We start from the raw sequence: 461,373 nt of genomic DNA on the forward strand, positions 1-461,373 counted from the left end.
AGCGCTATGCAAACGGCACAGCCATTCCTAATTGGGTGAAAGGCAGAACTTACAAGGTCATTCAAACTAGCGGCAATAAAGTGCTGCTGGGCTCAATCATGAGCTGGGTCAACCGGTCAGATGTTGAAATCCTTCAAACCGCCAGTCAGGCACGTTCTGTGCTGACGGTAGACGGATACTGGGGCCGTGAAGTGACGGCCGCATTGCAGCGTCACGAAGGCACGACCGTTGATGGCATCATCAGCGGACAGATCCGCACCAACAACGTGCGTGGCGTGCAGATTGGCCGTGGTGGTTCTCGTGTCATTGCCGCGATGCAGCATAACTTGGGAGTTCGTGTAGACGGATACCTTGGCCCGCAAACCATCAAGGCCATGAAACGGGCTCTCGACACTAAGCATGACGGCGTGATTAGCAATCGTTCCCGCATGGTAATTGTCTTGCAGGAGCGACTCAATGCAGGCACGCTTCCTTTTTGATATTTAAACGGGTCGATTTCGACCCATTTAAAATATGGAAAAATAAGTCGCCGAAACGCCAAACCTATTTTGCAAAATCGCCGTTTTTGGCAAATTAGCCTCACTCGCTTCGGCGGGTAGGGCATTTTTGTGCACAAAAACTTTTTGAAGAGAGACTGTATCAGTCATTACTCTAGACAGGCTATTGACTTGTGAAGATAAGGCATGCATACTCAAATACAATATTTATAAGAAACAGGCGGTAGCTATGGAAGTAGATCAAGAATTATCCCGAGCTGTTAAAAACATCGAAAGAAGCTTTTCTGCAATTGAAGACTACGGGCGCTCACTAGAAAATGAATTGATGGATTTACGTGAGCATAAAAGAGAGCATTATACTGACTCGCAGGCAATTAGAAGCGTTATGCTCATGGACGCTATTCGAAATACGAGTATATCGTTGTTTCGTAAATATGCAAAAAATGAATTCGGTATAACTTCTCGTAAATCTCATAGCGTAATTATGCAAAAGCTAGTAGATTACATATCGGAGCGAGCAGACCACGTGAATATCGTAATTGATAAGTCTGGACATCCTAAAATACAGGGCGAACCATATCTAAATAACCAATTTTATTTAGATAACAAAAAATATAACCGAACTCGACTACAGGTCAGCCTTCAGTTCGAATCAGCACTGTTAACTCCTACGAATGCTTTTGAGGCTTTTTTTCAAGTGATTTTAGAGTGTAGCTATGATACAGTTCTAAAAAATAAGATTGACAAGCAAACTGCTGAGTTTTCAGAAATACGAAACTTAAGTTCTATTGAAGAAGTCAAGTCGCTTTATATGGTTAAAGTGACCGAAGAAATTAAGAGAGGACCAGTTGTATCTTGGTTCAAGTGTTTTAAGGGAATGGGCTTTAACGAGGATAAATCCGATGAGGCTCAGATTCAAAAGTTAGCCGAAGTTTTTGATGTTAGAAATTTGATTGTTCATAACGGTGGGCTTGTTAATTCAAAGTACAGAAAGCAACACCCAGAATCTAAACATAAAATAAATAGTCCTATTTCGATTTCAAAAAAATATCTTGAGAATACCATTCGTACTATGCGTTACATTTATGTTGATCTCGTTTTTTGCACTTGGCCAAAAATTAGCAAGTGCACCTTGCCAAACCAAGAACTAGATACTATGTTTGATGTTGACTTGGACCTGTTATCACCGGAGAGTGCTGAAAGCTTTCGAATCTATAAAAAATTGAAAAATGTACTTTTGAAGGAAGACCACAAACAACAAGTAACTCTAATGAGTCCACGTAAATTCTCTGCGTACTTCAATTATTTGCTCAACGTGCAATGGCATGCATCGCCAGATTCCGATGACATAAAAGAATCTAAGAAATTAATTGCTTGGCTGTATTCGGTCACGTATGACCCGTTTTATTTGCTAGGACTAGAATTGCTTCAGCATAATTTCGAACAAGCTAATATTCAGCTTTCAAAAGTTTTGGAAAGAGAAGGAAAGCGATTTTTGATTTTGCTTGCACAATGGCCGATTGTTTTATACGATAGTGACGTATTAGCTTTTTTGAATAAAAAAGTCTCAATTAGGGATTATGTGGCGAAAGAGGTGGACTGATATGATTCTTATCAATGAATCAGTTTCTCAAGAGCGTGACAATGATGATGCTATTCAAGAGGCTTCCAATCAGATGTCCGACTTAGCGGGTATTATTGCTGAGGCTGAATGTTAGTCTCGTTTTACATGGCTTAATAAGTCTTCTGGTTTCTTTTTTCACTGGCCTCATCCTTTCGGGGGGAGGCTTATTTTTGTGCACAAACTTATCAGCCACAGTGAAGCCGTTGAAACACGATTTAATAATTTGCTTCTGGATGCTTTTAGGTTCATCCGCGCATTTTAGAATCAAGTTAGCCACTGTCTCAAAATTTTTTGGACAATAAAAAACATCAAGAACAGATATCCTGTATCATTGAAGTTCCTACACAAACAATGGAAGAGGATATTGTCTTGATGCAGAAACAGGATAGCACACACCGCCAAAAAGGTCAGCACTTAACATCACTCGAGCGCGGAAAAGTGGCCGGATTCCACCAAGCTGGGAAGTCCAATCGTTGGATTGCTGCTGAAATTGGCGTCTGCCCGCAGACCATTAATAATGAAATCAAGCGAGGTACAGTAGATCAGGTCAAGAAGAGTAATGGCAAGCGCGTCTACCATCGACAATACCTGCCAGAGGCTGCTCAGGCACGTTACGAGACTGCACGCTTGAGCTGCCATCGTCCTGACAAGTTCGCCAGCGTACAGGTCTTCTTAGCCTGGTACGTACAGCGAGCTAAGCAGGACAAATGGTCGCCGGATGCTTCAATCGGCTATGCCAAGCGACACAAGCTGTTTACTCCTGAAGAGCTTGTTTGTGCCTCGACTTTGTACCAGTACATTGACGACCAACGCCTAGAGATTCGAAATATCGACCTGTTGGAGAAGACTAAGCGGAAGACCTCTCACCAGCACCACACCAAGGCTAAGCGCCTGGCTGGCCGCAGTATCGAGGAACGGCCTAAGGTCGTTGAACGACGCAGGCAGTTCGGTCACTGGGAGATGGATACCATTGTCGGTAAACGCAATGGCAAGGAGAGCGTCATCTTGACTCTGATTGAGCGCAAGACCCGTTGCCAACTTCTCCGCTTGATCGAAGGACGAGATGCAGACTCTGTGAGCTATGCATTGCGTGGAATCAAGCGCGAATGGGGAGCTTGCATCAAGACCATCACAGCCGACAACGGACCCGAGTTCACCGCCTTAAATACTGCTTTTGCTGGGACGGAAACTGAGATCTTCTACGCCCATCCTTACACGTCCTGCGACCGTGGCACCAACGAGGCACATAACCGGATGATCCGCCAGGACTTCCCTAAGGGCATGTCCTTAGATGACATTAGCCCTAGTCAAGTGCAGGCCACGCAAGACCGCTTGAATCAGTTGCCTCGCAAACAACAGGGCTACTGCACACCCCAGCAAAACTTTGAGGCCGAAGCTCGGCGCGTTCGCCGCATGGCCCAGTAGTCTCTCTAGCGCCACAACTTCTATTTGATAACGGCCTGTTCTGGGATTGTCCTCAACGACTGGCTAACTTGTTCTTGCAATTTACGTTTTAGGTTCATCACTCAAAGGGGACAAAAAGGGGACAAAAAAGGTGCAAGCACTGATGCATAGGCAACTATAATGCCTGTTCGCTTCCTTTCTGATATTTAAATGGGTCGATTTCGACCCATTTAAAATATGGAAAAATAAGTCGCCGAAACGCCAAACCTATTTTGCAAAATCGCCGTTTTTGGCAAATTAGCCTCACTTGCTTCGGCGGGTGGGGCTATTTTTGTGCGGTCCAAATTGGCATATCGATATGATGTGCCAAAACGGCATTGCATGTCAATGTGCGTAATACTGGCAGAATTGTGCAATATGTGTGCAATGAAGCCTTGTGAGCCTACGCCAACCAAGCGGTTCGACTCCCGGGCTGCGCAGAATTCCAGTCATATGGAAAATACCGAAAATAGAAAAGTCCGCTATGGCGGGCTTTTTGTTTGCCATAATGTGTTTGTAGGACGCAAATGTCGCTGATCAGCATGGTCCTTTTTAAGCTAAGAAAACGCCAAATGAAATCGCTTCATCACCAAATGGCAATTTCGCTTGGAAAATGCTCAAAACAGAACAAGCAGTGATGAAAGAACCCATAACTGGCTGTGTGTAGGCTGTTGAAATAGACCGAAATACAGTGCATGAAAATTTCATTAGAAGCAAGCCGAAACCCCTGATATCAAAAAGCCGCAGCGAGGTTGCCAAAACTGGTAAATGCCGAACATTTGGACCATTCTTGAAGTAGATGTTCAAACTTAGCCGGTTTTGTGATTACTTTAAGACGATTTAGGCAACAGACTTGCGATAAAGCGGAACCCCTGCTACAATTGGTTTTGTTGGTAAGGGAAAACAGCAAACGTTGGGTTCCTACTTTTTTTCAGCTTGCTGGGTCGGCAAACGACTCGGAGGGACGTGAAATGACCCATTAAAGAAGGACGTGCCTTATGCATACTGAACTTGCGTGGCTCAAAGCGATCGCGCCTGATCTGATGGGCGTCGTCACTAAACGCTATCAGGTCCTTCAATTTATTAACTGGATGGCACCGGTTGGCCGGCGAACGTTAGCCGAACAAATGAAGATTTCAGAACGCGCATTACGTACAGAAACAGATTTTTTGCGCGGGCAGGGGCTTTTAGAGAGCTCGAAATCTGGCATGGTGTTGACAGCTAAAGGGTTAGAAACTTTTCACGGCCTCGATCATTTGATGAATCAGTTGCTGGGAATCAAAGATGATGAAAAGCGGCTGGCAACGCATCTTGGCATTGACCATTGTCTGGTCGTTTCCGGGGATGCGGATCAGAGTAGTCGGGTTCTTGATGAACTTGGCAAGACGTTGAATTCAACCTTACAGTTACTGTTGCCACCCGGGCATTTAACGATTGCCGTTATGGGTGGCACAACGATGGCACATTTAGCCACGCAGTTAACTTTTCAGCTATCTGCGGGCCGTGAACTGTCGTTTGTCCCTGCACGGGGTGGCCTCGGTGAAGCCGTGACCATTCAGGCCAACTCGATTGCGGCTGCAATGGCAGAAGCAACCGATAGCAAGTACCGGGCTTTATATGTTCCTGAGAATCTAAGCTCGGAGTCCTATGAATCCTTAATCAAAGAGCCATCGTTAAGAGATGTGTTAAACCTTATCGACAAAGCTCAGGTAGTGATTCATAGTGTGGGCGATGCGCTGGTCATGGCTAAGCGCCGTGGCATGTCGCCTGATACGATCAGCATGTTGAAAGCCAAGCATGCCGTTGCCGAGGCATTCGGTGTTTTCTACGATGCCAAGGGAAAGGTCGTTTACAAGATACCGCAAATTGGATTACAGCTTGCGGATCTTGATCATATACCGTATGTCTTCGCAGTTGCGGCGGGTAAAAGTAAAGCCAAAGCAATTGCGGCGTACATGCAACACGCACCGAGTCGAACGTGGCTATTAACTGACATCGGTGCAACAAACTCGATTTTAACTGGGGCAACCCGTTAGAATATAACCTTATTTCCTAAAGGAGGAAATTTTAGCATGACTGTTAAGATTGGTATTAATGGTTTTGGCCGTATCGGTCGTTTGGCATTCCGTCGTATTTACGAATTGGGTGCAAAGAGCAATGACATCCAGGTTGTTGCGATCAACGATCTGACCAGCCCAACCATGCTGGCTCACTTGCTTAAGTATGATTCAACTCACGGTACTTTCCCTGGTGAAGTTAGTGCAACCGATAACGGTATTGTCGTTGACGGTAAAGAATACCGCGTCTACGCAGAACCGCAAGCCCAGAACATTCCTTGGGTTAAGAACGATGGCGTTGACTATGTTCTTGAATGCACAGGCTTCTATACCTCTGCTGAAAAGTCACAAGCTCATTTGGATGCAGGTGCAAAGCGTGTTCTGATTTCTGCCCCAGCTGGCAAGATGAAGACCATCGTTTACAACGTTAATGATGACACTTTGAATGCAGACGACAAGATTGTTTCTGCTGGTTCTTGCACGACCAACTGCTTGGCACCAATGGCTTATTTCCTGAACAAGGAATTCGGCATTGAAGTTGGTACCATGACCACCGTTCACGCTTACACCTCAACTCAGATGTTGCTTGACGGCCCGGTTCGTGGTGGCAACCTGCGTGCTGCACGTTCTGCCGCTGCTAACACGATTCCTCACAGCACTGGTGCTGCTAAGGCTATCGGTTTGGTTATCCCAGAATTGAACGGCAAGTTGCAGGGTCACGCACAGCGTGTTTCTGTTGTTGACGGTTCCTTGACCGAATTGGTTTCCATCCTGAAGACCAAGAACGTTACAGCTGACCAAGTCAACGAAGCTATCAAGAAGCACACCGAAAACAACCCTAGCTTCGGCTGGAACGAAGACGAAATCGTATCTTCCGATGTAATCGGTACGACTTATGGTTCAATCTTCGATCCTACTCAGACTGAAGTTACAACTGCCGGTGACTATCAATTAGTTAAGACGGTTGCTTGGTACGATAACGAATATGGCTTTACTTGCCAGATGATCCGTACCTTGCTGAAATTTGCTACTCTCTAATCCGGAGTAACGCTTTTCTAACCGCAACATCCGAAGCGGAGGGAGCTTTACTCTCTCCGCTTTTTTTGGAAAGGTGACAAAAATCAACGCAAACACGATGATTTTTGCCCTTTGCGAGCACCATGGTGGAGGACCTATGTTCATCCATCATCTTTGGGAAAATGAAGGAGGTCAAATCTTTTGGCTAAATTAATCGTTTCAGATTTAGATGTTAAAGATAAAAAAGTTCTGATCCGCGTTGACTTCAACGTGCCGATCAAAGATGGCGTTATCGGTGATGACAACCGGATCGTGGCAGCATTGCCAACCATCCAATATGTCATTGATCACGGCGGCAAGGCAATCTTGCTGTCACACCTTGGTCGGGTTAAGACCGAAGAAGATAAGGCTAAGCTGACGTTGAAGCCAGTTGCCCAACGCTTGAGTGAATTGCTGAAGAAGCCAGTTACTTTTGTACCGGCTACCCGCGGTAAGGAACTGGAAGATGCCATTGCCAAGATGAACGATGGCGATGTGCTTTTGATGGAAAATACCCGGTTTGAAGATCTTGACGGTAAGAAAGAATCCGGCAATGATCCTAAATTAGGCAAGTACTGGGCAAGCCTTGGCGACCTGTTCGTCAATGATGCCTTTGGTACGGCACATCGTAAGCATGCGTCCAACGTCGGCATTGCTTCCAACATGAAGCAAACAGCTGCTGGATTCTTGATGGAAAAGGAAATCAAGTTCTTAGGCGACGCTGTTGATAATCCGAAGCACCCATTCATTGCTATCTTGGGTGGTGCCAAGGTTTCCGATAAAATCGGTGTCATCGAAAACTTAGTGCCTAAAGCTGATAAGATTCTTATTGGCGGTGGCATGACTTATACCTTCTATGCAGCCAAGGGTATGAGCATCGGTAACTCATTGGTTGAAAAAGACAAGATCGACTTAGCCAAGAAGATTATGGACCAAGCCGGCGATAAGTTGCTTTTGCCTGTTGATTCTGTTGTTGCCCCAGAATTTTCAAACGATGCTCCGCATAAGGTTGTTGAAGGCGATATTCCGGATGGCTACATGGCATTGGATATCGGCCCTAAGACGATTCAAGAATTCAAAGATGCCTTGCAAGGTGCCAAGACGGTTGTTTGGAACGGCCCGATGGGTGTGTTCGAAATGAGCAACTATGCTGAAGGTACTTTGGAAGTCGGCCGTGCACTCGGTGATTTGAAGGATGCTACGACAGTCATTGGTGGTGGAGATTCAACCGCTGCTGCCAAGCAATTGGGTATCGCGCCTAAGATTACCCACATTTCCACTGGTGGCGGTGCTAGCCTTGAATATCTTGAAGGCAAGACGTTACCAGGTATCGCAGCCATTTCTGACAAGTAGTTTGTCAGTGATGCTGATCTAACAGTCAATGCCGACACGTGCTGAACGTGTCGGTACATAATGAAAGGAAGCTAAGTCATGCGGACACCATTCATTGCTGGTAACTGGAAAATGAACAAAAACCCTAAAGAGACTCAAGCCTTTTTGGATGCTGTGAAAGGCAAGTTACCTGATGCAAGTAAAGTTGAAACGGTCATTGGCGCACCTGCCATTGATCTGACGACTTTGGTTGCCGGAGCAGAAGGCACACCTTTAAAGACAGCGGCAGAAAACTGCTACTTTGAAGATGAAGGTGCTTATACCGGCGAAACCAGCCCGAAAGCATTAAAGGAAATGGGCGTTGATTATGTCATCATCGGCCATAGCGAACGTCGTGGTTACTTCCACGAAACCGACGAAGATATCAATAAGAAAGCTAAGGCTATCTTTAGGAACAATCTTCTGCCGATTATCTGCTGTGGCGAAAGTTTGACCCAGCGTGAAGCTGGCCAAACCGAAGACTGGGTTGCCTCGCAAATCGAAGCAGCTTTGGCTGGCTTAACCGCTGACCAAGTCAAAGTTTCTGTTTTGGCCTACGAACCAATCTGGGCTATCGGAACCGGTAAAACTGCGACCGCCGATCAGGCACAAGAAGTTGTTGCCCACATTCGTGCGACCGTTGAGAAGTTGTATAATAAAGATACGGCAGACGCTGTTCGGATTCTTTACGGCGGCTCCGTTAAACCAGCGAACGTTAAAGAACTGATGGCTAAGCCTGATATCGACGGCGGCTTAGTCGGTGGCGCTTCGATGGATCCTGAAAGTTTCATCGCCTTGGCTAACTACCAAGATTAATCTGGTTTCTAATATTAAACAGCCTTCTGGCAAAAAGGAGAAGAATATATGTCTATCATTACTGATGTATTGGCACGCGAAGTTTTGGATTCACGTGGCAACCCTACTGTTGAAGTTGAATTGTATACCGAAGATGGCGGTTTTGGCCGCGCATTAGTTCCATCAGGTGCTTCAACCGGTGAACACGAAGCCGTTGAGCTGCGTGATGGTGACAAGGATCGTTTTGGCGGCAAGGGTGTTTTGAAGGCCGTTGGTCATGTCAACAATGAAATTGCCAAGGCTGTGATTGGCCTTGACGTTACCGAACAACGCCTGATCGACCAAACCATGATCGATCTTGATGGTACACCAAACAAAGGCAAGCTGGGTGCCAACGCCATCTTGGGTGTTTCCTTGGCTGCTGCCCGTGCTGCTGCTGATGAAGTCGGCCTGCCATTGTATCAATATCTTGGCGGCCCGAACGCTCATGTTCTGCCAACACCAATGATGAACGTTCTTAATGGTGGCGCACATTCAACTAACACTGTTGACTTCCAGGAATTCATGATTATGCCTGTTGGTGCCAAGAGTGTTCGTGAAGCCGTTCGCATGGGTTCAGAAACCTTCCATGCACTGCAGGCTTTGTTGAAGAGCAAAGGCGACATTACCGCTGTTGGTGATGAAGGTGGCTTCGCTCCTAACTTGAAGGACAACGAAGAAGCCTTCGAACTGCTTGTTGAAGCGATCAAGAAGGCTGGCTACAAGCCAGGCGACGACATTGCTTTGGCCTTTGATGTTGCGGCTTCAGAAATGTATGATGCCGACACCAAGACCTACACAACCAAGTGGTCAAACCCTGACAAGAAGTACACCACCGAAGAATGGACCAACATGATCGATGGTTACATCAACAAGTATCCGATCGTTTCTGTTGAAGATCCTATCGACGAAAACGACTGGGAAGGCTGGCAGACATTCACCCAGAAGATGGGCGATAAAGTCCAAATCGTTGGTGATGACCTGTTTGTTACCAACACCGATTACCTGAAGAAGGGTATCGATATGGGCGTTGCTAACTCAATTCTGATCAAGCTGAACCAAATCGGTACTTTGACTGAAACCCTCGAAGCAATTGAAATGGCTAAAGAAGCTGGCTACACCGCCGTTGTTTCACATCGTTCCGGTGAAACCGAAGACACCACGATTGCTGACTTGGTTGTTGCAACCAACGCCGGTGAAATCAAGACCGGTTCCATGAGCCGGACCGACCGGATTGCCAAGTACAACCAGTTGATGCGCATCGAAGATCAATTAGGTGCACAATCACAATACAAGGGCCGCAAGTCCTTCTACAACGTTAAAGCAATCGACTAATTAATCGCCGTTGCTGTCGTTACGAGCACGTCACTTATGACAAGTGGCGTGTTTTTTTCCTAATTTTTTGAAAGAATGGGATTTTTCTCGTTTCCTTTTAAGGTTTATACTGAATGAATGTTGGCATGGAGGGAAATGTTGTGGCACGAATCATTAAGGAAAAAGAAAAATTCGATATCACCCGATTACGATTTGTCTTGCTGGGATTATTGGTCGGCTTGATGACCGGTACGGTGGTCAGTGCTTTTCGCTACTGTATTGAAGTCGGGTTGCGCGCCAGTCATCAGGTATACGGATACTTACATATGGGGCCGTTTGTCTGGTGGCACTGGGCCTTATTGATTGCCTTTAATCTGGTGCTGGCGGCGTTTGTGGCCCTAATGTTAAAACAAGAACCCTATATTTCCGGGTCAGGCATCCCTCAAGTCGAAGGTCAGCTTGCCGGCGAACTGGAAATGCATTGGTGGACTATCCTTTGGCGTAAGTTCGTTGGTGGCGTTCTCTCGCTTGCTCCCGGTTTGTTTCTGGGTCGTGAAGGGCCTTCGATTCAGTTAGGCGCAGCCGTGGGTCAAGGCTTGGCTGGTGGATTCAAATTGCGCGGAACCGATCGGCGTCTCCTAATTGCATCCGGATCGGCAGCCGGACTCGCAGCTGCCTTCAATGCGCCGATTGCTGGGACCCTGTTCGTGTTGGAAGAGGTTTACCATAATTTCTCGCCGCTGGTTTGGCTGACTGCACTGGCTGGTGCCATTGGATCGGATTTCATCTCGCTGTATGTGTTTGGACTGGTTCCCGTGCTAAATTTGAGTTATTCGCGAAGTTTGCCGGTTACCAGTTACTGGCATTTGATCCTGCTAGGCATTCTTCTAGGGCTGCTAGGCTATTTATACCAGCGGGTGCTTTTATCCATGCCGCGGTGGTATCAACGCTTGACCCACTTACCACGGGTCGTGCAAGGCGTCGTGCCGTTCATCTTGTTGATTGCGGTCGGTTACTTTACCCCTAATCTGCTTGGCGGCGGCAATAGCTTGATTGTCGGCTTTGGCCAGTATGTACCGCCACTTTTGACGTTAGTGGGTATTTTCGCCATTCGCTTTGTTTTTTCCATGATTTCTTATGGCTCAGGGTTGCCAGGCGGTATTTTCTTGCCGATTTTATCGTTAGGGGCGATTATCGGGGCCATTTATGGGGTGGTCATGTATCAGCTGGGCTTGTTGCCGCATGTCTACATCATGAATCTGATTATTTTCTCGATGGCCGGATATTTTGCCGGAATTGGGAAAGCGCCGTTTACAGCGATTTTATTGGTGACCGAAATGGTGGGTAATCTGACCCATCTCATGCCACTGGCGGTGCTGTCGTTGACGGCTTATCTTGTGGTTGACCTGCTTGGCGGTGCGCCGATTTATGAAGCCTTGCTTGAACAAATGACATTCCCCAAGACCGTTGAGCAGCTGCACCAGCCTGATCGACTGGAAATCCCGGTTTTTGTGGGCAGTTCGCTCAATGGTAAGTTGGTGCGCGATATGCCATGGCCAAAAGAGTCGTTGCTGATTGGTATTCGCCGGGGTGAGCGGGAAGTGATTCCCCATGGTGATACATTGATTCGAGAAGGCGATACATTGGTATTGCTGACAGATGCGGCTGAGCGTGTGCGGGTGAAAAAGCGAATCGATGCCTTATCTGCTGCCCTAGCAACGGCGCACAAAACGCGAACGTGATGCCATGTCTGTGAGTCGCATCTTTTAGGTGGCGCCTAATCGGTATGCATGTATAATGAACTTGTCAAAGTGATGGCTATCGTCAACAGAAGGGACTTGATCACCATGAGAACATTTCGCATCGTGTACGCTGTTGCAAGCATCCTACCTGGGTTATTTTATTCGGTTGGTGGCGAACTGGGGTTACTCACATCTTCCGGTGGCGGTTTTGCCAGCTTTATTGTGCCGTTCTTACTGGGATTCGTAGCGAATTGGGGCATGGTTGCACTTGTCGTTGTTGGCGTTATTATCGATGAGCAGATGCGCTGGTGGTATTTAGGTTATCCGATCCTGATGGGTTTGAACATTGGTTTGAATCAAATGTTGCCATTTGGTGTGGCGGATCAGGTAAGCTATTTGATGCCTTTCCTGGTGGCCGTGATCGGTGGCTACATGCTGTACCAGACTTTCAGAAAACATCCCCATATTGCGTGATCGCTGAACGACCATGGATTGCGCGAGTCGCCTACTGGTCTTTGAAATTGGCTGGTTTTAGTGGAATGATGAAAAAGATGACTGAAATTAGCAAAGATTCGCCTTTGCCTTGCTTTTATGCTAAACTACTAGAGTGAGATTTTTCGCAAGGGAGGCAACAACTTGCAAAGTTTATTGACCACATTACTTGTGATCGATTCGATTTTTATCGTGATCGCAACTTTAATGCAACCAAGCAAACAACAGGATGCGTTAAGCGCATTGTCCGGTGGGGCAACCGATTTATTCGGGAAGACCAAATCCCGCGGTTTTGAAGCTTTCATGGAGAAAGTCACCGTTGTATTGGGTGTCATTTTCTTCGGCCTCGCCATCGCGTTGGTCTATCTGGAAGCCCATTAACCAAAGTCTCCTGGAACATTCAGGGGGCTTTTTTTGCAGAAGCATGATCCAACCTGCTTAAACCTGACGTTTACGTGTCTTTGGGAAAGCACTTGGTGGTGTATCGGTGATCTGCAATCATAGTCAGTGGATCAGTTTTGGCTGCATGCATCATTTCGTTTACAGACTAGCAGCTAAAACCAAACGCATTTTTTAAAAAGTCGGCATTCATTCGCCGCATATCATTCATAGGCATAAAGGACGACTTCACCATGATTTTTCGCAAACCGCAACCTTTTGAATACGAAGGCACCGACACAGGCGTTGTTTTACTCCATGCGTACACTGGCAGCCCCAATGACATGAATTTTATGGCCCGAGCTTTACAACGTGCCGGTTATGGGGTGTATGTGCCGCTTTTTGCTGGGCATGGAACGATCGAGCCCATGGACATTTTGACGAAGGGCAATCCAGACATCTGGTGGGCAGAAGCCAGCGCTGCCGTTGCCCATATGACCGCAAAGTACCCCCGCGTGTTTGTGTTCGGCCTGTCGTTAGGTGGCATTTTTGCGGTAAAAGCTTTAGAGAAGTTACCTGGCATCACGGCTGGCGGCGTTTTTTCATCGCCGATTCTGCCAGGCAAGCATCATTTGATTCCGGGATTTTTAAAATATGCCCAGTATATGAATCGCTTGGCCAATAAACCGGATGAAAGTACCCAGATTCTGGCTTACCTACCGGGGCAACTGACTGCAATTGATCAGTTTGCCACCGGGGGTTGCGGCCGATTTGGATCTAGTCAAGCAACCGACTTTCATTGGTCAGGCCGGTGAGGACGAATTAGTGGATGGTCGATTGGCGTACCAGTTACGCGATGCTTTGATCAACGCGGCCCGCGTGGATTTTCACTGGTACGACGGGGCCAAGCACGTGATTACCGTTAATTCGGCTCACCATGCACTAGAACAAGACGTTATTGAATTTATGCAACAAGAAAACGAGGGATAGCATGACCACAGTTGGCCATATTCGTAATGAATTATTAGCAACATTTCGCAGGAATCCGAAGATTGATTATTCGGTTCAGACACTTAGCTGCGCGTTGAAATTAAATGAAGGCGCGGATTTTAAAGTGCTGGTACAGGCATTAAATGGTATGGAAAATGACAATCTGATCCACGCCAATCATGAAGGCCGTTATGCATTGGGTGGCACGCCTAAAGTTTTGACCGGTGTCTTCCATGGTAATGAAAAAGGTTTTGGTTTCGTTGCCGTTGAAGGTTTGGATGATGATGTTTATGTGCCATCTACTAATACGGATTTTGCCTTGGATGGCGATACGGTTGAGGTTCGCATTGTTCGTGAAGCGCGGCCAAACGATTCGCGCGGAGCAGAAGGCGAAATTACTAAGGTTGTTCGGCGCAGCCTGACGACCTTAGTTGGCGAGTTCAAACCTTTTTCCGATAAAGATCGGGCCAAGTCCGGTTTTATTGGCATGGTTGTCAGCCATGAAAAGAAGCTGAAGAATTATCCGGTTTATGTCAAGGATACCGGGACGATCCCGCAACTCGGCGATATGACAGTGACGGAGATTACTGAATTTCCGACTGAATACCATCCAAAATTAATGTACGGCATGGTGGTGGAAACACTAGGGAATAAGAATGATCCCGGCGTGGACATCATGTCATTGGTCCTGCAAAATCACATTAAAACCGAATTCCCGGATGAAGTGATGGATCAGACCAATGCCATTCCGGATCACGTGACGCCGGAAGAACGCGTTGGCCGCAAAGATATCACCGATCAGGCAGTTGTCACGATTGATGGTGATGACAGTAAAGACTTTGATGATGCGGTGGTCGTTTGGAAACTGCCAAATGGCAACTTCCATCTTGGCGTCCACATTGCCGATGTTTCGCATTATGTCACGGAAGGGTCCGCCTTGGATCAGGAAGCATTTGACCGCGGCACCAGTACGTATTTGGTCGATCGCGTGATTCCAATGTTGCCATTTCGGTTGTCCAATGGTATTTGTTCGTTGAATCCGGGTGTTGACCGCTTGGCGATGTCTTGTGACATGGAAATCGACCACGAAGGCCATGTGGTGAGTCACGAGATCTATCAAAGTGTCATCAAGAGCCATGCCCGCATGACGTACAACAATGTGAACAAAATTGTGACTGACCACGACCCGGAAGTGATGGCCGAATATCAGGAACTCGTGCCGATGTTTGAAGACATGGTCGAATTGCATCAGATTCTGTATAAAATGCGGCATGCCCGCGGCGCGATTGACTTTGAAGAAAATGAAGCCAAGATCATTGTGGATGATATGGGCCACCCGACCGATATCGTGTTGCGGGAGCGTGGCGTTTCTGAGCGCATGATTGAATCCTTCATGCTTGCAGCCAACGAAACCGTGGCAGAACACTACAATAAAGAACATTTACCATTCCTCTACCGTGTCCACGAAACTCCGGATGCTGATCGGGTAAAGGAATTCATGGAGTTCATTGCCAGTTTTGGGATTACGGTACCCATGAAAAAAGGTAAAGAGATCACACCAAAACAGCTACAAGACGTTGTTACCGATGTTACCGGAACACCAGAAGAAGCGATGGTCAACGTTAAACTGTTGCGGAGTCTCAAACAGGCGCGGTATTCACCAGATCCACTTGGACATTTTGGCTTGGCAGCGAAGTATTACTGTCACTTCACCAGTCCAATTCGGCGGTATCCTGACCTCGTTGTGCATCGCTTGATTCGCGATTATGCAACGGAAGGCGCTGGCGATGACGTTCAAGCTTCGTGGAATAAGAAGCTGCCTGACATTGCGACGCAAGCGTCTATGGCCGAACGGCGGAGTATTGACGCTGAACGTGCTGTTGACGACCTGAAGAAAGCCGAATACATGGCGGACAAGGTTGGCGAAGAGTTCGACGCTGTTGTCAGTGGGGTGACAAGCTTCGGTATGTTTGTGGCCTTGCCTAACACAGTCGAAGGCTTGGTTCATATCACACGGATGAGCGACGATTATTATTCCTTTGTCGAAAGTCAGATGGCCTTGGTCGGTGAACGCACCAAGCGAACTTATCGTGTCGGCCAATCTTTGCGGGTCAAACTGGATAACGTCGATATTGATCAGCAGCAGGTGGACTTTTCACTTATCCCGGATGACAAGACGCCGACGAGTGATTTAGGCAAGCTGGTCAAAAAAGATGACCGGCGCGATCGCCGCTCGAACGGCAATCGGCCAAGTTTTGGCAATGGTAACCGGGGCGGCAATCGTAATCAGCGCAATAATCAACGCCCGCGTAAACCGGCTGGGGCACCGCATCAAGGGAAGCATTATAATGCTAAGCGTGGCGCTAAGTAGGGCTGGTATGCGATAACGCGCTCCCCGGCGCAGAGATCTGCGTGTAAGGACCTTGGTCGCAATGGCCTAAGTTCGGGCCATCACGCCCAGGGCCGCTTACACTCCGACCCCTAAGCGCGCCAGCTCGCGCTCACACAAAGGAAGGGTGGTTTAATGGCTAAGAAACATCGACAAGAACCTGATAACCTGCTCGCCCAGAATAAAAAAGCCGGACATGATTACAACATTCTTGATACCTATGAAGCTGGTATTGCACTGACGGGAACCGAAATTAAGTCTGTGCGGGATGGTAAGATCAATTTGCGGGATGGTTTTGCCCGTATTCGTAATAATGAAGCATGGCTTGAAAATGTGCATATTAGCCCTTACAAGGAAGGTAATTTGTTTAATGCTGATCCGATGCGCAATCGCAAGCTGCTGTTGCACAAGAAAGAGATTCGCAAGCTTGGCCAATTGACAGCGCGCCAAGGCGTGACGCTTGTGCCCTTGCGGATGTATCTGAAACATGGCTATGCAAAAGTACTGATAGGCGTCGCTGAAGGGAAACACAACTATGACAAACGTGAAACCCTGAAGCGTAAAGATCAAGAACGTGAAGTCCAACGTGCCTTGAAAGCTCGTTATTAATTGAATGCATGCACTAAAAAATAGGAGCTGGGTCATAATTCACAGCCACAATAAAGAAGTGAACATACTCGGCAATGAGTTGTGTTCACTCTTTTTATTTTCCTGAGTTATTCAAGATATGAGTGCCAAAGCGGAGCAATCGTAGGCCAGAGGGGCTCAGCTGTGAAATTGTACTAGCCGGGTGCTCTTCCCGGCGTAGTACAAGGCCGAGCTTTGAGACTCAGCGGGCTTTGCTGAGGCTCAAAGTCGTGCCCACAGCGTTCCAGCCCCCTCTGGCCGGAGATTGCGGAGATTGCGGAGTTTGGCACGACTCGGGACTCATTGCCTAAGCTTTTTGCGATGATCGGGGACAGCAAAAGGTAAAACAGCATGCGGATTGATTGAGTGTGCTGCGTGAAGGCTGTATGATCGCCGTATAGATATCAAATCGTATGGCTCAAACCAATGCGGTGAATTTTTAACACAGGAGTCAGTTCAAGGAGGGGTTGCGGCATGAATTTGGCGGCTTTAGCACATCGACCGGAAAGTGAAGATAGCTTTTTATATACGGATAAGACACTTCATCTGCGTTTTCATACTGCCCGCGAGGATGTCGCAAAGGTGACGGTTCTGTATGGCGATCCGTATTGGCGCATTCCCGATGCCCATGGCGATGATCAGCTCGTCTATCAGCGCGAAACAATGACGCTTTTAGGCACCGGGCAAGTGTTGGACCATTGGGGCGTGACGCTGGAGGCGCCTTATCGTCGACTGCAATACTTGTTTGAAGTGACTGGCCAAGATGACACGGTATGGCTGTACGGCGATCGTGGCCTGCGCAAAGATAGCGCGGACGCACGGCATGAGGCTGAAAACTATTTTCGGATGCCTTATTTTCAGGCGATTGACCGCGTCAAAACGCCTGACTGGGTGAAGACGACTGTGTGGTATCAGATTTTTCCTGAGCGGTTTGCCAATGGTGATCCTAATAACGATCCAGATGGTACCAAACCATGGCACCCGACGGATCATCCTGGACGAGAGGATTTTTATGGCGGTGATTTGCAAGGGGTGCTGGATCATCTTGATGATTTACAGGCTTTGGGTATCAACGGGTTATATTTTTGCCCGATTTTTACTGCTACTTCGAATCACAAATATGACACGATCGACTACCTGAATGTGGATCCTGCATTTGGCGATAAGGCGTTGTTGGCTAAATTGATTCACGCGGCGCATCAACGCGGCATGCGGGTGATGTTGGATGCGGTGTTTAATCACATGGGTTATGGCAGCCTGCAGTGGCAAGACGTATTGCGCAGTGGCGAAAAGTCCCGCTTTGCGTCATGGTTTCATTTGCATCAAACCCCGGTGACGCCTTTTCATAATCCGTTAAAGGGTGAAGGCCAACCACAATATGATACGTTTGCCTTTGAAGAAAAAATGCCCAAATTAAACACTGCCAACCCGGAAGTTCAGGACTATTTGTTGATGGTGACGACGTACTGGATCAAAACGTTTGATATTGATGCTTGGCGCTTGGATGTTGCCAATGAAGTGGATCATCACTTTTGGAAAAAGTTCTATCAAGCCGTCACAGCAATCAAACCGGATTTTTATGTGCTAGGTGAGGTGTGGCATCGCAGTCAGCCTTGGTTAAACGGTGACGAATTTTCGGGGACGATGAATTATCCCTTCACGCAACAGATTGAAGATCACTTTTTCAAGCGGCGGCGAACGGCTGCAGAAATGGTTGCCTTGTTGACGGATCAATTGATGCTGTATCGCGATCAAACCAATCAGGTGATGCTGAACATGTTGGATTCCCATGACACGCCGCGGATTTTGACGTTGGCACACGGGGATGAAGACTTGGCGTTGCAGGCACTGGCATTCACGTTGATGCAAACCGGCAGCCCTTGCCTTTATTATGGAACCGAAATGGGCATGTCCGGTGGGGCCGATCCGGATAACCGGAAGCCGATGGACTGGACTAAACTGGGTCAGCCGATTTGGAAAAGGGTAGCCGCACTGGTTCATTTTCGCCGTCAGCATGCAATAACGCTTGGGGCCGGTACGACAAGGCTAAGTGTGACTGATACCGGTTTGATTAAAGTGGTTCGGCAGGGGCGCGAGATGCTGACGGGCTATTTTAATACCACGGAGCAGCCAGTTGCCGTCAATAGGGAGGCTGTTTTCGCGCAAGGATTTGTGGATGGTCAGTTGGCGCCTAAAGGATTCATGGTTGTCGCGGGTTGATGACAAATTGACAGTTGCACGTTCAATTTGCATAGAGAGGGCAAAAATTTGAAACGATTATTTGAAATTGATCCTTGGCTGGTTGCCACGCATCATTTGGATAAGGTTGATCGGCGGTTGCAGGAAAGTATCACGGCGGTCGGCAATGGCTATATGGGCCTCCGTGGCAACTTTGAGGAAGGCTATAGTGGCGATTCACTTCAAGGCACTTACTTAGGCGGTGTCTGGTTTCCGGATAAAACCCGGGTTGGCTGGTGGAAAATCGGCTATCCTGAATATTTTGGCAAGGTGATTAATGCACCGAGTTTTCTGGGGATCGGAATTACGGTCAATGGCGAGCAGGTGGATTTGGCAACCAGTCAGTATCGAGATTTTTATCTTGCGCTGGATTTGCATCAGGGCTTGCTGACACGGCGTTTTGTTTACATTGGCGATGGTGTTGAGGTGCGGTTTGAATTTGCCCGGTTTTTAAGCCAAACGATTAAAGAAGCGGCGTTTGTGAGCGTCAAGGCTACAGTGTTGCGTGGGCATGCTGCGATAACGTTTAATGCATCTTTGGATGGTCAGGTCACCAACGAAGACAGCAATTATGATGAGCGTTTTTGGGTGCCACTGCATGAAGATGCGGGTGCCAAAAGCATTCAGCTGCAAACAAAACCTAATCCTTACGGGGTGCCGCAGTTTACTGTTTTGCTCAAACAACAGTTGCGCGTGAATGATCAGCCGGTAAGCGGTCAGGTCGCCACAACAAGCGGTCAATTACATGAGCAGGTGACGGTGCAGTTAGCGGAAGGCCAGAGCTATCAACTGGAAAAAGACACGATTGTGGTCACCAGCCGTGATGTTGCACCAGCGGCCCAAGCAACGGCGGCGGCTCAGCTGATGAAGCAAGTAAGCGCCCAAAGCTTTGCAGCGCATTTGGCTGCGCACACTGCCCGCTGGGACCAGCGCTGGGCTAAAAGTGATGTCGTGATCGAAGGCGATCCGGCCGCCCAACAAGGCATTCGGTTTAATATTGCCCAGCTGTTTATGACTTATTACGGCGAAGACAAGCGACTTAACATCGGGCCAAAAGGATTTACTGGCGAGAAATACGGTGGGGCGACGTACTGGGACACGGAGGCATTTATCGTGCCAATGTATTTGGCTGTGACCCCGCCGGAAGTGACGCGGGCATTACTGCAATATCGGCATGACCAGTTGCCAGGGGCGTTTCACAATGCTCGGCAACAAGGCTTAGCTGGCGCGCTCTATCCAATGGTGACGTTTAATGGCATTGAATGTCATAACGAATGGGAAATTACGTTTGAAGAGATTCACCGCAACGCTGCCATTGCATTTGCGATTTATCAATACACGGCTTATACCGGCGACGAAAGTTATGTGAAGCATGATGGTCTGGAAGTGTTGGTGGGGATCGCGCGCTTTTGGGCGGATCGGGTTCACTTTAGTCAGCGCACCCAACAATACATGATCCATGGCGTGACCGGCCCCAACGAGTATGAAAATAACGTGAATAACAACTGGTACACCAATACCATGGCCGTGTGGGAGTTGCAGTATACGTTAGAACGGCTGGCAAAAGGCGATGCCGATGTCGTGACTGCCCTTGCCGTGACCGAGCAGGAAAAGCAGCATTGGCAGGCGATTATCGACCATATGTATTATCCGACCGATGATCAATTAGGTATTTTTGTGCAACAGGACAACTTCCTGGATAAGGATTTGCGGCCTGCCAGCACGATTCCGGCAGATCAGCGGCCGATTAACCAGCATTGGTCATGGGATCTCATTTTGCGCTCACCGTTCATCAAACAGGCCGATGTGTTACAAGGCTTGTATTTCCTGAATGATCGCTTTACCAAGGCGGAAAAAGAACGCAACTTTGACTTTTACGAGCCGCTCACGGTTCACGAAAGTTCGCTGAGTCCTTCTATTCATGCAGTATTGGCAGCTGAACTCGGCAAAATCGATAAGGCAACTGAACTTTACGCCCGCACTGCCCGATTGGATCTGGATGATTACAATCACGATACGCAAGACGGCCTGCACATCACGTCCATGAGCGGTAGCTGGCTGGCAATCGTGCAAGGCTTCGCAGGCATGCGCTACGATCATGATCAGCTGCGGTTCCACCCCCAGTTGCCGAAAAATTGGCACCGATATCAGTTCAAACTCAATTATCGCGGGCGCTTATTAGCCGTTGATGTCGGGCAAAAGGTCAATGTCTCACTAATGGCCGGGCCGGCGTTGGATATTATCATTGATGGCAAAACGGTGCACTTGGAAGTGGAGGATGCCCATGCTTAAAGGTTTTATTTTTGATTTGGACGGTGTTTTAACCGACACGGCAAAGTACCACTTAGCGGCGTGGCATGAGTTGGCTGAGCGGCTGGGCATTCACTTGCCGCCTGAAGCAGATGCGGCGTTACGCGGCCGCGCGCGCATGGACTCGCTTGAACTGATTTTGCGGTACGGCCATCAGGAACGGAATTATGATGAGGCGCAAAAGGTGGCGCTGGCGGAAGAGAAAAACCGGCGCTACCGGGCATTAGTTGCGTCCATCACCTCCGCAGATATCTTACCGGGGGTCCCGTTGCTACTGGAAAAGGCCAAGCAACACCGTTTGAAAATGGCGATTGCTTCGGCATCTAAAAATGCCCCGATGATTTTGCAGCGACTGGGCTTAGCTTCACAGTTCGATGCCATTGTTGACCCGAGAAGTCTTCATCATGGCAAACCCGATCCGGAAATTTATATCAAAGCCCAGCAGTTGTTGCGGTTGCAAGCCGCTGAGGTCATCAGTTTTGAAGATGCACCGATCGGCATTGCGGCGATCAAAGCGGCTGGCCAATTTGCGGTGGGCATTGGGGATGCGGACAAGTTAGCCGCGGCCGACTATCGCGTGTCAACGACGGATCAGCTGGATTACGATCGTATTGTGGCGGCGTTTGAACGGCGGTAATGAGCGTAATAAGAGCTTTATTGAAAGGATCGGTCAGTGACTGGTTCTTTTTTAATTTGGCATTAGTGGGTTACTGGTTTAAATGCTGCGGGGATCATTAAATGGTTTATGTTTGAAGTCAAAAACTTTTGACATCTATTTTGAGTGGTATATAATCGTGATGTAAAAAGAATTTGACATTAAGGGGGTGGCTTCCTTGAGAAAAATGGATGAAATGGAGCGTAAGTTTGCTGACCGCTCAATTAGAATTGCTTACCTGATGATGTTTTTAATGCTGTGGTCTAGTGGAATCTATGAACTAATTCGAACCGGACAGACTAACTTTGATTTCTTTGTGGTCAATGTTGTTATGGTTGTTCAAATTGCCAGTTATGAATGGTTCAAGCATCATGCTGATCAAACAGATAAAGGACCAGGCCGGGTTTTATATCTAACAATTGCACTAGTGGTGATCATCCTCACGCTTGGATTGCTCTTTTTGGTGTTTCATGGAAAATAAAATCCGCACCCTCCGAACCCGGCAAAATCTGACTCAGCAGGAACTGGCCGATGCCGTTAACGTCACACGCCAAACCATTAACGCCATTGAAAACAATAAATATGACCCGACACTTTCCTTAGCCTTTGCTTTAGCCAAGCAGCTACAGACAACGGTAGATGATCTATTCCAGTATTAAAAAAAACAGGTTGCAAAGTGTTCTTGCAGCCTGTTTTTTGCTAACTATTCTTCTTCAGTTAAAGGATCGAAATCGTAATACAAATCCTTTTCCGGCAATAGAACATCGGCATTTGTCTGGGCATCAATCGCGTCAGCCTCGCGTTCGGGATGGAAGCTATGCCACGGCACGACGACACGCGGGTTGACTTCTTTGACTAGTTCAATCAAATCTTCCCGAGCGGCGTGGCCTGAGGCGTTCATGAACACTAATGGAATCTGGTGGTCAGCTAGCCAATCTTTTAGCTGGGTAAACCGCGGATCATAGTCGCCCAGCGGTTCACCGTTGCTGTGAACGTACGCGCTGATCGGTAAGTTGGCTAGTGAGGCCAGATTTGCAAAGCTGTTTTGAAGAACGTAGCGTTGCGGTTGCTGGGCAATGTCAGTCAGCTGGATCGTTTGGCCGAGAATGGCATCGGGTTGCGTGCCGGTCATGGTTGTTAAAATGGCAGCTTCATTTGGCTCCCAAACCATTTGCCGACCATTGACATGAGCCGAGGCTTGGAACGCCGCTAAGCGCTCGTAATTGCGATTGTAAGGGTTGATGACCACAAGTTGAGAGCTATCCGCCAATAATTGCTGAAACTTGGTCTGCAGGCTCATTTCCGTCAATGGCACACTGGGATGATTCTGATCCTCAACAGGAATGGGCGTGTCAAACGAAAAACTAGTGCCTTCCAGCATCAAAAGACTCACTTTTTCTTCCTTAAACCGTTTTGCCCATGCGTGAACCCGATCAGCATGCGGGCCGTTGAGCCGGACATCGCCTGAATGCGCAAAGCGGTGCGCACCGTCATCAATCAGCAACGCCATGACGCCCGGCTCGTCGTGATCGCTGTGAAACCCAGTGACCGTCAGATCGCCAACCGCAAGCGGAGTTTCAAAGGCGAGCGGATGCAGGTTTGCAACCGGCTTTTCGATACCCAACTGAATGAGCAGTCGATAGAGGCGGTAGGACGGTTCCGAAAGATAAATCGGGATGTTTTTTTGCAAGTACTGCAAAGCGCCCATGTGATCAATATGCAGATGGGAGATAAAAATTGCTTCGTCGGAAAAATGATCAGGTTGATTGAAAAAGAGTTTCGGCACATGCGGCAGTTTTCCCTGCTCGAGGGCCGAAGCTACAGTTTCCTGGCTTAAATCAGCCGCAACCCCAAAGTCCATGATGACCCGGCTGGTTTTAGTGGCAAACTCGACAATATTTCCGCCAATGGTATTTAACCCATTTAAAAAGCGAATTGTAGTCACGTGATTTCCTCCAATGTCTCGTCAATATTTTTGAGAACATTAAATCGTACTCCGCGGATGTTTGAAAAGCAAATAAAGAATTTCATTTGAGCAATCATAGCGGGCAGGTATCGCTTGAAACAAATCGACCCCAGAGACGCGGTGCATCTCTGGGGTCGATCATGTCTGGCGCTATTTAAAACAATGCTTAGCTTCAATCATCTACGCGAATGATTGAGCTGCTTTACTTATTTGTCTTGATAATGGTTTCAGCTTGGCCTTGCAAGGTCTTTAATGCCTGTTCCGGCTTTTCGTGTTTCGTTAGCATGGCATCAACCGCGTTCAGAAGATCGTTACGATATTCCGAGAAGCCGATGAATGCCGTGGACTGGAAACCGAAGCCGAGGGAATCAACAGCAGCCTTGCTGGTTTCGTTTTCATTCAAATACTTCTTGAAGTCAGCTGATTGAACCGCGGACTTACGCAGCGGAACATAACCGGTCAACTGGGCCCACTTGGAAGTTTCCTTTTCAGATAGCAGGAACTTCATGAATGCCCAAGCACCTTTTTGCTGGTCGGTTGAAGCGGACTTGAAGAGGACGATGTCATTACCGGCGAGTTCGGTCGCTTTCTTGCCTTTGTAGCTTGGCAGCGGCATGGTGCCCCACTTGAAGTCTTTAGGTGCATTTTGCTTCATGTTCGTGATTCCGGCACTTGAACCCGCATAGAAGAGAGTTTTACCGGAAGTGAAGTTCTTGTCGCCGTAAATATCTTCACCTGCAGTTTTGGCTTCACCATTGTTGACCATGTCCATGATGAAGTTGGCGGCGGTGATGGTCTTCTTGCTGTCCAAGTTGGCTTTCAATGGCTTGGCGGAAATGAGCGGATTGCCGGCTTGACGGGCTAAACCTTCGAATTCCATATCGAAACTCTTGTCAAAACCAATCGCGGCAACGCCATCAGCCTTCAGCTTGTCGGCATCTTTCTTGATGTCTTCCCAACTCTTAGGCTTGTCGATGTTGTACTTCTTCATCAGTGCTTCATTATAGAAAAGGATTCGGGTTGATTTGGAGAAAGGTACACTGTAGTACTTGCCTTGATACTTCGAGCTTGACAGGAAGGCTGGATAAATATCCTTCAAGTCGCTGGCACTCATCTTGTTGTCACCCTTCAGCATGTACTGATCGAGTGGGGTGATAAAACCGTTTTTAACGTAATCAGGAACGGTCGTGTAAGTGGTCTGGGCAATGGTTGGCAGGTTGCGTGACTTGGCCGCAGCCATGATCTTTTGCTGCAGAGCCGTGTAGTTACCTTGCGCGGTTCCGACCACCTTGTATTGCTTTTGACTCTTGTTGAAATCGGTAATGATCTGGTTGATGGCTTTTTGGTAAGGACCGTTCATGCCATGCCAGAAGGTGATGGTGACACGTTTGCCTGAATCGCTCTTAGTCGTGGAACTGGATTTGCTGCTGTTGCTACCACACGCGGTCAAGACAGCAACCAGTGTGATCGTCAGCATTGCAAGTAAGACTCGTTTTACCCAATTTTGCTTTTTCATTTTGATAGATTATCCTTTCAATCCAGCTTTAGAAATCCCAGCAATAATGTACTTCTGCAAGAAGATATACAAAATGACCATTGGAATGATGACGAAAGTAGAAGCCGCCATCAAAAGTTGATATTGTGTGCCGGCATCGGTCGTGAAGGCCTGCAAGCCGACTGGCAGGGTCCGCATCTTATCGGAGTTGGTGACGATCAACGGCCACATGAAGGCGTTCCATGAACCGATGACTTGAAGGACGGTCACCGCCGTGATGGTGGACTTGCTCATCGGGACAAGCACCTGCCATAGATATTTCCAATCCGAGGCGCCATCGATTTTGGCAGCGTAATAAATCTGATCCGGTGTGGATTGGAATGTTTGACGCAACGTGAAAACTGTAAAGAAACTAGCCAACCATGGCAGAATCAACGCGCCGTAGTGGTCGATTTGCCCTAAGTGTGACAGGGTCACAAAGTTAGGAATGATCAGCATTTCCCCAGGAATCATCATCGTTCCCAAAAAGATGATGAACAAAATATTTTTGCCGTAAAACTTCAGCCGTGCGAAGGCGAATGCGGCAAGAATACTGGTGAAAAGCTGGCCGACCGTGGTGACGACTGTGACGATAATACTGTTAATAAAGTACTGACCAAACGGTGCTTCATTCCATGCCTTGACGTAATTGCCCCACTGGAGGGACTTGGGAATCCAGATCGGCGGTACCGCAATGGTTTCCGGTGCTGTTTTCAATGACGTCGAGATCATCCATAAGAAGGGGATCAGCATGGTGATGGCCCCTAAAATAACGATCAGATAAAGTAAAACCTTACTGAGCTTTTTAGCCATTTTTTGCTTCCCCCCTTAATAGTGAACGTGCTTGCGCGAATACCACAACTGCACGAGTGTCACGAGCAAGATGAGGAAGAAAAGCACAACGCCTGATGCCGCGGCGATCGGATACTTATACTCGGTGTAAAACTTCTGGTACAAGTAATACACAATCGTCAAATCGGCCTTACCCGGTCCCGGTGTTCCTTGGAACAAGGCAAAGATTTCATCGAAGACTTTAAAGCTACCGATAATCCCATTGACCGAAACCAGGAAGGTAATCGGCGAAAGCATCGGAATGGTGATGTTCCAGAATCGTTGACGAGCATTCGCACCGTCGATTTCCGCCGCTTCATAGTAGCCATGATCAATGTTGTTCAAGCCAACCAGGAAGAGAATGATGTTAAAACCAAGACTTTTCCAAATACTCATAATGATCAGCGCCAGCAAGGCATAGTGCGGGTCGGTCAGCCAGTTAATCGGATGAACACTAAACCAACTCAAGAAGTAATTGACCAGGCCGTAATTGCCATGAAACATCCAGTTCCAGACCATGGCAATGGCGACGGTACTGGTAACGAACGGCAAGAAGTAGACAGTTCGGAAAAAGCCGGAAATGATCTTGACCTGATTCAGCAGCAACGCAATGATCAGCGACAGAATGACCGTTATCGGCACCACGCCAACTACAAAGACCAAGGTATTGCGGACGGCAAGGTGAAAATCCGGATCATTCCAAAGATAGACGAAATTGTCGAATCCCCAGCCGCTGACCTTATCCGTGTAAAAGTCATACTTGGTGTAAAGGCTCATTAAAAAAGAATTGATGATCGGCCAGATGTTAAAGGTAATGGTAATGACGAGCATCGGCAGCAAATACAACGCTGCCTTGGCTGTCGATTTTAAGCTGGCTTTTTCATTTAGCATGACTTTCACCACCAAAAATCAAGGCGCCAGACTGATCAAAGAGAAAAAATCCTGATTTGGTGAGATAAAAATCCAACTCCGGTTGACTACCGGAAACACCGGCCATTTCGGTCGACAAGAGATGTTCACCGTTGTAAGTAATATTGGCGGTGGCTTCCCGGCCATATTTAGAACTTTGGGTAATCTTGCCATGGAGTTTGGCCAACACATTCTCACCGGCATCGTAAGGGATGAGTGCCTCACTGCGAATGCCGGCGGTTTCGGCCTGCTTCAAGATATCTTCCGGAACGGCTCCTGCAAGATCGGCAGCTAAGGCCTGTGCCGGAATGGTGTTAATGACAGGTTCGCCGATAAACTTAGCTACAAACAGGTTATTAGGCTGATCGTAGAGTGTCTGCGGTGAACTGAACTGCTGAATCGACCCATTGGCCAGAACCATGATATTGTCGGAAATATGCAAGGCTTCATCCTGGTCATGGGTGACGAAGATGGTCGTAACGCCGGTTTCGCGCTGAATTCGGCGAATCTCTTCCCGCATCTCGATTCGCAGCCGCGCATCAAGATTGGAGAGCGGTTCATCCAGCAACAATAGGCTTGGTGATTTGGCCAGCGCCCGCGCAATAGCGACACGCTGCTGTTGGCCGCCAGACAAGGCACCCGGTTTCTTGTCAAGCTGGTCTTCGACATGGACCAACTTGGCAAGATCCTTAGCTTTAGCGTGGCGCTCGGCCTTGCTGACTTTAGCCATTTTCAGCGGAAAGGCGATATTGTCTAACACTGACAAGTGCGGATACAGACTGTAGTTCTGAAATACCATGCCGACTTTACGGGCTAAGGCATCTTTTTTGGTCACATCGGTGTCACCAAAAAAGATTTGCCCAGCAGTAGGGGACAACAACCCTGAAATCAAATTCAACGTTGTGGTTTTACCGCCGCCGGAAGGACCCAGCAGGGAAACCAGCGTGCCGTCGGGAATGGTAAAATTCAGATCCTTCAGGGTATCTGTCTTGCCATCGTAGGACATCGTGACGTCCTTGAAAGTAACTTTCAACCCAGTACGCTCCTTCAAATAGTTTTCTGCTCCTCACCTCCGTTCGTCGGTCCCGCATGGTTTGCCAAACAGGGTCGCGCCAAAAAGAAAATTGGAACAAGATATTGCGTTGTAGCTATACCACTTGACTATATCTAGTAGGCAGCAAGCCAACACAACTCTTCACATATTTTAACCCAGAACGGCGGAAAATTGGACTTATTCGCTTAAAAACATTTGATTAATGATTCGGAAGCGGTAACACGCGAACGTTCGCTTTTTTTGCTATAATAAACAACATGAAAAAGGAGCGATTTTTGTGATCATACGTCCAAGTAAACCTGCGGATGCTGCTCAAGTAGCACCACTAATTGATATTGTTTTTACCGAAATGGAAATTCCACAACTGATGCGCGTGCCGAAGAAGACGCTTTATGCAGTATTGCAACAGGCATTTCTTCTGCCGACTTATCGCTACGGCTATCCCCAGATGCTCGTGGCCGATCAAAATGGCAAAATTGAAGGCATCGCAGTCGGATATCTGCACGAACAGGAGGCACACATTGATGACGCCTTGCAACCGTTATTGCCAAAGCTGGGCTTAACGCCACAATCCTCGCTGTTTACGGATACGGAAACTTACCCGGGAGAATGGTATCTGGACACGCTGGCAGTGGCGCCGAGCGCTCAGGGTCATGGTATTGGCACAAAATTGTTGCAAGCCGTTGATCCGGTTGCGCGCGCCCGCAAAGCGGATGTTGTCAGTTTGAATGTTGACCAGCAAAATCCGCGCGCCAAGAAACTATATGAACGCAATGGCTTTGTCAAAAAAGGTGAACTCATGATCGGCAGTCATCGTTATGATCATATGGTTCGGCCGGTGGGTGAGTAGCGGCTGAGATTTGCGGCAGAGACACAATGCACTAAACAAATAGACATCAGAGATGCGTTTCCTTCTCTGATGTCTATTTGTTTGAGGAGCTTTTTTAAACCCAGACGCTAATCCGGAAAGTCCAGGCCGTACTCGTAACGTTTGAGCGGATCGGCCACGCCGACGTGGCGGAAGCGATCGAGGATGGCGGCTAGCAAAATGGCGGCTGGAATGTCACGATTGTTAGGAATGGTTAGCTTGACGATCGCCGGGGCAACTTCTTCAGCACTGAAAATCGTTTTAACGCCGTGGAAGACCTGGTAATGGTTATTTAAGAGATTCCCCATAGCCACCCAGTTGAGTTTTGAAATAAAAATAAATTGATGCCAGACGCCGAACATTTTTTTGACGCTGGCAACATTCCGGTTGGCGATGTACAGATCATATCGCGGGAAAACACTAACCGTTTTCTGCCGGATCGAACCTAACGGGTTGCCACTGAGCGTATTCAAATCGAAACCACCGTTAATGAGACCGTGACGGGCGGTCAGAATGTAGGCAGGCTTACCATTGTCGGTTTTGACCACACTAAGACTGCCGGTACTCAATGCATTGATGTCAAGATATAACGCCATTTGCTAACCTCCCTTGAAGGCTTGCATGATGTGGTTCAGCTGTCAATCCTAGAAACGCGCGTTAGTTGCTTCCGCTTTATTGATCCGAATGGCTTTGCGAATCGCCTCGGCAACGCCATTTTCGCCATTGGTGCCGGTTGTACCCCAGGCTAAGTCGGTGATTTCAGGGATCGCGTTGCCCATTGCGATGCCGTATTTGGCCATTTTGATCATGCTGGCATCATTCAGATTATCACCGATGGCCATGACCTCATCCATTGTGATGCCTTTTTGTTTGGCATAAGCTTCAACCGCATAACCTTTCTGCGCCTTAATATTGTTGACTTCAATATTGTTAACGGAACTGGATGTGACACTTAATTTGCCGGTCGCTTTAAATACTTTAGCCGGGGCCTTTAAAATGTCAGGTGTTTCGCCGGTGTAAGCGATGATTTTCATAATCTGAATCGTCGGATCGTCCAGTAATTTTTGATAGTCATCCACATAATTAATATTCATGATTTCAAACCGGGCAGCCGCCAAAGCAACGGCGAGCTTGTAAGTGGTATCAGGGTTGAGATCGACTAGCAAGTCTGCCACGTTCTGAATGCGCTTAACCCGACTGTCGGAAAAGACGCCTTTGTTAGTTGTGATTTCAAAGTAGATGTCGGCTGCTTGTAAAGTATCGATAACGTACTGGCTTAAATCATCGGCGATAGGGATGGTGACAACCGGTTTGCCGACCTCGTCAAAAACCATGGCGCCGTTTAACGTGATGAACGCGGGCTTTAGCTGCTGTGCCGCCAATAATGGCTTGGCTTCGGTAACACCGCGCCCGGTGGCAACCATGAACTCGATACCAGCGGCTTGTGCTTCACGAATGGCCTTGGCATTTTCGTCTGAGACTTCCATTTTGTCATTCAAAAGCGTGCCATCCATGTCTGATGCAATAAGTTTGATCATATTACTGTTCCCTCCGGTTTGTCATGGTGCGATTACGTCCTTAATTTTAGCATGAAAAGCGCTTGCCCGGTAGCAAACGCGCAGGGATTCTTGTACACTATTTGCGGAGGTGCAGCTTTTGAAAACATTAATACATAATGATTGGCAGACGGTGCTGGAACCGATTTTTGAAAGTCCCGAGTATGCCCGGCTGCATGAGTTCTTAAAGGAAGAATACACGACCAAAACGATTTATCCGGAAATGCATCACATTTTTCAGGCATTCGAATGGACGCCATTTCATGATGTCAAAGTGGTCATTTTGGGACAGGATCCGTACCATAATCCGCATCAGGCGGTGGGGGCGAGTTTTGCCGTGGCGCCTGGTGTGGCATTGCCGCCGTCGTTGCAAAATATTTATAAAGAATTACAAAGCGATTTAGGCTATCCGCCGGTACATCACGGGTATCTGAAGGCATGGGCCGATCAAGGGGTCTTGTTGCTGAATGCGGTCTTGACCGTGCAGGCAGGCCGGGCTTATTCCCACCAGAATCATGGTTGGGAGGAGCTGACCGATGCAGCAATTGCGGCTTTATCTGCGCGTGGCGGGGTTGTGTTTATTTTGTGGGGCAATGCTGCCAAGAAGAAAGCTGCGTTGATTGATACCAGCAAAAATGCGATCATTGCCTCTGCCCATCCCAGTCCGTTGTCGGCATCTCGCGGCTTTTTCGGCAGCCGACCATTTTCCCGTACCAATGAAGCATTGAAGAAAATGGGCGAAACGCCGATTAATTGGCAACTGCCAGAAACCGTGACTGCGGCGAGTTAATCAAGTCACGCAAAGTGTTTTTCCATTGTCTTCCGCTGGTCACGACCCGATAAAAACGGTATGATGTTAAGGAATAAAGCGCTTTTATGGAGGGATAAGATTTGGATTTATTTGAAAGCTTAAAAGACAAGATTAACGACAAGCATTTGCGCATTGTATTTCCGGAAGGCGAGGATCCGCGTGTTCTAGGAGCCGCGGTACGACTGACCGCCGATGGATTGGTGCAGGCGATTGTACTGGGTAACCCTGAGAAAATTCATAACCTGGCAACCGAAAAAAGCTGGGATTTAAGCAAGTTGACGGTTCGCGATCCTGAGCATGATGATCTTCACACCAAGATGGTGACCGCGTTCGTTGAGCGGCGGAAAGGCAAGGCAACCCCTGAGCAGGCGGAAAAGATTGTTCAGGATGCCAATTATTTTGGCACCATGCTCGTTTACATGAAAGAAGCAGACGGCATGGTTTCCGGTGCGGTGCATTCAACGGCTGATACCGTGCGGCCGGCCTTGCAAATCATCAAGACTCGTCCTGGCGTTCATCTTGTTAGCGGTGCGTTTATCATGCAGCGTGGCCGGGATGAACGATACTTATTTGCGGACAATGCGATTAATATCGATCCGGATGCCGATCAACTGGCAGAAATCGCGGTTGAATCAGCGAAAACGGCGGCTTTATTCGACATCGATCCACCGCGGGTTGCTTTGCTGTCATTTTCGACTAAAGGAAGCGCTAAGGGACAACAAGTGGACAAAGTGGTGGCCGCAACCCAGAAAGCTCACGAGCTGGCACCGGATTTGGCATTGGATGGTGAGTTGCAGTTTGACGCGGCGTTTGTCCCGACCGTTGCTAAGCAAAAGGCGCCGGAGTCCAAAGTTGCCGGTGAAGCCAATGTCTTTATTTTCCCGGAATTGCAATCCGGCAACATTGGCTACAAAATTGCCCAGCGGTTTGGCGGCTTTGAAGCCATCGGCCCGATTCTGCAAGGCTTGAATCAGCCGGTTTCCGACCTCAGTCGTGGCGCTAACGAAGAAGACGTCTACAAGTTGGCCATTATTACAGCGGCCCAGGCCTTGCTATGACAAGCTTGAAAAAAGATTTTACCAGCGAAGCCGAACTACAGGCATTCGCCGCTTCGCTAGGTCCGCATTTACAGACAGGGGATGTCCTTCTCTTGGATGGCGATCTTGGTGCCGGCAAAACCAGTTTTACCAAGGGTCTGGCTAAGGGTCTAGGCATTACGGATTATGTCAAAAGTCCGACGTTTACGATTATTCGCGAATATCGTCACGGTCGGCTGCCACTGTATCATATGGATCTTTATCGCTTGGAAGATGGTGGTGCCGAAGATCTTGGACTTGAAGAATACTTTGAAGGTGACGGCGTTTCAGTCGTTGAATGGCCGGATTTTCTGGGTGCAAGCGAACCCGAAGCCGATTTGCTGGTGCACTTTCAAAAAGATGAGCAGTCGGATACAACCCGTCATCTTGAATTTGTTCCCCAGGGTAAGCGCTATGAAACATTGCTTCAAAGCTTAAAATAACTTTGGCGGCACCGATTTTTATTTCAATTTCAACCAAAATAGCACTAAGACCAGTGGTGGCTCTAGTGCTATTTTTAGTGTAACAGGTTAATCATTGGCTATGATAGTTAAAGATTATATTTTGATAAGCAAAGTATACATGCTACACTGTTAGCAATGTGGAGCATGACATGAATTAAGAAAGTAGGTGTGCAATGTTAGCAGTTAAAGATCTCGTCAAGACTTTTGGCACCATGACGGCGGTTGATGATGTGAGTTTTACCGTCAAGCCTGGCGAAATTATGGGACTGATTGGCCAAAACGGGGCCGGTAAAACAACGACGTTCCGAATGATTTTGAATTTTTTGACCCCAGACTCCGGAACGATTACCTGGAATGACCATCCGTTCACGGCCAAGGATTATGACATCATCGGCTATTTGCCTGAAGAACGCGGTTTATACCCGAAGATGCGCGTGCAGGATCAGATTATTTATTTTGCCCGATTGCGCGGGATGAAGACGGCGGATGTGAAAGCCCGGATTCCCGAATGGTTGGAACGTTTTCAGGTTAAAGGCAAGGCAACCGATAAAATCAAGGACCTGAGCAAAGGTAACCAGCAAAAAGTGCAAGTGATTGCGACCATGATTCATATGCCTAAACTGGTGATTCTAGATGAGCCTTTCTCAGGGTTGGATCCGGTTAATGCAAGCTTGCTAATGGCTGGTATTGAGATGCTAAAAGACAATGGCGCGGCGATTATTTATTCCAGCCACGATATGGCCAATGTCGAAGCCATCTCGGATCATTTGGTGATGCTGAAGCAAGGAAAAATGGTCTTAAATGGCGCTGTCGGTGACATCCGCGAAAGCTTTGGCCGGACGAAACTCTTCATTGAGTCAGGCTTATCCCGGGATGATTTGCAAGCCTTTGACGGTGTGACGAATATTCGTCAACATGGTCAGGAATTTGAATTGACGCTGGCAGATCCCGCAGTGGGCCGCCAAATTTTTGAAAAAGCAGTTGCCAATGGGTACATACCGGAATTTCGGCAACAGCCGCCAACGCTTGATGAGATTTTCCGCTTGAAAGTTGGTGAAACACATGCATAAATTCTGGGTCGTCATGAGTCAGGTTTACAAAAAGAATGCCAAAAGCGGTTCGTGGATCTTTTTGGTCTTATCGCCATTGCTTTTTACATTGCCAAAACGCAGGCACCCGCCCAAGTGGCAGTCGTCAGCGATGTCAGCGCAGTCAGTCAGGCATTAAGTAAGCAAAACAACGATGATTTGCATTTCAAAGTGTACCCATCGAGTGAAAAGGCCGATGCGGCGCTGAACGATGAGAAAGTTGACGGCATTTTAACCGTCAGTGCCAAAGATCAATTCCGTTCGCGCTATGTTTCGCGGGATAACGGCCAAGAGGTGGATAAAACCACTTTGGTCACGGCACTCAGCGGTTTGAAACTTAGCAGCACCGCAGCAAGTATGCATCTCACGGCAGCGCAAGTCAGTGCACTGACGCAACCGCCAATGGTCAGCACTAAAACGGTGGCCATCGAAAACGGCAAACAGGTGACCAAGTCAAACTCAACGCAATTGATGAATCACGGGGTTGCGGTTGTGGTCATGATTTTGATCTTGATGGTGACCATGGTTTATGGCTCGATTCTTGCTCAGGAAATTGCTACGGAAAAAGGCTCGCGCATCATGGAGATTCTTTTGTCTTCGGTGAGCGCAACCGCCCAATTCTTCGGTAAACTGGCCGGAATCTTCGCGTTGTTACTGACACAGCTGGCAATTTATGTGGTTGCCGGGGTGATTAGTTGGCAATTCGTCAAAAATCAGTCGTTTGTGTCCGGTGTTTTGAAACAGTTTGACTTCTCGATTCTGGTGTCTGGCACCACAGCAATGATTGTCGTTTTCTTCATCATCGGCACCTTGACTTACTCAGTACTGGCTGCACTGACCGGTTCGCTGGTTTCCAATCAGGAACAGGTCCAACAGGCGGCCATGCCGATTAGTATGCTGGGGTTGATTGGGTATTTCATTACGATTGCGGCTCAATCAAGCGATTCGGCTTTGGCACAGATTACCAGCTATGTTCCATTCCTGAATGTCTTTGTGATGCCCACCCAGATGTCATTAGGTCGGGCCAGCATGGGCGAGGCGTGGATCAGCGTCGCCATCAGCCTCGTCTTCCTCGTGCTGTTTACCATGTTTACGGTAAAAGTCTACCGGAACAATGTGTTGGTTTACTCCGGTTCAGGCTTGTGGCAGTCGATGAAAACGTCCTTTAGCATCTGGAAGTCAGAGCGTAGCGTTGCTAAAAAGTGATATGACAGGACAGCACAGCACAGTTTCTAAATTAAATTGATACTGAGCCATAATTTTGTCTGAGCGTTCACAGTTTAGCGAATTCCAAAGGTCAAAGAAGTTTAGGCAATAAGCTCCGAGCCGTGCCAAACTCCGCAATCTCCGGCCAGCTGGGGATGGAACGCTGTGGGCACGACTTTGAACCCGCAAAAACCGCGGTTTCAAAGCTCGTCCTTGTTGTAGGCGGGGCAAAGACCGCCCCACCAACAACAATTCCACGGCTGATCCCCATCTGGCCTACGATTGCTACGCTTTGGCACTAATATCTTAAAAACTCCAACCAAATTAACCTTGTGGAATAAAAAACGAACGCATTCCGAAATTGGATACGTTCGTTTTTATGTTCGGCTAAAAATTATGATCTTCATTCAGATTTTGGCCTATTCATCAACCAGCCTTAGCCAGTTTCATCATGGCTTTCGCTCGGGCTTCACCAAAATGTTTGTTCTCGGCAATGAGAATCCGCGCGCAGGCATAACTATCTGCCAACGCGTTGTGGTGATGTTCCAGCGGAATTTTTAACGCAGCACTGACCGTATCCAACCGATGATTCGGCAGCTTCGGTAAAAATTGCCGTGAAGTCCGAACAGTGTCGATCACCTGATACCGCGGCGCAGCGATGCCATACCGGTCAAGTGTCAGGCGCAACACCGACACATCAAACGGGGCATTGTGAGCCGTGACAATTCGGCCGGGAGTATAAAACATCTGGATATGCGGCCAAACCTGATCAAAAGTCGGCTGGTTCTGAACCATATCCGGTGTGATCCCGTGAATGCGAATATTTTGCGGGTCAAAGCGCATCTGCGGGTCGATGAGCGTGTAGAAACTATCAACAACCCGATTTTGCTGCACAACCACTAAGGCAAGCGAACAGGCCGAGGCCCGTTTGCGATTCGCAGTTTCAAAATCCATGGCAATAAAGTCCATTATTGACGCTCCTATAGTAAATCTTGCGTAGTGAGTTCAACCGGGCAGTGGTCACTGCCCATGATATCGGTGAGAATTTTGGCATCTTTGACATATGGCTGAAAGTTTGAACTGGCGACAAAGTAGTCAATGCGCCACCCGGCATTATTGGCGCGCGCGTGAAACCGATAGCTCCACCAAGAATAAGTGACCGTATCGGGATACAGATAGCGGAAAGTGTCGATAAAGCCGCTCTTAAGCTGCTTGGTAAAATCGGCACGTTCCTCATCGGTGAACCCAGCGTTGTGGTGATTGGTCTTATCATTCTTAAGGTCGATCGGTTCATGGGCAACGTTTAAGTCACCGCAATAAACAAGGGGCTTTTTGGCCGCCAACTGGTTAGTGTAGTCGCGAAAATCCTTATCCCACTGTTGACGATAATCGAGTCGCTTGAGCTCGCCGCCAGAGTTGGGAGTGTAAACCGTCATCAAGTAAAATTTGGGATATTCAAGCGTAATGATGCGGCCTTCCTTATCGTGCTCGGGAATCCCCATGCCGTAAGTCACATTGAGCGGTTTGTGTTTCGTAAAAATCGCGGTGCCTGAATAACCTTTGCGTTCCGCGTAATTAAAATACTGATAGTAGCCAGGAAGATCAAGCGTCACTTGGCCTGCCTGCATTTTGGTTTCCTGAAGACAAAACCAATCAGCATCCAGTTCATTAAAAATGGTCATAAAGTCTTTTTTTAAGACGGCTCGCAAGCCATTCACGTTCCATGAAATTAATTTCAAAACGTTCACTCCTATCGCTACATTACTCTTTTATTCTACTAGACTTTTCTAACAAACGCACGGAGAGGTAAGTGTTCACAAGCGTCAAATTCTGCTAAAATATATAAGTAGTCTTTTTGAAAGGACCTGATGTTGTGGTAGATGCACCACGGATGCTTGAAGGGATCACCATCATGCATGATGAACCGTTAAGCCATTATACGTTTACAAAAACCGGTGGGCCAGCCGATATACTGGCGTTTCCTAAAAACGTTGCCGAGGTTAGGACTTTAGTTGAATCGGCCCGGCAGCAGCATTTGCCTTTGACGGTCATCGGAAACGCAAGTAATTTAATTGTGCGCGATGGCGGTATCCGTGGACTGGTCTTGATTTTGACGGCCATGAACGAGATTACGGTGAACGATAACACCGTAACGGCTCAGGCTGGCGCACGCCTCATTGACACGACTGAAGCTGCGTATCGCGCCGGATTGACCGGTCTTGAGTTCGCGGCCGGAATTCCAGGTAGTGTCGGCGGCGCACTTTTCATGAATGCTGGGGCATACGGCGGTGAAGTCTGCAATGTCATCAGCAGCGCCCATGTGTTGACGCGCGCAGGTGAATTCAAAACCTATAACCATCGCGAATTGAAGTTCTGGTATCGCCATAGTATTGTTCAGGATACCGGCGATGTTGTGTTAAGCGTTACTTTTTCCCTGAAACCCGGCGATAAACCGGCAATTCGCGCCAAAATGGACGAACTGAATGCAAGACGGGCGGCTAAACAGCCATTGGAATATCCGTCTTGCGGTTCAGTCTTTAAGCGGCCGCCGCATCATTTTGTCGGTCCGATGATTCAAAAAGCCGGACTGCAAGGCCACATTATTGGTGGTGCGCAGGTTTCAATGAAGCATGCAGGCTTTATCATCAATTTGGGTGACGCAACTGCCACTGATTATCTGGATATGATCCATCTGATCCAGAAAACGGTTAAGGCCAAATTTGGTGTCGATTTAGAAACTGAAGTCCGCATCATTGGCGAACCCTTGCAGTCATAGCCTACATTCAAAATAAAAGAAAGGGGCCCCACAATGCATTTAGTCGAAGCCGTCTTGTTTTTGATGGCGCTGGTCATCGTGTCAAACGTGCTCAGCCACTACATTGTCGCTGTCCCGGTATCTTTGATTCAAGTCGCGCTGGGACTCGGCGCGGCTTTGTTTTTTCATTTAACGATAAACTTAGCGACCGACTGGTTTATGCTCTTGTTCATTGCGCCGCTTTTGTATTACGATGGACGCCATTTTCCGCGGCGGGAGTTATGGGAACTGCGTGGACCGATCATCGGAAATGCGATTTTTCTGGTTTTTGCAACGATGCTGGTTGGTGGTTACCTGATTCACTTCCTAATCCCGCCATTGCCGCTGCCTGCAAGTTTTGCCTTGGCCGCGATTCTCAGCCCGACTGATCCGATTGCGGTTCAGAGCCTGGCCAAGCGGACCCATCTGCCGAGTGGGGTCTTGCACTTGGTCAGCGGTGAAAGTCTGATCAACGATGCCAGCGGCTTGATCGGCTTCAAATATGGCATTGCCGCAACGTTGACCGGGACATTTGCTTTTGGACACGCCGTTCAGGACTTCCTCTATGTGGCGTTAGTTGGCGCATTGGCCGGGCTTGTTTTAATCGGGATCATCAACCTAAATCGTAACTGGTTATTGCAACAAGGGATCAATGATGTGATTCTGCATACGATTTTGCAGGTGTTAACGCCATTTTTTATTTATTTGATTGTTGACGAATTCATGCACGCTTCCGGCGTTATTGCCGTTGTCGTGGCAGGACTATTGAGTAATACGCAGCATAATCGATATGTGGCCGCTTTGCCGGAACTAAGAATCGTGTCAGAGCGGACTTGGGATTTAATTGTTTACACGCTTAACGGAATTATTTTCCTGATTCTGGGCATTGAGCTTCCGGTGGCGATGCGCGATACGATTGCTGATCATGAAGTCAGCACGTTACAGGCACTCGGCTTTGTCGTGTTGGTCTATCTAGGCATTCTGATTCTACGAACCTTATGGATTTATGGCTATATGTTGCTGACGGTGCGATCAAAAGGTAACCAGCCTTCATGGCGCGCGGCATTGTTGAGCGGCATTTCAGGAGTGCGCGGTGCTATTACGCTGGTCGGGGTATTCGCGGTACCAGCCGCACTGGCCAATGGTGATCCGTTCCCGGAACGCAGCCTGATGTTATTTATCGCGGCTGGTGTTGTGGTGCTGAGTCTGATTGTTGCGATCATAGCTCTGCCGATCGTAACCCGATCTGTCGCACCTTTGCAAACGCGTGGTTCCACTATTGCAGCGACCGATGACGAGACTGAAGATGATGAGGATCACGCCAATGATGTCCGGATTATTTCGTTGAGTCAGGCACAGATGTTTGTGTACCAAATGGCCGTGCGTCGTGTTGAATCCGAGCGACGGGAAAATAATCAAAAAGCGGCACTGGATCTCATCGCAGAATATCAGAATCTGATTCGGCGACTGGAACTGGCTGAAGACACCGGGGCAGCGATTCCACCGCTGGTCCAAGATGAGCTCGACCTGCGCAAAGTCGGGGTTCAAGGCGAATTATATGCGTTGGATGATTTGTGGCGCGAAAATAAAATTATGTCAAAAAGCTACGCCAAAGCGCGCAAGCAATTAAAGCACCGAATGGATGATTTGGACTCGATGGCTAAACGCTCGGGCCGGCCGACACTGCGGATGCTTTTTGACCGTTCTGCGTTGCGACTATCACACTTCTGGTACACGGTAGCCAGTGAGCAGAACCGCTCGCATCGCTTCTTTAACGAGAAATTGTTCATTGAAAAAGAAACGGCAAAAGGCGGGTTGAAGTACTTGTCGAAATTTCTCCGGCAAAAAGAAAACAAGGCTCACCATTACAATCGCCAGGTGATTTATTCATTGATTGTCCAGTACCGCAATCGCCTCGCCTCGGTCAAGGCATTGAATACGCATAAATCCACCCAGTACGAACATGAGCTAAGTCGGTTGCGCGCCATCGCGTTTGCCACAGAACGAACAGCTATCCATGATTTGATGGAAAAAGGCTACATCACCATGACGATGGCCCAGCGGCTGAATCAAAATGTTAACTTTACCGAAAATGCGGCGACTCTGACGTCTTTGGAGGAAGTTTGATCTTAGAAGTCTGGCTATAGAGCGGCACTATTCTTAATAGATAAACGAACGGCGGCATCCTTTTCTTAAAAGAAAATGCGATGCCGCTGTTTCTGTGCTGCTAACGATTTAGGCGATATTCATTAAATTTTCAGCCAGGCAATCCCGCTTGAAAAATATTTTTGCCCATCTCAGTTATAAAAGCTTGCGTTGATGCATGACATTTGTATAATAGGCAGAGTCAGTAAACTTGAAGTTTAGTTTAAAGAAACCTAAAAAGGCGGTGTGCCATGGACATTGGTAGTAAAATTCGTGATCTGCGCATTCGAAAAAACCTGACACAGGAAGAACTCGGGGAGCGGACCGACTTATCGAAAGGGTATATTTCGCAGGTTGAACATGACCAGAGTTCACCGTCACTCGAGACCTTCTTTGATATTCTGAGCGTTCTAGGCGAATCTCCAGCAGACTTTTTCCGGGAAGAGCCGGTTGATTCGCTGGTTTACCACGAAGAAGACCAGGTCACTTATCTGGATGAGGATAAAGGCTACCAACTGAAGTGGCTGGTGCCGGAAAGTAATGAAAATGAGATGGAGCCGGTGATGATCGATTTTGCGCCGGATGGCATTTTTAAAACGTTTGAACCATCCCCGGCCGAGACCTTTGTTTACGTCGTCAGCGGCAAAGTGAAACTGCTGCTGGGCGATCAGGCTTATGTTGCCAAAAAAGGCGAAACCATTTATTTTCACGCAACGAAACAACATCAACTTGTCAACGCAGCAACGGGTCGCAGCAAGTGCCTGCTGGTTGCGACAGCATCTTATTTATAAGGAGTTGGGGTCATTGAGCAACATTATTGTGGAACTGAAGCATGTCGGCAAGCGTTATGGCGACACGCAAGTATTAAAAAATGTCAATATCGAAATCGAACAAGGAAAGTTTTATACGCTGCTTGGCCCGTCTGGCTCCGGTAAAACAACGATTTTGCGCGCCATTGCAGGATTTTTGGATGTCTCGGAAGGCGAAGTTCTTTTTGATGGCAAAAAAATAAATGATGTCCCGGCTAACCAACGTAAGGTCAACACAGTTTTCCAGGATTACGCGCTATTTCCGCACCTTAATGTCTTTGACAATGTTGCATTTGGGTTGCGGTTGCATTGTATGAGCAAGGACACGATTCAGGCTAAAGTGACGGATGCGCTTAAAATGGTTCGGCTGCAAGGGTATGCCGACCGGGAGATTTCTGAGCTATCGGGCGGCCAACAGCAACGCGTCGCCATTGCCCGGGCGATTGTCCTTGAGCCGCAAGTGTTGCTTTTGGACGAACCATTGTCAGCACTTGATGCCAAGCTGCGTAAGGATATGCAGTACGAACTGCGCGAATTGCAGGAACGGCTGGGGATCACCTTCTTATTTGTGACCCATGATCAAGAAGAAGCGCTGGCACTGTCGGATGAAATTTTTGTCATGAACGATGGCCAGGTCCAGCAAAGTGGCACGCCGGTCGATATTTACGATGAACCGGTCAATCACTTTGTTGCGGACTTTATTGGCGAAAGTAATATCATCCCCGGCCATATGATTAAGGACTTCCTGGTTGAATTCAATGGTAAACAGTTTGAATGCGCCGACGCCGGCATGCGGCCAAATGAACCGGTTGAAGTTGTCCTGCGTCCAGAAGATTTGGACATCACGGCAGCCGACGCCGGCAAAGTGAATGTCGAAGTTGACACCCAACTGTTCCGCGGCGATTATTACGAAATTGTCGCGTACGACCAACTGAAAAATGAATGGTTGATTCATTCGACAAATCCGGCAAAAGACGGGGAAACAGTCGGATTAACCTTTGATCCCGAAGATATTCACGTCATGCGGTTGAACGAATCCGAAGAGGAATTCGACGCACGGCTGGAAACCTACGAAGGCGACTGATTCGTGGTAGGGGGATGGGTGTCTGTTGGTGTTTATAGGCTGGAAAGGCCAACACTTGGCAGGCACCATTAGATTTTGAATCTGAGGAGGGTCATCGTGAAAAAATCCACCACGAATGTTGCATTTTACACGCCTTATGTGATGTGGCTCGCACTATTTGTCATTGCGCCAATGGTGTTGATCGTTTATCAAAGCTTTTTTGATATCAGCGGCCATTTTACCTTGGCGAATTACCAAACTTATTTTAAATCCGGCACTTATATTATGATGACGATAAATTCGGTTTGGTATGCTTTTTTGATCACCTTTGCCACGTTGCTGATCAGTTATCCGACTGCTTATCTGCTGCATTATGCCAAGCACAAGCAACTGTGGCTGTTACTGATCATTTTACCGACGTGGATCAACTTGTTGCTAAAAGCATATGCGTTCATCGGCATCTTCAGCCAGGACGGCGGGGTCAACAGTTTCTTAGGAATGTTTGGGATTGCGCCGCAACAATTTCTCTTTACTGATTTCAGCTTTATTTTTGTTGCTGCCTACATCGAAATTCCGTTCATGATTCTGCCGATTTTCAATGCGATTGAAGAGCTGCCGGAAAATCTGGTGAATGCCTCGCAAGATCTGGGGGCAAAAGGCTGGCAGACGTTTACCAAAGTGATTTGGCCGTTGACGATTTCAGGGGTCAAATCAGGGGTTCAGGCGGTTTTCATTCCCAGTTTAAGTCTGTTCATGTTAACCCGGTTAATTGGCGGGAATCGAGTCATCACCCTTGGCACCGCCATTGAAGAGCATTTTTTGACGACAATGAACTGGGGTATGGGCTCAACGATCGGCGTGGTCTTGATTGTTGCCATGTTTATCATCATGTTCCTGACCGGTGAACGAAAGAAGAAAGGGGTGCGCCGTCATGAAGCGTAAGTTTAAGTGGTCCAACCTTTATCTGATTTTCGTGTTCATCTGTCTGTATGTGCCGATTTTTTATCTCGTGATCTATTCGTTTTCGACTGGTGACCGGATGAGCAACTTCTCCGGCTTCACCTGGAAACATTACGCTGAGCTATTTGCGGATACGCGAATGATTCAGATTGTTCTGGATACGTTGCTGGTGGCGTTGCTGTCGAGCTTAATTGCGACAATTATCGGTGCATTAGGCGCGCTGGCCATTGATCGAACCAGCCGTCCCGTGATGAAAAATACGGTCCTGTCACTCAACAACATTTTGATGGTAAGCCCGGATGTTATTATCGGTGCCAGTTTTCTGATTTTTTACACGGCGTTAAAGGTTCCGCTGGGATTCTGGTCGGTGCTGATGAGCCACATTGCCTTTTCCATTCCGATTGTGGTGCTGATGATCCTGCCGCGTCTGCAGGAAATGAGTCACTCCTTGCTGGACGCCGCTCGTGACTTGGGTGCTTCCAACTATCAGGTGCTGACACGCGTGATCGTGCCGTACATCACGCCTGGTATTTTCTCGGGATTCTTTATGGCATTTACGTACTCGCTGGATGATTTTGCCGTGACCTTCTTCGTCACCGGCAATGGTTTTGAAACGTTGGCTGTCGAGATTTACGCTCGTGCCCGCCAAGGTATAAGCTTGGAAATCAATGCGTTATCCGGGGTCATGTTCGTCTTTGCCTTACTGCTGGTTGTCGGTTACTACTTCCTGCAACGGGCCGGTCAAAGTCGGCGGGCCAAGCACAAGCGAGAAAGCGAGGCGTTGATCAATGAAACGACTCATTAGTATTGCGGTCGCCATCCTGGCCGTCTGCCTGGGATTAGCCGTTTGGAGTCAGGACCTGCAAAAATCCCAAGGCAATACCGGCGACAACACGCTGAATCTTTTCAACTGGGGCGATTATATCGATCCTGCATTAATCAGTAAATTTGAAAAGCAAACCGGCTATCATGTGAATCAGGAAACATTCGATTCCAATGAGGCCATGTTTACCAAAATCCAGCAAGGCGGCACCAGCTACGATTTGACCGTCCCGTCGGATTATATGATTGAGAAAATGAAAAGGGCACATCTGCTTGCGGTCGGCCCTGTCAAGTTGACAGATGAAATAATATAAAATTTTGGTAGCCTTTAGATGGCCTTATTCCAGTATTCTTCTGGGGTAAGGCCGTCTCTTTGTCCTGAACGGTTGTCGTGATTGAAATAGTGGATCCCGTCTTCAACGAGCTTGACGAATTCCTTGTAAGTCTTTGCCATTGGATGACGATCCATCCACCGCAGTTTAAACTCGTTCCACCAGCGCTCTATCGGTGCGTTGTCATAGGGCGTTCCCGGCCGTGACATACTTCGTGTGACTTCAAATTGGTTGAGGTAGCGGTTGAATGCCTTGGATGTATAGGCGGAACCACGATCAGTATGAATGAGCGGATGGACGTTGCCAGCGCGAGTGAAAGCGCGCTGGAAGACCTGAATCTCGGCAGCGGTTGTTTCGGTTGCACTCAGGTTGTAAGCCAACAGATTGCGGCCATAGAGGTCAAGAACGCCACTGAGGCGCATCTTGTACTCGCCGTTGATACCGTATTTCAACTCGGTTGAGTCGGCTAGCCAGACTTGATTAGGGCGTTCCACGTAGAAACATTGATTGAGCACATTGTCTTGCAGGTACTGTTCAGATTGCTTGACGCGACTATGCCGTTTTTGGCGGATCTGACATCGAATGTCAAGCTCGCGCATGACGCGACGAACTTGTTTGATCGTGATCGGAAAGTCAATCAGCTCATCTTGTTGTAAGTTGATCAGAAGATTCCCAGCACCAATGCCTTGGCGATGAAAATCAAACCAATATTGAGTCCGCTCCTTAAGCCGCCGATCGTGGACCTCCCACACTGTTTCCTCCCGCCTTAAGCCTTTGTAATAAGCTTGACGGCTGATGCCAATAACGTCCAATAACTTTGTGACAGCGCCATGTTGGCCTTGACTAACTTCTTCGATGGCACGGTAAGCTTGTCGGTGTTGTTTGATCACTCCTTGTGCTGGATTTCCAGTAATTTTTTTACAAAGGCCTCCACTAGCTCTTTGTCCTTGAGCTCAGCTTCTAGTTGACGAATGCGCAGTTTGGCCTTGTCTAATTCGGTTAGATCACGCTTGTCTTTGTGGTGACCACGGTTATCTACCAGCGTCTCATAACCGCCTTCGCGAGCCTTGATCACCCAAGACCGTGCCTGTTGATAAGACACATCAAAATGGGCTGCCGCTTCAGTATAGGAGTGCTTACCCTTAGTGACATATTCAACGACTTTAATGCGTTCTTCGAAGGTGGTTGTACGACTCATGGTGGGGACCTGCTTTCTAGACGGTGAAGCCGTCAAAGATTGATGATCCCTATTATACATGGCTATCCATCTTTGCAATTGTGTTGATGAGCGCAGACCAAATTGCATCGTGACTTCGGCTAATGACCCTTCACCACTGAGATAAGCAAGTACTGCTTCAAGCTTTTGTTCCTTGGTATAATGTTGATTCTTTCGAGCTTCCTCTAATCCCTTAATCCCATCGCGTTCATAGCGCGCCTGCCAACGTTGTAATGTGCGATCACCAAGACCGTGTTGACGGGAGAAACTACTGATACTTATATTCGAATGTCTGAACTCCTCCAATATGAGTAACTTTTCTTGAGCTGTATGCTTAGATCTGGGCATAGAAAATCCCTCCATGATCATCAGATGAATTATGATATTTCATCTGACAACCATAAAGGGATTATCGCAGCTATTGCCGCTTGATAAAAGTAAATTGAACGGGATGCAGAATATGGATCCACGTTTAATTAACAAAGAATTCGATCCTGGCAATAAATACAGCATTCCTTATTTCTGGGGAACACTGGGGATCATTTATAATGACAAGTTTGTCAAAGCCAGCGAAGTTCAGCACTGGAATCAATTATGGAATCCTAAGTTCAAAGATTCGATCATGCTCATCGACTCAGCGCGCGATGTTTTTGCGCCAGCGTTGATTTCAATGGGAAAGTCTGTTAACGAAACCAATCCGCAGACGCTGGCAGTGGCCAAAGCCAAACTCGATCAATTGTCGCCCAACGTCAAGGCAGTTGTCGCCGATGAAATCAAAATGTATATGGCTGAAAACGAAGCTAAAATCGCTGTCGACTGGTCAGGTGAAGCCAGTGAAATGCTGGCCAACAATAAACACCTGCACTATGTCGTTCCGCGAGAAGGCAGCAATCTCTGGTTTGACAACCTAGTCATTCCAAAAACCGCCAAACATTTCAAAGCCATTTACGCCTTTCTCAACTTCATGATGGAACCCAAAAACGCCGCTCAAAATGCCGAATATGTCGGCTATGCGACGCCAAATGCCGCAGCCAAAAAATTGCTGCCAAAAAGCGTCCAGAATGATCGGCAGTTCTATCCAGATGACGAGACCATGAAGCATTTGGAGATCTATTCAGACCTTCCGCCGGCGAAAGTTGGGCTGTACAATGACTTATTCTTAGAATTTAAGATGTACCGCCGGTGAGAACTCGTATCTAAAACTATCCGCATCAGACGGGAAAAAGTCCCTGACCGGTGCGGATTTTTTGTTTTGAATTTATGATGGTTTTTATAGTATCAAACAAGCCGCAACCATTAAGCCTCCAAAATGGTGTCAAGTCATCTTAACCAGACAGATTGAAAGAAAGCATACAGTAGTCCCAGGCAGCTCAATCAGATATGATAGGTTGTATATGAGGTGACCCAAATGAGAAAACATAGTCGGCACAACGAAGGTTTGTGGCTCGATATCATTTGTTGTCTGAGTCTGTGGTTGGCAGTGGTTTGTCTGCTATTAGCAGCTTTGGCAATTAAAGTGAACCGACCTTATATCATCATCATGCTGGCCTTTGGGCTTTGCGCGCTAGGTGAGACGGTCACGGTTTTTAAAAAGTGGTGATACTGCAGCTGGTCTGTTCCGTTAATCCGGTTGGTGAGGCAATGAGAACACATAGAGTCATTAAAGGCTTACAAACAATGACCAACTAGAAAAGGTCCAAAAGGCATATGTAACACATGTCTTCTGGACCTTTTTTAATTGATTTACGGGTGTGTTGTTAACGAGTAGCGCTTGACGCACGCGCGGTAGCCGTGACTTTTTCACGCGATAAACGCCGGCGATTAAGCCATTTGCGGCCTTCTTCGATTAGGAAGAGGGGAATTGGAATGATTGCCAGGAAAAGCCAGTCGGTCAGTGCTAGCGGTCCGGTGTGGAAGAGATTCTGTAAGAATGGCGTGTAGCTAAGCAATGCTAACAAAAAGATTTCAAAGCCAATACCGAACCAGACCAAATGATTAGTGAACAAACCGACTTTGAAGACCGAAGCATTTTCGGTTCGGCAGTTCATGGCGGCGGCAATCTGGCAGAAGATGATTGCGGCAAGGGTCATGGTCGTGGCCATGACGTAGGTTGAGCCGCTGGTTGCCAGGCCGCGTAACGGCCAGCCGTTTAGATGGTTGACGAAGAAGTAAGCGCCGCTGGAAATGATGGATGCAATTAAGCCATACCAGGCAAACGCCTTCCATAAAACAGTGCGGTTCATAAGGTGAGCATCACGTGCGCGTGGCGGTTTATCCATAATGCCAGGCTCGGCTTTTTCGGATCCTAATCCCAGTGCCGGCATCATGTCTGTTCCAAGGTCGACTGTCAGGATTTGCATGACAGTCAACGGTAACGGGATGGCACCGCGCGAGAAGAGGAAGAGGGCAGATGGTACCGCTTCTGGCAGGTTGGAGTTCAAAATGTAAACCAAGAACTTTTGAATGTTGCTGTAAACGGTGCGGCCTTCTTCGATGGCGGCAACAATAGAGGCAAAGTTGTCGTCGGTAAGAATCATGTCGGCCGCGTCTTTGGCCACATCCGTTCCGGTGACGCCCATGGCAACGCCAATGTCTGCTTTTTTCAACGCAGGCGCATCGTTCACGCCGTCACCGGTGGATGCGACGATTTCACCCATGGCCTGTAAGGTAGAAACAATCTTATATTTTTGTTCAGGCGCCACCCGGGCAAAAATAATTTCGCCTGCCAGTGCCTGCTTGAGCTCGTCTTGGTTCATGGCATCGAGTTCACTGACGGTGACGACACGCGCTTTGTCGGACGTCAAACCAATTTTAACGGCAATAGACTTCGCAGTTAACGAGGAGTCACCGGTCACCATGATGATTTTGATGCTGGCCCGATGGCATTTCTCGATGGCATCGTAAATTTCCGGACGCGGTGGATCGGACATGATGGCCAAGCCGACAAAGGTAAGCTTGGTTTCGGCCGTCTCAATCGTGAGGTTGTCGAGCTGACTTTGTTTATCGGCTTCTTGAGGAATTTCACGATAAGCAGTCGCAATTGAGCGAAGGCCTAGAGAAGCATACTTGCGGTTGGCAGCATCGATCGCTTCCTTGTCTGCTGCGGTTAAAGGCCGGACTTTGCCGTTTTCCTGAATGGTATCGCAGTGCGGCAGTAAATCGCTGAGAGAGCCTTTGGTACAGATGGACAGCGTGTGATCATCGTGCTGGTGGATGGTGGTCATCCGTTTACGATCGGAGTCGAAGGGAAGCTCTTTAAGCCGCGGGTATTTTTTGGTATAAGCATTCACGTCAATTCCGGATTTTTGCGCCAGGATTACAAGTGAAGCTTCCGTTGGCGTCCCCAGAATCTTCGGTCGCGCTTGGCCTTTTGCCGGTTCGACTTCGGTGTCGTTGTTGAATGCAACCAGACGAATGAGCAGATCCAAGTCAGGATCGCTGCCGTATTGAACCGGTTTGCCGTCTAACTCAATATGGCCATTATTGACATAGCCTTGGCCACTCACGGTATAAGTATGTGACCGGGTCCAAATATGATCGACTGTCATCTGGTTTTGGGTCAGCGTACCGGTTTTATCCGAGCAGATCACCGTTGTTTCACCCAACGTTTCAACACTGTTCAAGTCTTTGAGTAAGGCATGTTTCTTGGCCATGCGCTGCACGCCTTGGGCTAGCGAAAGCGTCACCGTTGGCAGTAGGCCCTCGGGGATGAACGCGACAATCATGCCTAACGCGAAAATAAAGCTTTGGGCCACTGGGTAGTGGACAAAGAAGATGGCAGCTACAAAGAAAAGAACCCCTAAGCTGATGGCAATGAGCGAAATCTGTTTCGTTAGACGATTAAGCTCTAATTGCAACGGGCTTAGACTCCGCTTTTGTTGTTGAGTCAACGCGGCGATTCGCCCGAACTCGGTTTTCATGCCGGTTGCAAAAGCAATGGCCGTTGCCGTTCCGGCGCCAACCGTGGTGCCGGCATAGACAAGATTGGATTCAGCAAATTCGCCTTGGCCAGCGTTGTAGTCAACCTTTTTAGATTCGGGGACGGATTCACCGGTGAGGGCACTCTGGTCGACTTGGACGGAAGTGGCCTTGATCAGGCGGGCGTCAACCGGTACTGCATTGCCGGCTTGCAGGTTGAAGACGTCGCCTGGCACGATTTGGGTAGCGTTGACTTGTTGCAGTTTGCCATCCCGGTAGACTTGCGTATAAGTCGGCAACATTTTCATGAGTGAGTCCGTTGCCTTTTGGGCTTCATGTTCCTGCCAGTAACTGAAAATACCATTAATAACATTGACCAGCCAGATGGCAATACCTAGCTCAAGGGTGCCGGATAGGATTGCAACAAACCCGCTCACCCAGAGTAGAATCGCCATGACACTGGTAAAGTTCTTAAGAAAGACTAGTAACTGGGATTTTTGCTTTTCGCGGGTAATCGTGTTTTCACCATATTTGGCAAGACGCGCAGCCGCTTCTTTTTGACTTAATCCAGTTGACGTTGTGTGCAAGTCGTCCAGTAAGTCCGTAACCGATTCAGTTGCAAACTTGCGCCGCGTCTCCTTTTCACTTTTCATGACTCAGACATGGCTCCTTTTATTAAGACGTTTAACCTCATTCTAACGTTCTGCCGGATGTAAAAACACCCAAAACTGTCGAATTTAGGTGATTAAAATTAGCGATTTATAGCTGGTATATCTGGTCTTATCATGTTTGTAACCCCCGCTCAAGAAACGCCACTGCCTCGGAAACCGCAGTCTCAAGATCAAAACTAGATTGCATCCCCAAGACAACTGGCAACAGGTAACTTAAAATGGTACCAAAAATATAGCGAAGGATGCGCGTCAGTGGCCAGTCAACGAGCGCACCTTCCTGTTGATAGATGGCGAGTAAGTGGATGGCCTTGTCCATGAATTGCTTTTGAAACTTTTCCGCCAGTGCATGGCTTAGCGCCGCATCTTGCAAAAGGGTGGCGGCCAGTATTCTTAGCTGTGCCTGATTGGCAATGGCAAAGGCCATCCGATTATGCACGATGAAGGTTAGAAACGTATGCAGGTCAGGTAGGTGTTGCTCACCGACTTCATGAATGAACTCGGTGAATGCGCTCGGGATAACGTGTTGAATCATGGGCGCAAGTAACGCTTGGCGGATGCCTTCTTTGGTTTTGAATTGCTTATAAACGGTTCCTTCGCTAACGCCGGCAAGTTGCGCGATATCTTTTGTGCTCGTTCGGTCGAATCCTTGTTCCGAAAAGAGGTTCAGGCTTGCTTTCAAAACCGCTTGTTGCTTTGCCGAGAGCTGGCTTTCAGCAAGCGATGAGGAGAATAGATCCGTCAGATTATGCGGCTGCACGATCGTTCACTTCCTTCTTTAGTCAGATTTGTTTAAACCTGTCGATAATGCCGCATGGTGACAAGATTCAGGCTTAAAAATAGTAAGAAGAAGCCTAGAAGGGCAATGACGTCCGGATACAACACACTTAATGACTGGCCTTTTGCAATAATGCCGGTTAACGCATCGGCACCGTAATAAAGCGGCATTAAGCGGGCAATCGGTTGCAACCAGCCGAGCATTTGATTCACAGGAATCAGCCCGGTAAAGAAAATTTGCGGGACGACAACCAATGGGATGAACTGGAGCATTTGAAATTCCGTATTGGCAAACGTTGAAATCAGTAGGCCAAGCGAAAGCGCCGTGATTGCCAGTAATAAGTTGATTAGAAAAATTGCGGCAATACTTCCGAGAATTTGGATTTTAAAGACGAACAAGGCATAGCCGACAATCAAGATTGTTTGAATCACCGCAAAAATGCCATAGCCCAATAAATAGCCACTAATAATTTCTCCTCGCCGCACAGGAGTTGCCAGTAATCGGTCAAGCGTTCCGGTTGTGCGTTCACGTAATAGCGCGATGCCGGAAATCAAGAAAACAAAGAAGAAAACGATGAAGCCAATCAGAATCGGCAGTAAGGTGTCAAAATAAGTCGAATTAGCCGATCCGTAACGATAATGAGTTGCGATTCTGTAGTGAGTGGCAGTTGATGCCGGTTGGGACCCTGCTACCTGTGCAGTTCCACGCGTGGAATGTTGTAACGCTGATGCCAGTTTTTGTAAAGCGGTTGCTTGATTTTTAATCGTAGTAGCTGCTGCCTGCATTTTAAGCTTGATGGTTGCTGCCTGTAAGCCCTGTTTCAAGAGGGCACTTTTTCCTTGATCGGCATTGGCGAGTAATAGTGTCAGTTTGTTGCCTTTCTGAGTCAGGATGCCAGCATAATCGTGATCTTTGATAAGCATGGTCGGATCTTCATTGCCGACATGGTGGAGCCGGATTCGATCCGTATCCAGGGCCCGAACCACAGATGTATCCACACCGCGCACGCCTAAGTCAGCTTTTGTATTTGTGTTGGATTGGAAAAGAAAAAAGATTAACGTCATGATAAACAACGGCGCAATGAACATCAGTGCCAGTGTCCGTTTATCGCGAATCATTTCTTTGAAAATACGACTGATTAATGCATTAACGCGCATCTTGCTGCCTCCCTGCGGCCAAAAAGACCGCTTCGATCGAATCTGTATGATAGTTTGCTTTAAGCTGGTCAGGCGTGCCTTGGGCGATGGCCTTTCCGTTGCGGATCATCATGAGCACATCGGCTTCTTCGGCGTCAGCCATGACATGGGTTGTTAAAATAATCGCGACACCCTGATCACTAGCTAATCGGTGCAATTCCTGCCAGATTTTGCGGCGTAACTCAGGATCAATGCCGATAGTCGGTTCATCCAGAATCAGAAGCGGCGGTTTGCTGATCAACGCGATGGCAAGTGATAGTCGTCGTTTCATGCCGCCGGAGTAAGTTCTGACGCTTTGATCGAGGGCAGATTGCAAGTCAACAACATGCGCAGAGTAGCGCAATTGCTCGGTCATTTGTGTCTGCTTGACGCCTTGCATTTTGGCAAAGAAAGTTAAATTTTCAGCGCCGGTCAAGCTTTCGTAAAGGGCGTCAGTTTGGGCCATGAACCCGATCCGCGCTAAAAGCAATCGATCAGGGACAGGTTGATTAAAAACCAGTACCTGACCGGATTGGGGGCGTATCATGCCCATAATGCTACGGATCAAGGTTGTTTTGCCCGCACCGCTTGGACCAATTAAAGCCAGGATCTGCCCACGATTTAAGGAGAGATCAATGTCGCTAAGGACGATTTTTTGACCGTAACCTTGCTGCAGGGCGGTCACTTTGACAACTGGTTGTATTGACATATTTTAGCCGCTTTCTTTTAGAATATAGTGAGTACTCACTCACTTGCTATTATCACGACTTCTGTCGAAAAAGCAAGCTTATTTTTCTGCGGGAAGCCGCCTTGGCACCGTGACCTAAACGCGTTCTCTGGCCCAGAAGTCTGCGTGTAAGGACCTCAGTCGCAAAGGCCTAAGCCCGGGCCATCACGCCTGAGGCCGCTTACACTCTGACTTCTAACCGGGCCAGTTCACGCTCTGTCATCCGTTTCCGTGCCCGCCGTTTAGGCATCTCGTGGTATAATTATTCAGAAGTTTGATTTCAAACCACAATGGAGGAACGCGGATGCGCACCTATCTCGCAAATTTATTAACTTGGTCCACCCTTATTAATCTGGTTGACATCCTCGTCGTCTGGTACGTCATTTATCGTTTGATCATGCTGGTTCGCGGTACCAAAGCCGTGCAGCTGCTTAAAGGTGTTTTTGTCATTGCGGCCATCAAGACTATTTCCTGGTTTTTGCAACTCAAAACGGTTGGCTACCTGACAGATTTGGTCATTACCTGGAGTGTGCCGGCGCTGGTCATTATTTTTCAACCGGAAATTCGCCGCGGCCTAGAGCATCTTGGACGTGGATCGTTGATTTTCCGCTCAAACAATAACCAACATGAAGCCGAAACGCGTATGGTCAAAGAGCTGGATAAGGCGATTCAGTACATGAGCAAACGCCGCATCGGTGCTCTGATTACCATTCAAAAAAATACCGGCCTTGAGGATTACATCGAGACTGGTATTCCACTGGATGCGGATATTAGTGGCGAGTTGTTGATCAACATTTTTATTCCTAACACGCCGTTGCATGACGGGGCGGTCATCATTCGCAACAATCGAATTGCGGTGGCCGCGGCTTATTTGCCGTTGTCGGACAGTAACCTGATTCCCAAGGAACTGGGTACCCGTCATCGGGCAGCTGTCGGGATCAGTGAAGTGACCGATGCCTTGACGATTGTTGTGTCTGAGGAAACCGGTGAAGTCACGATTACGAACAATAATAATTTGATTCGCAACCTGACGCGTGAGGATTACATGAAGTTCTTGACGGCTCAGTTGGTACCAAAAGAAGAGGCGCCCAATCCAAATCCGGTTGTCAGTTTCTTTTCGTGGCTTTTTAGTCAACGCAAAAAGAAGGAGGGCAAGCAATGAATCGCTTATGGGATAAACCATGGGTTAATCGGTTGTTAGCCTTGCTTCTCGCGATCGGGTTGTTCGCTTATGTCAACGTTGAGAGTATCAATAACACGCGGCAGAATGCCAATGATGATACAACCTTGGTAGCGAACAAGACTCAGACCGTGAAAGTGCCGTTGCAGGTTAACGCCAATACCGACAAGTATTTCATCACCGGTTACCCGTCAAAAGTGTCGGTTGCACTGACAGGAACGGCCTCGTTAGTTACCATGACTGCCAATACCCAGAATTTTAGGGTGGTTGCTGATTTAACCAATTTAGGGGTTGGCAAGCATCGCGTTCATTTGAAGGCGGAAGGTTTGAACAAAGATTTGAGCTACTCGATTTCGCCTAAATCAGTGACTGTCGACATCCAGGTGCGGGACAATAAGACCATGCCGATTCAGGTTCGCTATAATAAGGCCAGCATCGCTTCCGGTTATGCAGCAGGTGATCCTAAGCTTTCGGCGCGAACCGTTGAAGTGACGGGTGCACGCTCCGTGATTGACTCGATTGCCCAGGTCGTTGCCAATGTTTCGTTGGCGCACAATACCCGCAAGACCGTTGACCAGGAAGTGCTATTGCAAGCGTTGGATGATAATGGCAATACTATGAATGTGGTGCTGTCACCGCAAACCGTGCACGTGACATTGCCGATTTCTCAACCCAGTAAAAAAGTAAATATTGAGTTGAAGCAAACCGGCAATGCGGCAAGCGGGCATACGTACGCCTTGTCGTCAGACACAAAACAGGTTACCGTATATGGAGACCAGCAAAGTCTGGATAAGTTGAGTAAATTGACCGTTCCTGTTGATATCAGTGGCATCACTTCGACAACAACGCGGACGTTCAACGTAACAGATCTCAACGACAGTATTTCTGCGGCCGACCCGAAAACCATTAAGGTGACGGTGAGTGTTGGCAACACAGGGACTGGTAATGGTGGTGGTAATGACGATGATGATGTGGGCACTAACGCTAACGCTGGCACGTCAACCGCTTCATCGAATTCATCCAGTGCCAGTAGTTCTCAATCAAGTTCGTCAAGCGAAAGCACATCAGCAAGTGAAAAATAACCACTGGAAGAAATGAGGAAAAAATAAGATGACAAAGTATTTTGGTACCGATGGTGTTCGTGGCATTGCTAATAAGGAACTGAGTCCGGAAATGGCGTTTCGACTCGGGCGTACGGGTGGCTATGTGCTGACTCAGCACAAAGAGGATGCCAGTCATCGGCCATTGGTTCTGGTAGCGCGCGATACCCGGATTTCCGGTCAGATGTTAGCAGATGCTTTGATTGCCGGATTACTGTCGGTTGGCATTGAAGTGCTGGATCTTGGCGTTATCACAACGCCGGCAGTTGCTTACCTAATTAAAATTCAAGGGGCCGATGCCGGGATTCAGATTTCGGCTTCACATAATCCGGTTGCCGACAATGGTATCAAGTTCTTTGGCGCAGACGGTTACAAGCTTTCTGACGAAACGGAAGAAGAAATTGAAGCTTTGTTAGATGCACCGGAAGATAACCTGCCGCGTCCGGCTGCAGAGGGACTGGGAACCGTTGACGATTATCCTGAAGGTGCGCTCAAGTATACGCAATTTTTGGAGCAGACACTCTCGGATGACTTAAGTGGCATTCATGTTTGTTTAGACGGTGCTAATGGTGCTACCAGTGGTTTGGTTAGCCGGATTTTTGCCGATCTTGACACGGACTTCGATACGATGGCAACCAGCCCGGACGGCTTAAATATCAACGCTGACGTAGGTTCAACGCATCCGCAAGCGTTGGCCAAGTTTGTCGTTGAAAAAGGTGCCGATGTCGGCCTGGCCTTTGACGGCGACGGTGATCGCTGCATTGCCGTTGATGAAGAAGGTAACATTGTCGATGGCGATAAGATCATGTTCATTCTAGGCAGCTATATGAAGTCACAAGGCCGCCTGAAACAAGATACGGTTGTGACCACAGTGATGAGCAACCTCGGCTTGTATAAGGCGCTTGAAGCCAATGGTATGAAGTCTGTTCAGACCGCGGTTGGTGACCGCCATGTCGTGGAAGCCATGCGTAAAGACGGTTACAACATCGGTGGCGAACAATCCGGCCACATCATTTTGTTTGATTATCACAACACCGGCGATGGCATGTTGACCGGCATCCACTTGCTAAACGTCATGAAGAAGACAGGCAAGAAACTATCCGAGCTGGCAGCCCCGGTTCAGGATTACCCACAGAAACTGGTTAACGTCAAAGTTGCCGACAAGGATAATTGGCAAGCCTATCCGGAAATTCAAGAAGCTATCGATACCGTTGAAAAAGAAATGGCTGGCGATGGCCGCGTGCTCGTGCGTCCTTCCGGTACGGAACCACTGCTGCGGGTGATGGCAGAAGCCAAAACCAAAGACTTGGTATCGCGTTATGTCGATCAGATTGTCGCAGTCGTTAAGCGCGAGATGGGCAGTCCAAAAGATTAAGATTCATATAAACTACATGAGGGTTTAACCAAAAAAGCTACTGAGGAAAAATCTCGGTGGCTTTTTTGTTGCGGTGTTTATGGTAAATCTAAAGCGATCAAACCTTGAATTTTCAAGGTTGATCACGTTTTCGGAGGAATGGATATAGACCAATAATCTTGCGAAAAGTATACCATTGAAAATTTAGTATTGACATACTGCCGCTTAAAACATATAGTTAGCTTTGTTTTTAGCGATACCAATAAAAAAATCTGTCTAAACCAATTTGTAGACATTAGGAAAAGGATGTTGACTATGTGTGGAATCGTTGGTGTTATCGGTAAGAAAAATGCAACCCAAATCTTACTTAAAGGGCTCGAGAAGCTGGAATATCGGGGGTATGATTCAGCTGGCATTTATGTAAACGATCAAGCCGGTCATGACCATCTGATCAAGCGGGTTGGCCATATTTCTAATTTGGAAAAAGCAGTGACACCGGATGTTCAGGGCGTCATGGGGATTGGTCATACACGCTGGGCAACAAACGGTGGGCCGACCGAAGCCAATGCACATCCGCAGGTTTCTAATGACGAACGCTTCTATCTGGTGCATAACGGGGTTGTGACCAACGCCAATGACCTGAAGCAGCAATACCTTCAAGACATCGAACTGCATAGTGATACAGATACTGAAGTTGTGGTACAGCTGATTGCCTTGTTTGCCCGTCAAGGCCTGTCTGCCAAAGAGGCGTTGCGCAAGACGCTGAAGTTGATTCAAGGCTCATACGCTTTTTCAATGGTTGATCGACTGGATCCAACCGTATTGTATGTGGCTAAGAACAAGAGCCCGCTTTTGATCGGTCGGGGCAAGGGCTTCAACGTTGTGGCTTCCGATGCGTTGGCTATGCTGAGCGAAACCGACCAATTTGTTGAACTCAAGGATCAGGAAATTGTGACGCTGACGGCCGATGCCATTCACATCGAAACACTTGATGGCAAAGTCGAAGAACGTAAGCCGTTTACGGTTAAAGTCGATGACGGTGAAGTTTCTAAAGGCACGTACCCATTCTTCATGCTCAAGGAAATTGACGAGCAGCCAATTGTGATGCGCCGTTTGGTTGAAAAATATACCGATGATCAACATCATGTGGTGATTCCGGAAGACCTGATGAAGGCCTTACAGCAAGCCGATCGTTTGTATATTGTTGCAGCCGGCACAAGTTATCATGCCGGGTTGGTTGGTGCTCCGTTGTTCGAACAACTGGCAGGCATTCCATCTGAGGTTCATGTCGCTTCAGAGTTTGCATATCATCAGCCGCTATTGTCCAAGCATCCGCTGTTTATTTTCCTAACGCAAAGCGGCGAGACAGCTGATATTCGTCAGGTGTTGGTTGAAGTTAAAAAGCAAGGTTATCAGACGCTCACCATTACCAATGTCGGCAGTTCAACGCTTGCTCGTGAAGCAACATTTACCTTGTTGCTGCATGGTGGTCCGGAAATTGCGGTTGCCTCGACCAAGGCTTACACCGCCCAAATTGCCGTTGAAGCATTGGTTGCCAAGGCCGTTGGGGAAGCTAAGGGTCTGCAAGCAGCTAAGGACTTTGACGTCATTCACCAATTGGGTTTGGCAGCAACCGGCCAGCAAGCCTTGATTGATCAAAAAGATCGCATCCACGAACTGGCGACAGATATGTTCAAAACCACACGCAACGCCTTTTATATCGGGCGAGGCGGCGACTATTACGCCAGCCTGGAAGCAGCGTTGAAGCTCAAGGAAATCAGCTACGTGCAGGCAGAAGGTTTTGCTGCTGGTGAGTTGAAACATGGCACCATTGCGTTGATCGAAAAGGATACGCCGGTTGTCGCCATCATTTCCGATCCGGTGACAGCTGCCCGCACACGCAGTAATGCCGATGAAGTTCAGGCCCGAGGTGCTAAAGTCTTGCACATTGCGATGGCCAGTCAGGCACAAAAGGGTGACCAGATTATTGTGGACGACATCGATCCACTGCTGGCACCACTTGTTACCATCATTCCGGCGCAATTGCTGGCATACTTCACAAGTGCCGATCGCGGCTATGACGTTGATCGTCCGCGTAACTTGGCAAAGTCTGTTACGGTCGAATAAGACGCGTATTGATGGAAAAGTAAATGTTAATCTTAAAACGGTGATATTGCCCACTAAAAAGCCTGTTTGCTAGCATTTTAGCAAACAGGCTTTTTGTCTCATCAGAATCTTTACGTTAAGAAGAAATGGGCAGCAATTATTTTAAGTAATCCTCGCTCAACTGCATAAACTGTTGCGCATCCTTGGCGGCTAGGTCGATGCCTTGCTGCCAAAATGCCGGTTGCGTCAGATCAACACCGAGATGCTTTTTGGCCAGTTCCTCTGTCGGCATGTTGGCCGTGTCCCGCAGCAGTGCGATGTAATCATCTTCAAAGTTTGCGGTTTGTTGCGCCTTGGCGTAAATGCCGCTAGAGAACAGGTAGCCAAACGTATACGGGAAGTTGTAGAACGGCGGATTGTCAAAATAGAAGTGTAGTTTGTCCGCCCAGTACATTGGGTCAAATGAACTCAAACCGCCAGCATAGGCTTTTTGCTGGGCCTCGGTCATCAGTTCCTTTAGGCGCGGCACGCTGACAATGCCGTGTTCCCGTTCTTGATAGAAGCTGTCTTCAAACAGGAAGCGGGCGTGGATGTTCAACAGCATGGCTATTGGATTGGTCATTTTGGCATCAAGTAGGTTAAGCTTTTCTGCGGGATCGCTGGCGGCTTTGACAGTCGCATCGGCCACGATTAATTCAGCAAACGTCGAAGCAGTTTCGGCAACGTTCATGGCATAATCTTGACGCAGAACCGGCATGTCTTTCAAAATATCACTGTGGAAGGCGTGGCCTAGTTCGTGGGCGATGGTTGAAACGCCAGATGCCGAGCCGTCAAAAGTCATGAAAATTCGGCTTTCTTTAACATCCGGCACACTGGTCATATAGCCACCGGCGCGTTTGCCTGGCCGATCTTCGGCTTCAATCCAGCCGTTTTCGAAGGCGTGTTTGGCGAAAGCGGACATTTTTGGTGAGAACTTGGCAAAATTGCTGACAATGAATTCGGCTGCTTCGTCAAAGGTGTATGTTTTTGGCTTAAAATCGCCAACGATAACCGGCGCCCACTGATCATACCAAGTCATGGTTGGCTGGCCGGCTAGTTGGGCCTTGCGGGTGAGGTAGGCGGCAAATGGTGCCTTATTCGCGCTGATGGTGTGCCACATTTGATCCAATGTGGCCCGTTGCATGCGGTTGTATTGAAGCGGTTTGTAAAGATAATCCGGATAATGATGCAAGCGGTAATCAGTTAACCGAAATCCGGCAATATGATTGAGCGTTTCAGCAAATAAACTAGCATGATCATCCCAGACGTGTTCCCAAACGTTGAAAACATCCCGACGCACTTTAGAATCAGGCGCGCCTTCAAACTTGTTCTGCGTCTGGCCGGCACTCAGTTCGGTTGTTTTCCCGTTTTCAACAACCGGAAACTTAAGACTGCCGCTTAAAGTGGTGTAATGGTCACTCCAGCCGGTGTACCCATCAACTGCTAGGTCATTGATCATGGTTTCAGTTTGGTCATCAAGCAGGTCCTTGGCTTGGTCACGCATTTCAGCGAGCCCGAAGCGACTTTCCGCTAAAGTACCGGTTGCCGTCAGTTGATCGAACGCGGCTTGTGGCATGGCAGCTAGTTTTTTAGCCAGCGGATTATTAATGTTTTGAAAACGCGTCTCAAGCGTGGTGAGCCGACCTTGCAATGGGCCGGTTTTTAAATTGGCCGTATCGGCGCTGGCAATCATTTCAACAAAGCTACCAGTGGTGCCTAGGCCTTTGCTAATATCTTCAAACAGTTGCCAAAAAGTTTTGAAATCGGTAAACTCAGGAGCGTCATCGCTAGGCGACCAAGCAGCCACCTGGGTTTCCAGTTGCGGCAGTTCGTCGGCTACCTGTTGGATTCGGGCGGCAAGTTGTAGTGAGTCGATGCCACCGGGGAAGATTGAATCGAGATTCCAGTTAATCGGGTAAGACATATCAGCACTTCCTTTCGAAATACGTTCATTATACAGTAGATGAGAAAATTATGAGTGAAAGTGGGTCAAATTTGTGCATTCTTTTAAACGTCATTGGGGACTTTGGTTGACGGCTATTCTTTTATTTATTTTATTTGTGAGTTCTAGCATGACGTACAAAGAACAGACAACCGTGCCGCTCATGGAACGGCTGTTGCAAAGTGAACCGTTTAAACCATTTTTGAGCACGATTCATTTTGATTATGCCGGTGAAACGCAATCGGTAGCAAAGGTAGGCTACTTTAAATTTGTCGAGTTCTTTATTCGCAAAGGCGCGCACGTCACGATCTTTTTCCTTTTGGGGCTAGGCTTAACCCAAGGAACATTTATGTATCAAAAGAATCGGTGGCTTCACTGGCCACTGGTAACGTTGAGCTGTACCGGGATTGCCGCGTTTGATGAATTCCACCAGATGTTGACAGGCGGCCGGACGCCGTTATTTCAGGATGTGATGCTGGATACGGCTGCAGCAGCCATTGCCGTGACGGTGATGTGGGGATGGCTGTGGTGGCGGAAGCGACGTTGAATAACGGTTCATTCTTTGCTATAATTTTAACGATCCGTATGCATCTATACTTATGAAAAGAGGGTTTATCATGTCAGGACATTCCAAATGGCATAACATCCAAGGCCGTAAGAACGCTCAGGATGCTAAGCGTGGTAAGATTTTCCAGAAATTATCACGTGAATTATACATGGCAGCAAAGCAAGGTGGTCCTGACCCCAGTGGTAACCCATCCCTCCGTTTGGTCATGGACAAAGCCAAAGCTGCCAACATGCCTAAAGACAACATCAAACGGGCGTTAGATAAAGCGAGCGATCGCGATGCAGCTAATTATGATGAAGTGACTTATGAAGGCTATGGTCCGGGTGGCGTTGCGATTTTAGTTGAAGCGTTGACCGATAACCGCAACCGGACGTCCAGTTCTGTGCGGGTTGCAATTACCCGTCATGGTGGCAATATGGCGGCAGCTGGTGCGGTTTCTTATATGTTCGATCGCAAAGGCTATCTGGTTATTTCCCGCGAAGATTTTGACGTTGACGAAGACCAGATGCTGGAAGATGCGCTTGAAGCCGGTGCTGAAGACATGCAGACGTCGGATGAAGCCTATGAAATTTATACCGACCCTAAAGAATTCGCCCAGGTTCGCGATGCGTTAGAAGAAAAAGGTTATAAATTCGTTCAAAATGAATTAACCATGGTGCCGCAAAATCTGACACCGATTCCCAAGGACAAAGTTGAACAGTTCCAGGCGATGATTGACCAACTGGAAGACGATGACGATGTTCAGGAAGTTTACACAGCCGGCGACTGGCCAGACGACTAAATAATTTATTAGAACATGTTTGAAAAGGCAATGCAGATGCGTTGTCTTTTTTATTTTGCCCAAAAATCGGCAGCAAAAGGAGTTTCCCTGTGAATTGCGAACTCTTTTAGTGTAGGGGGGAAAGGCATGCAATCAGTGAATGAATTGTTGACGGGTGCATTGGCAAAAGGCGCCAGTGATATCTATTATTTGCCGAGTGCAGAGGGGTATCTTGTTCGACTTCGACTACCTACAGGACTGATGACCCTGGCAAGGCGGGAGACGCGCATAGGGCAACAGGAGATTAATTATCTGAAGTTCATGGCGGGGATGAACGTGGCAGAACATCGGCGCGTTCAATTGGGTGCGTTCTATCAAGAAGCGCCGTCTGTCTTTCTGCGACTGAGTTCGGTAGCGGACTATCGCGGCCGTGAATCGTTGGTCGTGCGGTTAATCAACGGCATTCCAGATGCGGACGGCGCCCGACAACTTTTGGATCGGTTGATGAGCATTTTGTTGCAACGACGCGGGATGTTGACGCTGGCCGGGCCAACCGGATCAGGTAAAACAACGCTACTTTATCAATTAGCTACGCGGTTGGCGGAGTCGCGAATGGTGTTGTCGATAGAAGATCCCGTTGAAATCAATCAACCTCAATTTCTTCAGCTTCAGGTGAATCCGGAAGCAGAAATGAGTTACCCACAGTTGCTGAAGGCAGCTTTGCGTCACCGTCCCGATGTCTTATTGATCGGAGAAATTCGTGATCGGCAAACCGCGCAAAGTGCCTGTGAAGCAGCCATTAGCGGTCATATTGTGTTGGCAACGGTTCATGCACGCTCGGCTGGGGACACGCCATTGCGCTTGACGAGTTTCGGCCTATCTGAAGAATTGGTTGCTGCCGCGTTGACTGCCAGTGCGGCAATTACGTTGCGCTATCGTCCGGTTATTCATCCGGTGGCAGAACTGGTTGTTTTTGAACGCTCGTCGCAAAGCCAAGCACAAGAGGTGGTTTCATGAAGGTGCCGTTAATTGCCCAAGAGTATTTTTGTCGCCAGAGTGCTGCGTTAATCACAGCTGGGTTTAGTTTGCCAGATGTTTTTGCTTACCTGCGCGTCAGTTCGCCAAAATACTGGATTGTTTGGGAACGGATTGAAGCGGAACTGGCTAACGGAATTGCCTTTTCAGAAGCGGTCGCGCACCAAGAGCTGGCACTTATCCTTTTTCAACAGTTACAGTTGGCACAGATTCACGGTGATTTGGCTAAGGCGCTAACAGTAGCAGGCGACTATCTTAGCTTACGCGTGCGCAATCGGCAGAAAATGACGCAATTACTTGTTTATCCATGTCTGTTATTGGCCATGTTGATGGTTTTACAGGTTGTCGTTGTGTTTGGCGTACTGCCGGCCTTGTCTTTGCCGAGATCAGAATTAGTCGCGGTTCAGTTAGGCGGTCTTGCTGTGCTGATCGGACTTGGTGTGGTGATTTATTTGGTCTGGCGCCGCTTAACGCCACTTAAGCGACTCTTGGTTCTACAAAAAGTGCCGGGGATGCGGCAGGTTCTGCGAATGTATTATCAGTTTCAATTTACTGCCGGAGCGGCTCAATTTTTGTTGGCGGGGGCTGATATTTCCGATTTTTGTCGGCATTTAGCAACTTTGGAAGGACCACTTGGAAAATTAGGTAGTCGGATTCAGGCGAAAGTTCAACGAGGGCAAGAATTAACCGAGGCACTTCAGGAACCTTTTGTCCCAGATGAAGTGGCGCGTTTATTAACGATGGGACAGTCACGGCATCTGGTGGCGGAAGGCCTCAAGCTATTCGGAGAGCAACTATTTTTTAATTTGCAGCGCCAATTGGAGAAATTAGTTAATTTGATCCAACCGCTTTTGTTTTTGTTAATCGGCGGCGAGATTTTACTGGTTTATTTGCAGATCTTATTGCCACTCTACCAATCATTAGGAGGTGTTTGAACATGCGACGGAAAAAGTTACGGGCGTTCACGCTCATCGAAGTCGTAGCAGCTTTAGGTGTGATTATTTTGTTAACGTTGGCCTTGGTTCTGACGATTCAAGGACAGATGAAACGCGTCGATACGCAAAATTTGAAGGCCACGGTTGCGACCGTCAATACTCAGTTGGAAATGACTTACAACGAGCCTGATCAAGGTGGCGTTGATTTTAGCTCCCCTGATCAATTGGTCAAAAAAGACGTGATTTCGCAGAGCCAGGCCGATGCACTTAAAAAAGGCGGTTATAAACTAACATCCGGTTCACCGCCAAAATTCGCTAAATGAAACGTTTAAGTGGATTTACCATGATCGAGATCGTTGCGGTGATGTTTATTTTGACGGCATTAGCTTTGGTAGCGGTGCCGGTTGGACGAGGGGCCCTGACGCATCGGCAGGAGCGGGAGTTCATGGAAAGGGTCGTTGAGGAGTGGGAAATGCTGAAGATGAAGGCAAGGAGTAATCACGTGGACGGTAATCTTCACGTTGAAGGCTCTGAAAGGCGAGTCAAGTTTACAACAATAAACGGTACAATTAAGATTCTTCAGTTTCCGCCTTCTTTGGAATTTGATGGCGCTGCGACGTTGGTTTGTAATCACAGAGGGAAAATTAAGCAAGGAGGTTCGTTAAATTTTAAGCACAAGGGCAAACTTAGCTGGTTAGTAAGTTTTCAACTGGGATGGGGGCGAGCCGTATTCACCAAAAAATGAGCGGAGTTTTACTAGTCGAACATCTAGCTGCATTGGGAGTGGTTTTAATCGCGGTTAGCTGGCTAACGCTACTACTGCGGACGTATCAAAAGCTTGTCATTCCAACTCGTCAGGAAACAACGGCCTATTATGCGGCTCGGATTGCGTTGGTTCGACTGCCATCACCAGGCGGGAAAACGGAAGTTAAGGTGGGTCCCGATGTTTGGCAAGTTGAGGTGCACGCCAAGTAGGTCATTGTTCATGCTGACAATAAAAACAAGACTTTCTCATTTACGCCTTGAAGCTTTTAGTTTGATTGAGGTCGTTGTCGGATTGGGGTTGATGATGGTGATCCTGTTGCTTTGGCAACCACTCTTAACTGGCATTCAACGGTTTATTCATCAAGATCAATACTTGATTCACGCTTTACGAGCAGAACAGGATCTACAAGCGGACATACGCTCTCATAAAATGAAAGACGTAAAAGTGAAAGAAAGCAGCGTGTTACTCCAAGGACAAAGTGGTGCCGAAACCAAGACATATACCTTCGAATTTTATGCTAAACGTGGAAACGAAGGCATGATTCGTACTAGATCCAATTTTGATGGTCACGTGCCCTTATTTATGCAGATTAAATCCGCAAAGTTTCAAGCGCGCGTTTTAAAATCAAGTTAGCCACTTTTATTACAAATTTGGGACAATAAAAAACATCAAGAACAGATATCCTGTATCATTGAAGTTCCAACACAAACAATGAAAGAGGTATTGTCCTGATGCATGAACAGGATATCACACGTCGTCAACCAGGTCATCATTTGTCTCAAATGGAACGCGGTAGAATTGCAGAACTTTACGCCACCGGCACCTCCAAACGCGAAATTGCTGCCAAAATTGGCGTCTGCCATCAAACCATCAATAATGAGATTGACCGAGGGACTGTCAAGCAGGCTAAGCGCATTAATGGCAAACTAATCTATCATACGGAATATAGTCCTGAAGCTGCTCAGACGCGCTATGAGACCGCACGTCTGAATTGTCATAGGCCGGATAAATTCGCCGCTACAAGCCACTTCCTGGCCTGGTACGTTAATCAGGCCAAGACTGAACACTGGTCGCCTGATGCAGCCGTTGGCGCCGCACGGCGAGCCAAGCTATTCACCCCTGAGGAGATGGTGTGCACAACCACTTTATATCGCTACATCGATGATCAACGCTTAGAAATTCGGAACATCGATCTCGTGGAGAAGGCAAATCGGCGGACCAAGCAACACAAGAGCACTAAGCATAAGCGCCTAGCCGGCCGCAGTATTGAGGAGCGTCCTAAGGCTGTCGAACGCCGCAAGCAGTTCGGACATTGGGAGATGGATACCGTTGTCGGGAAACGCAATGGCCGTGAGAGCGTCATCCTTAGCCTGATTGAGCGGAAGACTCGTTGCCAACTTCTCCGACTGATCGACGGCCGAGACTCGGACTCTGTGGAGTTTGCGTTACGAGAAATCAAGCTTGAGTGGGGTGACTGTCTGCGCACGATTACCGCAGACAATGGCCCGGAGTTCTCGACTCTGGATAAGGCCTTTGAGGACACAGATACAGACATCTTCTACGCGCATTCATACACCTCATGCGATCGCGGCTCCAACGAGGCCCACAATCGCATGATTAGACGTGACTACCCAAAAGGCGAGTCGCTGGATGATGTTAGTCCCAGCCAGGTGCTGGCTACCCAAGACCGTCTTAACGGGCTTCCCCGGAGAAAGCTAGACTACCGTGGCCCCCAGGAGTGTTTTGAGACCGAAGTGCGCCGGACTCGGCGTTCAGCACAACACGTAAGCTAAACAATGAACAACTCATAAGATAACAGGCTGTTCTTGGGAGTGTCTCAAAACCCCGGCTAACTTGTTCTTGCAATTTGGGGCAAAGTTTCAAGCTGCTCCACAGGGCTTTATATATAGCTTACGATTAAAGTCAGCTCAACCATTTGAAGGTGGGGTGTTTTTGGAGCCATGAAGCTACGTGGAAGCGTGTTTGTCAATATGTTGATCTTATTTACTGTTTTTCTAACTCTGACTGTTGGCCTGTTCGAACAATTCAAACTATGGCAACAGCGGTATCAAGTAATCGCAAAAGTCGAAAAAGCTCAATTTGAAGCGGCGTATTCTCGTTGGAGGCAACAAGGCAAAATCACGAGTCAGGCGACGGAAGAAGCACCAGCCACTCAAACTATGCCATCGAGTGACACCACCGAATCAAATTCATCAACAAACGAAACAGCACAACCTTCAGAAATCAAGGCTTCCAAAGCAGAGATGCTTGAATAAGTTTTTGCCAATCAGTACACTAAAAGACAAGGCGTCAACTAAGGGTCACGGGAAATTTCCTGTAGGGACACGCGTTGACTGACAGAGTAACGAGGAGGCACTGGTTTGGCAAACGAACATCTTGAAAAGCTTTACCATGTTTTAGATGACAGCACGACGATCTTGAATCAACAGTTGAAGACATCTTTTATTGCGGCGATTACTGAAGCCGGAGAGGATCTTGACTCAGGTGAGGTGATGCAGGAAGATGGTTTGCCCAACGATGAGGCAAAGAAAAAACTAACCGCGCTGTTTGATCAAATCAAGCTGGCTACCTATGAGCCGGAAGAAATTCGTCAGGCGTTACAGTTGGTTTTGGTGAAGGCCATCAAAGTCGATGGGATTGAGCCGAACAAGCAAATAACGCCGGACGCGATGGCTAGTCTGGCAACGTTTATGGTCACCATCTTTGTTCAACAACATCCCGATCAACTGAGGGTTGCTGATTTGGCAGTAGGAACCGGAAATTTGTTGTTTGCGGTCATGAATCAGCTTCACAAGGCCTGGAATGTCGAAGTCAAAGGCTTTGGCGTTGATAATGATGAGGCGTTGCTGGCAGTAGCAGGAATGAGTAGCAGTCTTCAACACTTAGACGTTGATTTATTTCATCAAGATGCTTTGGACAATCTTTTGTTTAAAGATGCTGACGTGGTGGTTTCAGATTTGCCAGTGGGCTATTACCCGGTTGATGAACGCGCTAAAAAGTTTGCGACTGCCACAAAGAAAGGCCATTCTTATGCGCATCACCTGTTAATTGAGCAAAGCATGAATGTCCTGAAGCCGGGCGGATTAGGCTTGTTTTATGTGCCTAGTCAGGTGTTTCGCTCTAAAGAGGCAGAGGGCTTAACCAAATGGCTGGCAAAGGCCATGTATTTTCAGGGCTTGTTAAACTTGCCGGACGACTTTTTTGCCGATAAGAATGCGGAAAAGAGCCTATTGATTTTGCAAAAGCCAAGTCCAGACGTCAAACGCGCTAAGCAGGTCTTACTTGGGCAGTTTCCGGACCTCAATGATCGTGACGCATTTGCGGCCTTTATTGGTAAGGTCAAGGATTGGGCGGCAGCCAATATTGTGTTGTAAATAACGTTGCATCAGAAGTGTTAGCGTAAGCGGCTTTTGCTTCAGTGGAGCACATCCACACAGAAACACCGTCATATTTCATTAAACCAAACAGGCACTGGAGACGTTTTGCTAAGTCTCCAGTGCCTGTTTGGTTTTCTTTGCTGCCCGCATAAACGCACTCCCTGCTTTTTAGCGCGCAATCGGTTAGAATAAGTTATCACCAACAGGAGGATGTTTATGTCGTTATTAAGTATTGCGTATGTTTTAATTGCTATTGTTTCGGTCGGCGTCACCATTTTTGATATTGTACATGTGCGGATCCGCGCAACGCCAAAAGTCTGGCGCATCGTTTTTTATCTGGCGATTGCCGCTTTTAGCCTAGTCCTAACGCTGCAGCAAAGTCGCCATTTTGACGATTTGGTCAGTGGCGGCTTCATTGTGGTCATGTTTCTTTGCTTTGCAAGCTGGCAAAAAGGTTTGGCGGATCCTGCTATTATTGGCGGTTTGGGCAGTATTCGGATGTATCAAAATCTGAGTGGACTCGTTTTGCAGGCACAAGGCACCGGGACACTTTTATTAGCGCAGATGGGGCAGGTGACTGTCTTAAGATTGCACTTCCGCCAAGCGCCGCAAACCCTTCAAAGCTTCCTGGTAGATAAAATGGCGCCCGAGCAAATTAAGATTGTCGATCAGTGATTGGTTTGGGGTTTTCTGAAAATGGTGTATAATTTTTCTAATACGGACATTCGTTAAACGATGTGTACCATTCCTAATAATGACATGATATTGCTGTGATGAACTGGTTGAAAGTACCTGTCAGTATTTGTTGTCGTGCATGATGGCATAACAGTGGTTGTATTGTCATATTCGAATTTAACATCCAAACTTTTAAATTTGTCGAATCGAAAACATTTGCCTAAGAAGTCGGTTTTTTTACTATCTTCTTAGCTGACCTGGGTCATTTATATTTAAGGAGGAAGCGCATGCAAGCCGAAAAAGATGATCAACCTGAACTGGCGCGGAATTTGAAAAGTCGCCATGTTCAACTGATTGCGATTGGAGGCACCATTGGAACTGGTTTGTTTCTGGGTTCCGGTCAGTCTATTCACTCGGCTGGTCCTTCGATTTTGTTTGCTTATTTAATAACTGGTGGCATCTGTTTCTTGTTGATGCGGGCATTGGGCGAGTTATTGATGTCTGATGTGGATTCGCACACATTTATTGACTTTATTACCAAGTATTTGGGTAAAGATGCCGGCTGGGTCACAGGCTGGACTTACTGGATTTGCTGGGTTGCGCTGGCAATGGCCGAAGTGACTGCCATCGGCTTATACATTAAGTTTTGGTTGCCTGACGTTCCGCAGTGGTTGCCGGGCTTAATTGCATTAGCTGTTTTGCTGTTACTTAATTTAGTTAGCGTCGGGCTTTTTGGCGAAGCGGAGTTCTGGTTTGCGCTGATCAAAATTGTCGCAATTATTGGTCTTATTGTCCTGGGCATTTTCATGATGATTGTTCGTTTCAAAACGCCGCTCGGCCATGCGAGTCTGGCTAATCTTGTCAATGATGGGGGCCTTTTTCCCAAAGGATTTGGCGGCTTTTTAATGTCACTGCAAATGGTTGTGTTTAGTTTTGTCGGAATCGAAATGGTCGGGTTAACGGCAAGTGAGACAAAGGATCCGCATAAAGTGATTCCCGAGGCCATTAACGAAATTCCGATGCGGATTCTGTTATTTTACGTAGGCGCGTTATTTGTCATCATGTGTATTTATCCGTGGCGGCATGTTTCGCCGGTTAACAGTCCCTTTGTTGAGGTTTTCAATAATGTGGGTATTCCATTTGCCGCGGACATCATCAATTTTGTCGTGTTAACTGCCGCAGCTTCGGCATGTAATTCGTCTATTTTCAGTACTGGTCGGCTACTTTTCTCATTGACGGTCACTGGTAAAAGTCAATCAGCGCAGTGGGCGGCCAAATTGTCACGGCGACAGGTGCCGGCTCGCGCGATTTTGATCTCGACGGCCGTGATTGCCGTGGCGGTTGTTTTGAATCTTTTCCTTCCAGGCGCGGTTTTCACGTTGGTTTCAAGTATGGCCACGATCAGCTTTCTGTTTGTCTGGGCCATGATCATGTTGGCGCACTTGCGATATAAAAAGTTATATCCACATAAAGAAGGCTTTCGGATGCCGTTCTATCCAGTTTCGGATTACCTTGTTTTAGGGTTTCTCCTCCTGACCGCTATTATCATGCTGTTCGATCGGGCAATGCTTTCGGCACTGATTTTTGCGGTTGTTTGGATTGCAACACTCTTTATATTACGGCGGTTACGACGAGCTGCAAAAGCGTAAAAAATCGGGTTGTTGAACATTGACAGTAATTTGAGTGATCACTTAGTTTCTATTTGAAGATTGCCAACTAAAGCCTTTTTACTGATGTGTATAGGTTGAGTGATCACTTGCCATTTTTAGATTTAGGGTTGACTAACTTTGCTGACGCGTTATGCTGTTAGTGGGTCGCAAATTGTTTTGATGGCGTTATTTTTGTTATTAATGGTGATGGTACCGTTCTTGGCTTGAGAGCGGAGTGGTTTACGTTCGGGCGCCATAACACGTTCACTCACGGGGAGAGAGGAGATCTTGATGGCTAAAGTTTTGACTTATCGGCGGTTGACCGATGACGTTGTTGCAGCGCCTAATCAAAATTCCGCCATTCCTGCTGATTATCGGTGGCAGCCTACGCGTGGGTTTCGACTGAAAGCGGATCTTGTTTATGGCGGATCATGGCTGTTTGCCCAAGGTTACTGTCGCATAAAGCTGCATGTCCGCAATCGGCAGGTTTTTCGTCAGGCAGCCTATTGCGGTTATTTTGTTTATGGTAATCATACCCAGCCGTTTGGGGATGTTTTCACGCCGATGCGGGTGAATCAATCACGCCGAGTATTTACATTGGCATCTGCTGCGAACTTGAGCGTCCCGGTTCTTGGCCGTCTGGTACCTTATGGCGGAGGTGTCCTGGTTCCACGGCGCTTACATCAGTTGCGTGATTTCAATACTGAAATTCGCCAGCTTATTCAGGCTAAGCATGTTGTCATGATTTATCCTGAAGCCCATGTCTGGCCGTATTATACCGGTATCCGCCCATTTGAGGCCGGTGCGTTTCATTATCCTGTTGAACTCGATGCGCCGGTTTTTGTGACCACTATGACGTATCAAAAACGCCATTGGCGGCGTAAACCGCGGCGGATTTTGTATGTCGACGGTCCATTTTGGCCTGATCGTCAACTCCCAATCAAGTTGCGGCAACAAAAGCTAGCCGAGCAGGTAAAAAAAGTCATGACGAACCGTGCCACTTTAAGCAATACCGAGTATATTCGATACCAACAGGAAGGGAGGGCGCGGCCGTGACCAGCAATATTTTGTTTTGCGGTGACGCGAGCATGACAGACGGCGTTTTGATTGCCACATTGTCGCTAATGAGGCAGACGCGCCACCCGTTACATATTTTTATTTTGACGGCGACGTTAACTGTCAAGGGCCATCATTACCAACCGTTCGCTGCTGAGACAGCTGAGCGGATGGCTAAGCTGATGCAGGCACAGAATCCGGAACATCAACTGACGCGGATTGACATCACGGAGCAGTTCTTGGCTAATCCACCGCTTGCTAACATGGGCACGATGTTCACGCCTTACTGTATGCTTCGGCTGTATGCCGATTTAGTGCCGGAGTTGCCCGATCGCGTGTTGTACCTGGATACGGATGTGATTTGCCGTCGCCCGTTTGATGCGTTTTACAATCAATCAATGACGGATGTTGATATTGCCGGTGTCTTAGATCATTATGGCAAATGGTGGTTTCATCATCGGCTTGCCTGGTTCGATTATCTTAATTCCGGCGTGCTGTTGATGAATCTTGCCCATATTCGGGAAGATGGTTTGTTGGTTCGGTGTCGGCGGCTGGTTCGGCATCGCTGGCTGTTCATGCCGGATCAAAGTGCTTTGAACATAAAGGCTAAATTCAAACGAATCTTGCCGCAAAAATATAACGAACAACATCAGCTTAAACCGCATACCGTCTTTCAACATTTCACGACTTTTTTTCGTTTCTGGCCATATTTTCGGATTGTCACCGTCAAGCCTTGGCAGATTCAGGCGGTGCATCAGCAGTTGGGATTGCATGAATATGATGATTTGTTGAAAGATTACCGCCATCTAGCCCCTAAATTGAAAGAAGTGTCTTAAATGACCAATACGACCACGGTTCCAATTTTCTTTTCGGTAGATGATGGGTACGTCCCATGTCTCGCCGTTGCGCTGACCTCGATTCGGGCGAATAAAAATCCCCAAGTTGATTTTGAAATCAATATTCTTAACAGCGGCTTATTGGCGGATAACCAAAAGCGACTAGCACCATTGGCAGCACCACACTTTAAGATCCGATTCATTGCGATGGATGCGGTGACCAAACAAATTAGTGGCGACACAAATAAGTTACGCGGTGATTATGTCACATTGACAATTTATTTTCGGTTGTTCATTGCCGATATGTTTCCCCAATATGATAAAGCTATTTATATCGATGCAGATACGGTGGCGGATGGGGATCTAACCACTTTATTTGCAACGGATATGGGCGATCATTTATTTGCCGGGGTGGCTGATCCGGTGATGATGACTTATCCGGAGACGATCGAATACATCCAGCGTGATTTTGGCGTTCAACCAGGCGAATATATTAATTCTGGTGTGTTATTGATGAATCTGGCTCAGTTGCGGAAGGAACACTTTTCAAGTCGGTTCCTGCATTTGTTGAAAACGTACCATTTCACAATGATTGCGGCTGATCAGGATTACATTAATGTCATTGCACAGCATCGAATCAAGTACTTACCGAAAATCTGGAACATGCAAACCGGCGTGCCGACCGCTGCAGAACCCGGTGGCAAGCTGATTCACTATAATCTTTTTGGTAAGCCGTGGCACTATCAAAATGCCAAGCTAGGCGACCGATTCTGGCATTACGCGCCGGCTTCGGGGTTTGAAAACGATTTGAAGCAACAGTTAGCAGCGTTTACGCCAGCTGACCAACAAGCTGATCGCGACAGTATGGCCGGCATGTTGAAGACCGCAGTCCAAGCATGTCATACAAGTAACACCATCTTGAATGCCGTCAAACATGGTGAACAGGTTGCGCTATGAAGTCGGGGAAGTTTGTCGGACCGGATCGGGCGGCGGTGATTGACAATATTCGGCGAGCGGTCGCTGCTAAAACGTTCAACGTCAAAGTCGAGGAGCATGATCCGACTTTTTCTGAAGCAGAGGAAACGGCGATTATCAACCGCTATCTACATCAGCGGCAGGCGTGGTCGTTTCGGCTCAAAACATTGATTTGCCGCCTCATGGTGAATGCTTATTCGCTGCGGGTGACAAAAGATGTTGACGTTGTTGGTATTGACAAGATTCGCGCGATTAAAAGCGGCGGAGTGATTACCAGTAACCATTTTAGTCCATTCGAAAATATGGCCGTGCGCAAAGCGGTCCGATTGGCTGGCCGTCATCGGATGTATATCGTGAGTCAGGATACGAACTTGGCCATGAAAGGGCTGTTGGGGTTTGTCATGAACTATGATGATACGATTCCGTTATCCGGGCGACCCAGTTTTCTGAACGGGCCGTTTATGCAAATGCTGACGGCGGCGTTTAACGGGCATCATTGGGTTCTGATTTATCCAGAACAGGAGATGTGGTTTAATTACCGCAAACCGCGGCCACCAAAGCGCGGCGCTTATTTTTACGCGGCGTCTGGCAATGTGCCGATCATTTCCTGTTTCACGGAAATTCGCGATCTGCCGGCCAGAGAGAATCAACAACTGCGGGAAGTTCGCTACATTCTCCACGTCCTTGATCCCATTTATCCCGATCCCAAATTATCGGTTCGCGATAACAGTTTTCAAATGATGCAACGCGATTACCAGCAAAAGTGTCGTGCCTATGAAGCTGCTTATCATCGGAAATTGACGTATACCTTTTCATCACAAGACATTGCAGGCTGGGATCCGCAAAAATAAAAAGAAGCCGGGAGCCGTTTTCAAAATTATGAAAACAGTTTCCGGCTTTTGTGTATGGATGCGAACTGACTTCATTTCTGCGATTGGGAAACATTTTGCCATTTAAGCGAAAAGTATTCGCAGGCAAGTGCCTGGTGCTCATTGAGAAAATTCATAATTGCTTTTTCAGAAAACAACATCTGCGCAAATTCTATGCTATAACGAAGGTAATGAACAAAATCAACGGGGGATCTCAATTGATCGACGTTCGCGCATTTTAGAATCAAGTTAGCCACTGTCTCAAAATTTTTTGGACAATAAAAAACATCAAGAACAGATATCCTGTATCATTGAAGTTCCTACACAAACAATGGAAGAGGATATTGTCTTGATGCAGAAACAGGATAGCACACACCGCCAAAAAGGTCAGCACTTAACATCACTCGAGCGCGGAAAAGTGGCCGGATTCCGCCAAGCTGGGAAGTCCAATCGTTGGATTGCTGCTGAAATTGGCGTCTGCCCGCAGACCATTAATAATGAAATCAAGCGAGGTACAGTAGATCAGGTCAAGAAGAGTAATGGCAAGCGCGTCTACCATCGACAATACCTGCCAGAGGCTGCTCAGGCACGTTACGAGACTGCACGCTTGAGCTGCCATCGTCCTGACAAGTTCGCCAGCGTACAGGTCTTCTTAGCCTGGTACGTACAGCGAGCTAAGCAGGACAAATGGTCGCCGGATGCTTCAATCGGCTATGCCAAGCGACACAAGCTGTTTACTCCTGAAGAGCTTGTTTGTGCCTCGACTTTGTACCAGTACATTGACGACCAACGCCTAGAGATTCGAAATATCGACCTGTTGGAGAAGACTAAGCGGAAGACCTCTCACCAGCACCACACCAAGGCTAAGCGCCTGGCTGGCCGCAGTATCGAGGAACGGCCTAAGGTCGTTGAACGACGCAGGCAGTTCGGTCACTGGGAGATGGATACCATTGTCGGTAAACGCAATGGCAAGGAGAGCGTCATCTTGACTCTGATTGAGCGCAAGACCCGTTGCCAACTTCTCCGCTTGATCGAAGGACGAGATGCAGACTCTGTGAGCTATGCATTGCGTGGAATCAAGCGCGAATGGGGAGCTTGCATCAAGACCATCACAGCCGACAACGGACCCGAGTTCACCGCCTTAAATACTGCTTTTGCTGGGACGGAAACTGAGATCTTCTACGCCCATCCTTACACGTCCTGCGACCGTGGCACCAACGAGGCACATAACCGGATGATCCGCCAGGACTTCCCTAAGGGCATGTCCCTAGATGACATTAGCCCTAGTCAAGTGCAGGCCACGCAAGACCGCTTGAATCAGTTGCCTCGCAAACAACAGGGCTACTGCACACCCCAGCAAAACTTTGAGGCCGAAGCTCGGCGCGTTCGCCGCATGGCCCAGTAGTCTCTCTAGCGCCACAACTTCTATTTGATAACGGCCTGTTCTGGGATTGTCCTCAACGACTGGCTAACTTGTTCTTGCAATTTACGATTGATCGACGTTATTCACGATCATGCCTTTCATTTGTATAATCAGAAAATCAGTTATCTATGTTCGCTGTTGCCAAATGGGCAGCTTGGGCACCTTTATTTTGGACCGCGACTTTCACTAACCAACGCAGACTTGGATTATTTGTCACAAGGTTCCAGTCCGTATGCCTGGATGGCTAATTTTTCTAGTGACCAGCCTTTTGCTTTAGGCGATGCCCAGCAGGAATATCCGGTTTATGGTACCGGTGATTTTAGGCAAGGTAGTTTAAGTGTGACGCAGGACGATGCACCGGTGTATCCGAATTTTGTGTTCAAAGACTATCATGTCAGTCACACGAAAATGCGTGATCTTCATCATCCGACCAGTTTTGGTAATCCGGCTTTGACGGATGTTTTGACGATTCATCTGGAAGACGAAACGGCACAATTGTTACTGACGTTGCAATATACCATTTTTTCCGACAGTGCGACGGTGGTTCGAGCTGCGACTTTGACCAACCAAGGCTCTGAACCGGTGATGATTCAGCGGATGTTGAGTGGGGTCTTGAATCTGCCGCAGGGTCGATTTGATGTGGTGCACTTATCTGGTAATTGGGCAAAAGAGCGGCATATTCAAACTCAGCCACTAACGCAAGGTACGTTTTCGGTCGAGTCGTTGCGGGGAGCCTCCAGTCATGAACAGAATCCTTTTGTGGCCTTACATGCTGTCAATCGGTCGTTTACCAGTGGTGACACTTATGGCGCCAACTTGATTTATTCCAGCAATTTCTTGGATAGTATCGAGGTCAACGAGTGGGATCAGACGCGGCTACTAATCGGTATTCATCCAGCATCCTTTAGTTGGCGTTTGGATCCGAAGACTAGTTTTACCACGCCTGAAGCAGTTTTTAGTTTCAGTTCCGGCGGGCTTGCCGGACTGGCACAGGTCAATCAGCGGTTTGTAGCGCGGCATATTATTGATCCGCAATGGCGCTAAAAAACGCGTCCGGTGGTATTAAACAGCTGGGAAGCAACTTATTTTGACTTAAATGAACAAAAGCTGTTGCGCTTAGCCAAACTCGGGCGCCAAGTCGGGGTGGACTGTTTTGTCCTTGATGACGGCTGGTTTGGGACGCGTGATAACGATCTGAGCTCGCTTGGGGATTGGTTTACCAACAAGCACAAGTTTCCGGACGGACTTGGTCACTTTGCCCAGGAGATTCACGACCTCGGATTGCAGTTCGGTCTGTGGTTTGAACCGGAAATGGTGTCACCGCGGTCGCAGTTCTTCCAGAAGCATCCGAATTGGGTAGTCCGGCTAAAACGCGGGCGCTTCTCGATCACTCACAATCAGTATGTGCTCGACTTCAGCAATCCGGCGGTCGTGAACAATATTTTTGATCAGATGCAAAAAGTCATCACCGAAACGCATCTGGATTACGTTAAGTGGGATCTGAACCGGAGTATCACCGAAGCATACTCACCTTATTTGGCTAAAATCGGTCATCCGCAGGACGAGTTTTTCCACCGCTATGTTCAAGGTTTCTATACACTGTATCAGAAACTGTTGACGGCATTTCCGCAGTTATTGATTGAAGGTTGTGCTGGTGGCGGCGGACGGTTTGACTTGGGCATTCTCTTTTATAGCCCGCAAATCTGGACAAGTGATGACACCGATGCCATTGAACGGCTGGCCATTCAGTCAGGAACGGCGCTTGCCTATCCATTAAGTTGCATGAGCAATCACGTTACGGCTGTGCCGAATGAACAGGTCGGACGGACAACGCCATTGGCAACCCGTTTTCGCGTTGCAGCGTTTGGTATTTTAGGCTATGAACTTGATTTAACCAAGCTGTCACCAAAAGAATTGGCAACGATCAAGGACCAGATTTCTTACTATCATGATCTGCAGCCGCTTGTTCTAAATGGCGACTTCAGCTTATTGTTGCCGCGGCAATCCAATGGCCAGAATCAAGTGGCATGGTTGCTGAGTGATCATGCCCGTAAGCGACTGGTTTTAGGGTTCTTCCGCGTCCTTGCCGATGCCGACAGCCGGACAGTGCAATATATGAAAATACCGTTAGCCCAGCCGAATCGCCGTTATTGGGTGAATGGTCACACCGGCCCGATTTCCGGTGATGTCCTTCAGCGGGTCGGAGTCCGCTTACCGATTCAGTTTAACAGTGCCAACCGCGAGCAAGCCCAACTCATTGGTGACTACCAATCTGCCTTGTTGACGTTTGACGGGGTCACCGATATAAAGGCCATTAATCGGCGGCGTGAAGAAGAAGGCAAGGAGAAAGTCAGTCACGCCTGAATAATTTTGGCGCATGAAGACAGTTGAACATTAAAAAACGCCTGCTGTCGTGACGTGTTCTCTAAGAATTTAGGGGACAAGCCGCAACGGCAGGTGTTTTGTTTTTCTTTTTCGTTTGATTTACGATTGGCGACGCTTGGTCAACAGCAGGATGCCGGAGACAAGGCTCATGCCACTGGCAACAACGCCGAGACTGCCGGCGATGATCGTGACAATCGCAATCGGTCGATGCTCGATCTTCTTCATGGATCCTTCCTTTCTAGTGCTGGGTAGGGTCGTAGCTAATGACAATGCACGAATCCTGATTAGGGTTTTCAATCCGTTCGTCATTTGATTCATTGTTAAGCAAATTCGGTTCGTCGCTGTGACGGAATCGGGCTTGAAAAATAGTTTCGTCGTTAATTCGTTTGATGTAACGTGCAGCGGCACCTGGACTCACGAGCTGAATGGACGTTGCCTGACCGTTGTTAACGGCATCATTCAGTTCAGCAATTGTACCGGCAAGCTCGTCATGCGAAAAACCGACCGATTCTAGAATGTTGATTAAGGTGGTAACTTCGTGATTCATGGTTGTACCCTCCTGAGCGTTCGCCAGCCCGGTTTTTGCGACTGCGAACGCGTTAATGTGAATGAGTTATAACTCTTTTGAATTGGCTCTACTATTTTACCAAAACACGGCTAATCTGAGGTGATTTTTAGCTCGGAGATGCTGCTGATTTTAGTGTGAGTTTGATAAAGCATGGGTACACAAGAAGAACTTTAAAGACAATCGTGAAGAACTCACTAAGTATACCAAGCTAAATTAAGGATGGTCTGACGAAATCAATATCGGTTTTCAAGGAGATCAAGTATAATAAATCTGAAAGGTAGCAGCACCTTCAGCGTAATTATTATGCGCTTGAAAAGCTCGAGTCTGGTAAGAGGAAGCGAACCCACATCGTTCCTTGGGGAGGTTACAAAAGATGAAACTCACAAAGAATCTTAGAGGTAAGCGAGTAAGAATCGGTTTTAAAGACCCTGAGGCTATTGTTACACCTGCAAAGTGGAACCACGCTTTGGTGACTTACTACACGAGTGAGTTGGATGACGATAAAGGTGAGAATATTGAAATCAGTCTTGATAACGATCCAACTAGTTATGTCGTGTATGGGGACGAGATTAAATCTATTGAGGTTGTTAAATAAGTAGCACGTCCACCGCGGGGGTGACGTTAAACTTAGCCGGCAATCAAACTATACTAAAAAAGTTCAGCAAAAAAATGAAGAGTTATTTAGAGTGTTTATGAAAATAAATTTTGGCCTTTGTTGACGATGCGAGCTTCAAGAAAAGGTCACGGACGCAATTGATGCAGATGAAACTGACGATTATTTTTTCTGTCGGTCGTCTGAAGGTGCAATTTATTGGCGTTGATACCCAGAAACGAACTAAATATGGTGAGATGCTTGGAATTAAAGAAAATGGCAACGAGGATTATGACTTCGTAATTTATTACGGCAAAACTGGTGCGCATTCAGTTCCATGGAGGAAACAACATGAATCTTGATAAATATCTATTTAAAAATGTTCTGCTGACCTTTTCTGATGGACAAGTTTTGGCTGGCTATATTGACGATGTTACCGAAGCTGAGGATAACGGAAATAATGAGCAGTCTATGACGATTATCCCAGCGGAAGGCTCACTAAAGGGACGACCTGTTGAGGTTTTCAAGTCTGAGACTAAGACGGTTTCTCAGTCACGTCCATCGTAGGAATGACGTTAAATTCGGCTAGCAATTACACATAGGGATGAGGATGATGAAACTTGAAAATTACGATAATAAGACGGTCAAAATCATCCTCACTGATGGTGCAATTATTACGGGATACATTGATGAGTGGGTGCCTGTAGAGGATTCTGAATCTGGTAGGCAAGAGATCACGATTTCACCTCGCGAAACGCTATGGCTTGCCATCGGTCCGTACATTTCGCTTTCAGAAGACGAAATAAAATCTATTGAAGTCATTAAGTAATAACACGTCCACGGGGGAATGACGTTAAACTTAGCCTGCAATCACACCATACTGAAAAGATTGGCACAAAATGAAGAGTTATTTAGAGTATTTAGGAAAACAAGTTTTGGTGTCTTTTGTTGACGGCGACGAGCTTCAGGGAAAGGTCACGGACGCAATTGATGCAGATGAAACTGACGATGGGGTGCCTTATATGACGATTATTCCTTCTGTGGGTCGTCTGACGGGGCAATTTATTGGCGTTGATGCAAATGAAATCAAGTCCATTAAAGTTATTGAATAACTAAAGCGTCCATCGCGGCGGTGACGTTAAACTCGGTCTGCTATCACGAGCATCATTTATGGTTGTCAAAAAGTGTTAATGAACTTCAAATAGGAGAATGGGGTAGAGTAATGCTGATAATGTTTTTATTGACTGCTACGCTGTTTTGTTTTAGATACGCATCTAGGCGACTCATCCGATCGCTCCCACTAAAAAGTTGATTGCCCAAAACTACTGCCGCGATTGTCAGCGGGATCAGCCACAATACGGGTCGCCGTCCATTTTCTTGTTTCAGATGACATGCTGTTATTTCCATGTTAGAATGAGTCTACAAGAAGTAAGGGCCTCGTCCTTTGCTCTGTTACTTTTACCACTTTAGAAGCCATTTGATGAATGCCGCGATGCCGGTCGCGATCAGAATGATATTAGCAGCCGTTCCTGACTGATAGTATCTTTCTTCATCACTTGGCTTTTTTCTTTACCAATTTTGTTGTTAGTAGTTTTTGTTATCCTTCAAAACACGTGCTATTAAAGGTGTTTCAAGACTGCAAAGCAGACATCAGACGGACACATTTTTTTAAAACACCCCCAAACACCCGCAAACAAAAAGCCCCGAAATGCTGATTTAACAGCATTTCGGGACTAACTGGAAACTAGAAAAAGCTTAATAATGGAGGTGAGGAGAATCGAACTCCTGTCCATCACCCCTGCTACATGCAGCTCTACACCCATAGCTGATTAATTTAAAATTCGCCGCAATGTCGCGCCAGTCAGCAAGGCTAACACAAGGCGGCTAACCTACTAGTCTCTTGTTGATGCCTCAGGTGGCAGCATCAACCGTAGCTCAATGATTTGAGACCCAGACCCGACCCTTGAGCGAAGTCGGAAGGATCACGCTAGCTGGTTATTAAGCAGCTAAAGCGTAAGAATTTTCGTTCTTTGCAGTTATATTAACTGTTCCGTTGATGACGGAGCCGAGCCTCCGAGGTGCACCGCATGCGCGAAAAGCAATGTCGAGACCATTACACCCCCGACAAGGTGCAAATGATATTTTACCACGGTATAATTAAACCTGTCAAAATGTTTGCACTTGGTACTATACTGACGCAAACTTAGGTTTTAAGCTAATTTTATGGAGGCATGTCTATGATCTTACTTGTTGCTGGATGCATGCAATTACTAATGGGCATCCTTCTGGTACTTTTTCGACCGCGACATCAAACCAATTTCTGGGGCTACACATCCTATCTCGCCAGTGTCAATGCCGATAGTTTTCGTCTAGCGCAACGGTGGTTTTGCCAGGCATTGATTGTTACCGGTGCGCTCGAAGGCGCTGCCGGTTGGATCATTCACCGGCTTTCGTGGGATAATTTTTTCATCATTTGGCTTTTTGTGGCTGTACTGTTATTCTTACCGGGATTCGTTTATACCGAAAGCCGGCTAAGACAGTATCTTGAAGCCCATCACCAGCTTCCTTACGATTATGTCGCACCGGATGACGTTCCGAAACCTAAACGCCGTAAAGGTTTTAAAGATTTGTGAAATGAGGGGTTTATCAGTGAAACTATTAATGATTGAAGACAATACAAGCGTGGCAGAAATGATGGCCATGTTTTTTCAAAAAGAAAAGTGGGAAGTCGTGAACGCTTATGATGGCGAAGAAGGGCTTGCTAAGTTTAAAGAAGCACCTGACAGCTTTGACATCATCACCCTGGATCTGAATCTTCCTAAAATGGACGGGATGCAGGTGGCCAAGGAAATCCGCCAGATCAGTGAAACCGTCCCGTTGATTATGTTGACGGCCCGCGATACTGAAAGTGACCAGGTGCTGGGACTTGAACTCGGCGCGGATGACTATGTAACCAAACCGTTTTCGCCGATTACGCTAATTGCGCGTATCAAGGCGTTGCATCGCCGCGCTGAAGTTGGTGCCGAAGTCGGTGCGGAGCAGGCGGCGCCGGAGGAAAAGAAGGATGGCTTTGACGTTGAAACCGACCATTTCAAGCTCAGTACCAAGACGCGTGAAGCTTATTTGAATGGCAAACAAATCGAAGGTCTGACACCCAAAGAGTTCGACTTGTTGCACACGTTATCTAAGAGCCCCAAGCAGGTCTTTTCCCGCGAACAATTACTTCAGCTGGTGTGGGATTATGAATACTATGGTGACGAACGCGCAGTCGATGCGCATATTAAAAAGCTGCGTCAAAAGATCGAAAAGGTCGGTCCGCAAATCATTCAAACCGTTTGGGGCGTCGGGTACAAGTTTGATGATTCGGGGCTTGATCAATGAAAATGCTCTATCAACAGTTAATCGGCTTTTTTTCAGTTATCATGGTGACCTTGGTAATTGTGTCGATTCTGTTCATTCGTTCGACAACCAATACAGTTTGGGAAAATGGGTTTAAGCAGCTTGAACAGTACACTGACGTTTTAAAAAACAACGCTGTCGATGAAAATACTTACGTGATCAATGCACGCTTTATCCAAAATGCCGAGGAGATTCTTAGCGATCAACACGTGCATTTTGTTATTTATGATGCGAACAACGTGGCTAAGTATCCGGTTTCACAAAAAAGCCCGATGGCAGCGATTAAATCAAGTTACTGGAAAAAGTTAAAACAAGGTTCAGCCGTTGCCGTACCGGAGCTGATGACGAATCCTGTGAGCGGCCTGTCCCAAAATATGACGATCTATTACCAGCCGGTTTTTTTGAGTGAGAAACTACTATTTGTCATTGCGGCATTTGCACCGGTCGAGCAAATTCAAAGCTCGATTAACAAGACCGAGCACAACTTACTCATCGCTTTCGTTTTATCGACTTTGGCGGCCTTTATTATCAGTTACTTCATTGCGTCGTATCAGGTTCGCCGCATTAATCAACTGCGCCAGGCGACGCATCAGGTGGCGGAAGGCAACTACGATGTGACCGTTAAAATGAAAAGCCGCAGCCATGATGAAGTGGCAGAACTAGCGGATGATTTTCGTGACACGGTGACGTCTTTGAAAGCCAGCCAGCAGGAAATTCAGCGGCAAGAAGATCGGCGCCGGCAGTTTATGGCGGATGCAGCTCACGAAATGCGGACACCGCTGACGACGATTAACGGCTTGCTGGAAGGCTTGGCTTATGATGCAATTCCCGAAGAAAGCAAGGGGAAGAGCATTGAACTCATGCGTAACGAGACCGATCGTTTAATTCGCTTGGTCAACGAGAACCTTGATTATGAAAAGATTCGCACGAATCAGATTCTTTTGAGCAAACATACCTTCAACGCCCGCAAGGATCTTGATAATATTGCCGAACAACTGGCACAAAAAGCCGAAGAAGCTGGCGACAAGATTACGATTGAAGCACCGGAAAAGCTGCCAACTTATGCCGACCACGACCGGTTTGTTCAGATCATGTTCAACATTGTCCAAAATGCGGTTCAGTTTACGCAAAATGGACAAATTACGATTAATGGGAAATTAGGCTACCACCAAACCGAGTTTAGGGTGAGTGATACCGGCATCGGTATGTCCAAAGATCAGATAAAGAACATCTGGGAGCGATATTATAAAGCTGATCCTTCGCGGAAAAATACGAAATACGGCGAATCCGGTCTAGGTATGGCCATTGTCCATCAACTGATGGGCCTGCATGGCGGCACCATTGATGTTGACTCTGAATTAGGATCAGGTACCACGTTTACTTTAATCTTCCCTGATGAAGAGACGGCACCTAAGCAAAAGAAGCAAACCGGTTCAAAGCCATCAGGCGATTCAGCTGCGACCAAGCCAGACTCGACAGCCAACACCACCAGTGGCTCAGATCAGCAGACTAAGCCAAATAAATAACGCATCCTCAAAAATGGCAGTGATATCGAAACAGCACGTCACCGAAACGTTAAAACGTGTATAATAAAATTATTATAACAAAAGGGAGACAATTATGACCATTCGACGAATACAGCAAAACGACTTTGCCGAGGTAGACGCCTTATTGCAAACCGCATTTAGCGGCAGCAAGCGCGGCTATCACGGAGAAGCAGCGTTATTCGCTGAGTTACGACGCACCGTTGATTATGATGCAGCGCTGGAAGTGGTGGCGACCATCGACGGTCATTTAGTCGGTTACGGATTGATGACTGCAGTCACCATTACGCCTGATGCCCATATGCAAGGTGTGGCCTTGGCCCCTTTGGCCGTAGCACCTGATTATCAAGGCAGTGGATTAGGGATGGCGATTGTTTCGGAGCTCGATATGCGGGCCACAGATCTACGTCGCGATTTTGTCAGCGTCATCGGCGATCGGCAGTTCTTCGGCCGCATCGGCTTTCGCAAGGCCGCAAACTATCGACTCGAGCCACCGTTTCCGATCGTGGCCGAAGACCATCTCATTAAGGAGCTGGTCCCCGGCGTTTTGGCTAGCGTGCGCGGAAAAGTCAATTACGCGCATCCTTTTTTAGCTGAAACATTGGAGTAACATCAGGCGTTAACAGTGATGAGCTGCGGTTAAAACCGCAGCTCATTTTGTCTGGCAAGAGGTGTTACTTTTTCTTGTGACTTTTGGACGTGTCGGTGACGTGGTGCGCCATATGTAATGCACCGATACAAAGTCCACCACTGATGAGCCCGCTGCCCATTAACGCGTCATCACTCAGGTGCGGCCAGTATTCGACAAACGCTATAAACGCGATGATGATTGCCACTGTCAGTAATTGCCAAGATAAATGATACGGTTGCCGCATCTTCATTCAAAAGCCCCCTCATGCTTTTCCCTTCAAAGACACCATCAGCCTACTGCAAAATAGCAGACGTTTAAAGGTTCATTGATGAAATAGGTGCAGCTATCGAGCTATAACGGAGATTACCTAAAGTGGAATTGACAGCGCTTGGCGAAGTGTTATAAGTAAAGAGAGCTTATTTTCCTGAAAACATGTCAAATCTTTTACAATTTGACGATTGCTTTTCAGAAGTGGCAATGACTGTTACAATATGAACATATTCGAACGGATGTCTGTCGGTGAGAAGCGCATACTGGCAGTCGGTTCATTTTGGGGGGATTCGCGTGAAGCAGTTTTATATTGTTGACAGTTCGATTCTTCCGGACGTGGTCGGCAAAGTGATTGCCGCGCGGGCATTGCTCCAAAATGGCGAAGTTAAACAGGTGAGCGAAGCGGTTAAGCGAGTTGGCATTTCCCGCGGCACTTATTACAAATACAAGGACTATGTGTTTTTACCAGATCATGAAATGGCATCACGTAAGGCGGTCATTTCATTGATGCTTCATCACGATCGCGGCATTTTGTCGGAAGTTTTGACTGTGATGTCACAAGCTCAAGCCAGCATTGTGACCATTAACCAGAATATTCCGATCCACAACTGGGCAAGTGTCGTTATATCATTTGATATTTCGGCGCTTCAAGGAACCCTCGATGATCTCGCTACTAAACTTGGCGGCATTCGCGGTGTCAGTGATGTGCACCTGATTTCCATTGAATAAACAGCATGTTTTTGGAGGCTTTATGAAAATAGCAATTAAATTGTTGCTCTGGGTTTTAGTCGCTGGCGTTGCTTTATTTCCAGCGTTGTTACTGATTTTGTTTGTGATTGGCCTAAGCGTCGTGATTTCCGGCGCCATGGCAGTTAGTGCTGTTGGCTTTGTTTTGAGCATCATTTTTGTCGCACTAGTGGGCTTAAGCATTATGATTCCAAGTGTTTTGCTCATTATTCGCTTCATGACTTTTCGGACGGTTAATGCGCGTTTCCGGCATGGCAATCAACGTATTGTCTTGCCAGTAAGCGTCCGGTTAACGGGTCGTTCCATTTACCACGCAATTTATGAGAACTTTAAGGCCGGACGGCGCCAAGGTAAACATTTGGTGCAGGCGTGGAGTTTTGGGTTTGAAACCTACTTCCATGAAGATCTTCAGGCTTATCTAGCGGATCAGATTCTTGCCCAGCATGGCCCCGAGATGGCTGAGGCCTTTGTGCTTGATGAACGCCACTCTTATACGATTGCCTATTAATTTGATCAATCGTCTGATGGTGGCATCGATCAATTAGTGCTAATCATGATGAAAAGTCGGTCTTGTTGTCTGAGACCGGCTTTTTTCTTGGACCCAATATTCAGTTTTTAGCTGTAGTAGGCACGCAGTCAGACTGCCAAGTAGGGCATCATTCATCAAGACGGGCACGTCGTTGAATAACTCGGTTGGTTTGCGGCCAGCGCATGTCTTCAAAGCCGACAAATTCAATGGTTAATTGCGTTTGTTTGCGTAACAAACCAAGGAAAGCCTCTAACTGGGCAAGATCATAGCCGTGCAGACTATGCAAAGGGATCGAGCGCTGCCGCTGGTCCTTGGGTTGGATGTTAAAAAAGAAGTTAAACGCTGGCGTGTAGGTCTGATTCACCAGTGAGATCCAATACCGTGTGTTTCGTTTGCGCTTAAATAGTGGCGCTAACCGTTCCACAATGATTTTAAGGTCTTTAGTCATAGCTATTGCCGCCATTGTGTCCTCCTACCAGTGATGCACGCTGAATGGCTGTGCCGCCACGCATCGCGCTTTTGGCGTACACCAACGCCTTGAAACCAAAGCGACTGCGAATCGTATCGAGTGTTCGTTCCAGATCAGTGGCCTTGATTTGGCGATCGACCGGTTCAAAAAAGTTGAGTTGTTCGCCGGTGTCAGGTGCCAGACGGGATGTGAAGACGGCAACGTTACGGATGACTTCACCATGCCAGTTCTTTCGAAAAATCTCGCGCAACGCTGCAACAATGTCGGTGTTGCGATTGGTCGGCAGAATCCGCTTTGCTTGCGTAAAGCCGGACCGACCGTCTTGCTGGCTTTCTGCATATGAAAATCCGATACCCAGTGAAAGCTCACCGGCACGTTTATGATGATGGCGTAAGCGGGCTGCGACCTGTTCACCGATTTCTTTGATGACAATTTCGATTTCGAATTGATTGCTATAGTCGCGCGGAAGCACTTGGGAATTACCGATACTTGGCTGGCGGGTCACGATGCGCTTGCTGATTTTGGTGCGATCAACGCCCCAAGCGGTTGCAAACAGCTGAGTGCCGATAATACCCATTTCCTGTTTTAAGGCATAGGGATTCGCATGGGCGAGTTCGTACATGTTCGTAATGCCCATGCGCGCTAAATGCGCTGCTGTGCGGTGACCGATACTCCAGACATCGGTCATCTCGTTAATTTTCCAGATGGTGTTCGGGACCGTCGCATACTTGATGATGCCAAGCAAATCAGGACTGTGTTTGGCATAAACATCAAGGGCAATTTTGGCTTGCACCGGGTTTTCACCGATCCCGACCGTGGTCCGCAGACCTAGCTGCTGTTGAACAGTCGATTGAATGAGCTTGGCAACTGCCTCTGGTGTTTTTCCAAACAGTCGCCAAGTATGGGTCATATCAAGGATGGATTCATCGATTGAGTAGGGCCATAAATCTTCATCGGCGACAAATTGACGAAAAATATCGTTAATGGCCAGATTTTTCTGAATGTAGAGGTTCATGCGTGGCGGAACGACAATCAGATGCGGTTCGTTGGGCAGATCGCGCTGGCGACTGACATTATTTTTGAGACCGTACATTTTTTTGGCCATAGGCGAAGTCGCTAAAATGAGTCCGCCGTTGGTGTTCTCCTGTTCAGACATCACAACTAGGATGGTTTTGAGCGGATCAAGTCCACGCTCAATGCTTTCGACTGAGGCGTAAAAGGACTTATTGTCAATCAAAAAAATGACCCGATGCGGTTCGTGTGGATAATCATAGGCCATGAAGATCACCTCTGTTTATCATTATACGAACATATGTTTGCTTAGGCAAGTTATTTATTTTTTGGGGGATGTTATAACGCGCTCTCCGGCGCAGAAGTCTGCGACCAAGGCCACTTGCACTCCGACTTCTAAGCGCGCCGACTCACGCTCAGCGCCACATAAAAACCCCTGCTGTGCATATGCACAAACAGGGGCATCAATGAAGCTATCAAAATGCAAACATCTAGCGCATGCAACCGCCCATGTGCCAGGACGAAATGCCGCGCATCATGCTGCCGTGGGCTGTTCCCATGCCACCGCCATTGTTAAAGACTTCCAAAATAAACAGGGCGGCAAAGATGGCGGCAATGACGATTAACGTGACCACTAATGGCCGCCACTTATCTGATGTCATACGATCCGCCTCCTAACGAATTAAATTCGGATACTGCCATTAGTATAACACCATGGCATCAATGACAAAGGGGATGCGGACAAATCAGTCATCGCGTTCCCATTTAATTTTGAGATTGGTTTCGATCAGATCTTCATCATCAAGTGCAAAGGGTTCAACGACACTGCCGCCATCAGACTTGGTGAATTTAATGTTGAAGACATTGCCGTCACGATAAACGACTTCCCACTTACCATTGCTTGGTGTGCCGTTATTGGCCGCTGTATAAGTGCCATCGCTATTAAAAGTGAACGTTGCCCGGTCGCCTGATTCCCAGCGCCCAACAATGCCACTGGTGGAATGATTGTCGTTGCGTTTTGACGTGTCGGAAGGATACTGGCGGGTTGTTTTCGTGACGCCATTGTCATCATAATCGTCATCGTTGTCATCGTCGTGGGTATTGCTGTCTGGATGTGAATTTTGCGATGCGGTGGTACTGGAAGATGTGGTACTGGAGGAAGCCGTTGCCGCATCTAAAGTTAAATCCGATGCTTGACCTTTTAGCGGGATCACAACTTCCCGCGTGAAATCTTTGGTTGAGCCGTCATGCGTGCCGCTGAGTTTAAGCGTGTAGACGCCTGGTAGTTGGCCGGTGATGATATATTGGCCGTCATGCGCTTTGGCTTGCGCTGGCGTGCCGTTCAAAGTGAGTGTGGCATTTTTAAGGTTGGTTTTGACGACAGCATCGGCGGTCCCTAATTTGACTTTATATTTTGGAAAAATAAGCAGCTCATGGCCTGCCTTGACAATCTGAACTGTGCCGCTGGTCGACTTAGCCATAATCATACTATGCAGAAGACTGCGATCACTGCGGTTTTTGATAAGTTGCGCAAGGGGCTTCAAATCGTCCTCGTGCAACGCCGTGCCATCGCTGGCTACCGCGACTTCCGCCATATCATCGGCATCCCCACTGGTCATTTCTTCGGCCAGCTCGGTGACTTGCCGATCCTGACTGTAATAAGTCGCACCAGCAAAATAAGCGATTCCCAGTATTAAGATCACGGCAATCCCGGTTACGAGCAGCCAGCGCCGTGGTGATCGTGGTGGGCGGCGACGTTCGGCAGTAGCCGTTGTGGAAGAAGCGATGGGTGAAGGAGTGGCAGGTGACGATTGTGAATTGGCTGCTTCTTTTTGACTTGTGCTTTGCGCCTGTTGTCGCGCAGCACGCAAATCAAAGCCGCAGTTTGGACAAAAGTCATCATCAGGGCCAATCGGTTGACCGCAGTTAGGACAAAATTTTAAAGATGCTTGCATGGATCATTCCTCCAAAGTTTTGATGAGTAGGGCAGCGATTTGATCATGCCCCTTTTGATTAGGATGAAACGTGTCGCGCGGACCATTAGCCGCAAAGTCGGGAATGGCGGTGCCAGCCGGGCCGGTTACATCATCATGGCCTTGCCAGATCGTCGCCAAGTCAGCCACCGGCACATGGTGAGAACGGCCGATCTCTTTGACAACAGCGTCAAATTGCAAATCCGCGGCGGCATACGGCCCGTTGTTCGGCGACCAAGTTGTCATGAGGATCAATTGGGCGGTGGTCTTTTCTTGCAGCGTTGTCACAATGGTTGTGAGGGCTTGGCGGTAAGCACTGAGCGCTGAGGTGGACGCGCCTCCCACAGCATCATTGGTGCCAAACTCGATCGTCACTACGTCCGGCTGCTGCGCCACTAAGCTTGACAACGCCGGGACGCCGAGATTCGTGGCAGTTTTACCGACTTCGGCAATGCCTGCCTCAGTAACGGTTTTGCCGGTTAATTGCCCCAACTGCTGAGCAAAAAGCGAAGTGAAGCGACTGGCTTTTTTATCTGCAAAAAGCCCGACAGAAAGGCTGTCGCCAAAAGGTGCATAAACCAATGTATCTTTTGAGCGAGCCTTCAATTTAGCTAACGGCGTCTTTGGTACCGATGATGCCTTCTGTGAAGCACTTACTTGGCGCGAACTTGCGGATGTCGATGCGCGACTGGATTTAGTTGCATGCCGTTGAACACCGCAACCGGCGGCCAACAGTAATAATAAAAGTCCCAACCCCACCCAAACTTTTTTCATAGAACCACCTTTTTTGAATCACTGTTTCTCTGACTGCTTTCTTTAAGTGTATCAGAGTGACCTGTCAACGCAATGAATATGCAATAACAACGAATGACGGAAATTTCAGGACAAGCGAGAATCTAAAGTAAGCATTAAATACCGCCTGTTTTGGCTGATATCGTATCTTGCCGGCACTCACGCTTAGGCCCAAAGTTTGGTACAATAGGTCAAGGAATTTTTCACTTGGTTTTTCTGAAAGGACGATTCGTTAAATGGTAATGGATGCCGCATTAAAGGGTATGAACGATAAGCAGGCTGAGGCAGTACTGGCCACCGAAGGACCGGTTTTAATTATGGCAGGTGCCGGCTCCGGCAAGACCCGGGTGTTAACGCACCGGATTGCTTATTTGGTAGAAGAAAAAAACGTTAATCCATGGAACATCCTTGCCATCACCTTCACGAATAAAGCGGCTCGTGAGATGCGTGAACGGGTAGGGAAACTCGTTGATCCCGAAATTGCCCGGGATATCTGGGTCTCGACCTTCCATGCACTTTGCGTCCGAATTTTACGGCGAGATATCGACAAACTTGGCTATAATCGCGCCTTTACAATTGCCGATCCAGCTGAACAGCTGACGTTGGTTAAACACATTCTGGCGGATTTCAATTTGGATCCCAAACGCTACGACCCCAAGTCAATCCTGGGGGCCATTTCGAATGCCAAAAATGATTTGATCGATCCGCAGACGTATGCAGACGAACAGGCTAATAGTCCCTTTACCAAAATTGTCGCGGAAGTTTATGCGGAGTATCAAAAACGGCTCCGTAGCGATCAGGCGTTGGATTTTGACGATCTGATCATGCAAACCATCGTGTTATTTGAAAAGGACAAAGAGACACTGGCGTTTTATCAACGTAAGTTCCGTTATATTCACGTTGATGAGTATCAGGATACGAACGAGGCCCAGTATCGACTCGTGCACATGCTGGCAGAAGGTTACCACAATCTTTGCGTTGTCGGGGATGCGGATCAGAGCATTTACGGCTGGCGTGGTGCCAACATGCAGAACATTTTGGATTTTAAAAAGGATTTCCCTAAGGCCCGTGTGATTTTACTTGAGCAGAATTATCGCTCCACGAAGACCATTTTAAGTGCGGCCAATGACGTGATTAAGAATAATCTGAATCGGCAGGTGAAGACGTTGTGGACCGAGAATGGCAAAGGTGACAAAATCACGTATTATCGCGCCCAAAGTGAAACTGACGAGGCGATTTTCGTCATTCGACGTATCGAAGAAGAAATGGCCGAGCATCATCGCCACTATGGTGATTTTGCGATTTTGTATCGAACAAATGCCCAGTCGCGTGCGATTGAAGAAGCATTCGTCAAGTCCAATATTCCTTACAAAATGGTAGGCGGCCACAAATTCTACGATCGTAAGGAAATTCGGGATGCGCTTGCGTATTTTCGTTTAGTTGTCAATCCTGCAGATGATATGAGCTTCACGCGGATTGTTAACGAACCTAAGCGTGGCATTGGCAATACCAGTGTCGAAAAGCTGGAAGCATTTGCCAGCCAGCACGGGTGGTCGTTGTTGGAAGCAGCAGCCAATGCCGAACTCAGTCCCATTTCTGGCAAAGCGCGCGGTAATCTGGCGAAGTTTGGCAAAATGATTCAGGAACTCGGCACCCGCCGCAAAGATTTGAATGTTACGGACATGATGCAGGCTATTCTGGATGAAAGTGGCTATCTGGATGCGTTGCGGGCAGCACACACGATGGAAGCCGATACTCGGATTGAAAACCTTGAAGAACTGCTATCGGTGACGCAAGGATTTGACGAACGCTATCAGCCGGAAAATGAGGACAGCGATATTTTCGTCGACTTTCTGGCTGAGTTGGCGCTGCTGTCGGATCAGGACGAAGTAGAAGAAGATGCCCAGGAAGTTACCTTAATGACGTTGCATGCGGCTAAAGGACTGGAATTTCCGGTTGTCTTTTTGGTTGGCATGGAAGAAGGACTCTTCCCGCTGAGTCGGGCGGCTATGGACGAAGGCGAGCTTGAGGAAGAGCGGCGTCTCGCATACGTCGGCATCACGCGCGCCAAGCAGAAGCTGTATCTGTCCAATGCCTATGCCCGAATGCTATACGGCCAGCGACAAAATAATCCGGCTAGTCGTTTTATTGAAGAAATCGATCCGGACTTGCTTGAAGTCGTTGGCGGCAATCAGCCGAAAAGCGATATTCCGTTTATTAACCGGACCGATCGGGCATTTAGTTCGCCGTATAGCCGCCATGCCGAGACCGCCGCAACGCCGGTGACGGTTAAACCGGTACCGACAACCGGCGCAGGGAAAACCAGTTGGGAAGCTGGCGACAAGGTGACGCATCGTAAGTGGGGAACGGGTACCGTCGTCAAGGTCACCGGAACGGGCGATGATCAAGAATTGGACATTGCCTTTAAAGCGATGGGCATCAAGCGGTTGCTAGCCGCGTTTGCCCCGATCAAGAAAATTGAATCTTAATGATAGGCTCGTGAGGATGAAGTATGGTGTTCAAGGAGGCTCGCCGTGTTAACAAAACCAGCTGCTCAATTTACGCTTGAAGAAGCCGAGGCGGAAGTCGCCAAGCTGCGCAAGCAATTAAATCAATGGCGTCTGGAGTATTACACCAAAGACGCACCGACCGTAACGGATAATGTTTATGACGATCATTATCGTGACTTGCAGGCGTTAGAAGCGGCATTTCCTAAACTGGTCACCCCCGATTCGCCGACGCAACAGGTTGGCGATGTGATCAACTCGGATTTTGCCAAAGTTCAGCATCCGATCCCTATGTTGTCGATGGGCGATGTCTTTTCATTTGAAGAACTTAGCGAATGGGATGCGCGCATGCAGGCTAATGTTGGGCATCCGGTTGATTACAATGTGGAGTTAAAAATCGACGGACTTGCCTTATCGCTTATTTATGAAGATGGCAAATTGGTCCAAGGTTCGACGCGCGGCGATGGTAACATTGGCGAAGATGTGACCAAGAATGTGTTGACCATCGACTCGGTGCCGAAAACCCTGAAGGAGCCGTTGTCACTCGAAGTACGCGGTGAATGCTATATGCCTAAAGCGGCGTTTGCCAAATTGAATGCCCGGCAGGAAACTGAAGGCAATCCGCCATTCGCCAATCCGCGTAATGCGGCCGCGGGCTCCTTGCGTCAGCTGAATCCGCGCGTCACGGCCGGTCGGGAACTGGACACGTTCATTTACACGTTGATTGATCCTGAACGGTTTAACGTGAAAACGCAACATGAAGCGATTGCGTTTATGCATGACTTGGGCTTTACCACCAATCCCAGTTCAGAAGTTGCCAGTGATATGCAGGCGATTGATGCGTACATTACTAAGTACACAAGCGATCGCGATGCGTTGCCGTACGGAATTGACGGGATTGTTTTAAAGGTCAATGATTTGGCGCTGCAAGCCCAGTTAGGTAATACCGTTAAAGTGCCGCGGTGGGAAATTGCGTATAAGTTTCCGCCTGAAGAAGCCGAGACAGTGATCCATGAAATCGTCTGGACAGTCGGTCGAACCGGTGTTGTCACGCCAACCGCGGTGATGGATCCGGTTCAACTTGCGGGGACGACGGTTTCGCGGGCAACCCTGCACAATGCGGACATGATTCATGATAAAGATATCCGGATTGGCGATACGGTCATGCTGCATAAAGCTGGCGACATTATTCCGGAAGTTTCGCGGGTGCTGGTTGCCAAACGCCCGGCGAATACGCCACCGACACCAATTCCGGAAAAATGTCCGTCGTGCGGTCAGAAACTAGTGCACCTCGATGATGAAGTGGCGTTGCGGTGCATTAATCCGATGTGTCCGGCACAAATGCAGGAGCAGCTGACGCATTTTGCTTCGCGTAACGCCATGAACATTGACGGGTTGGGTCCTAAAATCATTGCGCAGCTGCAGGCCAAACACCTGGTGCGGGATGTCGCCGATCTCTACCGCCTGACTGCAACCGATCTGGCTCAGCTGGACAAATTCAAAGAAAAATCAATTAATAATTTATTAAGTGCGATTCATAACAGTCGGCAAAATTCCGTGGAACGCCTAATCTTTGGATTGGGGATTCGTCACGTTGGCGGGAAAGCCGCGCGAATTCTTGCGGAACATTTTGGCGACTTGGATCACCTGATGGCTGCCAGTCAGGAAGACATTGCGGAGATTCCTAATATTGGGCCGACTATTGCCGAAGCCGTTGTGACCTATTTCAAGACTGATACGGTACGAAAGCTGATCGATCAATTGCGTTCTGCAGGAGTCAACCTACGTTATACCGGTCCGACGCAGTCCGCGGTAAAAGATAGCTTTGTTTCCGGGAAAACCGTGGTCATCACAGGTAAATTTGCAGAGTTTTCCCGCCCGGATCTGACGAAACAGCTTGAAAAATTAGGCGCCAAAGTTACCGGATCGGTTTCAAAGAAAACGGATTTGGTGATTGTCGGTGAAGCAGCTGGCAGTAAGCTGACGAAAGCCCAGAAATTAAATGTTCCGACGATGGATGAAACAGAATTGTTGGCGAACTTGAAGAATTGAGGAACTTCATCAATGAAGAAATTTTTGACGTTAACCTTACTGACCGGTGCGATTATGCTGCTAGCAGCGTGTGGCAAGTTGAATCTAGACAGTAATAGCAGCAGTACAGGCGGCACTAAAACAGGAAGCTACCAGACAACGGGGACAGTTGATAACAGTATGTATCAAGGGGTTATCAAGAACGGCCGTTATCAGACGAGCAGTGCACGTGGTTTGACGCTGCAGCAAAATGACCAAGGCGACAACACCTTCAATATCAAGAGTATGGAAAGTGGCTTGCAGACGTTAGCCAAGAACCAGTTCCCGACTGATAAGTATTCTTTTGAAGAAGGGCAGCTCTTAAGCACCGCCACCGCCAGAAGTTGGCTGAAACGTGAATCAAAATCCAATGCTGAAGGCCTAAATCCGCCTGATAATGGGAAAAAGGATCCTGATACCCGTAATCCCATTTACTTGCAGCAAATTTTGGAGCAGGATTTCATGCTGCAGGATGGCAATAGCATGAAGTTAGGCGGGATTGCGATTGCGTTAGGCATGAACAAGGTCGACTATTATACCAAGACGGAATATGGCGCCCAATATCAGACAGAAATCTCCGATGAAACCATCAAAAAGCAAGGCGAAGCGATTGCGGCAAAAGTCGTCGCCCGTTTACGCAAAATGGAAAAAGTGCCGGATGATATTCCAATTGTGGTCGGCATTTATAAAAATGCGGAACAGGATAGTCTGGTCGGCGGTGTTTATGTCGAACATGCCACCAGTAAAAACGGCACCGATATCGGTTCATGGAAGAAACTTAATCAGCAAAATGAGGTTTTGCCGGTAGTCGGCGATCACAAGGCGATTAACAGTACCGTTTCAAATGATTTTTCCAGTTTTACGAATCAGGTAAAAGGGTTCTTCCCGACATTGGCGGGGATTACCGCTCAGGCACATTATGAAGATGGCAACCTAGCTGGCCTGAATATCACCGTTAATACCCAGTTCTATGGGTTGACCGAAATTCAGAGCTTTACCCAGTATATTTCAACTGCTGCCAGCAAATACCTTCCTTCAGGCGTGCCGATTGAAATTACCATTCAAAGTACCCAAGGCATCCAGGCGTTTGTTTCGCGCAGTTCCGGTGACAAAGGCTTTTATACTCATGTATTTGGGAGTTATTGAGGCAATCTTATGGTAAACTACGAATGAAAAAGAAAATGAAAGCGGGGATTGCATGATTTCAAAAGACAGTGTTGCGCATGTGGCCGGTCTGGCTAAGCTGCAATTTTCTGAAGCTGATTTGGAGAAGTACACCGATCAGCTTGCGGAGATTCTGGATATGGTCGAACAGTTGGAGCAGGTTTCGACCAAAGATGTACCGGTCACCACGCAAAGTATTCATCTGGCGAACGTAATGCGTCCGGATGTTGCCAAGCCAGCGGAACCGGTTGCCGAATTGCTCAAGAATGTTCCGACCAAGAAGGGTACCTTGATCCAAGTGCCGGCGATTATTGATAAGGAGGACGATTAACGCGTGGATTACTTTAAGACCAGTCTCGATCAGCTTCATGAACAGTTGCGTACTGGTAAGTTAACCAGTCAGCAATTAGTTGACGAGACATTAGCCGGCATTGACAAAATCGACCCGGATGTTGCGGCTTTTCTTGCCATCAATGCAGATGGAGCCAAAAAGCAGGCAGCTGCTGTGGATGCTGCCGGAATTGATGCAGACCAACCGTTATCCGGGGTCCCGATTGCCATCAAAGACAACATCGTGACCAAGGGTGTGGCGACAACTGCAGCCTCCAAGATTCTGGCTAACTTTAATCCGATCTATAATGCAACCGTTGTCGAAAAACTCGCAGCAGCAGGTGCGATCAATGTTGGAAAAACCAATCTGGACGAGTTTGCGATGGGCTCTTCAACCGAAAACTCGGCTTTTAAGACAACCAAAAATGCGTGGGATTATACGCGCGTTCCGGGTGGTTCTTCAGGCGGTTCCGCGGCTGCTGTTGCTGCTGGAGAAGTGGTTGCTGCTTTGGGTAGTGATACCGGTGGCTCGATTCGTCAACCGGCCGCTTTTAACGGGATTGTCGGGTTCAAGCCGACATACGGCCGGGTTTCCCGGTGGGGGCTTATTGCCTTCAGCTCAAGCCTTGATCAAATTGGGACGCTGACTCGTAACGTTAAAGACGCGGCGCAGGTTCTGAATGTGATTGCCGGCCACGACGAACGGGATAGTACGACCGCTGACACGCCGGTTCCTGACTATACCGAAAAGATTGGCCAGGCGATCAAAGGTATGAAGATTGCACTGCCTAAGGAATACTTAGGTAAAGGGGTCGATCCGGCAGTTGCTGACAAGATTAAAGCGGCGGCCAAACAGCTTGAAGACTTGGGCGCCACGGTGACGGAAGTTTCACTGCCGCACACCCAATACGCTGTCCCAGCTTATTACATCATCGCCAGTTCTGAAGCTAGTTCGAACTTGCAGCGATTTGACGGGATTCGTTATGGGTTCCGCGCCAAGGACGTCCACAATATCGAAGACGTTTATGTTCGTTCCCGTTCCGAAGGCTTTGGACCAGAAGTTAAACGGCGGATTATGCTGGGCACCTTTAGTCTGTCTGCAGGCTTTTACGATGCCTACTTCAAAAAAGCCGGTCAGGTACGAACCTTGATCACACGCGACTTTGAAAAAGTCTTCAACGATTATGATTTAATCATTGGGCCAACGACGCCAACGGTTGCCTTTAAGATTGGCGAAAAAGTTACCGATCCGGTCACGATGTACATGAATGATATTTTGACAATCCCGATTAATTTAGCCGGGTTACCGGCGGCCTCCGTACCGGCAGGCTTTGTTGATGGGATGCCGGTTGGGTTGCAACTCATTGGCAAGCCTTTTGCCGAAAGCACGATCTTCCAAGTTGCCGCAGCTTTTGAAGCGCAAAACGACTACTTAGCACAGATCCCGGGAGGCAAATAAGATGAATTTTGAAACGACAATCGGGCTTGAAGTCCACGTTGAATTAAAAACTAAGTCAAAAATGTTCTCGCCAGCACCGGTGACTTATGGTCAGGAACCTAATACCGAAACCAATGTCATTGATTGGGGCTTCCCAGGCGTCTTGCCGAGTATTAACCGCGGCGCTTACCAACTTGGCATTATGGTCGCCTTAGCATTGCACGCGGATGTGACCCGCGAGACTCATTTTGATCGAAAGAACTATTTTTATCCGGATAACCCAAAAGCATATCAGATTACCCAAAGTGAGAAACCGCTTGGGACAAACGGTTGGGTTGAGATTGAGGTCAACGGCAAGAAGAAAAAAGTCGGCATTGCGGAACTGCACGTTGAAGAAGATGCCGGTAAAAACCAGCACGAAGATGACGGCTATTCCTATGTTGACTTGAACCGGCAAGGCACACCACTGGTCGAAATCGTCTCTAAGCCGGATATCACCAGTCCGGAAGAAGCGTATGCCTATCTTGAAACGCTTCGCCAGATTGTGCAGTTTACCGGTGCATCCGATGTTAAAATGGAAGAAGGCTCCATGCGTGTCGACACCAACCTTTCCATTCGGCCAATCGGGCAAAAATATCTTGGCACTAAAACCGAAATCAAGAACCTGAACTCCTTTGTTCATGTTCGCGATGGGCTGGCATTTGAAGAAAAGCGCCAGCAGTCGGTGTTGCTTAGTGGTGGTGAAGTGCGTCAGGAAACCCGGCGTTGGGATCCGGATGCAAAAGAGACCATTTTGATGCGGGTCAAAGAAGGCGCCGATGATTATCGGTACTTCCCGGAACCGGATTTACCACCTGTCACGGTATCACAACAGTGGATTGACGAGGTTCAGGCATCGTTGCCGCGACCACCGGCAGAACGACGTGAGCATTACATCCAAGACTGGGGCATTCCAGCATATGATGCCGGCGTTTTGACTCAGACCAAGGAAATGTCAGACTTCTTTGAAGCCACCGTGGCGCAAGGCGCTGATGCCAAGCAGGTGTCCAACTGGCTGATGGGCGAAGTTTCTGGCTACTTGAACGCCAAGCACATGGAATTAGGCCAAGTTGCGCTGACTCCGGAGCATTTGGCAGGGATGATCAAGTTAATCGGTGACGGTACGATTTCCAGCAAGATGGCTAAGAAAGTCTTCAAAGAAATTATCCAACATGATAACGATCCTGATCATTGGGTTCGCGAAAAAGGCTTGATTCAACTGTCTGATCCGGCTAAACTAACCCCGATTATCACAGCAGTGTTGGATGATAACCAGCAAAGTATTGATGACTTTAAAGCTGGTAAGGACCGGGCAATTGGCTTTCTTGTGGGTCAGATCATGAAGCAAACGCATGGTCAGGCCAATCCTAAAGTCGTCAACCAAATTCTGATGGCAGAGATCAAGAAGCGCTAATTCGTTTCAGTACTTGTGAACCATTAGCAAGTAAGCATACAATTGGTAAAGATTGACGGCGGTCCGGAGTGAGTCACGGGGCCGCCGTTTTTCCGGTTTAGGCTAAGCTAAAAAAATTTTTGCCAGATTTGGACATGTACCAACCGAATAAAGAGAACCCACAAGTTCGCAGCATTGCGCGTTAACTTGTGCACTGAAGGAGAGTCAATAAGCCATGAGAAAACGAGCGCGTTTGATTTACAACCCTACCTCCGGCAACGAAGGGCTAAAGCGTTTCGTTCCTGACATTTTAGATATCATGGAGCAAGCAGGTTATGAAAGCTCGACGTTTCAGACAACGCCGAAGCCTTTTTCTGCTCGCGAAGAAGCAAAACGCGCCACGGAAGCCGGTTTTGAACTGATTGTCGCGGCCGGTGGTGATGGGACGATTAATGAAGTTGTCAATGGCATCGCTCCAGCCAAGAAACGACCAAAGATGGCGATCATTCCTGCTGGTACCACCAATGACTATGCGCGGGCACTGCGGATTTCCCGGGATGACCCGGTTGAAGCAGCGCGGGTGATTTTAAAGGGGCAGACCCTGGCGATGGACATTGGTCAGGCAAACCATCATTACTTCATGAATATCGCGGCAGGCGGCTTATTAAGTGAGCTCACCTACTCAGTGCCGTCTGAAGTTAAATCGATTTTTGGCTATTTTGCTTATGTGATCAAAGGAGCGGAAATGCTGCCGGCTGTTCGGACGATGCCGATGAAGCTGGAGTATGATGGCGGCGTTTATGACGGTCCGGCCAGCATGTTCTTTCTTGGTTTGACAAATTCGGTTGGCGGCTTTGAACAGATTGTGCCTGACGCTGCTTTGGGTGACGGTAAATTTTCCCTGATTATCATCAAAACGGCGAATACGGCGAATTTACTGAAGCTGATGGCGTTGGTGTTTAACGGCGGGCGGCATGTCGACGACCCGAACATTGTTTATACCAAGACCAGAAAACTGAAAGTCAAAACCGGTGGTAATGAGACGCTTAAAATCAACTTAGATGGTGAATATGGCGGCGATGCACCGATGACATTTGTTAATTTGAAGCAACATATTGCGATGTATGCTAATCTGGATGAAATCCCGACCAAGAATCTTGGGACGGATGCGCAGAAGCAAAAGGATTACATGGCAGAAGTCGAATCGATCTCGCATCGTGATATTGATGGTGATGGTCAAATCGGCTCACAAGATGAAAAGGATGACTAATTTGGCCCAACCAGCTGTTACCAAGAATCAGGATCTGGAAGTTACCATTCAGGATCTCACTTATGAAGGCATGGGCGTCGCAAAAGTCGCTGGATTTCCACTGTTTATCGAGGATGCTTTACCTGGCGAAAAAATGCAGGTGCACGTGCTGAAAGTTCAAAAACAATATGGCTTTGCCAAGGTGACCAAACGCCTAACGGACTCACCGGATCGGGTCGCGGGCGCAGACGGTGCTTATATTCGCACAGGGATTGCGCCACTGTCGATTTTGGCTTATCCGGCGCAACTGAAGTTCAAACAGCGCCAAATCGAAGAGCTTTATAAAAAAGCCCACTTAGCGATTGATGTTTTGCCCACCATTGGCATGAAGCATCCGCTTGGTTACCGGAACAAGGCACAGGTACCAGTGCGTATGGTCAATGGTGAATTGCAAACCGGCTTCTATAAAAAACACAGCCATGATCTGGTACCAATTGAAGATTTTCTGATTCAGGATCCTAAAATTGATCACGCCATTGTGGTTGTTCGGGATCTTTTACGAAAGTATCAGGTTCCCGCGTATGACGAACGGACCAACCGCGGCGTTATTCGGAACATTATGGTTCGCCGTGGTCATGCGACGCACCAGATGATGATCGTTTTGGTATCGCGCACTTGGCAGGTGCCACACCTGAAAGATATTGTCGAAGAAATTACGTTGGCGTTGCCGGAAGTCACAAGCGTTGTGGTGAATTTAAACGATAAACGGACTAATGTCATCCTTGGCCGCAAGTCAAAAACGATTTATGGTCAGGATTATCTTTTGGATAAACTATTAGGCAGCGAATTTCAGATTTCGCCGGTTAGTTTTTACCAAGTGAATCCGGTTCAAACCGAAGTCCTTTATACCCAAGCAATTGAAGCGGCGGGATTGACTGGCAAAGAAACGGTCATTGATGCTTATTCCGGTATCGGCACCATTTCGCTCACCATGGCGCGTCATGCCAAACACGTTTATGGCGTTGAAGTGGTTGAATCAGCGGTGCGCGATGCTCAGGCAAATGCCGCGCGAAACCATATTAAAAATGTGACGTTTGAAGTTGGCAAGGCCGAAGATGTGATTCAGAAATGGAAAGACGCTGACTTGCCGGTAGACGCCCTGATGGTTGACCCGCCGCGTAAAGGTTTGGACAAGAGCTTCATTGATGCGGTGGGTTACATGAAGCCGCCGAAGATCGTTTACGTTTCTTGCAATCCCGCAACATTGGCGCGGGATTTGCAATTGTTGGCAGGATTCGGTTACACCGCCAAGCAAACGCAGCCGGTGGACATGTTTCCTCAGACGCAGCATATTGAGAGCATTACGGCTTTGACGCTCGATTAATTTCGGGTGTAAGGTTTTTTATAAAGTATTTAACGCATAAGTATTTGCGAAAGCCAATCTTAGTGACGAAAATCGTCAATCTGAGATTGGCTTTTTTAATAGTGATTGCCTTATCTTATCATTAAAAATTAAATAGTTCTAAATCAATTATTGCTTGACACCATCAGCAATGGCGCATACGCTTATACTGTCGTTAATGGCTGGTATTTGCAAACTAAATGGGAGGGGATAACAAAATATTAATAACGCTTCAACTTTCGGTATAGTAATAGAAATGACTAGGAATTGCTAGTTTCCGAAAAGAATGAGCCTGTGCTTAATGATTCTCTAGATAACCGGATTTAGTGCACTGTCAAGTCTACCAGTTATTAGCGCTTGGCAGTCATCTCACCTGATAAAGAATATGATGTTAAGTAGTTGTTGGGAGATTTGTGGAAGGAGAAGGACTTTCATGAAGAAGTTTGGCAAACGGGTGGCGTCCATACTTGGATGTGGCGTCTTACTTTTAGGATCAATTGGTCTATCTTCAAGTGCTTCAGTCGCTCATGCTGCTGGTGACCAACCGATTAGCGACGCGGAACTGAACCAGTACATTTCCAAGATGTCGCTTGATGAGAAAATCGGGCAGATGTTTGTTTCCCGGACACCGCAAGACACAGCGCAGGCACGTGCCGATGTGGCGAAGTATCATCTCGGCAGCTTAATCGTTTACGGTGCTGATTTCACAAGTGTCGAAGGATCAACACCGGAAGCGGCACAAACAGCTTTTAAGAATAAACTGCAGAGTTTTCAAGACAGTGCCAAGTTACCGTTACTGATCGGCGTTGACCAAGAAGGCGGCAGTGTTTCCCGATTGAGTCAGAACCCGTTGATTGCAAATGGGCGCGCTTTTCCGTCACCGCAAGCTTTATTCGCTGAAGGCGGCATGGCAAAAGTGACCCAGGAAGCGCAGCAGGTTGGTACGATACTTAAGAATTTAGGCATTAACTGGAATTATGCACCGGTCGCTGACAGCACGGCTGATACCGATAGTTTCATTTATCCACGCACGATCGGTCAGGATTATACGGCAACAGCAGATTATATTTCACAGGTTGTTCCTGCTTGGCAAAATACCGGCATTGCAGCGACCGTTAAGCATTTTCCGGGTTATGGTTCGGCAGTTGACACCCATACTGATTTTGCTGTTGTGACAAAATCGGAAGAAGCATTTGAAAAAGAGGATCTTCTGCCCTTTAAAGCAGGCATTGATGCTGGCGTTGATTCAATTATGATTGCCCATATTGTGATGCAATCCGTTGATCCGGTTTATCCGGCATCACTTTCCAAGAGCGTTGTTACTGACCTTCTGCGTGACAAACTTGGTTACAAAGGGTTGATTATTACTGATGCGCTGGGGATGGGCGCCATTACTAAATTTGCGGCCAGTCATAACAACGTTCCGGTCGACGTTCTGGCGGTCGCAGCTGGGAATGACTGCATCATGAATGATGATTATGCGACGGCCATTCCGCAGATTCACCAAGCCGTCACCAGTGGTCAGCTCTCGGAACAGGCGATCGATCAGCATGTTTTCCGGATTTTGTCATTGAAACGTAAGTTGGGACTTTTAACTGCCGCACAGCTTGAAACGAAACAGGTGCGGGTCGATAACGTGGCTTATGACCAAGCGAAAAAGACCGCAACTGTGTCGGGCACGGTTGTGGATAGTAACTGGCAAACCGGCGAGCCGCTGACGGTTAAAGACGATCAAGGACATGTTGTCGCTACGGCTGATGTCGGGGCCGGCGGTAAATTCAACTTCACGATTCCGTTAACAGCAAAGGCGCAGCAACTGACCCTGACGACCGGATTGCCGGGGATTGAAGATGCTCAGGTGACAATTGAACCGCTACAAGCCGCGAAAGTCGATAAAACCGCGCTTCAGTCACTTGTGAACCTGGGCGCCGCCTATGCCGCCAATGATTACACCAGCGATTCGTGGGGCAAATACCAAGTTGCGTTGACTGCGGCCAATCAGGTTTTGACGAACCAGGAGGCTACGCAAGCCGCGGTAGACCAAGCAGCGCAAACACTGCAGACAGCCATTACCGGGCTTGTTAAAGCTAATGTCAAAATCAATAAAGATGCTTTACAGCAACTGATTGACCAAGTCCTGGCATACGATGCTAAGCGATACACCACCAGTTCCTGGACAAAACTGGAAGCGGCATTAGCTGCGGCCAAACAGGTTTTTGCTGATAAAAATGCAACGCAACCCGTCATTGATCATGCGGTTCAAGTGCTAAAAGCGGCCGTAACCGGATTGGAAACTCAAGATAGCGGAGCCGGGCAGCAGAAGAAAGTGACCTTTACTGACAAAAAGTCGCCCAACAAAGTTCGCGGAGACAACAACGTGATGCCACGTGCAGGCGAAAAAGTGGTTAACGGACTTGTGATACTCGGTTTCGTGCTCATTTTGACAACTGCGGGCATGATTTGGTGGCGTAAAGCACGCGACTAAAACGATCAGGTAGCGCGCTTGCTTCTGACAAGTTGTTTGGAAGATATATTAACAAAAGAGACTGGTTCATAAAGCATAGTCACAATGAAAAAGTGAACATACTGCATGTTCACTTTTTGTTTCCACGGGATAATTCAGTGAGGTTATCTATATATGAGTGCCAAAGCGGAGCAATCGTAGGCCAGATGGGGCTCAAAGTCGTGCCCACCACTCTAGCTTCGCGGTCGCCAGCCCCGATCTGGCTGGAGATTGCGGAGTTTGGCACGGGAAGGAACTTAGTGCCTGAGATTTTTGGGCAAACCATGATAACCCCCTAAATATTTGCTCATTCGTGTTGCCATTTTCCGCTCGTTTCCATTATCATCAGTAGCAGTGACATGAAATGGGGGAGTATTGTGCAACATAAGACCTTGGCCATGAAGTGGTTGTTTTTGGGATCACTGACTACCAATACGGGTATTAGCCTGATTTGGCCGTTAACAACGATTTACATGCATGAATATTTGGGTGAGTCGCTGACTGTGGCTGGCATCGTTTTGTTTTTGAATTCGACGTTTATGGTTGTGGGCAATAGTCTCGGCGGCTGGCTGTTTGATCATTGGCAACCTTATGGCACCATTTTGGCCGGGATCGGCTTGAATCTTGGCGCAACCGCTTTGCTGATATTCTTTCATGGTTGGCCGGCCTATCCGTTGCTGTTAGTCATCTCCGGTTTAGGCAGCGGGGTGACAGCCACAGCCATTAATTCTTATGCGACGCGCATTCGGGACAAGCGCCCGAGTGTTGTGTTTAATGTGCTCTATTTTACGTCAAACCTTGGCCTTGTTATCGGTACTCTGATTGTCGGCTTTGTTTTACCTTATGGCATTGCCATGGTCTTTGCGTTGGCGGCCGGCTTATTTGCCATCTTTTTGGGGGTCGCACTCTGGCACTATCGCATTGAAAAGGTGACAATCACCACAGCCACCAAGCAAGTAGCTCAAGAAGGCCGGAATCCGGCGCGGCCACGTCTGGTGATGTTGATGGTGACGTTATTCGTAACATGGTTGATGTACGAACAGTGGCAAAGTAACATTTCTGCCTTTATGCTAAGTGAAGGGCTCACGATTAAGGATTACAGTTTCTTATGGACCATCAACGCGTTATTGATTGTGTTGTTCCAACCGATTTTGACAGCATTTGATCGCTGGTTGTTGAAACATATTCGGTTACGCTTGGTCGTTGGCTTTATCTTGTTTGCCGGATCGTTTTTGATTTTATTGAACGGATCCGGTGCCTATCTGACGTTCATTATTGCGATGATCGTTTTGACGGTAGGAGAAGTTCTGGCGTTGCCGGCGGTTTCGACTTATGTGACGTTGTTTACGCCGCTTGTGCAACAAGGCCGTTATCAAGGGCTGATTCAGGGATTTGCCTCCGCAGGCCGGGCTTTGGGACCGTTGTTGGGTGCGATGATTATTGAGGGCACTAGCAGTTATCGCCTGCTCTTCATCAGTGCGACGGGGTTGATTCTTTTGGCGGCATTAGGCTTTGCCTTCACGGTTCGGGAGAGCATTCCTGCGCTGAATGATCCGTTACATCCAGCGGCGCATAGCAGATAGTGCTTGACAAGGTCAGTTGCCGCTTGAAATGATGAGGGTGCGATGTTTCCGGTTACCTTTTTGAAAATGTCCGATTCATCCTGATCGGGAAGGGAGATTTTTTCTTGCGCTATCGTTTGATTTTGAGTGATATTGATGGGACGTTGCTGAATTCGCAACATCAGCTGACGGCGGGGGTTAAGCAGGCAATTCAGGCTTATGTTGATGCGGGTGGGATTTTCGTCTTGGCGTCGGCACGCCCTCCGTTGGCGATGACTGCGCTGGCCCGCCAAATGGGATTGGCAGTGCCGCTGGTCAGTCTGAACGATGCTTTGATTGGCCAGCCAGAAGGTGAGCAATTTCGGATATTAGCGGCAACCTCATGGCCGGAAGGAGTTGGCCCCCGCGTCTATCACGCCTTATCGACGCTTCCTTTAAGCTTGAATGTATTCAGTGGCACGCACTGGTATGTTGCTGCTTTTGACAAATGGACCGATCAGGAAGCCGCAATCACTGATATAATGCCGACAACCGCACCGATACGGGACATGTTGCGTGATAACTTGTCGGTGCAGAAAATGCTATGCATGGGCGATCCGTCTATGGTGGATCGTGCCGAGAAAATCATTTTGGCGCATCCGGAATGGCAGCTGGTTGCCAGCCGCTCAAAGGCGACTTATCTGGAAATAGTGCGGCAAGGGGTTTCGAAAAGATCGGCTTTGCAAACCCTGAGCTCTCTGTACAACGTTCCGATACCGGAAACGATGGCGCTTGGCGATGGTGAAAACGATCTACCCATGCTGCAGGCCGCTGGGCTAGGAGTAACCTTAGCCAATGCCTTGCCACAAGTGTCAGCTGTCATTAAAACAGTTGTACCTGATAATGATCACGATGGCGCGGCGGTTGCGATTCAGCGATACGCCATGGGAGAAACGCAATAAAAATACCTTCAACTTCGGAAGTCATGAAGTTGAAGGTATTTTTGTTTAAAACAGTTTCAAATAAAATAAATCTAATCTTTCAAATCTGTCACGGCCTGAACCAGCCCTTGTTTTTGCGCTTCCGAGATGACCGGATACTTTAGCGGCAGGGCGGTCACTTCGCGATTGATAATCTGCGAAACGGCTAGGCGCGAGTACCATTTGTCATCAGACGGAATAATGTACCACGGATTTTTCTTGGTGGCAGTGTGCTGAATGGCTTCTTGGTAAGCCTTTTGATAGTCGTCCCAGTAGCGGCGCTCGCGAATATCGGCCAGTGAGAACTTCCAGTTTTTCTCCGGAATTTCGATGCGTTTAAGGAAGCGGCCTTTTTGCTCGGCTTTGGAAATGTGTAGGAAAAACTTTAAAAGTAGGATGCCGTTGCGGCGAGCGTATGCTTCAAGGGCCTTAATGTCATTGAATCGTTCTGTCCACAAGTCATCGTGCACATCAGAAACTGAATCGATGCCGGGGAGATTTTCTTTCAGCAGTAATTCCGGATGCACCCGATCGACGAGCACCTCTTCATATTGCGATCGATTGAAGACGGTTAATTCGCCGCCAGCCGGGAAGGCGTTGTGAATCCGCCACAAAAAATCATGGCTTAATTCCAATTCAGTAGGCACCTTAAACGATACCACCGTCGTGCCTTGGGGATTGATCCCAGACATCACGTGCTCAATCATGCTGTCTTTCCCGGCTGCATCCATCCCTTGAAAAATAATGAGAACGCTGTATTGCTTCTGCGCGGCTAGATGTTCTTGCACCTTCGACAATGTCTTGATGTTATGCTCGATATCTTCTTTGATTTTGTCCTTTTTGTTCTTAAATTCATCTGGTGGTGCCGTGGCGAATGCCTTAATGTCAAACGTGCCAGTTCCGTCGAAACGGTATTTTTCTAATGTCATTTAATCACCCTCACTATCTGCTTATTTTCAACATAGTGGTTCCAAGCGTGATGTGCAAGTGATTGACGCTCCTTGTGTTTAAACCTATGCTAAACTTACGATCAAGAAACGAGGGGATTTCAATGGCGTTACCACGGATTCAGGATGATTTGTACATGGCGGTTAACGGCGCGTGGCAAGAGAAAACGCAGATTCCACCAGATAAGAGCGTTGTTAGTGCGGATAGTGATTTATCGGACGAAATTCGCACGAAGCTGGTGGCCGATTTAAGAAAGATGGCGTTGACAGGAAGTGACACCGTGTTACCGTTACGGAATGCCGCCCGGTTATTCGCAAAGGCTGATGACAAAGCCAAGCGGCAGCAGTTGGGGATTGATCCTGTGCGCACGCGCGTCCAGACACTGGTAAAGCTTAAAACCTTAGATCAGTTTCGGGCAGCGATGCCGACGCTGATAGCTGCGCAATACGTGTTGCCGGTGACGTCGTATGTCGATGCCGATATGCATGATGCTGAGCACAATATTTTAAATCTGAGTGGTCCGGATACAATTTTGCCTGATGCTGCGATGTATCGTAATGGTGATGCGGAAAACGCCGCTGATCTAGCAGCCTGGTCGAAAATGGCGACGGCCATGTTGGCAGCTGCAGGTTTCAGTGAAAGTGACCAAAAAGATTATGTTGAAGCGGCTAAGCGGTTTGACCGACGCTTGGCAGCGGATGTGCCGGATAATGTTGATTTGGCCGTGGATAGTACCTTTGACAATCCGATGACGTGTCAAGCATTTGAGGAAGCTGCCGGATTCTTGGGTATCCCTCAAGCTTTTGCGGATTTAATGCCGCAAACGCCGACCAAGGTTAATGCGGTGGTTCCGAATTACGTTCCGAACTTACCAACGCTTATCACGGCTGACAATTACCCAGAGTGGCACGCGTGGATGGTGATCAACGAATTGCTGTCTTGCGCGACATACCTAAGTGATGATCTACGGCAGCTCGCCGGACAATACGACCGTTTCTTGGCGGGGCAGCCGGAGCCGTCATCATGGACCAAGCATGCTTTTGGCATTGCCAACGAATATTTTGACGATGTGATTGGCCAATATTACGGTCAAACTTATTTTGGGGCGGATGCAAAGGCGGATATCACCGCGATAGTCGAGCAGATTCTTGCGCAGTACCGCGTTCAGCTCGAGAACAATACCTGGTTGAGTTCGATGACCAAGCAAAAAGCGATCCGCAAGTTGGCCACCATGAAGGTGAAGATGGGATACCCTGATCAGCTCTTTTCGCTGTATGACCACTTGACGGTAGATGCCGATGACGATTTACTGACAGCCATTCTTAAATTGAGCAGCCAAACGCAGCAATTTTGGTTTAAGCAGGTAGGCCAACCGGTAGATCGCAATGAGTGGAACATGCCAGGCCATCTGGTGAATGCCAGTTATGACCCATTGAAAAATGACATCACATTTCCTGCTGGGATTCTGCAGCCACCTTATTACGCGCTTAATTGGACAAAGGCACAGAATCTTGGCGGTACTGGCGTGACCATTGGCCATGAGATTTCACATTCATTTGATAATAATGGGGCGCTGTATGATGAACACGGGAATCTGCACAACTGGTGGACCACGGCCGATAAAAAGGCCTTCGATCAGCTGGTTGAAGCGATGGTGGCACAATTTGATGGCCGGGCGTATGAAGGTGTTAAGGTTAATGGCAAGCTGACAGTGAGTGAAAACATGGCGGATAACGCAGGGATGGATGTCGCGTTGGCTTTGCTTGACGAACATCCTGACGCCAAGGATCTGCAGGCATTTTTCACGACCTATGCCCGTTCATGGGCTACCAAAATGCGGCCAGAGCGAGTTAAAACGCTGTTACGTCAGGATGTCCACGCACCGGCCGCGTTACGCGTGAATGTGCCAGTCCAGAACTTTCCGGCATGGTACCAGGCTTTTCAGGTACAACCGCAAGATGGGATGTATCGGCAGCCACGGAAGCGATTGACCATTTGGCATCGGTAGTGTGCAAGTGAAAGTGTTTTAAATGAAATAGATTAAATTCAAAAAAACTGGCTCCCATCACTGATGACAAGAGCCAGTTTTTTTCATGCGTCATGAATTACATGATGATAATGCAGCCACCCGGTTTCCCGTTCGCCAATCTGGTCGTACAAATGCTGGGCGCGTAGATTACTGGTGCGGGTCTGCCAGTTGGCACTTGCAAAGCCCTCATCGGCTGCCAGCTCAAATGCTGCGGCCATGAGTTGCCGCGCCAGTCCGCGGCGCCGAAACTTGGGTGCAACATAGACGTCGTTGATGATGAGCACCGGTTTTAACGTTCGCGTATCAAAGCTGCGATATAAAATGGCAAAACCAGCCAACTGCTCATTGTGTTCTGCGACTAACAAATAACCAAGCCCAGGGTCGTTACGCAAATGTTCGAGATGTGCGGCATTGCCGGTGAATCGATCGTTAGCGGTACTGGGCTGTCGTGATAATAGCCTTTGATAAGCGGTAATAGATGCGGGATATCTTTTGGCATTGCGCGTCGTGTCGCCATAACAGGGCATCCTCCTTTGTTTAAAAGCATGGCATTTTCAGATTTCCGGTCAATGAAACTGCTAGAAAGGCATTGTGGCGTTTCAGTTTAAATACAAGTAGATGTGACGGTTACGTTTACCAAGGATTATTGCCGATCTTCCGTCGCCATCGAGAAAACCGCGACACAGCCGAAGCCGGTGTGGCTGGCAATCGTCGGACCGATGTTGCCGATTTGCAGGGGTGTTTCTGGCGACGCTTCGTGAAGTCGATCTTTGATAAAGTTGGCTGCCTCTTGATCACCGGACGTGGAAATGATGACGCGGTGCTGCGGATTTTCCTGAATAGCTTTTAAGGTTTCGTTAGCCAAGTCGATGAGTGAACGTTTGCGGGCGCGAACTTTTCGAACGACGCGTAGCTTTCCTTCAGTGTCAACATCCATCACCGGCTTGATATTCAACATAGTGCCCAGCGCCGCTGACGTTCGGGAAACCCGGCCGCCATGATAAAGAAAATCAAGCTTGTCAACTGTGAACCACATTCGATAGTCAAGTCGGTGGTCCGTCAGCCATTTTGCTAATTCATCGATCGGCATGCCAGCATCGCGCTTGTCAATGGCATCAAGAACAAGCTGGCCTTCACCGGCACACGCGGCCAAAGTATCAACCAAATAAATCTGCGCGTCCGGATACTTTTCTAGCAACATGGTTCGTGCTTGGGTGGCCGAGTTGAAAGTTCCGCTCAGGCCGCTGGAAAACCCGATGTAAAGAATGGGTCTTTTTGCCTTGACGTAAGGCGTGAAAAAGTCAACAAACTGGCCGACGTTAACCTGCGTGGTGGTCGGCATGACATTCTGCTTGAGCTGCTGATAAAAGGCGTTGATATCATAATGATCCTCACCAAGATCGTCTTCGTATTCCACACCATCAATCGTAAAGTGCATCGAAACGAAATCGACGTGATGATCATGCAATGTCTGATAAGGAAGATCACAACAAGAATCGGTTAAGAGTTGATACATGGACTCACCTCAAAATACCCGACGAATAACGGGTTTATTTAAATCAATACTACGCTGTTTGACCTGGTTCCGAAAGTGAAGGGGCTGTTACCAACATAACGTAGGCCAAAGTGGTTAAAAATTCGGGGTGCTCTGATGGGCGTTAAATTTACCCAGAACTAAAAAGTCGAAGGGCAACTTGTGCGGTTCGACTTAAAAGGCTTAATTTTCTTTCGTATCAGACTTTTGGTTAAACAACTTGCCTAACGCCGGCAAAGTGCCTAATGAATCAATAGCCGTGCTTGGCAAAACAACCGTGTTGGCCGTGCCTTTAGCCAAGGCTTCGATGGCTTCAACATTCTTATACTTCAAATATAAATCGCCATTGTCGATCAACCCGGCATTGATTGAGTTGATTTGATCCTTAACGGCAGCAGCGATTAACCGTTGACTTTCCGCGTGGCCCTGAGCTTGGAGAATCTGCGTTTGCTTATTAGCTTCGGCTTCCAAAATGGCTGCCTGCTTTTCACCTTCAGCTTTGGCAATCGCTGCTTGTTTGTGGCCTTCCGCTTCCATGATGTTGGCTTCCTTTTCCCGTGAAGCCCGGAGTAGTTTGTTCATGGAATCCTGAATCGTGGCATCTACCTGAATGGAATCAATGTTGACCCGGTCGACATTCAAGCCATAACCGGCAGTTGTTTCGGCAATTTGCTGGAACAAGGTTTGGTTGATGGTTTCGGTGCCGTTTAAAACATCGTTCAGATCCATATTACCGATAATCCCACGCAAATTGGCCCGGGTATCCTGAACCATTGAAAGGACGGAATCTTTGTTTTGGTAAACATAGGCGTTGACATCGGTAATGTGATACTTAAGTGTTTCGGAAATCCGCACGACAACGTTATCTTTTGTGATGACTTCCTGCTCGTCAACTTTTAACGGAATCTGCTTCATGTTGACAATTTCGGTGATGCGATAGATAAACGGCGGTACCACATGAAAACCAGGCTGCAGCGTTGCCACATACTTACCAAGTCGCTCGACGATGCCAACTTCACCAGTATGGATAATGGCAACGCTGGTGAAAAGCACAGCGATGACAATGACTAAAACAATCACTGCGATTGAAATAAGAACAACATTCATATCCAAGACCCCCCATGAGTCAAAACTGCTCTAAGGCTTAATATTTTAAGCGATGTTCCGGTTTAACGACGCCGAGGAACAAAGGTGAAACCGCATTCACGACAACCAAATCGCCAGCCGCAGCATCATCATTGACGCGATAATGATAATGAATGCCATACAGCGTTATCTCGCCTTGCCGTGCCGAGGTTGGCAAAATAAAGGTGGTTCCTAAAAGCCGATCATCAAGCATTGGCGTCGCTCCTTTCCAAATGTATCCAGATTAATAATGGTGGCTGACCCTAACCATTATCATCACAAGCTAATTCTAAAGCACGGTTAGTGGAAAGACAATCAGGACGGCTCAGCGACAGTAAGCTTTATGGTGAGGATTGTTGCAATATTGATAAAGCGCTGAATCGGGGTTTTAGCATGCGCCGTAAAATACCGGATTACCGTAGTAAAAATTGCATTTTGTATGTTCATGGGCAAGAATTTTCTAACCCTATTATCCGAAAAACGTTTGACTTTGTTACAATAGGACCAATCAACGCGACCGTTTGCCTTTAAAAAGGGATGCGGCGATAAGGGATGGTTTTTTTGCGAAGTCGGCGGGTCATTTATGCAGATACTTATCGCCATCGGTGGCATCGGTGGTTATTCGCCGCCAGTGGCATACTGGCAGTTTTGTTGCTGTTAGCATGGTGGCTGCAGCGCAATCCACGGCCGGATCCGGCGGTGTATCCCATTTTGGGGGTGCGGTTGGACCAGACAGACGGGGTTCAGGATTTTGATCGTTTACGCGCCAGTAAAGTCAGCTTTGTTTATCTCAAAGCGACGGAAGGCAGCAGCTATTTTGACGACAATTTCAATACGAATTTCAACCAGGCGGCCGGCAGTCGGTTAAGCATTGGGGTCTATCATGTTTTCAGTTTTGAAACCACACCACAAGCCCAAGCAGTTCAGTTCGAGCGAAAAGTCGGGTCGAATATTGGTGATCTTCCCATCGGCATTTATTTAACTTATTACAGTGAGCGAAAGCCAAGTGCTGCATGGCTGACTCAGCATTTGAACGCGTTTATAACGACCATTCAGCAGCAATATCATCGGCCGGTACTATTGATGGGGAGCCCTGATATTTTGGCAAAAGTTAAAACGGTTGTGCCTCAAGCACCACGGTGGTTCGTGAGCGACAAACAGCCGGCGCAAAAGGGCAACTTTTGGCAATATACTGCAGGTGCCCGTATCCCCAACGGACCGCAAGCAACTTATCGCGCTGCCGTATTTATGGGAAAGCGAAGCAGCTTTTTGCGACTGGCGCAATAGGCGCTCAATTGCGCAATCATCCTGACCATTCGCAAAACACGCTGATCTAACAAAACTGTTCGTTAAATGTTCGCCGAAACTATCCTCGATTGTGGCATATTGGGCCATACTAATAGCGAGGTGAACAGGATGAAAAAAGTACTGATCGGCCTGGTCGTGCTGGTTGTACTCGTTTTTGGCGGTTTAAAGATTTTTGAAATCATCAATTATGGCGGCACCACGTACTACACAAAAATTACCAACACTGGTCAGTGGGTCACCAATCGTGATAATGAAGGTAACAAGCACACGATTTATGCTTACGATCTGCCTGGCTTTGATGAGCGAGGCGGCTTACAACAGTTGAAGTTTAATGCGAATCGAGATCGTCCGTTAAGAAAAAATGCGTTTCTGAAAGTCACCTATAATGATAAAAAAGGCGTCACCAGTTGGGAAAGCATCTCACGTTCACAGGTTCCCAAAGCAGCGTTGGCCAAGCTTGAGTAGGCCATCACAAAAAGACAGCAAAAAGTGCCGGTCCGCAATGGATCGGCACTTTTTTGGGTATTAGCGTAAATCGGCTTCTGCACCAGCGAATAGTTGTTGCTTGTCACGCACTTGGAATAATAATGGCATAGGTGGCGTCTTCAGCTTCGTCATAAATGGTCTGTGGGCCATTGTCGTCTGCTGTGATGACCAGTTTGTACCCATAATGATCAAGAAATGTCAGCTCGTTAATGGTAATCCCGACCACTTGCCCTGGCAGGATTTTATTGTCGATTGCGATCTGCAGCTGCGGCGAGATCGCTAGCGAGTGGGTCTTGTTGGTCTGTTCATCAAGAAAAGCAAAGCTTCCCATGAAGTTCTTTGCCAATGCCATTGCCGGATTCGGTGCTTTGCACTTATCCTTGTGATGATGACCGCGGTGCGCGAGTGCATATTTTAACCCGCGTAAAAAACTCGCCATGTTTTCGACCTCCCATTTTTATCTATGCTTAGTCTACCATGAGATTTTTATTTAGTGGTTACAGTGGTGCTGTTTTTCTGTTACTGGGCTGTTACAATAATCATGAACGGTTCTAATGGCCTTTAATTTAGGCCATGGTTGAATCAAAAAAGAACGTGCACAGTTGCGTCTGAATGCAGCTGTGATCATGTTTGAAGGAGGATTTGCCATGTTGAAACTCGGCGTGATCGGAACAGGATGGATCACCAAGCAATTCGTGGCTGCAGCAAAGGCCACCAATGCCTTTGAGCTGACGGCAGTTTATTCGCGACACGAAGAAAGTGCTCAGTCATTCATCGACCAGACGGCACCTGCAACGGCGTATACGAAGATGGACGATTTTCTGGGCAGCGATGTGGACGTGGTGTATATTGCCAGTCCTAATAGTCTGCACGCCTCGCAAGCGTTGGCGGCACTGGATGCCGATAAGCATGTGATTGTTGAAAAGCCATTGGTCGCAACAGCCATGGAATTTGAGAAACTAGATGAAGCGTTGCGCAAAAAGCCACAATTGTATCTTTTTGAAGCTGCGCGCCACGTCTATGAGCATAACTTCCAGGTTGTCAACGACTTCACCCACCGCCAGCAAATCGATGGCGCGACCCTCACGTATATGAAGTATTCGTCCAAATATGATGCTTTTTTGGCTGGCAAATTACCGAATGTTTTCAATCCCGAGTTTGCAGGCGGTGCCTTAATGGATCTGGGCATTTATCTGGTTTACGATGCCGTTGCGTGGTTCGGGGTTCCTGACAATGCCGTTTACCTGCCGCATTTTCTTAAAAGCGGCGTTGATGGCGATGGTGTAGCGCGGTTGGATTATGGTGACTTTTCTGTTACATTAATCATCGGCAAAACGACCAATAGTTCGCTGCCATCGGAGATTTATTCCGGCAGGCAGACCCTGACGATGGATAATGCAGCGGAACTTGAGACGATTAAACTTGACGATCAGGTTTTAAGCACCGAAAAGCTGGACAATCCAATGGAAGCGGAGGCTGCTTACTTTGCCAAGGCAATTACCGGTCAGGATCGGAATGCCTTTGATAAAGCTTGGCAACACGCCAAGGAAGTACACCAAGTTATGTCGATTCTGCGGACTTCCGCTAATCTGGACTTTTAGTGAGGACGATCATTTTGACAATTGCAACCCCGTTTCAAAAACGGTGGCAGGCTGATGGCTTTACTGAACAAACGCCGATTCAGGCCGCTGTTTACCAGCCGCTAAAAACCGATGAAGATGTGATTGGCCTGGCACCGACCGGATCGGGCAAAACGCTGGCATTTGGCTTACCGTTATTAGAAAAAATCGTGCCGGGTGATGGCCTTCAGCTGCTTATTTTGGCACCTTCACAAGAGTTGGCCATCCAGACGCGTGACGTGTTAACGCCTTACGCGCAAGATATCCATGTCAACGTTCAAGGCATTATCGGTTCGGCGAACGTGAAGCGGCAGTTGACGCGGCTTAAAGAAAAACCGGAAGTGATTGTGGCAACCGCTGGGCGTTTGTTGGAATTAATTCAATCACGTAAGTTAAAACTGGCCGGTTTGCAAACATTGGTCGTTGACGAAGCCGATGAGATGTTGCGGGATCCCGGCTTTGCGCAGGTTCGGGAAATCGCTGCGGCAGCTCCGGCCGAAACGCAGTTGGCATTTTTCTCCGCCACGCCAAGCCCTTATTTCAAGGAAATGTCTAAGTGGTTTGGTAAAACGCCTAAATTGATTGATGTCCGTGCCATCGACAAGACGCAAGGAACGGTTCGGCACCTTTTCTTGCAAACCGATCGCGCGCATCAAATCGATTGGTTGCGCACGCTGGCCCACACCGATGGCTTCAAGGCACTGGTTTTCTTCAATCAAAATGCTTCGTTAGAACGGGCTGCCGGCATTTTGCGCCATCAAGCCGTACGCTTTGCCGTATTATCGCGGGAAGGCCGCCAAACCAGCCGACAAAAGGCCTTAACCGATTTTCGGCATGGTCGCGTGACTTTGTTGTTAGTGACCGATATGGCAGGCCGTGGGTTGGATATTCCCAAACTGCCGGCAGTGGTGAACTTTGATCCGCCAAAGCGAGCCGAAGTGTATATTCATCGCGCCGGGCGCACCGGCCGCATGGGTGAGTCAGGGATGGTCGTGACCTTGGGGGATGATCATGATCGCCGTGACTTGGCCAAGCTGGTACCGCAATATGGGGTTCACCGGGCGTATATGGTCGATGGAAAGTTAGTCGACACGCCACCAACACCATCGGCAGACACGCCAAAAGACAGCGCGACCGTTGATTCAGCAGCTCAAGTACCTAAGCAAAAGTCAGCACGAAAAATGCTTAAGAAAGAGCAGCCAGCTGAAGCAGCTGAATCCGGCGCGAAGCAACATCGTAAGCACAAAAAAAATCGCGTACGGGATCGGCGTAATAAAGGTAAGCATAAGAAGCTGCCATGAGACGAAATCAGCGGTATGATAGGGACGGAGGGCAGTCATGGAAAGTATGAAGGCGAAACAAATGGCTGCTATGATGACGCTGATGAGTGCAGCCGGTGATGCGCAGAAAGCGACGATGGCAGCGATTGATGCAGCCAAAGCCGATCAAATCGAACGCAGCCGCAAACTGTTGAAACACGCGGATGCGAAGCTGAAGCAAGCTCATCAAGCTCAGACCCAAATGCTGACGTACGAGGCACGAGATCAAAAAGTTGACGTCACCTTATTAATGGTGCACAGTCAGGATCATCTTATGAGTGCCATGACAATTCGTCGCCTTGCTGATGAGATTATTGATCTTTACCAGCAAGTCCATGCCCAAAAGTAAAACGGGCGGCTATGGCAGGTATCAGCATCACCGTCGTCACCATAACGCGTTCCCCGGCGCAGGGGTCTGCGTGTAAGGACCTTGGTCGCAATGGCCTAAGCCCGGGCCATCACGCCCAAGGCCACTTACACTCCGACCCCTAAGCGCGCCGGCTCACGCTCACAAGTAAGAGAGGTAATCCCCATGAAAATTGAAAAGACATTACAGACACCGGCAGCATTTTTATATAGTAAAATCGTAGCGCCGGTCCAAGCCGATATTATCGCAGCTGGCCATCAGCCAGTTGATATGGCTGAGCTTGGTGGTTTTACCTACCGCAAGCAGTTTCCTGATGGTGAATGGGCACAGGTGAAAGTCACACAAAATGTGATCAATCGCGAATTTGCGATGCTGACGATGACGCGCTTCTCACGGTTCAAAGTCCGTTATTTGATCACACCGTTGAGTACCGCGGCCAGTCGCGTTCAGGTGAGTGAAACTGTTCAGCCGATCAACTGGGTTGCCCAGCTGAAGCAAATGATCACTGAGCTGCTCGTAGGCCACAAGCGCCGGCGCAACGTTGGGCGAATGCTCGACTCGATTGAACGGTCGTATCGAACTGCTTAACAAGCTACGCGGTGAAGCATTGTTCCTAGCAATGAAAGTTAATGACAACAAAAGTCTTCTACTTGCTGGTGCAAGTGGAAGACTTTTTCTATTCTCTAATTTTCGGATATATTACATGTTGACTGATATTTCTGGGGTCCCATTTTTAAAAATGCTTGATTTTTTAAAATTAAAGGCGATAATTAAGGAACGATCGGCAATATTTATGGAATTTAAGGAATGAAGGTGGCGACGCATGAGCTATTTACCATTAAGCAAATTTAAGTACAACAATAATGGCACGGGCAGAAAGAGCCCTCAGGAAATTGATGCTGAATATCGACTCAGACTTTCAGGGCCGTCCACGGTTAAAACTACGCTCTTCCCTGTACTTGAAAACCCGGCTCTGTTGGATCTCGCGGCCGCAGAAAATAAAGCGATTTCTGTCTCGAAATACCCTATATTCTTTGTCGAGACACATGACATCAATCTCCTTGTGAGTCGTATTCAGAGTCATTCGGCGACGATTGTCAGTTTAGCCAATCATCAGCAATTGCCTCCTGTTGCGATTAGAAGTTATTTAAAGAAGCTCTTAAGTAACGAGATTATTTTTACGAACGAAATCGAAGGCGTTCAGACAAATCCTAAGGAAATTGGAACCATCATTGGTAATTTACAGCAGAAGCCTGGTAGAGTCGAGAAACGGTTGGAGTCTACCATTCGGAAGTATCATGATTCGGCCACTGGTAGAATGAAGCAGATTAACGGGTTGAAGGATTACCGTGACATTTATGATGAGTTGCTAAAAGGAGAAATCCCGGAAGCAAAGTTGCCCGATGGTAAATTGTTTAGGAATAAATTTGCATTTATTGGTACAGATGCTCACGCTGTTCATATACCACCTGTTACCGAAAACGAAATTGAAGTGGCCTTGGAACAATTAATCATATTTATGAACAGTGATGATTTGCTTACCCTTGAGAAAGCGGTTATCACGCACTTCATGTTCGAGAATACGCATCCATTTTTGGATGGAAATGGCCGTACCGGACGATATTTGCTGTCATCGTATCTTTCAAGTAAGCTCGATCCATTTACGGGTTTATCTGTTTCAACCGCTATCCACAACAATCTTTCGACCTATTATCGGCTCTTTCAAGAAGCTGATAATATTGAAAACAGGGCAGAGCTAACATTCTTTTTAAAAGGGATGTTAAAGATTATCGAAAGTGGTCAAACAGACGTTATAAATGAGCTGGAGTCGTCTAAGGAACAGCTGCAATCAACTAGCAAAAAGTTGTATGCGAAGTTCACTGATCTGGATGACGTGATGAAGGAGGTCCTGTACGTTCTTCTTCAATCGTATTTATTTACCGAAAGTATCACTTATGGTATACAAGATCGTGATATTGTTGAAGTTCTTAAGCGAACCCCTAACTCGATTCCGAGGACACGGACTAAACGTGCTATTGATATGCTGGAAAGTAAGAAAATGATTACAAGCGTTTCAAAAAATCCACTTCAGCACGTCATAAGCAAAGAAGTGTTAGACAAAATACTGCCATCAAAATGATTACAGACTAACAAAGGCACTGAACCGTTTGAGATTTATTAGTTTTTTTACCGTGTAAGCAAAAGGCCTTCCCGAAAAACACAGACGGAAGGCTTTTTGTGGATTTTATGTTAGTCGATTTTGGTATGCTATAATGATGCGGCAGGAGAGAATCGAACTCTCAACCTACGGCTTAGGAGGCCGGCGCTCTATCCGATTGAGCTACTACCGCGGAACATTCACAAGTTTAAACTAAACCTGCGTTTAGGGCAAATTAATCGGAGAGCGTGAACTGGCGCGGTTAGAAGTCGGAGTGTAAGCGGCCTCAGGCGTGATGGCCCGGTCTTGGCCATTGCGCCTGAGGTCCTTACACGTAGACTTCTGCGCCAGTGAGCGCGTTTTCGCGGCAGTATCGGTACGGGTCGGGTTTTGACCATTGCGCCCAAGGCCCTTACACGCAGATTTCGGGGCTGACAAACGGTTTATGGAAGCGAAATGAATGGCAAAAAAAGCGCCAAGCAGCCTGTCATTCTTATGCCGTCAATGATCGGTGAATAACCTCGTCTCCTTCAGCAACACGTTAACTGATCCAAAATCCACCCATACCAAAGGAGGATGCCCACATGCAAGCTTTCATGAATGTTTATGTCCCCGGATGGTTGATCTTCATTGGTGGCATCCTGCTCATTAGCGCGGTTAATGGTGCGACGGTTCAAGCCATGGTAAATCATGCTGGCCGGTCGAACACGCAAATATGGTACATGAAGCCAGGCATTTTTGTTCATGAGCTGTTGCATGCGGCTGTTGCGCGATTATTTGGGTTACAGGTGACGAATTTTTCGTTGCGGGCTGATCCGTTGCAAGGCAGCGCCGCACATGTCAGTTTGCGTTATGATCGGCATAATCCGCTTGCCCAGCTGGGGTTGTTTTTATCCAGCAGCGCACCGGTTTGGGGCATCAGCATTGTCTTGTTGGTCCTTGGTCGGTGGGCGCTTTTCCCGGCAGGCAATCAAGTGTGGCAAGTGCTTGCGGCTTCATCGAGCCTCAGTGAAAAATGGGTCATGATGCGCGGCATGGTGGCGATTAACTGGCAGTGGTTGGCTATTTTTCTAGTCGTGACCCTGATTTTGACGCCGGGTGTCGCTTTATCGCATCGCGACCTGCAGAATATGTGGCAAAGTGCGCCGGTGGCGTTTTTAGGCACCATGGTCATTTTCTATCTCTTCCTCACGTTCTGGCCAGCCGGCTTTGCGTGGTGGACTTCGTTGAATTTGAATTTATTGCTACTAGATTTAATGGTGTTAGGTTTTAGTCTGGTTATTTGGTTTGTGGTTAATTTGCTTTGAACGTGATCATTAGTGGCAGTTGGATGGCGTAACATATCTAAGGTGATACTTTTGAAAAGGGCATCTGCCATAGTTATCAAAATCTATAATTGAGGCAAACAAAAACCGGTTAGGGGGAGAAGTATGGTTGTCACGCAACCAACAACGATTTTAAAAGAAAAATTCGGTTACCATCATTTTCGAACCGGCCAAAAACAGGCAATTGATCGCGTGACGGCGGGAGAAAGTACCTTAGTCGTGATGCCGACCGGTGGTGGTAAGTCGTTGTGCTACCAGGTGCCAGCTATGTTACTGCCGGGATTGACATTGGTGGTGTCGCCTTTGATTGCCTTGATGAAGGATCAGGTTGACGCGTTAAATGACAACGATATTCCAGCAACGTTTATCAACAGCACGCTTGATTTTCAGACAATTAACGAGCGACTGAATCAGGCAAAATCGGGGCAGATTAAGTTGTTGTATGTGGCTCCGGAACGATTTGACAACGACTGGTTTGTGCAGCAACTTGCTGCGACACATGTGGCACTTTTTGCGATTGATGAAGCCCATTGTATTTCGCAGTGGGGCCATGATTTCCGGCCGAGTTATCTGAATCTTGCCCAGGTCGCTGCCCAATTGCCGGCACATCCGCCTGTAATTGCTTTGACTGCAACCGCTACGCCGCGGGTCAGTCAGGATATTTGTCAGCGGCTGATGATTCCGGATGATGGGGTCATCAATACCGGATTTGAACGCGATAACCTCAGCTTTAAGGTGGTTCGTGATCAGGATGAAGATCGTTATCTGTTGGACTATCTTAAACTCAACGTCGATCAATCCGGTATTATTTACCCGAGCACTCGCAAAGAGGTAGATCGCCTCTATACGTTCTTAGAACATAAAAAGTTACCAGTGGCAAAGTATCACGCCGGTATGACTGAAAAGCAGCGGGCAGCCAATCAAGAAGATTTTCTGTTTGATCGCAAGCCGATTATGATTGCAACGAATGCATTTGGCATGGGCATCGATAAAAGCAACGTTCGTTTTGTCATTCATGCCCAAATTCCCAAGGATCTGGAGTCTTATTATCAAGAAGCCGGGCGGGCCGGACGGGATGGCTTACCAAGTGAAGCCATTTTGTTATTCAAGCCGCAAGATTTACAGGTTCAACGGTTCTTCATTGACCAATCCGAAGGTGACGAGGCGCACAAACAGCGGCAATATGACAAGCTAAAAACAATGGAACGTTATGCCAATACCGACCAGTGTCTGCAACAGTTCATTCTGGATTATTTTGGGCAAACAGGAACTAAGCCATGCGGCCGCTGCTCTAATTGTCTTGATGATCGCGAATCGGTTGACGTGACCATCGATGCCCAGAAGGTGTTGTCATGTGTCGTACGGCTCCATGAACGGTTTGGCAAAGGCGTTGTTGCCCAAGTACTGGCAGGGGCGCACAATCAGCGTGTCTTGTCGTTTCACTTAGATCAGCTGTCCACATACGGCTTGATGCAAAATCGCCGTCAGCGTGACATCACGACGTTTATCGACTTTTTGACAGCTGGCGGGTATCTCGAGACCCGCGGCGGCCAGTATCCGACACTTGGGCTTACCGCCAAGGGAGCCGAGGTTTTACGCGGCCAGGCAACTGTTTTCCAGAAAACCGCGCAGAAAGCGAAGCAAACACTGGAAGTCGATGACACAGTCTTCCAGGAATTGCGCAGTACTCGGGGTCAGTTGGCAAAACAACAGCATTTGCCGCCTTACATGATTTTTTCGGACAAAACGCTAAAGGCGATCGGCAGCGCGATGCCGCAAACGATGGACGAGTTTTTGGCTGTTAAAGGGGTCGGCCAAGCCAAACTCGACAAATACGGTCAAATCTTTTTGGATGTCTTAAAGGCGATCCAACCGGAAAAAGCGCAAAGGTAAGTCGACTGGCATATCAATCAAACAAGCTGGATCATAACTTATAGCTACAATAAAAAGGTGAACAACTCTATGCGATAATCCCTTTATGGTTGTCAGATGAAATATCATAATTCATCTGATGATCATGGAGGGATTTTCTATGCCCAGATCTAAGCATACAGCTCAAGAAAAGTTACTCATATTGGAGGAGTTCAGACATTCGAATATAAGTATCAGTAGTTTCTCCCGTCAACACGGTCTTGGTGATCGCACATTACAACGTTGGCAGGCGCGCTATGAACGCGATGGGATTAAGGGATTAGAGGAAGCTCGAAAGAATCAACATTATACCAAGGAACAAAAGCTTGAAGCAGTACTTGCTTATCTCAGTGGTGAAGGGTCATTAGCCGAAGTCACGATGCAATTTGGTCTGCGCTCATCAACACAATTGCAAAGATGGATAGCCATGTATAATAGGGATCATCAATCTTTGACGGCTTCACCGTCTAGAAAGCAGGTCCCCACCATGAGTCGTACAACCACCTTCGAAGAACGCATTAAAGTCGTTGAATATGTCACTAAGGGTAAGCACTCCTATACTGAAGCGGCAGCCCATTTTGATGTGTCTTATCAACAGGCACGGTCTTGGGTGATCAAGGCTCGCGAAGGCGGTTATGAGACGCTGGTAGATAACCGTGGTCACCACAAAGACAAGCGTGATCTAACCGAATTAGACAAGGCCAAACTGCGCATTCGTCAACTAGAAGCTGAGCTCAAGGACAAAGAGCTAGTGGAGGCCTTTGTAAAAAAATTACTGGAAATCCAGCACAAGGAGTGATCAAACAACACCGACAAGCTTACCGTGCCATCGAAGAAGTTAGTCAAGGCCAACATGGCGCTGTCACAAAGTTATTGGACGTTATTGGCATCAGCCGTCAAGCTTATTACAAAGGCTTAAGGCGGGAGGAAACAGTGTGGGAGGTCCACGATCGGCGGCTTAAGGAGCGGACTCAATATTGGTTTGATTTTCATCGCCAAGGCATTGGTGCTGGGAATCTTCTGATCAACTTACAACAAGATGAGCTGATTGACTTTCCGATCACGATCAAACAAGTTCGTCGCGTCATGCGCGAGCTTGACATTCGATGTCAGATCCGCCAAAAACGGCATAGTCGCGTCAAGCAATCTGAACAGTACCTGCAAGACAATGTGCTCAATCAATGTTTCTACGTGGAACGCCCTAATCAAGTCTGGCTAGCCGACTCAACCGAGTTGAAATACGGTATCAACGGCGAGTACAAGATGCGCCTCAGTGGCGTTCTTGACCTCTATGGCCGCAATCTGTTGGCTTACAACCTGAGTGCAACCGAAACAACCGCTGCCGAGATTCAGGTCTTCCAGCGCGCTTTCACTCGCGCTGGCAACGTCCATCCGCTCATTCATACTGATCGTGGTTCCGCCTATACATCCAAGGCATTCAACCGCTACCTCAACCAATTTGAAGTCACACGAAGTATGTCACGGCCGGGAACGCCCTATGACAACGCACCGATAGAGCGCTGGTGGAACGAGTTTAAACTGCGGTGGATGGATCGTCATCCAATGGCAAAGACTTACAAGGAATTCGTCAAGCTCGTTGAAGACGGGATCCACTATTTCAATCACGACAACCGTTCAGGACAAAGAGACGGCCTTACCCCAGAAGAATACTGGAATAAGGCCATCTAAAGGCTACCAAAATTTTATATTATTTCATCTGTCAACTTGACAGGGCCGACCGCACTATACGAGTGTGTTCACCTTTTGGTTTCTTAAGGTAATTTCGTGGGCGATATAAGAATGAGTGCCAAAGCGGAGCAATCGTAGGCCAGATGGGGCTCAGCAGTGGAAACAACACAGCGACCGTTTTTTGTCGCTGATGTTGTTAGGCGACTTTGAGACAGCGGTTTTCTGGCTCAAAGCGCCGTCACAGCGTTCCAGCACCATCTGGCCGGAGATTGCGGAGTTTGGCACGGCTCAGAACTTATTGCCTAAGCTTTTTGATCGTTCGGAATCCGTTGAACTATGAACATTCTTATAAAATTATAGTTCAGTTTCTTTATAAGGCTGTAATGGTGCTGAAACATTACGCCCAGTCGCCGTTGCGGAAGATGGGTACCACAGTGCCGTCAGGTTTAATGCCATCAATGTTCGTGCTGGCGGAGCCCATCATGAAGTCAACATGGGTAGGACTTTGATTTAAGCCGGCTGCCCTTCGTTGTTCGGCGTTCATTGCCACGCCGTCTTTGACTGAAAATGGGTAGGCTTGGCCGAGTGCCATGTGGTCTGACGCATTTTCGTCATAAAGGGTATTGAAGAAAATGAGTCCGGATTGCGAGATGGGGGATGGATCCGGCACCAGCGACACTTCGCCTAGTGAACGGGCGCCAGGCGTTTTGAGTAGGTTTTGCAAAACATCATTCCCCCGATCGGCATGGGCGTTCACAACTTGCCCGTTTTTAAACGTAAATTGCATGCCTTCCAGGATCTGGCCGCTGTAGCTAAGGGGCTTGGTCGAAACAACCGTGCCGTCGATTCGCCGGAAATCCGGAGCCGTGAAGACCTCTTCAGTCGGCATGTTGGCCATGAATTCTTCGCCACGCGGATTGAAAGCACCGGCTCCCTTCCAAATGTGATTCTTCGGCAAGCCGACGACCAAATCCGTGCCTGGCGCCATGTAATGCAGCTGATCAAATTGTTCATTCGTCAGCCATTTCGCCTTTGCGCTCAATTTCTGATCGTGCGCTTTCCAAGCGGCTTCGGGATCAGGATGGTCGATGCGGGTAGTTTTGAAAATCGCTTCCCACAACCGGTCAGTTGCTTCTTGCGGCGTTTTGGCGTCAGGGAAGACTTTCTGCGCCCATGCTGGACTGGCGGCACCGATAATTGTCCAGCTAATGCTCATTGAGCTGATGGCGTTCATCAGGCGTTGGTAGGCTTTCGTGAAAGCTTCCTGATAGTTGGCAATTCTTGTCGGATCAATGGCAGCTAAATTGTCCGGGTCACTCGAGATGACGGTGATCCGTTTGGCTTGGTGATCGACCCAGTAATCAAATTGGCCTTTAACAAAAGGCGGAATATTGAAGAGGCGGTCCTCGGCCATATGCGCCATGTCCAGACGTTTGAGTGTATCGTCAGACCACTGAACCTGAACTTCCGCGGCACCGCGTTGATAGGCGGCGGCAACAATCAGGCGGGCAAGTGGGGCCTGGTCCACGGCAATCTGCAGATAGACGGTATCGCCGGGTTTGACGGCAACACCAATGTCCACCGCCAGATCGGCGTATTGTTTAAGCTTTTCGTTAAAGTTGGCTAATGGCATAATGGAATCCCTCCAAGTAGTTTGGCAACAGTTTACCATAGTCAGATCGCTGACTGACGTAAGATGCCTCGGGCTGGCATCAAAAAATGTCAAAATAAATTAAGAAAAACTGAAATTTCTTTATGAATTCTGTTCCTTTATGCTTTCATCTCTGGTAAAATAACAGCAAGGTACGGGGTATATCTTTTGGAGTGGAGATGTTGCCCCAAGTGTCTAAAATTTAGTTGTGTGCAAGTTAGTTTTAAATAACTTTTAAAGAAAGTAAGGGGAACAATATGGCACGAAAGAAAACTATCACGCATGATCAGATTCTCAATGCAGCATATGATCTGGTCGTGGAACAAGGCTTTAAGAGTTTTACCGCACGAAATATTGCGAAGAAGATGAACTGCTCAACCCAGCCGATTTATTTAGAATTCAAGAATATGGCTGAATTAAAGCAAGCCGTCATGGATCGAATTAAAGAACTGTTGGCATTGAAGATGGCGAAGCATTATACGAATGATCCGGTTGTTGACTTGGGGTTGGCTTACATTTACTTTGCACTAGAGAATCGTCCGCTTTACCGCGCGGTTTTTGTTGAAGATCATTTTGGGGTTGACGAGATGCGCGAATATGCAATGAGTACGGCTATGCGCGTCTTTGATGCTTATGAACCTGCCAAAAACTTAAGCGAAGCGCAATTGCGCAACACGATTTGTGGGGTATGGATTGTCGCAACCGGGATTGCTAATTTGATGGCACCGGGCTTCATCGATATCACCCGCGATCAAATGGTCGACATTTTAACCGCTGTGACGCAAGACTTTATTGTCAATGGTCGGTTTTCAGACGACCCGCGAATCTCATGGTTTGAAAAAGCCCAAATCGCACAAGGATATTAAACGATAAACTGGGGAACATCGTTTTTCCGTGCGTCATGTTGTCTATAAACTAATGTGAATAAAAACCTGCTTGCCAATTGACCGGTGTAAGGTCGCCTGCAAGCAGGTTTTTTGTTGCTCCAGCGCTCACAGTACTGGAAAACCGCCCAACAATGTGCTACTTTTGACTTACCAAGTGTTATCCTATCAAAATGAAACGGACGGCACCTAAACCAAAAAGGAGTCAGTTATGGGAAGTTCATCAGACCTTAAAGATTTATTGCGCGAGCGAGTCGCAGCTAAGTATACGATTGATGATTTGAAGGAGACGGGGAAAAAGATTCGAGAGACCGCCCCGATTGAGAGCCTCGCTGCCGTTAGTAAAATTGATCGTGATCCGGTTCAGTTTATTAATAGTGTGGAACAGAATTTGACGGAATCGCTATTGCCAATGCGTCACCAGCGAATGGGAGCATCGCAGGCAGCCTTTTTCCGCGGCACTGCCGAACTGATGGCTTATGATCTGCGCCAAGGTGAGAAATCGGGGATCAATCTGTTAATCGATGGCGATGCGCACTTACAAAACTTCGGCTTTTACGCCTCACCGGAACGGAATTTGCTGTTCGACCTCAACGACTTTGACGAAGCTCAGATTAATAGCTTTGAGTTTGATATCAAACGTTTACTAACCAGTGTTTATCTGCTGGGCGATCAGCAGGGGTTTGCGGCCGATAAGCTAGATGAGCTCGTGCAAACCGATGCCAGCATTTATCGCAAAACCTTACGGGACCTGTTCAAGCTCGGTGCCTTGGACCGCTTCTATCAATCCACTGAAGTCAAGCACCTGATGCAGGAAATTCCCGGCGCAGAAGACTCGCAATTGTTGGCGAAATTCGTTAAAAAAGCGACAAAACGCAATAATGATTCTGTCGTTAAAAAATATACCCTGACAACTGATGATGGCCATATGCGGTTCAAAGACGATCCGCCGAGTTCCGTGCGGCTTGACCAAGCAACTTACCAGGCGATTTACGATGGGTTTACCCAGTATCGCAAGACCACCCGCGCGGATATTCTGGTTTTGTTAAGCCAGTATCGGATTACAGATATCATTCATCATAGTGTCGGCATCGGCAGCTTCGGGACAAACTGCTACTTGGTTTTGCTCAGCGGCTTAAGCGGCGGCCATATAGTGCTGCAAGTCAAGGAAGCATTGCCGCCACGGCAGGAACTGTTGCCGCATACCGAACGCATGACTTTGCAACAGGAAGTCAGTCAAGGACAGCGAATCATTGCCGCCCAGATGATTCTTCAAAAAGCCTCTGACCCTTTTTTAGGCTGGTTTAATGTCGGCGATAAAAGTTATTATGTTCGCCAGTTTCGGGATATGAAAGGATCGGTGGATCTGGAGGAACTCAACTTCACTGAATTTCAGTATTATACCCAGATGACGGCCTACCTTTTGGCGAGGGCGCACGCCCAAACACCGCAGGCAGCAGTCGTCACCGGTTATCTGGATAAGCATTTCGACAGCGCGGTTCAGCGGTGGAGCAAGTGGTATTTAAATCAGGTTAAAGCCGATTATTCAGCTTTTCTCCGTGCAGTTGACACCCATCTTCTGGCGTGATCGGCGAGGCGCCATTTCGAAGATCGTCATTATTCAAATGATTTATGAATCAAAATATGTTTTGCTTGTTTTTACTAGATTAACTCTGGCAAAATTAAAGAGAGCCTTAATCATTGGCTGGGAAGGAGGGTAAAGCATGGCGCGGAAAAATCATCGTAAAAAACGACCGTTACTTTCAACGGAGCAACAGGCCATGATCCGTTCGGGCCAGATGGCATTAGCAGAGATGAAGTTGCCGCGCCGGACCAAGTTTTGGGTCTTTGTCCGCTTGGCAATGAATCGTGTGGCTGAATCCAATATCGGCCAAATTGCAGCGGCTATCGCTTACTATGCGTTATTATCGCTCTTTCCCTTAATCTTATTTGTTGCCAACGCCTTGCCATACCTGGGGCTGACTTACCGTAGTTTAGCAACTTATTTGACACAGGCGGTGCCTTCGAATGTGATGAAGTGGCTCGATCCGGTGATTGCCAATTTATTGAGCACAAGTAGTGGCGGGTTATTGGGAATCGGTGCGGTCGCCACATTATGGGCCGCTAGCCTAGGCGTGAATGGCCTGAAGATGGGCTTTAATCAGGTTTATGGTGTGGACGCCACGCAAAACTTCATTATTCAACGGCTGTTGTCGATGCTCATGACTTTCATGCTGATTATTGTGATGGGCACGATTTTGATTGCCTTTGCATTTGGCCGCCAATTTCTCGAATGGCTGATTCCTTTGTTGCGGCTGAACGATGATTGGCTAAAAACATTTAATACCTTACGTTGGCCGGTGACCGTTACGGCATTATTCATTATCATTATGTTTCTTGATTACTTCTTACCGAATGTCAAAATCAAAATATGGACGGTGCTGCCAGGCACGGCATTCACGGTGATTGGCTGGCTTCTGATTGCCCAGGCCTTTTCGCTGTATATGCATTATTTTGGCACCCGTTACCTGTCGTATGGCACTATCGGTACGTTCATTGCCATTATGTTGTGGCTGAATTTTTCGGCACTGGTCTTGCTGTGGGGCGCGGTCATCAATGCGCTGACGGCGGAGTACTTCATCGGTCGGCTTCATCGCAGTAAGGGAAAAGTCCACGACTTTGTGAAGCGGCGGGTGAAAACGCCGCGGCCAAAAGAGGAATCCTAATGAATTCAATTTGCCTTCAGCGGCGCAATAAAAGGCTCGCGCGACAACCTGCGCGAGCCTTTTGGGTTCAGTTTATTTTATTGCATAGATTTGAATTTTTCGACTAACTGTTTGGTGAAGGCTTCCAGATGCTTGATGTCGTCTTCTTCAGGAGAAAGATCGATTTTAACATTCTCGGCTCCCTTGGTTGCGCCGGTTTTGGCGAACGCCTTGTCGAAATCATCGACAGACGTGGCGAAGTCGTCATAGAACCGATCGCCGCTGCCGCAACAGCCGTACACTTTACCAGTCAGGTCGAGATCCTGAAGCTCTTCATAAAAATCAACGGCTTCATCCGGTAACTCGCCGTCACCAACATCCGAATAGGTGTAAGTTGCCGTCACACAAATATCCACATCTTCAAAATCGCTGGCCAAGGCTTGCGAAACTTCTGTGGTGGTGACATCCACGTTCAAATCTTCAAAAGCCTCTTCGATGATACTGGCGATGTCTTCATTGTTACCGGTTAGGCTGGCATATACAATTCTCGCGCTTGCCATTTTCTTTATTCATCCTCCTAAAAAACAGCCCTCAAATTCCGATGACGGCGAGGCTGTTGTTCTTGCTCATTCGCCTGATTATAGCATAGGGTGACAACTTCTGGGCGATTCATTCGTCATACCGGCTACACTCGCGCTCTTTTCCAATTAATGCTACACTAATTGCGAGTTAAAATCGTATTGGAAAGCAGGCAAGAAGTTTGATTACCATCAAATCAGCACGTGAAATTAAAGGCATGGCCAAGTCAGGTGCCATTTTAGCAGCAATGCATGTTGGCTTGCGCGATATTATCAAGCCGGGAATCTCCAGCTGGGAAATTGAAAAGTTTGCCAAAGAGTTTTTTGAATCCCATGGTGCCAAGGCAGAGCAAGTTGGTTTTGAAGGTTACAAGTATGTGACCTGTGTTAGCATTAATGATGAAGTTGCTCATGCCGTTCCGCGTAAGGGACTGAAATTAAAAGACGGCGATGTTGTGAGCGTCGACACAGTGATCAGTTGGCATGGCTATTTTAGCGATTCCTGCTGGACATATGGTGTCGGCAAAGTCTCAGAAGCTGACCAAAAGCTGATGGATGTAACCAAGAAGTCGTTATATCTTGGGATTGATGAAGCGGTTGTCGGTAATCGGATCGGTGATATTGGCGCTGCGATTCAGACCTATACGGAAGATGACAACGGCTATGGGGATGTTCGTGAGCTTGTGGGTCACGGCATTCAGCCAACGATGCATGAAAGCCCAAATGTGCCGCATTATGGCGTTCCTGGCCACGGCTTGCGGCTCAAGGCAGGCATGACCATTACAATCGAACCGATGATCACGGAAGGCACCTGGAAGATTAAGGGCAAGCAGGTGCCAGGTGATACATGGGAATACTATGTCACGGCTGATGGCAGCAAATGTGCCCAGTACGAGCATACCCTTGTGATTACGGATAACGGTCCGAAGATTCTGACCTCACAAGGTGATCCGATTGATGCCAAGTATCAATTGACCGAAGACGATCTCAAGACGCTTCCGGAATAATGGGATTCGCCGTTAGCCAGACCAAAGCATGACGAACGGTTGATCAGAACCAGCCATCACGGAACCAGTAAGCAGGAAGCAGCCATTTGTTTCCTGCTTTTGTTGTTTTATTTGGCTAAATATATCGCTTTTGGCCGCCGTGCTGTCGGATAATAGAACATTGTAGGAACAAGGGAAAAGAGGGACGATATGGCAGCTCAGGAAGCATTGATCTCAGTCATCATGCCGGTCTATAATGCCGAAAAGTATTTGGCTCAGGCACTGGATAGTTTGCTGGCGCAGGATTATTCGAATTTTGAGATCATTTGCGTGGACGACGGGTCAGTGGATACCAGTAAGATTATTTTAGCAGCCTATGCCCGCCAGAATGCGCGAATGCATGTTGTTCGGGTTAAAAATGGTGGCCAGGCCCGCGCGCGGCAGGTTGGCATTGAACACGCGAAGGGCTCGTTCCTCGCTTTCATGGACAGCGATGATCTGGTTCACCCCCAGTGGTTATTAACTATGGCAGAAGGGATGCAAACACCGCGGGTCGATATGACGGTGGTCAACTACTATAACTATATTGGCGGCACTAAAATTAAAGCCCGATCGTTTCACGCGCCGGTATTTACAATCGAAGGTGATGACAAGTATCGGTATTGGCTTGAGGATCATGATCTGCGAGGCTATTTGTGGAATAAAATGTTTCGCGCCGATTTGTTCAAGGAGCCAGTGCCGGTTGCTAACTTTAATTTGCTTGAAGATGCTTACTTCATCGGCCAACTCTTGCCGCGCATTGATCAAATTCATTTTGTCGATCAACCGCGATATTACTACCGATTTAACGCGACTAGCAGTGTTCACGCCAAATTTCAAAAACGTGATTTGGAAGCCATTCATCAATTGGGGGCGGTGTTTCTGACCCTCGCTCGGGAGAAACCGGAATTGACCTCGCTGGCGGTGCGCCGATATGCAGCGTTGAGTTTGTTTGTGCTATCAAAAATGTCGCCGCGGCAATTAGTGGCTAACTGGGGGTACGCCCAGCAACTGGGAATGGTGTTGGCTCAGTATGCCCGCGAATTTCAAGGAATTATTTCGGCAGGGGATGTCACTGTGCTGGCGGCAGACAAGCCGGGAAAAGCGAGTCTTTTAGGTAAGTTGCGTGCCTGGTCGCATTTGTTGGGTTTGCCAACGTTTGATGACTTGAATAAGCTGGCTGGCCGTGAAAATGATGAGCCTAAGAAGGAGTCGTGATGGATCGTTCATGTTGAGGGAGGAATTTGTTCTATCGCAGGCATGTGCTTATTGGAGACTCTCTCTCCATAACGCGCTCACCGGCGCAGGAGTCTGCTTGTAAGGGTCTTGGGCGCGATGGCCTAAGCCTGGGCCATCACGCCCAAGGCCACTTACACTCCGACTCCTAACCGCGCCGGTTCGCGCTCACAAAAAGCAGCCGTCACCTTCCTTCGAGGGCAATGGCTGCTTCATATCGATCATCATGGAAAATGGGGTGCCGTGTTGGGGGAGGTCAGTTTTGACCCTTTACTTTACGCGGGCTTTTTTTCGGTAGTGAAGAGGTCGGTGCTGTTGGTTTCGGTTACTTTAGCACTGACCGGTGTGGCATAGAGGTTCATGCCTTCCTTTTTGAAAGCCTGTGCCTGAGCAACGGCGTCGGCGAATTGCTGCGCCTGTTCAACCGTGATCTCGGCATCGTATTTGTTGATCCGAATGCTTGTGGCTTTAACAGCTTCGGACTTGAAACTAAAAATCAGTGTTTTCATCAATAATCCCTCCGGTTAACTTAGGCGACGACAGCAGCTTATTGTTGCAAGACGGTGCTGGTCAGTGTTGCGTTTGGATAAAGCTTCGCAAACGCTTGACCGATTGCCAGCAATTCTTCGTCTTTGGCATTAGGGTCAACGTTGTTCATCCGACGTACCTGCTTGAATGCTTCGTTCTCCGGGTCGGTCAGGGTATAAACAATCGTTTGGCGCGTGATATTGCGGCTCATGGTGATTCCTCCTTATAATGAATGACTGGTTTGTTAACGACTCGGCCGATATCGATTAACAGTAGTTTGATTGGTAAGGCGTTTGTTTTGCCTTACACTGATATAAATTGCTAAGGGAGATGATTTGACAACGCGGTGAGGAAAAATTTTAACGTACAGCAGCACTGAAGGTACGCAATCTGTGACATGACAATTATCAAAGGAGATAGAATGACAAATCGAGCAGTCGTCTTTTGTGTAAAAGGTTTACATATTATGCTGACAGCTACGGCGATAACATCTTTAATCAAGCACTATAAATCAGCCAATCCGATGAAAGTACTGGTGATAATGGAGGGGGGTTATCAAGAAGACATTGACTTCATTCGCCAGATGCCGCAGTTGTATGGCAAAGAACAAGTATCGATTGACTTTTGGACGCCGCCTTACGATATGATGGAAAAAGTCTCGGATCATTTTGAAACAGGCACAAAATTGCCGAAAATGGTCCTTTGGCGGCTGTTGCTGCCTTATTATTTTCAGGCGTATGATCAGTTGGCCTATTTGGACAATGATGTGCTGGTGACAACCGATGTGAATGAACTGTTTGATCAGCTAACGCCAGGAGACATCCTTGGCGGGGTTTTGGATTACGAAGACGCCACGCATCCGAATCATAATCGGGCAAAGGAATTTTTCCTGCCGAGTACAGACCAGTACATCAATGCAGGGGTATTTGTGGCTAATGCCCGCGCCTATCGAGCTTTTGCGCCGTTTGACAAGATGATGGCCGCTATCAATCGGCGTAATTACCCGTATGGTGACCAAAATATTATCAACGTTGTCTTTTATCAGCACATTCATCTGTTGCCGTGGCGGTTCAATCTGCAATACGATGATCGGTTACTGGATAAGTATGAACATTTGGCACCGCAACGGGTCAATGAGATAAGGAGCCAGTTGGATCGGCCCGGGATCATTCACTTTGCCTCGAATGGCTATTTTCCCATGCCGTGGGATAAGTTTACGCCAACCACGCATTGGGAAAGATTGTGGTGGCAGACGTTTGCTGAGATTAAGAAGAAACAATTAGCCTTTTTGAATCCTGGACAGCAAAAATGATAAGCGGCTTATTTTTCCATTTCTAAGTGCTCCTGCTCACGCTCTTGCAGAAAGTTTAATGTCTGCTAAAATAATTAAGGTATTTCTTTAAAAAGGGTAAGGTTTTTGCTGACTAACATTTTTGTCACTTCAGGTCAGCTATACTTACAGTCGGATTCCTTCTGGAGTCCTTGATTAATGAAAATTGAAGGGTTCTGATTGTGTGATAACAGCGCAGGCGCCAGGCAAACTTTATGTTGCCGGTGAATACGCGGTGGTCGAAACCGGCTTCCCGGCAATCATTGTGGCATTGGATCAATTTGTCACCGTGACGGTCGAAGCCGCGAAGCATTTCGGCAGTATCGTGTCTGAACAGTATCAAGAAAATTCGTTATACTGGCAACGCCAAGGCGACGAAATGGTTTTTGATAACCGGGATAATCCATTTCATTACATTCTCTCGGCGATTAAATTAACAGAGCAGTATGCGCGTGAATTAAATAAACCGCTTGCTTTATACAAGCTTTATATTGATTCGCAACTGGATGCCAAAGACGGAAAGAAGTATGGTTTGGGGAGTTCCGCAGCGGTGACAGTCGCGACGATCAAAGCGCTTGCCAAGTTTTATGATTTGAAGATGTCCAAAGACCAGATTTATAAGCTTGCGGCCATTGCCCACCTCGATGTTCAGGGTAATGGCTCTTTAGGTGACATTGCTGCATCGGTTTATGGTGGATGGATCGCTTACCGCTCGTTTGACAAAGCATGGTTGGCGGCTGCCAGAAATCAGATGTCACTGGCAGATTTGATCAACGCTGACTGGCCGGACTTGTCGATTGAGTTGTTAACGGCGCCAGCAGATATGCAACTGCTGGTTGGCTGGACCGGTTCGCCAGCATCGACATCACAATTAGTCGATAAGATCACCTTGGCTAAAGCCAAAAGGCCACAACTTTATCAACAATTTCTGACGGCAAGTCGCGAGACACTTGAAAAACTAATTGCCGGCTTTAGGGAACATTCTCTCAGTCACATTCAGGCCGGTATTCGCCGTAACCGTGAGTTGTTGGACGAGTTGGCACACTTTTCCGGGGTTGCGATTCAAACGCCGGCTTTGCGGCAATTAGTGACGCTGGCTGAAGAAGCAGGTGGCGCTGCCAAATCGTCAGGAGCAGGCGGCGGCGACTGTGGGATTGTCTTGATTGATTCCCATCAGGCCATTCAGCCGTTGTTGGCGGCTTGGCGAAAGCACCATATTGAACCGCTGAAGTTCAAAGTCCATGAAATTAATGATTAACAAAAATCCCGGTCATTTTGACAATAACCGAGATTTTTTTATTTTTTTGCGATGAAGTCATGAATTCTTTCTTAGAATTAGCGGAATCGTGTACTCTTCGCAAGCGGTTTCTAGTATAGTAGAGTAGGTAGTTAAATTAGTAGAGAAGGGACTTGTATGCGTGTGAAAGTTCGTAAAGCAGTCATTCCGGCAGCCGGTCTTGGGACCCGTTTTTTGCCGGCAACAAAAGCTTTAGCTAAGGAAATGTTGCCAATTGTTGACAAACCGACCATTCAATTCATCGTTGAAGAAGCTAAAGCCAGTGGGATTGAAGATATTCTGATTGTTGAGGGTAAACAAAAGCGTTCGATTGAGGACCATTTCGATTCGGCTCCTGAATTGGAACAAAATCTAAAAGAAAAACATAAAGATGCCTTGCTACAGCTTGTTCATTCAACCACCGATATCGGGGTTAACCTGTTCTTCGTGCGTCAGCCATATCCGCGTGGCCTTGGGGATGCCGTTCGGTTGGCTAAGTCGTTTGTAGGCGACGAACCATTCGTTGTGATGCTTGGTGACGATCTGATGAATGACAAGGTTCCGTTAACCAAACAACTGATCAATGAATACGATAAGACCCATGCCTCGATTCTTGCCGTTAAGAAGGTGCCACATGACGAGGTATCGGCTTACGGCGTCATCGATCCTGAAAAAGAAGTCTCCAAAGGTCTCTTCAACGTGAAGAAGTTCGTTGAGAAGCCTGCAGTTGCAGATGCACCAAGCGACTTGGCGATCATTGGCCGTTACTTATTGACACCGGAGATTTTCGACATTCTTGAAAGCCAAAAGCCGGGTAAAGGAAACGAAATCCAGCTGACCGATGCCATTGACACACTGAATCAAACGCAACGGGTCTTCGCCCATGAGTTTACCGGCGATCGGTATGATGTCGGTAACAAATTCGGTTATGTCAAAACCAATATCGAATATGGCTTAACCCATCCAGAAGTTAAGGATGAGCTGCGGGCTTATATTCTTGATTTGGCCGCGAAATTGCAGTCAGGCAAATCTGTTGGCAAACCGGCAAATAAAAAGTAACTTGATGTAAATGGATGTCGATGACACATGAGGAGCAAAAGGGTAAGGCTAATTGCCTTACGATGAAGTGCCCTTGCCCGGGTGGATCAGTGGCAGCTTAAATTTAGTTTTTATAGTAGCTTCATTTCAGTCAGTAACAAGTGGCTGAGATGAAGCTTTTTTGTGGGCGATTCCAGTTGCCATTGGTGTTAAGTCCGCGGGTGTACTCAAACGATTGATAAGTGGATTCAGTATATTAAATAACTTAATAATTATGAACATGTTCTTTACAAAATCGTTCTCGAAAGCCTTTTCAGCCCGCCTTTTTAATTTAACCATAAGTTATTATAAGTGTTGAGATGACGGAACTTATAAGCAATTAAACCAAAAATATGTTTAAAAAATAAGCCGAGGTAATAACTGTCAAAAATTAATTCTATCAGATATAATATAACGTAAGTTTGGTTAACCCAAACAACGAGGAGGGAGATGGTGCCGAAAGTCACTGAAATTTGTGTTCGTTAATGGCCGTCTAATCCAGGGGAAGCGTTGCAGGAGGGTTTTACAAGTATGAATTTCTTCATAAACGCATCAATGCCCAAACAGAAATCGGGAATTGAACATGCGGAACTGGCTCGCTTTAGACTCTTTAATGCCCATCACGTTGAGTCGCGTATCGTGATTCGTGACTGGGATCCACAACTCCACGTTCATGCCAAAGAGGCTGGGATTGCGGATCGACAGCTGATTGGCATGTTTGACTATTTTCAAGAAGCGTTAGATGCCCCTCCCAAAAAGATTGTTACGTCAGAGCTTGACTTTGGGGTCATGAATACACACGTGCAACATGAGGAGACGCGGGATCTGGTATTCACAGCTCGTGGGCAGCTGGTTGCGCGGGTTAATTTGAATGACGATAGGACAGTTCAGTCGGTTGAACTTTTTGACGGTTTTAACAATCTTTTTCGGGTCGATCACTATGACAGTCGCGGTTTTGTATCACTAAGTCAATGGTATACACCAGACAACAAAATCGGCACGGAGACTTGGCAAACGCCTGCCGGAAAAACGGTCTTGGAAACTTTTAATAAGGATGACGCGGTTGGCAAGCGCCAAAAGTCAGGCTGGCGATTGATTGATCGGGATGGAACTGTCCGTCAATTTGATACGATTGAGCGTCTGACCAAACATTTTTTTGATTTACTTAACGAGGCTTTTTGGTCAGAAACGACACCGAATATTTTTGTGCTTGATCGCTCACATTTAGGGGATTAGGGCTTGCTCCATCTGAAAAGGCCAGCTTATACAGTTTTTTATTTGCACAACTCACATGCTAGCGACTCACAAGATCCGATGAATGCTATTTTGAACAACTTTTATGAGTTTGGCATGCACGCCATGAACGGTTACGATGCCGTGGTTTCAGCGACTCATCGGCAAACTCGGGACGTCGGGGCGCGGTTTTCGCCGCAGACAAAACTGTTTACCATTCCTGTGGGCATTATTCCCGATCGCCAGTTAGCCGAACCACGAATTCCCGTAGCAAAGCGGCAGTTTGGCAAAATGGTCGTTTTTGCCCGTATCGCTTGGGAAAAACGCCTTGATGATCTGGTGCGGGCTATTGGTATTGTGCATCGCACGATACCTGCTGTCAGCTTAGATTTATACGGGTACGCGGATCCTTCAGAAAGCTTCAAGGCGCGACGAGCGATTGAAGCGGTGATCAAGGAGGACCACCTGGAAGAGGTTGTGAAGTTTAAGGGTTACACCACTGATGTTGCAGAAGTTGAAAATCATGCCATGATGTATGGCCTCACGTCGCGGATGGAAGGATTTAACCTGGGCATCATGGAGGCCATTTCACACGGGCTGATCGGGTTCACGTACGATGTCAACTATGGACCCAATGAAATTATTGAAGACGGAATTAACGGTCGAATTGTGGCTAATGGCGATTACAAGGCGTTGGCAGCCGCCATACTTGATGTACTGCGCGATCCGGAACTGGCACAACAATATTCGACCGGTGCTTATGATTCGGCAAAGCGGTATTCAGAAACCAATGTATGGCAAGCTTGGCAAGCGCTGCTAAAGGATGCTCAGTCAAAATGGCCTAGCAAGTTGCAGGCCATGCCAGCATTAGTACACAACCAATGAGGAAAAAGGCATGAATTATTTTCGTAAATTGCAAGAACAAGTTAGCCAGTCGTTGAGGACAATCCCAGAACAGGCCGTTATCAAATAGAAGTTGTGGCGCTAGAGAGACTACTGGGCCATGCGGCGAACGCGCCGAGCTTCGGCCTCAAAGTTTTGCTGGGGTGTGCAGTAGCCCTGTTGTTTGCGAGGCAACTGATTCAAGCGGTCTTGCGTGGCCTGCACTTGACTAGGGCTAATGTCATCTAGGGACATGCCCTTAGGGAAGTCCTGGCGGATCATCCGGTTATGTGCCTCGTTGGTGCCACGGTCGCAGGACGTGTAAGGATGGGCGTAGAAGATCTCAGTTTCCGTCCCAGCAAAAGCAGTATTTAAGGCGGTGAACTCGGGTCCGTTGTCGGCTGTGATGGTCTTGATGCAAGCTCCCCATTCGCGCTTGATTCCACGCAATGCATAGCTCACAGAGTCTGCATCTCGTCCTTCGATCAAGCGGAGAAGTTGGCAACGGGTCTTGCGCTCAATCAGAGTCAAGATGACGCTCTCCTTGCCATTGCGTTTACCGACAATGGTATCCATCTCCCAGTGACCGAACTGCCTGCGTCGTTCAACGACCTTAGGCCGTTCCTCGATACTGCGGCCAGCCAGGCGCTTAGCCTTGGTGTGGTGCTGGTGAGAGGTCTTCCGCTTAGTCTTCTCCAACAGGTCGATATTTCGAATCTCTAGGCGTTGGTCGTCAATGTACTGGTACAAAGTCGAGGCACAAACAAGCTCTTCAGGAGTAAACAGCTTGTGTCGCTTGGCATAGCCGATTGAAGCATCCGGCGACCATTTGTCCTGCTTAGCTCGCTGTACGTACCAGGCTAAGAAGACCTGTACGCTGGCGAACTTGTCAGGACGATGGCAGCTCAAGCGTGCAGTCTCGTAACGTGCCTGAGCAGCCTCTGGCAGGTATTGTCGATGGTAGACGCGCTTGCCATTACTCTTCTTGACCTGATCTACTGTACCTCGCTTGATTTCATTATTAATGGTCTGCGGGCAGACGCCAATTTCAGCAGCAATCCAACGATTGGACTTCCCAGCTTGGCGGAATCCGGCCACTTTTCCGCGCTCGAGTGATGTTAAGTGCTGACCTTTTTGGCGGTGTGTGCTATCCTGTTTCTGCATCAAGACAATATCCTCTTCCATTGTTTGTGTAGGAACTTCAATGATACAGGATATCTGTTCTTGATGTTTTTTATTGTCCAAAAAATTTTGAGACAGTGGCTAACTTGATTCTAAAATGCGCGGCTTTATCTGGAATTCATTCTGGAATAACTATAACGTTCCTAAGGTGCTGCAAGTATATACTGATTCAAGTGTTGCGGCATCAAATGTCAATACAACTGTTGGATACCTCAATAACTTAGTTGGTCTGGTTGCGCCTTATATCATCAACGGGATCGCTCACCAGGCTTTGTCTGATATTCGGTCAATCGGCAATGCCAAAATGGGTGCGGATGGCAAGGTTGACTATGCTCCTGACAACTTTACCGATGCCGTTAGTTTGAACGGCAACATTCAGACTTTTCTTAAAATGGTCGGCCTGGACGGGGTTATTCAAAGTAGCCTCATGCAGCGTATTTATGATTCAATTAAAACCGTTGCTCAGCAAGCCATCATGAACAACTGGGCAACTGGTGAGTATAAAGCCCTGCAGAACCTGATGAACAATGGTATCTATGATGATGGCTCAAATACGTATAAGGCCACTGGCTATGACGTTAATAATCCAGCAGCTGTCACTAATAGTAATCAGGCCAATTTAAGTGACACGACCCAAGCTGCTGCTTATGCATGGGCGATGAAAGTCTTCACGCCTTTGCTTCAAAAAGCAGCTTCCGATGCTTGGAGCGGTAGTCCGGCTGACAACATTGACGAACTGATTGACTCATTGGATGTCTCCGACGCTGACAAAGCTCTACTGAAGACCGATAATGCACAAAACACGGCGTCCGGCCTTAAGAATTATGCTCGCAGCGCTGAAGGCGCCCGCGACATGATCCAACAGATCTACTCCAAAGAATATCAAGCGGTTGCTAAAGCACTGTATGACTTTAGAACCGATCCAACATATACGGACGCTCAGCTAGCACAGCGGCAAAAAGATGCGGATCTTAATTTTGAACCAGTAGGTGATCCGGCACTCAATGGTGGCGGCGGCACAGCTACAACGCTCGAAGCGAATGATTACACCAAGACTTATCAGTTCTTACGTGACGCCATGTATCAAGGTCAAGCCAATGCTGATATCCAGTCTCATTCACAAAAAGATGGTAATGTTGATCCTACCAAACCGACACCGACTGAGTTTACAGCACAGAAGAGCATTTTAAGCTCGACCTTGACACCGTTGGTCGATGATTTGACCAACTTTGCCCGGCCATACTATTCCTACGCTTATCAAGTAGAAGCGATCCGGGCCAATAACGCGTTTGCTGCTGGGTTGGCAAAAGCACATGAGGAAATTGCTGCGAACCCAGCGATGCCTGTGCCAGATGCAGGCGATGCCGGAAAGATCACGGTTGATGGCCAGGATTACAGTGCTAAAGACGATACTACTGCATCGATCTATACCACGGTAGCAAGTGCTGTTAATAAAAACGCACCGGCTGCAGGCCAAGCCTTCACTGATGGTTATCAGTCAATTTTGACCGAAGTTACCGTCACACTGCAGGCAAAATCAGGTGAAACTGGTTTTCCTGATGCCAAGACTTATACGGTTTGGGCACCGACTAACCAATTAACCAATATTGGAGCGCCAACTGTCAAAGGCTGGATTCCTGACCCTGTCAATGCCGCTAGCACCTATACGGAGAAGACTGGTCAAGTTGCGTTTACCTATCATAAGGGTGCCAGCATTGATAACATCAGCATTACCAACCCAACTGATTCGCGTCAGTACAACGGTGAACTTTTAAATTATCCTGATATTGATCCAACCATCACGATTACTTGGAATGATGGGACGAACACGACGACCCAGTCACTCAAGTTCTCGTCAATTTCCGGATTTGCCGGCGATATGCACGCATACTTCAACTTTGCCTATACCGGTGATGAAGGCAAGTGGACTGTTCAACTCAATCAAAATGGTGCAGATGCAGTCTTAAGCTGGATTAAAAATCAGCTTAAATATGACGGCACTTCATTTGAGGTGCCTGATTCCGCCCTTGATTTATTACCACAGCAATTCACTTATAGCATCACCAAGCAAGTTGCTGTTACCAGCAAGAAGAATGTCAACTATATTATTGGTAATGACCTCCCGACAGCTAAAGACCTTTATGATTATGTCGTTGTCAACGGTGTTAAGTACGACGCCAGCCAGGTTAAGTGGAATGCTGACGGTAGCAAGGGCACGATTGACGGCGTCGGCACCATCACCCTGAACTGGAATAAGACCAAAGATGATTTGCAAACCGCTGGAACTTATACCGATGCCGCTGATCTTCAGCTGACATTGCAGGATGGCACAGTTGCTAAAGATGCAGTGAACGTCATCAGCTCCTCGGCGAAGCACGATGTAACTGTCAACAATAACCGTACGATTGTTTATGTTATTGGTGGCGACAAGCCTACTGCTAAAGAGGCTATGAATGGATCCGGCGCCTACATTGAAGTTGACGGCACGAAGTATACGACCGATGACATCAAGTGGAGTAGCGATGGTAACACCGGTACTATTACCACTAAGGATGGCAAGACCATCACCGTTACCTTGGCATGGGCTAAGGGTGCCGAAGATGCTATTGAAACCGCTGGATTGCATTCAAATGCGGCTAATGTTGAGGTAACGTTATCCGATAAATACACGGCAGCAGGTGCGTTAAATGTCCATTCGACCACTAATGCGTCCACAGATGCGCAAGTCGATAGTAAAAAGAATATCGGCTACACCATTGGTCATGACCTTCCGACTGCAAAGGACGCCTTTGATGCCGTTGTTGTTAATGGCGTTGTTTACACGGCTGATCAGGTTACCTGGAATAATGACGGCACCGGGACGATTGACGGCGTTGGTACCTTCACGATTGATTGGTCCGATGACGCTCAGAAGACCCTTCAAACAGAAGGCATGCATAAAAATGCCGGCACGTTAGTCTTCACCCGTCAGTCAGACAAGAAACAATTTACTGACAGCTTCAACGTTTATTCAGCACCGGACTATTCTAAACAGTCAACGAGTGCTTCTGAATCTACATCAATGTCTGACTCTGAACGGACTTCGACTTCTGCTTCTGCAAGCACCTCGACAAGTACGTCTGCTTCATTGTCTGCCAGCGAGTCAGCAACCGAATCGAATTCAATTTCACAAAGTACATCTAAGATCCAATCAGAATCCGTTTCTGCATCAGATTCAAAGAAACAGTCGGAGTCTGCCCAATCGAGCCAATCAACCAGTGAGTCGACTTCAGTCTCAATGAGTGAATCTAGTCGGGCAGATACCTCAAACTCGGCAAGCACTTCGACGAGTATGTCGGCTTCGACATCTGCGAAGGAATGCACGACAAAGAGTACGTCCAAAGATGTTTCTGAGTCGGATTCAGCAAGTCACTCGACGAGTATGTCAACTTCCACATCATCAAGTGAGTCGAACCGGGCATCTCAGTCCGAATCGGCTAGTTTGTCAGGCAGTGTTTCTGCTTCTGAATCGGCAAGTACCTCTGACAAAGATTCAATCAGTGCTTCAACAAGTGAATCACAATATGAAAACACGTCGTCAATTGCAAGTGGCTCTGATCGTAAGTCGGCTTCAACATCAGCCAGCGTTTCGATCTCGACTTCAGCTTCTGGTTCCACGAGTGAATCGGATGTTAAGTCTGATTCCAACTCTGTAAGTGAGAGTCTCTCTGCTTCAGAAAGCGACTCGCGCAACGGCAACAACAGCGGTGCAAGCATTTCGCAGTCGGCAAGCACGTCTGCAAGTACTTCGGTTTCAGTTTCGACGAGTGAATCAACACGGAGCTCTGAATCTGTTTCTACAAGCGATTCTCAGCGTGATGCCACATCTAATTCGGCAGATAAGTCAAAAACAGCTTCCGAAAGCGGATCAGTTAGCGCTTCAACTTCGGCATCTAAGAGTTTGTCAGAGCGTCGTGACGAGTCTAAGTCTGCATCAACATCGACATCACTTTCCGCATCGACTTCAACTCGTGAATCAAATTCTGCTTCGGCAAGTATTTCTGATTCGACAAGTAAATCACAGTCAGAATCGGTATCAACCTCAGATAGCAGTGTGAAATCTGAGTCGATGTCAACGAGCTATTCTGAATCAACGTCTAAATCTAAGTCGGAAATTAAATCGAACTCTAACTCGGCAAGCAATTCGGCCAGTCAATCTGCTTCGACATCTACGAAGGCTTCGACCAGTGAGTCGCAGTCTAGTTCAACGAGCGATTCTGAACAAAATTCGACATCCGCTTCGGCATCGGCATCTGAAGAGCAATCGACTTCTGACAATAAGAATGCATCGGTCAGCGAGTCCAACTCAACTTCCACCAGTGAGTCAGAACAGGCGTCCACTTCGGCCTCAGCTTCAACCTCGACAAGTAAGTCAAAGGCAGATTCGACGAGTGAATCAACCAGTCGGTCAAAAGAAGACTCTGGCAGCACCAACAAAGATACTTCCGCATCCACTTCGGCGAGTCTATCGACCAGCACCTCTGATTCAGCTTCCACCAGTGCTTCAGACCATGCTTCGACATCCACGTCATTGAGTGTTTCCGAAAGTACTTCGGCATCACAGTCGGCGAGTGCTTCCAAGCGTGATTCACAGAGTACTTCGACCAGTGCTTCGACACAGACGTCACAGTCAGCTTCAACCAGTGACTCTGACCGTGATTCAACTTCCACATCGGCTAATGATTCCACGAGTGCATCGAAGTCAGAGTCTACAAGCCAGTCTGATCGGGCATCTAAGTCCGATTCAGCCAGCGATTCAACCTCGACTTCCGAGAGCAAGGGTGCCGGCAGTGAAAGCACCGCTAGTCAGTCAACTTCGGTAAGCACTTCAACCAGTGATTCTGCTTCTACATCCGACAGTGAATCTAAAAAGGCGTCCAACTCAGCTTCGATGAGTGAATCGAAACAAGCTTCGACGTCTAGTTCAACGAGCACATCGCAATCGGATTCCACATCAACTTCTAAGCGCGAATCGACCAGTGCTTCCACATCCACAGCAGATAGCACGTCAGCGCGGCAATCTGAATCGAATTCAGTAAGCACATCGCAATCGGATTCTGCCTCGAAGTCGACCAGCGAGTCCAAGCAGACATCTACAAGTCAATCTGACTCAACCTCAACCAGTTACTCTGAATCGACATCGAAGTCCAAGTCAGAAATCCATTCAAGTTCCGATTCGGCAAGCAATTCGGCAAGTCAATCAGCTTCAACGTCAACGAAGGCTTCGACCAGTGAGTCGCAGTCTAGTTCAACGAGCGATTCTGAACAAAATTCGACATCCGCTTCGGCTTCGACATCTGAAAAACAGTCGACTTCTGACAATAAGAATGCTTCGGTCAGTGAGTCGAATTCAACGTCGACTAGTGAGTCCGAACAGGCTTCAACTTCAGCCTCGGCTTCAACATCGACAAGTAAGTCGCAGTCAGATTCGACCAGTGAATCAACCAGTCGATCAAAAGAAGGCTCTGGCAGCACCAGCAAGGATACTTCCGAATCCACTTCGGCGAGTCTATCGACGAGCACCTCTGATTCAGCTTCCACGAGCGCTTCAGACCATGCTTCGGCATCCACATCAATGAGCGTTTCGGAGAGCAGTTCAGCTTCGAACTCAGCGAGTGCTTCCAAGCATGACTCTCAGAGTGCTTCTACCAGTGAATCAACACGTACGTCGCAGTCAGCTTCGACAAGTGACTCTGACCGCGATTCTGCTTCCACATCGACTAACGATTCCACGAGTGCATCGAAGTCAGCATCAACGAGCCAGTCTGATCAGGCATCCAAGTCTGATTCAGCAAGCGACTCAACCTCAACTTCTGAGAGCAAGGGCGCTGGCAGTGAAAGCACGGCTAGTCAATCCACGTCGGTAAGTACCTCGACCAGTCAATCTGCTTCAACTTCAGACAGTGAAGAGAACAAGAACTCTAAGTCGACATCCACTAGCGAATCGAAGCAGGCGTCAACGTCAGCTTCCACAAGCACCTCGAAGTCGGATTCCACATCAACTTCTAAGCGCGAGTCGACCAGCACTTCAGCATCTGAAGCAGATAGCACATCAACGCGTCACTCTGAATCGAATTCGGTTAGCACATCGCACTCTGATTCAACTTCGAAGTCGTACAGTGAATCCAAGCAGACCTCCACAAGCCAGTCAGATTCAACTTCCAGGAGTCAATCCGAATCAACCTCACAAAGCCAAGCTTCTGAGAGTAAGTCTGAATCCGTCTCCGGCAGTCAGTCTGAATCAACTTCGAAGTCCAAGTCAGCGACCCAGTCAAGTTCTGAATCGGCAAGTAATTCGGCCAACCAATCTACTTCAACTTCTACCAGTCAGTCGATGAGTGAATCACAATCGACTTCGAACAGTTATTCCAAGCAAAACTCGGTATCGACGTCAACTTCAACTTCTGAAAAGCAGTCAACTTCTAACAACGCGAGTGCTTCTGTCAGTGAATCGAATTCAACGTCAACTAGCGAGTCTGAACAGGCTTCAACTTCAGCCTCAGCTTCGGCGTCCACGAGTAAGTCGCAATCGCAGTCGACAGGCGAGTCAACGAGTCGGTCGAAGGAAGGTTCCGGTAGCACCAGCAAAGATAGTTCCGAGTCCACTTCAGCAAGTCTATCGACCAGCACCTCTGATTCAGCTTCCACCAGTGCTTCAGATCATGCTTCGGCATCCACATCAATGAGTCATTCGGAGAGCACTTCTGCTTCGAATTCAGCGAGTGTTTCCAAGCATGACTCTCAGAGTGCTTCCGCCAGTGAATCAGCGCGGACGTCACAATCGGCTTCGACGAGTGACTCTGAACGCAATTCAGCTTCTGCCTCAGCTAAAGACTCGACCAGCACTTCCAAGTCGGATTCAACTAGCCGTTCCGATCAGGCTTCCAGGTCTGATTCGGCCAGCACCTCGGCTTCGAAGTCAACCAGTCGGTCAATGGAGAGCGGCAGTGATTCAAGTCAATCTGAATCGACGAGCACATCGGCTAGTCAATCAACGTCGACTTCAACGAGTGAATCAAAGCAGGCTTCGACATCTGCTTCTAAGAGCGAATCGAAGCGGAATTCTGAGTCAGCTTCAACAAGCACTTCGAAGTCGGATTCCACATCAACTTCTGAGCGCGAATCGACCAGTGCTTCAGCTTCTGCGAGTGCCTCGAATTCAGGTACTTCAACTTCCAACAGTTCGAGTGCAAGCGGAAGTGAGAGTATGAGTTCAAGCGCCAACACATCAACCTCTGGCAGCTTAAGCACAAGTGGTAGTATGAGCACCAGCGTTTCCGGCGCTTATAACCCAAGCATGCATAAGCAATTACCGCAAACCAGCGATGATGCAGGTTCAAGTTCAGTCGCCTCTATCGGCATGCTGCTCTTGACCCTCACGGCATTGATGGCGTTGAAGAAGAAGAAACGGCATGATGGAGCAAGATAGCTATCTGAAAGACACGCGGACGAAGACGTTTGAATGAATCTGAAGATGGCTAGGGTTTCGAACTCTCGTTGCTGTTAAGAAATACGGGTAGGTCATTTGATGATCTATCCGTATTTTTTTGATGCTGTGACCATTGCATGGCGGCTGCATATCGGCGCCAAAATGGTCATTTGTCGGCTATTTAGACCTCTCACAAGCAAAACTCGCTTTTGCTTACGTGGTTAGCGGCTGAATAAGTACTGAATATTATGATATATAAAAACCACCTGCAGCTTCAAAAGCGTCTACAGGTGGTTTTTGGTCACTTTAAAATTCACACAAGCCCATTATGCTGAATCACTTGCTGATACCAATAAAACGACTTCTTACGATACCTGGCTAAAGTCCCGGTACCGTCATCATGTTTGTCGACATAGATATAGCCGTACCGCTTGGCCATTTCACCGGTGCTGGCTGAGATGACGTCAATCGGTGCCCATGACGTATAGCCAACGAGATCAACGCCATCCCTGATCGCAGCACCCATCGCTTGAATGTGTGCTTTGAGATAGGCGATTCTTGCATCATCATTGACGGTTTTGGTGCATTTTGCTCAACGAGTTGGTCGCGGGTGCCGAAACCGTTTTCGACGACCATTAACGGCACTTGGTAGCGGTCATAGATTTGATTGAGCGCGGTTCTGAGGCCGCGGGGATCAATTTCCCAACCCCATTCGCTGCGTTCCAGATAAGGGTTCTTGACGCCGCTGAAGAAGTTGCCGCCAGTTTTCTCGCCTTCGCCTGTGCAAGTCATGGTGCTGGATTGGTAATAGGAGAAGGTATAAAAATCAACCGTCCCTGCAGCAAGCGTGGCTGCATCTTCCGATGCCATGTCGATATGAAGATGATGATCGCGCCAGTAGCGGCGGGCGAAATAAGGATAGTGGCCTTTGACTTGGACATCGCCGCAATAAAAATTGTTGAATTCGGTGGCGCGTTGAACCATGGCGATGTCATCCGGATGGCTGGTGTACGGATAAAGCATTCGGTATGCAAGCATACAGCCGACTTGAAGCTGCGGGTCCAGCTCATGGGCAAACTTGGTTACCAAGGCGCTAGCGACAAACTGGTGGTGAAGCGCCTGCAAGCGCAACTGCTCGGAGTCGGTATCGGGACTGATGAATCGGTCCGAGTCGTCAACATACATGCCGCCTGCCAGGTAAGCACCCATTGGTTGGGTTAGCATGTTGATCTCATTAAAAGTCAGCCAGTAGCGAACATCGTGATGGTAGCGGGTGATGATGGTTTCAGCAAAACGGGTATACGCGGCAATCATGTCACGCGAAGCCCATGCATTGAAGGCTTTGGTCAGACCAATCGGTGACTCAAAATGCGAAATCGTAACTAATGGTACGATATCATGTCGCTTCAGCTCGGCGATCAAATGATCATAAAAGGCTAAGCCAGCTTCGTTAGGTTCGGTTTCTAACCCAGTGGGGAAAATGCGCGTCCAGGCAATCGAGAATCGATAGACCTTGAAACCCATTTCCGCAAACAACGCGATATCTTCTTTAAACCGATGAAAGTGATCGATCGCGTCATGACTTGGATAAAATGCTTGCGGATCGACGGTGCGGCTGATTTTGCGCGGCACGTTGACACTGCCGCCTAAAAGTAAGTCGCTGGTCGAAAGGCCTTTACCATCCAAATCATAGGCGCCTTCAAGTTGGTTGGCAGCTGTCGCACCGCCCCATAGGAAACCTTCTGGAAAATTAGTTTCTGTCATATCTTTGCTCCTTTTTAAGCCTCAGGCATTGGTTGACGAAGGGTGAGTAAAGCATCTTCGTTAGTGACGGTTGGTTGGTCGTGTACGTCAATCTGATGAGCAGCTGTGTTGATCAGTAAGACAATCACGGTTGGATCAAACCCTTCTTGACGAATCAAAGGCAAATCCAGCTGCACCAGCGGTTGACCGGCTTTAACTTCCTGATTGTGTTCCACTAAAGTCTTGAAGCCGCGGCCTTTGAGGTTGACAGTGTTGATGCCAATGTGGATTAAAATTTCCTGGCCATTGGCAGTTGTGAGCCCCATGGCATGACCGGTTGGGTAAACCATGGTCACTTTAGCGTCGCACGGTGCCGTAATGGTGTCAGCCTCGGGGTCGATGGCCACCCCATGACCTAGTGATCCGGAAGCGAAAACCTCGTCATCAAGCTGGCTAAGCGGAACAATCCGGCCGGCAACCACGCTTTTAAATTGTTGGGTAGTTGGCTTAGCGCCTGAGGTAGCCGGTGAATCAGCAACCACAGCGAAAAAGTACGTCGTGATAAATGTCAGACCAAAAGCGATCGCCACGGTAATTAAGGCGTTGCGGAAGTTATCCGGGTTGGCACCAATGAAAACCGGTAACGTGAAAATGCCTGGCGAACCAAACGAATAACGGACAAGGCCGCTGATGCCGGCGAACAGCCCTGCCAAACCGCCAGACACGATAACATAGGCTAAAGCGCGTTTGTACTTGAGCGTTACGCCATAAAGTGCGGGTTCGGTAATGCCGGATAAGGCGGTAACCGTAGCAGACAACGCAATCTGGCGCCCACGGGCTTTGCGTTCACGGACGGCAATCGCCGCGGAAGCACCAGCCTGGGCAATGTTGCTGGCCAACATGCCAGGACCCATGATGGTTTCGGAACCGAATCGACCGATTGACAGGGTAGCCAGTGGTAGCAGCGATACATGCATGCCAACCATGACCAATAAAGGTGTGAAGGCACCGACGAGGGTTGGCACTAGCCAAGGAACATGTCGGTTCAACACGGAGATGGCGGCGTATAGGCCATCGCCCATCATGCTGCCGATCGGGCCAATGACGATTAAGGCAACCGGTGCCGTAATCAAGGCGACCAACAGTGGCTTAAGCATCGTTTTAATCATGTCCGGGGCGACTTTTTCCGCAAACCTTTCGACATAACTCATGAACCACACAATTAAAATGATCGGAATGACACTGCCGCCGTATGACGCAAGGCGAATTGGGGCGCCGAACAAAGCAATGGGCTTGCCAGCTGCCACCATTGCCGTGAAGTTAGGGTGCAGCAGGACGCCAGCCATCATCATAGCCAAATAAGTGTTGGTATTGAATTTTTTAGCTGCACTGACAGCTAACATGAAGGGGAGAAAATAAAACGCGGCGTCCGCCATGAAGCTCAAGGTCAAATAAGGCACGCTCTTGGGATCAAGTCCGCAAAGCGCCATGATCGCAATGACGACTTTGAATAAACCGCCGGCAATTAAAACGGTAATGATGGGTGCCATGATATTGACAATGGCATTTAGGACTCGTTTTAGGACATTCTTTTCGGAACTCGCGGTTGCGTCGGAAGTGGTGTTGTTTTCGCGAATGGCGTAGTTTTTCATGATTTCGGCATAGTATTGGGTTACTTTGGCGCCGACAACGACTTGGGATTCGTCGCCTGAGCTGACGGCGCTTAACACTTCGGGAATCTGTTCAAGTTGTTGGGTGTTGAACTTGGTTTTATCGATTAAGACAAAGCGCAAACGTGTCGCGCAGTGGCTAAGACTTTTAATGTTGTCAATGCCACCGACTGCCTGCATGATGCGATCGGTGATTTTTGGATGGTCAGTCATAGGGGTTCCTCCTTGGTGGGCTGTTTGAGTGCGTGACGATGGGTTAACCGATTAACACACGGTGGATGTGAATAATGAGATAAGCCAGTTCCTCTTTTGTCGGCGGTTTATTGTAAATAGCCATGATTGTTTTGTCGACTTTGAGGGCAATTTTGGCTGCCTCAGGGTACAGACTGTACACATTGACCAGTAACTGGCCGTCATCTTCCAGCATGGTGTTGCTGAGATAGCGTTCAGCGAAGAATTTCATGTGGGTAACGAACCGCTCATAGTGCAGGCTGGTGGTGGCAATGGTGCCGCCGGTGAGCGCGCGGACGGCTTGCAGCACGTTGTCAACAAGTTGGGTGACTTCCAAAACATTGGCTTTGGCGGTCGCAGCCGGTGTGGCATTAATAATATGAAAAGCGATATTGGCAGCTTCTTCCTTAGGTAACGTGACGTCTAGAGTATCGCGCACAACGGTTAAGCCGTATTCGCCAATGGTAAAAATATCAGGATAGTAAGTCTTCATCTCCCAGTAAATCCGATTACCCAGTGCCTGTTGGGCGTGGTAGCGCTGAACCGAGAAATGAAGATGATCCGTTAAGGCATAATAAATGCTGGGGAGCAGGGAAGCCTGCAGTTTTTCTTCGGCATAAGTGACAATCTGTGAGGTCATGCTGATGTAAACTGCGGGAATGCGATTAAGCGACTGGATCATTTCGCTTTTGCGGCTGTCATCTAGTGGCATGAACTTCTTGAACACCGCGGTATCGGGGATGGTGACACCGACCTTTTGATGGTAGCCGATGCCTTTACCAAAGGCGATATATTCATCCCCGTTTTGTTCTGCAAGCACCACGTTGACGTTAAGAACCTTTTTGATGCGAAACACACAACTCCTCCTTTCTTGAAATTTGCCATTAAGCTTAGCAACTGAAGGGCCTTGCATGTAGTTAATGGGGTGACCAAATTTTAAAGCGAGAAAAAACAGGCAAAATTAAGAAGATCGTTTGATGTCAAAATGATGATCAAAGTCTTGCCTGCATTACCAGTAACATACGCTTGTTTATTCAGTTGATAGTTGCATTTTAGCAATCAAACAATGAAAACGCAACCATGTAAGCTAAAAGTTCTGTATATTTTTTGCTTGTTTACTACTTATTAATTTAAAAATAAATAGCAACCCATGGATTGATGAACAAAATCATAGGTTGCTATTATTTTTATTTAAATTAGGTATAGCTAGATTTATCAGCTTGAAGTCGTTTCTAGCAAGGCAAAGGCAAAGCCTCTACGTTGGTCGATAAGCGAACTCATGACGATCAAATTCGTTTTGTCTGCTTCAAGTGTCGTCGTTTGCTCGGCCAATATTCATAGACGGTGACACCAATAGCCACCAGAACGCCGATAATGGTCAGCCACCAGCCTTGGGTGATGCCGGGTGTGTGGTAGGTTAAGGTGAACGTCGAACGGCTAGTGGGGACTTTGAGGCCGATGAATCCGCGATAATTTTGCAAAGTGACATTCTTGGAATTGACTTGCCAGCCTTTTTCATAAGGAATGGTCAGCATGACGTACCCACTGTTGTTTGCCTTGGTTGTCAGGGTAACTCGACCATTTTGAATGCGTTGTTGCGGAGCTTTTTGCTTGGCTGTGGCAATCGTTTGTTTAAACGCGGTTCGATTGAGCGTGTATAACGCAAAGTGATCGAGATCAATTTGATTGAGGCCACGGTTAAACGTCAACGTGATCGTGGTTGGTTTGGTGTTGTTGATCGGCATTGAAACTGTTTTGCTGCCAGTGTCGGGGTCATTTTTAACCGGAATGTTGTTGATACTGATTGCCATGTTCTTGCGCATGTTTTCACCCATAACCAGATATTGCTGTTCGCTGGTCGGGTTGACCGTTAACGTAATCGAAGCTGCATTTTTCTTGTTGACTTTGGTCGCAACAGCGTTCGTCAGGGTCGTGAGCGGCTTGACATTGTCGACACTGATGCCGGAAAAGTCGCTGGTTGTCAGCATTGTCTGGTTGGCTTGAGGCGACAGCGTTTCAAAATACGCATTTTGCTGCAGCACTGGGTTGGCCTGAACCTGAGTTGGGATTTTCCGGTAAATCTGGGTGGCTACCGGCAGGGCATCGGGATTTTGGTAAATATTGAAGTAGTCATTGTGGCCCACGAGCTTATAAGCTGATAAGTCGTAGCGCGGGTTGGAAATGATTCGGGAGGCAACTTGCTGATAAGCTTTTGTCCCGGTTTTCTTACTCTGGGTGTTAACAATCAAAAGCTGCTTAACACCTAGCAAACTCTCCAAAGGCCAAGTAAGGTCATTATTTTTGACCCGCCCGGCTGATCCGATCGCGCCCACATTGGTTAGGGTGTTGATGGTGCTGGTGTTGAGTACCGAAGAAAAGGTACTGATGCCGTTAAAATTATATTGATACGGGTCATCCATGGAGCGTTGGCTATCGGCATTCATTCGGTAAAAGCTGCCTGATCCGAGTTTTTTAGCATCGTCATAACCGGCTTGGAGAACCTTGCTGGTGACGGTAAAGTCTGCTGCAGGCACGAAGCTAATCGCTTTTAGACTCGTGAATGCATTGGTGCCCATGTCTAAAACAAGCAAGATCACGATGCCGCTGACCAGCCATTTTTGCGGTAGCAGCCGACTGCGGATACTATAAAGCAGGAGTGCGGCAACTAGCAAAAAGACGCCGCCGAGGGTGAGGTTGAGCACGGTGACGTATTTATGGGTGGTCATTCTTAGAATCGTCGGGATCAGTAAGCAGCCTGCCGTCGTAATGCTGGCCATACCGAGGCGGAAGCGGGAGACGGATGGTAGATGGGCGAATCCACGCAGACTCAGCACAAGCAGCCAGAAGATCACGATGAACGAATGGCGGTACAGATACCAGACCGGGGCCCGGAAGCCTTGCCAGATAAGCACGAGCGGATTCAGCCAAATCGACAGAATCAGAAGCAAGGTCAAGCCGCCAGAGATGAGTCGTTCGCGAACCGGGATAGATGCCGCTAAAAAGTAGAACACCGCTCCCAGCAGCGCGATCATGCCCATGTAAAGATTGGGTAAGCCGTTGGAAAGTTGGTCGAAATTAAAACTCCCGGGGATGAACTTGGAAGGCAGATCGAGCAGCGAATAAAGTGCCTTCACACTAAAATCCGCGCCAGCACTTGATAGCCGGGAAGCAGCTAAGGCAAAGTAAGTCGGAATTAACACCACAGCCGCAAGCATACCGCTTAGTAACGAACCGCCAGCAAATAATCCGATTTTGCGGAGCAGGTGAGTTTGATGGTGGATCGCCCAGCGCCAACCGAAATATAAAACCGCAAAAATTGCGATCATGAAACCAATGTAATAATTCGTTATGAAACTAAGACTGAGTGGCAAGACGTACGGCATGATCCGATGCGTTTCAAACAGCCGATCAATGCCTAAGACCACTAATGGCAGTAGAATTACGCCGTCCATCCACATGATGTTAAGAAAGTTGGCCACTAAAAAGCCAGACAAGCCGTAACTGATACTGAAGACCAACGTGTACCAACGGGCGCGGGCATGATGACTGGCATAGCACTGAGCCGTTACCGCTGCAGCACTGTATTTAAGTGCCGTCACAAACAGCATGGCAACCGGCAACTCATGCCGTGACACAAGAACAAAGATCAGGTTAAACGGACTCAGTAAGTAGTAAGTCCAATTAGCATACATACCGCCGCCAAGACTATTCGAAAAGGAATACGCCTTGCCTGCGGTTCCTGCCAATGCGTGTTTGAGATAAGTAAAAAAGTCGATGTATTGCACTGCCGAGTCATTGGCGAGGATCGATGACGACCCGAACGGGGCCATTTTTAAAGCGGCAAAAACACAGAGGCTGATAATAAAGGTCAGCGCAAAACTCACAAGCAGTAGCGGCCAGGTTTTGGTTTTTTTAAAATGCAACATATCCGGGCAAGACTCCTTTGAAAAGCAATCGGTTAGTCGTTAATAATTAATATGATAGCAAAAACCGCGCTGAATAAAAAATAAGCTAAGTTTAAATATTAACTTAATCATAACGCGGGACTGCCCAGGTGCAGCACCCGGGGCAACATGAAAACGTTTTAAATTGCAAGTCTTGATGATTCTTTAAAAATCACTTCGCCCGTCACTGTCGTTATTGTTACAATATTAGAAGAACGTTCGCGATGATCATCGTTTGGAGGGCTTTTATGGCGACACAAACAAGAAGTTCAGACATCAGGGATTTTTTAAAAACAAATGCGATCTGGCTGCTGCCTATGTTGGCGATTGCTTTAGTGTTATTGGTACAGTGGCCGCAACTGCATCTGTCCTATATTTTCCACCAAGACGACACGATGCCGCAATTGCGCCGCATGGAAAGTTACGTTACCAGTGTCCAGCATGGCGCGTATTTTCCGAAGGTTTTTCCTGAAGAAGTTCGCCATTTTGGCTATGCTTTTGATGCCTTTTATCCGTCCTTGATGTTGCTCCCGTATGTTTGGCTGCGGTTAGCCGGACTCGGGGTTGTCAGCGCCTACTATGGTTATCAAACGCTGATTTTGGTGGTGACGGTGCTGGCGGCCTACGCCAGTTTTCTGAAAATTCGCCGCCGTCCGCTTGAGGCATTCGTTTTCAGCGTCGTGTATACAACAGCGGTCTATCGGATGCTGGATGCCTTTGTTCGCGGGGCGCTTGGTGAAAATCTTGCCTTTATTTTTTTGCCGATCATTACAGCCGGAATGTACCTGATCTATATAAAGCAGTCGGACAACTGGTTCTTATTGGCCTTTGGCGTTACGGGCTTGATGTACGCGCACATGTTGTCGCTCGTAATGGTGCTCGAGTTTCTGGTTGGCGGGTTTCTTGTGTTGGTGGCATTAAGACGCGTTTCGTGGCGGATGGTGCGGTATACGGCATATGCGGCGATCAGCTCCCTATGGATGGGGGTGGGCAGCTACCTGCCTATGTTGGAGATTTCGCAACATTTGCCGCTTAAACTTGCCGAATCCGCAACCATTTGGCTCAATTACCTGCAATACAGCCTAGGCGACTTGTTTCAAAACTCATTGAGTATGTATGCCTCCACCAGCAACATGCAAAACGTGAATCAGACGTTCCGTCCGGGGATGGGCGTTTTGATGCTAGGTATTGCGATCGGTTTAGCGCTCTGGTGGCCTAAGTTAAGCCGTTCTGTCAAAGTAGCGGCAGGACTGGGTTTTGTCACCATCTTCTTAAGCACTAATCTTTTTCCATGGTCACTGTTTCGGAAGACCGTTTTAGGCACGATTCAGTTTCCGTGGCGATACTTGGAGTTAACGACTTTATTCCTGAGTCTGGCTGTGGCTTTGTTGGTGGCAGAAAAAGTGCGTCCGCAACGTTTCGCATGGGGGATGGTCTTGGCGGCCTGCGTGGTTGGGTTTAGCTATGCCGCGACAATCAATACAACCATGACGAATGCCAATACTTATCGGGTGACAGACAAAAATGCTGCCGGCTACTATGGCGATGCGACTGGCGGCGGATCGGAGTATGCACCGAAGGAATTTGATCCCACCACCTTTTTCAAGAAAGATCAAGCCGTGGTTTTGCCGTCACATAAACTTCAACGCTTGACCCCGTTGACCCAGCATTATAACGATTTACGCTTTGGCTACACCAGCCCGCGATCGGTTGTCTTGCAATTACCTAAGTTTGCCTATGTCGGCTATAACGTCACCGTCGATGGGAAAGTCGTTCCGTATCGTGCCCAAGGTAAAAATGCCCGCCTGACCATCACGGCGCCGGCTGGCAGTCACCGGGTGCGGGTCGTCTATACCGGCACGCGGTTGCAACATGTCACTGGATGGCTTTCCTTGGCGGCTGCCATTATATTTTTCCTGAGCTGGATCTTTATCGCGATTCGCAATTTTGATCCAGAAAAAAGCACCACTTCCGAAGATCCGAAGTAGTGCGTTATGGTCAATGTACCGGTGTGTCAGACTTTTGCGCTTAACGAGCTGAAAAGTCTGCATGCCGGTTTTATTTGATTTTACGGGCAATAAAAATCGGGCGTTGCTTGGTTTCGATATAGATCCGGCCGATGTAACGACCCACAATACCCAGCGCGAATAGTTGAATGCCGCCGATCATGAGGAAAATCGAGACCATGGACGGCCAGCCTGCTGTCGGATCGCCATAAAGGGCCGCCCGAATGACGATAAATATCAGTGCCGCAAACGCGCCTAAGAAGCTGATAATGCCGATCATGGAAACAAAGGTCAACGGCGCATCGGAAAAATCAATAATCCCATCGATGGCGTAACGCAAAAGGCCAATAAACGACCAACTGGTTTCACCATGTTGGCGCTCAATATTCTGGTAGGGAAGGTACTTGGTTTTAAAGCCAACCCAACTGAAAAGCCCCTTTGAAAACCGATTACGCTCGGTCATATGTACGATCGCGTCAACCACTTGGCGGGTCATGAGCCGAAAGTCGCGGGCGCCGGGAACAATCTGTGTCTGGGAGACACGATTGATGAACTTATAGAAGAGATTGGAAAAGAATGACCGTACTGGTGCTTCACCGGAACGATCTGTCCGCTGGGCACCGGCCATGTCATAACCTTCCTGAAGGGCAGCGTACATATCCGGCAACATGGCTGGCGGATCTTGCAGGTCGGCGTCCATCACTGCATAATAGTCAGCTTTTGCTGTGACCAAACCGGCGTACATGGCAGCTTCCTTACCAAATGACCGCGATAAATCAATGTAGTGCACTTGCGCATCGCTTTCTTGCAGGTGCTGGACTTGAGCGAGCGTGTCGTCAGTCGAGCCATCGTTGACATACCAGATTTGCGGCTGCAGCTGGGGTAAGTCAGTTTGAAAAGTTTTCTTTAAAGCTTGGTAGATCAAAGGAACATTTTCGGATTCATTATGACAAGGGATAATAATTGCCACGCTTTGCGGCATGAAGAAGCCTCCTCGGAAAGTGAATGCGTTATGGTGATGTGTCAACATCAGTCGTGCATCGTTTTGACCGCCTTAGTTAACTTGGCATTCTGACTCGTCACTGTTGTCAGGTTAGCGGTCATGACATCAATTTGTTGATTCAGTGAACTGTAATATTGATTAAGTTGTGAGATTTGGGTTTCCAAATCCGCCTGCGAGACGTCACTACCAGCCGTGGCCGCGAAAAAATCGTCCTCGGCACTCAACATTTCCCGATAATAACTAACCAGGGTTTTGTGATCGAGTTTGGCCAGCTTGAGACTGGTGAGCACCTTGCTCAGCGGCGCTTGTGGCATGTCTTCAGACGGTTGGTTATTGAGTTTGGTCAAGGTATTATTGGCATCAGTCAGCGCTGTGTTCGCCGCTTCCAATGATTTAAACGCTGCGGCGCGCTTATCCAACAATTTCTTGACGGCACCATCGTCATTTTTTAGATCTGCCGACGGGTCATCTTGGTAAGCCTTCTCAAAGGTGGATGGAAAATCATTCACCGTCGAGCCGATGACCTGCAACGCTTGCTGTTCCTGCTGCACTTGGGTTTGCACAGTCTGCGTCGTTGTCAGCAATTGCTTTTTTTGATTTAAAGTGGCCGAACACCCAACAAAAAGAAAGGCTAGCACGGCTAATAATGGCAGTAATTTTTTCATGTCTTAGTCCTCTTTTTCTATGGTAGCGTAACAACAAAAGAATTACTAGAGGCTACATGGTGAGCGGGCTTAGAAGCAATCACACTAATAACAAAACAACGTATGATAAACTAAAGGCAAATGGAGGAATTGCTTATGCATATCGGTATGCGAACGGTTAAAACAGCGGTGGGAACAGCGGTTGCGATGCTCATTGCTTATGCCTTACATCTTGAATATTGGACAGCTGCCGGTATCATTACGATTCTGTCGGTTCAGAATACCACCAAAGCATCGTTCAGGCTGGTTGCCTACCGACTGCTGGCAACTGTGTTGGGCTTTGTCATTGCGATCGGGGCATTCTTGGTTCTGGGGTACAATGCGCTGGCGTTTGGCGTTTTCCTTTTAATCTTCATCCCACTAACCAACGTGTTTGAAGTGCAAAGCGGCATTGTGATGACGGCCGTGTTGGTCACGCATTTTATGATGGCCAAAAGTTGCAGCTGGTTCTGGATTCGCAATGAACTTTTGTTGCTGGCGGTCGGTGCCGGCGTTGCGCTTGTGGCAAATCTGTTTATGCCGAGCCTGGAAGCCAAAATCACGGAATTCCAGGCACAGGTCGAAGCGGAAATGCGGGAAATCATCGATCATATGAGTCAACAGCTAGGGCCGGAGCACCTTAAAAGTGCCGATAACTGGGCGAATTTATCAGATTTGAAAATGACGCTGGATGCTGCAGTGGCTTGGGCCAATCGCCACAGTGACAATCAGTTGTGGTCGGAAAATGACTATTACCAAGCTTACTTCGAGATGCGGGCCAATCAATATGAACTGTTACGCCAAATGCAGGATAGCCTGGATCGAATCGAAACGCCGGTTTTGCAGGCGGCTGTGATCAGCGATGCTTTGTCGATGACAGCTAGTGTGTTGAATGAAGATAATCCGGCGACGCAACTAGTTACGATGGTCAAAAAGATTCAGCGCAACTTCGCGGCTTCACCGCTGCCGACTGATCGCGCGTCGTTTGAGAGCCGTGCTCGTTTATTTTATTTTCTGGAAGACTTCTCCCGCTTATTACAGTTAAAGCGCAATTTCAATCACATTATTTCCTCGCAAAATTGATTTCTGAAAGTGCTGACACTTGCGACGATTTTACCGTGATGGTAGACTAAACATGTACTTTTTGAATGGTCGTGGTTGCATGGTTTCAGAACTTTCTTCCACTTGTACCAAACAGAAATACACGATATTATCATGCGTCAAATGACGCAAGGAGGAATGTTCTCATGGAACACGGCACAGTTAAATGGTTCAACGCTGAAAAGGGTTACGGCTTTATCACACGGGAAGATGGCAGCGATGTTTTCGTTCACTTCTCAGCTATCCAAGGCGACGGTTACAAGACCCTCGAAGAAGGCCAAGCGGTAACGTTTGAAGTCGAAGACAGCGATCGCGGCCCACAAGCGGTTAACGTTAACAAAGACTAATTAAAGAAACCATTGACCGACTGCATCCAGTGCAGCCGGTTTTTATTTGTTGAGCGCGAACAGGAGCGCTTAGAAATCGGAGTGTAAGTGGCCTTGGGCGCAGGTTTCTGGGCTGGCGAACGCGTTATGGCCTGAGATGATTCTCTAGCTTTTCGTAAAAAAACAATGTTTCGTAGCATCAGAGCCATTGGTCCATGGTAAACTAATCTATAACAAAATCATCATCTTTGGATAGGGCTAATGGAGGCTGGGGCGCGATGTTAAAATTTGAAGAAGTGGCACCTGAGGCAAGGATTCAATATTTAGATCTCCTATTGGTGGGGGATGAAGATCCCGCCATGCTTAGCCGCTATTTGAGTACAGGGACACTTTTTGCTGCGCTTGATGATCAGGTGCCGGTCGGCGTCGCGATGGTTGTTCCAGTCGATGAGCAGACGGTTGAATTGAAAAATCTCGCGGTCGCATCTGCGCGCCGCCGTCAAGGCATTGCGTCCGGATTATTGCGGCACGTGGGCTTAGTGTATGCCACAAAGCAATATCAGGAGATTTTGGTGGGCACCGGTGATGTCGATTTTGATAATCTCCGCTTCTATATGCGACGCGGGTTTCGGTTGGATTCGATTCGGAAACATTTCTTTGATCAATACAGCCAGCCTGTTTATGCTGATGGACTGAAGTTACAGGATATGCTGGTTTTGCGCCGAAAGTTGTTACTGACACGCGAAGATGAGACGAAGGAGTAAAGGCCATTGGCGAAAAAGCGCCGACGTTTTACATTGAAAAAGATTCCGCTGGCCGCCTGGCTCGTTCTGGCGTTTTTTGCAGTCGGGGCAACGTTGGTGGTCGGTTCATATTGGTCACAGCGTCAAGCGGAAGTTTCACAACAGCAGGCCAGTATCGATAAAAAAGCCGCTGAAAAGGCGAAGAAAGAGGCCTTTATCAAGCGACTGGCACCGACTGCACAGGCTATGCAGAAACAGTATGGCGTTTTGACCAGTATTACGTTGGCACAGGCTATTCTCGAATCCGACTGGGGAACAAGCACATTGGCCAAAGATTATCATAACCTGTTCGGCATTAAAGGAACGGATCCTGCGAACACCAAGGTGCTACGAACCAAAGAATATGTCAATGATAAGTGGATTACGGTTGATGGACGGTTTCGGGTATACAGCGATGATACGGCATCAATCCGTGATCACGCGCTATTATTTGTTAACGGGACTGACTGGAATCCTCAACAATATGCGACCGTGCGCGCGGCCAAGGATTACAAATCGGCAGCATCGGCTTTGCAGACAGATGGGTATGCGACCGATCCTGATTATCCGCAAAAGTTGATTCATCTGATTGAAACTTGGAACCTGACACAATATGACAGCTGAATGTTCGTATTTTAATGTTTGTACAATCCCTGTTGTTTGGCTTTAATAGCCCCAAATCACAGGGGTTTTGTTCTCTTACTGTCGTGAAAGCGGCTACTTGTCTCGTTCGGGAATGGCCGAAGCTATATTGTTCCACAACGTTTTTTATGGTAAGCTTGTTGAAAATTTACAAATAGAAGGAGTGCTTGTGGTGAAATTACTGGAAGACCGGATCAAAAAGGATGGCCAAGTTATCGGAACAGATGTGTTGAAGGTGGATAACTTTCTGAATCATCAAGTCGATCCTGATTTAATGGCCGATCTGGGTAAGGAATTTTACCGGCGTTTCAGCAATGAGCCGATCACCAAAATCCTTACTGTTGAAAGTTCCGGCATTGCCCCTGCGATTGCAACGGCGATGGAGTTTCACAAGCCGCTTGTGTTTGCCCGCAAGCACAAGAGTCTGACCTTAAAGGATCATCTGTACACTGCCACGGTTTATTCATTTACCAAAAAGACTTCCAATGAAATTTCGATTTCCCGCAAGTTCCTTTCCGCGGACGACAATGTGCTGATTATTGATGATTTTTTGGCGAATGGCCAAGCGGTTGAAGGGTTGATGGAGATCATTGCCCAAGCCGGCGCAACATTAAGCGGCGTTGGGATTGTCATCGAAAAGACCTTCCAGAAAGGCCGCAAGTTGTTGGATGACAAACATGTCCGGGTTGAATCTTTGGCAAGAATCAGTGCGTTTGAAGATGGCCACGTCATTTTTGCACCGGAGGACTAAGCGCAAACATGAAAAGTAAAAGCATTTCCAATCCAAAAGCGGCTGCACTGGGGCTGCAACATCTGTTAGCCATGTATTCGGGGTCGGTGCTGGTGCCGATTCTGATCGGTGCCTCTTTGCACTTTACTTCAGAGCAGATGACCTACCTGGTTTCGATTGATATTTTTATGTGTGGCATTGCCACTGCTTTACAGGTATTTGGCAATAAATATTTTGGTATTAAATTACCGGTTGTTTTAGGCTGTGCGGTGCAAGCCGTGGCACCGTTGATCATGATCGGACAGAAATTCAACTTTCAGACGATGTACGGTGCCATTATTGTTGCTGGTTTATTTGTCTTTCTGATCGGCGGAGCGTTTTCAAAACTGCGCTTTTTGTTTCCGCCGCTTGTGACCGGTTCACTGATTACGGTCATCGGATTATCGTTAATTCCGGTCGCCTTCCAGAATCTTGGTGGGGGTTCCACAACAGCTAAAGATTTCGGCAATATGACGAATCTGCTGGTCGGCACGTTCACGGTGTTGCTGATTCTGGCCATTAACGTTTGGGGGAGAGGTTTTCTGCACTCCATCGCCATTTTGGTCGGTTTGATCGCCGGGACCGTCTTAGCTGGCTTTTTCGGGTTAGTTAGTTTCCAGCCAGTCGTCGAGGCTAGCTGGTTTCATGTGCCGACGCCATTTTATTTTGGGGTACCGCATTTTGAATGGAGTTCGATCGTCACGATGATTCTGATTTCGATGACGTCGATGGTTGAAAGTACTGGCGTTTTCTTTGCCTTAGGTGATATCGTTGGGCGGAAAATCGAAGCGGACGATCTGAAACGTGGCTATCGTGCGGAGGGCTTGGCAGTCATGCTGGGCGGTTTGTTTAACACCTTCCCGTACACCACCTTCTCGCAAAACGTCGGCTTAGTGCAGCTTTCAGGGATTAAAACGCGAAAACCGGTCATCTATTCGGCCATTTTCCTGGTTATTCTGGGCTTGCTGCCAAAAATCGGCGCCTTGGCCACGATCATTCCGGCGCCGGTTCTTGGGGGCGCGATGCTAGTGATGTTTGGCATGGTGGCGGTTCAAGGCATCCGGATGTTGCAACAGGTCGATTTTGAAAATGATAAGAATCTGTTGGTTGCCGCGATCTCGATCGGTCTAGGCTTAGGGGTGACCGTTCAGCCGCATATCGTCCAGTTTTTGCCGAAGACCATTCAACTGCTTTTCGGGTCGGGGATTTTGATGACCAGCTTGAGTGCCGTGTTGTTGAACTGGATTTTCAATTCACCTAGTCGGACACCGGAGATGCCGATTGATCGCGGTTTAAACGAAAATGATTCAGATAAATAAAGTCAAAGCGAGGAACAAATGTGACGCAATTTATTAGTCCAGGAGCCACTATTGGCATCATCGGCGGCGGAGTTTCAGCTTTTCGCATGGCTGATACCGCCAGTCTGATGGGCATGCGTACTGTGGTTTTGGCACCAACGCAAACCGATATTGCGCTTGAAAAAGCCGATATTCCATTGGTAGGTAAGTCAGATGACCGCACTGCGTTAAAGGAATTGACGCAAATGAGTACGGTCATGACGTTTACCGATGAGAATGTGGACGGCGCAATCTTAGCGGAGTTAGCAACCGCGAGTCAATTGCCTTCAGGAAGTGACATTTTGACGGTAACGCAGGATCGTTATCTGGAAAAAGTCTTTCTTGACGATCTCAACATGAATATTTTGCCTTATACCCAGGTGATCACGCCTGGCGATATCAATGAAGCGATTGATACGATTGGCTATCCCGCCTTATTGAAGCCAATTCAAAAAGGGATGGGGGTTGATCAGCAGTTATTGTTGTCGACACCGGATGATGTGGATCGCGCTAAGCAACTGTTACAACAACGTCCGTATATTTTGGAAGCCTATTTGCAGAACATCAAAGAGGTGGCCGTGATGGTGGCAAAAGCCGGCACGACCATTCGCATCGGTCCGGTCATCCAAAATTATTTTGACCATCATCAGCTCAAAGCCTCATCGGTTCGCGCTGACGTTGATCCGGCCGTTATTGTGGAAATTCGGCGTATTGCCGAAAAAATTACCAAGAAACTTGATTACACTGGCATCTTCAGCCTTGAGTTCTTCTTGGCGGCTAATGGCACCTTGTACGTCAAACGGGTTTACCCGGGGCCAAAGTTGTATGGTCATCTCATGCAGAGTACCAGCGACATTTCCGAATACGAGTTACATCTGCGGGCCATTCTTGGTTGGCCGTTACCGGAATTGGAACTGGCTGAGGATGGGGTTGGCATTCCGCTCCGGCAAAAAGATATGGACGCGGTGTTGACGCAAATTCAAATCAAGCCTGACTGGCGCTTCGCTTTCTATCCGAACGGCGGCGAGTTAGTCGGTGAAATTGAAATCGTTGGCGATTTAAAGGCAATCAAAGACAGTATTAACGCAACTGGACATTTTGTTATTCAGTAACGTTTTTATCAAGCTATAAGTTTGCGGATTGGTCAGTTAGTGGTTATTAATTGGATAGATCTGAACCTCATGGATCTTAAAAGTCGTGCTCACCTTAGAGGAGGAAAAAACCTGTGATTCCGCGTTATAGTCGCCCTGAGATGGCGGCAATTTGGTCAGAAAAGAACCGGTATGCTGCTTGGCTGGAAGTTGAAATTTTGGCGGCCGAAGCTTGGTCTAAGTTGGGAGAAATCCCAGCCAGCGATGTCAAAGCCTTGCGTGCCAATGCAAAATTCGATGTTGATCGGATTCATGAAATCGAAGCCGTGACCCATCATGATGTGGTTGCCTTTACCCGCGATGTTTCCGAAAGCCTTGGACCGGAGAAAAAATGGGTTCATTTTGGCTTAACCAGTACCGATGTGGTCGACACAGCGCAAGGATACTTATTAAAACAGGCCAATCAAATTTTGCGGATGGATCTGGATGCCTTAAAAGCGAGCTTGGCCAAATTGGCGAAGGCCCATAAAGATACCGTGATGATGGGGCGGACGCATGGTGTCCACGCTGAGACGACGACATTTGGTCTTGTGGTTGCGACGTGGTATTCCGAAATTAATCGGGATATTCGGCGATTTGAAGATGCCGCAAGTGATGTTGAAGCAGGTAAAATTAGCGGCGCAGTGGGGACGTTTGCCAATACGCCGCCAGCGGTTGAAGCTTATGTGACCAAGCAACTGGGCATTCGCGCGCAGGAAATCTCGACGCAGGTGCTGCCACGTGATCTGCACGCGCATTACATTCAGACGTTAGGATTGATTGCGACATCGGTTGAACGTTTTGCCTTGCAAATCCGCCATATGCAGCGTACGGAGGTTCATGAGGTCGAAGAGCACTTTAACAAAGGCCAAAAAGGTTCCAGTGCGATGCCGCATAAGCGTAATCCGATCGGGTCAGAGAATGTCTCAGGGTTAGCTCGCGTCATCCGCGGTTACGAAACGCCAGCATTAGAAGACGTTTTACTGTGGCATGAGCGTGATATTTCGCATTCCAGTGCAGAACGGATCATGTTGCCGGATGCCACCGGTCTGCTGGATTATATCCTGCACCGCTTTACCAGCATCCTTGATCATCTGGACGTCTTCCCAGAACGGATGAAAGCAAACATGAATTTGACACACGGCTTGATCTATAGTCAGCGGGTCATGCTCAAACTCATTGAAAGTGGCCTGAGCCGTGAGCAAGCCTACGATCTGGTTCAGCCAAAAACAGCAGTTGCCTGGGATGAGCACCGTGATTTCCGGCCGTTGCTCGAGGCAGATCCTGAAATCATGGGCCGCCTGTCCAAGGCCGATTTGGATGACGCCTTTGACTATCGTTATCACCTCAAGCATGTTGACGAAATATTCAAGCGCGTTGGGTTAGCATAACTTACCCGCTGCACGTTTTGGTGATTGAAGACCAAAAAAAACCTGTTCTAGACAGCAATTTGTCTAGAGCCGGTTTTTGCTTAAAGTGACAGGTTTAAATGAGCCGGATTATTTTGCAATGGCGTTTAAAGATAGTACCGGTGGCTGTTCCCACGCATTTTGGGGATTGGCGCTTAATAGTGATTGATCTGTCGTCAAGACAAGTAGGCAGCTGTCGGTTTGCTGCAAGGCGCGACTGGCTTCGGTTAAAAAGGAACGGGTGACTTGTGGGTCAAACACTTCAGCACGGCCGCTTAGCAGCAAATAACGTTTTTTACCCACTAAGCCACGATAAAATTGCAGGTATAGCCGTTGCATGGTGTCCAATGTAGCAGCTGGCTGATCGAGGATTGGCGAGTTGTTATTCAGCCATTCCGGCAAAAAGTCCGTGTTCTTGCTGTGCCCATTGATGTACAGATTATTGCGGACACTGAGATAATCCAGAATGCCAGTGTCTCGGCTGCTGATAAAAGCAAGCTGTTTCATCAAACCGCCGCTCGCAAAATTCTTGATATACTGATCACGGAGGTCGTTCAGTGCTTCCTCGTCTGGCACATACAGATACTGAATCGTTTTGGGTGCAAAGAGCTTCGCAAGATTCTCACGATACACATCAAGTTGTTTTGACTGAAATAACATAGCAATCTCCTAACGCGGCATGACTCGCCGCTTGCGAATCATTGAAAGCGGGGTCACTAATCCCAGAGTGGTGATGAAAATCACGGCCATCCCATTACCTAAAGTTGTTAAAAAGCCGGTTGGTTGAGTGATTTCATCCGTTCTACCGCCGTAATAAAATAAAGTTTCTCGAGTAAATCCGGTTAGGTGACGGGCAAATAATTGCCGAAAAGCCCGGTTCATATCCACACTTTGATAGCCTTCCTGCAGCAGATGACCAAAAACGGAGCGGTTCGCATTGGTTAGAAACTGGATCAATTGGTCGTTAAACAGAATGATCAAAAAGACACTGATCATAAAACTGATCCAGAAACTAAAGAAAGCTTCAAAAGCATACTGCAAGCCAATGGACATACTGCTTTTGCCTACTAAATAAAGCGCGTCGGTTTCAGAGCGGCGATGATGCCATAGCCAAGCCGTGCCGATCAGCCAGCAGATACCATTGAGGATCATGACCCGATTCAACAATGATTGCGCAGACTGAACCATTTTGATATGTGCCTGACCAACCTGCGTACTCAGCAGAATGGCTTCTTTATTTTGATCGCCAAAAGAATTAAGACGCTGCAGAAATGCCCCTTGTGCGGATTGATCGATCATTTCACTTGTCATCAGCATGATGCTGATCAAGCAGAACGCAACCGACAGCAGCATCATCACAATGTAATAACGGCGATGATAACGGAAACCCGAAAACGTTCGCTCAAAGAAATGCATCTACCCGTTCACCTCATAAGCAGTATAAGCAAAGAATTTGAACAAAGTGTGAACTTAAAGCGAGCAATCACTATGTTATTTGATTTGTTTGGTTCGAATGTCGACTGTTTCTGAGCTGCTCGATTCCGACTCACTTGCAGAGGATTCAGTCTGGGCTTGGACTTTTTCAGGAAAATCGGTGATGGGTTGCGTGTCATCGGCTAATTCAGGCGCATCGGTTTGGTACAGACCAGTTGTCGATTGGTCATTATTTTTGCTATAGAGGCTGGTGCTCTTGCTGCCGAGACTGTGTTCGAGCGACAAGACCTTGCTAAGACTCTGGTTGTAGTCATACTGGCCCGGATTAACCGGTTTGAACCCCAACGGCACATAGAAACGCAACAAATTACGATTGGCCACATCATCAGAGAGGCTTAACCGTGTATCAACCGATTTCTGGTCTTTGGTGATGGCCGCCTGCAAAGTAGGGGTCATGGTCACGAGTTTGCCAGTTGTGTTGTCATAAACCTTGCTGCCTAAAACAGTGTATTTCGGCGTCACAAAATTGTGGTTACGAAATGCCACAACATCATCATGTTGGCTTGAAAGCAAATCGGTACCAAACTGAACGTAACGTTTGCTACTGATGCCCAGCAAGTGCAGTAATGTCGGCAAAACATCAATTTCACCGCCATACGTATTATTGACGCCGCCTTTGAGACCCGGCATATGGAAGATTAACGGAACACGCTGCAACTGCGCATTATCAAACGCTGTCCACTTGCTGGGATCTTTGCCTAATAACGGTGCCAAGGTCGTGTTACGGTCGTTGCTGATCCCAAAATGATCCCCGTAAAGCATGACCAGTGAATTCTTTTCCAAACCGCTGGCTTTCAGGTAATTGAAGAACTCGCGTAACGCCTCGTCAAGATAATGGGCCGTTTTAAAATAGCCATTAATCGTTGCGTCATCGGTCCCAGCATCTGGAAAGTCGGAATCTGCCTGCGTAATATAAAACGGATTATGATTGCTGGTCGTAATGATCTTCGTGTAAAACGGCTGTTGTAGATGCTCCAGATATTTAGGCGTTTCGGCCAGCATCAATTTATCTTTAATGCCGTATTCCGTTGCGGCCTTTTCGTCATGATTATAAAAGTTACCGGAAAAGTAATCATCGTAGCCAAGGCTTTTATAAACATTGTCTCGGTTCCAGAAAGAAGCAGAACCACCATGAAAGACTGCGCTTGTATAACCCGCGCGTTGTTTAAGAATGGCCGGCGCACCTTCAAAGGTGTTTTCCGTGCCAAGACTGCTGAACAGCGAGCCATTGGCAATCCCGAACGTACTGGTTTCCAACATGTTTTCCGCATCACTGGTTTTACCGAGACCGACTTGGTGGAAGAAGTTGTTGAAACTGAGCGTGTCCTTTTCCTTGATCAATGAATTGAGAAACGGGGTGACTTCCTGGCCGTCAATTTTCTGACCGATCAGAAATTGCTGGAAGCTCTCAAGGTGGATGATAATGACATTCTTGCCCTTGGCTGCTCCGTAATAACTGGCATTGGGCGCGGCGTAATGAGAGCGAGTGTATTGCAAAACCGGATCGAGATTGGCACTGTCTGCCTGGGCGCGAACCTGATTGTTCTGGGCTGTTTTGGCGGCATCATAGATGGTAAATGGAGCCAAACCTAAGTATTTGACAATGTAATTGCGGTCAAAGGTCCGGGTCAACAGCTGCGGACGATTCATTTCACTGGTAGCAGTGAGCAAGGCAAAAAAGGCCACACCAAACACCGTTACTGCTTGCGGTAAGTGGTAAGGCATGCGGCTGGTATCAAGCGACAAGCCAAAATGCGGCCATTTCAGTGGTTGATTGTGGATATAGCGCCAGATGTTCCAAATGCCATAACCCAGATAAGTTAGCGCAACTAGGACAATATCCAGCACATAAATGATGTCATGTGGCTTCACCATGCTTAGTGAACTGGCACCAAGTCCCTGGCTGACTTTTGAAACGCCGAGGATGGTGGTTACCGTCAGAAAATCGGTGAACTCACGATAGTAAAGGACGTTAGCGAGCAATAATAAGGTACTCAATATGTAGACAATGGTGCCGAGCAGGTAACCGCGGCGGGCATGTTTTGGATAAAGCCCCAACGAGAGCAAAATGATGCCAGTGCCTAAGGGGTTGAGGATAAGCAAGGTATATTGCAGCGGGTCATTTAGGCCAAGCGAGAAATCAAAAAAATAGCCGAAAAGGGTTTTGGCCCACAATAAAACAAGCAGGAGCGCCAAAAAGCCGATCCGGGTGTTGCGAAGCCACAATAGAAGGCGATTGAGTCGTAACCGTTTCAAAGCGGTAACTCCTTTCCACTTTGTTCTTTGTCATTGTACCCGCAAATAGGCGTTTGCACAAAGAGAGCGTGAGCGGGGCCGGTTAGAAACCGGAGCATAAGTGGCCTTGGGCGTGATGGCCCGGGTTTAGGCCATTACGCCCAAGGTCCTTACACGCAGGTTTCTGGGCTGGTGAATGCGTTTTGATTTTTTCAGCCAACACTTCCGCACCGAAACAGCATACCGCAACTGAGTCAAATTCAGTCAAGACTGGCCGATTCTTATGGAGTCTTTAAAAGTTAGTGAAATCCAGATGTACGGTGGGTATCCGGTAAGTGGTTTGCTACAATGACTACTGGAGGTAACGTGATGCTTTTTCTGGGGCCATTTTACAATTGGATTAACAGCACATCATTAAGCCGCGTCAACCATTTTCCTTTGGTGCGGCTGGTGGTTTATAGTTTGGACAAAACGATCCTTTACCTATTAATATTTGCGGCATTACGGTGCTTCTGGCTGCTAACGACTCACCGGCGCACATCATTTGGCCATGAGCTTAAACTGGGCCTGTTTGTGGGCTATCTAATCTTACTGTTTGCGTTGACAGTTTTCCGTGATGTTTATTACCCATGGCAGTTGACGTTTAATTGGGATCGACCGCTTTCAGTGATTAACTTACAGCCACTTGTTGAAACATTGAAGTTGCGGCAAGCGGCGAGTCATTTTGATCTATGGTACCAATCACTGGGGAACATTGCCTGGTTTATGCCATTAGGGTTTGGCGTGCCTTGGATCAGTACACATCGGCGACGACTGGGTTCTGCCATCGGAATCGGATTGGTGACATCCCTGAGCATTGAAACGCTGCAATTCTTGCTGATCAGCGGGGTGGCCGATATTGACGACGTGATTTTTAATTTGATTGGCGCCATCCTGGGTTACGTTTTTTACCACATGTGGCATCTACATCGCTAACCGGTGTCGAAAAGATTTTTGCGTGCCGAGTATCGATTAAACCAAAAGTTCTCTTAGTTTTCTAACTGATTTTTTGGTTGTTTTGCTACTGGAAAACCGATAGAATACTAGCCTGTATTCTATTTTTAGCTTAACCATACGATATATAGAAAGAGGCGCGTTATGGTAATTTTACTTGCGCTGATCCCGATGTTTGCCTGGGGCTCCATTGGTTTGGTCAGTGGAAAACTTGGAGGCAATGCGTATCAGCAAACTTTGGGAATGACGTTTGGCGCGCTGGTTTTCGGCGTTGGAACCTTGCTCGTCATGCACCCGGCGCTAGATAGCAAAACCTGGCTGCTTGGTATTATTTCCGGGCTTTTTTGGGCGTTGGGCCAAGGCCAGCAGTTTCAATCAATGAAGTATATGGGTGTCTCGATGACCATGCCCATCTCCACCGGCATGCAACTCATTGCGACTACACTGGCCGGTGCCCTTTTGTTTCACGAATGGCATAATGGCAGGGATGTAACGCTTGGCATTTTGGCGTTGGCATTGCTGATTATTGGTGCCACGTTAACGTCACGACGCGAACAAAACGATGATGTCACTTCTGCGTCTGGCGTGTCCAAAGGCATCCGGACCTTGCTGATTTCCACAGCTGGGTATGCCGGATACACCATCATCGTCAATGCGGGGCAATTAGGGGCACTGGCGGTGGTCATGCCGCAGTCTCTGGGGATGATCATTGGTGCTTTATTGATGAGCATTGGCCATCAGCCTTTTGCTAAGGCAACTGTCAAAAATATTTTGACCGGGTTGCTTTGGGGCACCGGGAATGTGTTCATGCTCTTATCCATGGCGAAAGTCGGGTTGGCAGTTTCTTACTCGCTTTCACAAATGGGGATCGTGATTTCGACATTTGGCTCCATTTACTTACTCGGCGAACGTAAGACGCACAAGGAAATGGTCTGGGTCAGCTGGGGTTCGGCACTCGTCATTCTCGGCGGCGTTGTGCTGGGCATCATGAAAGCAAAGTAATCTGATGAGAAGTTGCCGGATTGCTTGCTTTTTTACAAATTCAATTTTAAAGTTAACTTGTTAGAGTGTGAATTTGAACAGCGCCCTTTGTTGGTGAAAATTTTGTTTGGAAGCGGTACCGCAATCTTTTTATGATGGCGGTCAAAGCAAAAGTTTTGGCGGCAATTGACGTATTTAGAGGAGGAACGCACACGATGTCATACATCAAATTTGATTCATCTAAGCTGGACAAGTTCGTTCATGCCAATGAGCTTGAACAGATGCAGCCGTTGGTAACTGCAGCTGACAAGGAATTGCGTGAAGGAACCGGTGCTGGTAAGGATTTCCGCGGTTTTCTTGATTTGCCGGTTAATTATGATAAAGATGAGTTTGCCCGGATCAAGGCAGCAGCCAAGAAGATTCAGGGCAACTCACAGGTCTTCGTTGCGATCGGGATTGGCGGTTCTTATTTAGGCGCACGGATGGCCGTTGATTTTCTTTCCCAGACCTTCCGCAACCTTGATCCTGATTTGAAGTTTCCAGAGGTTTATTTTGCCGGTAACTCAATTTCCGGTACTTATCTGGCTGACTTGCTCGACATCATTGGTGATCGCGACTTCTCGATCAATGTCATCAGCAAGTCCGGTACGACAACCGAACCTTCAATTGCTTTCCGCATTTTGAAGGCCAAGTTAATTGAAAAGTATGGCAAAGAAGGCGCCAAGGAACGGATCTACGCCACAACCGATCGGGCCAAGGGTGCTTTGAAGCAAGAAGCTGACGCTGAAGGCTACGAAGAATTCGTTGTGCCGGATGATGTTGGCGGCCGCTTCTCCGTCATGTCTGCGGTGGGTCTGTTACCAATTGCCGTAGCTGGCGGCGATATCGATGAAATGATGCGCGGACTCGGCGATGGTCGCAAAGCCTATGCATCAGCTGATCTGAAAGAAAACGAAGCTTATCAATACGCCGCTTTGCGGAACATCCTGTATCGCAAAGGCTACACCACCGAATTGCTGGAAAACTACGAACCAACGCTTCAGTACCTTGGCGAATGGTGGAAACAATTGATGGGTGAATCTGAAGGTAAAGACCAAAAGGGGATATATCCTTCAAGCGCCAACTTCAGTACCGACCTTCACAGTCTCGGCCAGTACATCCAAGAAGGCTTGCGCAACTTAATGGAAACCGTTGTTTGGGTTGAAGAACCTAACCGCGATCTGACCATTCCAGACGACGCCCAGAACCTTGACGGCCTTGGCTATCTCGCTGGCAAGAAGATGTCCTTTGTCAACCGCAAAGCCTATGAAGGTGTTGTTTTGGCACACACCGATGGCGGCGTACCGGTTATGACCGTCTCCATTCCTAAACAAGATGCCTACACCTTGGGCTATCTGATCTACTTCTTTGAAGCAGCCGTTTCAATCTCCGGCTACCTGAATGGTATCAACCCATTCAACCAGCCAGGCGCTTAGCCTTGGTGTGGTGCTGGTGAGAGGTCTTCCGCTTAGTCTTCTCCAACAGGTCGATATTTCGAATCTCTAGGCGTTGGTCGTCAATGTACTGGTACAAAGTCGAGGCACAAACAAGCTCTTCAGGAGTAAACAGCTTGTGTCGCTTGGCATAGCCGATTGAAGCATCCGGCGACCATTTGTCCTGCTTAGCTCGCTGTACGTACCAGGCTAAGAAGACCTGTACGCTGGCGAACTTGTCAGGACGATGGCAGCTCAAGCGTGCAGTCTCGTAACGTGCCTGAGCAGCCTCTGGCAGGTATTGTCGATGGTAGACGCGCTTGCCATTACTCTTCTTGACCTGATCTACTGTACCTCGCTTGATTTCATTATTAATGGTCTGCGGGCAGACGCCAATTTCAGCAGCAATCCAACGATTGGACTTCCCAGCTTGGTGGAATCCGGCCACTTTTCCGCGCTCGAGTGATGTTAAGTGCTGACCTTTTTGGCGGTGTGTGCTATCCTGTTTCTGCATCAAGACAATATCCTCTTCCATTGTTTGTGTAGGAACTTCAATGATACAGGATATCTGTTCTTGATGTTTTTTATTGTCCAAAAAATTTTGAGACAGTGGCTAACTTGATTCTAAAATGCGCGAGAAACATGTAACGTTAAAGTTCGCTTGCAAAACGATAAACTACTCGTATCTTTCGCCCAAATATCAATTACTCCGCATAATCCATCCGCACAATCTCAAGCGGTTCCGCCAAAAAGTCGTCAATCCCCGCCAGAAACTTTTGAAAATGCGCCGTTTGGTTATGTAGTTCGACAGCTGCGGCGTCTTGCCAATGCTCGATGATTTCATATTTGTTGGGGTCGGTGAGGCTTTGGAAGTGATCGTAGCTAAGATTGCCAGCCTCGGCACGTGATCCTTCGACCAGCAGACTGATGAAGTGACGATACTTGTCCGTCAGTTCCGGTTTTACCTTTAGCGTGACATTAATGACTTTCATTTGAATCCTCCTAAGGGGTTTGGGTTTGTTGTGGCGTAATGTATTGACAAAGGCGTTTAAAAAGACGCCTTAACATAATTTCATTATACCCGATTACTAGCAATTTACCGCGTCATAATTGTTGCAAGCGGGTGAGATCATAGCTGAATGATGGGGCTGTGCCAAAAGTGATTTGGAACATCACGAACGAACCCACTTCAACAATTGTAAATGGCCGAAGAAAAAAGCCGTGCCGACAAATGTCGTCTAACGGCTTTCAGTAAAGAATTCTTGTGTTTTAATTTTTGGTACTGGTACCATCTGCGTAATTGATGGTGTAACCCGGCTCAACATTGAAGATATAAACGTTGAATCGAACTGTGTCATCGCCAACGCTTTGCGCCCGCATTTGGACGCCACGGGCAACGAGCTCATTGCCGCGGAAGATTGGCTTGACTTCATAACGTACGTAATGCTGGCTGTTTTGTTTAAGGTAGTAGGCGATATCCATCTCATGGGCTAACATGAGTGGACTGTTAAGTGTTTGGGTTCCCGTCATCAGGTTCTTAGGATTGTTATTTTCGCCAGTCAGCTGGTAACCGATCAGATGGCTACGATTATAGAGCCATCCGTGTGCTGTCTTTTTGTTGTGCCAGCCGGTTGGATTCCAGGTGAGGGGTTCCCGTTTGGCTGAGGGCATCAGCGATTTATTCAAAAGTGCATTCGCATCGGTGACGCGATTTTGGCTGTCTAAATCGCTGTAAGTTGCCCAGGCATCCTTTGCTGTGGAAAGGTCACTTTTGTTAAAAGCGGGGTCATTGTTGTTGACGGTTATTTCTTGTTGGCCGGTGTAGTCAAGGTTAGCTAAGTTTCTGGTATCCGGAGAACTACTCGGGGCCTCCGATGCTTTTGCTTCTGGTTCCTGCTTATTTAGGGCTGTTTTGAGCTTGCTGACCTGTTCATGTTTGTCAGTGATCGCATCGTCAAGGCTGCTGATAGCTGACGCGGTTTTCTTGTTAAGCTTGGTCTGGCTGGCCACCGGATCGACCACTGTTTTGGCTGATTTTGAGCTGCTTTCAGAACTGCAGCCGACTAACAGGACACCCAGAACAACTAAGGAGGTGAGGTATTTCATTATCTTTCTTTTCATCATCGCAGCGCCTTTCGATAACCTGCCGCTTGTGCTTCGGCTTCAGTGTTGAAATAAACGGCATTAGCAGAATTCATACGATATCCCGCCTGGCCGGGAACATGATAGATCTTGCTACGGCTATTGCCGACAATCGTTCCCTGATCGCCTGTATTCATATCGCCTTGATTGGTAGGCGCCTGTTGCTGAGTTGTGGCAGCCTGTTGTTGCTGCTGTTGCTGCTGTTGTGCTGCAGATTTCTTTGCTTCTTCTGCCTGCTGTTTAGCTGCCGCAGCGGCTGCGGCAGCTTGAGATGAAGAAGCTGCCTGTGCAGATGACGCGGCGACTTTACTGGCTGATGCTTCCCGGGACGCTGATTCTGAAGCTGCCGAAGATGCTGATTCTTCAACGGCTCGTGATGATGAGGCACGGGCGTCAAGCTGGTCTTCCAGCTTGGTTTGTTCCTTCTTCAGTGCCTTTAATTCTGAAGACTTCTTAGCCTTGGCTGCTAACAAAACCTTGCCACGTGCTTTTTCCGATTTTAAAAGACTTTTCTGCTTTGCAGTCAGTTTCTTGGTGGTTGTTTGCGCTGATGAAGCTGTTGATGGTTTTGTGTCGACCATCGGACTGCCCACAAACATGAGCACAATGCCGCCGATCAATATAATAAGGTTGAAACGTTTCGTTAATGGATGCTTGCGTTGCCGCACCAAACGAATCGTGCCCCAGACTGTACCAATCAGTCCGAGCATGACAAATAAATTGCCCAGTGTTGACATTTTTCTCCTCCAAATTCCCTAGTGACAATTGTACGAATATTGCGATTAAAAAATATTCGTATGAACTTATTTCTAAAGTTTATTTTCCCAGAAAAAAAGCCCAACGGCAAGCGTCGGACTTAATTTTTGACTTATGACTGCGTCGGATTCAATTTATGACTTTACAACGTCAACATTGGCATAAAGATTGGCGATAATCGCTAACATATCTTTTTCGGTGCGTTCCCAGCTGATGGTTTTCAGATAGGCTTGGGCTTTTTCAATGTGCTGCGTGATCATATCAGGATGTGCACATGCTGCCTGAAGCGTTTTGGCAAGATCACGCTCGTCAAGATGACAAGAGAAGTAGGTATTGTCTTTCAAGAAGTAACTGCCAGTACCTTCTTTGAAATCAATCAAGGGAAGACCGGCGCTCATCATTTCGTAAGGAACCAAGGAGAAATTAGTCATCGAAGTTGCAATGCCAAAATCGGCTTCGTGATAAAGCTGATTGAGCTCTGGTGGCGTGAGTTTTCCGAGATTCTCACCATTAATAAAGCGTTTGCTACGGCCAGTTCCGAAATAATTGATTTTGAGGTCAATACCCTTAGCTCGCAAAAGGTGGCGGCAATTTTCGAGGACAATTTGAATTGTGACAGGTGCTCGACGTGGACTGCTCCATTTGGTGTAAATAGCCAACTTAATTTGCTGTTTTTTTGGATATGGAGCGGTGTCGCGTTCTTTAAATGGGTATCGAGCAACATCGACTGGGAAATTGATGACGTCAATTGGACTGTTGACTTGGCAATGCGTTGTGATCATATGGGCGCACCAAGGCCCAAGCGTCACCATGTGCAAGCCAAGACTGTAAGTACGTCGGGCCATCTGGTAGCGGTCGCCGTAAGGGTAAAAATACGGTTCGTAGTCCTGGACAAAGTACATCTTGTAGCCGGGTTTGTTTTTAATGATGTAAACCGATTCCCATAAAGTAGCGATCCAGATGTCAGATTGGTGCGATTCGAGTTCGCCCATAGGCAAGCATGTGCCTTTATAGCCAGGGTAATTAAATTCGGCGTTTTGAATCATTTCGTCTTGGCTTTGCGGGACATAGCTGAGGTAATAAACGTCATAACCCGCGTCGGCCAGAAGCGTGCCTAAGTGCAACATGGTTGTTTGGCCGCCATCATAACCGATGATTCCGGTTGAGACAAACGTTATTCGATTACCACGCGGCTTAGTCTGATCGGCCGGTCATTGAAATATTTAAGTATCTGATTATACTGATGAATGCTGCCATCAGGGGCATCATTAAATTTAGTTTTTGCAGGTTTCACAGCCGTTCCTCCTATCAATTGGCATACTGAGCATGTAGGCCACAAGCAGAAAAATGGGTAGAAAAAAGAGGCCTGATGCCACTGTTGTTTTTACAGCAGCAGTACCCGTTTAATGAAAAGATTCTGCGAAGACCTAATGTTTAATTTAGTTTACATAATAACCGTAAGCCAAATATCAAAAATTTTCAAGTTTGCCCGGAACAGAGTGCGTGACTGAGCGCGGTTATAAGTCGGTCTGGAGGAGAGCTCGACCATTGCGACAGAGGCTTCTGCATGCTGACTTTCGCGCGGACAATCGTATTTCAGAGCTGTATGATTAAAAAGTCTAAAGACATTATGAGGGTTATACAGAAAACTTAGAAGATAGCCAATATAAAAATCCTAATAAATGCTTATCTTTACCCTTGAAGAGGCCTGTGCTAGTGTGAGAGTATCCATATCAATGAAAGAACAGGTGAAGTTATGTTAACGATTGGTGTCATGGGCTTGGGCTCAATTGCCCAAAAAGCATATTTACCGGTTTATGCACAAATGCAAGATCAAGTGCAGTGGCTGTTGAGCACCCGCGATGAAGATAAATTACAACAACTGTCAAAGCAATATGGGCTGGCTGCGGCGGGGAATTCGCTGGAAGCGTTAGACGCAAAGCAGCTTGATGCGGTCATGATTCACACGCCAACAGAAACTCACTATCAATATGTCAAGCACTTTTTGGAAAAGGGCGTGCATGTCTTTGTCGATAAGCCACTAGCAACCGATATGGGACAAGTTAATGAACTTTATGACTTGGCCGAATCCCAGCACGTGATGTTGACGGTCGGGTTTAATCGTCGGTTTGCCCCAATGATTCAGGATCTGGCCCAGGTGGCAGATAAGACCGGTGTGCGCGTCGACAAGAACAGGATTGACGCACTTGATGACACAAAACATGCCTTGTGGGATCTCTTCATTCATCCAGTGGACACAGCGCTAATGTTGGCGGGTTATCCTGAAAAACCCAACACGCGATATGCGTTGCATACAACTTCAGATGGTCAACTTCAACAGGCAAGCGTGACCTTCACCGCGCCTGGCATTCGTGGTGAGGCCGGTATTGATTTGCAGGCCGGCACCAACCTTGAAGAAGCGCAAGTTGCGTCTCCGAGTGGCGTCCAAAGAGTGCAGAATTTAGATCAGCTGGTTGTTTATGGACGTGGCGGTGCGTCACAAACATTTGCGCCGAATTGGCAGCCAATGCTGGAGACACGTGGCTTCGCTTCAATTGTTCAAGCCTTCGTACAGGCTGTCGCCGATCCAGACAGCAAGAATCCGGTATCACCTGCGACCAGTCAGCTGGCACATGCTGTTGTCGCGGATCTGGTTAATCAGATTCAAGAATGATCGCTATTTTCATGGATTGCTAGTTGAGAGACTATTTAAAATAGCGCCAACTAGCAGGTGACCACTCTGCTTAGTTTGTCATGGAGGACCAAGATATATGTATCAAAAATCGTTTATGGAAATTGCCGATGAAGAAGCGCGTGTCAATGTTAATGGATCAGATGGCGGTCCTTTTGGTTGCGTCATCGTCAAGGACGGGAAGATCGTGAGTCGCGCTCATAATCAGGTTTTGGTCGATCACGATCCGACTGCACACGGTGAAATTACTGCCATCAGAAAAGCCGGGCAAGCGCCGGGAACTCATGATCTGTCCGGTTGCGAGCTTTATACTTCGGCGATGCCGTGTCCAATGTGCCTTAGTGCGATCATCTGGGCCAATATCAAACAGGTTTATTATGGCAACGCGGCGGATGACGCTGCTGCGATCGGTTTCAGGGATGCAGCCATCTATGACTTCATTAACGATGGGCTGAAAGGGAAGATGCTTTCGTTGAGTCAGCATGATCGGGATATGACGATTGGTGCTTTTAAAGCGTATCAAGTGGCCCAAAAGAAACTGTATTAGTTGTGCAAGTGCTGCCATTGGTTTGCAAGGTGCGGCGCGGACAGTATGCCAGGCTATGAGGGGATCGCTTGCGGTCGACAGATGGTTTTGTATTGGCCAAATACAGTGTCAAGCGATTTTCGACTTTGACAGTAAATTCCATAAAACATGCGTCCGAAAACTGGACGCGAGATGATCCTGATTAGACTTGAATCGCTTGTGAATTCTTGTATGGATATCGTTCGGCGACCAACTGTTTAACCCTTGTCCTGTTAATGCCAAGAGAATCAAGGTAATCGCGATAGTTGGTGCGGCGCCACGGATGCGTAATTGCCGGGATTTTCTTGGTTCGTTTAGGAGTTGGTGCCGCAGCTGGCGTAAGATCGAATTTGGCTGACATGAACTGTTCTTTTGGCACACAGAAAAGATCGTACACCTGGTCATCATCAGTGGTCATATAAAGTCTGCCCGTGAAGCTTCTGATGACTAAGACCTTTGTATGCGGTGGTAAGTAAACCAATTCGCCATTCCGGTGTGGCAGATAGCGTTTGTTATCAAAGCGAACACAATGTCCGTGGCCGATGCTGCGTTCATTGGCAATGATCAAAATATTGTCAATTTCCTTGGGTGTTAGTTGCTTCTCAAACACCGACATGCTACTTTTGATGGTAGATGCGAAGCGGTCATTGTAACGCTTGATAAAGCCGACCAAAAACCGATTGGCATCTGCGATTGTGGTGATGTTATGCAACCGCAGTTCACTTGTGAGCCGATCTTGAAAAGTCTCCAGAAGACGTTCTATACGGCCTTTGGCTTGCGGAATACTGGTGGCCGAAAGTTCTGTTCCAAGTGTCTGGCAGGCATAACCGAAACGTGTAAGAGGGTTCTCGGTCGAAGGTGAGCCCTCTTTTTTGTTGCTGTTAAACACGGTGCGCCGATCCGTTAGGAATTCTGCTGGAGCGCCATAATCGCGAAGGACTTGGGCAAACACATGATAATAGCCGCTGAGTGTTTCTTGTTTGGCAAAGTAGCCGCCGACAACGTTCCCGGACTGATCATCAATGGCTGCGTGTAAGGTGGTTTTTTGAGTACCAAACCAATACTCCCAGGAAGCATCCATTTGTACCTGTTCACCAGAATAATGTTTCCGAGGACGTTCTGGATGGGCTTTGATGTTTTCAACGACCTCGATGGCTGACAAGGTGGCTTCATCACGTTTGGATAGGAGCTTGGCCTTCTTTTCTTTCTCTTTTAACTCACGCTTGACCCGACGTTTCGTGGCCTTGTGGGCTTTGGGTGAAAGGATGTGGTGGTGTCTGAATAAGAGCCGGAGTGAGGATTCGGAGATGGCGATTTGTTCGGCAGTGGTTAAGAACTCGTGGAAATGAGCGATGTTGAAACCGGCATACTTGTTGGTGTACAGATGAATGATCTGGCGTTCGAGTTGCGCGTTGCGTTTGTTGGCAGGCTCACGGCCGGCATTACCATGGATAAAGCCGTCTTTGCCTTGTTGCTTGTAAAGCTTGATCAGTCGGTAGATGGTTCGTTCGGAGCGCTTGAGCTTAACGGCTGCGCGTTGCACGGAGGTCTTACCATTGACCACTGCTTTGATGACTCGGTAACGTTCTTCTTCTTTCATTGTTAAGACAACCTTCTTCATGTGATTCCTCCTAGATGTATCTTCTAAGAGGTTACAGTTTTTGTGACACTTTGGCTAACTGCTTACTTAAGACAATATCGCTTGCGGTCGACAAAATGGCTTTGTATTGGCCAAAATACAGTTGACTTTTTCAAGGTTTCCTGTAGAATAGTTTGGGTACGATAAAGCGCCACTCATTGCCCGTTGGTCAAGGGGTTAAGACGCCGCGTTCTCAGCGCGGAAACACGGGTTCGAATCCCGTACGGGTGAGAAATAGAATCAACCAGATAAAACGGAACCCTCAAAATGCCTTTATAACGGTGTTTTGAGGGTTTTTGCTTTGGGGGCAAAGGTCGGATCTGAACTATTATATTACTCGTCCCACCCTCGAACGTCCATTACATTGTCTAAGATGCGGTGAGCTTTAGAGATCATGACAAAGGCAGAAACGGCATCATCGATATTCTTTTCATCATAGAGTTTCGGATGGTGCGCTTGAGGATTTCTATACATGTACACGATTGTTTTCAATAAGGCTGAAATTGCAAAGTACATGTCCCGTTCATCAGCGGTTTGAAGCCGATTGTTACGAAGAAAAAGAATTGGGGCTCGGAGAGAAAACGATTTTTCGATGAGGGGGGTGCCATCTAGCTGAAGACCAGAAAGAGATTGAATTCGGGACATTAATCCTTTGCTTGCTTCAAAGATTGCGTGGAAATAATCCTCTCTTAAAAGTTCTTCACGGCAGAACATCATCACTCTTCTGTCAAGCTTTAATGGGGTCAATCTATTTGATAATGATTGAGTCCGTTCTAGCGCTTCGGTCATAGTGTTTGCTGCACTGACTTGGTTTATAAGACCATCATCACCTAACTCATAACTATTAAAGATTAGTATTTCGTTAATTGACTGGCGGAGATTTCGCCACTGACCTGGTTGCTTTATGTATCGAGCGGGGTTGGCGACGTATTGGATAACATTCCAAAGCGGAGCGTGATTGCCATATACATCATGGATTTTTGCGATAATTGATTCATTGATGCGACGCCATTTTGTGGTATTCGTTAAATTTGGGTTTGATACTCGGCGATCATTGTCAAAATCGTAGAGAGAAAGATTTTCGAGCATTGATGTTATTTCAGAACCTGTTAATTCCCTTCCAAGTACTTTAGCTATTTGTTCGATTGTTGCTTCTGTAATTTTTTTCAATATTTACTCTCCCAATTTATGATTAGTGTATCCAGAAAAATTTTACACCCAAATTGCAAGAACAAGTTAGCCGGGGTGTTGAGACACTCCCAAGAACAGCCTGTTATCTTATGAGTGGTTCATTGTTTAGCTTACGTGTTGTGCTGAACGCCGAGTCCGGCGCACTTCGGTCTCAAAACACTCCTGGGGGCCACGGTAGTCTAGCTTTCTCCGGGGAAGCCCGTTAAGACGGTCTTGGGTAGCCAGCACCTGGCTGGGACTAACATCATCCAGCGACTCGCCTTTTGGGTAGTCACGTCTAATCATGCGATTGTGGGCCTCGTTGGAGCCGCGATCGCATGAGGTGTATGAATGCGCGTAGAAGATGTCTGTATCTGTGTCCTCAAAGGCCTTATCCAGAGTCGAGAACTCCGGGCCATTGTCTGCGGTAATCGTGCGCAGACAGTCACCCCACTCAAGCTTGATTTCTCGTAACGCAAACTCCACAGAGTCCGAGTCTCGGCCGTCGATCAGTCGGAGAAGTTGGCAACGAGTCTTCCGCTCAATCAGGCTAAGGATGACGCTCTCACGGCCATTGCGTTTCCCGACAACGGTATCCATCTCCCAATGTCCGAACTGCTTGCGGCGTTCGACAGCCTTAGGACGCTCCTCAATACTGCGGCCGGCTAGGCGCTTATGCTTAGTGCTCTTGTGTTGCTTGGTCCGCCGATTTGCCTTCTCCACGAGATCGATGTTCCGAATTTCTAAGCGTTGATCATCGATGTAGCGATATAAAGTGGTTGTGCACACCATCTCCTCAGGGGTGAATAGCTTGGCTCGCCGTGCGGCGCCAACGGCTGCATCAGGCGACCAGTGTTCAGTCTTGGCCTGATTAACGTACCAGGCCAGGAAGTGGCTTGTAGCGGCGAATTTATCCGGCCTATGACAATTCAGACGTGCGGTCTCATAGCGCGTCTGAGCAGCTTCAGGACTATATTCCGTATGATAGATCAGTTTGCCATTAATGCGCTTAGCCTGCTTGACAGTCCCTCGGTCAATCTCATTATTGATGGTTTGATGGCAGACGCCAATTTTGGCAGCAATTTCGCGTTTGGAGGTGCCGGTGGCGTAAAGTTCTGCAATTCTACCGCGTTCCATTTGAGACAAATGATGACCTGGTTGACGACGTGTGATATCCTGTTCATGCATCAGGACAATACCTCTTTCATTGTTTGTGTTGGAACTTCAATGATACAGGATATCTGTTCTTGATGTTTTTTATTGTCCCAAATTTGTAATAAAAGTGGCTAACTTGATTTTGAAACGCGCGAAAAATTTTACATTGCTTTGGCAAAAAATAAAAGCACTTTGGTTCTCGAAAATTTGCGGAAAATAGCTGACGCGTGATATCAAGCAGCAGTTCGTGAGCTAATGGACAGAAAAAAGCTTGACGATCAGTGAAAATGGCAGATTAAACAAAATCGATGAAAAATGCTCTATTTGTGCAAATTGATATCTTGAATTTTTAAAGAGATGCCTGCGGACGCGGGTAGGAAAATCACCAGTGTATGTTGACGATCGTAAAACTTGGTAGTAATTATCTGGAATTGACCTCGAGACTATTGCCGACGTTAATCTGCTTTGACTAACCAGCATGGTGAAAGACAGTGATTGATGGTACGAATTTTTGACTTTTTTCGACAACTCTCTACCCCTTGACAACTGTTCTATCATAGACAATGTAGGGTTCTCGCATAATATGCAGAACCAAACGATTGAAAATGGAGGCGACGGCATCATGCAATATCGAATTCAACTCGATACTAAAAACCAGTTGTTTGTGGCGATTGATGCGCATGACCAGAATCATTTTGGAACTGGTCGAACGATTGAACAAGCCATTCATAATTTAAAAGCGACAAACAAAGCCGCATAATAAAACCCCATCCGTCGTTGGCATGAACTTAACTGCCAATGGTGCGGATGGGGGCTTTTTTTGTGGTCGGTACTGAAAATTAGAACCTTACTGATAGCGAGCCAAGTCGTGGCGAGTTTTTAGCCAGATGAAGAGGAGAATAGCGACTAGAGTGAAGACGCCGATGGCTGCGATGATGAAGAGACTGCGGTAGCTGAGCCAGTCGATGACAAGGCCACCAAAAAGCGGTCCGAGTGCACGGCCAACGGATCCCCAGGAGTTTACGAAGCCTTGATAACGGCCTTTGATAGCGCGCGGCGTCAGATCATTGACCAAGGCGGGAATCGCAGGGGAGGCGGTGGCTTCACCGGTGGTTAGCGCGATCATGGCGATGACGAAGAAGCTATATGTTCGCGCAGTGATGAGGATGAGGAAGGATATGGCGACCATCACCAGGCCAAACAGGATTTGGTAGATAATGCGAATCCCATTCACGTGTTCATTGAACCAATTCAAAAAGAGTTGAATGAACACAATTAGCGCAGCGTTGAGCGTCCATAAGAAGCTGTAGTTGCGCAGTGGAATGCCGAGGCTTGTCATGTAAACCGATAAGTTTGAAGACCATTGCTGGTACATCAACCAAAAAACCAATAGCGCAAAGAAGAAAGTCGTCAGCATCAATTTGTTTGCGGCTGGTAAAGATGGCTTCTCTGCTGTTGCGGTAACTTCTTTTGGCTGGGCCTGGGGTATTTTTGCAGCTGGCCGAAACTTTGTGAGCACGACTGTGAAGAATAATGAATATAAAATGACAGCGATTAAAAACAGTAAGGTTACGCTGATATCATAGACAAATCCGACCAAAGCCGTTCCGATCACAACGCCGACATTTTGGGCGAAATATAACATGGTAAAAACGTAGCGGCCGTCTTTTGAACGTAAACTGGTTCCCAGTGAGTTGACCATGGTAATGTTCCAACCGGATCCGATACCGAGTAAGGTTAGCCAAATGCAATAGGCAGGCCACCCGTGCCAAAAAGTCAGGCCAATGAGTACAAGTCCGGTGAGACCGACGCCGAACAGGGTTAACCGGTATGGATCCCCTTGATCGTATAGACGTCCGCCAACAATGCTGCCGATGACGCTACCCAGTGAGTTCAGTAACAAGACAATCCCGATGATCGTTAACGAGATCCCCAGACGATTATGTAGATAAATACTGGTTGGTGGCCAGATGAAACTCATCCCGATGCTACTTAACAGTGCTCCTGTAAGCAGCCAGCGTAACCTGATTTTGTGCGCCATCAACATTGCCTCCTTACCTGATTAATTATGGCCACTGCCGAATTTGGCAATAACGCAATAATGTCATGGTACGTCAAGCCTTGGCATGGGGTCAATTGCGTTTTTACGAAAAGTAGCGTTTTTGCACTAACAGAGAAAATAGCCAATATGAAACGATAAAAAAACATCCTCGCTCACAAAACAGCAAGGATGTTTTCTAATTGACGGATTCAAAAATCATTGAATGCGTGGTACCTTTTTTGGCTTAAAAAACGTGATTAAAGGTTCTTATCCATGTTAAAGGTGAGCTTCGATAACTTCAGACTTTCCATGACATAATCGTTAATTAAAGCCTTAGTCGCTGCCTTGGTGTGGGCAACGATTTTATAGTTGGCCTCGGTTAGATACTGCGTTAATTCCTTGGCACCAAGCTCTTTGGCGCCTTCGTCAAAGGATTGAAGCATTTCGCGATAATCGCGATTGAGAGCTGTCAGATAATCGCGATCAGCCTGAATGAATTGGGTATAATGCGCCTCTACCAGGACATCGAGCAGGCGATGCAGCCAGTACGCGGAGTCAGCGTCGAGATCGAAGGTTTTCGGCGTTTTCGAATAGCTAGGATCCGTGTCATTGGCGTTGCAGTAGAACGGTACATATGGACTGAAGGTCGGCATGCCGATTGCCAGCCACATGATAGCAGCCAAGCCTTCCTGAACGTCACTACGCAGTTGCAGGATGTGGGAATTTTGGGTGCGGTTTAAGCCGATCGGACGATAGCGGAAGCGGTCGGCATCCGCACCGTGGCCATAAGGATCAAAAGGCGTCTCGTTGTAATGACTGCCAAGAATCTGGGCAATATCTTCGCGAGTGATCAGATGGTCGGTCCGCATGATAAACGGTAAGTCAGCTGATTCAGGATCTGCCGCGATTTCCGGATTGAGCAGCTTGTGACCGTACCAAACCCGCGGCGTGTTATAGTGGCGATCTTTTTCATTCATCGTGCCGAAAATGTGGCGGAAGTTCCAACCTTCTTTGTCGGTATTGAGATGATGGTCTTCAACAAATTCCTGAATGCCTTCGCTCCAGGCAAAATTGTCGGTGTCTTCGAAGTCAACCTGCTGAATGGCAACTTGATTGGCCGCAATGGCATAAGCGTCGTCAGGGATACGCTGAGCGACCCAGTGATGGCCGGTGACGATTTCCATGTACCAGACACTGTCTTTGTCAGAGAACAGGACAGAATTACCTGCGGGCGAACCGTATTGTTTGATCAGCTGGCCGAGGTATTCAACGCCATGGCGCGCGGATTCGATGAATGGCAGCACCATGTTAACGATCAGATCTTCATCAAGACCGTCTTTGACAAGCGGATCGAAGCCCAACGCCCGTTCATTACCGTAAGTACTTTCGGTTGCGGACATCGCGACATTGCGCTCGTTGATACCACTTTCTTCGTAGTCGCCGAGCTTATCATTTTCAACATTAGGAACGGCATTATAGCGATAACCATTTTCCGGCAAGTCCGCCTCAAACCCATTAAGCGGTGACTTGACGTGTAATGATTTTTCGCCTTTCCATCCAGCGTGCATATAGAAACGTTGCGGTGTCAAGGGACTAAACGTATCATCGTTACGAGCGATCATCGTTGAACCGTCGATACTGGCCTTCTTACCAACCAGAATCGAAGAGCATGCAGATTCAATTTTCATTCTTGCGCCTCACTTCTTAAGTATTGGTAACAGTTTACGACAGAATCAATTTTTTTGCACCTCCGTAAAAAAAGTCGTTGACAACCGCGCAAATCTTTTTTAAGATATTATTCGTTGTTAAGTTACTGGGTAGTAGCGAAGTGGTAACGCAGTGGACTCTGAATCCATAATCATAGGTTCGATCCCTATCTACCCAATCCTGGATACGACAATAGCTTATCGATAAGAGCAGAAGCCTTGATAAAAAGGTTTCTGTTTTTTTCGTTTACCGTAAACAAGGATTTATTTCAGGAAATTGAGACATGATTGAGACAAGCTTCATGCTCCTGAAAATGCTGTTAGGAGCCGGTGAGCACGTCATGGTGATGTTGCAAGCCGCGGATATACTCACTTTTATCAAAGCCGCTGCGTCCACGCCAAAAAGCCGGCATAAGCAAAGCAAATGCAGGCATAGATTAAAAAAGCCGCAATCATAAACGCTAACCATGGCCAGGTTAGAAACGCTCTGGCGATGAATAAGAAGAAAGCCATCAACACCGCGCGTAATCCGCGGGTAAAGACGGCTTTGACGGCGCTATTCAAATGATACCTCGATCAGCAGGCGCTTAGCCTTTGTCAGATGGCTGGTGGTCATCCACATCTGGTTAGTAGACGGGGTTTCAACGTCTTCGCCTAATTCAGGTAGTAGACTCAATAGCCAAGCACTAAGCTCGGGGTTATTGAAGGAAAAGTGTTCCGGCAACCGGATGACCCGTAACCGATTCGGCGGAAAGAAGAGTTGTTGACTAGGAAAGATCACGCGGTCGTCGAGTAAAATGCTGGCGACGTTTTGATACGGGACTTGGCGGACGTGATAGCTTTGCGGATGGTCGTGGGCATATGCCAGGATCATGATGGCTGCGTCAATCAAAAAAAGGCCTCCATTCAAAGATGCTTACGGATTTCATGATACCATGGATGAAGATAGCACGTGAGCCGGTCTATTTTCAAACTGGCGAAATATCTGGCGGCGAATTGTCTTGAGAGAACATTGGCGCGATTTATAGGAGTATCGAAAAATGACCAAAAGGCTATATTTAGTCAGACATGGTGAAACGTCGATGAACGCGGCGCGGCTACTACAAGGGATTACGAATGCCAATTTGACTGCAAAAGGGCAAGATGCAGCCGATCGATTGGGTGAGTTATTGCAGCCGGTGCCGTTTGCCAAAGCCTTTTCGAGTGATCGAACGCGGACACTGGAAACGGCCAAACGGATTCTTGCCGGGCATGAACCTAAGCTGCCGTTAGTGGCGTTGTCCGCCTTGCGCGAATATTATTTTGGTGGTTTAGAAGGTGATCCAGGCAATGCCATTATGGCCCGGACGATTCGCCGTTATGGGCTGACAACGGCGTGGCGGGCTTGGGTCGGATCAAAACGTTTTCCGGGATTAGTCCGGTCAATTCGCAACGCCGATCCGACGCATCAAGCGGAAGATTTCCCCGATTTGTTAGCGCGCGCCCGCCAAGCCTTTGAGCAGGTGGATGCGCAGAGCCCGGATGACAGCGATATTTTGGTCGTCTCGCACGGCTTGCTTTTAAGTGCTTTGATTTATCAGCTGGCACCTGATAAGCTGCCATTCAGCTTGTTGAAAAATACCAGCGTGACGCGAATTGATATTGTGAATCAGAAAATGCGCGTCCGTGGCGTGAATCTGACGCGAGAACAGGACATTTTGGCCTTGCGCCATGATGAGCCGGAAACTGATGATGCCGCTAAAAATGAAGCGAAATGACGTCAAGTTTGCTGGACGATTTTGATTCCGGTCTGATTTAAAATGTAAGGCGAAACGGTAATTTCGGACCTTTGACTGAAATTATCGTTTTTTGATTGCTTTTTTGCGCGGCTCCGTCTATAATGACACCTTGTCATATGACGGATTGTCATAACCGAGCAGCAGCCAGCCGGGCTAAGGGACTCGGAGCAGAAAGGGGGTCGCCATGCCGAAAGCAACATTCTTCCGCTTGCCGGAAGCAAAACAACAGCGGTTAATGGACGCGGCGTATCAAGAATTTGCCCGCGCCCCATTTAATGAAACCAGTATTAGTAATATTATTAAGCATGCCGGCATTCCGCGCGGTAGTTACTATCAATATTTCGATGACAAGGCGGATCTGTATTTTTATTTATTGGAAACCGTGCGGCAACGGACCGTTTTGACTTTGCAACAGGTCATGACGAAGCATCACGGCGATCTGTTTCCTGCCATGTCGGAATTTTTCGGCAAAACCATCACGGCACTGGCACATGGGCCGCATGCGGCTTTGTATCGGAACGTTTTTTTACACATGGATTTTCATAGCGCCGCCAAAATGGCCGGATCTAAGGCGCCGTTTCTAAAGCCGCATCATGGTCATCAAGAAATCCATGATTTCTTATTGACTAGCATTGATCGCAGTCGGCTTCGTATTCAGACAGATGATGAGGTCAGTTTACTGATTCGTCAGATTGTCGGTATGTTCATGCAGACGATCGCCTATTATTATTCAAACCAGGCTGAAGGTAAGCCGATTACGGTCGCTGAACTCAAACGACGCAGCGATCAGCTTCTTGACTGGTTGCAATTTGGCGTTGCCCGTGATAAGAAACATCATTAGGCCGCGCACAACACCGGACTGCCTGTATGGGTCCGAAAAGCATCTGTTAGGAGGAAATTATGCTTAAACTTGCAAAAAAGCGCATGTCTGGCATAGCCGTTATTGGCGCTATTTTGTTCATGATTGTTCAGGTGATGAGCAATTTATATTTGCCGAATCTGACGGCCGATATCGTTAACAACGGGGTTGCCAAAGGTGATATTGATTACATCTGGGCAACCGGTATGAAAATGATTTTGTTTGCTTTACTCAGCATTCTCGCTAGTGTGGGGAACGTTTTTTTGGCGTCGCGCACATCGCAAAAGCTGGGCCAAAAGTTACGGTCGGACATTTATCGCAAAGTCATTAACTATTCCCATGATGAAATGGATAAGGTTGGGACGAGCTCACTGATTACGCGAACGACCAATGACGTGACACAGATTCAAAACGTTTGGATGATAATCTTGCGGATGATGATTATGGCGCCGATTATGTTAATTGGTGCTAGTTTCCTTGCCTACCAAAAGAGTCACACCCTGACCATGGTTTTCCTGATTAGCTTACCGCTGTTGGCGTTTTTCTTGCTGATCATCATGTATTTTGCGGTGCCATTGTTTAAGGCCATGCAGAAGAAAACCGATAATATCAACCTGGTGTTCCGGGAAGGACTCACCGGTGTGCGGGTTATTCGGGCTTTTCGGCAGGATGATTTTGAACAAAATCGGTTTGAAGGCGTCAACCAGGACTATACGCATAATGCGGTCAAAGTCTTCTCGATTATTGCAGCAGTTTTCCCTGTGATGACGCTGATCATGAGCGGTACGAATATCGGGATTACTTGGTGGGGCGGTAATTTAATTGCCCAGCAGGCACTGGAAACCGGGAACCTGATCGCGTTTATGACTTATGCGATGCAGATTCTGATGAGCTTCATGATGCTGTCCATGATCTTTGTTTTCATTCCCCGGGCGCAGGCTTCAGCGGCTCGTCTGAATGACGTTTTGGCCCAGGAAAGTCGGATCACCACACCGGCATCACCGAAAACCTTGGATACCGCTAACCCTGACTTGGCATTTGATCATGTTCAGTTTCGTTATCATCACGCTGAAGAACCAGCGTTGCGCGATATCGACGTTCATGTTAAAGGTGGCCAGACGATGGCGATTATCGGCGGTACCGGGAGCGGTAAAACCACGATGGTCAATCTCATCCCGCGCTTTTACGATGCTGAAAAAGGGGCGGTCCGAGTCGATGGCGAAGATGTTAAAAACGTCGACTTGAAGAAGCTGCATGAAGCAGTCGCGTTTGTACCGCAAAAAGCCAATCTGTTTACCGGAACCGTTCGTGACAACATGAAATACGGGAATGAAAACGCGACAGATGATGATATTTGGCACGCATTAGATATTGCCCAAGCACGTGATTTCATCGAAAGCAATCCTGAAGGTCTGGATTACCAGGTGGAACAAGGCGGCGGTAACTTCTCCGGTGGCCAGCGTCAACGTTTGGCCATCGCGCGTGCTTTGGTGAAGGATGCTTCGATCTACGTCTTTGATGATTCGTTTTCAGCCTTGGACTTCAAAACCGATGCCAATTTACGAGCAGCTTTGAAAGCCGATAAAAAAATTCAAACCAAAGTCGTTGTGATTGTTGGCCAGCGAGTTTCTACGGTTGCCGATGCTGACACGATTGTTGTCTTGGATGAAGGCAAAATGGTCGGCAAAGGCACTCACGCTGAGTTGAAAGCCTCCAACCCAACTTATCAGGAAATTATCAAGTCACAGATTCGGGAAGGAGACGAGAAATAATGGCAGACAATCAAAAATCCGCAACCAAGCGGCCATCATCCGGTCCACGAATGAGGCCAGGTGGTCGAGCCGGTCTCGTTGAAAAGCCGAAAAACTTCTGGAAAACGACCGGGCGGCTATTTGGGTATATGCGTAACCGCCTGATCGGTATTATCGCCGTGCTGGTTCTAGCCATTGCCTCAACGGTTTTTCAGATTCGTACGCCGAAGATTTTAGGTGAAGCAACGACCGAAATCTTTAAAGGTGTCATGAAGGGCCAGGCGGAGCAAAAAGCCGGGATAGCGGTCGGCAGTTACCCGATCGATTTTGACAAGATCAAGCACATTATTCTGATCGTGTTGATCCTTTATCTGGGCAGCGCCTTATTCAGCTTCTTGCAGCAGTTCATCATGACGCGAATTTCGCAGAACACGGTTTACCAGCTGCGAAAAGATCTGAAATACAAGATGAAAACTGTTCCGATCAAGTATTATGATACCCACAGCAATGGGGACATTATGTCACGGGCGATCAACGATATGGATAATATCGCATCGACTTTGCAACAGAGCCTCACGCAAATGGTCACGAGTGCCGTTATGTTTGTCGGAACCATCTGGATGATGCTCACCATTTCCTGGAAACTGACCTTGATCGCACTGGTGACGATCCCGCTTGGGTTAATTGTTGTCGGCATCGTTGCTCCGAAGTCACAGCGCTTCTTTGCTGCTCAGCAAAAGGCACTGGGGTTATTGAACAACCAAGTTGAAGAGACTTACGGCGGCCAGGTCATTATTAAGAGTTTCAACCGTGAAGATGATGAGGTTCGCGACTTTGAAGGCCAAAACCAGGCGTTTTACGACGCAGCATGGAAGGCTCAGTTTGTTTCCGGGATCATCATGCCTTTGATGATTTTCCTTAATAACATTGGTTACGTTTTTGTGGCGATCATGGGCGGGATCGAAGTTTCCAACGGGACCATCACCTTGGGGAATGTTCAAGCCTTCTTGCAATATATGCAACAGTTCTCCCAGCCAATCTCACAACTGGCTAATTTGGCGAATACGATTCAGTCGACCATTGCCAGTGCAGAACGGATTTTCGCCGTGTTGGACGAAGACGATATGCAAGACAATCCGTCCGGTGTGCCGGCAGTGCCGAATGATCCGAACAAATTGGTCATGGATCATGTCCAGTTTGGCTATACGCCGGATACGCTGTTACTGAAAGATTATAATCTGCAAGTGAAGCCTGGGCAGATGGTGGCGATTGTCGGGCCAACCGGTGCTGGGAAAACGACCATTATCAACTTGCTGGAACGCTTCTACGATATCAGCGGCGGTTCAATCCGGCTGAATGGGACGGATACCCGTGACATGAAACGGGAAGATGTTCGGTCGCATTTTGCCATGGTGCTTCAGGATACCTGGCTGTTTACCGGCACGATTTGGGATAATCTGAAATACGGTCGCGAAGATGCCACGGATGATGAAGTGCTTGCCGCAGCCAAAGCAGCGCATGTTGATAATTTTGTGCGCCAGTTGCCGGATGGGTACAATACGATTCTGAATGAAGAAGCCTCCAACATTTCCCAAGGGCAGCGGCAGTTGCTGACGATTGCCCGGGCATTTGTCGCAGATCCGGAAATTCTGATTTTGGACGAGGCGACGAGTTCTGTCGATACGCGAACCGAAATTCATATTCAACACGCGATGAATCGCTTGCTGACCGACCGAACCAGTTTCGTTGTTGCCCACCGGCTATCGACCATTCGTGACGCCGACAATATCATCGTGATGAATCACGGCTCGATTGTTGAAACCGGCAACCACGACGAATTGATGGCGAAGAATGGCTTCTATGCGGACTTGTACAACAGCCAGTTCAGTGGCAACGTTGCAATTTAGTTTTCTTATGAATCGTGATTGTGTTGCAGGTTAAAGTTTAACTGGATGCGATTAAAAAAATAGCCTCAGAGAGACGAACATGATCTCCCTGAGGTTATTTTTGTACATAATCGTGGCTGTGCTGATTAACGCCGCTTGTGACGCATGAAGGTCGCATAATGCAGCAAACAAGCGAGTAGGACGAAGAAGATCACGACAAAACTGACATAGCGCCACCAGAAATTAGTCGCCACTCCCGGTAAAACTTGCTGAATGCCCATGGTGGCCAAGGCCATGATCGCAATCATGCCAAATAATAATATGTAACGTTTCAAAGTCTCATCATCCTTCTTTTTAAAAGTCGCGAGTTTCGTGCCCAGTGCGTGCGCCTGATTGATTTTGGCTTCCGGTAAGGTCGTCATGCCCCAAGTATGCGGGAGCACCAATTCGGCAATCTTATGGACACCAGCCGCCGTCATTGCCTTGTCAATCGCCACCAAAGTCGCGTCGGTTTGATGCGTAAACGTGTTGTCCAAAGCAGTGGCAAAACAGCTGGTCACACTGACATAATGCTTGTCCTTGAAAATGCCGGGAAGCGTATCGCCTTCTTTGGTCATGCGTGTCATCCGGTGACGCATGCAGTCAAGCAATTGCTTGAACTGACCGGCGACCGTACCGAAGTAGGTTGGGGTGCCTAAAACCCACACATCGGCGCTTTTTAGCTTGGCTTCAAGTTCGTCCAGTATCGGATTGGCCTGATCAGAAACGTCCGGCCGAATCTGGTATTGATTTAAATCAACAAATTCAGTGGTGGCAGGCGCAGCCACACCGGATAAAACGACCTTAACCAAACTCGCCGTCAGCCCGTTGGCATCTTGTCCACCGTATATACCTAATATTTTCATGTAAAACAAACCTCCTGAGCGTGAACCGGCGCGGGTAGAAGCCGGAGTGTAAGTGGCCTTGGGCGTTATGGTCGGTCTTTGACCATTGCGACCAAGGTCCTTACACGCAGGATTCTGCGCCGGTGAACGCGTTAAAGTGGAGCGTGAGCCAGCCCGATTAGAAACCGGAGCATAAGTGGCCTTGGGCGTGATGGCCCGGCCTTGGCCATTGCGACCAAGGTTCTTATGTGCAGGTTTCTGGGCTGGCTAGCGCGTTAAAGTGGGGCGTGAGCCCGTTTCTTCACCGCTTTTTCGCGCATCCCCACTATCTATAACTGTAAGAAAAATAACAAGACTTGGCAAGCACATTTACGAGTCGTAACCAGCAAAGAAACCGCCACTGTTTCAAATCACAAGCTTTTTGTTGGCAAAAAATGAGCTGACTCATTATGCTGATGGCAACAGACCGAATTGGGAAGCTGGAACTCAATCGGTGCTTAAACAGACAAGGAGCGGATGAACATGGCAGGGATTGCATTGCCAGAAGAAACGCGTGTGGATTTTATTGCACTTAAAGTTGCTAATTTGGCCAAGGAGAGCCAATGGTATCAGCAGATTGCCCGATTGGATTTGTTGCGCCAAAATGGCGATACGATTTATTTGGGAACCCGGATTAATCAACAGGTTTTGGTTGTCTTGCATCAAATTAAGGGACTCTCACCGCAGAAACCGGTGACGGGATTGGATCATTTTGCGATTTTGCTGCCAAATCCGGGGGCGCTGGGTGCAGCGTATCGGATCGTGAAGCAGGATCAGCCAGTAACGAAGGCTTTTCAAACCGGTTATCAGCAAGGCTTTTTGGCTAAGGATCCGGAAGGCAATGGCGTTGCGTTTACGATTGATCGCGCGATTGAGCAGTATCAAGAGGAACGACAGTACAACTGGGAAGATGAAACCGAAGAAGCCATTGATCCGGCTGAAATCGGTAAACATGCGGCGCGGGATTATGGTCGGTTGCCTTCCGGGACGACCATTGGTTACGTTCAGTTTCGGGTGGCGGACTTGGCCAGCACCAGTCACTATCTGGAAGACGGACTCGGTTTTCGGGAAAAGCCTAGCCCCAATACCGGCGAAGTCTTTTTGGCTGCAGGTGATTATCGTCACCACATTGGTATTAATTTGCGGCTAGAAGCGACGTTATTATTGCCGACGCCTGATATGTATGGGTTGGATTATGTGAGTTTTATTTTGCCAGACAAAATGGCGATGGAGAATATCTTGATGAACCTTGATGCAGCCGGGCTAACGGACTACGATTATCATCATGAGAATCAATTTTTGATGATTGCCGGTCCCAATCGGCTCACGCTGTGGTTCCGCGTGGCGTAGTATGGTTGTGACTCGGCGTCGGGAAGAAGGCCAGAATGGATTTTCAAGCGATCACGGCGGAGCTGCAGGCGTGGGTGGCCGGACGCATCATACCCGGATTTAGTGTGGCGCTTATGACGGGAAAAGATGTGCAAAGCCGAGTGGACGGCGATGCGCAGTGGCAACCCACGCCAGCACCGTTGCGGCCGGGGATGCTTTATGATGTCGCGTCCCTGACGAAGGTTATCGGCACCACCACCGTCTTTTTACAGGCCTGGGATCAGAAACTGGTTGCGCCGGAGATGCCTTTGAAGCGGTTTTTGCCGGCGTTTCCGCATGCCACCACATTTCGGCAGGCATTGACGCACACGTCTGGGCTGGAAGGCTATATTCCGCACCGTGATGACTTGCCGGCGCCAGCGTTGAAACACGCCCTCATGACGCAATTGGCCGTCACAGATGAAGTCGATGCTAAAGTGGTTTATCGGGATGTGAATTTGTTGCTGGTCGGATGGGCCTTGGAACAGATCTATCACCAACCGATTCAAACGCTTATCACGCAACAGGTTCTGCGTCCACTTGGCTTGCCCAAAGCAACGTTTCAACCGGATCCGGAACAGTGTGTGCCAACGACTTACGATCCGAGTGCCGGCTTGCGGCGCGGGGTCGTGCATGATCCTAAAAGTGCCATCTTGGGGCGGCATAGCGGGGCGGCCGGCTTGTTTGCGAGTCTAGCCGACTTGGAGATGTTCACGCAATACTTCTTTGGGCAAAAGCAGGCATCGGCATGGCCTGATCACGCCCAGCAGCTAACCCGTGACTGGACGGCCCATCAGCTCGGTCGCAGCCTTGGCTGGGATCTGCGGCGTGATGCTCAGGGGCGGCTGTGGTTGTACCATACGGGCTATACCGGTACTTTCTGGCTCATTCAGCCGCAAAGTCAACTGGCACTGATCGTGTTGACAAACCGCGTCCATCCACAGCCTAATCGCGAGTTTCTGAGCAAACGCGACCAACTCGTGCAACGCTTTTTGGCGGATCAGCCAGATACAGGGACAGCCGAGTCCTGAACGAAGGAAGAATAACTGGCCAATCGTGGCAAAGCAGCAAAAAAACAGGACCTTTGACAGTCAGGTCCTGTTTTTTGATACAACGATGGCGTTTATAGGCTCAACTTAAAATCCTGCCTTAATATAACCGCCTTCACTCAACTTCTTGCGCAGCTGTAACATTGCCGTGTAGGTTGATAAAACGTAAAGTTGCTGCTGTGGCATTTTTTGCAGCTCCGTGATGACGTTGCTAAGGTCTGGTTGACTCATGAGCTTGTCTTCCGGAACACCAGCGACTGTGAGCCGCAATGCAATATCTTTGTAGCGCTCGCCGCCGACCAGATATGTCGCGGCTTTTTTGCTGGCAACAAAATCTTCGAAGTTCCCATCCCAAATCCAACTGGTATCGATACCATCTGCATAATTGGCATTCAGCAGCATAGCAAACCCAAAAGGCTGCTTCGCCGTTTCGATCATACTGAGCACCTGATTCAAGCCGACCGGATTTTTGACCAGAATCAAGGTTAATTTTTTATCGCCGAGTTGAATGACTTCCTGCCGGCCGAAAACTTTCTCGTCATAGGCGAACGCCTGGCTGATTTGTTCAGGGCTGACGCCAAAAGTCCGACCAACGGCAAAAGCGGCCAAGGCGTTGTAAATGTTGTACGTGCCGCCGATATCAATGTGGCAAGGCTGACCGTCAATGACGAAATCGCTGCTTTGCGGCGTCATTTTGGTCACGGTGTTCACCTGATACTTCAGTTGTGGCCGTTTGAAGCCGCAGTTAGGGCAGAAATAATTGCCGAGGTTAGCGTAAGTGATGGCGTGATAATGTAAGATATGTTGACAGACCGGGCACAAGACGCCATCCGTATTCGGTGGGGCTTTATGATCGCCTTCAGCAGTCAACGTAAAGCCGTAATAGTGGACCGGATTCGGCAGCTTACGGGAACTGAAGATTGGCGCATCCCCGTTAGCCAGCACAACAGCTTTAGGATCAAGGGTGACGCCGTCCAGAATTTTTTGATAGGTCGTGTAGAATTCACCATAACGATCCATCTGGTCACGGAAGATATTGGTCAGTACAAAAGCTTTCGGCTTTAACTGGGCAGCTACCGGGGCAACGTTAGCCTCGTCGACTTCCAGGACCGCAATGCCTCGGCCATGTCCGTGTTTGGGTTGCGCCAAGAAAGCGGTGGTGATGCCTTGCAGCATGTTCGAGCCGGTGGGATTGGTCAAAACTTCCTGATATTTTTGCTTGAGCACTTTGACGATTAAGCTCGTCGTCAGGGTTTTCCCATTGGTACCGGTCACCACGATGACATCATAGTCACGACCCAGCGCCTGCAAAACGCGCGGATCGATTTTATTGGCGAGTTTGCCGGGGAGGCTTGACCCGCCTTTTAAAAATGTGTGTAAGAACCAGTAGCTGCTGCGACCAATGGCAGTTGCCAGGCTGGCTTTTGCTGAAAATGCCACGGCGTTCTTCCTCTCAACTTAATGGGACTATTTTAGCATAAACGACAAGCAAACCGGCAGTCACGGTGTTCTTTGCGAAAAAAATCCGTTATACTGTGAGCTGTGAGATTTTGGATGGAGGCGGCACATGGCCCAGCTTTTCTTTCGATACGGTGCGATGAACTCAGGTAAAAGTATTGAAATCCTGAAAGTAGCGCATAATTATGAAGAACAAAATAAACGGGTAATTCTGATGACCAGCGCCTTGGATGATCGAGCCGGCGTCGGCATGATTGCCAGTCGCATCGGGTTTGAACGGACAGCGATTCCGGTTAAGCATGAAACCGATTTGTATGAAACGATCAAGGAAACCGATCCGCACGCCGCCTGTGTGCTGATTGACGAAGCCCAGTTTTTACAAAAGCATCACATTTTTGAAGCTGCGCGAGTTGTCGATGAATTGCATATTCCGGCGATGGCGTTTGGCTTAAAGAATGACTTTCGTAATGAGTTATTTGAAGGTTCTAAATACCTGCTGCTGTATGCAGATAAAATTGAAGAAATGAAAACGATTTGCTGGTTTTGCGCCAAAAAGGCCATTATGAATTTGCGGATTCATGATGGAAAGCCGGTTTATGAAGGTGAGCAGGTGTTGATTGGCGGCAACGAGTCGTATTACCCGGTTTGCCGGCATCATTATTTCCACCCGCCATTAGATAAGATCGAGCATCAAGATTAGTGGGTAGTTGCTGGCGTTGCACCAGTTCACGCTCGGCTATAACGCGTTCACCGGCGCAGAAGTCTGCGTGTAAGGACCTTGGTCGCAATGGCCAAGACCGCCATCACGCCCAAGGCCACTTACACTCCGACTTCTAACCGCGCCAGTTCACGCTCAGGAGGATTTTTATGGATAAAATTTTTGAACAACTGGACGGTCTTTTGGATCGTTATGATGAATTAGAAGAGTTAATGTCGGACCCTGAGGTTATTAGCGACACGAAGCGGTATCTGGCTTTGTCGAAAGAAGAAGGCGGGATGCGGGATGTCGTGGCTGCCTACAAAAAGTACAAGCAGGTTTTGTCCGATATCAAGGAAAGCGAAGAAGTGCTTCGTGAGAGTAAAGACGAGGACATGGAAGCGCTAGCTAAAGAAGACCTTGACGATCTGCAAAAGCAAAAAGCCGATCTTGAAGATAAGATCAAGGTCCTGATGCTGCCTAAGGATCCCAATGATGACAAAAACATTATCATGGAAATCCGCGGGGCTTCCGGTGGCGATGAGGCCAGTCTTTTTGCCGGTGACTTATTGAATATGTATATGCACTACGCTGAACGCCAAGGTTGGAAAGCAGAAATCATTGATTCGACGCCGACTGAAGTAGGTGGCTACAAAGAAGTCGTCGTCATGATTACCGGGGATAATGTTTATTCCAAGCTGAAGTATGAAAACGGCGCGCATCGGGTGCAACGGGTGCCTGTGACCGAGAGTGCCGGCCGGGTTCATACCAGCACGGCAACCGTTGGCGTCATGCCTGAATATGATGAAGTGGATCTAAAAATCGACCCTAAAGATATTCGGACAGACGTTTACCGCTCGTCAGGTGCCGGTGGTCAGCACGTCAATAAAACCAGTTCGGCGGTGCGGATGACCCACATTCCAACCGGGATTGTTGTGTCAATGCAGGATGAACGCAGCCAGCAGGAAAACCGGGCGCGCGCGTTACAGATTCTGCGCTCGCGGGTTTACGACTATTACGAAACTGAAAATCAGGAAAAGTACGATCAGACGCGTAAAAATGCCATTGGAACCGGTGATCGTTCCGAGCGAATCCGCACTTACAATTATCCGCAAAACCGGGTTACGGATCATCGGATCGGCTTGACCCTGAATAAATTGGATCGCATCATGAACGGTGATCTTGACGAAATTATCGATGCCTTGATCGTTCACGATCAGGCCCAGAAGATGGAATCGCTTAATGTCTAAAACATACGCTGAGGCGCTCAAATGGGCGTCTTTGTTATTGACGGAACACCATGTTGATCCTGATGGGGCGCGGTATGTCATGATGAACCGGGCAAACTGGACCCCAAGTCAATTAATTTTACATCGGCAAGACGTGATGCCCGATGCATCATGGCAGCAATTTCAAGCAGATGTCGCCCGGCTAGCAAAATTTGAACCGGCGCAATATATCACCGGTGTGGCGCCGTTTTTTGGTGTGATGTTCAAAGTGACGTCAGCAGTGTTGATTCCGCGGTTTGAAACAGAAGAGTTGGTTGACTGGGTCGCAAAAGAGCAGACCGCAGCGCGAACCGGTTTGGATTTGGGAACCGGCAGCGGGGCGATCGGCATTACCTTAGCTCGCCAGCTGCCACAAGTTGCGATGACGCTAAGTGACGTGTCCGAAGCAGCGCTGGCAGTTGCCGAGCAGAATGCCCAGTCGCAACACGTGCAGGCGCAATTTGTGACGAGTGATTTATTTAGTCACTTGCCGGGACGGTTTGATTTTGTGGTGACCAACTTGCCATATATCGCGTCTGAAGAAACACCCGTGATGGATCAAAGTACCTTGCGCTATGAACCTAAGATGGCCTTATTTGCCAGTCATCATGGTCTGGCACTTTTTGAACGGTTTATCGAAGCATTGCCAGCGCATCTGAATGACCACGGGACCGCTTATTTAGAATTCGGTTACCGGCAACAACCGGCATTGCAGAAGTTATTTGCCGAAAAAGTACCACAAGCGCAAGTGACTTTCCGGCAGGATATGGCCGGTCACCCGCGCATGGCCAAGCTGCAATTTTAGGCGTTTTCCGATAAAGAATCGGAGCGAAACCGGTTCTTTGGGCGTTACGCAGCAACAGACAAAATATGGAGGCAGGAAAATTTGTCAAAACGTTATCATGAATCTGATATTCCGGAAGCGGCCGCTGCTTTAAAGCGCGGCGAGTTAGTCGCGTTTCCCACTGAAACGGTGTATGGCCTGGGTGCTGACGCGACCAATGTGGATGCAGTGGGCAAAGTCTATGCAGCAAAGGGCCGGCCTTCAGATAATCCACTAATTGTGACGGTGGCGGATGCGGCGATGGTCGGGCAGTATGCAACGATTACCCCCGCGGCAGCCAAACTAATGGCGACGTTTTGTCCGGGGCCGTTGACGATGATTCTGAATATTTTGCCTGGGCGCTTGTCCATGAAGGTGACAGGAGGCTTGCAGACGGCAGCTTTTCGCAATCCGGATAATGCCTTGACGCGTAAGCTAATCGCCACAGCCGGGATTCCGATTGTCGGCCCGTCAGCCAATACTTCCGGCAAACCCAGCCCGACCACAGCGGATCACGTGCTGCATGATTTGGCAGGCAAAATCGCCGGCGTGCTCGATGACGGGCCAACCCGGGTCGGCGTGGAATCCACGATTGTTGATTTAACCGTCACCCCGCCAGCAATTCTGCGGCCGGGTGCAATTGGCCCTGACGAGTTGGAGCCGATTTTAGGACCAGTCGATTCAGCGATTCATCACGTCGGTAAAAATGAAGCGCCCAAAGCACCGGGGATGAAGTACAAGCACTATGCGCCGTCTGCTCAAGTGGTGGTTGTCGATGATCCGGGCCAGTTTCCCGAAGCAGTCGAATGGGCTAAAAAGACCGGACAGACTTTTGGCATTTTGGCGACTGATCCGATTCTTGCCAAATTCTCGGCGGTACTGGGTTATTCGTTGGGGCAGGACATTAAAAGTGCGACCCACGCCTTGTTTGCCGGGTTGCGTTGGTTCGATCTTCATCCGGATGTCACACTTGTGTTGGCGCAGGCATTTTCCCATAGTGAATTAAGCATGGCTTACATGAATCGTCTGCTTAAATCTGCCGGTAATGTCCACTATCAACCAAATATGCCTACAGATTCGTTTTGATTTGCTATAATAAGGCCAACTGACCAGTGAGTGTCAGTTGGCCTTATTTGGATTCGTGACGTTAAGCCTTGTACATTAGGCTTTCACGGCGTACACGATTGCAATGGGCCGGGTTTTTTGTTGGGTAATAGGAATGAATGCATTCAAGAGGAGAGTGGAGACATGGATTTCATGGCACAAGACCCAGAAGTCTTCGGCGCAATTCATCATGAAGAAGAGCGTCAGGAGCATAATATCGAACTCATTGCCTCGGAGAACATTATTTCACCGGCAGTTCGCGCTGCTCAGGGGTCGGTTTTGACCAACAAGTATTCCGAAGGCTATCCCGGCCATCGGTATTATGGTGGTAATCAATACATAGACGTGACCGAACAGCTGGCCATCGATCGGGCGAAAAAACTTTTTGGGGCAGAGTTTGCGAATGTACAGCCGCATTCCGGATCACAGGCCAATATGGCAGCCTACCGCGCTTTTTTAGAAGATGGCGATAAAGTCTTGGCGATGGATCTGACCGACGGCGGGCATCTCACCCATGGGAGTCCGGTCAGCTTTAGCGGTCAGGAGTACCATTTTTACCATTATGGGTTGGATGCCAAAACCGAACGCTTGGATTACGCCAAGATCCGGGAACTGGCGGAACAGATTAAGCCGCGGCTGATTGTGGCCGGTGCCTCGGCTTATAGCCGCGAGATTGATTTCAAAAAGTTCCGCGAAATTGCCGATCATGTCGGTGCCTTTTTAATGGTTGATATGGCGCATATTGCCGGATTGGTTGCCGGTGGGGTGCATATGAATCCGGTGCCGTATTCAGACGTTGTGACGACCACGACGCATAAGACGTTACGGGGACCGCGCGGTGGGATGATTCTGGCAAAGGCTGAATATGGTAAAGCCATTAATTCGGCTTTGTTCCCAGGCATTCAAGGCGGACCGCTGGATCATGTGATTGCTGCCAAAGCCGTTGCGCTGGGCGAAGCATTGAAGCCTGAATTCAAGGCATATACGCAACAGATTCTCGATAATATGCAGGCAATGGTCGCTGGCTTTGAGGAAGACCCGCATTTACGGCTGATTTCCGGAGGATCGGATAATCATATGGTACTTATTGATGTCGCAGGGTACGGCGTCAACGGCCGACAAGTTCAAGATTTATTAGACGAAGTGGACATTACCACCAACAAAAACCAGATTCCCGGGGAGCAAAACGGCCCGTTCAAAACCAGCGGTATCCGCGTCGGCACAGCTGCCATCACCACCCGCGGCTTTACGCCAGAAGAGAGTAAGCGAGTTGCCGAACTCATCAGTGCGGCAATTGCACATCGCGATGATCAACCGGCTTTGGATCAAATTCGTCAAGAAGTCCTTGCGCTGACAGCCCGTCATCCCTTATCATAGATAGGGTTTGCAAACAAATGGCTCACACAGGAGGCCTCGCATGGGTAAATTTACAGTTTTAAATCACCCGTTGATTCAGCATAAGCTTACTTTGATTCGAAATAAGCATGCCGGCACTAAGGAATTTCGCGAAATCGCTAACGAAATCGCGGAATTAATGGTGTATGAAATCACACGGGATCTGCCACTGGAAAGTGTCGAGATCGAAACGCCGATGGGTAAAACGGTTCAAAAGCAGCTTTCCGGTAAGAAACTTGCGGTTATTCCGATTCTTCGTGCCGGTTTGGGCATGGTGGATGGCGTTTTGCGCCTTATTCCAGCGGCCAAAGTCGGTCACATTGGCATGTACCGTGACGAAAAGACACTGAAGCCGCATGAATACTTTGTTAAGATGCCGCTGGATATCGACCAGCGGGATTTAATCATTGTTGATCCGATGCTGGCAACCGGTGGCTCGGCCAACATGGCGATTGAAGCACTCAAAAAGCGCGGGGCGACATCGATGCGCCTCGTGGTACTGGTTGCTGCTCCTGAAGGGGTTAAAGCCGTTCAGACCGCTAATCCGGACGTGGACATTTACGCAGCCGCGCTGGATGATCATTTGAATGAAAACGGTTATATTGTGCCTGGTCTCGGCGATGCCGGCGACAGACTTTTTGGGACAAAATGACATGAATTGGCATGTGGTCACGCACATGCCTTTTTCATTTTTAGTTAAAAGATTTTTTGTGGGTGCATTAAGACCCGTGAAAACCGTGGCCGCCGTGAAAAAATCAGTGAAAAAGCCTTTATGACGGCCAAAGTTTCTCTTTTTAGTGCTTTGTTTTTTCACTGAAATGGTGTTAGAGTAATGATTGTGTTTCAAGGGTCTACCCTAGTAACCAACGATTATCGAAGTCTCTGCAATCTTGCCCCATCTTTTCGATGGTACACATGATATGAAGCCACTTCAGTAAGGAGGTGAATTCTGTGAACGAACAATATCCCTCGATCAAGCTTTTCGGCTTAACTTTCAACCTGACCAACGACATTGGTGTTTTGGTTTCGGCAGTTCTGGTATTCTTACTGGTGCTATGGCTGTCACGAAACCTGAAAATGCGGCCAGGTGGCAAGCAGAACGTACTGGAATGGGCCATGGACTTTACAAACGGTATCGGCAAAAGTGCGATGCCCGGTTCGGAGCGCTACACGTTTAATTTATTTGCGTTTACGCTCTTCCTGTTCATTTTTATTAGTAACCAAATCGGGTTATTCATCGAGTTAGATATTGGTAAAGATACTTGGTTCCGCTCACCAACAGCATCCCCGGTGATTACCATGACAATGGCGATGACAGTTCTGGTGCTTTCGCATTATTTTGGCGTTGTCTTCAGAGGTTTCAAAGGTTACATCAAAGGATATGCGTCACCGGTTCCGATTCTCTTGCCAATTAACCTATTGGAAGAGTTTACGAACTTTATCACGCTTTCTTTGCGGCTTTATGGGAATATTTTCGCTGGCGAAGTTTTGGTTCTATTAATTCGGCAGTGGGCCTTTTCCGGCGGTGCACTCAACTTTGTTAGTGCAACGGTAGCCGAGATAGCTTGGCAAGGGTTCTCAGTCTTCATTGGTAGTATTCAGGCGTACGTTTTCGTCACGCTTGGTATGGTTTATACATCACACAAAGTTCTACCCGAGTAACTAATTTAGGAGGAAATTTCTTATGCAATTTTTAGCTGCCTCACTAGCCGCCGGCATTGCTGCCTTCGGTGCTTCAATCGGTAATGGGATGGTCATCAGCAAAACACTTGAAGGTATGGCGCGTCAGCCGGAAATGGCCGGAACCTTGCGTGGTACCATGTTCATTGGTGTCGGCCTGATCGAAGCTGTTCCGATCCTGTCTGTTGTTGTTGCCTTCATGTTGATGCTCCGTTAATTCAGTTCATCAATAAAGAAGGGAGTGGCAAAAGATGAGTTTAGGTGACACACTCTTCACACTTGTTACATTTCTGATCTTGGTGATTGCAGTCGGGAAAGTGGCATGGAAGCCAGTTACCAAAATGATGGCAGATCGCCAACAAAAGATTTCCGGCGACTTGGACTATGCTGAAAAGTCCCGCAAAGATGCGGAAACTTTAGCAGCCAAGCGACGGGAAGAACTGCAACACGCCCAGGCTGATGCTGTCAAGATTGTCAATCAAGCCAAGGAAAACGGCGAGAAGCAACGACAATCATTGGTTGACGCGGCCAATACGGAAGTCGCCACGTTGAAGAAAAATGCGCAAGCAGACATTGACCAAGCCCGTAAAGATGCTTTGGCCAGTGCCAAGAACTATGTGGCTGATTTAAGTCTGACGATCGCACAGAAGTTGATCGGTAAGGAACTTAATGCAGCTGATCAAAAAGATTTGATCGACGACTACATCAAACGGTTAGGTGATGCAAATGGCAGTCACTAATCAAATGGTTGCACCGCGTTATGCAAAAGCATTACTGGAAGCAGCCCATGACCAGGATCAGGTAGCGACAGTTCATGAAGAGTTACAGGCGCTAGCGTCTGTATTCAAAGAAAATCCGACGATCCTGACAATTTTTGATAATGCCCGAATTACGGCAGATGACAAAGCCAACCTGATGACGACTTTGACCAAGAATGCCAGTTCGCTTGTGGCCAACTTATTGAAGTTAACCCAGCAATATGGTCGATTCGGTGCATTGCCGGATATCATCACGGCGTTCAATCGCGCTTATGATGATGAAGCCGGTATTATTACAGCGACTGTTACGACTGCAGTTGCTTTGTCAGCAGACCAAGCCGATGCCTTGCGCAGTGCCATTGCTGCGCGTTTTGGCATGAAATCGACGCAACTGGAACAAATCGTTGATCCGAGCGTCATCGGCGGCGTGCGCATCCAAGCACACGGGTCGGTTATCGATGGAACGGTTAAACACCGCTTCGAGAAGATGAAGGCAGCACTGCTGGCAGATTAGAGATAAGTAAAGAGGTGAACCGGATGAGCATCAAGACTGAGGAAATCAGTTCTCTGATCAAAAAACAACTTGAAGGATATCAAGATGATTTGGCGGCCGAAGAAGTTGGCACCGTTACTTATATTGGTGACGGAATTGCCCGTGCCACTGGGCTGGAAAATGCCATGGCCAACGAATTGCTCCAATTTAGCAATGGCTCATACGGGATGGCGTTAAACCTTGAAACGAATGATGTCGGGATCATTATCTTAGGTGACTTCGATGAGATTCGCGAAGGTGACCAGGTTAAGCGAACCGGTCGGATTATGGAAGTTCCTGTCGGGGACGCCATGATTGGCCGGGTTGTAAATTCCCTGGGACAGCCAGTCGATGGCTTAGGCGCGATCAAGACGGATAAGACCCGTCCGATCGAGTTTAAGGCACCTGGCGTTATGCAACGCAAATCTGTATCCGAACCCTTACAAACCGGATTAAAAGCGATTGACGCCTTGGTACCGATTGGCCGTGGTCAGCGTGAGTTGATCATTGGTGACCGGAAAACCGGGAAAACTTCGATCGCGATTGATACGATTTTGAATCAAAAAGATCAGAATATGATCTGTGTTTACGTTGCGATCGGGCAAAAGGACAGTACGGTTCGTGCCCAAGTCGAAACGTTGAAGAAATACGGTGCGATGGATTATACAATCGTTTTGACGGCTGGTCCTTCTGAACCGGCGCCGATGTTGTATATTGCGCCTTATGCCGGTGCAGCCATGGGTGAAGAATTCATGTACAATGGCAAACATGTTTTGATCGTGTACGATGATCTAAGCAAGCAGGCAACCTCTTATCGTGAGCTGTCCTTGCTGCTCTGTCGTCCGCCTGGTCGTGAAGCCTACCCTGGGGATATTTTCTATACCCACAGTCGCTTGTTGGAACGTGCCGCTAAATTGAGCGATAAGCTCGGCGGCGGTTCGATGACAGCGTTGCCGGTTATTGAAACCCAGGCTGGCGATATTTCGGCTTATATTCCTACTAACGTTATTTCAATCACGGATGGGCAAATTTTCTTACAGAGTGACCTGTTCTATGCAGGTACACGGCCGGCGATTGATGCCGGGGCTTCCGTTTCCCGAGTTGGTGGGGATGCCCAGGTTAAAGCCATGAAGAAAGTTGCCGGGACACTGCGGCTGGATCTTGCATCCTTCCGTGAACTGGAAGCTTTCACCCAGTTTGGTTCTGACCTGGATGCTGCTACCCAAGCCAAGCTGAATCGTGGTCGGCGCACGGTTGAAGTTTTGAAACAACCAGTACACAAGCCATTGCCGGTCGAAAAACAGGTTATCATTCTCTATGCTTTGACCCATGGTTTTCTTGATCCGATTCCAATCGAAGATATCGGTCGGTTCCAAGACGAACTGTTTGATTTCTTCGATAGCAATGCGGCTGATTTGTTAAAGCAGATCAAGGATACCGGTAATTTACCGGACACCGATAAGCTGGATGCACAGATCAAAGCCTTTGCCGGTGGCTTCCAGACTAGCAAACAACTTGCTGCTGCTAAAGGTTAAGGAGGTGCCGCATGGCTGAATCATTAATGGATATCAAGCGCAAGATCGCCTCGACCAAGAAAACCGGTCAGATCACGCAAGCCATGCAGATGGTTTCCGGTGCCAAATTGAGTCAGATCGAAAAGCGGGCCCGAAAATATCAACTTTATGCTGATAAGGTCCGTCAGATTGTGACTCATTTAGCTGCAGGACAACTTCTTGAGTTAGCTAATGCTGCGAATAATGATGCTGAGGCGAATAAGAATCAGCTTGTTTCCGTTGCCAGTTTGCTCGAGAAACGTCCGGTTAAAAAGACAGGTTACCTCGTGATCACCAGTGATCGCGGATTGGTTGGCAGTTATAACAGTACGGTTTTAAAAGCGATGATGGAAATGATCAAGGACGACCACGAAGGCCCGGATGATTATGTCATGATGGCCATCGGTGGTGTCGGCGCGGACTTTTTCAAGGCCCGTGGTTTGAATCTAGCTTATGAATACCGTGGCGTTTCCGATATCCCGACCTTTAACGAAGTTCGTGAAATCGTGAAAACAGCTGTGACAATGTATGATAATGGTGTGTTTGACGAACTTTACGTTTGCTATAACCACCATGTCAATACATTAATCTCTGCTTTTCGGGCGGAGAAAATGCTGCCGATCAGTGACTTAGACGTCAGCGAAGTTGAAGACACCAACGTTGAATACTTGGTTGAACCTGATCTTGACGCTGTCTTGGATGCAGTCTTGCCGCAGTATGCGGAAAGCCTGATCTTTGGTGCGATTATGGATGCGAAAACGGCTGAGCACGCCGCATCGACAACCGCCATGCGCAGCGCAACTGACAATGCCAATGATCTGATCTCACATCTGTCGACCCAGTTCAACCGGGCACGGCAGGCTGCGATTACGACCGAAATTACTGAAATTGTCGGTGGTGCGGCAGCACTAGAATAAACAGGTGTGAGCCGGCTTGTGAAAAGTCGGTTTGTGCTTACCATAACGCATGAGCTAGCAGAAACCGCGCCAGCTCACGCTCACCATAACGCGTTCGCCAGCCCAGAAACCTGCATGTAAGGACCTTGGTCGCAATGGCCAAGTTCGGGCCATCACGCCCAAGGCCACTTACACTCCGGTTTCTAACCGGGCTGACTCACGCTCAAGGAGGACGAATATGCCAAATGCAACTGGTAAAATCGTGCAAGTGATCGGTCCTGTTGTCGACGTAGCGTTCCCAATCAATGACAATTTGCCAGAAATCAACAACGCCTTGACAATTACCCGTAAGGATGGCTCCCAGCTGGTGCTGGAAGTTGCCTTGGAACTGGGTGATGGCGTCATGCGGACCATCGCGATGGATTCAACCGATGGCCTACAGCGCGGCATGGCAGTTCAAGATACTGGCGGTCCGATTTCAGTGCCTGTCGGTAAAGACACACTGGGTCGCGTGTTCAATGTATTGGGTGACCCCATCGATGGCGGCGAAGCTTTTGGACCGGATCATCGGCGTGACAGCATCCACCGTGATGCACCAAAATTCGAAGATTTGAATACCAGTTCTGAAATTCTGGAAACGGGCATCAAAGTCATCGATCTGCTCGAACCCTACCTGCGAGGCGGGAAGGTTGGACTCTTCGGTGGTGCCGGTGTCGGTAAAACCGTTTTGATTCAGGAACTGATTCATAATATCGCCGAAGAACACGGCGGCATCTCCGTCTTCACCGGGGTCGGCGAACGAACCCGTGAAGGGAACGACCTTTACTTTGAAATGAAGGAAAGCGGCGTTCTGGAGAATACAGCCATGGTCTTTGGTCAGATGAACGAGCCGCCTGGTGCCCGGATGCGGGTTGCCTTGACTGGTTTGACAATCGCGGAATACTTCCGTGATGTCGAAGGTCAGGACGTCCTGCTGTTTATCGATAACATTTTCCGGTTTACTCAGGCTGGTTCCGAAGTTTCTGCCTTGCTGGGCCGAATTCCGTCAGCCGTTGGTTATCAGCCGACACTGGCAACTGAAATGGGTCAGTTACAGGAACGGATTACATCCACGAAAAAAGGATCGGTTACTTCCATTCAGGCTATTTATGTGCCTGCCGATGACTATACCGATCCGGCGCCGGCGACAACTTTCGCCCATTTGGATGCCACGACCAACTTGGAACGGCGTTTAACTGAGCAAGGTATTTACCCGGCCGTTGATCCGCTGGAATCTTCTTCCAGTGCGTTGACACCGGAAATTGTCGGCGAGGAACACTACAAAGTGGCCACTGAAGTGCAGCGGGTCTTGCAACGTTATCGTGAGTTACAGGATATTATCTCTATTTTAGGGATGGACGAACTGTCCGACGAGGAAAAGGTGATTGTTGCCCGTGCCCGTCGTGTTCAATTCTTCCTGTCACAAAACTTCAACGTTGCGGAACGTTTCACCGGCCAACCGGGTTCATATGTACCGGTTGAAGAAACCGTCAAAGGCTTTAAGGCAATTCTGGACGGCAAGTACGATGACTATCCGGAAGATGCCTTCCGTTCAGTCGGCCGCATTGAAGAAGTTGTCGAAAAGGCTAAGAAGATGGGCTTTGCTCCTGATGAACAGGACACGGATGCTGACGAAAAGCCAGCTGCACAAGCTGCAGCTAACTAAGGAGGCGACGCGTTTTGGCAGAAACGAGCAATGTTCTTCGCGTCAATATCGTGACGCCTGATGGTTTGGTTTACGACCATCATGCCAAGATGTTGGTGGTTCATTCTGTTGCTGGCGAATTGGGGATCATGGCCAACCATGAGCCAATCGTCACCCCGTTAGCGATCGGGGAGGTTGACGTACAACGTGTTGACTCAAGCGATCATAACGATTCAATTGCGGTCAACGGCGGTTTCATGGAGGTTTCGGATAACGTCGCCTCAATCGTCGCTGACTCAGCCGAACGCGAACGCGATATTGACCTGAGCCGTGCTCAAGCAGCACGTGATCGGGCTAAGAAGCGGATCGAGCAGGCCAAGAATGAAAACAACCAAGATGATCTGCGGCGGGCGCAAGTCGCATTGCGGCGCGCCATCAACCGGATCAATGTTAAAACCAGTCATTAGACTCATGAAGAACAAAAAGGTACTGGAGGCGATTTTGCCTTTAGTGCCTTTTTGTTTGTGAGCGCGAGCCGACTTCTAACCGGCCCTGCTCACGCTCTTGCATGAATGCCGAAAGTGCGGGAAGATAGCGTATGAGGTGATCGCATGTTTCAGGAAATCGGCCTAAATGCCGCCATAACGCTCGTGTCCCATTTTGTTTTCATCATGTTGGCATTCCGGGCATTGAATGCGCTGCGTTTTGAGCAGTTCATTAAGGCCAACCATGTCCGTGAAGCGCAAGTTTTGTTGCTTTTCATGGCCGTTGGGTTAGGTTATTTAGTTAGCTCCTTCTTTTTATCGCTCGTTCAAGCAGCTTTAAACTTACCTAAACTTTTCCTATAAAAACCTCGTCTTAACTATGTTATAATGCGATAGTTAGTCAATTTACGAGGAGAGATATATACCCATGGCAAAAGATATTGGGATCGACTTAGGGACAGCCAATGTACTGATCAATGTTAAAGGCAAAGGCATCGTCTTAAATGAGCCGTCCGTTGTCGCCATTGATACCCATACCGGCAAAGTATTAGCGGTGGGGACAGAAGCCTATAAAATGGTTGGGCGCACACCGGGTAACATTCGGTCAATTCGACCACTAAAAGATGGCGTTATCGCTGATTTCGACATTACCGAAGCAATGCTTGAATATTTCATTAACAAATTAAATGTAAAAGGCGTGTTTTCCAAACCCAATATTTTGATTTGTGCACCAACAAACATTACGGACATTGAGCAAAAGGCCATCATCCAGGCGGCCGAAAAATCCGGTGGCCGTCATGTCTACCTTGAGTTCGAGCCTAAGGTAGCAGCAGTTGGTGCCGGTTTGGATATTTTCCAGCCGCAAGGGAACATGGTGATCGATATCGGTGGTGGTACCAGTGACATCGCGGTACTTTCTTTGGGGGAGATTGTTACCAGTCGTTCACTGCGTTTAGCAGGCGATAAAATGGATTCGTCGATTGCAGCTTATGTGAAGAACAAACACAAGCTGATTATCGGCGAGCATACCGCTGAACAGATTAAAATCAAAATCGGCGCGGTTTACGACGCCGATCCTAAAGAAACCATTGAAGTTCGTGGTCGGGATATCGCAACCGGCTTGCCGCGTGAGGTTTCGGTGACTTCGGAGGAAGTTTCTGACGCTTTGCACGAAACCATGATGGCGATCATCGACGGCGCTAAAGGTGTCTTGGAAAAGACCCCGCCAGAGCTTTCTGCCGATATTATCGATCGCGGCATTATGTTGACTGGCGGCGGTGCGTTATTGAAAGGCATCTCCCAGTTATTCGCCGCGGAATTGAAGGTGCCAGTGCTCTTGGCTGATGATCCGTTAGACGCGGTTGCTTTAGGCACAGGTGTCTTACTGGACAACATCGAACATCATCGGCAGTACTAGGAGTTTAGCTTATGGACCCGGAGTATCCGAAACGTATTTTCCATCACATTAAAATTTGGCTGATCATTGCCGCGATCGCGTTGATTTTAGGACTGTTGATCGGTTTTGGCATGGGCGGCAGTAATCCGTTTAAGGTTTTTTTGCCGTCGACGTGGATCCATTTCTTTAATTTCCTGCGTTAGGAGTGGACATGAAGCAAATCCTGACCTGGCTGGTGCGGGGCTACCAGCGGTTTATTTCCCCGTTATTGCCGCCGAGCTGCCGGTATTATCCGACCTGTTCGACGTACATGATTCAGGCGTTGCAGCGACATGGCGCCATTAAAGGGACGCTCATGGGGATTGCCCGGATCTTGCGGTGCAACCCCTTTGTTAAAGGTGGACTTGATCCGGTCCCGGCTTATTTCACGTTGCGGCGGAATCCGCATCCTGAAAATGACTTGGATCTCAGCGACATTCAAAATCTTAATCATAAGCTAGGAGGCCATCATGGCTAAAGAAAGAAACATCAAGGTCACCCAAACGGATGAAACCCGCAATGGCCACACGGTTTCGGTGTTAAAAATCGGTGATCAGGAAATTGGGTTTATTGAACCGGATGGCACCCGGTTTGCTGCTTACGTTGCCGGTTCAGACAAGCCAAATCGCTTTAAAAGTATGGATGACGCTGTCAACGCGTTGATTGCGGAATATCATTTGCATCAGGGTTGACGCGATTTGGCAGAACGCAAACTGGGCGAGCTCCTGGCCCAGCGAGTGTTTTTTAAAATAGTGTATAAACCAGGAGCTTCACAGGAGGTTTGCCGTGGAATCGCATGAAATTAAATCAAATTCTGAAGGCGATCGCATCGACTACGGCATCATTTTGTCAGTCATGCTGCTGGCGCTGATTGGTTTAGTGTCAATTTATCTGGCGGCGTCTCATGATGGTTCGACTTCGCAGAATCCGGTCAGGGCCACGATTATGCAGGGAGCCTGGTACGCGATTGGTGGCATCGGGATCTTCTTCGTCATGCGGTTTGATGCAGAACAGCTGTGGCGAATTGCGCCTTATTTGTATGGTATCGGGATCTTTCTGATGATCGCCGTTTTGATTTTTTATGATCGGGCGACTGAGCTTAATACCGGTGCCAAAAGCTGGTTTGCACTTGGACCAATCAGTTTCCAACCTTCGGAAATCATGAAACCGGCATATATCTTGATGCTAAGCCGAGTCGTCACCCAGCACAATGCAGCTTATTCACACACGATCCAAAACGATTGGAAATTAATTGGCCGTATGGTGTTGTGGACCCTTCCGATTGCCGTCTTGATGAAGTTGCAAAATGACTTCGGGACAACGTTGGTCTTTCTGGCCATTTTTGCCGGGGTCACCTTGGTGGCGGGCATTAATTGGCGGATTCTATTACCGATTGCCTTAGGCGCAGCTGCACTTGGAACACTGGCCATTTTGCTGGTTACGCAGTCGTGGGGCCGGTCGTTTCTCGGCTCAATCGGCTTCAAAACGTATCAATTTGCCCGAATCGATTCATGGTTAAATCCATCTGGCAGCACCAGTGGCGATAGTTACCAATTATGGCAATCGATGAAGGCGATCGGTTCAGGACAGTTAACCGGAAAAGGCCCGTTCCACATGGCCGTCGCGGTGCCAGTGCGGGAATCGGATATGATTTTTTCCGTGATTGGCGAAGCATTCGGGTTTGTCGGCGCAGCGGTGCTGATTCTGTTATACTTTATGTTGATCTATCAGATGATTCGGGTCACGTTCGATACCAAGAACGAGTTTTATGCTTACATCTCGACTGGTGTCATCATGATGATCTTATTCCACGTGTTTGAAAATATTGGCATGAACATCGGCTTGTTGCCACTGACAGGGATTCCGCTACCGTTCATTTCACAAGGGGGTTCATTCCTGCTTGCAAATATGCTATCGGTCGGCATGGTCCTCTCGATGCGCTATCACCATACAAGCTACATGTTCAGCCGCGACACAGAAGATTTTGAATAGGAGCGAGAAAATGGCAACGACTTATTTTTGGCAAGACGAACTGGCGGCGGGTCAGGTTCGTTTGGGGTTAACCCAGGATGCACAGGAAACGTTAGGTAAAATTAAATTTGTTGATTTACCGCAAGTTGGTACGAGTTTAACGGTTGGTAAACCGTTTTTGAGTGTTGAAGCGGAAAAGGCTGTCCTCGATCTTGAGGCACCGCTGGCCGGGACTGTGGTAGATGCTCACCAAGAACTTAGTGACAAACCTGCCTTGTTAGACGAAACCGATCATAATCACAATTGGGTTGTGACTGTTTCAACCAAATAACCCTGACTACCTTTCAGCAGCTTGACAGGTGCGTGGTGTGTACAATTTAAAAAGCAGCTGACATCGACATGATGCCTAGCTGCTTTTTAAATTTCTGATGGTGCAAGTATTAGTTGAAGAACCGCTTTGCCATCTCCTGATAGGTCTTGATGGCGGTCTTGTAGCTGTCTAAGTCGACGTGTTCATCGACTTGGTGGCTGAAATGATTGTCACCCGGGCCATAAACGATGACGTCAAAGTGGTTGTCAGACCGAATGAATTCAGACGCATCGGTGCCGCCGTAAGCTACCGCAAGTTTGGCTGGCGTACCGGTGACAGCTGCAATTGCCTGATTAGCAGTGGTGACAAGGTGACCATTTTTGTCGGAGTGCACTGGCAGGAACCGATGCAAGACCTTGAGCGTTAATTTGGCAGACGTAGCTTGATTGGCCCGCTCGACTAATTGTTTCAACAGGTCGACGACTAAGTCAATATTGGCAGCCGGAGTTGGCCGTAAGTTGCCGCGTAGATAGGCATGGGCAGGAATCGTGTTGACTTGGTCGCCACCGTTGATCACCGTGATTGAATGGCGAAAGACACCTAGGTCCGGATCATCTGGCGCTTGATCAAAGGCAGTTGGCTCCCGTTCGGCAAAGGCCACTAACCCATCGATGGCGTTGACGCCTTTTTCCGGTCGCGAACTATGAACCGAGACGCCTTCACTGTCGATTTCGTAGTTGACGGTCCCGCCATGCGCATACTGCAGCAATTTGTCAGTTGGTTCGCCAACAATCAAGCCTGCCAAATCATCGGCATAGCCTTGTTCAGTGAGTTGTCGAGCTCCCATCGCGCCAAATTCTTCACCAACCGTTGCCATGAACCGAATGTGATGTTTAAAACCGGCTTGCTTCAAGGCAATCAGCGCGAGTGTCATCGCCGCCAGACCGCTTTTCATGTCATCAGTCCCGCGACCATACATGACATTGTTGACAATTTTTCCGGAAAAAGGCGGGTACGTCCACGCAGACTCGTCGCCGGGACTGACAACATCTTGGTGACCAGTGAAGCCAAGCACGCGACCACCTTGATTAAGTTCTGCCACTAAATTAACCCGATCATCTTTGTACGGAATCAGTTTGGTAGGAATACCGGCGGCCTCAAACTCAGCCTGCAAGACCTTTGCCACGGCCAGCTCGTGACCGTTTGCTGAGTCAATGCGAATTAATTTTTGCAACAGTGCAACAGGATCTGTCATATTTGCTCATCCTTTCAGTGCTATGTTTCATGACCGCTTAATTGAACTTTTCACCGACGGCCAATGTTGAAGCAAGCTTACACTCTTTTTGAATTAAAATTCAATGTTTGACTACTAAAAAATTTGTGCTAAACTCGTGAATACAAACTTGAAATTGATGATAAACGGACTAAGTGAGTAGCGGTCGCGAGACAGTACAGAAAACCCGAATTGATGAGAGCGGGGTTGTAAGCGCGCGCGAATATGGCTTAGTGCACACGACACACCGAACATTTTGCGTAAGGCTGTGATGGCCAGCGCCCATTAACGCGCTCCCGGATGAATCCGTCCGGTGAGTGGGTCGCGCACAGCACGGCCAATTAGAATGGTACCGTGGGTGAAGCTCACTTCTAACTGTCTTGGTTAGAGGTGGGCTTTTTTTATGTGTGAGTGCGAGCCGCTACACCCCAAGTCCCTTTATCATTCAATCAAGCCAATACAACAAGCAGCTACACGGTTGCAAAATTTTGTTACGTGCAGCTGAGCACCGAATACACGAGGAGGATTCAAGATGAAGCGTTTTTGGAAGATTTTTGCCACCATTGCAGTATTAGGACTAATTTTGGTTGGTTGTGGTAACAGTAACAGCAGTAGCAGCAGTCAGAAGCAGACAACGGTCAAGATTGGGGTCGTTGGTGCGGATAATCGGGTTTTGCAATCCGTTGCCAAGAAGGTCAAGAAACAAGGTATCAATATTAAAATTGTCCAGTTCTCTGATTACAACCAACCTAATACAGCGTTGAAGGATCATGATATTGATTTGAACTTGTTCCAGCATCAGTATTTTCTGAACAACTGGAACAAGACGCATCATGGTGATCTTGTCAGCATCGGCCAGACCATTATTGCGCCGTTAGCGATTTATTCTAAGAAGATCACGAAAATCAGTCAGATCAAGCAAGGCGACACAATTGCGTTGCCAAATGACTCGACTAACGAAGGCCGGGCGCTGCAATTGTTGCAGGCGGCAGGTTTGATCAAGCTCAATACGAAGGTGGCTTTGCCAACAACCCGTGATGTGACCGACAACAAGCTGAATTTGAAGCTTAAAGCGGTCGATGCCGCGCAAACGGCCAGTTCCTTGCCGGATGTTGCAGCGTCCGTGATTAATTCAGGCGTGGCCCAGGATGCCAAGTTGAATCCTAAGAAGGCTATTTACACGGAGAAGGTCAACAAACAGAGTCAACCTTGGATTAACGTGTTTGTGGCGAATAAGAAGGACAAAAATAATAAAACTTACCAGAAAATTGTGAAGGCATTCCGGACGAAGGATACGGCTAATCTGATTGAGAAGCTGTACCATGGGAGTGAAGTACCGGCCTGGACGCAGAAGTTTTAAGATTGCGGGTAATGCGCGTAGGAAAACTGTTGGGTTGGCTTTCCGGTTGCCTGTTTGAGGATTTTCGGCAGCTAGTGACTTGTTTGGAGAATGCATGATAAGTTGGTGAGGACAAGGCAGCGCCAAAACGCGTTCACTAGCGCAGAAGTCTGCGTGTAAGAATCTCAGGCACAATGGCCAAGATCGGGCCATCACGCCCAAGGCCACTTATGCTCCGGTTTCTAACCGGCCACGCTCACGCTCTCTCTACCTTTCTCTTGACAACTTACCCTTCTTTCGTCTAAACTCATCTTAATTCATTTCGGGAAACGAATGATATGAGTGAGTAGATTTGATGAGACTGTACAGAAAACCTGATTAGCTGAGAGCAGGGTAGTTGATTGAATCGAAGATGGCTCATTGATCGGCATCGCTGAGCAGTGGTTAGGCGATGATGGCTGGCGGTCATTACTCCGCACACAGGTGATTGCCTGTTACTGAGGGCGCTTTGGCGTCGAATTAGAATGGTACCGCGAGCAAGCTCGCTTCTAAAACATTGTGTTTAGAAGCGAGTTTTTTTATTTTTCAAAAAGCTTGCGCATATTGTTCGTGAACCCGAACGAGGAGGAAAAAGTTTATGAAGTCTTGGAAAAGAGCCATTATCACACTTGCTTTGGTTTTGCCATTATTTGTTTTAGCAGCCTGTGGTAAGTCGTCATCAAGCACCAGCAAAAATACCACGGTTAAAGTCGGCATCATGAGTACGGACAAGGAAATTTGGACAGACATCCAGTCACGGTTGAAGAAGCAGGGTGTCACGATCAAACTGGTGCAGTTTACGGATTATAACCAACCGAATCAGGCACTGGAAGACGGCGACATTCAGTTGAACGCTTTTCAGCACCATAATTTCTTAGACAACTGGAATAAGAAACACAACACCAAGATTGTTGACATCGGTGCAACTTATATTGGGCCGATGCGTGCTTATTCCAACAAAATCAAGTCGCTCAAAGACGTTAAAGCCGGCGACAAGATTTCCTTGCCTAACGATCCTTCAAACGAAGGCCGGGCGCTGCAGTTACTCGCGCAAAACGGCTTGCTGACGCTGAAAAAAGGTGTGGCATCGCCAACCATTCGCGATATTACGGAAAATAAGCTTAACTTGAAGTTTACCGAACTGGATGCAGCCCAGACCGCACGCTCATTGGATGACGTTGCAGTGGCCGTTGTCAATAATGATATTGCGGCAGCAGCCAATCTGAAGCCGGCCAATGCGATTGCGGTTGAAAAGATTACCAAGCAGTCTAAGCCATGGGTTAACTTCATCGCTGCCAAGTCGGCGAAAGACAAGAACAACGCCACTTACAAGAAGATTGTCAAAGCTTACCAGACGAAGCGGACGGCTGAGCTGCTGAAGAAGGTTTACAAAGGCTCAACATTGCCAGCCTGGAACTACAAGTTTTAATTAGAAACGGGGACAATTATGTCAGATCAAGCAGTTGTGACGTTAAAAGACGTGGACGTTGAATTCCACGGGAAGACCCGCTCGGTACATGCCGTTGATCACGTCAATTTAACGGTCAATCGCGGGGATGTTTATGGGATTGTCGGCTATTCAGGAGCCGGCAAGTCGACATTGGTCCGGACCATCAATCTGTTGCAGCGGCCAACCAGCGGCAGCGTCAATGTTTTAGGCCAGGATATGCTAGCTTTGTCAGCGGCACAGCTACGTAAGGAACGTAAGCGGATCGGCATGATTTTTCAGCATTTTAATCTGATGAACAGCCGCACGATTGCCGATAATGTCGCGTTTCCGTTAAAAGGCATTAAATCAAAGCAGGAGATAAAGAAGAAAGTTGCTGAGCTGCTGGATTTGGTTGGGCTGACAGATCGGGCAAATTCCTATCCGGCGCAACTATCCGGCGGGCAAAAGCAACGGGTCGGGATTGCACGGGCCTTGGCGTCTGATCCGGAAATCTTGATCTCCGATGAAGCGACCAGCGCGTTGGATCCGAAAACCACGAGTTCAATTTTGGATCTTTTGAAATCGCTGAATGAACGGTTGGGATTAACGATTGTTCTGATTACCCACCAAATGGAGGCGGTTAAACAGATTTGTAATCGCGTTGCCGTTATGGATGCGGGCGCCATCATTGAACGCGGCGATTTGCTGCAGGTCTTTTCCGACCCAAAGCAGCAGTTGACCAAGGATTTCATCGATACGACGTTGCAGCTTGATCAGGCGATTGAATCAGTTTTGCAGCAGCCTGCCGTTAAGAACCTTGGGCCGAATGATCGCTTGTTGCGGTTAACTTACGTCGGGGCTTCGGCCGATCAACCATTGGTGGCCAAGTTGTTTGAAAGTTACCACGTGACTGCGAACATTTTGTTTGGCGATATTCAGATTTTACAGGATACACCATTTGGCAATCTGATTGTGGTTTTGTCCGGGGATCAAGCGCAAGTGGACGCCGGCATTCAGTATCTCAAACAGCAGGATGTCAAAATCGAAGACATCTTAAAGAAGGAGGCCTAGGCAGATGGTACAATTTTTTACAAAATATTTTCCTAACGTTGTGCCTATCTGGTCCGGCGATGGCGGCGTGACGCAGGCAATCAACGAGACGCTGTACATGACGGCCTTGACAGCAATTGCTGCCGGAGTGCTGGGCATTATTATTGGGATCTTGCTGGTCTTGACCGATGACGGCGGACTACTGGCCAATCATCCGTTTTACTTCGTTTTGGATAAATTGGTGAACATTTTCCGAGCGGTGCCGTTTATCATTTTGCTGGCGATCATGACGCCAGTGACGCGCGCTATTGTCGGAACCGGCATCGGCCCGACCGCGGCGTTGGTACCATTGATCGCCGGGACGACCCCGTTTTACGCACGGCAGGTGCAAAACGCCTTGTTGACAGTTGATCCCGGAGTTATTGAGGCGGCCGAAGCGATGGGCGTTTCACCGTTAGGGATTGTCTGGCGCGTTTACTTGCGTGAAGGGTTGTCTGAATTGATTCGGGTTTCCGTCTTGACGATCATCTCCGTCATCGGCTTAACGGCCATGGCTGGGGCTGTCGGTGGTGGCGGTCTCGGGAATCTGGCCATTGCGGTCGGCTACCAACGTTACCAGTACGACGTGATCATTGTTTCCCTGATCTTCATTTTGGCACTGGTCTTCTTGGTTCAGTTTATCGGCGATTTCTTTGCACGGAAGAGCCACCATTAATTGCGATTGAAAAAGAACGTCATTTAAATTTAAATGCCTCACAATGATCAGATAAGCAAAGTCTGATGGTTGTGGGGCTTTTTTTAAAAGCGGGGCGTTTGCCGCCGTATCTGTTATGACGTAGAATAACGGTATAACGAAAAGTCAAATCCAGTCGGGGGTAACATTGTGCATACACTTGAGATTAAAGATTTACATGTCAAAATTAAGTCAGAACCGGAGCATCCGGAGATCTTAACCGGGGTCAATTTGAAGTTGGCAACCGGCGAGATTCACGCCATTATGGGTCCAAATGGTACAGGTAAGTCGACGTTGGCCGAGACAATCATGGGTAATCCGGCTTATGAGGTGACTCAAGGCGACATTCTGATTGACGGGAAGTCGATTCTGGACCTTGCTGTCGATGAACGGGCGCGTGCCGGGTTGTTTCTCGGCATGCAGTACCCGCAGGAAATTGCCGGGGTGACGAATGCGGAATTCATTCGTGCTGCGATCAATGCGCGGCGTCCGGAAGATGATCAGATTCGTATTACCGATTTTTTGAAACAATTAGATAAGACGATGGCAACCCTTGAGATGCCGGAATCAATGGCAGATCGGTATCTGAATCAAGGCTTTTCCGGGGGTGAAAAGAAACGTAATGAAATTCTACAGTTGATGATGATTCATCCGCATTTTGGCTTACTGGATGAAATCGACTCCGGCTTGGATATTGATGCACTGCGGATCGTCGCCAAGGGGGTTAACCTGATGCGCGGACCGGAATTCGGCAGCATGATTATTACCCATTATCAGCGTCTGTTGGATTACATTATTCCTGATGTTGTGCACGTCATGAAAGGCGGCCGGATCATCGAAAGCGGTGGCCCTGACTTAGCCAAAGAATTGGAAAAGACCGGCTATGAACACCTTAAAGTGGGTGAACAAAATGGTTGAAACAACAACGCTGCCGGCGCCTAATCTGCTTAAGTTTCCGTTGGCGCGCTATTTAAAGAACCAACCTGATGCCGTTGAGGATCGGGTTATCTTGCATGCACCTCAGGCAATCGCTTATGCGGCCGGGTCGAGTGAAGTTCAGCGTTTTACGCCGACAAATTCGCTTGATGCATGGCTGCTGCGTTCGCCTCAAGGGGCAACGACGGTCGATATTCCCGCCCATTTTGTTAGCGGCGATGACCCCATCGTCCTGACAGGGCCTAAAAACGCCGGTGGTTTACTGTACGTTCATGTTGGCAGAGGCGCCAAGGTTACCCTGCAGGAAAAGTGGGCTAGTGGCGGCCACGTGTTAGGTATTTGGCTCATGTTGGTGGTTGATGCCGACGCGGACGTTAATTGGCTGAGCTATGATAGCTTTACTGCCGACACTGTGCTGGTGAATCGCACGGCGACATTAGCCGCCAATGCGAAGCTTAATTGGACATTGGCCGGATTTTCGCATAACTCCGGTTTGAATCGAGTCGATGTGCGCTTGCTGGGACAAAACGCCGAGGCAACAGTTAACGTGGGCGTTTTGGCTTCCGGCAATCAACATGTCAGCTATACGACATCCGTGACCAATGAAGGCCAGCATACGGTGGGGCACATTAACCAGCGCGGTGTGATTACCGGCAATGCCCACCTGATGTTTAATGGGATTGGCCACATCATCAAGGGTGCCCGCGGAAGTGATGCTCAACAGGAAAATCGCGTGTTGATGTTATCACAGCGAGCGGAAGGCGATGCCAACCCAATCCTATTAATTGATGAAAATGACGTCACGGCCGGACATGCTGCTTCCGTGACGCGGGTGAATGCCGATCAGCTTTACTATTTAATGAGTCGCGGACTTTCTGCGACCTTAGCAAAACGATTGGTGATTCGCGGCTTTTTGGAAGGCGGTTTGGCTGAAATCGATGATGTTCGGCTGAAAAAAGAACTGTTTGCAACGATTGATCGAACGCTGGTGGCTGAAGATGCGTGAACAATTTCCGTTTTTTAAGGCTCATCCTAATCTGGTTTATTTAGATACCGCAGCGACTTCCCAAAAGCCGCAAGCCTTGTTGGATAGCCTTCAGAATTACTATATTAATGATAATGCCAACGTGCACCGCGGTCTCTACAAGTTGGCCTATGATACGACTGAGGCATATGAAGGAGTTCGCCAGCAAGTTGCTGATTTCCTTCATGCCCAAAGTGCCGATGAGATTATCTTTACTCGTGGCACGACAGATAGTCTGAATTTGGTGGCGAGTGCATTTGGCCCGCATGCAGTGCCTGCTGGTGGCCGGATTGTGGTCAGCGGCGCCGAACACCACAGCAATTTTATTCCGTGGCAGCAACTTGCTAAGCGTCAGCAAGCAACCTTCACCGTAACGCCGGTTCATCCGGATGGGACAGTCGACGTGCCCGCCTTATTGGCCGCTATCACGCCAGGTACCAACTTAGTAGCGATTGCCCAAGTGACCAATGTTGCCGGCGATACGCTCCCAGTTGCAGAGATTGCGAAAAAAGCGCATGACGTGGGGGCCGTTGTTGTCGTTGACGGCGCTCAGGCAGTCGCTCATATGGCAGTTGATGTCCAAGCGTTAGGCGCGGACTTCTACGCCTTTTCCGGACATAAAATCTATGGGCCAACAGGTATCGGTGCGCTTTATGGGCGTGCTGACCTGTTGGCGAAAATGCCGCCGATTCAGTTTGGCGGTGAAATGATTTCCGAAGTCCGCGACCAAGAAAGTACGTGGGCAGACGGGCCGATCAAGTATGAAGCCGGTACGCCCCATATTGCTGGTGTGATCGGCATGGGCGCGGCGTTGAACTGGTTTCATGAAAACGTTGATGCCGCGGCATTACAAACCGAACATGAATTGACGAATCAATTGCGAACCGCGTTGACAGCGATTCCGGATCTCACGGTTTATGGCAACGACGACAGTCTGGCAACGGTTTCGTTTAATTTAACGGGTATTCATCCCCACGATGTTGCCACCTTCCTGGATGAGCAGCAGATCGCCGTGCGCGCCGGCCATCACTGCGCCCAGCCACTCATGGCCAGGCTAGGAGTGCCAGCAACGGTGCGCGCCAGTTTTGGGGGCTACAACAATCAGGATGACGTAACGAAATTGGTTGAAGCTGTTCAGGCCGCAAGGAGGTATTTCCATGGCATTGACTAAGCTAGATCAAATGTATCGCGCGGTGATTCTCGACGAGGCGCAACACCCGCGGCATCACGGCGTTTTAGCTGATTTTGATCACGAAATCACGGTGCGCAACCCCAGCTGCGGCGATGTTTTGCACTTGCAGATTAGTGAAAAGGATGGCCGGGTGAACGATGTTGCTTTTTCCGGCAGTGGCTGTACTATTTCTCAAGCCAGTGCGAGCCTGATGACCGATCAGATTTTAGGTAAAACGCCAGCCGAAATTGAGCAGATGGTCGAAACTTTTTCCGACTTGATTATCAAAGGCGATGTTCCTGATGCTGATCGTTTGGGGGATGCGGCTGTGTTAAAAGGCGTTCATCAGTTTCCGGCACGCATCAAATGTGCCACGTTAGCATGGAAAGCAGCTGCGCAAGTTTTGACGCAGAAAGGTAAAACCGATGACTGAGACAAAAAATACTAAAAATAATGAAACTGTTGCGGCGGATATCGACTTTTTACCTGACGAAAATCCCGCTGATTTCAAAGACGATATCAAGCCGGTCTATTCAACCGGGCGTGGGCTTACCGAAGAAACGGTACGGGCCATCTCGTCGGAAAAACATGAGCCGGAGTGGATGCTGGATTATCGGCTGAAGGCGTATGCGACTTACCGTAAGCTGGCAATGCCGAATTTTGGCCCGGATTTGTCGGATTTGGATTTGGATAATATGCTTTATTTCCAAAAAGCAACCGATCGCACGTATCGCGATTGGGATGACGTGCCGGACACGATCAAGAAAACATTCGATCGTCTCGGCGTGCCGCAAGCCGAGCGGAAATACCTGGCCGGTGCCAGTGCCCAGTACGAGTCTGAAGTGGTTTACCACAATATGCGCAATGAATTTGAAAAGCTAGGGATTATTTTCATGGACATGGATTCGGCGTTGAAGGAATATCCCGAACTTGTGCATGAATACTTTGGAAAATTGGTTAAGCCTAGCGACAACAAATTTGCGGCGCTTAATGGTGCGGTTTGGTCCGGTGGCAGTTTTATTTATGTTCCTAAAGGTGTCCAAACCGATGTGCCTATTCAAAGTTACTTCCGAATCAATGCGGAGAACACAGGACAATTTGAACGGACCCTCATCATTGTGGAGCCGGGCGCGCACGTTAACTATGTTGAAGGGTGTACGGCACCGAATTATTCCAGTGACAGCCTGCATGCAGCGGTCGTCGAGGTCTTCGTTAAAAATGATGCCTATTGCCGCTACACGACGATTCAAAACTGGAGCAAGAATGTGTTCTCACTTGAAACCAAGCGGGCTCAGGCGCTTGATAATGCCACGATGGAGTGGGTTGACGGCAATCTTGGCAGTAAGACGACCATGAAGTACCCTAGCGTCTATCTGGACGGCAAAGGGGCACACGGTACGATGCTCAGTATTGCGGTGGCCGGCGAAGGTGTCGATCAGGATAACGGGGCGCGCATGATTCATAATGCGCCGAACACAAGTAGTTCGATCGTTTCCAAATCCATTGCCAAAGATGGCGGCGCGGTTGACTACCGCGGAACGGTTCGATTCACCAAAAAAGCCGACAATGCCTTTTGTCACGTGGAATGCGACACTATTTTAATGGACGAAAAGAGCTCCAGTGATACCATTCCTTACAATGAGATTCACAACTCGACGGTTTCAATGGAACACGAAGCAAAGGTTTCGAAAGTTTCGGAAGAGCAGCTGTATTATTTAATGAGCCGTGGGATTTCCGAAGCCAAGGCGACCGAGATGATCATCATGGGCTTCGTGGAGCCGTTCACCAAAGAGTTGCCGATGGAATATGCGGTTGAGTTGAATCGCCTCATCGGTATGGAAATGGACGGTTCGGTTGGATGATGCTGAGGTGACGCGGTTTGTGGGGCGTTTTGGCGCTTCTAGGGAAGTACTCTCCACAAAATAATCGACAAGTTAATATTGGATAATTTCGGTATGCCTAAAATCAGTCAGTCATCAATGCTCGCGTGAATACGCAGCTAGTTGGTGATTGGCTGTTTTTTTAAACAAAGTATTAGGCAAGCCTAACTTTTTGTTTTATGATAGATGCGGTACCAAAATGGCAACATTGAGGGGGCTGCTAATGGACAACTATGATAAAGCAAGGAAAGTCTTGCAATCAATGGCGCTGTCTAAAATTGCACAGGAAACTGGCATCAGCATTGGCCAGATCTGGCATTATCGGGATCGCCATGAAGGCATTGAAAAGGCACCGCCGGCTTATGTGGAGCGAATTGCGCGTCTGTATCGCAAAAAGCGTGTTTAAAGTGGATAAAGTTGGGGGATGTGGTAGTAGGTGAGAGGAAGTGGCCGAACGTTTTTAAGATAAGGCTCAGGAAATTAAACATCGCGACGTTGTCTTGAGCTAGGTAACTTGATTAGCTGAGACGGTGCCTGTTCGGGTTGTTGATCCGAACGTCGACAAGACCGCATGGCAAGTGTGATAGCTGCCATGCGGTCTTGTCGTTTTTTGACCTTCGGAGTAAGTGGACGCTATTTAGACACGGGTGCTACAATGAGTGAATGTATGGATTGGCGTTGGCTAATCGAATCGCGACTTCTGGGTAGCACATTATGATCAAGCGGCAGGAGGAAGATCATGGCTGAAGACTTGGAACATTTCATTAAAACAATGGCGCTGGGTATTCCAACCATCAAGCCGGATGAAAAGCGGGCTTTTCTAGGTAATTTTCGCGAACGGGTGGCAATGGCCGTGACCATTCGGCAACTGCGGGATGCCCGAATTACGGCGATGCTTGACTCGGTGCTGACGCGCTATCCCGGTTATCGGATCTTTTTGAACGGTCGGATGGGGGAGAGTTTAGTTAATCAATATATGTTGCAAGCACTGGCGCATCAATATCCCTTTACGATTATGAATCAGCCGGGGATGCGCGTCACCAAGCGTGTGTTGCCAACCGACTTTGGCTGGGTTCTTGCACATCCAACGCAAAAAATCAGTCGTCCGATTTTGTTATAGAACCAGCAGGCATGGCCACGGGATTGCTTGGCGACGGCAAACCGCACCACAATGCCATTTAACTTTAAAAGGAGGCCCATTTTGACGCAACTTGATACTATTCAAACCACAGTCCAGCAACTGCGGACATTACTGAATCAAGGTAAAATTTTTGCAACATTGCCGGATATGCTGGGAAAAGTCATTGATAGCATCGCAACGGAATCGAAAACGCGTGTCACGATTCCGCACGATGATAAAACCGCTATTGCAAGAATTCGAACCATTCAAAAGCGGATCAAGCAAACGAGTGATCCGAGCGTCACTGATGATGAGATTGCCTTTTTGGTGGCGCATTTAGCCAGTACCAAACCCGCTGTCCGGGACAAAGGCGTTTTTTTCTTATTTAATGATTTGTTTCAGGCAGAGGCGTTTACGAACGAGCAAGTCAAGGCGCTTTTTAAACGGTTGCAAGCGCCGGATATTTTGTTCAGTCATATCTTCGAACCCCAAAATGATGCCGTGTTTCTGCGAAGCTTTGCGGTGATGATCTTGAGCGGTATGATTTATGCCGATCAGAATCGCTATCATATTCTCAGTAAAGCTAATTATCTGACAACCGTGCAGAATATCGGAACGTATATTCTGCTTGAAAGAGATGGTCGGGGATATGTCGAAACCAAAGGCTGGGCCCATGCATTTACGCATATTGGCAATATGTTGGAAGAACTGAGTCAAGTCGATGTTTTGCCGCGATCCGAGAAAGTTTTCTTGATGGCGGCAGTCGTGGAAGCTTGGCGGCGCATTGAAACGCCGTTAATATTCGGCGAGGATCATCGAATGGCCTTGTATCTCAGCGGTATCACCAATGTTAACCAGTTTTATAGCGAGACGCTTTTAATGTGCCTCAAGAACTGGCAACATACGCTGGTCAATATTCGCCCGCAGGAATCTTACGCTTTTTGGGTGCGGTGGTACAATCGCAATCGCTTATTGCAGGCACTGACATTACGCGCTGATTTGCCGCAACCGATTACGGATTACATTCAACAGATTGTCGATCTATTCTGAATGAGAGCGTGAACTGGCGCGGTTAGAAGTCGGAGTGTAAGTGGCCTCAGGCGTGATGGCCCGATCTTGGCCATTGCGCCTGAGGTCCTTACACGCAGACTTCTGCGCCAGCGAACGCGTTTTAGCAGACGCCATCCTTAAGTAAGAGATTGGTATACTTTTTAATCTTACTAAAAGCAGGATGAAGTTGATTTGTATGGCCTATGAGTTGTAACAATTTTTGAAGACCAGAGCAATAGAAATATTTATGGTTAAATATAAATAAACAGATATTATAGTATGCTGGTTTTGACATTGTGACCTTTTTCATTATCAAAGCTCAAAATTTAAAAAATTTTTTTACAAAAAAAGAATAAATAACGGTTGTTATTGTTAGCTTTTAAAACCAGTTATCCGTATAATTGACACTAGGTTAGGGGGAGACCCCGTGACTTCTATGTTGATTTGTTAAAAGGAACACTGGGGAGTGATAAGTGTGCGAAAGGAGCAGCAAACGCTACGGATTTTGGGGGATAAAGTCCGCTACTATCGTAAGTTAAAAGGCCTATCTCAGGCGGAACTGGCAGCAAATATCTGTACGCAAGCAACGATTAGCCTTATTGAAAAAAGAAATAAGGTTCCAAGCATGAATATTCTGATGCGACTTATTAGTCGATTAGGGATACAACTTGATGATATTGTTGTCGAACATCATGATCGGATTCAACAACTGCTTAACGCGATTGATTACCAGATTTAGCATCATCAATACGCGGTTGCGGCAGATAATCTGAGCAAGATCCGGCTGGATAAGATTAAAAGCGAAGATGATCAAAAGCGTTATTACTATTATCAAGGGATCATCGAGCTATTCAAGAACAACGCACCTGATGAGGCCATTTATTTCTTTGGTCGGGTATTAAGTCCGCTTGTCAATTCAGAGCGTGATTTATATGCCATTTTGGCAACTCTCGGCTTGGGACTGGCATATGCGGACAAGCATACCTTTGATCGTTCACGGGTCTACATTGATCAGGCATTGCGCATGTTAAAACATGTGCCGCTGTCTGACAGTAAGTATCTCGATGTTGAACTGACGATTTATTGGCATATTGCGCGCGTATACTACGAACTAAGTGATTTTAAAGCCGTTTTGAAGTATACCGACCATGGTATTCGTGAAGCCGTTAAGCACGATAAGCTTTTTTTGCTTGACGAACTTTACACCTTGCAGGCCCGGGCCTTGAAATTACTCGGTAATCCGGAGGCGCCTAAAAGTTATCAAATCGCCATTGCGTTTGCACAAGTTACCGGTTCCACTGCACTGGCGGCAAGTCTTGCTGCCGAAATGGTAACACAAAAGCCAAACAGCGAAACCGCATAAGTAATGGTTTCCGGCAACAGTTTGGTGATATTCAAAAAATACCTGAGGCTTTCGTTCTGCATCTGCTGATGTAGTTGGCGAAAGTCTCAGGTATTTTAATGTCGTTTATGTGTGGGCGTCATTGAATGGCGAGTCGGCAACTTTGCGCTAACCATTCCAATTCAGCCTAGCGTTTAATCATCTTGATGTTGTTCGGTTGGCTTTTTCGTACTTGCCAGTGCCGGCTTGTTGGTCAAGTCAGTCCGAACCACGAGGACATCGCATAAGGCGTTCCGTGTGACGTATTCGGTGACCGATCCGATCAGCAGACGTTCAACGGCGTTTAAACCAGTTGCCCCAATCATGATCAGATCGATATTTTTAGCTTTGGGGATGTCTCTGGCGATGATTGTTTTTGGTGCGCCGTATTCAATGCTGAAACTGACCTTGTCCAATCCGGCTTTTTTGGCCTGATCGACATAGCCTTCCATGGTGCTCTTAGCATTTTCCGTGACTTGTTCGACCATCGCTGAATCAAAGCTGGAAACGTTCTGGAACGCTCGGGTATCAACGATATGAATAAGAATTAACTCCGCCTGGTTTCGTTTGGCAACCGCAACCGCTTTTTTGAATGCTAACTCGGCTTCATATGAGCCATCGATCGCAACCAAAATATGTTGATATTGTTGTAACATTCCTCATCACCTCTATCTTCATTGTACTTGATTCCATCGGGAAATTAAATGAAAAGCGTTTCACAACTTCATTTGGGTCAGGCTGATAAAAACAAAAACCGTTGCTAAAAAAGCGCCGCTAACCAAAATGAACAAATTCGCCCACATTGGGAACAAAATCCCACCGATGATGGCGAGGATGCCGACAAGGGTGAAAAGATAGGCAAAGTTCTTGAGAAAACGCGTCATGCCCGGAGACGGTTTTTTGATAATCAGAAAGTTCTGATAGCGATGAAGCCATGTGTAGGCTGCCAACCCGAACAAGGCGACCGCGTAAATGCACATTAAAATGATTGTCAAAGGATCAGTCCTTCCTAGCTGTTTGCTTATATTATGCCACAGCAGCAAAGAAAAGCGGTTAGCTTTTTAAATATCGCCAACGTACATGAGTGATCTGATTAACAACTTACAGTTACTTGGAGGGCATTCGCTTCAGTCATGCCGCAATTTTGGCATGAAAAAAGCCGGCACGGAGCCGGCCAAAAACATGATTGGTTTTTTGTGAAAGACTAATTGGTGCCGTTTTCTTCCCGGATCATTGAAACCCGCTGCTAGCTATGTGGGTCCAGACGTCGTAGACATTAGCCGCTAAGTGAAATAGCAGCACCGTCTATGGCTCTTCCGGTCCCAAGGTCTCGATACTGTTCGGTCAACTGATAGTTAAGGAAGCGCGAACACCTTAGAACTTTCACCGTTATAGTAGCACGAGAAGCCGCATAGGTGCAAGCGGAAACGCTTTCGTTACTTTTTCTTCAACTTTTCGGCGTCGCGCTGCCAGTCTTCAAGTTGCTGTTGGCGCTGGGCTAGCGCGGCTTCATAACGTCCGGTGGTTTTAGGATGGTAGTACTGTTGATGCTTGAGATTATCTGGCAAGTATTGCTGCGCTACCCAGCCGTTAGGATAATTGTGCGGCAACTTGTAGCCTTGGCCATGTCCCAGTTGCTTGGCGCCGCGGTAATGGGCATCGCGCAGATCATCGGGAATCTGGCCGGCGTGGCCGCTTTCGACGTCAGCCAGGGCGGCGTCAATCGCTTTGATGCCGGAGTTACTTTTTGGTGCAAGGCAAAGATCGATCACAGCATCGGCGAGGGGAATGCGGCCTTCAGGAAGCCCCAAGCGTTCGGCACTTTGAATCGCCGTTAGCGTGCGGCTGGCGGTTGCCGGATTGGCTAAGCCGATGTCTTCATAAGCGATCACCAACAACCTCCGCGTAATACTGTTCAAGTCGCCGATTGCGATTAATTGGGCGAGGTAGTGCAAAGCGGCGTTCACGTCAGAGCCGCGAATGGACTTTTGAAACGCTGAAATAATGTCGTAATGGGCATCGCCATTGACATCTCCGGCTAACGATGGCTTTTGCAGGCTTTGTTGAATGGTCGTCAAGTCAATGGTGACGGTGCCATCGTGATCTGCCGGGGTTGATAAAACGGCGAGCTCAAGACCATTGAGTGCAGCCCGTAAATCGCCGTTTGTGGCGTGGGTGAGGTAGTCACGGGCCTTTGGCTGTAAATCGACCTGATACTTGCCTAAGCCGCGCTTTTCGTCTGTCAGTGCCCGATCAATGGCGGTGCTGATATCATCAGCCGTCAACGGTTTGACCTGGAAAATCTGGGTGCGACTGCGAATGGCGGGCTGGATATTCATATAAGGATTTTCAGTGGTGGCCCCGATCAAGATAATCCGGCCACTTTCCAGTAGCGGCAGCAAAAAGTCCTGTTTGGTTTTATCCAATCGATGGATTTCGTCTAGCAGCAAAATCACCGTACCACTCATTTTGGCTTCTTCCGCGACAATTTGCAGATCTTTTTTAGTGTCAGTGGCAGCATTTAAAATGCGAAAAGCATATTTCGTACTGCCAGCAATGGCGCTGGCGATGCTGGTTTTCCCAGTACCGGGTGGGCCATAGAGAATCATGGAACTTAAGCGGTGGGCACTGACCATGCGGCGGATAATTCTTCCTGGACCGACGAGATCCTGTTGGCCGACGACTTCATCTAAATTTTGGGGGCGCATGCGATAAGCAAGCGGTTGTTGCAAAGGAATTCCTCCTTGTAAAAGTTGCGTGTAACAGTTGAGTTTGTCTTGATTAAGGTGTAAAGAATTGCAAGGGAGCTTAGGGACGGGAAGAAGTTTTTCTCAACGTGGTGGCTCGCGCTCTTGCATAAACACGCTTACACTCCGATTTCTAACCGCTCCTGTTCGCGCTCTTGCCTCCAGCGTGTTAATCTAATTCTAAATCATCAACTAAAGGAATGACACATTGTGAATCATTATTGGCAGCTGATTCAAAAACAGCATTTATCTGATTTGGCCATGCAGACCCGGATTGGCGTCGTGCGGACGGTGAAGCCGGTGTTACCGGAAGGCGCGCAGTTGGCTGCCTGGCCCCAATTAAGTCGGCATGCATTGGTTCAGCCATTGTCGGCCTCGACTTTACAGGTGGTAACACCATTGCTGGACGATTTTGCCGGTGTAATTGCTGAATTACGTGCCGGGATTAGTCGCATTTGGGCAAATTTGCCTGAAGACGGGCATCTGCCGGTTTTTTCGGAAGAGCGCGTGAATCAGCAAGTCGTTCGCATTGTTTTGCCGGAAACGTTGTTTGAACGCCTGTATACTGCGGAAAATTTTCAGGGGCAGGGTCCGGAATATGTGGCTTACCGCAATGAGGTTTACGACTTGGTTGCGAATGGCTTGATGCGCCAGTTGCCTTTACTGACGGATTTATTCGCTGCAACGCCGCTGTCCGGTCACCAAGCATTTTGGCCATCATCGGATCAGGAGCGGCAGCTGGTTCAAAAAGTGACCGATCCGGACCATCTGGATCGAACGCTGGCCTTGGATGTTATGGTCGAACTTGACCCTTATACTGCCAGTGGCATAACGTCCCAAATGCTGACCTTTTTGCGAGATAGTTGCTGGTTTGCGTTGAGTCAGCCGGCGATTCCGGTCGCGGTGGCCAGCGAAGTGCGTCGTCACGCTCTGGAAGAAGCACGGAAAATTGCTGCAATGGCGCCCGCAACGCCGGTTAAGGAGCTGACAGCGACCATGGATGCCATGGCCACGTGGTTGAATCATATGAGAATGACAGCGCAACAAAAGCAGGCATTTGAGCTGATGCAGACCCGTTTGATGAAACCGGAGACGACGGTTGCCGGTCAGGTTGCGGCCGCTTTTGGCGATAAAAATGCCGCGGCCAAATCGTTAAGTGAGGAAGCCCGCGCGGATTTGGTGGGGACGGATGGGTTACCGGGCATGGTCGACTTGTCGGGTAATACGCAGGCGTTGGTGCAGGCCGCCATTGACGGTGGTTATCAATTTACGCTATTGGATCGGCAGCAGGGGCTGGTGCAAATTGCGACGGATACGCAAACACAGGTGATTGTCGATGGCACCATTACCAAATACACACCGGGTAATGCCTTGTTAATTGCAACGCACCGGCATGCCGCGAAAAAACTGCTTGCTGCGGCTGGCATACCGGTTGCCCGCGGTGCGAAGTTCACTCGGTGGTCAGATGCCAAGTCAGCGTTTGAGCGAAGTTTTGCACATAAAAGCATTGTGGTTAAACCGGAAGCACGCAGCCAAGGCGTTGCGGTTGAACAGTTTGCAGTTCCGCCGACCGAAAAAGAGTTTGCGCGCGCTTTTCATGAGGCCAATCGTCGTCACGATGTGTTAATCGAGATGATGGCGCGTGGAACGACCTATCATTTTACCATTGTCAGTCAGCAGGTCCTCAGTGTTTTGGAAACCGCGGCGGCGAATGTGGTGGGAGATGGCCGCAAAGCCATTAAAGAATTGGTGGCACTTAAAAATGGGACCCGACCGGCTGCCCGCCAGTTGCAACTCGATGCCGCTGCTCAGCGCCAATTGAAGTTGCAATCGGTCACCCCGGAGACCGTTCTGCGTCGTGGCCAGCAAATTTTTCTGGCGACTGCAGCCCATCCGCAAACCGGAGGCGATCTTTATGATGTCACGGATGAGATTGATCCAAGTTATAAAAAGCTGGCCGTTGAAGCAGCGGCAACTCTTGATTTGCCTGTAGCCGCAGTCGACATCGTGATTGATAATCTGTATGCTGCCTATGATCCGGATGTGGCAGGACAAGCCGTGGTGATCAGTGTCAATCCGGCACCAGACCTAACTTCACCGCAACAGCCGGATATGGGCACACCGCGCTTCATTGCGCCGAAACTGTTGAACTGGTTATTTGCTGAAAAGTAACTGATGTCATTAAACGTTCTGCCGCTCCAGCTAAACAAAAGTACTCCCGGAAACGCACGCGTTTCTGGGAGTACTTGCTTTTATATTTTTTATTGATGCGAACCATGCCAGTGATAGCTTGCTTACAGATGCTTGAACAAATCGAAGCCGCGTTTCTTGGGTTGGGTTTTGTCTTGATCTTGATCCAGTGGTGGCAGGTCGATCGTGCTTTGGTTGATGGCTTTGTCTGAAACAATCAGCAGGCCAGCAGCCTTGTCATCGGTTTGGGCGGTTTCATTTGCTACCAGCGTAAACGGAATGTTGGCGTCGGTGAGCATTTTCATGTATGGACCCGTGACGGCGTTGTCAAGTTTACCGTTTAATAAAGCCTTGTAGCCGTCGTCATGGAAATCTTTTAGCAGCGGGGCTACTTGTTGCTGGCGTTTAGGGTCAGCCAATTCCTGGTTGGAAACGCGCAAGGCAACTCTTTCGCGTAATGAACCCATAAACCGCCGCCGCTCATCGGGGTTGGTCTGCGGGGGACCGTAAAGTGCACTATTCAGATGTTCCTGCATGTTATCGTCTGACATGATTGATGCGTCCTCCTTCAATTGAGTTATCTGTGAAGCAGTGATGATCTAGTCACTAATCACCGCCACTTCATGTGTCTCATTGTAACATGATCTTTTGTAAAGAAAGGGATGAGAGGCCGGTGTTTACCCAAGCAGATTTCGAGGCTTTTGCAGCGCCAACACTAGAGGCGCGGATGGCCTTAATTCGCGCGCGGCTAGATCCAAAGTTTGCCGAGGCCGCCAAGACAATTGTGCCTTTGTTGCAGGCGGCCAATCACCCGATTTTTACCCATATCGCGAAACATCAGCGCCGCCATAAGAATCCGCCGCCTAACACATGGGTTGCCTTTTCCCCGAGTCGGCGCGGCTATAAAATGTTGCCGCACCTTGAATTGGGCTTTTGGGATGATCGCCTGTTTTTATGGCTCGCCTGTTTGCGTGAAAGTAAAACGGTACCGCAGCTGTTGGCTGGCGTGGAGCCGATGATCGAAAAGCTCTCCGGGCAGTGGTTGATGGCCGATGACCATACTAACAAGGCTACGGTTACGTTAAACCTACCCGCCTTGAAGCAGAAAATCACGCGGTTTGATACGATCAAAAATGCCGAGTTTCTCATCGGACAGGTGTATTTAGCCGGTGATCCTATTTGGACAACCCCGGATGTCTTGTGGGCAGAGATTCAGGGGTGTGTCGCCGACCTGGCACCGATATTAGATCAGCTTGTGCGAAACGTGGCGGCTTATCAGACGGAAAAGTGATGAACTAGCTGTCAATTAGCCGCAGAGAAGAAATAGAACGAAAGCTCTTAAAACCAAGCATACCGAAGTTCAGGGTGGTAAAATCACATTGAATAGAAACTCACGTTGTTTTTAAACGTCAGTCTGCGTTGAGCGACTGGTGACACCCGCAAATAAGGAGAAAGCCATGCCAGATATTCGGTTTCACAGTGTCTTTGATATTATCGGTCCCGTCATGGTCGGGCCGAGCAGTTCCCATACTGCCGGGGCGGCACGTATCGGCAAAGTCGTGCGTGATATTTTTGGCGAAAAACCGGAAGTCATTACGATTTATCTGTATGAATCATTTGCCAAAACCTATCGTGGTCACGGAACAGATGTGGCACTGGTCGCTGGACTACTGGGGATGGCGCCTGATGATCCGCGACTGCCCGAATCCTTGAAATTGGCATACGATCAAGGCATCAAAGTCAGTTTTGTGCCGAAAAGCGATAAGGTTGATCATCCTAACACGGCCCATATCGTCTTGCAAGTTGGCGATCATCGACTGGCGGTGACCGGCGTTTCGATTGGCGGCGGTAACATTCAGATCACGGAAATCAATGGCTTCAAGATTTCGTTGAGTATGGGCCAGCCGACTTATATCACCATTCACGATGATGTTCCGGGGATGATTGCGAAAGTGACTGGCATTTTTTCGAATGCAGGGATTAATATCGGCACCATGACGGTCACGCGAACGGCTAAAGGTAAGCAGGCAATTATGATTATTGAGGCTGATGATTATCAAGCTGATATTCTGGCAAAGTTGAAGTTGCTGCCGCACATGCGCAATGTGACTTATTTCGAGTGAATCGCATTTAAAATGTCGTCACGAATTGCCTGGTAAAGGAGCGGAAAATGTTTTATACCGTCAAAGAGCTTGTTGAGCAAAGTCATGCTTTTCCTTCTGTTGTGGCGCTGATGGTGCACACGGAAGTTGAAAATTCGACGCGAACCGAAGAGCAGATCCGCCATTTGATGAGTCGAAACCTTGAAGTCATGGAGCGATCGGTGAAGGAAGGCATCGCTGGCGTTAAAAGTGTCACTGGTCTGACCGGTGGCGAGGCGAAGAAACTGAACACCTATATTACTGACCAGCAATTTATGAGCGGCCAGCCGATTATGGAAGCAGTGCGCAATGCGATTGCGGTGAATGAAGTCAATGCCAAAATGGGACTTATTTGCGCGACACCGACTGCTGGCTCGGCGGGTGTTTTGGCCGGGGTCTTACTAGCGATGCGCGATCGGCTGCATTTGAGCCATGACCAGCAGCTGGATTTTCTTTTCACAGCCGGTGCGTTTGGCTTGGTGATTGCCAATAACGCTGGAATTGCCGGTGCGGAAGGCGGCTGTCAGGAAGAAGTCGGTTCGGCTAGTGCGATGGCCGCGGCGGCGTTGGTGACGGCTAACGGCGGCACGGCAGAACAGGCGGCTACGGCCGTTGCGATCACCTTGCAAAATATGATGGGGTTGGTGTGCGATCCGGTTGCCGGCTTGGTGGAAGTGCCATGTGTGAAACGTAATGCGCTGGGTGCCAGTCAGGCCATGATTTCAGCTGATATGGCGCTTGCCGGGTGTATCAGTGTGATTCCGGCCGATGAAGTGATCGAAGCCGTGAATCGCGTGGGGATGCAGTTGCCCGCTACGTTGCGGGAAACCGGTGAAGGTGGCTTGGCGACAACACCAACGGGCTTGCGGCTGAAGAAGAAAATCTTTGGCAAAGCATGATTGTTGAGGATAACCGAATGAAACATTCGGGCAAGGACAGTTATGATTCATTGTTGATGTTGGTGAATGGCACGTTTTGAAAGGGAGCAGACTGTGATTAATTTATACTTAGTCCGACATGGTGAAACTGCAGGCAATGTGCGCCAGTTGATTCAAGGTGTGACTAATTCGCGCTTGGATGCCCATGGTCGTAAACAGGCATTTGCTCTGGGTTTGGGCTTAAAGGCAAGTGGCTTGAAGTTTGATCGGGTTGTCTCCAGTGATCTCATTCGCGCTCAAGAAACGGCGCAACAGATTCTTTTGGGGATGGACGAAAAACAGCCAATTGAAACCAATAGCGGTTTACGTGAGGAAAATGACGGTATTTTTGAAGGTCGCGAACTCAAAGATGTTTCAGAAGAAGTTTTTGGCGTCCCGGATTACCATCAACTCGTGACAAGTGGCAAGGTGCCACTTGAGACAATTCCTGACAGGTTTCATGCCGCGGATGTGACCAATCAGGCAGAAAACACCCAACAAATTGTTTCCCGCTATGATTTGGCATTGCGCCGGATTGTCGCCGCAGCAGAAGCCGCTCATGAGACGAGCATTTTGGTCGTCAGTCACGGGACTGCCAGTTTGTTGTGGCTGCTGGCACATGGCGCGGACTTACCCAATCGCACCGAACTCACAAATGCCAGCGTCAGCAAGGTGACGTACCAAAACGGTCGCTTCAAAGTGGACTGGGTGGATAACACGACGTTTCGGGATCAGGGGTTACAAGAAGCGTGGTCACAATGACGGAATTTCAGAACCGCAGTCTGCCTGTGCATGTAAGCAGGCTTTTTTTATTTCCGATCGAATCCCGATGATCCGGATTTAAAAAAGATTGTGCACTATCTAAAAATAAGCAGTACGCGTATACTGATGGTGAATCAATCACTGGAGGCGATGTGCGATGAAGATGGCGCCGGAAGTCTATCTTGCAAAGTTAACGAATTTATTGCTGGCACCGGGGACTAGAACCTTTGAACGAGAGCAGTTGTTGCGAGCAAAGCAGCAAGTTGAAGCAGGGCAAACAGTCGGAGCAAGTTGGGATCAGCTAAAAGCCAGTTTGCGGCCGCTTGCGATCCGCGATAATCTAACCCCGGATTTAGCCGATTTTTATCGAACCCAAACTGGGGATGCTGAAGCGGCAAGCGAAACTGATGTGAGTGCGCATTTTCAGCGCGATCTTGCTTATCAGGATCGGGCAATCTTTGCGGGCGGCTGTTTTTGGTGCATGGTGCAACCGTTTGTCGATACGCCAGGCGTTGAATCGGTTGTTTCTGGCTATACCGGCGGCCATGTTGATCGCCCGACTTATGAGCAAGTGATTAGCGACACCACCGGCCATGTGGAAGCCGTTGAAATTATTTTCGATACACGGAAAATGTCGTATCAACAACTTGTCGATCTTTACTTCCAACTAACGGATCCAACTGATGCCTTGGGCCAGTTTCAGGATCGTGGTGGTCATTATCGCCCAGTAATCTTCGTGCGCAATGATGACCAGCGCCGGATTGCCGAAGAAGCGAAGGCTAAGCTAGCAGCCTCGGGTCGTTACTTGCGCCCGATCGTGACAGCTATTGAGCCAGCTGCGACATTTTGGTTAGCGGAAAATTACCATCAGGACTTTTACAAAAAAAACCCGAAACGGTATCGAATGGTTGAAAAGACCCGCCGGCAGTTTCTTAAGTTTCAGAATGCGCAAGGCGATTTAAGGATGCTGTTGAAGCGGCGAAAACGGGCTTAAAAGGTCGTCACTAACGGAGGTGACACAGATGCAGGCGCCTAAACGACATTGGACGGAACGCGACATGCCAGATCTTACTGGCCGATATGCGGTCGTCACTGGCGGCACCAGCGGCGTTGGCTTTGCCATGAGCGCGTCCTTGCTGCGACATGGCGCAACTGTGATCATTATTGGGAAAAATCGGCTTAAAGGGCAGGCAGCGGTTGAAACGTTGAAACAGCAAACGCAACGGCAACTGATTTGTTTCATCGCAGCTGACCTGAGTGATCAAACCGCAGTGAATCAGTTGGCAGATGAGCTCCTGGCAACTTTGCCGCGGCTGGATATTTTAATCAATAATGCCGGTGTCATGATGCCGGCTGAGCGCACGGTCACACGTGATGGTGTTGAATTGATGTGGGCGGTTAATTACTTCGCCGGGTTTATGCTCACTTTGCGTCTAAGCTCGTTGTTAGAAAAAACGCCAAATGCCCGGGTGGTGAACGTTGCTTCGATTGCCATGGGTCGGCCGCATTTAACCTTTGATCAATTTGATGGGCGCCATTACCGTCCATGGACGTTTTATGCCAACTCCAAACTAGCTCAGGCGATGATGGCGGTGAAACTCAATCAGCTGTTCCACGAGGCGGGACAATCGGTCATGGTCAATGGTTCGAGCCCGGGATTGGCGGCGACCAGTCTTAAAACCATTCAGTCACGGACAACAGCTTGGCCAATGCGGTTGGCAGCACTGAGTTTTCGCATCATGCCGTGGCTGCGGCAGTCGCCTCAACGAGCAGCATTGCCAGTGCTTTACGCCGCAACGGATGCCCATGCACAAGGCGGTGTCGTGTATGCCCCGGCGTCATGGCACGGGCTGCGCGGTTATCCGGGGCTATGGAGCTGGAACAGTCGCCCCGAATTGCATGATCAGGACTTATTAAATCGGCTTTATCGTGCATCGCGGCAGGTTACCGGAGTTTGAAACAGGATATTTTCCAGGCGCGATAAAATCACAAAAATAGTCCAATTTTCTGAAAAGCCGGTTTAATGGACATGAAAACGGTTTTATCTGTGTAGCATATGTTGTGGTGGGTGCGACTATTACCACCAACATCTTGTATATGCAAGACTTACATTTCAATAAATCTTGCGGCATAATAAAGACGTTCGTTATCATACGACGAAATTCAAGCTTAAAGGGGTCTTGTTTCGTGCAAACGTCTGGGAATTATTTTAGTTGGTTGCTGCATCAGTTAAAGGGATGGCCGCAACAAAATTATTATTTGTTTTGGTTTGCTTTTGGCTGTCAGCTCATGACGCTGGTGGATGCCAAAATAACGGCAGTAACAGTGATTACCTTCATCGGCACCACACTTGGCGTTCTGTGTGTCTTGGCCATCAACGCGACCAAAGCCGTTAATGGCTGGCTAGGTCTGTTGAGTGCCGCGTGCTTTATTTTTGTTGGGTTCACCGCCCGCAATTATCTTTCGATGTTTGAACAGGTTGCCTATGTCATCACCCTTGATCTGCCAGTGTTGATCAGTGTGCGGACCTGGAATGACGATACCAAGAATCATTTGAAGACCTTCAACTTGCAAAAGTGGGTGCTCTCGATTGGCTTTACGCTGGTTGTTTGGGCTGTCAGTGCTTACTTAATCGGCCAGTACACCAATGATCCACGCCCGATTTACGATGGCATGGCCTTCGCGATTTCGTTGACAGGCGGCATTGTTTGCTTCTTGCGTTACAACAATCAATACTTCTGGTGGTTATTCAGCGGCATTGCACAGCTGATTTTGTGGGCGGTCACGTTCGCGCAAGGCGATGCCAGCCTGGCGATGGCCATTAATTCCAGTATTTACGTCATCAATGATATTCTTGCTTTCACGGTCAGCCCATGGTTCAATCGCGGGCGCAAGCAACTTGGTCTAAAGGCACTTTAAGTGGTGTTTTGAGGGCCGTTGTGGTAATGTTTTGATTTGTTGTGATCATTTTAATTCGGATAATTGAGGAGCGAGATTCGTGATCTACATTCTGGGTAGTATTGGTGCAGGAAAGACTTCATTGACAAAAGTTTTGTCGAAAGATATGGAAGCCCCTGCGTATTATGAAGATGTTGAAGGCAACGGCATGATTGCCAATATGTTGCAGAAATTTTATGGTGCCGGAGCGGACAGTCGCAAGCGCACAGGCGCCATGTTGCAGATTGCTTTTCTAACCTTCCGTTATCAGCAATTAAAAAAAGCCGTTACCCAAGAAAATGCCATTATGGATTCATCGCTTGAGTCCGACTTTGTGATGGCATCACAGTTACATAAGCATGGTGAAATCGATGATGTCGATTACAATGTTTATGTCACGTTGTCACAGGAGATGCAGAGCAATGTCAACGGTAGTCCGTGGAACGGTTTGCCGGATTTGGCAGTTTATCTGAAAATCGATCCAGACCACGAGCTTGATGAGATTCAAAATCGCGGTCGGGATATGGAAGATATTCGCCAAAAGCCGGAGTTAGTGGATTATTATCGGCGGGTGAATACCGCTTATCAAGAGTGGGCCAAGGGTTACACCCGCTCGTCTATGATAACGGTGGATCGCGATCGTTACGATTTCATTCATTCCGCAGCTGATCGCGCAACTGTGCTTGATCAAATTGAAACTAAGTTGGTTGATTTGGGTAAATTGTCGCCTAAAGAATTCGATGCTCTACAAGCCAAACATGCAGCCGACCCGATCTCGAAATTTGCTTGATCGATCGTTGGTTTTGACAATCACGATATTAAAAATGGTCTTCAGCAATTCGCCTAATTGGGGGTCGGTTACTGGAGACCTTTTTCCATCTCAAAGTTAGCGACTTTTTGGCAGATTTGAGCGAAAAAATTTTGCTTCTGTCGGGCGTACCGGTCGGTTGTCGGCAGGTACCGTTTTCACAAAACTTTTATGCTATGCTTAATGAAGCGATGACATTAAATCAAACGGAGCGTCATTGTCTGCACAGTGTGACTTTTTTGAGGAGGAAACTAATCGTGGCGATTTACGATCAACACATGCACACTTTATACTCATTTGACTCTGAAGCCCAATTGCGCGATTATCTGGCGCAAACCAAGGCGCCGGTTGTGACCACCGAACATCTGGAATTCGATAATCCTGACGATGGCGGGCGCGATGATCTACCGGATTATGCCGGGATGGTACGGACTCAAGCAGCCCTTGCCACGAATTATCATAATGAGTTGCTGCTGGGTATTGAGGCCGGCTATTTTGCCCCAGCCGAACCGCGACTGCGCGACTACTTGGCGCATCATGACTTTGACCTCACGTTGTTGAGCTTCCATCATGATGGCAAACATGATTATTTGGACACGCAAATCGCAACACTACCACCCAAGCAAGTGTTGACGGACTATTTTTCACGGATGCTAACGGGTATTCAACGTTTTCATGATGCAGACGTGCTGGCTCACTTTGACTATGGCGTGCGCCAGTTTGAATTAACCCCGGAGCAGTTAGAAGCGTGGGGAAAAGCGGCCCTCGATCAGATTTTTGCGATTGCCGTGGATCATGACTTGGCGTTAGAACTAAACACAAAATCCATGTACAAGTGGCATAATGCGCCTTTGTATGATCTGGCCATCACTTGGTATCAAGCGGCAGGTGGGCATTTGTTTACAATCGGCAGCGATGCCCACGAAGGTCCGCACTATGAGGCTAACTTTGCGCAGGCGTTGGCCATGCTCAAACGTCATGGCGTCAAAGAAATCGCCACCTACCGTCATCACAAGCGAACCATGGTGCCTATCGAACCGCCAGTGACTGATGCGAATAATGTGTATTGATCAAATGAAAACACTAAAAAGCCGGCTCGCGCATCGGAGTCGGCTTTTGGTTTACTTCAAATAGGCATAGACAAAGTTAAAACTGTTCCCGGGACTGGTTTTGAGATCGTGCATTTTCGGATTTACCATCCGGGCCGCGACGAGCTGATAAAGCGGAATGGCGCCGGCCTGATTGACTAACAGTTGTTCGGCTTGCATCATGTCTTTGAATCGCGCTGTCGGATCATTCGCATCAGTTGTGTTGGCCTTGGTCATGAGCTTATCATAGTCGCTGTTTTGCCATTGACCGTGGTTGTACTCACTCGTGCTAGTGAAAAGATCCAGATACGTGTTGGGATCGGGATAATCGGCACCCCACGTACTCAGAACCATATCAAAATTGCGGTCTGACGCGCGTTGTTGGCGATTTTTGGCCGGCACACTGGCGATACTGATTTTAAGCCCCGGCAGATTTTCCTGTAACGTTCCCTGAAGATACTCTTGTGTAGCTTTAACCGCATCAACATCATCACCGAGCAATTCAACACTGACACTCTTGAGGCCGGTTTCCTTCAACCCTTGTTCCCAAAGTGTCTGGGCCTTTTTCTTGTCGTAAGACGTGACAGCTTTAGTGCCTTTAGCGACGGCGGTTGCGAAATCTGTCGAGCTATTTGGCAACTGGCTGAGGTCGGCAGGCGTAATACCGCGGGCAACGATCGAGCCGTCAGCGAGCACATTTTTGACAAAAGAATCACGGTTGATCGCCATTGAAATTGCTTGGCGAATTTTAGTGTTCTTAAAAGCCGGCACCTTATTTTCATTCAACTCCAAAAAGTAAGTGCGCGCCCGCTTGTTGGCAACATACCCAGTTTTACCTTTTTGCTGAGCAGCGAGCTGACCGGTTAACGTGGCGTCATCCAGTTTGCCGGTATGATAAAGGTCAAGCGCGGTATTGCTGTCTTTGACAACCTGAACATCGATTTGCGTCAGGTGAACGTTCTTTTTATTCCAATACTGGTTATTCTTGACTTCCACCCATTTATCGCCGGTCCCGCTCCAGTCTTTTGACTTAAAGGCGCCATTAGAGAGTGTGTAGGCAGATTTACTGCCGTACTTGTCGCCCCATTTTTGAACCTGTTTTGCTGGTTGTGGGAAAAAGGCGACGTTGTTCAATAGACTATTGAAATATGGGATGGGATGTTCCAAGGTAACTTCCAGTGTTTTGTCGTTAAGCGCCTTGACGCCCAACGTTGACGCAGGTTTCTTTCCAGCGCGAATGTCATCGGCGTTTTGAATGCCGGAATACATGTTGGCCTGCGATGATTTCGTGACTGGGTTAACCGTGCGCTGCCATGCGAAAACAAAATCCTGAGCGGTCACCGGCGAGCCATCGCTCCACTTTGCATTTCGCAGTTTAAACGTATAGGTTAGGCCATTATTGGTTGGCTTGACAATTTTCGTTGCCATCGCCGGTTGTAAATCATGTCCTTCATACTTATAAAGGCCATTCATAGTGTCAATGATCGCTTGCCCAGAGACGCCTTCGGATGCTTTGCTAGGGTCGAGCGTTTGTAAAACATCCGATTCCATTCGGTGCCAGACCTGCTGCTTGCTCGCACTAGAACTGGTTTTAGCTGATGACTGGCCGCATGCAGCCAGAACCAGAGTCAGTTCAGCGGTCATCATCACGAGCCATTTTTGTTGCGTTTTCAAAGCGAGCCCCCTCCATTTCGTAAACTGCTTTTAGGATAACAAGATACTTACAAAAAGCAAACGTTTTATTTTTGGGAGGGAAGAATGAATTGACTCAGAAAATTGCCTGAACTTTTAAAATAATCACTAGTTGGTGCGGTCATTTTGTGCTTTCACGAAATGTCAGTTTGACAGTGAAAGTGTGATCGTACGCATCAATGGCCATTTTGCCACTAAGCGTTGTCGTCAATGATTGAACAATGCTCAGCCCTAATCCAACACTTTGAGTGGTTCGTGCGGTGTCAGTGGTATAAAATCGGTCGGCCAACCGCTCAACATGGCGAACCGGCTCTGCCGTATCGTTTGTAAAAATCATGACGATATGGTTGGCATCTTGGCGGGTGAGGGAAAGGCTTGCTTGGTTTTTAGCGTATTTAAGCCAGTTACCGATTAAGTTCTGGATAATTCGGCGTAATAGGGTCTCATCGGTGACAAGGGTTATTCCATCGGTAACGTCAGGCTTGACCTGCAAACCATTGGCAGTGAGCTGATCGTAATAATCGAAAAGTTCTGTTTTGAGCAACGTTGAAACGTCAATTGGCTTGCGATTTAAAGTGCGCGTTTTTTCCTGGATAAGATTGAAGTCCATCAGATAGTGCAGGTAATAGTTAACCGAGCGTAAATTATTGGCGATGCGAGTTAGAAAGGGCTTGGCGTCGGCTGTGGGCTCGCGATCAAGCAGCTGAACGTAGCCAGTAGCGACCGTGAGCGGTGTTTTGATATCGTGGGTCAAATCCATCAGCATCTGATGGATTTTTTGTTCTTGCTCGATTTGTTCGATCTGCAGTTTGCGCATCTTATTGAGATTCCAATTAATCCCAGCAGTCAGTCCGCGGATCAAAGGAAGGTTGGTGTTACTGGTCACGCCGGCGTTTGTCTCGTGATGATTGATATAGTCTAAATCATGGTTGATCCGTCTCAGGTCGATGATGACAAGCAAAAACAGACTGGTCACCAGCAAACAAATAAGACTAAGTACGATAATGATTGCAAGCATCATAAAAAATCTCCTTGTCAAACGAGTCGAACACCGATGCCCCAGATCGAAATGATGTATTTCGGATTCTGAGCCAGATCGTTGATTTTGGTTCGTAAATTGCTGATGTGGACGTTAAGCGTGTTATCGGCATTTAAAAAAGGTTCGCCCCAGACCTGTTCGTAAAGTTGACGTTTATCAAACACTTGATGAGGATCGCGCATCATGAGTGCCAATATGGCGTATTCTTTTTTAGGTAATGTCAATGGCTGATGATTGACGGTGACTGCATGGCGTTTTGGATCGAGTACAATTTCGCCAACTTGTAATGCATCATCTTCCTGTGCGGTGGTGGGTTTATTTTGACGTAGCTGAACCTGAACACGCGCAAGCAACTCGTCGATGTCAAACGGTTTGGTTAGATAATCATTAGCTCCTTGTTTGAGCAATGCCACGGTTTTCTGCTTATCCTGAATAGCGGTCAAAACAAGGACCGGGACTTGCGAAGTTTTGCGGATTGTGGTCAGAACACTCTCGCCGGTGACATTCGGTAACATGAGATCGAGAATTACAAGATCAGGGTGTGTTTGGTGAAATTGGGTTAAAGCCTGAATCCCATCGAGGGCTTGGACAACCTCGTAAGTCGGTGCCAGCACATCTTGTAACAGCGCTTGTATATCTTTGTGGTCTTCAACAATTAAAATTTTAGCCATGATGTCGCGACCTCCTACTAATGACAGTGTAAACTAACAAGCCTGGATGCCACAATTTAGGTTTAATTAAGGATTGATTATGCTAGTAATTAAGAAAGACTCGGTAGTCTGGAATTGTAGAATAAAAGCAAATTAAAATTTTGGAGGCTAAGAATCATGAGCGAACCAATATTAACGATTCAACAGGTTAGCAAACATTTCGGCCATTTTCAGGCATTAGATCACATCAACTTTACCGTTGAACGCGGCGATATTTTCGGTTTGATCGGCGAAAACGGGGCAGGGAAAACAACCCTCATGCGACTTATTACGGGACTTTCGCCGATGCAAACAGGGACAATTACGTTATTAGGGGAAAATGCAGGGCACTACCAGCGCGCATTGAGTCGCATTGGTGCTGTGATCGAAAGCCCAGCCGCGTTTGAAAAATTGACCGTCTTACAAAACTTACGTCTCTGCGCCATTCAACACGGCATTGATGATCAAAAAGTGATTGCTGAAACCGTTGATTTTGTGGGTCTTCAGGAAAAACAGCGAACACAAGCACGCCACCTTTCATTAGGCCAGCGGCAACGGTTAGGACTAGCATTGGCTATTTTGCCGCGCCCAGATTTTTTGATCTTGGATGAACCGATTAACGGACTGGATCCATCCGGCATTATGGAATTTCGCCTTCTGCTCAAGCGGTTAAACGAAGAACGGCAAACAACGATGCTGATTTCGAGTCACATTTTGAGTGAGCTTTATCAGGTTTCGACAAAGTTTGGCATTATTCACCATGGCAGAATGATCAAGCAACTGAGCAAGACCGAATTGGATCAAGCGAATCAATCAGGCCTGACCATAACAGTTGATCAAGCGCCTCTAGCCGCGCAGGTACTTGACCACAACGGTTATAAACCTTTCGACGTGCTTGACGATCATCACCTGTTGTTGTGCAAGGGGGATGTTGATGCTGCCCGCGTGAATCAACTATTGGTGACAAATGGCGTCTTGGTTCAAGACATCAGTCATCAGACTGGCTCGCTGGAACAATTCTATATGCAACTGTTGGGTCAGACAGAAAAGCAGGAGGCCAACTATGATTAATCAAATTCGCGCAGACTTCTATCGGCAACTACATACGGTCGGCATGTATATCATGCTGGCTGTGACAATCGTTTATGCTTTATTGGCAGTGCTAGCCAAAAGTGTTGGTGGCGTCACGGTGTCTGTTGGCAGCAGCGTTTTTACCCAAATTGCTGATCGGCCATGGACGGTGTTGTTTGGTTTGAAAGCCGCCAATATGACCGCGACGCTATTGTTGTACTTCTTTATTGGCGTCTTCGTGATTGTCTTTGGGTACGAATTTACACAAAAAGTTTACAAAAACACGTTGATTTCCGGAATCTCGCGACTGCAATTCATATTGGCAAAATATTTGGTGATGTTGTTGGACCTGTTGATTTTGGTTACGGTTAACTTTGGCATGGTGCTTATCGGTGGGTTAATCAAAGGCAGAGCATTAGGCGGAGATTGGTCAACAATCTTGCAGACAATGGGACTAGGCATTGTTGCAGCGACCTTTTTTCTGAGTGTTGTTTTCAGTCTCGGCGTTTTCTTGTTGATCGCAACCGGCTCGATGACAATTGTTACGATTGTCGTGGTGCTTTTCCCGATACTCATCGAAGTCCTCAATCTTATCGCACATTGGGGCTGGCTCAAGTATTTTAATTTCTTTGGTGTTTCGCAGAGTCTCGGCGTTGGCAGTATGAAAATGAGCGCGTTGCCGCTATATATTGCGGTGAGTTTTGGCTTTTTGATTGTGATGATTGGGTTGTCGGTTTTGATTTTGCGGCGGAAGGAATTGTAGGGTGGTTTAAGAGGCGTTCTAAACGAATAAACCAGCATGTGCCGGACTTTCGGTCAGGCTACATGCTGGTTTTTGTCTCACATATTGGGCAGATTAAAAAATGGAAAAGTATTGTTACGATGTCTGGTTATTTACTTGCTGGAAAAACGTCAAAAACTTCTCTGCTGCTTTTGATAGTGGCGTATTTTTTGTCCAAATGAGCGCCATTTGTGTCGCAAGCTTAGGCGAAAAGGGCACAAACTTTAATGACATTTCTTCTTGGTTCAGGAGCCGACTGATACCCACTACGTAACCCAATCCCGCCTCTGCAAGTAATCCAGCATTATAGATTAAATTGTAACGAGCGACAATTTGGCTTTCGGAAAAATGATGACCGGCCCATTTTTGCAACATTTCTACGACCGATTGTCTTTCTGAAACAATGAGTGGGTTCCCGCTTATCTGAGGGGCGGAGATACCAGGCAAACTAGCCAAGGGATCATTAGTTGGTATAAGTAACCCCCAAAGATTTTCGCCGTTAATTTTGCTAAAAGCATATTTGTAAGTGTCAGTTGGATCAATCACAACGCCAAAGTCCAACAAACCTTGATCAAGTCGTTCCATAATTTCGTCGGCATTACCGCTATAAAGTTGTAGCTGGACGCTTGAGTATGCGACTAACAGTTGTTTAACGGCGCGCAGGACGGTGCGGTTGAGATGGGATTCGCCCAGACCGATTGCCAAATTGCCACCGATGATATTTTCATTCGTGATATCGGTAATTGCAGTTTCTGTAAGATTAAGAATCTGGCGCGCACGATTGACCAAATAGGTACCATTTGCCGTTAGACTGATCGCCCGGCGCTTGCGCTGAAAGAGTTTGGTGCCAAGCTCGGCTTCAAGTTCTTGCATTTGTCTGGACAAGGCGGGTTGAGAAATGTGAATCTTATTGGCTGCGGCTGTGATGGTGCCCGCATCCGCAATGGCCACGAGGTAACGCAAAGTTCTTAATTCCACTGAGAAGCCCCCTAATGAAACGATCTGCCTGGATGGAAACAAAACCTCAGACGAGATGAATCGGGACAGATTGTTTCGTTTGAGATTTAGTCTTTTCGGTTGATGAACGCATGTTGATTTTAAATATAGAGAAAACACATAACGTAACATGTTATATAAGCATTATACATTTTTAAACGTCTGACCGATAATGGAAGAAAACATAAGAAGGCACAAGCAATGAACGATAAAGATCAACAAGCAGGCATTTTTGGATTAGGTGCGGTTAATAGCGCGTATCAACAATATTTTACTGGAAAAAGTTATCTGAAAAGTTTAGCAAATGCGTTCGATGGCGTTGACGTGCACGTGTCCAATGTGACTTTTGAACTCGGATGCCGGAATAACTGGCATATTCATCACAATGGCTTTCAAATCTTATTAGTTACGAGTGGTGAAGGTTGGTACCAAGCGGCCGGTGAACCTGCACGCTTATTACGTCCAGGCGATGTCTTCACGATACACGAAGGCGTCAAACACTGGCATGGGGCGACTAAAGATAGTTGGTTTAGTCATGTGGCAATTACCAAGGGGACCAGCGAATGGTTAGAACCAGTCTCTGATCAAGCTTATGCACAGCTACGGGAGGTAAAATAGCATGGCAAAACAAACAGCAGGACGAAAACAATTGGGTGAATTTGCACCACAGTTTGCGGCCCTTAATGATGACGTGTTGTTCGGCGAAGTCTGGTCAAAAGAAGATGAACTATCTGTGCGCGATCGTAGTCTCATTACGATTGCGTGCCTCATGACTAGCGGCGATTCTCCGCAACTAAAGGCACATCTGCGGATGGGCAAGGAGCATGGCATCACCAAGAAAGAAGTGGTTGCTGAAATTACTCATTTAGCTTTTTATGCAGGGTGGCCAAAAGCTTGGTCTGCGTTTGCTCTGGCAAAGGAAGTCTATGGGGAATGATGAAATTGGCGTGCGATTGACTAAAGCTATGGATTTTATCAGCTAAAAATTGGCAAAGACTTGGTGGCCGTGAGTGACTGAGGCTTTGCCTTTTTTCTGTGAATGGGGTTGTCATCAGTAGTCAGAAGAAATAAGCTAGTTCCATGGACATCGAACAAAGAGATCAAACAATGGCAAATATTTTTAAAGTCCTTGGCGAACCACATCGTATTGAGATTTTGCGGATACTTTACCACGCGGGACGAGAGCTGACGTGCTCGGAGGTTAGTGCACAGCTTAATTTAAGTAAATCAACGGTCTCGTATCATTTTCGTGCAATGCGATTGGCTGGATTGACCCATACGCGGCAAGTAGCCCAGACCAAGTATTTATCGATCAATGAGACAGTTTTTGAACGGTTCTTACCAGGCTTTTTGACGACGCTTTAATTTTTTGTCTATTAGTTCGACATTCATCGAATAAAGGGAGATGCACAATATGCTTAGGTTATTTTACGCATCAGGCACCAGTGCGATGGCGCCGCATATTTTGTTGACAGATGCCGGTATGGATTTTGAGGCGGAAAAGGTCAACCTGGATCGCAAAACTTGGCGAGGCGGTGATTATAATCAGATCAATCCCAAGTCATATGTACCAACGTTGCAGATTTCGGCGACAACATATCTAACTGAATGCGCTGTGATATTGGAGTATATAGCCTCAAAAGCTAAGGGTGATTATCGAAGTTCAGAGGACAGTATGGCTTACTGGCGGGAACGCATGTGGTTAAATTATATTGCAACGGAGCTGCACAAAAATTTTATATCGCTATTTCGCCGTGGTAATTGGCTGCCGAATACCGCGGATTCAAAAAAGTTGGTGTGGCAACGGGTGGCACCGCGATTGCAGTACGTTGAAACACGACTTCAAGGACCTTGGTTGATGGGTAATAGGTTTACGATGGCGGACCCGTATCTTTTTGTCATGACTAACTGGATGCGACGGCTTGGTTTTTCGTTTGATGGGTTGCAGAAGTTACAGGCATTTGACGAATCAATGCGTGAGCGGCCTAGTGTGCAAGAGGTGTTTCGAGTTGAAGGGCGGCCGCATAGAGTTACGGATGGATAAGATCGAACAAATGGGTTTCTTGAAAGTTGCTGGTTGCCTATGACATTTGTAGTATAAGTTTATTTTTATTCATTTTTTCTAACTGTTGAGAAGGCGAATGATCAAATAATAGCGGTTGTTGACGATCAATTTGGGGCTTACAATTTAATCGAGAAGCCGTTAATGTAAGACGAACTAGCTGTTACCTTTTTGGCTGAAGAAGATGGGCAGTGCATTGGTGGTGTTTTTGGATATAGTACGATGTATAAAATTGGTTTTATTGAAACCTTGTTGGTGGCTGAAGCGCATAGACACAAGGCATTGGAACCCAACTTGTTAATACGCTACTAAAGGCTCTGCAAACTTTTGGATGTCCCACGGTGCACTTGGATACGATGTCCTATCAAGCACCTGAATTTTGTCAGTCACTGGGGTTTAAACAATTTGGCAAGCTGATTTATTCAGAGATTGGTGCTTCGGAAGTGTTTTTTGTCAAACACTTGAATGTTAGCTGAGAGAAGGAAAATAGTTGTCCGCAAAGGAGAAAATTGTAATTGCTCATGTAGACGTTTCGGAGAGAAAACGGGACATTGTGCGTGACGTTTTAGCCGATTTGCCTGAGTGGTTTGGGTTACCCGAATCAACCAAGTTGTATGTAACAGAGGCCGCAAAGTTACCTTTGTGGGCTGCCTACTATCATGGGCATGCGATTGGCTTCATCGACTATCTTCAAACTAGCGTCGCAAGTGGAGAAATCAACTGTATGGGCATCAAAAAGCAATTTCATCATCAAGGGATAGGAACTCGGCTTGAACGGGAATTAGAAAGTTATGCGAAAAATCATGCTCACTATCTTCAGGTAAAGACAGTCGATGAAGGGCATTACCCAGAGTATGATCAAACCATTCGTTTTTATGAGTCAGTTGGCTTTGAGCGGTTGGAGGTATTTCCGAAATTATGGGATTCCTGGAATCCTTGTTTGGTAATGGTCAAAAAGCTTTGAGAAAGTTACCGACATAATCTCAGTGTTAAACTTCAGCGTTTTCGGGTTTCAAAATGTTCAGAATTAAATGTAGTTTGTATCGTTAAGCTCAGGGACTTCTTGCTAGATGTATAAGTGCATAATTTAAATTAAATAGACTCACCCCAGTCTGAGCTCAAGGAGACGCCGACTATGGTGAGTCTATTTAATTGCACGGTTTAGTCTTTGCAGTCACGTGGACTGCGATGAGATTCAAAGTATTCCCACCAAAACAGTTGAGATATTTCAATTCGCACAGTCACGAGGACTGCGACCGCAACATAAATTTACCAGAAGGAGTATGAATGTACTTCCAAGCTCATGTGTACCTTACATTCACACTTGGACTTTTGCAGCTGCAACTCTCTCCTTCTTGTCTAATAATATACCATAATACCTGTCCGCATCTTCAACATTTGTTGCGATGACAGCAACCCTAAGCCAACCACTTATTCCGCTTCGCCATCTCCACCGCCTCAATCCGATTATGCACCCCAAGCTTGCTAAAAATGGCCGATAGATAATTACGCACCGTCCCTTCAGATAAAAACAAGGACGCAGCGATTTGTTTAGATGACAACCCACTAGCAACCTCCGCCAAAACTGCCAGTTCGCGGTCAGTGAGAGGATTGCTTTCAGCCGTGACCATATTTGTCACCAACTCTGGCGCGTAAATTGTTTGCCCAGTCATCACTTTACGAATTACGGCGATTAAGTCGTCGCTCGGGTTATCCTTTAAAAGATAACCATTCACTTTAGCCGCAACGGCGCGCTCGAAATAGGCCTTTTGCGCAAAGGTGGTCAAAATAATGACTTTCATTGGCAAGTCACTTTCATGAATTTTATCGGCGACATCAAGGCCGGTTAGTTTTGGCATCTCAATGTCCAAAATGGCAACATCAGGCTTGAGTTGCTGGATGTCTTCCCATGCCTTTGCACCATCTCCAGCACTTCCCAGCACATGCAAATCCTCTTCTAAGTCCAATAGCTGGGTGAGTGCCGAGTTTAACATGCTTTGATCTTCAGCGAGATATAACGTAATCAAGATAGTTGCTGCCACTCCTTTGGTAATGTAAGTGTGACCAGAGTACCTTGCCGATTGTGGATGATCGCAAAGGTGCCGTTAACTTCCGCCATCCGTTGCTGCATGCCGCTAATGCCGTTTGAACCCGCGCGGACGTAATTTTTGGATCGGCCGTCATCTTGAATGTTGACGATATAGGCGCTTGGCGTATCACATTCGTAATGGCTTCGGAAATGACCGGACTTAGGTGAATCTGCACCTTGGTTGGCCATTCAGTGGCGTCATTTTCGCCGTCTGTCAGCAAAACAACATTGGCTTCCGCAAGGTTTTTTTCCTTGCGTTAACATCATCTCACTTAGCGACTGTTGGTGCAGGTCATTGACGATTGAGCGGACCAGTTGCAAATCGTGACGACTGGTTTGGGCAATGTCGTCCAGTTCCGGTCCGACGCGCTCAGGTGCCTTGTCCAGTAGTTTTTTGGCGAGCTCAGCCTTAAGGGTCATCATCGAAAAGCTTTGGCCGAGGGTGTCGTGCAAGTCGCGCGCAATCCGTTCGCGTTCACCACGACGAACGATGGCCTGCAGACGCCGATTTGTTTGCCGAAGTTGGCGTTGGCGGATAATGGAGCGTGAGGCAGTATAGGCAAAGATTGGGGAGACAAGCGGGAAAACAAGATTGAGCAAGTTACCATTTGAGATGTTTAAAGTACCCGGATGGATCAGATTGGCGCGCCATAGACCCACGAGAATAATGAGGTAAAAAGCTGTGGCGAACCAGTGAAAATATTTTCGTGGGTACCTAGCTAAAATAAAGGACACTTGCCAACCGGGATAAATAATCATGTAATCATTGAAAGCGAAGATGGCAAATAAACCGGTGATCGCCAGCTCCAGCGGAATCGTGACGGGTAGCCACCGGTCGATTTCGTTGACCAGAATGTAGACGACCAGAAACACCACGCCCAAGCCGAGCCAAATCCAGTCAGTGACCGATTTTGTCGGAACATATTGAGCCATGATATACGGCAAATAGACCAGCCAAATATAGCTGGTCCATTCGAGATTCATCAACCATGACCGAAGATTATGCTTCACCCAAAGCCACGCCCTTCTGTTGCTCATGTTTTGTCTTGACAACCACTAGCAAACTCCCGAGCACAAACCAGACGGCAATCCCAACTAGATTTGTTAAGTCTACTGTAGCACGTGAGGTCACCTGATTTAAGAGATTATTCACGAAGTAAGTCGGCGTCTCCTTGCCGATGGTTTGTAACCACTTCGGTAGCAGGCTGATGGGCCACCATAAGCCGCTGATAATGGCCATGGGAAAAGTGAGTAAATTACTGGCCAAGCTGAGCATTTCTTCGCGCCGGATATGGGACAACGCAATGCCAATCATCAGGATAGGTAATTGACCGATTAAAATAATGCCAAGGAAGCCTAACCACTGACCAGCATCAAGGCTGACATTGTTAACGCCAATCGCAATGCCGCCTAAGACAATCACCGAAAGAAGGCTCATCATCAGCATCCAGAAAGTGATTGAGACGTAATAGGGAACCATGCCTTTTGGCGATAATCTTAAAAATGTCGTGAATCCTTTGTCGCGATCGCGTTTCAAGATGGACGCAATGCTGAAGAGTGCTTCGAGGAGAATACTAAAAACAATCATTTGATCCATATAACTAATGTTAAATTGTTTGATTGCCACAGCAGAGCCACTGATCATGGCTTTGGTATAAAGTAGATAGAATCCTGCTGGCATCAAGAGCGCAAGGAAAATAAACGAAAAGTTGCGGAGCACCAGGCGCTTGCCGTCAAAGGCCACTTGAGCTAAGAATGTTTTCATGATTGTGTGACCTCCTGTTTGGTTAATTGTAGGAAAATGTCTTCAAGTGATTCGCGATTCAAGCTGATTTGATGCAGTCGATTGAGCATCGGCACGAGTGCTTTCAGCGTCTGATCACCGTTGCGGCTGTGAATGACCAGTTTGTCACCCATGCTGTGGACGTGGTCGACATCAGCCAGTCCGCTAAAAATGGCCGGTTGCAGATCAGTTTCACAAGTAATTGTGGCGCCCAGATGTTGTTTTTGAAGCTGTTGTAAGGTGCCATCGAACGTAAAGCGGCCATTTTGCAAGATCAATAAGCGATCGGCAATTTGCTGAATTTCTTCGAGGTAGTGACTAGTGATAACGATGGTTTTGCCTTGTTGTCGCAGTTGTTCAACTTGATCCCAAAAAGCTTTTCGGGCATTCGCGTCCATGCCGACAGTCGGTTCGTCTAGGAACAGCAGATCAGGTTGGCCGATTAACGCAACGGCAAAGGTGACACGGCGCAGTTGGCCGCCGGAGAGATTACCGAGACGCTGGGTCTTGAGTTGCGTCAGGTTCAGATCGGCAAGCAAGCTGTCTGGGTCAAGCGCATGTTCAGTCTGTTCAGCGGCAAGTTTTAACATATCGCCGACAGTAATGCCGGGGATGATCATGTCGCCTTGAAGCATCGAGCCAATTCGGGCCTTGCTATTGGGATCACCGGGTTTTTTGTCAAAAACGCTGACGGCGCCTTTTCCCGATAAAACCCTAGCAAAATGTTTAGCAGTGTTGTTTTACCAGCGCCGTTGACACCGATCAAACCGATGATTTCACCGGCATGGACGGTTAAGTTAATGTCTTTTAAAACCTGTTTCTTGTCATAGTTGAATTTTAGATGTTCTGTTTGAATGATTGTGGTCATGTTGTCCACCTCCACTACTAATACTACGTGGTCGGGGGATTGGGTAGTAGTCGCGAATGTCATGAATGTGGTGTGACAAATGTCATGTTTTGCGAAAAGGCTGACAGCATGCTGAATGTGGGCGCTATTGTGCGAGGCATTCTTCTTGTATAATGGAAGGCATCAGACAGTGGTATGGACATAGAAAGGGACCATCTTATGGCAGCAGCCTTATCAGCACCTTTGCGGCAGTTATTATTGGCAACTCAATTAGGTTTGAGCGTGCATCATCCGCTTGCCGGGTGGTTCGTGTTGACGATTCTTTACCGTGATGCCGGCAGTAGTAGTGAACCCGTTACGTTAAGTTACCTGGCACGAAAATATAACAATGATTATCTGGACACAAGCGGCGGCGAAACGCCGATTGCTGATGATGTTTTGAAGAAAGTGCTTGATGTGCTGGTCATGCAAGCCGGTTTGGTCGAGATGAATCCGCGAAAAGTGCGTGCCCGCATGCACAATGGCAGCTACCATATTGTTCATTCCTATGTTTATCGGATTACCAGCAGCGGCATTGAATATTTGAAAATGATGCAAAAAGTCATTGACGCTGAAATAACGATTACTGCTAACACAAATCGGATTCAGGAATATGTCGATTTGGTGGCAAAACTGAGTGTACCGGTACGTTCAGGCGCTGACACGCAGCTTTACAACGATTTTCAAAACATGCTGAATGCATACGATGATGTCATGAAAGGTATCCATAAACTTGAGGATGACCTTGATGAATTAGCCAATGATATTGCCTTCAATCACGGCAGTCAGGCGGCGAGCCACTTGCAGCAGATGTTGCGTCACAAGGCAATTCCCGCTTATCAGCAGATGCTGAATCAGGCGTCACGTATTCAAGGTTTAGCAAATGATGCGGCTTTTGCCGATCAGATTGCCCATTCCCAACAAGGCAGTGATGATCTTGATGCTGCTCGGGCGGTTGGCCGTCAAGAAGCGTTAGTGATGCGGCTGCAGCGGACCAAACAATGGGCGCAGGCGCAGATGACCAGATTAGCACTCAGTATGAGTCCGACTTCCACGGCGATTGACAGTAGTCTGGATTCGATTTATTTAGTGTTTAACACCTTATTGGGCATTGTTCACTTGTTAAGTCAGGAGTTTGAACATGCCAAGCGCCAAACAATTGACATCAAGGCGCTTTCCAAAAAGTTAGATGGCTTGCTGGCACACTATCAACAACTTCACATTCCGGCGCAGGTGCCACGGCACTTGCCGGCGGATCGCGAGGTGGAAGATCCCAGCGATTTGCTTGATGCCTCAACAATGGGACCGGTCAGCTACTTAGCGAATCCGACCCGCAAGCAGCCAGCCAGCGAGACTGATAATCCGGATGTCACCGATGATGCACCCACCGAACAGGCGCAGATGGCTGGGTTACGCGAATTTCGCCAAACGTTGATGGTGGATGATCGTCACGGTCGGGTGGATCACGATTTGACGTTGCAGACTGTCACGGCACGGGATGAGATTATCAAGTTGTTTGCAGCGACTTATCACGAAGATCTGAATGGCTTTGCCCCGTTCGGTCGTCCAGCCAAAGCGGTGAATGCTTTGCCAGACACGCCGCCATTACAATTGCAGGTGGCCGGAGAAGATTATGCGGTCGTGTTGCCGTGCGGTTTTAAATTTACGTTTGCTTGAGGAGGACACTTATGGCCAGAATTACCAAGTTAGACCAGCTTGTCATCAATGAACTGCTGGATCATGGCGTGTTTACCACAACGCCATTACCCGCTGCGACCCAAATCAGTCGCGCTGCCATTAGTGAACTCAAAAAGCCGTCCGTACAGCAACGGCTTAGTTACTATTTTAAAAATATGTTCGGTGCAACGCCGGAGAATTTTCAAGAAAATCTTTTCTTCATGATCGATAAGGAAGAACTTTCTTCAGAAGTCGTGCATGTGCTTTTGGCAACGGTTAAAACGATTATCAACGAGCCGGAATTACAGAGCAATTTGGAGGACCGCGCCATTCCCACGCAAAAAATCGTCCGTCAGGTGCACAGCGAAGTGACCGAGCTTGATGAACGCGAATTACTGCGCTGCATTGATGCACTGTTTGTGAAGCGGTTTGGGTTGTTCACACCGGATCGACTTGAGGAAGGGGCAGAAAATGTTCCTGCCGAAATCGATGATTGCTGGGAGATTCATCCCAACTTTAACGAATTTTCCCAAAATCTGGTCGACTATTTGACCAGTGAGCAAGCCGAGCCGGTTTTGAGCGATGTTCAAAAAGTCAATCGGGTGTTGTTGACGGAACAATTCATGAGTCCCAAAACTACGCCGCAACTTTGGCCTGTCCTTGTTGCCCATAAAGAAGCTATTGCGGAACAATGGACTCAAGGCGGGCGGTTCGTTTTGGAAGTCGGGGATCAGTATGCGCTATTGTTGGATCAACAGCGGCAGCCCAGCGTTGCCAAGCCTTACCTCGCTGCGTTAGTTGTCGCCCATCAACTGGGGTTGGGCGTGGCCGCCGATGACTTGACTGGCTTAATCAAAACCGTGACTGCCGAACTTTTTCCAGGCTTCACGATTCAACCAAGTCAGGTAAAGGCCGCCTTACTTGAAAATGACTTAATGCGTGCTAAGGACGATTATTGGGTGCCAACGCCGATTGTGGCGCGGTTTGCGGTGACGCAGGATGAAGAAAGCAAAGAAGGAGCTAAATCTTGACGCAACAATTAGTGCCAGTCAGTTATCATTTGCGTAATTTTAATAAGTACGCCAAGTTGGACATGCAAGCAGCTGAAAATGGCAATCTGACCTTGATCGGCGAAAATGCGGTCGGCAAAACAACGCTTGCCAACTGTTTCTTTCCAATGCTGATTGATGGTGCCATTACGACGCCATCGTTTAACCCGGCTAAGAACACGGAGAAGGTTTCGCAGAGTGCGAGTGTCCGCAATAGCAGTCGGGATACGCGGACTTTTGAATCAATGTTGCTCGGCTGGGGTCCGGGCGCCATGAAAGTGCGGACAGGTTATAGTTACGTTTTGATGCGCTCGGATCAGCGTCAAGTTATCTTAGGTCTTGGTGCGACGCGGGTGCAAGATGATCCGCGTAAGCCAACTTGGTGGTTTATTGTCATCGCGCCGAATCCCACTGGTGCGCTGGAGCTTCACACAACGGATGATGAAGGGAAAAGTCTCGATAAAAATCAATTCAAAGCTGCGAACGCCGCGTTGAGTGATCAACTGCATGTGTTTGATCGGCCGGAAGATTATCGAGAATTTGCGGCAACGCGGATTTATGGCTTCAGCGACGGCAAAGTACTAGGCCGTCTAGCAAATGCTTATCGTCTATTAGCCTCACCGACGTTGACTTCTGGCAATGAAAAGTTTGCACCGATTCTTGCGGCGTTAAAAGATGCCCAGGAAGGTATTGATGATATGGTGATTCGCCGGGTTGCTGATAGTCAGCGGCAGGTGAATACGTATCGTGGACTGTTAAAACGAATCAGCGAAGGCCAGCGGCGATTGAAGCAAATGAAGTCGCGGATCTTTTGGCATAACCTGAATCATCTTCAAGAGATTTTATTGGCACCGTATAGCCAGCGGTTTGCCCGAAATGCCGCCAACCAGGAAAAATTGACCCATACTCAGCAGGAAGTACAGGCTTATTCCGCACAACTGGCTGATTTAAATCAAGCGGTAACGGAGATAACGGAGCAGGTTGAGCAATTGCGTAACGAAAAAGCCGAGCAGGATCAGCTGATTAAGCGCCGGGCGCAATACGAACAACAGATTAAAACCAGCCAGGCCGAATTGGATCGTTATCGGGAGACACAGGAAAAAGTCGCAGCATTGCAGCAACAGCTGACAACTTTGACCATTAAACATGACCGAATTAAACAACAGCTGGCTGATCATATTCAAACCCATCTTTCCCCAATCAGAGTCAAATTGCTTGCCTTGACCAGCACTTTGAACAACTTTTCCCAGGTGATGCAGGCTGATGATTGGCAGGATATTGAAGCGGAGTTGGGCCATTACATTCATCAAGTTTCATCGGCAAAGGTTCAGTACGATGGACTTGAGGAGACGATCAACCGCCTTAGCGCCGATGTCGGTATTACCAAGCAGATGCAAGCGAAAATGGGAAGCGCCATTGATACACGAGTGCAGGGTTTTGGTAGCGGCCGGGTTCATGATGGCCTGCAGGAAGATAACCGTAGCATTCATGAAGCCGGCGCGGCACAAATGAACACGCAATATCAGCCTTTGCGTGACCAACAGTCAGCGATTCTGAAAAAACAGCCGGATTTGACTGTGATTTTGAAAGATCCAACTATTTTGTCCCAGTTGAAGGATCTGCGTAAACAGCTCAAACCACTGGTGCAGACTTTGCTTCGCATACAATCGCTGTTAACTACTAATGAAAGCGAGCAAAAAGCCCAGCAAAGCAACCTTGATACTTGGTTAGACTTCTTTGATCCCGACTTTGACGAGGACGAGTTGGCGCAAATCATCGCGCGGCTGAAGGCCGAAAAAACGGCATTGAAAATTGATCCGGAATTACCGAAACGTTTGGCCGCGGCAGCTACCAAGCAAAGAAAGTTAACCCAACAGTTGCAAAGCGTGGAAACCGAAATCGCCACCAGACAAGGTGTCATCAATACTTTGACTGGTACGATTAAAGCAGACACGACGCATTTAGCCAAAGAGTCGGCAGATGCTGCAGGGAAACTTAAAACGTTGATGCCCTATTTTCCAGAGGACGTTCACCTGACTGACATTGACGGGTTGTTGGCGTTTGCCACAAGTAATCGCGCTAAAATTCGCAGCAGCAGTTATGCCGATATCAGTGATCAGATTGGTCGCCTGATTCACCGCCATGACGGTCACGGAGAGGATCAAAATGCGCTTGATGCACTTTTTGCCGATCGCGGATTTCCTGCTGAAGCCAGTGCGATGCGCCAACAGCGTTCAGTCGCAGACAATGACTTGACCGTGGTGGCGTTTGACGTTAACAAAGCATTGAAACTTTTAGATGATGATCATGCTGCGGTGGAGAAAGCCTTGGCTGAGGAACAAAGCGGCAATGACATGGCTTATACGACATTTGTCCAGGCGGCAACGGCTGCCATCAGTGCACAGTACAATGTCATCACGACTTACAACCAGATTCTTGCGGCTGGGGCCGGTCATCAACACATCAAATTGAAAGTCCGCTTGACGCCGATCAAGGGGATCGCACCAGAAGCCATCGAAGAAGCCTGTGATCCGCAGCGGCAACAACGACCGCACCTTAAAGCGTTGGTGACACAGCGCCTTGACCAACTTGCCAATGACACCGAGGTTTCGAATGACGATGAGGCGTTCTTTGCTGCTGCGCGAGACTTACTTGACACGCGCGAATGGTCTGATTTTGAGGTATTGATTCGGCGGCGTCAAAGCGGTGAAAACGATTTTGAAGTAGTGGACGATAAATTTGTCCAGTCCGGCGGTTCAGGCGCGGAAAAGGCGCAGGCGATGGTGTTACCACTCTTGCTGGTGCCGAAAATGGTTTTGCAACGGTCGAATCGTGCCGATGCACCGCATTTGGTCATGTTTGACGAGTTTGCCGATAAACTCGATCCGGAAACAGCTAAGTCTTTTGCCAAAACGATTGTTAATTTTGGCTTCAGCTTTATTGCCACCATGCCAAGCGGAGCGCAAAACAAGCTTTTGGCAGACGGCGTCGACAACATTGTGTGGGACGTCATGGCCTCACCGCAGCAAGGCGACGGCCGCTTCCATTTAAATCGCGTTCAGCAGAACTTTATTTGGAAAAAGGATGCCGATAATGATTGAGTCATGGATTAGTTAGGTGAGAGGGGATAGCAAGGATGAGTCGTTACAGCGATGCTTTTGAGAGTCAGACAGGCCAAGTGGCACCGGAAAAAGCTGCACAACTAGATCGAGTGTTTGATCAAATTGCGCGCGGGAAAGCCTTGCCGCCTCGCGGACAACAGGCAGTCACGCTGGGATTAACCGCTCATACGTTGAACGATCCGCACGAAGATCCGCCGCTTTTTGCCTATTATCGCTGGGTCATGACTCATTGTTTTCAGTACGGCCAAGTCAATGAACTGACGGCGCGCCTCATCGGAATGGCGTTTACCTCGGCTAATATTTTTGCGACCGACCTGCCTCAGCCGCTGACATTGAATCCCTGGCAGCTCAAACCAATGCTCGACTTTCCGTTGAAAAACACGCAGGCGGTGGTGATCGAAAACAATGGCGTCTTCGCGTTGCTGCATCAGGAACATCCGGACTGGCCATTAATTTTGCAATCCGGCAATGACTTCAATGATGTTTACGTTCAGCTTATTCAACGCCTCGAAGACCGCGGCATGTGTTATGCCTATCTAGGCGATCTCGACAGTAAAGGCGTTCAAATGGCCGATCAATTTGCGCGATTGCTAAAACAGACCGCTGCAAAAGACGTGGCGGCTTTACAGACACCTAAAGATGTTCGCATCTGGCTGGCCGATATGGGGAAAAAAGATCCACATCGTACTAGGAAATTAAAGGTCGTGACGCCTGTCTATCAGGCCGAGATGACAACGATCACGCTATTTGGGAAGTTTATTGAGCAAGAGCAGCTGATGGGGATTTATGAGGAGCGGATTGGGCAGTGGCTGAAGACTAAGAATTAGAATTTTCTCTCAAAAATAATAATCTTTGCAGATAATCGGTTCAGGTAATATAGAAGGTGACACTGTGTCACTCCCTATATTGTCTGAACCAATTTTTTTGCCTTCAGGGTTAGCAGAAATGGCGCTTTTGGCAAAATCTATTATTAACAGAAAAGCTGACAAATGATGGTCGGTTAAAATTGGGGGAGGAGCATATGACTAGAAAAAAACTTAAAAAATTAGGCTCTGATGAACGCTCGTAAATTGCAAGAACAAGTTAGCCAGTCGTTGAGGACAATCCCAGAACAGGCCGTTATCAAATAGAAGTTGTGGCGCTAGAGAGACTACTGGGCCATGCGGCGAACGCGCCGAGCTTCGGCCTCAAAGTTTTGCTGGGGTGTGCAGTAGCCCTGTTGTTTGCGAGGCAACTGATTCAAGCGGTCTTGCGTGGCCTGCACTTGACTAGGGCTAATGTCATCTAGGGACATGCCCTTAGGGAAGTCCTGGCGGATCATCCGGTTATGTGCCTCGTTGGTGCCACGGTCGCAGGACGTGTAAGGATGGGCGTAGAAGATCTCAGTTTCCGTCCCAGCAAAAGCAGTATTTAAGGCGGTGAACTCGGGTCCGTTGTCGGCTGTGATGGTCTTGATGCAAGCTCCCCATTCGCGCTTGATTCCACGCAATGCATAGCTCACAGAGTCTGCATCTCGTCCTTCGATCAAGCGGAGAAGTTGGCAACGGGTCTTGCGCTCAATCAGAGTCAAGATGACGCTCTTCTTGCCATTGCGTTTACCGACAATGGTATCCATCTCCCAGTGACCGAACTGCCTGCGTCGTTCAACGACCTTAGGCCGTTCCTCGATACTGCGGCCAGCCAGGCGCTTAGCCTTGGTGTGGTGCTGGTGAGAGGTCTTCCGCTTAGTCTTCTCCAACAGGTCGATATTTCGAATCTCTAGGCGTTGGTCGTCAATGTACTGGTACAAAGTCGAGGCACAAACAAGCTCTTCAGGAGTAAACAGCTTGTGTCGCTTGGCATAGCCGATTGAAGCATCCGGCGACCATTTGTCCTGCTTAGCTCGCTGTACGTACCAGGCTAAGAAGACCTGTACGCTGGCGAACTTGTCAGGACGATGGCAGCTCAAGCGTGCAGTCTCGTAACGAGCCTGAGCAGCCTCTGGCAGGTATTGTCGATGGTAGACGCGCTTGCCATTACTCTTCTTGACCTGATCTACTGTACCTCGCTTGATTTCATTATTAATGGTCTGCGGGCAGACGCCAATTTCAGCAGCAATCCAACGATTGGACTTCCCAGCTTGGCGGAATCCGGCCACTTTTCCGCGCTCGAGTGATGTTAAGTGCTGACCTTTTTGGCGGTGTGTGCTATCCTGTTTCTGCATCAAGACAATATCCTCTTCCATTGTTTGTGTAGGAACTTCAATGATACAGGATATCTGTTCTTGATGTTTTTTATTGTCCAAAAAATTTTGAGACAGTGGCTAACTTGATTCTAAAATGCGCGTCTGATGAACGCTTCACGTTTCAGGCAACTTATGCCGGCATTGGGATGAAGCGGACGATGCGCGGGAAAATCAACACGCGCTTTTTGCCAACAATCTTGTTTGAACACGTTATGCTTGACGATCAAGAGGTCACGGATCATCTTTGGCTCAATTATACGAAACAGTTTGCCGAATTGGGACTTTTAACCAAAGGCGAGATTATTCAATTCAATGCGCGCGTGCATCGGTATAAAAAGGGCTATGCAGCGGTTAAGGTTATTGACTACGGCTTGCAACGACCGACCAAAGTATCGATTATCGAGAGCTTGACCGACAATCGCGCTAAATTACCGCCGTTACCAGATGAGAAGAATGCCTTAATCGGGCTTATTATGAAAACCAATAAGGACACTTACCTCAAAAGCGGGCGTGGATTTGATCAGTGGTATGTCGATGAATATGACGCGTGGCTGCGGACCGAAAGCAACTCGACCAAGTACTGATCTTTTGCCGAAAATCAGTCAAAGTACGAATCCTTAAAAGAAAAACATCCGCAATTTTGGTAATATGGTACTTATTAAGTCAACAAGAAGCCAAGTAGAAATTGTGAGGAACGTTAAATTGATTGAAGAACAAACTGTCCAGTTAATGCAACAGAGTTTAACCGACATCACCCATCACCAGATCAGCGCCGTTTTGAACCTGATGCAAGAAGGCAATACGGTGCCGTTTATTGCCCGTTATCGAAAGGAAATGACCGGCAGCCTCGACGAAGTGCAAATTCAGGCGATTGAGGAAGCGTACAAGCATGTGACGGCCTTGCAGGATCGCAAAGAGGCGGTGATCAAAAGCATTGCCGAGCAGGGAAAACTGACGCCTGAACTGGAGCGGCAGATTCACGCCAGCACGAAGCTTCAAGACGTCGAGGATATCTACTTACCATACAAGCAGAAGCGGCAGACCAAGGCAACCATTGCTAAGGAGCGCGGGCTTGAACCGTTTGCGCGCTGGCTGCTGTCGTTTCCCACTGGCAGTTTGAATGACGAAGCGCAGAAATATGTTAATCCTGATAAAGAGATTACGTCAGTGCAGGATGTTTTGGACGGAGCACACGAAATTCTGGCAGAAACGTTCAGCGAGATTGCGGCCATTCGTAACTGGGTGCGCAATTTTACGATGCGAACCGGAATTATTCGCACCACGGTTAAAACCAAAGGCAAGGAACTAGACGAAAAAGGCGTTTATCAGCAGTTTTATGATTTTGAAGAAACCATCAAAAAAATGACTCCGACCCGAACCCTGGCCATTAACCGCGGCGAAAAAGAAAAAATTCTGACAGTCAAGGTGCAAGTCGATCCGGCTTCGGTTATGCAATATTTTCACTTTAAAATCATCGACAATCGTCCTGACAGCGAAGCAACGGCATTCATTGAAGACGCCTATCAGGATGCTTATAAGCGGTTTGTCGGCCCGGCTATTGAGCGGGAAGTGCGCGGCACGTTAACGGTTGATGCTGAAGAAAAGTCGATTAAAGTATTCGGCCAGAACCTGTACAACTTGCTGATGCAGGCGCCGATTAAGGGCAAGGTTGTTCTTGGCTTTGACCCTGCCTATCGTACCGGTTGTAAGTTGGCGGTGGTTGATGAGAATGGCAAGTTTCTCGATAAAGCGGTCATCTATCCGCACAAACCGGCGCCGGAAAAGAAGCGCGAGGCAGCCGCGCCTGAGTTGATTGCGTTACTTGAAAAGTACCAGGTAACCATGATCGCCATTGGTAATGGAACGGCGAGCCGTGAATCCGAACAGTTTGTTTCAAAAACGCTCAAGCAGATTAAGCGCGATATTTACTATGTGATCGTGAATGAAGCCGGGGCATCGGTTTATTCTGCCAGTCAGGAGGCGCGTGATGAATTTCCTGATTTGCAGGTTGAACAGCGTAGCGCGATCAGCATTGCCCGCCGGCTTCAGGATCCGCTTGCCGAACTGGTGAAAATTGATCCCGAGTCAATCGGTGTTGGCCAGTATCAACATGATTTACCGAGTAAAGAGCTGGCTAATGAAGTAGATGCAGTCGTTGAACGCGCAGTTAACCGAGTTGGTGTGAACCTGAATACCGCTAGTTACCAGCTGTTGACGCGTATTTCCGGTTTATCAAAAACAATCGCGCTCAATATTGTGCACTACCGGGATGAAAACGGTCGCTATAACAGTCGCACTGAGCTGAAGAAAGTACCGCGCTTGGGGCCGAAATCGTTTGAACAATCTGTCGGGTTTTTGCGGATCATTGGCGGTAAGCAGCCACTGGACAACACCGACATTCACCCAGAAAGTTATCCTGTTGCCAAAAAGATCTTAGCCGCAGCGGGTTTATCCGAATCAGACCTTGGCGATCAACAAGCGGTTGCCAAAGTCAGCAACGTTGACTTAGCACCATTCGTTAATGAAGGCGTCGGTGCCGAAACACTTAAAGATATTGTCGCCAGCTTGCAGAATCCGGGCCGAGATTTGCGGGACAACATGGCGGCACCGATTTTACGCAAAGATGTCTTAACCATGGCGGATCTGAAGCCGGGGATGAAGCTGGAGGGAACCGTGCGCAATGTTGTTGATTTTGGCGCTTTTGTCGACATTGGGGTGAAACACGACGGCTTGGTCCATGTCTCCAAAATGGCCCGTAGATTCGTTCGCGATCCGAAAACCGTTGTGGCTATTGGCGATATTGTGGAAGTTTGGATCGAATCGGTGGACTTGGCTCGGGAACGCATTCAGTTATCAATGGTCGGCCCTGAGAAATAATCAATCATGATGGACAGCTTTTAGTATTTGTAAATTAGACAAGTTAGATGAACGGATTGTCATCCCTGAGAATGGAGATGACAATCCGTTTTTTCGTAGCTAACCAAAAAAATTGGCTAAACATAACCCGACTTTGAAATGAATGCACATTTGGCCGATTTTGTAGAACTAGAAGGATACCGGCACAGAAAAGGTCTGTTATTTTATACAGTACAAGTCAAAAAGAATTTTCTGCCTTATATTAAATTCTTGGTTGAAAATAATTATATAAAGATTAAAATACAAGAATATCTAAAATACAAGGAGCTGATAGAATGCGACCGATTATCGCACTTACAGGTGATTCAATGGTCGCGCCTTCGCCTGTCATTAATCTAAATTACGCAGACATGGCGCCCAATATGATTAAAAACGCCATTGTGAAAGTTGGCGGTGCGCCCTTGATTTTGCCTTATCCGGAAGATGATGCTGCTTCCGAAGCATTAGCACAACAGTATGTGGCTGTTTTCGACGGATTGGTTTTGCCAGGCGGACCGGATGTTGACCCGACGTTTTATCATGAAGAACCTATTCAAGCCATGGGACGCGCGATTTATCAAAAGGATCGGTTTGAAATTGCCTTGATCAAGGCGACTTTAAAAGCACAGAAACCGATTTTTGCCATTTGTCGTGGTATTCAAATTTTAAATGTGGCATTAGACGGAACGCTGTATCAAGACTTGCCGAGTCAAAATCCTGAAGCCACGATTCGCCATTCACAAGCCGCGCCGGGACAGTGGCCAACGCATCATGTTGCGATTACGCCCGGTTCGCATTTAGCGTCATTGATGGGCACGAGCAGCTATGTGAATTCCCGTCACCATCAAGCGGTCAAAGAGGTCGCGCCGGATTTGAAGGTAACCGCGCAGGCTCCTGATGGCGTGGTTGAAGCAGTGGAAAGCAAAGATTCTGATTTGATTCTCGGGGTTCAGTGGCACCCGGAGAACATGTGGCCGAGTTTTCCTGACCAATTACCATTATTTAGCGACATTGTGAAACGTGCAGGAGGTGAGGCTCATGAATAATAGCATCGTGAAAAAAGAGCAAATGGGCTACTGGAGTATGATTTTACTTGGCATCAATGGCATCATTGGTTCCGGCATTTTTCTTTTACCAAATCAGGCAGCCAAATTAATGGGTTCTGCCAGCATTTTCGTGTTGTTGTTTGATGCATTGCTCGTGATTACGATTGCGCTTTGTTTTGCGCAGGCAGCTACTTATTTTGATCGGGATGGCGGCCCATACTTATATGCTAAAGATGCGTTTGGCGATTTTGTCGGCTTTGAAGTTGGCTTTGTGACTTGGGCGATTCGCATTATTGCCGAAGCCACGATGGCAGTTGCCTTTACCACCGCCTTGGTCGGCACGTTTCCGTCACTGAACCAACCCGTGATTAAAGACGCGGTTATTTCGGTCATGGTCATCGGGCTAGCCCTGATGAACATTGCTGGGGTTCGGGTTTCGACCGTCGTCAACAATATTATTAGTGTTTCCAAATTGGTCCCGCTGGTGTTATTCGTTGCGATTGGCATTTTCTTTATTAAAGGCAGCAACTTCACGCCATTATTCCCCGGCGGCAGTTACAAATCCGGCAGCTTCGGCCAAGCCGCAGTTGTTATGTTTTACGCGTTCACCGGATTTGAAGGCCTCGTGGTTGCGGCAGGTGACATGAAAAATGCCAAGCGTAACCTGCCTAAAGCAGTGGCCACGGTCATGACAGTGGTGGCACTCTTTTATATTCTGATTCAGGTTGTCAGCACGGGCATTTTAGGCAGTGCCTTGGCGAACACCGACACACCGATTCAAACGGCCTTTGCCAAAGTGGCAGGTGGCTTCGGTAATGCTCTAGTTGCGGCTGGGACATTGCTATCAACTGGCGGGCTGTTGGTCGCCAGCTCCTTCATCACCCCACGGTCCGGTGTGGCACTTGCGGAAAACCACATGATGCCGCAACTGCTGGCCAAACGTAATCGCGTGAACTCGCCATACGTTGCCATCATTGTCTCCGCTACTATCACCCTGATCATTGCCTACTCCGGCACATTTGGCTACTTAGCTCAAATCAGCGCGGTCTCGCGATTTGCCCAATACATCCCAACTTGTTTGGCCGTCATCGTGTTTGCCCATACCAAAACCAAAGACAAAAGCAGCACCTTCCATTTGCCTTTAGGTCCGGTTATTCCGGCAGTGGCGATCTTGGTTAGCCTGTGGTTGCTAGTTCAGGTACAGGTCAGCCAGCTTGTCATTGGCCTAGGCGCGCTCGTGATCGCGGTGCCATTTTATTTCTTGACGTATACGTACCGGGAGCATGGTAAGGCGTGAGTTTAAAAGAATTGTCTAACAAAGCCAGCTTGACTTGGGAGAGTCGGGCTGGCTTTGTTAGTGCTATCTTCACGGTTAAAAGTTGACGTTGCGGGCAGGGGATAATGACAACCGCTTCTGTTGGTTAATTTTAATGGCGAGTTTTTGTAAAAAATACGATCGCGCATTTTAGAATCAAGTTAGCCACTGTCTCAAAATTTTTTGGACAATAAAAAACATCAAGAACAGATATCCTGTATCATTGAAGTTCCTACCCAAACAATGGAAGAGGATATTGTCTTGATGCAGAAACAGGATAGCACACACCGCCAAAAAGGTCAGCACTTAACATCACTCGAGCGCGGAAAAGTGGCCGGATTCCGCCAAGCTGGGAAGTCCAATCGTTGGATTGCTGCTGAAATTGGCGTCTGCCCGCAGACCATTAATAATGAAATCAAGCGAGGTACAGTAGATCAGGTCAAGAAGAGTAATGGCAAGCGCGTCTACCATCGACAATACCTGCCAGAGGCTGCTCAGGCACGTTACGAGACTGCACGCTTGAGCTGCCATCGTCCTGACAAGTTCGCCAGCGTACAGGTCTTCTTAGCCTGGTACGTACAGCGAGCTAAGCAGGACAAATGGTCGCCGGATGCTTCAATCGGCTATGCCAAGCGACACAAGCTGTTTACTCCTGAAGAGCTTGTTTGTGCCTCGACTTTGTACCAGTACATTGACGACCAACGCCTAGAGATTCGAAATATCGACCTGTTGGAGAAGACTAAGCGGAAGACCTCTCACCAGCACCACACCAAGGCTAAGCGCCTGGCTGGCCGCAGTATCGAGGAACGGCCTAAGGTCGTTGAACGACGCAGGCAGTTCGGTCACTGGGAGATGGATACCATTGTCGGTAAACGCAATGGCAAGGAGAGCGTCATCTTGACTCTGATTGAGCGCAAGACCCGTTGCCAACTTCTCCGCTTGATCGAAGGACGAGATGCAGACTCTGTGAGCTATGCATTGCGTGGAATCAAGCGCGAATGGGGAGCTTGCATCAAGACCATCACAGCCGACAACGGACCCGAGTTCACCGCCTTAAATACTGCTTTTGCTGGGACGGAAACTGAGATCTTCTACGCCCATCCTTACACGTCCTGCGACCGTGGCACCAACGAGGCACATAACCGGATGATCCGCCAGGACTTCCCTAAGGGCATGTCCCTAGATGACATTAGCCCTAGTCAAGTGCAGGCCACGCAAGACCGCTTGAATCAGTTGCCTCGCAAACAACAGGGCTACTGCACACCCCAGCAAAACTTTGAGGCCGAAGCTCGGCGCGTTCGCCGCATGGCCCAGTAGTCTCTCTAGCGCCACAACTTCTATTTGATAACGGCCTGTTCTGGGATTGTCCTCAACGACTGGCTAACTTGTTCTTGCAATTTACGTAAAAAATACGATATGCATACCCGGTAAAATCTGCACGTAACGATCAGCATCTTGAATGTACCCCATTTTTTGATATAAATGGGTAAGTTTCGGTTCTTCAGCGATTGTGTCTAAATGCCACCTGTGGACGGTTGGATACAACTGTTCAATTTGTTCTAGCATCAGTTGAGCATAACCATGACCCTGGTATTTAGGCAGTATTAACAGAGGTGAAATTCGTGCGTCATTACCGGTGCTGGATGTGATAACACGAATCATCTCCAGTCGCTGTTTTTCCTTCTCAAAGAAGTAAAATTTGCTGAACGGTTGCAGCCATTTTTTGTTTAATGATTCTAGCCTTTCTAAATAAGGATCTGTCTCATCATCGTGATATTTTTTGTACATTGGTAGAAAAGCGTCGCGATACATAGCTTGAAGTTCAAGAAGATCTTTCTTTGTTACTAGAGTGAAATGGAAATTAGCTGTATTCATGCTTGCGCCTCTTTTTTTGGCATGACAGATCGCCGAAAGCTTGTTTAATCAAAAAAGATGTCGAATTAGTTTATCACTTGTCAACGTGATTGCAAGGGAGGAAGGCGACGGATGGGCAAAGACTTGCACGAATTTACGATGGAACATACAGTTGATCTCGATGATTATTTTACCAAAATAGTGAAGGATTCTTCTTTCAGGCAAACTTACGCCCCGGAAAAGAATAAGATGGCAAGCGCACTGGCTTTGTTGGAAGCCCGTGAAGAAGCAGGTCTGACTCAAGCCAAACTAGCGGAGAAATCTGGCGTTCCCAAGACAACGATTGTCCGGATCGAGAACGGAAGCAATACCACGATTGAAACGTTGACAAAACTTGCCAATGCTTTGGGTCGACCACTGACATTGAGGATTGACCCAATGTCTGCACTTTAATCCTAAAATACCCGAGACCATGCCCGGTTTTCGGGTACTTTTTAAAGTAAGGCTCTTGTGAACACAATATTGCCAGAAAGCCAGCTTGACTTGGAAGAGTCGGGCTGGCTTTTTGCGGACATTGTGTTTTTAGGCATTATGTATTGCATGTTAGGCCGACCTAGCGTATATTATGTGCAGGAACTAGATGGCATTACCTACTAGCAGAGAAAGGAAAAAAGATGGCCCAGGATTTGCACACACAAATGCTCAAAGGCATCTTACAAGGTTGCGTCTTGATCATACTAAGCCGTGGAGAATACTATGGCTATACTTTAAGCCAAGAACTGGAAAAGTATGGCTTTGCCGAAATTTCCAAAGGCACCATTTACCCACTGCTCATGGCTTTGGAGAAAAAGGGGCTGATCACCAGCCGGTTACGTTCATCACCGGACGGTCCCCCGCGTAAGTATTATCAAGTTACTTCGGACGGTATGGTTGCGCGTCACGATTTTATCCAGCAATGGCACCAATTATCACAGCATGTTACCCAATTATTAGCCGCAGAGGAGGGCATGAGCCATGACGACCAAGGAAAACCAGCTCATTGAGGAAAATAATAAGCTACGGTCGCAACTGACACCGACAAATAAGAAGTATTACGAAGATTTATTGCTATATATGCGGACAAAATCGGTATTAAAAGACAGCAAGACCATTGAGCAGGAATTGCTGACTATTTTGACAGATATCTTGGCGGCACAGAAAGATGGCATAGAAGCTGTTGATTATTTTGGCAAACAACCACAAGAAACTGCCGATGACATTTTAGCTGAAGTTCCGATTGGCTGGTTCAATTCGTTTAAAATGATCGCTTATGTCCTGATTGGCTATTTTTTGATCACAACCATTCCCAATTTAATGGTTGCAAATCAGCCTTGGGATATTGGAGATGACCTCATAGTTGGCGTCTATTTTACCTTTGTGGCCATTGCGATTGTTAAGTATGTCGGACACACAACCTATAAGAATAGTCAGCAATGGGGCAAGTTAAGGATTTTTTCCCTTTGGCTGGCATGCAGTGTGCTTGTTGCGCCAGGCTTTATCTTACCAATTTTCGTTAAAACACCGTGGCAACTTGATTTGTCGGGAATCAGCGGCATGGTGTTGATTGGCATTTTGGTGATCGTACTGGGGTTGGTTTATTGGCGGCAAGACGATAAAACAATGTGGCTGCCATTTGTGCCATTTATTGCGATCATGGCGGCGATTGGCATAGCCACACGCATCCCAGCATGGCAACCTTTTCTGCTCAAAAGCACACCAGGACGGATCGGGTTGGCGGCATTCATGATACTAGGGTTGATCATCTTTGGTGTATTAACTTGGTTCGCCGCCCGTAAAACAAAGACGGATGACTGAAATCGATCAACGTTATGACCATAAAACGGAAAAGACCAAATCAGGATTTTGAGAATTCCTGATTTGGTCTTTTTAATTTTTGAAGTGTTCGATGCGATTAAAAAACAACCAACTCACAGAATAAGTTGGTTGCAACATTTGAAGTATTAAAGTTTCTGGTTATAGTATTCAACAACCAGTGATTCGTCAACTTCTGGTTCGAGTTCGCCACGTTCTGGTAAGCGAACGAGGGAGCCTTCCTTCTTGTTGTCGTCAAAGGTGACGTAAGCCGGACGGGAAACGGTGTTCTCGATGGCGTCATTGACGATGGCGAGGTTTTGTGAGCGTTCGCGAAGACCGATCACTTGACCAGGCTGTACTTCGTAGGAAGGAATATCAACGCGCTTGCCATCAACGGTGATGTGACCGTGGTTAACAAGTTGGCGTGCTTGCGGACGGCTGGAAGCCAGACCTAAGCGGAAAACCACGTTGTCCAAGCGGGTTTCGAGCAGGATTATGAAGTTATCACCATGGGTACCTTCTTTGATCTTGCCGGCGCGCAGGAACAGGTTCTGGAATTGACGTTCGTTTAAGCCGTACATCCAACGTAGCTTTTGCTTTTCACGCAATTGCTGACCGTATTCGGAGATCTTCCGACGGTTGTTGGCACCATGATCACCAGGTGCATAAGGACGACGAGCTAATTCTTTACCAGTGCCGGAAAGGGACAAGCCGAGACGACGGCTTTGCTTCCAGCGAGGACCAGTATAACGAGACATATAGATATTCCTCCAAGTTTTTATTTGGAGTAAAATAACGAATTGCGGCTTTAGCACACGGGCAGTCCTGCAAGGGTTCACCTTTGCAGCCGCGGTTACTACTGTCACCGGCTTAACGCCGAGGCAGGACTGGAGCCGACCATGCCGGCCGCTGCTGCATTATTTTACACGCGAGCTAGTATACCGTGTTTAACGCGGCAGTGTCAAGGTGTGCGGCCAGTGTCTGCCCGAATTGCGTCAGGATCTTTTCGTCTTCTTCGCTAAACCGATCGAATTTTGGCGAATCGATGTCCATGATGGCAACTGTTTTACCGTCAACATTGATAGGAACCACGATTTCGGCATTGCTGGCGGAATCGCAAGCAATGTGGCCGGCAAATTCGTGAACGTTCGCAACGCGGATGACAGATTGTTGCTGGAAGCTGGTGCCGACAACGCCTTTGCCTGGCTGAATGTGCATGCAGGCAACTTTGCCTTGGAAGGGTCCAAGGTCGAGTTGACCGGTTTTGGTATTAAAAAGGTAGAAACCTGCCCAGTTGAGGTCGGTCATGCTATCGTTTAGCAACGCGCTGGCATTAGCGAGTGCGGTAATAGGGTTGGTTTCGCCTGTGAGTAAGCCATCGAGTTGGTCGATAATGATGGGATCGAGAGTCGTCATTTGATCAGTCCTTTTAGGAATTTATGAAAAGCGGCATATAGGCCTTTTAACTGAAGGCTTTTTTTGCGATACTTGTAGCTAGGATATTCTCGTATTTTGACACTTAACGGCATTTTAGCTGTGAAGCGGGCGAAATGCAATCAGAAAAGATAATCGGTAAAGCAGAGGGTGTAGGGATGATCTGGTTCTTTATTATCGTCGTGATTATAATTGTGGCCGCTGGCGGTGTCTGGTGGCTGCAGCATTATTTTCAGACTCGCATCAAGAACTTAGACGAAAAGGTCGAGGCGATTGATATTGGTGCGCTTTCGAGTCAAATCCGCAGCATTGAGCAACTGAAGCTGACCGGCGACAGCCTTGCGACGTTTGGCAAATGGGAGCGGGCTTTTGATCAATTAAACGATCATGACTTGGCAGATCTCCAGAAAATTTTGCTTGATTTGGAAGATCAGGTCAGACGATTCCGGTTTGATCACGCCTCTAAGATTGCAAAAGTGTTGGAAGGCAAAATCGAAACGGCCCGCCACCAATATGAACTGATTAGTGATGCCTTGCAGGATATTCGGCATGATGAAGCAGATAATCGGAGCAAAATGTTGCGGCTGCGGGATGATTATCAGGTTTCCCGCAAGACCATCCTTGCCAAAAGTTTTGTTTTCGGCGATGCCCAGCCGGCGTTGGAACAACGGCTGCAACAACTCGCCCAGTTATTCCAAAAAATCGACCAGATCAACAACGATGGCGATCACCAAACAGCCAAGGCAGAGATTAAGCAGTTGGCTGAACAAATGGTCGAGTTAAAAAAGCAGGTCAAAGAATTGCCACCGCTGGTCAATGAACAGGTCAATGAGTTCCCTGGTCAGATTAACGAGATTCAACATGGCTATCGGCAATTAACCACCGCTCATTATGTCTTCACGGATGATATCCCAGGCATGGTGGCGGACGTCGAAGCGAAAATGAAAGACGCGAATGCCACATTGAAGTCGATTGACGTGGCTGCGACTGCCGCGGCCAATGCCGAAATCGAAGCCGAGATCGACAAGATGTATGCGATTATGGAAAAGGAAATGCAAGCCAAGAAGCGGGTTGACGCGGCTACCCCTGACTTGCGGCGTTTCATTGACCATGCGTTGCGTCAGAATCGCGAGCTACAAACCGAGCTGGAGCATCTGGATCAAAGTTATACCCTGAATCATCATGAAATCAAAACGGCCAAAAATCTAAAAATGCAACTCGACACGATTGATGCCAATTATACGAAAGACACTGATGCCATCGAGGCCGGCAAAGCGGTTTATTCTGATGTGATTGGCAGGTTTGATGCGGCTAAAGAACAATTAACCGAAATTGAAAAGCACCAGGTTCAAATTAATCAAGATGTGGCCGGTTTGAAGAAAGGCGAGATTGTTGCCAATAAGCAGGCAGAAAACTTTGAGCTTGATATGCGCAATATCAAACATGAAATTGTTCGCCACCACTTGCCGGGACTGCCGCAGGATTATGTAGATCAGGTGAAGCATGTCACCTCGGAAATCGAACAGCTGAATCACGATTTGAATCAAGTTAAAATCGATATGGATGCGATTGCGAAGTTCTTGATTAAAATTGCCAACGATATTGAGGATTTGAAGAAGGCAACCAGTGCGTTGATAGATGCTGCCGGTCTGACTGAAGAATTGATGCAGTATGCTAACCGCTACAAGACAACGGTTAAGCCGGTGGCCGATGCCGTGAAGCATGCCACGGAACTTTATTTGCATTTTGATTATCAGCAGGCTGCGGATACACTTGCCACGGCGCTGGAACAGACCGAGCAGGGGAGTTATCAGAAGGTTGAAGATGCTTATCTTGCACGGAAGAAAGCTTCATTATATTAGAGTTATTGGGAAGCCAGTCTGATTGGGCTGGCTTTTGTTTTGGCGTGAGTGTTTTGGTGCGTTGGCGTGGGAAAAACGTGCTCACCAGCCCAGAAACCACCTTGGACTGCTATAGTTCTCCGATACAAACGCGCTCACAGTCGCAGAAATCTCCACATAAGGGCCTCAAGCCTAAATGGCTGGGCTTTGGCCATTTAGGCCTGAGGTCCTTATGTGGAGATTTCTAATCGCTCCTGTTCGCGCTCTCTTGAAACTTACTAACTTTTTGTCTATAATTCAACCCAGTCTAAATAACGGAAGGAGCCGGCTGATGATTTATTTTGATAATAGTGCGACGACTAAGATTTCGCCTGATGCATTGGCGACTTACAATAAGGTCAGCACGGATTTTTTTGGTAATCCGAGTAGTTTGCATGCGCTGGGGACGAAGGCTGATGAGGTTTTGCAGAGTTCACGGGCGCAGATTGCCAAGTTGATTGGGGCTAAGCCGGATGAAATTTATTTTACCAGCGGCGGCACGGAAGGCGATAACTGGGTGATTAAGGGAACGGCCATGGCGAAGCGTGAGTTTGGCCGGCATTTAATCACGACCAGTATCGAGCACCCAGCTGTGATGAATAGCATGAAACAACTTGAAAAGTTGGGTTTTGAAGTCACGTACCTGCCGGTTGATCACCGCGGCTTTATTCATATCGATGATTTGAAGGCTGCGATTCGAAAGGATACGATTCTGGTTTCAATCATGGCCGTGAACAATGAGATTGGCAGTATGCAGCCGATTGTTCAGGCCGCACGGGTTTTGGACGCTTATCCCAATATTCATTTTCACGTCGATGCGGTTCAGGCGGTTGGTAAGGGCTTGGATGCGGCTTTGCAGGATCCTCGGATTGATTTTCTCAGTTTTTCCGGGCACAAATTCCATGCGCCGCGCGGTACCGGGTTTATCTATGCTAAGGAAGGCCGCATGATCGATCCATTGCTGACTGGTGGTGGCCAGGAGCGTGATTGGCGTTCAGGAACCGAAAATGTCCCGGCAATTGCGGCGATGGCAAAGTCGTTGCGGTTGTTGTTAGCAAACGAAGACGACAATGTTGCCCAGCAACAGGCGGTTCGCAAACGTATTTATGATCATGTTAGCCAAAAGCCTAAAGTGACAATGTTTAGTCAGTTGACGCCGGATTTTGCACCGCATGTTCTGTGTTTTGCTATTGCCGGGGTGCGCGGCGAAACGATTGTCCATGCATTTGAAGATCATGCGATTTATATTTCGACAACTAGCGCCTGCTCAAGCAAAAAAGGCACAGAAAGCAGTACGCTGGCGGCGATGCATACTGATCCGAAAATTGCGACGTCGGCGATTCGGGTTAGCCTTGATGAAGCCAATACGCTAGCCGAGGCTGATGCGTTTAATGACGCATTTGACCAGATTTATGCGAAGTTTGCCAAACTTGATAAGGCGACTGTCTAACTGAAAGGATTTTAAGATGCAATATTCAGAAATAATGGTTCGTTACGGCGAACTTTCGACCAAAGGCAAGAATCGCCAAGCTTTCATCGGACGCCTGAATGGTAATGTGACGCGTGCGTTGCATGAGTTCCCTAAGCTGACGATTCGGCCAAAACGGGACCGGATGCATATCGAGTTGAATGGCGAACCCAGTGATCAGGTGATGGCACGGCTATCGCAGGTTTTTGGCATTCAGAATTTTTCCCCGGGTATCGCCGTTGAAAAAGATATGACCAAAGTGCATGAAGTTGCCTTGCAGCTGATGAACGAAACGGCACTTAAAGGCATTAGCTATAAGGTAAATACGCGGCGCAGTGACCATGATTTTGCGTTGGACACGAATGCGATGAATCTGGACCTCGGTGACTTTTTGACGGATAAGCGGCCGGATCTAGTGGTTAAAATGCATCATCCTGATATGATCCTGCGTGTAGAAGTTCGGCGCGAGGCCATTTATCTGTCAACCAAGACCATTCAGGGTGCAGGTGGCTTGCCAGTCGGGACGGCTGGGCGTGCAGCGTTGATGCTTAGCGGCGGCATTGATTCGCCGGTGGCAGGTTATTACGCGTTGAAGCGAGGCGTCGACATTGAAATGGTGCACTTTTTCAGCCCGCCTTATACCAGTCAGCAGGCGTTAAATAAGGCTAAGCAACTGACTGCTAAATTGACCCCGTATGTCGGGCGGATTTACTTTATTGAAGTACCGTTCACCGAAATCCAGGAAGACGTCAAGGCAAAAGTTCCGGAAGGCTATCTGATGACCATTCAACGGCGGATGATGTTGCGCCTCACCGAAGCAATTGCCAAACAGCGTGGCGATCTGGCCATTTTCAACGGTGGATCGGTCGGGCAGGTGGCGTCACAAACGTTGGAGTCCATGGCGGCAATTAACGATGTGACGACCATGCCGATTATTCGACCGGTCGCGACAATGGATAAGAATGAAATCATTGCCGAAGCGGAAAAAATCGACACGTATGACTTGTCAATCATGCCGTTTGAGGATTGTTGCACGATTTTTGCGCCGCCATCCCCGAAGACCAAACCCAAGACCGATCGCGCGCGCTATTATGAAAGCAAACTGGATGTTGACGGGCTGATGACGCGTGCATTAGCCGGAATCAAGATTCAGGAGATTAAGTCCTCCGACCAGTTTATGAATCAGGATCAGGACGTTATTGCTGAGTTGCTTTAAAGCTTAATGGCACCGGACGCAGATGGTAACGAATTTGTTACCTCTGCCGCCCGGTGTTATTTTGTTGTCTAAAAGAAAAAGTTCACAAAAAATCTCATCATTTTAGCCGCGACTTTGCGAAACCGCTTTCTTATGCTTATAGATGATAATCTCCTGCATCGTTGGCAACTGAGTCAACATTAAGCACAATCTGCTATTCGCCAATTTTTTGGCATGAAAAAGGTGGATAAAATCGCTTACATCTGTTAAACTGAATATGTGAAAAATTTAACAAATAGGTGCGGAGGTGTTCATCTTGGTCGTCAATAAACAAGCATTGTCGCAAGCAACGATTAAACGCATTCCGGTTTACTATCGAACGGTCAAAGCTTTACAACAATCGGGTGTCAAACGGGTGCGCTCGGATCGGTTAAGCAAGTTGGTTCATATTGCCCCAGCCACCATTCGCCGCGATTTTTCCAATTTTGGCGACCTGGGCCGCAGTGGTTACGGCTATTCGGTTGATTTGCTTGCGGAAGTTTTTGGCGAGCTGTTAGAGGTTCACTCCGAAGAGCAGATGCTGCTGGTCGGCTGTGGGAATCTGGGGCGCGCGCTGCTGACCAATAATTTTCGGCGTAATCCCGACTTATCCATTGTGATGGGCTTTGACACGGATCCCAGATTGATCGGGACAACGATTGCCGGCATTCCGATTTATAACTTGGCGACCTTATCCGAAAAAATCCGTCCAGGTATGCACACCGCGATTGTCTGTGTGCCGAGTTCTGCGCAGGCAGCGGTGATTAGCCAACTTGAAGCTAACGGCATAACGGCGATTTTAACCTTTGCACCTAAGCCGGTTCCCGCCCAACCCGAAACAACAATTCGTTATATTGATTTGACCAGTGAATTACAAGCGTTACTGTTTGTTGACCATCAAAACAAGCTTGCACAAGAACAAAAAGCACCTTTGAAGCAATCATGACAAGCACCTTTGAAGCAATCATGACGGCGTTGACCCTGCCATGTCCGCGGGTTATAATGCAGCTAATGCAATGATCAAGAGGGTCATGACCTTTTTTCCCAGCGACGAGATGGTTGGTGTGAATCTCGAAAAGGGGTCGTGATTGTAGCTTGTGAGCTGCCGTCCTGAAGTGAGTAAGGAACGGCCGGTGACAGCCGTTATCCTGAATTAAGTGGGGAAGTCATTCCCAATTTAGGTGGTACCGCGAATGAAATCGTCCTAATTTTTATATAAATTAGGGCTTTTTTTGTGGGAGCGTGAGCCGGCGCGCTTACACGCAAGCTTCTGCGCCGGCGAACGCGTTATAGGAAGCACGAACCAACGCGGTCGACAAATCTGCATACCGCGGTCCCGAAAACCTGGATGGACAGAAAAAATTTGTGAGGTGGAGCCAGTGAGTGATGAAACATTAGCACCAAAATATGATCATAAAGCGGTCGAAGCAGGCCGCTATCAGGAATGGCTGGACGAAGATGTTTTTAAACCAAGCGGTGATCCAAAAGCCAAGCCGTATTCGATTGTCATTCCGCCACCCAATGTAACCGGGAAGCTGCATATGGGCCATGCCTGGGATACAACCTTGCAGGACATTGTGATTCGCCAAAAGCGGATGCAAGGCTTTGATACGCTGTGGCTGCCAGGGATGGACCATGCCGGAATTGCCACGCAGGCGAAAGTTGAAGCCAAATTGCGCAAGGAAGGCATTAGTCGCTATGACTTAGGCCGCGAAAAGTTTGTCCAGAAGGTCTGGGAATGGAAAGATGAATTTGCCAAAACCATTCACGGCCAGTGGGCGAAGATGGGCTTGTCATTGGATTACAGCCGTGAACGATTCACCTTGGATAAGGGCCTGAACGAAGCCGTTCGCAAGGTGTTTGTCGAACTCTACAAACAAGGCCTGATTTACCGCGGCGAATATATCGTTAACTGGGATCCTCAAGCCCGCACGGCATTGTCCGATATCGAAGTCATTCATAAAGACGATAAAGGCGCGTTTTACCACGTTAAGTATCCGTTTGCCGATGGTAGCGGGTATATCGAAATCGCCACGACCCGTCCGGAAACCATGATGGGCGATACTGCGGTGGCCGTTCATCCCGGCGATAAGCGTTACAAAGATATGGTTGGCAAGGAATTGATTTTGCCGCTTGCTAACCGCAAAATTCCAATCATTGAGGATGCCTACGTTGATCCCGACTTCGGAACCGGGGCCGTTAAAATCACCCCAGCGCACGATCCTAACGACTTTCAGGTTGGCAATCGCCATGATCTGAAGCGCATCAATACCATGAACGATGACGGCACGATGAATGAAAATGCCGGCAAATACAATGGGATGGATCGTTTTGAAGCCCGTAAAGCCATGGTGGCGGATTTGGACAAGGAAGGCCTGTTACTTAAAGTCGAACCGATTGTGCATAGCGTTGGCCATAGTGAACGGACCGGGGTGCAAGTCGAAGCGCGGTTGTCGACGCAGTGGTTTGTCAAAATGAAGCCCCTCGCTGAAGCAGCCATCAAGGCGCAACAGGAAAGCGACAAGAAAGTAACCTTTGTTCCGGAGCGCTTTGAGCACACTTATTTGCAATGGATGGAAAATATTCACGATTGGGTCATTTCCCGGCAATTATGGTGGGGCCATCAGATTCCGGCTTGGTACAACAAGCACACCGGTGAAACTTACGTCGGTATGGAAGCGCCGAAAGATATTGAAAATTGGCAACAGGATCCTGATGTGCTGGACACGTGGTTTTCCAGTGCTTTGTGGCCATTTTCCACGATGGGGTGGCCGAATACCGATGCGCCGGATTATAAGCGGTATTATCCGACCAACACCTTGGTCACAGGCTACGACATTATTCCATTTTGGGTTGCCCGCATGATCTTCCAAGGATTACACTTCACCGGCGAGCGACCATTCCAATACACGCTGATTCACGGCCTGATGCGGGACGAACAAGGCCGCAAGATGAGCAAGTCGCTAGGAAACGGGATTGACCCAATGGACGTCATTGAAAAATATGGCGCCGATGCCTTGCGGTGGTTCCTGATCACAGGTAATAAGCCGGGACAGGATACGCGGTTTAGTTACAAACAGGTTGAAGCTGCCTGGAATTTCATCAACAAGATTTGGAATATTTCACGCTTCGTGATGATGAATCTAGGCGATCTGGACAAGCCGCAGCAGCCTGATCCAAGCACATTTGACTTATCCGATAAGTGGCTTTTTTCGCAATTAAACGAAACCATTAAGCAGGTTACCGATCTGTCTGAACGGTTTGAATTTGGCGAAATGGGTCGGACCCTCTACAACTTTACCTGGAATGTCTTTGCGGACTGGTATGTTGAAATGAGCAAGGAAGTTCTGTACGGCGATGATGAAAAGGCGAAAGCAGCTAAACGGGTTAATCTGGCCTATGCACTTGATCAGATTCTGCGGCTTTTGCACCCAGTGATGCCGTTTGTGACCGAGAAGTTGTGGTTGGCTTTACCGCACACTGGCAAATCCATCGTGACCGCCAGCTACCCAGTGGAAAACACTGCGTTTGAAAATGCCGACGCAACCAGTGCGATGGATGCCATCATTGCGCTCATCCGCGGCGTTCGCAGTATTCGTAAAGAAGCAGGCGCACCGCTTAAGACCAAGGTTGATATTATCGTGAAGTTGACGGACCCTGCTCTGAAGCCGATTTTTGACCAGAACTTCGATTTCATCGATCGGTTTGTTAACAGCAAGGAATTCACCGTCGGAACCGATGTAGCAGAGCCGAAAATGGCTGGCAGTGCCGTCATTACCGGGGCAACGATTTTTGTTCCGCTCAATGAATTGGTCGATTTGGATGAAGAAAAGGCCAAGTTAACCAAAGATGCCAAGAAGCTTGAACAGGAAATTGCCCGAATTGACAAGAAACTCAACAATCAAGGCTTCCTGTCCAAAGCACCTGAAGCGGTTGTTGCCGAACAACGCAATAAACGCAGCGACTTCGCTGATCAGCTTAGCAGCACCCAGCAGCGGCTTGAGCAGCTGCAGCAGGGGTAAGAGATTGAGCCATGGTTCTGGCCCTGGCCCTGGCCACTTGTTCTCAATTGGTTGGATTTCGAACGAAGCAGAAAGCCTTAGGCAATGAGTTCCGATCCGTGCCAAACTCCGCAATCTCCGGCTATCTGGGGTGGCGACGCGAAGCTAGAGCGGAGGGCACGACTGATCCCCATCTAGCCTACGATTGCTCCGCTTTGGCACTAATATCTTAAATACCCTCACCGAATTACCTCAGGGAAACAAAAAGGCGAATATATTTTGCGCGCAATGCAGAGTATGTTCACCTTTTTATTGTGGCGATGAATTATGATCCAACCTCTTTTTTGTACACGTAAATCCTTGTGTTCACCTGAATCTGACAAAAATTTCCGTTGTCAGTGAACGAGCCGACCAGCATTTTCTGGTATGATTAAGCCATATTGAGGCGCTGCAAAGGCGGTGTCTGTATGGATGTCACGATTGAAGGAAGTTAACGATGAACTACTCTGAAAGTGTTGCTTATATTCATTCTTTTCCGCGTTTAGCCAAAACCGGCGATCATCGTCGTATTCTGACGTTGTTACACGCGCTCGGTGACCCGCAGAAAGAAGGTCACTATATTCATATCACTGGCACGAACGGGAAAGGATCGACGGCTAATGCCATTGCCCATGTGCTGGAAGCTGGCGGGCTGAAAGTGGGGTTGTTTACCTCGCCGTTTATTATGCGTTTCAATGAACGCATGATGATTGACCATAAGCCGATTCCCGATGATGAACTGGTACAGGCGGTTGCGGTCGCCCGGGCAGCACTTGATGACTTGCGCACCGCTCAGCCTGACTTTAATGTAACCGAGTTTGAATTTGTCACGGCCTTAGCGTTTTGGTATTTTCGTCAGCGCCGCGTTGATGTAGCGGTCATTGAAGTCGGCATTGGCGGAGATACCGATTCAACCAATGTCATCACGCCGGTTGTGAGTGTGTTGACAGAGGTGGCACTGGATCATCAGAAATTGTTAGGCAATACCATCGCGGCGATTGCGACGCATAAGGCTGGTATTATCAAGCCCGGAGTTCCGGTCGTTACCGGTGACTTGGTACCCGAAGCAGCGGCAGTGGTGGCGGCCAAAACGCAATCCACCGGCAGTCAGTGGTTTCGCTTCGGTCGGGATTTCACTGTTCCCAAAGCCAAACTGCACGGTTGGGGGCAGCGGTTGGCGTACCAGGATGAAGACGGATCGTTAGCGGATCTGACCGTTCCATTAGTCGGTGATTATCAACAGCGCAATATGGCGATTGCAATTAAAACCGCTAAAATTTATGCACAGGTAACCGACTGGCCGTTGACGGCGCGCGATATTCGCCAAGGACTTGCGGCCAGTCGCTGGCCGGCGCGGCTTGAGAAGATTAGCGATTCGCCGTTTATTGTGCTGGATGGTGCGCATAATCCGGACGGTATCAAGGGGTTGGTCGTCGCGTTGCATGAACTGTTTTCCGGACCGGTTACGGTGATTGCCGGTATTTTGGCCGATAAGGATTATGCATCGATGGCAGATATGCTGACACGGGCATTTGCGACTGTTTACCTCGTGCCAGTGCCGGGGACACCACGTGCATTACCTGAAGCCGGGTACCAAAGGCTTCATGAAGGACAGTTAAAAAACTCATGGCAGGCGGCATTGGCGGCCAGTCTGGATGCCGATCCTGACCAGCCGATTGTGATCACAGGATCCTTGTATCTCGCTGCTGCCGCACGCCAAACTTTATTGGAGGGAAAGTCATGACAACAACCGTGATTTTTGATCTGGACGGGACCTTGGTTGATACCGAAGCAATTTATCTTCAAAGCAACGTGCGCGCCGCAGCTGAGTTGGGATTGAAGCGAACCGAAGATGATTTTCGCCCGTTAGTCGGTTCGGCGGGGCCAAACGAAGCCAAAATTATTGCAGATCTTGTGGGGTCGGAAAATGCTGCGTGGTTTCAAGAATTTTCGACCAAGGATGTGTTGGATCGGATTCGCAATGGTGCCGATTTTGTGTTGCCAGGAGCTGATGAAGCCTTGAGAACGCTGCAGGCTGCTCGTTATCGGCTGGCATTGGCAACCAGTAGTGCTCAACATTATGTCGATGTGGTTTTGGCCGCAGCCGGTTGGCAAGACTGGTTTGACCCGATTTTGACTGGTAGTGATGTCAAGGCGCATAAGCCGGATCCCGAAGTGTATCAGGTCATAAAAAGGCATTTAGGTGCTGACCCGGCGATCGTCATCGAAGACACGCACGTCGGGGTGGCGGCCGCAGAGGGTGCCGGCCTGCCTGTGATCATGATTCCCGGCATCGCCCAGCAACCGGAAGAGAAAGCGACGGCCATTTTATCATACATCACCGAACTGCCTGATTGGCTGCAAAAGCATGCTACATTTGCGTAATCTTCCTAGTGAGTCATGAATTGGCTCAAAATCGCAGCGCGCAACCAGGACATTCAATCAGCATCAGCTCGAAACGCAATGTGGGACTTGAACTGATGCGACCTGTACGTGTGCTACCAGGGGGAAAACGATGGCAGATGCAACTGAACAACCGCGTGAACGGTTATTGGCACACGGACCGGCAGCACTGACAGATGCGGAATTGCTGCAACTGATTGTGCGGGCGGGAAACCAGCATTATCCGGTCAAAGAAATCGTGAGTGAGGTGTTGGCAACCTATCCGGCATTACAAGGTTTGGCGGAAGGCGATGGTGACTCATTGGATCACATTTGCGGCTTAGGTGCGGCCAAACGCGCCAGTATTTTGGCAGGTGTAGAACTGGGCCGCCGGGTGATGCGCCGACAATCCGTGCGTTATGGGCAGATTAAAAATAGCGAACAGTTAGGCAAGACCATGGTTTCGCGTTTTGCCGGTGCTAATCAGGAGTCCATGCTGATTTTGTTTTTAGATGGCAAAAATCAGATTATTACCGAGCAAACTGTGGCGATTGGTACGGTCGATTCCGCATTGGCCGATCCGCGGGTGGTATTTCGTGAAGCATTAAAGTTGAGTGCCACAAATCTCATTATGGTTCACAATCATCCCAGTGGCGATCCGGCGCCGAGTCAGGCAGATCGCGATACGACAACCCGTTTTCAGTTAGCGGCGGCGTTGCTAGGGATGAATTTGCTGGATCATTTGATTATCGGCGGGAAGGCGTTTTATTCTTTTGCCCGAGACGATCCTGACTTTAATTAATTCAAGAAAATTGTAAGGTTTTTTGAAATTGGCGGTAAGGTGCCAAAATCAGGCGGTTTCACATTTTGTCACAGAAATAAATATGCTATAATGCATGGAGTTAATACGAAATGAGTCAGCATAAGGAGAGAACGTCTTGTTTGGATTTGGATCAAAGAATATCGGGATCGATCTTGGCACCGCAAATACCTTAGTTTACGTCGACGGCAAGGGCATTGTCTTAAATGAGCCTTCCGTGGTCGCGAAGAATACCCAGACGGAAGAAGTCATTGCCGTTGGTGAAGAAGCCCGCGACATGATCGGTCGTACCCCGACCAATATCGTGGCGATCCGACCAATGAAAGATGGGGTCATCGCTGACTACGACACAACTGCGGCCATGTTGAAATACTTCATGCAAAAAGCATTGGGTAATGGCAGCCATCCGCAGGTGATGATTTGCGTGCCAAGTGGGGTTACCGAAGTTGAAAAGCGTGCCGTCATTGATGCAGCTAAAGTAGCTGGTGCACGGGATGCGTTTGTGATTGAAGAACCATACGCCGCGGCGATCGGTGCCGGCTTGCCGGTTATGGACCCGACAGGCAGTATGGTCGTTGATATCGGTGGCGGCACAACCGATGTTGCCACGATTTCATTAGGCGGCATCGTTTCGAGTCGCTCCATTCGGGTAGCTGGCGATAAGTTTGACGAAGCCATTATCAATCATTTGCGACAGAATTTTAATTTATTAATCGGCGAACGAACCGCTGAAGCGATGAAAATTCAAATCGGGTCGGCATCGGTTGAAAAAGCCGCTGACATTGACGGGATGACCGTTCGCGGCCGCGACTTGTTAAGTGGTCTGCCTAAGACGATTGAAATTTCGGCGACGGACATTGCCTCGGCGATTCATGAGAACGTGCTTGACATCATCACGGCTATTAAAGAGACGCTGGAAGAAACGTCTCCGGAAATTGCGGCTGATGTGATTGATCACGGTATTGTGCTAACTGGTGGCGGAGCGCTTTTGAAGCATCTGCCGGATGTCATTTCCGATGAAACCAAAGTACCGGTTTTCATCGCGCAAGACCCGCTGGATTGCGTTGCGATCGGAACTGGCGAATCGTTGAAGAATATTGACGTTTTAAAGAAACGTTAACAGCCCATAAATAAAGATGGTTTGTGTGTGGCAAGAGGCTGGGATGAAGGATCCTGGCCTCTTTTCGCGAGTGTGACGGAGGAACCAATGCAGAAATTCTTTTCCAATAAAAAATTGATCGCCCTCATGATCGCTTTGCTGGTCAGTATTGGTCTGGTCGCTGGGTCGATTTATGCGAGCAATAATCGCAACACCCCGCCATTTATTCAGCGGATTGCCAATGATGTTGTTGGCATCGGTGGCCGGTTGGTTGCCTTACCAGGGGATTTTGCCCGTAACGGGTTGGATGACGTGCATAGCCTGATGGATACGTTCCAGGAGAATCAGCACCTGAAACAACAGCTAGATAGTCTGGCCCAGACCAAAGTACAGGTTCAAACCCTGAAACGCGAAAACAAACAGCTGAAACAACAGTTGAAATTGAACGGTACTTTGACTGATTACTCGCAGATCAGTGCCGCCGTTATTTTGCGAACACCGAGTGATTGGCGGAACATGGTGGTGATTAACCAAGGCAGCGCGGCAGGGGTTAAAAAAGGCATGCCGGTGATGGCCGGATCCGGATTGGTCGGGCGGATCGTTGAAGTCAATCGAACCAGTTCAAAAGTCGAAATGCTATCGACTGCCAATAAGTCCAGTGATCGCGTCGCTGCCGCCGTTGAAACGAGTGAGGATAAAGAAGTTAACGGGATCATCACTGGCTATGACGAAAAGTCGGGTGACTTGGTTCTTGGCGAACTGAACAGCGAGCATGCGATTAAAAAAGGCGATAAAGTCGTGACCAGCGGCTTGGGCGGCATGACCCCTAAAGGTTTGCTTATCGGAGAAGTCACTAGTGTTAAAAAAGATGACTATGGGCTTGCCAATACCGTTTATCTGTCACCGGCTGCGAATCTCAATGATGTAACGGTTGTGACGGTCATTTCGCGGACAATCAAGGGTGACTGATATATGTTGAACGAAAAACACTTTACAGGGCATTGGTGGATTATTTCAATCCTGCTTTTGCTGTTATTAATTGATGGCAGTCTGGCATCCGTATTAGCCCAGTGGATTATGCGGCCGAGTTTTATGGGTACGCCGCAGCTGACTTTGTTAGGCTTGGTTATGGTGACCCTGCTAGTTCCGGAAGAGAAGTACACGACCTGGATTGCCGCCTTGATCGGGTTGATTTTTGACAGCTTTTACACCGGCATATTAGGCGTTAATGCTTTATTGTTCGCGTTAGTGATTTATATCGTGCGTCAGATTCGGCCGTGCATTCCGCACACCGCGGTTTTTGTCGGGATGGTGTATATCATTGCGCTATTGCTGTATGGTGTCGCCAATTATTTTGTGAATCATTTTATTGGTTATGGCAGTTCCAGTGTAGTGATGCTGATTGCCAATCATTTGGGGCCGGGGTTGACGGTCAATCTGATTCTTTTCGTCATTGTGTATGGTCCATTGCATCGGGTATTGATTAACTTAGCGGAAGAATAGTTTGGGGTGATGATGTGGACAGTGTGGTCTTAAAAGGTCGAAACGACAGTCTGGCACTGCAGCTTCAAGATACGGCGGATTTTATGCAGATCATCGGGACGCTGAAAACGTTACTGGGGAAGCTGTATGAAGAAACGCCGACTGGTGAAGTCAGTTATCGCCTGGAAACCGGTAATCGTTTGTTGACTGAAGAGCAGCTTGCCCAAATTCAATCGGTTTTCGCTGATTATCCGCGTTTTTCAATCAACGGCATTACCAGTGCGGTCGTTGACAAAGATGTGGTGGCAGATATGGTCACGGCCAAAATGACGCATCGTATTGGTGGGGTGATTCGGTCTGGCCAAACGATTGACATCATGGGTGATGTGCTGTTCTTGGGCGATCTGCATGCCGGTGCGACTTTATGTGCTTCCGGAAATGTTTTTGTGATGGGTAAGGTCAGCGGCGTGGTGCAGGCTGGCAGCCAAGGGGATACGCGCACCGTTGTGGTTGGTGATCTTGAAGGGGCCAGCCAGGTGCGAATTGCCGATGTGATCGAGATTGTCGCTGATCACTATGATCCGCTCAAGCCAGTCGCTTATTTAAGTGAGTTACATACAATGACACACGCCAAAATGGCTGAACTGGCGAATCTTCGGCCGCGATTATTCAAGCAAATGGAGGCAATGTAGATGGGTACAGCGTTAGTGGTTACTTCCGGTAAAGGTGGTGTTGGTAAAACGACCACCTCGGCCAACATCGGCACCGCATTGGCTTTGCAGGGCAAGCGGGTGGTTTTATTGGACCTTGATATTGGCTTGCGTAATTTGGACGTGGTCATGGGGCTATCTAATCGGATTATTTATGACATTGTCGATGTCGCAACCGGCCGGGCTAAATTGCATCAAGCCTTGATCAAAGACAAACGCTTTGATGACCTTTTATACTTATTGCCAGCGGCGCAAAATGCTGAAAAGGATGCCATAGAGCCCGAGCAGGTTGTCGAAATTGTTGAACAGTTGCGGCCGGATTTTGACTATATCATTCTTGATTCGCCTGCCGGTATTGAGCAAGGCTTTCGCAATGCGACGGGCGCTGCCGATGGGGCGATTGTGGTGACCACACCGGAAATTTCGGCAGTCAGTGATGCCGATCGGGTGGTTGGTTTGCTTGAACTGCGGGATATGCCGCTTAAACCGCGATTGATCATCAACCGTATTCGGCAAAATATGCTGGCAGATGGCCGCTCGATGGACATTGACGAAATCACCAGTCATCTGGGACTCGATTTGCTGGGCATTATCGTTGATGATGACGGTGTGATTGAGAGCTCAAACAAAGGTGAAGCGATTGTGATGGATCCGGATGATTTGGCCAGCAAAGGTTACCGCAATATTGCCCGGCGACTGTTGGGCGACAGCGTGCCGTTAATGGACATTCGCCTTAAAAAGCAAGGCTTCTGGTCAAAACTTTTTCATCGGCATAACTAACGAAACCAGGCGGTGTGATGTGCTGACGCCAAGAGTCGGCCATCACGTTCCCGGTGAAAAGCTAAACAATTCTTCAGGAATAGTTGACTTTCGATGATTTTCGGTGTAATTTAGTGACAATTCATTAAAGCGTTGAGTGGAATCGATGAGCGGTCATGATTTTAAGCGAGTCCGGGTTGATGGGAACCGGGCAGTCATCCGTTGATCACACATCCATGAGTGGGCGATTGAACCTTAGTAGGTCGTCTCGGTTGGGCTCGTTATCGCCGTGGTTGAAATAACTACATGAGACTGATTGTGTGAGCAATTGGTAAATCTGAGGTGGAACCGCGGTTTAAGCCGTCCTCTTACAGCAAGCTGCTGTAAGAGGATTTTTTTATGACTGCGATTTCGAATGATGATTATGAAGTTGATTTCAACCACATGAGGTCGACTGTGTGAACAGTCGGCAAATTGAGGTGGTACCGCGCAAAAAAAAGCGTCCTCTTGCTTGATGCAAGAGGACGCTTTTTTTGCATTATCAGTCGGTCACCGGTTACGGCCCGCCAACCACAAAACGCGTTTAATAAAATGAACAGAAACCATGGCAGTAAAGTTGTCACGGATTTGAAGGAGGAAGCACCATGACTTATATTTTTCAGATTTTACCGGCCTTATTATCTGGTGTGAAAATGACTTTGGGGATTTTTGCCATCACGTTGGTTGGCGCCATTCCACTTGGCTTGATTTTATCAGTGGGACTGATTCCCAAACCTAAATCGATTCTGGGCAAGGCAGGAAAGGGTCTTTTGGAAGGTTACGTTTGGGTCTTTCGGGGCACGCCATTATTGTTGCAATTGATGTTTATCTTTTATGGCTTACCGATTGTCGGGATTGTTTTTGATCGATTCTCGGCGGCTTTAGTTGCCTTTATTCTAAATTACGCTGCCTACTTCGCGGAAATCTTCCGTGGCGGCTTTGGGGCCGTTGATGAAGGCCAATTTGAAGCTAGCACTGTTTTAAACATGACGCGCTGGCAGGCACTGCGGTATGTTGTTATTCCGCAAGTCGTTAAAATCGTGTTGCCGTCCATCGGTAACGAAGTCATCAACCTCGTGAAGGACTCCAGCTTGGTTTATGTCATCGGCTTAGGCGATCTGCTGCGGGCCGGGAATATTGCCAGTGCCCGTGATGTCACCTTGTTGCCGCTTGTCTTGGTTGGGGTGATCTACCTGTTGCTGACGCTGATCCTGACCTTCTTGCAAAAACGGATCGAAGCAGCATTTTCTTACTATCGCTAGGAGGCATCGAACATGTTAGAACTGAAAAATATCAACAAATCTTTTAACGGCCGACCGGTTTTGAAAAATGTCACAGTGACCATTGAAGATGGTAAAACCCTAGCGATCGTTGGTCCCAGCGGTGCCGGGAAAACGACACTGCTGCGGATTATCAGCGGACTGGAGCAGGCTGATTCAGGTACCATGATCTGGAACGGCGAGCCGACAACTGCGCAGGCCATGCGTAAACAAGGGATCATCGGTGTTGTCTTTCAAAACTTTGAGCTTTTTCCGAATCTGTCCGTGATGCGGAATATCACGCTGGCACCAACATTACAAGGAATCGATCAACAGCAAACAGATGCGACTGCCAAGAAATTGCTGGATCAATTGGCGTTAAGCGATCAGGCTCAGGCATATCCGTATTCACTTTCCGGTGGACAAAAGCAACGGGTCGCGATCGCGCGGGCGTTGGCGTTGAATCCACAAATTCTTTTGTATGATGAACCGACCAGCGCGCTGGATCCGTTGTTGCGGGAGAACGTGGCCGAAATGGTCAATCAGTTTAAGGCTTCCGGGATGACACAGGTCGTGGTGACTCATGATATGGACTTTGCCAAGAGTGTTGCGGACACGACTTATCACGTTGGCAAAGGCGGTGATGGCCAATGAAACGGCGAATTTTATTAGCCGTCATGGTCGTTTTGGCCATGGCAGGCTTTATTATCAGCGGCTGTGCGCGCGAAACCGTCAGCAATTCCTGGCCGCGGATTGAGCGCACTAAAAAAGTCGTGATTGGTTTAGACGATACATTCGTGCCGATGGGCTTTCGCCAAAAGAATGGTCAGCTTGCCGGATATGACATTGATTTGGCAAAGGCCGTCTTTAAGCGCTATGGCATCAAAGCTGATTTTCAGACAATTGACTGGTCCATGAAAGAAACCGAACTGAAAAATCAAACCATTGACTTGATTTGGAACGGCTATTCGGTCACGCCGGAACGCAAAGAAAAAGTTGCCTTTTCCGACAACTACCTGATTAATCACCAGATTCTGGTTACCAAAACCAAGAGTCAGATCAATTCATTGAAAGATATGAAAGGGAAAACCCTAGGCGTGCAGACGGGGTCAAGCGGCGCGTTTGACCTGGACGCGCAACCGAAAATCTTAAAGAACATGATTGCCAACAAAACCCCGATTCTCTACGACACGTTCAATGACGCCTTTATTGATTTGGACGCGGGGCGGATTCAAGGCATTTTGATGGATGAGGTTTATGCGCGTTATTACATTGCCCATAAAGCGGACCCGTCAAGCTATCACATTGTTAACGATCCGTTTCCGCCAGAAGATTTTGCTGTGGGGATGCGGAAATCCGACCATGTCTTGCGCGGCAAAATCAACGCTGGCTTGAAGGCATTGAAGGCCGATGGCACCATCGCAAAACTGCAAAAGAAGTGGTTCGGTAAAGTTGAAGAGTGATTGGCGATTGCGACCGGCACTGATTCGTCTGACCGTAGCATTTTCCCCAGCGTTTTTATTGTCAGAGGATGTGGGTAGGGCCCCAATCTTTAGAAGGAAAACGGAGCGAGAATGAGCCGTCGTTACGTCAGCACCACTGGACTTTTACGCTGCCTTGTCGGTAAAGTAGAGTATAATCATTGCCATGCGATTGGCTGGCAAGCAGTCTGATATGGCATCATTTAGCGTGAATCTGGCGAGGAGGCAAGTTTATGTGGCTTGGGCTGATTTTTGGCGGGCTTTATCTTGTGAATGCGTTGATTGCGATTGTGACGGTTTTTCGCTCGCATCGTGACATCTCCGCAGTATGGGCGTGGCTGCTGGTATTGATGCTGCTGCCGTTTGTGGGTTTTATCATTTATTTTGTGTTTGGCCGTAAGTTGCGGGCTAATCGCATGCAAGACTTGATGACGCAACGGCTTTTAGGCATCAATGACCTGGTCGTTCAGCAGCAGGAAGCCCTTGCAGCCGGCCAGCCGTTAATTGGCACCCCTGGTAGCGGCGGCGTTTCCGAGCTGGTTCGCACGCTATTGCGGGCCGATGATGCTTTGGTGACCACCCATAACGAGGTTCAGGTTTTGGCGTTGCGCGAAGCTTTTTTCAAGCAGCTGTTTGAAGACATCGGGTTAGCAACCGAGCATATTCATATCGAAGCCTACACGATTCAGCCGGATGCAGTAGGCCGCCAGTTACGGGACTTATTAATTGAAAAGGCACATGCTGGGATTACCGTGCGCGTTTTGTACGATACTTTTGGCTCTCACGGCTTGCCGATCAGTTTCTGGAAAGGGTTAACCGATGCCGGTGGCCAGGTTGAGCGGTTTGTGGCGACGAAGCTTGGGCGATGGAACCCGCGAATTAACTTTCGAAATCACCGTAAACTGATTGTCATTGATGGAAATCTGGCGTACTTGGGAGGCTTTAATTTAGGGAAAGAGCATCACGGCTTGCCCACATTGCGTGATACCCAGCTCCGGATTCAGGGTAAGGCAGTTGCCGTGATTCAAGCGCGTTTTCTGATGGACTGGAACGGTACCAGTCGAAAGCAACAGGTTAAAAATGTTGACGTTCTTTTCCGTGAACCGCTTGTCACTGGTAATACAACGATGCAAGTGGTTGCCGGAGGACCGGAGCAGCAGGTTGAGGCAATTAAACTGGGTTATCTGGGTCTCATCAATCAGGCTAAGCGCAGTATCTGGATCGAGTCGCCGTATTTCGTGCCGGATGACAGCTTGCTGGATGCGTTGACGATCGCGGCCAACGCCGGTATCGATGTCCGTATTATGATTCCGAAGAAAACCAATCAGGAACTGATGGCCAAAGCCTCGCAGTTTTACCTGAATCAAGTCGTGGCTAATGGTGGTCAGGCGTTCTTGTATGAGGAAGGTTTCCTGCATGCCAAAACCATTGTGGTCGATGGTAAATATGTTTCTACCGGAACCGCCAACTTTGACATTCGTTCCTTTAAACTGAACTTTGAAATTGCCGCGTTCATTTATGATCATCGGATCGGCAAAATATTCCAGAAACTTTTTCTTGCCGACATGGAGCGGGCAATGCCGTATACGCAAAAGGTTATCGATGCCAAAAAACGGCCTGCCCGACTGGGAGAGGAACTCTCGCGGTTGTTGGCCCCGATTCTGTGACACAACCGGTGCGAGCACAAGAAAAAAGGCCTAGCGACAGACGAATCGTGTCGTTAGGTCTTTTTAGCAAGTTATTCTACGATGGTCCTTGGGTGATCGGTTTAGATAAGTTGCAAACTAGCGAGGGCACCGAGAACGACGCCGAGCACAGTAATGATAATCATCACCCAAGCGCTGATGATCGTCATTTTTTGAAATTTAGACTTTTTCTTTTTCTGCACCGAAAACACCACCTTTGTTATTCTGCTGGCTCTCATTGTACTGGCTTTTGCGAGGATCGGCAACTGAGATGCTGGGGGGATTTTGAAAAAGTTGCCATTTTTTAACGGTTCGCAAAGTTCTACTTTGTGATGAATGACAGTAGTGTTGAAATTGTTCGGCATGAGTTGGCACTGCAGTGGTCCATCTTTCAACTAAATCAAGCTTGACGCTTATCCTCGCTTTGGGTAGGGTTAATTAGAATAGTATCAATAGACAGCGCTTCAGGCGGCTGCTTCCAGGAGGACTTATCATGGTGTTGCTCGCGTTGGGATTGCCGATTTTAGTGTGGTGCATGGTTGTCGCGGCCGTCGTGTACTTTGACTTTCATGGCGGTTCTTGGTTCTTCTTATTGACAGTGGTTAATTTTTGGGCGATTTTTCAGCTGACTTTTACGAAAACCCCGAATTTTATTTGGGTGATTTTGTTTACAGCCATGGTGATTGCTTTGATCCTGGTTATCTGGCAGGTCGTTCGTGAATATGATCTCATTATCCACCGTTATTGGCGTATGTTGACCCGAATCCTCTCATTGGCCACCACTTGTTGGTGGTTTGGCGGCATATTGATCTACTTTTTGGGATAAGTCCCCACTTTCTACCCACGTTTTAAAAAAGTCCGTGATCCTTGTGATCACGGACTTTTTTGCGTCTTAAAGGTTCTTTAAAACATAAAATAACTAAATTTTGTTTCAATTGTGGTTAGATGTGGAGAAGAGTGGGGCGTTGTGGTAGACTAAAAATCGTAGGGAGGTGCCAGCTATGCTCATGGGTGAATTTGAACGCAGTATTGACGCTAAAGGGCGCCTGATTATTCCAGCCAAATTCCGTGAGCAACTGGGGGCATCGTTTGTGTTAACCCGCGGCATGGATGGCTGTCTTTTTGGTTATCCAATTGCCGAATGGGACAAGCTGCAGGCCAAACTGGCAACGTTACCGTTAGCCAAAAAAGATGCCCGTACCTTCACCCGCTTTCTTTTTTCGGCCGCAACTGAGTGTGAAATTGACAAGCAGGGGCGGATTAACATTCCTAAGTCGCTGTTTAAGCATGCAGCATTGAAAAAGGAATGCGTGCTTGTCGGCGTCAATAGTCGCATTGAAGTATGGGATGCCGAGCGCTGGCAGGAATTTGCTGACACGGCTGAAGAAAACTTTGATGATATTTCGGAAAACTTAACGGACTTTGGGTTGTAGTGATGACAGAATTCAAACATGAAACGGTTCTATTAAAAGAAGCAACGGCAGCTTTAGCCGTGAAACCTGATGGTACCTATGTTGATGCCACGCTGGGTCGCGGTGGCCATACCCGGCAGATTTTAAAGCAACTGACAACAGGGCGCTTGATCGCGTTTGATCAGGACGAAGCCGCTATTGCTGCCGTGACCGCTAGCTTTGGCGATTTACCGCCGCAACTGAAGCTGGTTCACCGTAACTTTCGGGAACTAACGGCAGCACTGGCTGATTTGGACATTTCCGATGTCGACGGTATTTTGTATGATCTGGGCGTTTCATCACCGCAATTTGATGATTCCAAGCGCGGCTTTTCCTATCGCTTCGATGCACCGCTGGACATGCGCATGGATCAGCGTCAAACACTCGATGCCAAGACTATTGTGAATGAATGGCCTTACGCGGAGTTGGTTCGTATCTTTTCGCGTTATGGGGAGGAGCACTTTTCCAAACAGATTGCGCGGCGGATTGAGCAAGCCCGAGCTGAAAGTCCGATTACCACGACCTTTCAGCTTGTGGATTTGATTAAAGCAGGGATTCCTGCCAAGGCCCGGCGCACCGGTGGCCATCCTGCCAAGAAGGTGTTTCAGGCGATTCGAATTGCGGTCAATGACGAATTGTCAGCACTGGAATCATCGTTGGAGCAGGCATTGAAGTTACTCAATGTCAATGGACGCATCAGCGTGATCACTTTTCAATCGTTAGAAGATCGGCTGGTTAAGACCATGTTTAAAGAAGTTTCGTCAGTTCAAGACGTTCCACGCGGTTTGCCGGTTGTTCCGGCATCTGCCCAGCCGCACTATCGTTTGGTCACGCGCAAGCCGATTTTACCAAGCACTGATGAGTTAGCTGAAAACCACCGTGCACATAGCGCTAAACTCAGAGTTATCGAAAAAATTCGCAACTAGGGGGTACAATAAATGCTTGAGAGTACAGCAAGACCTTTGGTGCAGCAACCGGCGCCTAAACCGGTACATAAACCAGCTAACGAACCCGCACCACATACACATATCGCTTTTAGCGGGTTTGAAAAAACATTGATGTTCGCTTGTGGTATTTTGGCGACGGTTGTTTGTGTGGTCTGTCTGTTCATGCAAAACCGCCTGAGCAATACCCAGCGCCAATACGAGGATTTACAAGCGCGCATTATGAAGCAATCGCAGGCAACCGCGAATCTCAAGCAGGAAATTGGTGAGCTCTCTAATTCGGAACGACTCGATGCTTTTGCAAAAGCGCATGGGTTCAAAGTCATTAACGGCAATATAAAGCGTGTTGATAATCAATGAAACTTTTCAAATCAAAACGATCAACGAATGCACATCCGGCCCGGAATCGTAAACTGTTTGGTATCGGACTGATCGGGTTTACCCTCCTGATTCTCGGTGGCTTCGTTCTTCGTTTTTCTTTTGTTGCCACAGTTGGCGAAGTGGATTCTAACAACCTGGCCAAGCAGCGGCAAAAACAATATCGTACGGATACGGTTCTACAAGCCCAGCGCGGGGCTATTTTGGATCGCACTGGCAATGTGATCGCCGAGGATTCAAATACTTATACAATTTATGCGATCCTCGACAAACAGAACAAGAATGGCGACAAGCCAGATTACGTCACGGATAAGGCAAAAACGGCTAAAGTATTGAGCCGTTATTTGGCGATCAGTGAAGACAAAATTTTGGCGCGTTTGAACCCGACTAAAAAGCATGTCTTCCAAGTCGAGTTTGGGACTCCCGGCACCAAATTGAGTCTGGCAATTAAAAAGCAAATTGACGCGGAAAAACTGCCGGGGATCCATTTTCGGGAAACCCCGTCGCGTCTGTATCCTAACGGCGTCTTTGCAAGCCATGTGATTGGCATTGCCCAAGCTCAGGATAAAGGCAGCGGGCTGACCGGCGTCATGGGACTGGAAAAGCAATTCAACACGGTTCTTGCAGGGGACAACGGTTATCGCCGCAGCGAAACCGATGCTTATGGGTACAAGCTGCCCAATGCCAAAACCAAGTTAAAAACGCCGGTTAATGGTGGAACGGTTTACACCACGCTGGACAGTGGCCTTCAATCCTATTTGGAAACGCTGATGACGGATGTCCAAACCAAATATGAACCAAAAGGGTTGACGGCGGTTTTGATGAGTGCCAAAACCGGCAAAATTCTGGCGGCCAGTCAGCGACCGACATTCGATGCCTCAACCGGTGAAGGCTTAGGCGATATGTGGCGGGATTCCTTGGTTGAAGACAATTACGAACCAGGATCCGTTATGAAAATTGTCACACTGGCATCGGCCATCCAGAGCGGCAAGTATCACCCAAATGAATATTACCAATCCGGTTCCGTGAAGCTTGACGGCGGAACGGTCAATGACTGGCGCACTGGCGGCTGGGGTTCAATTCCGCTGAGCAAAGCTTTTCCATTGTCGAGTAATGTCGGCATGGTGAAAATCGAACAGGAAATGGGTGCCGGCGTCTGGAAGAGTTATTTAGATAAATTTAAATTTGGCCAAAAAACCGGCATCACTTTGCCAGGCGAAACCAATGGGCGGATCAGTTTTGCCCAGCCGCTAGACCAGGCGATCACCTCGTTTGGACAAGGCATTGAAGTGAATGTCATGCAAATGATGCAGGCGATTAGTGCCGTTTCAAATGACGGTAAAATGCTGAAACCACAAATTGTGTCTAAAGTCGTGCACAAGAATGGCAAGGAAACAGTCTATAAACCTGAAGTTGTCGGCCAGCCCATTTCTAAAGAAACCGCCGCTCAAGTCATTGACGCCATGCGACACGTGGTTAACGATGAAGATGGCACCGGGGTTGCGTATAAAATGCCAGGCGTTGATTTAGCGGTTAAAACCGGTACCGGACAGATTGCCAGTGCCCAAGGCGGTTATCTCACCGGTGATTCTAACTATATCTTTAGTGTGGCCGGTATTGCGCCTGCTTCGGATCCAAAATATGTGCTTTATGTAACTATGAAACAACCACAGAAAATGACAGAACCGGCTGAAACGATTTTGGCCAGCATTTTTAAACCGATGATGCAGCGGGCACTGGATACCACTGCCAATGGCACCGTGTCAAAAGATACCAATACGGCAGACGTTCCTGCGGTCACCAACGCTGTGTTAACAACGGCCCAGGATACCGTGAAAAAAGCCGGCTTTGATGTTGCTACGATAGGTACCGGCAATAAAGTTGTTCAGCAACTGCCAGCAAGTGGAACCAAGGCACTGCGCGATTCGCGTGTGCTGCTTTTGACCAATGGTGCTATGACCATGCCTGATCTTACTGGTTGGTCGAAATCCGATGTGTTAAAATTTGTACAATTGACCGGTAAGAAATTCAAACTTGTCGGTGACGGCTTTGTTGTTCGGCAAAGTATTGCCAAAGGGACCCTTTTAGGTGATACCAGCGGAACAATCGAGTTCAAACAACAATAGAATTGGGGATAGTCATGCAACTTGCTCAGATGCTCATTCCGATGGTTTCGGCATTTGCCATTACAATTATGTTTATGCCGCTATTTATCGGGTACATGCGTTACAAAAAAGAAGGCCAGGTGATTCGCGAAGAAGGGCCGAGTTGGCACGAGAAGAAATCAGGGACACCAACAATGGGCGGCCTGATTTTCATTGCCGCGATGATTATTTCGGCTATTTGGGTTAGCATTTGGCAACACCAACTGACGCTGAGTGTCTGGATTTCTTTGTTTATTTTGGTTCTATACGGCCTACTGGGCTTTTATGATGATTTTGAAAAACTGGTTCATCATCGTAACGAAGGGCTGAAGGCTTGGCAAAAGCTGGCAGGTCAGATTCTGGGCGCCGTGATTTTTCTGATCGCGTATTTTCATGAAGGGTTCGATCATACTTTATGGGTACCGGTGATCGGCAATATCAGTGCTACATGGTTCTACGTTATTTTTGTCATTTTTTGGCTAGTTGGTTTTAGCAATGCAGTTAATTTAACCGATGGCTTAGACGGGTTGGTTGCTGGGCAGACGACGATTTCGTTTGGTACCTATGCCATCATCGCTGCCCGCGAAGGCCGGACGGATGTGCTGATTATCTGCCTTGTCACGGTCGGCGCCATGCTTGGTTTTTTGATGTTCAACCATAAACCAGCACAGATTTTTATGGGCGACCTAGGTTCCTTGGCGCTGGGCGGTATGCTGGCAGTCGTGGCCATTTTACTTCATCGCGAATGGTCGTTATTACTGATTGGGATCATTTATGTCATTGAAACTGCCAGTGTCATCCTGCAAGTGGCGTCGTTTAAATTAACCGGTAAACGGATCTTCCTGATGTCGCCGATCCATCATCATTTTGAGATGAAGGGTTGGTCCGAGTGGCGGATTGATTTGACGTTCTGGCTGGTCGGGCTGATCGCTAGCGGCATTTATCTGGTATTTTTTCTTTAAAGTCATGCTATAAAAAGAAGGATCAATTGTGAAAAACATTTCGGATTATCGTAATAAAAAGGTGCTTGTATTGGGTCTGGCAAAGAGCGGTGTCAACGCTGCTCGCTTACTACATAAATTAGGTGCCTTGGTCACTGTCAATGACAAGCAGAAGTTTGATAACAATAAGGACGCGCAGGAATTATTGGCAGATGGTATGCGCGTGATTACCGGTCGACATCCGGTCGAATTGCTGGATGAGCATTTTGAATTGATGGTCAAAAATCCGGGCATTCCTTATAGCAATCCCATGGTAAAGCGAGCGCAGGAGCTAGGGTTACCGATTATTACCGAGCCAGAGTTGGCTTATCAAGTATCCGAAGCTGAATGGATCGGGATCACGGGTACGAATGGCAAAACCACCACAACCACATTAATCGGCTTGATGTTGAATCAGCAACGGCCGCACCATGCGTTTGATGCCGGCAATATCGGCATTCCCGTCAGTCAGGTCGCCCAAAAGGCAGGCAAAGACGATACGATTGTGGCGGAGTTGTCGAGTTTTCAGCTGTGCGGTATCAAAACCCTGCATCCCCACATCGCGGTTCTGACCAATATTTATGAAGCGCATTTGGATTGGCATGGCAGCCGCGCCAATTATGTCGCAGCCAAAATGCGGATCACTATGAACCAAACACCGGATGACTATTTCATTATGAATTGGGATCTTCCGGAAATGCATAAGCTCGCCAAGCAAAGTAACGCCCAGATTGTGCCGTTTTCCCGTAAGCAGGCGCCTGGTGCTCGTGCTTCGCTGATTGATGGCTGGCTGACGTTTGATGGCGATAAAATCATGCAAGCCAGCGAGATGCAGATCCCGGGTCTGCACAACATCGAAAACGCGCTGGCAGCGATTGCCGCCGCTAAACTAAAAGGGGTCGAAGATGACGCGATTCGCGAGGTGTTGCGGACCTTTTCCGGGGTCAAACATCGAATTCAGTATTTGGAAACGCTGGAAGGACGCCGGATTTATAATGACTCCAAGGCGACCAACGTCGAAGCTGCGACCGTTGCTCTGAATGCTTTTCATCAGCCGATCGTTTGGTTGGCAGGCGGACTGGATCGCGGCTTGCCGATGGATGCGTTAACGCCGCTGGTCAAGGAACACGTGAAGAGCATGGTTGTTTTTGGGCAGATAGCACCACTGATGGCCAAAATCGCTAAGGATGCCGGGGTCCCGGTCCAAAAAACCGATAATGTGATGACCGCCGTACCGCTAGCTTATGAAGCCAGTCGTCCGGGGGATGTCATTTTGCTATCACCGGCAGCGGCCAGTTGGGATCAGTATCCAAATTTTGAAGTCCGTGGCGATGATTTCATCAAAGCAGTTCATCAGTTGCAACAAACGGTCGAAAGCGAGGGCAATTAAATGCGGCTGGTTATTTCCGGTGGCGGTACTGGCGGCCATATTTATCCGGCCTTGGCGTTAATCGAGGCGTTGAAGGCGGAAGGTAAACTCGATGATGTCCTTTATGTCGGCACCGAGCATGGCTTGGAAAGTCGGATTGTGCCGGCAACCGGCCTGAAATTTGCAACGCTCGACCTGCAAGGCTTCAAGCGCAGTCTTTCCTTGAGCAATCTGACAACGGTCAAAAAGTTTATTGGCAGTTTGGGTCAGGCAAAAAAGTTGTTGCGTGATTTCAAACCAGATATCGTAGTTGGCACAGGTGGTTATGTTTCCGGCGCAATTTTATTTGCTGCCGCGCGGATGCACATTCCTACCGTGATTCATGAATCAAACTCGGTTGCCGGCGTGACAAACAAATTTCTCAGCCATTTTGTCGATCGCGTTGCTATTGTTTTCCCGGAAGTGGCGTCGGCGTTTCCGGCTAAAAAAGTAGTAGTAACCGGCAATCCCCGGGCGCAGCAGGTTGCTGGGTTAAAACCGAATGACCGTCTGAAAGATTTCGGACTCGATCCGCACAGGCGCACGTTATTGGTTTTCGGTGGATCACGCGGGGCACCCAAGATCAACGAGGCGGTTTTAGCTGCCTTGCCGGTTTGGGGCAAAGCTGATTTCCAGGTGCTTTTTGCGACTGGACGGAGCCATTATGATAACATCAAAAAATCTTTGCCGCCGTTACCTGCTTCGATTAAGGTTGTGCCATACATTGATGATATGCCGTCAATTTTACCTGATGTTGGGCTGCTGATCAGCCGGGCAGGGGCGACGACGCTTGCGGAGATCACTGCGCTAGGCATTCCGGCTATTTTGATTCCGAGTCCTAACGTGACCCACCACCATCAATATTTAAATGCCCAGAGTTTAACCAAACAAGGTGCGGCGCTGACCATTACCGAACCTGAATTAGGCCAGGATTTTCCCCAGCGGGTGGTGACGCTCATGGAGGATGATGCCAAACGTGCCGCCATGGCGCAAGCATCAAAAAAACTAGGCGTACCGGATGCCAGTGATCAACTGATCGCTGTGATGACAACACTCCTTTCGAAACGTAGGTGATGACTTTGGCTTGGCTCCGAAAAAAAGAACAGCAGTCTGATCCGCTGACACCGTGGCAGCAATATCAAGCGCGTCAGCAACAGAAGCCGCGACATGATCGGCGCCGAAAGCCGAAGCTGGATGTTGAGCTGCCGAAGATTCAAAATTTGCGGCGACGTAAACTGATCAAGAACCTTGCGTTGATCCTGCTCCCCCTGCTATTTTTGCTGGGGGTTTTTGGCTATTTTGCTAGTCCGCTTTCTAAAGTCGGATTGGTAAGCGTTCAAGGTGTCACAACGGTACCTGATCAGCAAGTCATCAATGCGACTAAACTGTCGGATAACGATTTAATGCTCAGTGTGCTGGTGCATAAAAGTGACATTGTGCAACGGGTGCAGAAATCTTTACCGGAAATTAAAGAAGCCAGCCTAACTATAAAAGGGTTCAACCGGATTATCATTCGTACAAGTGAATATCAGACGATCGGCTATGTGTATCGGAATCACGCTTACCATAAGATTCTGGTCACTGGCAAGGTGTTGAAGGCCGGCACGCAAACACCGGTTGACACTTACCCCGTCTTTTCTGGATTCACTGCCAAAGAATTACCTAAAATGATTGAGTTACTGAATCAGTTTCCTGATGCGATTCGTCATGACATTTCGGAAATCGATGCAAGCCGCGGTGACGCCAATCCCAACCAGATTGCTTTAAACATGAGCGATGGTTATCGGATCATAGCCGATTCGCGTACCATTGCCAAAAAAATCAAGTACTATCCGGCAATTGTTTCACAGGTCAAGAAAAAAGGCGTCGTTGATTTAGAAGTCGGTGCTTTCTGGCGGCCATATTCAAGTGGTGAAAAGTCGTCAAATGACTGATTTTGTAAGGTTTGTTTTCTCATCAGAAAATGAGTGTGTTACACTGATGATGGCACCGTTTTAATATGAAAATTAAGTTGATTAAAAAGTTACACAAGGAGGTTCCCGATACATGGATAATCAAGGTATTTACGTTGGACTTGATATCGGAACCACCTCAATAAAAGTCATTGTTGCCGAAGCAGTACAGGGACAAATGAATGTTATTGGTGTGGGAAGTCAGCGGTCTGAAGGCGTTAGTCGTGGGGTGATCGTTGACATCGATAAGGCAGTCGCAGTCATCCAGGCGGCCGTTGCCCAAGCTGAAGACAAGGCAAATATCAAGATCGATCGGGTTGTGGCTGGCATCCCTGCCAATATGCTGCAGATTGAACAGGTTTCGGGGATGATTGCCGTTGGTGAGGAGAACAAAGAGATCTCTGACAACGATGTCCGCAGTGTTGCTGCGGCTGCATTGGTTCGCAACCTGCCGCCTGAGCGTGAAACATTGTCACTGGTTCCGACCGAATTTATCGTTGACGGGTTTGACGATATCAAGGATCCTCGTGGGATGTTGGGCGTTCGGCTTGAGATGCGCGGCATTATGCTAACGGTTCCCAAAACCGTGATTCATAACACGAAAAAAGCCATTGAAAAAGCTGGGTTACGGGTTGGCGGACTGGTCATTTCACCACTGGCGATTGGCCGGTTGGCGTTGACGGATGGTGAACAAGACTTCGGGACGGTCTTGATCGATATGGGTGGCGGCCAAAGCACAGCGGCTGTTATCCACGATCGCAAGCTCAAGTTTACGTCGGTCGATCAAGAAGGCGGCGAATATATCACCAAAGATATTTCCGTCGTATTAAACACGAGCTTTACGGATGCAGAGAAGTTAAAACGCGAATACGGTAATGCGGATTCGCTAGCTACCAGCGAAGAAGAAACCTTCCCCGTGACCGTTGTCGGTAAACATGAACCGGCGATGATTTCGGAAAAATACTTATCGGAAATTATCGAAGCGCGGGTCGCGCAAATCTTCAAGCGCCTGAAAAAGGCACTCGATGCCGTAAACGCACTTGAGCTGCCGGGTGGCGTTGTGATCACCGGTGGCACGACGGCATTGCCAGAGGTTACCGAATTAGCACAGGATATTTTTGATCGCCCGGTCAAGCGCTTTATTCCCGATGACATGGGCCTTCGCCATCCTTCCTTTACAGAAGGACTGGCACTGATCAAATATGCTGCTCAAATGACCGATATCGAAATGCTGGTTTCCAGCGTTCTGCCGACGCCGTTTATGGTTGACGGCGCCCAGATGCCATCATCTTCGCCATCACCGGCTCCACAAAAACAGCCGGAACAAACCGCTGCTTCGGAAGGCCAGCGTCTCGTCAAGCGCAAGCCCGACAAGCAGACAGACAAAACCAAGTCTAAGGAGCCATCTGCCTTGCGCCGGTTCTTTGGTAATTTCTTTGAATAAATCTCGATTCTAGGAGGAACACGAATGGATTTTCAAATGGACGCACAGAGTGAAAAAGGCGCCAACATCAAAGTTATCGGTGTTGGCGGTGCGGGTGGCAATGCCATTAATCGCATGATTGCCGAAGACGTTAAAGGCGTTGAATTTATCGCTGCCAATACCGATTTACAGGCGCTGAATGCCAGCAACGCCGAAACCAAGATCCAGCTTGGACCGAAATTGACGCGCGGCTTGGGCGCCGGTTCCAATCCGGAAATCGGGCAGAAGGCTGCGGAAGAAAGTGAAGAGGCGATTGGTGCCGCATTACAAGGTGCCGATATGATCTTTGTCACGGCGGGCATGGGTGGCGGCTCAGGAACCGGTGCAGCGCCGATTGTGGCTAAGATTGCCAAAGACCAAGGTGCCTTGACGGTAGGGGTTGTTACCCGCCCATTCACGTTTGAAGGGCCTAAGCGGGCTAAAAACGCCACTGAAGGCATTGCGCAGTTAAAGGAACACGTCGATACGTTGGTCATTATCGCCAATAACCGACTGCTTGAGATTGTGGACAAAAAGACCCCGATGCTTGAAGCATTCCATGCAGCGGACAATGTTTTGCGCCAAGGGGTTCAGGGCATCTCCGATCTGATCACCAGTCCTGGATACGTCAACCTCGATTTTGCCGATGTTAAAACCGTGATGGCCAACCAAGGTTCCGCCTTGATGGGAATCGGCAGTGCCACCGGCGAAAACCGGACGGTCGAAGCGACGAAAAAGGCGATTTCCAGTCCATTATTGGAAGTCAATATCAGCGGGGCCAAACAGGTGTTGCTGAATATTACCGGCGGACCGGACCTCAGTTTGTTTGAGGCACAGGATGCTTCACAAATTGTTGCCGATGCTGCCAAAGACGATGTTAACATCATTTTCGGAACGTCCATCAATGAAGAGCTTGGTGATGAAGTCGTTGTAACCGTCATTGCCACTGGGATTGAAGAAGAAGACCAGCGCCGGGAAAGCTCCCGCCGCCCAGCTGCTCAAACACGCGGTGCCGATCACGACAAAGGTAATGACACTTATCGTCCGGCATTTGCGGGTAACGATCAGCATGACGATCAGTCAGCACAAAGTGACGATCCATTTGGTAACTGGGATTTACGGCGCGAGCCAAGTAAACGACAAACACCAAGTTCCGATGACATGAACAATGTGAAGAAAAAAGATTTTGATATTTTTGAAAATCAAACCAATGCAGACGATGCCGGAAGCGACGACCAGCCGCCGTTCTTTAAGCGTCGGCGTCAATAGTCAGGAGGTCATGGAACATGGCGTTTGGTAAGTTAGGCGAAAAATTCAACAACTTCTTTGCCATGGATGATGATGAAGATGATTATCAGGACCAAGAAGACGAACAGACGCAGGCAGCGCAGCCGGAGGATCGGGATGTGAATCATTACCGCGGTAACAAGGTCGTCGCGATGGCTGCACCGACCGGGAAGGCTGCTAAGATTGTGGTGTTTGAACCCAGAATTTATTCAGATGCCAAGGAGATTGGCTCGCATCTACTGAATAATCGGGCGGTCGTTATTAATTTTGATCGGATTGGCGCAGATGATGCCAGACGGATTGTTGATTTTCTGACGGGCACGGTCTACGCGATTAATGGTGAGATTAAACGAATCGGTGAGTCGATTTTCTTGGTTACGCCAGCCAATTTTGAAATTGACGGCTCCTTAGCCAGCACCATTGATTCTGACGGTTTGAATCTTTCATCACAACACTAAACGAGGTGTCAAGTGTTCAATTTTCTGTATGCATTATACCGAGTCGGTGACTGGGCGATTTACTTATACATGATCATGGTGTTTGTTTACATTCTGATTTCATGGTTTCCTAACGCTCAAGGGACGGCGATTGATCGCTTCCTGGAACGGTGGGTTGATCCGTTTTTAAGTATTTTCCGGCGGTTCATTCCCGCAATCGCCGGGTTGGATCTTTCTCCGATCCTGGCGTTCTTCGTGCTTTCGCTGATTAAGTTCGGCTGGTCGCGTTTATTCCTGATACTCGTTCAATTAATTGGGTGACAAATCATGGACGCCATCTATCAACATTTTCGAAAAGACGAAGCAGCACTGATCGACCATTTCGCTGAATTAGTCGAAACGGCTCGGACCGAGTATCGCGCCGTTTTGACTGATTTTACCGATCCTCGGCAGCGGTTAATCGCTGACAGTCTGATCAGTGCCCACGATGACATGAAGCTCACGCATTTCGGCGGGTATCCGCATGCTGAGCGCCAACGGTTGATTTTTGCGCCGGATTATTATGAAGCACAACCGGATGATTTTGATATTCGCCTGCTGCAGATTGTATATCCGGAAAAATTTGCCGAGATGCATCATAGTACGATTCAAGGAACATTATTAAACGCCGGACTGAATCGCGATGTTTTTGGCGATATCATTACGGACGGGCAAACGTGGCAATTCTTTGTGGCCGCCCACATGGAAGACTGGGTCATGAGCAACATCACGAAAATCGGCCGTGTCGGCGTTCACTTTACCGACTATCCGTTAGATCAGGCGGTCACTCCCGAGAACGACTGGGAACCGATCGACTTTTCAATCAGTGCGTTGCGACTCGATACGGTTGTGGCGCATGGTTTCAATATGTCGCGGCAACGCGCCAAGGTTTTGATTCAAGGCGGAAAAGTACGGTTGAATTTCGGTGAAACCGAGGCGCCGGATGCTGAAGTTGCGACGTCGGATATCATCTCGGTTCGCGGTTTCGGCCGCTTGCGATTGGATGCGATTCTTGGTGAAACCAAAAAAGGTAAGTTGCGTGTGTCGGCGGCGGTTATTCATAAATGAGGATAAGCGCGAGCTGGCGCAATAACCAAGCTCACGCTCATCCTAGTAGAGGAGGACTAATTTCATGGCTTTAAGTCCACTGGACATTCATAATAAAGAATTTAGCAGCAAAATGCGCGGTTATGACAAGGATGAAGTGAATGATTTTCTTGCCCAGATCGTTAAAGATTACAGCAGTCTGATTAAAGACAATGAAGGACTTAAAAAGGAACTGGCAGATGCCAAGGAAAAGGTTCGGTATTTCACGGACATGAAGGAAGCCTTGAATCAGTCAATCATTGTGGCGCAAGAGAGTGCTGAAAAAGTCAAAAATAGTGCGCATCAGGAAGCTGATTTGATCAAGCAGCAAGCACAACAGGATGCCCAGGCGATTTTGAATCGGGCCAAATCCGATGCGGATCAAAAGATGCACCAGGCACAGGCGCAAACGGAGCAGACGTTGCATGATGCGGAACTGAAACGGCAAAATATTTCCGTTCAAACTGAGGATCTTAAACGCCAAAGCCGGGTTTTCCGTCAGCGATTACAGGTGATGCTAGAATCGCAGCTTGAAGTTGTGAAGAGTCCGGAGTGGAAAGAATTGCTTTCCAGTTCACCTGAAGCCCCGGATACCACGGACCCGAGTCAGGAATCACTTGACAATTCGCCAGCTGGTTTCGTAAACTCTAAGGGAGCAGCTTCCGGTGCCGATGCCTACACGGAGATCATTTTCCCAGATGATCAAAGTGCAACCTCAAGCTCAGCCAACGCTGAAGCGACACCGGCTGATTTAGCGACTGCCGAATCGGAATCAGAATCAAGTGAATCAACCAGTGACGATTCTGATGCTACAACCGATCAAAATGTTTAAAAACGTATGAACACGCGTCGTTTAGCGGTCCCCTTTGCAGCGAACCAGGAATTAGGTGTGAGCCTGGCAAGTACCGCTTGATGATATCAGTTCGCAGTTGTCTCGCCGAGTCAATAAGCGAGACCGGTTGATCACCGTTAAGCAATCACTGAGGGGGACTTGTTCCCTGAAGTTAGGTGGTACCACGTTTGCTCGTCCTAATATGGGGCGGGCTTTTTTCATTCAATCAACAAAAGGAGGATGTTAACGGCACTCAAATATGTCGAATAGTATGGAATCAAGCGGTACAACATGGACAGAATAATTAAGTGGAAGCTGTTCGTGTGTTCAAACCAAGCTAATCTGCGAAATGTATTGACAAGAGCCTGAATCGGTAATGTATGATGGTTCTTACCAAAGTTCCGCAGCTAGCATTGGCTTGAACGCTTACTCTGAGCTTTCTCTCAAGTGGCGTTTAACCAACTAATTGAGAGGAGGTGACAACTTTTGATTAAAACGCATAAGATTAAACTCTATCCCAACGCAACCATGCGGCGTGAACTGGAACGATTGTTTAACTATCGCCGGTTTTGCTGGAATCAGGCCCTCGAAACTTGGAATGCCATGTACGACGCATCTCTGGTGATGGTGGACAAAACACTGCGACCTAGTGAACGTAAAGTACGGGACGAACTGGTTTGGAACAAAACCGACTGGCAGTACGAACAGTCAGCCCGAGTTTTACAGCTCGCCGTTAAAGATCTAGATAAGGCTTGGAAGAACTACTTCAATCCGAAGATGCCAGATCACGATAAGCCCAACTGGAAATCTAAGAAACGATCTCGCAAAACTTTCAAGACGGATCGCGCGCAACTTGTGAATGGCAAATTACGTTTAGATAAACCTCATGGTGCTGGTGCCTGGTATGACATCAAACTAGCCGAACAACTGCGCTGGCAAGGCGAATTGAAACAAGTTTGCGTCGTTCAAGACGCTGACGGTTACTATGCCTCCTTTTCAATTGAGGTTCAGACTTCTGTTGAAAAGCGGCCGGTTTTAACGGTCACTGGGGTTGATGCCAACATCGGCAAGTTTGACTATCAAACATCAACTGGCTATGCCACTCAACCCGCCTTGCCTGAACGTCTGCCACCACTTTATGCCCGCATTGCTCATTATCAGCGCCAATTAGCCCGCAAACGGAAAGTAAATCCCAAGCATTTTAACTCCGCGGCTTATCGCACAACGAGAACCAAGTTGAAGCGCCAATACCAACGAGTTGAACGGATTCAAACGGATTTACTGCAAAAGTTTACGACGATGCTCGTCACTGATTATGACCTAATTGGGATTGAGGATTTAGACAATCACCATATGCGCATGAATAAACGTCTCGCCAAGAATCTGCATCGATCACTGTTTGGCAAGTTCAAGGTGATCATGCAGTACAAGGCTGACTGGTATGGGAATACGTTGGTGCTAGCGGATCGTTTTTACCCCAGCACCCAGCGTTGTTCACGATGTGGTTATGTGAAAACCGCTGATGAACGCATCACGCTGAGTGGCAATTTGACACACCGGACTGGTCACGATGACTATCATTGTTACCAATGTGGGGTGAAGTTGCGGCGAGACGAAAACGCGGTTGAAAATCTAATTGCTTATGCAAAATCAAAGGTTACGGGGTAGGCTATACCCTTAAAGTTCAAGAGGCGGTCACTGTCATGATGAATTATTTCAGAGTGGGAATACCGTTGTTGACGGGACTAAATGAAATGTAGGATTGTCAATCAAGAAAGGAAATATATAAAACCTTTATTGGTGTCAAAGAGGCATTCTTCCACGTTTTATATAGCAGCTGGACACGTGAAAATTAAAGATACGTTGAATATGGGGAAGACAACTTTCCCGATGCGCGCCGGATTACCAAAGAACGAACCGGTTTGGCAAAAAAAGTGGGACGAAGATCATGTCTATGAGCAGCGGCAGAAGTTAAACGAAGGCAAACCGACCTTCATGTTGCATGATGGTCCACCATTTGCTAACGGCAATATTCATATGGGGCATGCCTTGAATAAGATCAGTAAGGATATTATCGTTCGGTATAAGTCCATGAACGGCTTTCGGGCTCCGTATGTTCCCGGCTGGGATACGCATGGACTGCCGATCGAACAGCAATTGGCCAAACAAGGGGTCAAACGCAAAGAGATGTCCATGACGGATTATCGGGAGTTGTGTCGACAATTTGCCATGAAGGAAATTGACAAGCAGCGGACCGATTTTAAACGGTTAGGTGTCATGGGTGACTGGGAACACCCATACATCACGCTGCATCATGCCTATGAAGCCAGCGAGATCCGGGTCTTCGGGGCAATGGCGAAAAAAGGCTACATTTACCATGGTTTGAAGCCGGTTTATTGGTCATGGTCATCTGAATCGACGTTGGCCGAAGCCGAAATCGAATATCACGATGATAAATCACCGTCGATTTATGTAGCGTTTCCGGTAGTTGATGGCAAAGGCTTGTTGGATCAGGATACGTCACTGGTTATCTGGACCACCACGCCTTGGACCATTCCGGCTAACTACGGCATTGCGGTTAATCCGAAGTTTGATTACGTTCAGGTTCAAGTTGGCGACCACAAGTATGTTGTGGCAGCCGAACTGCTTGATCGGGTGGCTGAAGAAATCGGCTGGAATCAGCCTAAGATTCTCAAAACTTTCAAAGGCACGGCCATGGACAAAATGACGGCCAAGCATCCTCTGTATGATCGCACAAGCTTGGTTATGGAAGCTGACCATGTCACGCTTGATGCCGGGACTGGTCTGGTTCATACTGCTCCTGGACATGGGGAAGATGACTACAAGGTTGGCATGAAGTATGGATTGCCCGTGATTTCGGTCGTTGACGCCAAGGGCTACATGAACGAAAATGCGCCGGGATTTGAAGGGGTCTTTTATGATGATGCCAATAAGCTCATCACCAAAGCCTTAACTGAAAAGGGCGCACTGTTGAAACTGGATTTCTTCACCCATAGTTACCCGCATGATTGGCGTACCAAAAAGCCGGTCATTTTCCGAGCCACAACGCAATGGTTTGCCTCAATTGAAGCTTTCCGTGATCAGATTTTGAAGGCGATTGATACAGTCGACTTTAAGCCTAGTTGGGGTAAGACCCGTCTGTACAATATGATTCGTGATCGGGGTGACTGGGTCATTTCCCGCCAACGTGCATGGGGGGTTCCACTCCCGATTTTCTACGCTGAAGACGGCGAGCCGATTATCGAAGAAGAAACCATTAACCATGTCGCCGACTTATTTGGCAAATATGGCTCCAATGTCTGGTTTGAACGCGAGGCTAAGCATCTTTTGCCGGAAGGGTACACGAACCCGCATAGCCCGCATGGTCAATTCACCAAAGAAAAAGATATCATGGATGTCTGGTTTGACTCAGGTTCATCACACCAGGCAGTCTTGGCTCAGCGTCCGGAATTGAGTTTCCCGGCTGATCTGTACCTGGAAGGATCCGACCAGTATCGTGGTTGGTTTAACTCCAGCTTGATTACCAGTGTTGCCGCAACCGGTGTCGCCCCATATCGTGGCATCCTGTCTCAAGGCTTCACGCTTGATGGCAAGGGTCGGAAAATGAGTAAAAGTCTAGGCAATACCATTGTGCCTGCCACAATTGAAAAGCAATTTGGCGCCGAGATCATTCGGCTGTGGGTCGCAACCGTGGACTCCTCGTCTGATGTCCGGGTTTCGGTTGACAATTTTGCCCAGACGTCTGAGGCTTATCGTAAAATTCGCAATACGTTGCGGTTTATGGTGGCTAATACCGGTGACTTTGATCCGCAAAAGGATGCCATTGCTTATGACGACCTCGGCTCCCTTGATCGCTATCTCATGGTTCGTCTGAATCAGGTCATTGCTAAGGTCAAGGCGGCCTATGATGTCTACGATTTTGCAACGGTTGAAAAAACCATTAGCAGTTTCCTGGTTAACGATCTGAGTGCCTTTTATCTCGATGTTGCCAAGGATGTGGTTTATATCGAGGCCCAAAACGATCCTAAGCGGCGGAGCATGCAGACAGTGATGTATACCGCTTTGCTAGATCTGACGAAGTTGCTGACGCCGATTTTGCCGCATACAGCGGAAGAAGTTTGGCCATATCTGAAACAGGATAGTGCTTACGCTGCCTTGTCTGACATGCCGGACGTCACGCATTTTGACGACGAGGATCAGTTACTCGACATTTGGTCAGCATTCATGGATTTCCGTTCCGAAGTGCAAAAGGCGCTTGAAGTTGCACGAGACAACAAGGTGATCGGCAAGTCCATGGAAGCAGCCGTTACGGTGTATCCATCCGGACCGGTTCGTGACATGCTGGATGATGTTGAAGCGAACGTGATGCAACTGTTGATTACCAGTCACTTTGAAGTTGCGCCAAGCGATGCCAAAGCGCCAGCAGATGCCGAACAGTTCGAAGATATGGCAGTGGTTGTGACCCACGCTAAGGGGGAAGTATGCCCACGTTGCCGGATGGTTCGGACTGATATCGGCACCGACCCTAAATTGCCGGAATTATGCAGTCGCTGTGCCGCCATTGTTGAAGCCAACTACCCTGAAGCAGTTGCAAACGGGTTTGACAAATAAGCAGGTGACAGCATGCAAGGACGAGTTAAAAATTTCAATGTCGACAAAGGCTACGGTTTTATCGAGGCCGATGGTCAGCCGGATATCTTCGTTCATTTTTCGGCGATTAATGAACCCGGTTTTAAAAGTCTGACACCGGGCGAACTGGTTGACTTTGTTATCGTGGAAGGTCCCCGTGGTCCTCAGGCTGCCAATGTGACGGTTCATCATGAGGCCGATCATTCAGACGATTAATCAACTGGCAGATATAAAGATGCGACAATCATTCAATTAAAAGAATCGGCATGATCAAAAAACCGCGATCACAGTTGATCGCGGTTTTTTGTATACAGCCTGTTTGTATGGTAGAAATATGGAGCAGGTTACTTGTTGACTTCTTCGATTTTGCCGTCGTACGTGCGGGCAACGGTCATTTTGGTGATGGGGATGTAACCCAGCCTCGGAACCAGCGTCTTTTGAACATTCTTTGATTGAATGTAGTTGATGAACGCTGCGGTTGAAGCATTAGGCTTACCCTTGGTGTACATGTGCTCGTAAGCCCAGATTTTCCAGGTGTTGGTTGTAACGTTCTTGTCAGTTGGTTGCACCTTGTCCAGTGCGAGCTTTTGGACGCCATCTTTAATTGCCGAGAAGGCTAGATAGCTAATCGCACCAGGCGTTGAGGAAACCATCTGATAAACGGTACCGCTTGAATCCTGTTCCTGACTGGTCTTGACTTTGTCCGTCTTGATACCGAACTGTTCAAAGGTGGCACGGGTACCGGAGCCTTGTGCACGGTTAATCAAGACAATTTGTTGATCTTTACCGCCAACATCTTTCCAGTTAGTGATTTTGCCTTGGAAGATATCGACCAGCTGCTGGGTTGTAATGTTTTTAACGCCGGCATCTTTGTTAACAACCGGGGCAATGGCAACCACCGCGACCTGATGATCAACCAGATCGCTGGCCTTCAAGTCTTTCTTTTTCTGAGCGAAAATGTCTGAGTTGCCGATGGTGACCGATCCAGCCGCCACCTGACTTAATCCGGCACCGGAACCGCCGCCTTGAACGGTGATTTCGGCCTTAGGATTGTCGGTTTGATATTGCTTAGCAGCCTGCTCAACCAGCGGCTGTAGGGCTGTGGACCCAACGGCAAGGATTTTGCTTTGCTTCGCTGGTGCCGCGCTTGACGAGCTTGAACTGCTGGCGGATTTCGACCCGCAACCCGTTAATACCAAAGTGGCAGTTAAGGCCACGGTCAAACCGACTAACAACTTCGAATGCTTCATTACTTTTCCCTCCAATACTTGAATAACTTAAGGATAAAGAATGAGTGTAAAGACTTCGCCACTTTGATGTAAAGAATGCGTTTTGCTTTTGTAAATAAGGTGTAGGTTCCTTTGAAAAAGTAACAAGATTCGGCGTATAATGGTGCAGCTAGGCGTTTTAGAAGGAGCGGAAAATGTGAAAAATTACATTGATAACCAAAAAGTCCAGAAAAACCGGTGGTGGATCATCACGGCCATCGGGATGTTTACCATCATGTCGACACTGGATGGTTCTATTGTCAACATTGCGTTGCCGGTGATGAGTCGAGATTTGAAAATCCCAATGAATCAGGCTGAATGGGTTGTGTCCATTTATCTGATGATGATCTGCGGATTGCTTTTATTTTTCGGGAAATTAGGCGATTCGATTGGTAAAATCAAAGTGTTCCGTGTCGGGATGGTACTGTTTCTCATCGGTTCTCTTTTTGCCGGGTTTAACAATAGTTTGGCGCTGTTGTTGGCGGCGCGGATTGTGCAGGCAACTGGCGCATCCATGACGATGGCGAATAACAACGGGATCGTGACAGAAATTTTTCCGATGAACGAACGTGGGCGTGCCTTGGGTCTCATCGGGTCGTTTGTTTCCATTGGTGCGATTGCCGGACCTGGGATTGGCGGGTTGATTTTGGGGCAACTGCCGTGGGGCTATATTTTTTGGATCAATATTCCAATCGGCATTGTTGCGTTGATTCTCGGATCCGTTGTTTTACCGAAGGATTTACCCAGCAAGCGGGTTCCGATTGACTGGGCAGGCTTCATCAGCTTCTTAGGGTTTATTCTGGCGTTGTTCATGGGTATTTTTCTGGGTCAGGAGCGTGGTTTTACGGATCCGGTGATTCTTGCCTTGTTCGTCATCGCAATGATCGCCTTGGCTGCTTTTATTCGGATTGAAAATCATAAGACCGATCCGCTAGTTAGCTTTAAGTTATTTCGGAATAGCGCGTTTACGTTAAGTTTGTTATCGGCTTTCTTTATTTTTGTAACGAACTTCTTCTTTAATGTGATTTCGCCATTTTATTTGCAGAATGCGCGCGGATTATCGCCAGAAAAAGCCGGTTACTTGCTCATGATTTTCCCGATTGTCCAAGTGATTGTGGCACCGGTGGCTGGTTCAATTGCCGACCGCATCGGTCCTTATCGAATTACTATGGTGGATTGTTGTTCATTGTGGGCAGCCAAGTCGGCTATGCGTTATTCAATTTACAGACGTCATTTGTTTTCGTGGCATTGATGATTGGCTTAGTCGGGTTTGGTAATGGCCTGTTCCAGGCGCCGAATAATACGGTCGTAATGTCGAGTGTGGCACCGCAAGATCTTGGAATTGCAGGCGGATTGAATGCATTGGCACGTAATTTAGGTATGGTTGTAGGTATTTCGACGGCAACGACGGTTTTGTTCTCCTCAATGAGTCACACGGCTGGGCGGAAGGTAACAACTTATCTAACCGGTCGGCCTGATGTCTTTATCGCAGGGATGCACGTGTCGTTTTGGGTCGCAACCGGTTTATGCCTCTTAGCCTTGGCGTTGACAGGGTATCGGATGTGGCAAATTCGTGGCGTTGGCGATGCTTAGTCAGGGAAGCCCATTCAACTGAAAATTGGCGGGGAAACGAGCCAAAACAAAAAGTCCGTGATGACGAAATCACGGACTTTACGCTATTCAAGGTTAATTAAGAATTTAGACCCATTAAACGTGCGGCGTGACGTCTTTAGGATTTTGATTATCCATATCGCCGTGGGTATAATTTAGCAGTTGCTGCTTAAGTTCGCCTTCCATTTGGACAAGTTGTTTTTCAGCATTCTGACGCTTGACGCGACCATCTTGCTGAATCTGCAAAGTCTGTTTCAAGGTATCGATCAGATCGTTTTGTGTCTGCGTCAGCGTCTCGATATCGACAACGCCGCGTTCATTTTCTTTGGCGGTTTCAATCGAACTGATCTTCAACATCTCACTGTTCTTCTTAAGCAAATCGTTGGTCGTTTCTGAAACCTGGCGCTGTGCGGTGACCGCATTTTTTTGACGCAAAAGGGTGAGGGCGATAGCCACCTGGTTTTTCCATAGAGGAATGGCAGTGTTGACACTGGCTTGGATCTTTTCTGCCAGCGCCTGATTGGTGTTTTGGATCAAGCGAATCTGCGGCGCTTGCTGAATGGTAATTTGCCGCGCTAATTGCAGATCATACGCCCGTTTTTCCAAACGGCTGGCGAACTGCCGCAGATCGTTGACTTGCTGGATCGCCATTTGGTCATTAGCTGCTTCGGCGGCCTTGGCTGCTTCAGGAATCGTTTTATCATTTAATTCGGCCAGCTTCAGGTTCGCCGCTTCAATGTAAATATTCAAGGCATCAAAATACGCCTTGTTTTGGTCATAAAGCTCGTCTAAAAGCCTGTTGTCGTTTAACAAACCCTGTTGTGATGTTTCGAGCCGGTTAGCGATTGTATCGATCTGAGCACCGATTTTTTGGTACTTTGCGGTGATTTCATAAATAGATCGCTTGACACGGCCAAAAATTTTGCGGAAAATATTGTTATTTTCTGCTTTTAGTTCGTCAGGATTGGCTTCATTTAGACGCGTCATCAGGCTGGTTAAAGCGTCACCAACGGCACCGGTGTCTTGGCTTTGCACCTTCGTCAGCATGTTTTGAGAGAAAACCCCAAGCTGCTTTTGGGCATCGGCGCCGTAGTTTAAGACAGTTTCGCCTTTAGTGACATCAATTTTGCTGGCCAAATCCTGCGCTTTGGCTTCCTGTTCCGGGCTCAGTTTTGGCTTAGCTGTTGCTGCCTCGGGGATTTTTGGGGCCGCATCGCTTGCGCCGGATGAGGTGCTGAAGGGATCCGCTAATAGGTCATCGGTCAAATTTGTTTGTTTGTCGTCGCTCACGTTGGTCACTCCGTTTCATGCATCTTATTAGGATCAAGGTGTTTCTTGGCAAGGCGGACATCGCTATCCAGGTCATCCAAGTCATCTTTAATGAAGGCTTGATAATCGGTACGGATCTTGCCCGCCATCCCGGTCATCGTTTCAAAAGCTTTATCTAACGTTTCGTAGGTATCAGCCGTTTTGACTTCATGGTGTGTGATTTGGGCATATTTCTGCATTAAATCCAACAGATTCGGGACCTGTTGATAGACAAAGGTGCCGGCGTCTGTCAGCCGCTGCGGAGCTTGCACCAGTGCCTCGAAATAAGCGTGCAGCAAATCGATCAAATCGGTATTAAGTGTGAGCGCACGAAGCTTTGGTACTTGCTTGGTCAATGCTTCAATGGTCCGAATTTGATCGGCAAGTTCAGCCATGGTCTTTCTAAAAAGTTTGATTTCTTCATCACTTAATCCGGAAGCCGCATAGTGTTCAGCCATTTTTGGATCCAAACTTGGCAGACTGGTGGATTTTGGCTTCGGTCGGCTTAGTTCACCGATAAAGCGAGCGAAGGCAAACACAACGCCGACAAAAACAGCGATTGCCCAACGTCCGGATAAGGCACCTAATACCGCACCCATGGCGGCCCAGAGTATGATTCGCCAAATGCGAATACGTTTGCTTGTGGCCACGAGATCACTTCCTCTTTCGTTTGAGTTTAGTTTAGCACAGTCCTATAGGTTGACTATCAGCCGGAAGTTGGATATTCGCAAATTTTTTGTTAAGATCAAGCATTGCATCGTTTGCTGGTGTAAGCTGATGACATGATCTTTCATAAAAGTGGTGTTTGTCAACGTTTTGAGTCGGTTAACGATTCGTTGATTGACGGCTTGGCACTTGTGAATAAATAGGACGAGGAGGCGGCTGTGATGGAGGAAAAACCGATTGCACAACAACGGGTGTTTACGGGTGAATTAGTAGCAGTTGATGAACTGACGGTTAAACTAAGCGATGATCAGACAGCGAAGCGGGAAATCGTGCGTGCACAGCCGTCTGCGGGCATTTTGGCGTTAAGAGGACATCAAGCCTTGTTTGTCAGTCAGTTTCGATCAACTGTTGGCCAGGCAACGCTGGAAATTCCGGCTGGCAAGATCCACCAAGGCGAGATGCCACTGGCTGCTGCCCAACGCGAATTAAATGAAGAAACCGGTTTGGAGGCACTGAACTGGCAGCCGCTTGTCAGTTATTTTCAATCACTTGGCTTTTCGGATGCGACCATGGCACTTTTTTTGGCTCGCGAATTGACCCCCGCCGATCAGCGTCTGCCGCAAGATGCCGATGAATTTGTGAACAGTCATTGGCTAACGTTTGATGAAGCTCAACAAGCAGTTGATGATGGCAGAATTTGTGACAGTAAGACGCTGTTAGCCTTGTTTTATTGGCAGCAGCAGGAGGAACAGCATGGCAGAAGTTAACACGCGTAAAGCCTACCGTGAAGCCCAGAAGAAAAAGAAGCAGGAAGCTCGTGATCGCGAAGCCAAACGGGTTGAAGTGGAAAAAGAATACGCCCGGCAGACGCGCGACAAGCCAGAGGTTAAGGCGGCACGTTTTGATGAAATCACGTTTCGTAAAGTGAATAGCCTCAAGAAGCGGCTGAATTGGGCGATCGGCATTGTCTTTGGGTTGATTGTGATTGTCTTTTTGGTTCTTTATTTTGGCTAAGGGATGTATCGAACCTACGAGGCGTGAAAATAGCGTCATATTTGATAGAGAGGACGAGGGGATTTTTTGATTAAAGTCGGTGTGATTTGTGCGATGGAAGAGGAAATTCGCACGTTGTTGGCGCGGCAAACCCAGCAGCATGAGACAATTATTGCCAGTCAGCATTATTTTGAAGGCAAAATTGGCGATGTCGATGTGATTTTAGTGCAATCCGGCATTGGCAAGGTGCAAGCCGCGATGACAGCTGCATTGTTGTTGGCGACGTACAAGCCTGATGTCGTCATTAACACCGGTAGTGCCGGTGGGATTGGCCACGGCCTGGCGATCGGTGATGTGGTTATTTCTAGTGGCGTGTCTTATCACGATGTGGACGCTACGGCCTTTGGCTACTTGCCGGGACAACTTCCGCAACAGCCGCAGATTTTTGAAGCAGGCATGTCATATGTGACGCAAATTCAAACAGCGGCTGCGGCAACTGGTTTGACGCCCAAAGTAGGCTTGATTGTGTCAGGGGACCAATTTATTAACGGGAAAGAAGCCATTGCCCGGATTTTGAAAACCTATCCGCAGGCACTTGCCAGTGAAATGGAAGGTGCGGCAGTCGGCCAAGTTGCCAAAGAGTTCCACACGCCATTTGTCGTGATTCGCGCCATGAGTGACGTGGCCGATGAACAGTCCGGCGTCGATTTTGACAAGTTTGTGATTAAAGCAGGTGAGCAAAGTGCCGCGATGTTGTTGCAGTTCTTTGCCCATTTACAGGCATCTCAGCATGATTAGGAGCTGATTTTTATGCAACATATTTATCTTGATAATGCCGCCACAACGCCAATGGCACCTGAAGTCATTCAGACGATGACGGATCAAATGCAACATGACTTTGGTAACGCGAGTTCGACGCACTGGTTTGGTCGAGAGGCCCATACGGTGATGGACAAAAGTCGAAAAATTCTGGCCGATTCAATTCATGCCCAGCCCGGCGAGATGGTCATCACAAGTGGCGCCACCGAAAGCAACAATACGGCCATTACCCAGACGGCGCATGCCCGCGCTGCTTTGGGAAAGCACATCATTACAACTGCAATTGAACATCCTTCGGTCTTGCAGCCACTGAAGGCCTTGGAAAAAGGGGGCTTTCGGGTCACCTATCTGCCGGTTGACGAAAATGGGCGCATTCGGTTAGCAGATATTGACGCAGCCTTGGATGATGACACGATTCTGGTCACGATCATGATGGGCAACAACGAGGTCGGTAGCCGCATGCCAATCACTGAAATCGGCGAACGGCTGGTGGATCATCAAGCCTGGTTCCACACCGATGCCACTCAAGCGTATGGATTACTGGATATTGATGTCAAAGCCCAGCACATTGATATGTTGAGTGTGTCCGCGCACAAAATCAACGGACCAAAGGGGATCGGCTTCTTATATCGCGATCCCAAAGTGCAGTTTCCATCGTTGCTAAAAGGCGGCGAGCAGGAACTCAAACGCCGTGCAGGAACCGAAAATATTGCTGGTATTGCCGGTTTTGCAACGGCCGTTGAGCTGATCACTTCTGAAGAAAAGGCAAAGCGCCAGACCAAATATCTTGGCTTCAAAAAACAAATCATGAACGCCTTAGATGACGCCGATATTCCTTACGCAATTAATGGCGACATCAGACCCGACAATGTCAATCACGTCTTCAATTTGTGGCTGAAGGGTATTTCCACCTATGCCTTACAAACCAACCTCGATTTGGCCGGTGTGGCTGTTTCAGGCGGTTCTGCCTGCACGGCGGGGTCGCTGGAGCCTTCGCACGTGCTGACCGCAATGTTTGGTGCGGACAGCCCGCGGTTGAGTGAATCAATCCGTATTTCATTTGGGGCACAGACCACTCAGGAAGATATTCAAGCCTTCATTAATACGCTACTGCCGATTGTGCAACGGCTGGCTGCTAAACAAGCCGCACAGTAGCCGCATGATATGCTAAACTTAATGTTAGTAAAGCGTGTTCACGCTCATATTAACGCGTTCGCCGGCGCAGAAACCTGCGTGTTAGGACCTCTGTCGCAATGGCCTAAGTTCGGGCCATCATGCCCGAGGCCACTTACACTCCGGTTTTTAAACGCGCCGGTTCACGCTCACACATTAACGCGTTCGCCGGCGCAGGAGTCTGCGTGTAAGGATCTTGGTCGCAATGGCAAAGACCGCCATCACGCTCAAGGCCACTTACACTCCGACTCCTGAGCGCGCCGGTTCACGCTCAGGAGGATGTTTCATAATGGCATTAGCACCCACAGGATCTGCGCAAGGCGATCCGATGACTTATCGAATTGGTTCAGAGTTGAAACGGTTCACGTTAATCGATCTTGGCTTTGTTCAAACCAAGAACGGCAATTTTCAGTTGCAGCGGTCACTGGATCCTAACTCACCGTACACGACGGCGAATAAGCTCAAAATGACGGTGGCGAAGGACCTGGACAAGTTTCAACTTGATGTAACTACTGGGAACGGCCTAAAGGCGATTAACATTTTTAAAAACGACCGCACCAAAGAAAATGTTGAACAGTATCAATACTGGGTTAACAATTTAATTGAACGCGGCGTTATCGAACCTAAGTAATCGGGTTTGAAACTAGCAGTAATCTTCTTGTGTGTGAGGAGATTGCTGCTTTTTTCGTTGAGCATGAACGATTGATTTGCCGTGATGGGGTCATTCCTGAAAAGCAAAAGTGCTAAGCTGGTATTATTAAGAATTTTTTAGCGTAAGCGGGCGCGTTGTGGTGAGCACGCGTCAGTAAGCACACGAATGGTTAGAGGAGGACGCTGGATGTTCGAGCACGGTTTTATCGAAGTGCATAACGCCAATCAGAATAATCTGCAACACGTGAATATTAAAGTTCCAAAGTACGCCATTTCGGTTTTCGTCGGGCGTTCTGGGTCAGGCAAGTCGTCGTTGGTCTTTGACACCATCGCGGCCGAATCACGCCGGGAACTAAACGAAACCTTTCCCAGCTTTACCCAGCAATATCTGCCCAAGTATGGCCAACCCGACGTGGGTTCAATTGACCATTTACCGGTCGCCATCGTAGTTGAGCAAAAACGAATCGGGAAAAATGCCCGGTCGACGCTAGCTACCTATACCGGGATTTATTCACTTTTACGGCTACTTTTTTCCCGGATCGGCAAACCCTTTATCGGTTATTCGGATACCTTTTCATTCAACCTGCCACAGGGAATGTGCCAAACGTGTCAGGGACTCGGCTATGTCGATGATATTGATGTTAAAAAGTTGATCGATCCGAACAAATCATTAAATGAAGGGGCTATCACGTTCGTCAGCTTTGGACCGGATACTTGGCGGTGGCGGCGCTATGTCTATAGTGGGTTGTTTGACAACGATAAACCGTTACGGGATTATACGCCGGAAGAAATGAAGCTGTTGTTATATGCGCCGCAACAGACACTCAAGCATGCACCTGCCAAATGGCCGCGAACGGCTTTGTATGAAGGGGTTGTGCCGCGCATCAAGCGATCGATTATTGGCAAAAAAGAAGCGGAGCACCACAAAGCGGCACTTGCCGAAATTGTGACGCGCAAGCCCTGTCCTGCATGCCATGGCACGCGCTTGCGTCCGGAAGTGTTGACCTGCCTCATCAATCAGACCAATATTGCGCAGGTATTAAAAATGGATCTGGTCAATGTGCGGGAGTTTTTGAAGAAAATTCAGGTTCCACTAGCGCAAGATGTGATCCGCGAACTGTTGCGGAAAATCGATGCTTTAATTGATATCGGGTTAGGTTACCTTTCGTTGGATCGGCCGACAGAAACACTTTCAGGTGGCGAGACCCAGCGCATCAAAATCGCTAAGTTTCTGACCAGCGCTTTGGTCGACATAGTTTATATTCTTGATGAACCCAGCGTCGGCCTCCACCCGCATGACATCGAATTGATTAAGCGGGCACTGGTGCGGTTAAAGCAAAAAGGCAATACGATTTTGATTGTCGAACACAATCCGGCGTTAATTGCATTAGGTGATTACATTGTCGAAGTCGGTCCCGGTGCCGGCACAACCGGTGGCCACATCACGTTCACCGGCACTTATCCGCAGTTGCTGGCTAGCCAAGCACTCACTGGCCGACTGCTTAAACAGCGACTGACGTTTCGTCAACCGCGGCCAGCTAAGACGACGCTTGATTTACCCCACATTAAGCGGCACAACCTGAAAGATGTCCATGCCGTCATTCCCTTGGGCATCGAAACCGTGATTTCCGGAGTTGCCGGATCAGGTAAAAGCACGCTGGTCAGCGCATTACGCGATCATTTGACAGTGCCATACATTGATCTGGCACAGGCCGACATCGGTGCCAACATTCGCTCAACGCCGGCAACTTACCTGAAAATTCTGGACCCGATTCGCAAAGTTTTTGGCCACGCGAACCATGTCGGCAGCAGTTGGTTTAGCTACAATGGCCGCGGCGCTTGCCCACGCTGCAAAGGTAAAGGGGTAACGATTACGAACATGGCCTTCATGGATCCGGTTGTCTCCGTCTGCGAACAGTGCCACGGGCGCCGTTATAACGATCAGGCACTGAGTTACACTTATCACGGCCAAAATATCGCTGACGTGTTACAAATGCCGATTGCTAAGGCGCAAACCTTCTTCGCTGAAACAAGCGAGATTGCCAAGCCGCTACGGAATATGGCGCGGGTGGGGCTTGATTACCTAACACTCGGCCAGCCGCTGACCACGTTGTCAGGTGGGGAAAAGCAGCGTCTCAAGCTGGCGGTTGAATTAAATCGCACGGGCGAAGTTTACCTACTAGATGAACCGACAGCCGGCCTCCACTTACAGGACATCACCAAATTGTTGCGCTTGTTTGACGATTTGGTGGACGCCGGAAATTCACTGATCATTGTCGAACACAATCTGCAAGTCATCAGTCAGGCCGATTGGTTAATTGATATGGGTCCTGATGCCGGCATTTATGGTGGGCGGATTTTATACGCCGGAACCCCGGAAGCTAGCATGCAGGTCAAGCAATCCCGAACCGGCCAGGCATTGCGACAATATAACGAAGCTCCGGAACGGCGGGCATAATGCCAGAAGCAGGGTAATCGACGCCGCTTAACCGTCACAGCACGTCTGGTCGATTTAAAAAACTTGGTCCACTTTAACCCAAAAGTCGGAAAAGGCTTGTGCAGAGCTGTGCTTGCTATCTTTTTGTGGCCTGCTATAATAACACTTACTGGAATTCGACCTTCAAATCGGATATCTCCAGAATCTGATGAAATGATGGTGATTGTTTTGGACAATTCCAACACCCGAGTTGTTGTCGGCATGTCTGGCGGCGTTGACTCCAGTGTCACGGCGCTTTTGCTGAAGCAACAGGGATATGATGTTGTCGGTGTCTTTATGAAAAATTGGGACGACACCGATGAAAATGGCGTTTGTACGGCGACCACGGATTATGAAGACGTGGCCAAGGTCGCTAGTGAAATCGGGATCCCTTATTACTCGATTAATTTTGAAAAAGAGTACTGGGATCGGGTTTTTCAATATTTCCTAGACGAATATAAAGCCGGCCGGACACCAAATCCTGATGTTATGTGCAACAAGGAAATTAAGTTCAAGGCATTTTTGGACTATGCTGAGCAGTTAAATGCGGACTACATTGCGATGGGCCATTATGCGCAAGTGAAGACCGATGAGGATGGCGTGACTCACATGTTGCGTGGGGCTGATGGTAATAAAGACCAGACATATTTCTTGAGTCAGCTTTCCCAGGATCAGCTTAAGAAGTCGATGTTTCCGATTGGCCACCTGCAGAAGCCGGAAGTACGTAAGATTGCGGCTGCTGCGGGACTTGCTACAGCGAAAAAGAAGGATTCGACCGGTATTTGCTTTATCGGTGAGCGGAACTTCAAGCAGTTTCTAAGTACCTATCTGCCAGCGCAGCCCGGTAAAATGATGACCGTTGATGGTGTCGAGATGGGCACCCATGACGGGCTAATGCATTATACGATCGGTCAGCGTCAAGGCCTTGGCATCGGCGGCAATTCGCAAAATTCTGAGCCTTGGTTTGTTGTTGGCAAAGATTTAGACAAGAATATCCTTTACGTGGGCCAAGGTTTTGATAATCCTGCCTTGATGGCCACGAGTCTCAGTGCGTCAAACCTTAACTGGACAACCGGAGAGGCGCCTGCAGAAGGCACCCACATGACAGCAAAGTTCCGTTATCGCCAGCGTGACACGGGCGTTACGATTCACTATCATGCGGACGGTACAGCCACGGTTGATTTTGACGGGCCGGTTCGTGCTATTACCCCCGGTCAGGCCGTTGTCTTTTATAACGGCGACGAGTGCTTAGGCGGCGGTACTATTGATGCGGCTTACGCCCACACGAATGAGTTGCAGTACGTTTAGTAACGTATGAGGCCCAAATAGAAAAAGTTTCAAAGTGGGGAACACAATTCACAATGTAGTACGAAAACGAACTTACTTCCAAATTTTGCAAAATGGAAGTAAGTTCGTTTTTGAGTTTTCATTGGTGATTTGTTTTAGTTGCGACGCACCAGTTTTGATCCATCCCTGAGCGTGCTTGATATTTATGGCGAAAATACTGATAATGAAAAGGTTAAGACGTAAAAGGAGAGCGGCTTGTGACCAAATTATATTTTGTACGCCATGGCAAAACCGAATGGAATAATCAAGGACGTTATCAAGGCGCAAATGGGGACTCCCCGTTGCTTCCGGAAAGTTTTGAGCAAATCAAGGCATTGGCCGACTATTTGCGTGGTATTCCTTTTGCCCATGCCTATGTGAGTCCGCTTAAACGTGCGCGGGTGACGGCAAAGACTTTAATTAAAGATTTAAATGAAACAATTCCGCTAACGGTTATGCCAGCGTTGCGCGAATTCAACTTGGGCAAAATGGAAGGCATGACGTTCAGTGACGTTGCCAAGCACTTTCCGCAAGAGCTACATGCTTTTCGGCATGAACCGGCTGCTTATGATCCGCGAAAAATTCATGGCGAGTCGTTTCCCCAGCTGATCAATCGCGCCATTCCGGCCATCGTTGCGACAGTTGCGATGGATCGGAGCGGTGAGGCTAATTTGTTGTACATCAGTCATGATGCCGCACTGGCTGCGGTTATCCAAAGTTTGCTGGGGACGCCATTAGCCGAGATTCGCAAAGATGGTGGCCTTACAAACAGCAGCGTGACGATTTTACAGGCAGATGGACCAAGTCTGCCGTTTAAATTAATTGACTGGAACGAGACCGGCTTTTTACCGGAACCGCCAAAACCAACCGACACCATTTGATTTTTGACACAGCATGACCACGATATGAGTAAAGAGGTTGTTATGGATTCGGATATTTTAACCGCATTCAACCAAGGAAAACACGAAGAAGCCGTTCATGCAGCAGTCAAAGCCATTGATGCTGCGCCGAAAGATCCTAAGCGCTATGCCATGTTGGCAACAATGCTCATCAGCTTGAAGGCCTTGGATCAGGCTGGCGAACTGCTCGCCAAAGCCCGCAACCTTTTCCCGACTGATATTGAACTTCAATACACGGCTGGCTTATTTGCCTATGCACAGGCGGATTATCCAGCCGCAGCAGCCTGGTTTGCCAAGTGTCGCAAGGACGAGCACCTCAAGAACGATGCCACTTACATGTTGGCGTTGAGTTACCAACAGGCAGGACAAACGAAAAAAGCCCTCGCATTTGCCCTCACCGCCCACGAATTGGCCCCCAAACAAACCGACGCGGCTTTACTTGCAGCCGATTTATTATTGGCAGCACAAGCGTTTGACGCGGCAGCAGACATTTTGAAGCCGTTGCTTGACGACAAACAACCGCAAATTCTGTTTACTTATGGCATGGCGTTAAGTGCCGCTGGCAAAGATGGCAGCCATTATCTGGATGAAGCCAAGCGACTCGATCCGAAGGGTTATGATCAAAAGGCCAGCGCCGTCGCCGACATCAACCGGTTTTTAAAGCTACAGGAGGGTCATGATGGACAGGCATGAGGATAGTGTCACCGGCCGGGTCAAAAGCATTTTCTTTCAGAATCCGAAGAATTTTTTTAAAATTCTCCTGATTGACATCACGGCCACGACGATCACCTGGACCGAACCGGATATTGTGGTGACTGGCACGTTTGGTGACATCAAAGAAGACGAAACATACACATTTACCGGTCATGTGATTGACCATCCCAAGTATGGCCAACAGTTTCAAGCAGATAATTATCACGTCGATCAGCCAACCAACAAAACCGGTTTGATCAATTATCTCAGTTCGGATAAGTTTCCGGGTATCGGGCCAAAAACTGCTGAGAAGATCATTGATAAGCTTGGAGTAGATGCGATTAATCAAATTCTCGATGATCCTGCATCGCTTGAAGGCCTTGGCATCACTGCCGCAAAGCGAAAAATGCTGGTTGACAATCTCAAGACGAATCAAGGCATGGAACGCGTCATCATCGGACTGAATGATTACGGCTTCACCAGTAACATGGCCGGGCGGATTTATCAGCAGTACCGAAATGATGCGCTAGAGGTGATTAAGCAAAACCCGTATCAACTCATTAATGATATTGCCGGCATCGGGTTTACCCGCGCCGATCAAATTGCTGCCAAATTGAATATCGCACCGGATTCGCAATTGCGTCTCGGCGGTGCCGTCATGGACACGCTACAACGCCTGACCGATGGTGAAGGGGATACTTTTGTCGAACTGCGCACACTGGTTACCCAGACACTTGATTTGTTAGAGCGGGCACGGAATATTGCCGTTAAGCCGGATGACGTTGGTCAGGCCATTGTGACCCTAGCTAAAGATAATGAGCTGGTCGCTGAAGGCAAGCGGATTTTTCCTAAACGGCTCTATGATTCAGAGTGGCAGATTGCCCGTCAGTTGAAGGGATTAGCCGAAGCAGGCGCGAAGGCTGAAGAACCTGAGCTGCCAGATATTGAAAAAACGTTAGCGGAAGTGCAGGCAGACACCGGCATTGCCTACGATGATGTCCAAAAAAAAGCAATTGTCACGGCTTTACGCTCGCCGATTTTCCTGTTGACTGGCGGCCCCGGTACCGGAAAAACGACCGTGACAGATGGTATCGTTCGCACTTATGCGCGACTACATGACCTCTCGTTAGATGCCAATCAGTATAACTCGGATGATCCATTTCCAATCATGTTGGCAGCACCGACTGGCCGTGCAGCTAAGCGAATTAGCGAGACGACGCAATTACCAGCCAGTACCATTCATCGATTATTGGGACTAGGTGTGGATACGCAGGATTTTGCGCCTAATGATCTGCCGGACGGGCTGTTGATTATTGACGAAATGTCGATGGTCGATACGTATTTATTTCGCACGCTGTTGACCGCGCTTCATCCTGGCATGCAGATTGTGCTAGTGGGAGATAAGGATCAGCTTCCTAGCGTCGGTCCGGGACAGGTTTTTGCGGATCTTTTACGCAGCGGTGCATTGCCCCAAGCCGCATTAACCCATATTCATCGCCAAGACGCCGATAGTTCGATTATTCCGTTAGCTCATGCGGTGAATGCCGGTAAACTTCCTGACGATTTCACGCAACCGCAAGTGGATCGCAGTTTTTTGGCATGCACGCCTAGCCAAGTGCCGGAAGTCGTGGGTCAGGTCGTGAAACGGGCTGCTGTTAAGCAGTTTTCGATCGCCGACATTCAGGTTTTGGCGCCAATGTATCGCGGAACGGCCGGAATTGATCGCCTCAATCCAATGCTGCAGAATATTTTAAATCCTAAACGTAGCACGCGGACCAAAACCGTTCATTTTGGCGACACCGAGTATCGAATCGGTGATAAAATCCTGCAACTGGTCAATGATCCTAATCAGAATGTCTTCAATGGCGAAATCGGCCAGATTGTCGGGATTACGTTAGCAAAGGAAGCACCAAGCAAAACCGATGAGCTGACGATTGATTTTGACGGCAATGAGATCACCTATAAGCGTAGCGATTTTAGCAAAATCACGCTTGCCTATGCGACATCGATCCACAAAGCTCAAGGGAGCGAATTTCCGATGGTGATTTTGCCGTTAACCTTGCAAAGTCGCCGAATGTTGCGGCGAAACTTACTCTATACCGCCATTACCCGGGCAAAGTCATTTCTGATTCTGGTTGGCGAACTAGCAGCCTTTGAAACGGCGGTTGGTGAAGTGGCCGTCAATCGGCATACAGGGCTGGTTCAGCGGTTGCAGCAGGTGTTTGACATCGAAGGATCACAAACGGCTGCTGAAGAAGCTGCGGTGCCACAACCAGCTTTGCCGCACCAATCCGCACAAATTGACACAAATGGTTCCGACTCGGATAATGAAGTTAGGCCTGCCAAAATGGCACCTCACCAGTTAACGCCAGTGTTGGCAGCTTCGCAGAAAATTGATCCGATGATTGGAATGGATGGTATAACCCCGCAAATGTTTATGACGGAGGAGAATTAATTTTGTATGGAGGACAACATACGCAAGTCACTGGTCATTAAGCCAGTGACGCCTAAGGATCTTGAGCAGTTCAATGATCTTTTGACTTATGTGTTTCAGGTTACGCAAAAAGACTTAGAACAATCCGGCTATGAAGAAGGCGAGTTGGAGCGGGCCAAGCGTCCGGTTTTGGAAAAATCAGATGTACTGGGGTGGTTCCATAAAGATGAGCTTGTTAGCTCGCTTGCTATTTATCCTTGCACGGTGAACATTCATGGGACGTTGTATCAAATGGCCGGACTAACCGGCGTCGGGACTTATCCGGAATACGCGGGTCATGGACTGATGCACGATTTAGTTAAGTTGGGCTTGGAGCATATGCGCAGCCACAAACAATGGATTTCGTATCTGTATCCCTACAGCATTCCGTTTTATCGCAAAAAAGGCTGGGAGATCATGTCGGATCATCTCACGTTTGACGTCAAAGATACCCAGCTGCCGAAACAGGTTAATGTTCCTGGCCACGTTGAACGTTTGGAAATTGATGATCCTGACGTGATTGAGACATACAACCGCTTCGCCATGAAAAATCACGGTGCCATGATCCGCAACCAGTTAAACTGGGACGAGTACTGGCGCTGGGAAAATGAAGAAGAACGGACTGCAGGTGTGTACTATGATGCCGACGATCAACCTCAAGGCTATGTTCTGTATTGGATTGCGGACGAAGTTTTTCATGTGAAGGAAATGATCTACACCAATCAGGAAGCCCGCGTCGGGTTGTGGAACTTCATCAGTGCCCATTTTTCGATGGTGACGCATGTTAAAGGCAACATTTACAAAAATGAGCCGTTGCATTTTCTCTTGGATGACGGGGATATCTATCAAACCATTAAACCTTACTTCATGGCGCGGATTGTGGATGTCAAAGCCTTCTTGGCACAATACCCGTTTGCAACCGAGACGACGGAACCATTCCACTTTATTGTGAGTGATCCGTTAGCGCCATGGAACAACGGGACATTCGGTGTTTACTGGGATGAAAATCAGCAGGTGCACATTACCGATCGGCCGGTTGGCGAAGCCATTACGACAGACATCCAGACACTGACGACTATGCTCATGAGTTATCGGCGGCCTTCTTATTTGGCCCAAATCGAACGGCTTTCGGCTAGTAAACACGCCATTAAACTGTTGGAAAATGCCGTGCCAATGGAAGAGCCTTACTTTTCGGATTATTTCTGATTGGATCTTGGTAGCACAACTTAAGTAATCGGTTTGGCGTTTGTATATCCAACAAAAGCACTGAGTATCGCAAAAGGGCGAGCCTAGGTCACAATTCACGGACACAATACAGAAGCGGACATACTCCAACAATAACTGGAGTATGTCCGCTTCTAGTTTCCCAGGAGAATTTGTTAGGATTATTAAGATGTCAGTGCCAAAGCGGAGCAATCGTAGGACGGATGGGGCTCAGCCGTGCAAACAACACAGCGACCGTTTTTGTCGCTGATGTTGTTAGGCGACTTTGAGACAGCGGGCTTCTGGCTCAAAGAGCCGTCACAGCGTTCCAGCCACATCTGGCCGGAGATTGCGGAGTTTGGCACGGCAAGGAACTTATTGCCTAAGCTTTTTTGATTATTCGGTATTCTTTTATCTATGAACGTCCTAGTAAAATTGGGGCTCAGCAACTTTTGTCATTCATTTAAATACTGCGGTCAATCCAAAAGCGCTGGCTGGCCACTGAGAAGTCAATTTCAAATGGTCGCGTTCCCATCTCTTCGCCATCCATCTGGCCGAATTCCAGGGAGCTGGTCTCGACCGTTAGTTTATTCGCATGAAAAAGGTGAACGGCTTTGCTGGTCGGTGTTTTGCCGCGCAGCAGTTGTAGCATTGCCAAGGCCCATGAGACGATATTGAACCATTCTACGATCACCAAGTCTAACTGGCCATCAGTCGGATCGGCGGGTTTGTAAAGCCGGATGCCGCCGCCGAAGTAAGGAATATTCGTGGTGGTACAAATATAAGCATGGTGAAAAAAATGGCGGACACCTTTTTCATAAACTGCCACTGGAAAAGGGCGGCGGGTCAGTAACATGCCGAGAACATGGAATAAGTATGTTAACTTGCCGAGGTGGAATTTGTTTAACAGTTGCTTGCTGTCGCTATGATTGGCGGCATTGACGACGGCTGCATCAAACCCAATGCCGATATTGTTGACAAAATAACCGGATTCATCGCGAGTTCGTTCGTGGTAGCGACCGATATCAATTGTAACCGGTTTAGAGGCTTGCAGAATCTGTTCTAGCGCATGCATCGGGTCCTCTGACATACCGATGCCCCGCGCGAAGTCATTGCCTGATCCGGCTGGTACATAGGCAACCGGGATATCATGTTGACGAGTGCCGATTAATCCATTGATAGCCTGATTCAACGTGCCATCGCCGCCGATCACCAACAGAACCGGATGTTCATGCGTGTTGAAGTTACCGATCTGTTTGGTAATAACGTTGGTATGGCCAGGATAACGCGAGGTTTTGATCGCGTAAGGCAACTGGCGCTGATCCAAGACGGCCTTAACCTGTTTAAAAATCGGGATGGCCGCACCGCCACCAGCCGCCGGGTTATAGATAAGATAATAAAAAACAGCCGCCATCAACTTTCCTCCTAATCAGACACGCAATCAATTATACCGAAAAACTGAAGAAAAACAATGCAATGACGTCCTCTCCAGAAGCCAAAAAAATACCGTACTGCCGGCAACAATGCGGCAGTACGGCCATGATCGACATTTTGAACAACGATTGTTTTTGACAAGTCGGCTTTAAAGTAAAATCAACATCGGCAAAATAACTGGATGTCGTTCGGTTTTATCGAACAGAAATTCCTGCAAGTTACTGATAATCGCGTCTTTTAAACTTGCCTCGGTTACTTTTTCATTATTGGAAAAAGTGGATTTGATCGTGCGATAAACCCGCCGTTGCGCTTGGTTGATCAATTCGCCTGATTCACGCATGTAGATGAATCCGCGTGAGAGCAAATCCGGTCCAGCCAAAACCGCTTGCTTCTGCATGTTGATGGTTGCGACTACGACGACCAAACCTTCTTCTGACAACATGCGGCGATCGCGGATAACCGCATTGCCGATGTCGCCAACGCCGCTGCCATCGATGTAAACGTCGCCAGCAGGGAAGTGGCCCGCAATCCGCGCACTTTTTTCCGTGAGCGCCAATACGTCACCATTTTCCATGATGAAGCAATTCTTTTCCGGAACCCCGCATTGTTGGGCAAGTTCACAGTGAATCTTTTGCATCCGATATTCACCATGGCAGGCCATGAAGAATTTCGGTTTGATCAGGCGCAACATCAATTTCTGATCTTCTTGACCACCGTGGCCGGAAGTATGGACGTTGTTGACTTTGCCATGAATCACTTCGGCACCGGCTTCGCTCAGCTGGTTAATCACGTGGTTAACGCTGACTGTGTTGCCCGGAATCGGATTACTGGAGAAGATTACCGTGTCACCGGGCTGAATGCTGATTTGGCGATGGGTACCATTCGCAATCCGGCTCAACGCAGCCAGTGGTTCACCTTGCGAACCCGTGCACAGAATCATAACCTTATCGGCAGGCAGTGAATTCAGCTGGTGGGCGTCAATTAAAACATCGTCCGGGATGTTCAGATAACCTAGCTCACGGCCATTGACCATCGCGGTTTCCATCGAACGGCCAAAGACCGCAATCTTGCGGCCATGTGCCATGGCGGCATCAGCAGCCTGGGCAATTCGCGAGATGTTGGACGCAAATGTCGCGAAGATAATGCGCCCATCAATTCGATCAAAAATATGGCGAATCGACTTACCGACAAAGCGCTCTGATTTGGTAAACGTCGGGATCTCGGCATTGGTCGAATCAGACATTAAGACTAGGACGCCTTCTTCGGCGAAACGACACATTTTTTGAAAATTCGGTGAAGGTTGGTCACCAACCGGCGTCAGATCAAACTTGAAGTCACCGGTCTGAATGACAATTCCCTGTGGCGTGTGGACGGCAATACCCAATGTATCCGGGATACTGTGGGTGGTGCGGAAAAATTCAACACTCAGTTTTTTAAACTTTAAAACGGTGTCTTCATTGATCTCCGTCAGCTTTGTTGTGCGTAACAAGCCGTGTTCCTCGAGCTTGCCGCGAATCAAGGCAGCTGCTAACGGCCCAGCATAAATCGGGACGTTTGGAACCTGCTTAAGGAAGTAGGGAATGCCGCCGATATGATCTTCGTGGCCATGGGTAATAACCAAAGCCTTGATCTTGTCTTTGTTCTGAACTAAATAGGAATAATCGGAAATGACATAATCAATCCCAAGCAGGTCATCTTCAGGAAATTTGATCCCGGCATCGATGACGATGATTTCATCTTGGAATTGAACCCCGTACATGTTCTTCCCGATTTCACCTAAACCGCCGACAGCAAAGACGGCGGTTTCGTTATTTTTAATATTTAATTTCATATGATTAGAAGGTCGTCAGCTTAAAGTTGGCTGACTTTTCCTCATACTCCAGGAAATTTCCGGAGAGTTCCTGGATAAATTCAATGTTGTAAGGCGTGTTCGCTTCTACAAGTGCACGCGCTTCAACCGCAGATGGCGCCTCGAGGTAAAGCGTCTGGGTTGTTTCCCGCCGCGGATTTTGGACCTTGTCTTTTTGATATAAGACTTTGTAGATCATGATTGGACTCCTTCCGTGGTACAAAAAGAAAGGAAGTGTGACAAAATGGCTTCCGAAAAAAGGGACACACCACCGAGATAACGAACCATAAAAAAAACATGGTCGATCTCCTTGGAATGGCCGATATTTCGCACCGCTTGAACCGCAAAATGGCAACAAAGCACCCTTGCTGTGGTTCATTTCTTGCCACAACTCCTAAAACCTTTATGACCGATCGATTTGTTGTGAATACAACAGCTAGCAATAGTTTAGCATAATCAAGAAGGAATGAACAGAGAACGCATTTTGAAGAAGGCAGTTACATGTTGAACAGCAGGATTGGACGGTGCGTAGCGGATTTTAGCGATTACCATTACCACTTTTACACGTCAGCGTCCGCGTTAACACTCACGATTGCGAGTTAAAAAATGAGTCAGCACTTTTCAGAATTTTAGATTAACGGCGATGACTGCCAAATGTTTTTGTCTGATTAGCGAGTTGCGACTGGTTTTAGGTATAATAATGATAGAAGAAACAAAAGTGTTATCTAGAAGGGGGTGGACGTCATAGCATGGTTTTTAGTCGTCCTGTTACTGGTTGTCGTGGCAATTCTCTTAGCATTTAGGAAACGCTGGCGGCGCAACAAAGCCATTCAAATATTACTTCATCACAGCCAACGATTAACAGATCAAACAATGGCGGCAGCTTTACAGACACTGGATTTTCCCGTCGCTAAGCCGTTAGTGTCAAAACCGATGGCAGACATATGGGGACATGGCATCATGGCATTTTCATATCAATTACCGTTGCAAACAAAAACCCTCAAACAGCAGCCCCTTGAAAAAGCTTTGCAGAACGCAGCCGAAGAATTGGACATTGCAAGTTCGGATCCTGCATTGCCGCCTTTTGTGATTACCGATTTTTTTGTGTTGGACGGCCAATTGCATGTCGATGTCGCGTTCATCACCAACCAAGCAACCATTGAGTATGTCCGTGATGTCAATCGCGTGGCGTGAGAGAATGATGTAGAAGGTGCAGCGCACAGTCATTGTTGTTGCGAAAATCATCCTTTGCAGGGACCAAGCGGTTAAAAGGTAAAATTTCCAACTCCCCAGAAACTTCAAAATGAAAGGAACCGATCCAAGGCTGAGGAATAGTGCTTGGATCGGTTCTTTTTTAACTCCAGTATACATTTTAACATCGAGCGGGTTCCGCACTAAGATAATAAGTAACAACACGAACCAGAGAAAATGGGAACAACAACATGGCCATTAAGCGTACAGAAAATTAAGCGCTTTTTTTGAATACTGCCTTTGTCGTACAAGATGTACAGCTGTGTTGAAATTATAGGAGGAATGTACATATGAAAATCGAGAACATCAAAGTCACAGATCCGTTCTGGACCAAGTACAGGACCATCGTCAAAGACAAGCTAATTCCTTACCAGTGGTCAGTCATTAACGACGACAGGGCCATCACGATTGAGAAAGAAAACGCTGGGGCATACGACGCCGTGGAAAAGAGCCATGCTGTCGAGAACCTAAAAATCGCTGCCGGCTTGGCCAAGGGACACTTTTATGGTTTCTGGTTCCAAGATTCCGACGTCTACAAGTGGTTGGAAGCCGTGGCGTATGCGCTTCGATATGCACCGGACAAGAGGTTAGAAGGTATCGCCAACAACGTCATCGACATCATTAGCCAGGCTCAGGAGCCGGATGGGTACCTAGACACATACATTCAGATTGAAGCGCCGGAGCATAAATTTACCCACGTGTCCCTGAGCCATGAGCTGTACGTCATGGGCCATTACATTGAAGCCGGGGTTGCCTACTATCAGACTACACATTATCGGAAGGCATTGGACATCGCCAAGAAAATGGGTGACTGCATCGATGCCAACTTTGGACCCGAAGATAAAAAGATGCACGGTTATCCCGGGCACCCGGAAATTGAGTTGGCGCTGGCCAAACTGGCCGACGAAACCGGCGACGTCAAGTACACCCGGGTGGCAAAGTACATGATCGACCAGCGAGGCACCCGGCCCAATAATTTCTTCGAGGAACAGCTTAAGAACGTTCAAGCTAAGAAGATTGAGGACCCCTACTATAGCGATGCCAGCCAGCCGGATCCAGAACCATCTTACTTCCAAAATGACGTGCCTGTTCGAGAAATGACCAGTGTGGAGGGCCACGCCGTCCGGATGGTCTATCTGCTCACCGGTATGGCCCACGTGGCTCGGCAGACCAGGGATGAAAGTCTCTTTGCTGCCAGCCAGCGTCTATGGAAGAACGTTACCCGCCGGCAGATGTATATTACCGGCGGCGTGGGCTCGTCTGCACCCAAGGGCGAAGCCTTCACCTTCGATTACGATTTGCCCAACGACACAGCTTATGCCGAGACCTGCGCTTCTTGTGCGATGTCCTTCTTTGCTAAGCAGATGCGGGATACTTACCAGGATGCCGATTATGGTGATGTGCTGGAGCGGGAACTATATAATGGTACGATTTCGGGCATGTCCCTGGATGGAAAGCATTTCTTCTATGTGAATCCTTTGGAAGTGGATCCCAAGGCCAGCAAGGAAGATCCCATGAAGTCCCATGTTAAAGTGCAGCGCGCCGCTTGGTTTGGCTGCGCCTGCTGCCCGCCGAACCTCGCTCGACTGGTGGCGTCGGTAGACCAGTACATCTACACCGTGACGGAGGATGCTATTTATGCGGATCAGTTCATCGGCAATGAGACCACTTTCGATAACGGGCTAACCATTGAGCAGACCGGCAATTTTCCCTGGTCTGGTGATGTGCAGTTTGCCATCACGGCAAAGAAAACGGTGAAAACGACTGTGGCAATTCGAATTCCTGCTTGGAGTCGTGATCATTACGCGGTGACCGTCAATGGTCAACCGCTGGCTGTGGAACTGGATCAAGGCTACCTGAGGATTAAGAGAAATTGGTCGGGAACAGCGCAGATCGCAGTCACGCTAGACATGAGCGTGCAAATGGTCCACGCCGACCCCCGAGCTAAGGACGATGTGGGCAAAATTGCCATCCAGCGCGGGCCGGTGGTCTACACGCTAGAACAAGCAGATAATGGCTGTCAGCTCCAGGCCAATACCCTGCCGGTAACCCCGGCGTTCACCGTCACCTCCGATGATCAAACCTTTGCGGTGCCGATAGTGAAGATTACCACGACGGCCCTGCACACGGACGCCACCACGCCGATTGGCAGCCTATACGGTACACCGGCAACCACGCTGACGCATAAGAAGCAGCTCACTTTCATCCCGTACTTTGCGTGGGCGAATCGAACCCCGGGGGAAATGATGGTCTGGGTACACCAGACGTAAGGGTGATTCGCGATACCTAATGATTTGGTTCCTCTGGTTAGCTGGGTGAGGTGTAATTTTGCTGTAACGCAATTAACACTTCGAATGCTTACCAAAACTAACTGGAACGTGGGGGACGGCAATAATTGCCTTGGGTCACTTATGCTCCGATTTCTAAGGGTTCTTTCATGCTTTGCTTTTCACACTTGCAGCGGTGTGCTAATCTAGTAAAAGAAATGAACGGAGGTACGGATCTTGTATTTAATGAAGGATATCACTCGTGACGGCGCTAAAGTTTTGCGTGAAAGAGCTAAGCCGGTAACGTTTCCTCTTTCTGATGAAGACAAAAAATTGGCTCACGACATGATGGCCTATCTGGTGATTAGTCAAGATGAAGAGCAAAACGAAAAATACCATTTGCGCCCCGGCGTTGGTTTGGCAGCACCGCAAGTCGGCCAGAGCAAAGCGATGGCTGCGGTTCTCGTGCCCGGAGAAAATAACGAAATCCTTTTCAAGGAAGTTTTGATCAATCCGCGGATCATCAGCAACAGCGTACAGCACGCTGCTCTTGCTGAAGGTGAAGGCTGCTTGTCTGTTGATAAAGATATTCCCGGTTATGTCGTTCGCGCCGATCGCATCACGATTGCTTATCAAAACGAGGCCGGAGAACATAAAAAAGTCCGCCTTAAGAACTATCCTGCCATTGTGTGCCAGCACGAGATTGACCACTTGAATGGTGTTTTGTTTTACGACCACATCAATAAGGAACATCCCTTCTCAATCGATCCAAATGCTGTTTTGATTCATTAAAACAGCTGAATTTTCATTGCGGTCGGCACAATTGTGGAAGAGGGTGCGTGTTATTGTTGACATCCCTCTTTTCATCGGCTACTATAGATTACGGTAAATAAATACGGTGCTTTCCGTTAGGTGAGGCTCCTATACGAACAATGTTGCTGCTCAGAAACATCGAGAGATGCCAATTGAGTCAACTGCGTTTGCCCATTAAGGCTTACGCTAACGCAACTGAAGCTCGCTTCTAGGCGTATAGTGCTAAAACTAAACGATTGGGATGCTATTTCTGCACGTCCTCAATCGGCGTGCAGTTTTTTTATCTGAGGGAAAGTAGAAAAGGTGGTGAGCATAATGGAACAATCTTCAAAGAGTAGCGGTAGTAGCAGCGATTTAGCGGATCCCGGAAGGCCCATTATGCTGCCGCTACGATCTCTTAAGTGAAATTAATGGATTTGGCAGCATCGCGGCTCTTTTCGGGATATACGGAAAGGAGTTTGTCGATGTTGATGATGATATCAAGCGGCCTGACGCGCTATGAAGCGCAAAGGGCTCAAAAAGCAGTGACATCCCACCAGAATCCGATCAGCAAGACAAAACTCTTTTTGCCTTTGCTGGCGGTACTGGCTGGTGTGAGCAGCCTAATTAGCTTTGTCAGTCACAGCTGGCTTTTAACTGCTATCATTGCGATACTGCTTGGATTTTTGATGGCTGTGGTCGTTTATTTGATCACAGCGTTGACTCGGCATCAAAGCAATCCCCAACAATCAGTGTTGGTCGTGCGTGAAGGACTGGTTCGTCAGGTTCAAGCGCAAGACCTTGTCGTTGGTGATGTTTTGATGCTGACAGCGGGAGAAAAACTGCCTGTTGATGTTGCATTGTCCCCTGAAGCGCACGCAACCTTGCCAAGTGACATGGCCGGGCTGCTGGTTTTGTTGAATCAGCAGGTGCCTGCAGGAATGGGCGTGGCTGGTGCCGTGATGGCAACCGACGCCCAAGCAACTGTGACTGCAGTTTGGCATAATGGTCTACTGGACCGTGCGTTAATGCAGCTTGCGAATCAATCCACAAATCTAGCGTCAACTTCACTTGCAATGAGTGCGGTTACCGCTATGACACTTGCGTTGAAACAGATTTGCTGTGTGGCTCGCATGACTGTATCAATTCTCCCGGCAGAATTGTTCAAAAGCAAACAAATAGATCGTGCAGTGCAAATTCATCTGGATATGGATTTTGCACGCCACGCCACCTTGGTTGGCGCCATGAAACATCACAGTAAAACCAGTGATTTCTGGCACAACCAAGATCCGGTCTCGTGATGCACGGACAATGTTTTGATGATGAAGAGGCACGCGATTGTGAAACGACGTGCTTTTTTTGTGTCTTAATAAAAGGGGCCGCCTGTTATAGTCTGACAATGACATAACGGGCGGCTTTTTTTCGTAAAAAGTACTTCTTGTGTACCTTGAAATAAAACGCTTGCAACCACAATTTTGCAATGTTACGCTTTGTTTGTAAAGATTTTCATTAGTACAGTTTTCCTGGGTTAATAACTACAGGAATGGAAAGAGGTTCTGATTATGGCAAAACAGCATGCTGCAGTTGATTTTAAACGACTGCTAGACAATCAAGATGCCGATTTTAAGCCGACGATCCAGATTCTGGATGAGGTTGGCAAAGTCGTCAATCCTGATATCATGCCCGATCTCAGTGATGATCAGTTGGTTGATTTGATGTCCAAGATGGTTTGGCAACGGGTGCTTGATCAACGGGCAACAGCGCTAAACCGGCAAGGACGTTTAGGATTTTATGCGCCGAGTGCAGGCGAAGAGGCCAGCATGATTGGCAGTCATGCGGCAATGAAAAAAGAAGATTGGCTGCTGCCAGCCTACCGTGATTTACCGCAGCTGATCCAACATGGCCTGCCACTGGACAAGGCATTTTTGTGGTCGCGTGGTCATGTCGCAGGTAACGAATATCCAGAAGATTTTCATGCACTGCCACCACAAATCATTATTGGTGCGCAGTATGTGCAGACTGCCGGTGTTGCGCTTGGCTTGAAGAAAAATGGCAGCGATGAAGTCGCCTTTACGTATACCGGTGATGGTGGTACGTCACAGGGAGATTTCTATGAAGGCGTTAACTTTGCCGGACACTTTAAAGCACCGGCACTCTTTATCGTTCAAGACAACGGCTTCGCGATTTCCGTTCCGCGTGCCAATCAGACGGCAGCCAAGACGCTGGCTCAAAAGGCGGTGGCTGCCGGGATTCCTGGCGTGCAGGTTGACGGTATGGACGCACTGGCTGTTTATGAAGTTACCAAGGAAGCCAGAGCTTGGGCTGCGGCCGGCAATGGTCCGGTTTTGATTGAAACACTGACTTATCGGTATGGTCCGCATACGTTATCCGGCGATGATCCGACACGCTACCGTTCAAAGGAAACCGATGAATTGTGGCAGAAACGTGATCCATTGATTCGAATGCGTAACTTCCTAACCGATAAAGGTCTCTGGGACAAGGACAAGGAAGACGCCTTGATCGAAAAGGTTAAAGACGATATTAAGAATGCCATTAACGAAGCCGATAAGGCACCACAGCAAACGGTATCGCGGTTCCTGAAAGATACCTATGAGGAATCACCGCAGAATGTGGCGGAACAACTGGCAGAATTTCAAGGAAAGGAGTCGAAGTAACCATGGCACAAAAAACAATGATCCAAGCCATCACTGATGCGCTTGATGTTGAGTTGGCGAACGACCCTAAAACCTTGGTATTCGGCGAAGATGTTGGTAAAAACGGTGGGGTCTTCCGGGCAACGGATGGCTTGCAGGCTAAACACGGTGAGGATCGTGTCTTTGATACGCCACTTGCCGAGTCAGGCATTAGTGGTTTGGCCATTGGATTGGCATTAACCGGCTGGCGGCCGATTCCGGAAATCCAGTTCTTTGGGTTCGTTTTTGAAACCATGGATAGTATTGGCGGTCAGATGTCGCGGATGCGGTATCGGATGGGTGGTACGCGGTCCATGCCGATCACCATTCGGGCACCATTTGGCGGCGGGGTTCATACGCCGGAAATGCACAGTGATAACTTTGAAGGCTTGATCGCCCAGTTCCCGGGCATGCGGGTTGTTATTCCAAGCAACCCATATGATGCTAAAGGTTTGCTGATTAGTTCCATTCGCAGCAATGACCCAGTGTTATTCCTTGAACACATGAAACTTTACCGGTCGTTCCGTCAGGATGTTCCAGAAGGGACTTACACGGTGCCGCTGGATAAGGCAGCGGTAACGCGTGAAGGAACCGACGTGTCGATCATCACTTATGGTGCGATGGTTCGTGAAGCGCTCAAGGCGGCTGATAATTTAGCTAAAGATGGCATCAATGCTGAAATTGTTGATTTAAGGACCATTGCCCCACTTGATGTTGAGACTATTATTGCATCGGTTAAGAAAACGCATAAGGCAGTGGTCGTTCAGGAGGCTCAGCGGATGGCCGGTGTCGCCGCCAACGTTATCAGTGAAATTTCTGAACGGGCAATTCTGTCACTTGAGGCACCGATCGGTCGGGTTGCGGCTCCTGATACGCCGTTCCCATTTGGTCAAGCCGAAAATATTTGGCTGCCAAATGCCAAGGATATTGAAGCTAAAGTTCGGGAAACCGTTAATTTTTAGAGAGAAGAGGTGCCAACATGGCTTTTGAATTCAAACTGCCAGAACTTGGCGAAGGTTTGGCAGAAGGTGAAATCGTCAAGTGGGACGTTAAACCTGGTGATGAAATCAAGGAGGATGACACCCTTCTTGAAGTTCAGAGTGATAAAAGTGTCGAAGAAATTCCGTCGCCAGTATCCGGGAAAATTTTAAAGATTTTGGTACCGGAAGGCGAAACAGCTTCAGTCGGTGATTTATTGGTTGAAATTGATGATGGTTCAGGTGCGCCTGCCCAGTCAGCAGCACCGGCAGCTTCTACCGCTGGACCGGCTGCACCTGCGCCGACCGCCGCTAAGTCGGTGTATCAGTTTAAGCTTCCGGAATTAGGCGAAGGCTTGGCAGAAGGCGAAATCGTCAAGTGGGACGTTAAGCCTGGTGATGAAATCAAGGAAGATGATACCCTTCTTGAAGTTCAGAGTGACAAGAGTGTCGAAGAAATTCCATCTCCAGTTACCGGAACAGTTGTCAAGATTCTGGTTCCTGAAGGGGAAACGGCATCTGTTGGCGACGCCTTGGTTGATATTGATGCTCCGGGCCATAACGATACGCCAGTTGCCGGTGAACCGGCAGCCACACCGGCAACAAGTGCTGCTGGGGCAGAGAGTGCTTCCGCAACAAGCCCAGCAGCAGGTGCCGTACCAGCCATAACAGATCCAAATCGCGAAATTTTGGCAATGCCGTCTGTTCGGCAATATGCGCGTGAGCAAGGTATTGATATTTCGCAAGTGCCTGCAACCGGCAAGCATGGCCGCATTACCAAAGCTGACGTTGATGCATTTAAGGCAGGCGCTTCAACTACGACCGCAGCTCCGGCACAACCAGCGCCAGAAGCAGCTAAGTCTGCTCCGGCTCAGGCGGCACCAGCAGCACCGAAATCACAAGCGATTACACCATATGTTTCGAGTGGCAGTGAAGCCGAACTTGAAACACGTGAAAAGATGACCCCAACTCGTAAGGCAATTGCGAAGGCAATGCTGTCATCTAAGCAGCGGAGCCCGCATGTCACGAGCTTTGATGAAGTCGAAGTTTCCAAGTTGATGGCTCATCGCAAGAAGTACAAGCAGTATGCGGCTGATAAAGGCATCAAGCTGACCTTCTTGCCATACATCGTCAAGGCATTGGTCACCGTTTTGCGGGAATACCCGGAATTTAATGCGTCTATTGACGACACCACTGATGAAATTGTCTACAAGCATTACTTCAACATCGGGATTGCAACCAACACGGATCATGGCTTGTACGTGCCGGTTATCAAGAACGCCGATGCGAAGAGTATGTTTGAAATTACCAAAGAGATCAGTGACAATGCGCAGAAGGCCTATGACAGCAAATTGAAGCCAGATGAAATGCGTGGCGGTTCCATGACCATCAGTAATGTCGGATCAATTGGCGGCGGCTGGTTCACACCGGTTATTAATCAGCCAGAAGTCGCGATTCTTGGTGTTGGTAAAATTGCCAAGGAGCCATACGTCAATGCCGATAACGAAATTGTTGCCGGTAATCTGCTGAAGCTGAGTTTGAGTTATGATCACCGCCTAATTGATGGTGCGCTGGCGCAAACAGCATTGAATCTGATGGACAAATTGTTGGCAGATCCTGATCTGCTGTTGATGGAGGGATAAGTATGGTTGTAGGCGATTTTGCAATCGATTTGGATACTGTTGTGATTGGCTCCGGCCCCGGCGGCTATGTTGCCGCCATTCGGGCTGCTGAAATGGGCCAAAAAGTCACCGTGATCGAAAGTACTTTCATTGGCGGTGTTTGTTTGAATGTTGGCTGTATTCCATCAAAGGCGTTGATTAATGCTGGGCATCGTTATCAAGATGCTTTGGACGCCAGCACGTTCGGCATTAACGCTAAGGGTGCGGATCTTGACTTCAAAAAGACCCAGGACTGGAAGCAAAATAAGGTTGTTCACACCTTAACCAGCGGTGTTTCAATGTTGTTCAAGAAGCACAAGATTGATTCAATCATGGGTACTGCTTTCTTAAAAGATGACCATAGTTTACGGGTCATGCAAAAGGATTCTGCCCAAACGTACACCTTCAAAAACCTGATTATTGCAACCGGTAGTCGGCCGATTGAAATTAAGGGCTTCAAATTTGGCAAACGAATTCTTGATTCGACAGGCGGCTTGAACCTGCCTGAAGTTCCTAAAGAATTCGTTGTTATTGGCGGTGGCTACATCGGTTCTGAATTGGCAAGCGCTTATGCAAACTTAGGTGCACATGTCACGATCCTTGAAGGGACCAGTTCGATTCTGCCGAACTTTGAAAAGGATATGGTTCAGTTGGTATTGAACTCCTTTAAGAAGCGCGGTGTCACGGTTATCACGAATGCGATGGCCAAAGAAGCTGAAGATACCGGTAACGGTGTCAAGGTCACTTATACCGCTGATGGCAAAGAACAGACGCTGGCCGCTGACTATGTCATGGTCACTGTCGGACGTCGGCCAAATACGGATGATTTAGGACTGGACATTGTCGGCATTGAAACGACTGATCGCGGTTTGATCAAGGTTGATGCGCAAGGCCGCACTAACAAACCAAACATCTACGCCATTGGCGATGTTGTTCCGGGCGCAGCGTTAGCCCATAAGGCCAGCTACGAAGGTAAGGTAGCTGCTGAAGCGATCAGCGGCAAAGCGAGTGCGGTTGACTATAAAGCAATGCCAGCTGTTTGTTTCACAGATCCTGAGCTTGCCACGACTGGCATGACGCCTGCAGAAGCCAAAGCCAAGGGTATCAAAGCCAAGGCAAGCAAGTTTCCATTTGCTGCTAACGGCCGAGCCTTAAGCTTGGCCCAAACAGAAGGCTTTGTCCGTCTTGTCACCAATGAAGACGGCACGGTTATTGGTGGTCAGGTAGCCGGCGCTGGCGCCAGTGATTTGATTTCCGAGCTGACTGTGGCTGTCGAAGGCGGTCTGAACGTCGAGGATTTGGCGCTGACCATTCACCCGCATCCGACCTTAAGCGAAACGATCATGGACGATGCCGAAGTTGCATTAGGCTTACCAATCAATATTTAGCAACTGGATCGGTCATTGTCAGAATTAGTTTTAGTTTCGGGTCACAATTTCTAGGATCACTAAGCAGACACTGGATTTTCACCAGTGTCTTTTTTTGTGCACACTTTTTAAAAGACTAATCTTGCTAACTTTGAAAATTCAGGGCAATTTATGACCACCAGACAGAAGATAACAACGGTATTTTCATATGAGAAGGCGTTAATATTTCAGTTAGTTAACAATTGCACCTAAAGCCCTTTTTAATTTTGTCTTAAGATTGCGCTTCCGCTAGAATATAGGTAACGCAACTGAGGGGAAGGGGTTTCATGCAAAGAGTCGTCGTTCACGGAGTCAGTTGTAGTACACAAGCACTTTTGCAAACGTTAATTGCGTCACCACTTGATCTGGAAATTGGTTGCTACGAGCCGGATGCGGCATTGGTGGATGTTGCCGGTTTGACGGCACTGAGTCAAATTTGCCACAATACGTTTATCAAGGTAACCCCGAAAGTTCTCAAATCGGCGGATGTGTTGATTCTAACTGATACCGGAACGCCGGCTGGTGAAAATTTTGTGGCAACCAACATTGCCTCAATTCGCAAGGTTCTGAATTCAGCGATGGCAGCAGGCTTTACGGGCCGGGTTGTCGTGGCGATGACGCATGATGAACGCTTCACTTATTTTGCCCAGCGATTCTCCGGGCTGAATAAACGGCAGGTTGTTGGATTAGGGACTCTCGGTGCGACGTGGCGCTTTGAACAATTCTTAGCGGATCGACTGGCTGTTCCGGCCAAACAAGTAACGGCTTATGTCGTTGGTACCAGTCAATCACCGGTATTGATCTGGAGCCGAGCCTATGTCGGGGCAACGCCAATATTGCGATTGCTAAATGATGACCAAGCCGTTTTTACCGAAGCGGCTTCGGCTGTCCAGACCTTTTTGGCAAGCGCTTTGACCGTTTTGGTGGGTCGACTCGTCGAACCGATTCTAGCTGCGTTTGCCGGTGAAAAGCTCATTGGTACATTCGCACATCTGCGAGATTCTGACGATGAAACCGGACAAGTCGACAGCTCACCGATTTTGTTGGACGAACGTGGCGTGGTCACACTGGCGACAGTTGCGGGGTCTGACGATGAAGAGGCGGCTTTGAGCACAGCAATTCAAGCTGTTCAAGCCGAAATCGAAGCAATCGAACAAGGAGCAGATAAAAATGAAACCTAATTACAGCTATCCACTAGACCTTGACTGGACAACTGACGAAAAAATTAAAGTGACGACTTTCTTTGCACTCGTTGAAGATGCGTATGAGCATGGCGTCGATCGGGATAACCTGTTGGCAGCCTACCGTGGATTCAAACAGGTGGTACCGGATAAGGGCACTGAACGTCAACTGGATCGGGAGTTTGAAGCACTGTCCGGCTATTCCATGTATACTGTTGTACAGATGGCGCGTCAAGGTGTGAGCCAAAAGATTAAGGTGAAGGTGAGTTAAGTATGACGCAAGATCCAGAAAAACTACGGCAAACCCTGATCAGCTGGTTTGCGGAAAGTCGGAAGCAAATTTTAGCGGAAATGGCGAAACCATTAGATGTCGCGCGTAAAAGTAATCGCAATGATTTGGTCACCAATGTCGATAAAGCTAACCAGCAATTTCTAATTGATCACATCAAAGCCGAGTATCCGACAGCACGGATTATCGGCGAGGAAGGCCATGCCCATGATGATACGGATCTCAACGGATTGGTCTTTTTTGTCGATCCGATTGACGGTACGATGAATTTTGTCAAACAGCAGGCTCATTTCGCGATCATGATTGGTGTTTATCGTGACGGACAACCGGTTGTCGGGGCAATTATGGACGTCATGCGTAATGAGGTGCTGAGTGGCGGACCGGAAATACCTGTTACGTTTGCGGGACGAACATTGACAAAATTACCGGATTTGCAACTGAAAGACGGGTTGTTGGGTGTGACCGGTCCAATGACGATCAAGAATCGGCTACATTTAGGTGATATTGCGTTGGCAAGTTCCGGGCCGAGAATGAGCGGCAGTGCTGGCATGGAGTTTATCGAAATCGCGTTAGGCCGACAACTTGGCTACGTTTCATATTTGCAGCCTTGGGATGTGGCGGCCGGCATGGCGATTACAAAGGGTCTGGGTGTTCAATTCAGTCGCGAAGATGGTTCACCGATTGATCTGCGTCAACCAGGCGTCGTTGTGGCTGCCACACCGCAAGCGCATCGCACGATTCTTACAATGATGGCTGGCGAGTGATTTCAAGGCACAATAAGTAGCGCTCACAAACGAGCAACGATGACCGGCGACTGTTCGAGACGCCGGTTTTTCGTCTATTTATTAGCCTAACAGCGGTTCTTTTACGAAAATTCAGCTAAAATGGCTGCGTGAAGCAATTCACTTTTCAGAAAATCCAGACAGATTGGGTAGAGTGTGTTATAATTCAAAATCGTATAACTGTGTCAGTTGCTGGCACTTTTTTAATGTGGTAAGCGGCCTGTAGTGCCAGCAGAAAGGAAGTAGAAACGTGAAAACACGTGACGATATTCGCAATATTGCGATCATTGCCCACGTTGACCATGGTAAGACAACTTTGGTTAACGAGATGCTTAAACAATCGGATACACTTGATCAACACATTCAATTACAAGATCGGGCGATGGATACCAACGCCATTGAAAAGGAACGTGGTATCACCATCCTGAGTAAAAACACGGCGGTGAAGTATGGCGATACAACGATCAACATTCTTGATACCCCGGGACATGCCGACTTTGGCGGTGAAGTAGAACGGGTTATGAAGATGGTTGACGGGGTTTTGCTGGTTGTCGACGCCTTTGAGGGCCCGATGCCGCAAACGCGCTTTGTTTTGAAGAAGGCGCTTGAACAGCATTTGACGCCAATTGTAGTTATCAACAAGGTTGACCGTCCGGGTGCTCGTCCAGAAGAAGTCGTGGACGAAGTACTTGAATTGTTCATCGAATTAGGTGCCGATGATGCGCAGTTGGAATTTCCTGTGGTCTATGCTTCCGCCGTTAACGGGACTTCCAGCATGGATTCCGACTTATCAACTCAGAAGCACACGATGAATCCACTTTTTGATACTATTATCAAAACGATTCCTGCACCAATCGATAATAGTGACGAACCGTTGCAATTCCAGGTGGCCATGCTGGATTATAACGATTATGTCGGCCGAATCGGTATTGGCCGGATTTTCCGCGGCAAAATTAAAATTGGCGACAATGTTACCGTTATGAAATTGGATGGTTCACAAAAGAACTTCCGCGTGACGAAATTATTTGGTTTCTTCGGGTTAACCCGGACTGAAATCAATTCTGCCAAAGCCGGAGATTTGATTGCCGTTTCTGGGATGGATGACATTTTTGTCGGTGAAACCGTAACGGCTGCCGACACACCGGAAGCGTTACCGATTTTGCGGATTGACGAACCGACGCTGCAAATGATGTTTGTGGCCAATGATAGCCCGTTTGCTGGTCGCGAAGGTAAAAATGTCACCGCGCGTAAATTGGAAGAACGTTTGAAATCCCAGCTGCAGACTGATGTTTCGTTACGTGTTGACGATACCGATCAGGCCGGTGCCTGGATGGTTTCTGGTCGTGGGGAACTGCATCTGTCCATTTTGGTTGAAGAAATGCGGCGTGAAGGTTTCGAGCTGCAACTCGGCCGTCCAGAAGTTATCTATCGTGATATCGATGGCGTGATGATGGAACCGTTTGAAAACGTGCAAATCGATACGCCGGAACAATATACCGGTACGGTTATCGATGCGATGAGCCAACGTAAAGGCGAAATGCAGAACATGGAAAATGAAGGCAACGGGCAAACTCGCCTCACTTTCCTGGCACCTTCTCGTGGCTTAATCGGCTACTCGACTGAATTTCTATCTTCCACTGGCGGTTACGGGATCATGAACCACACCTTCGAAAAGTATGCGCCGGTTATCAAGAACTGGGAACCTGGTCGTACTCAAGGCGCTTTGGTTTCGATCAACGCCGGTACTGCTACCACTTATAGCTTGCAGTCGGTTGAAGATCGTGGGCAATTGTTCATCAATGCCGGAACCGAAGTTTATGAAGGCATGATTGTTGGCCAAAACTCCCGCGAAAATGACATTGCTGTCAATGTCACCAAGGGGAAGAACCTGACCAATACACGTGCTGCCGGGAAAGACCACGCAGCTGCGATTAAGACGCCAAAGAAAATGACGCTTGAAGAATCCATTGAATTCTTGAATGATGATGAATACTGCGAAGTAACGCCAAAGAACATTCGCTTGCGTAAGAAGATCCTGAACACAGGCGAACGTCAAAAGGCAGCCAAGCGTAAGAAGATTGCTGCATCCAAATAGTCTATTTTTCTGAAAACCGCCGATTTTGGCGGTTTTTTCTTTGGCATAAATAGGCGAGTAGTGCAGTGAAAAAATGGTAATTGCCTGCAGCGAAGCCGACAAACTGGCTGTTTTCGAACCGTCCTGTTGCACTAATTCAGAAAAAACAGCTGCCGATTCTCACACTTGGTATGCATAAAATCAAGTTAAAACAAGTTAAACTTAGCGATAACTGTTTTGAAAGCGGCTTGGCGGTTGAAGTCGGTATGCTATAATAAATCCAATCATTGCTTGAAAGGCCGCGTTTTTCTTGAGAAAAAAATTACGCCATGTGGATTACTTCATTTTGGTACCCTATCTGATTCTGTGTGCCATCGGGATCGTGATGGTCTATTCCGCTAGCGCTTATTGGGTGCAGCGGCAATATGGTGCCACAGAAACTAAATACTTATTGCAACAAATTGTTTTTGTGGTGCTCGGGATCGGAACCGTGTTCTTCTTTGACAATATGGCCCTTAAGATCTTGCGTAATCGCTGGGTGCTGTTTGTCTTGATGTCGGGTTTGTTTGTCATGTTGGTGTACCTAATCATACACGGACGGGCGGTTAACGGGGCCGCCGCATGGATCTCCATCGGCAGTTTTCGCCTGCAACCGTCTGAATTTGCCAAAATGATTTTGATTTTTTATCTGGCACATATGTTGACGTCGCGCGAAGATAGCTTTCGGCAGGAAAATTTTCGCTTGCGTCAGATGTGGCAGCCGCTATTTATTGCCGGCATGATGATGTTGCTGGTTTTCGTCGAACCGGATACTGGCGGTTTCGCCATTCTCTTTTTGATCACGCTGGTGGTGGTGATGTCTAGCGGGATTCCAATGCGCTATGGCTTACTTTGGCTGGTTGCGCTGATTGCGACAGGGGTCTTGGGTTATTACATTGTCTCGCATTATCACTTCCCGGGTCTGGAACATAATTATGCTTATCAGCGGTTGGTTGCCGCGATTCATCCTTTTAAAAAGGCAAACGCGGCCGGTAATCAGGTGGTTAATTCGCTTTATGCCATTAATCATGGCGGCTTGTTTGGCGTCGGGTTGGGGATGAGCAGTCAAAAACTGGGGTATCTACCTGAGCCTTATACTGATTTCATTTTGGCTGTCATTGCCGAAGAACTGGGCTTAGTCGGCACAGTGGTCGTACTGGGCTTACTGTTTTTCCTGGTGATGCGGTTTTATCTGATTGGCATTCGTTCCAAAAATACGTATAACACTCTGATTGCTTACGGCATTGCGACGATGATGTTTGTCCAAACGGTTTTCAATGTCGGTGCCGTCGCCGGTGTGTTACCTGTTACCGGGGTCACGCTGCCGTTTATTAGTTATGGCGGGTCAAGTATGATTGTTTTGTCGATGGCAGTCGGGATTATGCTCAATATCAGTTATCATAGCGAACGTACGCAACGAAAGGTAGAGAAAATGCATGCATAAAGTTTTAGTCGCGAATCGTGGCGAAATCGCCATTCGGATTTTCCGTGCCTGTGAGGAGTTGGGCCTCAAGACCGTTGGCATTTTTGCCAAAGAAGATGCCTTGTCGATTCACCGGTTCAAAGCTCAAGAAAGTTACCAAGTAGGCGCAGGTAAGGCACCCATTGCCGCTTATCTGGATATGGATGATATCATTCGCATTGCCAAACAAAGCGGAGCGGATGCGATTCATCCGGGTTACGGGCTGCTTTCTGAAAACGCAACGTTTGCCCGTAAAGTTCGGGCTGCAGGATTGACGTTTGTCGGTCCGCGCTCAGAGTTGCTTGATGTGTTCGGCGATAAAGTGGCAGCGAAAGAAGCAGCACACAAAGCCGGGTTGGCAACGATCCCGGGAACACCGGAGCCAACGCGTGATTTCAGCGAGATTCAGGATTTTACCGCAACACACGGTTTCCCGGTGATGCTTAAAGCAGCCAGCGGTGGTGGCGGTAAGGGGATGCGCATCGTTCACTCCGAGGCTGAGCTGGAAGCAGTGTATCAAAATGCGGTTAATGAAGCCAAGGCTAGTTTGGGCGATGATCGCATGTACGTCGAAAAGTACATCGCTTCGGCTAAGCACGTTGAAGTTCAGGTGTTAGGCGATGAGCACGGACATCTTTTGCATCTTTTTGAACGTGACTGCTCCGTCCAGCGCCGCCAGCAAAAAGTCGTTGAAATTGCACCGGCAGTTGCTTTGCCGGTTGCTTTGCGTGCGAAGATCTGCCAAAGTGCCGTGGACTTGATGGCAAGTCTGCATTATGAAAACGCCGGGACTGTAGAATTTCTGGTTGACGGCGAACAGTATTACTTTATTGAAGTTAATCCCCGCGTTCAGGTGGAACATACAATTACGGAACTCATCACAGGTGTCGATATTGTTCAGTCGCAATTGCGGATTGCTGCCGGAGCGGATTTGTTTGCCGATCTGCACCTGCCGCAGCAAGATGGGCTGCGTGAAAATGGCGCTGCGATTCAGTGCCGGATTACGACCGAAGATCCGGAAAACAACTTCATGCCAGATACCGGAACCATCAATACTTATCGTTCTCCGGGTGGTTTTGGTATTCGGCTGGATGTCGGCAATGCTTATGCGGGCGCCGTCGTCAGCCCTTATTTTGACTCTTTGTTGGTAAAAGCCAGCGTTCATGCACCAAATTTTCCGGCAGCAGTGGCCAAAATGCAGCGTGCCTTACACGAATTTCAAATTACCGGTGTTAAAACCAACGTCGCTTTCTTAGAGCATCTATTGGCTACTAAAACCTTCCGGACAGGTGAGGCAGAGACAGCATTCATTGACGCCCATCCTGAATTGTTGCAGGTGCAAGCCAAACCGGATCTGGCTTCCCGGCTGTTATGGTATATCGGCGATGTGACGATCAACGGGTTTAAAGGCGTTGAGCGCCAAACGCAAAAGTATTATCCTGAGCTACAATACGATAGCCATTTTCCAACAACCAAGCCGCAGACTGATTTAGTGGCACTGCTTAAAGACAAGGGTGCAAATGGCGTTACTGATTGGGTAAAAGACCACAAATCGCTGTTGCTGACGGATACGACTTTTCGTGATGCCCACCAGAGTTTATTTGCTACCCGCATGCGGACTCGCGATATGCTGACGGTTGCCAAGGATATGGGCAACGGCTTGCCTAATCTGTTTTCGACGGAAGTATGGGGTGGTGCGACGTTTGATGTGGCGTACCGGTTCTTGAATGAAGATCCGTGGGTCCGATTGAAAAAACTGCGCGCAGCATTACCGCATACGTTGTTACAGATGCTGTTTCGTGGCAGTAATGCAGTTGGGTATCAGAATTATCCTGACAATGTGATTAAAGCTTTCATTCAACAGGCTGCCGATGACGGTGTCGATGTTTTTCGAATATTTGACAGTCTGAACTGGCTGCCGCAAATGACGCTGAGTATTGATACGGTCAAACAAACCGGTAAGCTTGCGGAAGCAACGATGTGTTACACTGGCGATATTTTAAGCGATGCCCATCCAAAATATCAATTGGCTTATTATGTGGCGCTGGCCAAGCAACTTGTTGATGCTGGTGCGGATATGATTGCCATTAAAGATATGGCGGGACTGCTTAAACCACAAGCGGCCTCAGTCTTGATCGGCGCGTTAAAGGATGCTGTTTCGGTACCGATTCATTTGCATACCCACGATACAACCGGCAACGGCATTGCTACTTACTTGGCAGCCACGCACGCTGGGGTTGACATTGTCGATGTCGCTCAAAGTAGCTTTTCGGGGACAACCAGTCAGCCAAGTCTGGAAAGTCTCTACTACGCTTTGAGTGGCGATCAGCGTCAGCCTGAAGTGGCGATTGAAAAAGCCCAGTCGTTGGATCGTTATTTTCAGGCAATCCGGCCTTACTATGCCGACTTTGGCAACGGCGTGACCGGGCCGCTAACCGATATTTACACTGTTCAGATGCCAGGTGGCCAGTACAGCAATTTGCAACAGCAGGCCCGCAGTATGGGCATTACAGACTTCGAAGCCGTTAAAGCCATGTATGCGCAAGTCAACACTTTGTTCTGCGATATCATTAAGGTAACCCCGTCGTCAAAAGTGGTCGGTGACATGGCGCTGTTTATGCTGCAGAATCACTTGACACCGGAAATGGTCAAGGACCATGGTGAACAATATGATTTTCCGGCATCCGTGGTTGCCTTTTTCAAAGGCGATTTAGGTCAACCGGTTGGCGGTTTTCCTAAAGATTTACAGAAAAAAATCCTCAAAGGGCAAAAACCGCTGACTGTCAGACCGGGCCAACTGGCTAAGCCGGTCGATTTCGCCGCTGTTCGGCAGGACTTGATTGCGGCGGGCGTGGCTGAACCAAGCACTGAAGAAGTTTTAAGCGCCATTTTATATCCGGATGTTTTCAAGGCCTTTGTTCGCAAGCAGAAGCAGATCGGACCGGTCACCAAACTTGACTCGCCTTCTTATTTCCAGGGCATGCGGATTGGCGAAACCGTTTCGGTGCCAATCAAGGCTGGTAAAACGCTGATTATTCAGTTAAATGCGATCGGGACGGCGGATGCCAGTGGCATGAAGACGCTTTATTTCACGGTTGACGGGCAGAAACAGGAGATCCAGATTCGCGATGCCCACCAAAAGAGTGCCGGATTGCAGCATCAGTTGGCAGAACCGACTGACAAGAACCAAATCGGCGCACCAATGGCCGGCAAAATTGTTTCAGTCGCAATCAAACAAGGGCAGCAGGTTGCAAAAGGCGATGCTCTGTTTGTCATCGAAGCCATGAAAATGGAAACAACCGTCCACGCGCCGTTTGCCGGCACCGTCACCCACTTGTATGTTGAGGCAGGCGCGTTAATTAAAAGTCAGGAACTGTTGGCCAAGCTTCAGCCCGGTGCCGCCAAGCAGTGAGTTTAGAAGGTGAAAGCATGTTTTCAATGAAACAGCGGCAGGGCCTAGTTGTTTGGGTGTATTCACTTAAGCAACTTAAGACGCTGCGGCGTTACGGCACCATTATGTATGTTTCGCGGCGCATGAAATATGTTTATTTGTATATGGATCGCGACGAAATTACGGCAGCAAGCAATAAATTAAGTAAGTTGCGGTTTGTCAAACGTGTCGAACCGTCGCATCGTCCGGAATTAAAAACCGAGTTCGGCAGCGATATCGGTAAATTCAAACCGACAGAAGAAGATCTGGAAACCAAAGCAAAACAGCGGCGGCGCGACCGGATGACAATTGACAAGCCAAAAGGGGATCATCATGCGAGTCATTAGCGGGGCCTTTCGCGGCTTGCGGCTGAACGCGGTTCCGGGTAACCAGACGCGACCGACAGCCGATAAAGTTAAAGAATCCATGTTTAATATGCTCGGACCATATTTTGATGGCGGTCATGCCCTTGATTTATATGCAGGCACCGGGGCACTGGGAATCGAAGCGGTGTCACGCGGGATGCACGACGCCGTTTTAGTGGATCGTCAATACGCGGCGATCAAAACGATCAAGGCCAATGTTGCACTGACCAAACATTCAGAAAGTTTTACGATCTTGAAGATGCCCGTGGCCAAAGCAATCGACCATTTTGCTGCTGAGCAATCGTTTGATCTCATTTTGATGGATCCGCCTTATGCGCAACAACATGTGATCGCCCAGTTAGCTGCGTTTGTCAGTGGTGATCTCTTGGTACCCAGAGGCCGGGTCTTGGTTGAAACCGGACTGGATGTCGTTTATCCTGAGGTCATTCCCGGATATACCAAACTGCGGCACCAGACTTATGGCGTGGCGCAGGTTTTGATTTTAGAGCGAAACGAGGAAGATCATGACTAAAAAAATCGCAGTATTTCCTGGCAGCTTTGATCCGTTTACGAATGGTCATTTGGATACCGTTTTGCGGGCTAGTCGCTTGTTTGATGAAGTGGTCGTAGCGGCGATGACGAATACCAGCAAGAAGGCACTTTTCTCAAGTGATGAAAAATTGGCATTGATCGCGGCCAGTACTGCCGACTTGCCAAATGTCAAAGCAGTAGCGGCACCTAGGCGTTTGACGGTTGAATTTGCCAAATCAATTGGTGCCCAGTTTATTATTCGGGGCATTCGCAACGTTGCGGACTTCGGCTATGAGGCTGATATTGCCACGGTTAATCATGACTTGGACAGTCAGATTGAAACGGTCTTTTTGCTCGCGGATAAGCAGTACGATGCATTGTCCAGTACGATTATCAAGGAAGTCGCGGCGTTTGGTGGCGACATTCATCGGTTTGTGCCGGCGCCAGTTGAAAAAGCCTTATACAAGAAACTAGGTGAGCCTCATCAAGCCAACTAATCGGTTAAAACAGAAAAAACGCTGGCGGTGGCTCATTGGTATTTTGGTTGGCGTTATCGTGCTAGCGGCGCTTCTTTTCTTCCCGACCAACTATTATCTGGAAGTACCGGGCTCGGCGGAGTCGTTGAAGCCTTATGTTAAGGTCACCGGCAGTAAAGACAATGCCAAGGGAAGTTACATGTTAACGACGGTGGGCGTGGTCGGTCCCGCCTCACCCGCGTTATTACTGTTTAGCAAAACGCAGGCCCACACCGATATTGTCTCCAAGCAAGATTTAATGGGCAATGACAGTAGCGCCGAATACGATCAATTGCAGGCCTATTATATGAAAAGTGCTGCCAATAATGCGGTTGCAGCAGCGTTCAAAGCTGCCAAGAAACCGTATCAGATCCACCATCGCGGCATTTATGTGATGTCGATTTTGCCGCAGTCGCCTTTCAAGGGAAAATTGGCTCTCGGTGACACCATTACTAAATTAAACGTAAATTGCAAGAACAAGTTAGCCAGTCGTTGAGGACAATCCCAGAACAGGCCGTTATCAAATAGAAGTTGTGGCGCTAGAGAGACTACTGGGCCATGCGGCGAACGCGCCGAGCTTCGGCCTCAAAGTTTTGCTGGGGTGTGCAGTAGCCCTGTTGTTTGCGAGGCAACTGATTCAAGCGGTCTTGCGTGGCCTGCACTTGACTAGGGCTAATGTCATCTAGGGACATGCCCTTAGGGAAGTCCTGGCGGATCATCCGGTTATGTGCCTCGTTGGTGCCACGGTCGCAGGACGTGTAAGGATGGGCGTAGAAGATCTCAGTTTCCGTCCCAGCAAAAGCAGTATTTAAGGCGGTGAACTCGGGTCCGTTGTCGGCTGTGATGGTCTTGATGCAAGCTCCCCATTCGCGCTTGATTCCACGCAATGCATAGCTCACAGAGTCTGCATCTCGTCCTTCGATCAAGCGGAGAAGTTGGCAACGGGTCTTGCGCTCAATCAGAGTCAAGATGACGCTCTCCTTGCCATTGCGTTTACCGACAATGGTATCCATCTCCCAGTGACCGAACTGCCTGCGTCGTTCAACGACCTTAGGCCGTTCCTCGATACTGCGGCCAGCCAGGCGCTTAGCCTTGGTGTGGTGCTGGTGAGAGGTCTTCCGCTTAGTCTTCTCCAACAGGTCGATATTTCGAATCTCTAGGCGTTGGTCGTCAATGTACTGGTACAAAGTCGAGGCACAAACAAGCTCTTCAGGAGTAAACAGCTTGTGTCGCTTGGCATAGCCGATTGAAGCATCCGGCGACCATTTGTCCTGCTTAGCTCGCTGTACGTACCAGGCTAAGAAGACCTGTACGCTGGCGAACTTGTCAGGACGATGGCAGCTCAAGCGTGCAGTCTCGTAACGTGCCTGAGCAGCCTCTGGCAGGTATTGTCGATGGTAGACGCGCTTGCCATTACTCTTCTTGACCTGATCTACTGTACCTCGCTTGATTTCATTATTAATGGTCTGCGGGCAGACGCCAATTTCAGCAGCAATCCAACGATTGGACTTCCCAGCTTGGCGGAATCCGGCCACTTTTCCGCGCTCGAGTGATGTTAAGTGCTGACCTTTTTGGCGGTGTGTGCTATCCTGTTTCTGCATCAAGACAATATCCTCTTCCATTGTTTGGGTAGGAACTTCAATGATACAGGATATCTGTTCTTGATGTTTTTTATTGTCCAAAAAATTTTGAGACAGTGGCTAACTTGATTCTAAAATGCGCGTTACTAAATTAAATGGTAAATCATATAAAACTGCCGACGCTTATGTGAATGCGATTAAATCGCAAAAAGTGGGTACAGCCATTACGTTGACGTATCAACATCAAGGCAAGACCAAACAGGCCACGGCGAAGCTGATTCGTTTGCCGCAGACGAAGCGCGCCGGCATCGGCATCACGCTGACCGAGAATACGTCAGTTACCAGTGATCCTAAAGTTAAGATTGATGCGGGGAATATCGGTGGACCGAGTGCCGGAACGATGTTTGCCTTACAGATCTATACCCAGATCACCCATCAGAATCTGCGCCGCGGGCATGTGATTGCCGGAACTGGCACCATCGATCCAGCGGGTCACGTTGGCCAAATCGGCGGCATCGATAAGAAAGTGGTCGCCGCGGATGCCAAGGGGGCCAAAGTTTTCTTTGCTCCGAATCAGCCCGCCACCAAAAAGTTGAAGCACTATGATCCAAATTATGTCAACAACTATACGGAAGCGGTGCAGACGGCTAAGCAAATTAAGACCAAGATGAAAATCGTACCGGTCAAGACTTTAAGCGATGTGATTCGGTATATGGAAAATTATTCGAAAACCGCCAAGTAACGTCATGATTTTAAAACTAGAACTGTCAGTTTGGCGGTTCTTTTTTAATGGCTTGCGTAATGTGTTGTCGAGGTGAGAAAAATGACGACACTGACGTATTGGCTCAAAACATATTGGTACGCGCCTTTGATTATTGTCATCGGCGGGTTCTTTTTTTGGCAACAGGCTCAAGGCAGTTCGGCTAACCAACCGCTGTCCGAGAGTGGGCGGGCTAGCGGCAGTTCGCAGGTGATGATGTCCCGTTCTTCCGGCAGTGCAAGCAGTCGCAGTCGGCCATCGCAAGGATTTGTGCATCTCAAAGGGGCAGTCTTGCGGCCTGGTATTTACCCGGTCCGGGAAAACACGCGGTGGGAAGAGGTCGTCAAAGCTGCTGGTGGGCTGACGGCCAATGCCGATATGCAACAGGTTAATTTAGCCAAAATTGCCAGTGATCAGGAAAGCCTGCATGTACCGGAAAAAGGGGAAACGGTTGCTGCGCCGGCTGCCACGGCAACTTCCGGGGTTGCTTCAAGCGGCGAAGCGAAGACTCAAGCTAGTAGCGGTGGTGTCGTTGATCTTAATAAAGCAGATGCGACCCAGTTGCAAACGATTAGCGGGATCGGACCGAAAAAAGCCGCTGATATTATTAATTATCGGGATAGTCATGGCGGTTTCAAAGAGATTGCCGAGCTCAAGGAAGTGCCGGGAATCGGCGATAAAACGTTTGAAACTTTGGCTCCGCAGTTTACGCTGGGGCCATGAGCGGCCGGCTTATTTTGGTGACAGTTGCTTTACTTGCCGGTATCATGGGCGGAATCGGGTTTTGGTGGGTGACGGGGTTATTGGTCATTTGGCTGATTATTAAAACGGATCGAACGATTTCTATTTGTGTTGGTTTGTTTTTCGTGATTGGGTTGGGACGCGGCGTTATGGATGTCCTTCAGTGGCGCCATCCGCCCCAGCCACATGGCAGTATCGCTATTCCGGCTTCGGCTATTAAACTTAAAGAGGGGTATGTTAGTTTCATCGGTCGGGCGGCTAACGGCGTCAGTGTCAGCGGTCGTGGTACGGTCTCCCAGGCGGTCGCCAGCAAATTGGCAACGAATGATCAGCCCGTGCGGCTAGAGGGTGCTTACGAAGTGACACGCCTAGCTCCGGCGCGCAATCAATATGAATTTGATTATGCAACTTACGCGTGGCAGAGTCGGCAACTTGCTTATGAATTAGTTAAACCAACCTTAGATTTTTCGTTTCAGCAAAAACAGCAACTGCAGGATGTTATTGACGGGTGGCGTGTCAAGATCTTTGCTTATTTAGCCCAGTTGCCGCCTAAGGTACGCCAATACGCCAAGGGACTATTGCTAGGACAAATGGATGATGACTTTATGACCCAGCGGCAGGCGTTTGTCGATTTAGGTGTTTTCCACCTTTTTTCCATATCCGGATTACATCTGTTCGCATCAGTCGCCGCGCTATACTGGTTTGCTGCCCGGCTTCGGATACCTCAGGGCGTTGTTGATTTGGCGCTGATGGGCTTGTTGCCGCTTTTATTGCTCTTGTTGCCATTGGGGGCAGGCTTGTGGCGTGCTGTCTGGATGCGACTAGCCGGGATCGTTAATCGCTATCTTCAGTTAGGCTTTACCGGTCTAGATTTATTTGGCATGGTGCTGATGGTGAATTTAATCTGGCAGCCGCGAATTTTAATGACGATGGGTGGGCAGCTGACTTATTTAATGACCGGTTTACTCATTAGTTTGCCGACCATGCGTAAATGGCAACTGAATTGGCGGTTGGTTCTGGCCGGCATGCCGGTTATTGCCTGGCATACGTTTAGCTTTAATGTGCTGACAGTGATTTTTAATTGGTTATTGATGCCAATTTTTGAATTGGCGATTATGCCCGGTTTGGTTGTGGCTTTGGCATTGCCACATTCGGGGGTGACACGCCTTTTCAATGATGCCCTCCAGCTGTTGGAAACCGTGTTGATCGGACTGAGCCGACTGCCGGGACAAATGATCATCGGTGCTTTTCCTAGTTGGTTAGCTGTTGCCGGTGTGCTTGTGATGGCCATTGTTATTACTCGGCTGAAGTGGCCACTCGCCATTAGCTGGTTTTTGGTTGTGCTGGCGTGGTGCTGGTATCAACCGAATTATCGGGTCGTGATGTTTGATGTGGGGCAAGGGGACGCTATTTTAATCGAAGCGCCTTTTCGCCGTGGCGTGATGTTGATTGATACTGGCGGCCGAATCTTTGGCCAAACCAGTCATCCACCTGTCAGCCGGGCCATTGTTCCTTACCTGCATGCGCGCGGATATACGCGGTTAAATACATTGGTCGTGACCCATCCGCATATGGATCATTTAGGGGATGCTCCATTGCTGGCCCGACTCATGCCAATGATCGCCTAGTCACGACGCCAACTGCGCAGGATCATCCCATGATTCGCAAGATTCGGCAGCGCGTGGCGAAGGTACAAATTGTTACGGCTGATCAGCAGCTTCAGGTGGGCCCGTTACAATTTCAGGTGCTCTGGCCAACGGTAGATGCGCGCCCGAATCCGCGAGATAAGAACGCCGATTCGATTGTGCTCTATGGTAAAATAGGCAAAAGTAACTGGTTGTTTACCGGTGATGCGGATCAGGTGATTGAAAGGTCACAAGTTTTACCGCGCCAACTTAAAGCTGATTTTTTAAAAGCAAGGCATCACGGTTCAAAAACTTCCAGTGATCCCGCGGTTGTTGCAAGTTTAGATTTAAAGACAGCGTTAATTTCTGCTGGAGTTGCCAATCGTTATGGCCACCCGCATCGGGAGACTCTTGAGACGTTTGCCAAGGCGGGTGTGCCAGCGGTAAGCACGCATGAGCAGGGGATGATATGGGTCGAATCAAGCCCTTATCGTCAAGAAGACGAGTTATTCAGTTGGTTAAAAATAAAGGAGTCCAAGTCACATGCAGGTCCGTGATTTTATCAAACATCTAAAAAATGGTGATCGTCCGTCACTGACGCTCATTCTTGGCGAAGAACAGGCACTGCGCGAACAGGCCCAACAAGCAATTGCCAACATGATTCCCGAGGATCAAAAGGCAATGAATTTTGGCCGTTACGATATGCATCAGACACCTGTTGGCGTGGCTTTAGATGACGCTACTTCGATGCCGTTTTTCGGGGACTATCGAGAAGTAGTGATTGATGCGCCTTACTTTTTAACCGGCGAGAAGAGTACGGATAAAATTGATCATGACCTTGCCGGATTACAGACCTATTTTGAAAATCCTGTCCCGTCAACCATGATGGTATTGGTGGCACCTTACAAAAAGTTGGATGAACGTAAGCGACTGACGAAAGCACTGAAAAAGTCGGCATTGATCGTTGATGCGGCGCCACTTGATGAACACGCTGCCCGCATGGCACTGGCGCAAATTTTCAAGCAACATAAAGTGAGCATTGAAGCTCCGGCACTGGACACACTTGTGCAGCGCACGAATGGCCAATATTCCATCATGATGGGAGAAGTGCGCAAACTTTTGACCTACGCCAGCGATGGTAGCCCGCTAACTGTTGCGGCGGTCTCGGCACTCGTACCCAAGCAACTCAATGACCGAGTCTTTGATTTGGTAACGGATGTGTTACGCAAACATGCAGCGGATGCTTTGGCATTGTATCGGGATCTGCTTGCCCAGCGAGAAGAGCCGATTCGGTTGAATGCCTTGATGCTTGGCCAATTTCGTTTATTACTGCAAGTTAAGCTGTTGGCTCAAAAAGGGTATGGCCAAGGGAATATTGCCACAACGCTTAAGGCGCATCCTTATCGCGTTAAGTTGGCACTGCGACAAGTTGATCGATTGCCTTACCAACAGCTAGCGCAGGCTTATAGTGGTTTGGTTGATACCGAAACGGCTATGAAAACCGGGACCATTGATAAGGAATTGGCGTTTGAACTTTTTATGCTTAAATATACGGGACAGTCATCGGCTGGTCATCGTGGTAATCAGCGTCAATCAGTACGTTAACCGGGCGATGAGTGGTCGCTAAATACCGCGGCTTGTTTGTTAGGGTAATGGTCGTCATCAGTTGGTCAAATACTTGGGCATCAAAAAACAGCTACCACGTGTCGTAAAACACGCGGTAGCTGTTTTAAATTGGCTTAACGCCTTGATTACTTGTTGAGTAGGGCTGAAAGACGGCTCTTATCGCGGCCGGCCTTGTTCTTTTTGATGAGGCCCTTGCTGTTTGCCATGTCGATGGCACGAGTTGCTGCCTTGTAAAGATCCTGACTGTTGTCAGCATTTTGTTCGGTTGCACTCTTGAACTTCTTAACAGCAGTACGCATTGCGTTCAACTGAGCGATGTTGCGTTCGCGAGCGGCTTCTTGTGTCTTAACACGCTTGATTGCAGATTTGATTTGTGGCATGAGATGTTCACCTCCAACAGTGGATTATGATAAAACTGCATAAGTTTCAACAGACGCTATTATACAGAAGCCAAGCAGCCAATGCAATAAAAACTTGTAAAGGAAAATTGCTTGATAGCTAAAATGACTTGCAATCGCCGGCCAACTCCGGTAAAGTTAGACAGTACTTTGAACCTGATACTTAGTTTGGCGATCCACCGACGCTTTACTCAGTTTCAGGCAATATTCAGAAAGGTGGTACACAACATTGGCAATTGACCAAACTCAAAAGAACGAAATCATTAAGCAATATGCACGACATGATGGTGATACCGGTTCACCAGAGGTTCAGATCGCGGTTTTGACAGCAGAAATTCTGGCATTAAACGATCACTTGTCCGTTCACAAGAAAGATCATCACAGCTACGTTGGTCTGATGAAGAAAATCGGCCATCGTCGTAACTTGCTGGCTTATCTGCGTAACAAAGATATCATCCGCTACCGTGACTTAATCAAGTCATTAGGCCTGCGTCGTTAAGCTATTCACCAAAGGTCGCCTGTTGAGGCGGCCTTTTTTGGTGTGAGCGTGAACTGGCGCGCTTAGGAGCCGGAGTGTAAGTGGCCTTGGACGTGATGGCCGGGTTTTGGCCATTGCGACCAAGGTCCTTACATGCAGGCTCCTGCGCCAGTGAGCGCGTTATAGAGCAGCAGTTAGTTTTTTTACCTTCAATAACTTAATCTATATGTTATAAAGCCTTGGCCATTTAGCCTTGAGGTCCTTACACGCAGGCTCCTGCGCCAGTGAACGCGTTATAGAGAGCAGAAGAAGGGTATCGTACCAGGCCTTGAATAGAACGCTTTTGCCCTAATTGCAGTTCTTGGCCATTGCGCCCAAGATCCTCACACGCAGGCTCCTGCACCAATAAGCGCGTGATATCATCTTGGCTATTCCTAGGTCAAATTGCTATAACCAACGTAACAGCTAGACAAACTACCTAAGGGGATGGGCGAATATGTATGAGGAGTACCGTCAGCGCTACCAAAATCAACTATTACGGGTCACCGTTTTGGGGGTCACTCCGAACAGTGCTTGGGTACTTGCGGCAATAAGCGGCCAATGGGCATTTGTTGCCGTGACTCGAGATGAGCCGGATCAAGTTATCACGTCCCAAATTGATTCGGCAATTGTGCAATTAATCCGGCTGATCGCTAAACGCTTGCTCGGATTTGACGTGAGCACGTCTATACTGCCAGACTCGCTTAAAGCAATGGTAACGTCGTTTTCATCTGATGATGTCAACCGGCCACGCAAGACTTTCCCGTTGACTTTAATTCGCCAACCTGCTGGCACATCTCTGGACTTTTGGTCCTTGGGCGAAGCGGCGTTTTTAACGGTGCCTGATCAAAAAATACAACCAGCTGACTTGCGCGCATGGCTAGTTAATCTGTTGCCGCATGCTCATGGCGTCGGGTTTGGCCCAGTGACTGATCGCGCGGCGCTAGCGGTAATGCGCTTGATCATGGGCGACAATTTGCTGCTGGCAGTTCGCCCGAAGTTGCCGTGGTTTTAGCGGATGGCCGCGAAGTCGCCGCGTACCATTTGGATGCCGCACAAACTAGCGATGCCGGTTATCAGGCTGCACTTGAAGCGGCCAAGCAAAATCAGGCAACTGTCCGTAGGTTCTTTGCCGACGAAGTGTGAATGGATGGCAGCACGAGCAACTAAAAACGACTATGGAAAAAAGAACGCTAGTAGTCACGTTACCTGCCTGTTCGAATAAATCCGTCTTATGCAGCTCGCTGACTCGCTGTCAGCTCATCAGACGTTGCTATGCCGGCAGTTCGGGGAGGCTTTTTGCATTCAAACATCTTTGGATCAGGTGCCGGCAATGTCGGTTCTATAGGTTTTCAACGCTTCGTGTGTTACACTGGTAGCAGAATTTATTCGGCGGAAGCATGTTGCAACGCACGGTTGTCAACGATGCTTCCATAATTTAACCACGAGGTGAAACCATGACGAAGATCAATCTGGTCGCTCTTGGTGGGGTACGTGAAAACGGAAAAAACATGTACGCCGTCGAAGTTGACGACCAAATTTTTGTATGCGATTTTGGATTGAAATATCCTGATAATGAGTTACTGGGAATTGATGTTGTCATTCCCGATTTTAGCTACTTAACCGAAAATGCTGACCGTATTGCCGGTATTTTCCTGAGTCACGGGCATGCAGATGCTGTTGGGGCGCTGCCGTATTTTCTGGTAGATCATCCGGTTCCGGTTTTTGGATCGGAATTGACGATTGCCATGGCCAAAGTCTTTATGCAGCATGACAGTCAGGCCAAGAAAATTAAGGATTTTCATGTCATTGACGAAAAGTCCGTGATCGATTTTGGCGATGTGTCTGTGTCCTTCTTTAAGACTACGCATAGTATTCCGGGTTCATTGGGGATTGATATTGAAACCAGTGAAGGTCAGATTGTCTACACTGGGGACTTTAAGTTTGATCCTAGTGCTACGCCGATGTATCAAACGGACTGGTCACGGCTGGCACAAATTGGCAACAAGAAGGTTCTGGCGTTGCTGTCAGACTCAGCCAATGCGGAATCGCCTTATCCGAATGCCAATGAGCATGAAATCTACGACCATATCAAAGAAACATTTGAATATCAGGATGGCCGGATTATTGTGGCAGGGGTTGCCAGCAACATTCAGCGGATTCAGCAAGTCATTAATGCCGCCGCATCACTCGGCCGTCGGGTCGTCTTGACCGGACGCAATGTCGAAAAGGTGGTTAAGACGGCCATTCGCTTAGGCTATATCAAGCTGCCTAATGACGATATTTTGGCTAAAACCAAGGAATTGAAGGCATTGGCGCCAGAAAAAACCGTCATTCTCGAAACCGGTCGGATGGGCGAACCGATGAAGTCGCTGCAACGAATGGCAACATCACGTCATCGCCTCATCCACATTCATGACGGCGATCTCGTCTTCATCACAACAACCATTGCTCATGCGATGGAAACCATGGCAGCGCGGACAAAAGATATGATTTATCGCGCTGGTGGTGACGTTAAGGTTTTGGGCGATGATATTCATTCCTCCGGCCATGCTTATAAGAACGATCTTCAATTGATGATCGACCTGCTGAAGCCGGAATATCTGATACCGGTGCAAGGCGAGTATCGACTGTTGGCGGCGCATGCTGAAATCGCGCATGAAGCCGGGATCCCGCTAGCAAATATCTTTATTGTCGGCATGGGCGATATTTTACGCTATGAAAAAGGCCAGATGAATGCTTCTGGTCATGTCAATGCCGGCAACACCATGATCGATGGCATTGGCGTTGGCGACATTGGTAACATCGTCCTGCGCGATCGTAAAATTCTTGCCGAAGATGGCATCTTTATTGCCGTCGTCACGATTGACCGCAAGAAAAAGCGGGTTGTTTCCACGCCTAAAGTAACCAGTCGTGGCTTCGTTTATCTGAAAACCAGCCGTGACTTACTTGCGGAAAGTGGCACTTTGGTCACAGAAACGGTTCAAAAGAATCTCGATAACAAGGAGTTTGATTGGACTCATCTTAAACAGGATGTTCGCGATAAGTTCAGCCGCTTCTTGTTTGAGCAAACCAAGCGACGTCCCGTGATTTTACCGGTGATCATGGAAGTTAACCAGAATAGTGCCAAGCGCCAATAGCTAAGTAAAAAAATTCGGAACAGTATCCGGATTTTTTTGTTTAGCTTAGAGACAAGTGATTATCGGCAAGATAGGAGGATTGTATGGCAAAGATGGTATCATTACCGGACAACGAAAATCGCCACTTTGTTATTGGTGAGAAAGCTCTACAAAAGGGCAACTTTGCCTCAGCAGCCGCACATCTTGAAAAGGCCTATGAAGTGGAACAGAATTTTGCCATTGCCCGGCCATTAGCGGCCAGTCTGAACGGACTTAAGCAATATCATGAAAGTCTCAATGTGATCCTGCCGCATTACAAAACGTTTTTAGAAACCGATGCAGACACTCAACTGGCGCTGGATGCCTGGCTGGGTACATTGAATTTCGTCATGGCGCGGACGATGTTGCGTGAGCTGGAGCCGGAGCGGCGGCAACATTTTCTGAAACAAATCGAAAAGGCTGAAGCTGCAGTTTTAAAACAGCGTGGCGAACAAATTGCGGATTTAGTGCGAAAGTTAAGTCATTTAGGTGGTTTTTCAAGGCAGGAACAACAAGATTTGTTCAGTCAGATCGGACTTTTGCCAAAAGAACAGTTGATAAAAGCCGCGGTACCTGATCTGACGGACTTGTCAGTGCCGGTTGCCATGCGCGTCTCGTTGTTAGATTTGCTGACAAATGTCGGGTATGATCAGCCGGTGCAGTATCAAGCTTACGATCGGCAGGAGACACTGATTCCTAGTGAACTGCCGGGAATGGCGGAGGAAACAGCTGGACCGCAAATTCTGGCGCGGCTTCAGGATGCACTGGGCGATGACGATCAGGAGTTAGGCAAGGCGCTTGTCCAGATGGCGCGAGTGCAAATCGCATTCTTGTATCCGGACATCGAACGGTTGATTCCGGATCAATCGGCGTTTGTGCAGGCGTATCTTGATCATCATCAGGGGAAAGCAACTGGTTTTGACAAACTTTTCGCTTGGCAGGCGGCCGAAACAGCGAAATTGTCTGAATAGGCGAAATGATACGTTTTCACTGTAAATGAAAGAAACTTGACGCTATCTGTTTACAAAGTGAAAATGACCATGTATACTCATTGCTGGAATTCATTTCCAGCGTAGATATTTGTTTTGGTATTTACGCTCAAATGTAGTACACTTAAACGTAAAGGATTATCAGGGTACACAAACGTATCCTGTATTCTTACGAAAAATACAGGAGGTTCGTTTTTTCATGGCTGAAAAAGAACACTATGAACGCACAAAGCCCCACGTAAACATTGGTACGATCGGGCACGTTGACCACGGTAAAACAACATTGACCGCGGCTATTACCAAAGTATTGGCGGAGAAAGGCCTTGCCAAAGCGCAGGACTACGCTTCGATTGATGCTGCACCAGAAGAAAAAGAACGTGGCATCACCATCAACACCGCCCACGTTGAATATGAAACGGAAAAGCGCCACTATGCACATATCGATGCACCAGGGCATGCTGACTACGTTAAGAACATGATCACCGGTGCTGCGCAGATGGACGGTGCGATTCTGGTCGTTGCCGCAACTGATGGTCCAATGCCACAAACACGTGAACACATTCTGTTGGCACGTCAGGTTGGTGTTGATTACATCGTTGTATTCCTGAACAAGACTGACTTGGTTGATGATCCAGAATTGATCGACTTGGTTGAAATGGAAGTTCGGGAACTCCTCAGCGAATACGATTATCCTGGTGATGATATTCCTGTCCTCCGTGGTTCTGCCTTGAAAGCACTTGAAGGCGACAAGGAACAGGAAAAGGTTATCATGGAATTGATGGATACCATCGACGAATATATCCCAACCCCAGTTCGTGAAACCGACAAGCCATTCTTGATGCCTGTCGAAGATGTCTTCACCATCACTGGTCGTGGTACTGTTGCTTCTGGCCGTATCGATCGTGGTACCGTTAAGGTCGGCGACGAAGTTGAAATCATCGGCTTGAAGCCAGATGTTCTCAAGTCCACCGTTACGGGTCTTGAAATGTTCCGTAAGACCTTGGATCTTGGTGAAGCCGGCGATAACGTTGGTGTTCTGCTTCGTGGGATCAACCGTGACCAAGTTGAACGTGGTCAGGTTCTGGCAAAGCCAGGTTCCATCCAGTTGCACAACAAGTTCAAGGGTGAAGTTTATATCTTGACAAAAGAAGAAGGTGGCCGTCATACGCCATTCTTCTCCAACTATCGTCCGCAGTTCTACTTCCACACCACCGATGTTACCGGTGTGATCGAATTGCCAGAAGGCGTTGAAATGGTTATGCCTGGCGATAACGTTACTTTCGAAGTTGACCTGATTGCTCCGGTTGCTATCGAAAAAGGTACCAAGTTCACCGTTCGTGAAGGCGGTCGTACTGTTGGCGCCGGCGTTGTTTCCGAAATTCTTGACTAATTTCTGAATAAACGTTTAAAGTCCGCAAGCTTGCTTGTGGGCTTTTTTGTTTGAGCGTGAGCCAGCCCGGTTAGAAACCGGAGTGTAAGCGCCCAAGGTCCTTACACGCAGGTTTCTGGGCTGGCGAACGCGTTATAGAAAGCGCACGTAAGATACTTAATTGCCTCAAATAGAATAGCCCCTTTTAACGTATCTATGGACGTGACGCCCACAAGCCTTCACACGCAAACTCTTACGCCAGCGAAAAAGTGCCTATTTCAAACAACCAAAAAAATCTCAAGCCGAGTAAGACTTGAGATTTTTTAATACGATTGATTGGCTGCCACTGCTCATAGAGGACGACTTGCTCAAATCCCCGAAGTTAGTCAGATTACCTTTAAGCAGACTGCTTCGTTTCGCCAGGCTCCGCCAATGTGATCTGCGTTTTCTCAGGTTCGATTTTATCAGCTTCCAAAATAGTTTTACCGATAGATTGCGCCCGAATATTCCCGCTGCCTGGATTTTTGACACTGATAATATCTGAGCAAATATCCGCATCAATATTGGTGCTATATTCAAAAACCAGATCAGAATGGAGCAGGGCACAATTCTTCATGGTTAAATGATCGATATAACACAATCCCTGATTGCTCTCGATGGTGCAGTTGATGAGCGTCAGGTTCTTGGCATTTCAGCCGAGGTAATTGCCGTTGATGGTGGAGTCGTAAATGGTGACATTTTCAGAGTTCCAAAACGCATCTTTAGCCACAAGCGTAGAGTGATGCATCTCGACGTTTTTGGCACCATCAAAGGCGTAATCACCAATCAAATTGAGATGGTCGGCGACGATGTTCGAGCTGTTCATGCCAAAATAGTTGCCACTTGCCTGCACGTGGTCGAGGCTGATGTGATCGCAGTTCCACAAACTTTCACTTGCATCGGAAAAATGGACGTTTTTTAGACGAATATCCTGACTCCGGCGAAAAGTTTTCGGAGCCTGGATCTCACTATCCGAAACCGCGATGTCAACCGTATACCAGATGCCTGATCGAGCCATGGCTTCAAAAATGGTGTTCGTCACTGCAATGTGCTGGCTGTACCACAGAGGATACTTGTACTGAAAGATTGATTGATTTAACTTGATATGCCGGCTTTCCTCTAGCGGGGACTCGCCTTTTCCAAAAGTTGTACCAACGATGGTGGCATGTTCCTGACCGAATAAGGGACGTTCACCATGAAAAAATTGATTGTTGTAATTCACCATGATAGGTTCGCTTCTTTCTTTGTGGTTCCAGAAAATGATTTGATGCATGCGGCATTTTTCAGACTGTTAACACAATGATCTGAGACTTTTCAAGCTACGATGCTACTGAGAATCTCAGCAGCTTCACCAGATAAATAAATGGTGTTTGGCTCTGCCAGGTTTTCTGTAGAGACCCGGGATGCATTGATGACGATTTTGGGGCAACCCAACCGAAAACCTGAGGCGGATTGACGCGTGCCAATGATTAATAATAGGTCCGCTTGTGCTAGCATTTGCTGGCCGTGCCGAATTTCGTCTGGATAAGTTGCCAAGTGCCTTAGAACGAAATCCGGTAAAATCAGTCCGCCACAGTTAGGGCAAAGCGGGAGGGCAGCTGTCGGCGTTTTTTGCCAGTCACTGGGGCGATGGCAAATCGTGCAATGATTACGCCGGACATCACCCCAGTATTCCGCAATATTGCGGGTTCCGGCTTTTTGATGCAGATAGTCAACATTCATCGTCACAACACCGAGCAGCTTTTTTGCCTGTTCGAGTTGTACTAACGCTTTATGGGCATTATTGGGGCGTGCCTGCGGTTGGCAAAATGTCTGCCGGTACATTTGGTAAAAAGCATGTGGATCGGCGATCGCCTCTTTCGGGTCAAGAAAACGAAAGACATTACCGGCAAATTTATGCGATCTTTTTAGGATTTGATCAATCCCATCCAAATCCGGGATTCCCGATTCAGTCGAGATACCGGCACCCGTAAATGCAACGATTCGGTGATGTTGACGAATCAGCGCTGCTGCCTGTTGCAAACGTTGCTTTTGGCTCATGGCGCTCATCTGGTTTCAAAAACGCGCCGCGCAACGGTTAAGCCATTGAGTACCCGAGGGAAGCCGATATAGGGTATGCAATGAATCATGGTTTCGACGATTTCGGTTTTGGTCAAACCAACGTTAAGCGCGCCATTGAGATGGACTTGTAGTTGATCGGCAGTGTCACCTTGGATAAGCAGCGCGGTCAGGGTAATCATTTCCCGTTGCTTTAAATCCAACCCGGGACGATTGTAAATGTCGCTAAAAGCAAATTCCAAAATATACTTCCCAACATCAGGCGCAATATCCGCTAGCGAATGCATGACGTTGGCAGCCGCTGCACCATCAACTTGAGCAAGGGTTTCCTGACCATTTTCTAATCGTGTTTTTTCTGACATGTTCATAACCTCTTTCATTTAGGATGTCTTTACCCTAAATGCTGGAGTTAACTCCATGTCAATCATTTTTTTAAATTCTTTTCTAGCAATTTTGCTTTTAGCTGATGATATGTGGCAATTTTATTTTCCAAGAATGCAATATGGGCATCAATTTCCTGTCGTTGCGCCGTTAAGCGGGCTTTTTGGGTGAATAGCAACTCCAGACGCTCGTCAATCGTGCTATTACCTTGATAACGTAAACGTGCATACGTTTTGATTTCCTTAATGGGCATGCCGGTAGCCTTTAACCGTTTGATGAAGGCAATCCAGCGTTGGTCGGCGTCTGTGTAGGTTCGGCGATTATTTTGATCGCGGTCGGGAACAATTAAGTGTTCTTTTTCGTAGTAGCGTAACGTATCAATTGACAGTGAAACCATTTTTGAAAATTTACCAATCGGGTAACCCATCAGTGAAGCCTTCTTTCATAGATCATGTTGGGTTGTATGATGAGACTTTCCGTAAGATTAGTCAACACTTATATAAAAGCCTGAGCATTTTAATCGCTTAATTAAAATTATTGTTATATGATAAAGCTTCGGAAAAGGGGGCATTCATTTGGCGAAATCAACAACTTGGCGAATGATCGCATTTTTCTGGTGCCAGCTGGCGGATATGAAACGTAAATTGTTACGTATCATTGTAGCGTTAGTTGGCGTAGCCGTGGCTTCGTACCTGGTTCCGCGAATAACGCAATATGTTATTGATCAGGTGATTCCCCAACGCGCTATGGGGACACTGCTTGGCGCGATTGCCTTGGCATTATTGCTGACGGCGGTGGCCGGCTTGCTAAGTGGGCTCAGCACTTATTGGATCGGGCAGGTCAGTTTACATGCGATTGCTCGCATGCGTGATGACTTGTTTCGGCACACGTTAGGCTTGGATATGCGGTATTTTGAGACGAGTCAGACCGGTGATCTGATGGTGGTGCTCACGAGCGACGTGAATCGTTGCAGCGGCTAATTTCGAGCAATACGCTGGGATTATTTGGCAGCCTGCTCAGTTTTGTCGTGGTGCTGGTTCTGATGATTGTTCAGGATTGGCAACTGACCGGACTGATTTTGTTGACCTTTCCGGTTTTATTTGTTTTGAACAATATTTTCGTGCGCAGCATTCGGGCTGCTTATCGCCAGGTGCGGGCAAGCTCCGGGATGATGAATAATCAAATTCAGCAGGCTTTAACCAGCATTGGATTGATTAAAAGTTTTACAACCGAGGAAATGACAGCAACCACATTTCAACACGCTAATGCGCGCAACCGTGACTATCAGCTTAAAGCAACCAAACTCAGTGCAACCTTTTCGCCGTTAACCGACTTCGTTAACTATTTAGGAACGGCGATTATCTTGGGCTTTGGTGCTATTCAGGTCATGCATGGCCAGTTCACGGTCGGTTTGATCGTTGCTTATACCGCTTATCTTGGCATTTTACAGGCGCCGATTCGTCAGTTGAACGGACTCATTCAACAATTGCAACAGGCGACGGTGTCATTTGAGCGAATTGAGGCATTGCAGGCCGCTTCACCGCAAATCGTGTCGCCGCCAAACGCCGTGCGCTTACCGCGATTTCAGAAACAAATTCTGTTTGATCACGTTGACTTCAGTTACGATGAGGATGTGCCGGTGTTGCACGACATCAACTTTGCCATCAATAAAGAAGAAGTGGTAGCGCTAGTGGGTTCTTCCGGCGCAGGGAAAACAACGATTACGAATTTATTGGCGCGGTTTTATGATCCTACTGGCGGGCGAATTCTGATGGATGGCATCGATTTGCGCCAGGCGGATCTGATGAGTTTACGCCAACAGATTGCCATCGTTTCGCAAGATGTGATTTTGCTCGATGGCACCATTCAGGAGAATCTTGAATATGGGACACCATCTGCCAGCGAGGCGGCGATTTGGCAGGCTGCCGAAGCGGCTAACATTGCCGATTTTATACGCAGTTTGCCTCAAGGTCTGGCGACTCAGGTAGGCGAGCGCGGGATTCGATTATCTGGCGGCCAGAAGCAACGAATTGCAATTGCGCGGGTCTTTTTGAAAAATGCCCCGATTGTCATCCTTGATGAAGCAACCGCAGCCTTGGACAATGAGTCGGAGCGTTTTGTACAAGCCAGCTTCGATCGGTTAATGGCCGACCGGACGTCGTTAGTGATTGCGCACAGGCTTTCAACCGTGCGACACGCTGATAAAATTCTTGTGTTAGAGCATGGTCAAATTGTGGAAGCTGGTAATCACGAACAGTTAATGGCGCAAAACGGTCGTTACAAAGAACTTTATGATTTACAGTTCAATTAGTCAGGCAAAACCCTGATACGCAAATGTTCACACCACCAGTGAGAACCTCATGTACCAGTTTTAAATGTGAAAAAAGAACATCTAATGTCGCCTTTTTCCGGCACAACGTTTACATTCCCACTGGTTTCGGGTATCATACATTAAGTATGCAATGTGAATTGCGAGACTAATTGTCGGAGGTACAGCATGTCTGCAAAATGGGAAAAAAAGGGCACCAATGATGGTGAACTCACTTTTGAAATCGATTTACCAAAAATTCAACAAGGTTTAGACCAGGCGTTTCAACGTGTTCGTAAGAACCTGACCGTTCCTGGATTCCGAAAAGGCAAAGTAAGCCGCACGGTGTTCAAGCGGATGTACGGTGACGCGGCATTATATGAAGACGCGTTAAATATTTTGTTGCCGGATGCGTATGAAGCAGCGGTTAAAGAATCCGGGATCGATCCAGTCGACCAGCCGAAAATCGATGTTGAGTCGATGGACGAAGGCAAGCCTTGGGTTATCAAGGCAAATGTTACGGTTAAGCCTGAAGTTAAGCTTGGCGAATATAAAGGCGTTGAAGTGCCTAAGCAAGATGTTGAGGTATCTGACGACGATGTTAACGCTGAACTGGAAAAGCGTCGTGAACAACAAGCTGAACTGGTGGTCAAGGATGATAAAGCAGCCGAAAACGGTGACACGGTTGTCATTGACTATGTTGGCACTATCGATGGCAAAGAATTCGATGGCGGCTCGTCCAAGAACTATAGCCTGAAATTAGGATCCAACTCCTTTATTCCTGGCTTTGAAGAACAGCTTGTCGGCCACAAATCCGGCGATGAAGTCACGGTAAAAGTGACCTTCCCGGATGACTACAAAGCCACCGATCTTGCTGGTAAAGCCGCAGAATTCAAAACAACGATTCATGAAGTCAAGGTTAAAGAATTGCCAGAGCTTGATGATGACTTTGCCAAGGACCTCGATGAGGATGTTGACACCCTTGATGAATTGAAGCAAAAGATCAAGAAGGAACTGACTGATCAGCGTAAGGAAGCTGCCAAGAATGCTGTGCAGGAAGCGGCAATCAAGAAAGCAACCGAGAATGCGACGATCGAAGAAGTGCCTAGTGCCATGATCGAACAAGAAGTGCACAATCAGATGGATCAATATCTTGGCAATATGCAACGCCAAGGGATCGACCCGAAGATGTACTATCAACTAACCGGTACGACCGAAGCTGATTTGCACAAGCAGTTTGAGGCCGACGCCGAAACCCGTGTTCGTACTAACTTGGTTCTTGAAGCGATTGTAAAAGCTGAAGATATTCAGCCAACCGAGGATCAGGTTAAGGAAGAGGTTAAGAATCTTGCCTCTGAATACAACATGGATGAAAAGGCTGTTCGTCAGGCTTTAAGCGAAGATATGCTGAAGCATGATATCGGTGTTAAAGAAGCCATTGGTATCATTACGGATAACGCCAAAGAAGTTGAACCGGCCAAGGACGAAGAAGCTGACAAGGCTGATTCTGATAGTGAAACCGATAAATAGGTGTCAATGTCGCGTCAAAGAGACGATCCTTGATCGTCTCTTTTGTCGTCTTGAGGCACGTATCTAGCAAGCAGTTTTGTTGACAAAGCCTAACTGTGTCGTTGCTAGTCGGTACTTGACGGTTCTGGTAGAATAAAGGTAACAAGAAAGGGTTGAATCAGATGTTTGACAACGTTGAAACAACGGGTCCGGTTACTTGCTCTTTTTGCGGCAAGTCACAGGATCAAGTGAAGAAAATCGTTGCTGGCCCTGGGGTTTATATTTGTAATGAATGTATTGACCTCTGCAAAGAGATCATTGACGAAGAATTTAAAGAAGAAGCCTATCAAAATCTGCTAGAAGTACCGAAGCCAATTGAGATCATGAAGACCCTTAACGACTATGTTATTGGTCAAGATGCCGCCAAGAAGGCGCTTTCGGTTGCCGTTTATAACCACTACAAGCGGGTTAATCAGATGCAGACGGCAACGAAAGACGATACCGAGCTCCAAAAGAGCAACATTGCGCTGATCGGGCCAACCGGTTCAGGGAAGACGTTCCTGGCACAGACACTTGCCAAGATTCTCAACGTGCCGTTTGCCATTGCGGATGCGACAACGTTGACCGAAGCCGGTTATGTCGGTGAAGATGTCGAGAACATTTTGCTTAAATTGTTGCAAAATGCCGATTATGACGTTGAGCGGGCGGAAAAAGGGATCGTCTACATTGACGAAATCGATAAGATCGCCAAAAAGGCCGAGAACGTTTCGATTACCCGGGATGTCTCAGGTGAAGGCGTTCAACAGGCACTTCTGAAGATTCTGGAAGGTACCATTGCCAATGTTCCGCCGCAGGGTGGCCGTAAGCATCCCCAGCAGGAATTCATTCAAATCGATACGACCAACATCCTCTTTATCGTTGGTGGTGCTTTTGACGGTATTGAAAGTATCGTGAAGAATCGAATCGGCGAGAAGACCATCGGCTTTGGCACGGACTCCAACAATCAAGTTGATCCGGATAAATCCTTGATGCAGCAGATTATTCCAGAAGACTTGATGCAGTTTGGGATTATTCCTGAATTCATTGGCCGTATCCCGATTCTGGCAGCTTTGGAGAAACTTAACGAGAATGACTTGGTTCGCATTTTGACAGAACCTAAGAATGCACTGGTTAAGCAGTATCAAAAATTGTTGAGTCTGGATGATACCGATCTGGAATTCACACCTAACGCGTTGAAGGCCATTGCTCATCAGGCAATTGTCCGTGACACTGGGGCGCGTGGATTGCGGTCGATCATGGAAGCCATTATGCAAGACACCATGTTTGATCTGCCAAGCCGCAGCGATGTGGACAAGGTGGTTGTTACCAAGGCAGCCGTCGAAGGCAAAGCTAAGCCACAATTGGTTTTAACCAAGGGCCGCGAAGCATCCTAATAATAGATAGGCATGAGGAAGCATCAGGTGCAACAGCCTGGTGCTTTTTTGCGTTTGTAGCGCATTACTTAGTGGCACGCCTGCTTATCTTTATCCTGCCGATCGGTGAGGCGAGTGCCTGCAAAGTATGCTAAACTATTGAAGGCAACGGCGTACTTGCGTCGATTAAAGTGATAACAAGAAAAGGAGGCCATTCAAGATGGACGTCCATGATGTCAAACTGACAATCAGTGCAGTGGCAGCTGCGCAATATCCTAAAGATGGTCGTCCGGAGATTGCCTTTCTCGGACGGAGCAATGTTGGAAAGTCTTCACTCATTAATAAACTGATCAAGCGCAAAGCCATGGCGCGAACTTCTAGCGTGCCTGGGAAAACCCAGACGCTTAATTTTTATGACCTTGATAGTCGGCTGTTTTTTGTTGACGTTCCTGGCTATGGCTATGCTAAGGTCAGTAAAGCGGCACGGGCGAAGTTTGCCGCGATGATCGAGACGTACCTGACAACACGGCAGCCGCTGCATGGTGCCGTGTTGCTAGTGGATAGCCGGCATGATCCGACAGCCGACGACATCAGCATGTATCAATACTTAAAGTACTATCAAATTAAAACACTGGTTGTGGCGACCAAAATCGATAAAACGCCTAAAAGCAAACGGCTGCATGTGGTTAAGCAAATTACCAAACGCATGGACTTGAACCAAACGGATGTGGTAATTCCGTTTTCGGCCGTGACAGGTGAAGGTTATGATGCCATTTGGTCGTGGTTGGAGCAGACAGCGGGTGTGGAGGGAAGTTTGAAATGAATTTTAATGAGTATCAACAAAAAGCCAATCGCACATTGGCTGGGAACGAACATGTTTTGACTAATTTGTCTTTAGGCTTGGCAAGTGAAAGCGGCGAAGCCATTGACTTGATTAAAAAGTATACTTTCCAAGGTCAGGATCTGGACAAAGAAGAGCTGAAACATGAATTAGGCGATGTGCTGTGGTACCTTTCACAGATTGCTTTATGGGCAGATATTGAGTTTGATGATGTCGCGAACGACAATATTAAGACGTTGGCAAAGCGGTATCCGCAATCAAAGAAGTAATCGCCAATTAAAACTTCAGCTAGGTGCAACTGCGGATAACTTACGTCGTTGCACCAAACATGGATATAAAAAAGATTCAGGCGTCGAGGAGCAACGCTTGAATCTTTTTTGGTGTTCGCTTTTTTTAATGCATCGTACTGAAAGACAAAGTTAATCTTTTGCTTTTTTGTCGTCGGTTTTATGCGCTTTTTTAGCCAGTTTCTCTTGATGTTTCGGATCCGGCCCGGTTGCCTGTTCCTTATCGCCAGGCAAACTTGCGAATTTATCGAACATGTCGTTCAGGTTGGTTTGAGTGTTGATCTTAAGTGCCATGCACGCCACCCCTTTCCTTGGTGAAAGTATAGCATCAACAATCCGAAGCGTCTAGGCTCCTGCGCCGGTGAACGCGTTTTTGCGCAAGAAAGTCACAGACCGACCGGGCTTGGCCATTGCGACCAAGGTCCTTACACGCAGACTTCCGCGCCAGAGAACGCATTTAAAAGAAGAGACGTGCCTTGGCGCAGGTAGTTGAAAGTCGCCACCCTGTCAGTCAAGGATGCCAATATCTATCAAGTAAATTGCTGAAAATCAAATTATGAATATTAGTTGCATAAAAATGAATTTTAGCGTATAGTACGTTCTTGTAATCAAGGAGGGTATTATGAATCATTTGAAACGCTGGTTAGTCGCTTTGTTCGCAGTTTTTGCCGCAGTTGTGACCTTAAATATGCAAACTGTTCACGCTGATGACAGTTTGGCAAAGATTCAACAAAAGGGCACAATTGTCATGGGGACAAGCCCCGATTATGCACCTTATGAGTTTTTGGTGAATAAACATGGTAAGAATCAGGTTGTCGGCATGGATGTCGAGGTTGCCCGTAAAATTGCGAAAGATCTTGGCGTCAAGCTGGTGATTAAGCAGATGAATTTTAGTTCATTGCTGGTCGCCTTGCAGTCGGGCAAGGTTGATATGGTGCTTGCCGCAATGTCGCCAACCAATGCCCGCCGCAAATCAATTGACTTTTCCAACACGTATTATAAATCGGGCCAGGATATTATCATCAACAAAACCGATGCCAAGATTTATAAGGACCACAAAAGCTTCGCCAATAAAAAAGTCGGGGTCCAAAACGGAAGTCTTCAAGAAACCTTAGCTAAAAGCCAGATGAAATCAAGCACGACGCTGGGATTGACGAAGGTGACCGATTTAATCTTGGCGTTGAAGACGCATAAAGTGGCCGGCGTTGTGGCTGAGGGGGCGGTTGCTCAGGCGTATACGTCCAATGACGATTCACTTGTCGAAATCCCCGGACATTTTAATCTCTCCAGCGACACGATGGGGACGGCGATTGGGTTTGCCAAAGGATCCGATTCACTGGTGGCAGCGGCTAATAAGAGTCTGGCGGAGATCAAACAGAAAAAGCTGATTCCACAATATCTTAAAACCGCTGGCAGTTACATGAAGATGAATACCGAAGATACGAGTATGCTGCACTACTGGACTTATTTCCTTAAAGGGGTTGAGTACACCTTACTCATCAGTGCCATTGGGGCGTTCTTCGGGGTCTTGCTTGGTACGATTTTTGCCTTATTGCGGTTGAGCAAACACCGCCTGCCACATCTCATCGGGGTTGCTTACATCGAATTTGTTCGAGGCACGCCGTTGATGATTCAGGTCATGTTTGTCTACTTCGGGATCGGGATTTTTATCGACATTCCGGCACTGGTCGCCGGACTTATCGCGGTATCGCTTAATTCCGCTGCGTATGTGGCGGAGATTATCCGAAGCGGGATCGATAGCATTCCGGTCGGGCAAACCGAAGCAGCACGTTCGCTTGGGCTATCCGAACGGCAAACGATGACGAGCGTTGTTTTACCGCAAGCCATCAAGAATATCTGGCCGGCGTTGGGGAATGAATTTATCTCGCTGATTAAGGAAAGCTCCATTGTCTCCATCATTGGGGTCACGGACCTGATTTATCAGCTGACAGTGGTTCAAACCGCGACGTACAAAGGGGTTCAACCAATTCTGGTTGCCATGGTCCTTTACTTTGTCCTGACATTCGGGCTGTCCAAGCTCCTGAGTCATTTTGAAAGGAAGATGAATCATGCAGCATAAACCTTTAATTCAAATCAACCACCTGACCAAGAAGTTTGGTGACAATGTGGTTTTGAATGACATTAGCGAAACGATCAATCAAGGTGACGTAATTGTTGTGATCGGCGCATCCGGCGGCGGGAAAAGTACCTTTTTGCGTAGCCTGAATCTGCTTAATCGGCCGACACAAGGCGAGATCCTGTTTGAAGGCACCAATTTGGTTGATCTCAGCGAAAAGCAGCTTGACAACGTCCGAGAAAAAATGGGCATGGTGTTCCAAAGCTTCAACCTTTTCCCGAATATGACGGTTTTGGAAAATATCAAGCTGGCGCCGTTAAAAGTCAAAACCGTGACGGATGAAGAAGCAACCAAAACGGCCAAGGAACTTCTGGAACAGGTTGGCTTGGGTGAAAAGGCCGATGCTTACCCAGCCAGTCTTTCCGGTGGCCAACAGCAGCGGGTGGCCATTGCCCGGGCGCTGGCGATGCATCCGGATGTCATGCTATTCGACGAACCGACCAGTGCATTGGATCCCGAAATGGTCGGGGAGGTGCTCAAGGTTATGCAGGATCTTGCCAAAACCGGCATGACGATGGTGGTGGTGACCCATGAAATGGGCTTTGCCCGCAGCGTGGCTGACCAAGTATGGTTCATGGACGGCGGCAAAATTCTTGAAAAAGGCACACCTGAAGAACTGTTCGAACACCCCAAGGAAGCGCGGACGCAGGATTTCCTGTCCAAGATTTTGGCACAATAAGTTTTTATCTCATGACCTTATCCGGCATTTTCTGGGTAAGGTTTTTCTTTGGGTGGACGTAAGGTGCGCTAGCAAATAGCTTCACATTCGCGGCTGTACGTGGCAAGTGCGTCGCTTGCAATCTAATTTTAGAATCTTTATAATGTTAAGCGAACATTTGTTTTATAAGGAGATTACGATGGCATCAGCACACATTGAGCATAAATTATCGTTGCTGCCGGATCTGCCCGGCAGTTACCAGATGAAAGATATTAACGGGAAGATTATTTATGTCGGTAAGGCCAAAAATCTAAAGAATCGCGTTCGCTCTTACTTCAAGAGCTCACATGATGGCAAAGTAGCAGCGATGGTGGCACAGGTGGCTGATTTTGACTATATTGTGACCTCGACGAATAAAGAAGCGTTTTTGCTTGAAATCACGTTGATTCAAAAGTACCAGCCGTATTACAACATCAAGCTCAAAAAGGGGACTGGCTATCCTTACATCAAGATTACTCACGAGCGCGATCCAAAAATTGAAATCACCGGCACGATTCGCAAAGATGGCGGCTACTACTTCGGTCCGTATCCCAATGTTTATGCGGCGCAGGAAACGATGCACTTTATTCAAAAAGTGTACCCATTACGTCGGTGCAATGGGTATCAAGGACGGCCGTGTCTGTATTATCACATGGGTCAGTGTCTGGGCGCATGTTTTCGCACTGTACCGGAAAAAGAATATGCCGACCAGATTGCTCGGATCAAACGTTTCCTGAATGGTAACGTCAGCAAAGCCAAGGCCAGTCTGACGGCAAAAATGGAGCGGGCAGCCAAAAATCTGCAGTTCGAACGGGCGGCGGAGATTCGTGACCAGTTGTATTACATTGAACAGACCGTTGAAAAGCAAAAGATTATTTCGAATGACAATACCACGCGTGATTTGTTTAATTTCTATATGGACAAAGGCTGGATCAGCATCCAGGTCTTCTTCATTCGTCAGGCGCGGTTAATGAAGCGCGAATCGCGGCTTTTTCCGGTTGTCAACACGGCAAAAGAAGAGTTCGAATCCTTCATTTTGCAGTTTTATAGTCGCAAAAATAATGTCAAACCACATGAAGTTTTGGTGCCGGCAGGGTTGGATAATAAAGTGCTTGCTGACATCCTAGGTGTTCCGGTGCGTACCTCGCAACGAGGCGAGAAACGCGATCTGATGGCATTAGCCGCGAAGAACAGCCAAATCAAACTCGAAGATAAGTTTCGTTTGATGGAATTGGATAATCGCACAACAATCGGGGCTATGAAGGAATTGATGGCGGCGTTAAAGTTACCAATGGGCCATGTGGTTGAAGCTTTTGACCACAGTCATATTCAAGGTGCCGATCCGGTTTCTGCAATGGTTCAATTTGTTGACGGACAGCCAGTCAAGAACAACTATCGCAAATATAAGTTGGATGCTGACAAAACTCATAATGGTGCGGACGAAGCGGCGAATACGCGTGAGGTCATCCGGCGGCGATATACCCGGTTGTTAAAGGAACATGCGGCACTGCCAGATTTGATTTTGATGGATGGCGGCGAAATTGAAATGAATGCCGCCAAGGACGTTTTGGAAAATGAATTGAACCTCGATATTCCAGTTGCAGGGATGGTTAAGAATAACAAGCATAAGACGGCAGCGCTTCTGTTTGGCAATGCTGATCAAATGATTAATTTGGATCCGAAGTCACAGGGCTTTTATTTACTGGAACGCATCCAGGATGAGGTCCACAGGTTTGCAATTTCATTTCACCGTCAGTTGCATGCCAAGAACTCACTGGCATCGCGTTTGGAAGGCATCAAGGGTGTCGGTCCCAAGACCCGCCTGAAGTTGTTGCGTAAGTTTAAAACAATCACCAAAATCAAAGAAGCGCCGATCGAAGACATTCAGGAGCTTGGGATTTCCAAACGCGTGGCGCAGGCGTTGAAACTTTCGCTAACGGCTGATCCAACGCCAGCGCGTCGGGTTTAAGTCTTACTCAGAAAAATTGGATACAAAAAAATCGCAGCGATTTGTTTGTCGCTGCGATTTTTTATTTGAGCATCAATTAATGGTACAGGTTGAACCTGCGCTAAAACGAATCATTGATTCTCTTTAGCCACCGGGCGCCAGAAGCCAAGAATTAATGCGGCAATGACAGTCCCGATGATGAGTGACATGACGAACCCGAGTTTCTGATTTGTTAGCAGAAGGGCCACAATGCCGCCATGCGGTGCCGGAACGTTGACGTGCCAGAGCTGGGTTAAACCGCCGGCAATCGCGGAGCCAACAACGGAACTACCGATAATATGCACGGGATCGGTCGCGGCAAATGGAATCGCACCTTCAGTAATAAAGGTCAACCCAAGTGCATAGTTGGATAAGCCGGCATTACGTTCCTGCAACGTGAATTTCTTCGGGAAGAAGGTGGAGGCAACCGCAATGGCCAATGGTGGAATCATCCCGCCGATCATGACAGCAGCCATCCAACGGCCGTCTTTAAAGCCAGATGCCTGATAAACCCCGATGGCAAACGTGTAAGCAGCCTTGTTGAACGGGCCGCCCATATCGATACTCATCATGGCAGCCAAAATGACACCGATGAGAATGGCATTACCGGTTCCCATACCTTCAAGGAAACTGATTAACGCCCCGTTGATCGCGGCAAAGATCGGGTTGATGATGAAGAACATCAGCAGGCCCATAATGGCCAAGCCAATCACAGGATAAAGCAGGATGGTGCGCATGCCGTCCAGTGACTTCGGCATTTTGGCCAAGGCCTTTTTCAGACCAACGATCATCCAGCCGGCAGCAAACCCAGCAACCAGACCGCCTAAGAAACCAGCCGGATTCTGGGCCTTCACAACCGAAGCGGAAGCGACCGTTGCCATATAACCACCAACGAACCCAGGCATCAAGGCTGGTCGATCACCGATAGATTCAGCGATATACGCCGCTAGTACTGGGACCAGGAAGCTAAAAGCAAATGTCCCCAGATTATTAGTGAAGGTGAACCACATGGAAGTCTTACCCAACCATTGTTCAAGGATGAATGAGATCGCCATGATAATCCCGCCGCCGACAACGAATGGCAGCATGTTGGAAACACCGTTCATCAGGTCTTTGTAAATGCGATTCCAGAGGCTACCACCAGAAGTTTCTTCAGTATCAGAACTTTGTGCATCCGCACCGCTTGCGTGGAAGACCTGCCCCTGACCTTTAAGGGTTTCTTCGATTAATTCTTCAGGCTTTTTGATGCCATCGATGACAGGCCGGTTCAGCAACTTCTTACCGTTGAACCGATCCATCTCGACCTTTTTATCAGCAGCAACGATGACCCCGGTTGCTCGGTTGATATCGCTGTCGGTTAATTTATGCTTGATCCCTTCGGAGCCGTTGGTTTCGACTTTAATATCGACACCCATCTTCTCCGCAGTTTCTTTTAACGCAGCCTCCGCCATGTACGTGTGGGCGATCCCGGTCGGGCAGGCAGTGACAGCCACGATAAATGGTCGCTCTTTACGCTTTTCTTCTTTGAATTCGGCTTGCTTAGCGGCAGCATCTTTAGCTTCCTGTGCTTTTTCCGCTTCAGCCTCTTTTTTATCTTTAGCAACTTTTTCGGCTTGAGCCTTGCCGAATAAATCCAGTACCTCGTCCGGTGTTTTGGCTTGCTTCAAGTCCGCTACCAGTTTTGGATTGATTAAAAGGGAAGATAGGGCAGCCAGAGCGGCCAGATGTTCATTGTTGGCGCCTTCAGGGGCGGCAATCATGAAGAACAAATGTACCGGCTGGCCATCGAGCGCGTTAAAGTCAACACCCTTGGCACTTTTGGCAAAAAGTACCGTTGCCCGGGTAACGGCACTGTCTTTGGCGTGAGGCATCGCAATGCCTTCGCCAATCCCAGTGGTGGACTCGGCTTCACGTTTTAAAATATCCTGACGATACTCGTCGGCATCGGTTACAATGCCTTCTGCGTGATACTTGTCGACCATTTCATTGATCACAGCCTCTTTGGTGGTTCCTTTGAGATCCATGATCATGACATTTTTTAGTAGTAAGTCACGAATGTCCATTTTGTCCTCCTAAACTTCAGTGATGCTGATGGTTTGTTTAACAGCAGCGATTTTATCGGCAGTGGCAAGATCCTTGGAAAAGGCAGTCGCAGAACCGCACGCGATACCGACCTTGAAACTTTCCAAGGCGTCATGGGTTTGGGCAAACGTTCCGGTAAAGCCCGCCAGCATACTATCACCGGCACCGACCGAGTTGACGGCCGGCTGCTTTGGAACTGTCCCGAGCCAAGCATGATCGCGTTCAATCATCAAGGCCCCGGCACCAGCCATCGAAATCAAAACGTGCTGTGCCCCTTGATCCAATAAGCGGCGACCAGCCTTAATAATGGCATCATTGTCGGCATACGGCTTGTCGTTGAATAAGGCTGCGAGTTCATGATGATTGGGCTTGACGACCAGTGGATGATCCGGAAGCGTGTCCAGCAGTGCCTGGCCGGTGGTGTCAATAACAAAATCGGCTTGATGCTCGTGGATGGCCGGAATTAAGTCACGATAAAAAGTGGCCGGCAGCCCTTGTGGCAAACTGCCAGACATCACGACGACATCGCCGACTGCGAGTTTGGCTAGCTTTGCTTTAAAGTCGGCAATTTCATCATTGGTAATGGTTGGCCCGCTTGCGTTGAGTTCGGTTTCCGATTCAGCTTTGAGTTTGACGTTAATTCGGGTATCACCTTTGATCTTCGTGAAGTCACAAGGCATCGCGATGGCATCGAGTTGTTGTTGAATAAAAGTGCCGGTGAATCCCCCGAGAAATCCCCAAGCAGTTGTCGGCAAGCCAAGTGTCTGAAGAATTCGGCTGACATTAATGCCTTTACCGCCTGGCAGCTTAACCGCGTGAGTCAAACGATTGACGGCACCAAGGTCAAGTTGCGGCAATTCGATGACATAATCAATCGAAGGGTTGAGCGTAACTGAATAGATCAAGAATGAACCTCCTTAATATTTTGGAACCGGTGGTAACCTGCTGGCAGTCCTTGTAATGAACTGGTGAGAATCGTGACATCGCCAATGTCGGCGAATTTCACGAAACTGACCTGTTCGAACTTACTTGGATCGGCAAGAATCATCGGCTGACGTGCTTGATGAATCGCCAAGCGCTTGATCACGGCTTCTTCCGGATCAGGCGTGGTGTTCCCAAACTCAGGGTGAATACCATTCGTGCCGATAAAGGCAATATCGAAACGATAGTGATGAAGTGCTTCTGCAGTGGTAGCGCCAATAAGCGCTTTGGTTGCTGACTTAACCATGCCGCCAAGCATCAGTGTCGGAATTTGATAATCCGCCAGTAAAGAGGCATTATCAACACCGGTCGTGATCACCGTCACCCCAAGGTCAGCCAGAAAAGGGATGAGTTGGGCTGTCGTGGTCCCGGCGTCCAGGAAAACCAGATCATCCTGTTCGACTTGGTGGGCGGCGGCGCGAGCAATAGCTTGTTTGGCGCGTAAATTTTGGGTCGACTTGCTGGCCACATCGGGTTCGTCGCCAAGGCCGTTAATTCGTTTGGCACCGCCGTGAATCCGTTTAAGTTCGCCCGCTGCTTCAAGTTCGTCCAAATCTCGCCGAATGGTTGATTCTGACGCATCCAAAGCCGCCATTAACGCTTTGGATTTGACGACAGTATGCTGTTGTAACTGGCTAAGAATGTATTGTCGCCGTTCTTCTGTAAGCACTTTCGTTTCACCTCGCTCTTCATTATACTGATGAAACGTTCAAAATCAACCTAAAACCGTTAAAAACATTCACAACGATCAAAAACAGGCTTGTTACAAGGGACTTTGCACTTTTTTCATTTGTTGTGCTTAAAGTACTTGTCCTACTGTCTGACGTGGTAAAATAAGAAAGACATGCGATCTGCTATGCGGATGGCGGGTTAACGGGTATAATTATAAATTATGTTTTTTCAGAAAGGGGATCGCCAATGTTTGTCGATCAGGTACAAGTAGAAGTTCAGGCGGGCAAAGGCGGTGACGGCATGGTCGCGTTTCGGCGTGAGAAATTCGTGCCGTTTGGCGGCCCGGCTGGAGGTGATGGCGGCCGTGGTGGTAGTATCATTTTATATGTCGATGAAGGGTTGCGAACCTTGATGGACTTCAGATACCAACGCCACTTCAAAGCGCCGGCCGGTGGCAATGGTCAGGGCAAGTCCATGTATGGGCGCGCAGCTGAAGATCGACGGATTGCCGTGCCAGCAGGAACCACGGTCACCGATGCCGATACTGGCGAAGTCCTCGGTGATTTGACGAAGCCAGGGCAAGAACTGGTTGTTGCCAAAGGCGGTCGTGGCGGGCGCGGTAATATTCATTTTGTGTCGCCCAAAAACACTGCGCCGGAAATTGCCGAAAACGGTGAACCCGGACAACATCGCTTCATTAAATTGGAGTTGAAAGTCCTCGCTGATGTCGGTCTGGTTGGGTTCCCGTCAGTCGGCAAGTCAACTTTATTGTCGGTGGTCACGCAGGCTAAGCCCAAGATTGCTGCGTATCAGTTTACGACATTAGTGCCAAACCTTGGCATGGTGCAGCTCGACGATGGCACCGATTTTGTCATGGCTGATTTGCCGGGTTTAATTGAAGGCGCCTCACATGGTGTCGGCCTTGGTATCCAGTTTTTGCGGCATGTTGAGCGGACGCGGGTTCTGTTGCATCTGGTTGAAATGGATCCGGAAAACGGCCGCGAACCGCTGGAAGATTATGACCAGATTCGTCGCGAACTAGGTGCTTATGATGAGAATATCTTAAAGCGGCCGGAATTAATTGTTGCGACGAAAATGGATCTGCCAGGTGCAGATGAAAGATTTGCTGAGTTTAAAGCAGCTTTGCTTAAGCGTGGCATTGATCCAGCCAATATTTTTGAAATTTCCAGTCTGACGCATCGCGGGGTCATGCCGTTAATGCATCGCACCGCGCAAGTGCTGAAAACCGCACCACAATTTGAACCGAAACAGGAAAACGTTAAAACCGCCGATTACAAGTTTGCTCCTGAACCGGCCTTGAAGGTGACGCGGGATAGCGATGGCACCTTTGTTTTAACCGGTGAAAAAGTGGAACGCGCGTTTAAGATGGCGAATCTTGATCACGAAGATGGCGTCATGCGGTTTGCGCGGCAGTTACGGAGTATGGGTGTTGACGATGCGCTGCGCGAAGCAGGTGCGCAAAGCGGCGATTTAGTTGCGATTGATGATTTTACCTTTGAATTTGTTGAATAATCTCCAGTGAACTAGCTGGGAGCAGTAATCTTTTTAAAGAATGGTGGGGCCTCAATTGAAACAGACGCGTAGACGAAAGCGCCGGTATATTCATGGATTTGACGGTTTACGGACAATTGGTGTCATTGGTGTTATCCTGTATCATTTGCGTCCCGAATTATTTCGGGGTGGTTACCTAGGTGTCCCGATCTTCATGGTTGTGTCCGGTTATTTAATTACGGATGGCTTATTGATCGAGTTTAATCGCAATGGGCGAATTGATTTTAAGAGTTTTTTCATTCGGCGATTTAAACGTCTTTATCCGGCACTCATTACCGTTTTGTTTGGAACTGCAGCTTATATCACGCTTTTTTCGCAAAATCTCCTGCACAATCTGCATATGATGGTGTTGACCAATTTACTTTATGTCTATAATTGGTGGCAGATTTTGAACGGTCAGTCTTATTTTGCGCGCTATGCTAACGGCGAATCGCCTTTCACTCATTTATGGACGCTCTCAATTGAAGGACAGTATTATTTAGTCTGGCCATTTCTGGTTTTAGGTTTGCTGCTGTTAGTCAAAAACCGCCATCAGATCGCCAATATTGTCTTGATTTTGGCAGCAGCCAGCGGGGCGTGGATGGCCATCTTATATATGATGACCGTTGCGCACACGTCACCTGCTGCCTTTGATCCGAGCCGATTGTACTATGGTACCGACACACGGGCGTTTTCGATTTTGCTCGGTGCCGCCTTAGCGTTCATTTGGCCAAGTGGTCGGCTTTCGGAGCATTTACCGCGAAAGTGGGTGGTTAGTCTCGATTTAATGGGAACGGTGAGCTTCGTTGGTTTATTAGCCATGGTCTTCACGGTTGACGGCCAAAGCAGCTTTCTTTATGAAGGCGGCATGGTGCTGTTCTCCATTTTGACGACGATTCTGGTTGCGGTTGTTGCCCATCCGGCGGCGCATTTTGATCGCCTGCTGAGTAATCCATTGTTTAGCTATATCGGTAGTCGCAGTTATGGCTTGTACCTTTACCAATTTCCGGTCATGATTTTCTGGGAGAATCGTTTCCGCAACATTGCCGATCATCCGGTTTTGTATCCGGTGATTGAAGTCGTCTTAATCGTGGCGATCTCCGAGGCTTCGTATCGATGGATTGAGCAACCAGCGGCGCATTTTGACTATCATAAAACCTGGGCGTTTATCAAGGGGTTGGCCGATCCGAAGAAACGTATGGGCAAGGCGCGTTGGATCAGCTATGCAGCGTTGGTCATTCTGGCGATTGGCAGTGTTGGTTTAGCCAAGGCACCATCAGCTAAGGCGGTTGGCGACGACTCGCCGCTGGCCAAACAACTTAAGAAACGCGCGGAATCGCCTAAGGAAAAGGCCAAGCGTCTGGAAGCCATGCGTTCTAGCTTAGCCGAAGAGCGTAAAGAAGCCAAAAATAAAACTGAACAAAAATCGCGATCCCGTGCACAGGAGTCGAAGTATGCTTCGCAAGCCAAGGCCCATCCGGTTAACCAAGAGTATGAACAATATGGCTTAACCCAAATCGAATTGCAACGGGCCCAGGATCTGGGATTAACCGCGATTGGCGACTCAGTCATGCTTGACGGGCAAGAGGGCCTACAGAAGATTTTCCCTAAAGCAGTGATTGATGCGGCTGTATCTCGGCAAATGATCAATAGTATTGATCTGGTTCGCAGTTATGCGGAAAAAGGCGTGTTAGCGAACGTTGTGTTAATCGGTTTAGGCACCAACGGCCCATTTTCCGACGAACAGCTTGCTCAGATGATGCAGGCGATTGGTCCGGATCGGCAAGTCTTCTGGATTAATGTGCGGGTGCCAACGCGGGCATGGCAAAATGATGTCAATGGCAGGTTGGACGCTGCGCAAAAGCAATATAAGAATCTGACGGTGATTGACTGGTTCCGTAAATCTGATGGACATCCTGATTGGTTCTACAAGGATATGGTGCACATGAATCCAACAGGTAACCCGCAGTATGCGGCGTTTATTGCCAAGACCATTTTGGATAAAACCAAACAGTCAGCTGATTAACATTTTATTGAAGCTGGCGTCAACTAAACTGAGTTCCGGTAAGGGGTTGGAAAGCCAATCGTTCTTATCGGAACTTTCTTTTGCCTGTGCGCCGCTTTGCCAAAGCTAAGCAGCGTTATCCGCGATCAAACAAGGATAATTCTGCAGGACTTGTGGTAGACTACAAAGTGAAGTTTGACAGAATAGGAAGTATGGTATGGAAATTCAATTTTTGGGTACAGGCGCCGGTTCGCCTTCCAAAGTTCGCAATGTCAGCAGTCTGGCTTTAAAGCTGCTTGACGAACGCAATGAGGTTTGGCTATTTGATGTTGGCGAAGGTACCCAGCATCAGATTCTGCAGACCACGATTAAACCGCGAAAGATTGCCAAGGTGTTCATCACCCATTTGCATGGCGACCACATTTTCGGGTTACCGGGGTTTTTGGCGAGTCGCGCCAACCAAGGCGGCACTGATCCGCTCACGATTTACGGGCCGCCTGGCATTGAGGATTTTGTTAGAACCAGTCTGAAGGTTTCCCAGAGTCATTTGAGTTATGCCTTAAAGTTTGTGTTGCTGCGGCATCCGGGAACGGTTTTTGAAGATCAGACCTTTAAAGTCATTTTTGACCGACTTGACCATCGCATCACCAGTTTTGGGTTTCGGGTTGAGGAAAAGCCACATCCGTGTGAGTTGCTGATTGATAAGGTCCGGGCCGCTAAAATTCCGTCTGGACCGGTTTATGCCGAGTTAAAGGCAGGTAAACAGGTGACGTTGCCCGATGGCCGGACGTTTGACGGTCATGATTTTATCGGGCCAGCACAACCGGGCCGGATTGTGACGATTTTTGGCGACACCAGAAAATGCAGTCGCGCGTTGCCACTAGCAGCTGGTGCAGATGTTCTGGTTCACGAGAGTACTTTTGGCCCGGACGAAAGCCAGTTAGCCAAACAGTACTATCATTCAACCAATATTCAGGCTGCCGAGTTAGCCAAGCGCGCCGGTGTCGGCAAGTTGTTGCTGAATCACATTTCTGCGCGGTATCTTGGCCCCGGCGTTGCGATGTTAGAAAAAAGTGCCCAGCGTATTTTCCCCAATACCCACGTGGTGAAGGATTTTGAAGAAGTTAATATTCCGTTTGCCAGTCCCCAGTTGACGTCGGCGGGATCCGTTTAATAACCGGTTCTGTCAGCAAGCGACAATGGTGATTGGCTGAAAAGCAGTGCCGGCTTGAAGTGACAGTGGCTCAAGCGTGATTGGAACAGCAAAGCGTACAAGGAGGGAGCAGCATCGTGAAACAACACCTAACAGTAGTTATTTCTGGCGGATCAGCCGGATTGGGTAAAGCAATTGGGTTGGAAGCCGCCAAAAAAGGGGCAACGGTGGTTTTCCTGGCACGTAGACGTGACAAGTTACGTCAGGCTCAAGCAGAGGCAAGTTCACTTTCTGGTCGGCCAGCGTTTGCTTTTCCGGTTGATGTGGCTGATCCTGTCGCTATTGAAGCCGTCGTTGAGCGCATTCATGCCACCGTCGGATCTGTCGATGTGTTAGTCAACGCAGCCGGTTTTGGTCATTTTGAGAATGCGTTTGACACGGATATGCATTTGGTTGAACGCATGTTTCGCGTGAATGTTTTGGGAACCATGTACTTAACCAAGCTGCTGGGACGCGACATGGCGATTCGTGGCCAAGGACACATCATCAATGTCTCATCGATGGCCGGTAAAATTGCCACACCCAAGTCAGCTATTTATTCGGCGACAAAGTTTGCAGTGGTGGGTTATAGTAACGGACTACGACTGGAATTGAAGCCATTTGGGGTCACTGTGACAACCGTTAACCCGGGACCGATTGCAACCGACTTCTTCAAATCGGCTAGGGCATTGGACTACTTGGCCAGCGTTTCTTGGCTGGTATTGGATCCTGATAAACTGGCGCGGCGAATTGTTGCAACATTTAACCATCCGGTACGGGAAATCAATACACCTTGGTTGATGAATCTGGGTGCTGACTTGTATACTTTATTTCCACATATCGGCGATTGGTTAGCAGGCGGTTTGCTGAACAAAAAATAAAGGGGTGGCTTGAATGAAGGGTCAACAGCGATTTATTATCGGATTGGTACTTGCATTAATTTTAATTATTTTTGCGTTGCTAAATGGTCAAGGCGTTTCGGTTAACTTTTTTGGGATTCAGTTGGAGTGGCCATTGATCGTGATCATTGCGGTTTCTGTGTTAATCGGCGCAGTGGTCACCTGGTTAATTTCAACCAGTGCCGTTGCCAATGCCAAAAAACAGATTCGTGAATTGCAGCAGCGCATCACTGAATTGACGAAGGCGAACAAAGCCGAAAAGCCAGCGCCTAAACCGGTTCAGGCACCTAAGGAAGAGCCGGTTGATTCAACGAAAAAATAACGACAAAACGCGGATGATGCGATTCGCGTTTTTTATTCGATAATGTTTGACCTTTACTGACCAATATCGTAAAGTGGATTTGAAAACAATAAACAGTTAATGAACGGTTATGGAGGGATACGTGGATGAATCCAGATAATTTTACCCAAGCAGTTGCCGAGGCTTTAGGCGCTGCGCAGCAAATTGCCCAAGTGCGACATCATCAAGAAATTGACATTCCGCATGTCATGAAAAGTCTAGTCCAACCTAATCAGTTGGCTGAGCAGATTTATCGTGAAGCCGGCGTGAATGTTCAAGGACTGAATGCAGCCATTGAGGCGGCGCTTGAAGCTGAGCCAGTCGTGGAAGGCGCCAGTACTTATGGCCAAAGTATGTCCCAGAACCTGGCCCAATTATTGACAGACGCCAACACCGTCAAAGATGAATTCGGTGACACTTACATTTCGACTGAGGCGCTGTTGCTTGCGCTATATCAGCAACGCTATAACACAATTACCCAGTACTTACTCAACGATGCTAAAGTCGATGCCAAGAAGTTGCGTCAGGTGATCGACAAGATCCGTGGCGGGGAAAAAGTGACCAGCAAGAATGCCGAAGCCAACTACAAGAGTCTGGAGAAATACGGTACTGACCTCGTCAAAGAGGCTCGTAGCGGAAAAATGGACCCGATCATCGGTAGGGATGAGGAAATCCGCGATGTGATCCGAATCCTGAGTCGTAAAACCAAGAACAATCCGGTTTTGATTGGCGAACCCGGTGTCGGGAAAACCGCGATTGTTGAAGGCTTGGCCCAACGAATTGTTAAAAACGATGTTCCGGACAATTTAAAAAATAAAACGATTATTTCCTTGGATATGGGGGGTCTGGTAGCAGGTGCCAAATACCGTGGGGAATTCGAAGAACGGTTAAAGTCGGTTTTGAAAGAAGTCAAAAAGAGTGAAGGGCAAATCATTCTTTTTATTGACGAAATTCATAACATCGTCGGTGCCGGTCGCGCTGAGGGTTCCATGGATGCTGGCAACTTGCTTAAGCCAATGTTGGCGCGTGGTGAGTTGCATCTGATCGGCGCTACAACGCTTGATGAATATCGGGAAAATATTGAAAAAGACAAAGCCTTGGAACGGCGTTTTCAGCGGGTACTGGTGCAGGAACCCACAGTGGAAGACACAATCAGCATTTTGCGTGGCTTGAAAGAGCGTTTCGAGATTTTCCACAAAGTACGGATTCACGACTCGGCGCTTGTGGCAGCAGCAACCTTGTCGAACCGGTATATTACGGACCGGTTTTTACCGGATAAGGCGATCGATTTGGTCGATGAAGCGTGCGCAACGATCAATGTCGAAATGAACTCCCGCCCAACCGAACTGGACGTTGCTGAACGCAAACAGATGCAATTGGAAATCGAACAGCAGGCGTTGAAGAATGAAAGTGATCCGGCAAGTAAGAAGCGCCTAGAGAACGCTGATGCCGAATTGGCTAACTTGAAGGAAAAAACCAATAAGTTAAAGGCGCAGTGGGAAGCAGAAAAGAAAGATATCCGGCAGCTTAACGAGAAAAAGTCGGCAATTGACAAGGCTAAACATGAGCTGGAAGATGCCCAAAGCCGTTATGATCTAGAAACCGCGGCCCGCCTACAACATGGCACGATCCCCCAACTTGAAAAAGAGTTGCAAGCTATGGAAAACAACGATCGGCCCCAGTCCTGGTTAGTGCAGGAAAGTGTGACTGAAAATGAAATTGCGGCAGTGATTTCAAGGGAAACCGGCATTCCAATTGCTAAACTGGTTGAAGGTGATCGCCAAAAGTTGCTGCATCTGGCAGATAATTTACACAAACGCGTTATTGGCCAGAATGAAGCAGTCACCGCAGTTTCCGATGCGGTTTTGCGTTCGCGTGCCGGGTTACAAGACCCAAGCCGTCCGCTGGGCAGTTTCCTTTTCCTGGGGCCCACAGGTGTCGGGAAGACCGAACTTGCCAAAGCGTTGGCTGAGGATCTATTCGATTCGGAAAAGCACATGGTTCGCATTGACATGTCGGAGTATATGGAAAAAGCCAGCGTTTCCCGATTGGTCGGTGCCGCGCCGGGTTATGTCGGTTATGAACAAGGCGGGCAATTGACAGAAGCGGTCCGGCGTAATCCATATACGATTGTGTTGCTGGACGAAATCGAAAAAGCCAATCCGGATGTTTTCAATATCTTATTGCAGGTGTTAGATGACGGACGCTTAACGGATGGACAAGGCCGAACGGTTGATTTTAAGAACACGATTATCATTATGACTTCGAATCTGGGTTCGGAGTACCTTCTGGATGGCGTTCAAGCTGATGGCACCGTCAGTCAGCAGGCGAAGGATCAAGTGCGTCAACTGGTCAACAAGGCCTTCAAACCGGAATTTTTGAACCGAATTGATGACATTATCATGTTCCACCCGCTCTCACTGGATGATGTCAAACAAATTGCCGTTAAAGATTTGCATCAGTTGGGAACCCGGTTGGCCGATCAGCAGATCACTTTGGATATGACGCCAGAAGCACAGACTTGGCTGGCCGACAAGGGCTACGATCCGGCATTTGGCGCTCGGCCGCTGCAACGTTTAATCACCAGTGCCGTTGAAACGCCGTTGGCCAAAGAGCTCATTCGCGGCACCATCGAACCCGGTCAGGAAGTCGTGATCACTGTTGTCGACGATCAGTTGCAATTTAAAGCCAAGCAGGTCGCAGCCAAGGCGTAAGCTTGCAACAGCTGAATTATTCTGTAAAGACCCTTGCCTTGACGCCGCTTTTCATGTATGATTAGCGTTGCTGTGACAAAACAAGTTTCTGTCCACGCGTGACGATGATCGGACTTGCATTTTGATCATCGACCGTATAAAGTAGTTTAGAAATCTTACTAAAAAAGGGGTTTTCCGCTCATGGCAGTTCCAGCACGCAGAACGTCAAAGACCAAGAAGCGTATGCGCCGCGGTCACATTAAGTTGAATGTGCCTAACTTGCAATTCGATGCAGCAACCGGCGAATACCGCGTTTCCCACCACGTTTCACCTAAGGGTTATTACAAGGGTGCCCAAGTGGTCAAGAAGTCTGACGATAACGCAAATGCATAATAAAAAGCCAACACATCATCGGTGTTGGCTTTTTTGTTGTGAGCGCGTTATAGAAAGCGAAAGCCGACCATACACTTGCCCATAATAGAACAACGCTTCCTGCTAACGCTACTCTGGCCATTGCGTCTGAGGCCCTTATGTGCAGTTCTGCGCCAATGAGCACGTCACTAAACGCAAGAATCACTGAAACCCATGCATAGATAGCCCCCTATAAATAATCAGATCTTTAGAAATTAAATAAATACAGGACAAATAGCATAGTAGATATTCAACTATTGAACCATTGAACATTTGGTTATCAAAACTAACTGTCATGATATAATGTAGCTAAAACGAGGTGCAATATGGCTGATAACAAAAAATTTGCTGACTACCTGCGACAACTTCAAGAAGCACAGTTTCCGCGCTGGGCCGATTTACCCCAATTTGATCTTTACATGGATCAGGTTATTCAATATGTGAATGACATTGTATCACCGCTTGGTTTTGGTGAGATCACATCGACCATGGTGAACAACTATGTCAAAAAAGGGGTGATTAAGGCGCCAATCAAGAAAAAATACCATCCGGAACAATTGGCGAATATTTTAGTGATTGCCATGTTGAAACCGGTTTTTGCGTTGGACATGATTGCAAAGGGGATCCGTTTTGCCAAAGAAGATCGACCAGTCGCTCAAGCGTATGACACCTTTATCCTTACATTTGTCAGTGCCATTGAGCAGGCAAACTCAGATTTTAATGATGCCTTGACCATTAACCGGGTTAATAAACCAGACACCACGGCGACTCAGCATGCAGTGGTGACATTAGCGATTAATGCGGTTTTGCAAAAGCTGATGGTTGAAAAAATGCTGGAACTCGAAGAAACACCGGCGCCAAAGGAAGGAAAAAAGGCATGAAACTCACGATATTGTCGACCAGCGATACCCATGGTTTTGTTCTGCCGACTAATTATGTCAAACGTCAGCAGGACCTGCCTTTCTCCCTTGCCAAAGCCAAGACGGTTATGGATGCGCAAAAAGCTGCTGCCCCAGGTCCGGTTTTGACGATTGAAAATGGCGATTGGCTGCAAGGCTCGCCATTAGCGTATTATGTCGCCAAGATTAGTCGCCAGCCGGAGCAGATTACACAAATTTACAACGCGGTTGGTTATGATGCGGGCATCATCGGCAACCATGAGTTTAACTATGGTGCCGACTATTTACGGCAAGCGTTGGCAACGCTGAATTATCCAACGTTGAATGCGAATATTACCCGTGATGGTAAACCCACTTTTGGTGCTCCTTATCAAATTTTTGAACGGGACGGGGTCAAAATTGCTGTTCTTGGCTTGACAACTTCCTATATCCCGCACTGGGAGGCACCTAAAAATATTGCCGGGCTTCAATTTCAGGATGTAATCACGACGGCGAAGTATTATGTGCCGCGTTTACGACAGCAGGCAGATGTTGTCATTGTGGCCTATCATGGCGGTTTTGAGCGGGATTTAAGAACCGGGCAGCCTACCGAACGCTTAACTGGTGAAAATGTGGGTTATGCGTTGACGCAGATTCCTGGAATCGATGCGTTGATTACGGGCCATCAACATCGCCAGTTGGCCGCAACTGTTAACGGCGTTCCGAGTACGCAACCAGGCTATCGCGGCGAAGCAGTCGGTAAAATCACTTTAACCCTGACCCCAACTGCAACTGGTTATCAGGTGACCAATAGCAAAGCGGTTTTGGTTAATGCCGGTGCTTCGGCTGCCAGCGAAGCCATTGTGGACATTGCCAAGCCGCTCAATCAAGTTGTCGAGACTTGGCTTGATCAGCCATTGGCAAAAGTCAAAGGGGACATGCGGATTCGGGATCCGTTTGCGGCGCGGGTGCATGAAACCCCTTATATCGAGTTTATTCAGCGAGTACAAATGGCCAGTACCGGCGCCGATATTTCCGGTACCGCTTTGTTTAATAACGAAGGCCGCGGTTTCGGTGCGACCATCACGATGCGCGATATCGTGACCAACTATATCTATCCTAATACACTGGCTGTCTTGCGCTTGACGGGTGCGAATCTTAAAGCTGCATTAGAACAATGTGCGACCTACTTTTCATTGACTGCTGATGGTCAGTTGACAGTGACACCGCGATTCGAGCGTCCTAAGCCGCAACATTATAATTATGATATGTATCAGGGCATCGATTATACGTTGGACATTCACCAGCCAGTCGGTCAACGCGTGACCAAACTGACGTACCATGGGCAACCAGTGATAGCAGCGCAAACTTATGATATTGCCGTCAACCAATACCGAGCAGCTGGTGGTGGTAATTTTGCTATGTTTGGACCGGAAAAGATCATTCGCGAAAATCAAAAAGATATGACCGAATTGATTGCTGATTATTTGAAAGTTCATCCGGATTTAGAAGCAGTGGCAGATCATAATTTCATTGTCTTGCCGTCAATGTGACACTGAGTCATATTTTGCTTGTCAAGTGCCCAGTGAACGCTTATGCTGATGGACGTCATTAATTGAGATCAAGTGAAGGGAATGTTCCGTCATGAAGTTTTGGAAATACGGTCTGATTGGTCTATTGGCATTATTGCTGGTAGGCTGCGGGCAGCAATTAAGCACCACAAAAACAACTTACGGCCGCGATGGGCTAGTTGCAACGGTCAAGGGCAATGCCAGTGGCGTCAAACGCGTCAGTTACACCAGTGACGCTGGCAAAGGAAGCGTGCCGGTTAACAGTGGCACGTTTGTCATCGATGTACCGATCACCGATAAGGCACAGAAGGTTAACCTCAAGGCGGGTTCACTCAAAACCAACGTTACGGTCAAAGCAGGCAAGTCATTAGGGAATTACGCCGATATTGCAACTAAATTCAATCAGATGCTGACAGTATCGAGTCTTTCAAAAGCTGATCAAGCTAAACTGAAACAAGGACAGGCAGCAGCGGCTGCGCTCCAAAAAAATGCGGCTGGCATGACCCCTGCAGAAAAAATGGCGGCCGCACAACAGGCACAGGCACTTAAAACACTGATGGCACAGGCCACGGCCAGTACAAAGGCAAATCAATTGCCAACAACGGCCAAAACTGGCATTCAGTCCATCTTAAAAACCGCTGACATTAATTATCGCGCGAGTGTTGCGCATGGCAAGGCAATGGGCTTTGCTGTTATTGTGCCGTTATCGGTTCTCAAGGACAGCAAGAAGATGCAGGCCTTCGCAACTGATTTCGGGCTCCTCAGTACGGCGGTCGGTGCCAATGCCAAAACCGTTTTCTCGCACTTCAAGAAACTGACAAAAGATGCTAAATCTAAGAACAACGCCACAACGATTAGCACGATTAAGAGCAACGGTGTGCATTTTGACGTTGGCTATTCAACCACCGCTTTGTACCTTTACGTCACAAAGTAGTTCAACCAAAATTGTTGAATGGCTGGTTCCACGCGCACTGATCATGTAGTTTGGGGTCCAACTGAACATCGAAATTTAGAGATCATGAAAATAGCACCTGAGGGCAGCTAATACGAAGGCCGTCTCCAGGTGCTTTTTTGGGATACTGATCTGTCAAGCGTGTTCAATTGGCACGTTGTAGTTTAATGTTCTGGTTTTCCTGCTGACTTGGCAAAGTGCTGCATAACCGGCGGGAAGAAAAATAAAATCACGATGAAAATAACACTAACGATCGCGCTTGTTTTAGGATCGTAACTGCTGCCGCTCAAGGCGCCGACCAGGAAGCCGACAACTTGGCCGAGGATCAGGCCCCAGACGATGGTAGGTAGATACCGCATGAAATCCCTCTTTTCTGTCGTCATCTTACCACGACTCTTGACGAAATCAACTGAAATTGTGACAATTTTCAGTATAATAGGGGTGAGGTGGCAAGATGACGTTTACCCAATTACAGGTTCATAGCAATTATACCCTATTACACAGCCCATTGGCACTGCCTGATTTGATTCAGGCAGCCAAAACAAGGGGTTACACGGCCATTGCCTTAACCGACACCAATGTGGTTTACGGTCTGGTCGAGTTTTATCGCCAGGCAAAAGCTGCAGGGCTAAAGCCGTTGCTAGGCATGCAGATTGATATTGACGATGCCCGCTTGTTAGTCATTGCCGAAAACAATACGGGCTATCACCAACTCCTGAAATTATCGACGCAAATCATGCTGGCGAAGACACCGGTTAAGTTTGCTGATTTATTACCGCTGACTGGGTTGGCCGCCATTGCGCTGCCGGATTCGCCATTTTCGGAGGCTGTTACGACGCATCACGATGAGCAGGCAATGGCGTTTTTAACGGCTTTAAAAGCCAAGCAGCCGGCTTCCGTTTATGTCGGTGTGGATGAGGCGCGTCTTGACAGTGCTATTCCGGCGTTTATCGCAGCGCACCAGCTTGAACCGCTGGCATTGGGCAATGTTCTTTATCGTGACCCAACCGATGCCTTTACGCAAAAAGTCATGGTTGCCATTGATGAAGGCAGCCAATTAAACTTTCGTGATCCGGTTTTAACCGATGCCGGTGAAGCTTGGTTAAAACCGCCAACAGACGCTGCTGCACCGTTTGCAGCGGCTGGGCTACAGACAGCGGTGGATCATACCGCTGACATTGCCGCCCGTGCCGATGTCACCATTGACTTTAAACAGCCTCAGCTGCCGCATTACCAGACGCCGGATCAGATACCATCGAAAGATTATTTGACCCAACTGGCTAAATCCGGTCTTGACGCTCGTTTTCATGGCCAGCCGATTCCAGAAGCCTACCAGAAACGTTTGCAATATGAGCTGCATGTCATTATCGAAATGGGCTTTGCCGATTATTTTCTGGTGGTTTGGGATGTGATGAATTATGCGCACAAGGTGAACATCATGACCGGCGCCGGACGTGGCTCGGCGGCTGGCTCGTTAGTGAGTTATGCGCTGGCCATTACCGAAGTCGATCCGATTGAATATAATCTGCTGTTCGAACGATTTTTGAATCCGGCACGGGCGCAGATGCCGGATATTGATCTGGATATTCCAGACAACCGCCGCGGCGAGTTAATTCAGTATGTGCACGACAAGTATGGCGAGAATCACATGGCTCAGATCATTACTTTTGGAACATTCGGGGCCAAGCAGGCGATTCGTGATGTTGCGCGGGTATTTGGCTTAAGTCAGTTTGAAAGTAACACATGGAGTAAGGCAATCCCTAATTTGTTTCACATTGATTTGAAGACAGCTTATGAGCAAAGCCAGCCGCTCAAGAATTTGGTTGCCGACTCACCCAAAAATCGGATGCTGTTTCAAACCGCACTAGCTTTAGAAGGGTTGCCGCGGCATTACTCCACGCATGCGGCGGGTATCGTGCTGTCAGAAGAGCCACTAACCGATACCGTGGCCTTGCAGCCCAGTGGTGACGGACTCGAACAAACTCAGGTTCCCAAGGATGACGTTGAAGCGTTAGGCTTGTTGAAAATGGATTTTCTGGGACTGAAGAACCTTAATATTTTGGCCGCTGCCAGCCATTTTGTGGCGCGGGATACCGGCAAGCCGTTTGATCCCAAGACCATTCCGCTGGACGACAAACCGACGTTAAACTTGTTTGCGCGAGGCGATACCAATGGAGTTTTCCAGTTCGAGTCGTCTGGCATCAAAAATGTCTTGCGAAAATTGCACCCGACTGCATTTGAAGACGTCGTTGCGGTTAATGCCTTGTATCGACCCGGGCCAATGGAAAACATCGACACTTTCATTGCTCGCAAAAACGGCCAGGAGCCGATTGCCTACCCAGATCCGGCGCTGACCGAAATCCTCAAGCCGACCTATGGCGTGCTCGTTTATCAGGAGCAGGTCATGCAGGTTGCCAACGTTATGGGCGGCTTCAGTCTTGGCGAAGCGGACTTGTTACGACGAGCGATGAGCAAGAAAAAGTCCGCAGTGCTGGCAGCCGAACAGGACAAGTTTATCGAAGGCGCCGTTAAACAGGGATTCCCTGAAGAAACGGCCAAAACCGTTTACGCCTACATTGATCGGTTTGCAAATTATGGCTTCAACCGTTCACATGCTGTTGCGTATAGCAAGGTTGCCTTTTGGCTGGCTTATTTAAAAGTTCATTATCCGGCAGCGTTTTTTGCCGCCTTGATGAATGCCAGCATGAACAATCTGCCAAAACTGCGTACCTACGTTCAAGAAGCCAAGGCCCGGAAAGTCGGTTTGCTAGGCCCTGATATTAATGCCAGCAATGGCGGTTTTAAATTAAGCCAAGGAAAAATTCGTTTTGGCCTGTCGTCCGTCAAAGGGATGCGCCGCGACTTTAGCGAAGCCATTTTTACCGCGCGTCAAAATGGCCCATTCAAAAACTTACGCGATCTTTTACAACGACTGGATCCTAAGTGGTTGAAAGCTGACAACTTTAAATCATTGATTCTTGCCGGGGCATTTGATACGTTTGATGCGAATCGGGCGCAGACACTGGCTAATCTGGACGAGTTGATTAATTCTGTTAAATTGGCAGGCAACGACGTCGAGCTCTTTTCGATGTTGGCGCCTAAAATAATCAAAGTGCCGGAAATGTCCGCCAGTGAGCGGCTTGAAGCCGAAGCGGAGGTTCTTGGGGTTTATCTATCCGGACATCCGGTTGATAAATATGCGCCGTTGAAAACCCAATATACCTTGGCGAGCGTCAGCGATCTGAAGGAAGGGCAGACGGTGAACATTTTGCTGCTGGTGCGGCATATCAAACGAATTCGGACGAAAACAGGTAAACCGATGGCCTTTGTGGACGGCCAGGATGCAACCGGCAATGTGTCACTGACAGTTTTTCCGAACCTGTATCCGACGATCGAAGACTTAACCACGGATATGGTGGTATTCGTGAACGGGCGCGTGGAAAAGCGTAATGATGATTTGCAGCTGGTGGTAAATCGGATTCAGGATGCACAACCGTTATTAGCTAGCCTGCCAAGTGCCGAATTATTCATTCGGCTGGACGCGAAGGATACGACTTTGCGAACCGATTTACTGAAAAAATTGCAAGCCGCTCATGGAACAACACCTGTTATCACTGTGGACACTGCTACTCGTGAAAGTATTTTGTTAGACAAGCGTTACTGGGTCAAGGCTGATACAACATTGGTGGAAGCCCTGAAGTCACAGTTCGGCGCCAACAATGTGGTCCTAAGAACGCGGCAGGAGTCCTAGAGAAAATTGAAAAATGTTCTCATTTTCAAGGACTTTGTTTCAGAAAAGTGGTAAACTCAATGAGTATTTGTGGTAGGACATATCGCAAAAGAATATGCATGAGGTGAAATAATGAAACGCATTGGTATTTTGACCAGTGGCGGCGATGCACCAGGCATGAACGCTGCGGTCCGGGCTGTTGCTCGCAAGGCGATGCATGAAGGCCTTGAAGTATACGGCATCAATTATGGCTTTGCCGGATTAGTTGCTGGCGATATTTTTAAAATGAGCGAGTCAACTGTCGGCGATAAGATTCAGCGTGGCGGGACCATGCTGTACTCGGCACGCTATCCGCAATTTGCTCAAGAAGAAGGCCAGTTGCGCGGGGTTGAACAGCTGAACAAGTTCGGGATTGAAGCATTGGTTGTCATTGGCGGCGATGGTTCTTATCACGGAGCTTTGGCATTGACCCGCCATGGTTTCAATACAATCGGCTTACCGGGAACGATTGATAACGATATTCCGTACACCGACTTTACGATCGGTTTTGATACTGCGGTCAATACCGTGGTTGAAGCGGTTGACCGGTTGCGTGATACCGCGGCTTCCCATGAACGTACCTTTGTTGTCGAAGTCATGGGTCGTGAGGCCGGTGACATCGCACTTTGGTCCGGTGTAGCCGGTGGCGCTGAAGATGTCATCATTCCGGAACACGACTTTGATGTTAAAAAGATTGCATCGAAGTTGCAAAGTTCCCGTGAACGCGGTCAGAAGCATGCGGTTATTTTGCTTGCTGAAGGCGTGATGCATGCCGATCAGTTTGCCAAAGAATTGGCAGCTTACGGCGACTTCCAGTTACGTGCAACGGTTCTGGGCCATATTGTCCGGGGCGGTGCACCATCCGCTCGTGATCGCGTATTGGCTTCACAAATGGGTGCTTACGCCGTTGAACTTTTGCTGGACGGCAAGGGTGCATTAGCAGTCGGCATTGAAAACAACAAGATCACGGCCCATGACGTCCGGACCTTGTTTGATGCTAAACACCACGCTGAACTTTCGCTCTACACCTTGGCGGAAGAGTTAACATTTTAATTTCTGTAAACAAACGACATTAACGTCTGTTTAAATAATTGCAAGGAGCGATTTCACTTATGAAAAAAACCAAGATCGTCAGCACACTTGGACCTGCTAGTAACACCACTGACATCATCGTTAAGTTGATCGAAGCGGGCGCCAACGTTTTCCGTTTCAACTTTTCCCATGGTGATCACGAAGAGCACTTGGCACGGATGAAGATGGTTCACGAGGCTGAAAAGATCACGGGTAAGACCGTTGGTATCATGCTTGATACGAAAGGTGCCGAAATTCGGACCACGCTTGAGGATACCCCAGATGGCACGATCGAATTCCACACGGGTGATAAAGTTCGCATCTCCATGGATGCCAGTTTGAAGGGTACTAAGGAAAAGGTTGCTGTTACTTATCCTGGTCTTTACGATGATACACATGTTGGCGGCCACGTTTTGTTCGATGATGGCTTGATCGACATGAAGATCACCGAAAAAGACGAGAAGAACCGCGAGCTTGTCACTGTTGTTCAAAACGACGGTGTTCTTGGCGGTAAGAAAGGTGTCAATGCTCCAGGCGTTGCCATCAATTTACCTGGTATCACTGAAAAAGACTCCAATGATATTCGTTTCGGTTTGGATCACGGGATCAACTTCATTGCTGCATCCTTTGTTCGTAAGCCTCAGGATGTTTTGGACATTCGTGAACTCCTTGAAGAAAAGAACGCGCTTAATGTTCAGATCTTCCCTAAGATTGAATCTCAAGAAGGTATCGACAACATCGATGACATCTTGAAGGTTTCTGACGGTTTGATGGTTGCTCGTGGCGACATGGGTGTTGAAATTCCATTTGAACATGTTCCGATCGTTCAAAAGCGGTTGATCAAGAAGTGCAATGCTTTGGGCAAGCCGGTTATTACCGCTACTCAAATGCTTGACTCCATGCAGGAAAACCCTCGCCCTACCCGTGCGGAAGTAAACGACGTTGCGAACGCTGTTTTTGATGGTACGGATGCAACGATGCTTTCCGGTGAATCTGCTAATGGTGATTATCCGGTTGAATCTGTTGCTGCAATGGCCCGGATCGACGAATATACCGAAGCAGCGATGATGGATCAAGATGCATTTGCCTTGAAGGAATACAGCAACAAGAACATTACCGAAGCTGTTGGCCAAAGTGTTGCACACACGGCTCGTAACCTCGGCGTCAAGACAATTGTTGCTGCAACCCAATCCGGTTACACTGCACGGATGATTTCCAAGTATCGTCCGAAGGCTGACATTCTTGCCATTACCTTCAACGAGAAGACCCAACGTGGTTTGATGGTTAACTGGGGGGTTTACCCAATCATTGCCGACAAGCCTGCTAATACCGATGCCATGTTCGACTTGGCAACCAAGAAGGCTCAAGACCTTGGCTTTGCTAAGGAAGGCGATCTGATTCTGATCACTGCCGGTGTTCCTGTTGGTGAATCTGGCACAACCAACGTGATGAAGGTTCAACTTATCGGCTCCAAGCTGGTTCAAGGCTCAGGTGTCGGTGACGAATCCACGATTGGTAAAGCGGTCATTGCAAGCAATGCGCAAGAAGCTGCTGCTAAGATGCAAAAGGGTGATATTCTGGTTGTTAAGACAACCGACAAGGATTACCTGCCAGCAATCGAAAAAGCGGCTGCCTTGGTTGTTGAAACTGGCGGCTTGACCAGTCACGCTGCTGTTGTCGGCATCGCCATGGGCATTCCGGTTGTTGTTGGTGCTGAAAATGCTACCAGCGTTATCTCTGACGGCCAGATCATTACCGTTGATTCTCGTCGGGGGATTGTTTATAAAGGTGCTACCAACGCCCTTTAATCCGGACAGTCAGTTTAACAATGGTTTTCAGAAACTCCTGAGGAAACTCGGGAGTTTTTTGATGGTTGAAATGCGTTCTCATTTTAGCAATTAACTGCTAGCAAAAATGACTGGGGACTCGTCAGCGATGATCGGGTAGCTTATAATGAAAAGCAGTATGAATTGATGAGATGAATAGCAGGCAGCCGATGATCCTGATCGGCAAATGATTGGAGGAGCACACCTGTGGAAAGTTGGTTATTTTTACTGGCCATTTTGATCATTGCGTTAGTCGGCAAAAATAAGAGCCTCGTGATCGGCGTTGCTGTCGTGATGGTGCTGAAATTACTACCGCAAACACAGCATTTGATGAAATTGTTGCAGAGTCAAGGCATTAATTGGGGTGTCACCGTCATCTCGGCTGCGATTATGGTGCCGATTGCGACAGGTGAAATCGGCTTGAAAGAGTTATTGCATGTGATCAAGAGTCCGGCTGGCTGGATTGCCATTGGTTGCGGCGTTTTAGTGGCGGTGCTGTCTGCCAAAGGTGTCGGTCTGCTAGCCATGAGTCCGGAAATGACAGTTGCTTTGGTTTTTGGCACGATTTTAGGGGTTGTGTTCTTAAAAGGCATCGCTGCCGGTCCGGTGATTGCTAGTGGCATTACTTATGTTATTTTGATAGCGTTCAACATACTGCCTGGACGGTAAGGCAAGTCGGATCCAGCTAAAAGGGAGACATGATCATTAAAATGAAATTCAATGGCCAAATCGTCACCGCACACGTGACGGATCACAATGAAAAAGAAGTATTCGCTCAGTACGATGGCGTTACCTTGGCAATCGATCGTAAGGAATTAGCAGCTTTGCCTGAGATCGGCAGTGAACTTGAAGGTTTTGCTTATGAGAACAAGCATGGTGAAGCCCGGTTAACAACTAAATTACCTAAGGTGGGCCGCGATCACTACGCATTTGCACCGGTTGTTGAAGTACGCCGCGATTTAGGGGCCTTTGTTGATATTGGCTTACCGGATAAAGATATCGTGGTGAGTGAGGATCAACTGCCTGAGCTCAATCGACTTTGGCCTCAACGCGGAGATCGGCTGATGATTGATTTGACAACCGATAAAAAAGACCGGTTGTGGGGCAATCTCGCCGACGAAACGATTATTCGGGCAGTGGCCAATCGTGCCAAACCTGACCAAATGAATGCTGATGTGACCGCAACGGCTTATCGCCTGAAAATGGCAGGCACCCGGGTGTTGACAGATGACTTTTACCTTGGTTTTATTCATCCAAGTCAACGTGATGTTGAGCCGCGACTGGGTCAGGTGCTCCATGCCCGCGTGATTGGTGTCAGTGATCAAGGCGAACTGAATCTTTCGTTAAAACCACGGGCATACCAGGCGATTGGCAACGATGCGGCGATGATTTTGGCAGTCTTGCAACATGATCCTGCTGGCAAGATCGCCTATACCGACAAAAGCGATCCAGATGCGATTAAACAGGTCTTTGGCATTAGTAAAGGCGCGTTTAAGCGGGCATTAGGTCACTTATTGAAAGCCGGATTGATTAAAGAAGAAGCAGGTTATACGATTTTGTTAAAGACAAACGGTAACGCATCTCAGGAGTAAGAATATGCACGGGTTGATTGCAGATTTTATTCATTATTTAGATGTTGAGCGAGGCTTGGCGTCCACGACGCAAATAAGCTATCAACAGGACTTAATGAGCTTTCAGGCGTGGCTGACCTCGCAAAAACGGACCACCTTTCCGGAAGACTTTGTTGTTATTCAGGCATTTTTGAAAAAACAAAACGATACGAAAGCGCCTGCGTCAGTCAGTCGCATGATCTCGGCGCTGCGGAAATTTTACCGATTTTTGCTGCGCGAAGGGGCCGTTAAAACCGACCCGATGACCAAAATCGATACCCCCAAAAAGGCGCAACACTTACCGGCAACGTTGTCAGGCCCAGAAATCGACGCGCTTATGGCCAAACCGGATATTACGAAACCACTTGGCCTGCGTGATCGCGCCATTTTTGAATTGATGTATGCGACCGGGTTGCGCGTGTCGGAACTCATCGAGTTACGCATGGATCAACTGCATTTAGCCATGAACTTGTTGCAGGTGACCGGGAAAGGTGACAAGGAGCGGCTCGTGCCAATCAGTCCCCAGGCAACAGAGTGGGTTAATCGATATTTGCGTGATGCGCGGCCACGGTTGATTAAGCAGCACCAACCTAAAGCTGTTTTCGTCAATTTTCATGGACATGCGCTCACCCGGCAGGCAATTTGGAAGAATTTAAAAGCCTATATTGCCAGTGTCGGCATTCAAAAAGATGTCACCCCGCATACGCTGCGGCACAGTTTTGCAACGCGACTGCTTGAAAACGGGGCAGATTTACGGGTTGTTCAGGAATTATTGGGACATGGTGACATTAGTACGACGCAGATTTACACGCATCTTAGTAATCAGCATTTGGTTGCGGTCTACCATAAAACGCATCCGCGTGGTTAAGGAGTACATTGCCCCAACGCGGTTTGTATGATAGAGTGTTACGAGAGTATCTCTTGGAGGCAAATATGCTGGTTAAATACAAAAACGACTACGAGAAGATCGCCATGGGACTTTTGTCTTTTATTCCCGATCTCAAAGATGTCGGACACTTGAAGACCGAACTTAAGATGTACACCGAAGACGATTCGCATGCGCTGTATTTGTATAAGCAAGGGCATGATTTTGTCGGTGTGATCGGTATCGAGTTAAGTGATGATTTTGTTTTGGTGCGGCATTTGAGCTTTTCACCGAATTTCCGTGATCAAGCGACCGCTTTTGCCGCATTGACAGAGTTGACGGCGCTTTTTCCTGATAAGAAATTGATGGGTGCTTTAGAGCATGCGTCATTGATAGCTGCTTTTAACAAGTTTCGAAAAGAGGATGACCATGGCACTGACACTCGTGCTGAATGATTTCTCCGGACCGTTGGATTTGCTGTGGCATTTGATTCGGACAAACGAAGTGGATATTTACGATATTCCGATCGCCGAGATTACCACCCAGTACCTTGATTACCTGCACCAGATGCAGGATCTGGCGCTGGATGTAGCCGGCGATTATTTTGTCATGGCCGCTAATTTAATGGTTTTAAAAAGCCGGCTTTTGTTGCCGCAACCGGAACCGGAAACCACTGAGCCGGAGGAGCCAACCGATCCGCGGGCAGATTTAGTGGCCCAACTGTTGACTTATCAGGTTTACCAAGAAGCAGCCAAAGATTTAAAGCACCGGGAAGCTAAGCGGGCACAATCCTTTGCCAAGCCGACGACATTACCAGACGAGAAAATGGCTGTGCCGCTCGCTCCGGGAACCGTCAAATTGATTGACCTGCAAGCTGCAATGGCTCGGGTGATGAAGGCGCAACAGGCGGCCCGCCAGACGATTGCCCATATTGAAACCGAGCCGGTGTCGGTCGAAAAACGCATTGGAGAAGTTCTGAAGACGTTACAAAAAGACGGCCAGTGTCTTTTTGCTGATTTATTGGCGGTTCATTCGGTTGAGCAAGTGGTTACGACCTTTTTGGCTTTGTTGGAACTGATGAAAAGTGATCAGGTGATTTGCGAACAAGATGCGCCGTTTGATCCGATCACGGTGACGCTGAAGGAGGCCGCTTAATGGAGCCGGTATTAGAAGCTATTCTGTATACAGCAGGTGAAAGCGGCGTGACCCTAGGCGAACTTGCCGGGATTTTGGAAATCAGCGAAAGTGCGATGCGCCAACAGCTAGAGGCATATCAGCAAAAGCTGGCCGCCGACGAGCAGCGCGGCTTACAGGTTCAACAATTTGCTGACCGCTACTACTTGTTAACCAAACCGGCCTTTGCCGCTGCTATCAAAAAGTATTTTGCCGGTCCGCCTGCTGCTGGTTTGTCACAGGCAGCGCTGGAAGTTTTAGCCATCATTGCTTATCAGCAACCGATTACGCGAATCGAAATTGACGAAATTCGGGGCGTTCAAAGTTCCGGTGCGCTGACAACATTAGCATCCCGGCAACTGATTAAAGAAGCCGGCCGTAAAGAAGCGCCGGGACGGCCGATTCTGTATGCGACCACCCAGTTTTTCCTTGATTACTTTGGCCTCAATCGGTTGGCTGATCTGCCGCCATTGGCCGATGCACCTGAAGATACCGGTGAAGTCGATCTTTTTACAGCATTTCGTGATGATGGTCAGTCCCAACAGGCTGAAGACGATAAGAAAATGGAGCAAAACCAACAAGATGACAACCAAAACTGAACGATTGCAAAAAGTCATTGCCAATGCCGGCATCGCCTCACGCCGTCATGCAGAGACGCTCATTGCCTCGGGACATGTGAAAGTCAATGGCCAAGTGACCACTGAAATGGGCATTAAAGTCGGTCCGCATGATGACGTTGAAGTAGATGGTGTTCCAATTGGCAAAGAAGCTAAACGGTATTTTCTGTTTTATAAACCGCGTGGCGTGATTAGCGCGGTCGAGGACAACAAAGGCCGGAAAGTCGTCACTGATTATTTTGAAGATATTCGCGAACGACTTTACCCGGTTGGCCGTCTAGACTATGACACCAGCGGTTTGTTAGTGATGACTAATGATGGCGAGTTAGCCAACCACCTCATGCATCCGCGCTATGCACTCGAGAAAAAGTATGTCGCCAAAGTGGAAGGCATTCCGAATCGACCTGCCTTAGCGCCGCTTAAAGCCGGGGTGGTCATTGACGGTAAAATGACGGCACCAGCAAAATTCGAGATTCTGTCGACAGATAAGGCAAAGAAAACAGCGATTGTGGCGCTCACCATTCATCAAGGCATGAATCATCAGGTGAAGAAGATGTTTAAAACGGTTGGTTTCCCGGTGATCAAGCTGTCCCGTGAAGCTTATGGCAACCTGACTCTTGCCGGTTTGCAGCCGGGAGAACACCGTGAGATTAAACCGCAGGAGTTGCATGATTTACGGCAACTTACCGGTGATCAGGACGAAAAACATTAAGTTGTTAACGTTTTCAAGGCAAGTGCTTGAATTTAAGCCGCACCTCTGATAAAGTATGTCTGTAATTAAATAATTGGTTCGTCTTCAGGGCAGGGTGTAATTCCCGACCGGCGGTATAGTCCGCGACCCGCGTTTGCGGTGGAACCGGTGTGAATCCGGTACCGATAGTGATAGTCTAGATGGAAGAAGATGGGGCTTTTTTGAATCTGCATTCAATCGAGACCTATTCCCCCCTGAAGGAGGAATAGGTCTTTTTAAGTTCCGGAAGACGGCCTCATGGAGGTTATGTATTATGGCAAGTCGTTCTAAAGTTCATCGTTTGGTGGGTATCGCACTTTTAGCGGCGATCGGTTACGTATTGATGATGTTCTCGTTTCCTATTATTCCGGCGTTTCCATTCTTGAAGTTGGATTTATCTGACTTGGTTGTGTTGCTAGGAGGGCTGCTTTATGGACCGGTTGGCGGCATCGGTGTTGCCTTTATTCGGAGTCTGGTCCATTTTGCCTTGACCGGAGGCGGCGTTGTGAACCTCATCGGCGATTTGGCAGCCTTTATTGCCAGTGTTGGCTTCTTACTGCCGGTAGTTTACACCGTTCGCGGCAAGCACAGTTTATGGCGCCAAGTCGAAGGTCTTGTTTTAGGTACCCTAAGCCTTACTTTCGTGATGAGTATTCTGAACTGGCTGGTCATCACGCCGATGTACATGGCGGTCTTCAATTTCAACTTAGGCATGTCGCTAACCCGTTATGTGCTGATTGGCGTTGTGCCATTCAATCTGATTAAGGGTGTCGTGATTTCAGTCGCCTTCTTTGCGATTGCGAAGGCACTGGCACCTTGGCTTGCCCGTCAAGAAATGCAGATGAGCCACTAATTGATTCGTTGAGGATTTTTGGAACCTTTAGCAACTGCACGTTTGTAAACAAAAACTTCCGTCAATTTGGCGGAAGTTTTTTTGCGCGACTTGGCTACAAGCAGGCATCATTTGAAAACGGCGTAGTGTATGAATAGAGTGTTAATCCCAAATTGCAAGAACAAGTTAGCCGGGGTGTTGAGACACTCCCAAGAACAGCCTGTTATCTTATGAGTTGTTCATTGTTTAGCTTACGTGTTGTGCTGAACGCCGAGTCCGGCGCACTTCGGTCTCAAAACACTCCTGGGGGCCACGGTAGTCTAGCTTTCTCCGGGGAAGCCCGTTAAGACGGTCTTGGGTAGCCAGCACCTGGCTGGGACTAACATCATCCAGCGACTCGCCTTTTGGGTAGTCACGTCTAATCATGCGATTGTGGGCCTCGTTGGAGCCGCGATCGCATGAGGTGTATGAATGCGCGTAGAAGATGTCTGTATCTGTGTCCTCAAAGGCCTTATCCAGAGTCGAGAACTCCGGGCCATTGTCTGCGGTAATCGTGCGCAGACAGTCACCCCACTCAAGCTTGATTTCTCGTAACGCAAACTCCACAGAGTCCGAGTCTCGGCCGTCGATCAGTCGGAGAAGTTGGCAACGAGTCTTCCGCTCAATCAGGCTAAGGATGACGCTCTCACGGCCATTGCGTTTCCCGACAACGGTATCCATCTCCCAATGTCCGAACTGCTTGCGGCGTTCGACAGCCTTAGGACGCTCCTCAATACTGCGGCCGGCTAGGCGCTTATGCTTAGTGCTCTTGTGTTGCTTGGTCCGCCGATTTGCCTTCTCCACGAGATCGATGTTCCGAATTTCTAAGCGTTGATCATCGATGTAGCGATATAAAGTGGTTGTGCACACCATCTCCTCAGGGGTGAATAGCTTGGCTCGCCGTGCGGCGCCAACGGCTGCATCAGGCGACCAGTGTTCAGTCTTGGCCTGATTAACGTACCAGGCCAGGAAGTGGCTTGTAGCGGCGAATTTATCCGGCCTATGACAATTCAGACGTGCGGTCTCATAGCGCGTCTGAGCAGCTTCAGGACTATATTCCGTATGATAGATCAGTTTGCCATTAATGCGCTTAGCCTGCTTGACAGTCCCTCGGTCAATCTCATTATTGATGGTTTGATGGCAGACGCCAATTTTGGCAGCAATTTCGCGTTTGGAGGTGCCGGTGGCGTAAAGTTCTGCAATTCTACCGCGTTCCATTTGAGACAAATGATGACCTGGTTGACGACGTGTGATATCCTGTTCATGCATCAGGACAATACCTCTTTCATTGTTTGTGTTGGAACTTCAATGATACAGGATATCTGTTCTTGATGTTTTTTATTGTCCCAAATTTGTAATAAAAGTGGCTAACTTGATTTTAAAACGCGCGATAGAGTGTTAATCGGTGTATGAGAGAGACAGCTGACTTATTCTGCCTTGGTTGGCGTATAAGGATCGGCTGCAAACGGATGGTCGCTGCGTTTGATTGCATGCGTCGGGCACCGTTTATACGCTAAACGAAAGTGAATCTTTGCCTGATCATCAAGCGCTTTTGTGCCGGTATTGCGATCAGGCTTATAATAGGCGATGCCTGCCTGATCGTAGTCAAATAAGTCTGGCGCCAGCATCTGACATAAACCACACGCGATACATTCAGGTCGTTCCACTCTGCCATATAAAGCCATTATCATATTCGCCTTCAATCTTTTGTCATGATTTCAACTACCTGTCATTGTACAATAATAACCGTAAAAAGAGGTGCTTATTTTGTTGCCGGACTTGGTGATTCAATTTTTTAATACCCAACCACGCCGCGAACGGTCGGTGTTTGGCCTGCTGACAGGCAAACAAACGATTTCTATCCTCTATGCGGCTTTGAGTCATCATCAGTTGCAATGGCTCCATCTTTATCCCGGATTATCGAAGGAGGCGTTTTTAGCCGCCGTGGCGAAGCTAAAAGCACAAAAATGTTTAGCGGCCACGGAAACCGGATTGGTGTTAACGGAAAGCGGCCAAAAGCGTCGGATTCAAGCAGCACAGAAGGTGTCACTATCTGCTTACTACCAACCATGGATGCGGGTTGACAGGTTCGCACCGCGCTTCTTTTTAGCAGTTCAGGTTTTATCCGAAGCCAGCTATCATTCGCAAGCTTACCGACCGATCAGTACTGATTGGGGAACCCAGCAGGCTGTGAAGCGCTGGTATCGACAAACGCGTGTTCAGACAGCGGTTGATGAATTAACCGATCTTTTTGAGCGATTACCGGCGTCGCTTGCTGATGAGCTCGCCGCCAACCTGATCGGGCACAATTACGCAGGTCAGCGCCAACCGGCAACATTATCGGCACATTTTGCCAATGTGAATGCGTTAGCTGCGTTGATTCAGGAAATTGCTGCAGCCAAGAATCAATGGTATGCCTTGTGGGGTGGACCGCAGGAGTTGGTGACGCGTCCGGCTCAAGCGACCTTGAAGCAAGTTCGGTTAGGCGTTGATTTGGCGACAGTTGCCGCACAAAGTCATCGCAAAATGAGTACTGTCAAAGAGCATCTACTATTAGCCGCTATCATGGGTCAGGATGTTTCGATAGCCAGACTGATTCCGCCAGCGGTGCATCACGCTTTGGATCAGGTGGATCAATGGCAGGATCATCAGACGTTACTGGCGACGATTCCGGACAGTGAATTTTTTCAGATTCGTTTGTTTCAGATTTTTAAACTGCAAGGGAGATGGCCGCGTGCCGCAACTTGAAACTTTATTGGCCGACCATTTCGGCTTTTACCATTTTCGGCCCGGACAAAAGGCAATTATTCAGGCAATCTTAGCAGGGCAGGATACTTTGGGGATACTGCCAACCGGTAGCGGTAAGTCGCTTTGTTATCAGTTGCCAACGATCATCAAAGCAAAGCCGACGTTGATTATCGAGCCTTTAATTGCTTTGATGCATGATCAGGTCGGGCGGCTACAGGCGGCGGGTGAGAAGCGGGTCTTGGCTTTGTCGGGACAAATTGCCCCAAATGTGTTTCCTGAAGTTTTGCGAAATTTGGGTCAGTATCGCTATCTTTTCATCTCTCCGGAAATGTTGCAGCGTGCGGATGTATTGGCGGCACTCAAGCGACTTGATTTGGGCTTGTTTGTGGTTGATGAGGCGCATTGTATTTCTCAATGGGGTCCGGATTTTCGCCCGGCCTATTTACAGTTGGGACAAGTCCGAAGCCAATTACACGTTGATGCCGTTTTGGCACTCACGGCAACCGCTCCTGAACGGGTTCGCACAGATATTTTGACGCAATTGGGCATGCAAAACCCAGTCACCATTGCCGGTTCGGTTGATCGCCCGAATATTTTTCTCGGGGTTGATGTCTGTTCCAATGAGGAAGCAAAGCATCAGGAGCTTCAACATATTATGGCAGCAAACATTGGGTCAACGATTGTGTACTGTCCGACCCGAGCAGCATCTGAGAACCTGACCGGCGAATTGCAAAAAGGCGGGACGGCAGCCGCCTTTTATCATGCCGGATTGGACCAGCATCAGCGTGATTTGATTCAGCGGCAGTTTCAATCCGATCAGCTTCAGGTGATTTGCGCCACAAGTGCTTTTGGCATGGGCATCGATAAGGCAAATGTCCGCCTTGTCGTTCATTTACATGTACCCGAATCGCTTGAAGCGTATTACCAGGCAATCGGTCGCGCCGGACGTGATGGGGCGCCTAGTTTAGCGGCGATGGTGGTGACTCAGGATGACCTGAAACGCAGTCAGGCGCTGGCAGGGATGTTGCCTGACCAAACGATGATTCAGACTATTTTTGCCCACCCGGAGATTTATCGCAATTTTGATGACCCGCAAGTCAGCTTGATTGAAGCGTATATTACGGCCGGCTTTTCGCTGCTTCAAACGCAGCAGCAACTTGAGAAGCGAATGACGGAAAAACAGAATAGTTTTACGGCGATGGCAGCTTTTGTCAACGCATCCGGTTGTCGACGGGCGTTATTACTTAAGCACTTTGATTCACCGGTTCCGGCACATGGCTCATTTTGCTGCGGCCGAGTGACGTCGGACGTCTTACAAATTTTTGTCACAGAAAAAAGACATCAGACAACCCAGCCGACACACTGGCAAGCCGTTTTTAGGCAAATCTTTAGATAAGCAGCGTCCTGATTTGCTGCGATATGATACAATAAATCCATGTAGTGAGGAGGTTCGTGATGGCCGAAAAAGATAAACACCAACATGACAGTGCGGATCAAGAACATAAGCGTGACGATCAAAACAAGCCTTGGGAAACTCTTTTCGATGATGATCGTGATGACCAAGGCAATTTAAGTCGATTGGCCACCCGTAAAAAACGCCAAGGCAGCTCAAAATTTACATGGATTTTGGCAATTATTTTGATTTTGCTCGTTTTATCGCCAATTATTTACGTCAAGGTTTGGGGCAGCCAAGGTAGCAGTGGCTCAAATTTGTCAAATGATAAAGTGGTGATTCAGAGCGCCAAGAAAGCCAGCCATCGATCAAAGGTTAAAAAATCCGAAAAGTCTTCTAAAGCGGCAAAGGCTTCTTCAGCTTCTACGAAAGAAGCAAGCAGTCAGCAGCCGTCGACTCAACATGTGGCAAGTAAAGAAGCTACAACTGCTACTTCGACAACTGCTCCCTCTTCCCAAGCACCTAGTGTCGCATCTACAGCGCCGAGTCAGGCCAGTACTGCTAGCACTGCAGCTAACTCGTACACGGTGATGTCCGGGGATAATCTTTACCGGATTGCCCGTAACCATAATATGTCGTTGGATGAACTTTTGCAGTTGAACGGCCTTAGCGCCAATTCCAGTCTGACACCCGGAACCGTTTTAAAAGTGAAATAAATGTAACGCGCCCCTGTTCGAGCCATTGATAAGATGAACAGGGGCGTGTGTTGTGGAGGAAATTCATGCAGATTGCGATCGACGGCCCGGCAAGTGCCGGCAAAAGTACCATTGCAAAACTTGTCGCCAAGAAATTGGGCTTTATTTATTGCGATACCGGTGCGATGTATCGTACCGTCACATATATGGCGCTTAAGGATCAATTACCGCTGGACGATGAAGCAGCCATTATGCAGCATCTCGCCAAGATGGTGATTCGGTTTGCCCCCGGCGAAACGGAACAACGGGTTTTCATGAATGACGAGGACGTGACGCTGGCCATTCGTGAACCCGATGTGACGAATAATGTGTCCCAGGTTTCCGCGTTACCGCGCGTGCGAACCGAATTGGTCAAGCGGCAGCGTGATATTGCGGCGACTCATGATATTGTGATGGATGGCCGTGATATCGGGACAACCGTTTTGCCAAACGCTGCTTTGAAAATTTTCATGGTAGCGTCAGTTACAGAGCGTGCTAAGCGGCGCTATAAAGAAAATATTCAAAAGGGGATCACGACGCCGCTGGCAACACTTGAAGCAGAAATTGCCGAGCGGGACCGTAAAGATTCCCATCGGGCTGTGTCGCCGTTACGGCAGGCGTCTGACGCGATTCGGATCGATACGACGAATATGTCAATTGATGAGGTCGTGGCGCGGATTCTTGCATTAGTGGCAGAAACGAAAACGCAGTAGTTAACCGGAGCGAAATAAGCGCTGGTAATTTGTTTCGTTTTCAAGTACAATAGATCCAGTATACAGCTGCATAGGAGGATTTTTTGGCATGAGTGATAATAACGTTAATGAGAACACCGAAACAATGGCGGACGCCCTTAAGAGTGTCACTACAGTAAAGATTGGTGACACTGTTAAGGCAGATGTCCTTGCTGTTGAAGATAAACAATTGATCGTTGGGATCGAAGGAACAGGCGTCGAAGGCGTGGTCCCGATCAAGGAGTTATCAACTCAGCCAATCGATGACATTCACGATGTTGCCAAGGTCGGCGACAAACTTGATTTAGTTGTGCTTTCAACGGTTGGCAAAGATAAAGAAAATGGTCAGTTCTTGCTGTCCAAGCGCCGTCTTGAAGCACAAAAGGTTTGGAAAGAAATCCAGGCTAAATATGAAGCCGGCGAAACCATCACGGCACCTGTCACCAGCGTTGTCAAAGGTGGCTTGGTTGTCAATGCCGGTGTTCGTGGCTTTGTCCCGGCATCAATGGTTGAAGATCACTTTGTTGAAGATCTCAATCAATATAAAGGCAAAGAACTCGAATTTAAGATTATTGAAATCGAACCTAGTGAAAACCGCTTGATTCTTTCGCATCGGGCTATTGTTGAAGCAAGTAAGGCTGAAGCACGCAAAGAAATCTTTGCTAAGATTCAACCAGGCGATGTCGTTGAAGGTAAGGTTGCTCGGTTGACCAACTTTGGTGCCTTTGTTGATCTCGGCGGTGTGGATGGTTTGGTTCATGTGTCTGAAATTTCATTCGACCATGTTGATAAGCCAAGTGATGTCTTGAAGGTTGGTCAAGAGATTAAGGTTAAGGTTTTGAATGTTGATCCTGACCGTAATCGGATCTCCTTGTCCATCAAGGCAACCTTGCCACAGCCATGGGATAATATTGAAGAAAAAGCACCGGCTGGCTCAGTTTTGACCGGCACGGTTAAGCGTTTGACGACATTTGGCGCATTTGTCGAAGTATTCCCTGGTGTCGAAGGCCTTGTTCATATTTCCCAGATTTCACATGAACATGTTGCAACGCCAGCAGATGTTTTAAAGGAAGGCCAAGAAGTGAAGGTTAAAGTGCTGTCAGTTGACCCTGACGCACACCGCTTGGCATTGTCCATCAAAGCATTGCAGGATCGTCCGGCAGGCGCCAGCGAAGCGCCATCGCACGAAGGCGGCAATAACAACGGCAACAACGAACGTCGCCGCTCATCCCGTCCGCGTCGTGGCAATGATCGTCATCAGTCGACATCGATTCCTGCTGAGTATCAGCAAGATGATTCCGGCTTCTCACTTGGTGATATCTTGGGCGATGCGTTGAAAGACGCTGCTAAAGGTAAGAACGATGATCAGGATGACAACAAGTAATTGTTCCGTCCTTTAAAAAGTTGAGCCTTGGCTCAACTTTTTTTATGGCTAACGGTCTGTTGCACGTAAAAATCAGCGGATCGGTTGCGATACATTTTAAAGGTGCTAATAAAAGACCTCAGCAAAGAAAGGAGGCCATAACATGGTTTTACCAACACTTGCCATTGTCGGCCGGCCCAACGTCGGTAAATCGACTATTTTTAATCGGATTCTCGGTGAACGGGTTTCGATTGTTGAAGATACGCCAGGCGTCACGCGTGACCGGATTTACGGTAAAAGCGAATGGTTAGGCAAAGAATTCGCGGTCATTGATACTGGCGGGATTGATCTCGGCGATGAGCCGTTTCTGTCCCAAATTAAAGATCAGGCTGAAATTGCCATTGAGGAGGCCGATGTGATTCTGTTTCTGACCAGTGTCGAAGCAGGTGTCACTGACGCTGATGAACGGGTGGCACAGATACTTTATCGAGCGAAAAAGCCGGTTGTTTTGGCTGTAAACAAAGTCGATAATCCAGAGCGCCGGCAGGATATCTATGACTTTTATTCATTAGGCTTTGGCGAACCATTTCCGCTTTCCGGTACCCATGGCATCGGTTTAGGCGATGTTTTGGATGCTGTTTTGGCGGCGTTCCCCAAAGAAGCCAATTCAGTTGAAGACGATAGTATTAAGTTCAGTCTGATTGGCCGCCCGAATGTCGGGAAGTCATCGCTTGTGAATGCTATTCTAGGGGAGAATCGCGTCATCGTGAGTCCCATTGAAGGCACAACGCGCGACGCCATCGACACCAAGTTTGAAGCCGATGGCGAAACATTTACAATGATTGATACCGCCGGGATTCGTAAACGCGGCAAGGTTTACGAAAATACGGAAAAATACGCCGTACTGCGGGCTTTACGTGCGATTGACCGATCAGATGTGGTTTTGGTCGTCATTAATGCGGAAGAAGGCATTCGCGAACAGGACAAGAAAGTCGCCGGTTATGCCCATGAAGCTGGACGCGGTATTATTATCGTGGTGAATAAATGGGATACGGTCGAAAAAGATAATCACACCATGAAAGATTTTGAGAATTTGATTCGCCAGGAATTCCAATATCTGGATTATGCGCCGATAATTTTTGTCTCAGCTAAGACCAAACAACGTTTACAGAGCTTGCCAGCTATGATCGTCGAGGTTTCAGAAAACCAAACCCGGCGAATTCAGAGTAGCGTGTTGAATGATGTCTTGATGGATGCCATTACTGTCACACCAACACCGACAGTTAATGGGAAACGCTTGCGAATTTACTATATGACGCAAGTGGCCGTCAAACCGCCAACTTTCGTGGTTTTCGTGAATGATCCTGATTTATTGCACTTTTCTTACGAGCGGTTTCTCATAAACCAGTTGCGTCAGGCATTTGATTTTAGCGGGACGCCGATTCACGTCATTGCCCGTCAACGTAAATAATTTTTACAATGTTGGATAATGACTTTTCATTCAATAAATCGAGATTTTCGATAACCAATCCGCGATTATCGGCCAAAAATTTTGGCAAAAACCTTGTCACGGCGGGCTTGCTATGCTATGTTTAAACCTGAAATGGTGATACATAATTATCATTGTTTCTTCATTCCTGAGCGGTCAGGAATGGACATGTTTAGGTGTTCACGCATCTAATCAATTATGGAGGTGAAATGTTCATGGCAAATAAAGCAGAATTGATCGAAAGCGTTGCAACTGCAACCGGTTTGACCAAGAAGGACGCAACCGCAGCTGTTGATGCAGTTTTCGGTTCCATCCAGGATTCCCTTTCAAAGGGTGACAAGGTTCAATTAATCGGCTTTGGTAACTTCGAAGTTCGTGAGCGTGCTGCTCGTAAGGGTCGCAACCCACAAACCGGTGCCGAGATCAAGATCCCAGCATCTAAAGTACCAGCATTCAAGCCTGGTAAAGCACTCAAGGATGCCGTTAAATAAACGGTTCAATTGAGTCAGCTATTAAAGCATCACCAAAAACCGAGTCTTAGCGGACTCGGTTTTTGCGCGTTTTGGCAGTGATAAGTCATGATGTGGTTACTGGCTCAAGTACCGGTTCACGCTCACATTAACGCGTTCACCGGCGCAGAAGCCTGCGTGTAAGGGCCTTGGTAGTAATGGCAAAGCCCGCCATCACGCCCAAGGCCACTTACACTCCGGCTTCTCCCGCGTCGGCTCACGCTCACACATGTTAAACTTATGCATATGGAATTTATTTTGGCTTTTCAGATACGGAGGCAGCTATGAGTTACGCACAAAAAATGCTCGATGCACTTGAGGCAGGTCAGATGGAAACGGCGCGGCAACTTTTTACGCAGGTTTTGAAGCATGATGACGACGAAACCCAATATAATCTAGCTGAAGAACTTTACGCCATGGGCTTCAATGGCCAGGCTAAGCGGCTGTATCAAGGCCTGTTAGGTCGTTATCCGGATCAAGGCGACTTGGCCACTGCTTTAGCCGATATTGCGGTTTCTGACGGCGATACAGATGCTGCACTGGATTATCTGAGTCGCATTCAGCCAGGCGATCCGGCTTATGTCCAAAGTTTGGTAAGCGCAGCCGATGTTTATCAGACTCTGGGGTTGTATGAAGTTAGTGAGCAGAAGTTATTGGAAGCCAAGAAACTGGCGCCCAAAGAGCCGATCGTTACATTTGCGCTTGGTGAGTTTTATTTTGACTGGGGCCATTTTCCTCAGGCAATTGCGGCGTACAACGAGCTTCTTGCGGGCGGAACCAAGGAACTTGCCGGGGTTAACATTGAAGCGCGGCTGGCGGCCAGTCTGGCGCAAACCGGCCAATATGAAGACGCAGTGGCTGCTTATGAGGATGTCGGTGTGGATGCATTGGATCTCAATGGCCGATTTGAACTTGGCGGTTTGTATTTGCAGTTGGATGATCCGGTCAAGGCCATTACCAACTTACAGGCGGTAATTGACACCGATCCAAGTTATGCCAATGCTTATTTACCGTTGGCACGTGCGTATGAGGCCCAGAATCAGCCTGATAAGGCCTTAGACACCGTTCAAGCGGGAGTCATGGTCGATAACACGAACCCCGACTTATATGCGTTAGGCGGCAAACTGGCGCTTAGTGAAGATAATCCCGATTTAGCCGAAAATTATTTACAAAAAGCACTGAAAATCGATCCGGAAGATCAAGGTAATATGTTGGCCTGGAGTAATTTTCTGGTGCAGCAGGAACGTGATCAGGAGAATATCGATTTTCTTAGCCAGATTGATCGCAGCGGTGATGTCGACCCGCAGATTTATTGGAACATGGCTAAAAGTTATGATCGGCTGGATGACGTTAAAAAAGCCCGGGAGAATTATCTGTTAGCGTTCAATCGCTTCCAGGATTCGCCAGACTTTCTTCATGATTTGATTGATTTCTTCCAGTCAACCGGTGCCCGCGCCGAGCTTAAGGCAGCCTTGGTTCGTTACCTGAAATTGGTGCCGACCGATGATGACATGCAAATGCGGTTAGATGAACTCAATGATGAGGCAGATTAAAGTGCGAAGGATTAGTGGCCGAATAGAAGTCGCCGCCGTTTCTTTTGGTAGGTGAAGCCTTCGCCCAATGCCTCGTGGACATCCAGAATGCTGATGAAGGCGTGGGGATCGATGGCCTCGATCAACCGTTTCGTATAGGCGATTTCCGTTGAGGCAACAACCGCGTAAACGACTTGCTTGCGATCATGCGCAAAGCCGCCTTCCGCGTGCAAAAAGGTGGTGCCGCGTTCAAGATCATTCATAATTGCCGTGGCAATTGCCTGGCTGTGGTCCGAAACAATCAGCACACCTTTGGCTGCATATGCGCCATCCAGCGTAAAGTTAACAATGCGGGAAAAGACGTAGGCACCCAGCAGTGTGTACATCATCAATTCAAGGTTCAAATAAGTCAGCGAAATGGTCAAAACAATTGCATCAAAAATGAGCAGCGTCCGCCCCATCGGCACCCCGGTTTGTTGCTCGACAATTCTGGCCACAACATCGGTGCCGCCAGTTGTGCCGCCGTGGCGGTAAATCAAGCCGCTGCCAAAACCGCCAAAAATACCGGCCAGTACCCCGGAAATGAATAAATCATGATGAATGTCGATGCTCAGTGGGACCCGTTGCCAGATCCATAGCCATGCCGATAACATTAACGTTCCGAAAATCGTATATGCCAGCGCCCGTTTTCCCAGAAACTTATAACCCACGATGAGAAGCGGGATATTAAGCAGTACCGTGCTATAAGCCGGGTCCACGTGCCACCAGTAACGAATCAGCAGCGTAATCCCCGTGACGCCGCCTTCTGCCAGGTGGTTGGCAATGTTAATATAGACCAAGCCAAATCCGTATAAAGCACAACCGAGAACAATCATCAAAAGATCCAGACAAATCCGCATGTTGCGTGACATAAGGTGCCTCCCAAAAAAGAATTTAAGCTCATTCTAACAGAAATCTTATCTTGCGGTGTTTTTGAGGTGAGGTCAACACCAAAACAAAAGGAGTAGCGTAAATGCAGTTAGATTTAAAGCAGCCTGATTTTCAAGCGGCAATTCCTATTTTAAAAAAAATCGAAGCAGCCGGTTATGAAGCCTATTTTGTCGGTGGCAGTGTGCGCGATGCGTTGTTAGGGCTGCCGATCCATGATGTCGATATCGCCAGCTCAGCCTACCCGGAGGAGATTAAGCGCATTTTTAAGCGCACCGTCGATACCGGTATCGAGCATGGGACTGTGATGGTGTTGGACCATGGGACGGGATACGAAGTCACCACATTTCGAACCGAGTCACGGTATCAGGATTTTCGGCGGCCGGATCACGTGACATTTGTCCGTTCGTTGGCAGAAGATCTCAAGCGCCGGGATTTTACGATTAATGCCTTGGCCGTTCGCCATGACGGCACGATTATTGATTTATTCGACGGTCTAGCCGATTTGAAAAAGCACGAGTTGCGGGCAGTTGGTGATCCGCACGAGCGTTTTCACGAGGATGCGCTGCGGATGATGCGCGCCGTCCGGTTTGAAAGTCAGCTGGGTTTTCACATTGAGCCGGCGACCAAAGAAGCGATTACGGCAAATGCTCCGTTGCTAAAGCATATTTCGGTTGAACGGATTGCGGCGGAATTTAATCGGCTGTTGATCGGGATTGATCGGCGGTTTGGTATTCAAGACTTTGTGACGACCGGATTGTTCGCGTATGCCCCGGCACTGGCTGGCCAGAGAACGGCTTTATGGCACTTTAGCGAGCTGCCGGACACCCCTTTTAGCGGCATTGCCAGTGGTTGGAGCGCGCTGCTTTTTATGCTCAAGCTAGATCCGGAACCAACCTTAAAAGCCTGGAAGCAATCTAACGACTTAATTGACCTAGTCAGTCAGACGGTGACGCTGCTGGCCAAAATATCGACGCCGACTCCCTGGGATTTGTATACTGCCGGCTCCCGGGCTGTGGCAGTTGCTGGTGAAGTGGCCGCCTTACTGGAACCGAACTTTGATCGACAGGCGCTGGCGGCAGCATATGCCCGGCTGCCAATTCACTCAAAAAAGGAGCTGGCACTGACCGGACGTGATTTAATCACAGCCGGTGTTCGTCCCGGCCCCGAAATGGGAAAATTGCTGCATCAGGTTGAATCACAGGTTGTGGCCGGTGTTTTGCCCAATGATCCCAAAAAGTTGTTGCCTGCAGCAATTGAAATGTCTCGAGAACGGCAGTGAGTGTGTTATGATGAGCATGTAAGCACATACAACAACGTCACATCAGGATCAATGCATGGTCGCAAGGCTTCCCAAAAGTTTCTGGCCGACCTTGATGCTGTTGTGATCGTGAAGGGGGATTTCTAATGGCAGAACATGTTTTTGAACAATTGGTTTTTCATTTTCGTAATGGTGATGAATGGACGGTCCAGCATGATGAGCTGGCCGATGTCTGGATCAGCCGGGTAACCACCAGTTATGGGCGGATTCACGGCGGCCAGATTCAGGAAATTCATCCTTGCAAGAGCTTCAAGGTTGAAATTTTGCCGGAAGCCGATCATGTCAAATCAAGCGACATCAACACCGGTTCACTTGAAATGGGCATGTTTGGTCGCGCTACGAAATATCAGGACATTGAAAAAATGGACTTGGTATTCGATGCCGAAGCCAAAAAGCAGGTTCAAATTTACTTCCCGTTTAAGCAAAAAGATCCGAGTGGGCTTGATAATGAGTATCAAACCAGTAAGCTAGCCAAGAATGGTCATCTTTACATCGTTATCGATGCCCAACATACCGTGGACGACGAATACCCGCGGATTTAAGGCAGCAAACAGACAGGTCGACAAGTGAGTCGGCCTTTTCTTGTGCCTTGCTTCTTGCTAAGATGGACAACGATACAAGGGAAATGAGGGACAACATGCAGACGCTAACAGCAGAAGGCCTGAGCAAGGCATACGGTGACAAGCAATTATTCAAACAAATCGACTTTTTAATCAATGAAGGCGAACGCATCGGGTTGATCGGGGTGAACGGTACCGGAAAGACCACGCTGATTCGCGCCTTGGCTGGGCTGGAAGCATTAGACGCCGGCACGGTTAAAACGCCGAAGAATTATCGCATCAGCTACCTGGCCCAAGTACCTGATCTTGATCCTGAGCTGCCGATTATGGATGCCATTTATCGCGGCGATTCGCCGGTTTTTCAGGCTATTCGGCAGTATGAACGGGCATTGGCTGCCTACACCAAGGATCCGCTGAATCAGGCGAAAACCGATGCCTACACCAAAGCCGATGCCCGCATGACCCAAGAAGATGCTTGGTCGGCCGAAACCGACATTAAGACGATTCTGACACAGCTGCATATTGATGACTTGTCGGCTCGGGTCGGTAGCCTCTCCGGCGGGCAGCAAAAGCGGGTAGGACTGGCGCAGGTTTTAATTGAATCACCTGATCTCCTGTTGCTGGATGAGCCGACGAACCATCTTGACTTTGATTCTATCGCCTGGCTCGAAAAATATTTAAGTAATTATCGCGGCGCCTTACTCGTGGTCACCCACGATCGCTATTTTTTGGATCGCGTCACCAATCGCATTTTTGAGTTGGATCGCGGCCGACTTTTCCAGTACCAAGGCAACTATCAGGCATATGTCGCCAAAAAGGCTGATCAACTGGAGGCCGAAAAATCGGCTAACCACAAACAGGCCCAGCTTTATCGCCAGGAGCTTGCCTGGATGCACGCGGGCGCCCAGGCGCGGTCAACCAAGCAACAGGCGCGCATCAATCGATTCAAAGAATTGCAAGCGGCCAAAGACGATGCCCCCGCACCTGATCAGCAACTGGATCCAATTCAGATTGCTAGTGCGCGACTCGGCAAGAAAGTGATCGAAATGAACCACGCCAACCTGAGCTTCGGTCATCAGGTCGTATTAAACGATTTTAACTGGTTGGTTCAGCCGGGAACCCGAATCGGCATTACCGGGCAAAACGGTGCCGGTAAGTCAACCTTGCTCAACATTATCGCCGGCAGACAGAAGCTGGATAGCGGCACGATTTCGTTAGGAGAAACGGTTCAGTTAGGGTATTACACCCAGATGAATGCCGATCTCGATCCAAATAAACGGATCATTACCTATCTCCAGGAAGTTGGCGAAGAAGTCGTGCAGGCAGATGGTCAACGGGTATCGGTGACTCAGATGCTGGAGCAGTTTCTGTTTCCACGCAGTATGCACGGCACGTTAATCGGGCGACTTTCCGGCGGCGAAAAGCGGCGGCTGTATCTGTTGCAGGTGCTCATGCGGCAACCGAATGTTTTGCTTTTGGATGAACCGACGAACGATTTGGATATTGCGACGTTAACCGTTTTGGAAGATTATCTGGATCATTTTCCCGGCACCGTGATCACCGTATCGCATGATCGCTATTTTCTTGATAAAGTGGCCGATCAGCTGCTGATCTTCAATGGCAACGGCCAGATTGACCGCGCTGTGGGTGAATTTTCCGATTACCTGGCTAAGCAAGCCGCGCAACCGACGACGCCAAAAGCTAAGCCTGTCGCAACCAAACCGGCACCGGAAAAAGTTGCGCCGAAAGCGAAGTCGAAACTCACATACGCTGAAAAAATAGAGTATGATAAACTGCAACAAGAACTCGATGAACTCGACGAGCGCTTGGCCAAAGTAAAGGCGGAAATGGCCGATGTCAACGGCGAAGATTACGTTAAGTTAGGTGATCTTCAGGCAAAGATTGACAAAATCAACCAGACGATTGACAAAAAATTCGACCGGTTCGCCGAGCTGGATCAATATGTATGAGCAATAAACGATAGAAGGGGAAAGACGATGTTAGAGCAGCCATATCTCGATCTTGCAAAAAAAGTCCTCGATGAAGGACATTTCAAACCCGATCGCACCCACACCGGCACTTACAGTATTTTTGGACATCAAATGCGCTTTGATCTCAGCAAGGGATTTCCGTTGCTGACGACTAAAAAAGTGCCATTTGGTTTAATTAAAAGTGAACTGTTGTGGTTCTTGCGCGGCGACACCAACATTCGGTTCTTACTGCAACACAAAAACCATATCTGGGATGAATGGGCATTTGAAAAATGGGTCACCAGTCCGGAATATCACGGACCGGATATGACGGATTTTGGTCATCGCCGGGTAAAAGACCCCGAGTTTGCAAAAGTTTATCAGGAAGAAATGGCTAAGTTCGACGAAAAGGTTTTGAACGATGATGCCTTCGCTGCGAAATATGGCGATCTCGGGTTGGTTTATGGGTCCCAATGGCGTGCCTGGCGCACCAGTACCGGCCAAACCATCGACCAGCTAGGGGATGTTATCGAGCAGATCAAGACGCACCCATACTCGCGGCGCTTGATCGTGTCAGCTTGGAATCCCGAAGATGTTCCGACCATGGCCTTGCCACCTTGCCATACGCTTTATCAGTTTTATGTCAATGACGGCAAGTTGTCCTTGCAACTTTACCAGCGGTCCGGGGATATTTTTCTGGGTGTACCGTTTAACATTGCGTCTTATGCATTACTGACGCATTTAGTCGCGCATCAATGCGGGCTAAAAGTCGGCGAGTTCGTTCATACATTCGGGGATGCCCATCTCTATGTCAATCACATTGACCAGATCAAAGAGCAACTGACACGCACCCCACGTCCGGCACCAAAATTGGTTTTGAATCCGGACAAGCACGATATTTTTGATTTTGAGATGAAAGATATTAAATTGCTGAACTATGATCCATACCCGACCATCAAGGCGCCAGTTGCGGTTTGACGGGCTTGTCAGGGGACTCATTAATGCGGCCCGTGGTATGATCAATTAAATCATTGATGGCAAAAATGTTTATCCAACGACTTGGAGATTTTTCAACGATCAAGGGGGAGTTTCATATGACCGAATTTTTATGGGCACAGGATCGCAATGGCATTATCGGCAAGGATGGCCACTTGCCTTGGCATCTGCCAGACGATTTGCATTATTTTCGGGCACAAACGGTGGGCAAAATCATGGTTGTGGGTCGGCGTACCTACGAAAGCTTTCCTAAGCGGCCGCTGCCTGAGCGCACGAATGTTGTCTTGACCCATCAAGCCGATTATCAGGCGCCGGGGGCTGTGGTGCTGCATGATGTCCCCGAGGTCTTCGCTTACGCCAAGCAGCACCCTGACCAAGATCTCGTTATCGCAGGCGGCGCACAAATCTTTACAGCCTTTAAAGATGACGTTGATACTTTGCTGGTCACGCGATTAGCCGGAAGCTTTGATGGCGATACGAAAATGATCCCGTTAGACTGGGATGCCTTCACCAAAGTATCCAGCCGCACTGTTGAAGATGCCAATCCAGATTTGACGCACACGTATGAAGTTTGGAAAAAGAAAGCTTAAGGCTCTACCTTTGTATGTTTTAGTATTTGCCAGCAAAGCCTGCCTGTGACAAAAACCCAGCGGCAATAGCCACGAAAAAACGTCTCTCCAGTCATGTGAAGAGACGTTTTTTCGTGGCTATTTTACGTTTACAGGTAAAAGTAAATCGACAAGTACATACACAAGCTGCCAAGGATGACGAAGAGATGCCAGATAACGTGAATGTATGGGATGCCTTTTTGCAAGTAGAGCATGGCACCACCAGTGTAAGCTAGGCCGCCAGCCACTAATAAGCTGAATCCGACCGGGCCCAGGTGATGCCATAGCGGAACCATGCCGATCACGCAGAGCCAACCTAACACCACATAAATCATGGTTTCCAAATGTTTGAAGCGATTCAGGAAAAAGAGCTTATAGCCAATTCCCCCGAGGCATAAAGTCCAAATGGCGATTAAAAGACCGGTACCGAGTTTGCCGCCAATGGCCACCAAGCAATACGGCAGGTAGGAACCGGCGATTAAAATGAAGACGCCGGAGTGATCCAGTACCTGCAAAACATGGCGGGCCTTGCTAAAATAGAAACCATGAAAGGCAGTTGAAGCAGTGTAGAGCAACATCAGCGAAACACCGAACCCGATAAGGCTGAATAATTCGACCTGACTACCACTGTTGATTCCCTTAACGCCTAACATGACGGTTCCCATCACAGCCAAGCCGAGTGCGAACGCATGGGTGATGGCACTAAACATTTCATTGTTAAATTCATAATGGCTTGATTTTGACACGCGCATTGCCAACCTCCTTGAAGACAGCCGTGTAAATTTTGAATGCGACTGTCGCTGCTACATATCAAATTCTACCATGTTACGGTTTACAAAACAACACAATGTAGTTATGATAACTAGGTAATGTATACTGACATTGGTTAGGGAGTTTGCTATAATTATGACGGTAGACGAACCTAACAGAAAGCGTGGCTCAGACATGGCAAATATCAAGATCGTCACGGATTCCTCCGTTCAACTGACTCCAGAAGAGATCAGCAAGTACCATATTACGGTTGTTCCGTTGACTATTATGATTGACAATACGGTTTACATTGACGGTGAAACGATCACCCGCGAAGACTTTATGGATGAAATGGCAGCGGCGCATAATCTGCCAAAGACATCCCAGCCGGCAATCGGCACTTTTACGGATGTTTTCGATAAGTTGACTGCCGATGGGAGCCAGGTGTTGGCGATTCATATGACGGAAACGCTTAGTGGCACCGTTAACTCAGCACGGCAGGCCGCGCAACTTGCAAAGGGCAAAGTGACGGTCGTTGATTCGTTATCGACGGATCGCGGGCTGGCCTTTCAGGTTTTGGCAGCTGCGGAAATGGCAGAGGCCGGTAAGGATCTGCAAACGATTCTTGATAAAATCAAGCAAATCCGCGACAACACAACATTGGTTTTAGGGGTCACGAGTTTGGATAACTTGGTTAAAGGTGGACGGATTAGTCGCGTTTCCGGTTTGATTTCGTCATTCTTGAATATTAAAGTTGTTTTGCAGTTGAAAGATGGCGAGTTGTCAGCGCTACGCAAAGGCCGCGGCATGAAGACCATCAATAACTTTATCACTGAAACAATCAGTCAAATGGCCAAAATGCCGAATATAAAAAGTGTTGGCATTTCAACGGCGGGTGCAACCGAGTTAGGTGAAGACGTTGGCAAGCGCATTGCGGAAGTCTTACCAAGCGTCCCGGTTCTGGTGCGGCCAACCGATCCGGTCATCGCAACCCACACCGGTCCCGGCGCCCTTGCGATCATTTATTACGTTGATTAAATTTTATATAAACTTCGATCGGCCGGCGCGGAGGCGTTGGCCTTTTTTGTTTGAGCGCGAGCAGGAGCGCTTAGAAATCGGAGTGTAAGTGGCCTCAGCCCTAAATGGCTGGGTTTTGGCCATTTAGGTCTGAGGTCCTTACACGGAGATTTCTGCGACTGCGAGCGCGTTATAGAATGCGTAAGTCAATTTGAATATTGCCAGCAATAGAACGCCGCCATCCTTAACACAGCTCAGGCTATTGCGACCAAGGTCCTTATGTGGAGGTTTCTGGGCTGGTGAACGCGTTATAGAACGCGAAAGCCCGCTACACTTTTGCCCGCAATAGAACACCTCTGACTTAACCCAACTAACAAAACCAGCAAACCAACTGGTATCGATACCATAAAAATACATCAAAAAGCATTCACCTTTGTTTATTCACCCGCGGTCAAGTACAATAATCTATTATGACTAACAACACATGCGTTCATGGGGGGCAATATGGCTAAATTAAAAAATATTTTTATAGCTTGTAGCGTCGTGCTGGTTGCCTGCCTGCTGGCGTTTGGCGGGTGGCAGCTGTTTGGACCAGCAACTAGCCCAAGTGAGGTTAAAGTCGCCTCGAGCACGCCTAAGCAAATCCAACTGACGGCGGTTGGCGATTCGTTAACTTATGGTGTCGGCGACGCAACCAATAATGGCGGGTATGTCGGGTTAACGAAAAGCGATTTAGAGGCAACCGGCCAGTATCAGGTTACGACGAAAAATTACGGGGTCAGCGGCGACACCAGCACGCAAATTCTCAACCGCATCAACAAACAGGCCAAGATCCGTACTGACCTGAAACGCGTCAATATCATTACCATGACTGCCGGCGGAAATGATTTAATGCATGTCCTCCAAAAGCACTTTTTGACGTTGTCCGAAAAGCAAATCACGGCAGGCAGTGCTGCGTTTCAAAAACGCTTGACGACGCTGCTTACCACGATTCGCAAGGAAAACCCATCTGCGCCGATTTACGTTTTTGGCATTTACAATCCATTTTACGTTTATTTTCCAAAAATGACGGCGATGACCAACAGCGTCACTGCCTGGAATCAAGCGACTCAAAAAACATTACAACAGTTTAAACACGTTTACTACGTTGATATTGACAGCGTTTTGTCGAGCGGGGACACAGCAGCAAACAAGGCTTCGGCTAAAGAAGCGCTCAAAGAAGCAACTTCCGGCGAAGGTAATCCGCTTATTTTCTCTCAGGATCATTTTCATCCCAATAATGCTGGTTATGCGCAGATGACGAAGCAGCTTATGAAACAAATACAGGCAACGAAGAAAGAGTGGGAGTAGGTAGGATGGAAGCAAAGAAACGATCACGTCAGCGAAACACGCCGCAGCCCAAAAAAATCAGAACCGGGATTAACTGGTGGAAATGGTTATTGCTTGTGCTGGTCGGGTTACTGCTGGGAACCGGTATCTGGTTCACGAAGACAATTTTGACACCGGTGAACATCAACACAACCGCTAAAACCGCCACGGCCACGAATGAACCGGTTTTCACCGTGAAGCTCACCAAAGCCAGTGCCAATCGCATCATGGCCCACTATTTAAAAAATTATCTGCGTGACAGCAACGTCAAATATGCGGTGACGCTGGGTACGAACGAGGCTGCGTTAAGCGGTAAGTTCAAATTCCTTGGCAATTCCGTTAAATTTCAGTTAACGTTCGATCCATTGGTTCTGAAAAATGGCGACGTGCTGCTCAAAGCGAAGGATCTGAATGTCGGTGCGTTACCGGTGCCGATTAGTTTTGTCATGAGTTATATCGGTAATAGTTATAAAATCCCGCGTTGGGTAAGTCTGAATAGTAAGGCCGGAACTGTTGTGCTAAAATTGAGCCAATTTAAACTTCAAAATGGGATGACACTAAAGGCCACCAAATTGGATCTCACCAATGATGATCTTGAATTTGCGGTTTATCTGCCTGATGAGCCGTAACCATTAGAAAGAGGCTGATGAAACATGAAAAAAGAAACTGCTATTTTTGCCGGCGGGTGTTTTTGGTGCATGGTTGAACCGTTCGAGGAACAACCTGGCATTTTAAATGTGGTTTCCGGTTATACCGGTGGGCATGTGCCTAATCCAACTTATGAACAGGTATCTTCGCATACGACCGGCCATACCGAAGCCGTTGAGATCACTTTTGATGCAGACGTTATTGATTACCCGACATTGCTGGGGATCTATTGGCAACAAACCGACCCGACCGATGCCATGGGACAGTTTCAGGATCGTGGCGACAATTATCGGCCGGTTATTTTCGTGAAAGACGAAGCGCAACGCAAAGCCGCTGAAGCGTCGAAGGCGGCGTTAGAAGCCAGCGGACGCTTCACCGACCCAATTGTGACGCAGATTGAACCGGCCAAGCCGTTTTATCCGGCCGAACCGGAGCATCAGCAATTTTATGCCAAAAATCCGCGGCGGTACGCAATGGAACATGCACAACGCCAAGCTTTTATTGACAAAAACTGGAAGGACTAATCATGCATCGGACTTTTTACGAATATCTCATGACATTGCGCAATCCCAATGACCATGGGGAAATTGCCGAGTTTGCCAAGAACGCTTTTCTGGATCAAAGTTTTCCGAAACAGGAGAAAGATTACCATCGGCTAAGTGATTACCTGGAATTAAACGGTAATTATCTGCCGACAATGGCGATTTTTGATGAAACGTACCACGACTATCTGGCCAGCGAAAGCACAGGAGGCGATTCCAATCAATAAACACAAGGTTCCACTGTGGGCGGTCATTTTGATCTTTGTAGTTGCGCTTGGCGGCGGTGCAGCAGGCGGCTATGCCTTGTCGTATCAGCAGGCCCAACAAAGCGTGCTGAAAACCGGCGTTCCTAAGGCATTGGCACCTGTCGTTTCCGCGTACGAAACAGTCACCAACAATTACTACAAAAAGGTGAACACGACCAAGCTGACAGACGGGGCGATCAAGGGGATGTTGGGGACGCTTGACGATCCGTACTCGGTCTATCTGCAAAACAATGACAAAACCGACCTTGACGACACCATCTCTGCTTCGTTTGGGGGGATTGGCGCCACGATTCAACAAAATCATGACAGTTTGTCGATTGCCAGCATTTTGCCAGGCACGCCCGCCAAAAAAGCAGGCATGCAGGTAGGTGACGTTCTGCTCAAAGTTGACGGGAAAGATGTCTCCAAAAAGACCGTCTCGCAAGCGGTCGACAAGATTCGCGGTAAAATCGGAACGACTGTTGCAGTGACGGTCAAGCGCGGCAACAAGCAGGCAACATTTTCCATGAAGCGCAAGAAGATTACGGTTGATACCGTGACTGGCAAGCTTGCGCCGGAAAACAAGCAGGTTGGTGTCATCACGATCTCCACCTTCAGCGAACCGACTGTGAAGCAATTCAAAGCAACCGTTAAGAAATTGCGCAAAGAAGGCGCGAAGTCGTTTGTACTCGACCTGCGCCAAAATCCTGGCGGCATGATGACAACTGCTTTGTCGATCAGCTCGATGTTTTCCAAGAACGGGCAAACCGTGATGCAAATCGAAGACCGTAACGGCGCCAAAGAGGTCTACAAAGCTGGCAAGAAGCTTGATGGCGGCTTTAAGATCACTGAGAAAACCGCGGTGCTGATTGATGGCAATTCAGCTTCGGCCAGCGAAATCACGGCGGCTGCATTGCACCAAAACCGCAATATTCCGTTAGTCGGTGAGAAGAGTTTTGGTAAAGGCACCGTTCAAAATGTCGGCGAAATGGGCAGTAACAAAGAGCTCAAACTGACCGTTGCCAAATGGCTCACACCAGACGGCACCTGGATCAACCACAAGGGCTTAACCCCCGATGTGAAGGTTGACTATCCGGCTGCGGCCAAAATCACGTTGATTAATGCGACCCAGCTCAAGCCCGGAGACAAGGGTAGCGATGTGAAATCCCTGCAGCAAATGTTGACGGCTTTGAAAGTTGGTTCTGTTAACGTTAACGGCCAATACGACGATGCGACTCAAGCTGCCGTCAAATCCTTCCAGCAAGCCAACAAACTCGACGCAACCGGCACAGCCGATCAGGAAACCTTGGCAGCTCTTGCCCAGAAGTTGAGTGATCAGCTGACGAAAGATGATCCGATGGTGAAAGCCGCGGTGCAGGAAGTCACGAAGTAAATTAGATTGAAGTTGTTTAGATGCGCGCATGCCTTGATTGGGTGTGCGCTTTTCTGTAAGGTTAAGGAAATAATCGGAGGAGTTGAACAACATTGATTGAATTAGAAGGATTTGCTGTCCATCCCGACAAAATTGCGCGTGCCCAAGAATGGATGGCTTTCTTGAAAAGCCATCAGGAGGCTGTCAATGCAACCTTAGTGCCTGAACACATCACCGTTGAGCGAATCTTTTCGCTTACGTTTAATAATCGGATGTATCTGTGCTGGTATTCTGAACAAACAGCGCCTAGTCCGGACGTTGCAGAAAGTGCCAATCCGATTGATAAGGTTCATGTCGCTTTTTGGCGTGAATGTATTGATGAATCGGTTCCAAGCTTGAAGTTCCGGCTGGAAAATGAATTTGTTAATCCGAACCTGATAGGTAACTGAATAGCTTTGGGGTTTATCATATTTTTAAAGAACTTTGTTTATGGTGAAGAGACAACTCGCTGCCACGAAGAGTACCAAGGGGAGAGAAAGACAGATGGATCAGCAGGAAACCTTTGCCAACAAAGTATTGGCATTTAGTGAAAGCCTCAAGCAAGTCTCAATTGATTTGCCCAGAAACTATCGTATAGTCAATCCTTTTAGCGGTGCTCAAAAAAATGCCGTCAATGAGACAATGACGACATTTTATAAAAAGTATTTTAATGACACCAAGCCTCGGCGGTTGATACTTGGAAGTTCACCTGCACGCCGAGGAACAGCGATAACCGGCGTGCCTTTTGAAGATGAAGATGAGCTTAAAAAGGAGACCGGTATTACAATTAATGAATTTCGAGTTAATCGAGGCTCATCAAGCTTCTTATACGACGTTATGGACAAGTACGGTGGTAAGGATAAATTTTACAAAGACTTTTTCCTAAGTTTTGTATGCCCGCTAGGATTGATCAAAATAAATGAAAAGGGCAATGAGGTCAATTGCAACTATTATGAGAACAGACGCCTTCAGCAAAAGCTGTCACCACTTAATGTGCATTCACTGCGATCCCAGATTAAATTTGGAGTGAACACGGAAGTTTGCTATTGCATTGGAAGTGGCGAAAACTATAAAGCATTAAATGAAATTAATCAGACAGAGCACTTCTTTAAATCAATTGTCCCACTTGAACACCCACGCTATATTATGCAATATAATTTCAAAAACAAGGACTTTTATGTGGAAAAATACATTTCAGCATTAAGCAGAACCTGACGACACAAGCGTTATGGCTATTCGACGATTTGGACAAGCTTTTAGGAAAAAAGAGCCATCTTTTACTATGGAGTGAAGTAAACTCTTTTTTATCTGAACCGCACTAAACTTAGGCTCAAAGTCTATGCTATATCTAAGTGGTTTGCTATACTAACGATAAGCTAGCATCACAAGGGTAGCTCCCGAAAGAGATCTAGCCCAGCAGTTTTGCAGGACACCACCCCTTAACTATTTATCTGAAGGCGGAGGTGAGGTCAATGCAAAATCGGAGTAACTGGAGAGTTCGCGATGATTAATTTTGCCATTGCTGTCTGGATCTTGTCCAAGGCGTATCTCAATTACGCCGAGGATCGCCAGATACTAAAAAAGCCAGCTCGTAAGAACTAGCTTTACCTCAGTCTTGTGAACTACGCTTGAGGCCATCGAGGGGCAACTCGATGGCCTCTATTCAACTATAGAAATTGTATCATGGAATTCACTGGTTGTAAAAAATATTGGGAATAATTTGATTTGAGTGATGCAGTGTTTTGAATCGTATTGGCAGTACTTGTTTTCTCGTGTAACATAAGCATCGGTAACTTTCAAAATCAAACTTTAAACAAGCGCGCATTTTAGAATCAAGTTAGCCACTGTCTCAAAATTTTTTGGACAATAAAAAACATCAAGAACAGATATCCTGTATCATTGAAGTTCCTACCCAAACAATGGAAGAGGATATTGTCTTGATGCAGAAACAGGATAGCACACACCGCCAAAAAGGTCAGCACTTAACATCACTCGAGCGCGGAAAAGTGGCCGGATTCCGCCAAGCTGGGAAGTCCAATCGTTGGATTGCTGCTGAAATTGGCGTCTGCCCGCAGACCATTAATAATGAAATCAAGCGAGGTACAGTAGATCAGGTCAAGAAGAGTAATGGCAAGCGCGTCTACCATCGACAATACCTGCCAGAGGCTGCTCAGGCACGTTACGAGACTGCACGCTTGAGCTGCCATCGTCCTGACAAGTTCGCCAGCGTACAGGTCTTCTTAGCCTGGTACGTACAGCGAGCTAAGCAGGACAAATGGTCGCCGGATGCTTCAATCGGCTATGCCAAGCGACACAAGCTGTTTACTCCTGAAGAGCTTGTTTGTGCCTCGACTTTGTACCAGTACATTGACGACCAACGCCTAGAGATTCGAAATATCGACCTGTTGGAGAAGACTAAGCGGAAGACCTCTCACCAGCACCACACCAAGGCTAAGCGCCTGGCTGGCCGCAGTATCGAGGAACGGCCTAAGGTCGTTGAACGACGCAGGCAGTTCGGTCACTGGGAGATGGATACCATTGTCGGTAAACGCAATGGCAAGAAGAGCGTCATCTTGACTCTGATTGAGCGCAAGACCCGTTGCCAACTTCTCCGCTTGATCGAAGGACGAGATGCAGACTCTGTGAGCTATGCATTGCGTGGAATCAAGCGCGAATGGGGAGCTTGCATCAAGACCATCACAGCCGACAACGGACCCGAGTTCACCGCCTTAAATACTGCTTTTGCTGGGACGGAAACTGAGATCTTCTACGCCCATCCTTACACGTCCTGCGACCGTGGCACCAACGAGGCACATAACCGGATGATCCGCCAGGACTTCCCTAAGGGCATGTCCCTAGATGACATTAGCCCTAGTCAAGTGCAGGCCACGCAAGACCGCTTGAATCAGTTGCCTCGCAAACAACAGGGCTACTGCACACCCCAGCAAAACTTTGAGGCCGAAGCTCGGCGCGTTCGCCGCATGGCCCAGTAGTCTCTCTAGCGCCACAACTTCTATTTGATAACGGCCTGTTCTGGGATTGTCCTCAACGACTGGCTAACTTGTTCTTGCAATTTACGAACTTTAAACAAGCTTTATATAACTCAGATATAAACAAGTATTTTGCCCATAAGGAGTCTGAAAATTTTGGCAATTCAATGGTTCCCGGGCCACATGGCGAAGGCCCGTAAACAGGTACAGGAAAAAATTAAACAAGTCGATCTCATTCTTGAGGTTGTTGACGCGCGTACACCTGAATCATCGCGCAACCCAATGTTAGATGAAATAATTGGCGAAAAGCCGCGCATGATGATCCTCAATAAGCAAGATTTGGCGGATCCGACCCTGACACGAGAATGGGTGCAATACTATCAAGATCAAGGTTTTGCCGCGATTGCGATTGATGCGCAACATGCAAAACGGCTGCAGCAAATTCCGCAGTTGGCCACTAAATTGATGGCGGAGAAAATTGCCCGAAAGAAGGCGCGGGGGATTCGCAATCCCATGATTAAGGCGATGTGTATTGGTATCCCTAACGTCGGCAAGTCGACGGTACTGAATCGGCTGGTTCACTGTAATATTGCGGTAACTGGTAACAAGCCCAGTGTGACCAAGAATCAACAGTGGTTAAAGGCGAGTGATAATTTTCAGTTGCTGGATACCCCTGGGATTTTGTGGCCCAAGTTTGCCTCGCAGACGATCGGGATGCGTCTGGCGTTTACCGGTGCGATTGCCGACGCGGTATTCCAAGAAGATGTGGTCGGTTTATATGGCTTAACTTATTTTATGGCACATTATCCGGACGCCCTGAAAAAAGCTTACCATCTCACTGATCCGGACTTGCAAGCAGCACCGCACGACTTGCTGGTGAAGCTGACAAAAACGCAGGGATTCGGAGAGGAATTCAATCGAATGGCGGAACGGCTGATTTTCGATGCACGGCAGGGAAAATTAGGCCGCTTCACCTTGGAAAAGCCTGGTGAGACCGATGCCGATACTGAGTGAGTATAAGGCGCTTTTGCAAGCAGATCATGTCGATCCCGCGATCTTAACGGCGCTCAAAAATGATAGTCGCATTGGTGCGGGCAAATTACTGGCGGCTTATCAACGGCGTGAGGACCATCGCGCTGCCGAGGCGGTGGCACTGAAATATCGCAGCAGGTATGAGTGCCAGTTATGGGGAACGTACCAGTATGTTGCTGGGTTAGACGAAGTAGGGCGGGGACCGCTGGCTGGCCCAGTTGTGACGGCGGCGGTCATCCTGCCGCATCATTTTCGATGGCCAGTGAATGATTCGAAGCAACTAACAGCACATGAACGCAACGTGTTGTACCCGCACATTTTGACGGAGGCCATCGCGGTTGGCATTGGCGTCGCTGACAATCGCGAAATTGATCGGGAGAATATTTACCACGCGACTGAACTTGCGATGGCAAAGGCGGTGAGTCATTTACGCGTTGCGCCGGAGTTTTTGCTGGTAGACGCGATGCATGTGCCGGTCGATTTGCCACAAGAACGGTTGATAAAAGGCGACGCAAATAGTATTAGCATCGCCTCGGCTAGTATTGTTGCGAAAGTGATTCGGGATCGGCTGATGGTGATGTACGATCAAGTTTATCCTGGTTATGATTTTAAACACAACATGGGTTACGGTACGAAAGCACACTTAGCAGGTCTGGCTGCTCATGGCGTCACGCCGATTCATCGGCGAAGTTTTGGGCCAGTGCGTGATTGTTTAAACTCCTAAGGTGTGATTGTCGTTAAGCCGCGTAATGTATTGACAGGAGGAACTTCTGGCATGACATTACGTGACTTTTTATTAACTTGGCATCTAGTAACCAATCAGAATCCGCGCTTGGCGGTCGCTTTGGAAGAAGCTATTCGTGCCAAAACCGATTTAACAGCATTTCAACGCGAACTTGACAAGAAAGTGACTCAGTCAGCGGAACCATTATTGGCGGTAGCGCGGCAGTCAGCTTACGTCACTTATGTCGATGCTGCTTATCCACCACGGTTGCGTGAAATTCCCCAGCCGCCACTGGTGCTTTTTTATCGCGGTCAGATAAAGTTGCTTCAACAATTGACATTGGGTGTTGTTGGTTCGCGCAAGGCTACCGGTTATTCAGCGGCCGCCTTAGCGCAATTATTCCCGCAACTGCCGATGATGACGATTGCAAGCGGCTTGGCAACCGGCGCCGACAGCATGGCCCATGAGGCGGCACTCACAGCTGGTTTGCCGACGATTGCGGTGATCGCTAACGGTATTGATCAGGTCTATCCGGCTAAGCATCGTTTGCTGCAGGAACGGATCGGCCGCGCTGGGTTGATTGTGAGCGAGTACCCGCCCGGAACAGCTCCGCAACGGTTCCAATTTGTGGCACGTAATCGAATTATTGCCGGGTTGGCGCATGGGGTGATGGTCACTGAAGCGGAAATCAAAAGCGGCAGTCTGATCACGGCAAATTATGCCTTGCAGCATAATCGTGAAGTTTTTGCGTTACCTAACCGTTTTGGCGAGCGTTTGGGGGCAGGAACCAACGCGCTAATTCAAGCAGGCGCAGCAATTGTGACCGGTCCGGATACGGTGATCGAGAACCTGCATTATTACCCGTAAAGTGCCAAAAAGTGCCCTTTCTATAGTAGGAAAATTTTCATATGATTTGACAAGAGCAAAATGACTAGCTTATGATAGCAACTGTTTTGAGCCAGCAGGCGTGATCGGATGGTTTTTGGGCGGAGGCGTATTCGCCACTGTGACCGTGCGCATAGCGACCTGCTGAATCATGAAGCACTGACGGTAACTCGTCAGCCCGCACAAATTAATCAGGGCTTGCTGTTGTAGCAATGCCACCGGAAGGAGCGCGTTCATGGCCGACAAGAAGTTAGTCATTGTTGAATCGCCAGCCAAAGCCAAGACCATTGAAAAGTATCTTGGCCGCACCTATAAAGTTGTTGCTAGTTTAGGGCATATTCGCGATTTACCCAAGAGTCAAATGGGTGTTGATGTTGAAAACAACTACGAACCTCGCTACATTTCGATTCGCGGTAAAGGCGATGTCATTAAATCCTTAAAGAAAGACGCTAAAAAAGCTAGCCGTGTTTATCTTGCAGCCGATCCGGATCGTGAAGGAGAAGCCATCGCGTGGCATGTCAGTCATATTCTCGGGTTGGATCCCCAGGCAAAAAATCGCGTCGTTTTTAACGAAATTACCAAAGATGCTGTCAAAAATGCATTTAAGACGCCGCGCGGGATTGATATGGATCTCGTTGATGCCCAGCAGGCCCGGCGGATTCTCGATCGGCTCGTAGGCTATTCCATCAGCCCGTTGTTGTGGAAGAAGGTCAAAAAAGGCTTAAGTGCAGGCCGAGTTCAGAGTGTTGCATTAAAACTGATCATTGATCGCGAAAATGAAATCAAGAATTTTATTCCTGAAGAGTATTGGTCACTGGATGCAGAGTTCCAGAAAGGCCGCAGCAAAAAGTTTACAGCCAGTTTTTACGGCATCAAGAACAAGAAACAGGCCTTAAAAAATAATGAGGCTGTTCAAAAAGTCTTAAGCCAGGTCGATAAAACCAAGCCGTTTAACGTGACCAAAGTAGTTAAGAAAGAGCGCAAGCGTTTTCCGGCACCACCGTTTACCACCAGTACCTTGCAACAGGAAGCCAACCGTAAGCTGGGTTTCCGAACCCGGAAAACCATGATGTTGGCCCAACAGCTGTACGAAGGTATTAATTTAGGCGGCAAGTTAGGCACGGTCGGGTTGATTACGTATATGCGTACTGACTCCACTCGTGTTTCAAATGTCGCCAAAACCGAGACCAGCCACTATCTGCACGAAAAGTACGGCGAAGCTTATGCCGCCGTTAAAATCCGTCAAGGCAAACTTCAGGAAGGGGCTCAAGACGCCCATGAAGCGATTCGCCCAACCAGTACGTTGCGGACGCCCGAAAGTCTGGCTTCGGTTTTGGATAAAGACCAAATGAAGCTATATCGGTTGATTTGGAGCCGATTTGTTGCCAGTGAAATGACACCGGCAGTGATCGACACCGTCGCCGTTACTCTTGACCAAAATGATGTTACGTTCCGTGCTAATGGCAGTCAGATGAAGTTTGAAGGCTTTACTAAGCTCTACGTATCCTCGCGGGATAACGACGAAAAAGACAATGTTTTGCCGCCGCTTGCTGTCGGGGATGCCGTTAAAATGCTGAAAACCGATCCGGCGCAGCATTTTACCCAGCCGCCAGCCCGTTATTCGGAAGCGAATCTGGTTAAGGCATTGGAAGAAAATGGTGTCGGTCGGCCATCAACTTACGCGCCAACCATTGAAACCATTCAGAAGCGCTATTACGTTAAGCTCAATGCCCGCCGCTTTGAACCGACTGAATTAGGCGAAATCGTCAACAGTCTGATCGTTGAATTCTTCCCTGATATCGTCAATATTAAGTTCACGGCAAATGTTGAGTCCGAATTAGACAGCATCGAAACCGGCGAAGCCAACTGGGTAAAGGTTATTGACCAGTTCTACAAGCCGTTTGAGAAAGAAGTAGCGCACGCCGAAACCGGCATCGAAAAGATTCAGATTAAGGATGAACCAGCAGGCTTTAACTGCGACATCTGTGGCGCACCCATGGTTATCAAAATGGGGCGTTACGGTAAATTTTACGCCTGTTCTCGATTCCCGGATTGCCGCAACACCAAGGCGATTGTCAAAGAAATTGGCGTCATTTGTCCTAAGTGTCACGAGGGTCAGGTGGTCGAACGCAAGAGCAAGCGTAACCGTGTCTTTTATGGCTGCTCGCGCTACCCGGACTGTGACTTTGTCTCCTGGGACAAACCAGTTGGCCGCGACTGCCCGGTCTGTGGTCATTTCTTAGTCGAAAAGAAAACCAAAGCCGGCACCCAAGTCGTTTGCCCAAACAACGATTACAAGGAAGCCTTACAAAAAGCATAAAACCAAAACCAGCAAGCCCGAATCCTTTGGGTCTGCTGGTTTTTTTGATAAACTAGGCAAGAGCGTGAGCTGGCGCGTTTAGGAGTCGGAGTGTAAGTGGCCTCGGGCGTGATGGCCGTTCTCTGGCCATTGCGACCGAGGTCCTTACACGCAGACTTCTGCGCCAGCGAACGCGTTTACGACAGCATCGGCCAAAGCCCTTTCCACAAGGAGATTTTTCTTGGCCATTACATCCAAGTCCCTTGCAAACAAGCCTCTGCGCCAATAAGCACATGTTAAATGCAGCATCACCAAACCCACATCAAACAAACTTTAAGAATCCCCGTTCCACTCTCGATCCAAAACCCCACACCAAAGGAGGAAATTCACCATGCCTATTGTTAACGTCATCGGCGCTGGCCTGGCCGGGTCCGAAGCCGCTTGGCAAATCGCCCAAACAGGTGTCGACGTCAATTTATATGAAATGCGTCCGGTTACTATGACCCCAGCGCATCACACCGCCAATTTTGCGGAACTGGTCTGTACAAACTCGCTGCGTGCCAATCAGATTACGAATGCGGTTGGACTGTTGAAAGAAGAAATGCGGCGCTTAGATTCGATTATTATTCAAAGTGCCGACGCGACCGCCGTGCCAGCTGGCGGCGCGTTGGCGGTTGACCGCGAGCCATTTTCCCAGTTAGTGACCCAGAAACTCATGGCGCATCCCCGGGTTCATGTCATTCGTGAAGAGCTAACTGATTTCCCTGAAGGGGTGACAGTGGTTGCTACGGGGCCGTTGACCGCACCGGGCTTGGCTGATGCCATTGTGGCCTTGAATGGCGAAGCCGGTCTGTCATTTTTTGATGCTGCTGCGCCGATTTTGGACGCCAGCACCATTGATACCGACATCGTCTACAAAAAGTCCCGCTATGATCGTGGCGAAGCTGCTTACTTAAATTGCCCGATGAACCGGGAAGAATTTCAGGCGTTCTATCAGGCATTGATCTCCGCTGAGGTTGCGGAAGGCCACGATTTTGAAAAAATGACGGTCTTTGAAGGGTGCATGCCAATTGAAGTGATGGCCAAACGCGGGATTAAGACCATGCTGTTCGGTCCGTTGAAACCGGTTGGCTTGGAGGATCCGCGAACCGGCAAAACGCCGTATGCGGTCGTTCAGCTGCGGCAGGATAACGCGGCAGCGAGCCTGTATAACATCGTGGGCTTCCAGACGCATCTCAAATGGGGTGAACAAAAACGGGTCTTCCGGATGATTCCGGGATTGGAAAATGTTCAGATTGTCCGCTATGGGGTGATGCACCGTAATACGTTCATGAAGTCGCCGGCTGTTCTTGAGCCGACGTATGCGTCTAAGCGGCGTGCGGATCTCTTCTTTGCAGGGCAGATGACCGGCGTTGAAGGCTACGTTGAAAGTGCGGCCAGCGGATTAATTGCTGGGACGAATGCAGCCCGATTGGCGCAGGATCTGCCGTCACTGGTATTTCCGGAAACAACGGCAATGGGTGCCATGGCACATTACATCACCCATACCTCGCCAACACATTTTCAGCCGATGAATGCTAACTTTGGTATTATGCCGCCACTAGCAGTTAAGGTACGGCAAAAGAAGGAGCGTAACCAGCAATTAGCAGAACGGGCCTTGACTGATCTTGCAGCATTTAAAACTGAATTAAGACGTGTGAACCAACTTTAAAAATAAAAAAGATCTCGGGTAACCGGGATTTTTTCATTGTCGTGTCATGTTATCTTCATAAAGGACCGGTTATAATGGAACAAAGTCAACGCTTAAGCAATCTTGGTGTCCGGAGAGCGAAAAATTGCCGCCACCTATCAATGTTTGGCTTCTGAAAACGTCAACAATCGTTCTTTTTATGTTAATCTATTAAGCGGAGGGATGTCGGGATGAAGCCAATTGCAGCTTTTCAGGAATACTTAACGGTCGAGCGGCAGTATTCACCAGAAACTGTCACGGCGTATTTAAACGACATTCAAGCATTCCAGGCTTTTCTCAAGACCAATGGCGGGTTTACCGATTTTAGCAAGGTAGATGACCTGGACGTTCAGACTTACTTAACCAATTTGAATAAACAGGGACTGGCTCGTACTTCTATTGCCCGAAAAATTAGCAGTTTGCGGAGCTTTTATCGGTACCTGGTACGAATTGATGCTGTGAAGCGCAATCCATTTGAATTAGTCGAGCTGAAGAAGCAGCACCATCACTTGCCGCAGTTTTTCTATGAAGCAGAAATTCAGGAACTGTTTAAAACCGTTGAAGGCAAAACGTCACTTGACCAGCGTAATCGGGCGCTACTGGAAGTCTTGTACGGCACCGGCATCCGAGTCTCCGAGTGTGCCAACTTAACATTGAGCCAAGTGGATTTTAATACAGGGTTGTTACTGATCCATGGGAAAGGCAATAAGGATCGTTACGTGCCGTTTGGTCAGTACGCCCAGCGCGCGTTACAAACGTATCTAAAAGATGGGCGCCAGACGTTGATGCAGAAGCACCAAACCCAACATCGGGTGGTATTCGTCAACCAATATGGTCGGCCGATCACAGCACGCGGGATTGAATACATTCTGGATCAGCTTATTAAACAGACGAGTCTGACTGCCAATATCCATCCCCACATGTTGCGGCACAGCTTCGCCACGCACATGTTAGATCATGGAGCGGATTTACGCACCGTCCAGGAATTGCTAGGCCATGCGAGTCTGTCGACGACCCAGATTTATACCCACGTCACGATGGCGCATTTAAAAAACGAGTATATGAAATATTATCCTAAGCATCATTAAGACTAAAGTACGATGTAATCGGTGCTTGAGTTTTCTAAAGTATGACTATTGGTCGGTTGCTAACAACCGCCACCGCTGATGAGTTTCAATTCATCAGGGGGAATGAAAAGGAGCATAATAATGACAACAATTGCAGCAGTTAGAAAAGATGGCGTGACCGCTTTAGCAGGCGATGGCCAGGTTACCCTGGGCGAAAAAGTCATTATGAAAGGCAATGCCCAAAAAGTTCGGCGCATTTATCATGATCAGGTTGTCATCGGCTTTGCCGGTGGCGTTGCCGACGCGTTCACTTTACAAGATTGGTTTGAAAAGAAGCTCGAGCACTATGCCGGCAACTTACGGCGTTCCGCTGTGGCACTGGCACAGGATTGGCGTAAAGATCCAACGCTGCAAAAACTCGAAGCCATGATGATTGTCATGGACGAACATGATCTATTACTTGTATCCGGGTCTGGAGAAGTCATTGATCCGGACGAGGATGTCGTGGCAATCGGCTCTGGCGGTAATTTTGCGCAGGCGGCCGCTATTGCGATGTTGCGGCATGCGCCTGATATGACGCCGGCCGACATTGCCAAAGAGGCAGTTAATATTGCCGGTAACATTGACATTTTCACCAACCACAACATTATCGTTGAGAGTTTCTGACTAGGCCAGAGCACGCTCACAGGAGGTTTAAAATGGTAGAGGTTCAAACACCTAAACAAATCGTTGAAAAACTTGACCAATATGTCATCGGTCAAGACGATGCCAAACGCGCCGTTGCGGTTGCCTTGTATAATCGCTATCGCCGGATGCAGTTGTCACCCAAGATGCAAGAAGAAATCACGCCGAAGAACCTGTTGATGATTGGGCCAACCGGTGTCGGGAAAACGGAAATCGCCCGTCGATTAGCCAAAATTGTGGACGCACCATTTGTTAAAGTCGAAGCGACCAAATTCACGGAAGTCGGCTATGTCGGTCGGGATGTTGAATCCATGGTCCGTGATCTTGCTGAAACCGCAGTGGCGATGGAAGAAGAAAAGCAGTTCAAGAAAGTCCGCGTTCGCGCCGAAAAGGAAGCCAACAAACGCCTCGTTAAAATTTTGGTACCAGCGATTCGCAAAGAAAAGAACTCGAATCCGATGGCTGAAATGATGAACATGTTACAAGGCATGCAAAACGGCAAGACACCTGCTGCTGACGATGCCGATGCTGGTGGCGAAGTGACCGATGACATTCGGAACAAACGCCTGAGTGTCGCTGAACAGCTGGAGAAAGGCTTGCTAGAGGATCGGGAAATTACCGTTGCCGTCAACGACGAGAAAAAAGGCGGCGGCATGAGTGATATGTACGGCCAAATGGGGATTGACTTAAGTGATACGATTGGTGCGTTAATGCCCAAGAAAAAAGTCGAGCGCACCATGACCGTTAAGGAAGCCCGCGAAATCTTCATTAAAGAAGAGTCGGATAAGCTGGTCAACCATGCCGATATTTATCACGACGCCATCCAGAGTGCCGAAAACAATGGCATTATCTTTATTGACGAAATTGATAAAATCGCAGCAGGCGACAAGCATACCAGTGGTGAAGTTTCTCGCGAAGGGGTTCAACGCGATATTTTGCCAATCGTCGAAGGCTCGCAGATTAACACCAAGTATGGGCCAATTAACACGGATCATATTTTGTTTATCGGTTCAGGGGCATTTGCCGAAGCCAAACCGAGTGATTTAATTGCTGAATTACAAGGTCGGTTCCCGATTCGGGTTGAACTAAAGGATCTGACTGAAGAAGATTTTGTACGGATTCTGACCGAACCGGACAATGCGTTGATTAAGCAATATATTGCCTTGATCGGTGCTGACGGCGTGAAAATCACGTTTACCAAGGAAGCCGTTAATCGGATTGCCGAAATTGCCACGCAGGTTAATCACGATACCGATAATATCGGCGCGCGGCGGTTGGCAACCATCTTGGAGAAGCTATTGGAAGATGTGCTTTACGAAGGTCCGGATATGGCAATGGGCAGTGTGACGGTGACCCAGCAGTATGTCGATGATAAGATCGGCCATATCGCTGCCGATACGAACATGACCCGGTATATTTTGTAAGGCAACCCGTGGAGAACTGTAGATAAAGGATGAGGATGTATGGTAACGATTGCAAATGACTTTTTGACCATTGACATCAGTCGGCATGGTGCCGAGCTGACTAGTATCAAGGATAACCTGACTGGGCGTGAGCGTCTGTGGCAGGCTGATCCGGAAGTCTGGCCGCGGCACGCACCGGTGTTATTCCCGATTGTCGGGGCACTGGCTGATGACCAATATCATTATGCTGGCAAAACTTACCACATGACCCAGCATGGCTTTGCCCGTGATCGTGATTTCACAGTCGTGTCGGCAACGCCTTTTAAGGCCAGCCTTGTTCTTAAAGATGACGACAAGACGCGTGCCATGTATCCCTTTGCGTTTCGTCTGATTATCACCTATGCATTGGAAAATAATAACCTACACGTTACTTACCATGTCGATAATCCAGACAAAACGGCCCCTTTATACTTCAGTGTTGGCGGACACCCTGGTTTCAAAGTGCCAATGACAGCAGATACGCAGTTTACGGATTATTACATGAACTTCAACCCGCGCAAGTCGCTGGTTCAAATTCCGCTGGTCGCTGGTAAAGGTGTGGATTATCCGCACCGAACCCTGGCCGCAACTGATGCCAATCTGGCGCTGACCCATGAGACGTTTAAAAACGATGCGCTCATCTTCGCACCGCTTGGCAAGACTTCGTTTAATCTGCTTTCGGACAAAACCAAACATGGTGTGAGTGTCACCATGACAGACACACCTTACTTAGGCGTTTGGAGTCCGTACCCTAAGACCGGTGAGTTTGTTTGCATTGAGCCTTGGTGGGGCATCGCAGATACGATTGGCACGACCGGCGATTTCACCAAGAAGCTGGGCATCAATCGTCTCGAACCGGGAACGGCGTTTGAAAAGGGCTACACAATCAGCATTTTTTAATTCGGTAGGATAGCTGGTGATCGATAACAAAAAGACATCCAACAGGGGATGTCTTTTTGCGTGGTATATTTTGTGTTCTTTACTGCTGGCGATGGTGTTGCCGTAAGTAAAGGCCGAGGCCAAATGGGACCATGTTCTCGTCGCCCGCTTTGATGCGCTTAAAATTGGCCCGATGTTTAATGAAGAAAACGACAAGCAGACCGCAAGCCACGGTGGTCAGCAACCAGTCGTGATAAACAAGCGACCAGCAGGTGATAATGACCATGCCAAGTGTACTGGCGACACTGACCATGGACGTTAGCAAGATCAGACTAAACCAGATAGCAAAGGCAATGAAGAAAAATTCCGGATTATACGCCAGCAAAATGCCGGCACTCGTCGCCACTGCTTTGCCACCTTTGAAATGAATATAAATCGAAAAGGTATGACCTAAGACAGCCGCCAGCCCGACAATCAGAATCAGCCAGTGGTGGTCAATCCCAAACAAAATCGGTAAACTGGCTGACAACGTTCCTTTTAGAATATCCAATAGCAACACCAGTGTTCCGCCAACCGGTCCTAGCATTCGATAAGCGTTGGTTGTCCCGATATTATGGCTGCCACCTTTGCGGATGTCGGTATGATAAAATACTTTGCCAATCACCACACCAAACGGAATGGCACCAATGAAATAAGCGAGTATAAAACAAAGCACAAGAACCAAGTGTGCCCCTCCTCTCAGACTTAAAAACTATTTTAGCATTTTTGACTTTTGAGTGATACGCCGTTAAAATAATGCGAACACACATTCGATTTGCAATAATGGGTTAAATGCCCTAGAGAAACGTCAACGCAGACTTTTTATGGACGTAAAGGCTACACTGGAAATACGTTGTTCGTAAAGCAGCTGTGTGCGAATGTTGGCTGAGATCGCCCTTGTGCCGTTTTCTAAGCATTTTTTAGTCATGCTTTGTTCGCGCTCTGCGGGTGCGTGGTGTATTCTATAAATTAGTTGTTTCAAAAAGGGAGTTTATTATGGACAAAGCAACGCAAGCATATAATGATTCATCCATTCAGGTGCTGCACGGCCTGGAAGCCGTTCGCAAGCGGCCTGGGATGTATATTGGTTCCACCGATGGCCGCGGGTTGCACCACTTGGTTTATGAAATCGTGGATAACTCAGTCGATGAAGCGCTCGCGGGGTTTGGGGACGAAATCAATGTAACCATTCACGCCGATAATTCAGTTACCGTGCAGGATCACGGACGGGGGATGCCGACGGGGATGCATCCCAGCGGCAAGCCGACGATTGAAGTGATCCTAACGGTGCTGCACGCCGGCGGGAAGTTTAACCAAAACAGCTATAAAACGTCAGGCGGTCTGCACGGGGTTGGGTCCAGTGTCGTGAATGCCTTATCTGAATCACTGACCGTGAGGATTGTCCGCGACAAACGGGCTTTTGAGGAGCACTTCATCAACGGTGGTCATCCGGACGGTGGTTTGCAAAAGCTGGGTAAGGTGAATGAGCCAAATGGCACCACGATCACCTTCAAACCGGATCCGACGATTTTCCAGACCACGGTTTTCAACTATGATACACTCGCTGAACGGTTGCGCGAATCAGCCTTTTTGCTGAAAAATATTACGATTAACTTAATTGACGAGCGCACCGGCAAACGCGATCAGTATCACTATCCGGATGGCTTGGTGAGTTTCGTTAAGTATCTGAATGAAGGTAAAGATGCCTTGTCGCAAGTCATCAATTTTGAAGGCAAGAAAGACGGCATTGTGGTTGACTTTGCCGGCCAATATAATGATGGCTATTCCGAAAATATTATTTCCTTCGTTAACAATGTGCGCACCGGAGATGGCGGCACGCACGAAATCGGCCTGCGTAGTGGGATGACCCGAGCGTTTAATGAGTTCGCACGCAAAGTCGGCTTGTTGAAAGACAGGGATAAGAACCTTGAAGGCAGTGATGTTCGGGAAGGCTTCGCCGGTATTTTAAGCGTGCGGATTCCTGAAGAAATCCTGCAGTTTGAAGGCCAGACAAAAGGCAAACTGGGTACCCCGCAAGCTCGCACAGTTGTCGACGGTATTGTTTACGAAAATCTTTCCACGTTTTTGATGGAAAATGGGGAAGAGTCCCAGGAACTCGTACGTAAGGCGATTAAGGCCAGGGATGCCCGCGAAGCAGCGCGTAAGGCGCGTGATGACAGTCGGACCGGTCGTAAGCGAAAAAAAGATCAGGGGCTGCTTTCCGGTAAGTTAACGCCGGCACAAACCAAAAATCCTAAACGCAATGAACTTTACCTAGTCGAAGGGGATTCGGCCGGCGGTTCTGCTAAACAAGGGCGAGATCGTAAGTTCCAGGCGATTTTACCGTTGCGTGGGAAAGTCCTGAATACGCAAAAGGCCAAGCTGCAGGATATCGTTAAGAACGAAGAAATCAATACGATGATCTACACAATCGGTGCCGGTGTCGGGGCGGATTTTGACATCCAGCAGGCAAACTACAACAAGATCATTATCATGACCGATGCGGATACCGATGGCGCGCATATTCAGATTCTGTTGCTGACGTTCTTTTATCGGTACATGCGCCCGTTGATTGATGCCGGACGGGTTTATATTGCGTTACCGCCGTTATATCGGCTGCAAAAAGGTGCTGGGGCTAAAACCAAGATCAGCTATGCCTGGACCGATGAAGAGCTGGCTAAGGAAACCAAAGCCATGGGGAAGGGCTATACGCTGACTCGCTTCAAAGGACTTGGGGAAATGAACGCTGATCAGTTGTGGGAAACCACTATGAATCCAGAGACGCGCACGTTGATTCGGGTGCGGATTGACGACGCCCAGTTAGCCGAACGGCGCGTGACGACTTTGATGGGGGATCGGGTCGAACCCCGGCGTGAATGGATTGAACATCATGTTAAGTTTGACATGGATGACGACGGTAGTATTTTGGAAACACCGACAGCTAATCACGAAAAGTTGCAGTTTGGTGCCAAGCAAATCGTTAAACAGTTAGACAAGAAAGGAAAGTAAAAGCCATTGGCCAATCAGATTCAGGAGTTGACCTTAGAAGAGGTCATGGGCGACCGGTTTGGCCGGTACTCGAAATACATCATTCAAGAGCGGGCATTGCCGGATGTCCGTGATGGGTTAAAGCCGGTTCAGCGCCGAATTTTGTTTGCGATGAATCAGGATGGCAACACTTATGACAAAGGTTTTCGTAAATCGGCTAAAAGTGTCGGTAATGTTATGGGTAACTATCATCCACATGGCGATAGTTCGATTTATGAAGCAATGGTCCGGCTCAGCCAAGACTGGAAGCTGCGGGCACCGTTGATTCAAATGCACGGTAATAACGGTTCGATGGACGGGGATCCGCCTGCCGCAATGCGGTACACGGAAGCGCGTCTGAGCAAGATCAGTAAAGAAATGCTGGCGGATATCGACAAAGAGACTGTGGACATGGTCCTTAATTTCGATGACACGGCCCAAGAACCAACTGTACTACCGGCTGGATTTCCTAATTTGCTAGTCAACGGGGCCACCGGTATTTCCGCTGGTTACGCGACCGAAATTCCGCCGCATAACTTGCGCGAAGTAGTGGATGCCATTTTGTACTTGTTAAAGCACCCGCAAGCCGACTTAAATGACTTGATGCAATATGTAAAGGGTCCTGATTTTCCGACCGGCGGGATTATTCAAGGACTTGACGGCATCAAGCAAGCATATGAAACCGGCCGCGGCAAGATTGTGGTGCGTTCACGCACGCATATCGAAACCATGCGTGGCGGACGGGAAAAGATTGTTGTCACCGAGATTCCTTACGATGTCAATAAAGCCTTAATGATCAAGAAAATTGACGAACTGCGCCTTAACAAGAAAGTCGATGGCATCGCAGAAGTTCGGGATGAAAGTGACCGTTTTGGTTTAAGCGTTGTCATTGAGCTGAAGAAAGAAGCCGACGCCCAAGGCATTTTGAATTATCTGTTCAAAAATACCGACCTGCAGATCACTTATAACTTTAATATGGTTGCCATCGCCGATATGCAGCCAAAACTGCTAGGTTTAAAGCCGATGCTGGAAGCGTATGTTGCCCATCGCCGTGATGTCGTCACTCGCCGCACGCGGTATGAACTGAACAAAGCACAGGCACGGCAGCATATTGTTGAAGGCCTGATCAAGATGCTGTCGATTTTGGATCAGGTGATCGCGGCAATTCGTGCTTCTAAGGATAAAGGCGATGCCAAGCGTAATCTGGTTAAGCAGTTTGACTTTTCTGAAGCGCAAGCAGAAGCTATCGTGTCTTTGCAGCTGTATCGCCTGACCAATACCGATATTACTGCCTTGCAAAACGAAGCGGCCCAACTGGCTAAGGCTATCGCTGGTTATCAGGATATTCTGGCGCGGCCGGCCGCGCGTGATCGGGTCATTGAGCAGGAACTCAAGCGGATTGCCAAGGAATACGGGGACGATCGCCGTAGCAGTATCCAGGCTAAAATTGAAACGCTTGAAGTTGCAACGACGGTGACGGTTGCTGATGAGCCAGTTATGGTTCAAGTATCACGGGATGGCTACGTCAAGCGCAGTTCGTTGCGCAGTTACCAGGCCGTTGACCCTGACGATAACGGGCTCAAAGCGAATGATTTGGCCATTTTCACGGGTGAGTTGCGCACGCTGCAGCACCTTTATATTGTGACCAATGCCGGGAACATCATTTATCGGCCGGTTTACGAAATCGGTGATGCCCGCTGGAAAGATACTGGCGAGCACTTAAGCCAGACGGTCGGACTGGGCACTGATGAAAAGGTATTGGCAGTCTTTGCCTTTGATCAGCTGGACATTGCCGGTAGTTTTGTTCTTGGTTCCAGTGATGGCTATATTAAACAGACAGCGCTGAGTGATTTACAGCCGCAGCGAACTTACAAACGCAAACCGATGCTGGCTATGAAGCTCAAGACGGCCGGTGCAGTGGTCACGAATGCTTATTTCACCACTGATCAGTCGCAAGATGTTTTTGTTGTCAGTCGGCACGCATATGGATTAACATTTCCGTTAGCTGATGTTTCGACTGTTGGCGCACGGGCAACCGGCGTTAAAAGTATGGATCTAAAACCGGAAGACGAGGTTGTTAACTTCATTCTGGTTAAAGACCCGCAAAGTGCGGTGGTCGGGATTCTGACCCAACGCGGCGCCTTCAAACGGATGGCATTAAGTGAAGTCGGCGAAATGAGTCGGGCTCGACGCGGTCTGCTGGTCTTGCGCGAGCTTAAGCGTGATCCGCATCGCATCGTCGCCATGATGGCAGTGGACGAGGATACCCGTTTGGACGTGTTGACCGATGCTGACAAAGTTGTCACGCTTACGCCGAGCCAACACCCAACCGGTGATCGTTACTCCAATGGGTCATTCGTCATTGATACGGATGTTCAAGGGACGCCGGTCTTTGTCCGTACCCGCGAAGAGATTCCAGAAAAAAATGAACAATAGATTGAAGGGTAGCCGTTCCTGTATTAATACAGGAACGGCTATTTTTGCTTATTGTAGTACAGATAAGTTGTGCACGATTTATCAAATTCGCGGTCTGCTAATTTTTATGAAACAGTTAAGTACACTAAAAAAACAAAAGAACCCCTGTTATATAGGCGATAAAACGCTTGCATAGATCCCGCACCGTGTTATACTGAGTTTGCAAGAACTGTCACATCTGTAATTCACTTTAGGAGGCAAACACCTATGAAACAGCTTGACGAAACCAAAGTTCCTAATTATTGGGAAGGCTTTAACGGCGGTGACTGGCAAGAAGAAATCAATGTGCGCGATTTTATCGAGCATAACCTGAACCAATATGATGGGGACGAGAGTTTCCTTGCTGGCCCCACTGAAGCAACAACTGTTTTGAACAATCAGGTTCTGAACTTGAAGAAGCAAGAACGTGCCAATGGCGGCGTTTTGGATGCAGACAACAACATTCCATCAACCATTACGTCACATGGCCCTGGCTATCTCAACAAAGATCTCGAAAAGATTGTCGGTGTTCAAACCGACAAGCCATTCAAACGTGCATTCATGCCGTTTGGTGGTATTCGGATGGCAGAAGATGCGTTGAAAGCTTATGGCTTCGAAACCGATCCTGCCGAACACAAGATTTTCACCGAATATCGTAAAACCCATAACCAAGGCGTTTTTGATGCTTATACACCAGAAATGCGCAAGGCTCGTCACTACAAGATCGTGACTGGGTTGCCTGATGCTTATGGCCGTGGCCGAATCGTCTCAGACTTCCCACGGATTGCCATCTATGGTATTGATCGGTTGATGGAAGAAAAGGTGAACGACTACAACCTGACCGGCGATGGCGAAATGACCGATGATGTCATCAAACTGCGCGAAGAAATTAACGAACAATATCGTGCGTTGAACGATATGAAGAAAATGGCTAAAGAATATGGCTATGACATTTCTCGGCCAGCTGCAAACGCTCAAGAAGCCGTTCAATGGATTTACTTTGGCTATCTGGCAGCCGTTAAGACGCAAAATGGTGCGGCGATGTCCGTTGGCCGGATCGATACGGTTATCGATGCCTACATTCAACGGGATATGCGTCTCGGCAAGTTAAACGAAGAACAGACTCAGGAACTGATTGATCATTTGGTTATGAAATTGCGGATGGTTCGGTTCATTCGGACTGAAGAATATAATTCACTCTTCTCCGGCGATCCGATCTGGGCAACCCTGTCCTTGGCTGGCATGGGTAATGATGGTCGGCATCATGTCACCAAGACCGCTTTCCGGTTCCTGAAGACCTTAGACAACATGGGTGCAGCACCGGAACCAAACATTACGTTGTTGTGGAGCGAACGCTTGCCAGAAGGCTTCAAGCGCTACGCAACTGAAGTCTCCATCCAAAGTTCAACCATTCAATACGAAAATGATGATCTGATGCGTAACGAATGGGGCACGGACTATTATGGCATCGCTTGCTGTGTATCCGCACAGCCGATCGCTGACGGCGTTCAGTACTTTGGCGCTCGGGCTAACCTGGCAAAGACCGTTTTATATGCCATCAATGGTGGTAAAGACGAAATCCAGGAAGCACAAGTGGGTCCTGAATATGAACCAATCACCAGTGATTACATCGATTACGACGAATTCATGAAGAAGTTCGACAAGATGATGGACTGGCTAGCTGACGTTTATGTTAATGCGCTGAATGTCATTCACTACATGCATGACAAGTATTACTACGAAGCAGCACAATTGGCATTGAAGGACACCCGCCTGAACCGGACTTTTGCCACTGGGATTTCAGGTCTCTCCCATGCGGTTGATTCCATCAGCGCTATCAAGTATGGTCACGTTAAAGTGATTCGCGATGAAAATGGTATTGCGGTTGACTTTGTTGCTGACAACGACGACTATCCGCGTTATGGTAACAATGACGATCGGGCCGACAACATCGCTAAGTGGTTGGTGAAGACCTTCTACAATAAGATGAACACCCATCATCTGTATCGCGGTGCCAAGTTGAGTACCAGTGTTCTGACCATCACCTCCAACGTGGTTTATGGTAAGAACACCGGGACAACACCAAACGGCCGTCAGAAAGGCGAACCATTCTCACCAGGTGCCAACCCGGCATACGGCGCAGAAAAGAACGGTGCTTTGGCTTCCTTGATGTCCACCGCTAAGATTCCGTATCACTACGCAACTGACGGTATCAGCAACACGTTCGGGGTTACACCAAATACCCTGGGACATGATGATGAAACCCGTAAGGATACCTTGGTTCACATGGTCGACGGTTATATGGAGAACAGCGGCATGCATCTAAACATCAACGTCTTCAACAAGGAAACGTTGATCGATGCACAGAAGCACCCAGAAGAATACCCAACCTTAACTGTCCGGGTTTCAGGCTATTGCGTATACTTCGCGGACCTGACAAAGGAACAGCAGGATGACGTTATCGCACGGACATTCTTCGACGAAATGTAATCCAGTTAACTCAACATCAAAACAGGAAGTCATTCCTGTTTTGTCAAAAGACGGCAACGTTGCTGTTGCCGTTTTTTGACAAACTGAAATGAAAATCGTTTGAAAACTATCAGCATACTAGCAGTGGAGGCGGCATAGATGAAACTTATCGATCAATCACAAAGCCCGTTAAACATTTTGGAACAGGTCGGGCAGGATCATGAAGGGCCAATTAAGGGTTACGTTCACTCGGTCGAAAGCTTCGGCTCAGTCGATGGACCCGGGATTCGCTTTGTCGTTTTCATGCAAGGGTGCCGTATGCGGTGCCAATACTGTCACAATCCTGACACTTGGAATATCGGCGTCGGTGAGGAAATGACCGCTGATCAGATTTTGGCGGATGCACAGCGTTATAAGGCTTTCTGGGGCGAACAAGGCGGTATTACATGCAGTGGCGGGGAAAGTCTGGTGCAAATCGACTTTATCCTTGAGCTCTTTACTAAAGCCAAGGAACTCGGCATTTCTACTTGTCTCGATACGTCAGGTGGCCCATTCACCCGCGATCAGCCTTGGTTTGGTCAGTTTGAGAAACTCATGGCGGTCACGGATATTTCATTGGTGGATATTAAGCACATTGATTCGGCTGAGCACAAGAAATTAACGGGATTCCCGAACGAAAACATTTTGGATATGGTTCAGTATATGTCTGCCCACGGCGATGATATGTGGATTCGACACGTGTTGGTACCACAACGTACCGATTTTGATCCTTACCTTAAACGGTTAGGGGATTACATCGCAACGTTAGACAAGCATGTGGTTCAAAAAGTCGAAATCCTTCCTTACCACACGCTGGGGGTCAAAAAATACCATGAACTTGGCATTACCTATCCACTGGAAGGCATCGAACCACCATCAGCAGATCGAGTTAAGAACGCGGAAAATCTGTTGCATGTCCAAGATTACACTGGTTGGCAAAATTGGCGTCCGCGTCCGGCTACCAAGGCGTAGTTTAGTTAGAACTTAACGTAACGATTAAAAACGCGTCAAATCTGTTGCGTTTTTTTTAAATGCCACTTATGATGATGATTGATCAGTATTATAAATTTATAAATGAAAGGGAAGCCGCCCATGAAAACGAAGCAAGAGCGCATTTTTTCCTCCCGCGCATTTTAGAATCAAGTTAGCCACTGTCTCAAAATTTTTTGGACAATAAAAAACATCAAGAACAGATATCCTGTATCATTGAAGTTCCTACCCAAACAATGGAAGAGGATATTGTCTTGATGCAGAAACAGGATAGCACACACCGCCAAAAAGGTCAGCACTTAACATCACTCGAGCGCGGAAAAGTGGCCGGATTCCGCCAAGCTGGGAAGTCCAATCGTTGGATTGCTGCTGAAATTGGCGTCTGCCCGCAGACCATTAATAATGAAATCAAGCGAGGTACAGTAGATCAGGTCAAGAAGAGTAATGGCAAGCGCGTCTACCATCGACAATACCTGCCAGAGGCTGCTCAGGCTCGTTACGAGACTGCACGCTTGAGCTGCCATCGTCCTGACAAGTTCGCCAGCGTACAGGTCTTCTTAGCCTGGTACGTACAGCGAGCTAAGCAGGACAAATGGTCGCCGGATGCTTCATTCGGCTATGCCAAGCGACACAAGCTGTTTACTCCTGAAGAGCTTGTTTGTGCCTCGACTTTGTACCAGTACATTGACGACCAACGCCTAGAGATTCGAAATATCGACCTGTTGGAGAAGACTAAGCGGAAGACCTCTCACCAGCACCACACCAAGGCTAAGCGCCTGGCTGGCCGCAGTATCGAGGAACGGCCTAAGGTCGTTGAACGACGCAGGCAGTTCGGTCACTGGGAGATGGATACCATTGTCGGTAAACGCAATGGCAAGGAGAGCGTCATCTTGACTCTGATTGAGCGCAAGACCCGTTGCCAACTTCTCCGCTTGATCGAAGGACGAGATGCAGACTCTGTGAGCTATGCATTGCGTGGAATCAAGCGCGAATGGGGAGCTTGCATCAAGACCATCACAGCCGACAACGGACCCGAGTTCACCGCCTTAAATACTGCTTTTGCTGGGACGGAAACTGAGATCTTCTACGCCCATCCTTACACGTCCTGCGACCGTGGCACCAACGAGGCACATAACCGGATGATCCGCCAGGACTTCCCTAAGGGCATGTCCCTAGATGACATTAGCCCTAGTCAAGTGCAGGCCACGCAAGACCGCTTGAATCAGTTGCCTCGCAAACAACAGGGCTACTGCACACCCCAGCAAAACTTTGAGGCCGAAGCTCGGCGCGTTCGCCGCATGGCCCAGTAGTCTCTCTAGCGCCACAACTTCTATTTGATAACGGCCTGTTCTGGGATTGTCCTCAACGACTGGCTAACTTGTTCTTGCAATTTACGCATTTTTTCCTCCAAGACTCTCACGTATTTTCTGCAACTCGCAGAAACGATGAACTATACCCAGTCTGCTCAGCTGTTGGGCATTACCCAGCCCGCTTTAACGCAGCAAATTAAGAAGCTGGAGCGGACGGTGGGAGCACCGCTGTTCTATTCTGTCGGGAAAAAACTGCATTTGTCGGATGCCGGTCAGACGATGTTGAAGGCAACACACGAGATTTATGAGATTCTGAATCAGACGACCGACGAGATTCAGCAAACTACCAGCGCCACTGTGGGTAAAATTAATATTGGGCTATTGAGTTCGATTGAAGACAGCGCCTTTAACGCTTTCATTGCCCATTACTATGATTTGAATCCCGAAGTTGAAATTACTTTGCGGATGATGACACGCCACGAAATATGGGAAGCACTAGAAAACAATCAGGTTGATTTGGCGATTATGAATCTACCTGACGAGACGATCAAGAACTGGAAACCATATGCCAGCAAGAAAATTCTCGATGAGCAGTTGCTGTTCTTACATCATGACGATTCGTTGGCAAACCGTAAGCGCCTTCATTTTAAAGATACGCTTGCTGAACCATGGGTTACTTATCCGGATGATTATTTCCTGGGGCAGATGCTTCACGAAGCCTACAAGAATCAGATGGTTGATTTTCCGCATGTGGTGGCGCACTTTACCACGCCATATCAACTTACGCAGTTTGTTAATCACACCGGCGTGAATACTGCCTTGCCGACGAGTTTTGTGACGGCCCACGCTGATCAAATCAAAGCCCATGCTGTTTCATTCGAACCGGCCATTCGCTTTGAGACCTCGTTCGTCTATCGCAAAGAAAAGGCCGACATTCCGCGGATTGCGAACTTTTTTAAGACATTTGATGCTTATCTGGCGGAAAAAGATTATCTGTCGCGGGTCGGCGAAAACAGTGGTAAGATTGAAAGGTAAATACTGAGCTGAGGAGCGATCGATTAATATGACGACTTTGATTTTTGGACATCAAAACCCAGATACGGATGCGATTACCAGTGCCATGAGCTGGGCCGAGTTTCAAAAGCAGGCTGGCAACACAGATGTTGAAGCAGTAGCACTCGGTGAACCAAATGACGAGACTAAGTTTGTCTTGGATCATTTCAAGGTTCAAGCACCGCGTGTCATTAAAACCGCAGCAAATGAAACCGACACTGTGATGCTGGTAGATCATAACGAATTTCAGCAGAGTGTTGCTGATATCGAGGACGTGCAGATTGCGTCAGTGGTTGATCATCACCGGATTGCGAACTTCCACACCGCTGCACCGCTGTTCTATCGCGCAGAACCGGTTGGCAGCACGAATACCGTGATCTTTGAATTGTTCCAGGAGCACGGCTACACGATCTCACCAGCATTAGCTGGATTGATGGCGTCAGGGCTGATCTCAGACACCTTGTTGCTGAAATCACCAACTGCCACGGACAAGGATAAAAAGATTCTGCCTGAAATGGCTAAAATTGCGGGGATTGATTTGCAATCGTACGGTTTAGCCATGCTGAAGGCTGGCACTAATTTGGCTGCTAAGTCTGATATGGATATTATCGAAGGCGACGCCAAGAGCTTCACAATGGGCGGCAAGTCGATCCGGATCGGTCAGGTCAATACCGTCGATCTGGATGACATCTATGCGCGTCAGGATGATCTGTTGAACGCCATGACCAAAGAAGCACAAGCGAAAGGCTATGACGATTTTCTTCTGATCGCAACGGATATTTTGAACAGCAACTCAACTGGCTTTGCTGTTGGTGCTGACCGCGATAAAGTAGCGGCAGCATTTAACGAAAAGTTCGATACGAACGCTCGTTTGGCATTGCCAGGGGTGGTTTCGCGTAAGAAGCAAGTCGTACCGCCGATGCAAAAAGCATTTGAAGGTTAATTTGCCAGTTTGACGAATATGTTTGATTGAATCGCAGCCAAGAACGTTCAGCTGCGATTTTTTGTATTGTCTAAGCCGGGCAAGATGGCGATTGAGCACTGAAGCTAAACTGGGCGACTGGTTCAGTTGAAAGCTTGATGTCGTGATGATCAACCATGGATAGCAATTTTTTGTGAATCAAGATTTGATGTAGACTTGATTGACTGTATGAGTGCCGGAAATTCCCGCTGCGTTCGACTGAGCAGTTCAATGAGCACACGAGAATGCTAGGGTTGCGGAATTTAAGTTAACTTCTTAGAAAATCTGCGACATCAACGATCTGCGCACTACTTCGTATAATATATATTATGTAAACTAGAATGGAGAATCAGGGAACGGCACTTTTCGCTATATTTTGCCGGGCAGTAAATTCTTCCTAGTACACTCCC

408 protein-coding genes, 3 tRNA genes, 1 other RNA gene, 20 pseudogenes, 2 riboswitches and 1 other annotated feature (1 of these 435 only partly in view) are annotated in these 461,373 nt (G+C 48.1%); of the genes and pseudogenes, 332 read left to right on the plus strand and 100 right to left on the minus strand.

Annotated elements, in window-relative coordinates; genetic code table 11:
* From LBCZ_RS04470 to LBCZ_RS04560, 19 genes and pseudogenes are all read left to right on the plus strand, one after another.
* Positions 1-479, plus strand: the 3' portion of a protein-coding gene (locus tag LBCZ_RS04470) for a GH25 family lysozyme (protein ID WP_025013873.1). It extends 844 nt beyond the left edge of the window; only the last 479 of its 1,323 coding nucleotides appear in the window; the start codon falls outside the window, past its left edge; its stop codon occupies positions 477-479.
* 247 nt (positions 480-726) lie between these two features.
* A complete protein-coding gene (locus LBCZ_RS04475) occupies positions 727-2,100 on the plus strand; it encodes a hypothetical protein (RefSeq protein ID WP_025013874.1) in 1,374 nt (457 codons plus the stop codon).
* Between the two features lie 393 nt (positions 2,101-2,493).
* Positions 2,494-3,546 carry an IS30 family transposase gene (locus LBCZ_RS04480; protein WP_039638840.1) on the plus strand — a complete coding sequence of 351 codons (1,053 nt, stop codon included), beginning with the start codon at positions 2,494-2,496 and terminating at the stop codon, positions 3,544-3,546.
* A gap of 1,016 nt (positions 3,547-4,562) precedes the next feature.
* The gene (locus tag LBCZ_RS04485; RefSeq protein ID WP_025013035.1) at positions 4,563-5,600 is read left to right on the plus strand and encodes a sugar-binding transcriptional regulator; all 1,038 of its coding nucleotides are present in this window, start codon (positions 4,563-4,565) and stop codon (positions 5,598-5,600) included.
* A 36-nt stretch (positions 5,601-5,636) separates the two neighbouring features.
* On the plus strand, positions 5,637-6,659 hold the full coding sequence (gene gap, locus LBCZ_RS04490) for a type I glyceraldehyde-3-phosphate dehydrogenase (RefSeq protein WP_025013036.1): 1,023 nt from the start codon (positions 5,637-5,639) through the stop codon (positions 6,657-6,659).
* 180 nt (positions 6,660-6,839) lie between these two features.
* Positions 6,840-8,030, plus strand: a complete 1,191-nt coding sequence (locus tag LBCZ_RS04495) for a phosphoglycerate kinase (RefSeq protein WP_025013037.1) — start codon at positions 6,840-6,842, stop codon at positions 8,028-8,030.
* Between the two features lie 78 nt (positions 8,031-8,108).
* Positions 8,109-8,864: a triose-phosphate isomerase gene (tpiA, locus tag LBCZ_RS04500; protein ID WP_025013038.1), complete on the plus strand. Its 756-nt coding sequence runs from the start codon at positions 8,109-8,111 to the stop codon at positions 8,862-8,864.
* Between the two features lie 48 nt (positions 8,865-8,912).
* Positions 8,913-10,217 (plus strand): phosphopyruvate hydratase, encoded by a 1,305-nt coding sequence (gene eno / locus LBCZ_RS04505; RefSeq protein ID WP_025013039.1) that lies wholly within the window; start codon positions 8,913-8,915, stop codon positions 10,215-10,217.
* A 125-nt stretch (positions 10,218-10,342) separates the two neighbouring features.
* Complete coding sequence (locus LBCZ_RS04510; RefSeq protein WP_191995896.1) at positions 10,343-11,938, plus strand: ClC family H(+)/Cl(-) exchange transporter; 1,596 nt, start codon at positions 10,343-10,345, stop codon at positions 11,936-11,938.
* 105 nt (positions 11,939-12,043) lie between these two features.
* Positions 12,044-12,412, plus strand: a complete 369-nt coding sequence (locus tag LBCZ_RS04515) for a hypothetical protein (protein WP_025013041.1) — start codon at positions 12,044-12,046, stop codon at positions 12,410-12,412.
* A 162-nt stretch (positions 12,413-12,574) separates the two neighbouring features.
* A complete protein-coding gene (gene secG, locus LBCZ_RS04520) occupies positions 12,575-12,811 on the plus strand; it encodes a preprotein translocase subunit SecG (protein WP_010489332.1) in 237 nt (78 codons plus the stop codon).
* Positions 12,812-13,062: 251 nt separating this feature from the next.
* A pseudogene (locus tag LBCZ_RS04525) lies at positions 13,063-13,798 on the plus strand (alpha/beta hydrolase).
* 1 nt (position 13,799) lies between these two features.
* On the plus strand, positions 13,800-16,169 hold the full coding sequence (gene rnr, locus LBCZ_RS04530; RefSeq protein WP_025013043.1) for a ribonuclease R: 2,370 nt from the start codon (positions 13,800-13,802) through the stop codon (positions 16,167-16,169).
* A gap of 153 nt (positions 16,170-16,322) precedes the next feature.
* Positions 16,323-16,796, plus strand: a complete 474-nt coding sequence (gene smpB / locus LBCZ_RS04535) for an SsrA-binding protein SmpB (RefSeq protein WP_025013044.1) — start codon at positions 16,323-16,325, stop codon at positions 16,794-16,796.
* 492 nt (positions 16,797-17,288) lie between these two features.
* Positions 17,289-19,034 (plus strand): glycoside hydrolase family 13 protein, encoded by a 1,746-nt coding sequence (locus LBCZ_RS04540; RefSeq protein WP_025013045.1) that lies wholly within the window; start codon positions 17,289-17,291, stop codon positions 19,032-19,034.
* A gap of 48 nt (positions 19,035-19,082) precedes the next feature.
* Positions 19,083-21,344 (plus strand): glycoside hydrolase family 65 protein, encoded by a 2,262-nt coding sequence (locus LBCZ_RS04545; RefSeq protein WP_039638843.1) that lies wholly within the window; start codon positions 19,083-19,085, stop codon positions 21,342-21,344.
* Entirely contained in the window at positions 21,337-21,999 is a 663-nt protein-coding gene (pgmB, locus tag LBCZ_RS04550) for a beta-phosphoglucomutase (RefSeq protein ID WP_025013046.1), read from the plus strand. Before LBCZ_RS04545 ends, pgmB begins: the two co-directional genes overlap by 8 nt.
* Positions 22,000-22,204: 205 nt before the next feature.
* Positions 22,205-22,498 (plus strand): hypothetical protein, encoded by a 294-nt coding sequence (locus LBCZ_RS04555; RefSeq protein WP_225421684.1) that lies wholly within the window; start codon positions 22,205-22,207, stop codon positions 22,496-22,498.
* A complete protein-coding gene (locus LBCZ_RS04560) occupies positions 22,488-22,676 on the plus strand; it encodes a helix-turn-helix transcriptional regulator (protein ID WP_025013048.1) in 189 nt (62 codons plus the stop codon). Before LBCZ_RS04555 ends, LBCZ_RS04560 begins: the two co-directional genes overlap by 11 nt.
* Before the next feature lie 44 nt (positions 22,677-22,720).
* Here LBCZ_RS04560 and LBCZ_RS04565 read toward each other — a convergent pair whose 3' ends face one another.
* The 5 genes from LBCZ_RS04565 to LBCZ_RS04585 form a co-directional block, all read right to left on the minus strand.
* Positions 22,721-23,962: an MBL fold metallo-hydrolase gene (locus tag LBCZ_RS04565; protein ID WP_039638846.1), complete on the minus strand. Its 1,242-nt coding sequence runs from the start codon at positions 23,960-23,962 to the stop codon at positions 22,721-22,723.
* A gap of 223 nt (positions 23,963-24,185) precedes the next feature.
* Positions 24,186-25,499, minus strand: a complete 1,314-nt coding sequence (locus LBCZ_RS04570; RefSeq protein WP_039638848.1) for an ABC transporter substrate-binding protein — start codon at positions 25,497-25,499, stop codon at positions 24,186-24,188.
* A 9-nt stretch (positions 25,500-25,508) separates the two neighbouring features.
* Positions 25,509-26,330 carry a carbohydrate ABC transporter permease gene (locus tag LBCZ_RS04575; RefSeq protein WP_039638850.1) on the minus strand — a complete coding sequence of 274 codons (822 nt, stop codon included), beginning with the start codon at positions 26,328-26,330 and terminating at the stop codon, positions 25,509-25,511.
* Between the two features lie 15 nt (positions 26,331-26,345).
* Positions 26,346-27,239 carry a carbohydrate ABC transporter permease gene (locus LBCZ_RS04580; protein WP_025013049.1) on the minus strand — a complete coding sequence of 298 codons (894 nt, stop codon included), beginning with the start codon at positions 27,237-27,239 and terminating at the stop codon, positions 26,346-26,348.
* Positions 27,229-28,290 (minus strand): ABC transporter ATP-binding protein, encoded by a 1,062-nt coding sequence (locus tag LBCZ_RS04585; RefSeq protein ID WP_010489303.1) that lies wholly within the window; start codon positions 28,288-28,290, stop codon positions 27,229-27,231. The genes LBCZ_RS04580 and LBCZ_RS04585 overlap by 11 nt, the downstream gene beginning before the upstream one ends.
* Before the next feature lie 298 nt (positions 28,291-28,588).
* Here LBCZ_RS04585 and LBCZ_RS04590 point away from each other — a divergent pair, with 298 nt between their 5' ends.
* Positions 28,589-29,161, plus strand: a complete 573-nt coding sequence (locus LBCZ_RS04590) for a GNAT family N-acetyltransferase (protein WP_039638852.1) — start codon at positions 28,589-28,591, stop codon at positions 29,159-29,161.
* A gap of 107 nt (positions 29,162-29,268) precedes the next feature.
* On the opposite strand, the gene LBCZ_RS04595 is transcribed toward LBCZ_RS04590, so the two are convergent.
* A complete protein-coding gene (locus tag LBCZ_RS04595; protein ID WP_010489299.1) occupies positions 29,269-29,775 on the minus strand; it encodes an LURP-one-related family protein in 507 nt (168 codons plus the stop codon).
* A 48-nt stretch (positions 29,776-29,823) separates the two neighbouring features.
* Positions 29,824-30,717 carry a Cof-type HAD-IIB family hydrolase gene (locus LBCZ_RS04600; RefSeq protein WP_025013050.1) on the minus strand — a complete coding sequence of 298 codons (894 nt, stop codon included), beginning with the start codon at positions 30,715-30,717 and terminating at the stop codon, positions 29,824-29,826.
* A 118-nt stretch (positions 30,718-30,835) separates the two neighbouring features.
* Here LBCZ_RS04600 and LBCZ_RS04605 point away from each other — a divergent pair, with 118 nt between their 5' ends.
* From LBCZ_RS04605 to LBCZ_RS04625, 5 genes and pseudogenes are all read left to right on the plus strand, one after another.
* On the plus strand, positions 30,836-31,525 hold the full coding sequence (locus LBCZ_RS04605) for a uracil-DNA glycosylase (protein WP_010489295.1): 690 nt from the start codon (positions 30,836-30,838) through the stop codon (positions 31,523-31,525).
* 101 nt (positions 31,526-31,626) lie between these two features.
* Entirely contained in the window at positions 31,627-32,604 is a 978-nt protein-coding gene (gene pta, locus LBCZ_RS04610; RefSeq protein WP_025013051.1) for a phosphate acetyltransferase, read from the plus strand.
* Entirely contained in the window at positions 32,601-33,065 is a 465-nt protein-coding gene (tsaE, locus tag LBCZ_RS04615) for a tRNA (adenosine(37)-N6)-threonylcarbamoyltransferase complex ATPase subunit type 1 TsaE (RefSeq protein WP_025013052.1), read from the plus strand. The genes pta and tsaE overlap by 4 nt, the downstream gene beginning before the upstream one ends.
* 194 nt (positions 33,066-33,259) lie before the next feature.
* On the plus strand, positions 33,260-34,156 hold the full coding sequence (locus LBCZ_RS04620) for an ABC transporter ATP-binding protein (RefSeq protein ID WP_025013053.1): 897 nt from the start codon (positions 33,260-33,262) through the stop codon (positions 34,154-34,156).
* A pseudogene (locus LBCZ_RS04625) lies at positions 34,149-35,380 on the plus strand (ABC transporter permease). Before LBCZ_RS04620 ends, LBCZ_RS04625 begins: the two are co-directional and overlap by 8 nt.
* A 426-nt stretch (positions 35,381-35,806) precedes the next feature.
* On the opposite strand, the gene LBCZ_RS04630 reads toward LBCZ_RS04625, so the two are convergent.
* Positions 35,807-36,349 carry a 3'-5' exonuclease gene (locus tag LBCZ_RS04630; protein ID WP_025013054.1) on the minus strand — a complete coding sequence of 181 codons (543 nt, stop codon included), beginning with the start codon at positions 36,347-36,349 and terminating at the stop codon, positions 35,807-35,809.
* 11 nt (positions 36,350-36,360) lie between these two features.
* Positions 36,361-37,119, minus strand: coding sequence for an exodeoxyribonuclease III (locus tag LBCZ_RS04635; RefSeq protein ID WP_025013055.1), 759 nt, complete (start codon positions 37,117-37,119; stop codon positions 36,361-36,363).
* A gap of 134 nt (positions 37,120-37,253) precedes the next feature.
* Here LBCZ_RS04635 and murB point away from each other — a divergent pair, with 134 nt between their 5' ends.
* The 7 genes and pseudogenes from murB to LBCZ_RS04670 all read left to right on the plus strand — a co-directional run.
* Positions 37,254-38,156: a UDP-N-acetylmuramate dehydrogenase gene (gene murB, locus LBCZ_RS04640; protein WP_025013056.1), complete on the plus strand. Its 903-nt coding sequence runs from the start codon at positions 37,254-37,256 to the stop codon at positions 38,154-38,156.
* Positions 38,157-38,189: 33 nt separating this feature from the next.
* Positions 38,190-40,301, plus strand: a complete 2,112-nt coding sequence (locus tag LBCZ_RS04645; RefSeq protein WP_025013057.1) for a cation:proton antiporter — start codon at positions 38,190-38,192, stop codon at positions 40,299-40,301.
* A gap of 269 nt (positions 40,302-40,570) precedes the next feature.
* The gene (locus LBCZ_RS04650) at positions 40,571-41,110 is read left to right on the plus strand and encodes a helix-turn-helix domain-containing protein (protein WP_010489279.1); all 540 of its coding nucleotides are present in this window, start codon (positions 40,571-40,573) and stop codon (positions 41,108-41,110) included.
* Positions 41,111-41,123: 13 nt separating this feature from the next.
* Positions 41,124-42,212, plus strand: coding sequence for an ABC transporter ATP-binding protein (locus LBCZ_RS04655; protein ID WP_025013058.1), 1,089 nt, complete (start codon positions 41,124-41,126; stop codon positions 42,210-42,212).
* A gap of 96 nt (positions 42,213-42,308) precedes the next feature.
* Positions 42,309-43,133: an ABC transporter permease gene (locus tag LBCZ_RS04660; RefSeq protein WP_025013059.1), complete on the plus strand. Its 825-nt coding sequence runs from the start codon at positions 42,309-42,311 to the stop codon at positions 43,131-43,133.
* On the plus strand, positions 43,123-43,956 hold the full coding sequence (locus tag LBCZ_RS04665) for an ABC transporter permease (RefSeq protein WP_010489273.1): 834 nt from the start codon (positions 43,123-43,125) through the stop codon (positions 43,954-43,956). The genes LBCZ_RS04660 and LBCZ_RS04665 overlap by 11 nt, the downstream gene beginning before the upstream one ends.
* Positions 43,940-44,248: pseudogene (locus LBCZ_RS04670) on the plus strand (spermidine/putrescine ABC transporter substrate-binding protein); the annotation flags it as partial. The gene LBCZ_RS04665 and the pseudogene LBCZ_RS04670, both read left to right, overlap by 17 nt.
* Positions 44,249-44,301: 53 nt before the next feature.
* Here LBCZ_RS04670 and LBCZ_RS04675 read toward each other — a convergent pair.
* On the minus strand, positions 44,302-45,195 hold the full coding sequence (locus LBCZ_RS04675) for an IS3 family transposase (RefSeq protein WP_010493862.1): 894 nt from the start codon (positions 45,193-45,195) through the stop codon (positions 44,302-44,304).
* A complete protein-coding gene (locus tag LBCZ_RS04680) occupies positions 45,192-45,869 on the minus strand; it encodes a helix-turn-helix domain-containing protein (RefSeq protein ID WP_010493863.1) in 678 nt (225 codons plus the stop codon). The genes LBCZ_RS04675 and LBCZ_RS04680 overlap by 4 nt, the downstream gene beginning before the upstream one ends.
* Before the next feature lie 64 nt (positions 45,870-45,933).
* On the opposite strand from LBCZ_RS04680, the pseudogene LBCZ_RS04685 reads away from it, so the two are divergent.
* Together LBCZ_RS04685 and LBCZ_RS16700 are read left to right on the plus strand one after the other, a co-directional pair.
* Positions 45,934-46,707, plus strand: a pseudogene (locus LBCZ_RS04685) (ABC transporter substrate-binding protein); the annotation flags it as partial.
* Positions 46,708-46,929: 222 nt separating this feature from the next.
* The gene (locus LBCZ_RS16700; RefSeq protein WP_010489269.1) at positions 46,930-47,121 is read left to right on the plus strand and encodes a hypothetical protein; all 192 of its coding nucleotides are present in this window, start codon (positions 46,930-46,932) and stop codon (positions 47,119-47,121) included.
* 157 nt (positions 47,122-47,278) lie between these two features.
* Here LBCZ_RS16700 and LBCZ_RS04695 read toward each other — a convergent pair whose 3' ends face one another.
* From LBCZ_RS04695 to LBCZ_RS04710, 4 genes are all read right to left on the minus strand, one after another.
* Positions 47,279-50,092: a cation-translocating P-type ATPase gene (locus LBCZ_RS04695; protein ID WP_025013550.1), complete on the minus strand. Its 2,814-nt coding sequence runs from the start codon at positions 50,090-50,092 to the stop codon at positions 47,279-47,281.
* A gap of 130 nt (positions 50,093-50,222) precedes the next feature.
* Positions 50,223-50,867: a TetR/AcrR family transcriptional regulator gene (locus LBCZ_RS04700; protein ID WP_025013549.1), complete on the minus strand. Its 645-nt coding sequence runs from the start codon at positions 50,865-50,867 to the stop codon at positions 50,223-50,225.
* Between the two features lie 32 nt (positions 50,868-50,899).
* The gene (locus tag LBCZ_RS04705; protein WP_025013548.1) at positions 50,900-52,042 is read right to left on the minus strand and encodes an ABC transporter permease; all 1,143 of its coding nucleotides are present in this window, start codon (positions 52,040-52,042) and stop codon (positions 50,900-50,902) included.
* Entirely contained in the window at positions 52,032-52,769 is a 738-nt protein-coding gene (locus tag LBCZ_RS04710; protein ID WP_025013547.1) for an ABC transporter ATP-binding protein, read from the minus strand. Before LBCZ_RS04710 ends, LBCZ_RS04705 begins: the two co-directional genes overlap by 11 nt.
* A gap of 322 nt (positions 52,770-53,091) precedes the next feature.
* Here LBCZ_RS04710 and cdaA point away from each other — a divergent pair, with 322 nt between their 5' ends.
* The 4 genes from cdaA to glmS all read left to right on the plus strand — a co-directional run bounded on the left by cdaA (position 53,092) and on the right by glmS (position 58,548).
* Entirely contained in the window at positions 53,092-53,949 is an 858-nt protein-coding gene (cdaA, locus tag LBCZ_RS04715; RefSeq protein ID WP_039638864.1) for a diadenylate cyclase CdaA, read from the plus strand.
* Positions 53,946-55,049 (plus strand): CdaR family protein, encoded by a 1,104-nt coding sequence (locus LBCZ_RS04720; protein ID WP_025013546.1) that lies wholly within the window; start codon positions 53,946-53,948, stop codon positions 55,047-55,049. Before cdaA ends, LBCZ_RS04720 begins: the two co-directional genes overlap by 4 nt.
* Positions 55,050-55,077: 28 nt before the next feature.
* The gene (gene glmM, locus LBCZ_RS04725; RefSeq protein ID WP_025013545.1) at positions 55,078-56,442 is read left to right on the plus strand and encodes a phosphoglucosamine mutase; all 1,365 of its coding nucleotides are present in this window, start codon (positions 55,078-55,080) and stop codon (positions 56,440-56,442) included.
* Positions 56,443-56,736: 294 nt separating this feature from the next.
* Positions 56,737-58,548, plus strand: coding sequence for a glutamine--fructose-6-phosphate transaminase (isomerizing) (gene glmS, locus LBCZ_RS04730; protein WP_025013544.1), 1,812 nt, complete (start codon positions 56,737-56,739; stop codon positions 58,546-58,548).
* 136 nt (positions 58,549-58,684) lie between these two features.
* Here glmS and LBCZ_RS04735 read toward each other — a convergent pair whose 3' ends face one another.
* Complete coding sequence (locus LBCZ_RS04735) at positions 58,685-60,490, minus strand: M3 family oligoendopeptidase (RefSeq protein WP_025013543.1); 1,806 nt, start codon at positions 60,488-60,490, stop codon at positions 58,685-58,687.
* 73 nt (positions 60,491-60,563) lie between these two features.
* Here LBCZ_RS04735 and LBCZ_RS04740 point away from each other — a divergent pair, with 73 nt between their 5' ends.
* The 19 genes and pseudogenes from LBCZ_RS04740 (at position 60,564) to LBCZ_RS04830 (ending at position 77,817) form a co-directional block, all read left to right on the plus strand.
* A complete protein-coding gene (locus tag LBCZ_RS04740) occupies positions 60,564-61,055 on the plus strand; it encodes a VanZ family protein (RefSeq protein WP_025013542.1) in 492 nt (163 codons plus the stop codon).
* Between the two features lie 70 nt (positions 61,056-61,125).
* The gene (locus LBCZ_RS04745) at positions 61,126-61,857 is read left to right on the plus strand and encodes a YebC/PmpR family DNA-binding transcriptional regulator (protein WP_010489256.1); all 732 of its coding nucleotides are present in this window, start codon (positions 61,126-61,128) and stop codon (positions 61,855-61,857) included.
* Between the two features lie 126 nt (positions 61,858-61,983).
* Entirely contained in the window at positions 61,984-62,853 is an 870-nt protein-coding gene (locus LBCZ_RS04750) for an ATPase, T2SS/T4P/T4SS family (protein WP_025013541.1), read from the plus strand.
* Positions 62,850-63,806, plus strand: coding sequence for a type II secretion system F family protein (locus LBCZ_RS04755; RefSeq protein ID WP_025013540.1), 957 nt, complete (start codon positions 62,850-62,852; stop codon positions 63,804-63,806). Before LBCZ_RS04750 ends, LBCZ_RS04755 begins: the two co-directional genes overlap by 4 nt.
* A gap of 2 nt (positions 63,807-63,808) precedes the next feature.
* Positions 63,809-64,129, plus strand: coding sequence for a type II secretion system protein (locus tag LBCZ_RS04760; RefSeq protein ID WP_025013539.1), 321 nt, complete (start codon positions 63,809-63,811; stop codon positions 64,127-64,129).
* 20 nt (positions 64,130-64,149) lie between these two features.
* On the plus strand, positions 64,150-64,551 hold the full coding sequence (locus LBCZ_RS04765) for a type II secretion system protein (RefSeq protein ID WP_225421699.1): 402 nt from the start codon (positions 64,150-64,152) through the stop codon (positions 64,549-64,551).
* Positions 64,548-64,781 (plus strand): hypothetical protein, encoded by a 234-nt coding sequence (locus LBCZ_RS04770; protein ID WP_171020833.1) that lies wholly within the window; start codon positions 64,548-64,550, stop codon positions 64,779-64,781. Before LBCZ_RS04765 ends, LBCZ_RS04770 begins: the two co-directional genes overlap by 4 nt.
* 10 nt (positions 64,782-64,791) lie before the next feature.
* Complete coding sequence (locus LBCZ_RS04775; protein WP_052253335.1) at positions 64,792-65,205, plus strand: hypothetical protein; 414 nt, start codon at positions 64,792-64,794, stop codon at positions 65,203-65,205.
* Between the two features lie 98 nt (positions 65,206-65,303).
* Positions 65,304-66,365, plus strand: a complete 1,062-nt coding sequence (locus LBCZ_RS04780) for an IS30 family transposase (protein WP_039638870.1) — start codon at positions 65,304-65,306, stop codon at positions 66,363-66,365.
* Between the two features lie 168 nt (positions 66,366-66,533).
* Positions 66,534-66,848: a hypothetical protein gene (locus tag LBCZ_RS04785; RefSeq protein WP_025013832.1), complete on the plus strand. Its 315-nt coding sequence runs from the start codon at positions 66,534-66,536 to the stop codon at positions 66,846-66,848.
* A 105-nt stretch (positions 66,849-66,953) separates the two neighbouring features.
* Positions 66,954-67,967 carry a class I SAM-dependent methyltransferase gene (locus LBCZ_RS04790; RefSeq protein ID WP_025013833.1) on the plus strand — a complete coding sequence of 338 codons (1,014 nt, stop codon included), beginning with the start codon at positions 66,954-66,956 and terminating at the stop codon, positions 67,965-67,967.
* Between the two features lie 219 nt (positions 67,968-68,186).
* Entirely contained in the window at positions 68,187-68,645 is a 459-nt protein-coding gene (locus tag LBCZ_RS04795; protein ID WP_025013834.1) for a hypothetical protein, read from the plus strand.
* A gap of 287 nt (positions 68,646-68,932) precedes the next feature.
* Positions 68,933-70,294, plus strand: a complete 1,362-nt coding sequence (locus tag LBCZ_RS04800) for an amino acid permease (RefSeq protein ID WP_025013835.1) — start codon at positions 68,933-68,935, stop codon at positions 70,292-70,294.
* Positions 70,295-70,585: 291 nt separating this feature from the next.
* Complete coding sequence (locus LBCZ_RS04805; RefSeq protein WP_025013836.1) at positions 70,586-71,350, plus strand: 1-acyl-sn-glycerol-3-phosphate acyltransferase; 765 nt, start codon at positions 70,586-70,588, stop codon at positions 71,348-71,350.
* On the plus strand, positions 71,347-72,186 hold the full coding sequence (locus LBCZ_RS04810; protein ID WP_039638873.1) for a glycosyltransferase: 840 nt from the start codon (positions 71,347-71,349) through the stop codon (positions 72,184-72,186). The genes LBCZ_RS04805 and LBCZ_RS04810 overlap by 4 nt, the downstream gene beginning before the upstream one ends.
* Positions 72,187-73,143, plus strand: a complete 957-nt coding sequence (locus tag LBCZ_RS04815; protein WP_025013837.1) for a glycosyltransferase family 8 protein — start codon at positions 72,187-72,189, stop codon at positions 73,141-73,143. It abuts the gene before it with no gap.
* Entirely contained in the window at positions 73,140-74,012 is an 873-nt protein-coding gene (locus LBCZ_RS04820; protein WP_025013838.1) for a lysophospholipid acyltransferase family protein, read from the plus strand. Before LBCZ_RS04815 ends, LBCZ_RS04820 begins: the two co-directional genes overlap by 4 nt.
* Positions 74,013-74,382: 370 nt before the next feature.
* Positions 74,383-75,435, plus strand: coding sequence for an IS30 family transposase (locus LBCZ_RS04825; RefSeq protein ID WP_010620018.1), 1,053 nt, complete (start codon positions 74,383-74,385; stop codon positions 75,433-75,435).
* 87 nt (positions 75,436-75,522) lie between these two features.
* Positions 75,523-77,817: pseudogene (locus LBCZ_RS04830) on the plus strand (alpha-galactosidase).
* Positions 77,818-77,937: 120 nt separating this feature from the next.
* Here LBCZ_RS04830 and LBCZ_RS16565 read toward each other — a convergent pair.
* Entirely contained in the window at positions 77,938-78,063 is a 126-nt protein-coding gene (locus tag LBCZ_RS16565; protein ID WP_263853161.1) for a hypothetical protein, read from the minus strand.
* A gap of 13 nt (positions 78,064-78,076) precedes the next feature.
* Positions 78,077-78,385 (minus strand): hypothetical protein, encoded by a 309-nt coding sequence (locus tag LBCZ_RS04835; RefSeq protein ID WP_025012926.1) that lies wholly within the window; start codon positions 78,383-78,385, stop codon positions 78,077-78,079.
* A 394-nt stretch (positions 78,386-78,779) separates the two neighbouring features.
* Here LBCZ_RS04835 and LBCZ_RS04840 point away from each other — a divergent pair, with 394 nt between their 5' ends.
* From LBCZ_RS04840 to LBCZ_RS04860, 5 genes are all read left to right on the plus strand, one after another.
* Positions 78,780-79,001 carry a hypothetical protein gene (locus tag LBCZ_RS04840; RefSeq protein WP_025012927.1) on the plus strand — a complete coding sequence of 74 codons (222 nt, stop codon included), beginning with the start codon at positions 78,780-78,782 and terminating at the stop codon, positions 78,999-79,001.
* A gap of 161 nt (positions 79,002-79,162) precedes the next feature.
* A complete protein-coding gene (locus LBCZ_RS04845) occupies positions 79,163-79,360 on the plus strand; it encodes a hypothetical protein (protein WP_039638875.1) in 198 nt (65 codons plus the stop codon).
* Positions 79,350-79,565, plus strand: a complete 216-nt coding sequence (locus tag LBCZ_RS04850; RefSeq protein ID WP_025012929.1) for a hypothetical protein — start codon at positions 79,350-79,352, stop codon at positions 79,563-79,565. The genes LBCZ_RS04845 and LBCZ_RS04850 overlap by 11 nt, the downstream gene beginning before the upstream one ends.
* Positions 79,566-79,611: 46 nt before the next feature.
* Positions 79,612-79,827 (plus strand): hypothetical protein, encoded by a 216-nt coding sequence (locus LBCZ_RS04855; RefSeq protein WP_032958620.1) that lies wholly within the window; start codon positions 79,612-79,614, stop codon positions 79,825-79,827.
* A gap of 70 nt (positions 79,828-79,897) precedes the next feature.
* Positions 79,898-80,110 carry a hypothetical protein gene (locus tag LBCZ_RS04860; RefSeq protein WP_025012931.1) on the plus strand — a complete coding sequence of 71 codons (213 nt, stop codon included), beginning with the start codon at positions 79,898-79,900 and terminating at the stop codon, positions 80,108-80,110.
* Positions 80,111-80,757: 647 nt separating this feature from the next.
* Here the strand turns inward: LBCZ_RS04860 and ssrA are convergent.
* Positions 80,758-81,121: a transfer-messenger RNA gene (ssrA, locus tag LBCZ_RS14430) on the minus strand.
* Between the two features lie 114 nt (positions 81,122-81,235).
* Here ssrA and LBCZ_RS04865 point away from each other — a divergent pair.
* The 4 genes from LBCZ_RS04865 (at position 81,236) to LBCZ_RS04880 (ending at position 84,551) form a co-directional block, all read left to right on the plus strand.
* On the plus strand, positions 81,236-81,631 hold the full coding sequence (locus LBCZ_RS04865; protein WP_025012932.1) for an SdpI family protein: 396 nt from the start codon (positions 81,236-81,238) through the stop codon (positions 81,629-81,631).
* A 16-nt stretch (positions 81,632-81,647) separates the two neighbouring features.
* A complete protein-coding gene (locus LBCZ_RS04870; protein WP_025012933.1) occupies positions 81,648-82,379 on the plus strand; it encodes a response regulator transcription factor in 732 nt (243 codons plus the stop codon).
* On the plus strand, positions 82,376-83,923 hold the full coding sequence (locus LBCZ_RS04875; RefSeq protein WP_025012934.1) for a sensor histidine kinase: 1,548 nt from the start codon (positions 82,376-82,378) through the stop codon (positions 83,921-83,923). Before LBCZ_RS04870 ends, LBCZ_RS04875 begins: the two co-directional genes overlap by 4 nt.
* Positions 83,924-84,017: 94 nt before the next feature.
* Positions 84,018-84,551 (plus strand): GNAT family N-acetyltransferase, encoded by a 534-nt coding sequence (locus LBCZ_RS04880; protein ID WP_025012935.1) that lies wholly within the window; start codon positions 84,018-84,020, stop codon positions 84,549-84,551.
* Between the two features lie 64 nt (positions 84,552-84,615).
* Here the strand turns inward: LBCZ_RS04880 and LBCZ_RS04885 are convergent, their stop codons facing one another.
* A complete protein-coding gene (locus LBCZ_RS04885; RefSeq protein WP_039638878.1) occupies positions 84,616-84,822 on the minus strand; it encodes a hypothetical protein in 207 nt (68 codons plus the stop codon).
* 314 nt (positions 84,823-85,136) lie between these two features.
* Between LBCZ_RS04885 and LBCZ_RS04890 the strand changes: the two genes are divergently transcribed.
* Both LBCZ_RS04890 and LBCZ_RS04895 read left to right on the plus strand, forming a co-directional pair.
* Positions 85,137-85,571 (plus strand): ACT domain-containing protein, encoded by a 435-nt coding sequence (locus LBCZ_RS04890; protein ID WP_025012936.1) that lies wholly within the window; start codon positions 85,137-85,139, stop codon positions 85,569-85,571.
* Between the two features lie 22 nt (positions 85,572-85,593).
* Positions 85,594-86,097 carry a hypothetical protein gene (locus tag LBCZ_RS04895; RefSeq protein ID WP_025012937.1) on the plus strand — a complete coding sequence of 168 codons (504 nt, stop codon included), beginning with the start codon at positions 85,594-85,596 and terminating at the stop codon, positions 86,095-86,097.
* A 148-nt stretch (positions 86,098-86,245) separates the two neighbouring features.
* Here LBCZ_RS04895 and LBCZ_RS04900 read toward each other — a convergent pair whose 3' ends face one another.
* The 5 genes from LBCZ_RS04900 to LBCZ_RS04920 form a co-directional block, all read right to left on the minus strand.
* Positions 86,246-86,581: a hypothetical protein gene (locus LBCZ_RS04900; RefSeq protein ID WP_032958623.1), complete on the minus strand. Its 336-nt coding sequence runs from the start codon at positions 86,579-86,581 to the stop codon at positions 86,246-86,248.
* Positions 86,559-87,866: a Y-family DNA polymerase gene (locus LBCZ_RS04905; protein ID WP_025012939.1), complete on the minus strand. Its 1,308-nt coding sequence runs from the start codon at positions 87,864-87,866 to the stop codon at positions 86,559-86,561. Before LBCZ_RS04905 ends, LBCZ_RS04900 begins: the two co-directional genes overlap by 23 nt.
* A gap of 223 nt (positions 87,867-88,089) precedes the next feature.
* Complete coding sequence (locus LBCZ_RS16075; protein ID WP_041084714.1) at positions 88,090-88,260, minus strand: hypothetical protein; 171 nt, start codon at positions 88,258-88,260, stop codon at positions 88,090-88,092.
* Between the two features lie 84 nt (positions 88,261-88,344).
* The gene (locus LBCZ_RS04915) at positions 88,345-89,553 is read right to left on the minus strand and encodes a zinc-ribbon domain-containing protein (protein WP_039638881.1); all 1,209 of its coding nucleotides are present in this window, start codon (positions 89,551-89,553) and stop codon (positions 88,345-88,347) included.
* 3 nt (positions 89,554-89,556) lie between these two features.
* Positions 89,557-90,345, minus strand: a complete 789-nt coding sequence (locus LBCZ_RS04920) for an SGNH/GDSL hydrolase family protein (RefSeq protein WP_025012940.1) — start codon at positions 90,343-90,345, stop codon at positions 89,557-89,559.
* A gap of 254 nt (positions 90,346-90,599) precedes the next feature.
* On the opposite strand from LBCZ_RS04920, the gene pcrA reads away from it, so the two are divergent.
* The 11 genes from pcrA (at position 90,600) to LBCZ_RS04975 (ending at position 106,961) form a co-directional block, all read left to right on the plus strand.
* Positions 90,600-92,852 (plus strand): DNA helicase PcrA, encoded by a 2,253-nt coding sequence (pcrA, locus tag LBCZ_RS04925; protein WP_025012941.1) that lies wholly within the window; start codon positions 90,600-90,602, stop codon positions 92,850-92,852.
* Positions 92,853-92,897: 45 nt separating this feature from the next.
* A complete protein-coding gene (ligA, locus tag LBCZ_RS04930) occupies positions 92,898-94,922 on the plus strand; it encodes an NAD-dependent DNA ligase LigA (RefSeq protein WP_039638883.1) in 2,025 nt (674 codons plus the stop codon).
* A 12-nt stretch (positions 94,923-94,934) separates the two neighbouring features.
* Positions 94,935-96,086 (plus strand): CamS family sex pheromone protein, encoded by a 1,152-nt coding sequence (locus LBCZ_RS04935; protein WP_025012942.1) that lies wholly within the window; start codon positions 94,935-94,937, stop codon positions 96,084-96,086.
* A gap of 52 nt (positions 96,087-96,138) precedes the next feature.
* Positions 96,139-96,435, plus strand: a complete 297-nt coding sequence (gene gatC / locus LBCZ_RS04940; RefSeq protein WP_010489145.1) for an Asp-tRNA(Asn)/Glu-tRNA(Gln) amidotransferase subunit GatC — start codon at positions 96,139-96,141, stop codon at positions 96,433-96,435.
* A gap of 3 nt (positions 96,436-96,438) precedes the next feature.
* Positions 96,439-97,893, plus strand: a complete 1,455-nt coding sequence (gatA, locus tag LBCZ_RS04945; protein ID WP_025012943.1) for an Asp-tRNA(Asn)/Glu-tRNA(Gln) amidotransferase subunit GatA — start codon at positions 96,439-96,441, stop codon at positions 97,891-97,893.
* Position 97,894: 1 nt separating this feature from the next.
* Positions 97,895-99,325 (plus strand): Asp-tRNA(Asn)/Glu-tRNA(Gln) amidotransferase subunit GatB, encoded by a 1,431-nt coding sequence (gene gatB, locus LBCZ_RS04950; RefSeq protein ID WP_025012944.1) that lies wholly within the window; start codon positions 97,895-97,897, stop codon positions 99,323-99,325.
* A gap of 214 nt (positions 99,326-99,539) precedes the next feature.
* On the plus strand, positions 99,540-100,574 hold the full coding sequence (locus LBCZ_RS04955) for a diacylglycerol kinase (RefSeq protein ID WP_025012945.1): 1,035 nt from the start codon (positions 99,540-99,542) through the stop codon (positions 100,572-100,574).
* The gene (gene rlmD, locus LBCZ_RS04960) at positions 100,567-101,937 is read left to right on the plus strand and encodes a 23S rRNA (uracil(1939)-C(5))-methyltransferase RlmD (RefSeq protein WP_318530836.1); all 1,371 of its coding nucleotides are present in this window, start codon (positions 100,567-100,569) and stop codon (positions 101,935-101,937) included. The genes LBCZ_RS04955 and rlmD overlap by 8 nt, the downstream gene beginning before the upstream one ends.
* Positions 101,938-102,388: 451 nt before the next feature.
* The gene (locus LBCZ_RS04965) at positions 102,389-104,440 is read left to right on the plus strand and encodes a glycoside hydrolase family 3 N-terminal domain-containing protein (protein WP_025012946.1); all 2,052 of its coding nucleotides are present in this window, start codon (positions 102,389-102,391) and stop codon (positions 104,438-104,440) included.
* 377 nt (positions 104,441-104,817) lie between these two features.
* Positions 104,818-106,041 carry an MDR family MFS transporter gene (locus LBCZ_RS04970; RefSeq protein WP_191995894.1) on the plus strand — a complete coding sequence of 408 codons (1,224 nt, stop codon included), beginning with the start codon at positions 104,818-104,820 and terminating at the stop codon, positions 106,039-106,041.
* A gap of 104 nt (positions 106,042-106,145) precedes the next feature.
* Positions 106,146-106,961 carry a Cof-type HAD-IIB family hydrolase gene (locus tag LBCZ_RS04975; protein WP_025012948.1) on the plus strand — a complete coding sequence of 272 codons (816 nt, stop codon included), beginning with the start codon at positions 106,146-106,148 and terminating at the stop codon, positions 106,959-106,961.
* A gap of 71 nt (positions 106,962-107,032) precedes the next feature.
* Here LBCZ_RS04975 and LBCZ_RS04980 read toward each other — a convergent pair whose 3' ends face one another.
* Entirely contained in the window at positions 107,033-107,908 is an 876-nt protein-coding gene (locus tag LBCZ_RS04980; RefSeq protein WP_025012949.1) for a PPK2 family polyphosphate kinase, read from the minus strand.
* A 122-nt stretch (positions 107,909-108,030) separates the two neighbouring features.
* Here LBCZ_RS04980 and LBCZ_RS04985 point away from each other — a divergent pair, with 122 nt between their 5' ends.
* The gene (locus tag LBCZ_RS04985; RefSeq protein ID WP_025012950.1) at positions 108,031-109,935 is read left to right on the plus strand and encodes a M13-type metalloendopeptidase; all 1,905 of its coding nucleotides are present in this window, start codon (positions 108,031-108,033) and stop codon (positions 109,933-109,935) included.
* 83 nt (positions 109,936-110,018) lie between these two features.
* On the opposite strand, the pseudogene LBCZ_RS04990 reads toward LBCZ_RS04985, so the two are convergent.
* The 4 genes and pseudogenes from LBCZ_RS04990 to LBCZ_RS05005 all read right to left on the minus strand — a co-directional run bounded on the left by LBCZ_RS04990 (position 110,019) and on the right by LBCZ_RS05005 (position 112,829).
* Positions 110,019-110,473, minus strand: a pseudogene (locus LBCZ_RS04990) (N-acetyltransferase family protein).
* A 126-nt stretch (positions 110,474-110,599) separates the two neighbouring features.
* Positions 110,600-111,472, minus strand: coding sequence for a DegV family protein (locus LBCZ_RS04995; protein ID WP_025012951.1), 873 nt, complete (start codon positions 111,470-111,472; stop codon positions 110,600-110,602).
* 201 nt (positions 111,473-111,673) lie between these two features.
* Entirely contained in the window at positions 111,674-112,597 is a 924-nt protein-coding gene (locus LBCZ_RS05000) for an SPFH domain-containing protein (RefSeq protein WP_010489131.1), read from the minus strand.
* A 37-nt stretch (positions 112,598-112,634) separates the two neighbouring features.
* Complete coding sequence (locus LBCZ_RS05005; protein WP_025012952.1) at positions 112,635-112,829, minus strand: hypothetical protein; 195 nt, start codon at positions 112,827-112,829, stop codon at positions 112,635-112,637.
* A gap of 347 nt (positions 112,830-113,176) precedes the next feature.
* On the opposite strand from LBCZ_RS05005, the gene LBCZ_RS05010 reads away from it, so the two are divergent.
* Together LBCZ_RS05010 and LBCZ_RS05015 are read left to right on the plus strand one after the other, a co-directional pair.
* A complete protein-coding gene (locus LBCZ_RS05010) occupies positions 113,177-113,902 on the plus strand; it encodes a GH25 family lysozyme (RefSeq protein WP_025012953.1) in 726 nt (241 codons plus the stop codon).
* Between the two features lie 129 nt (positions 113,903-114,031).
* Complete coding sequence (locus LBCZ_RS05015) at positions 114,032-114,388, plus strand: YxeA family protein (protein WP_025012954.1); 357 nt, start codon at positions 114,032-114,034, stop codon at positions 114,386-114,388.
* 103 nt (positions 114,389-114,491) lie between these two features.
* On the opposite strand, the gene LBCZ_RS05020 is transcribed toward LBCZ_RS05015, so the two are convergent.
* Positions 114,492-114,848, minus strand: coding sequence for a DUF4828 domain-containing protein (locus LBCZ_RS05020; RefSeq protein ID WP_025012955.1), 357 nt, complete (start codon positions 114,846-114,848; stop codon positions 114,492-114,494).
* Between the two features lie 208 nt (positions 114,849-115,056).
* On the opposite strand from LBCZ_RS05020, the gene LBCZ_RS05025 reads away from it, so the two are divergent.
* From LBCZ_RS05025 to LBCZ_RS05050, 5 genes are all read left to right on the plus strand, one after another.
* Positions 115,057-116,010 (plus strand): Gfo/Idh/MocA family protein, encoded by a 954-nt coding sequence (locus LBCZ_RS05025; RefSeq protein ID WP_025012956.1) that lies wholly within the window; start codon positions 115,057-115,059, stop codon positions 116,008-116,010.
* A 14-nt stretch (positions 116,011-116,024) separates the two neighbouring features.
* The gene (locus tag LBCZ_RS05030) at positions 116,025-117,329 is read left to right on the plus strand and encodes a DEAD/DEAH box helicase (RefSeq protein WP_025012957.1); all 1,305 of its coding nucleotides are present in this window, start codon (positions 116,025-116,027) and stop codon (positions 117,327-117,329) included.
* A gap of 37 nt (positions 117,330-117,366) precedes the next feature.
* Positions 117,367-117,696 (plus strand): PTS lactose/cellobiose transporter subunit IIA, encoded by a 330-nt coding sequence (locus tag LBCZ_RS05035; RefSeq protein ID WP_025012958.1) that lies wholly within the window; start codon positions 117,367-117,369, stop codon positions 117,694-117,696.
* A gap of 183 nt (positions 117,697-117,879) precedes the next feature.
* Positions 117,880-118,302: a DUF3284 domain-containing protein gene (locus LBCZ_RS05040; protein WP_025012959.1), complete on the plus strand. Its 423-nt coding sequence runs from the start codon at positions 117,880-117,882 to the stop codon at positions 118,300-118,302.
* 235 nt (positions 118,303-118,537) lie between these two features.
* The gene (locus tag LBCZ_RS05050) at positions 118,538-119,854 is read left to right on the plus strand and encodes a Fic family protein (RefSeq protein ID WP_025012961.1); all 1,317 of its coding nucleotides are present in this window, start codon (positions 118,538-118,540) and stop codon (positions 119,852-119,854) included.
* 137 nt (positions 119,855-119,991) lie between these two features.
* On the opposite strand, the gene LBCZ_RS05055 is transcribed toward LBCZ_RS05050, so the two are convergent.
* Positions 119,992-120,065, minus strand: a tRNA-Arg gene (locus LBCZ_RS05055).
* A 391-nt stretch (positions 120,066-120,456) separates the two neighbouring features.
* On the opposite strand from LBCZ_RS05055, the gene LBCZ_RS05060 reads away from it, so the two are divergent.
* The 5 genes from LBCZ_RS05060 (at position 120,457) to LBCZ_RS15965 (ending at position 125,137) form a co-directional block, all read left to right on the plus strand.
* A complete protein-coding gene (locus LBCZ_RS05060) occupies positions 120,457-121,179 on the plus strand; it encodes a hypothetical protein (protein ID WP_025012962.1) in 723 nt (240 codons plus the stop codon).
* Between the two features lie 123 nt (positions 121,180-121,302).
* Positions 121,303-123,090, plus strand: coding sequence for a DNA helicase RecQ (gene recQ / locus LBCZ_RS05065; protein ID WP_025012963.1), 1,788 nt, complete (start codon positions 121,303-121,305; stop codon positions 123,088-123,090).
* Between the two features lie 139 nt (positions 123,091-123,229).
* Positions 123,230-123,907, plus strand: coding sequence for a helix-turn-helix domain-containing protein (locus LBCZ_RS05070; protein WP_010493863.1), 678 nt, complete (start codon positions 123,230-123,232; stop codon positions 123,905-123,907).
* Positions 123,904-124,797 (plus strand): IS3 family transposase, encoded by an 894-nt coding sequence (locus tag LBCZ_RS05075; protein ID WP_010493862.1) that lies wholly within the window; start codon positions 123,904-123,906, stop codon positions 124,795-124,797. The genes LBCZ_RS05070 and LBCZ_RS05075 overlap by 4 nt, the downstream gene beginning before the upstream one ends.
* A gap of 181 nt (positions 124,798-124,978) precedes the next feature.
* A complete protein-coding gene (locus tag LBCZ_RS15965; protein ID WP_162483683.1) occupies positions 124,979-125,137 on the plus strand; it encodes a hypothetical protein in 159 nt (52 codons plus the stop codon).
* A 57-nt stretch (positions 125,138-125,194) separates the two neighbouring features.
* Here the strand turns inward: LBCZ_RS15965 and LBCZ_RS05080 are convergent, their stop codons facing one another.
* Positions 125,195-126,430: an aminopeptidase gene (locus LBCZ_RS05080; RefSeq protein WP_039638892.1), complete on the minus strand. Its 1,236-nt coding sequence runs from the start codon at positions 126,428-126,430 to the stop codon at positions 125,195-125,197.
* Between the two features lie 275 nt (positions 126,431-126,705).
* On the opposite strand from LBCZ_RS05080, the gene LBCZ_RS05085 reads away from it, so the two are divergent.
* The 3 genes from LBCZ_RS05085 to LBCZ_RS05095 all read left to right on the plus strand — a co-directional run bounded on the left by LBCZ_RS05085 (position 126,706) and on the right by LBCZ_RS05095 (position 130,058).
* Positions 126,706-127,314 carry a TetR/AcrR family transcriptional regulator gene (locus LBCZ_RS05085; RefSeq protein WP_010489114.1) on the plus strand — a complete coding sequence of 203 codons (609 nt, stop codon included), beginning with the start codon at positions 126,706-126,708 and terminating at the stop codon, positions 127,312-127,314.
* Positions 127,315-127,543: 229 nt separating this feature from the next.
* Positions 127,544-128,920, plus strand: a complete 1,377-nt coding sequence (locus tag LBCZ_RS05090) for a DUF2252 domain-containing protein (RefSeq protein ID WP_025013676.1) — start codon at positions 127,544-127,546, stop codon at positions 128,918-128,920.
* Positions 128,921-129,056: 136 nt separating this feature from the next.
* Positions 129,057-130,058 (plus strand): YihY/virulence factor BrkB family protein, encoded by a 1,002-nt coding sequence (locus LBCZ_RS05095; protein WP_025013677.1) that lies wholly within the window; start codon positions 129,057-129,059, stop codon positions 130,056-130,058.
* Between the two features lie 77 nt (positions 130,059-130,135).
* Here LBCZ_RS05095 and LBCZ_RS05100 read toward each other — a convergent pair whose 3' ends face one another.
* On the minus strand, positions 130,136-130,597 hold the full coding sequence (locus LBCZ_RS05100; RefSeq protein WP_025013678.1) for a flavodoxin: 462 nt from the start codon (positions 130,595-130,597) through the stop codon (positions 130,136-130,138).
* Positions 130,598-130,797: 200 nt separating this feature from the next.
* Between LBCZ_RS05100 and map the strand changes: the two genes are divergently transcribed.
* Together map and LBCZ_RS05110 are read left to right on the plus strand one after the other, a co-directional pair.
* Entirely contained in the window at positions 130,798-131,622 is an 825-nt protein-coding gene (map, locus tag LBCZ_RS05105) for a type I methionyl aminopeptidase (protein WP_025013679.1), read from the plus strand.
* Positions 131,623-131,811: 189 nt separating this feature from the next.
* Positions 131,812-132,858 (plus strand): glycosyltransferase family 2 protein, encoded by a 1,047-nt coding sequence (locus LBCZ_RS05110; protein ID WP_039638894.1) that lies wholly within the window; start codon positions 131,812-131,814, stop codon positions 132,856-132,858.
* A gap of 293 nt (positions 132,859-133,151) precedes the next feature.
* On the opposite strand, the gene LBCZ_RS05115 is transcribed toward LBCZ_RS05110, so the two are convergent.
* On the minus strand, positions 133,152-133,385 hold the full coding sequence (locus LBCZ_RS05115) for a DUF2922 domain-containing protein (protein ID WP_025013680.1): 234 nt from the start codon (positions 133,383-133,385) through the stop codon (positions 133,152-133,154).
* 38 nt (positions 133,386-133,423) lie between these two features.
* Positions 133,424-133,615 (minus strand): DUF1659 domain-containing protein, encoded by a 192-nt coding sequence (locus LBCZ_RS05120; RefSeq protein ID WP_032959032.1) that lies wholly within the window; start codon positions 133,613-133,615, stop codon positions 133,424-133,426.
* Positions 133,616-133,825: 210 nt separating this feature from the next.
* On the opposite strand from LBCZ_RS05120, the gene LBCZ_RS05125 reads away from it, so the two are divergent.
* The 4 genes and pseudogenes from LBCZ_RS05125 (at position 133,826) to LBCZ_RS05140 (ending at position 139,205) form a co-directional block, all read left to right on the plus strand.
* Complete coding sequence (locus LBCZ_RS05125) at positions 133,826-134,716, plus strand: glycosyltransferase family 8 protein (protein WP_025013681.1); 891 nt, start codon at positions 133,826-133,828, stop codon at positions 134,714-134,716.
* A gap of 202 nt (positions 134,717-134,918) precedes the next feature.
* A complete protein-coding gene (locus LBCZ_RS05130) occupies positions 134,919-135,992 on the plus strand; it encodes a phosphomevalonate kinase (RefSeq protein WP_039638896.1) in 1,074 nt (357 codons plus the stop codon).
* 162 nt (positions 135,993-136,154) lie between these two features.
* Positions 136,155-137,069: a UTP--glucose-1-phosphate uridylyltransferase GalU gene (gene galU, locus LBCZ_RS05135; protein ID WP_010489094.1), complete on the plus strand. Its 915-nt coding sequence runs from the start codon at positions 136,155-136,157 to the stop codon at positions 137,067-137,069.
* A 549-nt stretch (positions 137,070-137,618) separates the two neighbouring features.
* Positions 137,619-139,205 (plus strand): annotated as a pseudogene (locus LBCZ_RS05140) (glycosyltransferase family 4 protein).
* Between the two features lie 108 nt (positions 139,206-139,313).
* On the opposite strand, the gene LBCZ_RS05145 reads toward LBCZ_RS05140, so the two are convergent.
* Complete coding sequence (locus LBCZ_RS05145) at positions 139,314-140,366, minus strand: IS30 family transposase (protein WP_010620018.1); 1,053 nt, start codon at positions 140,364-140,366, stop codon at positions 139,314-139,316.
* 115 nt (positions 140,367-140,481) lie between these two features.
* Between LBCZ_RS05145 and LBCZ_RS16570 the strand changes: the two genes are divergently transcribed.
* Positions 140,482-147,852: an LPXTG cell wall anchor domain-containing protein gene (locus LBCZ_RS16570; RefSeq protein ID WP_025013176.1), complete on the plus strand. Its 7,371-nt coding sequence runs from the start codon at positions 140,482-140,484 to the stop codon at positions 147,850-147,852.
* A 313-nt stretch (positions 147,853-148,165) separates the two neighbouring features.
* Here LBCZ_RS16570 and LBCZ_RS05155 read toward each other — a convergent pair.
* The 4 genes and pseudogenes from LBCZ_RS05155 to LBCZ_RS05170 form a co-directional block, all read right to left on the minus strand.
* Positions 148,166-149,616: pseudogene (locus LBCZ_RS05155) on the minus strand (glycoside hydrolase family 1 protein).
* A 14-nt stretch (positions 149,617-149,630) separates the two neighbouring features.
* On the minus strand, positions 149,631-151,478 hold the full coding sequence (locus tag LBCZ_RS05160) for a beta-glucoside-specific PTS transporter subunit IIABC (RefSeq protein WP_025013175.1): 1,848 nt from the start codon (positions 151,476-151,478) through the stop codon (positions 149,631-149,633).
* Between the two features lie 43 nt (positions 151,479-151,521).
* Positions 151,522-152,352, minus strand: a complete 831-nt coding sequence (locus LBCZ_RS05165) for a PRD domain-containing protein (RefSeq protein WP_025013174.1) — start codon at positions 152,350-152,352, stop codon at positions 151,522-151,524.
* Between the two features lie 430 nt (positions 152,353-152,782).
* Positions 152,783-155,422, minus strand: coding sequence for a YfhO family protein (locus LBCZ_RS05170; protein ID WP_025013173.1), 2,640 nt, complete (start codon positions 155,420-155,422; stop codon positions 152,783-152,785).
* Positions 155,423-155,688: 266 nt separating this feature from the next.
* On the opposite strand from LBCZ_RS05170, the gene LBCZ_RS05175 reads away from it, so the two are divergent.
* Positions 155,689-157,428 (plus strand): hypothetical protein, encoded by a 1,740-nt coding sequence (locus LBCZ_RS05175; protein WP_025013172.1) that lies wholly within the window; start codon positions 155,689-155,691, stop codon positions 157,426-157,428.
* Positions 157,429-157,498: 70 nt separating this feature from the next.
* Here LBCZ_RS05175 and LBCZ_RS05180 read toward each other — a convergent pair whose 3' ends face one another.
* Both LBCZ_RS05180 and LBCZ_RS05185 read right to left on the minus strand, forming a co-directional pair.
* On the minus strand, positions 157,499-158,428 hold the full coding sequence (locus LBCZ_RS05180; protein ID WP_025013171.1) for a glycosyltransferase family 2 protein: 930 nt from the start codon (positions 158,426-158,428) through the stop codon (positions 157,499-157,501).
* Positions 158,429-158,475: 47 nt separating this feature from the next.
* On the minus strand, positions 158,476-159,114 hold the full coding sequence (locus tag LBCZ_RS05185; protein WP_025013170.1) for a YkyA family protein: 639 nt from the start codon (positions 159,112-159,114) through the stop codon (positions 158,476-158,478).
* A gap of 135 nt (positions 159,115-159,249) precedes the next feature.
* On the opposite strand from LBCZ_RS05185, the gene LBCZ_RS05190 reads away from it, so the two are divergent.
* The 8 genes from LBCZ_RS05190 (at position 159,250) to purB (ending at position 166,610) form a co-directional block, all read left to right on the plus strand.
* Positions 159,250-160,215, plus strand: a complete 966-nt coding sequence (locus LBCZ_RS05190; RefSeq protein WP_010489006.1) for an aromatic acid exporter family protein — start codon at positions 159,250-159,252, stop codon at positions 160,213-160,215.
* 164 nt (positions 160,216-160,379) lie between these two features.
* Positions 160,380-160,580 carry a cold-shock protein gene (locus LBCZ_RS05195; RefSeq protein ID WP_003566521.1) on the plus strand — a complete coding sequence of 67 codons (201 nt, stop codon included), beginning with the start codon at positions 160,380-160,382 and terminating at the stop codon, positions 160,578-160,580.
* A 257-nt stretch (positions 160,581-160,837) separates the two neighbouring features.
* Positions 160,838-161,323 (plus strand): GNAT family N-acetyltransferase, encoded by a 486-nt coding sequence (locus tag LBCZ_RS05200; protein WP_025013169.1) that lies wholly within the window; start codon positions 160,838-160,840, stop codon positions 161,321-161,323.
* Between the two features lie 6 nt (positions 161,324-161,329).
* Positions 161,330-161,965 (plus strand): glycoside hydrolase family 73 protein, encoded by a 636-nt coding sequence (locus tag LBCZ_RS05205; RefSeq protein WP_025013168.1) that lies wholly within the window; start codon positions 161,330-161,332, stop codon positions 161,963-161,965.
* Positions 161,966-162,155: 190 nt separating this feature from the next.
* Positions 162,156-162,734, plus strand: coding sequence for a xanthine phosphoribosyltransferase (locus LBCZ_RS05210; RefSeq protein WP_025013167.1), 579 nt, complete (start codon positions 162,156-162,158; stop codon positions 162,732-162,734).
* Between the two features lie 8 nt (positions 162,735-162,742).
* The gene (locus LBCZ_RS05215; protein ID WP_025013166.1) at positions 162,743-164,071 is read left to right on the plus strand and encodes a nucleobase:cation symporter-2 family protein; all 1,329 of its coding nucleotides are present in this window, start codon (positions 162,743-162,745) and stop codon (positions 164,069-164,071) included.
* Positions 164,072-164,091: 20 nt separating this feature from the next.
* Complete coding sequence (locus LBCZ_RS05220) at positions 164,092-165,201, plus strand: ATP-grasp domain-containing protein (RefSeq protein ID WP_025013165.1); 1,110 nt, start codon at positions 164,092-164,094, stop codon at positions 165,199-165,201.
* 113 nt (positions 165,202-165,314) lie between these two features.
* The gene (purB, locus tag LBCZ_RS05225) at positions 165,315-166,610 is read left to right on the plus strand and encodes an adenylosuccinate lyase (protein ID WP_025013164.1); all 1,296 of its coding nucleotides are present in this window, start codon (positions 165,315-165,317) and stop codon (positions 166,608-166,610) included.
* 108 nt (positions 166,611-166,718) lie between these two features.
* Here the strand turns inward: purB and LBCZ_RS05230 are convergent, their stop codons facing one another.
* The 3 genes from LBCZ_RS05230 to LBCZ_RS05240 all read right to left on the minus strand — a co-directional run bounded on the left by LBCZ_RS05230 (position 166,719) and on the right by LBCZ_RS05240 (position 170,378).
* Complete coding sequence (locus tag LBCZ_RS05230; RefSeq protein WP_025013163.1) at positions 166,719-167,288, minus strand: hypothetical protein; 570 nt, start codon at positions 167,286-167,288, stop codon at positions 166,719-166,721.
* Between the two features lie 9 nt (positions 167,289-167,297).
* The gene (locus LBCZ_RS05235) at positions 167,298-168,044 is read right to left on the minus strand and encodes a hypothetical protein (RefSeq protein ID WP_025013162.1); all 747 of its coding nucleotides are present in this window, start codon (positions 168,042-168,044) and stop codon (positions 167,298-167,300) included.
* Positions 168,045-168,119: 75 nt separating this feature from the next.
* Entirely contained in the window at positions 168,120-170,378 is a 2,259-nt protein-coding gene (locus tag LBCZ_RS05240) for an LTA synthase family protein (protein WP_039638900.1), read from the minus strand.
* Positions 170,379-170,726: 348 nt separating this feature from the next.
* Here LBCZ_RS05240 and LBCZ_RS05245 point away from each other — a divergent pair, with 348 nt between their 5' ends.
* The 3 genes and pseudogenes from LBCZ_RS05245 to LBCZ_RS05255 all read left to right on the plus strand — a co-directional run.
* Positions 170,727-171,332 (plus strand): VanZ family protein, encoded by a 606-nt coding sequence (locus tag LBCZ_RS05245; protein WP_025013161.1) that lies wholly within the window; start codon positions 170,727-170,729, stop codon positions 171,330-171,332.
* 162 nt (positions 171,333-171,494) lie between these two features.
* On the plus strand, positions 171,495-172,352 hold the full coding sequence (locus LBCZ_RS05250; protein ID WP_025013160.1) for a GRP family sugar transporter: 858 nt from the start codon (positions 171,495-171,497) through the stop codon (positions 172,350-172,352).
* A 194-nt stretch (positions 172,353-172,546) separates the two neighbouring features.
* Positions 172,547-173,800, plus strand: a pseudogene (locus LBCZ_RS05255) (glucose-6-phosphate isomerase); the annotation flags it as partial.
* On the opposite strand, the pseudogene LBCZ_RS05260 reads toward LBCZ_RS05255, so the two are convergent.
* The 5 genes and pseudogenes from LBCZ_RS05260 to LBCZ_RS05280 form a co-directional block, all read right to left on the minus strand.
* Positions 173,790-174,317: pseudogene (locus tag LBCZ_RS05260) on the minus strand (transposase); the annotation flags it as partial. The pseudogenes LBCZ_RS05255 and LBCZ_RS05260 overlap by 11 nt on opposite strands.
* A 190-nt stretch (positions 174,318-174,507) precedes the next feature.
* Complete coding sequence (locus LBCZ_RS05265; protein ID WP_010488944.1) at positions 174,508-174,795, minus strand: putative quinol monooxygenase; 288 nt, start codon at positions 174,793-174,795, stop codon at positions 174,508-174,510.
* A gap of 277 nt (positions 174,796-175,072) precedes the next feature.
* The gene (locus tag LBCZ_RS05270) at positions 175,073-175,924 is read right to left on the minus strand and encodes a DNA/RNA non-specific endonuclease (RefSeq protein ID WP_080769645.1); all 852 of its coding nucleotides are present in this window, start codon (positions 175,922-175,924) and stop codon (positions 175,073-175,075) included.
* The gene (locus tag LBCZ_RS05275; RefSeq protein WP_025013890.1) at positions 175,924-176,682 is read right to left on the minus strand and encodes a sunset domain-containing protein; all 759 of its coding nucleotides are present in this window, start codon (positions 176,680-176,682) and stop codon (positions 175,924-175,926) included. Before LBCZ_RS05275 ends, LBCZ_RS05270 begins: the two co-directional genes overlap by 1 nt.
* Before the next feature lie 153 nt (positions 176,683-176,835).
* A pseudogene (locus LBCZ_RS05280) lies at positions 176,836-177,995 on the minus strand (glycosyltransferase family protein).
* 462 nt (positions 177,996-178,457) lie between these two features.
* On the opposite strand from LBCZ_RS05280, the gene LBCZ_RS05285 reads away from it, so the two are divergent.
* Entirely contained in the window at positions 178,458-179,375 is a 918-nt protein-coding gene (locus tag LBCZ_RS05285; protein WP_025013889.1) for a Gfo/Idh/MocA family protein, read from the plus strand.
* A 97-nt stretch (positions 179,376-179,472) separates the two neighbouring features.
* Positions 179,473-179,940 carry a nucleoside deaminase gene (locus LBCZ_RS05290; RefSeq protein WP_025013888.1) on the plus strand — a complete coding sequence of 156 codons (468 nt, stop codon included), beginning with the start codon at positions 179,473-179,475 and terminating at the stop codon, positions 179,938-179,940.
* Between the two features lie 181 nt (positions 179,941-180,121).
* Here the strand turns inward: LBCZ_RS05290 and LBCZ_RS05295 are convergent, their stop codons facing one another.
* Positions 180,122-181,579 (minus strand): ISNCY family transposase, encoded by a 1,458-nt coding sequence (locus LBCZ_RS05295; RefSeq protein WP_041084716.1) that lies wholly within the window; start codon positions 181,577-181,579, stop codon positions 180,122-180,124.
* A 177-nt stretch (positions 181,580-181,756) separates the two neighbouring features.
* Here LBCZ_RS05295 and LBCZ_RS05300 point away from each other — a divergent pair.
* Positions 181,757-181,828, plus strand: a tRNA-Glu gene (locus LBCZ_RS05300).
* 102 nt (positions 181,829-181,930) lie between these two features.
* Here the strand turns inward: LBCZ_RS05300 and LBCZ_RS05305 are convergent.
* Both LBCZ_RS05305 and LBCZ_RS05310 read right to left on the minus strand, forming a co-directional pair.
* Positions 181,931-182,767 carry a TIGR02391 family protein gene (locus tag LBCZ_RS05305; RefSeq protein ID WP_052253339.1) on the minus strand — a complete coding sequence of 279 codons (837 nt, stop codon included), beginning with the start codon at positions 182,765-182,767 and terminating at the stop codon, positions 181,931-181,933.
* A 126-nt stretch (positions 182,768-182,893) separates the two neighbouring features.
* Positions 182,894-183,955: an IS30 family transposase gene (locus tag LBCZ_RS05310; RefSeq protein WP_039638870.1), complete on the minus strand. Its 1,062-nt coding sequence runs from the start codon at positions 183,953-183,955 to the stop codon at positions 182,894-182,896.
* A 589-nt stretch (positions 183,956-184,544) separates the two neighbouring features.
* Between LBCZ_RS05310 and LBCZ_RS16080 the strand changes: the two genes are divergently transcribed.
* The gene (locus LBCZ_RS16080; RefSeq protein ID WP_010488931.1) at positions 184,545-184,682 is read left to right on the plus strand and encodes a hypothetical protein; all 138 of its coding nucleotides are present in this window, start codon (positions 184,545-184,547) and stop codon (positions 184,680-184,682) included.
* An 87-nt stretch (positions 184,683-184,769) separates the two neighbouring features.
* Here LBCZ_RS16080 and LBCZ_RS05320 read toward each other — a convergent pair whose 3' ends face one another.
* Positions 184,770-185,963 (minus strand): MDR family MFS transporter, encoded by a 1,194-nt coding sequence (locus LBCZ_RS05320; protein WP_025012652.1) that lies wholly within the window; start codon positions 185,961-185,963, stop codon positions 184,770-184,772.
* Positions 185,964-186,220: 257 nt separating this feature from the next.
* Positions 186,221-187,651, minus strand: coding sequence for a C69 family dipeptidase (locus LBCZ_RS05325; RefSeq protein ID WP_025012651.1), 1,431 nt, complete (start codon positions 187,649-187,651; stop codon positions 186,221-186,223).
* Between the two features lie 126 nt (positions 187,652-187,777).
* Here LBCZ_RS05325 and LBCZ_RS05330 point away from each other — a divergent pair.
* Positions 187,778-187,848: transfer RNA gene (locus tag LBCZ_RS05330), tRNA-Gln, on the plus strand.
* A gap of 199 nt (positions 187,849-188,047) precedes the next feature.
* Here LBCZ_RS05330 and LBCZ_RS05335 read toward each other — a convergent pair.
* Positions 188,048-188,233 (minus strand): hypothetical protein, encoded by a 186-nt coding sequence (locus LBCZ_RS05335; protein ID WP_010488926.1) that lies wholly within the window; start codon positions 188,231-188,233, stop codon positions 188,048-188,050.
* Positions 188,226-188,561, minus strand: coding sequence for a hypothetical protein (locus tag LBCZ_RS05340; protein WP_025012650.1), 336 nt, complete (start codon positions 188,559-188,561; stop codon positions 188,226-188,228). The genes LBCZ_RS05335 and LBCZ_RS05340 overlap by 8 nt, the downstream gene beginning before the upstream one ends.
* 148 nt (positions 188,562-188,709) lie before the next feature.
* Here LBCZ_RS05340 and LBCZ_RS05345 point away from each other — a divergent pair, with 148 nt between their 5' ends.
* The 4 genes from LBCZ_RS05345 (at position 188,710) to LBCZ_RS05360 (ending at position 193,964) form a co-directional block, all read left to right on the plus strand.
* Complete coding sequence (locus LBCZ_RS05345) at positions 188,710-189,426, plus strand: histidine phosphatase family protein (RefSeq protein ID WP_039638909.1); 717 nt, start codon at positions 188,710-188,712, stop codon at positions 189,424-189,426.
* 205 nt (positions 189,427-189,631) lie between these two features.
* The gene (locus LBCZ_RS05350) at positions 189,632-190,288 is read left to right on the plus strand and encodes a TetR/AcrR family transcriptional regulator (RefSeq protein ID WP_025012648.1); all 657 of its coding nucleotides are present in this window, start codon (positions 189,632-189,634) and stop codon (positions 190,286-190,288) included.
* A 59-nt stretch (positions 190,289-190,347) separates the two neighbouring features.
* A complete protein-coding gene (locus LBCZ_RS05355) occupies positions 190,348-192,078 on the plus strand; it encodes an ABC transporter ATP-binding protein (RefSeq protein WP_025012647.1) in 1,731 nt (576 codons plus the stop codon).
* Positions 192,078-193,964 (plus strand): ABC transporter ATP-binding protein, encoded by a 1,887-nt coding sequence (locus LBCZ_RS05360; RefSeq protein WP_025012646.1) that lies wholly within the window; start codon positions 192,078-192,080, stop codon positions 193,962-193,964. The genes LBCZ_RS05355 and LBCZ_RS05360 overlap by 1 nt, the downstream gene beginning before the upstream one ends.
* A gap of 125 nt (positions 193,965-194,089) precedes the next feature.
* On the opposite strand, the gene LBCZ_RS05365 is transcribed toward LBCZ_RS05360, so the two are convergent.
* Complete coding sequence (locus tag LBCZ_RS05365) at positions 194,090-194,848, minus strand: flavodoxin family protein (protein WP_025012645.1); 759 nt, start codon at positions 194,846-194,848, stop codon at positions 194,090-194,092.
* 501 nt (positions 194,849-195,349) lie between these two features.
* Between LBCZ_RS05365 and LBCZ_RS05370 the strand changes: the two genes are divergently transcribed.
* Together LBCZ_RS05370 and LBCZ_RS05375 are read left to right on the plus strand one after the other, a co-directional pair.
* Entirely contained in the window at positions 195,350-196,216 is an 867-nt protein-coding gene (locus LBCZ_RS05370) for a VOC family protein (RefSeq protein ID WP_025012644.1), read from the plus strand.
* A gap of 35 nt (positions 196,217-196,251) precedes the next feature.
* Entirely contained in the window at positions 196,252-197,265 is a 1,014-nt protein-coding gene (locus LBCZ_RS05375; protein ID WP_025012643.1) for a serine hydrolase domain-containing protein, read from the plus strand.
* A 105-nt stretch (positions 197,266-197,370) separates the two neighbouring features.
* Here LBCZ_RS05375 and LBCZ_RS05380 read toward each other — a convergent pair whose 3' ends face one another.
* Positions 197,371-198,723, minus strand: a complete 1,353-nt coding sequence (locus tag LBCZ_RS05380) for a Mur ligase family protein (protein ID WP_039638912.1) — start codon at positions 198,721-198,723, stop codon at positions 197,371-197,373.
* A 127-nt stretch (positions 198,724-198,850) separates the two neighbouring features.
* Between LBCZ_RS05380 and LBCZ_RS05385 the strand changes: the two genes are divergently transcribed.
* The 21 genes from LBCZ_RS05385 to LBCZ_RS05485 all read left to right on the plus strand — a co-directional run bounded on the left by LBCZ_RS05385 (position 198,851) and on the right by LBCZ_RS05485 (position 215,353).
* On the plus strand, positions 198,851-199,441 hold the full coding sequence (locus LBCZ_RS05385; RefSeq protein WP_025012642.1) for a thymidine kinase: 591 nt from the start codon (positions 198,851-198,853) through the stop codon (positions 199,439-199,441).
* A gap of 167 nt (positions 199,442-199,608) precedes the next feature.
* Positions 199,609-200,688 carry a peptide chain release factor 1 gene (gene prfA / locus LBCZ_RS05390; protein ID WP_025012641.1) on the plus strand — a complete coding sequence of 360 codons (1,080 nt, stop codon included), beginning with the start codon at positions 199,609-199,611 and terminating at the stop codon, positions 200,686-200,688.
* Complete coding sequence (gene prmC / locus LBCZ_RS05395; RefSeq protein ID WP_025012640.1) at positions 200,681-201,511, plus strand: peptide chain release factor N(5)-glutamine methyltransferase; 831 nt, start codon at positions 200,681-200,683, stop codon at positions 201,509-201,511. Before prfA ends, prmC begins: the two co-directional genes overlap by 8 nt.
* Positions 201,512-201,592: 81 nt before the next feature.
* A complete protein-coding gene (locus LBCZ_RS05400; protein ID WP_025012639.1) occupies positions 201,593-202,615 on the plus strand; it encodes an L-threonylcarbamoyladenylate synthase in 1,023 nt (340 codons plus the stop codon).
* A 162-nt stretch (positions 202,616-202,777) separates the two neighbouring features.
* Positions 202,778-204,010, plus strand: coding sequence for a serine hydroxymethyltransferase (gene glyA / locus LBCZ_RS05405; protein WP_039638913.1), 1,233 nt, complete (start codon positions 202,778-202,780; stop codon positions 204,008-204,010).
* 40 nt (positions 204,011-204,050) lie between these two features.
* The gene (gene upp / locus LBCZ_RS05410; protein WP_025012638.1) at positions 204,051-204,680 is read left to right on the plus strand and encodes a uracil phosphoribosyltransferase; all 630 of its coding nucleotides are present in this window, start codon (positions 204,051-204,053) and stop codon (positions 204,678-204,680) included.
* A gap of 299 nt (positions 204,681-204,979) precedes the next feature.
* Positions 204,980-205,690, plus strand: a complete 711-nt coding sequence (atpB, locus tag LBCZ_RS05415; protein WP_025012637.1) for a F0F1 ATP synthase subunit A — start codon at positions 204,980-204,982, stop codon at positions 205,688-205,690.
* A 22-nt stretch (positions 205,691-205,712) separates the two neighbouring features.
* On the plus strand, positions 205,713-205,925 hold the full coding sequence (atpE, locus tag LBCZ_RS05420) for a F0F1 ATP synthase subunit C (RefSeq protein WP_010488897.1): 213 nt from the start codon (positions 205,713-205,715) through the stop codon (positions 205,923-205,925).
* Between the two features lie 34 nt (positions 205,926-205,959).
* On the plus strand, positions 205,960-206,448 hold the full coding sequence (gene atpF / locus LBCZ_RS05425) for a F0F1 ATP synthase subunit B (RefSeq protein WP_025012636.1): 489 nt from the start codon (positions 205,960-205,962) through the stop codon (positions 206,446-206,448).
* Positions 206,435-206,980: an ATP synthase F1 subunit delta gene (gene atpH / locus LBCZ_RS05430; RefSeq protein ID WP_025012635.1), complete on the plus strand. Its 546-nt coding sequence runs from the start codon at positions 206,435-206,437 to the stop codon at positions 206,978-206,980. The genes atpF and atpH overlap by 14 nt, the downstream gene beginning before the upstream one ends.
* 23 nt (positions 206,981-207,003) lie before the next feature.
* On the plus strand, positions 207,004-208,533 hold the full coding sequence (gene atpA, locus LBCZ_RS05435) for a F0F1 ATP synthase subunit alpha (protein WP_041084717.1): 1,530 nt from the start codon (positions 207,004-207,006) through the stop codon (positions 208,531-208,533).
* 11 nt (positions 208,534-208,544) lie between these two features.
* Positions 208,545-209,468, plus strand: coding sequence for a F0F1 ATP synthase subunit gamma (locus LBCZ_RS05440; RefSeq protein ID WP_025012633.1), 924 nt, complete (start codon positions 208,545-208,547; stop codon positions 209,466-209,468).
* 217 nt (positions 209,469-209,685) lie between these two features.
* On the plus strand, positions 209,686-211,152 hold the full coding sequence (gene atpD, locus LBCZ_RS05445) for a F0F1 ATP synthase subunit beta (RefSeq protein WP_025012632.1): 1,467 nt from the start codon (positions 209,686-209,688) through the stop codon (positions 211,150-211,152).
* Positions 211,153-211,166: 14 nt separating this feature from the next.
* Entirely contained in the window at positions 211,167-211,598 is a 432-nt protein-coding gene (locus LBCZ_RS05450; RefSeq protein ID WP_010488888.1) for a F0F1 ATP synthase subunit epsilon, read from the plus strand.
* Positions 211,599-211,742: 144 nt separating this feature from the next.
* The gene (locus tag LBCZ_RS05455; RefSeq protein WP_005689008.1) at positions 211,743-211,979 is read left to right on the plus strand and encodes a DUF1146 family protein; all 237 of its coding nucleotides are present in this window, start codon (positions 211,743-211,745) and stop codon (positions 211,977-211,979) included.
* A 64-nt stretch (positions 211,980-212,043) separates the two neighbouring features.
* Positions 212,044-213,033, plus strand: coding sequence for a rod shape-determining protein (mreB, locus tag LBCZ_RS05460; RefSeq protein ID WP_025012631.1), 990 nt, complete (start codon positions 212,044-212,046; stop codon positions 213,031-213,033).
* A gap of 11 nt (positions 213,034-213,044) precedes the next feature.
* On the plus strand, positions 213,045-213,215 hold the full coding sequence (locus tag LBCZ_RS05465; protein ID WP_010488880.1) for a DNA-directed RNA polymerase subunit beta: 171 nt from the start codon (positions 213,045-213,047) through the stop codon (positions 213,213-213,215).
* Positions 213,216-213,223: 8 nt separating this feature from the next.
* Entirely contained in the window at positions 213,224-213,529 is a 306-nt protein-coding gene (gene yidD / locus LBCZ_RS05470) for a membrane protein insertion efficiency factor YidD (protein WP_010488878.1), read from the plus strand.
* Positions 213,522-213,743 carry a DUF2969 domain-containing protein gene (locus tag LBCZ_RS05475; RefSeq protein ID WP_025012630.1) on the plus strand — a complete coding sequence of 74 codons (222 nt, stop codon included), beginning with the start codon at positions 213,522-213,524 and terminating at the stop codon, positions 213,741-213,743. Before yidD ends, LBCZ_RS05475 begins: the two co-directional genes overlap by 8 nt.
* Before the next feature lie 94 nt (positions 213,744-213,837).
* Entirely contained in the window at positions 213,838-215,043 is a 1,206-nt protein-coding gene (locus tag LBCZ_RS05480; protein WP_025012629.1) for an FtsW/RodA/SpoVE family cell cycle protein, read from the plus strand.
* Between the two features lie 10 nt (positions 215,044-215,053).
* Positions 215,054-215,353, plus strand: a complete 300-nt coding sequence (locus tag LBCZ_RS05485; protein ID WP_025012628.1) for a glycine cleavage system H family protein — start codon at positions 215,054-215,056, stop codon at positions 215,351-215,353.
* Between the two features lie 109 nt (positions 215,354-215,462).
* Here LBCZ_RS05485 and LBCZ_RS05490 read toward each other — a convergent pair whose 3' ends face one another.
* Positions 215,463-216,587, minus strand: a complete 1,125-nt coding sequence (locus tag LBCZ_RS05490) for an ArgE/DapE family deacylase (protein WP_039638916.1) — start codon at positions 216,585-216,587, stop codon at positions 215,463-215,465.
* Positions 216,588-217,137: 550 nt separating this feature from the next.
* On the opposite strand from LBCZ_RS05490, the gene LBCZ_RS05495 reads away from it, so the two are divergent.
* From LBCZ_RS05495 to LBCZ_RS05555, 13 genes and pseudogenes are all read left to right on the plus strand, one after another.
* Positions 217,138-217,965 carry a MetQ/NlpA family ABC transporter substrate-binding protein gene (locus LBCZ_RS05495; RefSeq protein WP_025012627.1) on the plus strand — a complete coding sequence of 276 codons (828 nt, stop codon included), beginning with the start codon at positions 217,138-217,140 and terminating at the stop codon, positions 217,963-217,965.
* Between the two features lie 616 nt (positions 217,966-218,581).
* Positions 218,582-219,412: a MetQ/NlpA family ABC transporter substrate-binding protein gene (locus LBCZ_RS05500; protein WP_010488866.1), complete on the plus strand. Its 831-nt coding sequence runs from the start codon at positions 218,582-218,584 to the stop codon at positions 219,410-219,412.
* Between the two features lie 18 nt (positions 219,413-219,430).
* The gene (locus tag LBCZ_RS05505) at positions 219,431-220,483 is read left to right on the plus strand and encodes a methionine ABC transporter ATP-binding protein (protein ID WP_025012626.1); all 1,053 of its coding nucleotides are present in this window, start codon (positions 219,431-219,433) and stop codon (positions 220,481-220,483) included.
* A 4-nt stretch (positions 220,484-220,487) separates the two neighbouring features.
* Positions 220,488-221,177, plus strand: coding sequence for a methionine ABC transporter permease (locus LBCZ_RS05510; protein WP_025012625.1), 690 nt, complete (start codon positions 220,488-220,490; stop codon positions 221,175-221,177).
* Between the two features lie 168 nt (positions 221,178-221,345).
* On the plus strand, positions 221,346-222,113 hold the full coding sequence (gene sufC / locus LBCZ_RS05515) for a Fe-S cluster assembly ATPase SufC (RefSeq protein WP_025012624.1): 768 nt from the start codon (positions 221,346-221,348) through the stop codon (positions 222,111-222,113).
* Complete coding sequence (locus tag LBCZ_RS05520) at positions 222,106-223,137, plus strand: SufD family Fe-S cluster assembly protein (RefSeq protein WP_025012623.1); 1,032 nt, start codon at positions 222,106-222,108, stop codon at positions 223,135-223,137. The genes sufC and LBCZ_RS05520 overlap by 8 nt, the downstream gene beginning before the upstream one ends.
* Positions 223,130-224,326 (plus strand): aminotransferase class V-fold PLP-dependent enzyme, encoded by a 1,197-nt coding sequence (locus LBCZ_RS05525; RefSeq protein WP_025012622.1) that lies wholly within the window; start codon positions 223,130-223,132, stop codon positions 224,324-224,326. Before LBCZ_RS05520 ends, LBCZ_RS05525 begins: the two co-directional genes overlap by 8 nt.
* Positions 224,313-224,759 (plus strand): Fe-S cluster assembly sulfur transfer protein SufU, encoded by a 447-nt coding sequence (gene sufU / locus LBCZ_RS05530; RefSeq protein WP_025012621.1) that lies wholly within the window; start codon positions 224,313-224,315, stop codon positions 224,757-224,759. The genes LBCZ_RS05525 and sufU overlap by 14 nt, the downstream gene beginning before the upstream one ends.
* Positions 224,752-226,188 carry a Fe-S cluster assembly protein SufB gene (sufB, locus tag LBCZ_RS05535; RefSeq protein ID WP_039638919.1) on the plus strand — a complete coding sequence of 479 codons (1,437 nt, stop codon included), beginning with the start codon at positions 224,752-224,754 and terminating at the stop codon, positions 226,186-226,188. The genes sufU and sufB overlap by 8 nt, the downstream gene beginning before the upstream one ends.
* Positions 226,189-226,429: 241 nt before the next feature.
* On the plus strand, positions 226,430-226,612 hold the full coding sequence (locus LBCZ_RS05540; RefSeq protein ID WP_025012620.1) for a hypothetical protein: 183 nt from the start codon (positions 226,430-226,432) through the stop codon (positions 226,610-226,612).
* Between the two features lie 333 nt (positions 226,613-226,945).
* Positions 226,946-227,326, plus strand: a complete 381-nt coding sequence (locus tag LBCZ_RS05545) for a DUF1694 domain-containing protein (protein ID WP_010488839.1) — start codon at positions 226,946-226,948, stop codon at positions 227,324-227,326.
* A gap of 81 nt (positions 227,327-227,407) precedes the next feature.
* A complete protein-coding gene (locus LBCZ_RS05550; RefSeq protein ID WP_025012619.1) occupies positions 227,408-228,376 on the plus strand; it encodes a DUF2785 domain-containing protein in 969 nt (322 codons plus the stop codon).
* A 475-nt stretch (positions 228,377-228,851) separates the two neighbouring features.
* Positions 228,852-229,739 (plus strand): annotated as a pseudogene (locus LBCZ_RS05555) (helix-turn-helix domain-containing protein).
* Positions 229,740-229,912: 173 nt separating this feature from the next.
* Here LBCZ_RS05555 and LBCZ_RS05560 read toward each other — a convergent pair.
* From LBCZ_RS05560 to LBCZ_RS05570, 3 genes are all read right to left on the minus strand, one after another.
* Positions 229,913-230,413, minus strand: a complete 501-nt coding sequence (locus tag LBCZ_RS05560) for a universal stress protein (protein WP_010488833.1) — start codon at positions 230,411-230,413, stop codon at positions 229,913-229,915.
* Positions 230,414-230,473: 60 nt separating this feature from the next.
* Positions 230,474-230,752 carry a hypothetical protein gene (locus LBCZ_RS05565; RefSeq protein ID WP_025012618.1) on the minus strand — a complete coding sequence of 93 codons (279 nt, stop codon included), beginning with the start codon at positions 230,750-230,752 and terminating at the stop codon, positions 230,474-230,476.
* Between the two features lie 441 nt (positions 230,753-231,193).
* Positions 231,194-232,489 carry a replication-associated recombination protein A gene (locus LBCZ_RS05570; protein WP_025012617.1) on the minus strand — a complete coding sequence of 432 codons (1,296 nt, stop codon included), beginning with the start codon at positions 232,487-232,489 and terminating at the stop codon, positions 231,194-231,196.
* Positions 232,490-232,711: 222 nt separating this feature from the next.
* Here LBCZ_RS05570 and LBCZ_RS05575 point away from each other — a divergent pair, with 222 nt between their 5' ends.
* The gene (locus LBCZ_RS05575; RefSeq protein WP_025012616.1) at positions 232,712-234,676 is read left to right on the plus strand and encodes a hypothetical protein; all 1,965 of its coding nucleotides are present in this window, start codon (positions 232,712-232,714) and stop codon (positions 234,674-234,676) included.
* 122 nt (positions 234,677-234,798) lie between these two features.
* On the opposite strand, the gene LBCZ_RS05580 is transcribed toward LBCZ_RS05575, so the two are convergent.
* Positions 234,799-235,245: a YueI family protein gene (locus LBCZ_RS05580; RefSeq protein WP_025012615.1), complete on the minus strand. Its 447-nt coding sequence runs from the start codon at positions 235,243-235,245 to the stop codon at positions 234,799-234,801.
* Positions 235,246-235,334: 89 nt separating this feature from the next.
* On the opposite strand from LBCZ_RS05580, the gene LBCZ_RS05585 reads away from it, so the two are divergent.
* The 9 genes from LBCZ_RS05585 (at position 235,335) to LBCZ_RS05625 (ending at position 243,329) form a co-directional block, all read left to right on the plus strand.
* Positions 235,335-235,985: a DUF1054 family protein gene (locus LBCZ_RS05585; protein ID WP_070098474.1), complete on the plus strand. Its 651-nt coding sequence runs from the start codon at positions 235,335-235,337 to the stop codon at positions 235,983-235,985.
* A gap of 166 nt (positions 235,986-236,151) precedes the next feature.
* Complete coding sequence (sdaAB, locus tag LBCZ_RS05590) at positions 236,152-236,817, plus strand: L-serine ammonia-lyase, iron-sulfur-dependent subunit beta (protein WP_025012613.1); 666 nt, start codon at positions 236,152-236,154, stop codon at positions 236,815-236,817.
* Positions 236,818-236,864: 47 nt separating this feature from the next.
* Positions 236,865-237,734, plus strand: coding sequence for an L-serine ammonia-lyase, iron-sulfur-dependent, subunit alpha (gene sdaAA / locus LBCZ_RS05595; protein ID WP_025012612.1), 870 nt, complete (start codon positions 236,865-236,867; stop codon positions 237,732-237,734).
* Between the two features lie 93 nt (positions 237,735-237,827).
* Positions 237,828-238,514, plus strand: coding sequence for a histidine phosphatase family protein (locus LBCZ_RS05600; protein ID WP_025012611.1), 687 nt, complete (start codon positions 237,828-237,830; stop codon positions 238,512-238,514).
* A 163-nt stretch (positions 238,515-238,677) separates the two neighbouring features.
* Positions 238,678-239,508: a peptide-methionine (S)-S-oxide reductase MsrA gene (msrA, locus tag LBCZ_RS05605; RefSeq protein ID WP_025012610.1), complete on the plus strand. Its 831-nt coding sequence runs from the start codon at positions 238,678-238,680 to the stop codon at positions 239,506-239,508.
* A gap of 28 nt (positions 239,509-239,536) precedes the next feature.
* A complete protein-coding gene (locus tag LBCZ_RS05610) occupies positions 239,537-240,472 on the plus strand; it encodes an SDR family NAD(P)-dependent oxidoreductase (protein WP_025012609.1) in 936 nt (311 codons plus the stop codon).
* 229 nt (positions 240,473-240,701) lie between these two features.
* Complete coding sequence (gene pnuC / locus LBCZ_RS05615; protein ID WP_010488807.1) at positions 240,702-241,433, plus strand: nicotinamide riboside transporter PnuC; 732 nt, start codon at positions 240,702-240,704, stop codon at positions 241,431-241,433.
* Between the two features lie 79 nt (positions 241,434-241,512).
* A complete protein-coding gene (locus LBCZ_RS05620; RefSeq protein WP_025012608.1) occupies positions 241,513-242,241 on the plus strand; it encodes a deoxynucleoside kinase in 729 nt (242 codons plus the stop codon).
* Between the two features lie 275 nt (positions 242,242-242,516).
* On the plus strand, positions 242,517-243,329 hold the full coding sequence (locus LBCZ_RS05625; protein ID WP_025012607.1) for a PHP domain-containing protein: 813 nt from the start codon (positions 242,517-242,519) through the stop codon (positions 243,327-243,329).
* 51 nt (positions 243,330-243,380) lie between these two features.
* On the opposite strand, the gene LBCZ_RS05630 is transcribed toward LBCZ_RS05625, so the two are convergent.
* From LBCZ_RS05630 to LBCZ_RS05640, 3 genes are all read right to left on the minus strand, one after another.
* Positions 243,381-245,021: a peptide ABC transporter substrate-binding protein gene (locus tag LBCZ_RS05630; RefSeq protein WP_025012606.1), complete on the minus strand. Its 1,641-nt coding sequence runs from the start codon at positions 245,019-245,021 to the stop codon at positions 243,381-243,383.
* A gap of 139 nt (positions 245,022-245,160) precedes the next feature.
* On the minus strand, positions 245,161-246,057 hold the full coding sequence (locus tag LBCZ_RS05635) for a sensor histidine kinase (protein ID WP_025012605.1): 897 nt from the start codon (positions 246,055-246,057) through the stop codon (positions 245,161-245,163).
* Positions 246,058-246,074: 17 nt separating this feature from the next.
* A complete protein-coding gene (locus LBCZ_RS05640; RefSeq protein WP_025012604.1) occupies positions 246,075-246,749 on the minus strand; it encodes a response regulator transcription factor in 675 nt (224 codons plus the stop codon).
* 156 nt (positions 246,750-246,905) lie between these two features.
* Between LBCZ_RS05640 and LBCZ_RS05645 the strand changes: the two genes are divergently transcribed.
* Positions 246,906-247,838: an ABC transporter ATP-binding protein gene (locus LBCZ_RS05645; protein WP_039638925.1), complete on the plus strand. Its 933-nt coding sequence runs from the start codon at positions 246,906-246,908 to the stop codon at positions 247,836-247,838.
* On the plus strand, positions 247,831-248,601 hold the full coding sequence (locus LBCZ_RS05650; protein ID WP_025012603.1) for an ABC transporter permease: 771 nt from the start codon (positions 247,831-247,833) through the stop codon (positions 248,599-248,601). Before LBCZ_RS05645 ends, LBCZ_RS05650 begins: the two co-directional genes overlap by 8 nt.
* Positions 248,602-248,715: 114 nt before the next feature.
* Here the strand turns inward: LBCZ_RS05650 and LBCZ_RS05655 are convergent, their stop codons facing one another.
* A complete protein-coding gene (locus LBCZ_RS05655; RefSeq protein ID WP_039638927.1) occupies positions 248,716-249,597 on the minus strand; it encodes a LysR family transcriptional regulator in 882 nt (293 codons plus the stop codon).
* Positions 249,598-249,816: 219 nt separating this feature from the next.
* Here LBCZ_RS05655 and LBCZ_RS05660 point away from each other — a divergent pair, with 219 nt between their 5' ends.
* The 6 genes from LBCZ_RS05660 (at position 249,817) to LBCZ_RS05685 (ending at position 252,641) form a co-directional block, all read left to right on the plus strand.
* The gene (locus LBCZ_RS05660) at positions 249,817-250,233 is read left to right on the plus strand and encodes a cupin domain-containing protein (protein ID WP_025012602.1); all 417 of its coding nucleotides are present in this window, start codon (positions 249,817-249,819) and stop codon (positions 250,231-250,233) included.
* A 1-nt stretch (position 250,234) separates the two neighbouring features.
* Positions 250,235-250,552 (plus strand): carboxymuconolactone decarboxylase family protein, encoded by a 318-nt coding sequence (locus LBCZ_RS05665; RefSeq protein WP_025012601.1) that lies wholly within the window; start codon positions 250,235-250,237, stop codon positions 250,550-250,552.
* 143 nt (positions 250,553-250,695) lie between these two features.
* Positions 250,696-250,980: an ArsR/SmtB family transcription factor gene (locus LBCZ_RS05670; protein ID WP_025012600.1), complete on the plus strand. Its 285-nt coding sequence runs from the start codon at positions 250,696-250,698 to the stop codon at positions 250,978-250,980.
* 49 nt (positions 250,981-251,029) lie between these two features.
* On the plus strand, positions 251,030-251,659 hold the full coding sequence (locus tag LBCZ_RS05675; RefSeq protein WP_025012599.1) for a glutathione S-transferase family protein: 630 nt from the start codon (positions 251,030-251,032) through the stop codon (positions 251,657-251,659).
* Between the two features lie 335 nt (positions 251,660-251,994).
* Positions 251,995-252,153 (plus strand): hypothetical protein, encoded by a 159-nt coding sequence (locus LBCZ_RS16610; protein WP_324187560.1) that lies wholly within the window; start codon positions 251,995-251,997, stop codon positions 252,151-252,153.
* A gap of 14 nt (positions 252,154-252,167) precedes the next feature.
* Positions 252,168-252,641, plus strand: coding sequence for a GNAT family N-acetyltransferase (locus tag LBCZ_RS05685; RefSeq protein WP_032958456.1), 474 nt, complete (start codon positions 252,168-252,170; stop codon positions 252,639-252,641).
* A gap of 454 nt (positions 252,642-253,095) precedes the next feature.
* Here LBCZ_RS05685 and LBCZ_RS05690 read toward each other — a convergent pair whose 3' ends face one another.
* The 4 genes and pseudogenes from LBCZ_RS05690 to LBCZ_RS16575 all read right to left on the minus strand — a co-directional run bounded on the left by LBCZ_RS05690 (position 253,096) and on the right by LBCZ_RS16575 (position 256,417).
* On the minus strand, positions 253,096-253,704 hold the full coding sequence (locus LBCZ_RS05690) for a response regulator transcription factor (RefSeq protein ID WP_025012597.1): 609 nt from the start codon (positions 253,702-253,704) through the stop codon (positions 253,096-253,098).
* Positions 253,701-254,750 (minus strand): annotated as a pseudogene (locus LBCZ_RS05695) (sensor histidine kinase). Before LBCZ_RS05695 ends, LBCZ_RS05690 begins: the two are co-directional and overlap by 4 nt.
* Before the next feature lie 16 nt (positions 254,751-254,766).
* Positions 254,767-255,531: an ABC transporter permease gene (locus tag LBCZ_RS05700; RefSeq protein ID WP_039638928.1), complete on the minus strand. Its 765-nt coding sequence runs from the start codon at positions 255,529-255,531 to the stop codon at positions 254,767-254,769.
* A pseudogene (locus tag LBCZ_RS16575) lies at positions 255,528-256,417 on the minus strand (ABC transporter ATP-binding protein). The gene LBCZ_RS05700 and the pseudogene LBCZ_RS16575 overlap by 4 nt, the downstream one beginning before the upstream one ends.
* Positions 256,418-256,615: 198 nt before the next feature.
* Between LBCZ_RS16575 and LBCZ_RS05710 the strand changes: the two are divergent.
* Genes LBCZ_RS05710 through LBCZ_RS05725 form a run of 4 tightly spaced genes read left to right on the plus strand, consistent with a single transcriptional unit; the run spans position 256,616 to position 263,110 of the window.
* The gene (locus LBCZ_RS05710) at positions 256,616-258,112 is read left to right on the plus strand and encodes a hypothetical protein (protein WP_025012596.1); all 1,497 of its coding nucleotides are present in this window, start codon (positions 256,616-256,618) and stop codon (positions 258,110-258,112) included.
* Positions 258,113-258,123: 11 nt separating this feature from the next.
* The gene (locus LBCZ_RS05715) at positions 258,124-259,143 is read left to right on the plus strand and encodes a hypothetical protein (protein WP_039638930.1); all 1,020 of its coding nucleotides are present in this window, start codon (positions 258,124-258,126) and stop codon (positions 259,141-259,143) included.
* Positions 259,140-262,262, plus strand: coding sequence for an SbcC/MukB-like Walker B domain-containing protein (locus tag LBCZ_RS05720; protein ID WP_039638932.1), 3,123 nt, complete (start codon positions 259,140-259,142; stop codon positions 262,260-262,262). Before LBCZ_RS05715 ends, LBCZ_RS05720 begins: the two co-directional genes overlap by 4 nt.
* Positions 262,263-262,297: 35 nt before the next feature.
* Positions 262,298-263,110 carry a DUF2399 domain-containing protein gene (locus tag LBCZ_RS05725; RefSeq protein WP_025012595.1) on the plus strand — a complete coding sequence of 271 codons (813 nt, stop codon included), beginning with the start codon at positions 262,298-262,300 and terminating at the stop codon, positions 263,108-263,110.
* A 323-nt stretch (positions 263,111-263,433) separates the two neighbouring features.
* Here the strand turns inward: LBCZ_RS05725 and LBCZ_RS05730 are convergent, their stop codons facing one another.
* The gene (locus LBCZ_RS05730; RefSeq protein WP_041084718.1) at positions 263,434-264,486 is read right to left on the minus strand and encodes an IS30 family transposase; all 1,053 of its coding nucleotides are present in this window, start codon (positions 264,484-264,486) and stop codon (positions 263,434-263,436) included.
* 95 nt (positions 264,487-264,581) lie between these two features.
* On the opposite strand from LBCZ_RS05730, the gene LBCZ_RS05735 reads away from it, so the two are divergent.
* The 5 genes from LBCZ_RS05735 (at position 264,582) to LBCZ_RS05755 (ending at position 271,080) form a co-directional block, all read left to right on the plus strand.
* Positions 264,582-265,091 (plus strand): hypothetical protein, encoded by a 510-nt coding sequence (locus tag LBCZ_RS05735; RefSeq protein ID WP_039638933.1) that lies wholly within the window; start codon positions 264,582-264,584, stop codon positions 265,089-265,091.
* 118 nt (positions 265,092-265,209) lie between these two features.
* Positions 265,210-267,384, plus strand: a complete 2,175-nt coding sequence (locus tag LBCZ_RS05740; protein WP_039638934.1) for a Tex family protein — start codon at positions 265,210-265,212, stop codon at positions 267,382-267,384.
* Between the two features lie 314 nt (positions 267,385-267,698).
* On the plus strand, positions 267,699-268,448 hold the full coding sequence (locus LBCZ_RS05745) for a gamma-glutamyl-gamma-aminobutyrate hydrolase family protein (protein ID WP_025013915.1): 750 nt from the start codon (positions 267,699-267,701) through the stop codon (positions 268,446-268,448).
* Entirely contained in the window at positions 268,441-269,745 is a 1,305-nt protein-coding gene (locus tag LBCZ_RS05750) for an APC family permease (protein ID WP_041084719.1), read from the plus strand. The genes LBCZ_RS05745 and LBCZ_RS05750 overlap by 8 nt, the downstream gene beginning before the upstream one ends.
* Positions 269,746-270,027: 282 nt before the next feature.
* Positions 270,028-271,080: an IS30 family transposase gene (locus tag LBCZ_RS05755; RefSeq protein ID WP_010620018.1), complete on the plus strand. Its 1,053-nt coding sequence runs from the start codon at positions 270,028-270,030 to the stop codon at positions 271,078-271,080.
* A gap of 81 nt (positions 271,081-271,161) precedes the next feature.
* On the opposite strand, the gene LBCZ_RS05760 is transcribed toward LBCZ_RS05755, so the two are convergent.
* Positions 271,162-271,638, minus strand: a complete 477-nt coding sequence (locus LBCZ_RS05760; protein WP_032959127.1) for a GNAT family N-acetyltransferase — start codon at positions 271,636-271,638, stop codon at positions 271,162-271,164.
* Between the two features lie 111 nt (positions 271,639-271,749).
* Here LBCZ_RS05760 and LBCZ_RS05765 point away from each other — a divergent pair, with 111 nt between their 5' ends.
* From LBCZ_RS05765 to LBCZ_RS05775, 3 genes are all read left to right on the plus strand, one after another.
* Entirely contained in the window at positions 271,750-272,070 is a 321-nt protein-coding gene (locus tag LBCZ_RS05765; protein ID WP_025013878.1) for a helix-turn-helix transcriptional regulator, read from the plus strand.
* 221 nt (positions 272,071-272,291) lie between these two features.
* A complete protein-coding gene (locus tag LBCZ_RS05770; RefSeq protein ID WP_025013879.1) occupies positions 272,292-272,660 on the plus strand; it encodes a PadR family transcriptional regulator in 369 nt (122 codons plus the stop codon).
* A complete protein-coding gene (locus LBCZ_RS05775; protein WP_025013880.1) occupies positions 272,632-273,471 on the plus strand; it encodes a DUF1129 domain-containing protein in 840 nt (279 codons plus the stop codon). The genes LBCZ_RS05770 and LBCZ_RS05775 overlap by 29 nt, the downstream gene beginning before the upstream one ends.
* A gap of 146 nt (positions 273,472-273,617) precedes the next feature.
* Here LBCZ_RS05775 and rpsD read toward each other — a convergent pair whose 3' ends face one another.
* Positions 273,618-274,229, minus strand: a complete 612-nt coding sequence (gene rpsD / locus LBCZ_RS05780) for a 30S ribosomal protein S4 (RefSeq protein ID WP_025013881.1) — start codon at positions 274,227-274,229, stop codon at positions 273,618-273,620.
* Positions 274,230-274,404: 175 nt separating this feature from the next.
* Positions 274,405-274,887 carry a GAF domain-containing protein gene (locus LBCZ_RS05785; protein WP_025013882.1) on the minus strand — a complete coding sequence of 161 codons (483 nt, stop codon included), beginning with the start codon at positions 274,885-274,887 and terminating at the stop codon, positions 274,405-274,407.
* Between the two features lie 176 nt (positions 274,888-275,063).
* On the opposite strand from LBCZ_RS05785, the gene ezrA reads away from it, so the two are divergent.
* The 17 genes from ezrA (at position 275,064) to cls (ending at position 295,225) form a co-directional block, all read left to right on the plus strand.
* Entirely contained in the window at positions 275,064-276,767 is a 1,704-nt protein-coding gene (gene ezrA / locus LBCZ_RS05790; RefSeq protein ID WP_039638941.1) for a septation ring formation regulator EzrA, read from the plus strand.
* 310 nt (positions 276,768-277,077) lie between these two features.
* Positions 277,078-278,235: a cysteine desulfurase family protein gene (locus LBCZ_RS05795; RefSeq protein ID WP_025013198.1), complete on the plus strand. Its 1,158-nt coding sequence runs from the start codon at positions 277,078-277,080 to the stop codon at positions 278,233-278,235.
* Between the two features lie 16 nt (positions 278,236-278,251).
* Positions 278,252-279,469 carry a tRNA uracil 4-sulfurtransferase ThiI gene (thiI, locus tag LBCZ_RS05800; RefSeq protein WP_025013197.1) on the plus strand — a complete coding sequence of 406 codons (1,218 nt, stop codon included), beginning with the start codon at positions 278,252-278,254 and terminating at the stop codon, positions 279,467-279,469.
* 295 nt (positions 279,470-279,764) lie between these two features.
* Positions 279,765-280,433: a redox-sensing transcriptional repressor Rex gene (locus LBCZ_RS05805; RefSeq protein WP_025013196.1), complete on the plus strand. Its 669-nt coding sequence runs from the start codon at positions 279,765-279,767 to the stop codon at positions 280,431-280,433.
* A gap of 61 nt (positions 280,434-280,494) precedes the next feature.
* Positions 280,495-280,697 (plus strand) — a binding site (T-box leader).
* Positions 280,698-280,866: 169 nt separating this feature from the next.
* Positions 280,867-283,509: a valine--tRNA ligase gene (locus tag LBCZ_RS05810; protein ID WP_039638943.1), complete on the plus strand. Its 2,643-nt coding sequence runs from the start codon at positions 280,867-280,869 to the stop codon at positions 283,507-283,509.
* A 475-nt stretch (positions 283,510-283,984) separates the two neighbouring features.
* Positions 283,985-285,271: a bifunctional folylpolyglutamate synthase/dihydrofolate synthase gene (locus LBCZ_RS05815; RefSeq protein WP_025013195.1), complete on the plus strand. Its 1,287-nt coding sequence runs from the start codon at positions 283,985-283,987 to the stop codon at positions 285,269-285,271.
* The gene (locus LBCZ_RS05820; protein WP_025013194.1) at positions 285,268-285,912 is read left to right on the plus strand and encodes an HAD family hydrolase; all 645 of its coding nucleotides are present in this window, start codon (positions 285,268-285,270) and stop codon (positions 285,910-285,912) included. The genes LBCZ_RS05815 and LBCZ_RS05820 overlap by 4 nt, the downstream gene beginning before the upstream one ends.
* 130 nt (positions 285,913-286,042) lie before the next feature.
* Entirely contained in the window at positions 286,043-286,711 is a 669-nt protein-coding gene (radC, locus tag LBCZ_RS05825) for a RadC family protein (RefSeq protein ID WP_025013193.1), read from the plus strand.
* 136 nt (positions 286,712-286,847) lie between these two features.
* Entirely contained in the window at positions 286,848-287,849 is a 1,002-nt protein-coding gene (locus LBCZ_RS05830) for a rod shape-determining protein (RefSeq protein WP_039638944.1), read from the plus strand.
* Positions 287,850-287,936: 87 nt separating this feature from the next.
* On the plus strand, positions 287,937-288,797 hold the full coding sequence (mreC, locus tag LBCZ_RS05835) for a rod shape-determining protein MreC (protein WP_010488695.1): 861 nt from the start codon (positions 287,937-287,939) through the stop codon (positions 288,795-288,797).
* A gap of 3 nt (positions 288,798-288,800) precedes the next feature.
* On the plus strand, positions 288,801-289,331 hold the full coding sequence (gene mreD, locus LBCZ_RS05840) for a rod shape-determining protein MreD (protein WP_025013192.1): 531 nt from the start codon (positions 288,801-288,803) through the stop codon (positions 289,329-289,331).
* 14 nt (positions 289,332-289,345) lie between these two features.
* Positions 289,346-290,002, plus strand: a complete 657-nt coding sequence (locus LBCZ_RS05845) for a septum site-determining protein MinC (protein ID WP_025013191.1) — start codon at positions 289,346-289,348, stop codon at positions 290,000-290,002.
* Complete coding sequence (gene minD, locus LBCZ_RS05850; protein WP_039638947.1) at positions 290,003-290,800, plus strand: septum site-determining protein MinD; 798 nt, start codon at positions 290,003-290,005, stop codon at positions 290,798-290,800. It abuts the gene before it with no gap.
* A gap of 623 nt (positions 290,801-291,423) precedes the next feature.
* The gene (locus LBCZ_RS05855) at positions 291,424-292,080 is read left to right on the plus strand and encodes an amino acid ABC transporter permease (protein ID WP_039638949.1); all 657 of its coding nucleotides are present in this window, start codon (positions 291,424-291,426) and stop codon (positions 292,078-292,080) included.
* 12 nt (positions 292,081-292,092) lie between these two features.
* Positions 292,093-292,731 (plus strand): amino acid ABC transporter ATP-binding protein, encoded by a 639-nt coding sequence (locus LBCZ_RS05860; RefSeq protein ID WP_025013190.1) that lies wholly within the window; start codon positions 292,093-292,095, stop codon positions 292,729-292,731.
* Positions 292,728-293,540: an amino acid ABC transporter substrate-binding protein gene (locus LBCZ_RS05865; RefSeq protein WP_039638951.1), complete on the plus strand. Its 813-nt coding sequence runs from the start codon at positions 292,728-292,730 to the stop codon at positions 293,538-293,540. Before LBCZ_RS05860 ends, LBCZ_RS05865 begins: the two co-directional genes overlap by 4 nt.
* 251 nt (positions 293,541-293,791) lie before the next feature.
* Entirely contained in the window at positions 293,792-295,225 is a 1,434-nt protein-coding gene (gene cls, locus LBCZ_RS05870) for a cardiolipin synthase (protein WP_025013189.1), read from the plus strand.
* Positions 295,226-295,326: 101 nt separating this feature from the next.
* On the opposite strand, the gene LBCZ_RS14435 is transcribed toward cls, so the two are convergent.
* The gene (locus tag LBCZ_RS14435) at positions 295,327-295,446 is read right to left on the minus strand and encodes a DUF4044 domain-containing protein (protein ID WP_003565145.1); all 120 of its coding nucleotides are present in this window, start codon (positions 295,444-295,446) and stop codon (positions 295,327-295,329) included.
* Positions 295,447-295,736: 290 nt separating this feature from the next.
* On the opposite strand from LBCZ_RS14435, the gene LBCZ_RS05880 reads away from it, so the two are divergent.
* From LBCZ_RS05880 to LBCZ_RS05965, 18 genes are all read left to right on the plus strand, one after another.
* Positions 295,737-296,069: a hypothetical protein gene (locus LBCZ_RS05880; protein WP_025013188.1), complete on the plus strand. Its 333-nt coding sequence runs from the start codon at positions 295,737-295,739 to the stop codon at positions 296,067-296,069.
* Positions 296,070-296,244: 175 nt separating this feature from the next.
* Entirely contained in the window at positions 296,245-296,676 is a 432-nt protein-coding gene (gene mraZ, locus LBCZ_RS05885; RefSeq protein ID WP_025013187.1) for a division/cell wall cluster transcriptional repressor MraZ, read from the plus strand.
* A 2-nt stretch (positions 296,677-296,678) separates the two neighbouring features.
* Complete coding sequence (gene rsmH, locus LBCZ_RS05890) at positions 296,679-297,620, plus strand: 16S rRNA (cytosine(1402)-N(4))-methyltransferase RsmH (protein ID WP_025013186.1); 942 nt, start codon at positions 296,679-296,681, stop codon at positions 297,618-297,620.
* 12 nt (positions 297,621-297,632) lie between these two features.
* Complete coding sequence (gene ftsL, locus LBCZ_RS05895) at positions 297,633-297,998, plus strand: cell division protein FtsL (RefSeq protein ID WP_010488669.1); 366 nt, start codon at positions 297,633-297,635, stop codon at positions 297,996-297,998.
* On the plus strand, positions 297,995-300,142 hold the full coding sequence (locus LBCZ_RS05900) for a penicillin-binding protein (RefSeq protein ID WP_025013185.1): 2,148 nt from the start codon (positions 297,995-297,997) through the stop codon (positions 300,140-300,142). The genes ftsL and LBCZ_RS05900 overlap by 4 nt, the downstream gene beginning before the upstream one ends.
* A gap of 14 nt (positions 300,143-300,156) precedes the next feature.
* Positions 300,157-301,122, plus strand: a complete 966-nt coding sequence (gene mraY, locus LBCZ_RS05905) for a phospho-N-acetylmuramoyl-pentapeptide-transferase (protein WP_039638954.1) — start codon at positions 300,157-300,159, stop codon at positions 301,120-301,122.
* Positions 301,123-301,150: 28 nt separating this feature from the next.
* The gene (gene murD / locus LBCZ_RS05910; RefSeq protein ID WP_025013184.1) at positions 301,151-302,530 is read left to right on the plus strand and encodes a UDP-N-acetylmuramoyl-L-alanine--D-glutamate ligase; all 1,380 of its coding nucleotides are present in this window, start codon (positions 301,151-301,153) and stop codon (positions 302,528-302,530) included.
* Positions 302,531-303,622 carry an undecaprenyldiphospho-muramoylpentapeptide beta-N-acetylglucosaminyltransferase gene (murG, locus tag LBCZ_RS05915; RefSeq protein WP_025013183.1) on the plus strand — a complete coding sequence of 364 codons (1,092 nt, stop codon included), beginning with the start codon at positions 302,531-302,533 and terminating at the stop codon, positions 303,620-303,622. It abuts the gene before it with no gap.
* A 5-nt stretch (positions 303,623-303,627) separates the two neighbouring features.
* Complete coding sequence (locus LBCZ_RS05920; RefSeq protein WP_025013182.1) at positions 303,628-304,482, plus strand: cell division protein FtsQ/DivIB; 855 nt, start codon at positions 303,628-303,630, stop codon at positions 304,480-304,482.
* A gap of 112 nt (positions 304,483-304,594) precedes the next feature.
* A complete protein-coding gene (ftsA, locus tag LBCZ_RS05925; protein ID WP_025013181.1) occupies positions 304,595-305,944 on the plus strand; it encodes a cell division protein FtsA in 1,350 nt (449 codons plus the stop codon).
* 24 nt (positions 305,945-305,968) lie between these two features.
* Positions 305,969-307,231 carry a cell division protein FtsZ gene (gene ftsZ / locus LBCZ_RS05930; protein ID WP_025013180.1) on the plus strand — a complete coding sequence of 421 codons (1,263 nt, stop codon included), beginning with the start codon at positions 305,969-305,971 and terminating at the stop codon, positions 307,229-307,231.
* 17 nt (positions 307,232-307,248) lie between these two features.
* Positions 307,249-307,707 (plus strand): cell division protein SepF, encoded by a 459-nt coding sequence (locus tag LBCZ_RS05935; protein WP_025013179.1) that lies wholly within the window; start codon positions 307,249-307,251, stop codon positions 307,705-307,707.
* A 12-nt stretch (positions 307,708-307,719) separates the two neighbouring features.
* The gene (locus LBCZ_RS05940; protein ID WP_010488652.1) at positions 307,720-308,007 is read left to right on the plus strand and encodes a YggT family protein; all 288 of its coding nucleotides are present in this window, start codon (positions 307,720-307,722) and stop codon (positions 308,005-308,007) included.
* Between the two features lie 6 nt (positions 308,008-308,013).
* A complete protein-coding gene (locus tag LBCZ_RS05945) occupies positions 308,014-308,793 on the plus strand; it encodes a YlmH family RNA-binding protein (protein WP_025013178.1) in 780 nt (259 codons plus the stop codon).
* A 64-nt stretch (positions 308,794-308,857) separates the two neighbouring features.
* On the plus strand, positions 308,858-309,643 hold the full coding sequence (locus LBCZ_RS05950; protein ID WP_025013177.1) for a DivIVA domain-containing protein: 786 nt from the start codon (positions 308,858-308,860) through the stop codon (positions 309,641-309,643).
* 486 nt (positions 309,644-310,129) lie between these two features.
* Positions 310,130-311,311, plus strand: a complete 1,182-nt coding sequence (locus tag LBCZ_RS05955; protein WP_039638956.1) for an RNA-guided endonuclease InsQ/TnpB family protein — start codon at positions 310,130-310,132, stop codon at positions 311,309-311,311.
* Positions 311,312-311,488: 177 nt separating this feature from the next.
* Positions 311,489-314,275, plus strand: coding sequence for an isoleucine--tRNA ligase (gene ileS, locus LBCZ_RS05960; RefSeq protein WP_025012988.1), 2,787 nt, complete (start codon positions 311,489-311,491; stop codon positions 314,273-314,275).
* Between the two features lie 12 nt (positions 314,276-314,287).
* On the plus strand, positions 314,288-314,509 hold the full coding sequence (locus tag LBCZ_RS05965) for a cold shock domain-containing protein (RefSeq protein ID WP_010488644.1): 222 nt from the start codon (positions 314,288-314,290) through the stop codon (positions 314,507-314,509).
* 128 nt (positions 314,510-314,637) lie between these two features.
* Here LBCZ_RS05965 and LBCZ_RS05970 read toward each other — a convergent pair whose 3' ends face one another.
* Complete coding sequence (locus LBCZ_RS05970; protein WP_025012987.1) at positions 314,638-315,543, minus strand: phosphate ABC transporter substrate-binding protein PstS family protein; 906 nt, start codon at positions 315,541-315,543, stop codon at positions 314,638-314,640.
* A 175-nt stretch (positions 315,544-315,718) separates the two neighbouring features.
* On the opposite strand from LBCZ_RS05970, the pseudogene LBCZ_RS05975 reads away from it, so the two are divergent.
* A pseudogene (locus tag LBCZ_RS05975) lies at positions 315,719-317,154 on the plus strand (MFS transporter).
* Positions 317,155-317,268: 114 nt separating this feature from the next.
* Here LBCZ_RS05975 and LBCZ_RS05980 read toward each other — a convergent pair.
* Together LBCZ_RS05980 and LBCZ_RS05985 are read right to left on the minus strand one after the other, a co-directional pair.
* Positions 317,269-318,471 carry a toxic anion resistance protein gene (locus LBCZ_RS05980; protein WP_025012986.1) on the minus strand — a complete coding sequence of 401 codons (1,203 nt, stop codon included), beginning with the start codon at positions 318,469-318,471 and terminating at the stop codon, positions 317,269-317,271.
* Positions 318,468-319,130, minus strand: coding sequence for a 5-bromo-4-chloroindolyl phosphate hydrolysis family protein (locus tag LBCZ_RS05985; protein WP_010488636.1), 663 nt, complete (start codon positions 319,128-319,130; stop codon positions 318,468-318,470). The genes LBCZ_RS05980 and LBCZ_RS05985 overlap by 4 nt, the downstream gene beginning before the upstream one ends.
* A gap of 237 nt (positions 319,131-319,367) precedes the next feature.
* On the opposite strand from LBCZ_RS05985, the gene LBCZ_RS05990 reads away from it, so the two are divergent.
* From LBCZ_RS05990 to LBCZ_RS15540, 12 genes are all read left to right on the plus strand, one after another.
* Complete coding sequence (locus LBCZ_RS05990) at positions 319,368-319,913, plus strand: NUDIX domain-containing protein (protein ID WP_039638959.1); 546 nt, start codon at positions 319,368-319,370, stop codon at positions 319,911-319,913.
* Positions 319,900-320,160: a hypothetical protein gene (locus tag LBCZ_RS05995; RefSeq protein WP_010488633.1), complete on the plus strand. Its 261-nt coding sequence runs from the start codon at positions 319,900-319,902 to the stop codon at positions 320,158-320,160. Before LBCZ_RS05990 ends, LBCZ_RS05995 begins: the two co-directional genes overlap by 14 nt.
* Before the next feature lie 66 nt (positions 320,161-320,226).
* Positions 320,227-320,937 carry a 5'-methylthioadenosine/adenosylhomocysteine nucleosidase gene (locus LBCZ_RS06000; RefSeq protein WP_025012985.1) on the plus strand — a complete coding sequence of 237 codons (711 nt, stop codon included), beginning with the start codon at positions 320,227-320,229 and terminating at the stop codon, positions 320,935-320,937.
* Between the two features lie 12 nt (positions 320,938-320,949).
* Positions 320,950-322,113 carry a cysteine desulfurase family protein gene (locus tag LBCZ_RS06005; protein ID WP_025012984.1) on the plus strand — a complete coding sequence of 388 codons (1,164 nt, stop codon included), beginning with the start codon at positions 320,950-320,952 and terminating at the stop codon, positions 322,111-322,113.
* Between the two features lie 307 nt (positions 322,114-322,420).
* Positions 322,421-322,762, plus strand: coding sequence for a DUF1831 domain-containing protein (locus tag LBCZ_RS06010; protein WP_025012983.1), 342 nt, complete (start codon positions 322,421-322,423; stop codon positions 322,760-322,762).
* 207 nt (positions 322,763-322,969) lie between these two features.
* On the plus strand, positions 322,970-325,240 hold the full coding sequence (locus tag LBCZ_RS06015) for an ATP-binding cassette domain-containing protein (RefSeq protein WP_025012982.1): 2,271 nt from the start codon (positions 322,970-322,972) through the stop codon (positions 325,238-325,240).
* 192 nt (positions 325,241-325,432) lie between these two features.
* The gene (mnmA, locus tag LBCZ_RS06020; RefSeq protein WP_025012981.1) at positions 325,433-326,566 is read left to right on the plus strand and encodes a tRNA 2-thiouridine(34) synthase MnmA; all 1,134 of its coding nucleotides are present in this window, start codon (positions 325,433-325,435) and stop codon (positions 326,564-326,566) included.
* Positions 326,567-326,802: 236 nt separating this feature from the next.
* Positions 326,803-327,465, plus strand: a complete 663-nt coding sequence (locus LBCZ_RS06025; RefSeq protein ID WP_025012980.1) for a histidine phosphatase family protein — start codon at positions 326,803-326,805, stop codon at positions 327,463-327,465.
* Positions 327,466-327,507: 42 nt separating this feature from the next.
* Positions 327,508-328,176, plus strand: coding sequence for a tetratricopeptide repeat protein (locus LBCZ_RS06030; protein WP_039638962.1), 669 nt, complete (start codon positions 327,508-327,510; stop codon positions 328,174-328,176).
* A complete protein-coding gene (gene recD2 / locus LBCZ_RS06035) occupies positions 328,163-330,631 on the plus strand; it encodes an SF1B family DNA helicase RecD2 (protein WP_025012979.1) in 2,469 nt (822 codons plus the stop codon). The genes LBCZ_RS06030 and recD2 overlap by 14 nt, the downstream gene beginning before the upstream one ends.
* Before the next feature lie 6 nt (positions 330,632-330,637).
* Positions 330,638-331,855, plus strand: a complete 1,218-nt coding sequence (locus LBCZ_RS06040; RefSeq protein ID WP_025012978.1) for a GNAT family N-acetyltransferase — start codon at positions 330,638-330,640, stop codon at positions 331,853-331,855.
* Positions 331,856-332,089: 234 nt separating this feature from the next.
* Entirely contained in the window at positions 332,090-332,248 is a 159-nt protein-coding gene (locus tag LBCZ_RS15540; protein WP_162483684.1) for a hypothetical protein, read from the plus strand.
* Between the two features lie 67 nt (positions 332,249-332,315).
* Here the strand turns inward: LBCZ_RS15540 and LBCZ_RS06045 are convergent, their stop codons facing one another.
* The 3 genes from LBCZ_RS06045 to LBCZ_RS06055 form a co-directional block, all read right to left on the minus strand.
* Positions 332,316-333,266: a diacylglycerol/lipid kinase family protein gene (locus LBCZ_RS06045; RefSeq protein ID WP_025012977.1), complete on the minus strand. Its 951-nt coding sequence runs from the start codon at positions 333,264-333,266 to the stop codon at positions 332,316-332,318.
* A gap of 168 nt (positions 333,267-333,434) precedes the next feature.
* Complete coding sequence (gene rnjA, locus LBCZ_RS06050) at positions 333,435-335,117, minus strand: ribonuclease J1 (RefSeq protein WP_025012976.1); 1,683 nt, start codon at positions 335,115-335,117, stop codon at positions 333,435-333,437.
* Positions 335,118-335,121: 4 nt separating this feature from the next.
* Positions 335,122-335,334, minus strand: a complete 213-nt coding sequence (locus tag LBCZ_RS06055; RefSeq protein ID WP_010488611.1) for a DNA-dependent RNA polymerase subunit epsilon — start codon at positions 335,332-335,334, stop codon at positions 335,122-335,124.
* A gap of 545 nt (positions 335,335-335,879) precedes the next feature.
* Here LBCZ_RS06055 and LBCZ_RS06060 point away from each other — a divergent pair.
* From LBCZ_RS06060 to LBCZ_RS06145, 18 genes and pseudogenes are all read left to right on the plus strand, one after another.
* On the plus strand, positions 335,880-336,329 hold the full coding sequence (locus LBCZ_RS06060; protein ID WP_025012975.1) for a hypothetical protein: 450 nt from the start codon (positions 335,880-335,882) through the stop codon (positions 336,327-336,329).
* Positions 336,330-336,676: 347 nt separating this feature from the next.
* Positions 336,677-338,656: a glycoside hydrolase family 127 protein gene (locus LBCZ_RS06065; protein WP_039638965.1), complete on the plus strand. Its 1,980-nt coding sequence runs from the start codon at positions 336,677-336,679 to the stop codon at positions 338,654-338,656.
* A 234-nt stretch (positions 338,657-338,890) separates the two neighbouring features.
* The gene (gene def, locus LBCZ_RS06070; protein ID WP_010488607.1) at positions 338,891-339,445 is read left to right on the plus strand and encodes a peptide deformylase; all 555 of its coding nucleotides are present in this window, start codon (positions 338,891-338,893) and stop codon (positions 339,443-339,445) included.
* A 105-nt stretch (positions 339,446-339,550) separates the two neighbouring features.
* Positions 339,551-339,714: riboswitch (M-box (ykoK) riboswitch) on the plus strand.
* A 216-nt stretch (positions 339,715-339,930) separates the two neighbouring features.
* Positions 339,931-340,746, plus strand: a complete 816-nt coding sequence (locus tag LBCZ_RS06075) for a P-type ATPase actuator domain-containing protein (protein ID WP_025012974.1) — start codon at positions 339,931-339,933, stop codon at positions 340,744-340,746.
* 261 nt (positions 340,747-341,007) lie between these two features.
* A complete protein-coding gene (pdhA, locus tag LBCZ_RS06080) occupies positions 341,008-342,120 on the plus strand; it encodes a pyruvate dehydrogenase (acetyl-transferring) E1 component subunit alpha (protein WP_025012973.1) in 1,113 nt (370 codons plus the stop codon).
* A gap of 2 nt (positions 342,121-342,122) precedes the next feature.
* Complete coding sequence (locus tag LBCZ_RS06085; RefSeq protein WP_010488601.1) at positions 342,123-343,100, plus strand: alpha-ketoacid dehydrogenase subunit beta; 978 nt, start codon at positions 342,123-342,125, stop codon at positions 343,098-343,100.
* A gap of 17 nt (positions 343,101-343,117) precedes the next feature.
* Positions 343,118-344,758 (plus strand): dihydrolipoyllysine-residue acetyltransferase, encoded by a 1,641-nt coding sequence (locus LBCZ_RS06090; RefSeq protein WP_025012972.1) that lies wholly within the window; start codon positions 343,118-343,120, stop codon positions 344,756-344,758.
* Positions 344,759-344,760: 2 nt separating this feature from the next.
* Positions 344,761-346,164, plus strand: a complete 1,404-nt coding sequence (lpdA, locus tag LBCZ_RS06095; RefSeq protein WP_025012971.1) for a dihydrolipoyl dehydrogenase — start codon at positions 344,761-344,763, stop codon at positions 346,162-346,164.
* Positions 346,165-346,469: 305 nt separating this feature from the next.
* Positions 346,470-347,363 (plus strand): lactate dehydrogenase, encoded by an 894-nt coding sequence (locus tag LBCZ_RS06100; RefSeq protein ID WP_025012970.1) that lies wholly within the window; start codon positions 346,470-346,472, stop codon positions 347,361-347,363.
* Positions 347,353-347,634, plus strand: a complete 282-nt coding sequence (locus LBCZ_RS06105; protein ID WP_010488593.1) for a UPF0223 family protein — start codon at positions 347,353-347,355, stop codon at positions 347,632-347,634. The genes LBCZ_RS06100 and LBCZ_RS06105 overlap by 11 nt, the downstream gene beginning before the upstream one ends.
* Before the next feature lie 2 nt (positions 347,635-347,636).
* Positions 347,637-348,416, plus strand: coding sequence for an inositol monophosphatase family protein (locus LBCZ_RS06110; RefSeq protein ID WP_025012969.1), 780 nt, complete (start codon positions 347,637-347,639; stop codon positions 348,414-348,416).
* 268 nt (positions 348,417-348,684) lie between these two features.
* A complete protein-coding gene (gene typA, locus LBCZ_RS06115; RefSeq protein WP_010488589.1) occupies positions 348,685-350,529 on the plus strand; it encodes a translational GTPase TypA in 1,845 nt (614 codons plus the stop codon).
* A gap of 289 nt (positions 350,530-350,818) precedes the next feature.
* Positions 350,819-351,991, plus strand: coding sequence for an FtsW/RodA/SpoVE family cell cycle protein (locus LBCZ_RS06120; protein ID WP_025012968.1), 1,173 nt, complete (start codon positions 350,819-350,821; stop codon positions 351,989-351,991).
* Positions 351,984-355,421, plus strand: coding sequence for a pyruvate carboxylase (locus tag LBCZ_RS06125; RefSeq protein ID WP_039638968.1), 3,438 nt, complete (start codon positions 351,984-351,986; stop codon positions 355,419-355,421). The genes LBCZ_RS06120 and LBCZ_RS06125 overlap by 8 nt, the downstream gene beginning before the upstream one ends.
* Before the next feature lie 17 nt (positions 355,422-355,438).
* A complete protein-coding gene (locus LBCZ_RS06130) occupies positions 355,439-355,786 on the plus strand; it encodes a YlbG family protein (protein ID WP_025012967.1) in 348 nt (115 codons plus the stop codon).
* A complete protein-coding gene (gene rsmD / locus LBCZ_RS06135; RefSeq protein WP_025012966.1) occupies positions 355,773-356,336 on the plus strand; it encodes a 16S rRNA (guanine(966)-N(2))-methyltransferase RsmD in 564 nt (187 codons plus the stop codon). Before LBCZ_RS06130 ends, rsmD begins: the two co-directional genes overlap by 14 nt.
* Positions 356,329-356,832 (plus strand): pantetheine-phosphate adenylyltransferase, encoded by a 504-nt coding sequence (coaD, locus tag LBCZ_RS06140; RefSeq protein ID WP_039638970.1) that lies wholly within the window; start codon positions 356,329-356,331, stop codon positions 356,830-356,832. The genes rsmD and coaD overlap by 8 nt, the downstream gene beginning before the upstream one ends.
* Positions 356,810-357,313 (plus strand): annotated as a pseudogene (locus tag LBCZ_RS06145) (SepM family pheromone-processing serine protease); the annotation flags it as partial. The gene coaD and the pseudogene LBCZ_RS06145, both read left to right, overlap by 23 nt.
* A gap of 85 nt (positions 357,314-357,398) precedes the next feature.
* Here LBCZ_RS06145 and LBCZ_RS06150 read toward each other — a convergent pair.
* Positions 357,399-358,451, minus strand: coding sequence for an IS30 family transposase (locus LBCZ_RS06150; RefSeq protein WP_010620018.1), 1,053 nt, complete (start codon positions 358,449-358,451; stop codon positions 357,399-357,401).
* A 121-nt stretch (positions 358,452-358,572) separates the two neighbouring features.
* On the opposite strand from LBCZ_RS06150, the pseudogene LBCZ_RS06155 reads away from it, so the two are divergent.
* The 4 genes and pseudogenes from LBCZ_RS06155 to holA form a co-directional block, all read left to right on the plus strand.
* Positions 358,573-359,172: pseudogene (locus LBCZ_RS06155) on the plus strand (SepM family pheromone-processing serine protease); the annotation flags it as partial.
* An 81-nt stretch (positions 359,173-359,253) separates the two neighbouring features.
* Positions 359,254-359,913 carry a ComEA family DNA-binding protein gene (locus LBCZ_RS06160; protein ID WP_025012902.1) on the plus strand — a complete coding sequence of 220 codons (660 nt, stop codon included), beginning with the start codon at positions 359,254-359,256 and terminating at the stop codon, positions 359,911-359,913.
* Positions 359,910-362,113 (plus strand): annotated as a pseudogene (locus LBCZ_RS06165) (ComEC/Rec2 family competence protein). The gene LBCZ_RS06160 and the pseudogene LBCZ_RS06165 overlap by 4 nt, the downstream one beginning before the upstream one ends.
* A complete protein-coding gene (gene holA / locus LBCZ_RS06170) occupies positions 362,100-363,161 on the plus strand; it encodes a DNA polymerase III subunit delta (RefSeq protein ID WP_039638972.1) in 1,062 nt (353 codons plus the stop codon). The pseudogene LBCZ_RS06165 and the gene holA overlap by 14 nt, the downstream one beginning before the upstream one ends.
* A gap of 146 nt (positions 363,162-363,307) precedes the next feature.
* On the opposite strand, the gene rpsT is transcribed toward holA, so the two are convergent.
* Entirely contained in the window at positions 363,308-363,562 is a 255-nt protein-coding gene (rpsT, locus tag LBCZ_RS06175; RefSeq protein WP_010488569.1) for a 30S ribosomal protein S20, read from the minus strand.
* A 247-nt stretch (positions 363,563-363,809) separates the two neighbouring features.
* Here rpsT and rpsO point away from each other — a divergent pair, with 247 nt between their 5' ends.
* The 6 genes from rpsO to tuf all read left to right on the plus strand — a co-directional run bounded on the left by rpsO (position 363,810) and on the right by tuf (position 369,634).
* The gene (gene rpsO / locus LBCZ_RS06180; protein ID WP_005685642.1) at positions 363,810-364,079 is read left to right on the plus strand and encodes a 30S ribosomal protein S15; all 270 of its coding nucleotides are present in this window, start codon (positions 363,810-363,812) and stop codon (positions 364,077-364,079) included.
* 475 nt (positions 364,080-364,554) lie between these two features.
* Complete coding sequence (locus LBCZ_RS06185; RefSeq protein WP_225421682.1) at positions 364,555-365,112, plus strand: hypothetical protein; 558 nt, start codon at positions 364,555-364,557, stop codon at positions 365,110-365,112.
* Positions 365,103-365,243 (plus strand): hypothetical protein, encoded by a 141-nt coding sequence (locus LBCZ_RS16365; protein WP_225421683.1) that lies wholly within the window; start codon positions 365,103-365,105, stop codon positions 365,241-365,243. The genes LBCZ_RS06185 and LBCZ_RS16365 overlap by 10 nt, the downstream gene beginning before the upstream one ends.
* A gap of 311 nt (positions 365,244-365,554) precedes the next feature.
* Complete coding sequence (locus LBCZ_RS06190) at positions 365,555-367,237, plus strand: ribonuclease J (RefSeq protein WP_025012903.1); 1,683 nt, start codon at positions 365,555-365,557, stop codon at positions 367,235-367,237.
* 83 nt (positions 367,238-367,320) lie between these two features.
* Entirely contained in the window at positions 367,321-368,226 is a 906-nt protein-coding gene (locus tag LBCZ_RS06195) for a tetratricopeptide repeat protein (RefSeq protein ID WP_025012904.1), read from the plus strand.
* A 217-nt stretch (positions 368,227-368,443) separates the two neighbouring features.
* Entirely contained in the window at positions 368,444-369,634 is a 1,191-nt protein-coding gene (tuf, locus tag LBCZ_RS06200) for an elongation factor Tu (protein ID WP_010488554.1), read from the plus strand.
* 376 nt (positions 369,635-370,010) lie between these two features.
* On the opposite strand, the pseudogene LBCZ_RS14775 reads toward tuf, so the two are convergent.
* The 4 genes and pseudogenes from LBCZ_RS14775 to LBCZ_RS06225 form a co-directional block, all read right to left on the minus strand.
* Positions 370,011-370,877: pseudogene (locus LBCZ_RS14775) on the minus strand (DUF3737 family protein).
* Between the two features lie 89 nt (positions 370,878-370,966).
* Complete coding sequence (locus LBCZ_RS06215) at positions 370,967-371,692, minus strand: SIR2 family NAD-dependent protein deacylase (protein WP_025012905.1); 726 nt, start codon at positions 371,690-371,692, stop codon at positions 370,967-370,969.
* Positions 371,693-371,697: 5 nt separating this feature from the next.
* Entirely contained in the window at positions 371,698-372,072 is a 375-nt protein-coding gene (locus LBCZ_RS06220; protein ID WP_025012906.1) for a carboxymuconolactone decarboxylase family protein, read from the minus strand.
* A gap of 62 nt (positions 372,073-372,134) precedes the next feature.
* Positions 372,135-372,518, minus strand: coding sequence for a MerR family transcriptional regulator (locus tag LBCZ_RS06225; RefSeq protein WP_039638976.1), 384 nt, complete (start codon positions 372,516-372,518; stop codon positions 372,135-372,137).
* A 148-nt stretch (positions 372,519-372,666) separates the two neighbouring features.
* On the opposite strand from LBCZ_RS06225, the pseudogene LBCZ_RS06230 reads away from it, so the two are divergent.
* From LBCZ_RS06230 to LBCZ_RS06250, 5 genes and pseudogenes are all read left to right on the plus strand, one after another.
* Positions 372,667-374,402: pseudogene (locus tag LBCZ_RS06230) on the plus strand (ABC transporter ATP-binding protein).
* A 186-nt stretch (positions 374,403-374,588) separates the two neighbouring features.
* Positions 374,589-375,929: a trigger factor gene (gene tig / locus LBCZ_RS06235; protein ID WP_025012907.1), complete on the plus strand. Its 1,341-nt coding sequence runs from the start codon at positions 374,589-374,591 to the stop codon at positions 375,927-375,929.
* A 161-nt stretch (positions 375,930-376,090) separates the two neighbouring features.
* Entirely contained in the window at positions 376,091-377,341 is a 1,251-nt protein-coding gene (gene clpX, locus LBCZ_RS06240; protein WP_010488530.1) for an ATP-dependent Clp protease ATP-binding subunit ClpX, read from the plus strand.
* 199 nt (positions 377,342-377,540) lie between these two features.
* A complete protein-coding gene (yihA, locus tag LBCZ_RS06245; RefSeq protein ID WP_039638978.1) occupies positions 377,541-378,143 on the plus strand; it encodes a ribosome biogenesis GTP-binding protein YihA/YsxC in 603 nt (200 codons plus the stop codon).
* The gene (locus tag LBCZ_RS06250; RefSeq protein ID WP_025012908.1) at positions 378,140-378,430 is read left to right on the plus strand and encodes a nucleoside triphosphate pyrophosphohydrolase family protein; all 291 of its coding nucleotides are present in this window, start codon (positions 378,140-378,142) and stop codon (positions 378,428-378,430) included. Before yihA ends, LBCZ_RS06250 begins: the two co-directional genes overlap by 4 nt.
* Before the next feature lie 150 nt (positions 378,431-378,580).
* On the opposite strand, the gene LBCZ_RS16090 is transcribed toward LBCZ_RS06250, so the two are convergent.
* Positions 378,581-378,742 (minus strand): SPJ_0845 family protein, encoded by a 162-nt coding sequence (locus tag LBCZ_RS16090; protein ID WP_041084721.1) that lies wholly within the window; start codon positions 378,740-378,742, stop codon positions 378,581-378,583.
* A gap of 328 nt (positions 378,743-379,070) precedes the next feature.
* On the opposite strand from LBCZ_RS16090, the gene LBCZ_RS06260 reads away from it, so the two are divergent.
* From LBCZ_RS06260 to uvrC, 3 genes are all read left to right on the plus strand, one after another.
* Positions 379,071-380,528 carry an ABC transporter substrate-binding protein/permease gene (locus LBCZ_RS06260; protein ID WP_025012909.1) on the plus strand — a complete coding sequence of 486 codons (1,458 nt, stop codon included), beginning with the start codon at positions 379,071-379,073 and terminating at the stop codon, positions 380,526-380,528.
* Positions 380,518-381,264 (plus strand): amino acid ABC transporter ATP-binding protein, encoded by a 747-nt coding sequence (locus tag LBCZ_RS06265; protein WP_010488519.1) that lies wholly within the window; start codon positions 380,518-380,520, stop codon positions 381,262-381,264. Before LBCZ_RS06260 ends, LBCZ_RS06265 begins: the two co-directional genes overlap by 11 nt.
* 178 nt (positions 381,265-381,442) lie before the next feature.
* A complete protein-coding gene (gene uvrC, locus LBCZ_RS06270; RefSeq protein ID WP_025012910.1) occupies positions 381,443-383,251 on the plus strand; it encodes an excinuclease ABC subunit UvrC in 1,809 nt (602 codons plus the stop codon).
* A gap of 110 nt (positions 383,252-383,361) precedes the next feature.
* Here the strand turns inward: uvrC and LBCZ_RS06275 are convergent, their stop codons facing one another.
* Genes LBCZ_RS06275 through LBCZ_RS06285 form a run of 3 tightly spaced genes read right to left on the minus strand, consistent with a single transcriptional unit; the run spans position 383,362 to position 387,002 of the window.
* Positions 383,362-385,332, minus strand: coding sequence for a PTS fructose transporter subunit IIABC (locus tag LBCZ_RS06275; RefSeq protein ID WP_039638981.1), 1,971 nt, complete (start codon positions 385,330-385,332; stop codon positions 383,362-383,364).
* Between the two features lie 9 nt (positions 385,333-385,341).
* Complete coding sequence (gene pfkB / locus LBCZ_RS06280) at positions 385,342-386,256, minus strand: 1-phosphofructokinase (RefSeq protein ID WP_025012911.1); 915 nt, start codon at positions 386,254-386,256, stop codon at positions 385,342-385,344.
* Positions 386,253-387,002, minus strand: a complete 750-nt coding sequence (locus tag LBCZ_RS06285; RefSeq protein WP_010488501.1) for a DeoR/GlpR family DNA-binding transcription regulator — start codon at positions 387,000-387,002, stop codon at positions 386,253-386,255. Before LBCZ_RS06285 ends, pfkB begins: the two co-directional genes overlap by 4 nt.
* Before the next feature lie 248 nt (positions 387,003-387,250).
* On the opposite strand from LBCZ_RS06285, the gene obgE reads away from it, so the two are divergent.
* The 10 genes from obgE to LBCZ_RS06335 all read left to right on the plus strand — a co-directional run bounded on the left by obgE (position 387,251) and on the right by LBCZ_RS06335 (position 399,478).
* Positions 387,251-388,537, plus strand: coding sequence for a GTPase ObgE (gene obgE, locus LBCZ_RS06290; RefSeq protein WP_025012912.1), 1,287 nt, complete (start codon positions 387,251-387,253; stop codon positions 388,535-388,537).
* A gap of 40 nt (positions 388,538-388,577) precedes the next feature.
* Positions 388,578-390,581, plus strand: a complete 2,004-nt coding sequence (locus LBCZ_RS06295; protein ID WP_025012913.1) for an acyltransferase family protein — start codon at positions 388,578-388,580, stop codon at positions 390,579-390,581.
* Positions 390,582-390,777: 196 nt separating this feature from the next.
* A complete protein-coding gene (gene rnz / locus LBCZ_RS06300) occupies positions 390,778-391,734 on the plus strand; it encodes a ribonuclease Z (protein ID WP_025012914.1) in 957 nt (318 codons plus the stop codon).
* Positions 391,735-391,847: 113 nt separating this feature from the next.
* Positions 391,848-392,633, plus strand: a complete 786-nt coding sequence (locus tag LBCZ_RS06305; RefSeq protein WP_025012915.1) for an SDR family NAD(P)-dependent oxidoreductase — start codon at positions 391,848-391,850, stop codon at positions 392,631-392,633.
* 13 nt (positions 392,634-392,646) lie between these two features.
* Positions 392,647-392,973, plus strand: coding sequence for a LapA family protein (locus tag LBCZ_RS06310; RefSeq protein WP_010488491.1), 327 nt, complete (start codon positions 392,647-392,649; stop codon positions 392,971-392,973).
* A 125-nt stretch (positions 392,974-393,098) separates the two neighbouring features.
* Complete coding sequence (gene clpB / locus LBCZ_RS06315; protein ID WP_025012916.1) at positions 393,099-395,705, plus strand: ATP-dependent chaperone ClpB; 2,607 nt, start codon at positions 393,099-393,101, stop codon at positions 395,703-395,705.
* Positions 395,706-395,885: 180 nt separating this feature from the next.
* A complete protein-coding gene (gene rpmF, locus LBCZ_RS06320; protein WP_005686472.1) occupies positions 395,886-396,077 on the plus strand; it encodes a 50S ribosomal protein L32 in 192 nt (63 codons plus the stop codon).
* Positions 396,078-396,421: 344 nt separating this feature from the next.
* On the plus strand, positions 396,422-396,976 hold the full coding sequence (locus LBCZ_RS06325; protein ID WP_039638984.1) for a DUF1836 domain-containing protein: 555 nt from the start codon (positions 396,422-396,424) through the stop codon (positions 396,974-396,976).
* Positions 396,973-398,526 carry a bifunctional metallophosphatase/5'-nucleotidase gene (locus LBCZ_RS06330; RefSeq protein ID WP_025012917.1) on the plus strand — a complete coding sequence of 518 codons (1,554 nt, stop codon included), beginning with the start codon at positions 396,973-396,975 and terminating at the stop codon, positions 398,524-398,526. The genes LBCZ_RS06325 and LBCZ_RS06330 overlap by 4 nt, the downstream gene beginning before the upstream one ends.
* A gap of 91 nt (positions 398,527-398,617) precedes the next feature.
* Positions 398,618-399,478, plus strand: a complete 861-nt coding sequence (locus LBCZ_RS06335) for a hypothetical protein (protein ID WP_025012918.1) — start codon at positions 398,618-398,620, stop codon at positions 399,476-399,478.
* A 182-nt stretch (positions 399,479-399,660) separates the two neighbouring features.
* On the opposite strand, the gene LBCZ_RS06340 is transcribed toward LBCZ_RS06335, so the two are convergent.
* The gene (locus tag LBCZ_RS06340; RefSeq protein ID WP_010488470.1) at positions 399,661-399,855 is read right to left on the minus strand and encodes a YjzD family protein; all 195 of its coding nucleotides are present in this window, start codon (positions 399,853-399,855) and stop codon (positions 399,661-399,663) included.
* A 95-nt stretch (positions 399,856-399,950) separates the two neighbouring features.
* On the opposite strand from LBCZ_RS06340, the gene dnaE reads away from it, so the two are divergent.
* From dnaE to LBCZ_RS06395, 11 genes are all read left to right on the plus strand, one after another.
* The gene (gene dnaE, locus LBCZ_RS06345; RefSeq protein ID WP_041084722.1) at positions 399,951-403,247 is read left to right on the plus strand and encodes a DNA polymerase III subunit alpha; all 3,297 of its coding nucleotides are present in this window, start codon (positions 399,951-399,953) and stop codon (positions 403,245-403,247) included.
* Between the two features lie 111 nt (positions 403,248-403,358).
* Entirely contained in the window at positions 403,359-404,318 is a 960-nt protein-coding gene (gene pfkA, locus LBCZ_RS06350; protein ID WP_010488465.1) for a 6-phosphofructokinase, read from the plus strand.
* 59 nt (positions 404,319-404,377) lie between these two features.
* Positions 404,378-406,144 carry a pyruvate kinase gene (gene pyk / locus LBCZ_RS06355; protein ID WP_010488463.1) on the plus strand — a complete coding sequence of 589 codons (1,767 nt, stop codon included), beginning with the start codon at positions 404,378-404,380 and terminating at the stop codon, positions 406,142-406,144.
* A 225-nt stretch (positions 406,145-406,369) separates the two neighbouring features.
* Positions 406,370-406,831 (plus strand): DUF441 domain-containing protein, encoded by a 462-nt coding sequence (locus tag LBCZ_RS06360; protein ID WP_025012919.1) that lies wholly within the window; start codon positions 406,370-406,372, stop codon positions 406,829-406,831.
* A gap of 41 nt (positions 406,832-406,872) precedes the next feature.
* Positions 406,873-407,754 (plus strand): CvfB family protein, encoded by an 882-nt coding sequence (locus LBCZ_RS06365; RefSeq protein WP_025012920.1) that lies wholly within the window; start codon positions 406,873-406,875, stop codon positions 407,752-407,754.
* Positions 407,755-407,758: 4 nt separating this feature from the next.
* On the plus strand, positions 407,759-408,640 hold the full coding sequence (xerD, locus tag LBCZ_RS06370; protein ID WP_025012921.1) for a site-specific tyrosine recombinase XerD: 882 nt from the start codon (positions 407,759-407,761) through the stop codon (positions 408,638-408,640).
* Between the two features lie 65 nt (positions 408,641-408,705).
* The gene (locus LBCZ_RS06375) at positions 408,706-409,092 is read left to right on the plus strand and encodes a hypothetical protein (RefSeq protein ID WP_025012922.1); all 387 of its coding nucleotides are present in this window, start codon (positions 408,706-408,708) and stop codon (positions 409,090-409,092) included.
* Positions 409,067-409,792 (plus strand): segregation and condensation protein A, encoded by a 726-nt coding sequence (locus LBCZ_RS06380; RefSeq protein WP_010488453.1) that lies wholly within the window; start codon positions 409,067-409,069, stop codon positions 409,790-409,792. Before LBCZ_RS06375 ends, LBCZ_RS06380 begins: the two co-directional genes overlap by 26 nt.
* Positions 409,792-410,409 (plus strand): SMC-Scp complex subunit ScpB, encoded by a 618-nt coding sequence (scpB, locus tag LBCZ_RS06385; protein WP_025012923.1) that lies wholly within the window; start codon positions 409,792-409,794, stop codon positions 410,407-410,409. The genes LBCZ_RS06380 and scpB overlap by 1 nt, the downstream gene beginning before the upstream one ends.
* The gene (locus LBCZ_RS06390; protein WP_025012924.1) at positions 410,393-411,139 is read left to right on the plus strand and encodes a pseudouridine synthase; all 747 of its coding nucleotides are present in this window, start codon (positions 410,393-410,395) and stop codon (positions 411,137-411,139) included. Before scpB ends, LBCZ_RS06390 begins: the two co-directional genes overlap by 17 nt.
* Positions 411,140-411,215: 76 nt before the next feature.
* Positions 411,216-411,334, plus strand: a riboswitch (FMN riboswitch).
* Positions 411,335-411,431: 97 nt separating this feature from the next.
* Positions 411,432-412,010: an ECF transporter S component gene (locus LBCZ_RS06395; RefSeq protein ID WP_025012925.1), complete on the plus strand. Its 579-nt coding sequence runs from the start codon at positions 411,432-411,434 to the stop codon at positions 412,008-412,010.
* Between the two features lie 225 nt (positions 412,011-412,235).
* Here the strand turns inward: LBCZ_RS06395 and LBCZ_RS06400 are convergent, their stop codons facing one another.
* Both LBCZ_RS06400 and LBCZ_RS06405 read right to left on the minus strand, forming a co-directional pair.
* Entirely contained in the window at positions 412,236-413,297 is a 1,062-nt protein-coding gene (locus LBCZ_RS06400; RefSeq protein ID WP_039638870.1) for an IS30 family transposase, read from the minus strand.
* A gap of 158 nt (positions 413,298-413,455) precedes the next feature.
* Entirely contained in the window at positions 413,456-413,713 is a 258-nt protein-coding gene (locus LBCZ_RS06405; protein ID WP_025013436.1) for a ferredoxin, read from the minus strand.
* An 82-nt stretch (positions 413,714-413,795) separates the two neighbouring features.
* Here LBCZ_RS06405 and LBCZ_RS06410 point away from each other — a divergent pair, with 82 nt between their 5' ends.
* The 8 genes from LBCZ_RS06410 to LBCZ_RS06445 all read left to right on the plus strand — a co-directional run bounded on the left by LBCZ_RS06410 (position 413,796) and on the right by LBCZ_RS06445 (position 422,548).
* The gene (locus tag LBCZ_RS06410; protein ID WP_025013435.1) at positions 413,796-414,776 is read left to right on the plus strand and encodes a helix-turn-helix domain-containing protein; all 981 of its coding nucleotides are present in this window, start codon (positions 413,796-413,798) and stop codon (positions 414,774-414,776) included.
* Positions 414,763-416,172, plus strand: coding sequence for a RecQ family ATP-dependent DNA helicase (locus LBCZ_RS06415; protein WP_025013434.1), 1,410 nt, complete (start codon positions 414,763-414,765; stop codon positions 416,170-416,172). Before LBCZ_RS06410 ends, LBCZ_RS06415 begins: the two co-directional genes overlap by 14 nt.
* 59 nt (positions 416,173-416,231) lie before the next feature.
* Entirely contained in the window at positions 416,232-416,885 is a 654-nt protein-coding gene (locus LBCZ_RS06420; protein ID WP_025013433.1) for a LysM peptidoglycan-binding domain-containing protein, read from the plus strand.
* A 65-nt stretch (positions 416,886-416,950) separates the two neighbouring features.
* Positions 416,951-417,616, plus strand: coding sequence for a (d)CMP kinase (cmk, locus tag LBCZ_RS06425; RefSeq protein WP_025013432.1), 666 nt, complete (start codon positions 416,951-416,953; stop codon positions 417,614-417,616).
* Between the two features lie 88 nt (positions 417,617-417,704).
* Positions 417,705-419,018 carry a 30S ribosomal protein S1 gene (gene rpsA, locus LBCZ_RS06430; RefSeq protein ID WP_025013431.1) on the plus strand — a complete coding sequence of 438 codons (1,314 nt, stop codon included), beginning with the start codon at positions 417,705-417,707 and terminating at the stop codon, positions 419,016-419,018.
* 142 nt (positions 419,019-419,160) lie between these two features.
* Entirely contained in the window at positions 419,161-420,468 is a 1,308-nt protein-coding gene (gene der / locus LBCZ_RS06435; protein WP_025013430.1) for a ribosome biogenesis GTPase Der, read from the plus strand.
* A 233-nt stretch (positions 420,469-420,701) separates the two neighbouring features.
* Positions 420,702-420,977: an HU family DNA-binding protein gene (locus LBCZ_RS06440; protein WP_003658248.1), complete on the plus strand. Its 276-nt coding sequence runs from the start codon at positions 420,702-420,704 to the stop codon at positions 420,975-420,977.
* 302 nt (positions 420,978-421,279) lie between these two features.
* Positions 421,280-422,548, plus strand: a complete 1,269-nt coding sequence (locus LBCZ_RS06445; protein WP_025013429.1) for a tetratricopeptide repeat protein — start codon at positions 421,280-421,282, stop codon at positions 422,546-422,548.
* A gap of 11 nt (positions 422,549-422,559) precedes the next feature.
* Here the strand turns inward: LBCZ_RS06445 and LBCZ_RS06450 are convergent, their stop codons facing one another.
* The gene (locus LBCZ_RS06450) at positions 422,560-423,438 is read right to left on the minus strand and encodes a YitT family protein (protein WP_025013428.1); all 879 of its coding nucleotides are present in this window, start codon (positions 423,436-423,438) and stop codon (positions 422,560-422,562) included.
* A gap of 101 nt (positions 423,439-423,539) precedes the next feature.
* On the opposite strand from LBCZ_RS06450, the gene LBCZ_RS06455 reads away from it, so the two are divergent.
* The 5 genes from LBCZ_RS06455 (at position 423,540) to LBCZ_RS06475 (ending at position 428,891) form a co-directional block, all read left to right on the plus strand.
* Positions 423,540-424,736, plus strand: a complete 1,197-nt coding sequence (locus tag LBCZ_RS06455; RefSeq protein WP_025013427.1) for a CCA tRNA nucleotidyltransferase — start codon at positions 423,540-423,542, stop codon at positions 424,734-424,736.
* A 125-nt stretch (positions 424,737-424,861) separates the two neighbouring features.
* The gene (locus LBCZ_RS06460) at positions 424,862-425,317 is read left to right on the plus strand and encodes a hypothetical protein (RefSeq protein ID WP_025013426.1); all 456 of its coding nucleotides are present in this window, start codon (positions 424,862-424,864) and stop codon (positions 425,315-425,317) included.
* Between the two features lie 95 nt (positions 425,318-425,412).
* Entirely contained in the window at positions 425,413-427,305 is a 1,893-nt protein-coding gene (locus LBCZ_RS06465) for an ABC-F family ATP-binding cassette domain-containing protein (protein WP_025013425.1), read from the plus strand.
* 27 nt (positions 427,306-427,332) lie between these two features.
* Complete coding sequence (locus LBCZ_RS06470) at positions 427,333-428,283, plus strand: thymidylate synthase (RefSeq protein ID WP_025013424.1); 951 nt, start codon at positions 427,333-427,335, stop codon at positions 428,281-428,283.
* A 116-nt stretch (positions 428,284-428,399) separates the two neighbouring features.
* Positions 428,400-428,891: a dihydrofolate reductase gene (locus tag LBCZ_RS06475; protein ID WP_025013423.1), complete on the plus strand. Its 492-nt coding sequence runs from the start codon at positions 428,400-428,402 to the stop codon at positions 428,889-428,891.
* A 128-nt stretch (positions 428,892-429,019) separates the two neighbouring features.
* On the opposite strand, the gene trhA is transcribed toward LBCZ_RS06475, so the two are convergent.
* A complete protein-coding gene (gene trhA / locus LBCZ_RS06480) occupies positions 429,020-429,661 on the minus strand; it encodes a PAQR family membrane homeostasis protein TrhA (protein ID WP_025013422.1) in 642 nt (213 codons plus the stop codon).
* 193 nt (positions 429,662-429,854) lie between these two features.
* Here trhA and LBCZ_RS06485 point away from each other — a divergent pair, with 193 nt between their 5' ends.
* The 18 genes from LBCZ_RS06485 to LBCZ_RS06570 all read left to right on the plus strand — a co-directional run bounded on the left by LBCZ_RS06485 (position 429,855) and on the right by LBCZ_RS06570 (position 448,642).
* Positions 429,855-430,697: a DegV family protein gene (locus tag LBCZ_RS06485; protein WP_025013421.1), complete on the plus strand. Its 843-nt coding sequence runs from the start codon at positions 429,855-429,857 to the stop codon at positions 430,695-430,697.
* A gap of 483 nt (positions 430,698-431,180) precedes the next feature.
* The gene (locus tag LBCZ_RS06490) at positions 431,181-432,026 is read left to right on the plus strand and encodes an SGNH/GDSL hydrolase family protein (RefSeq protein ID WP_025013420.1); all 846 of its coding nucleotides are present in this window, start codon (positions 431,181-431,183) and stop codon (positions 432,024-432,026) included.
* Positions 432,027-432,031: 5 nt separating this feature from the next.
* Complete coding sequence (locus tag LBCZ_RS06495; RefSeq protein ID WP_025013419.1) at positions 432,032-432,673, plus strand: YpmS family protein; 642 nt, start codon at positions 432,032-432,034, stop codon at positions 432,671-432,673.
* Positions 432,674-432,697: 24 nt separating this feature from the next.
* On the plus strand, positions 432,698-433,216 hold the full coding sequence (msrA, locus tag LBCZ_RS06500) for a peptide-methionine (S)-S-oxide reductase MsrA (protein WP_025013418.1): 519 nt from the start codon (positions 432,698-432,700) through the stop codon (positions 433,214-433,216).
* A gap of 2 nt (positions 433,217-433,218) precedes the next feature.
* Positions 433,219-433,461 (plus strand): YozE family protein, encoded by a 243-nt coding sequence (locus LBCZ_RS06505; protein WP_010488395.1) that lies wholly within the window; start codon positions 433,219-433,221, stop codon positions 433,459-433,461.
* The gene (locus LBCZ_RS06510) at positions 433,403-434,872 is read left to right on the plus strand and encodes a S41 family peptidase (protein WP_225435445.1); all 1,470 of its coding nucleotides are present in this window, start codon (positions 433,403-433,405) and stop codon (positions 434,870-434,872) included. The genes LBCZ_RS06505 and LBCZ_RS06510 overlap by 59 nt, the downstream gene beginning before the upstream one ends.
* A gap of 92 nt (positions 434,873-434,964) precedes the next feature.
* Positions 434,965-435,300: a DUF6176 family protein gene (locus LBCZ_RS06515; RefSeq protein ID WP_025013416.1), complete on the plus strand. Its 336-nt coding sequence runs from the start codon at positions 434,965-434,967 to the stop codon at positions 435,298-435,300.
* A gap of 94 nt (positions 435,301-435,394) precedes the next feature.
* Positions 435,395-436,105 (plus strand): uracil-DNA glycosylase family protein, encoded by a 711-nt coding sequence (locus LBCZ_RS06520; protein WP_025013415.1) that lies wholly within the window; start codon positions 435,395-435,397, stop codon positions 436,103-436,105.
* 725 nt (positions 436,106-436,830) lie between these two features.
* Positions 436,831-437,883, plus strand: a complete 1,053-nt coding sequence (locus LBCZ_RS06525) for an IS30 family transposase (protein ID WP_041084718.1) — start codon at positions 436,831-436,833, stop codon at positions 437,881-437,883.
* A 150-nt stretch (positions 437,884-438,033) separates the two neighbouring features.
* Positions 438,034-438,894, plus strand: a complete 861-nt coding sequence (gene ylqF, locus LBCZ_RS06530) for a ribosome biogenesis GTPase YlqF (RefSeq protein ID WP_107750372.1) — start codon at positions 438,034-438,036, stop codon at positions 438,892-438,894.
* Entirely contained in the window at positions 438,878-439,636 is a 759-nt protein-coding gene (locus tag LBCZ_RS06535) for a ribonuclease HII (RefSeq protein ID WP_025013519.1), read from the plus strand. Before ylqF ends, LBCZ_RS06535 begins: the two co-directional genes overlap by 17 nt.
* A gap of 51 nt (positions 439,637-439,687) precedes the next feature.
* Positions 439,688-440,503, plus strand: a complete 816-nt coding sequence (dprA, locus tag LBCZ_RS06540) for a DNA-processing protein DprA (RefSeq protein ID WP_025013520.1) — start codon at positions 439,688-439,690, stop codon at positions 440,501-440,503.
* Between the two features lie 253 nt (positions 440,504-440,756).
* Positions 440,757-442,841: a type I DNA topoisomerase gene (gene topA, locus LBCZ_RS06545; protein ID WP_010488381.1), complete on the plus strand. Its 2,085-nt coding sequence runs from the start codon at positions 440,757-440,759 to the stop codon at positions 442,839-442,841.
* A 370-nt stretch (positions 442,842-443,211) separates the two neighbouring features.
* Positions 443,212-444,531, plus strand: a complete 1,320-nt coding sequence (gene trmFO, locus LBCZ_RS06550) for a methylenetetrahydrofolate--tRNA-(uracil(54)-C(5))-methyltransferase (FADH(2)-oxidizing) TrmFO (RefSeq protein ID WP_025013521.1) — start codon at positions 443,212-443,214, stop codon at positions 444,529-444,531.
* Positions 444,532-444,740: 209 nt separating this feature from the next.
* Positions 444,741-445,637: a tyrosine recombinase XerC gene (gene xerC, locus LBCZ_RS06555; RefSeq protein ID WP_025013522.1), complete on the plus strand. Its 897-nt coding sequence runs from the start codon at positions 444,741-444,743 to the stop codon at positions 445,635-445,637.
* Positions 445,638-445,757: 120 nt separating this feature from the next.
* Entirely contained in the window at positions 445,758-446,282 is a 525-nt protein-coding gene (gene hslV / locus LBCZ_RS06560) for an ATP-dependent protease subunit HslV (RefSeq protein WP_025013523.1), read from the plus strand.
* 32 nt (positions 446,283-446,314) lie between these two features.
* Positions 446,315-447,724, plus strand: coding sequence for an ATP-dependent protease ATPase subunit HslU (gene hslU, locus LBCZ_RS06565; RefSeq protein ID WP_010488374.1), 1,410 nt, complete (start codon positions 446,315-446,317; stop codon positions 447,722-447,724).
* Positions 447,725-447,763: 39 nt separating this feature from the next.
* Positions 447,764-448,642, plus strand: a complete 879-nt coding sequence (locus tag LBCZ_RS06570) for an aldose 1-epimerase family protein (protein ID WP_025013524.1) — start codon at positions 447,764-447,766, stop codon at positions 448,640-448,642.
* A 79-nt stretch (positions 448,643-448,721) separates the two neighbouring features.
* On the opposite strand, the gene plsY is transcribed toward LBCZ_RS06570, so the two are convergent.
* The gene (gene plsY / locus LBCZ_RS06575; RefSeq protein ID WP_025013525.1) at positions 448,722-449,345 is read right to left on the minus strand and encodes a glycerol-3-phosphate 1-O-acyltransferase PlsY; all 624 of its coding nucleotides are present in this window, start codon (positions 449,343-449,345) and stop codon (positions 448,722-448,724) included.
* A gap of 311 nt (positions 449,346-449,656) precedes the next feature.
* Here plsY and parE point away from each other — a divergent pair, with 311 nt between their 5' ends.
* The 7 genes from parE (at position 449,657) to LBCZ_RS06610 (ending at position 460,945) form a co-directional block, all read left to right on the plus strand.
* Positions 449,657-451,669 (plus strand): DNA topoisomerase IV subunit B, encoded by a 2,013-nt coding sequence (parE, locus tag LBCZ_RS06580; protein WP_025013526.1) that lies wholly within the window; start codon positions 449,657-449,659, stop codon positions 451,667-451,669.
* A gap of 6 nt (positions 451,670-451,675) precedes the next feature.
* A complete protein-coding gene (gene parC / locus LBCZ_RS06585) occupies positions 451,676-454,123 on the plus strand; it encodes a DNA topoisomerase IV subunit A (protein ID WP_039638998.1) in 2,448 nt (815 codons plus the stop codon).
* Between the two features lie 246 nt (positions 454,124-454,369).
* Entirely contained in the window at positions 454,370-456,631 is a 2,262-nt protein-coding gene (pflB, locus tag LBCZ_RS06590; protein ID WP_039639000.1) for a formate C-acetyltransferase, read from the plus strand.
* A gap of 138 nt (positions 456,632-456,769) precedes the next feature.
* Positions 456,770-457,621, plus strand: coding sequence for a pyruvate formate-lyase-activating protein (gene pflA, locus LBCZ_RS06595; protein ID WP_025013527.1), 852 nt, complete (start codon positions 456,770-456,772; stop codon positions 457,619-457,621).
* 275 nt (positions 457,622-457,896) lie between these two features.
* A complete protein-coding gene (locus LBCZ_RS06600) occupies positions 457,897-458,949 on the plus strand; it encodes an IS30 family transposase (RefSeq protein WP_041084708.1) in 1,053 nt (350 codons plus the stop codon).
* Between the two features lie 45 nt (positions 458,950-458,994).
* Positions 458,995-459,984, plus strand: a complete 990-nt coding sequence (locus LBCZ_RS06605; RefSeq protein WP_052253368.1) for a LysR family transcriptional regulator — start codon at positions 458,995-458,997, stop codon at positions 459,982-459,984.
* A gap of 28 nt (positions 459,985-460,012) precedes the next feature.
* Positions 460,013-460,945 carry a manganese-dependent inorganic pyrophosphatase gene (locus LBCZ_RS06610; protein WP_025012354.1) on the plus strand — a complete coding sequence of 311 codons (933 nt, stop codon included), beginning with the start codon at positions 460,013-460,015 and terminating at the stop codon, positions 460,943-460,945.
* The last annotated feature ends 428 nt before the right edge of the window (positions 460,946-461,373 follow it).

This window comes from Lacticaseibacillus casei DSM 20011 = JCM 1134 = ATCC 393, assembly GCF_000829055.1.
Classification (GTDB): domain Bacteria; phylum Bacillota; class Bacilli; order Lactobacillales; family Lactobacillaceae; genus Lacticaseibacillus; species Lacticaseibacillus casei.

Bases quoted from the DNA above. Each gene is read 5' to 3' on its own strand.
- LBCZ_RS05745 (WP_025013915.1), top strand. From the start codon at position 267,699: ATGCGACCGATTATCGCACTTACAGGTGATTCAATGGTCGCGCCTTCG.
- LBCZ_RS05775 (WP_025013880.1), top strand. From the start codon at position 272,632: ATGACGACCAAGGAAAACCAGCTCATTGAGGAAAATAATAAGCTACGG.
- LBCZ_RS04570 (WP_039638848.1), bottom strand. From the start codon at position 25,499: ATGAAAAAGCAAAATTGGGTAAAACGAGTCTTACTTGCAATGCTGACG.
- LBCZ_RS05375 (WP_025012643.1), top strand. From the start codon at position 196,252: ATGGATTTTCAAGCGATCACGGCGGAGCTGCAGGCGTGGGTGGCCGGA.
- LBCZ_RS06470 (WP_025013424.1), top strand. From the start codon at position 427,333: ATGTTAGAGCAGCCATATCTCGATCTTGCAAAAAAAGTCCTCGATGAA.
- LBCZ_RS05385 (WP_025012642.1), top strand. From the start codon at position 198,851: ATGGCCCAGCTTTTCTTTCGATACGGTGCGATGAACTCAGGTAAAAGT.
- LBCZ_RS04575 (WP_039638850.1), bottom strand. From the start codon at position 26,330: ATGGCTAAAAAGCTCAGTAAGGTTTTACTTTATCTGATCGTTATTTTA.
- LBCZ_RS05820 (WP_025013194.1), top strand. From the start codon at position 285,268: ATGACAACAACCGTGATTTTTGATCTGGACGGGACCTTGGTTGATACC.
- trmFO (WP_025013521.1), top strand. From the start codon at position 443,212: ATGCCTATTGTTAACGTCATCGGCGCTGGCCTGGCCGGGTCCGAAGCC.
- LBCZ_RS06495 (WP_025013419.1), top strand. From the start codon at position 432,032: ATGGAAGCAAAGAAACGATCACGTCAGCGAAACACGCCGCAGCCCAAA.
- LBCZ_RS04840 (WP_025012927.1), top strand. From the start codon at position 78,780: ATGAAACTCACAAAGAATCTTAGAGGTAAGCGAGTAAGAATCGGTTTT.
- pflB (WP_039639000.1), top strand. From the start codon at position 454,370: ATGAAACAGCTTGACGAAACCAAAGTTCCTAATTATTGGGAAGGCTTT.
- clpB (WP_025012916.1), top strand. From the start codon at position 393,099: ATGAATCCAGATAATTTTACCCAAGCAGTTGCCGAGGCTTTAGGCGCT.
- ftsA (WP_025013181.1), top strand. From the start codon at position 304,595: ATGGATAATCAAGGTATTTACGTTGGACTTGATATCGGAACCACCTCA.
- LBCZ_RS05510 (WP_025012625.1), top strand. From the start codon at position 220,488: ATGGTACAATTTTTTACAAAATATTTTCCTAACGTTGTGCCTATCTGG.
- LBCZ_RS05195 (WP_003566521.1), top strand. From the start codon at position 160,380: ATGGAACACGGCACAGTTAAATGGTTCAACGCTGAAAAGGGTTACGGC.
- LBCZ_RS05935 (WP_025013179.1), top strand. From the start codon at position 307,249: ATGGCGTTTGGTAAGTTAGGCGAAAAATTCAACAACTTCTTTGCCATG.
- mreC (WP_010488695.1), top strand. From the start codon at position 287,937: ATGCAGAAATTCTTTTCCAATAAAAAATTGATCGCCCTCATGATCGCT.
- LBCZ_RS04780 (WP_039638870.1), top strand. From the start codon at position 65,304: ATGCATGAACAGGATATCACACGTCGTCAACCAGGTCATCATTTGTCT.
- dnaE (WP_041084722.1), top strand. From the start codon at position 399,951: ATGACGTTTACCCAATTACAGGTTCATAGCAATTATACCCTATTACAC.
- LBCZ_RS06375 (WP_025012922.1), top strand. From the start codon at position 408,706: ATGCTGGTTAAATACAAAAACGACTACGAGAAGATCGCCATGGGACTT.
- LBCZ_RS05115 (WP_025013680.1), bottom strand. From the start codon at position 133,385: ATGAAAACACTGATTTTTAGTTTCAAGTCCGAAGCTGTTAAAGCCACA.
- glmS (WP_025013544.1), top strand. From the start codon at position 56,737: ATGTGTGGAATCGTTGGTGTTATCGGTAAGAAAAATGCAACCCAAATC.
- prmC (WP_025012640.1), top strand. From the start codon at position 200,681: ATGTCTAAAACATACGCTGAGGCGCTCAAATGGGCGTCTTTGTTATTG.
- LBCZ_RS05540 (WP_025012620.1), top strand. From the start codon at position 226,430: ATGGACAACTATGATAAAGCAAGGAAAGTCTTGCAATCAATGGCGCTG.
- holA (WP_039638972.1), top strand. From the start codon at position 362,100: ATGCAGGTCCGTGATTTTATCAAACATCTAAAAAATGGTGATCGTCCG.
- LBCZ_RS06110 (WP_025012969.1), top strand. From the start codon at position 347,637: ATGACGCAAGATCCAGAAAAACTACGGCAAACCCTGATCAGCTGGTTT.
- LBCZ_RS06130 (WP_025012967.1), top strand. From the start codon at position 355,439: ATGTTTTCAATGAAACAGCGGCAGGGCCTAGTTGTTTGGGTGTATTCA.
- LBCZ_RS05610 (WP_025012609.1), top strand. From the start codon at position 239,537: ATGCAGGCGCCTAAACGACATTGGACGGAACGCGACATGCCAGATCTT.
- LBCZ_RS06295 (WP_025012913.1), top strand. From the start codon at position 388,578: ATGGTGGGGCCTCAATTGAAACAGACGCGTAGACGAAAGCGCCGGTAT.
- LBCZ_RS05765 (WP_025013878.1), top strand. From the start codon at position 271,750: ATGGGCAAAGACTTGCACGAATTTACGATGGAACATACAGTTGATCTC.
- LBCZ_RS05310 (WP_039638870.1), bottom strand. From the start codon at position 183,955: ATGCATGAACAGGATATCACACGTCGTCAACCAGGTCATCATTTGTCT.
- LBCZ_RS06260 (WP_025012909.1), top strand. From the start codon at position 379,071: ATGAATCATTTGAAACGCTGGTTAGTCGCTTTGTTCGCAGTTTTTGCC.
- LBCZ_RS05040 (WP_025012959.1), top strand. From the start codon at position 117,880: ATGAAAATTGAAAAGACATTACAGACACCGGCAGCATTTTTATATAGT.
- LBCZ_RS05950 (WP_025013177.1), top strand. From the start codon at position 308,858: ATGGCTTTAAGTCCACTGGACATTCATAATAAAGAATTTAGCAGCAAA.
- LBCZ_RS05815 (WP_025013195.1), top strand. From the start codon at position 283,985: ATGAACTACTCTGAAAGTGTTGCTTATATTCATTCTTTTCCGCGTTTA.
- LBCZ_RS05100 (WP_025013678.1), bottom strand. From the start codon at position 130,597: ATGGCAAGCGCGAGAATTGTATATGCCAGCCTAACCGGTAACAATGAA.
- LBCZ_RS04485 (WP_025013035.1), top strand. From the start codon at position 4,563: ATGCATACTGAACTTGCGTGGCTCAAAGCGATCGCGCCTGATCTGATG.
- LBCZ_RS05215 (WP_025013166.1), top strand. From the start codon at position 162,743: ATGAAAAGTAAAAGCATTTCCAATCCAAAAGCGGCTGCACTGGGGCTG.
- sdaAA (WP_025012612.1), top strand. From the start codon at position 236,865: ATGTTTTATACCGTCAAAGAGCTTGTTGAGCAAAGTCATGCTTTTCCT.
- LBCZ_RS04705 (WP_025013548.1), bottom strand. From the start codon at position 52,042: ATGCGCGTTAATGCATTAATCAGTCGTATTTTCAAAGAAATGATTCGC.
- glyA (WP_039638913.1), top strand. From the start codon at position 202,778: ATGGATTTCATGGCACAAGACCCAGAAGTCTTCGGCGCAATTCATCAT.
- LBCZ_RS05660 (WP_025012602.1), top strand. From the start codon at position 249,817: ATGAACGATAAAGATCAACAAGCAGGCATTTTTGGATTAGGTGCGGTT.
- clpX (WP_010488530.1), top strand. From the start codon at position 376,091: ATGTTTGACAACGTTGAAACAACGGGTCCGGTTACTTGCTCTTTTTGC.
- LBCZ_RS05200 (WP_025013169.1), top strand. From the start codon at position 160,838: ATGTTAAAATTTGAAGAAGTGGCACCTGAGGCAAGGATTCAATATTTA.
- LBCZ_RS05670 (WP_025012600.1), top strand. From the start codon at position 250,696: ATGGACATCGAACAAAGAGATCAAACAATGGCAAATATTTTTAAAGTC.
- LBCZ_RS05855 (WP_039638949.1), top strand. From the start codon at position 291,424: ATGACTTATATTTTTCAGATTTTACCGGCCTTATTATCTGGTGTGAAA.
- mraY (WP_039638954.1), top strand. From the start codon at position 300,157: ATGCAACTTGCTCAGATGCTCATTCCGATGGTTTCGGCATTTGCCATT.
- LBCZ_RS04850 (WP_025012929.1), top strand. From the start codon at position 79,350: ATGAATCTTGATAAATATCTATTTAAAAATGTTCTGCTGACCTTTTCT.
- LBCZ_RS06440 (WP_003658248.1), top strand. From the start codon at position 420,702: ATGGCAAATAAAGCAGAATTGATCGAAAGCGTTGCAACTGCAACCGGT.
- LBCZ_RS05860 (WP_025013190.1), top strand. From the start codon at position 292,093: ATGTTAGAACTGAAAAATATCAACAAATCTTTTAACGGCCGACCGGTT.
- rnjA (WP_025012976.1), bottom strand. From the start codon at position 335,117: ATGAAATTAAATATTAAAAATAACGAAACCGCCGTCTTTGCTGTCGGC.
- LBCZ_RS04795 (WP_025013834.1), top strand. From the start codon at position 68,187: ATGTCGTTATTAAGTATTGCGTATGTTTTAATTGCTATTGTTTCGGTC.
- LBCZ_RS05230 (WP_025013163.1), bottom strand. From the start codon at position 167,288: ATGTTATTTCAGTCAAAACAACTTGATGTGTATCGTGAGAATCTTGCG.
- LBCZ_RS06570 (WP_025013524.1), top strand. From the start codon at position 447,764: ATGGTAACGATTGCAAATGACTTTTTGACCATTGACATCAGTCGGCAT.
- LBCZ_RS05640 (WP_025012604.1), bottom strand. From the start codon at position 246,749: ATGGCTAAAATTTTAATTGTTGAAGACCACAAAGATATACAAGCGCTG.
- LBCZ_RS06030 (WP_039638962.1), top strand. From the start codon at position 327,508: ATGGATTCGGATATTTTAACCGCATTCAACCAAGGAAAACACGAAGAA.
- LBCZ_RS05650 (WP_025012603.1), top strand. From the start codon at position 247,831: ATGATTAATCAAATTCGCGCAGACTTCTATCGGCAACTACATACGGTC.
- LBCZ_RS04775 (WP_052253335.1), top strand. From the start codon at position 64,792: ATGCTGACAATAAAAACAAGACTTTCTCATTTACGCCTTGAAGCTTTT.
- tuf (WP_010488554.1), top strand. From the start codon at position 368,444: ATGGCTGAAAAAGAACACTATGAACGCACAAAGCCCCACGTAAACATT.
- LBCZ_RS05715 (WP_039638930.1), top strand. From the start codon at position 258,124: ATGGCCAGAATTACCAAGTTAGACCAGCTTGTCATCAATGAACTGCTG.
- LBCZ_RS05250 (WP_025013160.1), top strand. From the start codon at position 171,495: ATGGTAATTTTACTTGCGCTGATCCCGATGTTTGCCTGGGGCTCCATT.
- LBCZ_RS04815 (WP_025013837.1), top strand. From the start codon at position 72,187: ATGACCAATACGACCACGGTTCCAATTTTCTTTTCGGTAGATGATGGG.
- LBCZ_RS04995 (WP_025012951.1), bottom strand. From the start codon at position 111,472: ATGTATCAACTCTTAACCGATTCTTGTTGTGATCTTCCTTATCAGACA.
- eno (WP_025013039.1), top strand. From the start codon at position 8,913: ATGTCTATCATTACTGATGTATTGGCACGCGAAGTTTTGGATTCACGT.
- LBCZ_RS05770 (WP_025013879.1), top strand. From the start codon at position 272,292: ATGGCCCAGGATTTGCACACACAAATGCTCAAAGGCATCTTACAAGGT.
- atpA (WP_041084717.1), top strand. From the start codon at position 207,004: ATGAGCATCAAGACTGAGGAAATCAGTTCTCTGATCAAAAAACAACTT.
- LBCZ_RS04580 (WP_025013049.1), bottom strand. From the start codon at position 27,239: ATGCTAAATGAAAAAGCCAGCTTAAAATCGACAGCCAAGGCAGCGTTG.
- tsaE (WP_025013052.1), top strand. From the start codon at position 32,601: ATGACAAGCTTGAAAAAAGATTTTACCAGCGAAGCCGAACTACAGGCA.
- LBCZ_RS04820 (WP_025013838.1), top strand. From the start codon at position 73,140: ATGAAGTCGGGGAAGTTTGTCGGACCGGATCGGGCGGCGGTGATTGAC.
- LBCZ_RS05070 (WP_010493863.1), top strand. From the start codon at position 123,230: ATGCCCAGATCTAAGCATACAGCTCAAGAAAAGTTACTCATATTGGAG.
- LBCZ_RS04985 (WP_025012950.1), top strand. From the start codon at position 108,031: ATGGCGTTACCACGGATTCAGGATGATTTGTACATGGCGGTTAACGGC.
- dprA (WP_025013520.1), top strand. From the start codon at position 439,688: ATGACATTACGTGACTTTTTATTAACTTGGCATCTAGTAACCAATCAG.
- LBCZ_RS16080 (WP_010488931.1), top strand. From the start codon at position 184,545: ATGCAATATCGAATTCAACTCGATACTAAAAACCAGTTGTTTGTGGCG.
- LBCZ_RS06405 (WP_025013436.1), bottom strand. From the start codon at position 413,713: ATGGCTTTATATGGCAGAGTGGAACGACCTGAATGTATCGCGTGTGGT.
- LBCZ_RS06065 (WP_039638965.1), top strand. From the start codon at position 336,677: ATGAAAATCGAGAACATCAAAGTCACAGATCCGTTCTGGACCAAGTAC.
- mreB (WP_025012631.1), top strand. From the start codon at position 212,044: ATGGCAAAAGATATTGGGATCGACTTAGGGACAGCCAATGTACTGATC.
- LBCZ_RS05235 (WP_025013162.1), bottom strand. From the start codon at position 168,044: ATGCATTTCTTTGAGCGAACGTTTTCGGGTTTCCGTTATCATCGCCGT.
- LBCZ_RS05560 (WP_010488833.1), bottom strand. From the start codon at position 230,413: ATGTTACAACAATATCAACATATTTTGGTTGCGATCGATGGCTCATAT.
- LBCZ_RS05350 (WP_025012648.1), top strand. From the start codon at position 189,632: ATGCCGAAAGCAACATTCTTCCGCTTGCCGGAAGCAAAACAACAGCGG.
- LBCZ_RS05360 (WP_025012646.1), top strand. From the start codon at position 192,078: ATGGCAGACAATCAAAAATCCGCAACCAAGCGGCCATCATCCGGTCCA.
- LBCZ_RS06195 (WP_025012904.1), top strand. From the start codon at position 367,321: ATGGCAAAGATGGTATCATTACCGGACAACGAAAATCGCCACTTTGTT.
- LBCZ_RS06010 (WP_025012983.1), top strand. From the start codon at position 322,421: ATGGCATTAGCACCCACAGGATCTGCGCAAGGCGATCCGATGACTTAT.
- LBCZ_RS06190 (WP_025012903.1), top strand. From the start codon at position 365,555: ATGACGAAGATCAATCTGGTCGCTCTTGGTGGGGTACGTGAAAACGGA.
- LBCZ_RS06465 (WP_025013425.1), top strand. From the start codon at position 425,413: ATGCAGACGCTAACAGCAGAAGGCCTGAGCAAGGCATACGGTGACAAG.
- pyk (WP_010488463.1), top strand. From the start codon at position 404,378: ATGAAAAAAACCAAGATCGTCAGCACACTTGGACCTGCTAGTAACACC.
- LBCZ_RS05275 (WP_025013890.1), bottom strand. From the start codon at position 176,682: ATGTCAACACTGGGCAATTTATTTGTCATGCTCGGACTGATTGGTACA.
- LBCZ_RS06015 (WP_025012982.1), top strand. From the start codon at position 322,970: ATGTTCGAGCACGGTTTTATCGAAGTGCATAACGCCAATCAGAATAAT.
- LBCZ_RS05455 (WP_005689008.1), top strand. From the start codon at position 211,743: ATGTTTCAGGAAATCGGCCTAAATGCCGCCATAACGCTCGTGTCCCAT.
- mnmA (WP_025012981.1), top strand. From the start codon at position 325,433: ATGATGGTGATTGTTTTGGACAATTCCAACACCCGAGTTGTTGTCGGC.
- LBCZ_RS05000 (WP_010489131.1), bottom strand. From the start codon at position 112,597: ATGAATGTTGTTCTTATTTCAATCGCAGTGATTGTTTTAGTCATTGTC.
- LBCZ_RS05880 (WP_025013188.1), top strand. From the start codon at position 295,737: ATGGTGTTGCTCGCGTTGGGATTGCCGATTTTAGTGTGGTGCATGGTT.
- LBCZ_RS05085 (WP_010489114.1), top strand. From the start codon at position 126,706: ATGGCACGAAAGAAAACTATCACGCATGATCAGATTCTCAATGCAGCA.
- LBCZ_RS05290 (WP_025013888.1), top strand. From the start codon at position 179,473: ATGTATCAAAAATCGTTTATGGAAATTGCCGATGAAGAAGCGCGTGTC.
- cmk (WP_025013432.1), top strand. From the start codon at position 416,951: ATGCAGATTGCGATCGACGGCCCGGCAAGTGCCGGCAAAAGTACCATT.
- LBCZ_RS05760 (WP_032959127.1), bottom strand. From the start codon at position 271,638: ATGAATACAGCTAATTTCCATTTCACTCTAGTAACAAAGAAAGATCTT.
- LBCZ_RS04875 (WP_025012934.1), top strand. From the start codon at position 82,376: ATGAAAATGCTCTATCAACAGTTAATCGGCTTTTTTTCAGTTATCATG.
- LBCZ_RS05475 (WP_025012630.1), top strand. From the start codon at position 213,522: ATGGCTAAAGAAAGAAACATCAAGGTCACCCAAACGGATGAAACCCGC.
- ezrA (WP_039638941.1), top strand. From the start codon at position 275,064: ATGATCTGGTTCTTTATTATCGTCGTGATTATAATTGTGGCCGCTGGC.
- LBCZ_RS05545 (WP_010488839.1), top strand. From the start codon at position 226,946: ATGGCTGAAGACTTGGAACATTTCATTAAAACAATGGCGCTGGGTATT.
- LBCZ_RS16075 (WP_041084714.1), bottom strand. From the start codon at position 88,260: ATGACATCAGATAAGTGGCGGCCATTAGTGGTCACGTTAATCGTCATT.
- rlmD (WP_318530836.1), top strand. From the start codon at position 100,567: ATGACTAATTTGGCCCAACCAGCTGTTACCAAGAATCAGGATCTGGAA.
- LBCZ_RS04480 (WP_039638840.1), top strand. From the start codon at position 2,494: ATGCAGAAACAGGATAGCACACACCGCCAAAAAGGTCAGCACTTAACA.
- LBCZ_RS06160 (WP_025012902.1), top strand. From the start codon at position 359,254: ATGACGACACTGACGTATTGGCTCAAAACATATTGGTACGCGCCTTTG.
- LBCZ_RS04965 (WP_025012946.1), top strand. From the start codon at position 102,389: ATGAAGAAGTTTGGCAAACGGGTGGCGTCCATACTTGGATGTGGCGTC.
- tig (WP_025012907.1), top strand. From the start codon at position 374,589: ATGTCTGCAAAATGGGAAAAAAAGGGCACCAATGATGGTGAACTCACT.
- xerD (WP_025012921.1), top strand. From the start codon at position 407,759: ATGCACGGGTTGATTGCAGATTTTATTCATTATTTAGATGTTGAGCGA.
- LBCZ_RS06265 (WP_010488519.1), top strand. From the start codon at position 380,518: ATGCAGCATAAACCTTTAATTCAAATCAACCACCTGACCAAGAAGTTT.
- LBCZ_RS05965 (WP_010488644.1), top strand. From the start codon at position 314,288: ATGCAAGGACGAGTTAAAAATTTCAATGTCGACAAAGGCTACGGTTTT.
- LBCZ_RS05285 (WP_025013889.1), top strand. From the start codon at position 178,458: ATGTTAACGATTGGTGTCATGGGCTTGGGCTCAATTGCCCAAAAAGCA.
- LBCZ_RS04665 (WP_010489273.1), top strand. From the start codon at position 43,123: ATGAAGCGTAAGTTTAAGTGGTCCAACCTTTATCTGATTTTCGTGTTC.
- LBCZ_RS04920 (WP_025012940.1), bottom strand. From the start codon at position 90,345: ATGAAAAAAGTTTGGGTGGGGTTGGGACTTTTATTATTACTGTTGGCC.
- LBCZ_RS06225 (WP_039638976.1), bottom strand. From the start codon at position 372,518: ATGGGTTACCCGATTGGTAAATTTTCAAAAATGGTTTCACTGTCAATT.
- LBCZ_RS04765 (WP_225421699.1), top strand. From the start codon at position 64,150: ATGATCGAGATCGTTGCGGTGATGTTTATTTTGACGGCATTAGCTTTG.
- atpE (WP_010488897.1), top strand. From the start codon at position 205,713: ATGCAATTTTTAGCTGCCTCACTAGCCGCCGGCATTGCTGCCTTCGGT.
- LBCZ_RS06365 (WP_025012920.1), top strand. From the start codon at position 406,873: ATGAAATTCAATGGCCAAATCGTCACCGCACACGTGACGGATCACAAT.
- gatC (WP_010489145.1), top strand. From the start codon at position 96,139: ATGATTTCAAAAGACAGTGTTGCGCATGTGGCCGGTCTGGCTAAGCTG.
- LBCZ_RS06090 (WP_025012972.1), top strand. From the start codon at position 343,118: ATGGCTTTTGAATTCAAACTGCCAGAACTTGGCGAAGGTTTGGCAGAA.
- LBCZ_RS06215 (WP_025012905.1), bottom strand. From the start codon at position 371,692: ATGAGCCAAAAGCAACGTTTGCAACAGGCAGCAGCGCTGATTCGTCAA.
- prfA (WP_025012641.1), top strand. From the start codon at position 199,609: ATGGATAAAATTTTTGAACAACTGGACGGTCTTTTGGATCGTTATGAT.
- LBCZ_RS04645 (WP_025013057.1), top strand. From the start codon at position 38,190: ATGCATTTAGTCGAAGCCGTCTTGTTTTTGATGGCGCTGGTCATCGTG.
- LBCZ_RS05495 (WP_025012627.1), top strand. From the start codon at position 217,138: ATGAAGCGTTTTTGGAAGATTTTTGCCACCATTGCAGTATTAGGACTA.
- LBCZ_RS05145 (WP_010620018.1), bottom strand. From the start codon at position 140,366: ATGCAGAAACAGGATAGCACACACCGCCAAAAAGGTCAGCACTTAACA.
- LBCZ_RS05580 (WP_025012615.1), bottom strand. From the start codon at position 235,245: ATGTCAGACGATAACATGCAGGAACATCTGAATAGTGCACTTTACGGT.
- ftsL (WP_010488669.1), top strand. From the start codon at position 297,633: ATGCTTGAGAGTACAGCAAGACCTTTGGTGCAGCAACCGGCGCCTAAA.
- der (WP_025013430.1), top strand. From the start codon at position 419,161: ATGGTTTTACCAACACTTGCCATTGTCGGCCGGCCCAACGTCGGTAAA.
- scpB (WP_025012923.1), top strand. From the start codon at position 409,792: ATGGAGCCGGTATTAGAAGCTATTCTGTATACAGCAGGTGAAAGCGGC.
- LBCZ_RS04560 (WP_025013048.1), top strand. From the start codon at position 22,488: ATGGAAAATAAAATCCGCACCCTCCGAACCCGGCAAAATCTGACTCAG.
- LBCZ_RS16700 (WP_010489269.1), top strand. From the start codon at position 46,930: ATGAGAAAACATAGTCGGCACAACGAAGGTTTGTGGCTCGATATCATT.
- LBCZ_RS06220 (WP_025012906.1), bottom strand. From the start codon at position 372,072: ATGTCAGAAAAAACACGATTAGAAAATGGTCAGGAAACCCTTGCTCAA.
- cls (WP_025013189.1), top strand. From the start codon at position 293,792: ATGTGGCTTGGGCTGATTTTTGGCGGGCTTTATCTTGTGAATGCGTTG.
- rpmF (WP_005686472.1), top strand. From the start codon at position 395,886: ATGGCAGTTCCAGCACGCAGAACGTCAAAGACCAAGAAGCGTATGCGC.
- LBCZ_RS05505 (WP_025012626.1), top strand. From the start codon at position 219,431: ATGTCAGATCAAGCAGTTGTGACGTTAAAAGACGTGGACGTTGAATTC.
- LBCZ_RS05035 (WP_025012958.1), top strand. From the start codon at position 117,367: ATGGAAAGTATGAAGGCGAAACAAATGGCTGCTATGATGACGCTGATG.
- LBCZ_RS04900 (WP_032958623.1), bottom strand. From the start codon at position 86,581: ATGGCGGCAATAGCTATGACTAAAGACCTTAAAATCATTGTGGAACGG.
- LBCZ_RS04860 (WP_025012931.1), top strand. From the start codon at position 79,898: ATGAAGAGTTATTTAGAGTATTTAGGAAAACAAGTTTTGGTGTCTTTT.
- LBCZ_RS06100 (WP_025012970.1), top strand. From the start codon at position 346,470: ATGCAAAGAGTCGTCGTTCACGGAGTCAGTTGTAGTACACAAGCACTT.
- atpD (WP_025012632.1), top strand. From the start codon at position 209,686: ATGCCAAATGCAACTGGTAAAATCGTGCAAGTGATCGGTCCTGTTGTC.
- topA (WP_010488381.1), top strand. From the start codon at position 440,757: ATGGCCGACAAGAAGTTAGTCATTGTTGAATCGCCAGCCAAAGCCAAG.
- LBCZ_RS04540 (WP_025013045.1), top strand. From the start codon at position 17,289: ATGAATTTGGCGGCTTTAGCACATCGACCGGAAAGTGAAGATAGCTTT.
- LBCZ_RS05520 (WP_025012623.1), top strand. From the start codon at position 222,106: ATGGTTGAAACAACAACGCTGCCGGCGCCTAATCTGCTTAAGTTTCCG.
- LBCZ_RS06525 (WP_041084718.1), top strand. From the start codon at position 436,831: ATGCAGAAACAGGATAGCACACACCGCCAAAAAGGTCAGCACTTAACA.
- LBCZ_RS06250 (WP_025012908.1), top strand. From the start codon at position 378,140: ATGAATTTTAATGAGTATCAACAAAAAGCCAATCGCACATTGGCTGGG.
- LBCZ_RS05025 (WP_025012956.1), top strand. From the start codon at position 115,057: ATGTTGAAACTCGGCGTGATCGGAACAGGATGGATCACCAAGCAATTC.
- LBCZ_RS05785 (WP_025013882.1), bottom strand. From the start codon at position 274,887: ATGACGACTCTCGATCCCATCATTATCGACCAACTCGATGGCTTACTC.
- LBCZ_RS05750 (WP_041084719.1), top strand. From the start codon at position 268,441: ATGAATAATAGCATCGTGAAAAAAGAGCAAATGGGCTACTGGAGTATG.
- LBCZ_RS04880 (WP_025012935.1), top strand. From the start codon at position 84,018: ATGACCATTCGACGAATACAGCAAAACGACTTTGCCGAGGTAGACGCC.
- yihA (WP_039638978.1), top strand. From the start codon at position 377,541: ATGGACGTCCATGATGTCAAACTGACAATCAGTGCAGTGGCAGCTGCG.
- LBCZ_RS05020 (WP_025012955.1), bottom strand. From the start codon at position 114,848: ATGGCGAGTTTTTTACGCGGGTTAAAATATGCACTCGCGCACCGCGGT.
- LBCZ_RS04510 (WP_191995896.1), top strand. From the start codon at position 10,343: ATGGAGGGAAATGTTGTGGCACGAATCATTAAGGAAAAAGAAAAATTC.
- recQ (WP_025012963.1), top strand. From the start codon at position 121,303: ATGGTTGTCACGCAACCAACAACGATTTTAAAAGAAAAATTCGGTTAC.
- LBCZ_RS05990 (WP_039638959.1), top strand. From the start codon at position 319,368: ATGGAGGAAAAACCGATTGCACAACAACGGGTGTTTACGGGTGAATTA.
- LBCZ_RS05345 (WP_039638909.1), top strand. From the start codon at position 188,710: ATGACCAAAAGGCTATATTTAGTCAGACATGGTGAAACGTCGATGAAC.
- radC (WP_025013193.1), top strand. From the start codon at position 286,043: ATGGCAGATGCAACTGAACAACCGCGTGAACGGTTATTGGCACACGGA.
- LBCZ_RS16565 (WP_263853161.1), bottom strand. From the start codon at position 78,063: ATGAAGAAGATCGAGCATCGACCGATTGCGATTGTCACGATCATCGCC.
- yidD (WP_010488878.1), top strand. From the start codon at position 213,224: ATGAAGCAAATCCTGACCTGGCTGGTGCGGGGCTACCAGCGGTTTATT.
- LBCZ_RS06380 (WP_010488453.1), top strand. From the start codon at position 409,067: ATGGCACTGACACTCGTGCTGAATGATTTCTCCGGACCGTTGGATTTG.
- uvrC (WP_025012910.1), top strand. From the start codon at position 381,443: ATGGCATCAGCACACATTGAGCATAAATTATCGTTGCTGCCGGATCTG.
- murG (WP_025013183.1), top strand. From the start codon at position 302,531: ATGCGGCTGGTTATTTCCGGTGGCGGTACTGGCGGCCATATTTATCCG.
- LBCZ_RS04905 (WP_025012939.1), bottom strand. From the start codon at position 87,866: ATGGCCTATGATTATCCACACGAACCGCATCGGGTCATTTTTTTGATT.
- LBCZ_RS04515 (WP_025013041.1), top strand. From the start codon at position 12,044: ATGAGAACATTTCGCATCGTGTACGCTGTTGCAAGCATCCTACCTGGG.
- ftsZ (WP_025013180.1), top strand. From the start codon at position 305,969: ATGGATTTTCAAATGGACGCACAGAGTGAAAAAGGCGCCAACATCAAA.
- LBCZ_RS05755 (WP_010620018.1), top strand. From the start codon at position 270,028: ATGCAGAAACAGGATAGCACACACCGCCAAAAAGGTCAGCACTTAACA.
- LBCZ_RS05355 (WP_025012647.1), top strand. From the start codon at position 190,348: ATGCTTAAACTTGCAAAAAAGCGCATGTCTGGCATAGCCGTTATTGGC.
- LBCZ_RS05710 (WP_025012596.1), top strand. From the start codon at position 256,616: ATGGCAGCAGCCTTATCAGCACCTTTGCGGCAGTTATTATTGGCAACT.
- LBCZ_RS05370 (WP_025012644.1), top strand. From the start codon at position 195,350: ATGGCAGGGATTGCATTGCCAGAAGAAACGCGTGTGGATTTTATTGCA.
- cdaA (WP_039638864.1), top strand. From the start codon at position 53,092: ATGCGCACCTATCTCGCAAATTTATTAACTTGGTCCACCCTTATTAAT.
- LBCZ_RS05265 (WP_010488944.1), bottom strand. From the start codon at position 174,795: ATGAAAGTCATTAATGTCACGCTAAAGGTAAAACCGGAACTGACGGAC.
- LBCZ_RS06510 (WP_225435445.1), top strand. From the start codon at position 433,403: ATGAAACGTACCACGACTATCTGGCCAGCGAAAGCACAGGAGGCGATT.
- LBCZ_RS04785 (WP_025013832.1), top strand. From the start codon at position 66,534: ATGAAGCTACGTGGAAGCGTGTTTGTCAATATGTTGATCTTATTTACT.
- hslU (WP_010488374.1), top strand. From the start codon at position 446,315: ATGGTAGAGGTTCAAACACCTAAACAAATCGTTGAAAAACTTGACCAA.
- LBCZ_RS06335 (WP_025012918.1), top strand. From the start codon at position 398,618: ATGAAGTTTTGGAAATACGGTCTGATTGGTCTATTGGCATTATTGCTG.
- LBCZ_RS06445 (WP_025013429.1), top strand. From the start codon at position 421,280: ATGAGTTACGCACAAAAAATGCTCGATGCACTTGAGGCAGGTCAGATG.
- gap (WP_025013036.1), top strand. From the start codon at position 5,637: ATGACTGTTAAGATTGGTATTAATGGTTTTGGCCGTATCGGTCGTTTG.
- LBCZ_RS05485 (WP_025012628.1), top strand. From the start codon at position 215,054: ATGGCAACGACTTATTTTTGGCAAGACGAACTGGCGGCGGGTCAGGTT.
- LBCZ_RS06275 (WP_039638981.1), bottom strand. From the start codon at position 385,332: ATGGACATTCGTGACTTACTACTAAAAAATGTCATGATCATGGATCTC.
- LBCZ_RS05675 (WP_025012599.1), top strand. From the start codon at position 251,030: ATGCTTAGGTTATTTTACGCATCAGGCACCAGTGCGATGGCGCCGCAT.
- LBCZ_RS06490 (WP_025013420.1), top strand. From the start codon at position 431,181: ATGGCTAAATTAAAAAATATTTTTATAGCTTGTAGCGTCGTGCTGGTT.
- LBCZ_RS04865 (WP_025012932.1), top strand. From the start codon at position 81,236: ATGATCTTACTTGTTGCTGGATGCATGCAATTACTAATGGGCATCCTT.
- LBCZ_RS05365 (WP_025012645.1), bottom strand. From the start codon at position 194,848: ATGAAAATATTAGGTATATACGGTGGACAAGATGCCAACGGGCTGACG.
- LBCZ_RS05970 (WP_025012987.1), bottom strand. From the start codon at position 315,543: ATGAAGCATTCGAAGTTGTTAGTCGGTTTGACCGTGGCCTTAACTGCC.
- LBCZ_RS06485 (WP_025013421.1), top strand. From the start codon at position 429,855: ATGGCAAATATCAAGATCGTCACGGATTCCTCCGTTCAACTGACTCCA.
- parE (WP_025013526.1), top strand. From the start codon at position 449,657: ATGGACAAAGCAACGCAAGCATATAATGATTCATCCATTCAGGTGCTG.
- LBCZ_RS04745 (WP_010489256.1), top strand. From the start codon at position 61,126: ATGTCAGGACATTCCAAATGGCATAACATCCAAGGCCGTAAGAACGCT.
- rnz (WP_025012914.1), top strand. From the start codon at position 390,778: ATGGAAATTCAATTTTTGGGTACAGGCGCCGGTTCGCCTTCCAAAGTT.
- trhA (WP_025013422.1), bottom strand. From the start codon at position 429,661: ATGCGCGTGTCAAAATCAAGCCATTATGAATTTAACAATGAAATGTTT.
- LBCZ_RS05295 (WP_041084716.1), bottom strand. From the start codon at position 181,579: ATGAAGAAGGTTGTCTTAACAATGAAAGAAGAAGAACGTTACCGAGTC.
- LBCZ_RS05190 (WP_010489006.1), top strand. From the start codon at position 159,250: ATGCATATCGGTATGCGAACGGTTAAAACAGCGGTGGGAACAGCGGTT.
- LBCZ_RS05325 (WP_025012651.1), bottom strand. From the start codon at position 187,651: ATGAAAATTGAATCTGCATGCTCTTCGATTCTGGTTGGTAAGAAGGCC.
- LBCZ_RS06310 (WP_010488491.1), top strand. From the start codon at position 392,647: ATGAAGGGTCAACAGCGATTTATTATCGGATTGGTACTTGCATTAATT.
- LBCZ_RS04630 (WP_025013054.1), bottom strand. From the start codon at position 36,349: ATGGACTTTATTGCCATGGATTTTGAAACTGCGAATCGCAAACGGGCC.
- LBCZ_RS04980 (WP_025012949.1), bottom strand. From the start codon at position 107,908: ATGACATTAGAAAAATACCGTTTCGACGGAACTGGCACGTTTGACATT.
- LBCZ_RS05500 (WP_010488866.1), top strand. From the start codon at position 218,582: ATGAAGTCTTGGAAAAGAGCCATTATCACACTTGCTTTGGTTTTGCCA.
- LBCZ_RS06395 (WP_025012925.1), top strand. From the start codon at position 411,432: ATGGCAAGTCGTTCTAAAGTTCATCGTTTGGTGGGTATCGCACTTTTA.
- LBCZ_RS04770 (WP_171020833.1), top strand. From the start codon at position 64,548: ATGAGCGGAGTTTTACTAGTCGAACATCTAGCTGCATTGGGAGTGGTT.
- LBCZ_RS16570 (WP_025013176.1), top strand. From the start codon at position 140,482: ATGCGCGGCTTTATCTGGAATTCATTCTGGAATAACTATAACGTTCCT.
- LBCZ_RS05120 (WP_032959032.1), bottom strand. From the start codon at position 133,615: ATGAGCCGCAATATCACGCGCCAAACGATTGTTTATACCCTGACCGAC.
- sufU (WP_025012621.1), top strand. From the start codon at position 224,313: ATGGCATTGACTAAGCTAGATCAAATGTATCGCGCGGTGATTCTCGAC.
- LBCZ_RS04895 (WP_025012937.1), top strand. From the start codon at position 85,594: ATGAAAATAGCAATTAAATTGTTGCTCTGGGTTTTAGTCGCTGGCGTT.
- LBCZ_RS05795 (WP_025013198.1), top strand. From the start codon at position 277,078: ATGATTTATTTTGATAATAGTGCGACGACTAAGATTTCGCCTGATGCA.
- glmM (WP_025013545.1), top strand. From the start codon at position 55,078: ATGACAAAGTATTTTGGTACCGATGGTGTTCGTGGCATTGCTAATAAG.
- LBCZ_RS06125 (WP_039638968.1), top strand. From the start codon at position 351,984: ATGCATAAAGTTTTAGTCGCGAATCGTGGCGAAATCGCCATTCGGATT.
- LBCZ_RS05005 (WP_025012952.1), bottom strand. From the start codon at position 112,829: ATGCTTGATGATCGGCTTTTAGGAACCACCTTTATTTTGCCAACCTCG.
- LBCZ_RS06475 (WP_025013423.1), top strand. From the start codon at position 428,400: ATGACCGAATTTTTATGGGCACAGGATCGCAATGGCATTATCGGCAAG.
- LBCZ_RS06520 (WP_025013415.1), top strand. From the start codon at position 435,395: ATGGATCAGCAGGAAACCTTTGCCAACAAAGTATTGGCATTTAGTGAA.
- coaD (WP_039638970.1), top strand. From the start codon at position 356,329: ATGACTAAAAAAATCGCAGTATTTCCTGGCAGCTTTGATCCGTTTACG.
- lpdA (WP_025012971.1), top strand. From the start codon at position 344,761: ATGGTTGTAGGCGATTTTGCAATCGATTTGGATACTGTTGTGATTGGC.
- minD (WP_039638947.1), top strand. From the start codon at position 290,003: ATGGGTACAGCGTTAGTGGTTACTTCCGGTAAAGGTGGTGTTGGTAAA.
- pfkA (WP_010488465.1), top strand. From the start codon at position 403,359: ATGAAACGCATTGGTATTTTGACCAGTGGCGGCGATGCACCAGGCATG.
- pflA (WP_025013527.1), top strand. From the start codon at position 456,770: ATGAAACTTATCGATCAATCACAAAGCCCGTTAAACATTTTGGAACAG.
- mreD (WP_025013192.1), top strand. From the start codon at position 288,801: ATGTTGAACGAAAAACACTTTACAGGGCATTGGTGGATTATTTCAATC.
- LBCZ_RS04555 (WP_225421684.1), top strand. From the start codon at position 22,205: ATGGATGAAATGGAGCGTAAGTTTGCTGACCGCTCAATTAGAATTGCT.
- LBCZ_RS05465 (WP_010488880.1), top strand. From the start codon at position 213,045: ATGGACCCGGAGTATCCGAAACGTATTTTCCATCACATTAAAATTTGG.
- LBCZ_RS05440 (WP_025012633.1), top strand. From the start codon at position 208,545: ATGGCTGAATCATTAATGGATATCAAGCGCAAGATCGCCTCGACCAAG.
- LBCZ_RS04475 (WP_025013874.1), top strand. From the start codon at position 727: ATGGAAGTAGATCAAGAATTATCCCGAGCTGTTAAAAACATCGAAAGA.
- LBCZ_RS04935 (WP_025012942.1), top strand. From the start codon at position 94,935: ATGAAGAAATTTTTGACGTTAACCTTACTGACCGGTGCGATTATGCTG.
- LBCZ_RS06055 (WP_010488611.1), bottom strand. From the start codon at position 335,334: ATGATCTACAAAGTCTTATATCAAAAAGACAAGGTCCAAAATCCGCGG.
- LBCZ_RS05995 (WP_010488633.1), top strand. From the start codon at position 319,900: ATGGCAGAAGTTAACACGCGTAAAGCCTACCGTGAAGCCCAGAAGAAA.
- LBCZ_RS05730 (WP_041084718.1), bottom strand. From the start codon at position 264,486: ATGCAGAAACAGGATAGCACACACCGCCAAAAAGGTCAGCACTTAACA.
- upp (WP_025012638.1), top strand. From the start codon at position 204,051: ATGGGTAAATTTACAGTTTTAAATCACCCGTTGATTCAGCATAAGCTT.
- LBCZ_RS04915 (WP_039638881.1), bottom strand. From the start codon at position 89,553: ATGCAAGCATCTTTAAAATTTTGTCCTAACTGCGGTCAACCGATTGGC.
- obgE (WP_025012912.1), top strand. From the start codon at position 387,251: ATGTTTGTCGATCAGGTACAAGTAGAAGTTCAGGCGGGCAAAGGCGGT.
- LBCZ_RS05095 (WP_025013677.1), top strand. From the start codon at position 129,057: ATGGCGCGGAAAAATCATCGTAAAAAACGACCGTTACTTTCAACGGAG.
- LBCZ_RS04735 (WP_025013543.1), bottom strand. From the start codon at position 60,490: ATGTCTTACCCGATTAACTGGAATCTCGATTCAATCTTCCCCGGTGGC.
- pgmB (WP_025013046.1), top strand. From the start codon at position 21,337: ATGCTTAAAGGTTTTATTTTTGATTTGGACGGTGTTTTAACCGACACG.
- rsmH (WP_025013186.1), top strand. From the start codon at position 296,679: ATGACAGAATTCAAACATGAAACGGTTCTATTAAAAGAAGCAACGGCA.
- LBCZ_RS06400 (WP_039638870.1), bottom strand. From the start codon at position 413,297: ATGCATGAACAGGATATCACACGTCGTCAACCAGGTCATCATTTGTCT.
- LBCZ_RS05175 (WP_025013172.1), top strand. From the start codon at position 155,689: ATGGCGACACAAACAAGAAGTTCAGACATCAGGGATTTTTTAAAAACA.
- LBCZ_RS04620 (WP_025013053.1), top strand. From the start codon at position 33,260: ATGTTAGCAGTTAAAGATCTCGTCAAGACTTTTGGCACCATGACGGCG.
- LBCZ_RS05320 (WP_025012652.1), bottom strand. From the start codon at position 185,963: ATGGCGCACAAAATCAGGTTACGCTGGCTGCTTACAGGAGCACTGTTA.
- LBCZ_RS05865 (WP_039638951.1), top strand. From the start codon at position 292,728: ATGAAACGGCGAATTTTATTAGCCGTCATGGTCGTTTTGGCCATGGCA.
- rnr (WP_025013043.1), top strand. From the start codon at position 13,800: ATGACCACAGTTGGCCATATTCGTAATGAATTATTAGCAACATTTCGC.
- LBCZ_RS06150 (WP_010620018.1), bottom strand. From the start codon at position 358,451: ATGCAGAAACAGGATAGCACACACCGCCAAAAAGGTCAGCACTTAACA.
- LBCZ_RS05080 (WP_039638892.1), bottom strand. From the start codon at position 126,430: ATGCCATTAGCCAACTTTAACGAAAAGCTTAAACAATACGCCGATCTG.
- LBCZ_RS06390 (WP_025012924.1), top strand. From the start codon at position 410,393: ATGACAACCAAAACTGAACGATTGCAAAAAGTCATTGCCAATGCCGGC.
- sdaAB (WP_025012613.1), top strand. From the start codon at position 236,152: ATGCCAGATATTCGGTTTCACAGTGTCTTTGATATTATCGGTCCCGTC.
- msrA (WP_025012610.1), top strand. From the start codon at position 238,678: ATGGCGCCGGAAGTCTATCTTGCAAAGTTAACGAATTTATTGCTGGCA.
- LBCZ_RS06535 (WP_025013519.1), top strand. From the start codon at position 438,878: ATGCCGATACTGAGTGAGTATAAGGCGCTTTTGCAAGCAGATCATGTC.
- tpiA (WP_025013038.1), top strand. From the start codon at position 8,109: ATGCGGACACCATTCATTGCTGGTAACTGGAAAATGAACAAAAACCCT.
- LBCZ_RS06505 (WP_010488395.1), top strand. From the start codon at position 433,219: ATGCATCGGACTTTTTACGAATATCTCATGACATTGCGCAATCCCAAT.
- mraZ (WP_025013187.1), top strand. From the start codon at position 296,245: ATGCTCATGGGTGAATTTGAACGCAGTATTGACGCTAAAGGGCGCCTG.
- msrA (WP_025013418.1), top strand. From the start codon at position 432,698: ATGAAAAAAGAAACTGCTATTTTTGCCGGCGGGTGTTTTTGGTGCATG.
- rsmD (WP_025012966.1), top strand. From the start codon at position 355,773: ATGCGAGTCATTAGCGGGGCCTTTCGCGGCTTGCGGCTGAACGCGGTT.
- LBCZ_RS05160 (WP_025013175.1), bottom strand. From the start codon at position 151,478: ATGACTGACCATCCAAAAATCACCGATCGCATCATGCAGGCAGTCGGT.
- hslV (WP_025013523.1), top strand. From the start codon at position 445,758: ATGACAACAATTGCAGCAGTTAGAAAAGATGGCGTGACCGCTTTAGCA.
- LBCZ_RS04825 (WP_010620018.1), top strand. From the start codon at position 74,383: ATGCAGAAACAGGATAGCACACACCGCCAAAAAGGTCAGCACTTAACA.
- LBCZ_RS16090 (WP_041084721.1), bottom strand. From the start codon at position 378,742: ATGGCACTTAAGATCAACACTCAAACCAACCTGAACGACATGTTCGAT.
- LBCZ_RS05900 (WP_025013185.1), top strand. From the start codon at position 297,995: ATGAAACTTTTCAAATCAAAACGATCAACGAATGCACATCCGGCCCGG.
- LBCZ_RS05635 (WP_025012605.1), bottom strand. From the start codon at position 246,057: ATGCTTGCAATCATTATCGTACTTAGTCTTATTTGTTTGCTGGTGACC.
- pcrA (WP_025012941.1), top strand. From the start codon at position 90,600: ATGGTAATGGATGCCGCATTAAAGGGTATGAACGATAAGCAGGCTGAG.
- LBCZ_RS05725 (WP_025012595.1), top strand. From the start codon at position 262,298: ATGAGTCGTTACAGCGATGCTTTTGAGAGTCAGACAGGCCAAGTGGCA.
- LBCZ_RS06450 (WP_025013428.1), bottom strand. From the start codon at position 423,438: ATGTCACGCAACATGCGGATTTGTCTGGATCTTTTGATGATTGTTCTC.
- gatB (WP_025012944.1), top strand. From the start codon at position 97,895: ATGAATTTTGAAACGACAATCGGGCTTGAAGTCCACGTTGAATTAAAA.
- LBCZ_RS04595 (WP_010489299.1), bottom strand. From the start codon at position 29,775: ATGGCGTTATATCTTGACATCAATGCATTGAGTACCGGCAGTCTTAGT.
- LBCZ_RS04800 (WP_025013835.1), top strand. From the start codon at position 68,933: ATGCAAGCCGAAAAAGATGATCAACCTGAACTGGCGCGGAATTTGAAA.
- LBCZ_RS04650 (WP_010489279.1), top strand. From the start codon at position 40,571: ATGGACATTGGTAGTAAAATTCGTGATCTGCGCATTCGAAAAAACCTG.
- LBCZ_RS05490 (WP_039638916.1), bottom strand. From the start codon at position 216,587: ATGACAGATCCTGTTGCACTGTTGCAAAAATTAATTCGCATTGACTCA.
- LBCZ_RS05090 (WP_025013676.1), top strand. From the start codon at position 127,544: ATGGGAAGTTCATCAGACCTTAAAGATTTATTGCGCGAGCGAGTCGCA.
- LBCZ_RS05170 (WP_025013173.1), bottom strand. From the start codon at position 155,422: ATGTTGCATTTTAAAAAAACCAAAACCTGGCCGCTACTGCTTGTGAGT.
- atpF (WP_025012636.1), top strand. From the start codon at position 205,960: ATGAGTTTAGGTGACACACTCTTCACACTTGTTACATTTCTGATCTTG.
- pdhA (WP_025012973.1), top strand. From the start codon at position 341,008: ATGGCAAAACAGCATGCTGCAGTTGATTTTAAACGACTGCTAGACAAT.
- LBCZ_RS06325 (WP_039638984.1), top strand. From the start codon at position 396,422: ATGGCTGATAACAAAAAATTTGCTGACTACCTGCGACAACTTCAAGAA.
- LBCZ_RS05110 (WP_039638894.1), top strand. From the start codon at position 131,812: ATGGCAGCTCAGGAAGCATTGATCTCAGTCATCATGCCGGTCTATAAT.
- LBCZ_RS04680 (WP_010493863.1), bottom strand. From the start codon at position 45,869: ATGCCCAGATCTAAGCATACAGCTCAAGAAAAGTTACTCATATTGGAG.
- LBCZ_RS05015 (WP_025012954.1), top strand. From the start codon at position 114,032: ATGAAAAAAGTACTGATCGGCCTGGTCGTGCTGGTTGTACTCGTTTTT.
- thiI (WP_025013197.1), top strand. From the start codon at position 278,252: ATGCAATATTCAGAAATAATGGTTCGTTACGGCGAACTTTCGACCAAA.
- rpsT (WP_010488569.1), bottom strand. From the start codon at position 363,562: ATGCCACAAATCAAATCTGCAATCAAGCGTGTTAAGACACAAGAAGCC.
- LBCZ_RS05665 (WP_025012601.1), top strand. From the start codon at position 250,235: ATGGCAAAACAAACAGCAGGACGAAAACAATTGGGTGAATTTGCACCA.
- LBCZ_RS06085 (WP_010488601.1), top strand. From the start codon at position 342,123: ATGGCACAAAAAACAATGATCCAAGCCATCACTGATGCGCTTGATGTT.
- LBCZ_RS04695 (WP_025013550.1), bottom strand. From the start codon at position 50,092: ATGAAAAGTGAAAAGGAGACGCGGCGCAAGTTTGCAACTGAATCGGTT.
- rpsA (WP_025013431.1), top strand. From the start codon at position 417,705: ATGAGTGATAATAACGTTAATGAGAACACCGAAACAATGGCGGACGCC.
- sufB (WP_039638919.1), top strand. From the start codon at position 224,752: ATGACTGAGACAAAAAATACTAAAAATAATGAAACTGTTGCGGCGGAT.
- LBCZ_RS04885 (WP_039638878.1), bottom strand. From the start codon at position 84,822: ATGAAGATGCGGCAACCGTATCATTTATCTTGGCAATTACTGACAGTG.
- LBCZ_RS06105 (WP_010488593.1), top strand. From the start codon at position 347,353: ATGAAACCTAATTACAGCTATCCACTAGACCTTGACTGGACAACTGAC.
- LBCZ_RS06340 (WP_010488470.1), bottom strand. From the start codon at position 399,855: ATGCGGTATCTACCTACCATCGTCTGGGGCCTGATCCTCGGCCAAGTT.
- LBCZ_RS05945 (WP_025013178.1), top strand. From the start codon at position 308,014: ATGGACGCCATCTATCAACATTTTCGAAAAGACGAAGCAGCACTGATC.
- LBCZ_RS06330 (WP_025012917.1), top strand. From the start codon at position 396,973: ATGAAACTCACGATATTGTCGACCAGCGATACCCATGGTTTTGTTCTG.
- LBCZ_RS05270 (WP_080769645.1), bottom strand. From the start codon at position 175,924: ATGAAAAGAAAGATAATGAAATACCTCACCTCCTTAGTTGTTCTGGGT.
- LBCZ_RS06045 (WP_025012977.1), bottom strand. From the start codon at position 333,266: ATGGCGGCTGTTTTTTATTATCTTATCTATAACCCGGCGGCTGGTGGC.
- LBCZ_RS06420 (WP_025013433.1), top strand. From the start codon at position 416,232: ATGGCCGAAAAAGATAAACACCAACATGACAGTGCGGATCAAGAACAT.
- atpH (WP_025012635.1), top strand. From the start codon at position 206,435: ATGGCAGTCACTAATCAAATGGTTGCACCGCGTTATGCAAAAGCATTA.
- LBCZ_RS06460 (WP_025013426.1), top strand. From the start codon at position 424,862: ATGGCAGAACATGTTTTTGAACAATTGGTTTTTCATTTTCGTAATGGT.
- LBCZ_RS05185 (WP_025013170.1), bottom strand. From the start codon at position 159,114: ATGAAAAAATTACTGCCATTATTAGCCGTGCTAGCCTTTCTTTTTGTT.
- LBCZ_RS06610 (WP_025012354.1), top strand. From the start codon at position 460,013: ATGACGACTTTGATTTTTGGACATCAAAACCCAGATACGGATGCGATT.
- LBCZ_RS05050 (WP_025012961.1), top strand. From the start codon at position 118,538: ATGAGCTATTTACCATTAAGCAAATTTAAGTACAACAATAATGGCACG.
- LBCZ_RS06040 (WP_025012978.1), top strand. From the start codon at position 330,638: ATGGAGGACAACATACGCAAGTCACTGGTCATTAAGCCAGTGACGCCT.
- LBCZ_RS04955 (WP_025012945.1), top strand. From the start codon at position 99,540: ATGAGAAAACGAGCGCGTTTGATTTACAACCCTACCTCCGGCAACGAA.
- LBCZ_RS06075 (WP_025012974.1), top strand. From the start codon at position 339,931: ATGTTGATGATGATATCAAGCGGCCTGACGCGCTATGAAGCGCAAAGG.
- LBCZ_RS05585 (WP_070098474.1), top strand. From the start codon at position 235,335: ATGATCTTTTGTAAAGAAAGGGATGAGAGGCCGGTGTTTACCCAAGCA.
- LBCZ_RS05125 (WP_025013681.1), top strand. From the start codon at position 133,826: ATGACAAATCGAGCAGTCGTCTTTTGTGTAAAAGGTTTACATATTATG.
- LBCZ_RS04720 (WP_025013546.1), top strand. From the start codon at position 53,946: ATGAATCGCTTATGGGATAAACCATGGGTTAATCGGTTGTTAGCCTTG.
- LBCZ_RS05645 (WP_039638925.1), top strand. From the start codon at position 246,906: ATGAGCGAACCAATATTAACGATTCAACAGGTTAGCAAACATTTCGGC.
- LBCZ_RS05180 (WP_025013171.1), bottom strand. From the start codon at position 158,428: ATGCCGCAAAGCGTGGCAATTATTATCCCTTGTCATAATGAATCCGAA.
- xerC (WP_025013522.1), top strand. From the start codon at position 444,741: ATGAAGCCAATTGCAGCTTTTCAGGAATACTTAACGGTCGAGCGGCAG.
- LBCZ_RS04970 (WP_191995894.1), top strand. From the start codon at position 104,818: ATGAAATGGGGGAGTATTGTGCAACATAAGACCTTGGCCATGAAGTGG.
- LBCZ_RS04835 (WP_025012926.1), bottom strand. From the start codon at position 78,385: ATGAATCACGAAGTTACCACCTTAATCAACATTCTAGAATCGGTCGGT.
- LBCZ_RS05060 (WP_025012962.1), top strand. From the start codon at position 120,457: ATGCAAGCTTTCATGAATGTTTATGTCCCCGGATGGTTGATCTTCATT.
- LBCZ_RS04710 (WP_025013547.1), bottom strand. From the start codon at position 52,769: ATGTCAATACAACCAGTTGTCAAAGTGACCGCCCTGCAGCAAGGTTAC.
- LBCZ_RS04855 (WP_032958620.1), top strand. From the start codon at position 79,612: ATGAAACTTGAAAATTACGATAATAAGACGGTCAAAATCATCCTCACT.
- LBCZ_RS04600 (WP_025013050.1), bottom strand. From the start codon at position 30,717: ATGATCAAACTTATTGCATCAGACATGGATGGCACGCTTTTGAATGAC.
- LBCZ_RS06005 (WP_025012984.1), top strand. From the start codon at position 320,950: ATGCAACATATTTATCTTGATAATGCCGCCACAACGCCAATGGCACCT.
- LBCZ_RS05245 (WP_025013161.1), top strand. From the start codon at position 170,727: ATGCTTTTTCTGGGGCCATTTTACAATTGGATTAACAGCACATCATTA.
- LBCZ_RS04750 (WP_025013541.1), top strand. From the start codon at position 61,984: ATGCAATCAGTGAATGAATTGTTGACGGGTGCATTGGCAAAAGGCGCC.
- LBCZ_RS06600 (WP_041084708.1), top strand. From the start codon at position 457,897: ATGCAGAAACAGGATAGCACACACCGCCAAAAAGGTCAGCACTTAACA.
- LBCZ_RS05700 (WP_039638928.1), bottom strand. From the start codon at position 255,531: ATGAAAACATTCTTAGCTCAAGTGGCCTTTGACGGCAAGCGCCTGGTG.
- LBCZ_RS04805 (WP_025013836.1), top strand. From the start codon at position 70,586: ATGGCTAAAGTTTTGACTTATCGGCGGTTGACCGATGACGTTGTTGCA.
- LBCZ_RS04845 (WP_039638875.1), top strand. From the start codon at position 79,163: ATGCAGATGAAACTGACGATTATTTTTTCTGTCGGTCGTCTGAAGGTG.
- LBCZ_RS05525 (WP_025012622.1), top strand. From the start codon at position 223,130: ATGCGTGAACAATTTCCGTTTTTTAAGGCTCATCCTAATCTGGTTTAT.
- LBCZ_RS06185 (WP_225421682.1), top strand. From the start codon at position 364,555: ATGTATGAGGAGTACCGTCAGCGCTACCAAAATCAACTATTACGGGTC.
- LBCZ_RS06455 (WP_025013427.1), top strand. From the start codon at position 423,540: ATGCAGTTAGATTTAAAGCAGCCTGATTTTCAAGCGGCAATTCCTATT.
- LBCZ_RS04755 (WP_025013540.1), top strand. From the start codon at position 62,850: ATGAAGGTGCCGTTAATTGCCCAAGAGTATTTTTGTCGCCAGAGTGCT.
- smpB (WP_025013044.1), top strand. From the start codon at position 16,323: ATGGCTAAGAAACATCGACAAGAACCTGATAACCTGCTCGCCCAGAAT.
- rpsD (WP_025013881.1), bottom strand. From the start codon at position 274,229: ATGTCTCGTTATACTGGTCCTCGCTGGAAGCAAAGCCGTCGTCTCGGC.
- LBCZ_RS04760 (WP_025013539.1), top strand. From the start codon at position 63,809: ATGCGACGGAAAAAGTTACGGGCGTTCACGCTCATCGAAGTCGTAGCA.
- recD2 (WP_025012979.1), top strand. From the start codon at position 328,163: ATGGACAGGCATGAGGATAGTGTCACCGGCCGGGTCAAAAGCATTTTC.